Origin of the sequence: Arthrobacter sp. V1I9 (genome assembly GCF_030817075.1) — a bacterium.
Classification (GTDB): Bacteria; Actinomycetota; Actinomycetes; order Actinomycetales; family Micrococcaceae; genus Arthrobacter.
This window is the reverse complement of record NZ_JAUSYU010000001.1, coordinates 1,767,960-2,229,332: the sequence shown is the minus strand read 5'-3', so window position 1 is coordinate 2,229,332 and position 461,373 is coordinate 1,767,960. Positions and strand designations below refer to the sequence as shown.

The following is a 461,373-nucleotide window of genomic DNA, read 5'->3' as shown; positions in this document are numbered from 1 at the left end:
GCGGCCGCTACTTCTTCGGGCTCGGCGCCCCTGCCAAGCGGGATGGTCGGGTTCAGCCGCTCCACACGGTCCGGCATGCCGGCCGCCGCATGCAGGCCTGTGTTGGTGCTGCCCGGCGCCACTGCGTTCACCCGGATGCCCTGCTGGGCCACTTCGGCCGCAAATCCTGTGGTGAGGACGTCCACCGCTCCTTTGGAGGCCGCGTAGTGCGCCCAGGTTCCGGGGGAGCCTGCCTTGGTTGCAGTGGACGAAATGTTGATAACCGAACCGCCCGCGCCACCGGTGTGGATGCTGAGACGGCGCACCGCCTCCTGGCAGACGTAGATCAGTCCCGTCACATTGACGTCCATGACCCGCCGGACATTCTCCGCAGGCACGTCCACGAGGTTCCCCATCAGGTTGCCGGTGATCCCTGCGTTGTTCACCACTGCCGTCAACGTCCCCAGCCGCGCGGCGGCATCGAAGAGGGAACGGACCGCGGCAGGGTCACTAACGTCCGCCCGGGCAGGAACCGCCGTGCCGCCGTCGTTCGCAATATCCTCAACCACGGCTGCCGCACCGTCCGCATCTGCCGAATAGTTCACCACCACGGCGTAGCCTGCACGGGCAGCCAGCCGGGCGATGGCGGCACCGATGCCGCGGCTGGCGCCGGTGACCACCATAACGCCCCGGGCGGGAGCAGGAGCGCGCACCTTACTTGGCGAGCTTGTGCTTCAGTGCGATTTCAATGGCGGCACCCACAATGCCGGCCTCGTTCCGCAGGACTGCGGGCACGATCGGCGTGCGGAGTTTGAGGTTGGGCAAGTACTCATCCGCGCGTTTGGAAATGCCGCCGCCAACGATGAACAGTTCGGGGGAGAACAGGAACTCGACGTGGGAGAAGTAGCGCTGCAGGAGGACGCTGTACTGGTCCCACGTCAGGCCGTCCCGTTCGCGTGCCACGGCGGAGGCCTTGGTCTCCGCGTCGTGGCCGTCGATCTCGAGGTGGCCCAGCTCAGCGTTCGGTACCAGCTTGCCGTCGAAGATAAAGGCTGAACCGATCCCGGTGCCGAGGGTGATCACCAGGACTGTGCCTGCGATGCCTGCGCCAGCGCCGTACCGGGCTTCCGCAAGCCCGGCGGCGTCGGCGTCGTTGATGACCTCCACGGGACGGCCCAGGCGCGCCGTGAGGAGCCCGTCGATGTCGGTGTTGAGCCAGCTCTTGTCCACGTTGGCGGCGGAGTGGACCACGCCGTGCTGGATGATGCCGGGGAAAGTGACGCCTACGGGGGAGCCGGCGGCCGGAGCCTCGGGGCGGGCCGAGAGTTCGGAAACCACCAGCGCCACTGCCTCGGCAACGGACTCCGGGGTAGCGGGCTGCGGGGTGGGAACGCGGAACCGTTCACCGAGCAGTTTGCCTTTTTTCAGGTCGACGATGCCGCCCTTGATTCCCGTGCCTCCGATGTCGATGCCGATCAGCGGGGCGTTCTTTTGCGACTTTTCGTCCTTCTTGGCCAATGGGTTTCCGTTCGTGGCAGGGGGCGGGCAGGGAAGGGGCGGCGGGCAGCCGGCCCCGGGGTGGTTGCTGGGTCAGCGGCTGGCCGTTGACAGGTGGTGTTCCGCTTCCGTCGGGCGGCCGGGTCAGGGCAGGGTGAGGATTTCCGCGCCGGACTCGGTGACCAGCAGGGTGTGCTCAAACTGGGCGGTGCGTTTGCGGTCGCGGGTGACGACGGTCCAGTCGTCCGCCCACATGTCCCACTCGACCGTGCCGAGGGTCAGCATCGGTTCAATGGTGAACACCATGCCGGGTTCGATCACTGTGCTGTAGGCGGGGGCGGCGTCGTAATGCGGGATGATGAGCCCGGTGTGGAAGGCTTCACCTACGCCGTGGCCAGTGAAGTCCCGGACCACGCCATAGCCAAAGCGCTTGGCGTACGACTGGATGGCGCGGCCGATCACGTTGATCTCACGGCCCGGCGCAACGGCCTTGATGGCCCGGTTGAGGGATTCCTGCGTCCGTTCCACAAGCAGGCGGGATTCCTCGTCTACATTTCCTACCAGGAACGTGTAGTTGGTGTCACCGTGGACGCCGTCGATGTAGGCCGTGATGTCGATGTTGAGGATGTCCCCGTCATTGACCACCGTGGTGTCCGGGATGCCGTGGCAGATGACCTCGTTGAGCGACGAGCACAAGGACTTGGGGAATCCCCGGTATCCGAGGGTGGAGGGGTACGCGTGATGGTCAAGGAGGAACTCGTGGCCCACCTTGTCCAGCTGGTCGGTGGTGACGCCCGGCTCGATGTGCTTCCCGACTTCCACGATGGCCTGCGCGGCGATTTTTGCGGCCACGCGGATCTTCTCGATGGTCTCGGCGGACTTGACCTCGGAGCCGGTGAACTTGGCAGGTGCCGGCCTGCCGACATACTCGGGGCGGGCGATGGACGCCGGAACGGGGCGCTGCGGGCCCACGGTTCCCGGTGTAAGGGTGCCGATGGGTGCAGTCGAGGCAAGGGAAGGCATAGATTGATCATATAAGGCACCACAGAAGGCCTAACAACCGGGAGCCAGGTCTGTCCCGCGTGAGGATTTAAGTTACGCGCGTCACGCCGCAGGTTCCCTGCCCGGCGGAAGGGGAACAGCGATGGCTGAGTACTGGTACAACATCAAGACCCACGAGGTGGAGGAGGACCGGCTCTCCGACTGGAGCCAGCTGATCGGGCCCTACAAGACGCGGCAAGAGGCCGAGCACGCCCTGGAGAAAGTCCGCGCGCGCAATGAAGTCTGGGAAAAGGACGACGACGACTGACTGGACATGCGGAGCAGGCCGGCGAAGTACCGGCCTGCCCGGGTCCGTACCCGGCTAGAAGGTGTGCTCGGGCCCGGGGAACTGGCCGGACCTGACATCCTCGCCGTAGGCGGCGGCTGCATCCAGGAGCGTGGTCCGCAGGTCCGCGTACTGCTTCACGAACTTGGCCATCCTGCCGCCCCGCAGCCCGGCCATGTCCTGCCACACCAGCACCTGGCCCGTGGTTTCCTTACCGGCGCCGATGCCGATGGTAGGAACCATGACGGCCTTATCCACTGCCGCCGCCGTCTCCGCGGGGACCATCTCCATCAACACGGTGAAGGCGCCGGCATCCGCCAGCGCCACGGCATCGTCAATCAAACGCTGCGCGTCATCGCCGCGGCCCTGGACGCGGTAGCCGCCCAGCGCGTGTTCACTTTGCGGCGTGAAGCCGATGTGGGCCATCACGGGAATGCCTGCCTGCACCATGGCCCGGACAGTCGGCGCGTAGTATTTACCGCCCTCGATCTTGACGGCGTGCGCCAATCCTTCCTTCAGGAACCGCACGCCCGTGGCTACGGCCTGCTCGGCGGAAACCTCGTAGCTTCCGAACGGCAGGTCCGCCACAACGAGGGCGCGCCTGGCAGAGCGGGCAACTGCCCGGCACAGGGGCAGCAGTTCCTCCACGGTGACCGGAAGGCTGGTCTCGTTGCCGAAGACATTGTTGGACGCGGAGTCGCCCACCAGGAGCACCTCGATGCCGGCGGCGTCGAAGATTTCCGCCGTGTACTGCTCGTACGCGGTGAGCATCGCGAATTTGGTGCCCTCGTTCTTGGCCTGCTGCAGGTGGTGGAGGCGCACCTTGGCCGGCTTCCGCTCCGCGGCCGGCGGAACGCCCATCCCGGGCCCGCTGCCATAGGGGGCGGGGACGTCGGCGGACATGCTTGCGTCGGAGCTGCTGCTGGAGGCCATGGCACGAGCGTAGTGCGGCATCCGCGGTCCTAGCTACCGGCGGCGTCTCCCACCCAGGTGATTCGCGTCATAAGCGGGGAGCCCGACAACGGCCCGGGCCACGGCTGCCACCGTCGCCATTCCCCGACGTTAGTGTTAACGCTGTGTTACGCGGCCTGCAGGCTCCAGCACCGGCGCCAATTGCTTAGTACAGTGTTTGTGAACTGCTGCCGGCATTCTGCGGACCGGGGCATGGACGTTGACCGGAGAAGAGGCCATTTATGGACCGCCAGCAAGAGTTTGTCCTGCGCACCATCGAAGAGCGCGACGTACGTTTCGTGCGCCTGTGGTTCACCGACGTCGTGGGTTCACTCAAGTCCGTGGCGCTGGCGCCTGCGGAAGTGGAGGGCGCGTTCGAGGAAGGCCTCGGTTTCGACGGTTCAGCCATTGAAGGACTCGCGCGTGTGTTTGAGTCCGACATGCTCGCGCAGCCGGACCCGTCCACCTTCCAGATCCTGCCGTGGCGCGGCGAAACCGAGCAGACGTCCCGCATGTTCTGCGACATCCTCACCCCTGACGGTGAACCTTCCGCGGCCGATCCCCGCAACGTCCTCAAGCGCACCCTCGCCAAAGCCGCAGACATGGGCTTTACCTGCTACACCCACCCGGAAATCGAGTTCTACCTGCTCAAGTCCCAGGAGCCCGGGCCGGACGGCGCGCCGGTGCCCGTAGATGAAGGCGGCTACTTCGACCACGTCCCGGGCGGCGTGGCCCAGGATTTCCGCCGCACGGCCGTGACCATGCTGGAATCGGTGGGCATCTCGGTGGAGTTCAGCCACCATGAAGCCGGCCCGGGGCAGAACGAGATTGATCTGCGCTACGCGGATGCCCTCCAGACGGCGGACAACATCATGACGTTCCGGACCATCATCAAGGAAGTTGCGCTCCAGCAGGGCACATACGCCACGTTCATGCCCAAGCCCTTTACAGCGCACCCCGGGTCCGGCATGCACACCCACTTCTCCCTTTTCGAGGGCGACACCAACGCTTTCTACGAGGCCGGTGCGGAGTTCCAGCTGTCCAAAACCGCCCGCCAGTTCATTGCCGGCATCCTCAAGCACGCACCCGAATTCACTGCCGTGACAAACCAGTTCGTGAACTCCTACAAGCGGCTGTGGGGCGGCGGCGAAGCCCCCAGCTACCTGAGTTGGGGACACAACAACCGCTCAGCACTGGTCCGGGTTCCCCTCTACAAGCCCGGCAAGGGCCAGTCGGCGCGGATCGAGTACCGCGGCATCGATTCCGCTGCAAACCCGTACCTGGCCTACGCCGTCCTGCTGGGCGCCGGCCTGAAGGGCATCGAAGGCGGCTATGACCTTCCCGCAGCCGCAGAGGACGATGTCTGGTCGCTCAGTTCCGCGGAGCGCCGTGCCATGGGGCACGACCCCCTTCCCGCCAGCCTCCATGACGCCATCCGCACCATGGAAGACTCCGAACTCATGCCGCAGATCCTGGGCGAGCAGGTCTTCGAACACTTCCTCCGGAACAAGCGCGCCGAGTGGCAGGACTACCGGCTCCAGGTGACGCCCTACGAGCTGCAGCGCAACCTGGCCATCCTCTAGGAGGTGGTGGTGAGCCTCGCACGGCGCCTGATTTCGGCCGGCTTCAGTGACCTGGAGAAGGCCGAACGGTTCCTGGCTGCCCGCGAGCTCGAGGGACTGGACGAAGACCGGCTCTTCGCAGGGCTGCAGATGGCAGCCAGCCCGGACACAGCCCTCCAGTCCCTGGTGCGGCTGATTGAAAAGCATCCGGATCTCCGGCAGCTGGCGGGCGCTGATCCCGAAAGGAGCGAAGCACTCTACCGGGTGCTGGGGGCATCGGAGGCGCTGGGGGAGTTCCTCATCCGCCACCCAGAACACCTCGACGCCTTCAGTGTCCGGCCCAGCCCGGAGCCGCTGCAGGCGGATCCAGCGGAGTTGCGGGCTTCCCTCCTTTCGTCCGTAGGTGCTGACCCGCGTGCTGCCCGGCCCGTTGCCGCTGTCACCGGAACGGAGGCCTACGCAGCACTTCGGACGGCTTACCGCAGGGGCGTGGTGGACCTTGCGGTCAAGGACCTCTGCGCCGCTGACCCGCTGGACTTCCTGCCCATGGCGGGAGGGGAACTCGCGGACCTGGCGGGCGCCGCGATCGAGGCTGCCCTCGCCGTCTCGCGCGCGGAGGCGGCCAGCCAGTACAGCGCCTCAGAGGTGGCGGACGTCGGCCTGGCGGTCATCGGCATGGGCAAATGCGGAGCGCGGGAGCTGAACTACATTTCCGACGTCGACGTCATCTACGTGGCGGAAGCGGGCAGCCTTGATGATGCGCAGGCCAGCACCATCGGCACAGCACTGGCCAGCGGAATATCCCGGGCCATCTCCTCTGTTGCCCGGGAACCAGGGCTGTGGGAAGTGGACGCGAACCTCCGGCCGGAAGGGAAGTCCGGGCCGCTGGTGCGCACCCTGGCGTCCCACCAGACCTACTACGCGCGATGGGCTGAAAGCTGGGAGTTCCAGGCACTGCTGAAGGCCCGCACCATCGCCGGCGATGTTGCCCTTGGCCAACAGTACGAGGACGCCATTGCGCCGCTGATCTGGAGTTCAGCAAGCCGGGACGGGTTCGTTGAGTCTGTGCAGGCCATGCGCCGGAGGGTCACGGAGCACATCCCGCAGGCGGAAGAACAGCGGCAGATCAAGCTGGGCCGGGGCGGTCTCCGCGACGTCGAGTTTACGGTGCAGCTGCTCCAGCTGGTCCATGGCAAGTCTGACGAGACGTTGCGGCGGCGGGACACCACTTCGGCCATTGCAGCGCTCTCCGCAGGCGGCTATATCGGGCGCTCGGATGCCGCAGCCTTCGACAATGCATACCGGTACCTGCGGCTGCTGGAGCACCGCATCCAGCTCTTCCAGCTGCGCCGGACACACCTGATGCCGGTGGGGGAGCCTGCGCTCCGTGCCCTGGCCAAGGCTGTGCTGGGACCGTTTTCCAACGAGCGCCCGCACCCCGACGCTTTGCTGGCCGCCTGGCAAAAGACCAAGCGTTCGGTGCGTGAGCTGCACGAGCGCATCTTCTACCGGCCCCTGCTCAACACCGCAGCCAAACTCAGCAGTGAGGACGCCAGGCTTACGCCCGAAGCTGCCGAGGGCCGGCTCGCGGCCCTCGGGTATCTGGATCCGAAGGGCGCCATGCGCCACATCGAGGCCCTCACCGCCGGTGTTAGCCGCCGCGCGGCCCTGCAACGGCAGCTGCTGCCCATCCTGCTTGACTGGCTCGCTGAAGGAGTGGACCCCGACGGCGGCCTTCTCGCCTTCCGCCGGGTCAGTGAGGCTTTGGGCACCACCCACTGGTACCTGGGTATGCTCCGTGACTCCAAGGCCGCGGCGGAGCGGCTGTGCCACGTGCTCGCAAACTCGCGGCTGATTGCGGATCTGCTGGAAGTCTCCCCTGAATCGGTGGCCTGGCTCGGCCACGACAAGGACCTCGTCCCGGTCACCTTCGAGGCCCAGTGGCAGGAAATCACCGCCAAGATGTCCCGCCATTCGGACCCGGAGAGCGCCATGCGGCTGATCCGCCTGATCCGGCGGCGGGAAACCCTCCGGATCGCGATCGCCGATTCTGCCGGGCTGCTGAACCAGGACGAGGTGGGGGCGGCGCTGGCGGACACTGACCGCGCGGCCGTCCTCGGCGCTTTGCGTGTTGCCGAAGGCGTTGTGTCAGCCAAGGGGCCCCTGAAGACCGCTGTCCTGGTGGTTGCCATGGGCCGGCAGGGCGGGCGCGAAATCGGATACGGATCCGATGCGGACGTGATGTACGTCCACCGGGCGCTGCCGGGATTCTCCGAGGAGGAGGCGCAGGAGCAGGCCTCGCGGATCGTCGCCAAGGTCTCCAACCTCCTGACCCAGCCGCTGAAACCGGCCATCATGGCGGAACGGGTGCTGCAGGTGGACGCCGACCTGCGCCCGGAGGGCAAGAACGGAGCGATGGTGCGCTCCCTCGACTCCTTCGCCGAGTACTACCGGCGCTGGTCCCTCATCTGGGAGGCGCAGGCACTGCTGCGTGCCCGGCCGATGGCGGGCGACGACGCCCTGGCCGCGGACTTCATGGAACTCATCAATCCCATCCGGTATCCGGAGTCCGTTTCCGCCCAGGACGTCCGCGAAATCAGGCGGGTCAAGGCGAGGGTTGAATCTGAGCGCCTGCCGCGCGGTGCTGATCCGGCCAGGCATCTCAAGCTGGGGCGCGGGGGGCTCAGCGACGTCGAATGGCTGGTCCAGCTTTTGCAGCTTGAACACGCCGGCAAACACAGGGAGCTGCGGACCACGTCCACCATCGCGGCGCTCGAAGCCGCAACCCAAACCGGCCTGCTTGCCAAGGAGGATGCAGACCTGCTCGCGGCTGCCTGGCGCCTTGCCAGCCGGATCAGGTCTGCCAATGTCATCTGGAGCGGCAAGGCCTCGGACCTGCTTCCGTCCTCCAGGCGCGACCTGGAAGCGGTGGCGCGGTGGTGCGGCTATGAGCCCGGCAATGCCGCGGTGCTGGAAGAGGACTATCTCCGGGTCAGCCGCCGGGCCCGCGCCGTTTTCGAACGGGTTTTCTACGGCCACTAGCCGGCAGCCAGGCAGCGTTTGCTGGAAGTGGCTGACACCCGTCGGGGCATGGTGCTAATTTGAGCCAATGGCTACCCAAATCTTTTTCAACCTGCCCGTCAAGGACCTGAAACGCTCCGTGGACTTCTTCACGGCCTTGGGTTTTTCCTTCAATCCGGACTATACGGATGAGAACGCCACATGCATGATCATCAATGAGAACGCCTTTGTCATGCTCCTGGTGGAGACCTTTTTCAAGACCTTCACGTCCAAGAATGTAGCGGACAGCCGGGAGTCTGCGGAAGCGATCATCGCCTACTCCGTGGACAGCCGGGAGGCAGTGGATGAGGCCGTCAGGACCGCGCTGGCCTCCGGCGGGTCCGCTTCTGAGGACCCCCAGGATTACGGATTTATGTACAACCACAGCTTTCAGGACCCGGACGGCCACCTCTGGGAAGTGACATGGATGGATCCCGCCGGTCCGCCGGCTGAGTCCACCGCCGGTGACGATTCCGCCAGCGCGCAGTCCTGAGCGGGGTGGACCCCAGCGTCTGGTTGATTTCGCTGAGGGACCTCGACGACGACGCACGCGCCATCCAGCTCGGCGCAGTGGCGGAGCTGGAACTTGGGCCGGGCCAGGAGCAGTTCGTTGGCGACCCGCTGAGGATGGCCTTAGCGGGGCTGGCCGAGGAGTCGCGCCGCCCATACGTCATCGAGTCCTTCGGCCTGGCCGTGGGACTCCTCACCTTACAGGCCGGGGCAGCCCGGCTGGCGGGCTGGCCGGACGACGATTCCGCGTGGCTGCTGCGGGGATTCCTGATCGACCGCCGGCAACAGGGCAAAGGCCTCGGTCCGCTGGGTGCTGCCGCCGCCGTGGCGGCTGCGGAAAAACTCAGCGTCCGGCAGGGAACTGGGGAGACCGGCGTCGTCCTTTCCGTCAACCAAGCGAACCCGGCAGGATTGGCCACCTACCGCCGCGCGGGCTTTGAGGACCGCGGGCAATATTGCGGCAGCCCGGCAGGACCCCAACGAATCATGTTTCGGGGCTTTGGCCGGACATCAGCGCCATAATAAAGCAGCCCGGCGTTGCGCTTGGCGGCAGATTGCTTGATTATGTGGATTGGCGGTGTTCTTCAAACCTTGTTGGGGGGAAGGCTTCCGAAGTCTTCGTCTCGGGGGACATTCGTCAGGGGATCCGGCTCCCGGTCTCAGCACGTCTGGAGCTGGGTCCCCACCTGCGCCAGCCGGTGACTCTGTCAGCCGCGCGTAGGGCCGCCGGCCCCGATTGCGAACTGTGAGCTGAGCCCCACCTCGTTCGGGTATCGGTATTACAGTGGATGCATGGCTGCCAGCCGCAATCCGCTCGACGACCTGCGCGAAACCATCGGCCATCTGGCCGATCAGCTCAAGCTGCCCGGTTCGGAACGCGTCGACGACCTGGTTGGGGATCTCATCGGAGCGAGGCCCGGGCCGGCCCGGCCGCTGTCCGAGGTGCAGGCCGAGCTCGACGCGCTGGTCGGACTGGAGACCGTGAAGGAACAGGTGCGGGCCCTCGTCGCACTGCTCCAGGTCCAGGCCCGCCGTAAGACGCACGGTCTGCCTGAGGTGGCCACCTCACAGCATCTGGTGTTCCTCGGTAACCCGGGCACGGGCAAGACCACCGTGGCGCGGCTCCTGGCCGAGATGTACCGCGCGGTCGGTCTGCTGCAGAAAGGCCACTTGGTCGAGGTCGACCGTTCGGGCCTGGTGGGGCAGTACGTCGGCGCGACGGCCATCAAGACGGACCGGGTGATCCGGCGTGCGCTGGACGGCGTCCTGTTCATCGACGAGGCCTACGCGCTGGCCCCGGAGGACGGCCGGACGGACTTCGGCCCCGAGGCGATCGAGGTCCTGCTCAAACGGATGGAGGACCACCGCCACCGCCTGGTCGTGATCGTGGCCGGGTACCCGCGGCTGATGGAGTCCTTCCTGCTCTCGAACCCCGGGCTGCGCTCCCGGTTCGCCCGTGAGATCACGTTCCCCGACTACTCCGTCGACGCACTCCAGACGATCTTCCACCAGATGCTGGCCCAGCACGAGTACACGCTGGAGCCGGGTGCGGAACAGATGCTGCGCCGCATCTTCACCGGGCTCCACGCCGGCGAGGACTCCGGCAACGCCCGGTTCGCCCGCACGCTGTTCGAACAGGCGCTCAACCGCCAGGCGCTGCGGCTCTCGCTTGACGGGGAACAAGCTCTCGACGCGCTCGATCGTGAGGCCGTCATGACGCTCACCGCGGACGACATCGTCGAGGCCGCGCTGGCCTTGGGTGAGGAGCCGGAGCCGGAACCGACTCCGGAACCGGAGCAGTCACGCTGGTGGCGCTGGCTGAATTTTTAGTCCAACTTGTGGAGACAACAAGGGCCGGCCCCCGAGGGGACCGGCCCTTGTTGCGATTCGTTGCGAGCGGGCTGTGTTCGGACTAATGCCGCAGCAGCCGCGTGGTCCGGCTAGACGCCGTAGTAGAGCTCGAACTCGTAGGGGTTCGGACGCAGCGACAGGGGACGGATCTCGTTCTCGTACTTGTACTCGATCCAGGTGTCGATGAGGTCCTGGGTGAAGACGCCGCCGGCCTGCAGGAACTCGTTGTCCGCGGCCAGGGCGTCCAGGGCCTCCTCGAGGGTGCCCGGAGCCTTGGGGATGTCCTTGGCTTCCTCGGCGGGGAGTTCGTAGAGGTCCTTGTCGATCGGTGCCGGCGGTTCGATGCGGTTGCGGATGCCGTCGATGCCGGCCATCAGCTGGGCAGCGAATGCCAGGTACGGGTTGGAGGAGGGGTCCGGCGCGCGGAACTCGATGCGCTTTGCCTTGGGGTTGGTGCCCGTGATGGGGATACGGATACCGGCGGAGCGGTTGCCCTGCGAGTAAACCATGTTGACCGGAGCTTCGAAGCCCTTGACCAGGCGGCGGTAGGAGTTCACCGTCGGGTTGGTGAATGCCAGGACGGCGTCGGCGTGCTTCAGCAGGCCGCCGATGTACCAGCGGGCGGTGTCGGACAGGCCGGCGTAGCCCTTCTCGTCGTAGAACAGCGGCTCACCGTTGCTCCACAGCGACTGGTGGCAGTGCATGCCCGAGCCGTTGTCACCGAAGACCGGCTTCGGCATGAAGGTCACTGACTTGCCCCAGGCGTCTGCCGTGTTCTTGATGACGTACTTGAACTTCTGCAGGTCATCGGCAGCGTGGGTCAGGGTGGTGAACTTGTAGTTGATCTCTGCCTGGCCGGCGGAGCCAACTTCGTGGTGGCTGCGCTCGACCTCGAGGCCGGCTTCGTCCAGGGCGACACACATGGCGTCGCGCAGGTCGGCCTGCTTGTCGGTGGGGGAGACCGGGAAGTAACCGCCCTTGACGGGGGTCTTGTAACCGAGGTTTCCGCCCTCTTCCTCGCGGCCGGTGTTCCAGTGTGCTTCCTCGGAATCGATCTTGTAGAAGCTGCCCTGCGGGGAGGACTGGTACTGGACGTTGTCGAACACGAAAAACTCTGCTTCGGGAGCGAAGAAGGCGGTGTCTGCGATGCCGGTGGAGGCGAGGTAGGCTTCTGCCTTCTCAGCCACGCCGCGGGGATCGCGGTGGTACGGATCGCCCGTACGGGGGTTGACGATGGAGAAGTTCAGCGCGAGGGTCTTCTCCATGCGGAAGGTGTCCAGGAACGCGGTGGTGACGTCAGGAATCAGCTGCATGTCGGATTCGGCAATGCCCTGGAAGCCGCGGATGGAGGATCCGTCGAAAAGCTGGCCGTTGATGAAGAAGTCGGCGTCAACGCTCTTGGCCGGCACATTGAAGTGCTGCTGGACACCCGGCAGATCGGTGAAGCGGATATCGACGAACTTAATATCTTCGTCCTTGATGAACTTGAGGACTTCGTCCGCAGTCGTGAACATCTATGCTCCTAACGCATATGTAAATATCTGGCGTGAAAGCCATCTGATCCAGCGCAATCCGAAGGCAGGGAAAACGCAAGGTTTCCCTGCTGTGAGCACCTGCCGGGGGATTTGCTTGAAACTGCTAACAGCCTATGGACGCGGCATTTCCCGTCCGTGTCCACATTGTTTCGGGCAGGTTACAGAATGCCCTGTTATGGCAACGCTATCTGCCGTCCAGACTGTGGTCTAACTGCTTCCACAGTGTGGGCGAACCGAACCCGGTAAACTTGGACGGTGGTAGATCGCAAAGATATTGGCTCCTGGCTCACCGGCCCCGACACCTCGGGCATTTCGAAGTATCCCGGTGAGAGGCTGGGGTTGCCGGAGTCCGGACCCGGTTCCATTGCGCGGGCCGGCCGCAGGATCATCGCGCTGATGATCGACTGGGCCGTCGCCTTGCTGATCAGCAATTTCGCCTTCGCGGGCGACTCGTGGGCTACCCTGGCGATCTTCGCCGTCGAACAGATCCTCCTGGTGGGCACGCTCGGCTACAGCATCGGGCACCGCGCCGCCGGCATCCACGTGGTGAAGGCCGGCGGAGGAGCGCCGGGGCCGCTCGCTGCGCTGGTGAGGTCGTTGCTGCTGTGCCTGGTGGTTCCCGCCGTCATCTTCGATCCGGACCACCGCGGCCTGCACGACAAAGCGATGGACACGCTGCTCCTGCGCCGCTAGTCCCGGCCCTCAGGCGCGGCTGGTTTCCTTGGCTGCCGGGATCCCGGCTGTAGTCGCCGCAAGGTACCCGCGTTTTCCCGCCCAGCGCTCGAACCAGAGCGTGGCAAACGGGAAGACGGCGGAAAGGCCGGCGAACAGGGCCACCACGAAGGGCCAGCGCTGAAGCCGCCAAAGTGCAAGCGCGGCGATCCCGTAACCCACAAAGAGGGCGCCGTGGATGGGTCCTGCCACCTGAACGCCAATCTCCGTGGTGCCCGCAATCCACTTGAAGTACATGCCCGCCAGCAGCGCCGCCCAGCTGAACGCTTCTGCGATCGCGAGAATCCGGAAGGCGCGGAGGACTGCGTTCCTCACGGGAGATTCCATCTGGTCCTGTTGCAGCTTGTCCTGTTCCACTTTGTCCTGTCCTGTAGTCGGTGGGCAGCATTGGCCATAGAAAAGCCCCGGTCCCGGCAAGAGGCCGGAAACCGGGGCGTTTGCTCTAGCGTCCGCGGTTGGGGCGGGCTTTGTAGGGGTCGATGCCCTTGGGGATGGGGAGCTTGTTGCCCAGTGAGGCGATCCGCTTGGATACGGCATTCACCTCAAGCTTGGTCAGTTCCTTCTTCATCTTGCCCATCTTTTTGGCCACCTGGCTGATGGGGACCTGGCCCTCGCCTCGGCCGCTTTCAATGACGTGCACGGTGACGTTGGGCAGGATGCGTGCCAGGCGCTTTCGCTCGGCGTCCAGCAGCGGCTTTACCCGGTGCGTGGGTCCTTCGCTGACCAGCACGACGCCGGGACGCCCAATGGCGCGGAACACGGCGTCCTGCGTGCGGGGATTCACGGCGACGGGCTGTTCCTCGGTGATCCAGCCGCGCCGCAGCGTTCCCAGGGCGGCGCCGGAAGCGCCGGGCTGGTTTTCTATTTGGGCGAAGGCCGCGCGTTCGGCACGGCGGGAGAGAATCAGCGTGGCGCCCAAAAGACCCAGCGGGATGCCGATGATCAGGCCCGTGATCCAGTTTTCAAGCCAGAAGCCCACCAGGAAGCTGACAGCCACAACGCCGAGGAAAACCAGCAGCATAAGCCACGGAACCATGGGGTCGTGGCGGCGGGTCATGTTGAAGACCTCGCCGATCTGCTTAAGCCGGCTGGGCTTCTTGGCCTTTGCTTCTTTCGGCTTGCGGGAGAAGAGGCCACGCTTGACTGCGCTTGAGCCCGCCGGAGTGGGGTTGCTGGAATCAGGGGATTTCGCCATAGTGCCTCAATTCTACGTGACCAAAAGCGAAGGGCCGGCACCGGAGTTCTCCGGTGCCGGCCCTTCGGGGATGCAGCTTTTTTCAGTCAGGAGTGTGCCGCGAGCAGTGAGCTGGCTTCCTGGCGGGTGGTGCCGGAGGACTCGATGTGGGCGAGTTCGGCGGGGATTTCCCAGCCCTTCTTCCGCATCGCGGTGGCCCAGAGCCGGCCTGCGCGGTAGGAGGAGCGGACCAGCGGGCCACTCATGACGCCGAGGAAGCCGAGCTCGGTGGCCTCGTTCTGGAGGTCCACGAATTCCTGCGGCTTGACCCACCGGTCCACCGGCAGGTGCCGTTCGGAGGGGCGGAGGTACTGGGTGATGGTGATCAGGTCACAGCCGGCCTCGTGCAGGTCCTTGAGGGCTTCGGAGATTTCCTCGCGGGTTTCGCCCATGCCCAGGATCAGGTTGGACTTGGTGACCATGCCCAGGTTCCGGCCCTGGGTGATGACGTCCAGGGACCGTTCGTAGCGGAACGCGGGCCGGATCCGCTTGAAAATCCTGGGCACGGTTTCGACGTTGTGCGCGAACACCTCGGGTTTGGAGTCGCAGATCGCCTTGATGTGTTCGGGTTTGCCGGAGAAGTCCGGGATCAGCAGCTCCACGCCGGTGCCGGGGTTCAGCTCGTGGATCTTGCGGACCGTCTCGGCGTACAGCCACACGCCCTCGTCCTCGAGGTCATCGCGGGCCACGCCGGTGACGGTGGCGTAGCGCAGCTGCATGGACTGCACGGACCGGGCCACCTTGGTGGGTTCGAACCGGTCCACCGGGGACGGTTTGCCGGTGTCGATCTGGCAGAAATCACACCGGCGGGTGCACTCGGAGCCGCCGATCAGGAACGTGGCTTCCTTGTCCTCCCAGCACTCGAAGATGTTGGGGCAGCCGGCCTCCTCACACACCGTGTGCAGGCCTTCCTTTTTCACCAGGTTCTTGAGCTGGACGAACTCCGGGCCCATCTGGACCTTGGCCTTGATCCACTCCGGCTTGCGCTCCACCGGGACAGCAGAGTTGCGCTGTTCAACGCGCAAAAGCTTCCGGCCTTCAGGTGCCAGTGTCACAGTAGAGCTCCTTCGGGGGTAGCGACCAGGGCGCTCTGCATTCTTGTGCAGTTCTTCGGTGATTCTGGAAACGAGGTCAGCCGGGGCGACGTCATAACCGGTTTCCTGGGCGATTGTTGTTACGCCTGCATCGGTAATTCCGCAGGCAATGATCTGGGTGTACGGCGCGAGATCGTTGTTGCAGTTGATGGCGAACCCGTGCATGGTGACGCCTTCGTGGACCCGGATGCCAATGGCGGCAATCTTCCGGTCCGGGCCTTTTGCGTCCGCTGCAATCCAGACTCCCGCCCGGCCGGTGATCCGCACGGCCTGGATACCGTAGTCGGCAAGGACGTTGATGATGACCGACTCGAGGCGTTCGACGTAGTCGCGGATCCCTGCCCGGTTCTTCAGCTTGATGATGGGGTACCCCACGAGCTGGCCGGGTCCGTGCCAGGTAAGCTTGCCGCCACGGTCCACCGGAACCACCGGCGTGCCGTCAAAAGGCCGCTCGTGGTCTTCGGTCCGTTTACCGGCCGTGTAGACCGGGGAGTGTTCGAGGAGGAGGACTGTGCTCGGGGCCTGTCCGGCGACGACGTTGTCGTGGAGTTCGCTCTGGATGGCCCAGCCGCGGGTGTAGTCGACGAAATCCGGGGCAAGACCCAGCTGTGAAAACTCAAGAGTCATGAGATCCAGCTTAGACCTTGGGCCGCCACGCGCCCGGTTTAGTGCTTAAGCTCACCGTGCGGTCCGGAGCTCGTCCGGGCCGCCTCCGACCCTGTGGATAACTTCTGCACGCACAGCCGGATTCGACTAGACATAGGTCATGGAAGATTTGCAGGGGTTGACGGTCTCCGGTTATGCCGTTGGGCGGTTGCTGGGCCACGGCGGCAGCTCGTCGGTATGGCTGGTCACGGAGGAACGGAGCGGCCGGGAGTTTGCCCTGAAGTGCTTCCGCCCGGCCGCGCGCAGGTCGTCGCGGGGAGCAGTGATGAGTGCAGAAGGCATTCGACGCGAGATCCGCATCCTGTCCGTCCTCGATCATCCGCATCTCATCAAAGCGCACGACACTGTGGCATTGGCCAGCGGCGCGGCAAGCCGCGCCGCGTTGATCATGGACTACGCACCGGGCGGGTCCCTTGCAGGCCTGATAGCTGCCCGGGGAAACCTCAGCGTGGGGGAAACGGTGACGGTGCTGACACCCATCTCCCAGGTCCTGGCGTACCTGCACGGCAAAGGATTCACCCACTCCGACGTTTCACCGGGCAACGTCCTGTTCACCGGCCAGGGCAGACCGATGCTGTCCGACGTCGGCATCGCCCGGATGCTGGGGGACCCGGCCTCGGGAGCCAATACAGGCACACCCGGGTTTATGGATCCGGCGCCCGTGGACGCAGTGCGGGCAGGCCTTCAACCTGAACGGGACGTCTATTCGGTTGCGGCTCTGGGCTGGTTCTGCCTCACCGGTGTGCCTCCACAGCGCACTGCGGACCGGCCGCCGCTGTCCATCCTGCTTCCTGACGTCCCCAGGGAATTGGCCGCCGCCCTGGAGTCCGGGCTGAACGAGGACCGGCGGCTTCGGCCCACCGCGGCTTCCCTGGCTGCAGCCGTCTACCGGAGCGCGTCACCCCTGCCGCTGGACCTGGCGCCGGCGGTCCATCCCACAGTCCTGCCGGAACTGGTGACCCGCCTGCACGCGCCGCCGACTCCCCGCAGCGGGCTCGGCGAGAGAGTCCGTGGGCTGCGGCGCCGGCTGACGACGTCGAAATGGTTGGGGTCGTTAGTTGCCCCGGGAAAGCTGCCTTTTCCTGGGTCGAAAATGGTCATGCCTGCAGCCCACCAGGAGGACCACCGGCGGGGGCGGCACGCCCAGCCGCGGGGTGACCGGCAGCTGCGGAAAGGCGTTCTTGCCTGCGCAGCTGCAGCTGCAGTTGCTGCCGCCTGGTGGCTGTCGGGTGCTGCGGGCACGGCCACCGGACCGGGTTTGCCGTCCGGGTCTTCAGTTGCCGGCCCAGCCACCGCCCCGGTCACCGAAGCCCCTCCTGGCGGAACTGCCCGGCAGGCCGATGCGGTAGAGGCTGCGAGGCAGCAGGCGGCATCTCCCGATCCTGCCGTGGCCGTCCAGGGCATCGCACGGTTGAGGTCGCTGGCCTTCAGCACTGGAAAGCTGGAACTCCTTGATGAGGTGAACCAGCAGGGTTCTGGTGCGGCGGCAGCTGATCTCGGGATCGGCGGGCGGCTGCGGGAATCCGGCCACACCCTCTCCGGATTCTCCGCCACTCTGTCACACGTGCAGACGGAGGAGGCCAGGGCCGGGGCCCGCGCCGTGGTTGCTGTTACCTCAGCCTCGTCCGGTTATGAGGAGAAGGATGACCAGGGCGCTGTGGTTGCAACCGGAACAGCTGCCGGCGGGCAGCGGCTCCGCCTGGTGCTGGTCTCGGTCGACGGCAGGTGGCGGGTCAGCGAAATCCTTCCCGGCACCTGAGGCCGGGCCGGGCCCGAGGGCTGGTCCCAAGAAGGAGCGGCTCCTACCCCTTGCCGGCCACCCACTCCGCGGCCTGGGCGAGTGATGGATGCTGCCATCTAAAACCGGCAGACGACAGGCGCGCGGGCTCCATGCGCTGGCTGGCGAGCAGCAGTTCGTCGGCCAGATCGCGCATCACCAGGCGCAGTACCGGCGCCGGAACGCGCAGCACGGCCGGTCGGTGCAGGGCCTGGGCCAAAGCAGCCACCACGGCGTTCACGTCGGCGTCCTCGGGGGCGCAGAGGTTGACCGCTCCGCTCAGCGGGGACTCCAGCAGGAAGAGGAAAGCTGCAGATACATCCGGCAGGGTTACCCACGGCCAGTACTGGCGGCCGTTGCCAAAGGGGCCACCAACACCCAGCCGGATCAGGGGGAGCAGCCTGCCCAGGGCGCCGCCGGAACGGCTGAGGACCACACCGGTGCGCGTCACCACCACCCGTACACCGGGGGGAGCTGCCGCGGCTGCTGCCTCCCACTCCCCGCAGATACGGGCGAGTGTTCCCGCTCCCTGCGGCGCATTTTCCCGAAGTACCGTGTTGCCGGCGTCGCCGTAGTACCCGGAGCCGGACTGGCTGATGAAAACAGGGGGCGGAGAATCGAGCTGATGCATGGCCTGCGTGAGCGTGCGGGTGGAGTCCACCCGAGAGCTGAAGAGCTCCTCGACGCGCCTGCGCGTCCATGGCCTGTCCCCGATGCCGGCTCCGGACAGATTAACGACGGCGTCGGCTGCAGTGAGCGCTGTCGGGTCCAGTTGGCCGGCGGCAGGGTCCCACCGTACTTCCGCCGCCGACGCCGGCTCCCGCCTGACCAGGGAAACAACCTCGTGGCCGGCACGGCGGAAGGTTGCCGACATGTGGGTCCCGATCAGCCCGGAGGCGCCGGCTATGACTATGCGCATGGGGTCCATCACACCACGGCGGGCGCGGCGGCGGCACCTCCAACAGAGCGAAGTGGGGGTTGACTATGATCAAACGATGACCTCTTCCAGCTACTTCCGTTACCCGCACCTGCACGGCGATCTGGTCACTTTTGTGGCCGAGGACGACGTATGGATTGCGCCCCTGGGCGGAGGCCGCGCCTGGCGTGTTTCCTCCCTCCAGCTGCCCGCCCGAAATCCCCGCTTCACCCCGGACGGACGACGGCTGGTGTGGACGGTGGTGCAGGGAACGGCGCCGGAAGTTGTATCTGCAGCGGTGGACGGCGGCGACTACCGGCAGCTCACGTACTTTGGCCACGGCACCACCAGGGTAAAAGGCTTTACCGCGAAAGGCTCAGTGGTGGTCACCAGCGCCTTCCGCCAGGCTGAAAGCCGGCATACCCACGCCTACAGTGTCCCGTTGGAGGGCGGCTGGGCCGAGGAACTTCCCTTCGGGCCGGTGGAGTCGGTTGCCTTCGGCCCCGAAGTGGGTGATGAGCGCCCGGTAGTGGTGGGCAGCGTGCTTTCCCGCGAACCCGCCTGGTGGAAGCGCTACCGTGGAGGAACCGCAGGGAAACTGTGGCTGGACAACGACGGCAACGGGGAATTTGAGCGGCTGTTGCCGGACCTCGACGGCAACCTCGCTGACCCCATGTGGGTGGACGGCCGGATCGCATTCCTGTCCGACCATGAGGGCTACGGCAACGTTTACTCGGTCCTCCCGAACGGCAGGGACAGGCGCAGGCATACGGACCATGAGGACTTCTACGTCCGGCATGCCAGCACGGACGGCAAACGCATCATCTTCGAATCTGCGGGTGAGCTCTGGGTCCTTGCCCACCTGAACTCTGACCCGGAGCGGCTGGACATCAGCCTGGGATCGGCCTCCCAGTCAAGGCGCCCGGCCCTGCTCAACACCACCCGGCATCTTGGCGCCGCGGTTCCGGACGGCGCTGGAGCGGCCAGCGCCGTCGAAGCGCACGGCACCATCCACTGGCTGCGGCACAAGGACGGCCCTTCGCGCATTATCGAAGCAACGCCGGGTGTCCGTGCCCGCCTTCCCAGGCCCCTCGGCAACGGGCGGCTGGCCTATGTGGCGGACCACGACGGCGTTGAGGCGCTGTACATCAAGGACGTCGCCGCCCCGGTGCCCGGCACAGCGGACGCGGGCACCCTCATGGCATCCTTGCCGACTGCCGGGGAGCCGGGCGGCGAAGCTACAGCGTCAGCGCCCGGCAAGGACGAGGCCGCGGCAGCCTTGCCGCAGCCCGTTCCGGCCGCCGGGGCTGCGGTCCTGGCAGGAGCCGGTCAGGCTTCCGCAGTGAGGGATGACCAGCAGGCTGACGTCGCCCCGGAAAACGCACCCTCAGCCGCCGGGGCAGCGGTTCCGGCCGCAGCAACGCGTATCGGCTTCCCCCGCCCCACCCGCACCAGCTCGCTGGAGGCAAGCCCGGACGGCGGCTGGCTCGCACTGGGCACGTCCTTCGGCGAGGTTTATGCGGCCAACACCCGGACCGGGGAACTGACACTGGTTGCCAGCATCGGTGAAGGCACCGTCTCGGATCTGGCCTGGTCGGCGGATTCGCAATGGCTGGTCTGGTCGGAACCGGTAACGTCCTTCGGTTCCCGCAGCCGGCTCCGGCTGGCAAAGGTAACGGAGCCCGAAGCCGGCCCGGTGGATGTCACCGATGGCCGCTTCTGCGATACCTCCCCGGCCTTTACCCCGGACGGCAAGTTCCTGGCGTTCCTTTCCAACCGCAGCTTTGACCCCGTGTACGACGGTCACTCCTTTGACCTTTCCTTCCCGAGCCCCATCAAGCCGTACCTCGTGGCACTGGCCGCTGACACGCCGTCGCCCTTTGGTCCTTCCGTGGATTCGGACGCAGGGAAGGACGGGGCAGGCGACGAAGACGGGGAATCGAAGCAGGAGACTGCTGCTGTGGCGGAGGTCAAGGTGGACCCGGAGGGGCTCGCCCACCGCGTCATTGGCGTTCCCGTGCCACAGGGCAACTACACGTCGCTCAAGGCGGCGGAAGGCGCACTGTTGTGGCTCGACTGGGCATTGGCCGGCGTCACCGGTGACGGCAAAGCCAGCCGGGACGAGAAGGATGCCCGTCCCAGCCTTGCCCGCTTCGACCTTGCCCGGCGGAAGCAGTCCACCCTGGTGGAATCCCTGGACAGCTTCCGGCTTTCCGGTGACCTCACCAAGGTGGTGCTGATTTCCGACAAGCAGGTCAGCGTTGTACCCGCGGACAAAAAGGCCGACGAGGACTCAGGCGAGCTGGTCAAGGTGGACCTTGGCCGGATCCGGGTGATGATGGACCCGCTCAGCGTGTGGGGCCAGGCCTTCGACGAGGCATGGCGGCTGCAGCGCGACTTCTTCTGGACTGAAGACATGGCAGGGCAGGACTGGGAGTCCGTTTACAAGCGCTACCGTCCACTGGTGGACCGGCTGGGTACCCATGACGACCTGGTGGACCTGCTGTGGGAACTGCACGGCGAACTGGGAACCTCCCACGCCTACGTGCGGCCGGCACCTGTCACGGAGAACGGAAGCCATGGCCAGGGCCGGCTCGGCGCTGACCTTGCCCACACGCCGGCGGGCTGGGAGATCACCCGGATCCTTGCCGGCGAGTCCTCGGACCCCCTGGCAACGTCGCCCCTGACCCGGCCGGGCGTGGGCGCCAGGGCCGGAGACATCATGCTCGCCATCGACGGCGTCCCGCTCTCCAGCACCGTAACCCCTGCGATGCAGCTGGTGGGGGCGGCAGGCCGGGCAGTGGAGCTGACTCTCCTCAACGGCGCAGCGCATGGCGAAAGCGCAGGCAGGCAGCGGCGGGTCGCCGTCGTACCCGTCAAGGACGAGGAGCGCCTGCGGTACCAGGAATGGGTTGCCTCCAACCGGCGGACCGTCCGGGAGGCCTCCGGCGGTACCTTCGGCTACCTGCACATCCCGGACATGATGGCGAATGGCTGGGCCCAGCTCCACCGCGACCTGGACACTGAAACGGCGCTGGACGGCCTCATCGTGGACGTGCGGCGGAACCGCGGAGGGCACACCTCACAGCTGGTGGCCGAGCTGATCGGCCGCAAGGTCACCGGCTGGAGCATGCCGCGGGCTGAGAAACCCCGGACGTATCCGCACCACGCCCCGCGCGGGCCGGTCATCATCCTGGCCGATGAGTTCGCCGGATCCGACGGCGACATCATCACCCAGGTGTCCAAGCTGCGGGGCATCGGTCCGGTCATCGGAACACGCACCTGGGGCGGCGTGGTGGGCATCGACAACAGGTTTGCCCTGGCTGACGGCACGGGTGTCACCCAGCCGCGGTACGCAACGTGGTTCGGCGGCGGTGTGGGCTGGAGCGTTGAGAACTACGGCGTGGACCCGGACATCGAGGTCACCTATCCGCCGCACGCTTACGCAGCGGGACGGGATCCGCAGCTCGAATACGGCATCGGGGCGCTGAAGGAGATGATTCAGGAGCTTCCCACGGACCGCCCGCCGGTACGCGAAGGCTACCGCCGGTTGCGTCCCGCGCCGCTGCCGCCCCGGCAGGCAGCCAAACGGGTGTAACGCCGCAAAAGGCCCTGCCGTACCGGAACATTCCGGTACGGCAGGGCCTTTTTCTGCATCCTGCAAGCAGGCTAGGACTGCAGCGTGGCTTCCAGGGTGATGTCGATGCTGGCAAGGGCGCCGGATACGGGGCAGCCCACCTTGGCCTCGGCAGCGATCTTCTGGAACTCGTCTTCGGAGATTCCCGGGATCCTGGCGGACATGGTCAGGTGGCTGCCGGTGATGCCGGTGCCCGGCACAAAGGTGACGTCGGCCTTTGTGTTGACTTCCTCCGGCGCGTGCCCGGCCTGCGCCAGGGCGTGGCTGAAGGCCATGGAGAAGCAGGCCGAGTGGGCGGCGGCGATCAGTTCTTCAGGGCTGGTCTTGCCGCCCGAGGCCTCGGTGCGGGCCTTCCAGGTGACCTCGTAGGTGCCCAGGCCCGAGCTGTCCAGGGTGGTGTTTCCGGAACCCGACATCAGGTCGCCGTTCCATACTGTGTGCGCGGTGCGTGTTGCTGCCATAACCACTCCTTAAATTGATTCGAACCGGGGAAGGCTAATGCCCGGCCCCGCCGTTTCCCATCCTAGGGATATCGACCCGGGCGTGCACCAGCTGTCCGCTTCTGGTGAATTATGACCGGGGAATGAGATGACGACGGCGACGCCCCCGCTGAAAGGGAGCGTCGCCGTCGTCGTGGCCTCAGCGTGTAGGCAGCTACTGCCAGATGGTGGCGATGGCGATGTTCAGGAGCGCGAGCCCGCCTACGCTGTGCGCCAGGCCCTTGCTGATGTCTTCGCCGTTCTTGTACTTCCGGCGGCCGATGAAGGCCAGCACGCCGACGGCGAGGGCGATGACGAACTTGATGCCCAGCTTCGCGTAGTTGGCGTCCATGTCAAGGGCCGGGATCAGTCCCATCAGGGCGACGCCGGTGAGGAGCTGGAGCATGGCGCCGTCGAACTGGCGGGGGTGGACGGTGGGCTTTTTCATCTGGCCGATCCAGATGCCGACAATCATGGCGGCGCCAACGATGTGCAGGAAAACCACGATGTTATAAACGATGTTCATGGGACCAGTGTAGCCAGAGTTTCTACAGCTTGTAGTAGTTGGGGATCCCCGGTGATTCGTCGACCCACCCGGGCTGTTAAACGCCGACGGCGGGGCAGGCCCTGCGGTGGTCTCCCACCGCTGCCTGCACCGCCGTCGCGCGTTTCAGCCTGTTACAGCCCCAGGTCCGCTTCGAAGGCGCCTTCTTCAAGGCGTGCCTTCAAGGTCTGGAGGAACCGGCCGGCGTCGGCGCCGTCCACCAGGCGGTGGTCGTACGTCAGGGACAGGTACATCATGGAGCGGATGGCGATCGAGTCGTCACCGTTCTCGTCAGCAACAACCACTGCGCGCTTGACGATGGCGCCGGTGCCGAGGATGCCCACCTGCGGCTGGTTGATGATCGGGGTGTCGAACAGGGCCCCGACCGAACCGATGTTGGTGATGCTGAAGGTTCCACCGGACAGCTCGTCCGGGCCGATCTTTCCGTCGCGGGTGCGCCCTGCAACGTCGGCGATCTTGCCGGCCAGTCCGGCCAGGTTCAGGTTTCCGGCGTCGGAGATGACCGGGACCAGCAGGCCCTTGTCGGTGTCGACAGCGATCGCCAGGTGCTCAGCGTTGTGGTACGTGATCTCCTGCTTGTCCTCGTCGTACGCAGCGTTGAGCTTCGGGTGCTGCTTGAGGGCTTCGGCAACTGCCTTGGCGATGAACGGCAGGAAGGTGAGCTTGACGCCGTTCTGGGCCTGGAACGAGTTCTTGGCCTTGAGGCGCAGCTTGGCGACCTTGGTCATGTCCACTTCGTGGACCTGCGTGAGCTGCGTTGAAACCTCGAGGGATTCGCGCATGCGGCGGGCGATGACCTGGCGGATGCGCGGAGCCTTCTGCGTAGTGCCGCGCAGCGAGGAAACAGCGGCGTTGGACGCGGCCGGGGCTGATGCGGCAGGCGCTGCTGCCGGGGCTGCGGCGGGTGCGGCCTTGGCTTCAGCTGCGGCGATGACGTCCTGCTTGCGGATGCGTCCGCCCACACCGGTGCCTGAAAGCGCGGCGATGTCCACGCCGTGCTGGTTGGCCAGCTTGCGAACAAGGGGAGTGACGTAGCCGGACTCGGATCCGCCGTTGGCCGGTGCGGCCTCGGTTACGGCAGGCGCTGCAGCAGCCTGCCGAGCAGGTGCTGCCTTGGGCTCTTCCTGGGCCGGTGCAGCCTGAGCCGGAGCGGCCTTCGGGGCCGGTGCGGGGGCTTCAGCCTTGGGGGCTTCCTGGACCGGGGCCTCGGTGGACGGTGCTTCGGCCGGGGCAGCAGCTGCGCCGGAGCCGATAACAGCGAGGACGGAACCGACCTCTGCTGTTTCGTCCTCGTTGACGCGGATTTCCTGAAGGGTGCCGGCCACGGGCGACGGGATTTCGGTGTCGACCTTGTCGGTGGAGACTTCCAGGAGCGGCTCGTCAACCTCTACGGAGTCGCCCACGGCCTTGAGCCAGCGGGTGACGGTGCCTTCGGTGACGCTTTCGCCCAGCGCCGGGAGGGTCACTTCATGGCCCTCTCCTGCTTCGCCGCCGGCTGCCGGAGCCTCCTGGGCGGGCGCTTCCTGGGTGGGAGCCGGTGCTTCCTGTGCGGGAGCAGGCGCGGCTGCGGGGGCTTCTTCGGCGGGTGCGGCTGCGGGGGCTTCTTCAGCGGGTGCGCCGCCGCCGGAGCCATCGCCGATGCGGACCAAAGGAGCGCCGACCTCGGCGGTCTCGTCCTCGGCAACCAGGATTTCCTCAATCACGCCGGCGACAGGAGAGGGGATTTCAGTGTCTACTTTGTCGGTGGAGACTTCGAGCAGCGGCTCGTCCACCTCTACCCGGTCACCTACCTGCTTGAGCCAGCGGGTGACGGTTCCTTCGGTGACGCTCTCACCGAGGGCGGGCAAGTTAACGGATTCAGACATGTCGTCCCCGTTCTCCTTATTGATCTTTAGTGCGGATGATTGCTGCCTTGTTGGCCAGCCTAGTGCACCCGGCATTCCGTGCCGGGTGCACCAGGCCCTGTGGTGCTGGGGGGAGACTAGCCGTGAAGCGGCTTGCCAGCGAGTGCCAGATGGGCTTCGCCCAGGGACTCGTTCTGGGTGGGGTGGGCGTGCACCAGCTGGGCAACATCCTCAGGGTAGGCTTCCCAGTTCACAATCAGCTGGGCCTCGCCAACCTGCTCGCCCATGCGGGCGCCGATCATGTGGACGCCCACCACGGGGCCGTCCTTCTGGCGGACCAGCTTGACCAGTCCTGAGGTGCCCAGGATGGAGCTCTTGCCGTTGCCGGCGAGGTTGTATTCCTGGGTCTGGACCTGGTCCTCGCCGAACTTCTCCTTGGCGGCCTTTTCGGTGTAGCCAACGGTGGCGATTTCGGGATCGGAGTACGTGACCTTGGGGATGTTGATGTCCTCAACGATCACCGGCTTCAGGCCGGCGATCTCCTCGGCCACGAAGATGCCCTGCTGGTAGCCGCGGTGGGCCAGCTGCACGCCGGGGACGATGTCGCCGACGGCATAGATGTTGCCGACGCCGGTGTGGAGGCGCTCGTTGGTGATAACGAAGCCGCGGTCGATGGTGATTCCGGCTTCCTCGTAGCCCAGGTTGGCGGTGACGGGGCCACGGCCGACGGCGACGAGCAGCAGGTCGGCTTCGAACGTCTTGCCGTCCACCAGGGTGACCTTGACGCCGTCGTTGTTCTGCTCAACGCCCTGGAAGAACACACCGGTGGAGAACTTGATGCCGCGCTTCTTGAACGCACGCTCGAAGTTCTTGACGATGGTGGCGTCTTCGTTGGGCACCAGCGAGGGCAGGCCCTCCACGATGGTGACGTCCACGCCGAAGGACTTCCAAACGGAAGCGAACTCGACGCCGATGACGCCGCCGCCCAGGATGATGACGCTCTTGGGGATGGAGTCCATGGTCAGGGCCTGGTCAGAGGTGATGACCTTGCCGCCGATTTCCAGGCCCGGAAGGGTGCGTGAGTACGAGCCGGTGGCCAGGACAATGTTCTTGCCCTTGTACGCGGTGCCGTTCACCACAACGGTGTCGGTGCCCTGGAGCTTGCCCTCACCCTCGATGACGGTGATGCCCTTGGACTTGATGAGGCCCTGGAGACCCTTGAACTTACCGGCGATGATGCCGTCCTTGTACGCGTTGACGGCCGTGATGTCGATGCCGTCAAGGGTGACGTTCACGCCGTATTTGGCGGAGTCACGGGCGTGGTCGGCGAGCTCTGCAGAGTGCAGCAGCGCCTTGGTGGGGATGCAGCCGTTGTGGAGGCAGGTGCCGCCCAGCTTTGCCTTCTCCACGAGGCCGACGGTAAGGCCAAGCTGTACGGCCCGCAGTGCGGCGGCGTATCCGCCGCTGCCCCCGCCGAGTACCAGGATGTCGAATTCTTGCGCAGTTGCCTGATCGGCCACTTAAACGCTCCCTCGCGTGAACGATGACGCGATCTCCGCGCATCATCTGGTCTTGGAACTTACACTGCCGTGATTATGCCAGCAGGCCGGTTCTCTTGCATTTGTGACTACCGTGGTTCACCTTAGCGAACCACTTATCCATGCTCCACCTTGGCGCCGCGTTTGTGGAGCGCTTGTGTCCAGTGTCACGCGGCCCTGCGGTGCAGGAAACATTCCCCACACCGCAGGGCCCCCGTGGCGGCCGGACGCGGCCGAAAGAGTCAGGCCGCTGCGGCCAGGATGTCCTCTACATAGGCCACCAAGGTCCGCACGGTGCAGCCCGTGCCCTGCTTGTGGGTGTAGCCATAGGGGCTTCCGTTGTTGAAGGAAGGCCCGGCGATGTCGATGTGGGCCCAGGGGATCTGCTCCCCGTCCTTGCCCTTACCCACGAATTCGCGCAGGAAAACGGCAGCTGTCATCATGCCGCCGTGGCGTTCGCCGATGTTGGCGAGGTCTGCTACCTGGGAGTCGATGCTGGGACGCAATTCCTCGGGAAGCGGCATGGGCCACACAAGCTCCCCTGCCCGGTCGGCTGCCGCCTTGAGCGGGCCCGGTCACGCTGTCGGAGCCCATGACACCGGCGGTGCGGTTGCCCAGGGCGATCAGCTGCGCACCGGTGAGGGTGGCGACGTCGATGATGGCGTCCGGGTACTCCCGGCTGGCAGCCACAATGCCGTCCGCCATGACCAGCCGGCCCTCAGCGTCGGTGTTCAGGACTTCAACAGTCTTACCGCCAAACATGGTGAGGACGTCCGCCGGGCGTGAGGCAGCGCCGGAGGGCATGTTCTCGGCGATGCAGAGCCAGGCGGTCGCCTTGACCGGCAGGCCAAGTCCGGCGAGGGCCAGGACAGTGTTAAGCACGACGGCGGCGCCCGCCATGTCGCTCTTCATGTCGCCCATGCCGAGGGCAGGCTTGATGGAGATGCCGCCGGTGTCGAACGTGATGCCCTTGCCGACGAGGGCAATCTTCGACGTCGCTTTGGCAGGGGAGTACTCCACCTTAACCAGCCGCGGCTGGCGGGTGGAGCCCTTGCCCACGCCCATGATGCCGCCGAAGCCTTCCTTTTCGAGCCGCTTCTCGTCCCAGACGGTAACCTTCACGGGCAGGCCCTTGGCCAGGTCCTTCGCGGCCTCGGCGAAGGTTTCCGGATAAAGGTGGCTGGGCGGCTGGTTCACCAGCGAACGGGTGGCGTTGACTGCCTTGCCGATCTGGGCGGCACGCTTCAGCGCGGCGCCGGTTTCGTTGTTTTCGGCGTGCTCCGTGAAAATGACCGCGTTTCGAACCGGATCCTTCAGGCCGTCCTTTGATGACCGGAACTCGGTAAAGGAATAGGCGCCCAGGGCGGCACCCTCGGCGACCGCCGCCACGTCGGCAACTGACGCCGTCGGCAGGGCCAGAACCACCGTTGCGAGGCCGGCAAGCTGGCGCACGGCGGAACCTGCCGCCCGGCGGAGTGCCTCGCCCGTGAGGGGCTCCGCTGCCGAAACCTTGCCGGTGCCCGCGAGGACCAGGATGCCGGCGCCCGTCTCCGGCAGGCCGGGGAGGCGGACTATCTGGTCGGCGGCGCCCGTGACGCCCAGGGACGTGAGGGAACCGGCGAGGGCCTCTGCGGACTTGGCCGTCAGGGGGTTCTCCAGGAGGACCGGCCCGTCAGTGCCTTTTCCCACACCGATGACCACTGCGTCACTGGGGCTCTTCTTCAGGTCCCTTGAGAGGGTACTAAGGTTGATTTCAGTATTCTTGACCACAGGGATCAGTCCTCAATTCTCGAGAGATGTTCGGGCAGGGGTGCATGTTCGGCGCTCTGCCATGGATGCCCGGATGCAATCGTTCGGGACGCGGTCCGGGTGTCTGCAAGCCCGTCTGGCAGGCCAGTTCCGATCGTAGCCCGTCCCCGGCCGGGCCGGTGTATTTCCTGAGAGGTGCGCCACACCAGCGGGAGGAATGTGCGGCTGTCCTGCGGCGTTGTAAAAGATGTCCCCCGCACCGATGAAAGGAACACGCCGTGCTTGAACGGTTTTCCGGCTCCCTGCTGGACCCCGATGCGCTTTATGCAAGCAACATCGAGCTGTTCCACAGCCCTGCCCTCCGTGGGCTGAACCTGGTGATGGGCTTCACCGGATTTGCCGACGCCGGGCACGTGGTGAAGCAGATCAATGCGGAACTGCTGGACACGCTCGACGCCGAGCCGGTTGCAGTCTTTGATGCCGACCAGCTGATCGACTACCGGTCGCGCAGGCCGCACCTGACGTTCGTCGAAGACCACCTTCAGGACTACCAGGAGCCCCGGCTCGCCCTCTACCGGCTGATCGACGGGCTGGGTAATCCCTTCCTCCTGCTGGCAGGTTTTGAACCGGACCTTCAGTGGGAACGGTTTGCACGTGCAGTGGTGGGCATTGTGGAGAAGCTGGACGTCAACCTGGTGACTTGGATCCATTCGATCCCCATGCCGGTACCCCACACCCGTCCGGTGGGTGTGACGGTGCACGGCAACAGGCCTGAACTGATCGAGGGCATCTCCGTGTGGAAGCCAACCGTGGAAGTCCCCGCAGCGGTGGGCCACATCCTGGAGCTCCGCCTGGTGGAGGCAGGCCGCAACGTGGCCGGTTACGTCATCCACGTGCCGCACTACCTTGCCGAGGCTGAATACCCCACTGCCGCCGTCGCAGGCCTTGAATACCTGGGTGCCGCCACGTCGCTGATGCTTCCCTCGGACCGGCTCCGCGAAGCCGGCCGGGAAGTCAGCCGCCAGATTGCCGAGCAGATTGATGCCTCCGAGGAAGTCCAGCAGGTGGTTTCCCGCCTCGAGACCCGGTACGACGAAAAGGCCGAAGGCACGGTCCGCCGATCGCTCCTTGCGGACGAAAATGACGAGCTGCCCAACGCGGACGTCCTGGGCGCTGCCGTAGAGGCCTACCTCGCACGCGAGAACCCCGGCCACTAGGGTCCGGCGGTTCTGTACCCCGGCCAGCAGGCGGGCTGGCAGGTGGAATGGGTTGCTGCCGGGACCTGCACTGCCGTCCGGGCATAATGAAGAGGTGACTGCACCCCGCGCCTGGCTGATCTGGACCGTTGGCGTCTTCGGGTACCTTGTAGCCGTTTCGCAGCGCACGTCCTTCGGGGTGGTGGGCCTGGAGGCCACCGAACGCTTCCACGCCAGTGCGTCGGCAATCTCGTTCTTCACCGTCCTCCAGCTGCTGGTCTACGCCGGCCTCCAGATCCCCGTGGGCCTGCTGGTGGACCGGTTCGGCTCACGGGCCATGATCGCCGGCGGTGCCGTGCTGATGGGGCTGGGCCAGCTCCAGCTGGCCTTCGCCGACAGCATTCCGGGCGGCGTCGCTGGTCGGGTCCTGGTGGGCGCCGGGGATGCCATGACTTTCATCTCGGTGATCCGCCTGATCCCGCTCTGGTTTGCGCCCGCCCGCGTGCCGCTGGTGACCCAGCTGACGGGGATGTCCGGCCAGCTGGGGCAGCTGTTCAGTGTGATCCCGTTCGCCTTCGTCCTGCACGCTTCCGGCTGGACCCCCGCGTTCCTGATGCTGGCCGGGATGTCGGGACTCGCCGTCGTCCTGGTCCTGCTCCTCCTGCAGGACGTGCCCCCCGGTGTCCCGCGGCCGCAGGCCCAGCAGGGGCTGAAGGCAACCGGAGTTTCCCTCGCCCGTGCCTGGCGCCAGCCGGGGACCCGGCTGGGGTTGTGGAGCCACTTCACCATCCAGTTCAGCGGCACCGTCTTCGCGATGACCTGGGGTTACCCGTTCCTTCTTTCCGGGCAGGGCCTCGACGCCGGAACGGTGGCCGCCCTCATGGCCCTCTATGTGGCCACCGCCATGGCAGTGGGACCGTTTATTGGCCGCTTCGTTTCCCGCCACCCGCTGCGGCGCTCAACCATGGTCCTGCTCATCGCCGCCGCCACCGCCGGAGCCTGGGCCGCTGTCCTGCTGACTCCGGGGCGTTCGCCGTTGTGGCTGCTGGCGGGACTGGTGGTGGTGCTGGCCATCGGCGGACCCGGCTCAATGATCGGCTTCGATTTCGCCCGCACCTTCAACCCGGCGCACCGGATCGGCACCGCGACGGGCATCGTCAACGTGGGCGGATTCATCGCCGCGCTGATCGCAATCTTCCTGATTGGCCTGGTTCTGGACCTGCTGTATGCAAGCGGCTTTTCCAACGGAGTCCTGTACGGGCTGGACCCCTTCCGGATTGCACTGAGTGTCCAGTTCCTGCTGCTCGGCCTCGGAACCGCAGCCATTCTGGTCTGCCGCCGCAAAGTCCGGAGGCAGATGGCCGCCCAGGGTGTTGTTGTCCCGCCCCTCCGCAGCGCGCTGGCCCGCCAGCGCCGGGAGAACCTGGCCCGGCGGAGCCGTGCGGCGGCTTCGGACGACTGACTGGTCCTCCACGGGCCGGCTTTATCCACATAGCTGCAGCTTGTCCACTTAGCGCATTCAGCGCTGTCGAAGAGCCCGTCTTCGGCGAATGCTGGAGCCATGACACCTCCAGAACCCCTCACAGTCCGCGGCCCGGAAGACATCCTCAGTTTCATCCCCCACTCGCTGGGATACTGGCCGTCGGGGAGCCTCGTGGCCATGACGCTGCAGGGCAAAAGGCTCGGCGCCACGCTGCGGCTGGATCTTCCCGGACAGCATGTCCTTGCCGATCCCACCGTCTTCGCCCGGACAGTGTGCGGGTACCTGGAGGCAGACGAAAATGCTGACGGCACCCTCCTGGCCCTCTTTACGAACAATGGCTGGCTGGCGGGGCCAGGCTGTTACGACGCACTGCTCGACGGACTGGAATTGGCCCTGTGTGAGGCAGGAATGCCGGTCAGGGACGCCTGGTATGTGGGGGACCAGTACTGGCGGGACGCCCGCTGTACCGGCTCCGCCGGTTGCCCGCCGGCGCGTCCCATCCAGGAAATCCGGGACAGCCTGCTCAACACTGAGATGGTGTTCCGGGGAAGCAGCGTAGGACCAGCCCCCGAACAGCGGCACCCGGCCGGCCCCGTACCGGGACTCCACGGCGCGGCTGTGCTGGAGGCGGAGGCCGTGTGGTCGGCCCAGCTGGACCTTCGGCGGCAGAGCCGGGCGCAGTTCGCCGCGGTGCTGAGACAGTGGGAGGCGATGCTCGCCCGGCCGGCCGAGCACCTGCAACGTGTCTCGGTGCACCGTGACGCTTTCCTGCGGGCAACACTCCTGGTGCCCGCCTGGCGCGATGCTGTCCTGGTGATGGCGGCGGCCGGCAGAGCCGCGGCAGCAGCCGGGGCCGAAGAGTTCGGGACCTTCAGTGATGACGCGCGGCTGGAGCCAGTGGCGCCTGCGGCGGAACAGATAAGGCCAGATGAAGTGCCATCAGCAGCGAATGCGCCTGATGCCATGTCCTTCGCAGCAGCTGACTTCTGCACCGAAGGCCTGCTGATGCCCGGCCATCAGGCTGGAACTCCTGGCTACGGAAACGTCCTGATGGGGCATGATCCTGCAGTTCCGCAATGGCGCAGTCTTGATGCCCTCGATCTCGTCCTGGAGCACCTCGCCCTGCTCGGTGGACCGTCGGCAGCGGCTGCCCTGACGGGGAGGGGCTGGATCGCGTGGTGCCGCGGGCGGGGCTCGTACTCGGCCGCGTACTTGGGGGAGGCCCTTGAAATAGAGCCCGGCTACCGGCTTGCGGAGCTGCTGCTCGAGTTGGTCCGCCGGGGTACGGTGTGCGGCTGGGCGGCGCGGAAGGAGGCTGCCTGGCAGAAGTTCGGGCCGGACGCTGCCTGAAGTGTGGGCGGCAGGACGGCCGGTTAGGCCGGATTTGGGGAAACCGTGAGACAATGGTTGCCGAGACCCGGTTGGGTCCGTGTATCAAGTGCTGGTAATGAACCCTTTTTGGGAACATTGCGGCCGCTCCGGCAGTTCTATTTATAGACTCTGCCGGCCGTGGTGGCGCTTGGTTTTCACCACGGACTTGACAGGGTCATAGTGGTGTTGCCCGTATGGCGATTCCACAGACCACCGCTAGAAAGGTTTTTTGTGACCCCGTCTTCCACGAAGAAGGACCCCGCCGCCCAGGACGAACTGTCCGCCGAGGAGAAGCAGGCGGCAACAAACGCCAAGCGGGCCGCCACGCGGGCAGCCAACAAGGCTTCTGCCGGTGAAGCCGGTGCGGACGGCAAGCCCGCGCCCAAAAAGCGCGGACCAAAGCCCGGCGCCAAGGCCGCCGCTGAGGCCGCCGGGAAATCGGACGCCGACGAAGTAGAAGATGTCGAGGAGGAGCCCGACGATAGCGTCCTCGACGGACCCGACGCCGTTGAAGAGGACGCCGAAGCTGATCCCGTCAAGGGAGCAGCCGGTTCGGGCAAAGGCTTCGTCTACTCTGACGCTGACGACGACGACGCACCTGTCCAGCAGGTCATGTCCGCCGGAGCTACGGCCGACCCCGTTAAGGACTACCTGAAGCAGATCGGTAAGGTTGCCCTGCTCAACGCCGAGCAGGAAGTGGACCTTGCACTCCGGATCGAAGCCGGACTGTTTGCCGAAGAAAAGATCAACGCCGACGACGGGTCCATGGATCCGAAGTACAAGCGCGAGCTTGAGTTCATCATCCACGACGGCAAGCGCGCCAAGAACCACCTGCTGGAGGCCAACCTCCGCCTGGTGGTCTCCCTGGCCAAGCGCTACACCGGCCGCGGCATGCTGTTCCTGGACCTGATCCAGGAAGGCAACCTCGGCCTCATCCGTGCAGTGGAGAAGTTCGACTACACCAAAGGCTTCAAGTTCTCCACGTACGCCACCTGGTGGATCCGCCAGGCAATCACCCGTGCCATGGCTGACCAGGCGCGCACCATCCGTATTCCGGTGCACATGGTTGAAGTCATCAACAAGCTGGCCCGCGTCCAGCGCCAGATGCTGCAGGACCTCGGCCGCGAACCCACGCCCGAAGAACTGGCGCTCGAACTGGACATGACTCCCGAGAAGGTCGTGGAAGTCCAGAAGTACGGCCGCGAGCCCATCTCGCTCCACACGCCCCTGGGCGAGGACGGCGACTCTGAGTTCGGCGACCTCATCGAGGACTCCGAGGCAGTGGTTCCGGCTGACGCCGTGAGCTTTACGCTCCTCCAGGAGCAGCTCCACTCCGTGCTGGATACGCTTTCGGAGCGCGAGGCCGGAGTTGTGGCCATGCGGTTCGGCCTGACTGACGGACAGCCGAAGACTTTAGACGAAATCGGCAAGGTTTACGGAGTGACGCGCGAGCGTATCCGCCAGATCGAATCCAAGACCATGTCCAAGCTCCGCCACCCCTCGCGGTCGCAGGTGCTGCGGGATTACCTGGACTAGAAGCAGGACACAACAAAGGCGGCCCGCCCGCTGCCGCGCCCATGACGGGCACGGTAACCGGCGGGCCGCTTTTTTGGCTGGTGCCCTCAATTGTTCGGTCTGCTTAAAGAGATTGGGACCCCGCCTTCCGGCAGGGTCCCAACAACTTCACGAAAGCTAGTCGATTTCTACGGCAGCCTTCTCGTGAAGCTTCCCCGTCTCATCGTGCCAGTCGGAGCTCAAAGGCTTGAGCGTTGCCTCAACGGCACGGGCGTGGTGGCCGCAGAAAAGCAGCTCACCGCCGGAGGACTCCAGTACAACCCGGACATATGCCTGGGCTCCGCAACGATCGCACCGGTCCAGTGCGTTGAGTGTGCGGTCTGCCACTGCTGTTGTCATGTCGGCCTCCTTAGTAGATCAGTACGTCTATATAACCAGCATTCGTAACAAAACCATCGCAAGGATGGGGCAAGTTCGCTGTGCGCGTAGCCGCAAGAATGAATCAAGACAGGCGCACGCCCCCGCGGAAAGCGCGCCAGTGGCGCGGTGCACACCCTCCCCGGGGTGTGGCAGTCGGAGCTGCCACGCCGGGCCGACTACCCTTGGAGGAGCGACCCCAGCCCGCTTTTTCCGTCCCTGAAGGAGTTCATCACCAGTGGCACCAAGCTCTGATTACACTGCCCGGCACCTGTCTGTGCTGGAGGGCCTCGAAGCCGTCCGCAAGCGCCCGGGCATGTACATCGGTTCCACTGACTCCCGCGGCCTGATGCACTGCCTGTGGGAAATCATCGACAACTCGGTGGACGAGGCACTGGCCGGATTCGGCCACGACATCAAGATCATCCTCCACGCGGACAACTCTGTGGAGATCCACGACGACGGCCGCGGCATCCCCATCGACAAGGAGCCGAAAACGGGCCTTACCGGTGTTGAGGTGGTTTTCACCAAGCTCCATGCCGGCGGCAAGTTCGGCGGCGGCTCCTACACCGCTTCAGGCGGTCTGCACGGCGTGGGCGCCTCCGTGGTAAACGCGCTGTCCTCCCGCCTCGACGTCGAGGTGGACCGCGGCGGCAAGACGTACAAGATGTCCTTCCGCCGCGGCGAGCCCGGCCGTTTCAAGGACACGGGCTCAAAGGCTGATCCGGCCGCGCCGTTCACCCCGTTCGTGGACGACTCGGTGCTGGACGTGGTGGGCAAGGCCAAGCGGGGCGTCACGGGAACCAGGATCCGCTACTGGGCAGACCGGCAAATCTTCACCCCGGATGCCAAGTTCTCGTATGAGGAACTCGCCGCCCGCGCCCGCCAGACGTCCTTCCTGGTGCCCGGCCTTAAGCTGACCGTCCGCGACGAGCGCAAGGTCCCGGGAACACCCGGCGAAGCCGGCCCCCATGAGGAGGTCTTCCACCACGACGGCGGCATCTCCGAGTTCGTCGAATTCCTTGCCGCCGATCCCGCCGTCACCGATGTGTGGCGGCTGCACGGTTCCGGAAAGTTCAAGGAGACGGTTCCCGTACTCGACGAACGGGGGCACAGCCAGCTCGCCGAGGTGGAGCGCGACTGCGAAGTTGATGTGGCGCTGCGCTGGGGGATCGGCTACGACAGCACCGTCCGCAGCTTCGTCAACATCATCTCCACGCCCAAGGGCGGAACCCACCAGTCGGGCTTTGAGCAGGCCCTGGTCAAGACTTTCCGCAAAGCGGTGGAGAACAACGCCCGCAAGCTCAAGGCCGGCAACGACAAGATCGAAAAGGACGACATCTTCGCCGGCCTCACCGCCGTCCTGACCGTACGCCTGGCCGAGCCGCAGTTTGAAGGCCAGACCAAGGAGATCCTCGGCACCTCCGCCGTGCGCGCCATTGTGTCCAGGGTGGTGGAACGGGAGGTCAACGCCAAGCTCACGTCTGCCAACCGGAATGACAAGGCGCAGTCCGCGCTGCTCCTGGAGAAAATCGTCAGCGAGATGAAATCGCGCATCTCGGCCCGCGTGCACAAGGAAACCCAACGGCGCAAGAATGCCCTGGAAACTTCCTCGATGCCTACCAAGCTCGCTGACTGCCGCACGGACGACGTCGAACGTTCCGAACTTTTCATTGTGGAAGGCGACTCGGCGCTGGGAACCGCCAAGCTGGCAAGGTCCTCGGACTTCCAGGCCCTGCTGCCCATCCGCGGCAAGATCCTCAACGTCCAGAAGGCCTCCGTGGGGGACATGCTCTCGAACGCCGAATGCGCCGCCCTCATCCAGGTGGTGGGCGCCGGATCAGGCCGCAGCTTCGATATCTCCGCCGCCCGGTACGGCAAGGTCATTCTGATGACAGACGCTGACGTGGACGGCGCGCACATCCGCACGCTCCTCCTCACCCTCTTCTTCCGCTACATGCGTCCCATGATCGAGGAGGGCAGGGTGTTTGCCGCCGTGCCGCCGCTGCACCGGGTGGAAGTGATCAACGCCGGCCAGAAGGCCAACGAAATGATCTACACCTACTCCGAGGCCGAGCTTCACGTGCTGCTCGCCCGGCTGGCGAAGGAGGGCAAACGGTACAAGGAGCCCATCCAACGCTACAAGGGTCTGGGCGAGATGGACGCTGAGCAGCTGGCCGAGACCACCATGGACCCCCGGCACCGCACCCTCCGCAAGGTGGGGATCGAGAACGCGAAGCAGGCGGAGGAGATCTTCGACCTGCTGATGGGTTCGGACGTTTCGCCGCGCAAGGATTTCATCATCGCCGGCGCAGCCAGCCTGGACCGGGAACGCATCGACGCCTGACAGCGGAAGTACGGGGACGGCAGCGAGGAAAAGGGTGCCCGCAGAACGGCGGCGGGACGCGGAGAGGCTGGCGGATGACGCCGGGTGTCAGCCCAGCAGGCCCGGTACCACGAGCAGGGCTGTGGGCAGCGCCAGCAGGAGGACGCAGCTGGCCAGCACCAGGCTGCGGACCGGGGAGGGCAGCTGCGGCTGGGGGGAGAGCAGCCGGCTGACGCGCGAGGCTGTGGTGCGGGCCGAGTCCGAGCCGGACGTTCCTGCCGCGGAGTCGATGCCGGCAAGGGCCAGGCCTGGCCCGCCGGACTGAAGCTCGGCGTCACGGGCAGCCCCGGGGGATCCGCTGGCCACAATCGCGATGGCCTTGATAAGCGTGGCCTTGCTTTCGGTCCTGAGGGCGACGTCGTCCGCAAGCATCTCAATCAGGGAGTTGACGGACTCCTGGGCGAGGCGGGTGGTGGGCAGCCAGGGGAGCGCCTGGCGCCAGGCGGCGAAGGCCCACAGCAGCAGGTGATGCCGCTGGCTCAGGTGTGCATTTTCATGGATCAGGACAGCCCGGAGTTCGGCAGGCTCAAGCGCTGCCATGAGGCCGTCGGACAGTACCGTCACTGACCGCGCGCCGCCGGGAAGGCAGTACGCCACGGGCGAATCGTGGTTGATGACCAGTGTCCCGGCCCCTTCGGCGGATGGTGAAGCCAGGAGCGCGAGGAGTTCGCGGTGGCGCCGCCGCTGGCGTTCGATCTTGTAATACGTCAGCAAGAGAGTGAATACCAGGTGGGCCGTCAGCAGGGCCGCGGCGGACAGCGCGAAGATGTGCCAGAAGCCCAGGGCAGTAGTCGGCGCGTTATACAGCACCATCCCCGCAAGGGACCGGAGGCCGGCGAGGAGGTTGTCGCCGATGGGCTCCAGGCCGTACACCAGCATGGCGCCGATCATGGACAGCCCGCCAGCCAGTGCAATGGCCTGCCACAGCACCATGGCCGTAAAAGGGGAGCGCGCGGGCCACTGCGCCCTCGAGAGGAGGATAGGTACCGGCCACGCCAGGACTATCGCAAGGACCGCCAGCAGGTATGAGGCCCAGAACATGGTCCGTTAGAAGTGGCCAAGCAGTTTGCGCAGAGTCTCGGCTTCACCTTCGGAAACGGATCCGATGAATCGTGCCAGCACGGCCTCGCGGTCCGGAGCCGACCCCAGTACCTCGTGCATCAGTTCGGCCGTGTGGTCCTCGCGGCTGGACACTGCCTGGTAGCGGTGCGGACGGGTGCCGCGTTCGCGTTCCACCAGGCCCTTCTTCTCCAGCCGGGACAGCACGGTGAGTACCGTGGTGACGGCGAGTTCCTTGCCTTCGTGCCCGGCCGCCCCGCCTTGGCCCGCCGACGTCTGAGCGAGCCGGTCCCGCAAAGTGTTTGCGGTGGCTGCTTCATGGCCCGCCCAGAGCAGATCCATCACTGCCCGTTCCAGTTCACCAAGACTCGCCATTGCACTTTTCCTTTGTTTCCCCCCGCACCGCAGCCGTGAGGCCGCGGTGACTCCATGCGTGTGTTTCACCTACAGGAACCAATTTACCTCGATTCCGCCTCACTTTCTACATTGGGTAGAACAGGAGCGGCCGCGGCCCGGGAAGCATCCTTAGCGGGAGAAGCAGCACGTTTTTACACCGCCCCGGCGCTGTTCTACACTTTGTAGAAGTTAGAGTTTCTACAGAACGTAGAAAACCTGCACCGGCTGACAGTAGGGACCGCCTTGGACGCTTTGGACGCTCTGGAAATCGCACGCTGGCAATTCGGCATCACCACCGTTTACCACTTCATGATGGTCCCGCTGACCATCGGACTGGGGCTGGTAGTGGCAGTGATCCAGACTGCCTGGCACCGCACCGGAAAACCTGAATACCTGCGGATGACCAAGTTCTGGGGGAAGCTCTTCCTGATCAACTTCATCATGGGCGTGGCCACCGGCATCGTGCAGGAGTTCCAGTTCGGAATGGCCTGGAGCGAATACAGCCGCTTCGTGGGCGATGTCTTCGGGGCCCCGCTCGCACTCGAGGCGCTCCTTGCCTTCTTTGTGGAGTCCACCTTCCTGGGCCTGTGGATCTTCGGCTGGAAGCAGCTGAAGCCGGGCATCCACCTCGCTTGCCTCTGGATCGCCGTTATAGGCTCCGTGTTTTCCGCGTACTTCATCATCGTGGCCAACAGCTGGATGCAGCACCCGGTAGGGGTGGAAATGATCGATGGCCGGCCCGTCATGACGGACGCCTGGGCAGTCTTCACCAACAACACCGCACTCGTCGCAGTTCCCCACACACTGTTCGGCGCCCTCGCCGTTGCAGGCGGTTTCCTGCTTGGCATCGCCTGGTACCACCTGTGGCGCAGGCGGCGCGACGGCGTCGACACCGTGGGTGCCGACGGCAAGGTAATCCCCGGCGAAGCAGCGGACATCCCTGGCCGGGACAGAAACGACTACAAAGTCTGGATCCGGTCGCTGCGCATCGGCGCCGTGGTGGCCATGATCTCCTTCGCCGGAACCGCCCTGACCGGAGACCTCCAGGGCAAGCTGATGTTCGAGCAGCAGCCCATGAAGATGGCGGCCGCAGAAGCTGCCTGCCACGACGGCACCGGCTTCTCGGTCCTGAGCATCGGCAACCTCGGCTCGCAGAACTGCGACGACATCGTGGCGCTGATCGAGGTCCCCGGCATCCTGTCCTACCTTGCGAAGGGCGACTTCACCACCGAGGTCCAGGGCGTCAACAGCCTCCTGCCCCAGTACAAGGAAGCCTACGGAACCCACCTGCCGGACAACCCCATCTACGGCGAGCGCGCCGGTCAGGAAATCGACTACCTTCCCGTTATGGAGGTTACCTACTGGGGCTTCCGCATGATGATCGGTTTCGGCGGGATCGCCGCCCTGGCGGCCCTGGTGGCACTGTGGTTGACCCGCAAGGGAACCGTGCCCGAATCCAGGTGGCTGATGCGCCTCGCCGTCTTCGGAATCCTTGCCCCATTCGGAGCCAACGCCGCCGGCTGGATCTTCACCGAGATGGGCCGCCAGCCCTTTGTGGTGGCGCCCAACCCTGATCCCAACGGCATCGACCAGGTGTTTATGTTCACCGCCGCGGCAGTGTCGCCCGGCGTCACCGCAGGGGAGCTGCTGGCGTCCCTCGTCACGCTGGCAGCCATCTACGGCGTACTGCTCGTGGTGGAAGTGAAACTGCTGGTCAAGTACATCCGGGGCGGCGTGGCGTCCGCCATGCCTGAACTGGTTCACGCACCCGTTGACGAAAACGAGGACGCCACCCCCGGCCAGGGAGGCCAAGGCGGCGGAAAACCCGCCGACGACGTCCTCGCGTTCGCCTACTAGTCCGCGCCAACGAAGAGCAGAGGAAATGAAGAATGGAACTGCTGCCAACCATCTGGTTCATTGCCATCGCGGTGCTGTGGACCGGCTACCTCTTCCTTGAGGGCTTTGACCTGGGCGTCGGGATGCTGATGAAGCTGTTCGCCCGGAACAATACCGAGCGCCGCGTCCTGCTCAACACCGTGGGCCCGGTCTGGGACGGCAACGAAGTGTGGCTCCTGACCGCCGCCGGAGCAACCTTTGCCGCCTTCCCGCTCTGGTATGCCTCGCTGTTCTCCGCCTTGTACCTGCCGCTGCTGGTGGTCCTGGTTGCCCTGATTTTCCGGGCCGTGGCCTTCGAGTACCGCGGCAAGGTGGACACGGACCAGTGGCGGACCCGGTGGGACTGGGCTATTGCCCTGGGCTCCTTTTTCGCGGCCTTCGGCGTGGGCGCAGCGCTGGCCCTGACCACCACCGGCCTTCCCCTGAACGCCAACGGGGACCGTGAAGGCGGGCCGCTTGCCTGGTTCAGCGGCTACGCCGTGCTGGGCGGGCTGGCCGTGGTGGGATTCTCGCTGGTGCACGCACTCGCCTTCCTGGCATTAAAGACCGACGGCGACGTGCGGCACCGCGCGCGGAAGTGGTTCGTCCGGCTGCTCCCCGCCCTTCTCCTGCCGATTGCCGGCTGGGCGCTCAGCATCCAGTTCCTTGAAGGCAAGCCGTGGTCCTGGGCGCTGGTCCTGCTGGCGGTTGCCGCGGCAGCTGCCGCCTGGACCATGGGGCGCAGGGGAGCGGAGGGCAAGGCATTTATCGCGCTGGGAGCCTTCCTTGCATTGGGCATGGCATCCATCTTCGGCGCCGTCTTCCCGGTGGTACTGCCCTCCACGCTGAACGAGGCCTTCGACCTCACCGTTTCCAATGCCTCGTCCTCGGACTACACTCTGGGCCTTATGAGTGTTGTGGCGGCGTTCGGCCTGCCCCTGGTCATCGCGTACCAGGCCTGGACCTACTGGGTGTTCCGCCGGCGGGTCAGTGCTGCACACATCCCGGAAGCCCACACCTTCCTGCCGGCCATCGCCGCCAGGGCCTTCACCACCAAGGGCTGACATGCGTCCAACTTTCCCGGCTGGCCCGGCAACCCGTTCAGCCATCTACTGGCTGGGCCTCCTCGCAGCCCTCAAGGCATTGTCGTTGGTCCTGATCGGCCAGGCTGTGGCCTCGGTACTGGCCGGACTCGCGGCGGGCAACCCGGGCTGGGCGGACCACATTACCGTTGGCATGGCCGGCGTGGTGCTGAGGTCCCTGACGGTCTGGGCACAGGCAGTCGCAGCCCGCCGGGCCGCGCTGGGCATCAAGGAGGAACTGCGCTCCGGCTTGCTGGAAAGGGCGCTTCGCAACGATGTCCGCGGCACGGGTCCGGCCGACGGCGGACTGGCGGTACTGGCCACCCGCGGACTGGATGCGCTGGACAGCTACTACACCCAGTTTCTGCCCGCGCTGGTGAACTGCGCCGCCATCCCGCTCCTGGTGGGGGCGCGGATCCTCTTTGCAGACTGGGTCAGTGCAGTCGTGGTGGTCCTGACCGTTCCGCTGGTGCCGCTGTTCATGGTGCTGATCGGCCGGTACACCGAGGACAATGTCCGCCACGCGCAGGCCTCCCTCGCCAGGCTCTCCACCCACATGCTGGAGCTCGCCAAGGGATTGCCGGTCCTGGTGGGCCTGGGACGCGCCACGGCCCAGCGGAGGGCACTCGAGGAAATCTCAGAGGAGTACCGCGCGCGCACCATGGGAACATTGCGGACGGCGTTCCTATCGGCGCTGGCCCTTGAGCTCATTGCCACCATCTCCGTGGCCGTGGTGGCTGTTTTCATCGGTGTCCGCCTGGTCCACGGAGACATGCCGCTGGAGGCAGGCCTCCTGGCCCTGATCCTGGCGCCGGATTGCTACCTTCCGTTGCGTGAACTGGGGACCGCACACCATGCCAGCGACGACGGCCGGGTGGCGCTTGCCGAGACGACGGCAGTCACGGTAGCGCCCGAGCCGCAGCCGCTTCCCGCTGCGAAGGCGGGCAAGCCCGGTGCTCCCGTTACCGTCACGGGGCTGACGGTGCGCTACGACGGCAGGTCCCGGCCCGCCGTCGGCCCCCTCACCTTCAACGCACCCCAGGGCAGGATCACCGCCCTTGACGGGCCTAGCGGCGCCGGAAAAAGCACGGTGCTGGGGGTCCTCGCCGGGACCATCGGCCACGGTGCAGGCACAACGGTCAGCGGCACCATCACCGGTATGGACCGCAGCAGGATTGCCTGGGTTCCGCAGCATCCGGTCATGGTGGCGGAGACCGTCCTCGATGAGATCGTGCTCTACCTGGGCAGCCACTCCGGCACGGAAGAATCCATTGAACACCGGCCCCAGGAGATGGAAGCTGTTGCCCGGGCCTGCCTGGGCCGCGCTGCAGCCGGACACCTGGCCGCGAAGCACCCCGCAGAGCTGAGCCCGGGGGAGTTGCGCCGCGTGGCCCTGGCCCGCGGCTTGGCCAGGATCGCGGCCGGCGCCACCGTCCTGCTGCTGGATGAGCCTACGGCACACCTGGATGACGAGTCGGCAGCCTTGGTGGAAGACGCCGTCGCGAAACTCCGGGGACAGGTGACGGTCATCCTGGTGGCTCATGAGGAACGTACCCGCGCCCTCGCGGAACATTTGGTGCCCGTGGGCGGCGGACACGGCCTGACCGCCACGGCCGCACAGCCCGCGGATACTGTTCAGCCTTACACGGCTGCGGCCTCGGCTGCTGCTGTCGCCCCCTCCGGCAGTCCGACGACTGCCGGCAAGCCGGAGATACCCGCCAGGGCAAAGGCTGCCGCGGATGGCGGCGCAATGGCTGGCGTCAGGAAATCCAGCCCAGCACAACTGCTCGCAGCCCTCCTGGCGCCGGTGAAGGGCAAGTTCACGGCCGCGGCCCTGGTGGGTACGCTGGCGGCGGTCTTCGCCGTCGCCCTGTCCGGGCTGTCCGGCTGGCTCATCATCCGCGCCAGCGAGCAGCCGCCCATCCTGTACCTGCTGACAGCGATTGTTGGCGTCCGGTTCTTCGGGATCGGCCGGGCTGTTCTCCGGTACTGTGAGCGCCTCCTCCTGCACGACGCGGTGTTCGCGGCACTGACCCGCCTGCGCGGCAGGCTGTGGGAGGCGTTGAGCCGGCGCGCACTGCCGCTCCGCCGCCTGTTGCAGGGCGGCAACGTCCTCGGAACGGTGATTGACGACGTCGATACCGTCCGCGACCTCCTGCCTCGCGTTGTCCTGCCGCCGGTCACAGCGCTCGCGGTTTCCGCAGTGGCTTTGGTGGCCGCGTCACTGCTGGTCCCGGCTGCGCTTCCTGCCGTGATCGCCGCCAGCGTTGCGAGCCTCCTGATCGCCCCGGCAGTGGCCCTTTGGGGCGACCGCAGGTCCGCGACGGCGGAGCAGTTGCTGCGCTCGGGGGTCCTGCGCCGCGTATCGGCTGCCCTCGACGCCCGGGCAGAACTGCACGCCAACGGCGCCGCTGCCCGGGTTCTGGACGACCTGCGCGCCGAGGACCGGCAAGCCACCAGGGCTTCCCAGCGCTCGGCCTGGGCTGACGGGTTGGGCCAGGCACTCACCACCGCAGCCTGCGGAGCCGCGGCCCTGGCAGCCGCCTCGCTGGCGGGCCCCGCGGTGCTCGCTGGCCAGCTCTCTCCGGCGACGGCTGCCGTAGTGGTCCTGCTGCTCCTGGCGTTGGTGGAACCCTTCGCAGCGATGACGACGGCGGTGCGCCAGTTTCCTGCGCTGCGGACAGTCATGCAGCGCGTCGCTGAGTCCGGGGCCCTGGCTGAAAGCAAGCGGGAGGCAGGCGTACGCGATGCTTCCGGCGCGGCCGACGGTGACGGTCTCCAGACCGTTCCTGCCCGCCCGGGCGGCCTTCCCGGCGTCGAACTGCACGGCCTTTCTGCCGCCTGGCCCGGGGGTGCTCCGGTGTTTTCCGGGCTGAACGCCGTGGCGGAGCCCGGGCGGTGGCTCGCCGTCACGGGTCCCTCGGGTTCGGGGAAGTCGACCCTGCTGTCGGTCCTGCTCGGCTTCCTGCCGGTTGACGCGGGCCGGATCGGCGTGACCGGCCGGGCCGCCTGGTGCCCGCAGGAAGCCCACCTCTTTGATTCAACGATCCGTGGGAACCTGCAGCTGGGCCGGCCTGCCCCCGGGACAGCGGGCCGGGGAAGAACCACCGACGACGACATGCTGGCTGCCCTTGCGTCGGTAGGCCTGACCGGACTGCTGGAGCGGCTGCCGGCGGGTCTGGAAACCCGGATCGGCCCGGGCGGTGCCTTCCTCAGCGGCGGGGAGCGTCAGCGCCTGGCGGTGGCCCGCACGCTCATGACCGGGGCCGAGGTGATCCTGCTGGACGAGCCAACGGCCCACCTGGACGCGGAATCGGCAGGAGCCATGCTGGCCGACCTGCGGCAGGGGTTGCGCAGCCGCACCGTGGTGCTCGTGACCCACAACCCGGCCGACATCCAGCCCGAGGATGCGCGATTGGTGCTGGCGCCGGCCATGGAACACGCCTACTGAGAACCGCTTGTTCGGAGCACAGCCCAGGCATGCGGGTTCAGAGCATGGAATCAGCCGTCCACGTCGTGAAGATGGTGGATGACGTCGTGCAGGAAGTACTGGGACAACGTCAGGACGGTGAATTCCGAGCCGTTGCTGCGCAGCCCCTTGCGTCCCCACTCTGCTTCGCGGACGGCGGCAAAGGACTCCGCCGCCTGTTTCCCTTCAGCCGTCAATTCGGCGCTGACCACAGCGGTGTCCGCATTGGCGTAGTCCTTGTCCACAGCCGTCTGGTCCTGGTCCCAGTTGTCGAACCTGGCGTCGTCTGAATGCAGCATGAGGTTCAACCGCTGGTCAAAGAGGCTGAACACATCCCTGACGTGGCAGGCGTACTCCAGGGCGGACCAGGTGTGGTCGTCCGGGCGCTCGGCGGCGTTAGGACGCCGGAGTACTGCGCGCCAGCGTGGGAGCATGCTGTCGATGGTGCCGGGGACTGTTGAAGGCGTCACGGTGGAGGCGTCGAAGGAGCATTCCGGGCATGGACGGGTCAGGACCCAGGTCCAGTCCTTTTCATCAGGAACGATAGGCATGGAAGCAGTCTAAGCGGGATCAGGCCAGGCCATGGCAGGGCCCACCACTTCGACCGGCTGGGACAGCGGGACACCCGAACCGTCACGCCGGCCGTGCTCCTGTGGGAGGGACCGCGCCACCCCGGCGGCAGATGACGCCTTCGCCGGGCCGTGGCCGGCCCAGGCCAGCAGCAGGGTGTCCTCGCCCTTCAGGAACCTGTGTGCCCGGACTCCCGCGGTGGCGCGTCCCTTCGCCGGGTACTCGGAGAACGCCGTCACCTTGGCGGTACCCGGCGCCGTGCCGGGCAGGGCGCCCGTGGTGCCGGCGATCGTCACCACCACTGCAGCCTCATCCTTGGGCTGGACGGCCCCGAAGAAGAGCACGCGGTCATCGGCAGCAAGCTTGATCCCTGCCATGCCGCCGGCCGTGCGTCCCTGCGGCCGCACAACGGCAGCGCCGAACTTCAGCAGCTGGGCCTGGCTGGTGAGGAATACCAGTTCGGCGTCGTCCGCTCCCGCGGGGGCCACTCCTACCACAACGTCCTTGTCCTTCAGCGCAATGACTTCCCAGTCCTCCCGGTTCAGCGGGTAGTCCGGCTGGACCCGCTTCACCACTCCCTGGGCTGTGCCGATGGCGAGGACCTCGTCGAGCGGGGCGAAGGCCACCAGGGTTTCCCCCTTCAGCAGGGTGATGAAGTCCCTGGCAGGAACGCCGCCGGCAAGGTTTGGCAGCCCGGAGACCGGCGGCAGGACCGGCATGTCCATCACCTGCAGGCGCAGCATGCGCCCCTGGGAGGTAACAGCGGCAATCTCGCCCCTCGCGGAGGTCTTGACCACCGAGGTGTACACGTCATGCTTGGCCCTGGGCCCCGCCTCGGCCAGCGGTTCCCTGTTGCTGGTGCGCGCTATCTGCCCGGACGCGGTAAGGATGGCCCAGCAGGGATCGTCGGCGATTTCCAGCGCCAGCGGGGCGGCCTTGCCCTTCTTCCCGGCGGTCAAGGCGAGGTCGGCGGCGATGGTGGGGGACACTGCTTCGGATTCGAGCAATACGGTCCGCCGCGGGGTGCCGTGCTCTTCGGCGATGGCGCCCAGTTCGTCGGACACCAGGGTGCGCAGCCGCTCCTCGGAGCCGAGGATGGCCTCCAGCTCCGCAATTTCCCGGCGCAGTTCGTCCTGTTCCTTCTCCAGCTCAATCCGCGAGTACTTGGTCAGCTGGCGGAGCCGCAGCTCCAGGATGTAGTTCGCCTGGATTTCGGTGAGGTCATAGATGGACATCAGCCGGGCGCGGGCGGCCGCGGCCTCGTCGGAGGACCGGATGATCTGGATGACCTCGTCAATGTCCACGATGGCGATGAGGAGGCCCTCCACCAGGTGCAGGCGGTCCTTTTTCTTTCCCAGCCGGAACACGGTGCGGCGGCGCACCACGTCGATCCGGTGGTTCACGTACACGGTCAGCAACTGCACCAGGCCCAGTGTCTGCGGCTGGCCGTCCACCAGGGTGACGTTGTTGATGCCGAAGGAGTCCTCCATCGGCGAGTAGCGGTAGAGCTGCTGGAGCACCGCGTTGGGGTTGAAGCCGTTTTTGAGTTCGATGACCAGGCGCAGGCCGTGCTTGCGGTCCGTCAGGTCCACGATGTCGCTGATGCCCGTCAGCTTTTTCGCGTTGACGGCATCCTTGATCTTCTCGATGACCTTTTCCGGGCCCACCATGTAGGGGAGTTCGGTGACCACCAGGCCGGTCCGGCGCGCTGAAAGCTGTTCCACCTCCACCTTGGCCCGCGTTTTGAAGGAACCGCGTCCGGTGGCGTAGGCATCGCGTATGCCGTCCAGCCCCACAATCCGCCCGCCGCTGGGCAGGTCCGGACCGGGGACGAAGCGCATGAGGTCATCCAGTGTGGCGTCCGGGTTGGCGATCAGGTGCCGGGCGGCGGAGATGACCTCCACCAGGTTGTGCGGGGCCATGTTGGTGGCCATGCCGACGGCGATGCCGGTGGCGCCGTTGACGAGCAGGTTGGGGAACGCCGCCGGCAGGACGTCCGGCTGGGTCAGCTGGTTGTCGTAGTTGGGGACAAAGTCCACCACGTCTTCATCGAGGTGGTTGGTGAGGGTGAGGGCAGCAGCCGCGAGGCGTGCCTCCGTGTACCGCGGGGCCGCCGGGCCGTCGTCGAGCGAGCCGAAGTTTCCATGCCCGTCAATCAGCGGCAGCCGCAGCGAGAAGTCCTGTGCCATGCGCACCATGGCGTCATAGATGGCCGTGTCACCGTGCGGGTGCAGCTTGCCCATGACCTCGCCCACCACACGGGCGCTTTTCACGTGGCCGCGGTCCGGCCGCAAACCCATATCGCTCATCATGTAGAGGATGCGCCGCTGCACGGGCTTGAGTCCGTCCCTCGCGTCCGGGAGCGCACGGGAGTAGATCACCGAGTACGCGTACTCCAGGAAGGAGCCTTCCATTTCGGAGGTGACATCGATGTCCACGATGTTCTCCGTGTAGGGGGAGCTGTCATCCACAGCGGGGGCAGAACTTTGGCGGCGGGCCATGGGGTTGGTAAATCCTTCTGGGTACTGTGCAATCGGTCTATTGTGCGCGAGCTGCGGTGCTGCGGAAGTTTTTGGCTAGGCTAAGCCTATGGTGGATCAGCCCGGGGACGGCGAATATCCGGAACATTGGGAAGCCGATGTCGTACTGCGCGACGGCGGAACAGCGCACCTGAGGCCGATCCATCCCTCTGACGCGGACGCTGTCCAGGCCTTCCACATCGGGCAGTCGCAGGATTCAATCTACATGCGCTTCTTCGCGTTCAAGGCACGCCTGTCCAGCAAGGAGCTCAAGCGCTTCACCGAAGTGGACTACAAGGACCGGGTGGCCTTCGTCATCACCATCCGCGGCGAAATCGTGGGCATCGGCCGCTACGACAGGCTCAATGATCCCACGGAAGCGGAAGTGGCATTCAATATCGCCGATTCCCACCAGGGCAGGGGAATCGGCTCCATCCTGCTGGAGCACCTCGCCGCCGCTGCGCACGAAAACGGGATCCGCCGCTTTAGCGCCGAGGTGCTGCCGGAGAACCGGAAGATGCTGACGGTCTTTTCCGAAGCGGGCTATGACGTCCGGCGGCATTTTGACGACGGCGTCATCAGCCTCGAGTTCAACATCGACCCCACGGAAAAATCCCGTGCCGTGATGGAGTCCCGGGAACACCGCGCGGAGGCGAGGAGCGTGCGGGACCTGCTGACGCCGTCGTCCATTGCCGTGATCGGTGCCAGCCGCAAATGGGGGACGGTTGGCTACCAACTGCTGGAGCACATCATTGAAGGCGGCTTCCGTGGCCCCATCTACGCCATCAACCCTGAAGCGCTGGAACTTGCCGGCATGCTGTCCTTCGGCAAGCTGTCCGAGGTCCCGGATCCCGTCCAGCTCGCGGTCGTCGCCGTCCCCTACGAAGAAGTCCCCGCAGTGGTGGCAGACTGCGCCGCAGCGGGCGTCAGGGGGCTGGTGGTCGCCTCGGCAGGCTTCGCGGACGACGGCGAACGCGGCCTGCTGCGCCAGAGGGACCTCGTACGCCAGGCCAGGGCAAGCGGCATGCGCGTCATCGGGCCGGCATCCCTGGGGGTCGTGAACACCAACCCGGAGGTGTCGCTGAACGCTTCAATGGCCCCCACCCTGCCGTTGCGGGGGGAACTGGGCCTGTTCAGCCAGTCGGCTGCCATCGGTGTTTCCCTCTACGCTGCCTCGAGCCGGCGCCGGCTGGGCCTGTCCACTTTCCTGTCAGCCGGCAACCGGGCCGACGTCTCGGGCAACGACATGATGCAGTACTGGGAGGACGATCCCGAGACAAGCGCCGTGGGCCTCTACCTTGAATCCATCGGCAACCCGCGCAAATTTTCCCGCCTGGCCCGCCGGCTGGCGCGCACCAAACCGGTGATCGTCGCCAAGTCCGACGCCATGGGGCTGCGGCTGCCGCCCGGGCACGCCGTCCGGACCACCCAGGCACCGTCCGGGGCGCTGGACGCGATGCTGCGCCAGTCCGGCGTCATCCGGGTGGAGACCATCGAACAGTTGGTGGACGTCGCCCAGGTGGTTTCCGGCCAGCCGCTCCCGGCCGGCCCGGGGCTTGCCATCTTCAGCAACTCCCAGGCGCTGGGCAAGGTGGTGGCCGACAGCGCATCGTCCCAGGGACTCGTTGTCGAGCAGCTGGTGTCCGGCGTGGACCTCGACGCCGGACAGTCAGTCGCGCTTCCCGCCCTGAGGGCAAGCCTGCTCAAGACGCTCGAGTCCGACGCCGTCCACTCGGCTGTCGCGGCGGTGCTCCCCGCACGCGGGCTGACAGTGGACAGCATCGCCGAAGTCCTGGCCGAATGTTCGGCAACAGCCGGGAAGCCTGTGGTGGCCGCGTTCACCGGCATCCTGGACCCTTCCATTTCGGTGGAGGGAATGCTGGGTTCTTCGGAACGCGCCGTTCCCTGCTTCTCGAATCCAGGGGCCGCTGTGGCTGCGCTCGCTGCCGTGGTCCGCTATTCGGAGTGGGTGTCCCGCGACCAGGGGCACTTTGTGGAACCCGAAGGCTGCAACCCTGAGCTGGCACGGGCGGAACTTGAAGCCCTGCTCCAGGATGTCAAAGGCGAACAGTTGAAGAAGCTGGACCCGGCGGCAGCAGCGTCCCTGCTCGGCCACTATGGGATCAAGGTGCTGCCTTCCGTGGGCTTTGATAACCCGGACCAGGCAGTTGAGGCGGCCGAGACCCTGGGGTGGCCTGTGGTGCTGAAGACCACCGACCCCGCCCTGCGGCACCGGCTGGACCTCGGCGGCGTGCGGCTGGACATCCAGGATGCCGAATCGCTCCGCCTGAACGTGCTGCAGATGCGGCGCGTGCTCTCGAACTACGGCGATCCCGCGCTGGAAGTGCAGAGCATGGCTCCGGTGGGCCAGGCCTGCACTTTCCGGGCCATCGAGGACCCGCTGCTGGGACCGGTCATCTCCTTCGGGCTCGCCGGGGACGCCGTGAACCTGTTGGACGACTGGGCTCACCGGGTGCCGCCGCTGTCCGCGGCCGACGTCGACGATTTCATCCGGGGACCTCGGGCGGCCCAAAAGCTGTTTGGCTACCAGGGCCTGCCCGCGGTGGACGTCAAGGCCCTGGAGGATCTGGCCGGCCGCCTCGCCTGGCTCAAGGACAACCACCCCGAGATTGCCCTGGTGGAGCTCAACCCGGTCCTGTGCGGCACCTCCGGAGCCACCACCCTTGCCGCGGACGTTCGAATCGGCAACGCCGCCAAGCGGACGGACAGTGCGCGCAGGGCCATGCTGGGCTGAGGTGGTTAGCAAGTGACCGGCCGATCTGTGAAAATGGGGGAATGAGCTCTCAGCCTTCCGCTTCGGCGCCAGAAACGCCCGGCAATGAAACCCAGGCAGTCCGCCACCACAGCTCACACAGCCACAGCGCTCAGGGCCAGAGCCTGGATGGCGCGCTGCAGAAGGCCGGCTTTTACCCCCTTCTCGTGGCGGATGTAGTCGACGACGCCCTGGACGGCCGCGACTGTGTTGCGCACCTGGTGCACCTGGAAACCCACTTCGACCGCGCCGAGGTCCGCCGCCACATCACGGTGCTGGTGCTCACCTCGGACATGCTGGTGATCACCCATGTGGACGACCAGCAGCTGGACGAGGCCGGCGAGCAGATCGTCGCCCAGATTTCCACAGAATCTGTCCCCGTGGCGCAGATCCGGTCCGTGGTCCTCAGCTACATGTACTCCCAGCCGCAGAACTACAAGCCCTCCGACCCTGTCCGCGAAGTAACACTCTCCATCGCCTGGTCCGGCGGCCAGCGGCTGGACATGGGTCCTGCCAGCTGCGGTGACCCGCAGTGCGAAGCGGACCACGGCTACAGCGGGACCATCGCCCAGGAGGACATCGTCCTCCGTATCAGCGCGGAGGCGGACGGCCTGCAGGCAGTCCAGGACGCCAAGCTCTTCGCCCGTGCGCTTCGTGCTGTGAACACAGGTTCCCCTGCGCCGCAGCCACACGTGCAGTCGATGGCGCCGCGGCCCGCGTGCCGGAGTGTTCGGCAACCGCCTCAGCCGCGGGCACCAGCAGCGCTGATGCCCGAAGACCGCCACCCGAACGTTAACCTTTCCGCCCGGCCCCACCCTCAGGTTGTCCTGCCGGCCGCTCCTGCCTACGGTCAGCGCTCCATCGCCGAGGTGCTGACCAGCGCCGCGGCAAGCCTGGGCGTAGACGGGTTTGCGAACACCCTTGGCCTGCCTGCCGCCCCGCGCGTGTGTGTTGTGCTGGCCGACGGGCTCGGCCGGAACCTGCTGAAGCAGAAAGCAGCCCACACACCCTTCCTGCGCTCCGTTGTCCAGGCGGGGCAGGGCGAGGTGCCTGTTTGGCTGGATTCTGCGTTTCCTTCCACCACCGCAGCCGCTCTGGCGAGTTTCGGCACCGGCCTGGCCCCGGGCCAGCACGGCATGGTGGGCTATGACGTCCTCGACCCGGAGCAGGACAAGGTAGTCAACCTGCTCGGCAACTGGGATGCCGGCGTCGACCCCGCGGTATGGCAGCCTTTTCCCACCGTGCTGGAACGCGCGGCGGAACACGTGAACGTCATCACGGTCAGCTTGCCGCAGTTCGGCGGCTCGCCCATGACCCGCGCAGCCTTGCGGGGCGGCAATTTTATCTCAGCCATCACCGCGCACGCCCGGACGGAAGCGGCGGCCGAGGCCATGTCCGCCGCCGGTCCGTCACTGATGTACTTCTACCTGAACGAGCTGGACAAGGCCGGGCACCGCTACGGCTGCCAGTCCGAGCAATGGGAGCACCAGCTCGAAGAGCTTGACGCCACCATGAAGCGGCTCAATGCTTCCCTCCCGGCCGGCACCACTATCCTGCTCACGGCCGACCACGGCATGCTGGACGTCCCCGAACAGCAACGTATCGACTTTTCCGCTGACCCCGCACTGGTGGAAGGCGTCCGGCATACGGCGGGGGAGCCTCGCATGGTCCACCTCTACCTTGAAGCCGGTATGGGGGAAGACGGCAGGGACCGGCTGCTCGCCGCGTGGCGGGCACGCTTTGGTGAAAAGGTGTGGGCGTTCACCCGGGAGGACGCACTGGCGGCGGGCCTGTTCGGCGAGGTTCGTCCCGCCGTCGAGGGCAGGATAGGTGACGTCATGATCGCGGCCCGGGACGCCGTCGCCCTTTACGACACCCGGCGCGTCCGTCCTACGGCCATGGAGGTCGTGGGCCAGCACGGCTCGCTCACCAAAGCCGAACGGGAGGTTCCCCTGCTCTGCTTAACGGCCGGCGGCAGGAGTTCCCGCCGTGGCTGAACTCGTCTTTTTCTCTGGAACCATGGACTGCGGAAAGTCCACGCTTGCCCTGCAAATGGACCACAACCACCGGGCCAGGGGACGCGGTGGAGTGCGCTTCAGCCGCAACGACCGTGCCGGCGAATCACGCATCTCCAGCCGCCTTGGCCTGGAAACCGATGCAGTGGAAGTGGTGGACGGGACCGACTTCTGGGAGGAGGTCATGCTCCGGCGCACCCAGGGGGCAGCGGGTGGACTACCTGATCTGTGATGAGGCCCAGTTTTACACGCCTGAGCAGGTGGAACAGCTGGCGAAGGTCGTGGACGAGATCGACGTGGACGTCTTCGCGTTCGGTATCACCGCCGATTTCCGTACCCGGCTGTTTCCCGGGTCGCAGCGGCTTGTCGAACTTGCTGACCGGGTGCAGGTGCTGCAGGTGGAGGCGCTGTGCTGGTGCGGCCGCCGTGCCACCCACAATGCTCGAACGGTCGACGGCGTGATGGTCACCGAAGGAGCGCAGGTGGTGGTGGGCGACGTGGATATGGCCGGAGATTCCGCCGCCGTTGAGCCTTCGGGGGACCACGTCCACCATGTCCCTGTTGTGGGCTACGAGACCCTCTGCCGCCGGCACTACATGCGGCGCGTCACCGCTCACGGCGCGGCGCTGATGGGCCAGCAGGACCCGCTGCTGCCGTTCGAAGTGGACGCGTGCTTGTGGCGCGGCTCGGGTGGAACCGTAACTTCGGAGTCTTAGACCTGGCAATGCTCCGCCGTCCGGGGTCTGCAGGGCCCGGACGAATTCCGGACCCTGCATCCGGCACTACAAAAGCGAACACCAGGACCGGGAACCACCCACTGGCCGGAATGGCTGACAGCCGGGCCGATAGCGGCCGGGCGGAACGGCAAACGGCTGAGTCAAGCCATATGGAACGCCTTGCCGTACACACCGGGCTGAACCAAGAGTGGACGCGGCCTGATGTCATGCGGGAAAGGCGCTAATCTCCGCGAGTACCAAACACAATTTCATCCCAGGACGGGACGCTGGAGCGCTTGGGCCTGCCCGGCTGGCGCTCAGGGGCGCCGGTTTCCGGCAACTGTCCAGTAGTGGGGGAGCTGTCGTCGTGCCGCGGCGCCTGGCGCCGGGGATTCCCGCCCAACAACTCATTCAAACCTCCGCTGCTGGCAGGGTTGCCGTTAGTGCCAGTACCGTTACTGCTGCCGCTGGCGTCCCCGTTCGCGGCTTCGGCGATGCTGTCAGAGGGACGCTGGGGGGACGCAACGATGGTGATCTCGCGGGTATTGGTGCTCACGCCGTCGTGCAGCTTCAAGGTGTCATCGACTGCGTCCCGGTGCGGAGGGATCAGGCTGAGGCGGGACAGCATGGAGGGCCTGGCGTCCCTCCTGCGGACAAAGGAGCTGCCCTGTGCCGCCGGACCCTCTGCAGCCGGTGCCTCCGGGATGTCATCCTGCGGCTCGTCAACCTGCTCCTCTGCTTCGGGCGCCACTTCCGACGGCCTCGGGTGGGCGGCCGGGACTCCGTGGGTCAGCAGCAGCGCCAAGGCGTCGTCCGAGTCCTCGTCCACTCCCAAGCGCTGCCCGCGGCGCGAGCGAAGCATGTCCAGGAGTCCGTCCGATTCCTTGCCGTCCGCCTGGCCGGCATCAGGCCCGGAACCGGGCGAAGGGCGGACCGAGTCCGCGTCGGCCTCGAAGTCAAAGGGGCGGTCGGAAACTGCCGAAAGCCTGCGCGCCGGGACAGGCCCGTCCAGGGGCTCAAGTTCGCTGAGCTGCTGCGCCCACCGGTTGGCGTTCTGCAGCGACTTCCTGGCTGGGTTGAAAGTCCACAGTGCCGGAGGCTCTTCGCCAATGCCGGCTTTTCCGCCGGTATTCGTTTCGAAGCTTGCCTGCACAGTCCACGTTCCGTCCTGGCGCCGCCAGGAATCCCACTCCACCGTGGATGGATCAATGCCATGGGCTGACAGGCGGTGTGCCACCATGTCAGCCAGCGTGGCGGGGTTGTCACCGAAAGCAGACCGGTAGATGTCGTGGCCCGGCGAAGGCGAGGCTACTTCCACCTTGCGTGCCTGCTGGGCCACGTACTCGCGCTCAGCCAGGACGGGTCCCTCGTAGCGTTCCACCTTGGCCAGCGGCAGGCCGGACAGTTCCGCCACATCAGCAGCGGTCGCACCAGCCCGGATGCGGGCCTGGATGTCCCTCGGGGACATGGGAATGGCAGGCCGCTCGGCCGGCGGCCTCGCCGCTGACCTGCTCGCGGTCCTCAGCGCTTCGTCGATCGGCAGCTGGAACATCTCGCCGCCGGCACCGCTCAACAGGAGATGTGCTCCGTCGTCGTGTACGCCTACAAGCCGTAGATCCTGCATACAAATCCTCCACCCTGGCATTACTATCAATCGAAACTCTGCCACCCGCTGAACCCGTTTTGGCTCAAGGGGCAGGGCGCGCCGCGATATTCCGGCCCGGGCCGGGGCAGAGGGGGAACCCAAGGGCCGGCGAAAGGCATGCCGCAGCCGGGCACAAACCCGCGGCGCCCGGCGTTATAAAGGGTGATGTTCACCGGCCGCCAAGAGGAAGAAGGATATGGCGACAATGGCCACCGACTACGATGTGCCGCGCAAGTCTGAAGAAGAGCTCGGAGAAGATTCCATCGAAGAGCTGAAGAGCCGGCGCTCGGACAAGCCGGTTGCGGTGGTGGACGAGGACGAAAGCGATCTGGCTGCCGGCTACGATCTGCCCGGCGCGGACCTTTCCGGCGAAGAACTGACTGTTCAGGTGGTTCCCGCCCAGGCAGACGAGTTCACCTGTTCGTCATGCTTCCTGGTCCGGCACCGCTCCCAAATCGCACGTGAGAAAGACGGCCGGTTCTACTGCAAGGAGTGTGAAGGCTGATTTCCAGTCGGGCCCACAACAGTCGGGGCCGATGCAGCTGGCAAGCCGGGTGGGCAGGCAGATCGGGAGGCAGGCTTTACGACGGCGGGAGTCCGACTGGCAGGGCAGGTCACCTGCGCGACAGGGCCGCAGTCAGTTCATCCGGATGCCGGGTGGAGGTGAGCCAGTACGGCGTCTGGTCCGAAGGGTCCGTAATCCCGATCTTGACAACAGGGTCGATCCAGCCACGGATACAGAGGTACGCCAGCGCATTCAACCGGGTGCCCCGTTCTGCTGTTGCCTCTGCACCCCGGAAACCTTCAACGGCGCCCACGAAGCGGCGCTCGATGCTGGCCCGTCCCACAGTCAGGGATTCGTCGGTGACCACGATGGCCGGCGTGGACAGGATCAGGAGAACAGCCATGATGACAAAGAGCACTGCTGCAGCCGTAAAACCCGCCGCTGCGCTGATGGGTGCAAACATCAGGATGCCGGCTCCGGCTACGCCCGCGGCGATGATCCAGATCCATACGTTGGGCCAGAGCTTCTCCCTGTAGATCACCGCAGCCCCGGTGGATGGTTTCTGGGGAACGGGCGCGGAGGAACTTGATTCGGGCATGTGCCAAGCTTTCCATCTTTGCCCTGCTATTTCATCTCGGGTTGAACCGTCTCCGGACCGGCATTCCATTGCACGATGCAGCGGCCGGCAGGTGCCCAGCCCTAGGACTGATTTGGGGGCGCGGGTTAGAGTGAGTGACTGTGACTGATCATCCCGCCACAGTAGATACTTTCCCTGACGAAGCAGCCGCAGCCGGCTTTGCCGCTCCCGCCGCGGTTCCAGGCGCTCCCACCCTGCAGGTCCAGCTGAAGATGCTGGATCCGGACCTTGAGGCACCGTCCTATGCCCACCCGGGAGACGCCGGCGCCGACCTTCGTGCCCGCGTGGACGTTGTGCTGCAGCCGGGGGAGCGGAAGCTGGTCCCAACGGGAGTGGCCATTGCCCTCCCGGAAGGCTTCGTGGCTTTGATCCATCCCCGCTCGGGCCTGGCCACCAAGCACGGCCTGACCATCGTGAACGCGCCGGGAACAGTGGATGCGGGCTACCGTGGCGAGATCGCCGTCACCCTTCTGAACACCGATGCGAAGCAAAGCATCGAACTGCGCCGCGGCGATAGAATTGCCCAGATGGTCATTCAGCGCGTGGAGTACGCGCAGTTTATCCCCGTCAACGAATTGAGCGGATCCGTACGTGGCACAGGAGGTTTCGGCTCCACCGGCGGCTTCAACGTGCCGGACGCTTGACCTTCAGCTCTTCCCTCACCCGTTCTTCCGTTCCGGTACACGCATGCCGGACGGCAACAGAGCACGACGGCGGGACCCCTACGGGCCGGCCCGACAACCAACTAAGGAGACACCCCAATGGTCTTTGGGCTCGGCAGGAAAGCCAAGAAGGAACAAGCAGCCGAACCGGACGGACTGTCGACTCCCGCAGAGACCGCGGAGGAGACAGCGGACAATGCCGGACCCCGCTTGAGTGGCCCTTTCGACGAATCCGAAATCACCAGCCGCGATGGCTATGTTGATCTGGGTGCGCTCCTGATCACCCCGAGCGAGGGCCTCCAGCTCCGGCTCGAGGTGGAAGAGGCCACCCAGCGGGTGGTTGCGGTCACCCTGGACCTCAACGGCTCCAGCCTCCAGCTCCAGGCTTTCGCGGCGCCGAAAAGCGAGGGATTGTGGGACGAGATCCGCGAGCAGATTGGCCAGTCCGTCGGAGCCCAGGGCGGGCAGGTCGAGGAGGTCGAAGGCATCTATGGCACCGAACTCGTCGCGAAGCTGCCGGCTGGACTGCCGGACGGCAGCCAGGGCTACCGGGTGGCACGCTTTATTGGAGTGGACGGCCCCCGCTGGTTCCTGCGCGGTGTACTGGGCGGAGCCGCCGCCATGGAACGAACGGCCGCTGAACCCCTCGAAGCCCTGTTCCGCCAGGTAGTTGTGGTCCGCGGCGACAGCCCCATGCCGCCTCGCGACCTGCTGCAGCTCCGGCTGCCCAAGGACGCCACCGCTACACCGCCGCCTGCTGCGTCTGCACTTCAGGAACCTGAACGTGGTCCTGAAATTACCCAGATTGGCTAATGGCGTGCCGGGGGGAGCCCCGCTGAACCAAAGCGACGATGTTCCCCTCAACCGCTTGCCGGTCAAAGGCCGGGTAGTCTGCCGCGGCCGCATTGAATCCGTAACGTATGTTCCATCGGACCAGACCGCGGCCTTCAGCGCCATGGTCTCGGACGCTGATCCCCGGGAACCAAGTGCTGGAGCCGCAGCCGGACCCCGCGGGCGGCTTCGTGTCGTGTGGCTCGGACGGCGGCGCGTATCTGGCATCGAAGCCGGAACCGAGGTGCGGCTCAAAGGAATGCTCTCCCGGGTTGACGGCCTGCCCACAATGTTCAATCCCCGCTACGAAATACTGTCCCGCCAGGAGAACGAATGACTGCGCCCACGCCCAACCCTCCCTCCGGCGCGGGCCCGGACGATGCCAATAACAACGGGCAGTCGGGTGCCCCGGGTCAGGACGCCGCGAACCGGGACACATCCCCGGCAGCAGGTCTCGCTGCAGACTACGCCGCCAAAGCCGGGCTGCACCGAACCCACGACGGCCGGGTGGATGTGCTGCGCAGCGCCGGCGGCGTCCAGGGCATTGCCGAAAGCATCCTCCCGGGACTGTTGTTCCTCGTGACCTACACCATCACCCGGGACCTTACGGTTTCCCTTGTAGCCGCACTGGCATCTGCCGCGGTGTTCACCGTGGTCCGGCTGGTACAGCGGCGTCCGCTGACGCAGGCACTGGCGGGAGTTGTGGGTGTCGGCATCTCCGCCTGGGTCGCCAACACCACCGGGAAAGCCGAGGACTTCTACCTGCCGGGCTTCTTCACCAACGCCGCCTACATCGTTGCCATGGTGATTTCGATCGCCGTCAAATGGCCGGTGGCCGGGCTGCTCTTTGGATTCATCCGCAACGAAGGCCTCGACTGGCGCAAGGACCCTGCCCGGGTCAAGGCCTACCGGATTGGCACCTGGATCATCGTCGCCGTATTGGTGCTCAGGCTTGTGGTGCAGGTACCCCTCTACCTGCTGGGGCCGGACGGGCTCGCCGCGCTGGCAACCACCAGGCTCATCATGAGTACTCCGCTGTACATCCTGGGAGTCTGGATCGCCTGGCTCGTCACCAAGCCGGCTCCGGTTGACGACGGGACGGCGGACGGCGCCCCCGCTAAAGGCTAGGCACCTAGCCGTCGAACCCGTCGTCCTCAGGACCTTGCTGCTCCAGGTGCCCCGCATCTTCTTCGGCCCGGGGCTGCGGCATCTCCGTATCGGGGGAGAGCAGCGCCCGCAACTCGTCTTCCGCGGCGATGGTGGTGACAAAGAAGAGCTCGTCACCGCCGTCGATGACGTCGTCCCGGCTGGGTGTAATCGGGGCGTGGTCCCGCAGGATGGCCACCAGCGTGGAGTCCTCCGGCCAGCGGATTTCCCCTACAGTCCGGCCGATCACATGGGAATCATGGGGAACAGTGAATTCCACCAGTGCGGACACACCCGTCTGAAGGGTGAGGAGCCGGACCAGGTCGCCGATTTCGACAGCTTCCTCCACCAGCGCCGTCATCAGCTGCGGGGTGTTGACTGCCACGTCCACGCCCCACGAATCGTTGAACATCCAGTCGTTCTTGGGATTGTTGACGCGGCCCACTGTGCGGCCGACGCCAAACTCAGTCTTGGCCAGCAACGAAACCACAAGGTTCACCTTGTCGTCACCGGTGGCGGATACCACCACGTCCGCGTCCTCCACCTTGGCGCCCTGCAGCGTGCTCAGCTCGCACGCGTCGCCTACCAGCCAATGGGCGCCACGGAGTCCACTCCGCCCAATGACCTCCGGCTTGAGGTCGATCAGCAGGATCTCGTGCTTGTGCGCCAGCAATTCCCTGGCGATGGACGAACCGACGCTGCCGGCACCCACGATCACGACTTTCACTGCAACTCCTTGGTGGGGGCTTTGGCCAGGATCTGGGCCACCTGGGCGCTGCGGTCAACCTGCAGCATGGCGTGCACGGTGTCGCCGTCCTGGTAAGCGGTTCCGGCGTCGGGCAGTAATCCTTCACCGAACCGGGTGAGGTAGGCAATGCGGACGTTCGCCGCCTTTTCGATGCTGCTGATCCGATGGCCGATCCAGCCGGCGTCGAGATCCAGCTCGGCGAGCACCAGGCGCCCGGACGGCTCCCGGAAATCGCCGGCCAGGTGCTGTTCCGGAAGGATACGGCGCAGCACCTGGTCAGCGCTCCAGCGGACCGCCGCCACCGTGGGGATACCAAGGCGCTGGTAGATCTCGGCACGGCCGGGATCGTAGATCCGGGCCACCACATGGGGCACATGGAAGGTCTCCCTGGCCACGCGGGTGGCCAGGATGTTGGAATTGTCACCGCTGGACACTGCGGCGAAGGCATACGCGTCGGCAACCCCGGCCTGCTTCAGGGTGTCGCGGTCAAAGCCGACTCCGGTGACCTTGCGCCCAGTGAAACCCTGGCGGAGCCTCCGGAAAGCGCGGTCGTCCTGGTCGATGATGGCTACGGAGTGCCCGGCGTCCTCGAGCGTGTGCGCCAGCGTCGCCCCCACCCGGCCACATCCCATGATCACGAAATGCGCCACCAGTATCTCCTCTGTATATTTCCCCACGGTCCTGCCGCTAGAACTCTACCGTCAGCGTCCCGCATCCGGCTGTCCACGGGCTGTCATGACACAGCCCGGGAATCAGACTAGCTTTGTGGGGTGCTGACAATATTGAACGCCGCGAAGCGCGTGCTCGTGGGCAGGCCGTTCCGGAACGACCGGATGGCCCATACGCTGCTTCCCAAGCGGATCGCACTCCCGGTGTTCGCCTCCGACGCCCTGTCATCCATTGCCTACGCCCCTGATGAGATCCTGCTCACCCTCGCTTTGGCCGGCGTCAGTGCGGTGGCGTTTTCACCCTGGGTGGGCCTGGCCGTCATGGTGGTCCTGCTCACGGTTGTAGCCTCCTACCGGCAGAACGTCCACGCCTACCCCTCCGGCGGCGGGGACTATGAGATTGCCGGCGAGAACCTGGGGAAGTACGCCGGCCTCACCGTGGCATCGGCCCTCCTGGTGGACTATGTCCTGACTGTTGCGGTGTCGATGTCCTCGGCCGCCGCCTATGTCACCACCGCCATCCCGGCACTCCACGGCCAGCAGGCCATGATTGCCACTATCGGCGTGGTGGTCCTGGCGCTGGTGAACCTGCGCGGCGTTAAAGAGGCCGGCAGCGTGTTCGCCGTCCCCACCTACATCTTTATGGCCTCGATCCTGGGCATGACGGCAGTGGGCATCTTCCAGGCGGCCACCGGCCAGTTGGGCGAAGCGCCCTCCGCAGCTTTCACCATCGTGCCGGCCCCTGGCTTCGACGAAGGGCTGGTGGGGCTCGCCGGCGCCTTCCTCCTGCTGCGCGCCTTCTCCTCCGGCGCCGCGGCACTCACCGGCGTTGAAGCCATCAGCAACGGCGTCCCCAACTTCAGGCCGCCGAAAAGCAAAAACGCGGCAACCACGCTGCTGCTCCTGGGCGTGATCGGTGCATCCATGCTTGCTGGGATCATGTACCTGGCCAACGCCACCAAGGTCCATATCGTCCTGGACCCCGCCACGGAGTTCCTGCTGAACGGCAGCCCGCTTCCGGAGGGCTACATCCAGACCCCCGCCATCAGTCAGATTGCCCAGACTATTTTTGGTCCGGGATCCATACTGTTCTACATTGTGGTGGCCGCCACCGGCATCATCCTGGTGTTCGCCGCCAACACCGCCTTCAACGGCTTTCCCGTCCTTGGCTCCATCCTCGCCCAGGACGGCTACCTGCCGCGCCAGCTGCGCACCAGGGGCGACAGGCTGGCCTTCAGCAACGGTGTCCTTGCCCTCGCCGCAGGAGCGCTGGTGCTCATCCTCGCCTTTAATGCCGACGTCACCAAGCTCATCCAGCTCTACATCGTGGGCGTCTTTATCTCCTTCACGGCCAGCCAGCTGGGGATGATCCGGCACTGGGGCCGGCAGCTGAAGCTGGCCAGGGACAAAGGCGTCCGACGCCGGATGGCCAAGTCGCGTGCCATCAACAGCATCGGCTTCGGCATGACCGCCCTGGTACTCGTTATTGTGCTGGTCACCAAGTTCGAGCAGGGCGCATGGATTGCCCTGCTCGCCATGTTCGTCCTCTTCCTGATCATGTGGAGCATCAGGGCTCACTACGACAACGTGGCCAGGGAACTTGCAGTGGATGAGGACTCCTCCCCGCGGGCCCTGCCCACCCGGGTGCACGCCGTGCTGCTGGTGTCCCATGTGCGCAAGCCCGTCCTTCGGGCTCTTGCCTACGCCAGGGCCTCCCGGCCATCGAGGCTGGATGCGGTCACGGTGGACATCGACGCCGAAGAAACCGCCGGCACGGTAGCCGATTGGGAAAAGCTGGACATTCCCGTGCCGCTGACGGTGCTCGCCAGCCCCTACCGTGAGACCGTCACCCCCATCATGGAGTACGTCAAACAGATGCGCCGCGACTCGCCGCGGGACCTGATCGTCGTCTACATTCCCGAATACGTCGTGGGCAAGTGGTGGGAGCAACTGGTCCACAACCAGACCGCGCTGCGCATCAAGACCCGGCTCCACTTCGAGCCTGGCGTCATGGTGGCCAGTGTTCCGTGGCAGCTCAAATCATCCGAAGAAGCAAAGAACCTGCAGGACATCCAATGAACGCGAAGACACAGACCCAGCCGGCACTGACCGGAGAAGCCGGCACAGAAGTAGTGCTCGACGTCGGACCCGTCGCCCACGGCGGCCACTGCGTCGCGCGGCACGAAGGACGCGTCATCTTTGTCCGGCACGCCATCCCGGGTGAGAAAGTGCGGGTGCGGCTGACGGATGCTGACGACAAGGCCAAGTTCTGGCGTGCCGACGTGGTCGAAGTGATCGAGGCATCACCGGACCGGGTGGACCACTTCTGGCACCCCGCGGATTCGCTCCGCGCCTGGCGCCACGGACACCCGCCCGTAGGCGGCGCCGAGTTCGGCCACATTACACTTGCCCGCCAGCGCAGCCTCAAGGCGGATGTGCTTATGGAGCAACTCAACCGGCTCGCCGGCGTCGGGGAGCTCCCGGCCGGCTGGACCGGCACCGTGGAAGCGGCAGGCGGCAGCCCCTCGCCCGACGCAGGCGCCGCGGTAACGGACGACGGCGGTGACGGCCTCCGCTGGCGGACGCGCGCCAGTTTTTCGGTCACCCCCGCCGGCAAGCTCGGCATGCATGCGCACCGCTCAGGACAGATCATTCCCATCCATGAGATGCCGCTGGCCATCGACGCCATCAACAGCCTGCGCCTCTGGGACATCGACCTGCAGGGTGTAGGCCGCGTTGAAGTGGCTGCTCCGGCCAACGGTTCACGGCCATTGGTGCTGCTGGCTCCCGCGGAGGGGACCAAGCCCAAGCGCCTTGGCGCCATCGCGGCGAACCTTCCCGCTGACGTTTCCGTTGCAGCCTTCGACCCCACCACCGAGGAAGTGCAACAGTTGCGGGGCAGGCTGTGGGTGCAGGAGTCTGCCGCCGGGCACGAGTACCGGGTCACCGGTGCCGGGTTCTGGCAGATCCACCGCGACGCGCCCGGGGCTCTTGTGGGGGCCGTCACAGAATTCCTGCAGGGCGGCGGCTTCCTCCACCCCGGCGCAGTTGTGGCTGACCTGTACGCGGGAGCCGGGCTGTTCACCGCCGTCCTGGCCGACGCGGTGGGGGAGACGGGGTCCGTCCTTTCGGTGGAAGGCGCTCCCGGAACCAGCCGGGACGCACGCAAGAACCTCCACGCAGCGCCCCAGGTGGAGATCGTCCAGGGCCGCGTTGAGCGCGTCCTTCGCCAGAAACCGCGGGACTTCGACGCCCTGATCCTTGATCCGCCGCGCGCCGGGGCCGGGAAGGCAGTGGTGAACCAGCTTGTTGCGGCGGGACCGCGCGCCATCGCCTACGTATCGTGCGATCCTGCGTCGTTCGCCCGTGACGTGGGGTACTTCCGCCAGGCCGGCTGGGAGCTCGCGCGCCTCCGGGCCTTCGACCTCTACCCCCACACCCATCACATGGAGACGGCGGCGCTGCTGACTCCACGTCCCTGATGCCGAAACAGGTATCGACTACTATGGCGGTAGTAGTCCCACGTCGCGCTCCGTAATCACGGCCGGCCGTGTGCAATTTTCGGGCCCTGTGCTAATTAGGGCCTCCTAACTAGCAGGCGGTCAACCGCGCGACAAAGATGAAACTGTTGCGAGAGGAGTCCTGCGATGAGCACTGTGGACAGCTTCGGTTCAAAAGGCAAACTTAATGTAGCCGGAACCGATTATGAAATTTTCCGGTTGAACTCCGTTGAAGGTGCAGAAAACCTTCCGTTCAGCCTCAAGGTATTGCTTGAAAACCTGTTGAGGACCGAGGACGGCGCGAACATCACTGCCGATCACGTCCGCGCCTTGGCTGGCTGGGATCCCAACGCCCAGCCCAATACAGAAATCCAGTTCACACCGGCACGCGTGATCATGCAGGACTTCACCGGCGTTCCCTGCGTGGTTGACCTGGCGACGATGCGTGAAGCGGTCAAGGAACTGGGCGGCGACCCCAAGCGGGTCAACCCCCTGGCACCTGCCGAGATGGTTATCGACCACTCGGTCCAGATCGACGCCTTCGGCAACTCCGGCGCACTGGAGCGCAACATGGAGATCGAATACCAGCGCAACGGGGAGCGTTACCAGTTCCTGCGCTGGGGCCAGACGGCATTCGACGACTTCAAGGTGGTTCCCCCGGGAACCGGCATCGTGCACCAGGTCAACATCGAATACCTGGCCCGCACCGTGATGACCCGTGAAGTCGACGGCGTCCTGCGTGCCTACCCGGACACCTGCGTGGGCACCGACTCGCACACCACCATGGTCAACGGCATGGGTGTGCTCGGCTGGGGCGTCGGCGGCATCGAAGCCGAGGCCGCCATGCTGGGACAGCCCGTCTCGATGCTGATCCCGCGTGTTGTGGGCTTCAAGCTGACCGGATCCATCCCCGCCGGCGCCACCGCAACCGACGTGGTGCTCACCATCACCGAGCAGCTCCGCAAGCACGGCGTTGTGGGCAAGTTCGTGGAGTTCTACGGCGAAGGCGTGGCCGCTGTGCCGCTCGCGAACCGCGCCACCATCGGCAACATGAGCCCGGAATTCGGTTCCACGGCTGCCATGTTCCCGATCGACGACGTCACCTTGGACTACCTCCGCCTCACCGGCCGTGCGGACCAGAACGTGGCCCTCGTGGAGGCCTACGCAAAGGAACAGGGCCTCTGGCACGATCCTTCCCGTGAGATCAAGTTCTCCGAGTACCTGGAACTGGACCTGTCCACGGTAGTTCCGTCCATCGCCGGCCCCAAGCGCCCGCAGGACCGGATCGAACTGACCGAAGCTAAGGACGAGTTCCGGCACGACCTGAAGAACTACGTCGCACACGACGCAGACGCCGGCACCCTGGACGAATCACTCGAAGAGACCTTCCCGGCCTCCGACTCGCCCTCGTTTACCGCCGGAGCCACCAACATCTCCGACACGGACCGCGAGCCGGAGAAGTACGCGGCAGCCCACGGGGGAGCGGGACGCATCTCGCAGCCCGTTCCGGTCAAGATGGCTGACGGGCGCGAGTTCGAGCTGGACCACGGTGCGGTCACCATCGCTTCCATCACGTCCTGCACCAACACGTCCAACCCGTCGGTCATGCTGGCCGCCGCGGTCCTGGCCCGCAACGCCGTGGACAAGGGCCTCACGTCCAAGCCGTGGGTCAAGACTTCCGTTGCACCAGGCTCGAAGGTTGTCACCGACTACTACGAGAAGTCCGGCCTGACCCCGTACCTGGAGAAGCTCGGCTTCTACATCGTGGGCTACGGCTGCGCCACCTGCATCGGTAACTCGGGCCCGCTGGAAACCGAAGTCTCGGAAGCCATCCAGGCCAACGACCTCGCCGTCGCGGCCGTCCTCTCGGGCAACCGCAACTTCGAAGGCCGCATCAACCCGGACGTCAAGATGAACTACCTGGCCTCCCCGCCGCTGGTCATCGCCTACGCCCTGGCCGGTTCCATGGACTTCGACTTCGAAACCGACGCCCTGGGCCAGGACCAGGCCGGCAACGACGTCTTCCTGAAGGACATCTGGCCCAACCCGGTTGAGGTCCAGCAGGTCATCGATTCCTCGATCGACAAGGACATGTTCGCCAAGGGCTACGAAGGCGTCTTCGAGGGTGACGACCGCTGGAAGGCGCTAGACACTCCCGCCGGTGACACCTTCGCCTGGGATCCGAGCTCCACGTACGTCCGGAAGCCCCCGTACTTCGAGGGCATGCAGGCACAGCCGGAGCCGGTCCAGGACATCACGGGCGCCCGCGTGCTCCTGAAGCTGGGTGATTCGGTCACCACCGACCACATCTCCCCGGCCGGTTCCTTCAAGTCCGACACCCCTGCCGGCCAGTACCTGCTGGCCAACGGCGTGGAGCGCAAGGACTTCAACTCCTACGGCTCCCGCCGCGGCAACCACGAGGTGATGATCCGCGGAACGTTCGCGAACATCCGCATCAAGAACCAGATCCTGGACGGTGTCGAAGGTGGCTTCACCCGCGACTTCACCCAGGAAGGCGGCCCGCAGGCCTACGTCTACGACGCTGCGCAGAACTACCAGGCCGCCGGCACTCCGCTGGTTGTCCTGGCGGGCAAGGAATACGGTTCCGGATCCTCCCGTGACTGGGCTGCCAAGGGTACCGCGCTGCTGGGTGTCAAGGCTGTCATCGCCGAGAGCTACGAGCGAATCCACCGCTCCAACCTCATCGGCATGGGCGTCCTGCCGCTGCAGTTCCCGGCCGGCGAATCCGCTTCGACCCTGGGCCTGTCCGGCACGGAAACGTTCTCGGTTGAGGGCGTCACCGCCCTGAACGAGGGCACCACGCCGAAGATCCTCAAGGTCACCGCAACTGCCGAGGACGGCAGCTCGGTGACGTTCGACGCCGTCCTGCGCATCGATACCCCGGGTGAAGCGGACTACTACCGCAACGGCGGCATCCTGCAGTACGTACTGCGCCAGATTTCCGCGAACTAGCGGTTTCTGCCCAGCACGGGCCACCTACCGAAGCCCCGGCCGGTCACCGACCAGCCGGGGCTTCGGCTTTGCTGGTGAGTCTGGTCCTGCGGACCAAGGCGTTAGAGTTAAACGGCACGTCTACCACCCGAAGGAGGGGTCGTTGGGAATCTTGGACACCATCCGGAATCCGCAGGACCTGAACGAGTTGTCCGAAGAACAGCTGAAGCAGCTGGCTTCGGAGGTCAGGGACTTCCTGATCACGAACGTCTCCCAGACGGGCGGGCACCTCGGACCCAACCTTGGCGTGGTGGAACTGACGCTTGCCGTGCACCGCATCTTCGATTCGCCCCGCGACAGCATCGTTTTTGACACCGGCCACCAGTCGTACGTCCACAAACTGCTGACCGGCCGCCAGGACTTCAGCACCCTGCGCCAGGAGGGCGGTATGTCCGGCTACCCGTCCCGGGCCGAATCCGAGCACGACATCGTGGAAAGCTCCCACGCTTCCTCGTCGCTCTCCTGGGCCGACGGTATCTCCCGCGCCCGGCAGCTGACCGGTAAAGGCGACCGGCACGTCGTCGCCGTTGTCGGGGACGGTGCCCTTACGGGCGGCATGGCCTGGGAGGCCATCAACAACATCGCTGCGGACAAGCGGCGCCGGGTGGTCATTGTGGTCAATGACAATGGCCGGTCCTACGCCCCCACGGTGGGCGGCTTTGCCGACTACCTCGCCTCCTTGCGTCCCACCATCGATTCCTTCCGCACGGCTCCTGCCTACGAGGTGGCGCTGGACTGGTGGAAGAAGAAGCTGCAGGACGGCGGCCCGGTGGGGCAGTTCACCTACAAGAGCCTGCATGCCATGAAGAAGGGCATCAAGGACTGGTGGGCGCCGCAGGGCATGTTCGAGGACCTCGGCATGAAGTACATCGGGCCGGTGGACGGACACAACCTCCAGGCCATGGAGCACGCCTTGTCCACAGCGAAGCACTACGCCGGCCCCGTGATCGTCCATGCCATGACCGAAAAGGGCCATGGCTATGCTCCCGCGCGGGCACACGAAGCTGACCAGTTCCACGCCGTGGGCATCATCGACCCCGAAACCGGTGAACCTACCGGCACCGCCGGCGCCCAGTCCTGGACCTCCGTTTTCGCGGACGAGATTGCCGCCATCGCCGACGAGCGCAAGGACGTCGTCGGCATCACCGGCGCCATGCTTATTCCCGTGGGCCTGCACAAGTTCGCGGCACGGCACCCGGACCGGGTCATCGACGTCGGAATCGCCGAACAGCACGCCCTGACTTCCGCGGCCGGCATGGCCTTTGGCGGCCTGCACCCTGTGGTTGCCGTCTACGCCACCTTCCTGAACCGGGCCTTCGACCAGCTCCTGATGGACGTCGCCCTGCACAAGGCCGGTGTCACCATCGTCCTGGACCGGGCAGGCGTCACCGGACCGGACGGCGCCAGCCACCACGGTATGTGGGACATGTCAATGGTCCAGATCGTCCCGGGCCTCCACCTGGCCGCTCCCCGTGATGCCAGCAGGCTGCGGGAGGAACTCCGCGAAGCCGTGGCCATCAGCGACGCGCCCACCGTGGTCCGCTTTTCCAAGGGATCCGTCGGCGCCGAAGTGGAAGCCCTCGAGCGCCTCAGCGACGGCGTGGACGTCCTGTCCCGCCGGCCCAGCGGTGCCACCGAGAACGACGTCCTGATCATCTCCGTGGGTGCCATGTCCGAACTCGCCCTCGACGTCTCCAACCGCCTCGGCGCGCAGGGCATCAGCACCACCGTGGTGGACCCGCGCTGGGTGCTGCCCGTCCCGCGCTCCATCATCGCGCTGGCATCGCACCACCGCCTCGTTATTTGCATCGAGGACGGCGTCCGTGCCGGCGGCGTGGGCTCCAGGATCCGCCAGGAAATGCGCGCCGCAGGAGTGGACACCGCGTTGAACGAGGTGGGCTTGCCGGTCGAATTCCTGGACCACGGCACACGCAAGCAGGTGCTGGAACGCGTTGGCCTCACGGCCCAGCAGATAACGCACGACGTCGTTGCCCAGGTTCTCGGGACAAAGGTCCCGTTCGCGCGCCCCCTGCCCGGCCAGCAGCATCCCACCACCGGCAGCCTTCCGATCCTGTGAGGGGAGAGGATCTGCTGAAGTATCCCGGCGCGGTGGGGGAGCCGGACGCTGAAGACCAGCCCGGGGCAAGCCGCGAACCACGGCACCTGGAGCCCGGCCAGCTGGTCGTCGCCCGGAACCGCAAGTGGAACGGCAAGGCGCACTGGGTGGTCCCCGGGCGGTACCTGGGTGAAGACCGCCACGGCTGGTGGATCTTCCAAGGAACCAACGAGTTCTGCTCACGGCCCGGCGCTGCCTTCTACACCAAGTCTGACGCCGTCCTCCTGGTTCCGCGCGAGGGCGACTGGGTAGCCACGTTTTATGACGACGCGCACCCGGGCGGTGTACAGCTCTACATCGACCTGGCCGTGGCGCACGAATGGCAGCCCATCCGGCCGGCAGTGACGGAATTCCACGTCATCGACATGGACCTGGACGTGGTCAGAACAGCAGACCGCGGCGTGTTCATCGACGACGAGGACGAGTTCGCGGAACACCGCGTGGCCATGGACTACCCGCCAGCCCTGGTGGAAACACTTGAGGCCTGCGCGGACCAGCTTTACCAGGCCGTCAAGGCGCAGCAGGCACCCTTCGACGGCACCGACGTCGAATGGTTTACAAAGGGACGGTCATGAGCGGAATTGTCAGGGTCTACAAACGCGACGAAGAGGGCACCCTCCACTTCCGGGAGGCCTGGTTCGATGAGGACTACCAGCAGTTCGTCATGAATTACGGAGCGGTGGGGCACCAGAGCAAAACCGAGGAGACCGACGTCCCGGACGCCGAGGCGGCCGAGGGCCTCCTGGACGCGTTTGCTTCACAATGTGCTGAGGACGGCTACGCGGAGATCCCGGATGAGGAACAATTTTGGGTCGTGGCCCAGTTCGCGCTCAAAACCAGGGAAGGCACCGACAGGGACCGCTACCTCGAAGAGAAGGCCACGGACGCCCTCATCAGCCACCTCGCCTGGCGCGGACTCGGAACGGTGGAACGGTCCGAGTTCACGGACTACAAGCTCAACATCTTCTGCCTCTGCCCCGACGTCAACAAGGCCGTCAACGCCATCAAGGTCTGCAGCCGCGGCGAAGACCTGGACTTCACCAAGCTCAGTATCGGCGCAGCGCCCCACAGCGATCCGCAGAACTTCAAGCTCAAGCACTCCGCCAAGCCTGCCAACACCTTCAGCCTTTAGGAGCGTTAATGACCACGTACCGCCGTGTTGGAAAGTCCGGCCTGACCGTCTCTACTGTCGGCCTCGGCTGCAACAACCTGGGACGCGCCAATACCGCCACCGAGTCGCAGGAGGCAACCGACGCCGTCGTCCATGCAGCGGTGGATGCCGGAATCACCCTGTTCGATGTCGCAGATAGCTACGGCCGGGAACCCGGACTGAGCGAAACGATGCTCGGCAAGGCCCTTGGCAACAGGCGGGCCGACGTCGTGGTGGCCACCAAGTTCGGAATGGACATGAAGGGCGCCAGCGGAGCAGACTTCGGCGCCCGAGGCTCGCGCCGCTACATCGTGCAGGCCGTGGAGGCCTCGCTGCGGAGGCTGGATACCGAGTGGATCGACCTCTACCAGTTCCACACTCCTGATCCGCTGACCCCCATTGACGAAACACTGTCGGCACTGGATGCCCTCGTTACCAGCGGCAAGGTCCGGTACATCGGACATTCGAACCGGGCCGGCTGGCAGATCGCGCAGGCGGAGTACGTGGCCCGCGAACTCGGCAGTGCCCGTTTCATCTCCACCCAGAACCATTACAACCTCCTGGACCGCCGGGCCGAGCTTGAGGTGACGCCGGCCGCAGAGGAGTTCGGCCTGGGCGTCCTGCCATACTTTCCCCTCGCCAATGGCCTGCTGACCGGCAAGTACTCACCCGGCCACGCCCCGGACGGTTCCAGGCTCAGCCACACCCGCAAACACCTGGTCCACGACGCCGACTGGGACCAGCTGGACAGGTTCAGCAGCTTTGCAAGGGAACGCGGACTGAACGAGATCCAGGTGGCTTTCTCCTGGCTCGCAGCCCAGCCGTCCGTGGCGAGCGTCATTGCCGGTGCCACCAGGCCGGAACAGGTCCGCCAGAACGCGGAATCAGCGGACTGGCTGCCCTCGGAAAAGGACTTGGCGGAGCTGGACAGCATCTTCCCGGCCGCTCCAAAGGTGGCCCTGTTCTAGGACCGCCATGACCGCCTTCCTGCTGGACGTGGACACAGGGATTGACGATGCCCTGGCCCTCGCCTACCTTGCCGCCCTGCCGGACACGGAGTTCGTCTCTGTCACCGCCACTCCGGGAAATGTTGACGTGGACCAGGTGGCGCGCAACACCCTGGCGCTGCTGGAGCTGTGCGGCCGCCAAGGGGTGGAGGTGGCCGTCGGCGCGCGGGAACCGCTGGCCATACCGCTGCTGACCACTCCCGAAACGCACGGCCCCCAAGGCATCGGCCACGCGGTCCTGCCGGAACCGGCCGGCAGTGTGTCGGCGCGCAACGCCGTCGACCTGTGGGTGGAACACGCCCGGGCCCGGCCGGGGGAGCTGACCGCCCTCATCACCGCACCCCTGACCAACTTTGCGCTGGCTCTGCGGCAGGAACCGCAACTGCCGGAGCTGCTGGCCAAGGTGGTGATTATGGGCGGCAGCTTCTACCACCAGGGCAATACAACGCCCACCGCAGAGTGGAACACGCACGTGGACCCGCACGCGGCCAAGGAAGTCTATGCCGCTTTTCAGGGCATGCCGCTGGAAAAGCTTCCGATTGTGTGTTCCCTGGACACCACCGAGCGGATGGAGCTGCACCCCGTACATGTCCGGCAGCTGGCAGAGGCGTCCGGGGCGAAAGTTCCCGAACTGGTGCTGCCGGAACAGCCGGAGGGCCAGCGCAGCACGTCCGACAACATCCTGGTACGGCACCTGTCCGATGCGCTGCGGTTCTACTTCGAGTTCCACCGCCACTACGACCAGGGCTACCTTGCCCACGTCCACGACTACTTCGCCGCCGGCGTCGCAGCCGGCACCCTCGACTTCGAGGCGCGTCCCGCCACCGTTGACGTCGAGACTGGCTCGCCGATGCTGATCGGCACCACGGTGGCTGACTTCCGGGGGCTCTGGGGCCAGGCGCCAAACGCCCGGGTGGTGTGCGCCAACTATCCTGACGCTGCCTTCCGCGAGCTGGTGTCCGCCGTCGGCAGCCTGGCCCGGCGGCTCGGATGAGCGGGGCAGGGACCCCTCGCGAGGGCGCCCGGGCAGCCGCGGTAGAATAGTCGACGGACCGGACAGGCGCAGCTGCCTGGCGGCAGCTGCCGAGGTGACATAAGCAGCGTTCCATTCCGGCCCCGGATTCCCGGGCCGACCGTCCGCACCCCGAAGGAACTCCATGTCATCGCCCTCCCTGACGCTGCCATCCCCGGCACCGGCCGCCGCCCGCAAACGCCGCGTACTGGAAATCCTCGGCGCCGTGGCCATCGCCGGCACCTACATCTACCTCGTCCTCAACCAGCCCGCGGACATCACCGGCGGGCCGGGAAGCGCCTCCGCCCTGATCGCCTTGTCCGGTTTCCTGGTGGGCGCCATCCTGCTCGTCGTCGCTGTGCTGCCTACCCTGCCGCCCTCAACCATCGTGCTGATCCCGGTGGCCCTGGTGCTGAATATCGTGCTTGGCCAGTTCGTGGGCAGCACCCTGGTCCCGTTCTACCTCGACGCGATCGGTACGGTACTGATTGCGGTCCTCGCCGGTCCGGCGGCCGGCGCAGCAACGGGTGCCTTGAGCAGCATCGTCTGGTCGTTCTTCAATCCCACCGTGCTGCCATTCGCTGCCGGTGCGGCACTGATCGGGTGCCTCGCAGGCCTTGCTGCGCGTTACGGACTCTTCCGCCGTTTCTACTTCGCGCCCGTCGCCGGGTTCCTCACCGGGATCATCGGTGGAGTGGTTTCGGCCCCGGTGGCGGCCTTCGTCTTCGGCGGCACGTCCGGTGTGGCCACCGGAGCCATTGTCAGCGCCTTCCGTTCCATGGGGGACACCCTCCTGGCCGCCATCACCAAGCAGGCCCTTATTTCCGACCCCATGGACAAAGCCATCGTGTTCACGGTGGTGGCTGTGTTGGTCTACGCCCTGCCCCGCCGCGCAAGCCTGCAGTTCCCGTTTGTCCGGCGGCACCCCGTGCTGGCCGGCAAGGCGCCCGAACAGGGCTCCTGACCGCCTGGCCATGCGACTGCATCCGCTGACGTCCCTCGCGGCTGCCGGCAGTACGGCAGTCATTACGACGGCGGCGGCGAGCTGGCCGCTGTCCCTCGCCGTGATCGCGGCCGCGGTGGGTCTCTCGGCTTGGTGCGGTACGCTCCGCCGGCTGCTGCCCGCGGCAGCTGCCGTCCTGGTGCCGCTGTGTTTGTCGCTGTTGGCCCTGCACGGCCTGTTTTTCCCGGAAGGGCTTACCGTGCTGGCCTCGTGGGGCCCCGCGCGCGTCACCACCGAAGGGCTTTCCTTCGCGCTCCAGCGGGCAGCGCAGCTCTCGGCAGCCGTCCTGGCCCTCCTGGTGTTCTCCGTCAGCGTCAGCGTTCCGGACCTGGTGGCGGCGTTGTCCGCGAAAGGCATCCAGGGCCGGATTGCCTTCGTGCTGGCGTCCACCCTGACCCTGCTGCCTGCCGCCGCGTCCCGGCTGGAACGCATCAGGCAGGCCCAGGAAGCGCGGGGGCTGGTGATCCGCCACGGCCTGCTGCACCGGATTACCGCTTTCCGGCTGCAGGCAGTTCCCTTGGTGTCGGCGCTGGTGGAGGAAGCGGGAACCCGCGGCGCCGCGCTCGAAGCCCGCGGCTTCGGCAGCACCGGCCCCCGCACCAGCTACCGGGAAGTGCCGGACCGGTCCCTGGAGCGGTTGCTGCGCATTCTTCTGCTACTGGCCGCGGTGGCTGCGGTGGCGGCCCGGCTGTGGCAGGCGGGAGGCTAGGTGCATTCCACCACTGCCCTCAGCGCGGGTATCAGGAGCTTTACGTACCATGAGGAGGACACGCCCGTCCTTCGCGAGGTGGACCTCTCCTTTGCACCCGGGACCCTTACGGCGATCCTTGGTGCTTCCGGAAGCGGAAAGTCCACGCTCGGCAGGCTCCTGGCGGGCTGGCTGTCACCCGGGGCAGGCGGAAACCTGCACGGGCACCTTGAACTTGCGGGGACCAGGCTCCACTACATCGGGAGCGCCGACGATCCCCGGCTCAACCCTGCCCAATGGGGTGCACGGGTGGGGTTCGTCCCGCAGGACGCCTCCAGCGCTTTGTCCACGGTCAGTGCCACCGTGGCCGAAGAACTGGCTTTCGGTCTCGAAAACGCAGCACTGGACCGGGCCGCAATGAAGGCAGCAGTGAAGCGCACCGCGGACCTGCTCGGACTGAACGGGCTGCTGGACCGCCACCCTGGCACGCTTTCCGGTGGACAGTTGCGGCGCCTGGCCATCGGCTGTGCTGTCATCGCGGAGCCGGCCGTCCTGGTCCTGGACGAGCCTTTTGCCTCCCTTGACGCAGCCGGGACGGACGAACTGGCACACCTGCTGCGCAGGCTCGTGACTGGCGGGACCGCCGTCGTCGTCCTCGGCCAGGCGATTGACGAGGTGCTGCTCGAGGCCGACTGGTGGATAGTCCTCGACGGCGGCACGGTGACCGCCAGCGGCACACCCAAGGATTTGCACGCGGCGCCTGGACGCCTGCCGGCCGCGATCCGGCGCCCGGCCATGCAGCCGAGCTTGAAAATGCCGGCGCGGGGCAGCGCAGCACTGGGTCAGCAGGCTGCTGCCGGACCCGTCCTGGAACTCCGGGGTGTGGGCTTCGGGTACCACGGCAACCCGGGCCGCGGCAGGAAGGCCAGGGCGGCCGCCCGTGGTGCCGGCGGGCAGGGACCCATCACGGTGCTGCAGGGGGTTGACCTGGTGCTCTTGCCAGGGGAGATCGTTGCCGTCACCGGAGCCAACGGCGCGGGTAAATCCACGCTCCTGCGACACTTCAACGGATTGCTGCGGCCCACGGCCGGCTCTGTTTACGTCAACGGGGAGGACATTGCCTGCGTGTCCGTCGGCGAGGTGGCCGCTTCCGTGGGACTGCTCTTCCAGAACCCGCGTGACCAGCTCTTCGAACGGACTGCTGCCCGGGAGGTCCGGTTCGGTTTGGGCCGGCGGTTCGGCGCCGACGAGGCGACGGAAAGAACCGCCGCAGCCCTGGCGTCCGTGGGCCTGTCCGGTTCCGCGCACGACCATCCGGCCGAGCTGCCTGCTTCATCACAACGGCTGCTGGCACTGGCAACGGTCCTTGCCCGCAGCCCGTCCGTCATAGCCCTGGACGAGCCCACGGTTGCCCTGGACGGAAATGGCCTTGCTGTTCTGGATGCCGCGGTCCGTTCCGCAGCAGCGGCCGGTGCCGCCGTCGTCCTGGTCACCCATGACGTGCCCTATGCACGTTCGGTGGCGGACCGCCTGCTAATGCTCGACGGCGGGCGGCTGCTGGGCAGCTAGTACCGGCGCCTGCGCGCGAAAGGCTCCGTCCGGCGTACCGGACGGAGCCCGCTGCGTGTGCCTGTGAAGGGCCCGCTGTACTATACGTCCGCGGGGTGGCCTGCCGGCCGTGAGGCAACCCCCGGCGGGAGGAACCGCCTGCCGTTGACCCGTTCCGAGGCGCCAACCCGGTCGAGGTAGGGGGTGATGCCGCCCAGGAACATCGGCCAGCCGGCGCCGAGGATCATGCAGAGGTCAATATCTTCCGGTCCGGCCACCACCCCTTCCTCCAGCATCAGGCCAATTTCCCCGGCGAGGGCATCCTGCGTGCGCCGCAGGACTTCCTCCGAGCTGGAGGGGTTGGTCCCGAAGGACATCAGGGACAACGTGGACTGGGGGATTTCCTGCGAGCCGTCCTGGCCGGGAGCCCACAGACTTTTCACGCCGTTGTCGATCAGTTTCTGCAGATTCGCGGATACCGTGAACCGTTCACCGAAGGCCGCATGCAGCGACTCCTGGACGTGCTGGGCCACGGGGAGTCCCACCATGGCGCCGAGGGTGAAGGGGGTCATCGGCAGGCCCATGGGGCGCAGGGCGTTGTCCGCCACCCTCGGCGGGAGTACCTTCATCAAAGGCTGCCGTGACTTCACCCATCAACCGCAGCAGGATCCGGTTGACCACGAACGCAGCGGCATCCTTGACCAGTACACCGGTCTTTCTCAGGGCCTTGGCCAGCTCAAAGGCCGTGGCCAATACCGCGTCGTCGGTTTTCGGGGCGCGGACGATCTCCAGCAGCGGCATCACAGCTACCGGGTTGAAGAAGTGGAAGCCCACCAGCCGTTCCGGGTGCTGCAGGTCTTCCGCCATGGCAGTCACGGACAGCGAGGACGTATTGGTGGCCAGGATGCATTCCGGGGTAACGATCGCCTCCAGCTCGGCGAACACCTGCTTCTTGACGTTCAGCTCCTCAAAGACGGCTTCGATGACGAAGTCGGCGTCGGCGAAAACGTCCTTGGAAACGGAGCCCGTCACCAGCGCCTTGGTGCGGTTGGCGCCTTCCTGGCTGATGCGCTTTTTGCCCAGGAGCTTGTCCACTTCAGCGTGGACGTAGCCCACGCCCTTGTCCACCCGGGCCTGGTCAATGTCTGTCATCACCACGGGCACCTTCAACTGCCGGGCGAAGAGCAGAGCCAGTTGACTGGCCATAAGGCCCGCGCCCACCACCCCTACTTTGGTGACCGGACGGGCCAGCTTGCGGTCAGGAGCGCCGGCGGGGCGCTTGGACCGCTTCTGCACCAGGTCCAGGAAGGCGTACACGGTGGCACGGAATTCGTCGGTCTGCATCAGTTCGGCGAGGGTTTCGCACTCCAACGCAGCGGACTCCGGCTGGGTCATGGTGCGGTTGGCCTCGAGGATGTCCAGGACCTTGGCCGGAGCGGGTGCCGCATTGGACGTTTTGGCTTCCACCAGCACACGCCCGGCTGATACGGCGGCTGCCCACCGTGCTGCCGTGTCCGGATCGGCGGGGTCGACGGCGTTGGCACGTTCCGCGGTTGCCTCACCTGTGATGACACTCGCGGCCCAGGCAAGGGACTGCTCCAGGAAATCCGCCGGCTCGAACATGGCGTCGGCGATGCCCAGCTCGAAGGCCTGGGGACCCGTCAGCGTCCGGTTGTTGCTCAAGGGGTTTTCGATCATGACCTTCACTGCGTTTTCCGGGCCAATAAGGCGCGGGAGGATATACACGCCGCCCCAGCCGGGAACCAGGCCGATAAACGCTTCCGGCAGCGCCAGCGCGCCGGCTCCTGTCGACACTGTGCGGTACGTGGACTGCAAGGCAATCTCCAGGCCGCCGCCCAGTGCTGCGCCGTTGATAAAGGCGAAGCTGGGTACACCCAGGTTGGCCAGAGTGCTGTAAACGTCATGGCCGAGCTGGGCCATCCACAATCCGTGCTCGCGCTTGTCCAGGGTTTTGACCGTGGAAAGGTCTGCGCCGGCCACCAGGTAGTAGGGCTTGCCGGTGACGCCGACGCCTACGATTTCGCCGCGGCGCGCCCGTTCCCGGAGTTCCTCGAGCACGGTGCCAAGTTCCACCAGCGTGTTCGGCCCCAGCGTGGTGGGCTTCGAGTGGTCCAAGCCGTTGTCCAGCGTAATGAGGGCAAACGTGCCGGGGCTGGGCTTGCCCGCCGGCGCCGGCAGGTCAATGTCCTGGACGTAGGAGTGCGTCACGGTTTCGTGGGGAAAGAGGTCGGCAAGCTGGGTAAAATCTGCGGCGCTCATGCTGCTCCTTCGGAAACGGTTTCGGTTGTTGCGGCCGGACCTTCTTGCCGGGCCCCGCTGTAGTCGGCGTGGTGCGGGTTCTCCCAGATGACGGTGGCACCCATTCCCAGTCCCACGCACATGGTGGTGATGCCGTACCGCACGGAGGGATCCTCCTCGAACTGCCGGGCGAGCTGGTTCATCAGCCGCACTCCAGAGGAAGCGAGCGGGTGGCCCACCGCAATGGCTCCTCCGTAGCGGTTGACCCGGGGATCGTCGTCGGCAATGCCGAAATGTTCCAGGAAGCTCAGCACCTGGACGGCAAAGGCTTCGTTGATTTCGAACAGGCCGATGTCCCCGATGGACAGCGCTGCGTTTGCCAGGGCCTTCTCGGTGGCGGGAACGGGGCCGATACCCATAACTTCAGGCTCCACCCCGGCGTAGGCGTAGCTGACCAGGCGCATACGGACCGGCAGCCGCAGCTCAGCGGCGGTTTCGGCCGATGCCAGGATCGCAGCGGTGGCGCCGTCGTTCAGGCCGGCGGCGTTTCCTGCGGTGACACGGCCGTGGGCACGGAACGGCGTGCGGAGGGTGGCCAGGTCAGCCATGGTGGTGCCCGGCCGGGGTGGCTCGTCCACGGTGTTCAGGGTCCAGCCCTGGCCCGCCTTCAGGGTCGCTACGGGCACCAGGTCCTGCTGGATCCGGCCGTCGCGGCGCGCTTCATCAAACTTCTTCTGCGACGCCACTGCGTAGGCGTCGGTCCGCTCCTTGGTGATGGAGGGAAAGCGGTCATGCAGGTTCTCGGCGGTGTTGCCCATGTTCAGCGCTGCCGGATCCACGAGCCGCTCAGACATAAACCGCGGGTTGGGGTCCGCTCCCGAGCCCATCGGGTGGTTGCCCATGTGTTCAACGCCGCCGGCAATCACCACATCGTAGGCGCCGAAACCGATTCCGCCGGCGGTGGTGGTAACAGCGGTCATGGCTCCGGCGCACATGCGGTCGATGGCGAAGCCGGGAACGGTCCTGGGGAGTCCGGCAAGGAGGGCTGCTGTCCGTCCTAGCGTCAGGCCCTGGTCGCCGCTTTGGGTCGTGGCCGCGATGGCCACTTCGTCGATGCGTTCGGGCGGCAGCGATGGGTTGCGCCGCAACAACTCACGGAGGCATTTAACTATCAGGTCGTCGGCCCGGGTGCCGGCGTAGATGCCTTTTTCTCCTGCCCGGCCGAAGGGTGTGCGGAGGCCGTCGACAAAAACGACGTCCCGGACAGTGCGGTTGGACGCGCTGCTTCCGTTGTGGCTCACGTATAACTCCTCATCGAGACGTAGGCGTCAGCACCTGCCGCAGGGCGGGCAGGCAGCTGAACGGCAATACTTCCGATGTTACTCGCGAGTAACTTAGGTGGCAAGGCCGGGATAAGGGGGACGCTCTCTCACATACTGCACCTTTTGGGAAAACGCTCTCGCACTTGCCAGAAGAAGGTGAGCGAGCGTTGTCAATAACCATGCATCAGATGAGAGAGCGTCAGGGATTCCGTTCTGCGAACCTGTGATCGCCCGTGGCCTTACTGTCCGGATGCTGCTGCGTCAGGCTTGGGTTCCTTTGGCGGCAGCGGCTGTGGGTTGAGGAACGCGTCCGTGATGAGGGGCGCCGCTAGTTCCACCTGCCATTGCCGTGCGCCGAGCATACGAAGTTCCGCACCCACTGCTGATTCGCTGATTTCAGCAGGTGGCCGCCACGCCACACGCCGCAGGTAGTCGGGGGTCAGCAGGTTCTCCAGCGGGAGGTTCAGCTGATCGGCCTTTTCCTGCAGCAGCGGTCGGGCGGTGGCCAGCCGGGCCGCGGCCTCCGGGTCACGGTCGGCCCACACGCGCGGAGGGGGCGGGGCGTTGGTGGCCAGGTGCAGCGGCGGAAGATCCTCCAGGTCCCGGGCGGCCGCGATGCAGCGCAGCCACCGGGGAGCCTCGCGCTGCGCAGCCCGCCCGTGAAAGCCCTTGGTGCCGAGCAGTTGCGGAACGGTGGACGGCATTGCCTTCGCCGCCGCCACCAAAGCCGAATCCGGAATCAGCCTTCCCGGGGCAACATCCCGCTTCTGTGCCAGGGAATCCCGTTCGAGCCACAGCTCCCGGACAGCCGCCAGTTGCCGACGGTCGCGGATCTGGTGAAGGCCGGACGTTTTCCGCCACGGGTCAACCCGCGGCGGGGCGAGCCCGGCGTCCAGGATGGCCGCGAACTCCTGCTCCGCGTACTCGAGCTTGCCGTCAGCTTCCAGGAGTTCAATGAGTTCTTCCCGCAGCTCCGTCAGGACCTCAACATCCAGGGCGGCGTAGCGCAGCCACGGCTCGGGAAGGGGCCGGGTGGACCAGTCAGCGGCCGAGTGTTCCTTGGCCAGCCCGAACCCCAGGAGCTGCTCAATAACGGCAGCCAGGCCAACCCTCGGCAGGCCTGCCAGGCGGGCTGCCAGCTCAGTGTCAAAAAGCCTGTCCGGCCACATGCCCAGTTCGGACAGGCAGGGCAGGTCCTGGCTGGCCGCATGCAGGATCCACTCGACGCCGCGCAGGGCATCGTTGATGATGTCCAGGTTCTCGAAGGGCTCAGGATCGATCAGCCACGTCCCCGCCCCTTCCCGGCGGATCTGGACCAGGAAGGCACGCTGTCCGTAGCGGAAGCCGGAGGCCCGTTCAGCGTCCACTCCGGCCGGCCCGGTGCCTGCGGCGATTGCAGCCGCGCACCGCTCCAACCCGGCCTGCGTTTCGATGACCAGCGGAACGCCTTCGCGGGGCGAATCGAGCTCAATGATTTCGGGGATGGGGCTGTCAAAGCCTTCCACCGTGATGTGGGGTGCGGTATCAGCAGCCGGAACGCCGGCCGTGGTGTTTTCCGGAATGTTAGGGGTCATGATGCCCTTAGTTTACCGGCCGGCCGGTAACGGACTGCCTTCCGGGCCGCGCCGGGCCGGCCGCCAGCCACGCTGCTAGCCATGCTGCTAGCTCCGGCGCCGGTTCGGGAGCGGGGTGACGCCGTCGGGGAGGGGCGGCAGGCCTGCGAAGGTGCACACCATGTCGGACCAGGCTTCAAGGTGGGCGGTCACGTCTGAGGTTGCCGGAGTCCAGGACGCGCGGAGCTCGATGTCGATGGAGCCGGGCCGTTCCGCAAGCGTCCCGAAGCTTTCCGAAAGGACCCGGGTGGCCGTGCCGCCGGCTGCGCGGTAAGGGGCTTTGTGGTTCTCGAGCGCCTCCACGAGCCAGGTCCACGCCACTGTTCCCAGCATCTCGTCGTTGCCCATCTCCGGCTCCAGCTGGGCACGGATGTAGGTGACGATGCGGAACTCCCCGTCCCACACCGCGGAGCCCTCAGGGTCGTGGAGCAGGATGAAGCGGCCCGTTGCCAACTCGGTTTCGTCGTCGTCCGCTGTTCCTGACGCGGCAGCCAACGCCATAGCGGCGGGGCCGTGCAGGGGAGTAATGGCGGTGCCGGGCCCCGGTGCCAGAACCTCCGCGCCCAGCGCTACGGCGAACGGCGCGAGGCGGGCCGGCGCGGGAATCTCCGCGAGGTGGAGTTCCGCGCGGCACTGGGCTTTCCTGAGGGTTCCCAAGGCGTGGAGAAATTCCGGGGGAACCTTGTCAAGTGCGTTCACCTTCGCAGGTTACGCAACCGGGCCGGTGACAGCGGGAAGGCTCGCCGTCATCAGGCACCGTCTAGCTGGACTGTCCGCTTCCAAATGTACGAAGCTCATGGCGGATTGCTGCCACAAAGGCATCGATGTCCTCCTCGGTGGTGTCGAAGGAACACATCCACCGGACTTCCCCGGCGGCCTCGTTCCAGTCGTAGAAGCGGAAGGAGTTCCGCAGCCTGTCCGCCACCCCCGCGGGCAGGATGGCAAAGACGCCGTTGGACTCTGTTTTCTGCGTCGGCTGCACACCGTCAATGGTGTCGACGGCGGTGCGGAGCCGGGTGGCCATGGCGTTGGCGTGGGAGGCGGACCGCAGCCAGAGGTCGCCTTCGAGGAGGGCGATGAACTGGGCCGACATAAAACGCATCTTGGACGCGAGCTGCATGTTCATCTTCCGCAGGTACACCAGCCCGTGCGCCGCCTCCGGGTTCAGCGCCACCACCACTTCGCCGAACAGCAGCCCGTTCTTGGTGCCGCCGAAGGAAAGGATGTCCACGCCGGCGTCGCGGGTAAACGCCCGCAGCGGGACCTGGAGATGTGCTGCGGCATTGGCCAGCCGGGCCCCGTCCATGTGGAGCTTCATGCCTTTGGCGTGTGCGTGGTCCGCGATGGCCCGCACCTCCTCAGGCGTGTAGCAGGTTCCGAGCTCGGTGGTCTGGGTAATGGAGACGGCGAGCGGCTGGGCGCGGTGTTCGTCGCCCCAGCCCCAGGCCTCCCGGTCGATCAGTTGGGGCGTAAGCTTGCCGTCCGGTGTGGGGACGTGCAGGAGCTTGATGCCGCCGATGCGTTCCGGCGCGCCGTTTTCGTCCATGTTGATGTGGGCAGTGGAGGCGCACACCACGGCGCCCCAGCGGGGGAGCAGCGACTGCAGCGACAGGACGTTGGCACCGGTGCCGTTGAACACGGGAAAGCACTCGATGCCCGTCCCGAAATGTTCCTCCATCAGTTCCTGCAGCCGGGCGGTGTAGTCATCCTCGCCGTAGGAGACCTGGTGGCCATCGTTGGCCGCAGCCAAGGCCGCGAGGACCTCCGGGTGGACGCCCGAGTAATTGTCCGAGGCGAATCCACGGATAGTGGGATCGTGCAGCCGGGTTCCGGCGGCAGTCTCTGATGTTGTTGTCATGGCTTTGCTCACGCTTTCAGTCTAGATACTGTCCGGACACCGGACAGTCACGAACGGGACAGTCAGGGCGCCAGCAGGAGCCGGCTGCCGTTCAGCCCGCTGGCCTCGGTATCAAAAAGTCCCACGACGGCGCGAGCCAGGTCTTCGACGTCAGTTGCGCCGGGGAATTTCCGTTCCGGATGGTCCCGTCGCATCGCATCGTCCACGAGGGCCTTGACCACCAGCACGACGGCGGCCGCCTCCCCTGCGCTGTTGGTCCCGCCGTTGTTGCCCCGGTGGAAGCCGTCCGCCATCGCCATGGTCCACGCTTCGGCCGCTGCCTTGGCGGCAACGTAGCTGGCCGTGGCGGCCGTTGGCTTGTCCACGGCAGTTGAGGAAACCATCGCAAACCGGCCGCAGCGCGATCCGGCAATATCGTCGAAGAAGGTGCGGGACACGTTCCGCAGCGTGGTGATGGCGCCGCGTTCCAGGAAGTCCCAGTCCTCGTCGGTCTGGTCGGCGATGCCTTTGGCGCCGCGCCAGCCCCCCACCAGGTGGATGACGCCGTCGATGGTCCCCGGCAGCCGCAGACACGTCCGCCCGCAGCTGCCGCACGTCCTCCAGTTGGGCCAGGTCGCACGCAAGGCCCGTGACGCCGTCGCCGGCTTCTTTAGCCGCGGCTTCGATCCGTGCCTGGTCCGACCCGACGGTGAATACCCGATGCCCGGCCCCACGGAGGGCCCGGGCGACAGCGATGCCTGAGGCTCCGCTGCCGCCGGTCACCAGGATGTTCAGCCTTGACGCCGAAGTCCCCGCTGCCCCAGGCACTGATTCCTCGGTCACCGGTTCTTCGGTCACAGGGCAGATGCTCCGGTGATTCCAGCAGTTGACTCAATGACAGGACGCATCTTCTTCTCCAGTGCTTCGTAGAACATTGACAGCGGGAATTCGTCATCCAGCACCTGGTCCGTCAGGCCGCGCGGGGGACCAGCCAGGGCCAGCGCGTCGGGACCCTTGGCCCAGGTAGAAGCCGGGTTGGGAGTAAGGGTAGCGGAGATCAGCTGGTAAGCGGCCAGCCAGTGCGCGGTTTTCGGCCGGTCGATGGACCGCCAGTACAGGTCATCAATGCTTGCACCCAGGGCGATAACGGCGTCAGCTACTTCGTCCCAGTCGATGGTGAGCCGGGTATCGGTCCAGTGGAGGACGTGCTGCTGGTGCAGCCAGGCGAACAGGAGCTGGCCGCCCAGTCCGTCATAGTTGCGGACCCGGCTGCCCGTGATGGCGAAGCGGAAAATCCGGTCGAAGATGATGGCGTACTGCACCAGCTTGGCGTGGCGGCGGGCTTCCGGGTCGGCGTCCTCGTCCTTTTCGATGCGTACGGACTCGCGGAAGGCTGTCAGGTCGCAGCGCAGCTCTTCGAGGGAGTACAGGAAGAAGGGCATCCGCTGCTTGATCATAAACGGATCGAACGGCAGGTCGCCGCGCATGTGCGTCCGGTCGTGGATGAGGTCCCACATCACAAACGTGGCCTCCGTCAGGTCCTGGTCCGCGAGGAGTTCCGCCGCGCCTTCGGGAAGTTCCAGGCGGGTGGTTTCGGCAGCTGCCTTCAGCACGCGGCGGAACCGGGCGGCCTCGCGGTCAGCGAAGATGGCTCCCCACGTGAAGGTGGGGGTTTCCCTGACGGCAACCGTCTCGGGGAACAGCACGGCGGAGTTGGTGTCGTAGCCGGCGGTGAAGTCCAGGAAGCGGATGGGGACGAACAGCTTGTTTGAATATTCCCCGGCCTCCAGCCCGGCGATGAACTCCGGCCAGATCACCTCGATCAGGACTGCCTCGACCAGCCGGTTGCTGCTGCCGTTCTGCGTGTACATCGGAAAGACCACCAGGTGCTGGAGGCCGTCCCGGCGCAGTTCCTGCGGCTGGAAGGCCAGGAGCGACGACAGGAAGTCGGGGACGGTGAAGCCGTTGGTTTCCCAGGCGGCGAGGTCTGCACAGACGGCGTCCAGGTAGGGGCCGTCATGCGGAAAGGCCGGGACGAGGGCGCGGACGGCTTCGACAATTTCGGCCACGTACCGGGATGCTTCGTCGTGGGCGCCGGCGTCGGGAATAGAGCCGTCTTTCACCTGCAAGGACTGGATGGAGGAGGCCGCAGCTTTGAGCCGGAGCCAGTCCTGGTTGTCCGCGGTTATTCCGGTCGGAGCGGTGATCAATGTTTCGGTCATCGTCGGCTGCCTTTCTGGGTGCTTGCCATCTACCGCGAGCGTAGCAAGCAACCAGCACGACTAATCTCAAAAGAGCTTTAGCCTAAGAAAGACTAATGCTCCACGTGCCTTGAACTGCTGGTAGCTCCAGCGTTCCCGGACTCTCAGGCGTCAGCATCCGGCGCACTGGCCTGCGGGTCCTGGCGCGGAACGAGCTTGAGGGATACGGAGTTGATGCAGTAGCGCTGGTCAGTGGGCGTTCCGTACCCCTCGCCGCCGAACACGTGTCCCAGGTGGGAATCACAGGTGGCGCACCGGACCTCCACCCGCTCCATTCCCAGCGTCCGGTCGTGGATGTACCGCACGGTACCGTCAGCGAGCGGGGCCCAGAAAGAGGGCCAGCCGCAGTGCGAATCGAACTTCTCGTTGCTGGTGAACAGTTCCGTGCCGCAGGCCCGGCAATGATAGACCCCCGCTGTGTGGGTGTCCCAGTATTCGCCCGTGTAGGGCCGCTCGGTCCCGGACTGCCGGAGCACGTGGTATTCCTCCGGCGTCAGCTCCTCCCGCCACTCGGCGTCGGTTTTTTGGACGGCCGGTTCGGCCTCGGGCGCCTCAGGGGCAGGATCCGCAGCCTTGTTTCCGAAAATACTGTTACCCAGGATGTTGTTTCCGAAGATGCTCATAGCCTTGACAACGCTCAGGAGTCGCCGATAAATCCCGAACCTGCGTACAGGTGCAGGACGGGGAGACCCAATTGGTCCTGGGCCTTGTTGGCCCAATCGGTGTGGAAGGTGTCTGCCACTGCGTGCGGCCTAGTGATCACCACGGCCTGCGAAGCGCCGGTCTCCTTGACCTTGGACACCAGGCCCTGCACCGCCCCGCCGTCCACCACCTCTCCGCTGACGCCCGCACCGAGTCCGGCCAGCGCCGCCAGCGAGACCGCAAGGGTTTCCGCCGCCTGCGCCCGCTCTGTCGCCGGATCCGGAGCATGGGTTGTCAGCTCCCGGAACGCCTTCGCGATGTCCAGTAAGGAAAGGTTCTCAAGGAAGTCCACCAGCAGATGCCGCTCTGTGTTCGCCGGGACCAGCACCACGAGCCGGGTATCTGCTCCGTCCACCAGGCGCTCGATGTTCAGGCGGTCGTCCGCCCCCAAAGGTTCTTCGGTCAGGATGACGATGGGATCACTCATGGCCTTAGCCTAGTCCGGCGTTGGGTGCGCTGCACTCCTTCGAGTGCAAGGGCATTCCCCACCCGGCCGCGGGAAATACGGCCTCGCGGTGCCTGGGCGGTAAGAATAGTTCCATGGCACTTTTCCAGCGCACCCGCCCTGCTTCAGTCCCGCCGATCCAGGATCCGGGTGCCGGGTTGTCCCTTCGCGCGAAATGGGCCATCGGCGGGGCCATCGGCGGCGGCGCCCTGACCGGGCTGCTGGCCACCGGGTCGTCGGCGCTGGCTGTCTATTTTGCCCGCCGCGTTATCACCCCCGCCCGGCATCGCACGGCTGACCAGGAAGTCCTGGCTGTGATCCGGGACGGCCACCGGCAACAGGTGATCCTTGCGGCCAATGACGACACCACCGTGGACGGGGTGTACGGATTCTTTTTCGACGGCGGAAAGGGGCACGCGCGGATCGGCCGCATCGTCTCCTATTCTCCCGCTGAACGGACGGTGGCGCGGGAGGTCGAAGCTGTTTACTCGGGGGACCTTAGCCAAGCGCGCTGGGGCTGGTGGAGCGGCGCCGTCTACCCGGACCCGGCCGCCGCCGGAATCCCTGCAGAGGACGTGTTGATCGACGTGGACCGGGGCCAGGCGCCCGCCTGGCTGGTCCGCGCCGGCGGCACGGCACGGACCTGGGCGGTGATGGTGCACGGACGCGGAGCCAGCAGGCAGGAGGCCCTGCGCGCCGTCGGACCTGCCCTTGAACTTGGACTGACCAGTCTCCTGGTGTCCTACCGCAACGACGGACTTGCGCCGTCGGCAGATGACGGGCGGTACGGCCTGGGCTCTACCGAGTGGCGCGACATCGAAGCAGCCATTGAATACGCCTTGGCCAACGGAGCCGAGGAAATCGTGCTGTTCGGCTGGTCAATGGGCGGTGCCATATCCTTGCAGGCTGCCGACTTGTCGCGCTACCGGAACCTCATCCGGGCCATGGTGCTGGATGCGCCGGTCATCGACTGGGTGACGGTCCTCGCCCACCATGCCCAGTTGAACAGGATCCCGTCGCTGGTGGGGCGCTACGCGCAGCTCATGCTGGGACACCCGCTGGGGCGGCGGCTCACGGGACTGTCCGCTCCCGTGGACCTCAAGGTGATGGACTGGGTGGCCCGTGCCGTGGAACTGCGGACTCCCACCCTGATCATCCACAGCGTGGACGACGAGTACGTGCCGTACAAGCCCTCAGCGCTCCTGGCCGAGCGGAACCCGGAAATAGTCACCTTCGAGGCCTTCAACCATGCCCGGCACACCAAGGAATGGAATGTTGATCCCGAACGGTGGGAGAGCGTGGTGAAGGCGTGGTTGCGGCAGCAGCTGGCGCCCCGGCTGAATCCCGGCGGGATCCGGCAGGGAACCGACGCTGCAGCGCCGGAGGATCGGCTCAGTAGTTCCCAGGACCGTCCGGGGGAATGAAGGTGCGGCTGCACGCGCCGCGGGCCTGCTGACGGGCTGGACCAGGCAGTGACGTGGTGTCAGCCGATCGGGTGACCCTGGCTGCAGGTGCTTTCTCCCGGCAGGATCTCGTGTCCTTGAAGGCACGTCACCGAGGGCGGTGACGGATTTTCGTGGGCGATGAAAAAGAGGCTGCTCTTTCCGTGGCTAATCGCGGCATCTTCGCGCCGGAGCCAGGAAGAGTGATGATGGCTGTTTTTGGTGTCCCCGCCGGCTTCCTGCGGGGAGTGTTTGAATGGATTTCTGACCACGGTGACCGCGACCTTCCAGTGCCGTCGCTGCTTCTGCAGTGAACCGCCGGTGCAACGATTATAGGCCTGCTGCGGGAAGGCTGTCTGTGCCGGCCCGTGCCCTTCGGTGCGGTCCTACGAGGCGGACAGCGAGCTGATGGGAGCGGTGAGGGCGTCGGTGAGGCGGATGAGGTCGGCAGGGGCGAGTTCTATGTCCAGGCCGCGCTTGCCTCCCGAAACCAGCAGCGTCTCCAACGACAGTGCGCTGCGGTCCAGCACAGTGGGGGAAGGGAGCCGCTGGCCCAGCGGGGAGATGCCGCCCAGCACGTATCCGGTACGCCTCTGGGCAGCAGCAGGATCTGCCATCGACGCTTTTTTGGCTCCCAGTGCTGCCGCGAAGGCCTTAAGGTCCAGCGTTCCGCTGACGGGTACGATGCCCACCGCCAGCCTGCCTTCCACCTCGACCATCAGCGTCTTGAAGACCTTCGAGGGATGGATACCCAGGACCTCGGCAGCCTCCGCGCCGTAGCTGGCCGCCGAGGGATCGTGATTGTAGGGGTGCAGCACAAAGGGAACTCCGGCCGCCGCCAGTACGGCAGTGGCCGGAGTTCCCTGTGATGCGTTGTTGCGTGCCATTGACGCTTTGCGTGGCTAGGAGCGCACGGCGGACGAGGCCGCAACCTTGCGCTTGATCCTCCCCAGCATGGCCGTCATTCCCCTCATCCGCAGTGGCGTGATGGCGCGGGTAAGGCCCAGCAGTTCAGGCATGTCGTCGGGCACCGAAAGGATCTCCTCAGCGGACAGCCCGTCCAGGCCCTCATGCAGCACGCCGGCGAAACCGCGCGTGGTGGGGGCCTCCGGGGGTGCCTTGAAGAAGAGCCGAACTGCGCCGGCCGGGCTGTCGCCCTTGTCCGTTTCGATGGTGAGGAACAGCGGGGACTGGCACTCCACCACCTGTTCGAGCAGCTCGGGGTGGTCCTTGAGCCGTTCGGGCAGGTCAGGGAGCCCCTGCGAGAACTCGAGCAGCAGCTGGAGCCGCTCGGGCTCCGTCAGGGCCTGGAAGTCGTCCACGATGGCCGCAAGGGCCGAAGGCAATGCTTGAGTAGTCATCATTCCAAGTCTACGCAGGTACTGCTGGTCAGGCCTCGTCAGACTCCGACGGCAACGGGAAAGGAACCGCGTTCCGCGCCCTTGACGATGGGAACCCGCACGGCGTTGCCCCATTCCGTCCACGATCCGTCGTAGTTGCGGACGGAATCGAAGCCGAGGAGGTACTTCAGGGCGAACCAGGTGTGGCTGGAACGCTCACCGATGCGGCAGTACGCCACAACGTCGTCGCCTTCGCTCAGGCCCGCCTCACCGAGGTAGAGGGCTTCGAGTTCCTCGCGGCTCCGGTAGGTTCCATCGGGCGCGGCGGCCCGCGCCCAGGGGATTGATGCAGCAGTGGGGATGTGGCCGCCGCGCAGCGCACCTTCCTCGGGGTAGGCGGGCATGTGGGTGCGCTGGCCGGTGTATTCCTCGGGGGAGCGGACATCGATGAGCGGCTTGCCCAGGTGGGCCAGGACGTCTTCCTTGAAGGCACGGATCGGAGCATCGTCGCGCTCGACGACGGGGTAGTCACCCCTGGCCGGTGCCGGCTTGTCCGTGGTGAGCTCCCTGCCCTCGGCAATCCACTTGTCCCGGCCGCCGTCGAGCAGCCGCACGTCCTGGTGGCCGAAGAGGGTGAAGACCCACAGCGCGTAGGCAGCCCACCAGTTGGACTTGTCCCCGTAGATGACCACCGTGCTGGCCCGGGAGATGCCCTTCGACGCTGCCAGTTCGGCGAACGCAGCGCCATCCACGTAGTCGCGGGTGACTTCGTCGTTCAGATCGGTGTGCCAGTCGATTTTTACCGCGCCGGGGATGTGTCCGGTTTCATACAGGAGGACGTCTTCGTCAGACTCCACCACTATCAGCTGGCCGCTGGCCACTGCGCCGTTGTTAATGGCTGCAGCAAGCCACTCGGTGGAAACCAGGCGCTCCGGGTGGGCGTAGGCGGCGAACTTCTCGTTTTGTTCAACTGGGTAGGACATATCTTTGCCTTTCATCGAGAACACGGCTGATCCGCGGGACCGGCATGGGGACCTCCTTCCACCCTAGCCACCGCCATGGATGATGTCCGGTTTCCGTTAACAGGACGAAATGTGGTCTTCATCACCCGCCGCGGCCTGGCGTCCGCGCCACCCGGGGCGGGGGTTCGTAGCCGGTATCCTTTCTGGGGACCAACCACCAGCAGAACGGACCACCTTGGTACAGATCGAACAGCTTGCCGCCCGAACTCCGTCAGTATCGGTGGATGAGCTCCTCAAGGGTTTCTTTCCCTCGCCGCGCTTTGGCAAGGTCTCCTTTGCGAGTTACCGCCCGGATCCCAAGCAGCCCAGCCAGGCCCACGCCGTCCGGGCACTGGAGGGATTTGCCGCAGGCGTCGGAGCCGGGGACGGCGGAGGCCTGTTCAAGAAACTGTTCGGGAAGAAGGACACCTCCCGCGCGGGCATCTACCTGGACGGCGGGTTCGGCGTCGGCAAAACCCACCTGCTGGCCTCGCTGTGGCACGCGGCGCCCGGGCCCAAGGCCTTCGGCACTTTTGTGGAGTACACAAACTTGGTGGGCGCACTGTCCTTCCGGAAAACGGTGGATGCACTGAGCCATTACAAGCTCGTGTGCATTGACGAATTCGAGCTGGATGATCCGGGCGACACGGTGCTGATGTCGCGCTTGATGCGCGAACTGGCTGATGCCGGCGTAAAGCTGGCTGCCACCTCAAATACCCTGCCGGGCTCACTGGGTGACGGCAGGTTCGCCGCGGTGGATTTCCAGCGCGAGATCCAGGTCCTTGCAGACCAGTTCGACGTTATACGGATCGACGGCGAGGACTTCCGCCACCGCGGACTGCCGGCCGCACCATCGCCCTTGAAGAACAGCGAACTGTCGTCCCACATGAAAGCGGAGTTTGACGGCAAGACCGTCGCCCAGGACGAGTTCGCCACCCTGATCCACCACCTCGCAGGCGTGCACCCCAGCCGCTACCGGCAACTGATCGACGGCATTGACGGTGTGGTGTGGCGCAACGTGGACACCATCACCGAACAGGCGGTGGCACTTCGGTTCGTGGTGCTGGCTGACCGGCTCTACGACAAGGACGTGCCGATCCTTGCGAGCGGAGTTCCCTTCGACAAGTTGTTCACGGAGGAAATGATGACGGGCGGCTACATGAAGAAGTACTTCCGCGCTGTCTCCCGCCTCACGGCCCTTGCGCGCGAGGGACAGAACCACGAGCCGTCCTAGCCCGACCTCGAAGCGGGGCGCCCCGTCGTCGTCCGTTGCTAAAGGGCGCGCGGCGGCGTCTTAAACGCCAAAGGTGCGGGCGCCGCCTCACGGCGGGACCCGCACCCCGTTGACGTACTAGGGCGAAACCCTGGCCAAATCCTGTTACGGAGCCTTGTCAACCGGCGGAACCGGGTTGACCGGCGGAACCTGCCCGGGGGCAGGTGCCTGGCCCGGAGTTCCGTTCTGGTCAATGAGCTTGGAAGCGCCATGCTGGATCTTGTCGACGTGGCCGGAGTACTTGCCACCGGTCTTGGTGTCAACGAAATCGCCGGCCTTGCTGATGCCGTTCTTGATGGCCTGCTCGTTGCCGCGGATAAGACCCTGAGCCTTGCCCTTTAGGTCGCCAATCAGTCCCACGAGCACCTCCCTTCAATCGCGGAGCCAGGTCGCTCCTCCGCCTAAGATCCTAGCCCTGCCGGCGACACGTGCCAAGGAAATGAGGGGCTTTGGGCGTTCGCCTGCAGCGGATGCTGGAGCAGAGGCCGGAAACGGGCAAGAAAAAAGCAGCTCCGGGGAGCTGCTGCATGTGGGCGATACTGGGATCGAACCAGTGACCTCTTCCGTGTCAGGGAAGCGCGCTACCGCTGCGCCAATCGCCCGCAACCGGAAGACCGGCTTATGGGATTGTAAGAAGTAAGAGAGCGGACGACGAGATTCGAACTCGCGACATCCACCTTGGCAAGGTGGTGCTCTACCAGCTGAGCTACGTCCGCATATGAAGTACGTTCCGGCCGGGGCCAACAGTACTGCATGAAGCAAGTGTCCTTGCTTGGTGGGCGATACTGGGATCGAACCAGTGACCTCTTCCGTGTCAGGGAAGCGCGCTACCGCTGCGCCAATCGCCCATGTTTATCCGGAACAAACCGGAAACCATGGTTTTCACCGAGGTGGGTACGGGATTCGAACCCGTGTATACGGCTTTGCAGGCCGCTGCCTCGCCTCTCGGCCAACCCACCGTGTAAGCGCCGATTCTTATGAACCTTTGCCGTGACAGTGTCCTGCGAGCGGACGACGAGATTCGAACTCGCGACATCCACCTTGGCAAGGTGGTGCTCTACCAGCTGAGCTACGTCCGCATCTTGGAGGGCTGATTCGCTGCCGTTCCCGGCATTTCCTCGCTTTCCAACGAGTAAAAACAATATAGGAGGTTCCGGGATTCTCCAAATCGGCCAGCGATTGTGAATGCGCAGTGGCGCTGCTTCCCTGCAATGGCGCGGATTAGCGGGAGTTACACGCGTGTAATTTCCGACGGCGTCAGGCTGCTTTCGGTCCAATGGTCCTGGTTTGCGTGGGGGCCGTGACAGGGACACCCTGGCCGCGTCTGCTCCCGTTGCCGTGTCCCGGTGCATGTTTGCTGACCCCTTTGCTGCCGGCTGACGCCGATTTCCGAAATGGCTCCAAGGTCGGCTAACATTCAAATGCATCAGGGCGATTGGCGCAGTGGTAGCGCGCTTCGTTCACACCGAAGAGGTCACTGGTTCGAACCCAGTATCGCCCACCGCATATTGGTCCGTTTCCGCTCATCCGCAGCGGAAACGGACCTTTTTTGTGCGCCCGGACATTCTGTCAGCCCCTTGTGAAAGAGTCTTTGTTATGACTGCTCCACTTCTTGCCCACGCCACGGAATACGGGCGGATGTACGCCCGGTCCACCTCTGAGCATTTCTCCGTGCCGTCCATCACCACGGTGATCGGCCAGCAGCCGCACGGGCTTGACGGCTGGTTCGGATATATGGGGGCCAGCAGCCTGGCAAAAGATCCGATGCTCGCGGACTGCCTGGGCAGCCCGGCCAAAATCAAGCAGGCCGTCAACCGCGCAGCCAAGGCTGCGGAGACATACCGGGACGAGGCCGCCAAGCGGGGGGACCGCGTCCACTATTACTGCGAGCAGGTGGCCCTGCGCGCCCTCGGCCGGCCGCACGCCATGAAGGCAGCCCGCGGGGCCCTCGCTTCCAACGGCGAGGAAGCATTTGCCGTCCGCTTCGATGAATGGTGGGAGCTCTTCCGGGTGGAACCCATTGCCCCTGAGATCACCGTCTGGAATAACGCGGTGGGGTACGCGGGCACACTTGACCTGGTAGCCCGGATCAACGGGCGGGTTTGCCTGATCGACTACAAGACCAAGGGCACCACCCGCGACGGCCTGGTCAAGCCGCTGGACGACAAAGTGGTGATGCAGCTGGTGGCCGGCATGAAGGCGGAAGAAAGCCTGGTGGACCACGAAGCGGGGACCTGGGAACCGTGGAAGTACGGCGAAAACCCTGTCCTGTTGGCTGTGGCCATTGGGGAAACCGAGGTCCGTCCGGTCCGTGCCAACCCTGAAGTCCTCAAGCACCACTGGTGGAAGTTCTGCGCCTTGCGGCGCGTGTGGGAGCTGTCAGCGGACACCATTTCCGCAGGGACCGCACTGTTGCCCATTGCCCCGCCGCCGCTCGCGCAGGTACAGCCCGCGTGAGTGCGGAGGAACGAAACTGCCTGGCGTTTCGTCTGCGCCTAAACTGGATTGGTTCCCTTTGCCGCCTAATCGTAAGGAAAAACAGCGCATGGCTATTCTGAATATCCGCATCATCGGCGATCCTGTGCTCCGCACAGTTGCCGATCCTGTGACGGAATTCGGGCCTGAGCTGGCCAAGCTGGTGGCGGATATGACCGAGACCATGGAAGACGTGGACGGTGCCGGCCTCGCCGCGCCCCAGATCGGCGTGAGCAAGCGTGTCTTTACCTACCGCATCGGCGGTGTGGAAGGGCACATCATCAACCCCGTGCTGGAGAACAGCGAGGATTTCCAGCCAGACCACGTGGAAGGCTGCCTGTCCATTCCCGGTCTCGGTTTCCCGGTGCGGCGTTTCCGTGCCACCCGCGTTTCCGGCGTAGACATGCACGGCAACCCGGTCACCGTCGAGGGCGAGGGGATGCTGGCGCGCTGCTTCCAGCACGAGAATGACCACCTGGACGGAATCCTCTACACGGACCGGCTGGAGGGGGAGGACCGCAAGGCTGCCCTGCGTTCCATCCGCAACGCCAACTATGACTCCGTCACGGAACGGACGACGGCGAAGCGTGCCAAGACAGTCGGCTCAAGTTTTGGCGGCTCAAGTTTCGGCGGTGCCACTTCCGGCGGGAGCTTCGGTGCCGGCGCGTCGGGTGCCCACGGGTGAGGGTCCTGTTCGCGGGCACTCCCGCCGTCGCCGTCCCGTCACTCAGTGCGCTCGTTGAAGCAGGATTCGATGTAGTTGCGGTGCTGACGAGGCCTGACGCGCCCATCGGCCGGAAGCACGTTCTCACTCCCTCTCCGGTTGCCGCTCGGGCAGCCGAGCTGGGGATCGAAGTCATTCACGCGTCCCGCATCGATGCGGAGGCCATCGGCAGGATCTCAGCGGCTAACCCGGACGTGGCCGCAATTGTTGCTTACGGCGGGCTGGTGCCCCCGCCCGCCCTCAGGATTCCGCGGCACGGTTGGATCAACCTGCACTTTTCCCTCCTTCCGGCATGGCGCGGCGCAGCGCCGGTGCAGCGGGCAGTGATGGCCGGCGACGACGTCACCGGGGCCGTCACGTTCCAGCTGGAGGAAGGCCTGGACACCGGTCCCGTCTTCGGAACCCTGACCGAATCGGTGGGGCCGGACGATACTGCAGGCGAACTGCTGGAACGGCTGTCCCACAGCGGAGCGGTGCTCCTGGCCCAGACACTTTCGGCCATTGACGCCGGCAAGGCGGCCGCGCTCCCGCAGACGGGCGAGGTTTCCCACGCCGCCAAGCTGACCCTGGACGACGGCCGCCTCGACTGGAAACATCCGGCCCTGGCTATCGGCCGGCAGGCCCGGGGCGTCACTCCCGAACCTGGAGCGTGGACAGTGTTGGACGGCCAGCGCATCAAGCTGGAGCCCGTCCGGCTGCGGCCCGATGTTTCCGGATTGGCGCCCGGGTCCCTCTGCGTGCAAGGCAAAAGTGTGCTCGTGGGAACCGGCTCGCACGGCGTGGAGCTGACCCGGATTCAGCCTGCGGGCAAAAAGATGATGGCCGCTGCTGATTGGGCACGCGGCATGGCTTCCCTTGAAAGCGTGGTTTTCGAATGAGCGGTTCCGGCGGCAATCAAGGCGGTCGCGGCAGTGCTGGGAGCGGGAGCGGAAGCTCAGGAGGCGGTCAGCGCGGAAGAGGTGGCGGAACCGGCGGCGGCCGCGGGAACGGCGGACCCCGCGATTCCAGCACCCGAAACGCCAAGGGCAGGGAACGGAACCGCGGCCCCCAGCGCAGCTTCACCGATAACGCCCCTTCCCAGCGCACGCGCAGGGCGGATCCCGCCCGGCTGGTCGCGTTCGAAGTCCTTCGGGCTGTCGCTGCCGAGGACGCCTACGCCAACCTGGTGCTGCCGGCACGGATCAGGCACCACGGCCTGGACAAGCGGGACGCCGGTTTTGCCACTGAGCTCAGCTACGGCGCCCTCCGCGGCCAGGGCACCTACGACGCCATCCTGGTCCGCTGCGTCGACCGGCCCCTGGACCAACTGGACCCGGCCATCCTCGACGCCCTTCGGATCGGAGCGCATCAACTGCTGGCCATGCGGGTCCCGGCACATGCCGCACTGGACCAGACCGTTGGCTTGGCCCGAGCAGTGATCGGAGCAGGACCGTCTGCCCTCATCAACGCTGTCCTCCGGAAGGTCGCCGCGCACACCCTCGAGGAGTGGCTGGAGGAGCTGGTCGCCGGGGAAACGGACGAGACCAAGGTGGCCTCCCTCCGCTACGCCCATCCCGAGTGGATTGTCCGCGCCATGCGCCAGTCCCTCGTGGCACATGGCCGCCCAGCGTCAGAAATTCTCGATCTCCTGGAAGCGGACAACGCCGCGCCCGTGGTCAACCTGGTGGCCCTGCCCGGTATCGGAAGCCTGGACGAGGCCTTGGAAAACGGGGCCACCCCCGGTGAGCTGGTGGAAGGCTCGGCGCTGTCCAGCGGCGGGGACCTGGGCCGGCTTGCCTCGGTACGGGAGGGCAGCACCCGGGTGCAGGACGTCGGCTCGCAGCTCGTGGCACGCGCCATGGCCGCGGTAGACCTCGGCGGACCTCAAGCCGGAGCGGGAGCCGAAGGCGCTGAGAGGGCAGGTTCCGCCGGAAGCGCTGCCGAGGCCTGGCTTGACCTGTGCGCGGGGCCGGGCGGAAAGGCGGCACTGCTGGGTGCGCTGGCCAGCCAGAGGGGCGCGACACTGCTGGCCAATGAACCTGCGCCGCACCGGGCCAAACTGGTGAGCCAGGCACTTTCGGCTGTGCCGCGGGAAACCTGGCAGGTCCGCACCGGGGACGGCCGCGAGGTAGGCACGGAGAAGCCTGAATTCTTCGACCGTGTTCTCGTAGACGTTCCCTGCAGCGGGCTGGGCGCGCTCCGTCGGCGCCCGGAGTCCCGCTGGCGCCGCACGCCCAAAGACCTCGCAGATCTCGGGCAGCTTCAGCGCGACCTCCTCAAGTCCGCCCTGGCAGCAGTACGGCCGGGGGGAGTGGTTGCCTACGTGACCTGCTCACCCCACCCGGCCGAAACCACGGCCGTGGTCACTGATGCGCTCCGCAAACGGGACGACCTTGAACTGCTCGAGGCCGGCCAGGCACTGGACAGCGTAAGCCTCACGGGAAGCCTTGGTGCCGGGCATGAGTCGACCGCCCAACTGTGGCCCCACGTCCACGGCACTGACGCTATGTTCCTTGCCCTGATCCGTAAGAAGCCCTGACCTGTAAAACAGCCCGTGACCCGTGAAAGGTTCCCCCTGTGACGCAATGCTGCATCAACCCGAGCATCCTGTCTGCCGATTTCGTCAACCTCGAAGCTGAGCTGCAGCGCATCAGCAATGCGGACGCAGTGCACGTGGACGTGATGGACAATCACTTCGTGCCCAACCTCACCCTCGGGCTGCCGGTGGTGCAGCGGATCCAGGCCGTGAGCCCGGTTCCCCTTGACGCGCATCTGATGATTGCCGACGCCGACCGTTGGGCACCCGGTTTTGCTGACGCGGGCCTGGCATCGGTCACCTTCCACGCCGAGGCTGCCATTGCGCCCATCAAGCTGGCCCGCGAGCTCCGCGCCAGGGGTGCGAAGGCCGGTATGGCCCTCCGTCCCGGAACTCCCGTGGAGCCGTACCTGGACATGCTCTCCGAGCTGGACATGCTGCTCATCATGACGGTGGAGCCTGGATTCGGCGGCCAGGCGTTCCTGGACGTGACCCTGCCAAAAATCCGCCGTGCCAGGAAAGCGATCGACGGCTCGGGGATCGGCGTGGCCATCCAGGTCGACGGCGGCATCACCGAAGACACCATCACCCGTGCTGCGGAGGCGGGCGCCAACGTCTTCGTCGCGGGCTCGGCCGTGTACGGTGCGGAGGATCCCGCAGCGGCCATCGACCGGCTGCGCGAGGCAGGCAGCCAAAAGTTACGTTCCGCGGCGGAATAGCCGGGAGCCTTACGCCGTTATGGCACAATAGCAAGACACATACGTGCTCCGGGGTCGGTGTAAGTCCGAACCGGCGGTGACAGTCCGCGACCCGCGAGCCGGTGGTTTTCCTTTGGGAAATCCCGGCGGACGGTTGAACCGGTGAAATTCCGGTACCGACAGTTAAAGTCTGGATGAGAGAAGCACGTACAGCTGTTTCTGCGGCGTCACCCGACGCCGCGGCCTTCTGCTGTCGTATACCCCCGGAGCCATCGCGGTTCTAGAGGGAAGGAACGACACAAGCACTATGAACCTGCTGCGATGGCTCTTAAACGCCATAAGTCCTGCTGCCGCCATGTCCGGCAGCACAACCATCGAGGCTCCAGCATGACGGCGGAAGTTGTCACAGCCTTTACCGCCGCCGAGACCGCCGCGATGGACATCGCCCTCGAGGCTGCCCTCAACGGTCCCCGTGGTGCGAATCCCCTGGTGGGCGCCGTCGTCGTCGATTCCGAAGGCCGCGAACTCGTGACTGGTTTCCACCGCGGCGCAGGAACCGCCCACGCCGAGGCAGACGCCATTGCGCAGGCCGCTGCCGCAGGGATCGATCTTTCCGGATGCACCATGCTGGTGACCTTGGAGCCCTGCAACCATGTGGGCCGCACCGGTCCCTGCGCCCGGGCGATCATCGCCGCCGGCATAACGGACGTGGTCTACGCGGTGGACGATCCCCATGACCCGGCCGCGGGCGGTGCCGCCACCCTTCGGGAAGCCGGCGTACGCGTACGCAGCGGGCTGGGCGCGGGCGAAGCGCTGGACCTGAACCGCCACTGGTTCGAGGCAGTTGCCGCAAAACGCCCCTTCGTCACCCTGCACATCGCACAGACACTGGACAGCCGGATCGCGGCGGAGGACGGCACCAGCCAGTGGATTTCCAGCCCCGAGTCCCTGGCAGACAACCACGCAATCCGCGGACGCATCGATGCCATCCTCGTGGGAACCCAGACGGTACTGGTGGACAACCCACGCCTTACGGCCCGCGACGCCGCAGGAACGCCGGCCCCGAAGCAGCCCCTGCGGGCCGTGATGGGACTGCGGGACATCCCGGCAGACGCCGCCATCCACGGGAGCGACGGACTGGCAATGCACCTGAAGACCCGCGACCCCCAGGAGGCGCTGTCCACCCTCTACGGTTCCGGCATTCGCCACCTGATGGTTGAGGGCGGCTCCAGCATACTCAGCGCGTTCCTCGCGGCCGGGCTCGTTGACGAACTCATTGTCTACCTGGCTCCCACGCTGCTTGGCTCCGGAACCCCCGCCCTCACCGGCCTGGGAATCGCCACCCTCGCTGATGCGCAGCACTGGGAGTGGGACCCGTCCGACGGCGGCTCAGTCCGAACGCTGGGCCGGGACCTCCGGCTCCACCTCCGACCGCAACGCACCGTTGCCCTAGACCAACAACCGTCCCGCGCCACCGCGGAGCAAGCCCAGGGAGGCTACTGATGTTTACCGGAATTATTGCCGAGCAAGGGCACGTTTTGTCCGTCGAGCGGGACGGGGATGCCAGCGCCACGGTGCGGCTGCACGCCCCCCGCAGCACCGAAGGCCTCGCCCTGGGCGGCTCCATCGCCGTCAACGGCGTTTGCCTTACCGCCACTGAAATAGACGGCAAGGACTTCAGCGTGGACGTGATGGGGGAGACCCTCGTCCGCAGCACCATCGGCGAGCTGGCTGCCGGCGACGCCGTCAACCTTGAGCGTTGCGTCCCGGCGGGCGGAAGGCTGGACGGGCACGTTGTGCAGGGCCACGTGGACGGCGTGGGCGTACTGCTGGAACGCGAGCCCCTTGGCAACTGGGAGAGGCTCCGCTTCGGCGTCCCTGCCAACCTGGCCCGCTACATCGCGGAAAAGGGATCCATCGCCATCGACGGCGTCTCTCTCACGGTCACGGCCGTCAGCGCTGCGGCTGAACAGAGCCCCTGGTTCGAGGTGGGGCTCATCCCCACCACGCTTGCCGAGACCGGCCTTGGCGCCAAAAGCACCGGCAGCCGGGTGAACCTGGAAGTGGACGTCCTGGCCAAGTACACCGAGCGCCTGCTGGCGTTCAGCACCCTGGCTCCCGCAGCTGTTGACGGAGGAACACCATGAACGCCGCAGTCCGAATCGAGCCTGAGGTGGCTCCCGCTGCCGTCTCCAGCAGCCAGACCGGGATTGACGCCGGTTTGGACACCATCGAGGAAGCAGTCCGGGCCATGGCGGCCGGCAGGCCTGTCCTGGTGGTGGACAACGAGGACCGGGAGAATGAGGGCGACATCATCTTCGCCGCCCAGCACGCCACCCCGGCGTTGATGGGCTGGACCATCCGGTACAGTTCCGGCGTCATCTGCGTCCCGCTGTCCGGCGACCGCGCCGACGCGATGGCGCTTCCTCCCATGGTTGAAGTCAATGAGGATGCCAAAGGCACGGCCTATACGGTGTCCTGTGACGCCGCAACCGGCGTCAGCACCGGAATTTCCGCGACCGACCGGGCCCTCACGGCCAGGGTCTTGGCGGATCCGCAGTCCGGACCGTCCTCCGTGACCCGTCCCGGGCATATTTTTCCGCTGCGTGCGGTTGATGGTGGTGTGCGGGAACGTCCTGGCCACACCGAGGCCGCAGTCGACCTGTGCCGCCTGGCCGGCCTGGAAGCTGCGGCTGTCATTGCCGAAGTCGTCTACGACGACGGTGAAATGATGCGGTTGGACGGGCTCCGTGCCTTCGCTGCTGAACACGGATGCCCCCTGATCTCCATTGCAGACCTTGTGGCCTACCTCGAGGCAGCGGGCACATCGGCCGACGGCAACGCCCGGGCAGGACGCCAGGGCGGAGAAGAGGAGATACGATGACGGCTTCCGGAGCTTCGGGGAACGGCCACCACCTGCCCGATCCAGGAAACGGCCACCACGCAACAGCGTCTGCCAACGGCCACCACCAGGCAGAATCGGGCAACGGCCGGGTGCCCCATCCCGTCAGCGGCGGTCCGATCGTGCAGCTGCCCACGGCTTTTGGCGACTTTATCGCCCAGGCGTGGATCGACCTGGTGACCGGTGCTGAGCACCTGGCCGTCAGTTCCCCCAACCCGCCCAAGGACGGCAAAGCCCCTCTGGTCCGGCTGCACTCCGAGTGCCTCACGGGAGATGTCTTCGGTTCCTACCGCTGCGACTGCGGGGAGCAGTTGGCTTATGCGCTGGAAATGATCCGCCAGGAAGGCGGAACCTTACTGTACCTGCGCGGCCAGGAAGGCCGGGGGATCGGGCTCGCCAACAAGATCAAGGCCTATGCGCTGCAGGAGGCCGGCTTCGATACTGTGGAGGCCAACGAACAGCTGGGCCTGCCGGTGGACGCCCGCTGCTACAAGGCGGCCGCCCAGGTATTGGCGGAGATGGGACTGCATGAAGTGCGGCTCCTGAGCAACAACCCGGACAAGCAGAACAGGCTTGCCAACGCCGGTGTCAAGGTTGTGGAGATGGTCCCCACCGAGGTTCCGTCCCGCGACCAGAACATCCGGTACCTGCAGACCAAAAAGGACCGCATGGAGCACCGCCTGGTGCTGGACTCCCACGTGGGCGGCGCAGTGCCCGTCACCACCCCCGATACCTCCTTTGGCCACGAACAAGACTGACCATCGCGCAGGACTGACCAGCGCGCAAGACTGACCCACCACAACGACTGACCAACCCCAAGACTGAACGGAACAGCACTGACTTATGAGCGGACACGGCGCCCCCGATATCGACCTCACCACCCTTAACCCGGCCGGGACGTGCCAGCTACGGCTGGCCATCGTGGCGGCCAGCTGGCATACCCAGATCATGGACGGGCTTTTGGACGGTGCCCTTCGCGCCGCCAAGGACGCCGGTATTGCCGAGCCCACCGTCCTGCGGGTCCCCGGAAGCTTCGAATTGCCTGTCGCCGCCGCCCGGCTGGCACCGCACTTCGACGCCGTCGTTGCCCTCGGCGTCGTGATCCGCGGCGGCACGCCGCACTTCGAGTACGTCTGCCAGGCGGCGACGTCGGGCCTCACGGACGTGAGCGTGCGCACCGGCGTTCCGGTGGGCTTCGGCGTCCTGACATGCGACACCGAACAGCAGGGCCTGGACCGCGCGGGCCTTCCCGGCTCGAAGGAAGACAAGGGCCACGAAGCAGTTACCGCGGCACTGGCCACCGCCGTCGTCCTGAAGCAGTACAACAGCTAGCAATCACGGGATGGCGGGCGCGGTGTGTGTTCGCTCACATCGCGCCCGTCATGCAGCGGCCTGACAGGCACCCTTTGTGCCGCAGCAAGTAGGCTGGAGGGCGTGAAGAATTTCGAGACGCTGTTCGCTGAACTCAGCGAGAAGGCAGCCACCCGCCCGGAAGGCTCCCGCACCGTCGCTGAATTGGACTCCGGTGTCCACGGCATCGGCAAGAAAGTCGTTGAGGAAGCAGCCGAAGTATGGATGGCTGCCGAATATGAATCCGATGAAGCGGCGGCCGAGGAAATCTCCCAGCTGCTGTACCACCTGCAGGTTCTGATGCTCGCCAAAGGCCTGACCCTGGAAGACGTCTACAAGCATCTGTAGCCACCGGTCCGGCGCGCCCAGTGCCGCCGGTGCCCGCCGTGGCCTGCATTGCCTGAACACCTAGACATTTTCAAATCCAGAAAGATTTCCCATGCTGCGAGTTGCCGTCCCCAACAAGGGTTCTCTGTCCGAAGCCGCCTCCGCGATGCTGTCCGAAGCCGGCTACCGCCAGCGCCGCGATACCCGCGAGCTGGTGATGGTGGACCCGGACAACGACATCGAATTCTTCTTCCTCCGTCCCCGCGACATCGCCGTTTATGTCGGCCAGGGAACGCTCGACGTCGGCATCACCGGACGCGACCTGCTGCTGGATGCGGAGGTGGAAGCTGAGGAGCTGCTTCCGTTGGGCTTTGCCGCCTCCACGTTCCGCTTTGCCGGTCCGGTAGGGGATTTTGCCAAGGTTGAAGAGCTTGAGGGTAAGCGGCTGGCTACCAGCTACGACGGCCTGCTGCGCGGCTACCTTGCAGAACGCGGCGTCAACGCCAAGGTGGTCCGCCTGGACGGCGCCGTGGAATCGTCGGTCCGGCTGGGCGTCGCGGACGCCATTGCCGACGTCGTCGAAACCGGAAACACGCTCAAGGCCGCAGGGATGGAAATTTTCGGCGAACCGATCCTGAAGTCCGAGGCCGTCCTGATCCGGCGGAGCGGCAATGGCGGCGCCGCCAACGGCACGGCCAAGGAAATCGAGGTCCTGATCCGGCGGCTGCAGGGTGTTCTCGTGGCGCGCCAGTACGTGCTCATGGACTACGACATCCGCAAGGAACTCGTGGAACAGGCTGCTGCGCTGACGCCGGGCCTGGAATCACCCACGGTCTCGCCCCTGCGGGACTCGGACTGGGTTGCCGTCCGCTCCATGGTGCCCAAGCGGGAAACCAACCGGATCATGGATGAGCTGTACGACCTCGGCGCCCGCGCCATCCTGGTCAGCAGCATCCACGCCTGCCGCATCTGATTCGACCCGCACGCATTACTCCCGCACAACAGAATTCCAGGAGTTCCCATGGCAGTAGCCGTACGCGTCATTCCCTGCCTTGACGTCGACGCCGGGCGCGTCGTCAAGGGCGTTAACTTCGAGGGCCTCCGCGACGCCGGCGACCCCGTGGAACTGGCGCACCGCTACGACAACGCCGGCGCCGACGAGCTGACCTTCCTGGACGTCACTGCGTCCTCGGGCAACCGCGAAACCACGTTCGACGTGGTCCGCCGGACCGCCGAGGAAGTCTTTATTCCGTTGTGCGTCGGCGGCGGCGTCCGCGGCGTGGCAGAGGTGGACAAGCTGCTCCGCTTCGGCGCGGATAAGGCCTCCATCAACACCGCAGCCGTTGCCCGCCCCGACGTCATCGACGAGATCACCCGGCACTTCGGCTCCCAGGTCCTTGTCCTGTCCGTCGACGCCCGCCGGACCCGCCCGGGCTCCCACCCCACGTCGTCGGGATTTGAAGTGACCACCCACGGCGGACGCACGGGCACGGGCATAGACGCTGTCGCGTGGGCCAAGGAAGCCGCCGACCGTGGCGTGGGGGAGATTCTGCTTAATTCCATTGACGCAGACGGCACCAAGGATGGCTTCGACCTGGAACTCATCAGCCTGGTCCGGGCTGCCGTCAAGGTGCCCATCATTGCTTCCGGCGGCGCGGGGGAGCCGGCACACTTTCCGCCCGCCGTCGCGGCCGGCGCTGACGCCGTGCTGGCCGCATCGATCTTCCACTGGGGCCCGGACGACATGATGGCGCAGGTCAAGACCGCCATCCGGGAAGCTGGCTTCGAAGTCCGCTAGTCCCCACCCGCCGCCAACGCGGGGTCACTCGCTGCCCAAAAGCCTCGGTTATTGGGCGTTGAGTGACCCCGCGTTGCTGGTTCTAGAGCCCTACTTCGGCTGACTGCAGCAGCGCGACGGCGTCCGGCTGGCCTTCGAACGTGACCAGGGCGTGGCGCGTGCGGCCGTGGGCGTGCATCAGCAGCTCGCCCGGCTCGCCGACGATGGCCACTGAAACGGGAGCACGTTTCGCAACATGACGCGGTCCGGAAGGCCGCACCAGTACGATGCCCAGGTCCACGCCCCGGTACAGGATGGCCGCGCGCTTGACGAGTTCATCCCAGAGGGCGTCTGAATAGGCTTCGTCCAAGGCGCGTGGGGCCCAACGGTCCACTGCGCGCCTCACGTCTTCGGTGTGGACAAAGTACTCGATGAGGTTGGCGCTTTCGTCCAGACCCTTGATCTTCATGGGGGAGAGGGCCGGCGGCCCGCTCCGGAAAGTGTTTACCAGCCGGGCGTACGCATCGGCGGTGGTCAGCTTTGCTGCCAGCTTTGCGGTGGCCTGGTCTGACGCCTTCGCCAGCCGCTTGATGATCAGCCCCAGTCCCACGGCGGCTTTGCGTTCGCGCAGGTAAAGGTGCGCGGCGAGGTCCCTGGTGCGCCAGCCCTTGCAGAGTGTGGGCGCGTCAGGGCCGGCCGCAAGGAGGGTTTCGGCAAGGACTTCTCGGGACGGATCGACGAAATGCATCACTTGTGAAACTAGCACGAGAGCCGCGCAGTTGGGCAGCGCGTCCACCCGCGCAGGCGTGCCGTTGTTCACACAGGAATCGGGGCATGGCCAAGGCACTAGACTTGACCTGATGTCTGAGCAGCCCACCCCCACCGCGACCCCTGGTTCCGCCCTGCCCGCAGCGCCGTCGACAGCCCTGGCCGGAACCCCCTCCGCTGCATCGCCGGCGGGCCCGCTTCCGTCGGAGCTGGCTGCGGCCCTTAAGCGTGACAGCGCAGGCCTGGTTGCCGCCGTCGTGCAGCAGTACGACACCAATGAGGTGCTCATGCTGGGCTGGATGGATGACGAGGCGCTGCACCGCACCATGACCAGCGGCCGGGTGACCTTCTACTCCCGCTCCCGCCAGGAGTACTGGCGCAAGGGAGACACGTCCGGGCACGTGCAGTGGGTGAAGTCCGTGGCCATGGATTGCGACGGCGACGCGCTGCTGGTCCGCGTGGACCAGGTAGGCGCCGCATGCCACACCGGCACCCGCACCTGCTTCGACGGCAGGAACCTTATCGTCACCACCGGCCCGGCAGACTGACTTTCATCCGCAGGCTGCTGCGGAAAGCAGGGAAGGGCTGGCCACCCCTGCAAGCACACCGACAGGCGCCGGCCCGGCCGGCCCCTACTAGAACAGGCGGAACAGCATAGCGATGCAGGACCTTGGAATCATCAGCCCGGGCCTTGAGGAGTTCCGGGAACTGGCCGGCCACAGCCGCGTCATCCCCGTCCGGCTCAAGGTACTTGCCGACGCGGAGACCCCCATTGGTTTGTACCGGAAGCTCGCGCAGGGACAGCCCGGAACGTTCCTGATGGAGTCCGCTGCGGTGGGCGGGGCATGGTCCCGCTACTCCTTTATCGGCGCCAGGTCCCGCGCAACCCTCACCACCAAGGACGGCAACGCGCACTGGCTGGGTGAGCCGCCCGCAGGTGTCCCGGTGGATGGCAGCCCCGTGGACGCCGTCCGCGACACCATCGAAGCCCTCCGCACGGACAGGTTCGATGGCCTGCCGCCCTTCACCTCCGGCCTGGTGGGTTTCCTCGGCTGGGAAACTGTGCGGCACTGGGAACGCCTGGTGAGCCCACCGGAGGATGACCTGCAGCTGCCGGAGATGGCGCTGAACCTGGTCACCGACATGGCCGTGCACGACAACGTTGACGGCACAGTGCTGTTGATCGCCAACGCCATCAACTTCGATGACAGCTCCGAGCGCGTGGACGAGGCCTGGCATGACGCCGTGGCCCGGGTCAAGGCGCTCCTGGCCAAGGTCAGTACGCCGGTGGCGCAGCCCGTTTCCGTCCTGGCCCCCGCCGCACTGGACTTTGCCTCAAGCGTGCAGGAACGCTGGGACGAAGCCGAGTACCTGGCTGCGCTGGACCGGGGCAAGGAAGCCATTGTGGACGGCGAGGTGTTCCAGGTGGTGATTTCCCGCCGCTTCGAAATGGAGTGCACGGCCTCGGCCCTGGACGTCTACCGGGTCCTTCGGAACACCAACCCGAGCCCCTACATGTACATCTTCAGCCTCGAGGACGCCGAGGGCCGGGAGTACTCCATCGTCGGGTCCTCGCCGGAGGCCCTCGTAACGGTCACCGGTGAAGAAGTCATCACCCATCCCATCGCCGGATCGCGCCCGCGGGGTAAGACGGTAGAGGGGGACAAAGCCCTCGCCGAGGAGCTCCTGGCGGACCAGAAGGAACGCGCCGAACACCTAATGCTCGTGGACCTTTCCCGTAATGACCTTTCCAAGGTGTGCGTGGCCGGGACTGTGGATGTCACGCAGTTTATGGAGGTGGAGCGCTTCAGCCACATCATGCACCTCGTCTCCACTGTGGTGGGCCAGCTCTCGCCGCAGGCGAAGGCCTATGACGTGCTGAAGGCAACGTTCCCGGCCGGAACCCTCTCGGGGGCGCCGAAACCCCGCGCCCTGCGGCTCCTCGACGAGCTCGAACCGCACCGCCGCGGAATCTACGGGGGCGTTGTGGGCTATCTCGATTTTGCCGGCGACATGGACATGGCCATCGCTATCCGTTCCGCCCTGCTGCGCGAGGGCCGGGCATATGTCCAGGCCGGCGGCGGCATCGTGGCAGACTCGGTCAACCCGACAGAAGCCCTCGAGACCGTGAACAAGGCCGCAGCCCCGCTCCGCGCGGTGCACACGGCAGGTTCGCTGCAGAACATCTCGGCGGAGACGTTGTCAGGCGGGACGGGATCCTGATGCCGGCCCAGGGGCCGGAAGCGGGGCAGACGGCGGCCACACAAAAGACTTCCGGCACCCCTGCCTGGGCCCGGAAGTCCACGTTGGTGCTGCTCGTCGCGGTCCTGGCGCTGGCCGTATTCGGCACCACCACCCAAACGTGGATGACCGTCACACTGGACCCGAACCAGGTGGGCCAGGCTGGCGCCGCGCAGACGGCACTTGAGGTCCAGGGCAGCAAAGCTGCCACTGCCGTGACGGCGCTGGCCCTGGTGGCTCTCGCCGGCGGACTGGCCGCTGCGATCGCGGGGAGGATCGCGAGGTGGATCATCACCGCCATCATCGTCCTCGCCTCGGCAGGGATCGTTGCCGCCGCCGCCACCGTCCTGGCCAATCCGCTGGCCGCAGCCCAGGGGGCCATCGCGGCCGCCACCGGGATCACCGGCAGCCAGGCGCAAGTGGCGGTCACCGCCTTCCCGGTGCTCGCCGTCGTCGCCGGCTGTTTACTGGCCCTGGCGGCCCTGCTCATCATTCCCGCAGGGCGGCACTGGAAAACCAGGACCAAATATGATGCACCGGCCGCCGGAAGCGCTGCCGCAGCGGCTGGTCCGGTGGACGAGATCGACAGCTGGGACCGGCTCTCCCGCGGCGACGACCCGACCTGAGCCGTCACCGGCCCGGCAGCGGTCCACGCGGGCAGGCTGCCGATACGCGGCCAGCGGCCAATAAATGGCAGAATGTAAGCAGTATCCACCCTGAGGAGATTTTCCATGAGCAAAGCACCTGCGTCCGTTTCCAAGTCAGGCACCCGCACGGTAGCCCCCGGCACCATTGACCACAGCCAGGAACTCGGCCACGGCAACAGCCCCGCGGCTTGGACCTGCGTCATTGTGATGCTGGTGGGCGCCCTCATCGCGTCAATCGCTTTCGTCATCGCCAGCACCCCCATCTTCATTGCCGGCATCGGCGTTATGGTGATCGGCCTGATCCTCGGCTGGATCATGCGCAAGGCAGGCTACGGCGTCGAAGGCAGCAAGCTGAAGAACTCCGGCCACTGATGGCAACTGTTCTCGATGACATCAACGCCGGTGTCAGGGAGGATATGGACGCGCGGAAACGCCTTGTTTCCCTCGCTGAACTGAAGGACCTGGCCCAGGCCGCGGCACCCGCCCGCGATGCCTGGGCAGCCCTCGGCGGCCCCTCACCGTCCCGGGAGCAGCTGAAAGTCATCGCGGAAATCAAACGCCGCAGCCCGTCCAAGGGTGACCTCGCGTCCATCGGTGATCCTGCTTCGCTCGCCAGGCAGTATGCCGACGGCGGTGCCTCCGTTATCAGCGTCCTCACCGAGCAGCGCCGCTTCAACGGTTCGCTCGCGGACCTGGATGCCGTGCGTGCCGCAGTGGACGTTCCGCTGCTGCGCAAGGATTTCACGCTTGACGAGTACCAGATTTGGGAAGCCCGTGCGCATGGGGCGGACCTGATCCTGCTGATCGTGGCGGCGCTGTCCGATGCCCAGCTCATGGAGTTCTCGGCGCTCAGCCGGGAGCTCGGTATGAACGTCCTCGTGGAAACGCATACCGAAGAGGAGATTGAGCGGGCAGTCGCCGCCCGGGCGCGCATCATCGGAGTCAACGTGCGGAACCTGAAGACGCTCGACGTCGACCGTTCCGTTTTCGCGTCCCTGGCGGGCCGGATTCCGGCTGGGGCCCTCGTGGTTGCCGAATCCGGCGTCCGCGACGTGGACGACGTCACGCACTATGCCGCCAGCGGCGCCAACGCAGTCCTGGTGGGCGAAGCTTTGGTCAGCCACTCAACCCCGCGTGAGCGGATTGGCGAATTCACGGCGGCAGGCGCCGCCGCCATTGCTGCCCGCGGCTGACCGTAACGCCCCTGCACACGCTGTGGTCAGGGGCTGATTGCCGCCCTGCGGATTCTGTCCCGGCAACGCTGCCGGAACATCACACTTACTGAACGATCAACTGGAACAGGACGGGACTGATGGCCGACGCACCCTCAGCGAACGCTGACAACAACGCCGCAGAAGCATTCCTGCAGGGCGGCTCCCTCAAGCACGCTCCGGGACCCTACTTCGGCAGTTACGGGGGACGCTGGATGCCGGAGTCCCTGATCGCCGCTCTGGACGAACTTGAGGAAACGTTCAACAAGGCCAAGGACGATCCCGAGTTCCGGGCCCAGATCGCGGACCTGAACAAGAACTATTCCGGCCGTCCCTCGTTGCTCACCGAAGCCAAGCGCTTCTCCGAGCACGCCGGGGGAGTCCGGATCTTCCTCAAGCGCGAGGACCTGAACCACACCGGTTCGCACAAGATCAACAACGTCCTGGGCCAGGCACTGCTCGCCAAGCGCATGGGTAAAACCCGCGTCATCGCCGAAACCGGCGCAGGCCAGCACGGCGTGGCCAGTGCCACCGCCGCCGCCCTGATGGGCCTGGAGTGCGTGGTGTACATGGGTGCGGAGGACTGCCGGCGCCAGGCGCTGAACGTTGCCCGAATGGAGCTCCTAGGCGCCACCGTGATCCCCGTCACCAGCGGCTCGCAGACCCTCAAGGACGCCATCAATGACGCTCTCCGGGACTGGGTGGCCAACGTGGACAACACCCACTACCTCCTGGGCACGGCCGCCGGCGCCCACCCCTTCCCGGCCATGGTCCGCTACTTCCACGAAGTGATCGGCGAGGAAGCCCGCGCCCAGATCCTGGACCAGGCCGGCCGTCTTCCTGACGCCGTCTGCGCCTGCATCGGCGGCGGCTCCAATGCCATCGGCATCTTCCACGGCTTCCTTGACGATCCCTCCGTGAAGATTTACGGCTTCGAAGCAGGCGGCGACGGTGTGGAGACGGGCCGCCACGCGGCCACCATCACACTCGGCAAGCCCGGCGTCCTGCACGGCGCGCGCTCCTACCTCATGCAGGACGACGACGGCCAGACCATCGAGTCCCACTCGATCTCCGCCGGCCTCGACTACCCCGGCGTTGGCCCGGAGCACTCCTACCTCGCCGACATCGGACGCGTCAGCTACGAGCCCATCACGGACAGCGAGGCCATGGATGCCTTCAAGCTCCTGTGCCGCACCGAGGGCATCATTCCCGCCATCGAGTCCTCCCATGCACTGGCCGGCGCCATCAAGGTGGGGCAACGGCTTGCTGCCGACGCCGCAACAGGCGGCGGGACGGCAGAGGACAAGATCGTGGTGGTGAACCTTTCGGGCCGTGGCGATAAGGACGTGGCCACCGCAGCCGAATGGTTCGATCTGTTGGACGAGGACTCCGCCGAGGCGGAAATTGGCAAAGAAGGGGAGCAGCTGTGACCACTGCACAGACCATCAGCAAGTCGGCGGCGGCCATCGACAAGGCCCGCGCCGAAGGCCGGGCAGCCCTCATCGGCTACCTCCCCGCCGGCTACCCCAGCGTTGAGGAGACCATCGCCGCGGGCATCGCCCTTGCCGAGAACGGCGCCGACCTCATCGAAATCGGCATCCCGTACTCGGATCCCGTGATGGACGGCCAGGTCATCCAGGCTGCCACCACGGAGGCGCTGGCCAAGGGCTTCTCCGTCCGCCAGGTCTTTGATGTGGTGCAAGGCATCACCAGCAAAACCGATGCTGCCGTCCTGGTGATGACCTACTGGAACCCGGTAGTCCGGATGGGCGTGGACGAGTTTTCGCGGCGCCTGGCCGAGGCCGGGGGAGCCGGGCTTATCACCCCGGACCTCATTCCTGACGAGGCGGCCGAGTGGATGGAAGCCTCGGACAAGTACGGGCTGGACCGGGTGTTCCTGGTGGCCCCGTCCTCCACCACGGAGCGCATGCAGCGGACGGTGGACGCAAGCCGCGGCTTCGTCTACGCCGTGTCCATCATGGGCGTCACCGGTGCCAGGACCTCCGTCAGCACCGCAGCCAAGGACGTGGTTGCCGCGGCCCACGCGGCCGGCGCCGAGCGCGTGTGCGTCGGCCTGGGCGTTTCCAACGCCGGGCAGGTCCGTGAGATCGCCGCGTACGCCGAAGGCGTCATCGTGGGCACCGCGCTGGTGGCAGCCATCCGCGACGGCGGAGTGGACGCCGTCGCTGCCCTCACCAAGGACCTCAGCACCGGCCTGTCCAGGGAAGAAGCCTAATCAATGCAGACGCTCCTTTCGGCGGCCGCCATGGTGCCGGCCAGCATCCCCAGCCCGGACTGGTCCGGCTTCGACATTCCCCTGCCCTGGGGGACGCTGCGCATCCACGCCTACGCACTGTGCATCCTGGCGGGCATCGTGGTGGGCCTGTGGCTGACTTCCGCCCGCTGGGCCAAGCGCGGTGCACCTGAAGGCAGCGTCTGGGACATCGTTGTTTGGGCGATTCCCTTCGGCATCATAGGCGGCCGCCTGTACCACGTGGTCTCCTCGCCCGACGCGTACTTCGGTCCCGGCTTCGACGGCACCGGCGACCTCTCCCTGATCGCACAGATCCAGCGCGGCGGCCTGGGAATTTGGGGCGCCGTGGTCCTGGGTGTCGTGGGTGCGTGGATCGGCTGCCGCCGCAGCGGCGTCAAGCTCAGTGCTTTCCTGGACGCCGCCGCACCCGGGCTGCTGCTGGCCCAGGCCGTGGGGCGCTGGGGCAACTACTTCAACCAGGAGCTGTTCGGCGGACCCACCACCCTGCCGTGGGGGCTGCAGATCGACGCCGACAACGCCAACTTCCCCGCGGGAGCCCCCGCCGACACCCTGTTCCACCCCACGTTCCTCTACGAATCACTGTGGAACCTGGCCGGCGTCCTGATCCTGCTCGCCCTGGACCGGAAGTTCAACTTCCGCCGCAGCAGGCTGTTCTGGCTCTACGCCATGTATTACACCCTTGGCCGGGTCTGGATCGAAGCCATGCGCATTGACGATGCGGAACAGATTTCCCTGCTCGGCATCACCACCCGGCTGAACGTCTGGACCAGCATCTTCGTGTTCCTGGCCGCCCTTGCGGCGTTCATCCTGCTGGGAAGAAAGAAGCGCACGGAGCCGGACACTGTCTACCTGCCGGGCCGGGAGCCGGCGGAAAAGCCGGCTGCAAACGCAGTGGCGGCGGCCGGTGATCCAGTCCGTGATACGGACCCCGTTGTCTCAGATAGTGAATCGCGTGATAATCTCCCTGATAACCAAAGCGGTTCCCGGCATGCCTCCGTCCCCACGGAACAAGCCGAGGCTGCGCCGGCGGGCCCCAAGCCCGGGCCGGACGCAACCGCTGCTGGAAGTTCCGGCAGCACGGCCACAGGAACCGCGCCGGAAGCCGGCGCTACCAAGTAGCGCGCGGGCCAGGCAGGGCAGCAGAGCCACCGCTCGAAGCTCCCAATCACCACAATGTCGTGGCATCGGGGCCACCCCGGACAGCGCAGAGCTGCTGTCCGGTGTTGCCCGGGGCAGGGGCCTGCGTAACTGTTAGTTCAGCAGGCCGCGCTGACCTACAATTTCCAGTAATCAACACTTTGTTGTGCCCATAACCGCGGCGCCGCACGAGTGGGGCCAACGTTGTCCCTTCCATACGCACGATCAGGAGGAAGGACGTCTCCCATGACCCAAACTCTTCACACTCCCAGCTGGTCCGAACCGGATCAGCCTGAGACTGCCATGTCGCCATTCAAGCGCTTCGCGGCTCTCCCGGAGGCGAGCGGGCTGTACAACCCGGAGCAGGAGAAGGACGCCTGCGGTCTTGCGATCATCGCCACGCTCCGCGGCGAGCCCGGCTACGACATTGTGGACGCCGCCCTCACCGCCCTGCGCAACCTCGAGCACCGCGGTGCCGTGGGCGCGGACGAAGGTACGGGTGACGGTGCGGGCCTCCTGATGCAGATCCCGGACGAGTTCTTCCGCGCGGTCACCGAGTTCGAACTTCACCGCCCCCGGCCAGTACGTGGCAGGCACCGCCTTCCTCCCCGCCGAACAGCGGGAGGCCGACGCCGCCAAGGCAGGGATCGAGGGCCTCGCGGCTGACGAGGGCCTGACGGTCCTCGGCTGGCGTGAGGTGCCCATCGTCGCCGACCTCGTCGGTGCCATGGCCCGCGCCTGCATGCCGTACTTCTCCCAGCCCTTCCTGGCGTCCGCCACCGGCGAGGAACTGGACCGCAACGAACTGGACTCCCGCGCCTGGCGGATCCGCAAGCGTGCCCAGAACAAGTTCGGCGTCTACTTCCCCTCGCTGTCCTCCCGGACCATCGTGTACAAGGGCATGCTCACCACGGCCCAGCTCGAGCCGTTCTACCCGGACCTCTCCGACAAGCGCTTCAAGACCAAGCTGGCGATCGTCCACTCCCGCTTCTCCACCAACACGTTCCCGTCCTGGCCGCTGGCCCAGCCCTTCCGCACCATCGCGCACAACGGTGAGATCAACACCGTCAAGGGCAACCGGAACTGGATGCGCGCCCGCCAGTCCCAGCTCGCCAACCCGCTGCTGGGTGACTCCCCGGAAGAGCTGTACCCCATCTGCACCCCCGGCGCCTCGGACTCCGCGTCCTTCGATGAGGTAGCCGAGTTGCTCTGGCTCTCCGGCCGCCCCATCACGCACTCGATCATGATGATGATCCCCGAGGCCTGGGAAAACCACGCCACCATGGATCCGGCCCGGCGTGCGTTTTATGAATACCACTCCCTGCTGATGGAACCGTGGGACGGCCCGGCAGCCGTTTCCTTCACCGACGGAAACCTCGTGGGCGCCACCCTGGACCGCAACGGCCTGCGCCCGGGACGCTACTGGATCACCGAGGACGGCCTGATCGTCTTCGCCTCCGAGGTGGGCGTCATCGACGTCGAACCCTCCAAGGTGGTCAAGAAGGGCCGCGTGTCCCCGGGGAAGATGTTCCTCGTGGACACCGAGTCCGGCCGCATCATCGACGATGAAGAGGTCAAGGCCGAAGTAGCCGCCGCCAACCCGTGGGCGGAGTGGGTCAAGGACAACCTGATTGACCTCAAGAACCTTCCCGAGCGCGAGCACGTGGTCCACACGGCCGCTTCGGTGAACATCCGCCAGCGCACCTTCGGCTACACCACCGAGGAACTGAAGATCCTGCTCGGCCCGATGGCACGCACCGGCGCAGAGCCGCTGGGCGCAATGGGCTCGGACACCCCAGTGGCCGTGCTGTCCAAGCGCCCCCGCCTGCTCTTCGATTACTTCGTGCAGTCCTTCGCGCAGGTGACCAACCCGCCGCTGGATGCCATCCGTGAAGAGCTGGTCACGTCGCTGACCTGTGCCATCGGCCCCAACGGCAACCTCCTGGACACCAAGCAGGTCCGCCAGCCCCAGGTCCAGCTGCCGTTCCCGGTGATCAACAACGACCAGCTCGCCAAGATCGCCAACATGGAAGACGCAGACGGCTTCCGCGTGGCCATGAAGGTCCGCGGGCTCTACCGCCCGGAAGGCGGCGAGAACGCGCTCCGCGCCAGGCTCACCGAAATCTGCGAGCAGGTCTCCGGCGCCATCAACCGCGGCGTCCAGTACATCGTGCTTTCCGACCGTGACTCCAACGCGCAGTGGGCGCCCATCCCGTCCCTGCTGCTGGTCAGCGCCGTCCACCACCACCTGCTGCGCAGCGCCAACCGCACCAAGACCGCCCTGGTGGTCGAGGCCGGCGACGTCCGCGAGACGCACCACGTCGCGGTTCTGATCGGCTACGGCGCCTCCGCCGTCAACCCGTACCTGGCCATGGAATCGGTGGAGCAGCTGATTGCTGCCGGCGACGTCACCGGCGTAACACCGCAGGACGGCGTCTACAACCTGATCAAGGGCCTCGGCAAGGGCGTCCTGAAGATCATGTCCAAGATGGGCATCTCCACCGTTGCGTCCTACACAGGCGCCCAGACGTTCGAAGCGCTTGGCCTCGGGCAGGAGCTGGTGGATGAGTTCTTCGCCGGCACCCACTCCCAGCTCGGCGGCGTGGGTCTGGACGTCATCGCGGCCGAGGTATCGGCGCGCCACCAGATGGCGTACCCGGAGGGCGGCATCGAGCAGCCGCACCGCCCGCTCCTTGGTGGCGGCGAGTACCAATGGCGCCGCGACGGCGAGCCCCACCTGTTCAACCCGGAGACCGTCTTCCGGCTGCAGCACGCCACGCGTGAGCGCCGCTATGACATCTTCAAGGCCTACACCAGGGGAGTGGACGACCAGTCCCAGAACCTGATGACCCTCCGCGGCCTGCTCAGGTTCAAGAACGAGCGCCCGGCTGTTCCGCTCGAGGAAGTGGAGCCGGTCTCCAGCATCGTCAAGCGGTTCTCCACCGGCGCGATGAGCTACGGCTCCATCTCGCAGGAGGCCCACGAGACGCTGGCCATCGCCATGAACCAGTTGGGCGGCAAGTCCAACACCGGTGAAGGCGGCGAGGACGTGGACCGTCTTCTCGATCCGAAGCGCCGGTCCGCAGTCAAGCAGATCGCCTCAGGCCGCTTCGGCGTCACGAGCCTCTACCTGACCAACGCCGACGACATCCAGATCAAGATGGCGCAGGGCGCAAAGCCCGGCGAGGGCGGCCAGCTCATGGCGCAGAAGGTTTACCCGTGGGTGGCCCGCACCCGCCACTCGACCCCCGGCGTCGGACTGATCTCCCCGCCCCCGCACCACGACATCTACTCCATCGAGGACCTCGCGCAGCTCATCTATGATGCCAAGCGCGCCAACCCCTCGGCCCGGGTACACGTCAAGCTGGTGTCGGAAGTCGGGATCGGCACCGTGGCGTCGGGCGTGACCAAGGCGAAGGCCGACGTCGTACTCGTCTCCGGCCACGACGGTGGAACCGGCGCCTCGCCGCTGAACTCGCTCAAGCACGCCGGTGTCCCGTGGGAGCTCGGCCTCGCCGAGACACAGCAGACGCTGATGCTCAACGGCCTGCGCGACCGCGTGGTGGTGCAGGTGGACGGCCAGCTCAAGACCGGCCGCGACGTGGTCATTGCCGCGTTGCTGGGCGGCGAGGAGTTCGGCTTCGCCACCGCCCCGTTGGTGGTGGAAGGCTGCATCATGATGCGCGTCTGCCACCTGGACACCTGCCCCGTGGGCGTCGCCACGCAGAACCCGGAACTGCGGGCACGCTTCACCGGCAAGCCGGAATTCGTGGTCAACTTCTTCGAGTTCCTGGCCGAGGAAGTCCGCGAAATCCTTGCCGAGCTGGGCTTCCGCAGCCTCGAAGAGGCCATCGGCCACGCTGAGGTCCTGGACACCCGCGAAGCCGTCAACCACTGGAAGGCCGACGGCCTGGACCTGGATCCGATCCTGCACGGGCTGGAGTTCGACGACGATGCCCCGCTGCGGAACATGACCGGCCAGAACCACGAGCTGGACAAGCACTTCGACCAGCGGCTGATCACCATGGCTACAGAGGCCCTGACTGACCGCAGCCCGGTGAAGATCTCCGTTGACGTGATCAATACTGACCGCTCCGTGGGCACCATGCTGGGCCATGTGGTTACCAAAACGTTCAGCACGGACGTTCTCGCCACGGACACCATCGACGTCACCCTCAGCGGCACCGCCGGCCAGTCCCTGGGCGCCTTCCTGCCCGCGGGCATCACCCTGCGGCTGTTCGGCGACTCCAACGACTACGTGGGCAAGGGCCTGTCGGGTGGACGCATCATCGTCCGGCCGGACCGCACCAACGTGTTCACGGCGGAGACCAACGTCATCGCCGGCAACGTGATCGGGTACGGCGCCACGAGCGGCGAAATGTTCCTGCGCGGCCAGGTGGGCGAACGCTTCCTGGTCCGCAACTCAGGTGCCACCGCCGTCGTCGAAGGCATCGGCGACCATGGCTGCGAGTACATGACCGGCGGCCAGACCGTGATCATCGGGCGCACCGGACGCAACTTCGGTGCCGGCATGTCCGGCGGTACCGCCTACGTCCTTGACCTGGACGCTGCCAAGGTCAATAAGGATGCCCTGCAGTCCGGTGAACTCCAACTCCGCGAGTTGGACGCCGAGGACCGCGACATCGTGCACGGACTCCTGGTCAAGCACGTTGAAGAAACTGACTCCCAGCTGGCCGCGCGGCTCCTCGAGAACTTCGATGACACAGCTGCCCGCATTACCAAGGTGCTGCCGCGCGACTACGCGGCGGTGCTGCAAACCCGTCTCGACGCCATCGAAGAGGGCCTGGACCCCGACGGCGAAGAAGTGTGGTCCCGAATCCTGGAGGTAACCGGTGGCTGATCCACGCGGATTTTTGAAAGTACGCCAGCGTGAAACCCAGCCGCGGCGTCCCGTTCCCGTCCGCATCATGGACTGGAAGGAAGTGTACGAGGCGCAGGAGAAGGGCACCCTGAAGGCCCAGGCGGGCCGCTGCATGGACTGCGGCGTGCCGTTCTGCCACCAGGGCTGCCCGCTGGGCAACCTCATTCCCGAGTGGAACGACCTCATGTGGCGGGATAAGGGCGAGGAAGCCATCGAGCGGCTCCACGCCACGAACAACTTCCCGGAGTTCACCGGCCGGCTGTGCCCGGCGCCGTGCGAGGCGTCCTGCGTGCTGGGGATCAACCAGCCTGCCGTGACCATCAAGCAGGTGGAAGTCTCCATCATCGACGAAGCCTGGGACAACGGCTGGGTCACCCCGCTGCCTCCGGCACGCCTGACCGGTAAGACGGTTGCCGTCGTCGGCTCCGGACCTGCCGGCCTGGCCGTCGCGCAGCAGCTGACGCGGGTGGGCCACACCGTTGCCGTGTACGAGCGGGACGAGAAGATCGGCGGCCTGCTGCGGTACGGCATCCCCGACTTCAAGATGGAAAAAGAGCAGGTTGACCGCCGCGTCGAGCAGATGAAGGCGGAGGGAACCCGTTTCCGCACCGGAGTATCGGTAGGTACGGACGTTACCTGGGAGCAGCTGCGGAGGCGCTACGACGCCGTCGTGGTCTGCACGGGCGCTACTGTTCCGCGTGACCTGCCCATCCCGGGCCGCGACCTGGAAGGTGTCCACTTCGCGATGGACTACCTGGTCCCGGCAAACCGCGTGGTGGCGGGCGAGACCGTGGAAAACCAGATCCACGCCCAGGGCAAGCACGTGGTGATCCTAGGCGGCGGCGATACCGGAGCCGACTGCCTCGGCACCGCCCACCGCCACGGTGCTGCATCAGTGACCACCCTTGCCATCGGCAAGCAGCCCCCGGCCGAGCGGGCGGGCCACCAGCCGTGGCCGACGTTCCCCACGCTGTTTGAGATGGCCAGCGCGCACGAAGAAGGCGGCGAGCGGACCTACCTTGCGTCCACCGTTGAGTTTGTTGGCGAGAACGGCCAGCTGACCGGCGTGAAGGTTGCCGAGACGGAGTTCGTTGACGGCAAGCGCCTGCCCAAGGCCGGCACCGAGCGGATCATCCCCGCGGACCTGGTCTTCCTGTCCCTGGGCTTCACCGGGGCTGAACCGGCGGGCATCACCGAACAGGTGAATGCCGAATTCGATGGCCGCGGCAACGTGTCCCGCGACGGCTACTACATGACCAACACTGAGGGTGTTTTTGTTGCCGGTGACGCCGGCCGCGGGCAGTCCCTCATCGTCTGGGCCATCGCCGAAGGACGCGCCGCCGCAGCCGCGGTGGACAAGTACCTGATGGGAAGCACCATCCTGCCCGCACCCGTAGCACCGACCGACCGGGCCATCGCCGTCCTCTAGGGCAGCATCGAGGGTTCAGCTCCACTAAAACTTAACCAATGCAGCAAACTACTAGGGTAGGTATATGAGACGCGCTAAAATTGTGGCCACTTTCGGCCCGGCAATCGCCAGCTACGAAAACACCCTCGCGGTGCTGGAGGCCGGCGTTGACGTCGCCCGCATGAACATGAGCCACGGCGACTACTCCGTGCACGACAACACGTATGAGAACGTCCGCAAGGCAGCCACCGACCTCGGCAAGCCTGTTGCAATCATGGCCGACCTGCAGGGCCCGAAGATCCGCCTGGGCCGTTTTGTGGATGGCCCGCACGCCCTCGCCGTGGGTGACACGTTCACCATCACCACCGAGGACGTTCCCGGTACCAAGGACATCTGCTCCACCACGCTGAAGAGCCTCACCGAGGACGTCAACGTGGGGGACGCCCTGCTGATCGACGACGGTAAGGTGGCGCTGCGCGCCACTGCTGTTGATGACGTCAAGGTTGTCACCGAGGTGACCGTGGGCGGCATGGTGTCCAACAACAAGGGCATCAACCTTCCCGGCGTGGCCGTCAACGTGCCGGCTCTGAGTGAAAAGGACGAGGACGACCTCCGCTGGGCCATGCGCCGCGGGGTTGACCTGGTGGCGCTCTCATTCGTCCGCGACGCCTCGGACATCGTCCGCGTCCACGAGATCATGGACGAAGAAGGCCGCCGCGTGCCGGTCATCGCCAAGATCGAGAAGCCGCAGGCAGTTGAGCAGCTCCACGAGATTGTGGATGCTTTCGATGCGATCATGGTGGCGCGTGGCGACCTGGGCGTTGAGCTTCCGTTGGAGGAAGTGCCCATCGTGCAGAAGCGCGCCATCGAATTGGCCCGCCGCTGGGCCAAGCCCGTCATCGTGGCCACCCAGGTTCTCGAATCCATGATCGACAACCCGCGGCCCACCCGTGCAGAGGCATCAGACTGCGCCAACGCTGTCCTGGACGGCGCGGACGCGGTCATGCTGTCCGGCGAGACCAGCGTGGGACAGTACCCCATCGAGACCGTCAAGGTTATGGCCCGGATCATCGAATCCACCGAGGTCCACGGCCTGGAGCGCGTCCCCCCGCTGGGCACCAAGCCCAAGACCCGTGGCGGCGCCATCACCCGTGCCGCCGTCGAAATCGCCGACCAGCTGGACGCCAAGTACATCTGTGCGTTTACCCAGTCCGGTGATTCCGCCCGCCGTCTTTCCCGCCTGCGGCCCATCAAGCCGGTCTTCGCCTTCACTCCGGTGGAGCAGGTCTGGAACCAGCTGGCGCTGACCTGGGGTATCCAGCCGGTGCTGGTCCAGATGGTGGACCACACCGACGCGATGACCGCGCAGGTGGACAGCAGCCTTACGGAAATGGGGCTCGTGGAGGACGGTGACCTTGTGGTCATTGCCGCCGGTTCCCCTCCGGGAAAGGCAGGGTCCACCAACTCGCTGAAGGTGCACAAGGTGGGGGACCTCGCCGACTCCACGTATGCGGGAGAAGCCTCCAGCAACAAGGAAAAGCTCGGCCCCTGGCCGGAAAAGAAGAAGAAGGCCTAGGTCTTCGAGTAACAAAAAGGACCCCTGCCGGTTGGCAGGGGTCCTTTTCGTTGTGCTGCGGTGATTGAGCCTGTTTCAATCAGCAGGCCCAATGGGGCGACGCTAGTTGACCTGGTTGATGATGGTCTCGGCGACTTCGCGCATGCTGAGTCGGCGGTCCATGGAGGTCTTCTGGATCCAGCGGAAGGCTTCGGGTTCCGTGAGGCCCATCTTGGTGGTGAGGAGGCTCTTGGCGCGTTCTACGAGCTTGCGGGTGGCGAACTGCTCCTGGAGGTCGGAGACTTCGCTTTCGAGCGCCTTGATCTCCTCGTGGCGGGAGAGGGCGATTTCCAGCGCCGGGATGAGGTCGGCGGGCGTGAAGGGCTTCACCACGTAGGCCATGGCGCCGGCGTCGCGGGCACGCTCCACGAGTTCCTTCTGGCTGAACGCGGTCAGCAGCACCACGGGGGCGATGCGGGCTTTAACGATCTTTTCTGCTGCGGAGATGCCGTCCATGACGGGCATCTTGACGTCCATCAGGACCAGGTCCGGCTTCAGTTCCTCAGCAAGCTGGACGGCCTTCTCACCGTTGTCCGCTTCGCCGATGACGTCGTAGCCTTCGCCGCGCAGGATTTCGATGATGTCGAGGCGGATGAGGGTTTCATCCTCGGCCACAACGACGCGGCGCGCCGGCTGGGACGTGGGTTTTGACTCCGTCTGTTCAGTCACGGGATCTCCTTGGAAAGGTACGGCGGGGACATCACTATCTTAGGTGCGCCCGGTCCTGTACTTGATCTGCATGGTCAGTTGCGGCGACGGCGGCGCGATTCTGGAATTCAGCCTATCTGCATGTAGAGTAATTCCGCGTACGTGAAGCGATCGCGTTGCTCACAATCAGCTGTGGGCGTACGGTTTTGGTTCATGTATTCCGCGCCCGAGTGGCGGAATTGGCAGACGCGCCGCACTCAAAATGCGGTATCGAAAGGTGTGTGGGTTCGAGTCCCACCTCGGGCACAGTGTTTCCGCAGGTCAGAGGCTTCTTCGGCATTTAGTGTGTCCAAAGCTTGACACGGCGCCAAGTCGGGGTGTGGCGGGGACACAATCATGTCGGGAGAGTCAAGAGGCTATGCTGCTTTCCCGGTTTGGGTGCGTGGCCGTTTCTGAACGCTCGAACGCCGACGGATGCTTCCGGCCTGTTCCAACGACGTGTTCGAGCCATTGCGATGCTCGGTCGACGACGCGCGGCTGCTGTACGACCCCCACCTGCTGGAGATTGTCGGCGGCGTACCAGGGCTGTTGACCAGGATGTGCTCGACGACGTCCTGCCGCTGCTGCGCACCTCCCCTTTCATCAGCCCTGCCTGAGGCGTAGCGTCTATTCCGCCGGGAACGGTTGCAGCCGTCAAAGGAGCGGACATGGCTGGATGGAATGCAGACACAGCGGCGGGGCCTGTGGGGGAGGGAACCGTAACGCTGGTGGAAGGCTCATCTTTCTGCATCTCCGCCGCCAATGGCGACATCCACCCGGAACTTCCCCACGGTGTGTTCCACGAGGACACCCGGATCCTGTGCGGGTGGAGCATGACGGTGAACGGCCAGTCGCTCGAGCCGCTGGCCGCCGAAACGAAGGAACCCTACCGGGCACTGTTCATCGGCCGCGTTCCGCGCGGGGACGGATACGCGGACAGCCCTCTGATCGTGGAGCGCCTGCGGGAAGTGGCTGCCGGAGTGGTTGAGGAAATCACCATTCGCAACTACTCCGCAGAGCCGGTGGAGTGCAGCATCTCCGTCGGCGTCGATTCGGACTTCGCGGACCTGTTCGAGGTAAAGGAGGCGAGGGTCCAGCGGCGCTGGGAGGTCGTCCGTGGAGCCGACGGAGATTCCCTGATTATCAGCGCTGCCTGGCAGGACCTGCGGAAGGCTGTTCTGGTGCGGGGACGCGGGGCCGTAGCCACCGCCGGTGCGCTCACGTACCAAGCGACGGTACCCGGTTACGGCCACTGGGGCACGCGGCTGAGCGTCGCACCGGCCGGGCAGCACAACGTTTCGCGCCCTGTCCGGCATGGCACCTCACCGAGCGACCGGCGGCACCAGGAGTGGGTCACGAAGATTCCCAGGCTGCAGATGACCAACCGGTCCATAGAGCGGACGCTGCGTCGCAGTTACGACGACCTCGGAGCACTTCGCATCGAGGACCCTGCGCATCCGGAGCGGATTGTGGTGGCCGCGGGAGCACCGTGGTTCATGACGTTGTTTGGGCGTGACTCGCTGTGGGCTTCCGAAATGGCCCTTCCTGTGGACCCGTCACTGGCTCTTGGCACCTTGCAGACCCTGGCTGACCGCCAGGGCAAGGTGGTGGACCCGGTAAATGAGGAGGAACCCGGGAAGATCCTTCACGAGGTACGGCTGGGGGTGTCCTCCGGGCTGGCTCTGGGCGGCAAGTCGGTCTATTACGGCAGCGTGGACGCCACTCCCCAGTTTGTGATGACCTTGGCCTCCGTCAGCCGGTGGGGCTTCGCGAAGGACACCATCACCGCCCTCCTGCCCAACGCGGACCGCGCGCTGGACTGGGTCCGGAACTACGGCGACAAGGACGGAGACGGCTTCGTCGAGTACTCCCGCCTCAATGACCAGGGCCTGCTCAACCAGGGTTGGAAGGACTCGTGGGACGGCATCAACTTCGCCGACGGCACCCTGGCGGAGCCGCCCATAGCACTTTGTGAGGTGCAGGCGATGGTGTACTCCGCGCTGCTGTCACGGGCGTGGATGGCGTACGACGGCGGCGACGCGCCTTTGGCGGCGCAGCTCACGGAAGAGGCGGCGGCGCTGAAGAAGAAGTTTAACGAAGCGTTCTGGCTGCCGGAACGCGGCTACTTCGCTGTAGCGCTGGACGGCAGGAAGCGCCAGGTGGATGCCTGTGCCTCAAACATGGGCCAGTGCCTGTGGCACGGCATAGTTGACGATGACAAGGTGCCGCTGGTGGCCGAGCGGCTGATGTCACCGGAGATGTTCAGCGGATGGGGCGTCCGGACCCTTGCCACGGATATGGGTGCCTACAACCCGGCAAGCTACCACAACGGGTCTGTCTGGCCGCATGACAACGCGATCACCGCGGCGGGCCTCATGCGCTACGGATTCGTGGAGGAGGCGCAACGGATCGCTACGGCCCTGCTTGAAGCGGCGGACTACTCCGACGGGCGGCTCCCGGAACTGTTCTGCGGTTTCAGCCGGGAACAGGTGGCTGAACCGGTGCCGTACCCCACCGCCTGCTCACCCCAGGCGTGGGCGGCAACTACCCCCATCATGCTGATCACCAGCCTGATGCGGTACGACGCCCACGTTTCGCGGGGCGGCTTCTGGATGGATCCGGCCCTGCCGGAGTCCTACGGGGACCTGCACATTACCAACGCACCACTGGCCGGCGGCCGGATCACCATTGACATCACCCACTCGGCGCCGTCGGTGCAGGGCATGCCGGAGGGCATCACATTCCACCGTGAACACCGGCCGTGGCTGACCGAGCTTATTTCGCAGGCCGGACTCGACGTCAAAGGCTAAAGCGCCCAGCCGGCGTCGTCACACAAGCTGCGGAGGGCGCGGAGGTATTGCCCACGGACGCGGCCGCCCGTGCGGAGTGGCTATGGGCTCAGTTCCGGCCTAGTCCTTCCGCTGCTGATGCTCCAATAATTCGTGATTGCAGTGCAGCAACAACTCGTGTCTGTAGTGAAGGCCTATCCAAGGAGATGCTGCATAGTCGTCAATGCCAAAAGCCTGCGCAAAAAGTGCGTCTTCAGCGCCAAGGCCCTGATTGGGCCTACCTGGTGCTAGTGCTGTCTGAGCCCCGCTATGGACTGCTGATCGTCGTCTGGGCATGGTCTCTCTTCTCATCTTCGAAGGTGCGTTGGGTCAGAAGGCGCGGAGGATGTCTTCGACGCGTTGTTTGGCGTCGCCGAAGAGCATTTGGGAGTTGTCGCGGAAGAACAGGGGGTTCTGGACGCCGGCGTAGCCTGCGGCCATGGAGCGTTTAAACACGATGACGTTCTCGGCTTCCCAGACTTTGAGGACGGGCATGCCCGCGATGGGGCTTCCCGGGTCCTCGGCGGCGGCGGGATTAACGGTGTCGTTCGCGCCGATGACCAGGACCACGGAGGTTTCGCCGAGGTCGTCGTTGATTTCGTCCATTTCCAGGACAATGTCGTACGGGACTTTGGCTTCGGCCAGGAGAACGTTCATGTGTCCTGGCAGGCGCCCGGCGACCGGATGGATGCCGAACTTGACGTTCACGCCGCGTTCGCGCAACTGGTGTGCCAGTTCAGCGACGGGGTACTGGGCCTGGGCCACCGCCATGCCATAGCCGGGGGTGATGACCACGCTGGAGGCGTTGGTCAGCATTTCCGCTGTCGCCTCTGCAGTGATCTCGCGGTGCTCGCCTTGGTCCGTGTCCCCAGTACTGGCGGGGGCGGCGATGCCGAAGCCGCCGGCGATCACGGAGATAAAGGACCGGTTCATGGCCTTGCACATGATGTAGGAAAGGTACGCACCCGAGGAGCCGACCAGGGCGCCGGTGATGATCAACAGGTCGTTGTTCAGGAGGAAGCCCGCCGCCGCTGCGGCCCAGCCCGAGTAGCTGTTGAGCATGGACACCACCACTGGCATGTCACCGCCGCCTATGGAGGCGACCAGGTGCCAGCCCAGCCCCAGGGCAAGGACGGTGACAACGATAAGGAGCCACAGCTGGGAGTCGTTGACGTACCAGACGGTCAGGGCGACGAACACAACGAGGGCGCCAAGGTTGATCGCGTTCTTGCCTGGCAGCATCAGGGGCGAGGACTTCATCCGGGCCGAGAGTTTCAGGAACGCCACGATCGAGCCGGTGAACGTCACCGCTCCGATGAACACCCCGATGAACACCTCGGCGTGGTGGATCGCCATCAGGTCGGAAGACAACGCGGGAGCTTCGAGGTGCCCGTTCCAGCCCACCAGGACCGCGGCGAGGCCGACGAAGCTGTGCAGCAGTGCGATGAGTTCGGGCATGCCGGTCATTTCGACCACCCGGGCGCGCCAGAGTCCGATGGCCCCGCCGACCAGAACCGCGGCGACCAGCAGGCCCAGACCGGTCAGGGCGTGGCCGGTTCCCCATGCGTCCTGCAGGGTTAGCCAGATCGTGGCCGCAAGGGCGATGACCATGCCCGTGATGCCGTAAGCGACCCCGGCGCGGGCTTTCTCGTGCTTGCTCAGCCCGGCGAGGCTGAGGATGAACAGCAGGGCCGCGACGATGTAGGCCGCCCCCGCGATGGAGTCGGCGGTCAGCGGACCGGAGACGGCGTCGGTCACAGTAAAGCTCCTCGTAATTGTTGCTGCTGCTGTTTCGGGAAGGGCGCTCATGAACGTGCCTTCCCGGCCGAGAACATGGCGAGCATCCGCCGGGTGACGGCGAAGCCACCGAAAATGTTTATGCTGGCCAGCAGCACCGCGACGGCGGCGAGCACCTGCATCACGATGTTGTCGGAGGTGACCTGCAGCAGCGCGCCAACGACGATGATCCCCGAGATCGCGTTCGTAACAGACATCAGCGGGGTGTGCAGGGCATGGTGAACTTTCCCGATCACATAGAAACCGACAACAACCGAGAGCATCAGTACCGTGAAGTGCTGAGGCAGCGGCGCCGGAGCAACCGCGTTGATGCTGAACAACGCGGCGATGCCCGCGGCGAACAACCCGGCCTTACCGGCGGCGCTGAGGCCCTGCTTCTTCTTCGGCGCAGGACTTTCGGCAACTTCAGCCTGGGTCTTGGCCGCCGGTGCGGCCGAAACCTGGACCGGCGGTGGCGGCCATGTCTTCTCTCCCTCGCGGACCACCGTCACCGACCGCTGCACCACATCTGCGAAGTCAAGCCGCAGCTGACCGTCTTTGTCCGGGGTCAGGAGCTTTAGCAGGTTCACCAGATTCGTTCCGTACAGCTGGGACGCCTGCGCCGGAAGACGCGCCGGAAGATCCGTATACCCCAGAATCACCACACCGTTCTCCGTGACCACCCGTTCCCCAGCGACGGAACCTTCCACATTCCCGCCCTGTCCGGCAGCCATATCCACGATGACACTGCCGGATTTCATCGCTGCTACATCGTCCGCCGTGAGCAGCTTCGGAGCGGGCCGGCCCGGGATCAGGGCCGTGGTGATGACGATGTCGACATCGGCCGCCTGCTCGGTGTAGATTTCGGCTGCGCGCCTGTTGTACGCCTCGGACGTTGCTTTTGCATACCCGTCAGAGGACTTCATCTCCTCCTCTACCTCAACCTTGAGGTAGGTACCACCAATCGACTTCACCTGATCCGCCACCTCTGGCCGCGGATCAGTAGCGCGAACGATGGCGCCCAGGCTGCTAGCAGCACCAATTGCCGCCAAGCCGGCGACACCGGCTCCGGCGACGAGGACCTTCGCCGGTGGGACCTTGCCCGCTGCCGTGACCTGCCCGGTGAAAAACCGGCCAAACTCATGCGCGGCCTCAATCACGGCACGATACCCGGCGATGTTCGCCATCGAACTGAGTACATCCATCGACTGAGCCCGCGAGATCCGCGGCACCGCATCCAAAGCTAAAGCGGTGATCGGACGCGCCGCCAACGCCTCCACCAATTCCGGCCGCAACCCCGGGCTAAGCATCCCGATAAGAGTGGCACCGTCAGCGAGGCGGCCAATCTCATCCTCGGTGGGCGGATTGACCCGCAGCACAACGTCGCTGCCCCACGCCTCATCAGCCCCGACAAGCAAGGCACCAGCATCGACATAAGCATCGTCCGGGAACGACGCCAACTCACCCGCACCCTTCTCGACTACAACGTCGTAGCCCAAACCCAACAACTGTTTCACGGTGACAGGAGTTGCTGCCACCCTCGTTTCGCCACCCAACTCGGCCACGATGCCTATACGCGTCAATATTTTCTCTCTCTAGGTTGTGTTGCCCGGAAGGTGCGCCGCCGGGACAGCAGTTGCTCCACTAGGGCAAGGGCAGTGCAAACGGCTGAGACGTTGTGCCTTTGTCAGTCCGCCCGGTTGCCGCTAATTGATCGGCGTGGCCGGTTGTTCGCCGCTGAGAAGGGCGAGCACGTTGTCTGCGGCGAGCATCGCCATAGCGGTGCGGGTTTCGACAGTGGCGGAGCCGAGGTGGGGCACGAGCACGACGTTTTCGAGCTCGAGCAATCCGGGATGAACGTCGGGCTCTTTCTCGAAAACGTCGAGACCCGCGCCCGCGATTTGGCCCTCGCGGAGGGCGGAAGCGAGGGCTGCTTCGTCGATGATCGGCCCTCGCGCGGTGTTGATGAGGTACGCCGAATCCTTCATCGCCGCGAGTTGCCCGGCACCGATCAGGTGATGGGTGGCCTGCCCGTAGGGGCAGTGCAGGGAGACGACGTCGGAGATGGCCAGCAACTCAGCGAGATCGACCCGCCGGGCACCCAGGTTGGCTGCGGTCGCGGGGTCGATCTCACTGCGGGACTGATAGACGATTTCCATTCCGAAGGCTTTGGCCCGGCGGGCGGTCGCCCGGCCGATGCCGCCCATACCGACGACGCCGAGGGTCTTGCCTTGCAGGCTGCTGCCGAGCAGGAAGAACATGCCCCACTTCCAGGCTTGGCCGGAGCGGATGAGCCGTTCCCCCTCGGCGAGTCGGCGGGTCGTCGAAAGGATGAGGCCGAACGCGATGTCGGCCGTGGCCTCTGTGAGCACACCCGGTGTGTTGGTGGCTAGGACGCCCCGCTCGGTGCAGGCGGGCACGTCGATGTTGTCGTAACCCACGGCAACGTTCGCGACGACCTTGAGTTGTGGGCCGGCGGCGTCGAGCAGTTCGGCGTCAATGCGTTCGGTCAGCAGGCTCACCACGGCATCGGCACCCTCTACCCGGCGCAGCAGCTCCTCGCGGCCGATCGACTCCGGAGCCTCCCAGGCATCGACTTCGTGCTCGGTACGCAGCTTCTCAAGTGCGGCTTCGGGTACCCGTCCCGTGACGACGACCCGGCTCATGCCGTCTCGATCCACTTGCGCAGGCGGCCGAGGCCATCGTGGATATCGGTGACGTCGATGCCCGAGTAGGCGAGCCGGATATACTGCCGCTCTTCGCCGGGCTGGCGGCGGCCGAAATGCTCACGCGTGCAGAAGGAGACGCCGGTTTCGTGCAGCGCTGCGGAGGCGAAATCGCCGACTGCCGTATAACCCATGCGCTTCATGGCCTCGGTGACATCGGGGAACAGGTAGAACGTCGACTGCGGCACCGCGACATGTACGCCGGAGATGTCGTTGACGAGTTCACATGCGGCATCCCGGCGCCCACGCAGAATGTCGAGCATCTGCTGCACGGGTTCCTGGCTACCGCGCAGCGCTTCGATGCCGGCCCACTGCACGTAGTGCGTCGTGCACGACTCATCGTTGGTGTTAAGTGTGCTGAGGATTTTGGCGATCTCGATTGGGGCGACGGCACAGCCCAGGCGGGATCCGGTCATGGCGAACTTCTTGCTGAAGGTGTACAGGATCACGGTGCGCTCAGCCATGCCGGGAAGCGACGCGATCGAGCTCGAGAGACCCTCGTAGCGCGTCTCGAAGTACGCCTCATCGGAGAGCACCCAGAGGTCGTGCTCCTGCGCGAGCTGAGCGATTGACTCCCGCTCAGCAGCGGTCGACTCGGCCGAGATGGGGTTCTGCAGGTCGTTGTAGATGATTGCGACAGTATTGGGTGTGATTGATGCGCGGACCTGGTCGAGATCGATCGCGAAGCCCTGGGGCGTGGGCAGGTAACGGTAAGGCACGGCCTTGCCACCGAGGTACTCGATCTGTGATTCGTAGATCGGGAAGCCGGGGTTCGGGTAGAGCACTTCCTGGCCAGGGTTCATGACCGCCTGCAGGAACTTGGTGATAACGGGTTTGCCGCCCGTCATCACCACCACGTTGTCCGGTGAAAACTGGATCCCTCGGCGGGCTCCGATATCTTCTGCAAGGGCCTCCCGCAACTGCGGGATGCCCGGGCCGGGGCAATAGCCGGTATAGCCGTCGGCGATCGCCCGGTTCATGGCTTCGACGATATGCGGGGCGGTAGGGATGTTGATGTCGCCCAGATGGAAGGGGTAAACGCGGTTCCCCCTCGCTTTCCAGGCGGCGGCCGCTTGGGCGACGCTGAAGGCGGTTTCAGTGCCCAGCCGTTCGAGCCGGTGCGCGAGTTGCTTCATGCTGTTCTACTCCTCATCGAGTGGACGATCGATCCTTCAGCGGATCCAAACCGTTATAGAACTTATATATCAGTTCAGAGAAATAAATATACCGTTGATGTATCCCAACGGAAAGGTTCCCTTTCTAAGGCGGTGATTCTTAGTTCCCGGAACAGTTCGGGACGCTTGGTCACCTGCCGCTTTCCGCCGTCGTACTCTAATGCGTCGGGCGGGGCGCCCTCCCGCAGGCGCTGATCCTGCCCATACTGCAGGCCGTCTGCGGCCTGCAGTATGGGCAGCGAAGGTTGCTGGGATGCCTGCCTGAATGTAATCACCGCCTAGGGCGATGCCGGGCGGCGGGTGTGGCCGCGGTCAGCGGACGCCGAGATCGCTGTCAACGTGCGAACCCGGGCGTTTTTCGGTACCGTGCTGGCAATTGCAGCCAGTATCCAGCTGCAGCCGAACGGTCACCGGACTCGACACTTCGAGCCGGATGTCAACATGTTTTTTCCCTTGCTGCTAAGGTGCAGAATCGTTTCTTGGTCGTCGCTACAGCTCATGCGATTACCTGCTGATGCAGGGAGAGTGGATATGCCCAAGAAGGTGCGAGCCACCGGTGCGGGTTGCTACCGACGGTAAACGGCTACTTACTGTCCCGGTCTACATGCCGGGGTGCGACGGTGGGAATGCTTGCGGTATGTGTGCCGCCGTTGTGGGAATCTGGGTCCGGGCATGATTCAGCGCAGTCATGCTTCATGACCAGATCGAATTGAATGCCGCCGTGCTGTTCCGGCCTGGATGGTCCGTTCTACCACCGGTGTCGCCAAGCGTCTGCGCAATGACAGAGGATCGTGGCGCAGGTCCTTTGCCAGGGCAAAGCAGAGCAGGAACATAACGACGATGAACGGCAGCGCCGCTACGATCGTGATCCTTTTCTTGCTTTAGCGTGTTGACATGGCTTGTGGTTGCGTCCCTCTGACGTTTGGGGGCGGTAGCAGGAGCCGTTGTCGGTCAGGACCCGGCGGACGGTGACGCGGCCGCGTTGAAGGACACGTTTGCGCCGGCCCGGAAGGCGGCCGCGAAGCCGCATCAAACCGGGCGCTGTCAGAAGAGCGGTGAGAGCCCGTTCCAGCCCGGACCCACCTGGACCCGCGAAAGGAAGCCGCCGGTGCCGTTGCCGGGGTAGAGCCACAGCACGCCGGCACCGTCGCGGGCCAGCAGGTCGGGACGGCGGTCGCCGTTGAAGTCGCCAGGGCTTACGGCGGCGGTCATCACATTCCATCCGCTGCCCACCCTGCTCCGGGGCAGCCAGCCGCCCGCTCCGTTCCCGCGGTACAGCCACAGGACTCCCGTTGCGCTCTCCCGCGCCAGGACGTCGGCTGCCCCGTCGCTGTTCATGTCCCCTGGGCCGACGATGGCGCTGAAGATGTTCCAGCCGCCGCCGAGGAGAACCCGGGGCAGGAAACCGCCGCTGCCGTTGCCGCGGTACAGCCATAGATTCCCGTTGCGGGTTTCCCTCGCCAGGACATCGACCCGCTGGTCGCCATTGAAATCGCCGGGGCCGACGATGGCGCTGAAGATGTTCCAGCCGTTGCCGATGCGGACCCGGGACAGGAAGCCGCCGGTGCCGTTGCCACGGTAGAGCCACAGGTAGCCGGTGGCAGTTTCCCGGGCAAGGACGTCCAGCGCGCCGTCCCCGTTGAAGTCGCCCGGCGTCTCGAGAGAGTTGAAGATGTTCCAGCCATTGCCGATGGACATGCTGGGGAGCCGGCCTCCGCGGCCGTTCCCGGGGTACATCCGCAACTCGCCGGTGGCTGGCAGGCGGGCGAGGATGTCACTGTTCCAGTCGCTGTTGAAGTCCGCGGTCGACCCGGAGAGGCTCGATGCCGGAATGGGCAAAGGCGTGAACGCATAGGGATCGCAGGTCAGGTCGTAGTCCCGGGTGTCGTCGTACCACTGCGAAATGTAGACACGTCCACCCGAGAAACTCGGCTGACGGCAGCGGTCCAGTGCCTCGCCGGGATAGTCCAGCCTGCCGGCCGTTGCCCACACCGGGACGCCTGGCAGCCGCCACGAGCCAGTGATGCTGGCCCACCCTGACGCAAACGAGTAGAGGCCGTACGAGAATTTCGCATCCCGCAGGGCGCGCATGATGCCCTCGATGATGTACCGGTTTTCGCGCTGCTGGGCTGCGGTAGCCGTGGGCCAGGGCTGGGCCGGCCGGGGCTCAACGTCGATCCACACCACCCGCGGCGCAAAGCCCACCCGGGCCAGGCTGGCGATGGCGAACCGCGCTTCGGCGTACCCCACGTTGGACAGCTGGCCTGCGCGGGTGGTGGAGGACCAGGGCCCCTGCGTCCGGTAGGCGGAGAGCTGTCCGGGCGTGGGGAAAGCCGCCATGGCGTACGCCTGCGCGGGCTTGTTGTTGGTCCTGGCCCAGCCTACCTGGCTTGCCAGGCACGGGTTCTCGGTGAAGGGCAGCCCCTTCGTCAGCCCGATGATGACGAACTGGGACGATGCGGGCGGCAGGGGCAGACCAAAGCCGTCAGCCGCCGTCGAGCATTGCGGCCATGAGATATCGTGGCCCCTCAGGGACACAGCCTGGGCGGAAGGCGCGCCGGGGACGAAACCCAGGAGGAGTGCGAGGAACGCGAGCACGGCCGTAAGGGCCCGCATCCCCAATGCCCGGATCATGCTGGCCGCCCGCCTTCGGATGCTCCCAGCGGGCAACTGCATGTGTCCCGCCTCAGGGCCACGGCTACCAGCCCCTGGATTCCAGCGCAGGGGATTCAAGCTCTGCATGACGAACTTCAGCGTCCATCGCTGCCGCTCCTTTGCTTTCACCCAGTTTACGGTCGGGGGCGGCGGGCTGCTAGCTAGATGTATTGACCTGAAAGGTCAGCCACCAGCCAGTTTGCGCGCGCCTGTTGCATCCGTCCGGGGATATTGACATGACCTGGGCCAGCATTGACCATGACGAGCCCGGCAAGGCGATTCCATCGTTGTACCAGGGTGCCGGGACCTGAGTTGGAGAAAAGGGTTGTTCCCAGGGCTGTCCCGTGCGGTTAGGGTGATCACGGGTGGTGCCGATGAGGGGTCGCCCGGGTGGGAAATCAGGTGCCAGTAATGGAGCTGATTCTAGTGATTCGATTCTTGGGAGGAAGCATGACCAGTCCAGAGCAGGATCCAAGCCAGCAGGAAGGCCCCGCGGACGGTGGCGCGGACGGCGTCCCCGGCATGCACGACGGCGGTGCCGATGGTGGTGCTGACAGCGGTGCCGACGGTGGTGCTGACAGCGGTGCCGACGGTGGTGCTGACAGCGGTGCCGATGGTGGTGCTGACAGCGGGGCCGATGGAGGCGCTGACAGCGGTGCCGACGGTGGTGCTGACAGTGGCGCCGACGGCGGTGCCGATGGGGGAGCCGCGGAACGGGGCCTCTAAGTTTTGAGCACCACCCGCACGGACTTTCAGGACCCCGACGCCTTGGAAAGCGGCGGGGTCCTAGAGTCGCGCTTGATTAGGATGGGCCGTGAGAGGTTCGCTGACGACGTCTGGGGGCGCACAGCGTTGCTCACGCGTGGCGCAGGCGACTTCTCTGATCTGTTCTCGGCCGCGGCCGTTGATGAACTGATCTCTCGCCGTGGACTGCGCACTCCTTTTCTCCGCGTTGCCAAGGGCGGCTCTACATCTCCCGACTCGTCATTTACCTCCCCAGCCGGCGTCGGCGCCACCATCTCTGACCAGCTCGACGACACAGCGCTGTGGCGCAAATTCGCCGACGGTGCCACGCTTGTGCTGCAGGCACTGCACCGCACATGGGAGCCTGTCGCGGACTTCAGCAGCAGGCTAAGCACCGAGCTCGGACATCCGGTGCAGGCCAATGCCTACATCACGCCACCTCAGAACCGTGGGTTCGACGATCACTACGACGTGCACGACGTTTTCGTCATGCAGATCGAGGGGACAAAGCGCTGGATCATCCATGAACCGGTTCACGCGGACCCGTTGCGTGATCAACCCTGGACCGATCGCCGCTCCGCCGTGGCTGAGGCCGCGAAAGGCGAGGCCTATATCAACACGGTGCTTGAGCCAGGGGATGTCCTTTACCTGCCGCGTGGCTGGTTGCATGCCGCGCAGGCGCAGGGCGAAATCTCCATCCACCTCACCCTTGGAATCCACAGCTGGACCCGCTACGCATTGGCCGAACAACTCGCCCAGGCCGCACTCGCTGCGCTGTGCGACGATCCCGAGATGCGCCGGTCATTGCCGTTGGGCGTCGACGGACCAGACGGGGAGATCGACGTAGTCCGTGAGCGCCTCGCCGCTGCTGTTGTCGAGGCTGAAACCAGTTCTTTGTTCCACCGCACCCGGCGAGGACAGGGACGTCCCGCGCCGCTGGGACCGCTGGCCCAGCTCGCGGCTGTCGAAAGCCTAAGCCCCCAGTCCGTGGTGCGGCTTCGCGATGCACTGGAAGCACGGCTCGAGGGACCGCGCCTGTCCACACGCGTGGGTTGGCTGGACTTCCCGGAGGCCGATCTGCCATCTGTGATGCGCGCGCTGGACGGGGAGGTTCACACCGCGGGTGATCTCGGCGTCGAACTTGTTAAAAGACTGTTGCGCGCGGGGGTCCTCGTTCCCGTTGAACAATGATCCAGACAGTGAGTTCGCCACAGTGGCGGCCACAGAGCGCTTTTTCTGCTCTGAAGGCGCCCGCTTGCGCGGTGATCCGATTGCAGGCACAGGGTCGCATGGTCTTGTCTGGGTCCTCATCGAGTACCGGGGCGGGTGGCCTCTCAACGGCTTCGAAGGGCTTGATCTAGACCCTGAGATCAAAGCACTCGTGCTCTCCGCCGCGAAAGCGGCGCGGGCGCGGGTGCTGCTGGTGAGACGGCCCGGCCCTCGCCGCCGTGAGGGTCAGAGCCATTGGGCAGTACTGCAGCATGAGGATTCGGGCGCCTATCGTCAGCACTGGGGAACGTGGGGCAAGGATGGCGATCTGGCGGAGATTGCCAGAGCTCTCAGCCTTCCCGGGACGCTCGGCTATCCGCCTGTCATCCTGGTCTGCACTCACAGTCAACATGACCAATGCTGTGCAGTGTGGGGACGGCCCGTTGGACGTGTGCTGAGTGAGCGGTGGCCGGAGCTAGTTTGGGAATGTTCGCATGTGGGAGGTGACAGGTTCGCAGCCAACGTAGTGGTCGCACCCGACGGTGTCTACTACGGAAATCTGGACGTGGACTCATCCGTCGCCACGATCGAAGAACACCTTGCGGGCCGTATCCACGCGGAGCATTTACGCGGGTACACAGATCTCGTCCCAGCACAGCAGACCGCCGTGGCGGCCACGCTCAGTCGTTTCGGCCCGGCCGGCCGGAATGACTACAAGGTGGTCGAGACCTCCCGCAACGGTGATCACTGGCGGATCCGTATTACCGGATCCCCTCCTCACCCCGCGCGCATCGACATCGAACTACGTGCTCACCGCGGCCCGCGATCCCGGCTAACCTGCCGCGGACCGGCGATGAGCTCGGCCATGGTTTACGAGCTCATTTCAATACGCGCGGTCTAAGGGACGCGACGTTGTGTTCGGCTGCGCCGCCCTGCCGACCGCACCGGCTAGGAGCGCTGACCGGAAGCGCGTTCAGTACGACGAGAACTGCCGCGCCCCCCAAAGGGAGGGCACGGCAATCGCTTGGACTCGCTCAAAATCTGGCAGAAAGGCGGTGTGGACATTGTCCACACCGCGTCCCCCTCCTAAGGGGAAGGTCGAGGTTCAATTCCTGCCCAGGGCAGTTGAAGAGGAGGACGACGGTGTGCGTTCTGAACCGAATTCGGCCGCTATGGACCGCCTTTCCGGAATTACCTGTTACTCGGGGGCTACCGGAGGAATCTGGGCGCCTCCCGATTCTTCGAGCTGGATTTCGGTAGTGAAGGTAGCGCCGGCGCACTGGAACTGGACGTCACAGGTTTGCAGCATGACCGTGACGACCGCTGTTCCCGGGTTGTAGGCCATCACGCGAGGGATCACCCTCACGGTGACCGTCTGTTCCTGTCTAGTGCAGCTGGCGTCTTGGCTTCCAAAGCCGTTTGCTATGCGTCCGTCACTGACTCGTTGATTGACCTCGACGATTGGAACAGCGATGAGACGGGTCGGGTCCGTGTCGCAGATAAACGTCACCGGAACATCGACCGAGGCTCCATCGGCGACCAGGGCTCCGGGCCCAACGCTCACGAGTGTGGCGGGGGCTGCGTTGGCGGGTGGGGTGACGGCCGTCATTCCGAGGACGGCTAAAGATACTGCAGCGAGACGCGTTTTGGTGCCTAACATCAGATTCTCCCTACTACGGAAACGTCGCGTGCCCGGGCCCAAAAGGGGTGAGACCAAGTCTGGGCCAAGGCGACAGTGGATTTCGAGGCATCGCCCGAGTCGGCAGCGCAATTCAGTGTTGGTCACTCGTCCATGGCAGATCCCATCCCAAGAGGGCTGCTGAGTAGAGGCCACAATTACAGCTTGCAGGTTGGCCGGTGTCAAGTACCCGCGTTGACTCATCAGAGATGCCCGCTTGGCGTTATCCGAAGAGTCATCTAAGAATGCCTGCGTAGCGGCGTGTCCGCCGGAGATGGTGTCCGTTTTTCGGCAATGTGAGCCACGGAGCTTTTCGTGATCGTCGCGAATGTCCTCATGCCGGTCATCGTTCTGGCATAACTTCTTGGCCCCAAGAGGCATGGCCCCTGATGTCATTCCAATCACGGCGATGCTGGCGGTCTGGCCGTCGCTGGTGGGGCCCTCATGCTGCGGGTCTCCAAGCTACTGGTTGAGCGCCAGAGCATCTATGGCGCTGGCTCCAAAACCGGGGCAGAGGGAACGCCTGATCCCCTCCACGGCAAGCATGCCAAAGCACTTCATGGTGCTGTACCCCAGCCATGGAATACCCCGCCACTGTTCGAGGCTAGATAGCGCTGGACTCTCCGCTTGAGCCTGACGAGGTGTACCAGGCCCACACTCCGTCCTCGTTGATACGGCCTCCCATCGCACCGAACATCCAGGGAGTGATTCCCGTCGGATCACCACCGGCCTTCACGAAATGCTCCCGCTGCTTGCGGGCAGCTCTGAAGTGCTCGGGCAGGTACCAACCCAGTCCAACGGCGCACCCGAGCACGAAGAACAGGATCGACAGGATTCCGTAAGGTCGCCCGAAGATCAGGTTGCTCAGGAGCACGTATCCAACCGCAAAGCTCACGCCCGCCAGGAGAGTCCAGAACACTGTCCAGAATCCCGCCCGGAACTGAAGGGCTCTGTTGCTGGGTCGATGATTCGGGTCGTTGTTTCGAGGTATGCCCGAAGGCTTTCCCATGGAACCCGAGCGGTCTGTCTGCTTCACAGGACTGCTGAGCGGGCAGTGGTGGAGCGCTGCGCCGGCCGAAAGTAATCAGTGAGGAAGCCAGCCAGCAGGCCAGCCAGAACAAACCCTGTGGCCGGCAGCAGCGTGACGGGGCCGACGAAATCGCGGATGTCCACTCTGAAGACGAGCATCAGGACGACCACGAGCAAAACATAAGCCACAGCCAATACTGTTACGACCGTATTGATCGTCTTTCCCCGTGTCCGCCGCTTCTGCTTGGGGAACTGCTTAGCGTACTCCTCGGCGGTGCCGAATTCGGCTACCGCAGGAGTCCCGGTGACTGCCTCGTGGGCCCGGACTTCGTCCAGGGCTTCGGCTATTTCAGCTTCAGAGAGCCCCCGGACCCGGAGGTTGAAAGTCAGTCTTCGCTCGTAACTCATGGTTGTTCCTGTCGGGTCGTCTGGATCTCGGTAAGAGCTTGGCTCATTCGGCGCCAGGCTGTCGCTGCGCGCTCCAGTTCCTGGCGGCCCAGCTCAGTGAGCCTGAACTGCTTGCGGCCCGGGCCGGCCTGGTCGTGCTGCCATGTGTGCTCGACAAGACTGTGATCTTCGAGTCTCTTCAGGAGCGGGTACAGCGTCCCGCCTTTGATGCGCGTGAAGCCGTGCCGCCGAAGGACTTCGGCGATGGCGTAGCCGTGACTTTCGCCGTGGCTGAGCACCGCAAGCACTGCTTGGGGAAGCGCTGCGCGGGTCAGCTCCTGGTCGAAGTCAATTTCACTCACGCACAGATAGTGTCACTAACTATGTAGCTGTGCAATCTGGACCAGCGCGCGACACATTTCAGATCCCACCGCGTGGCCCTAGGGAGTCGAGATGCTGTGGCCATAAACAGGGGAGATGCCACGACGCAGCAGTATCTGGACTACATCAACATGACTAAGAAGCAGTCCGAGCGTGCATTCCGGGAGTATCTGGATGAGCGCGGACCGGCATTGGATCGGCTGCGTGAAGCCCTGGCTGCCGATGGCCAGGACTCGGATGCGCTCCTGAACGGGACGGTCGAAAGCCCGGTTCCCTTGTGGCGGTGGATCCTGGCCCACCTCACCCGCGCAGACGATCCTGGCTCCACAGACACCACCAGGGTGCCGCGGGAGCAATGGCCCTCCTGGGCACGGTCGGGCGGCGAGACAGTGGGTAAACTCTCGCTGGAGTCACTGTTCCTGCTGGACGGACTGGTGTCCTACCTGGGTGACGTCGTGCAGCAACAAGCGCCGGAGGCGCAGTGGGAGATCGCCCACCACCGCATCAAGCGGTACCACCTCACTAAGCACCCTGGTCAGCGGCATTGGTGAGGGCCACCACTTTCTCCCCGATTTGCTGAGCGCCCGCGCTCACGGCAACCTCACCGGCTTTCGCGAATCACTGAATGACGATATGGCCGAGTACGCCCTCAGACTCATCGAGCAGCTGAACCCCGGCGACCGGCCTGATGAGGACGAGGAGATGGCCGAAGACGAGCCGCTCGTGGAGGTCGAGGACCTGGGCGATGACGAGCTCCGCAGCCGCGAGCTTGAAGTGTCATTGCGGGAGGACATCGTCTTTGAGCACAACCGGGTCGTCGGCCGCATGATCAAGGCCCTCAAACAGGAAGACGGCATCACCAGGGTCATCCGCGAGGACCGCGAGGTGCTCCTCGTAGCGACAGCGTCCTGGAGCATCACCAGACTCCGGGAATGGGTCGCCGGCTACCTGACGGAGAATGTCCGCGACTGAACTTGAGGCGATCTGAAAGCCTTGAACATGCTGCTTTCTCGGGACCAAGCATTGTTTGAAGTTCGTCAGATGAGGAATGAAGGGCTTTGATGCGCAGTAAGTCAGGACCCGGGGGATTGCGACGCTGGCGGGGGGACAGCGCTCTGGGCGTTGCTTCTCACCGCATCGATCGTTCTCATTGTCATGGGCCTGTGGCGGACCACGTTCTTCATCTACGCCCCTGAACCCGCCATGGAAGAGAAGGCCCGGGTGGGTGCGCTCTACATCCTTGGTGGCTCGAGGCCAGTGGTGCCTTTTAGATGAGCACAGAGAAAAGGTGCCGCGCGCCGGGTCAGGCGTGCGGCACGTCTTCGATTCCGTCACCAGGAGTGGGCGACGTCCACGATCAGGCGGGAGCCGGACCCCGGCCCGTCGATGGTGAAGGCCCGGAAGGGCAGCCGGGCCCGAACGCCCAGGCCAATACTGGTGGCACCCTCGAAGCTTCCGGCGTAAACGACTTGGCGGAAGGTCTGGTAGCCGGCGACGTTGGACAGCTCGGCCTTTGCGGCCGGGTTGTAGGTGACGTTGCCGTTCTGGTCATAGGAGGGTGCGTTCACGACGACCTGCAGTCGCGCTTTGCCATACACCGGGATCGTGAAGCCGGTGGGATCCTGGATGATCTCCGGGACGTACCGGACCGTGTAGCCCGTTGCGGGTCCGTTGAGGTCAACTACCAACCGGTCGAAGCAGGGTTGCTGCCCTGTCCGGACGTTGGTGACGGAGGCGGTGCTCATCCCGGGCGAGGTTTTCGCCAGGGATCCCCATTCGAGACTGCAATACGATGCTGCCGAGGCGGGCCCCGGCGCCAGAATGCCCAGCCCGACGGCCGCGAGGAGCGCCGTGAGCCATAGTAGGAGTTTTTTCATTGGTGCCATCCAGGGGAAGTGGGTGCGGGGTGGATAGCTCAAGATTAGGGATCCCAGATGCTCGAAACGAGGGTTGTTGCCGCTTCGGGGTGGAACCGTAAAGAACACCGTATTCGGGTCACGTGCCAGTAAATCCGGGGGCTTCTTGACGCCCAAATTTATCGTTTTGGTGCCCTTTCTGAACCCCGTCGTTATGCCCGGTAACAGCGCGATGGCTGCCGTTGCGTTCCCTTACCCGCAAGGTCGGGTCTTCTTGTCCGGGGACTTTTCAACCTCGGCCGTCACGACTTATTCAGCGGCGGGTGGCGGCAAGTGCAGCGAGGTCGCGGATCAGCCGCCGCACCTCATGCTCCCGGCCAGCAGATCGCCAAGTTTGCTGTCCTGGCAGTGGCCGAACAAGGGGATTCTTGGGTGGGGCAGGAACCGGCACCTGCCCTTCACGTGCTTTATCTGCCAACGGTGTGCTGCTCATGCCGATACGCCCCTTGACGTAGTCATGTCTGCTGTCTGCAAGTCACTCTAAGAAGCCCGGGAGGCAAAGCGGAAGGGCCCTTATCCATCCTTGGGGAACTTATTGTGACGATCTCGAGTTTTCGCTCCGCAGGGCCGCTTTCTGCCCGTGGACGATGAACTGCAGTGCTCAGGCCGGGCCGGAGAGCTGCTGAGGGGGTGCCGCCCCTAAACCACCAGCCCGTGCCGCTCGACCAGCGGCATGGTTGCCTCGAAGTCCACCTCGGCGCCGTACTCGGCTGCGAGGGCCGGAAGCGTCTCCGGGGAGTACTCGCCGCCAGGCTCGGCCAGCCGGCGGAACAGCCCCTCGATGCCGCCGGGCACGATGATTTCCAGCACGCGGAGTTCGTTCCCGCCGGCGTTCCAGAAGGTGTGCCAGCGCCCGCGCGGCTTAGCGACCAGGTCACCTGCCGTTGCGGTGATCTCGATGCCCTCCTCGATCACTCCAAGCGTGCCGGCCAGCACGAACGTGTATTCGTCTTCACGGCTGTGCCGGTGCATCGGGGCGGCCAGCGCCTTCGGTCCCAGCACATGCTCGACCAGCGCAACCAAGCCGGACGAAGCCGCGCTCTCAATGAGGTACCGGTCGAGCAGCCCGGGCTCGCCGGTGGCGTCACCTTCACCCGCGCGGACAACATGCGGACCGGTCGGCGTGTCCATACGGTCATGATAGGACCGCGGCCTCCGTGTGGGTACCCAAGAATCCCAGCAGGGTCTGTCATATCAGTGCCACAACACCGGCAACCGAAAGGGTCATGATCAATGGGCGCATGGGGCTACTTGCCGTTCGAGAATGACGACGCGCTGGACTGGCTGGATGCACTTGAAGCGGGAGGAGCGGAAGCCATCCGTGGGGCACTTGCCGCGCCGGGAAATGGCTACATCGAGGCTCCGGAGGGCAGCATTGCCATCGCCGCCGCAGACATAACTGCAGCCTGCCAGGGCAACCTGTCAGGGGACTTGCCGGAAAACGTAGCCGACTGGGTAACCGCCCACGGTGCCGAGCTCACCGCCGAAGACGTGGAGATGGCACTGGTGGCCGTCCAACGGATCGCGGGCGAGAAGTCTGAGCTGGCCGAGCTGTGGGACGACCTTGACGAACCCGAATGGCGAGAATCTCTTGACGACCTCTCGGAGCGGCTGCGCCTGGCGTTGCGGTAGCCCTGCCCCGCGGGGCCGGCCGATGCCCTTGCGATACATCAGCCCCACTCCGGGTTTGGTGCACGGCGTTTGACCTGGTTCATGGAGTCGGCCGCTCCGGGGGGCTCGAACAGGTCAATGAGGTTCTCGTTGACGCGCGTGAGCTCTTCGCCCGGATCGAGCGTCAGCTTGGCACGCACGGACCAGGAGTCGTGAAATGAAGGATCGGTCGGCGAAAATGTCGGTCAGATCTGCGAGCCCGTTCCTGTAGTGGGAAACCACCCCACGTTGAGCCGTGAGGCCATGCAGTTCCACGGTCACAAAACCATGCTGAGCGCTACGCCGTCCGGGCCGCGTTGTACGTCGCCGAATGTGAGCCGCTCCGGCCGACCTACTTCAACTTTGTCTGTTTCCGTCAGTTCAGTGGACCGCTCTTCGGTGGCACGTCCCGCTTCAGCTCCGCGATGCGCAGCCGAAGGAAGACGATGATCAACACCAGGGCGTACACCGCCAAACCGGCCAGCACGATCATGAATGCTGCGTACAGGATGCCGATGATGCCAAAGGCTGGCGTCAGAGTCATTACTACCCCCAAATAGTCGTTGCCCCCAGGCTACGCGAGGCGATTAGGGACTCAGGCGCGGCGCCGCCGACACCGGGATATGTCTAAGCAGCCTTTTCATCGGAGCTTTGGATCTCCACGCTTAGGACTGCGCGTCCGACATCGGCTGGCCGCCGGCGCCGGGCTTTGACCAGAACAATCAGCATGGTCAGGATGGTGACCGTCCAGGCAACCGCGGCGAGGAACACCAGGCCGATTGCCACTAAGGGGTGCATGCCGAAAGTCTAGGACCATGGCGCTTTTATTCTCGGACGCAACTCCGCAGCATCAGAGCCGGAATTTGCACAAGCAGGGACCAGGCACCGGCGGGCAAGCTGGAAAGCACGAACAAGGTGCGCCGCCGTTCGCTGAGCGCACCCTTCTCGATTACCCCTTACATCGGATCCCCATCCGCCTGCACCCATAATAAGCATGCTTATTAAAGTGTCGGCAAGGAAATCAGTATTCGTAGCGGAGCAATCAAGACCCTCAGTCGGACGGTGTGGAGGCCCCAACGCCCAAGCCGGAAAACACAGAGTGCTGGAAGACCAGATCTTGGCCCGCGTCGCCCAACTCCATCAGACAGCCGGGTACCCAAGAAGGGGCCTTGCCGTCAGATGAAGCGGGTGCAGTTGCGGCGGTGTGATGCTTGACACGTGTTAGGTTCACCATCTAGTGTTCCTAACACGTGTTAGGGAGGAAATTTGACATGACCGGAGCCTTTAATGGGCCTCTGCGGGAATTCAGCCGCCGAACCGCCCTGGGCGCCCTCGGGGCGGGAATCATCGGAGCGACCGTGGCATCGTGGCCGCGGCTCTCCGGAACCGACATTCCGGGCCGCGGGGACAACAGCCTCAGCATCGCCATTATGGGCACCGCCGCGGACGCCGCCGCCCGCCAGCGCGCCATCGACGCCTTCACCCGACTCCACCCGGAGATCAGGGTCAAGGTCCAGGCCATCCAGGCCGTGGACTGGAAGGACTTCTTTACCAAGATCCTCACCATGGTGGCCGCGGGGACGCCACCGGACGTGGTGTACGTCGCCACTGAGGGAGCCCAGCTGTTCGCCGAAAAGCTCGCCCACCCGCTGGACGAGTACGTGCGTCGCGACGCGTCGGATATGGTCGAGTTCTTTAATGACGTCCACCCCAGCCTGGTGGAGGCCTTCATGTACAAGGGCAGCCTCTACCAGCTCCCGCTGGACTGGAACGCCGCCAACATGTATTACAACACCACCGCCTTCGCCCAAGCAGGGCTGGAGCGCCCGGCGGACGACTGGACGCACATCGACTTCCGCAACAGCCTGGCGGCCATGCGGAAGGCCCGCACTGCGGACTTCACCCCCTACTACTGGACCAACCGGCTCTTCGGCGGGGTTGTGCCGTGGCTGTACGCGAATGACACCAGCTTCCTGAAGGAAACCAGGTCCACAGGCGGGGATTGGCTTTGGGACAGCTTCTATGCCAATGATCCCTCCCGAAGCCTCAGGTCAGGTGGCTACCAGTGGCTGGAGCCCAATGCCGACGACGACCGCGTCTTCGAATCCTTCGACTACCTCCGCGGGCTGGTCAAGGACGGCCTGGGGGTGCGTCCGGAGGAAGGCGGCGGCAGCTCGCTCGTGGGGCTGTTCGCTTCCAACCGCATCGGCACCACACCGGCCGGCGGCTACTGGGTGCAGGGCCTGCACGAGGCCGGGATGGGCGGCAACAACTTTGACGTCCAGTTCTTCCCCCGCTGGAAGACCCAGCGCCACCAGTTCGGCACCGCCGGCTACGCCATCATGAAGACGGCCAAGGACAAGGACGCAGCCTGGGAATGGATCAAGTTCAGCTCCAGCCGCGAAGCGATGGAACTGATCTTTCCCAGCCCGATTACGACGCCGGCGCGCCGCTCCATGGTCAATGAGCAGCTTTATGCCGGCAAGGGACCTGCCCACTGGAAGACCTTCTACGAGACCCTGGACAGGTTCCCCACCACTGGACCCATTCCCGCACCGCCCCAGCAGGCCGCCGTCGAAACGGCCCTGATGAAGAACGTATCCCTTACCGTCAGCGGCGACGAGAGCCAGCTCAAGCAGGCACTTGCCTCCATGCAGCGCGACCTTGAACTGGCCCTGAGGAGGCAGTCATGAGTACCACCACTCCGCCACGGGAGCGGCCGAGGCAGACAGCCGGGCGGGCCGCGCCGGCAAAGACACCCGCAGGGAACGGCCGGCGCGGCCAGCGCTGGCTTGCCTGGATCTTCCTGGCTCCCACCATCCTCGGCATGGGCCTGTTCACCCTGATCCCCATCGTGGCCTCCGTAATCCTGGCCTTTTTCCGCTGGGACATCATCTCCGCGCCCACATTCGTTGGCTTCGACAACTTCTCCGAGGTGGTCCAGGACCCCACTGTCCGGGTGTCCTTCCTGAACACCATCATCTTCGTGGTGGTGGCCGTGGTACTGCAGCTGGGCATAGCCCTCGCGCTGGCGGTCATGGTGCAGGAAAAGATGCCGGACTGGCTGCGCGTGTTCTTCCGCTCCGCCTTCTTCTTCCCGCTGATCCTGTCCGCGGCCTCAGTGTCCATCTTCATGAGGTACCTCTTCAACGAACAATTCGGCGTGGTCAACTGGTTCCTGTCGCTCGTGGGCATCCCTGCGGTGCCGTGGCTGACCACGCCCGGCGGATCCGCCACCGTCGTGATCCTGGTCTACGTGTGGCAGAACTTCGGATTCTCCTTCCTGCTGTTCATCGGCGGCCTGGCGTCCATCCCGGTGGAAACATACGAAGCGGCTTCGATCGACGGCGCCACTGGCTGGCGCAAACACCTGCACGTGACGCTGCCCCTGCTGAGCCCCACCACACTGGTGGCTTCGGTGATGGCGATCATCAGCGCACTGCAGGTCTTCGACCAGCCCTACGTGCTGACCCGCGGCGGTCCCGGCGACTCCACCCGCACCGCCGTCATGGTGATCTTCGAATCGGCCTTCCAGCGTCTCGAATTCGGCCAAGCGTCTGCCATCGGCGTGCTCCTCACCCTGATCATCATGGCCATCACCGCCGCGCAGTTCCGGCTCAGCAAACGATTCGTCTTCTACCAGTAAGGCCAGCCATGACCACCACAACAGACCACGGCCTGGCGGGGCATTCCCCCCGGCTCTCCCAAGGCCTCCCCGAAACTTCACGCAGCCGCAAGAAGTTCACCTGGAACTTCGCCCTGCGGATCCTCCTGCTGCTGATTGCGGCGGCCCTGGTTCTCGGCCCGGTGCTGTGGACCCTGTCCACCTCGCTGCGGTCCCCGTCGGAATCCTTCAAGCTGCCGCCGTCGTTCATTCCCTGGAACCCGGACTTCACGTCCTACGGCGAGGTCTTTCAGCAGCTGAACGTCTTCCTTCTGGTTCTCAACAGCGCCCTGGTGACCGGGCTGATCGCGGTAGGCCAGATGGTCACCGCGGCGATGGCCGGCTACGCGTTCGCGCACCTGAAGTTTCGTGGCCGGGGCGCACTGTTCTCGATCGTGCTGGCCACCATGATGGTGCCGGTGCAGGTCACGATCGTGCCCGTGTTCATGCTGATCCGCGGCATGGGCCTCTCGGACACCCTGCTGGCGTTGATCCTGCCTGCCATCCCGACAGCGTTCGGCACCTTCCTGATGCGCCAGTACTTCATGGGGCTGCCTGCCGAGCTGGCAGAAGCCGCATCGATCGACGGTGCCTCGCCGTGGCGGACCTTCCGTTCCGTGTATGCGCCGCTGGCAGTCCCCGGGATGGCCATTGTTGGAATCCTCGCCTTCAACTTCCACTGGAACGAGTTTTTCCGCCCGCTCATCCTCACCATTTCCGAGCAAAACTTCACGCTCCCACTGGGGCTTGTGTCGCTCCAGGGCAATCTGGGAACCGGCAGCATCTCAGTGGTTCTTGCCGGCGTGGTCCTGTCAATGATTCCCGCACGGGTGGTCTTCATGTTTGGCCAGCGTGCACTTCAGGACGGCCTGACGGCCGGCACCGGAAAGTAACCCACCCACACCATTATCGAAAGGCCCACCATGCCCTTCCCGGACCCCGCCGCCCTCCACGCCCAAAACAAGGTGCCCTTCGAGGACGTCGCTGCCGCCCACCCGGACCCTGCCTTTCCGCGGTTCCACCCGCGTCCCGCGCAGGGCTGGATTAACGACCCGAACGGCGTCAGCTGCATCAACGGCCGGTACCACGTGTTCTTCCAGTACAACCCGGACTCCGCCCGGCACCACAGGATCACCTGGGGACACGTAAGCTCGGCAGATCTGGTGCGCTGGGAGGAACACCCGGTGGCACTGCGCCCCCAGGGCGGGGGCCCGGATGAGTACGGCTGTTGGACCGGTGTGGTCACGGACGACGGCGGTGTCCCCACCGCAGCGTACTCAGGTGTCCGCGGGGACGGGGGCCACTCACAGGTGGTCATCGCCCGCGGGTCCGATGATCTGATCAGTTGGGAGCAGACCGGCCACATAGCGGCCAGCATGCCCGCCGACGGGCAGGTCGCTGCAGTCCGGGACCCGTTCATCTTCCGGTTCAACGGCAGACGGTACGCTATTCAGGGCGCGGGCCTCGCGAGCGGGCATGCCGCCCTGCTCCTGTACACGGTAGAGGACATATCCGCCTGGAAATACGAGGGCATCTGGCTGACCTCGGAGAACCCGGTGGCCGCCCAACATACACCGGCAGAGATCTGGGAATGCCCGCAGCTTGTCCGGGTGCCCGACTCTGGCGATCCCGCGGGTGAACCGCTTGGAGACTCTGGTACCTGGTTGATGATGTTCTCGCTCTGGCTCTCAGGGGATGCGCATGAACACGCCAACGGAGTGGGCCATCTGCTCGGTTCGCTGACCGAGGACCCGAACACCGGGCTGCCCGTCTTCACGCCCGGCACTGGGGGAAAATCCGACCTCGGCCGCGACTTCTATGCACCCCAAATCGTGGCGCTGCAGGACCGGGCGCTGCTCTGGGGCTGGGCCAACGAGGGACCCGGCCGCGATGGACGCCGGGGCCGCAGCCAGGACGAGATCGATGCTGCCGGCTGGGCCGGCGTCCTGACCCACCCTCGAGAGATCTCCGCAGTCGACGGTGCACTAGCCATCAGCCCCGCCCCTGAGATCGACGCTTACCGCGGCAGGCGAATTTCCCGAGCAGCCGGAGGAGAAGTTGTGCTGCCATCGTTCGCTGAAGCGAAGGTGACGGCGGAAGCTGCCGGCGAAGGTTCAACCGTCGAACTCCTGCTCGTTGGGAACGGCAGCCGCCAGACGGTATTCAGCGGGACCTTGGAGCCGGGGGAGGAATTGAGGGTTTTCGTGGACGCCTCGCTGGTGGAGGTCTACAGGTCCGGTTCGGTGGCCACGACCCTCCGTGCCTACCCGGCAACGGGGGAGGAATGGCAGCTGAATCTCCCAGCCGGCGTTGCGGCCGACGTCTGGGAACTGGAGCAGCCCTCAACCCGCGACTGACCACGGAACGGAGGGCGTGTCCGGCCGGGTGTTAGCGCCCGGCCGGGACGGGGCCGGTCGAATCCCGGAGCACCAGCCGGCACGGAACCATCGTCTCGCCGCTGGCAACCAAACCGCCGTCGTAGTTCTTCCCGTTGGAGGTCGCCTCCACCTCGGCGAGCAATGACGTCATGGCCGACGCGCCCATCTCACGTAGCGGGAGAGCCATCGTGGTGAGGGCAGGGACCATCGTTTTGGCGACGCGGAACTCGTCGTCGTACCCCATGACCGAAATATCCTGCGGAACGTCCAGGCCCAGTCGGTAGCAGGCCAGCACCACACCGATCGCCAGGCGATCATTGGCGCATAGGATCGCGGTGGGGCGCATGGCCGGGTGTACGCCGTCGAGCAACTTCATCGCGCCATGGAAGCCGTCCTCGATGTCCCAGCCCACCTGCAGGACCCAGTCCTCCTTCACCTCCGTCCCCATGGCACCGAAGGCTTCACGGTAACCCGCAATCCGCCGGGGAGCCGCGGGAGTCAGCGAGTCCCCGGCGAGGAATGCGATGTCACGGTGACCGAGGGCCATCACATGTTCGGCGGCCTCCCGGCCGCCCCGGACTTCGTCAGGGATGACAGCCGGGAGGCGCCAATCGGGGCGTTCATCAAAACAGTTGGCCAGGATGGACGGGACCCGCGCCATGTTCGGCGGCACGTGCAGCGGACGCAGGCCAACGGTCACGTAGATCAACCCGTCCACCTGCCGGTCCAGCAGGGTCTCAACGGCGCTCTCATCCCGGGACGCGTCCAGCTCCGTATCCATTACAACGGTGACGAAGCCGTGCGACCGTGCCACAGCGTCCGCACCAGCGATGATATTGCCATCAAACGGGCTGGTAACCACCTGATCCGACACAATTCCAATGACCCGCGACTGCTGATTGCGCAGGCTCAGCGCAATCTTGTTCGGCGAGTAACTGAGCGCCGCGGCTGCTTCCCGGATGCGCTGCTGGCTTTCGCGGGCAACATTGCCATCACCCCGCCCATTGAGCACCAGCGACACGGCGCTACGCGAGACACCGGCCAGCTTGGCGACGTCCAATGCAGTGGCCTTGCGATTCATAAGTTGTCCTTGGCTGGAGACTCTTTTTGGCTGTAGTCTACCTAACTCGTGTGAGACGGTAAGTTCCGGGGCATGACCGATGGAAACGGCTGAGGCGCGGATGACAAAATTACGCCGCAAGTTTAGGAGCGCCAGTGACCGCGTAGGCGTGCATTCAATGCCCACGAAGGCCCTCGGTCACGGTCAGCGCCAATTGGATGGTTTGATTAGTCGGTGCTCCGTCTCAGACGCCTTTTGGTATTCACCTTGTTTGCGGTTTGTGTCTTTACCGCATTCTCGTTCTGGGCGCAGGGGCAATCCGGCGCGGGCGCCCGTCGTGCCTTTTCCCCGCCGCCGCGAGCCGAGGCAGAGCTTGAAAAACTGTCCACTGGCATGACCACCGCCGTGAACGTAACCCGGAGTCCGGATGCCCAGTGGATTAACCGGGCTGCCGGGCAGACCGGGATCCCTGCCCGCGCGCTCAGGGCGTACGTCGCCGCGGCTGTCACGGCGGATGATTCCGTTCCGGCCTGCGGTATTGGCTGGAACACCGTGGCCGCCATCGGTTTCGTCGAAACAGCGCACGGGACTTACGGCGGCGGCGGCCTAACTGCCGACGGGCAGGTGAGCCGCCCTATTGTGGGCCCGGCTCTCAACGGTTCCGGATTTGCCGCCATCGCGGACACGGACGCCGGTTCCCTGGACGGGGACACTCAATGGGATCATGCGGTGGGACCGATGCAGTTCATCCCCTCCACGTGGCAGCTCGCAGGGCGGGACGGGAACGGGGATGGAACAGCGGACCCGTTCAATATCGACGACGCTGCCCTCAGCGCGGCGACTTATCTGTGTGCCCACGGCCGTGACCTCACAACCGCGGACGGATGGACCGACGCCATCTACTCCTATAACCAATCCGATTCCTACATCCAGCAGGTGCGTGACCAAGCCACCGCATACGCCGCGAAGGCCGGCACGCAGGGTGAGTCCAAGCGGTATTGATCTGCTGGGAGCTCGCTTGCCTATGGCGGTGTACGTGGGTCTGTTCGCGGACGGAGCACAACGTCTGACGCGGAGTGAGGCTCTTGCCCTCCTCGTTGAGCGGGTCAGAAGTGTCACGGCTGGCGGGCTGCCAGAGCGCTCTGGCCCGAGTGCCTTTCCGACGCCGTTGCCGAAAGTGGGCCAAAAGAAAGGGTGCGTACGTTGTGCAAACCTTTCGTTTCGGACCCGGTCCAACTGCCCTCGAATTGCTCACGAATTGCATGAATTTGAATAGCCAGCGCCTGCTGAATCCCTGAGCATGTATGGAGGGCTACGTCCTCATCGGTACCCGCTCGAAAGTCAGACTGGCCACCGCGAACTGAGCCGGGGCCATCGATGCTCCTCTTTGCCCGGTTGTAACAATCACCCGAGCATGACGAGCCAAGCGGACCGACAGAGGGAGTGGACGTGTGACGGGCACCACGGACACGCCTGCCCGCGGCGGGCGCTAGTCGACGTTAGCGTGGAACAACCCCTTCTAACAATTAGGACCATGAAGACCCCCTGTTCTCCCGCCAAAATCCTGACCGCCGTGACCGCCTTGATGATGGCTGGGTCACTGGTAGGTTGTGATGCTGCAGCCAACGCCCTTGAGGTCATTGAGCGTCCAACAAGCATCGCTGCCGGTGCTAGCAGTGGCGCCGCCAACGCCCTCGTCCAATTGGAGAGCATCCCGGTGAAGGGACGCGCGCCTAAGACTGGCTACACCCGGGACGAGTTTGGACCGGCGTGGTCGGACACGGACCATAACGGGTGCGACACCCGAAATGACATCCTCGCCAGGGATCTGACCAACGAAACGTTCAAGCCGGGTACCAACGGCTGTGTGGTCACCACTGGAACCCTGGCCGACAAGTACACCGGCACGACCATTAACTTCGTACGCGGCCAAAATACGAGTTCGGAAGTCCAGATAGACCACATCGTTCCACTCAGCGACGCATGGCAGAAAGGCGCACAGCAGCTCAGCGCCGACCAGCGCAAGCAACTCGCCAATGACGCCCTGAACCTTATGGCAGCTGATGGCCCGACTAACAGTGCCAAAGGTGACAAGGACGCGGCCACTTGGCTGCCGCCGAACAGGGCCTTTCGATGTGAGTACGTAGCACGCCAAACTGCCGTCAAGGCCAAGTACGACCTCTGGGTTACCCCGGCGGAGCACGACACCATAAACGGGATTCTCGAACGCTGCAGGTAGACCTAAGGAGCCGCCGGAGCCTTCCTGCCGGTCATATCGACCGAAAACGATTTTCCGATGCAGATGCGCTGGCCCGGTAGGGAATTCTTTATCAAGACGGGTGCGCAACTCGTCGATTTCGAAGCCTCCGAATCGATAGCATCAGCTCTGCGTCACCAATTGAAGGAAGAATAGTCATCATGCTCCATTCCCGAAAGAGTTCCGCAGTTTAAGCGCATTTTTGAAGAATAGGGCCGTGCCCCCTGCAAAACTCGGTTCAGCGCTCACGGAGGGCGCTCCAGCATTCCATGGGGGACACATTGAAAATCAGATTGGCGCTTGTCACAGCGCTCTCCTTCGGACTGCTCTTCACAGGCATCTCTGCACCAGCGGAGGCCAGCACTCCCACCTACGTGACTAATCTTCGCGCAGCAGTCCGCGCACTGCCCGTAGCGGTAGAGAACAACGCCGGGTATGACCGGAACCGATACTTCGGGCAATGGAATGACCAGAACAGGGACTGCCAGAACACTCGCGCAGAAGTTCTCATTTCCGAGAGCAAAGTCGCCCCTAGGTACACCACTTCTCGTCGTTGCACCGTGGCAAACGGTAAATGGGTGACAACGTTCGATAATCGCACGCACACCTCAGCAAGTACCGTGCAGATCGACCACATGGTGCCCGTGCACGAGGCATGGGGTTCGGGCGCCAGGGCGTGGACGCAAGCGCGCCGGGTCGCGTTCTATAACGACCTTGGGTACGCGGGCTCGTTGAGCGCCCAGACCAGCAGGCTGAACTCCTCCAAGCAGGCTTCCGGGCCTGAGCAGTGGCTGCCGCCGGCTAACGTGTGCCTCTACATCGCACAGTGGACCACCGTGAAGGCCCGTTGGAGGCTGACCGTGGATAAAGCGGAAAAGGCCGCGCTGATCAGGCACGCTGATCGGTGCGCGCCCATGCGGCTCTCCATCACGAGGGTATAGGGAGGCCTCAACAGGCACTCGGACACCCAATACACCCCGCCCGAATAGAGGACCACGGAAGAGCAGGGCCCATCCCTGCCGTGGTTGTGGATCCTTTCGCGCTATCGTTTCCCGTGATGCCTGCGGACCTGGGCGCGGCCGCCGCGGGCGTTTCGTGATCAGCGGCAGGGACAACAGAAGGGGTTCCAATGGGTGTTGAACTGACCACTGGCCGGTTGGAGCGTCTGTTTACGGGGTCGATATGGGCTGAGGGCCCCGTGTGGGTCCCGTCGTCGCAGACTGTGCGCTGGAGCGATATCCCAAATGACCGTATTCTCGAGTTCGACCCGGCCACGGGGAAAACCGGGGAATACGCAGTCGGGGTTCAATTTACCAACGGCCGGACCCTCGACGGCGATGGCAGTGTTGTGCAGTGCAGCCACGGACGCCGCCGGGTTGAACGCGACCGCCAGGGAACAGTGACAGGACTGGTTGATTCCTTCCAGGGCCGCCGGCTGAACTCACCTAACGACGTCGTGATTGCCCGGGACTCGAGCATCTGGTTCACCGACCCGCCGTACGGGATCCTTCCCGGCACGAAGGAAGGGAACGAGGGAGAGCAGGAGTACGGCGGCTGTTACGTTTTCCGGTTCGAGCCTGCATCGGGAACCCTCACTCCGGTGATCACCGACCTCGTCTACCCGAACGGCCTCGCTTTCGCACCGGATGAGTCGGTCCTTTACGTCGCTGACACGGCCGGTCCCGGTCGCGGTGTGCCGTTGAGGATTGCCGCCTACGATGTGCGCGACGGCGCGTGCGACTCCCGCGGAACAGTTCTTAAGCTTGAAGAAGGCTGTGCTGCTGACGGCTTGAGGGTAGACGTCCAAGGCAGGATCTGGACCTCTGCCGGCCCCGCCGTCCGGGTCTATTCACCGTCCTTCGAACTCCTGGGCATCGTGGCCGTGCCCGAGAGGGTCTCAAACTTGTGTTTCGGCGGCCCGGATGGCCAGGAACTTTACATCACCGCTACCACCAGCCTGTACCGGATCCGCACCACCACACGCGATGCGGCCGCCTTGAATTATCAGGCCACCGACAACTGATCACGAGGACAAGCACGCAATACCGAACCCTGGGCCGAACCGGCGCCGTCGTTTCTACCTACTTGCTGGGAACCATGCCCGGGACCCCATCAGCCCGTTGGAGGATACCCTGCGCTTCCTCGACGACGCAGTCAGCCGGGGCAAGATCGCGTATTACGGCTTCTCCAACTTTCTGGCGTGCCAGCTGACCAAGGCCGTACATGTCGCCCGCGCCCGGGGCTGGCACCCGCCGGTTAGCCTGCAACCCCAGTACAGCCTGCTGCTCCGGGAAATCGAATCTGAAATTGTTCCGGGCCGTGGAGGACATCGCCGTGGCGGGGTCTATCCGTACGGGCCCATGGCGCAGGAGCAGCGCAGCCGCAGAATTGAGGGTGGACGGTAGGTATCAGCGGATAACCCGGTAGCGGACGTGCGTTACAAGGCGGGTGCCGCTCACTTTCCGTCGGCTCAAGCTTTAGGTTCCCGACGCCGTCGAGCAGCCGCTCGCCTCCTCCCAGGACGAGCGGCGCGATGTGGAGCCGCAGCTCGTCGATCAGTCCGGCCGAGAGGAATTGGCGGGCAGTCTCGGCGCCTCCAGCTATCGCGACGTCTTTGCCGGCAGCCGCTTCCCGCGCCTGGTTAAGTGCCGACTCTATTCCGTCGTTCACGAAATAGAACGTGGTGCCGCCCTCCATCTCCACGGGCGGGCGTTGATGATGCGTGAGGACAAAGACTGGGGCGTGGTACGGAGGTTCTTCGCCCCACCAGCCGCGCCAGTCCTCATCCCAGGGCCCTGCCCCCGGGCCGGCGAACATGTTGCGGCCCATGACGTACGCACCTGCGGAGAGAATCCCCTCCAGTGCCGCGGCGTTGTCCTCGGGTTCCTCGAACTGCCACCGGTGCAAGTCCTCCCCGCCTTCGCCCAAGGGGTTGGAATGGCTCTGGTTCGGGCCGGCAAGGAATCCGTCGAGGGATACGGTGAGATCGCAGGTGACTCTGTTCATGGCTTCCTTCAGCGGTGGCCGTTTGTTGAGGGCGTAAATCGATACGGGCCATGCTATTGGCGTTCGACGGCGGCCGGAAGGGGCGCGATGATCGGGTGGGATGCAGTGCGCTTTGACCAGGCGGATTCAGGTCCTTGCATATTGGAACACGGCGGCACCAGCGCTGATCTCGACCAGAGCGCCGGGAGCGCCGAGCGCTGCAACCGCCCTCCGGTCCCTTGTAGGTCATATCCCCGCGGGGATAGCATTGCCGGCACCTGCCATCAAAGGAGACGGTCATGGGCGCAAACTCTTCAGAGGCGTCATCGGCTGAACTTATGGTTGACCTCATTATTTCCCTTGACGGGTACGCCTCGGCCGAGGGATGGCCTGGCTGGTGGGGCCTGGAGGGGCCCGAATACCTGGCCTGGCTCGAGGGGGAAGGGAAGAAGGAGTACACCTTCCTGATGGGCGCGAACACGTACCGGCTAATGTCCAGCATGTCCGGTGAGGCCGCGGCGGAAGGCTCTGGATTTTCGAAGGAGGAGGGTGCCAGCCTCACTGGCCTGGCCGCCGTGCCCAAGGTCGTCTTCTCCTCCAGCCTGCAGGCGCCCCTAGCTTGGGCGAACTCGGAGTTGGTGGCGGGTGACGCGGTGGAGGCCGTGCGGGAGATGAAACGGACCGGCACCAGGCCCTTGAGCACCCTCGGCAGCCTCAGCCTCAGCCGTTCGCTGCTGGCGGCCGGCCTCGTGGACAGGTTCCGGCTGGTCGTGTTCCCGGTGATTACAGGCAGGACGGGGCGGGAGCGCATCTACGACGGTTATCCGGACGTCTCGCTGGAGATGGTGGACAGCAGGACTTTTGACGGTCGCCTCCAGCTGCTTGAATACGTCCCGACTATCCTCAACGGCCCGCCATCTGACCGCTGACGCTGTTGCAGGAGGCCTGCGGCCACAAGTATTCGGGGATCCGGTCGGAGTGGCGCGCATGACAGCTTCATCCGGACCGCCCCCGAAGCTGAAAGAATCCACACATGCGCTTTGATGACAACACCCTCAAGCAACAGGGCCCCCTCGAAATGGCCGGCAGCGTTGAACTCCTGAAAGCCACCCACCGGCCCCACGATCGGGGCCTGCAGCTCCCGCCCATGAGCAACATCGAGGATCCCCACAGCAGGTGGCGGCTTACCACCCACTACATCGAATGCGCGGGCCGTCCCGCGGTGCCGGTGTCAGGCGAGATCCACTTCAGCAGGCTGCCCCGCAGCCGTTGGGAAGATCGCCTGCGGCTGATGAAGGCCGGCGGCGTCACGGTAGCAGCCTGCTATGTCTTCTGGATCCACCACGAACGATCCGAGGGTGAGGCGCGCTTTGACGGCAACCTCGACGTTGCCGGCTTCGTTCGTCTGTGCGACTCTCTTGGCCTTGACGTAGTCCTGCGTATCGGGCCCTGGGCCCACGGCGAGGTCCGCAACGGCGGTTTCCCGGACTGGGTGCAGGCGGCCGCCGTCGAACACCGCACCAACGACCCTGCCTACCTCGCCCTGGTGGAACGCTGGTTCATCCGCCTCGGCGGGGAACTGCGGGGGCTGACCGGGCCGGGCAGCAACATCGTCGGCATCCAGCTGGAAAACGAACTCTACGACCAGCCCGGACACATCAGCGAGCTCAAGAAACTGGCCCGCGCGGCCGGACTCAGCGCCCCGATCTGGACGGCGACTGCCTGGGGCGGGGCTGATATCCCGGAGGAGGCGGTCCTGCCGGTCTTCGGAGGGTACGGTGACGGATTCTGGGTGGACGCCGATGCCCCCTGGGACCCCACGTTCCGGCAGCACTACTTCTTCAGCCACCAGTGGGACGATCCCGGCATCGGCGCCGACCTTCGCGAGCACTTCTCCGGCAGTGATGCAGCACCGCCGCGCTCGCCGTCCGCCCTCTACCCGGCAGCCACCTGCGAGCTGACCGGCGGCATGGCGACTGCTTATCAGCGCAGGCCGTGGCCCCGGGGCAAGGATGTGGCTGCCGTGGCCAACAACAAGATCGGCAGCGGCTCCGGCTGGCAGGGCTATTAAATGTTCGCCGGCGGCACGAATCCTCCCGGCGGCTTCCAGGAATCCCAGGCCACGGGCTACCCGAACGATCTTCCGGTGATCGACTATGACTTCCACGCCCCCATCGGCGCCACCGGCAGGCTGGCTCCCAGCTTCGGCCTGCTGCGCAGGCAGCACGCGTTCCTTGCCGCCTTCGGCGACCGTCTGGCACCGATGCCGTCTACGCTCCCGGACGACGTGCCGGCTGGTATCGAAGACTCGGAGACGCTCCGGTGGGCGATGCGCTCGGACGGGCATTCGGGCTTTGTGTTCATCACCTGGCACCAGCCCCACCTCCCGCTGCCGGACTACGCGGCAGCCCAGTTCAGCCTGTCACTCAACGAGGACACGGTAACCTTCCCAGCCAACCCCGTCTCCATCCCCTCCGGAACAATTGCCACTTGGCCTGTGAACCTCGAGATAGCGGGAGTGCGCCTTACCTGGGCCACGGCGTCACCGCTGACCCTTTTGGGCCCGGCCTCCTCACCAACCCTGGTTCTCGCCGCCGACGCCGGAATAATGCCGCAGTTGTGCCTGCCCGAGGGAACATCGGTTAAAGGGCCTGCTTTTGCCCTGGGTGACAACGTCTACGGCGTCGATGCCGCAGAACCAGCCACCCTGACTGTGAAGTCCACGGAAGGGTCCATGAATATTCTCGTTTTACCCTCTGAGCTGGCTGACCAGGCGTGGGTTCTTGAGACACCACGCGGACGAGACCTGGTCCTGTCAGGTGACCCGCTCTGGGCCGGTGAGGATGGGCTCCTGGCCGGGAGGTCGCTCGGGGCTGCTTCCGTCCGGCGGTACGCGGGCGGGACCGGCCAGTTCGAGGACGTCGACATCCCGGCGCCGGAAACTGCACGCGTGCGGGTGGCACTCGGTGCAGAACGGATCCGCAATGCAAAGCCGGTCCCTGCTTCGTTCGGTTCCCTGGCCGGCCGGGCGGCGGCCCCCGGTGATGCCGCCATCGCGGAACTGGCGGAGGTTTACAGGATTGACGTTGCGACGGCGGGCTTCCTTGGCGCAGAGGGGCATAGCGAACTGGAGATCGGGTGGGCCGGCGACGTTGCCCGGCTGCTCATTGATGGCTCATTGGTTGCCGACCGCTTCTGGGACGGTTCCCCCTGGGTCATTGACACGCACGACGCCGGCATCGGCCCCGACTCGGAGCTCCAGCTCCAGATCCTTCCGCTCCCGAAGGACGCGAAGGTTGGGCTGCCGCTGGAAGCCCAGCAGCGGCGTGACGCCCTGGACGGCGACCTGGCCGCCCTGGACAAAGCGGAGCTGCTCCACTGGACGACGTGGCAGGAGAATCCCGCAATTCGGCGCCGTGCAGCGGACTGTGCCCTGAAAGCCGGCCAAACGGAAAGTCCTTAAGCTTCCCGCGGGGCCTCGGACTGGGGACGAAGCCATTGGCGGACCGCCGTGAGGACTTCCTCCGGGTCCACCGTGTATACGATTCTCGGCTCCGAGGTGGGGGACTGGCTGTACGTCACGCGTGCGCGAAACCGCTGCGACTGGTCCGGTTCGCTCCAGGTGCGGATAACCAGGGTGCCCATCGATGGCATTGCCCGGCCCAGCTCGTCTCCGTCAGGAAATTCTGACGGCGGACCATCCTGTGTCATGGCATGTCACCTTACTCTTAGTCTCCGCACACCCCGTTACCTTGATCCTGCTAAACGACTATCAGGAAACGGCCTGGGTACGCCCAAAATTAGCTCAAGATCGCCCGAGGAATCAGCGAGGCGCGGCCAATCCGACGTTCGGGCGCCGCCTGGCGCCTTCCCGTGGCGCCGCGAGCGAACGACTGATGAGGGGGCACAATAGGAGCCATGGCTGAATCTGAAGCGGTGACAACCCAAAGCTCAACGGTAGAGGAATGGACGCAAGCGCTGGCAGAGTCCAAGGGGTCGCCGGGCGGAGGGGCAGGAACGGGGGTTATGCTCGCCATTGCCGCGTCGCTGGCGTCCATGGTGGCCGGCTACACAGAACCAAGCCAGGACCAGGGCGGGGAGCTGACGGACATCCATGCGCGTGCACGTGCACTCCGCGAGGCTGCCCTTCAACTGGCCGACGACGATGCTGCCGCCTCCGAGGCGTTCGGCGCGGCTTTCCGCCTGGAACCAGGGCAGGAGCGCGATGACGCGATCCACCACGCGTCCGTGAACGCCGCGAAGGCGTCGGCCGTGCTGGGCGAACGGGCCATGGCAGCCATTGAAGACCTTGGCTGGCTCGCTTCCCACGGGAACCCGGCGCTGATCGCCGACGTCACCGTCGCATTCGGCGCCCTCCGGGCGGCAGTGACTGGTGCGCGCACGAACGTCAGTTTCGATCTCGCAACGCTTCGATCCGCCGGTGCCACGCTCGAAGGGATCCGCGAAGAGCATCCAGTTCTGTGGACAACTGTCCAGCAGCTTAATTCGGCCCTTGACCGGATAGACCAGCTGACGGCCGGGGTGGATCACCGCGCCGCCCCCACCGACACCGGCGCCCTGGACTAGAAGGGTGCGGGCCGGGAGACCTTGGAATGCGCCGGCTTAGCCCAGCTGCAGGTCCCGCGCCTGCACCTGAGGATCCTTTTCATCCCCAGTGCCCATCCAGCCCGCGGGATGTCACGGCGTCCTCAGCCCGCTCAGCGGATTCGACGTCGAATTCACCATCAGTACAGCAGGCGGCTGCCCGTTGGTATAGGAGATGGCCGACACCGAGGCCGACTGGTCACGGTCCGCTGGAACAGGGTGGCCTTCGGCTCCGGCATTGCCGCAAACATCTGCCTAAGCGTAGGGCAATTGATGACCCTGTGGGCAGCGACCTGAAATTATCCTCGATTCACGGCACACGTCGGTCTACCGTGGAGGGGTGAGTGATCGACCCGATATTTTCACCGTTGGTGAACTGCGTGCCGCCGGCCATATCCAGAAGGACCTGCGCCACGAAATCCGCGACAACCTGCTCACCGCGCTCGCCGCCGGCCGGGATCCGTGGCCGGGGCTGTACGGTTTCAGCCGCACCGTCCTTCCCCAGCTCGAGCGTGCCCTAATCGCAGGGCACGACGTGGTCCTGCTGGGCGAACGGGGGCAGGGCAAAACACGGCTCCTGCGCACGCTGGCCGGGCTCCTGGACGAATGGTCCCCGGTGATTGAGGACTCGGAACTCAACGAGCACCCGTACGAGCCGATCACCGAGCAGTCCCGCGCCCGCGCCCTCACGGAAGGAGACCGGCTGCGGGTGGCGTGGCGCCACCGCTCCGAGCGGTACGTGGAGAAGCTTGCGACCCCGGATACGTCCGTTGCCGACCTCGTCGGTGACGTGGACCCGATGCGGGTGGCCGAGGGCCGCCGCCTGGGCGACCCGGAGACCATCCACTACGGCCTAATCCCGCGCTCCAACCGCGGGATCATTGCCATCAACGAGCTGCCCGACCTCGCCGAGCGGATCCAGGTGGCGATGCTCAACGTCATGGAGGAACGCGATATCCAGATCCGCGGCTACGTTCTGCGGCTGCCGCTGGACGTGCTCGTCGTCGCTTCCGCCAACCCGGAGGACTACACCAACCGCGGCCGGATCATCACGCCCCTGAAGGACCGGTTCGGCGCCGAAATCCGCACCCACTACCCGATAGAGCTGGACGACGAAGTGGCGGTGATCCGGCAGGAGGGGCAGCTCGTGGCCGACGTCCCGTCCGTCATCCTCGAGATCCTCGCCCGCTACACCCGCGCGCTCCGGCAATCCCCGGCAATCAACCAGACCTCGGGAGTATCGGCGCGGTTCGGCATCGCAGGAGCTGAAACGGTCGCCGCAGCAGCGCTCCGTCGTGCCAGCGTACGCGGGGAGGGCGAGGCCGTTGCGAGGATCGTTGACCTCGGCACCGCGGTGGACGTCCTCACGGGCAAGATCGAGTTCGAGTCGGGCGAGGAGGGCCGGGAACAGGCCGTGCTGGACCACCTCCTGCGCACCGCCACCGCCGAAGCCGTGCGGGCGCACTATCAAGGCATTGATCTTGGTCCGCTGGTCGCCGCGCTGGACGGCCACACCACCGTCACCACGGGCGAGCACGTCACGGCGCAGGAGTTCCTCGACAACCTGCCGTCCCTCAACGGATCGGGACTTTATGACGAGATCAGCGGCCGCCTCGGGGCGACTAACGCCGGGCAGCGCGCCGCCGCCATCGAACTCGCGCTGGAGGGCCTCTACCTTGGCCGCCGGATCTCCAAGGAATCCGACGACGAGGAAACCATCTACGGGTAGCAGCAGGGCGGCCGGGAACTGGTCAGCCAGCAGCAGCACGGCCGGAGGAATAACCAGGAGGCGTCATGGGCATCCACAACCACTCCGCCAGGTACGGCAGGTACACGGGCGGGCCGGACCCTCTCGCGCCGCCGGTTGACCTCGCAGAGGCGCTCGACGCCGTCGCCGAGGACGTGATGGCCGGCTACTCGCCCCGCCATGCGCTGCAGGAGTTCCTGCGGCGCGGCGGCCGGAACCGGGAAGGCCTGGACGACCTCGCCCGGCGCGTCCAGCAGCGCCGCAGTGGGCTCCTGGGCCGGCACCGGCTGGACGGCACCCTCAACGAGGTCCAGAAGCTGCTCGAGACGGCAGTGCTGGAGGAACGCAAGCAGCTCGCCCGCGACGCGATGATGGACAACACAGACCGGGCCTTCCGGGACATGCAGCTGCAGAACCTGCCGCCGTCCACGGCGGCCGCCGTGAACGAGCTCGCCTCCTACGACTGGCAGTCCAGCACCGCGCGGGAGGCCTACGAGCGGATCAAGGACCTGCTGGGCCGGGAAGTCCTGGACCAGCGGTTCGCCGGGATGAAGCAGGCGCTTCAGAACGCAACGGATGAGGACCGGGCGGGCGTGGCAGAAATGCTGCGGGACCTGAACGGGCTGTTGGACAAACACCGGCGCGGCGAGGACACCGACGCGGACTTCCAGCAGTTCATGGCACGGCACGGCAGCTTCTTCCCGGAAAACCCGGAGTCCGTCGAGGAGCTGATTGACGCCCTCGCCAAGCGCGCGGCGGCGGCCCACCGGCTGCTGCAATCCATGTCCCCTGAACAGCGCTATGAGCTGATGCGGCTGTCCGCCCAGGCCTTCGGCTCGCCCGAACTGATGGCCCAGCTTGATCAGCTCGATTCGAGCCTGCGGGCCCTGCGCCCCGGCGAGGACTGGACCGGCTCCGAACGCTTCGAGGGCCAGGAAGGCCTGGGCCTGGGCGACGGCACCGGCGTGCTCCAGGACATCGCCGAACTGGACGGGCTGGCCGAACAGCTGTCCCAGTCCTACAACGGATCAAACCTCGGCGATCTGGACCTGGACGCCCTCGCCCGGCAGCTTGGACAGAACGCCGCCGTGGCCGCCCGCACGCTCGGGGAGATAGAGCGGGCCATGCAGGACGGCGGCTACCTCCGCCGGGGAGCTGACGGCGACCTCCGCTTGTCTCCTCAGGCGATGCGGCGGCTGGGCAAGTCCCTGTTGCGGGACACCGCGAAGCAGTTGTCCGGCCGGCAGGGGCGGCGGGACACGCGGGTGGCCGGGGCCGCCGGGGAGCAGACGGGTTCCAGCCGCCAGTGGGAGTTCGGCGATGCCGAGCCGTGGGACGTCACGCGGACCCTGACCAACGCGATTCGACGCACCGCGGCGGACGGCGGCAACACTGTTACAGGAGTGAACCTCACGGCGGCCGACATCGAGGTCAGCGAAACAGAGGCCCGCACCCAGGCCGCCGTCGTCCTGCTCGTTGATGTGTCGTTCTCGATGGCGGCCGAGGGCCGGTGGGTGCCGATGAAGCGCACTGCCCTGGCCCTGCATCATCTCGTCTCCACGCGCTTCCGGGGAGACCGCCTGGAGCTGATCACGTTCGGTCTTTACGCGCAGTCCATGGATATCGGCGGGCTGACGGCCCTGCCGGTGGGGCGGGAGCAGGGAACGAACCTGCATCACGGACTGCTGCTCGCCGGCCGTTTCTTCCGCCGGCACCCGTCCATGCAGCCCGTCCTCCTGGTGGTGACCGACGGCGAACCGACCGCGCATCTGCTGCCGGAGGGCGAACCGTGGTTCTGCTGGCCTTCGGACCCGGAAACCATCCGCGTCACCGTCGCTGAGCTGGACCGGCTCGGGCGGGCAGGAACGCAGGTCACGTTCTTCCGGCTCGGCGACGACCCGAGCCTTGAACGGTTCATCCAGCGCATGGCGCGGAGGGTCGGGGGCAGGGTGGCCGCGCCCGACGTCGGGGGGCTCGGGGCCGCGGTGGTGGGGGAGTACCTGCGGGCGCACTTCCGCGGGCGGGTTTTCGGCGACACCGACTGGGTTACCTGAATGCCCTGCCCGGGGGCGTTGATTCAGTAGCGTGGCCTCACGCGTGCGCCCGCGTCGGCAGGGTAAGGATTTCAGCTCCGTCGTTGGTGATCGCGATCGTGTGTTCGCTGTGCGCTGTCCGGCAGCCTGTCGCGCTCCGGAGCGTCCACCCGTCGGGGTCAGTGATGAGTTCAGCGGTGTCTGCCATGACCCAGGGCTCCAGTGCCAGCAACAGCCCGGGGCGGAGGGTGTATCCACGGCCGGGCCGTCCCGTGTTGGGGACGTGCGGGTCCTGGTGCATCGTTGATCCGATGCCATGGCCTCCGAACTGGGTGTTGACCGGGTAGCCTGCCTCGCTGAGCACCGTGCCGATGGCGTGGGAAATGTCACCGATACGGGCACCGGGGCCGGCGGCGGCTATCCCTGCGTACAGTGCGCGTTCGGTCGCGTTGATCATGGTGATGCTCTCCAGCGGCTTTGACCCGCCCACGATGAAGCTGATGGCAGAGTCTGCAGCCACCCCGTCTTTGGAGACGGCGAGGTCGAGCGTCAGCAGGTCGCCGTCGGCAAGCGTGTAATCGTGCGGCAGTCCGTGCAGCACGGCGTCGTTGACGCCAGTGCAGATGTAGTGACCGAACGGCCCGCGGCCAAAGGACGGCGCGTAATCGACGTAACAGGACACTGCTCCGGCCTCGACGATCATGGCCTTGGTCCACTGATTGATGTCCAGGAGGTTGGTGCCCACCGTGCTCCGGCTTTTGAGTGTCTGCAAAATGTCAGCAATCAGGGCGCCTGCTTCCTTTGCCCGGTCCAGTTCGGCGGAGTTCAGGATCTCGATCATGCGGCGCCTTTCCCACGCACTGATTACTGTCCCGGCCATTATCCTCAATCCGGCAGTAGCCCGTGGTCTGTCAGGGGAGGGTTTCCTCGGCCGGTCCCTTGTCCGGGTGTTCCGTTGACGAGCTGGCCCGGTCCGCCGGGGAGCCTTGCCGCCGGCTGGCCACCAGGAACGGAACCGCAAGGGTCTGGAAGATTCCCGCCAGGGCCAGCGACATCGGATAGCCGTACAGGTCAGCGCTCCTGCCGAGCACCGGCTGCACCACCACGCCCCCACTCGATCCCATCAGCGAGTCAAAGCTGAGCACGGTGGCGCGCTGCTTCGACGGGATCATGTCGTTTATATACGCCTGCCGCACGGGCATTGACGCGGAATCGATGACTGCCCACAACGTCAACAGGACCAAAGCCAGCCAGAACACCCGGGTAAAGCCGAGCACCACCAAAAGCACCGCACTGATACTCCCGCTGAGGATCAACACCGAAGTGCGCTTGCGGAACAGTCCTCGGACGTAGGGCGCGAGCCAGCCACCCACCACCTCCGCCCCGGCCACGATGGCGGCCGCCAGCCCGGCGATGGAATACGCGCGGGGATCGCCAAAGAGCTCCAGCAGGTATGGCTGCAGTGCATAGAAAACATAAATCCCGACGCCGGCGCTGAAGGGCGCGGCCAGCATCACGTAGCGGACGGGGCGCACCTTGAAACCATGCTCGATCGAGGCGGACAGCACCGCCCGTGTTGCGCGCAACGGGTGCGTTGAGCGCTCGGGGGTGAATCCGACGTCGTGCATCAAGCCAAAGGCGACCGCAAACATGGCCAGCAGCACGCCCACCCGCACCAGGAACGGCACACCGAGGTCGGTGGCCTGGGCGATCACGCCACCGGCCACCGAGCCGGCGAGCATCGCGACGCCGGCAACCATCTGCCCCCGCCCGAACACGGCTTCCAGCCCGCCTTCATAGCCCGAGTAGCGCAGCGCATCAACGAGCCAGGCCTCAACCGCACCGGAGAAGAAGGTGAAACCCAGGCCAAGCAAAACCGACACCAGAGCCCACAGCAGGAACGGGGCGGAAAACTGCCACAGCAGGTAGTAGAGGTAGGTGGACCCCGCCAGCGTTACGGTGCCAAGCAGGAACGACACCCGGCGGCCCCAGCCGTCGGCGACGACTCCCGTGGGCACCTCGAAAATCACCATTCCCACGGTAAAGAAGGCGTTGGCAGCGAATGCCTCGAAATTGCTGAGGCCCGCGTCCAGCAGGAACAGCGTGTTGACGCCCCAGATGAACGACGCCGCAAGGGTATTGCCCAGCGTCAGCGTCAGATAGATGCGCTGGATCCTCCGGGCCGCGGCGTTCATCGGTTCGCCGGCCCGGCCCTTCCGTGCAAGGAACACGAGGCCATTCTCGCCCCGTACAGGCTCCTTGTGCCAGAGGCGACGCGCCGCGCCAGCCCCCTGGCAGCCGCATTCCATGTCAGGATCAGGGTATGCCTGACCGCCTGATGCTGCTGGATACCGCCTCCCTGTACTTCCGCGCCTTCTACGGCCTGCCCGATTCCATCCGCCGCGCCGACGGGACGCCCGTCAACGCTGTGCGGGGGCTCCTGGACATGATCGCCCGGCTGACGACGGACTACGGGGCGACGCATCTCATCGCATGCTGGGATGACGACTGGCGGCCGCAGTGGCGGGTAGACCTTGTCCCCACCTATAAGTCCCACCGTGTGGCGGAGGTCAATACGGACGCCCCGGACGTGGAGGTAGTTCCGGATGCCCTCGAGGCGCAGCTTCCCATGATCAGGCGCGTACTCGGCCTGGCCGGGATCGCCATCGTCGGTGCTGCCCACCACGAGGCCGACGACGTTGTGGGCACCTACGCCAGCCACGCCGATCTCCCTGTCGATGTGGTCACCGGGGACCGCGACCTCTTCCAGGTCTGCGACGACGCCCGCCAGGTGCGGGTGGTTTACACCGCGCGAGGCATGAAGAACCTTGAGATCATGACCGAATCCGTGGTGGTGGGGAAGTACCGCGTGCTGCCTCAGCAGTACGCCGATTACGCCACCCTGCGTGGCGACGCCTCCGATGGCCTGCCGGGTGTGGCCGGGATCGGGGAAAAGACAGCAGCGTCATTGCTCCTGAAGTACGGCACCCTCGAAAACCTGCTGGAAGCAGCAGCTGACCCGCGCGGGGGCCTGTCGTCACCTGTCCGGGCCAAGCTCGATGCCGCCGCCGATTACCTTGTGGCCGCGCCCGCCGTCGTACGCCTGGTGCGGAACCTTGACCTGCCTTCACTGGAGGAAGCCGGCGCCCAGCTGCACCCCGTCACCGGGGAGGCGCGGGCAGAACTGGAACGCCTCGCCACTGAATGGAATCTCGGCGGATCGGTCATGCGGCTGCTCGACGCGCTGGACCGCACCAGGCCAAGCTGAAGCTTCAGCGCGCGTGCGGTGGACGCTGACCGTGGGCGCACCGGAGAAACTGTCCATTTTTTGAGCAAAAGTGACATGTTGGGCCGGCATTCCGCCCGTTAGGGTGGGCTTCAGTGGTTCAAGCAGCCGGGCCGCTCCATTGGGGGATTGGAATGCTCATGGCTGACAGCCCGGACAGGCGCGGCAATGCCAACGGAGACGCAATGAAAAGCGGTAGCGGCGACGCAGCCGATGCGGACGATGCGGAACTGCAGGCGGATGCCCCTGCTGCCGCCTCGAAGGAAGAGTTCCGCCGTCCGCGCCTTTACGGCTACGACCCCGACCAATGGCCGGAGATCAGCTGATGCCGCCTTCTGGACGGGGATGTCCGGCCCGCGCCACCAGCAGACAAGCCAACCGGGGCGTGGCTAAGCTTGGTGTGTCCGGACCACCAGCCTGCTGACGAAAGCGCGGTGAGTGCAATGCCGAAGACGGGAAAGAACGACCACGCCCGCAAGGACGAGCTTCCCTCAACCCTGCAGCGCTCGGACCGGAAGGCGCAGGATACGTTCGTGAAAACCTACGATTCGGCCATGGAGTCCTACGACCATGACGAAAGCCGGGCCGCCCGCGCCGCCTACGCTTCCCTGAAGCACAGCTACGAAAAGGTGGGGGACCACTGGGAGCCCAAGGAGAAACGCGGCCCCTCGGATGAACGGGCGGAAAAAGGACCCGACGCAGCCGCGCCCACCGCCGGCGGTGTGGACGCCAACGCCTCCAAAAAACATTTGCTGGAGCGAGCGCGTGAATTGGACATTGGCGGCCGCTCAAAGATGGACAAGGACGAACTCGTCAAAGCGCTGCATAAGGCAAATGAGGCCGCAACACGCAAGGCACGCGAAAAATAGACAACAACCAGGCAAAGACGCCAGGAGGTTCCGATGTCGGTCAAAGGCACCAAGGACGCAGCAGGCACCGCAGGACGGGGCGGGCCGGAAGGGCGCCCGGGCAACGGCTCTGCCGGCATCTCGCCGCGGGACCCGGCCACGGTCAGGAATGTGGCACTTGTCGGCCGCTCCGGTGCCGGCAAAACCACCCTTGTCGAGGCACTGCTTGAGGCCAACGGGATGATCACCCGGAAGGGCTCGGTGGTTGAAGGCACCACCGTGAGCGATTCCGATCCCGCCGCCATCCACCAGCAGCGCTCCGTGGCGCTGTCAGTGGTCCCGCTGCCCGTGGCCGGGATGAAGATCAACCTCCTTGATACCCCCGGCTATCCCGACTTCATCGGCGAGCTCCGTGCAGGCCTTCGCGCCGCCGATGCCGTCCTTTTTGCCGTGTCAGCCGTTGACGGCGTGGATGCGGGCACCACTGCGATCTGGCAGGAGTGCCAGTACCTGGGGATGCCCCGCGCTGTGGTCATCACCCGGCTGGACCATCCCCGGGCTGATTACGACGGCGTCCTGGCCGCCTGCCGGGCGGCGTTCGGCGACACGGTGCTTCCGTTGTACGTCCCCGTCAGTTCCGATGGGGACGTCAGCGGTCTCCTCGGCCTGCTGTCCGGGACGGTCTACGAGTATTCGCCGGGCACCGCGGGTGCCACGGCACGCACCGGGGAGCCGCAGGAGATCGCGGCGGCCGATGCTGCACGGGCCGAGCTTATTGAGGGAATCATTGCCGAAAGCGAAGATGAGACGCTGATGGAGCGTTACCTTGGGGGCGAGGACATCGATGCCGGCGTCCTCATCGCGGACCTGGAAACCGCCGTCGCCCGCGGCTCCTTCTTCCCCGCGGTGCCCGCCTCGGCGCTCACCGGGCTGGGTACAGCGGAACTGCTGGAGCTGCTCACCAAGGCGTTTCCCTCGCCGCCGGAACGCAGCCTGCCGCGGGCAACTGACCTGGCAGGAGCGCCCGTCCGCGCCCTTTCCTGCGACCCTGAGGGGCCGCTGGCGGGCGAGGTGGTCCGCACCACCGTGGACGCCTTCCTTGGCCGCGTCTGTTTGGTCCGGGTGTTTTCCGGCACGCTGCGCGGGGACACCCCCGTGCACGTGAGCGGACACGGGCTGGCGGACCGCGGACACCAGGACCACGACACGGACGAGCGCCTCACCCACCTCTACTCCCCGCTCGGAGCCACCCTTCGGCCCGTGCCCTTTTGTATTGCCGGCGACATCGCCGCCGTAGCCAAACTGGGCAGCGCCGAGACCGGGGACACCATTTCGGCCAAGGACCAGCCACTGCTGCTGGCCACGTGGGAGATGCCCGAGCCGCTGATGCCGGTTGCCATTGAAGCCGATTCCCATGGCGACGAGGATGCCCTTGCCCGCAGCCTGGGGAAGGTAGCTGCCGGCGACCCTACCCTCCGGGTGGAACGGAACTCCGAAACGCACCAACTGATCCTCTGGTGCATGGGGGAGGCCCACGCCGAAGTGGTGCTGGACAGGCTGCGCGACCAGGGCGTGAAGCTGCACGCCGTGGACGTCGTAACGCCGCTGCGGGAAACTTTTTCAGCCCGCGCCGCAGGGCACGGGCGTCACGTCAAACAGTCCGGTGGCCACGGCCAGTATGCCGTCTGTGATATTGAGGTTGAGCCGCTGGCCAGGGGCACGGGTTTCGAATTCATCGATAAGACAGTGGGCGGCGTGATCCCCGGAGCGTATATCTCTTCCGTTGAGAAGGGCGTGCGTGCGCAAATGCAGAAGGGTGTTGCTTCCGGCTTCCCGGTGGTGGATGTGCGCGTGACCGTGGTGGGCGGCAAGGCACACAGCGTTGACTCCTCGGACGCGGCCTTCCAGGCAGCCGGAGCCCTAGCTTTACGGGAAGCTGCTGCCGCGGGCAAAATCCAGCTGCTGGAACCTGTCTCGTCCGTGGCGATCAGCGTCCCGGACGAGCATGTGGGGACGGTGATGAGCGACCTTTCGGGGCGCCGCGGCCGGTTGACGGGCACCACCTCCTCCGGCGGGGACCGGACCGAGATCACGGCGGAAGTGCCGGACCAGGAACTGCTGAAATACGCGGTGGAACTGCGTGCCCTGACGGCAGGCACCGGCACCTTCAGCCGCCAGTACATCCGGCATGATCCCGTCCCCGGCAATATGGCCGCTGCCGGGGCCGGCAGGTGATTTTCGGGCGTCAGCGGGGTTGGGGCGCCTGTAGGGTCACGGCACCTGCGGGGCATGCTGCTCCACGGTGCTGGGAGTGATGTTCCTGGGAGTGATGGTGAGGGACGCGACGCGCTCCAGCCGCGGATGGAGCTGGTCGCCGCCCTCCACCACGCCTTTCTGCCACCACAACTTAACTCCTTCGGGGACGACCTCGAGGCATGCCAGGTTGTTGTCGAACCAGGGGCCCTTGATGCCAGTCCACCGGAAGGGCGGGTCCGGTACCTTTGCGGAGCGCGCCGCCACAGCACCCAGGGATGCCGAGAGCCCGTAGGACAAAAGGCCCGTGACGTATCGCATCAGCCGCGGCAGCGGGTTACGGATAGGAGAGCACACCGCTTGGATGATCCTGCTCCCGGTTGCCCGCTGCACTTCTGAGACGTAGGAGAAATGGACATCCCCGGACAGGAACATCACCGTCTCTGGAGCGCTCCCGCGTTGGCCGTCGGCCACTTCGGCGGCCAGGGCGGCCACGCGCTGAAAGCTCTTCTGGAACGCGGCCCAGTGTTCAAGGTCCATAGCCTGGCGCAATTTCTCTGCTGCCTTGGCGGGGAGCTTTCCCCAGGCGCCCTCGGCAATGGCTTCGTTCCAGGACTCCACATAATGCAATCCCATTGGCAGGAGGAACGGCAGTGACGTGGCTACGAGCAGGTGGCGGAAACCGCCCCGCATGCAGCCATCAAGCCAGGCCATTTCCGAGTCGTCCAGCAGCGCCCGCCGGTCCGGAGAAAGATTACGCGCCGCACGTGAGTCGAGCACAATCAGCCTGGTGTCACCAAAGTCCCGGCAAAGGCTCCACCGGTAGGACTCCGGGTTGGCATCGGCACGTTCCACCAGTTGGTCCAGCTCAGCACTTACGTCCAGCTCGTCGTCGCCTGAATGCCGGACCACCCGCTGCCACAGGGCGTCCTGTGCACGCTCCTGCGGGGAAAGGTTCCCCAGATGCTGGTAGACCCAGTACGAAGCCAGCCCCGAAACTACCCGCTCCTGCCACCACGGGGTTGCCGCCATCTCCTGCTTCCACGTTTGGGAGGAGTTCCAGTCATCCCGGATGTCGTGGTCATCGAAGATCATGGTGCTGGGAAGGGTGGACAACAGCCAACGGTTTGTGGGATCGGACCACGCGAGATTGTAAAGGTGGGCGTACTCTTCGTAATCCTTAAGTTCCTTCCCTGGCGGCTCGTCGATGTCACGTCGGGAGCGGATGAACTCCTGCATCTGTTTGCTGGTTGAGTCGGCGTAGACCTGGTCTCCGAGGAAGGCCACCAAATCGGGCCAGGCCGTGCCGTCGTCGGATGCCATCCGCAGCGCATAGGCGCGCAGGGAGTCCACCCCGTGGCTCCGGTTGCCCGACGCATCGTGCGGAACGCTGGTTCGGCAGGAGCCGAAAGCCAGCCGGAGGGGCTTGCCGGGGGCCAGGGTTGCAATTTTCGACGGCGGCAGGTCGGATTCCGGATCGGGCCACACCGGGGCCCCGTCAATCTCAAGAGTGTAGGGAGTGACAGTTGCCGGCTCCAGTCCCGTCACTTCCACCAGTGCGTAGTGGTGGCCGTGAACAGCAAAGGTGCGCGCCGTCCAGACGTTCGCGCCGCCGCGGACCGTCACCTCCGCGGCATTGAGCGTCTCCACCCAGATGCTCGCCGAAGTTTCATCCACGTACCGCATCATGGGACCGAGCAGCAGGGGCGATGTCATGAATAAGTTGTACCCGCTCCGCAGCGGCGGCGCCATGGGTCAGGAGCTGAGGGTACCCCGGACGATGCTGACACTGGAGTGTGCCGGATTGCCGTCGAGCGGTTCATCGGAGATGTCCACGATGGGGTAGCCCGAGAGATCCAGCCCTGCCGGAACGTCGAAGCGGCCGGACGACGAGTTCATGATCCCCAGGCTCACCAACCGGGAAAGGTCCGGGGCAATGAGCCAGACTTCCTGGTAGCCCCGGGCCTCAGTCTTGTCCAGCTGCACCTCGATGGTCCGGGAACCGTCGCTGGTTTCGGTCACGGTGGCGGATCCCGTGGCGGAGAACCGGTCCAGCGGTTCCAGGCGGGCCGAGGCAAGCGGAACCGGGGCGACGGTCTGGTTGACGGCGACAACAACCCCGGTGGTGATGACGACGGCGGCCGCGGCTGCTGCCAGCCACGTGGCCGGCCGGCGGAGCCAGGCCACATTGTTCCGGGTCTTGACGGGCTCCGGTTCCGTAACGGGCGCTTCTTCGGCGCCGGCGGAGCCAAGCGGATCCGCCGCAACCGACCCGGAGAGTCCCAGGGTCTGGTGGATCCCTTCCCACACGTTCGCGCCCGGTCGCTCCAGAGAGCCGGCATCGGGGGTGGTCCGGACTGCGTTGACGGCCCGGCGGAGTGCGGCGTACTCGGCTGCGCATTCCGGGCAGGAGCGGAGGTGGTCGATGCTGCCGGCGTCAACGGGCTCGTCCAGGGCGAACAGGCTCATGACTTCGGGGTCAAGGTGCTGCATGATCCACCTCCAATCTGTGTCTCAGGTGGGTAAGGCTGCGGCGGATGTGACTCTTGACCGTACCAAGGGGAAGGTTCAGTTGACGTGAAATCTGGTCATGGGTCAGGTCGTCGTAAAACGCCAGGCGCATGATGGAACCCTGGGGTTCGCCGAGCCGGTTAAGCTCCCCGTCCAGCAGCAGCCGGTCGGCCAGGACTTCGGCGGAAGCGGAAGCTGCCGCGTCCTCGGCCCCGGGCTGGAGTTCAGCGGCTGCCAGCACTTTGCGGCTTTCCCGGGCCGACGCGCTCAGGGCATCGGTGACGGCGTTCCGGGTAATGCCGACAATCCATGCGGGCAGTTCCGCCTTGTGGGGGTCGAAAGTGGACCGTGACTTCCAGACGCGGATAAAGACTTCCTGGGTGACGTCGTCGGCTGCGCTCCGGTTCCTCAGCGCCCGGAGCGCCAGTGTGTACACCAGGGGGGAGAACTGGCGGTAGGCCTCGGCGAGCGCGGTTTCGTCGCCGGCGGAGAAGGAGAGGTTAAGCTGCGGGTTCCAGCCGCCGAGGGCGGACGGGCGGGAAGCAGCCCCGCCCCTGCGCTGCTCATCGCCGGAGGGCGCCTGGCCAGAAGGTGCCAAACCGGCCTCCTTCCCCTCCTCGGCGTTGAGTGCCAGGGCTGCGTAGCGGCTCATTCCAGTTCCGCAGTGACAATGACATTGTCACTGTAGTCCTGTTTCCCGTCCAGCCACCGGCCTCCGCAGGTCACGAGCTTGAGCTGGTGCGGCCCGTCGCGGCGGAAGAGCGAACCGCCGTCGAACTTGTCCTTGGCCATCAGCTCAACCGAGCGCACCCGGTAAATCAGTGCCGGTGCGCCGTGGCGTTCGACGGTGACGCGTGTACCCGCCGCCAAGCCCTTCAATTGCGAAAGGGGAGCCACATCCGAAGTGGTGTCCACGTGGCCCGCGACGACCGCTGCCCCGGCGGATGCGCCAGGGGCAGGTCCATGCCGGTACCAGCCGGCCTGGTCGAAGGCTTCGGGAATCTCCATCGCGCCGTCCGGAGAGACGCTGACGTCCACGATGTCCATGCTGATGGTGGTGCCCTCGACCGTCAGGAAGCGCGGTGCGGGGTCCCGGGGAGCGGCCGGGGCAGGCGTGGCCCGGCGCAGTGGAACGTCAGGCAGGGCGGCGGGTGCGGGTGAGGCTGCAGGTGAAGCGGCCGGGGCGGCGGCACCGGAGGTTGCGGCGGGCCGGGCAGCTTCCGGCCCTGGCGTTGCCGGTGCGCCGCAACCGGACAGCAGGGCCACCGCTGCCAGGACGACGGCGGTCCTCGCCCTGCGCGCCGTGGCGGCCACAGGTGTGGCGGCCACGTCCGCAACGTTCACGGTAACGCGGGCCTTTTGCGACGTCGTCGTGCTTCTCATTGAACTGCCTCCTCTGTCGGGCATGCTGGAAATCCGCGGCCTCTTCCTGCCGGGACGTCAAGGGCGGACGTGCCGAGCCCGGCCGACCGGAGGGGAATGCCGGTCGGCCGGGGTCTGGGGGGTCAGCGCCGGGGGCTGGTCGCCCTGCCCACCTGTAGCCGTGAGCTCAGCCCACCCTGCGCAGGGCTGCCGAACGGGAAGCCGCAGCCGCACCCAGCAGGAGTGCGATCCCTGCAACTCCAATGCCGGCAACTGCCATGGCCTGCCCTCCGGCACCCTCGTCAGCAGCACCCGAACGTCCACCCGGTACAGCTCCCGGAGCCGAGTGCAGGCCCTCTATGGTCTGCACTGCGAGCTGCAGGTTCTGGTCCGTCAGGCTGCCCCAGGCGTACACGATGGTGTGGGTGCCTTCGGCGACCGTCACATCAGCCGGGCCGATCACTGGTTGAGTGGTTCCTGCCGCTGCCACAGCTGCCGGGATGGTCCCGGGATCCAGGGTCAGGGTCTGCTCTTTGGGGTTGGCCAGGTTGGAAATGACCGCGGAGCCGGCGGCCAGGACGTCGACGGCGGGAGCTGCAGCCGTGTGCCGGACGGTCAGCTTGCCCTTGCCGGGTTCAATTTGCGAGACGTCGTTGGTGAAGAGATTTGCCGTCGGCTTGCCGGCCGCGTCCAGGTTGGCCACCGCCGTGTAGTTGCCGTTGGCAGCGAGGGTCACATCCACCGGGCCGATGACGGCAGCCGTTGCGTCCGCCGCGTCGGCGGCGGTGATGGCAAGGGCGTAGTTTCCGGCCGGAAGAGCCAGCGGACCGGCCAGGGTGCCGGGAGTGAAGTCGTCCAGGGTCCGTTCGCCGTTGACCCAGACGTCAACAGTCAGACCCGGGACCCCGTGCAGGACGGACAGCTGGGCGTCTCCTTCCGCCGCTTGTGCCGGACCGGCGAAAGCCAGTGCTGCCGCGATTGCCACTGCTCCTGATGCGAAAATGCTGGTGCGCATGATTTCTCCTTCTGCGGCCCGCTGAGCGGGCGGTTTTTGCTTACACCCCTATTACCGGCGGCCAAGGCCATCTGGATGCAGATGCATGGAAAATTCCTGAAAAAGATTTCAGCGGCTGCTGGAGGCGGACAGCACCTTGGCATTACGGGGATGTACCGGCATGACCCTCCGTTTCCGTCCGCGTCGGTTCATTGCACAGCGGTTGTAGGGAGGAAGGGCCGATGGTTTGGTGAGGTAACCAGCAAAGTCGGGAACGGACAAGTTTGCCGGCGTGGGTTCCTCAGCCTCGCCGCTGGGCAACCCCGTCCTTGAAGATGCCCTGGCCTGGATCGATCGCAGGCTCCATCGGAGTACGACGGCGGTGACCACACCATTGTGGTGGCAGCCGTCCGGCATTTGAGCGCACGGCAGGACGCCGAGCCGCTCTTGTTCTTCAAGGGCCGGTACGCCGGGATTGCACCGCCACCTGCTCGAGGCGGCCCGCTGGCACCAGGCGGCGAATGCCGTCTGAACCACACCAAGCCGGGCAGCCTGCCGGGGCCGATTCATGCAGGACGGTTCTTGCTTCACCGGGATCAGGTAGTAAGCTTGCTGATCAATACTAGTAAGCTTGCTGATTACTTGAGGATAGGAGTAGGGCCATGGGCACAGTTCTTGCTGCCGCCACGGCGCTGGCGGTTACCACTGCTGGAGCAGCCGCGGCTCTGAGTGCCCCCTTTGGTGCTGCCGGGAATGGGGGCCAGTATCTCGCCGGCCATGTGCTGTTGGGGCTGGGCCTCGGCTACTCAATCGCCATCCTGTTGCGGAACGCAACGAGACGCCTTGTGACCGGACGTTCCGCGGGCAAGGAGGAAGCGGGTGCCGTACCAGCGCCTGCACACATGGCCACGGTCACCGTTCTGCCTGCGAGGCCCCCGGCGATGGCAACGCTGCGGGGCAGGCATGCCGCCTAGAACGCAGCCTCCGCATGATGCTCAAGACGGCAAACCGCGCCCGAAGCGCCTTCGCTACTGGCGGGCCGCCGCCGCGCTGACGGCAGCGGCCGGCCTTGCGGCGGCCCTGGTTGCTGCCACCCCGCTCCTGCGGCCCGCTGATTCGGATGAAGCCACGCTCCGCGGACTGCAGGTGCGGGTCCTGACCATCAGCCAGGCTGCAGCTGAAAACCGGATGGACGGTGCCTTGGCGTCGTTGGAGGCGCTGGAGAAGGACCTGAACGACGCCGCCGGGCAGGGGCGGATTTCCTTGTCCAGGTACCGGGGAATTGAGGCAGCCGTGGAGTCGGTCCGTGCGGATATCACCCGCCAGGTCGCAGCAGTGTCGCCGGCCGTGGCACCCACGAGGGGCACCGCCAAGCCCTCTGTGGCGCCAACGGGAGGCACCGCTGATACCTCCGCGGCTCCCGAGCCCGCCCAAGTTTTGCAGCCAGTCCAGGTTGAGCCCCAGCCACCTGTCATAGTTCCCGCCCCTGTTCCTGCCCCCGTCCAGCAAGCACCTGTCCTGCCGCAACCCGCAAAGGAAGCCAACGGCAAGGGCAAGGGCAAGGACAAGGGGCAGGGAAAGCCGTAGGCGAACTTCCGGGCACAATGGACGGATGACTTCACGGGGCAGGCAGCAGCAGCCAACCGCCGGTAAACCCTTTGACATCGGGGCCATCGGCGCAGGCCTGGCCTTTGCCAACTCGGCGGGAAGACTGGCCGAAGCTCTCCCCGGCCGCAGCGAAGGCGGTTCGCTGGCCGCTGTAGTGCAGGCGCCGCCAGGGACCGGTAAAACCACTCTCGTTCCGCCGCTGCTCGCGAATATCACGGCGCAGGGTACCGGGCGCGTGGTGGTCACGCAGCCACGCCGGGTTGCTGCCCGTGCTGCGGCCCGCCGGCTCTCGGTCCTGGATGGCAGCCGGTTGGGCAGCCGGGTCGGGTATACGGTGCGCGGTGAGCGGCAGGCCAGTTCCGAAACGCTCATCGAGTTCGTGACGCCCGGCATCCTGCTGCGCCGCCTCCTGTCCGACCCCGGCCTCGACGGGGTAGCCGCCGTGGTCCTGGACGAGGTCCACGAACGGGGGCTTGAGACCGATCTGCTCATCGGCATGCTCGTCGAGGTCCGGGAACTGCGCGGGGACCTCACCGTCGTCGCCATGTCCGCAACCCTCGACGCGCCCCGGTTCGCCGCCCTGCTCCGTACCGACGATGGGATCCCGGTTCCCGTCGTGGTCAGTCCCTCGGTGCTCCACCCACTGGAGACGGAGTGGCGGCCTGCTGCGGGAGCCCGCCTCGACGGCAGGGGAGTCGCACCCGCCTTCCTCGACTACCTTGCCGCCACAGCGGCAGAGGCATTCAGGCTTGTGCTCACCGAAGACAGCTCAACGGATGCCCTGGTCTTTGTCCCCGGTGCGCGGGAGGTCACCCGGGTGGCGGCAGGGCTTCGCAACCGGCTGGGACCGGCCGTCGATGTCCTTGAACTTCATGGGCAGGTTGGTCCGGCCGAGCAGGACCGCGCGGTTTCGGGCCGGGTAACCGGCGGCCGTGCCAGGATCATCGTGTCCACCGATCTCGCTGAGTCCTCCCTTACTGTCCCGGGAGTCCGTCTGGTCATCGACTCCGGCCTCACCCGGGAGCCGCGGCGCGACGCCGGCAGGGGCATGAGCGGACTGGTGACCGTTTCCTGCTCCCGTGCCTCTGCGGATCAGCGCGCCGGCCGCGCAGCACGCCAGGGCCCGGGGAGGGTGGTCCGCTGCTACGACCAGCAGGCCTTCGGTGCCGCCCCGGCCCACGTAACGCCGGAAATCAAGGTGGCGGATCTGACTGGAGCGGCACTGCTCCTGTCGTCCTGGGGTTCCCCGCGCGGAATCGGGCTCGCCCTGCCCGACCAGCCGCCACAGCAGGCAATGGACGAGGCGATGGAGGTCCTGCGCGAACTTGGTGCAGTGACAGAGGATGGCCAGACCACCGCCATGGGAAGGCTCCTGGCGACCATTCCGGCTGATCCCCGGCTGGCCCGGGCCCTGCTTGACGGGGCGGCATTCGCGGGACACGTGCCGGCCGCGGAAGCAGTGGCGCTGGTGACGGGTGACTACCGTGCTCCCGGCGCTGACCTGACCCGCCTGCTGTCCCAGATGCGGAACCAAACAGGCCCGGAAGCGCGGCGCTGGACTGAAGAAACCCGCCGCCTGGCAGCCCTGGCGAAGCAACGCGCCCTTTCCGCTACTGCCGCGCCCGCGACGGTCACGGGCGCGGCGGTGGTGGGCGCCGTCGTCGCACTCGCCTTCCCCGACCGGGTGGCACGCAGGGTGGAAGGGGACGTCCCCAACCGCTACCTCCTGTCCTCCGGGACCCGCGCCGGATTGCCCGCCGGCAGCCCACTGTCCGGCCATGAATGGCTGGCGGTGGCGGAAGTGACGCGGGCCGACGGGAGGGACTCTGCCGGAACCGGCGCCGTTATCCGCTCGGCGGCGCCGCTCTCACCACAACTGGCGGAGGTTGCCGCGTCGCACCTCCTCACTGACGCCGTCGAGGCGCGATTTACGGCCGGCCGCGTCTCGGCCCGGAGGGTGCGGCGCCTGGGCGCGATCGTCCTGGCGTCGACGCCGGTCCGCCCACCACCCGCCGAAGGGCGCGCGGCCGTGGCGGGCGCACTGCAGAAGGAAGGCCTTGGCGTCCTTGACTGGTCGACGGCGGCCGACGCTTTGCGCCGCCGTCTGGCCTTCCTGCACCGCGGGCTGGGTGCGCCGTGGCCGGACGTTGCCGAACAGGCGCTGCTTCTGCGGCTGGAGGAATGGCTGGGACCGGAGCTTGAAGCCCTCGCCGGCGGAGCAGCGGCACGCGCCATCGACCTGGGTGAGCCGTTGCGCCGTTTGCTTCCCTGGCCCGAGGCGGCCCGGCTCGATGACCTCGCCCCGGAGTGGCTCGAGGTGCCAAGCGGATCGCGGATCCGGATTGAGTACCCTGACGTTGCTGACGACACTGCGCGGCCGGTGGTGGCCGTCAAACTGCAGGAGTGCTTTGGATGGGCGGCGACGCCGCGGCTGCTGAACGGCCAGGTACCGGTCCTCTTCCACCTGCTGTCACCGGCCCGGCGGCCCCTGGCCGTGACGGATGATCTGACATCGTTCTGGTCCGGCCCCTATGCACAGGTCCGGGCCGAAATGCGCGGACGCTACCCCAAGCATCCCTGGCCCGAGGACCCCTGGACGGCCCCGGCCACTGCACACGTCAAGCGGAGGAAGTAGCCACACAAAGGGCGGATCCCGAATGCAGGAAAGACTGCGTGAGATGTCCGATACACAGTTGAAACCTCGCGTCGATGGACTGAAACATCCGGTGGCTAGGCTCGTTTCCACCTGGACGACGTTGTCCACATCCCGACTCGAAGGACGTGCAGATGTTTCTCCTCACCAGCCTCAACCTGTTGCTTGACGGCCAGCGTAATGATGACAGCCGATCCCTCAGCGGTGGCGACGGAAAGTCGGATTCCCCGCAAGGACAGCTGAGCTCCGCCGCATGGGAAGGCTGGTGGCAGGACGACGTTGTGTAACGGCCGCCTGGCCGTGCTCCGCGTGGCACCTCCCCGGCGGCCCTCATCAGGAGTGGTCGCGGATAAAGGCAGCCACCGGCGCGGCGAGGGAGGCACCCACTTCGTCAGCAGTACGTTTCAGGCCGGCGACAACAAAGGAATGGTCGCCGCCCTCCATCCACTGAAGAACGGCGTTGGTCCCGATCCGTGACACCACGCCCGCCAGGATCTCCGCCGTGGCGAACGTGTCACGGCTGCCCTGCAGGAACAACATGGGCGTCGTGAGCCCGTACAGGTGCTCGTCCCGCAGCTTGTCAGGTTTGCCCGGCGGATGCAGGGGATAACCCAGATACACGAGCCCGGCGGCTTCCATCCCGTCCGCTACGGCCATGGATGCCATCCGTCCGCCAAAGGACTTACCGGCAGCCCATATTGGGCCGGCGTCGTTATGGGCTGCTGCCCGCTCCGCCGCCACGGCCATGGCAGTACGCCACGTGGCTAATGCCACCGGCGGCCGGTCGGGAAATTTCCGGCTTGCTTCCCGATACGGAAAGTTGAACCGCAGCGTGGCTGTCCCCAGCTCATTCAGCGCTGATGTGAACCCGCGGAGGAACGGGTGCTCCATGCCGGCACCGGCTCCGTGGGCCACCACGACGGTTGCGGACGGGTTATCCGGGCGGGCGTACGCAGCAGTGACAGTAACGTCGCCCACCGCGAGGGTCAGGGGCACTTCTGAGACGGGCATGCCTCCATCATGCCGGACCCGGCGGGCCAAATCCGTCCCCGTTCCGTGGCCGGGGTGTACGTTGTCCCCATGGCGAGCGAACAGACCACCATCACAGTTCCAGGCCCCCACGGCGAGCGCGAGATGCGCATTTCCAGTCCCAGCAGGGTGCTCTGGCCGGACCTCGGCATTACAAAACTCGACCTTGCACGCTATTTCGTCGAGGTAGGGGAGGCCTTCATCGCCGCCAACGGCGACAGGCCGGTGGCGCTGCAGAGGTACAAGGACAACGTTGATGGCGAGATGTTCTTCTCCAAGAACCCGCCCAAAGGAACCCCCGAGTTCATCCGGACGATGAAGGTGGTCTTTCCGAGCGCCCGTTCCCATCCGATGCTCGTACTGGACGAACCTGCCGCGCCCATCTGGGCGGTCCAGATGAACACCATCGTGTTCCACCCCTGGCCCTCCCGTACCGCGAACACGGACAACCCGGACCAGTTGCGCATCGACCTGGATCCGCAGCCCGGCACTGATTTCGACGATGCCGTCCCCGCGGCGCTGGTGCTTAAGGAAGTCCTGGCCGAGGCCGGGCTCACCTGCTTCATCAAGACCTCCGGCAACAGGGGACTGCATGTGTACGCGCCCATCGAGCCCGCCCGCGAGTTTCTTGACGTGCGGCATGCCGTCATTGCGGCCGCCCGGGAAGTGGAACGCCGGATGCCGGAGAAAGTCACTACCGCGTGGTGGAAGGAAGAACGGGGAGAAAAGATCTTCCTCGACTTCAACCAGGCGAACCGTGATCGCACCATCGCCGGGGCCTACAGCCCGCGGGCGCTCCCGCACGCCTCGGTGTCATGCCCCATCTCCTGGGATGAGCTGGAGACTGCGGACCCTAAGAACTTCACCATTCTCACCGTGCCGGACCGGCTGAAGACCGTGGGGGACCCTTGGGCGGACATGCACAGCAACCCGGGAAAGATCGACACGCTGCTGGAGTGGTGGGACCGGGATCTTAAGGACGGCCTCGAGGAGATGCCCTTTCCGCCCGACTACCCAAAGATGCCGGGGGAGCCGCCGCGGGTACAGCCCAGCCGTGCCCGGAAGCAGGATTAGCGACTGGAAGCAGGTTTTAGCGGGCCTATTCGAAGCGGGCCGGGTCACCCGTCCCGCGCCGGACCACCTCTGCAACGCCGCTGGAAAAATCCACCACCGTGGTGGGTTCGGATCCGCAGTCGCCGGCGTCGATGACGGCGTCCACCTGGTGGTCCAGGCGCTCCTTGATTTCCCAGCCCTGGGTCAGCGGGTCCTCCTCGTCCGGCATCAGCAGGGTGCTTGAGAGCAGCGGCTCGCCGAGCTCGGCCAGCAGGGCCTGCACCACACGGTTGTCCGGGATCCTGACGCCCACAGTTTTCTTTTTGGGATGCAGCAGGCGCCGCGGAACTTCTTTGGTGGCCGGCAGGATAAAGGTGTAGCTCCCCGGAGTTACGGACTTGATGCTGCGGAAGACGTCGTTGCCGATGTTCACAAATTGCCCCAGCTGGGCGAAGTCCCGGCAGACCAGCGTGAAGTGATGCTTGCTGTCCAGCCGGCGGATGGCCCTGATCCGGTCCAGGGCGTCCTTGTTGCCCAACTGTGCCCCCAGCGCATAGCAGGAGTCCGTGGGGTAGGCGATCAGCCCGCCGTCGAGCACTATTCGCACTGCCTGGGTGATGGCGCGGGGCTGGGGATCCTGGGGATGAACGTCAAAGTATCTGGCCATGTACCCGAGCCTACGTTCCCCGCCCGGCCGCCGCACGCATTCGCGGCCGGGGCTTACCCCACCCAGCCAATAGGGGTAGCCGCCCCCTACCCGGAGGGCAGTCACTTGGGGCAGGATGTTGTCTGGTTCCATCCCTTTCGGTACAACTCAAGGAGATCCGGCCATGCCCACCACCCTCAACCCGTACCTCGGTTTCCGTGACAATGCGCGCGACGCCATGAACTTCTACCAGTCGGTTTTCGGCGGCGAGCTGACGCTCAGCACCTTCGGTGAGTTCCAAGCCAGCGAGGACCCGGCGGAGGCGGAGAAAATCATGCATGCCATGCTGACCACCACCCAGGGCCTGGTGCTGATGGGTGCGGACACGCCCAACGGCATGGAGTTCAGCGCAGGGTCGTCCATCTCCATCTCGCTCAGCGGTGATGACGAAACGGAACTCCGCGGCTACTACGAAAAGCTCAGCGGCAACGGCGGCAACGTCACTGTGCCCATGGAGCAGGCACCGTGGGGAGACGTCTTCGGAATGTGCACTGACCGCTTTGGTGTGGCCTGGCTGGTAAACGTCAACAACCCGCGGGCAGCAGGCCAGGCAGCCGGGTAGCCGCCCGGGCAGTGCTTCCTTGAGGAGGGGCGCCACGCAGTGCGATCATGTATGCGTGGAGTCCCTCTTCGAGATCCTTGACGATAAATGGTGGCTCGTTTTCCCCGCCTTGGCTTTTGCCGGTCACTGGGCGAACTCTTGGCGCAAGGCCACGGACCGCCGGCACCAGCGGAAGGTGGAGCTGTACAAGCTCAGGAACCAGACACGTGAGGCGGAAAGAGCCTCTGCCGCGGAGGTCGAGTCACTGATAGCCGCCCATGATGCCACCAACAAGCGCTGGCTGGACTACGAACTCGACGTGGGCAAACTCATTGACTTCCCGCTCATGACAGACGTGCGGGAACCCCTGACGGTGGCGTTCCTCCGGGCAAAGCGGGAAGCTGACGGGCTGCGGCCGGTATCAGCAGCGGACATAACGTCGCACTCCCGCCTCGAGGCGTACCGGAAGGCGGTGGATGGTTTCAGCGTGGCGCTGGACGTGGCCGAGCGTGAAGCCAGGCGCATCAGGGACAGCAAGTTCACCGGGCCCGAGCGGGCGCGGCTTGCCACCGCCCGGCAGTTGCTGAAAATCGCGGAAAACCATGCAGCCACGCCGGCAGAACGCCAGGCCGCGTACAGGCGGGCCCGCCGGGAGCTGGACGGCCTCATCGTGCTGCCCGACGTGACAGTGGCGGCTCTTGAGGACAAGATCGCACCCATGCTGGACCCCGGCGCGCGGCCCTCAGATTCCCACCACGGCTGATCAGCCGGGAGACGCCGTGGCCGTGCGCACGTTCTACCTCGACGTCGACGGCGTCATCTGTCCTTTCGGTCCCGAAGGGCGCAACGGCTGGGGAACCCCGTGGAGGCGTGCTGACGCCGGCCTGTTGCCGGTGGCGTTCGCGGGTGAGCTCGTGAAGGAATTGAACAACCTGGCTGCAATGCCGGAGGTGCGGTGTGTCTGGCTGACGAGTTGGGAGAAATTGGCGCCCCAATACCTTTGTCCGGCCATCGGCCTGGACGGCGGCCGCTGGCCCTTCCTGGCAGCTGAAGGTTCCGGGAGCGGACCCGAATGGTGGAAGCTCCGTGCCATCCAGGCCGACGTTGAAGCGACGGGACCCGCTGCTGTTGTCTGGGCCGATGACCAGCTCGCATTCGAGGCGGAAGCCCGGGCCTGGGCGGCGGTCATGGGCAGGCGCTTGCTCACGCTGTCGCCGAACCCCAGGTGCGGAATCGAGCCGGGGGAACTGAAGCGGATACGGTCGTTTCTGCAAGGACCGTTGTTTTGACCTCATGCCGGGTACGCGTACGATCGATAGGGTTTCACGCCGGTTGTGTTAACAGCGCAGGTCATTCCAAGCCAACAGCTGGTGAATTATGCTGTGCAAGGCAGCCGGGGGATAGAAACTGCTGAACGTCGACTCTGCAGATTGGGCAACAGGTGGATATCACCTTCATGGTGGCGCTGGTCATCGGACTGGCACTATTTTTCGACTTCACGAACGGCTTCCACGACACAGCGAATGCCATGGCCACGCCCATCGCAACCGGTGCCATCAAGCCAAAGACTGCGGTCACACTCGCGGCCATTTTGAATTTGGTGGGTGCCTTCCTGTCCACGGAAGTGGCCAAAACGGTCTCCGGCGGCATCATCCGTGAAGGATCCGAGGGCGTGCAGATCACGCCGGAGATCATCTTCGCCGGCCTCATGGGAGCAATCCTGTGGAACATGATCACGTGGTTGAAGGGGCTGCCGTCGAGTTCCTCGCATGCCCTGTTCGGTGGTCTGATCGGTGCAGCCATCGCCGGCATCGGGTTTAATTCCATCAATCTTGAGGGCCTGCTCCAGAAGGTCATCCTGCCCGCGATCTTCGCGCCGCTCATCGCCGGCATCGTCGCCTACATTTGCACGCGCCTCGCCTATGCTTTGACGTCACGGCACGACCCCGAGACCGGCAGCAAGCTCACCCAGAAACGCGGCGGCTTCCGTACCGGACAGATCTTCACCTCCAGCCTGGTGGCACTGGCCCACGGCACCAACGACGCCCAGAAAACCATGGGCATCATCACGCTCGTCCTGATCGCTGCCGGTACCCAGACGCCGGGCTCCGGTCCGCAGTTCTGGGTAATCGCCGCCTGTGCCCTTGCCATCGCCATCGGCACCTACGCCGGCGGCTGGCGCATCATCCGGACCATGGGTGCCGGGCTCACCGAAGTGAAGCCCGCGCAGGGCTTCGCTGCCGAGACCAGCACCGCGTCCGCCATCCTCGCGTCCTCGCACCTCGGCTTCGCACTCTCCACCACCCAGGTGGCGTCCGGTTCCGTTATCGGTTCCGGCATGGGCCGCAGGGGAACCAGTGTCCGCTGGAACATGGTGGGCAAGATCGCACTGGGCTGGCTCTTCACTCTTCCCGCGGCCGGCATAGTCGGCGCGCTGACAGCGCTGCTGGTCAAGACCGGGGTGGTGGGCGTCCTCATTGCAGCCGTCGCCGGCACCGCCGCCGTTCTGTTTATGTTCTTCTACTCCCGTAAGTCGGCCGTGGGCCATCACAACGCCATCGAGGTGGAGGAGGCCGGCCAGGCCGTGCGCTTCGCCAAGAAGAAGGCTATGGCCCGTGCGCGTGCCAAGGCCAAGGCCCATGCCAAGGCCAACCCTGAGTCCAACGCCGTTGCTGGGACCAGCACCAGCGCCCAGGGCAACACCAGTGCCGGGGCCAATACCGGCACTCAAGCGAACACCAGTGCTGGGGCCAATACCGAAGCTGAAGCCGTTACTACGAAGGATGCCCAACGATGAAGTGGTTGGAACTGCTGACCGTGGCCGGTGCCACGCTGGCGGCCGCAGTGACCGTGGTGGTTCTCTACTCGCTGGGCGTTCGACTGACGGCCATTGCGGGTGACGTGCGCCAGGCGTCACCCGGCGTGAAGCGGTCCCTTGCATACCTCTGCTTCGGCCTGTGTGGACTCGCCGTGCTCTTCGGCCTGTACCTGATCATTCCGTACTTCTCCGGCTAGCAGACGTCGCCAAAACCAAAGGAACAACTGCCTGGCCGTTGGCCAGGCCGGGGCGGGTCACTAGGCTGGTGCCATGTCACGGATCCAGTATTTTGTAGCCGCGTCCCTTGACGGGTTTATCGCCACGTCCACAGATGATCTTGGCTGGCTCCTTCAGTTCGACGGTTTTGAAGGCGGCAAGGAAAGCTACGAGACGTTCATGGCGGGCGTTGGCTGCATCGTTATGGGCGGCGGCACCTATGCCTGGTTGATGAAACACGAACCGGGAAAGTGGCCCTATCCAGATACTCCCTGCTACGTCTTCACCCGGCATGAGTACCAGGCGCCTCCCGGGGCGGACCTCACGTTCGTGCGAGGAAGTGTCAACGAGTTCATTGCAGACTTCAAAGCCGATGCGGCAGGCAAGAACGTCTGGGTGGTGGGCGGTGGAGACCTCGCCGCCCAGTTCGCCGACGCCGGTCTACTGGATGAGCTCATCCTTTCCGTCATTCCCGTGGTTCTTGGCGATGGCAAGCGGCTGCTCCCATTGACGGGCCCGACGCCGCCACTTGAGTTGACTGCTTCGCGCGCACTCGGCAGGGGCATAGTTGAGCTGCGGTACGAGTTGAGCGGTCGTTAGCCCACCGCCTCCCCAACCCCCGGCTTATCCGCCGCGGGCATGCAGGAACCGTGCGATGCCTTCTTCGCCGAGAGAGTATCCGGTGCGGATGAAATCCACGTCGCCGCGCGGAGGATCTCCCGGCACGGTCTGTAGTTGGTGCGGCCAGTGTGGTGGTTCCCAGTCGTGATGTTCGGCTTTGTAGTGTCTGCCGGTGGGGGAGGTCCATCCCGGCGGTTGGTCCTTGGTTGCCGGGGTTGGTGTCCAGCCAGCGGCGTGTTTGAGGTGGTGGTGTTTGGGACAGAGTTGGGCGAGGTTGCTGATGCCGGTGGTTCCGCCGTGTTGCCAGGCGGTGAGATGGTCGGCCTCGTTATCCAATGAGTTGTTGTTGCAGCCAGGGAACGTGCATTTGCCGTCCCTGAGCTGCAGTGCTCTTTTCATGGCTGTGGTGATCCGGTAGCTGGTCCGGCCGATCTCCAGTGGGGCGCCGTTGCGGGGGTCGACGAGGACCCGGTAGAACGAGCCTGCACCGTCCGCGAGGAGTTTGCGGGCCATGGAGGCCGGGACTGGGCCGTACCCGTCAAGCAGGGCGGCTTCGTCGGTGAGGCCCAGCAGGGAGAACACGGGCACGGTGACCAGCACCGTGGCCGGATCGATGACGATGGTTCGCAATCCGTTTCTTTAGGTTCACGATTCGTGTCGGCGCCGGTGTCCGGGCCAGCATTTGTGCCTGCGCCGTCGCCGCTGCTGGCAGTGGTTCCGGTGCTGATCCTGGTCCCGCTGTTGAGCAGGGCGTCGGCGAACTGGTCGGTCCGCAGTTGGGTTAGGGTGCGGTGTTCGCTTGGGCTCTGCATACCCCTGGCGATGGCGGTGAGCCGGTTCCAGCCCGCTACGGCCTGGTCGGCGGGCAGGTAGGCGGAGAGCCAGGCCATGCCGTCCTGGTCGGGCCGGTATTTCACCTGCCGGTCGGCTACACCTTTGGCGTGGCGTTTTTCGATGGATTCGGTGTGGTGGCGTTCCCGCCAGGTCCGGGCTTTGGTTTTAAACCTATAGGCCGGGATGTCCCCGATCGGGGCGGCCGTGGCGGGTTTCGGGGTTTCCGGGTCCAGGAAGTGTGCTTCCAGGGCCGCGGCGCCGGCGGGGTCGAGGGTGGCGGTTTCGTCGATCATGGCCTGGGCGTGCCGCCACGAGATCGTCCCGGCTTCGAGGGCTGCCAGGGTCCGGGGCAGGGAGGTGGTCAGGGCGTGGGACTGGGCCAGCAGGGCACCGGCGGCGCGGCTGCTGAGGGCCAGGAGGCTGCCGACTTCCGCGGCGATAGCCATTTCCTGTCCCTGCACGGGTGCGTCGGGCGGGGCGGCCGCCCGCGCGGTCTCGGCGTATGTCCCTGTAGCGTTGACCACTAACGCCGATATCCGGGCCTGGACCCCTGAGGCCCCGGTAAGGATGTCCAGGCAGCCATCGGCCAGGCCGGCCAAGGGATCAGCAGCCGAGAATGGCTCCGAACCGCATCCCTTCGCCTCGGCATTTAGCACGGCAAGAGCGGCATTGATATCCTCAAACGCCTTCGCTACCGCCGCTTTTCCCATAAACCCATCATGACAAGGGGGTCCGACATTCCGGCCGACGTGCCAGGCGGACGGTTTCTAGCGCTGCGGCGGTGCGGCGTTATCCCGGATCATGTTGGTGATGCGTGCGGTGGACAACCGTCGCCCCTGCTCGTCCGTCATCACAATCTCGTGGGTGGCCAGCGTCCGGCCGAGGTGAATGGCGGAGCACGTCCCGGTCACCGTGCCCGACGCGATGGACCGGTGATGTGTGGCGTTCACCTCAATGCCTACGGCGTGGCGGCCTGGCCCGGCGTGCATGCCCGCCGCGAATGATCCAAGTGTTTCGGCCAGCACCACGTGAGCGCCGCCGTGAAGGATTCCGGCCACCTGGGTGTTTCCCTCAACCGGCATAGTGGCCACCGTCCGTTCCGGGCTCATCTCCAGGAACCGGATGCCCATCTTCACCACCAGGGCGCCGATCCCGAATTGGCCCAGCCAGGCATGCAGGTGGTCCGGCACACCGGCGGCGGTGAGCTCATCGGCAAAGGGTCCGGGCGTGAAATTGTCCATCATGGCAACTAGGCTGGCACCTGTGAGTGAAACAACCAAACCGGCCCCTTTCCCGTCCAATGTCCTGCAGGAGGACACCGCCCCGCAGGGCTCAACTGCCCTTGAGGACGCTGCTGTTCAGGGCACGGTTCCGGCTCAGGCCGGCGGCTCGGTTTCGGCGACTGCCGCCCCCGTGGTTCCCATGACGGGCCAGCCTCGGCTGCTGGTGCTGGACGGGCATTCGATGGCTTTCCGCGCCTTCTTCGCTCTCCCTGCAGACAAGTTCTCCACAGCTAACGGGCAGCACACCAACGCCATCCACGGCTTCACCTCCATGCTGATCAACCTCATCAAGGAACAGCAGCCCACCCACATTGCCGTGGCTTTTGACGTCTCTGACTCGTCCACGCACCGCAAGGCCGAGTACAGCGAATACAAGGGGGGCCGGAACGAAACCCCGCGCGAGATGAACAACCAGATCGACCTCATCGGCCAGGTGATGGAAGCCTGGGGCATCAAGACCATCAAGATGCCCGGCTACGAGGCTGATGACATTCTTGCCACCCTTGCCGCCATGGGGGAGAAGGCAGGCTTCGAGGTCCTCCTGGTTTCGGGGGACCGGGATGCTTTCCAGCTGATCACGGACAACGTTTTTGTGCTCTACCCGAAGAAGGGCGTCAGCGATATCCCCCGCATGGATGCCGCCGCAATCGAAGCCAAGTATTTCGTTAGCCCTTCACGGTATTCAGATCTCGCCGCGCTGGTGGGGGAGACGGCCGATAACCTCCCGGGAGTGCCCGGCGTGGGTCCCAAAACGGCAGCCAAATGGATTAACCTGTATGGCGGTCTTGAGGGAGTCCTCGAACACGTGGACTCCATTGGCGGCAAGGTGGGTGACGCGCTGCGGGAGAACGTCGACGCCGTCAAGCGCAACCGCCGGCTGAACCAGCTTCACGCGGACCTGGAACTTCCCGTCACGCTTGATGAGCTGTACGAGCCCCGCCCGGACCAGGCTGCACTTGAGGACCTGTTCGACCAGCTCGAATTCAAGGCCATCCGCGGCCGGCTTTTCGCCCTCTACGGCGACGATGACGCTCCCGCCCCTGAGCGTGCGAGCATTGAAACCCCTGACTTCATCACGCCCTCCGGCGCGGCAGAGCTCGCCGAATTCCTGGATGCAGGGGCGGGCCAGCGCCACGCTGTGGCTGTTGACCTGGTGCCGGGACGGATCGGCGAGGATGCTGCCGGGCTGGCCGTCGTCCGCGACGGTGCTGCCGTTTATATCGACCTCTCTACTCAGGATGCCGAGGCGGGAAATGTCCTGGCATCATGGCTGCGGAACGCGGAAGCGCCGAAGGTCATGCACGGATTCAAGGCCGCACTGAAAGCCCTGGCTTCCCGCGGCCTGGAGCTTGGCGGCGTAGTGGACGATACCTCGATCTCCGGTTATCTCATCCAGCCGGACCGACGCACCTACGAACTTGCCGAACTTGCCCAGCACCACCTTAACGTCGGGATTCCCGCCGCCACTGCGAAAGCCGGCCAACTCGAGCTTTCCTTCGACGGCGACGACCAAGCAGCCGCGGGCGCACTGGTTCAGGCAGCCGCCGTTGTCCTTGAACTGAGCCGTTTCTTCGAAGCGGAGCTGAAGGAGCGCCGTGCCGAGGAGCTGCTGTCCACCCTGGAACTTCCGGTCAGCCGGGTCCTGGCCGACATGGAACTCGCCGGCATCGGGATCGACATGGCCCGGATGGACGAACAGCTCGCAGACCTCGCCAGGGTTATTGACAGCGCTCAGGAGCAGGCCTTCGCGGCGATCGGCCATGAGGTCAACCTTGGTTCCCCCAAGCAGCTGCAGACCGTGCTGTTTGAAGAGCTCCAGTTGCCCAAGACCAAAAAGATCAAGTCCGGCTACACCACTGACGCCGCGTCCCTGAAGAACCTCCTGGAGAAAACCGGCCACGAGTTCCTGGTCCAGCTCATGGCGCACCGGGAAGCCTCCAAGCTGCGCCAGATGCTGGAGTCGCTGAAGAAGTCCGTTGCCGAGGACGGCCGGATCCACACCACCTACGCCCAGAACGTCGCGGCTACGGGCCGGATCTCGTCCAACAACCCCAACCTCCAGAACATCCCCATCCGCAGTGAGGAAGGCCGCCGCGTCCGCGGGATCTTTGTGGTTAGCGACGGCTACGAATGCCTGCTGTCCGCGGACTACTCCCAGATCGAAATGCGGATCATGGCGCACCTGTCCGGTGATGCCGGCCTCATCCAGGCCTACAAGGACGGCGAGGACCTGCACCGGTTCGTGGGCTCCAACATCTTCCACGTGCCCACCGAGGAAGTCACCAGCGCCATGCGCTCCAAGGTGAAGGCCATGTCCTACGGGCTGGCCTACGGCCTGACCTCCTTTGGCCTGTCCAAGCAGCTGGAAATCTCCGTGGACGAGGCCCGCACCCTGATGAAGGATTACTTCGACCGGTTCGGGGCAGTCCGCGACTACCTCCGCGGCGTCGTGGACCAGGCCCGTGTGGACGGCTACACGGCCACCATCGAGGGACGCCGTCGCTACCTCCCCGACCTGACCAGCACCGACAGGCAGCTCCGGGAAAACGCGGAGCGCATCGCCCTCAACAGCCCCATCCAGGGCTCGGCCGCGGACATCATCAAACGCGCCATGCTCGGTGTCCATGCAGAGCTCAAGTCGCAAGGCCTGAAGTCGCGGATGCTCCTGCAGGTTCACGACGAACTGGTCCTCGAAGTTGCCGCCGGGGAGCGGGAAGCTGTGGAGAAGCTCGTGACCGAACAGATGGCAGCCGCGGCGGACCTCACCGTTCCGCTGGAGGTCCAGATCGGTGTGGGTCCCAGCTGGTACGACGCCGGGCACTAGAAACCCGGCTATAGAACCGGCGGCACCAGGAGGCAACGGGGCATCAAAGAAAGGGGCGGGGCGCGATGGACAAGTATGACGTCCGGAAGCAGTTGAAGGAACTGTACGCGCCCCGCACCCGGGACTACGCCGTCGGGCACTTGAGGGTTTGTGGACAGCAGACGATCCGGCCGCCTTCACCTGGGGCGACAAGGACAGCTGGAAGTGGACCATGATGATCGCCCAGCCGGACTGGATCGGACCGGCGGACGTGCAGGACGGCACCGCAAAGGCGGCGGCCAAGAAGGTCCCGGGGCTGGACCTGCCCCGCCTGGAGACCCTCGACGAAGGCCTGTCCGTGCAGATCCTGCACGTCGGCAGCTATGACAACGAAGGTCCCGTGCTGCACCGCCTGCACAGCGAATACATGCCGGCCAACGGTTTCGCCTTTGCCGGCCCGGAACAGTGTCGCTGCTGGCCAGGGGCCGGATTCATTGGCTAGGCTCGGACGGATGGCTGACCTGAGCGGGAACTATGAAATCCGGCGCTTCAGCGCGGTGTCCAAAGACAATGACGGTTATGCGGAGGCGGAGACCTGGTCCCGCGCGGTGTCCTTCGGGTTCCACGAGTCCACCCGCACGCCCGAACACGTGGCAAAGTCACTCGCCACCTACGAGACGGACGGCCGGGTCCTCACTGGCGTCTACCAAACGGGCCCAGTAGCGCCGGGATCGCTGCCTGCTGAGGTGCCGGTAGCCACGTTCGCCACTTTCCGCAAGAACCTCAACATCGGTTTCGGCCGCATGCTGGAAACCCAAATGGTCACAGCGGTAACCGTCCGGACCTCGCACCGCCGCCGCGGGCTGCTCCGCCGGATGATGAGCGAAGACCTGCGCCTCGCGAAGGAGGACGGCATCGCGATGGCGGCCCTCACCGCCTCGGAAGGAACCATCTACGGGCGCTTCGGCTACGGAGTCGCCAGCTTCGAACGTTCCATCAAGGTTGATACCACTGCGCGGTTCAGCCTGGCGCACCGGCCCACGGGCAGCGTGGAAATCGCCGACCCCAAGGCCCTGCTGCAGCTCGCACCGGAGGTCTTTGAACGTGTCCACGAGTTCACCCCCGGGTCCCTCGGCCGGCAGGACTGGTACCGGCAGCTGGCATCGGGAGCACTCGGCCGTGACGGCAAGGAGGATCCCTCCATCAAAGTGGCGCTCCATTACTCCGCGGAAGGAGCCGTGGACGGCTATGTCTCCTACAAGTTCCTCGGCTGGGAGACGGAACCCTACACGGTGGAAGTGGTGGACCTGGTGGCCGCCGGGACCCACGCCTACCTGGAGCTCTGGCAGTTCCTCGGCGCCATCGACCTGGTGGAGCGCGTTTCGTGGGACGAAGCGCCGCTGGATGACCCGTTGACCTGGGCCCTTGCAGACCCCCGCTGCATCGATTCTTCGGACAGTCGGGACATGCTGTGGCTCCGCATCCTCGACGCCGCCACGGCACTGGGGACCAGGCAGTACCCGGTGGACGGCCGGCTGGTCATCGAAGTCCATGACTCCCTGGGCCTCACGGCAGGAACTTTCGGGCTGCAGGTCGAAAGCGGGAACGCCGCCGTCGAACGCCTTCCGGAGACCGCCGAAGCGGACCTTGTGCTGGACGTCTCGGCACTGTCCTCGATTTACCTGGGCGCCGTATGTCCCGTCACCCTAACGGCAGCAGGCCGGATCCGGGAGAATACGGCCGGCTCAGCCCTGAAGGCCAGGCAGATGTTCGCCGTCGAGCGGGCAACCCACTGCCTCACGCACTTCTGAGGGCACGCACCCCACGCGAGGCGGGCCGCTTTGACCCGTGTTGCGCGCAGCGACTAGAATAAACGGGCGTGTACCACGTGCACGCTTTCTGAAATCCACAAAATCAGGATGACCCGGAGGATCCGTCGGATTCACCGCAAATCGCGCCTGCGTTCCATAACGCGGGCGCGCCGGTTTGCCTGACCGACTAACTATCCACAACGGAGCCCCTACTACATGACCATCACCTCCACCGAGAAGCCCGGTACCCCCGTAGTCGCCATTAACGACATCGGTACCGCTGAGGACTTCCTCGCAGCAGTCGACGCGACCATCAAGTACTTCAACGACGGAGATCTCGTCGAAGGTACCGTCGTCAAGGTCGACCGCGATGAAGTCCTGCTCGACATCGGTTACAAGACCGAAGGTGTCATCCCCTCCCGCGAGCTGTCCATCAAGCACGACGTTGATCCCGGAGACGTTGTCTCCGTTGGCGATCAGGTCGAAGCCCTGGTGCTCACCAAGGAAGACAAAGAAGGCCGCCTGATCCTCTCCAAGAAGCGCGCTCAGTACGAGCGTGCCTGGGGCGACATCGAGAAGGTCAAGGAAGAAGACGGTGTTGTCACCGGTACCGTCATCGAGGTTGTCAAGGGTGGTCTTATCCTCGACATCGGCCTGCGCGGCTTCCTGCCCGCATCCCTCGTCGAGATGCGCCGTGTGCGCGACCTGGCTCCGTACATCGGTCAGCAGATCGAGGCCAAGATCATCGAGCTGGACAAGAACCGCAACAACGTGGTCCTGTCCCGCCGTGCATGGCTCGAGCAGACCCAGTCCGAGGTCCGCTCCACGTTCCTCAACAAGCTGGAAAAGGGCCAGGTCCGTCCCGGCGTCGTTTCCTCCATCGTCAACTTCGGTGCCTTCGTGGACCTGGGCGGCGTAGACGGCCTGGTTCACGTTTCCGAGCTGTCCTGGAAGCACATCGACCACCCGTCCGAGGTTGTCGAAGTTGGCCAGGAAGTCACCGTCGAGGTTCTCGAGGTCGACCTGGACCGCGAGCGCGTCTCCCTGTCGCTCAAGGCTACGCAGGAAGATCCGTGGCAGACCTTCGCCCGCACCCACGCCCTCGGCCAGGTTGTTCCGGGTAAGGTCACCAAGCTCGTTCCGTTCGGTGCGTTCGTCCGCGTCGAAGACGGCATCGAAGGCCTGGTCCACATCTCCGAACTGGCCGTGCGCCACGTGGAGCTGGCAGAGCAGGTTGTCTCCGTTGGCGACGAGCTGTTCGTCAAGGTCATCGACATCGACCTCGAGCGCCGCCGCATCTCGCTGTCCCTCAAGCAGGCCAACGAGGGCGTCGACGCCGACAGCACCGAATTCGATCCGGCTCTGTACGGCATGGCCGCAGAATACGACGAAGAGGGCAACTACAAGTACCCCGAGGGCTTCGATCCCGAGTCCAACGAGTGGCTTGAAGGCTACGAGAACCAGCGCGCCGCCTGGGAGCAGCAGTACGCTGACGCCCAGACCCGCTGGGAAGCCCACAAGAAGCAGGTTGCCCAGCACGCTGCCGACGACGCTGCAGCTGCAACGTCCGGCGAGAGCGACTCCGGCACCACCAGCTACTCCTCCGAGCCGGCTGCAGCCGAGTCCAACACCGGTGGCGGCACGCTCGCTTCCGATGAGGCTCTTGCAGCACTGCGCGAGAAGCTGACCGGCAACTAATTGCCTCCGGTCCGGAACTTCCGGGCCAACGCAACAGGCCCCCTGCCCACAAGGCAGGGGGCCTGTTGCGTTAACACGCTGCTGGTCCGCTGAGCTCTAGGGTCAGCCAAGCCTAAAGTACGACGACGGCGCTGACCGTCCCGTCGCCGTCGGACCTGAGTACGGCGCCGGCGGAGGCAAGGAGACGCTGGGCTCCGAGGTTTCCGGTCAAGGTGCGGGCGGTGGCCCGCGCGACCCCGGCGCTGCGGGCCTCGCGCAGGACCAGGCGGAACGCTGCGCTTCCGATGCCGCGGGACCGAAAGCTCCTGCCGAGCCAGATGCCTGTTTCTGCAACAGTTGTGCCGTTGCCGAAGACAGCGTCACCGGATTCAGCACTGCCGGAGTCGGCACTGCCGGGCGCAAGGCGGCGGAGACGAATGGACCCGGCCAGGTGGCCGTCGGCGAGAATGCCCCACGTTTTCTCGCCGGCATCGCCGGTAAGGCCCTGGGCAGCGGCGCGGTGATAGCTGAAAAACCACGCCGTACGCTCCGGGTTCCAGCCCGGGCCGCCCAGCGGGGGAGCCACCTCGTCGGGGGAGGCGTCGCGCTTGGCCAGCGCGAGGAGCTGCTCCAGCACTGCTTCATCCACGTCCACCAGGGACACGTCAGGGAAGAGGGACATCCACCCACTCCGTCCCTTCCGGGCTGAGGGAAGCACTGCCCGAGGTCAACAACTGGAGACGGTCCGCCGCATCTGCGATCGTCCGGGCGTCGTCCGGTACTGCAACGCGCAGCACCGTGTGCTGTGCACCGTAGCTTGTTTCCGCCATCACGAAACCCGCTGTCCGGAGATCGTTTTCGAGCCTGCCGGCAGCAGCATGGGGCACTGCCGCGGAGCAGATCCGCAACCGGCTGCGCCGCACCAACGGCACCAGGGACAGTGCCGAGGACACGGACTCCGAGTACGCGCGCACCAGTCCCCCCGCCCCCAGCAGGATTCCGCCGAAGTAGCGGACGACGACGGCACTTACGTCACTGAGGTCGGCCGCCCCGGGCATCGTTTCCCTCTTGGTGAGGGCTTCGAGCATGGGGACGCCGGCCGTTCCCGAGGGCTCGCCGTCATCACTCGAACGCTGGATATCCCGGTCGGGGCCGAGGATGAAGGCGGAACAGTGGTGCCGGGCGTCGTGGAACTCGCGGCGGAGTCCTGCCACCAGGTCCCGCGCGGCGTCCTCCGTGTCAGCCCGGCGCAGCACCGTAATGAACCTTGAGCGCTTGATCTCGATTTCGTGGCGGAAGTCAGGACCGGACGCCAGGGTGGTGTAGCTGGTGGCCCGGCTCGCTTGCTCTTGCACCCGGCCCAGTCTAGGCCCCGCCGCCTGGGCTTGGTGAGGTTAGGGTGGTGGAGTGCTGAAGATTGGATTGACGGGTGGAATCGCCTCAGGCAAATCAGCAGTCGCCGCGCGCCTGAGGGAACGCGGGGCAGTGCTGGTGGACGCCGATGCGCTGGCGCGGGAGGTGGTGGAACCCGGCGCCGAAGGCCTGCACCGGATTGTGGCGGAATTCGGCGAGGACGTCCTGGGCGCTGACGGCTGGTTGGACAGGCCTAAACTCGGGGCCCTGGTATTCGGCGACTCCGCCCGCCTCGCCGCGCTGAACGGTATTGTCCACCCGCTGGTCCGTTCCCGGGCGGCCGCCATTGTGGCGGAAGCCCCGGAGGACGCGGTGGTGGTCCAGGACATCCCGCTGCTGGTGGAAACAGGCCAAGGCGCGGACTTCCACCTGGTCCTGGTGGTGGACGCCCCGGATGAGATGAGGCTGCAGCGGATGCTGGAGCACCGTGGGATGACCGCCGAGGCAGCCCGCTCCCGGATGGCGGCCCAGGCAACACGGGAAGAACGCCTCGCCGTGGCTGACGCCGTCCTCAACAACTCGGGCACGCTGGAGCAGCTGGTGGCAGAAGTGGATCGGCTGTGGGATGACCGCCTGGCGCCCTTTGCCCGGAACCTGTCGGCAGGAGAAAGGGCAGCGAGGGCCGGGGGACCGGTCCTGGTGCCGGCGCGGGTCGAATGGGCGAGCGAAGCCCGGCGGCTGATGAACAGGATTCTCAAACTAACTCCTGCCGGGCAGCAGGACATGGTGGCAGGTGACCACATCGGCTCCACATCAATTCCCGGCCTGGACGCCAAGGACGTCATCGACCTGCAGCTCACCGTCCCGAACCTGGACGTTGCCGACGCCCTTGCACCAGCGCTGGCCGCGGCCGGATTCCCCGTGATTCCGGGGATCACCACCGACAACCCCAAGCGCGGCCACCCGAACCCGGATGACTGGCGGAAACGCATGCACGCAAACGCCGATCCGGGCCGGCCGGTTAATTTGCACATCAGGGCTGCCGGCTCGCCCGGCTGGCGCTTCGCCCTTTGCTTCCGCGACTGGCTGCGGGCGGAACCGACAGCGGCGGCGGAGTACCTGGCACTAAAGCGCAGACTCGCTGCCGCCCACGCCGGGGACACATCAACGGAGGACTACGCGGCGGCCAAGGAAGACTGGTTCACGTCCATCGAAGAACCCCTTGAACGGTGGGCCAAGCAGTCCGGCTGGCAGCCGCCGTCGCGCGTGTCCTGACCTGCCTCGTCAGTACTCTTCCCGCGCTGCAGGGTCCGGTGTTCGCCCGTAACGGACTTGCCCCCTCAGTGTCGGTGGCCCACTGTAAATTAGAACCATGAGCCTTGCGCAGGAAGTCAACCGTGTTGTAGCGCCCTTCGAGGTCATCAGCGAGTTTAAACCGGCCGGCGACCAGCCTGCCGCCATTGCCGAACTGACGGAGCGTATCAAGAACGGCGAGAAGGACGTGGTGCTGCTCGGCGCCACCGGTACGGGCAAGAGCGCCACCACGGCGTGGCTGATCGAACAGGTCCAGCGCCCAACCCTGGTGATGGTCCAGAACAAGACCCTCGCAGCGCAGCTGGCTAACGAATTCCGTGAACTGCTGCCCAACAACGCGGTGGAGTACTTCGTCTCGTACTACGACTACTACCAGCCCGAAGCCTACGTGGCGCAGACGGACACGTTCATCGAGAAGGACTCCTCCATCAACGAGGAAGTGGAGAGGCTCCGCCACTCCGCCACCAACGCCCTGCTGACCCGCCGCGACGTCATTGTGGTGGCTACCGTGTCCTGCATTTATGGCCTGGGTACCCCGGAGGAATACATCGCCGGCATGGTGACCCTCCGCAAGGGGGCGGAAATGAACCGTGACCATCTGCTCCGGAAATTTGTCGCCATGCAGTACGCCCGCAACGACATGGACTTCCACCGCGGCACCTTCCGGGTCCGCGGCGACACCGTGGAAATCATCCCCATGTACGAGGAACTGGCCATCCGGATCGAGTTTTTTGGAGATGAGATCGAGAACATCCACACGTTGCACCCGCTGACCGGCGAAGTGATCCGGGATGAAGAGGAGATGTACGTCTTCCCCGCTTCGCACTATGTGGCAGGGCCTGAGCGGATGGCCAAGGCCATCAAGCGGATTGAAGACGAACTCGCCGACCGGCTGAAGGTCCTGGAAAGCCAGAACAAGCTCGTCGAGGCTCAGCGGCTGCGGATGCGCACCACGTACGATCTCGAGATGATGCAGCAGATGGGCTTCTGCAACGGCATCGAGAACTACTCATCGCACATTGACGGCCGTGCCCCCGGTACCGCTCCGCACTGCCTCCTTGACTACTTCCCGGACGACTTCCTGCTGGTGGTGGATGAGTCCCACGTGACCATCCCCCAGATCGGTGCCATGTATGAAGGCGACATGTCCCGCAAACGGAACCTCGTGGACTTCGGCTTCCGCCTGCCGTCCGCCATGGACAACCGTCCGCTCAAGTGGGATGAATTCCTCCAGCGGGTGGGCCAGACGGTCTACCTTTCCGCGACTCCCGGCAAGTACGAGCTGGGCAAAGCGGACGGTACGGTCCAGCAGATCATCCGGCCCACCGGACTGATCGACCCCGAGGTGGTGGTCAAGCCCACCAAGGGCCAGATCGATGACCTGCTGGGTGAAATCAAAACGCGCACCGACAAGAATGAGCGGGTCCTGGTCACCACGCTCACCAAGCGGATGGCGGAGGACCTCACTGACTACTTGCTGGGCCATGGCGTGAAGGTGGAGTACCTGCACTCAGATGTGGACACCCTGCGCCGCGTGGAGCTGCTCCGCGAGCTCCGGATGGGCACATTCGACGTCCTGGTCGGCATCAACCTGCTCCGCGAAGGCCTGGACCTGCCGGAGGTCTCCCTGGTGAGCATCCTGGACGCGGACAAGGAAGGCTTCCTGCGGTCCTCTACTTCGCTCATCCAGACCATAGGCCGCGCCGCCCGCAACGTCTCCGGCCAGGTGCACATGTACGCGGACCGCATCACGGACTCCATGGCGCACGCCATCGACGAGACCAACCGCCGGCGCGCCATCCAGGTCGCCTACAACACGGAGAGGGGCATCGATCCGCAGCCGCTGCGGAAGAAGATCGCCGACATCACAGACCAGCTGGCCAAGGAAGACGCTGACACCCAGGAACTGCTCAGCAACAACCGCCTGGCCAAGGGCGGCAAGCGCAAGTCCGCGGCGAAGGGTGCTGCCCAGATCCGCTCCGACGGCCTCGCAGCCGCACCCGCCGAGGACCTGGTGGGCCTGATCGAACAGCTCACGGAGCAGATGCACGGGGCCGCAGCCGAGCTGCAGTTTGAGGTGGCAGCGCGGATCAGGGATGAGGTCAGCGAACTGAAGAAGGAACTGCGCCAGATGCAGGCAGCCGGGCACGCCTGACACAATCGTCAACGCTGAATGGTCAGGGCAGCGGCCTGCGGTACAGTTAATGCCACGTAGGGGAGTATCCCAAGCGCTACGATCGTCAACACGCAGGGCATAGTTGCCCCGCCGGGCGTAGCGGGCCGCCACATCAGCACCAAGTGCACAGGCAGGCCGGAGAGACTTACACTGCATCTCTGTACCTGCGAAAGGCTGCCCTGTGCTCGAATTACCCGTGTGGTTCGAGGTCGGCTCGTTAGTCGTCCTCGGCCTGATCCTCCTGATCGACCTTCTCCTGGTGGTTCGCCGCCCGCACGAACCCTCCATGAAGGAGGCAGGCCTCTGGGTGGCGTTCTACGTCAGCCTCGCCCTGGTGTTCGCCGGCGCCATGTTCGCCTTCACCGGCCCTGAATACGGCGGACAGTTCGTCGCCGGCTGGGTAACGGAATATAGCCTCAGCATCGACAACCTGTTTGTCTTCATCATCATCATGGCCAGGTTCTCCGTACCCCGGAAGTACCAGCAGGAAGTGCTGATGGTGGGCATCATCATCGCCCTGATCCTGCGCGGCATCTTCATCCTTCTCGGCGCCATTGTGATCGAACAGTTCAGCTGGGTGTTCTACATCTTCGGCGCTTTCCTGCTCTGGACCGCCTGGAAGCAGGTTCAGGATGAAGGCGAGGACGAAGAAGACCGCGAGAACCCGCTGATCGCCCAGATCCGCAAGGTCATCCCCATGTCGGAGAAGTTCGACGGCGGCAAGCTGCGCACCACGGTGGACGGCAAGAAGGTCTTCACCCCCATGCTGATCGTGTTCATCACCATCGGCCTCACGGATCTGCTCTTCGCCGTCGACTCCATCCCTGCGATCTTCGGCCTGACCCAGAGCCCCTTCATTGTCTTCACGGCGAACCTGTTCGCGCTGATGGGCCTGCGCCAGCTGTACTTCCTGCTGGGTGGCCTCATGAACCGCCTGATCTACCTGAAGCACGCGCTGTCCTTCATCCTGGCGTTCATCGGCGTCAAGCTGGTGCTGCACGCCATGCACGTCAACGAACTGCCGTTCATCAATGGCGGCCAGCACATCGAGTGGGCTCCCGAGATCCCCACGTTTGTGTCCCTGGCGGTCATCGTGGGCACCATCATCATCGCGGTGGTTGCCAGCCTCCTCAGCTCCAAGGCAAAGGAAGCACACCTGGACCCGCGCCTCGAGGAAGACGTCCGGAAGAGCCACAGCGACGTCGACTAGTTCCTTCCGTTTTTGCACACGGGCAATCCCGGCCGCCCTGCGGCCGGGATTGCCGGGTTTAAAGTGGCTCTTTAAGAGCCGGACGGCGAGGACTATGCTCTGATCATGGCCGGCACTTTGATGACGGAAAGCGGAGTGCGCCAGGTGCAACGGCGCACCGTGGTGCTGCTGAGTGCGGCCCAGGTGTTCGGCGGAATCGGAACCGGGGCAACTGTTTCCATCGGATCCATCCTTGCCGTGGAGCTCTCCGGATCAAGTGCCTGGGCGGGTGCGGTGGCCACGGTCATGACGTTGGGCGCCGCGCTGGCTGCCTTGCCCCTCGCCGCCCTTGCCGACCGCCGGGGACGCCGGATAGGCCAGGTCGCGGGGCTTTCGGCCGCCCTGCTGGGCACTCTGTTGATGGTGCTGTCGGTGGTCTGGGGCGTGTTTGTCCTGCTCGTGCTCGGCGCAGCCGGTATCGGGGTAGGGACGGCCGCGAGCCTGCAGGCGCGTTTCGCCGCCGTCGATCTCGCTGATGCCGAGCACCGTGGCCGTGCCCTCTCGGCCGTCGTCTGGGCTGTGACCGTCGGCGCTGTGGCCGGCCCCAATCTGATCCAGCCCGGAACCGTGGTGGGCGAGGCACTCGGACTGCCGCCCGTCGCCGGGCCGTTCGTCATCTCCGGGGCAGGTCTCCTCGTGGCCACTGTGCTGCTCTTCGCCGGCCTGCGGCCCGACCCCCTCCTGCTCGCGCGCAGCCTCGCATCCGTCGCGCCTCCCGCCCCGGAGCACTCCGCCCGGCAAGCGCCCTCACCACAGACACCCTTGGCACGGGCCCCTGCGACGCCGGCGGGCGGATCCTTGGCGCGGGGGATGCGGGCCATCCGCAGCTCACGGATGGCACTGCTCGCCGTGGCCGCCGTCGTCGGGGCCCACGCTGTGATGGTGGGCGTTATGTCCATGACGCCGCTTCACCTGCAGCACCTTGTGGAAGGGCCGGCCGCGTCGCATGCCGGGCACACGGCGTCGGGGGACGTCCTGGTGATCATCGGTTTTACCATTTCCTTGCACATTGCGGGCATGTTCGCGCTGTCGCCGGTGATGGGTTGGTTGACGGACAAGGCGGGCAGGATTGAAACCATCATGATCGGCTTAGGCCTGCTGATCACCGCCGTCGCAGTGGCCGGGTTCGGCCAGGACTCCACCACCGCCGTCGCTGTGGGGCTGGTCCTGCTGGGCATGGGCTGGTCGGCGTCCACCATCTCCGGCTCCACCCTCCTGGCCGAGAGCGTCGGCCAGGATTCCCGGGTGGTCGTCCAGGGCGTCTCAGACATGCTGATGGGGATCGCCGGCGCGGTGGGCGGGGCCACCTCCGGCCTGGTCCTGAGCCAGGCCGGCTACCTGGGGCTGAACATGGCGGGAGCCCTGGTGGGGGTGGCTGTCCTCGCGGTGGCCGCCGTCACAGTGGTGGCGCGCCGGCGGGGAACCGCGGCGCCGTAGGGGCCAACTGCCTCCGTAGACCAGCCGGCGCTGCAGGTTAGCTGCGGGCGGAGCGGGCCATGCCGAGCAGGCGGGTGAAGATGCCCTCGCCGTCGTCGGCGATACCGTCGTGATGGAAATCCGCGGTCTCCCAGACCTGCAGCCCGCGGACGGCTGAGGCCGTCTCCAAGGATAGGTTCCGGTCCACGTAGATGTCGTCCGAGTAGACGGCGGCGGCCACGGGCACAGTGTTGACGGCCAGCCGGTGAACGTCGTAGAGCGGTTTCCAGTCTGATTTTGTTGCCAGCCGCTCCGCCACCTCGCGCAGGGGGCGCAGGGCGGGGTCCTGGTCGAAGTACCACGGGTAGACCATTTCGCCGGTGAGCAGCAGCGGGTCCGCGTCCGGCCCGAACTCCGGATACTCACGCAGTACCCGCCAGGCAGACCAGTCCGTGGCTTCACCCTGGCCGTAGATGGACTCGTGCATCAGGGCGTACAACGGGTTGGAGCGGCGGGACACTATCCCTTGCATCTGTTCGAGGAAGGGATCTGAAAGCCTGCTGCCGCCGGCGGTCTCCGTGAACGCGTCCTCCAGCAGGTAGTGCAGGCTGTCCACCCGGGTGTTGCCGCCCAGGAAGGCACCCGCCATCTGGAAGCGCTCCACAGTGAGGGGACCGCCGTCGGGCAGGAACTCCGGGGTGCTCCGCAGATGGCGCGCGATCCGGTCTACAGCGGACCGGTCCTCGGGATACCAGCTAAAGTATTCGGCGTTCCGTGCGGCCACGCGCTGGAAGGTGGCACGGTATACGTCGTCAGCCGGGCAGGTCAGCGGGGGGAGGCCGCCGGTGATGAACGCCTCGCAAAGGCCTTCGGGGGCAAACGAAAGGTAGGTGAGCGCGCAAAAGCCACCGTAGCTCTGCCCGTATATACTCCAGGGCGGTGAACCCAGCGCATTCCTGATCAGTTCGGCGTCTGCGACGATTGAATCAGCCCTGAAATGCTCCAGATAGGCCGCCTGTTCCTTCGCCGTGCCGCGCAAAGGCAGGGTGTTCCGGTCAAGGGCGGTAGACAGCCCGGTGCCCCGCTGGTCCAGCATCAGGATCCGGAAATCCTTGGCAGCGGCCTTGCTCCAGCCGCCCAGCGAACCGAACCTGTTGCCGCGGCCGCCCGGGCCGCCCTGCAGGAACAGCAACCAGGGCAGCCTGGCGGCGTCTTCCTCACTGTGGGAGGCCGAGACGTACTCGCGGGCGAAGACGGTTATGGTTTCAGGGTCGTTGGAAAAGTGGTCGAAAGGCACCGTGAAGAAGTGCTCGACGGTGCGCATGCCGCGGAATTCATGCCGGGCGCGGACCTCGTGCCGCACCTGCCCGCGCGCGGCGGCTATCTGCACGTCAGCCATTGGCCGCGGCCGGCACAGCACCGGCGAACTGCTCGAGGGCATCGCCGGTGAGCCGGAAGGTGGACCAGCCGTCCATGGGACGGGCGCCCAGGCGGCGGTAGAAGTTGATGGACGGCTCGTTCCAGTCCAGCACGCTCCACTCCACCCTGGCGTAGCCGTTGCCGACGGCGATCCCGGCAAGGTGCTGCAGCAGCGCCTTGCCGTGCCCTTCGCCGCGCGCTTCCGGGCTGACGTAGAGGTCCTCCAGGTAGATCCCGTGGACACCTTCCCACGTTGAGTAGTTCAGGAACCAGAGGGCAAAGCCACGGACTTCGCCGTGCTCGTTCTCGGCCATGGCCGCGAAGACCCGCGGGTTGCTGCTGAACAGCACCTCCTCCAGCATCTCCGGGGTGTTCCGGACTGCGTCCGGTTCCTTCTCGTAGTGCGCCAGTTCGTGGATCATGCGGAGGATCGCGGGGACGTCTTGCGGGGTTGCCGGGCGGATTACACTCATTGTCCGAGCTTACCGCCGGGACCGCCGCCCTGCAGTCAGCGGTCCCCCAGGCGTTCTCCGGGGCGCTCCCTACAGTGCGGCGCCACCCGATGGCCTGCACACTTCTGCCGGTCAGAACCGGTTGACGTCCGTCACCCGCAGGACTGCAGTTCCGGTTTCATCCGAGGCCTCCAGGTCCACCTCGGCAGAGATGCCCCAATCGTGGTTCCGGGCGGGGTCGTCAAAAACCTGCCGGACCTTCCACACGCCGGGTTCCTCGGTAATGATGAGCAGACCAGGGCCGCGGGCGTCCGGGCCGGTGCCGATGTCGTTGTGCTCGTCGAAGTAGTCGTCAAGGATGTCTTCCCAGCGGTCGGCGTCCCAGCCGGCGCCGCCGTCGAGTTCGCCCAGGGCTGCAGCGTCCTCGTCCGCGAACAGTTCCACCCGCCGGAACATCTCGTTGCGCACCATCACCCGGAAGGCGCGGATGTTTGACGTGAGCGACGGCGGAGGAGGCGGCGGTGCGTCGTGCGGGGTGGGTGCGGCGCCAGACGTGAGCTCCTCCCACTCATCGAGCAGGCTGGAGTCGACCTGCCGCACCAGTTCACCCAGCCAGGCAATAAGATCCTCCAGGTCTTCGCGCAGCATGTCCTGCGGCACCGTTTGCCGCAGCGCCTTGAAGGCATCCGCCAGGTACCGCAGGACGATGCCTTCGGAGCGGGCAAGGCCATAGAACTGGACGAATTCGCCGAAGTTCATGGCGCGCTCGTACATGTCCCGCACCACTGACTTTGGCGCCAGTTCGAAATCGCCCACCCAGGGGGCAGCCTTGCGGTACACCTCGAACGCTTCGCCGAGGATTTCACCAAGGGGCTGCGGGTACGTGACTTCCTCCAGCATCGCCATGCGCTGGTCGTACTCGATGCCGTCGGCCTTCATTGCCGCTATCGCTTCGCCGCGGGCTTTTTTCTGCTGCGCAGAGAGGATCTGGCGCGGCTTTTCCAGCGTTGCCTCGATCACGGACACCACGTCCAGGGCGTACGACGGCGACTCCGGATCAAGGAGCTCCAGTGCGGCCAGCGCGAAGGGGGACAGCGGCTGGTTGAGCGCGAAGTTGGCCTGCAGGTGCACGGTGAGGCGGACAGTGCGGCCGTCCCGTCCCTGCTGTTCGGGCGGAATCCGCTCCACCACCTCGGCGGCCAGCAGCTCGCGATAGATGCCTAGCGCCTTCTTCATGAGCTGTAGCTGCGAGGACCGGGTCTCATGGTTTTCCGTCAGGAGGCGCCGGGCGGCAGCGAAGGGGTCGCCGGGCCTCTCCATCAGGTTCATGAGCATCGCATGGGTCACGGTGAAGCTGGAGGTCAGCGGCTCCGGCACTGATTCGACCAGGCGCTTAAAGGTGGGCTCGCCCCACGACACAAAACCCTCCGGCGGCTTTTTCTTCACCACCTGGCGCAGCTTCTTCTGGTCGTCACCGAACTTGGCGGTGGCCTTGGCCATCGCCTTCACGTTTTCCGTGACGTGCTCGGGGGCCTGGACCACCACCGTGCCGGCGGTATCGTAGCCTGCGCGCCCGGCGCGGCCGGCAATCTGGTGGAACTCACGGGAGTTCAGCTGCCGGGTGCGGACGCCGTCGTACTTGCTCAGGGCGGTCAGAAGCACGGTGCGGATGGGGACGTTGATGCCCACCCCCAAGGTGTCCGTACCGCAGATCACTTTCAGCAGCCCGGCCTGTGCCAGCTGCTCCACCAGGCGGCGATACTTCGGAAGCATGCCGGCGTGGTGCACCCCGATTCCATGGCGGACCAGGCGGTTGAGGGTCTTGCCGAAACCGGCGGCGAAACGGAAGTTGGCGATCAGCTCTGCGATCCTGTCCTTCTCCTCGCGGGTGCAGACGTTGATGCTCATCAGTGTCTGTGCGCGGTCGATCGCTTCGATCTGGCTGAAGTGCACCACATAAACCGGCACCTGCTTGGTGGAGAGCAGCTCCTCAAGCGTCTCGTGCACAGGGGTCTCGTGGTAGTAGTAATGCAGCGGAATGGGCCGTTCCGCCGAGCTCACCGTGGTGGTGGGGCGTCCGGTCAGGCCGGTCAGGCCCTCTTCAAACCTGCTGACGTCACCCAGTGTGGCGGACATCAGGAGGAACTGGGCCTGGGGGAGCTCCAGCAGGGGCACTTGCCACGCCCAGCCGCGCTGCGGGTCGGAGTAGAAGTGGAACTCGTCCATGATCACAGAACCCAGTTCCGCTGCTGCCCCTTCACGGAGGGCAGTGTTGGCCAGGATCTCGGCCGTGCAGCAGATGATGGGTGCGTCCTGGTTGACACCGGAATCGCCGGTGATCATTCCCACGTTCTCCGCGCCGAAAATATCGCAGAGGGCAAAGAATTTTTCGGACACCAGCGCCTTGATGGGTGCGGTGTAGTAGCTGCGCCGGCCCTGGGCCATGGCCTGGAAGTGTGCTGCAATGGCAACCAGGGACTTCCCCGACCCGGTGGGGGTGGCCAGGATGACGTTGGCCCCGGTTGCCAGCTCCATGATCGCTTCGTCCTGGGCGGGGTACAGCTCCAGCCCCCGGCTTTCCGTCCATTCAATGAACCGGGTGTACAGGGCGTCGGGATCGACGGCGGAAACGGGCAGGTCCCGGGCGGGCAGAAGGGGCAGCTGGTCAACGAGTTTCATTGATTTCCAGCTTAGTGCCCGGACGCGCCCGGAATTCCGCCGCCGGCGGGTTAGGCTTCGCCGTACCGTGACAGAACCAGAACGTGGAGACAGCAATGAAATGGGATCCGGCAAAATACGTCCAGTTCGGCGATTACCGCGACCGGCCGTTTTTCGACCTGACGGGCCGGGTCCACGCGGAGTCGCCCGGGCAGGTGGTGGATCTGGGCTGTGGTCCGGGAAACCTCACAGCCACCCTCGCCGAGCGCTGGCCCGGCGCCAATGTTGTGGGCCTGGACTCCTCGGCCGAGATGCTTGCCAAAGCCGAGGCTGTTGCCCAGGGAACGCCCTTCCTGCGATTTGGCCTCATGGACATTGCCGAGTGGATGCCCTCGGAGGAGACCGGGGTGGTGGTGAGCAACGCGGCCCTGCAGTGGGTCCCCGGCCATCAGGACATGATGCGCTCCTGGTTGGCGGCGCTCCGTCCCGGCTCATGGTTTGCGTTGCAGGTTCCGGGCAACTTCAATGCCCCGTCCCATGCGCTGATGCGCGGGTTGGCCGGGTCCTCCCGGTGGGCGCCCACACTGCAGGGAGTGCTGCGGGGCGGTGAGTCGGTGGGTGAGCCCGCGGACTACCTCCGGATCCTGCTCGACGCCGGTTTCACGGCGGACGCCTGGGAGACCACCTACCAGCAGGTGCTCACCGGTCCGGAACCCGTCCTGGAGTGGGTCCGCGGCACTGCCCTGCGGCCGGTGCTGGCCGTCCTGCCGCCTGAGGACGGCGCAGAGTTCGAGGCCGAATACGCTGCCGCACTGAGGCAGGCTTACCCGCAGGGCCCGCACGGAACGGTGTTCCCTTTCCGCAGGATTTTCGCCGTGGGGCGCAAGAATGACTGACTAAAACCAATCGCTGGAGGTTTTTTGCCGAACGTGATGGCGTGTGACAGCAAAGGTAAGTGATGTGGCTTACAATTGCGGAGTTGGCCCATGGGGGAGGCCAGCACCGCCGTTGGCGGCTTCCCTGAGCGCAGTGGAGGTATGGTGCTGATCGCATTGATGAGGCGGCTGTTGGGGGACCATAAACTTGCCGTGGCCGCCATTGTCCTCCTGCAGCTGGTTCAGGCCGGGGCGAACCTCCTGTTGCCGACAGTAAACGCAGCCATCATCGACGACGGAATTGTGGCGGGCCAACCCGCCGTGATCTCCCGCCTGGGCGTAGTTATGGCCGTAATCGCCGTTCTCCAGGCGGCGGCCGCCATTGGGGCGGGATACCTTGCTGCCGTTGTTGCGATGCGGATCGGGCGGCAGTTGCGGGGCGAGATTTTCGCAAGGATCCAATCGCTGTCCTCGCAGGATGTTGCAGTCTTCGGAACCCAAAGTCTGACCACCCGTGCCACCAATGACACCCAGCAGATCCAGGCGTTCGCTGTGCTGGTATTCACCATGCTGGTAGCGGGACCGGCCATGGGGGTTGGCGGCGTGGTCCTTGCCCTGCAGCAGGACGTGGTGCTCTCGTCGGTGGTGATCGTCATCGTGCCGCTGCTCCTGCTGATCATGTACCTCATTGTCCGGAGGCTGATCCCGCTCTACCGGGAAGGACAGGATCTTCTGGACCGGGCAGGCGGAATACTCCGCGAGCAGATCATCGGTGCCGGCGTCATCCGGTCCTTTGTCCGCCAGGACCATGAGATCCGCCGCTTCGCCCGGGTCAACGGCAGCCTTACTGCCAACAACCTCCAGTCCGCTCTCCTGGTTGCAGGCATGCTCCCGATGGTCATGCTGGTAGTCAACCTCTCCTCAGTGGCTGTGGTCTGGTTCGGGGGCCACCGGATCCAGGCTGGCCTGATGAACCTGGGGGCACTGACAGCGTTCATTTCCTACAACCTGCAGATCCTTGTGGCGATCATGATGTCCATGTACGTGCTGATGACGGCACCCCGCGCAGCGGTCTGCGCGGAGCGGATCACTGCGGTCCTGGACACGGAGCCCTCAGTACGGGAACCACTGCACCCGAAAACCCTGCACCCGAAAACCCTGGAACGTCCCACCACCGCGGCTGATGGAAAACCGTCCCATCCCGCGCCTGCCGGGACCCTGGAGTTCAATGGAGTGGCCTTTTCCTACCCGGGGGCAGAGGAGCCCGTCCTTGCCGGCGTCAGTTTCACCGCCCGTCCGGGCACGACGACCGCGATTGTCGGCTCCACCGGCAGCGGAAAGTCCACCCTCGTCAACCTGATCCCGCGTTTCCTCGATTCCACGGCCGGGACCATCAGCCTGGGGGGTATGGACATTAGGGACGTTTCGTTGGACAGCCTTCGCGCAGCGATGGCGATAGTTCCCCAACGCTCCCACCTTTTCACCGGTACCATTGCCAGCAACCTTCGGATGGCCGCGCCGGAGGCAACGGAGGAGGAACTCTGGGAAGTCCTGGAGACCGCCCAGACCATGCGCTTTATGCGGGACCTGCCGGAGGGGCTGGACACGCCGTTGGGCCAGGGCGGTACCAACCTCTCGGGCGGCCAGCGGCAGCGGCTGTGCATTGCCCGCGCCCTGCTTCGCAAAACTTCCCTGTACCTGTTCGATGACAGTTTTTCAGCCTTGGACTATGACACCGACACCAGGCTGCGGCAGGCACTGCAGACCACGCTGGCCGCTGCAACGGTTGTAGTGGTCGCCGAGCGTATTTCCGCCGTTGAAGGGGCAGGACTGATCCTGGTGCTCGACGCCGGCCGCGTCGTTGCGCAGGGTAGGCACCAGGAGTTGTTGGAGACATCCGCCACCTACCGTGAGATAGCGGAATCCCAACTGGCACTGGACGGAGGCCCATGAGTGCGGCAGCCGGCGTCGAGGAAGCGGCCCCCGTACGGTTTTGGTCCACCGCACGCCGGCTCCTTGCCCTGTTGCGGCCCTTTCGGCTGCGAATGCTGGGCGCAGTTGCCGCCACCTGCGCCTTCGCCGGCCTGAACGTCGCCGCGCCCAAGTATCTCGGTGACGCCACCGACGTCGTTGTGGAAGGGGTCCTGCGCCGTGCTCTGGACGAGGAAGGACTAGGAGCCATACTCGCGGTGGTGGCGCTTATGTATTTGTGCACCTCCCTTTTCAACTGGATCCAGGGGGCGCTTACCGCCCACTCGGTACAGGGCCTGATGTACGGCCTACGGGAGTCCGTAGAGGAAAAACTGCACAGGCTCCCGGTGAACTACTTCGGGGAACGCTCCAGGGGCGATGTCCTCAGCCGTGCCACTAACGACATTGACAACATCACCCAGGCCCTGAACCAGCTCCTGACACAACTCATCATGGCTATCCTGATGCTGTGCGGCTCGCTGGCAATGATGCTGTGGATCTCGCCGCTGCTGGCTGCCATTGCCATCGCCACCGTTCCCCTTTCCACCCTTATCACCTGGCTGGTAGCCAGGAAGTCCCAAACCCAATTCGCCAGCCAGTGGACCGAGACCGGCCAACTGAATGCGCACGTGGAGGAGTTTGTCACCGGCCACGAGGTCATCAAGGCGTTCGGGCAGCAGTCCCAGGCCGCGGAAGTCTTCGCCCGGAGCAACGAGAGGCTGGCACGTGCCGCCACCCGGGCACAGTATTCCGCCGGGGTGGTGCAGCCGCTGATGGTCCTGATGTCCAACCTGAATTACATCGCTGTGGCAGTGGTAGGGGCCCTCCAGGTCATCGTCGGGGCTATGACCATCGGCGGCATCCAGGCGTTCATCCAGTTCAGCAGGCTCTTTACCCAGCCGGTTGGCCAGATCGGAGGCATGCTCAACCTCATGCAGTCCTGCGTGGCCTCCGCAGCCCGTGTCTTTGCCCTGCTCGACGCGGGGGAGGAGCCCGCCGATCCGCCGCGCGCAGTCGTCTTGTCGCGCGCGCGTATCGTCTTCGACGACGTGACGTTCGGCTACGGCAAAGCAGCGCCGGCGGTCCGCGAACTGACCTTTGCGGTGGAACCGGGCCGGACAGTGGCGATCGTGGGGCACACCGGGGCCGGCAAGAGCACCGTGATCAACCTCCTGCTGCGTTTTTTCGAACCGGATTCGGGCCGCATCACCATGGACGGGAAGGACATCGCGGCCATTCCACGGGACCTCCTGCGTGCACAATTCGGTGTGGTACTCCAGGACGCCTGGCTCTTTGCGGGGACCATCCGGGAGAACATCGCCTATGGAAATCCGGGCGCGCCAGAAGCCGACATCCTGGCCGCGGCGGAGGCCAGCTACGTGGACCGCTTTGTCAGGTCCCTGCCCCGGGGGTACGACACGGTGCTGGAGAACGGCGGCGACGGGCTGAGCCAAGGCCAGCGGCAGCTCATTACCATCGCCAGGGCGCAGCTGGCAGGCCGGGCAGTGCTGATCCTTGATGAAGCTACCAGCTCGGTGGACTCAAGGACGGAACTGCTGATCCGACAGGCCATGCAGCGGTTGCGCCACGGCAGGACCAGCTTTGTTATCGCCCACCGTTTGTCCACTGTGCGCGACGCTGATCTAATCGTGGTCATGGACCACGGACACATCGTCGAGCAGGGCCGCCACCATGACCTCCTGGCCGCCAACAGCTACTACACCCGGCTTTACAACGCGCAGTTCTCCCGGCAGGCGGGACGGAAAGGCGCGTTGGAGGCCGGCATTTGAAAACGGTGGCCGACTTCCCGGGATCGTGGAAGCCCAACGCGGCCAGCTCGGTGCCGCTGTTCGAGCAGCTGAGGCTCCAGGTCATCCATTTGGCCGACGGCGGGAAGCTTCCGCCAGGCACACGGCTGCCCGCTGTCAGGGCGCTGGCCGAGCGGTTGGACGTCGCCCCGCACACGGTGGCCAGGGCCTACAAGGAGCTCGAGGCGGCCGGCGTCGTGGCCACACGCGGGAGGAATGGCACGGTGGTATGCGCACGTGACGAACGTCTCGGCGGGCTTTCAGAGGCTGCCGCGGCCTATGCTGCCGCCGCTAAAGCGCAGGGAGCGTCGTTCGCTGAGGCGGTACAGCTGTTCGCCGCGGCGTACGACGGCGGCTGACGGCTCCCGCGTGAGTGTTCGAAGAAGTTTTCGATTAGCATTAGTAAGTGCCTAAAGCCGTAGCTGAAGAATCTGCCATCCAATCCGTTGAAGTCACCGTAGCGCCCTCCACGCCGCCGAAGCGCCCCGACCTTTCCCGTCTCGTGGTCAAGGGTGCCCGCGAGCATAACCTGCGCAACGTGGATCTGGACCTTCCCCGGGACGCCATGATCGTCTTCACCGGGTTGTCCGGCTCCGGCAAGTCATCCCTCGCGTTCGACACCATCTTCGCCGAAGGCCAGCGCCGCTACGTCGAATCGCTCTCCGCCTACGCACGGCAGTTCCTCGGCCAGGTGGACAAGCCCGACGTCGACTTCATCGAGGGGCTCTCCCCAGCCGTCTCCATCGACCAGAAGTCCACCAGCAAGAACCCCCGCTCCACCGTGGGAACCATCACCGAAATCTACGACTACATGCGTTTGCTCTGGGCGCGCGTGGGCCGGCCGCACTGCCCGGTGTGCGGCGAGCCCGTAGCCAAGCAGACGCCCCAGCAGATTGTTGACCAGCTGCTTGAGTTGGACGAGGGAACACGTTTCCAGGTCCTGGCTCCCGTGGTCCGCGGCCGGAAGGGGGAGTTTGTTGACCTTTTCAAGGAGCTGACCGCCAAGGGCTATTCCCGTGCACGCGTGGACGGCAACCTCGTCCAGCTGAGCGACCCGCCGAAGCTGGGCAAGCAGTTTAAGCACACCATTGAAGTTGTGGTGGACCGCCTGGTGGTCAAGGAAGGCATCAGCCAGCGGTTGACCGATTCCATCGAAACCGCGCTTGGCCTGGCCGAGGGCAGGGTCCTGGCCGAATTTGTGGACCTCGATGCGGATGATCCGCACCGGCTCCGGGCTTTCTCCGAGAACCTGGCGTGCCCGAACGAACACCCGCTGGCCATCGACGAAATCGAGCCGCGGTCCTTCTCCTTCAACAACCCCTTCGGCGCCTGCGCGGCCTGCAGCGGCATCGGCACCAAGCTGGAGGTGGATGAGGAACTCATCGTTCCCAACACGGAGCTGTCACTGTCCGAAGGGGCCATCGCTCCGTGGTCCCTGGGCACCGCCACCACCGAGTACTGGAACCGGCTCCTGGAAGGCCTGGCAAAGGAACTTGGCTTCTCCATGGAGACCCCGTGGGAGAAGCTGGGCAGCGATGTCCGCCAGACGGTGCTGCACGGCAAGGACCACAAGGTTGTGGTGCAGTACAAGAACCGGTTCGGCCGGGAACGGAAGTACAGCACCGGGTTCGAGGGTGCCATCCAGTACGTCCACCGCAAGCACGGCGAGACGGACTCGGATTGGGCCCGGGACCGCTACGAAGAGTACATGCGGCAGATTCCCTGCCCCGCCTGCAACGGCGCCCGGCTCAACCCGGCTTCCCTGTCCGTGCTGATCAACGGCAAGTCCATCGCCGACGTCGCCGCCCTGCCCATGCGCGACTGCGCTGATTTCCTGAACAATCTGGTGCTCACCGGCCGTGAGGCGCAGATTGCACACCAGGTGCTGAAGGAGATCCAGGCGCGCCTGACCTTCCTGCTCGACGTCGGGCTGGAGTACCTGAACCTCGAGCGGCCGTCGGCCACGCTGTCCGGCGGCGAAGCCCAGCGAATCCGGCTGGCCACCCAGATCGGCTCCGGCCTGGTCGGTGTGCTCTACGTCCTGGACGAGCCTTCCATCGGCCTGCACCAGCGCGACAACCGGCGCCTGATCGATACGCTCACCCGGCTCCGGGACATGGGCAACACACTCATCGTGGTGGAGCATGACGAGGACACCATCCACGTGGCGGACTGGGTGGTGGACATCGGACCCGGCGCCGGCGAGCACGGCGGCCAGGTGGTCCACTCCGGCTCCTACAAGGATCTGCTGGAAAACACCGCTTCACTCACCGGCGACTACCTCTCCGGACGCAAGAAAATCGACGTCCCCAAGAAACGCCGGAAGTATGACAAAAAGCGTGAACTGAAGGTTGTCGGCGCGCGGGAGAACAACCTCGTCAACGTGGATGCCGCGTTCCCGCTGGGCCTCTTTACGGCCGTGACCGGCGTCAGCGGTTCCGGCAAGTCCACACTGGTAAACGAGATCCTGTACAAGGTCCTGGCCAACAAGCTCAACGGCGCCAAGCAGGTGGCCGGCCGGCATAAGACCGTCCAGGGCCTGGAACACCTGGACAAGGTGGTGCACGTTGACCAGAGCCCCATCGGCCGCACGCCGCGTTCCAACCCGGCCACGTATACGGGCGTCTTTGACAACATCCGCAAGCTGTTCGCCGAGACCACCGAAGCGAAGGTCCGCGGTTACCTGCCGGGCCGGTTCTCCTTCAACGTTAAGGGCGGGCGCTGCGAGGCGTGCTCCGGCGACGGAACGCTGAAGATCGAAATGAACTTCCTGCCGGACGTCTATGTTCCGTGCGAGGTGTGCCACGGTGCCCGGTACAACCGCGAAACCCTGGAAGTGCACTACAAGGGCAAGACCATCGCGGACGTGCTCAACATGCCCATTGAGGAGGGCGCAGAGTTCTTCGCCGCCTTCTCTCCGATTGCGCGCCACCTGAACACCCTGGTGGACGTGGGCCTTGGCTATGTCCGCCTTGGCCAGCCTGCCACTACGCTGTCCGGCGGCGAGGCCCAACGCGTCAAGCTTGCCGCGGAACTGCAGAAGCGGTCCAATGGCCGCAGCGTGTATGTCCTTGATGAGCCCACCACGGGCCTCCACTTCGAGGACATCCGCAAGCTGTTGATGGTCCTGCAGGGGCTGGTGGACAAGGGCAATACCGTCATCACCATCGAACACAACCTCGACGTCATCAAAAGTGCCGACTGGATTGTGGACCTGGGTCCCGACGGCGGTTCGGGAGGCGGCCAGATCGTCGCTGCCGGCACGCCCGAACAGCTCGCCAAGTCCACCACCAGCCACACTGCTGCCTTCCTGGCCGAAATCCTGCCGTAGAGGGACCAAAGCACTCCGACGTATTCCGCTACGCGTATGCGAGTTTCAGGCACGTGTGCTGTCGTGAGAAACTAACCCGGTGACTCAAACAACAGTGCCCGTGATCTTTGACCTGGACGGCACTCTTGTCGACCCGGCCGGTGGGATAACAGATGGAATTGCTTCGGCCCTTCGCGGGGTGGGGCTTCCGGTTCCCGGTCAGGACCTGCTCGAAGCCATGATCGGCCCCAAGCTGAGCGACTCGCTGCTCAACGTGGCCCAGGTTCCTGCGGAGCTGCTGGACGAGGTGATCGGCCGCTACCGGGAGTACTATGTGGCCACCGGAATCGGCCAGGGCCGGATCTACCCGGGGGTCCGCGAAGTCCTTGAGTCCTATGTTGCCGCCGGCCGGCCCATCGCCGTCGCAACCCAGAAACCCCAGGGGCTGGCCCGCACGGTCCTGGAGCACCACGGAATCGACGGCCTGTTCCACGGCATCCACGGCTCGGCAGACAACGAATCGGCCGTGGCCGGCGTTCCGCTCGGAAAGACGGAAATCATTGCGGCTGCCCTGAAAGACCTGGGCACCCAGCACGCCCTGATGGTCGGCGACCGGGCCCAGGATGTCTCGGGCGCCATTGCCAACGGACTGGATTGCATCGGCGTGTCCTGGGGCTTCGCCCCGAACGGGGAACTTGAAGACGCAGGAGCCGTGGCCGTGGTGGAAACCGCAGCGGAGCTGGCTGCCGCCATCGACCGGCTGCAGGCGATCCACAGTGCCGCCATGAGCGAGGTGACCAACGATGGAAATGTTTGAGGCCGTCCGCTGGACCACGCGTACCCTGATCGCCGGCACCTGCCGGCCCACCGTCGTCGGCATCGAGAATGTCCCCACCGACGGACCCTTCATTGTGGCGCCCAACCACCTGTCCTTCTTTGACAGTGTCATCGTGCAGGCCCTGATGCCCCGCCCCGTGGCCTTCTTCGCCAAGGCCGAGTACTTCACCACCGGCGGCGTCAAGGGCAAGGCGATGAAGGCGTTTTTCGAATCCGTAGGTTCGATCCCCGTGGAACGCGGTGAGCAGGCCGCCAGCGTCCAGGCACTCAGGACCCTCATGGATCTCTTGGAGTCGGGCAAGGGAATCGGGATCTATCCCGAAGGCACCCGGTCCCGGGACGGCATCCTCTACCGCGGACGGACCGGCGTGGGCTGGCTGGCGCTGACGACCGGTGCGCCCGTCATTCCGGTGGGCCTGATCGGGACGGAGAATCTTCAGCGCGCCGGCGAGAAGGGCGTCCGGCCGCAGCACTTCATCATGAAAGTGGGGGAGCCGCTGTACTTCGACAAGACGGGACCGGACCACTCGCTGCCTGCGCGCCGGCAAGTGACGGACCGCATCATGGATGCCATTGCCGAACTCAGCGGCCAGGAACGCTCCACCAGCTACAACCAAAGCAAGATCGCGGAGTAGGAAGCGGACGGCATACGCCATTGCTGAGGCCGGGCGGAGCACGGCAAACCCTCGCGTGTCAATGGCACCCAGCCTGCCTCAGTAGAATAGATAGGTGGCAAATCCAGCAAGTTATCGGCCCCAAACGGGCGAGATTCCCACCAACCCGGGGGTGTACCGGTTCCGCGACCCCAACGGACGGGTCATCTACGTGGGCAAGGCTAAAAGCCTCCGCTCCCGGCTGAATTCGTACTTCGCCAATCCTGCCGGACTCCTGCCGAAAACCTACGCCATGGTGCACGCGGCCAGCAGCGTGGAATGGACTGTGGTGGGCAGCGAGCTGGAATCGCTGCAGCTGGAATACACCTGGATCAAGGAATTCAAGCCCCGGTTCAACGTAGTCTTCCGCGACGACAAGACCTACCCCTACCTCGCCGTCACCATGGGCGAAAAATATCCGCGCGTGCAGGTCATGCGTGGAGACCGGAGGAAGGGCACCCGCTACTTCGGCCCCTACACCGCGGGAGCCATCCGGGAAACCATGGATACCCTGCTCCGCGTCTTTCCGGTGCGGAGCTGCAGTGCCGGTGTTTTCAAGCGCGCCGAGGCCAGCGGCCGGCCCTGCCTGCTGGGTTACATCGACAAGTGCTCCGCACCCTGCGTGAAGCGGGTTTCCCCCGAAGACCACCGCGCCCTGGCGGAAGATTTCTGCGCCTTTATGGGCGGGGAGGCCAAACGCTTCATCAGCAAGCTCGAAAAGCAGATGGCGGAGGCCGTGGCCGAGCTGAACTACGAGCGGGCAGCCCGGCTTCGGGACGATATCACGGCGCTGCGCAAGGTCTTTGAGCGGAACGCCGTGGTGCTCGCCGAGGACACCGACGCGGACGTCTTTGCCCTGCATGAGGACGAGCTGGAAGCCGCAGTTCAGGTGTTCCACGTCCGCGGCGGCCGGGTCCGCGGCCAGCGCGGCTGGGTTGTTGAGAAAGTGGAGGATTCCACCACCCCCGACCTGGTGGAGCACCTCCTGCAGCAGGTCTATGGAGACGAAGGGCAGAGCCATGGACGGCTGCCCCGGGAAGTCCTCGTGCCCGTGGCCCCTACCAACCAGGCGGAACTCACCGAGTGGCTGGGCGGAATGCGCGGCGCCAAGGTTGACATCCGCGTACCCCAGCGCGGGGACAAAGCTGCGCTGATGTCCACGGTGCGGGAGAACGCCGAGCACGCCCTGAAGCTGCACAAGACCCGCCGGGCCGGTGACCTCACAGTCAGGTCGCAGGCGTTGCAGGAACTCCAGGAGGCGCTGGACCTCCCCGTACCGCTGCTCCGCATCGAGTGCTACGACGTGTCCCATGTCCAGGGCACCAACGTGGTGGCATCGATGGTGGTTGTGGAAGACGGCCTGCCAAAGAAATCCGACTACCGGAAGTTCTCCATCACCGGCGCCGCCGCCACTGACGACACCGCCGCCATGCACGACGTCCTGACCAGGCGCTTCCGCTACTACTTGCAGGACAAGTCCGGGCAGGTGGATGACTCCGTCCTCAACGCCAGCGGGCAGGAACCGGAGTTGGAGCAGGGTGCGCAAGGACTGCCGCAGGACGCCGGCCCGCAGGGACTGCCCCAGGACGACGCCTTGCTCGATACCACCACGCCGGCGCCGCGGGCCAAGTTCGCCTACCCGCCCAACCTCGTGGTGGTGGACGGCGGCAAGCCCCAGGTCAACGCCGCGGCCCGCGCGCTGGCTGGTCTGGGCATTGACGATGTGTATGTGGTGGGCCTGGCTAAACGCCTGGAGGAGGTCTGGCTGCCGGACAGCGACTTCCCGGTCATCCTGCCCCGGACCTCCCAGGGGCTGTACCTGCTCCAGCGGATCCGGGACGAAGCCCACCGTTTTGCCATCTCGTTCCACCGGCAGAAGCGCGGGAAGGCCATGACCGTCTCCGCGCTGGACGGGGTACCGGGTCTCGGCGCCTCCAAGCGAAAAGCCCTCCTGGCGCACTTTGGATCGGTGAAAGGAGTTAAGGCGGCCTCGGTGGCGGAACTTTCCGAAGCCAAGGGGATTGGGCCTGCACTCGCGGGCGCCATCGTTAATCATTTCTCCGCCACCGGGCCGGAGGCAGCAAACGTGCCGGCCATCAACATGACCACCGGCGAAGTCATTGAAACCTAGCGGACACCGCTGAAACTTGGCTTTGTTCAAAGAAACTTAGCTAGGGTTGAGGGCGGGGTACCCGCCGACGCGGGCCACCCCGGAGAACAACAGCAGAAACGGGGCGGACTTAATGGCAGACACAACGGCGGAATCCGGAGCAGGGCAGGACGGGATGCTTCCCGTCAAGCCGCTCGAAGCGGAACTGCTGGTAGTCACCGGGATGTCCGGAGCGGGGCGGAGCACCGCGGCTGACGCGCTGGAGGACCACGGCTGGTACGTCGTGGAAAACCTGCCGCCGCAAATGCTGGGCACCCTCGCCGAGCTCGTCTCGCACGCGCCCCAGTCCATCCCGCGGCTGGCCGTTGTCATCGACGTCCGCAGCAAGGGCCTGTTCGCGGACATCCGCGCGGCCCTCGGGGCGCTGGCCGCCAGCGGTGTTACCTTCCGCGTCCTTTTCCTGGACGCCAGCGACGACGTCCTGGTCCGCCGCTTCGAACAGGGACGCCGGCCCCACCCCCTGCAGGGCGGGGGCCGCATCCTCGACGGCATCGCCGCCGAACGCGACCTGCTCCAGGAACTGCGCGACAGCTCCGACGTCGTACTGGACACCTCGGGCTACAACGTCCACGGCCTCGCCACCGCCATCACCGAACTCTTCAGTGAGACCGGCCCGGTGGCCCTGCGCCTGAACGTTATGAGCTTCGGCTTCAAGTACGGCCTGCCCGTGGACTCAAACTACGTGGCAGACGTCCGGTTCATCCCCAACCCGCACTGGGTGCCGCAGCTGCGTCCACACACCGGGTTGGACAAGGACGTCAGCGACTACGTGCTCGAAGCCGAGGGCGTCAAGAACTTCGTGGACCGCTACGTCATGGCACTGGAACCGGTCCTGGACGGCTACCGCCGCGAGAACAAGCACTACGCCACCATCGCCGTGGGCTGCACCGGCGGCAAACACCGCTCGGTGGCGGTCGCCGTCGAACTCTCCAAGAAGCTGGCCCAATACCCGCGGGTCACGGTGACCACCACCCACCGGGACCTGGGCCGCGAGTAATGTCGCTGTTTACCGGGGCGCTGCCGCTGGTTCCGCCTGCCGGCACGGCGGCAACCCAGCAGGATAAGGGGCCGAACGTTGTTGCGTTGGGCGGTGGCCACGGCCTCTCGGCGTCGCTCTCGGCACTGCGCCTGCTCACCTCGGAGCTCACGGCGATCGTCACGGTGGCGGACGACGGCGGCTCTTCCGGACGTCTGCGCGACGAGTACGGCGTCCTCCCGCCGGGGGACCTGCGCATGGCGCTGTCCGCCCTGTGCGACGACACCGACTGGGGACGCACCTGGCGCGACGTGATGCAGCACCGCTTCCGCCCCGGAAAGGGGCCGGGCGGCTCGCTGGACGACCACGCCACGGGGAACCTGCTGATCGTTACCCTGTGGGAACTGCTGGGTGACGCCGTCGCAGGGCTGCGGTGGGCCGGCGCGCTGCTCGGAGCACGCGGCCAGGTCCTGCCCATGTCCACGGAGCCGCTGACCATCGAAGGTGACGTCCGGGTCACCGCTCCCGACGGAACGTCGCAGCTGCAGACCATCCAGGGACAGGCGCGCTGCGCCGTTGCCGGTTCGCTGGAGCAGGTGCGCCTCCTGCCTGAAGCCGCGCCCGCCTGCGCTGAAGCGCTGACGGCCATCGAGCTCGCGGACTGGGTCATCCTGGGCCCGGGCTCCTGGTATACCTCGGTGCTGCCGCACCTGCTGCTCCCCGAAATGCGGCAGGCTCTGTGCCACACGCCGGCCAAGCGCTGCCTCACCATGAACCTGGCCACGGACACCAAGGAAACCTCCGGCATGACCGCTGCAGACCATCTGCATGTCCTGCGCCGCTATGCCCCTGAGTTCAGCGTTGATGTTGTCTTGGCCGATCCTGCCTCTGTTCCCGACCGTCAGGAGTTCGAGAAGGCCGCCGCGATGATCGGCGCCGAGGTGGTCTTGGGTAAAGTAGGGGCGTCGGGCCGCCGACCCGTCCATGACCCCCTGCGTCTGGCCACGGCGTACAACGACATTTTCGGGAACAGTTAGGAAGGTGCCATGGCACTGACAGCATCAGTCAAGGAAGAACTTTCCCGTCTGGACATCAAGAAGTCATCAGTCCGGAAGGCCGAAGTCTCCGCCATGCTCCGCTTTGCCGGCGGACTCCACATCATTTCCGGCAGGATCGTCATCGAGGCCGAAGTGGATCTGGCCTCCACCGCCCGCCGCCTCCGGGCCGCCATCGCGGAAGTCTACGGCCACCAAAGCGAGATCATCGTGGTTTCCGCCGGGGGACTGCGGCGCGCCAGCCGGTATGTCGTCCGGGTAGTGCGCGACGGCGAGGCGCTGGCCCGCCAGACAGGCCTCCTCGATGGCCGCGGCCGCCCAGTGCGGGGGCTGCCGTCCGCCGTCGTCAACGGCTCTGCTGCAGATGCCGAAGCGGTATGGCGCGGCGCCTTCCTCGCGCACGGCTCACTCACCGAGCCCGGACGCTCCTCCTCGCTGGAGGTAACCTGCCCGGGCCCGGAATCAGCCCTGGCTCTGGTGGGCGCCGCACGCCGGCTGGACATCCAGGCGAAGGCACGCGAAGTCCGGGGAGTGGACCGCGTGGTCATCCGCGACGGCGACACCATCGCAGCCCTCCTCACCCGCATGGGCGCCCACGACGCGCTGATGGTCTGGGAGGAACGCCGGATGCGCAAGGAAGTCCGCGCCACCGCCAACCGGCTCGCGAACTTTGATGACGCCAACCTCCGCCGCTCCGCCCAGGCTGCCGTTGCCGCCGGTGCACGCGTGGACCGGGCCCTGGAGATTTTGGGCGACGACGTCCCGGACCACCTGAAGTACGCCGGCGAGCTGCGGGTGGCGCACAAGCAGGCCAGCCTGGACGAGCTTGGCCGCCTGGCCGATCCGGTCATGACCAAGGATGCCATCGCGGGGCGGATCCGCAGGCTGCTGGCCATGGCGGACAAACGGGCCCTGGACCTGGGCATCCCGGGTACGGATGCGAATGTGACGCCCGAAATGCTGGACGAGTGACAGCACTTTAGAATCAAAAAGATTCCGGGTGCCAGACGCCCGGATGCACAATCCGAGAGTTAGCAACCGGACCGAGTGTCCACGATATTGGAGGATTTTGTGACCGAGTACGTACTGCCCGAACTCAGCTACGACTACGCCGCCCTGGAGCCGCACATCTCTGCGCGCATCATGGAGCTGCACCACAGCAAGCACCACGCAGCCTACGTGGCAGGCGCCAACAACGCCCTGGCCCAGCTGGCCGAAGCCCGGGAGTCCGGTAACTTCGCCAACATCAACCGGCTGTCCAAGGACCTTGCGTTCCACACCGGCGGACACGTCAACCACTCCGTGTTCTGGAACAACCTGTCTCCGGACGGCGGGGACAAGCCCGAAGGCGAGCTGGCAGCGGCCATCGATGACGCCTTCGGTTCCTTCGACGCCTTCCGTGCCCAGTTCTCGGCCGCCGCCCTCGGCCTGCAGGGTTCCGGCTGGGGCTTCCTGGCCTACGAGCCCATCGGCGGGAACCTGGTCATCGAGCAGCTGTACGACCAGCAGGGCAACACGGCGCTGGGTACCACCCCGCTGCTGATGCTGGACATGTGGGAGCACGCCTTCTACCTGGACTACGTCAACGTCAAGGCCGACTACGTGAAGGCTTTCTGGAACATTGTGAACTGGGCCGACGTCGCCAAGCGGTTCGAGGCTGCACGCACCAACGCCACGGGACTCATCACCCTTCGGTAGTAGTGATCCCGCTTCACGTGCCTGTAACAAAGTTCACATTTAGGGCGTAAACCGGCCGGAATGTGGACCGTCCGCCCCCGCACTTGCGGGGGCGGACCCAGTTAAACGTAAGATAGGTCACGGAAGGCGGTTAGCCTTCAGCAATGAGGCTGGTCGCCCTCCGTCTGTAAATCATCTCTGCCCAATGGCGTGCGGGATCTGTTAGTTGGCTTGATAGCCCGCTCAACTAGTTGTGCTTTTCAAGCACCAAGGAGACTGAAAAAGTGACGACCCGTATTGGTATCAACGGCTTTGGCCGTATTGGCCGCAACTACTTCCGCGCAGCACTCGCACAGGGCGCGGACCTGGAGATCGTTGCAGTCAACGACCTCACCAGCCCCGAGGCACTGGCGCACCTGTTCAAGTACGACTCCGTCGGCGGCCGCCTGAAGGAAACCATCGAGGTCAAGGACGGCAACATCGTCGTCAACGGCAACGTCGTCAAGGTTTTGGCTGAGCGCGATCCCGCCAACCTCCCGTGGGGCGAGCTGGGCGTGGACATCGTCATCGAATCCACCGGCTTCTTCACCAAGGCCGCCGATGCACAGAAGCACATCGACGCCGGCGCCAAAAAGGTCCTGATTTCCGCCCCGGCCTCTGACGAGGACATCACCATCGTGATGGGCGTAAACCACAAGCTGTACGACAACGCCACGCACCACATCATCTCGAACGCATCCTGCACCACCAACTGCCTCGGCCCGCTGGCCAAGGTGGTTAACGACGAGTTTGGCATCGAGCGTGGCCTCATGACCACGGTCCACGCCTACACCGCGGACCAGAACCTGCAGGACGGCCCGCACAAGGACCTGCGCCGTGCCCGCGCCGCCGCCGTCAACATGGTTCCCACGTCCACCGGTGCAGCCAAGGCGATCGGCCTGGTCCTGCCGGAACTCAAGGGCAAGCTGGACGGCTACGCCATCCGCGTCCCGGTCCCCACCGGCTCCGCCACCGACCTCACCGTCACCGTCTCCCGTGAGACCACCGTTGAGGAAGTCAACGCCGTCCTCAAGCGCGCAGCGGAGTCCGAGGACCTGCAGGGCTTCCTGACCTACACGGACGAGCCGATCGTCTCCTCGGACATCGTTGGCGATCCCGCATCCTCGATCTTCGACTCCGGCCTCACCAAGGTGATCGGCAACCAGGTCAAGGTTGTTTCCTGGTACGACAACGAATGGGGCTACTCCAACCGGCTCGTTGACCTCACGGAGCTTGTGGCAGCCAAGCTGGGCTAGGGTTAGACACATGACATCTCACACCCTCAACGAACTGATCGCTGAAGGTGTCCGCGGGCGGTACATTCTGGTTCGAAGCGACCTGAATGTGCCGCTCGACGGCTCTACAGTGACTGACGACGGCCGCATCAGGGCCTCACTGCCAGTGCTGGGAAAGCTCACGGACGCCGGTGCCCGCGTGCTGGTAACAGCCCACCTCGGACGCCCCAAGGGTGCCCCGGAGGAAAAGTACTCCCTTCGCCCCGCCGTCAACCGCCTGGCGGAACTGGCGGACTTCAAGGTCACCCTGGCCGCGGACACGGTAGGCAGCTCGGCAAAGGAAGCTGCCGCCTCGCTGCAGGACGGCGAAGTGCTGGTTCTGGAAAACGTCCGCTTCGATGCGCGCGAAACCAGTAAGGACGACGCCGAGCGCGGCGCCTTCGCTGACGAGCTGGTGGCACTGACCGGCGGCAACGGCGCGTACGTGGACGACGCCTTCGGTGCTGTACACCGCAAGCACGCGAGCGTCTACGACGTCGCGACTAGGCTCCCGTCCTACCTCGGCGACCTCGTGCACACGGAGGTGGAAGTGCTCCGCAAGCTCACCGCGGACACCCAGCGCCCCTACGTGGTGGTGCTCGGCGGTTCCAAGGTCTCGGACAAGCTTGCGGTCATCGACAACCTGCTGGGCAAGGCGGACACGATCCTGGTGGGCGGCGGCATGCTGTTCACGTTCCTCGCCGCAGCCGGCCACAAGGTCGCCTCCAGCCTGCTGGAGGAGGACCAGGTCCCCGTGGTCCAGGACTACCTGAAGCGGGCAGCCGACGCCGGCACCGAGTTTGTGGTGCCCACGGATGTCGTGGTGGCCGGGAAGTTCGCCGCCGACGCCGCGCATGAGACGGTTGCCGCGGACGCCATCGAAAGCAGCAGCTTCGGAGCAGAGGGCATCGGCCTGGACATCGGACCGGACTCGGCAGCAGTCTTTGCCGACAGGATCAAGGGCGCCAAGACCGTCTTCTGGAACGGTCCGATGGGGGTCTTCGAATTCGAAGCTTTCGCCGCCGGCACCCGCGCCATCGCCCAGTCGCTGACCGAAACCGGCGCGTTCACCGTGGTGGGTGGCGGCGATTCGGCTGCTGCCGTCCGAACGCTCGGTTTCGCTGATGACCAGTTCGGCCACATTTCCACCGGTGGCGGTGCCAGCCTGGAATACCTCGAAGGCAAGGAACTCCCGGGGCTTAGCGTCCTCGACCGGTAAGAACAGCCGGCAGCAGTACTTGCCCTTTCGTCCTCCGGCCGGCAGGTTGCCCCGCGGCAGCCTGCCGGCCGAACACTTAACAAGACTTTTGGAGAATATGTGACAACGTCAACGAACGGCGCTTTCGACCGCAAGCCCTTTATCGCGGGCAACTGGAAAATGAACATGGACCACGTGCAGGGCATCACCCTCCTGCAGAAGCTCGCGTGGACCCTCTCCGACGCCAAGCACGACTACAGCCGGGTTGAGGTTGCCGTCTTCCCGCCGTTCACCGACCTCCGCGGCGTGCAGACCCTGGTGCAGGGCGACGACCTGGAAGTTGCCTACGGCGGCCAGGACCTTTCGCAGTTCGACTCCGGCGCCTACACCGGTGACATCTCCGGCCAGTTCCTGAACAAGCTGGGCTGCAGGTACGTCCTGGTGGGACACAGCGAACGCCGGACCATCCACAACGAGTCCGACGACGTCCTGAACGCCAAAGTAAAGGCCGCCTTCAAGCACAACGTGGTTCCCGTGCTCTGTGTCGGAGAAGGCCTGGAGATCCGCCAGGCCGGCACGCATGTGGACCACACCCTGGCCCAGCTCCGTGCCGGTGTTGCAGGTCTCACACCCGAGCAGGCCAGCGAGCTTGTAGTGGCCTACGAACCCGTCTGGGCCATCGGCACCGGCGAAGTAGCGGGACCGGGAGATGCACAGGAGATGTGCGCCGCCATCCGCGCCGAGCTCGAGTCGCTGTTCGGAGCTGACGTGGCGTCGAATACCCGCCTGCTGTACGGCGGATCCGTCAAGGCCAACAATGCCGCGGCAATCCTGAAGGAACGGGACGTGGATGGCCTGCTGGTGGGCGGCGCGAGCCTCGATCCGGCGGAGTTTGCTAATATTGTCAGGTTCGAGAGTCACCTGGTGACGGACTAGTCCGTCCCGCCGCGCATACTCCCGCAATTCCAACTTTCTGAAAGGCCGTCGTGGACGTTCTTCATGTCATTCTGCAGATCCTCCTTGGCATCACCAGCCTCCTGCTGACGTTGCTTATCCTCCTCCACAAGGGACGGGGCGGCGGGCTGTCCGACATGTTCGGTGGCGGCATGAGTTCCGGGCTGAGCTCCTCAGGCGTGGCCGAGCGCAACCTCAACAGGTTCACCGTCATCCTCGGCGTGACCTGGGGCATTGTCATCATCGCCCTGGGGCTGATTATGCGGTTCACGGGCAGCGGCGACTCCTGACGCACTGCTAAAAAGGATTCGGGCGGCACTGCCGCCACGCAGATCTGCGAACTAAACTGTGGCTGTCGGATTCCGGCAGCCACAGTTCTGTTTAAGAGGCGGGAGCCCCCGATGGTACATCCAAGCTCAGGTTTCCGGGGCACCCGAGCGGGTGTCACGGCAGGGACAGGCACCAGCCTCCAGGATGCCGAGGACCACGGAACAACGCTCCCGCGCATCCGGGTGTCGTACTGGTGCGCCAAGGGGCACGAAACGCAGTTGGTCTTCCTCAAGCTTCCGGAGGACCAGCTTCCGGCGGTGTGGGACTGCCGGCGATGCGGCGCGGCGGCAGCGAGGGACGGCGTGCCGGCTGCTGAGGCGGACTCCTTTGAGGACGGCTTCAAGAGCCACCTGGAATACGTTAAAGAGCGGCGCTCCAGCCAGGACGCCGAAGACCTCCTGGCTGGAGCGCTGGAAAGACTACGCGCCCGCGGCGTCCTTCCGGACGAGTTGCTGCGGGACGCGTGACGCGGCGTTTTCATCGATGAGCCAGAGGGTCCGTGAAGTTCCCCGCGGACCCGCCGCGGGCACCTGCACAGGGTTTGCGCCGGCAAGCGCCAACCCCACCGCACCGGCTTTGTCCTCGCCCGCAACAACCATCCATACTTCAGCGGCCGTATTAATCGTCGGCAGCGTCAGGGAAACGCGCAGGGGAGGGGGCTTGGGCGAATTCCGCACACCCACCACCGTCCGCTCCTTTTCGCGGATGCCGGCCTGCTCGGGAAACAGCGATGCCACATGCGCGTCCGGCCCCACGCCCAGCAGGACTACGTCCAGGCGGGGGAGTGCGGCCGGTTGTTCCGGCCGGTCATCGGACATATCGGCAGCGTGTTCGGAGGCGGCCGCGTCCCGCAACTGGCGGGCATAATCCTCGGCGGCCTCTTCGGGAGTAGCGAACTGGTCCGAGGAGCCCGGTTCGTGGATCCGGTCCGGGTCCACCGGGAAGTGCGAGAGCAAGGCGTCGAATGCCTGCTTCGTGTTCCGGTCGGCGTCATCCGAGGAGACAAACCGCTCGTCGCCCCACCAGAAGTTGACCTTGGACCAGTCGACCGCGGGAGCCGCCGGAGAGTCAGCAACAGCCTTCAGGGTCCCGATACCCACCGTGCCGCCGGTCAGGACCACGGTAGCCTCACCGTACTTGTCCTGGACATCAACAAGCTTGGTAATCAGGCGGGCCGCGATGGCCGCCATCAGCACGGACGAATCAGGATGAATGCTTACTCTTGGCTCAACGCTCACTGGGTCGGACACTCCTTAGATTGGTACGTGGCAGTCCCATAGTAATCACTTCCCCGAACACTTCGTCCGGGTCCAGGCGGCGCAGCTCCTCGGCAAGGCAGTCGCGGAGGCTGCGGCGCGGAAGCGAGATCCGTTGGGCGGGCTGGCCCGGCTGGGTCAGCTCGGCCACGGACAGTCCCGGGCGGAACAGTTGGACGTCGCCACCGGGGCGGGTAAGCCGGACGCGGCGGATGCCGGTCCCGGCAGGGTCCGCCACGATGGTCACCGGGGCTTCCAGGCTCAGGGTGAGCCACGCGGCCAGGAGGATGGTGCTGGGGGAGTCCGAGGCACCTTCCACGGCGACGGCGGTCACCGGCGACGCGTCCACCTCGTCGAGGGCGGCGGCGAGCTGGATCCGCCAGTTGGTCAGGCGGGTCCACGCCAGGTCCGTGTCCCCAGCCCGGTACGTCTTGTGGATCTTCTCCAGCGCCGCCTGGGGGTCCGGTTCGTTCGCGGAGTCGGTGATCCGGCGGTGCGCGATCTTGCCGATGGAGGTTTCGCAGGCGTTTTCGGGCGCTCCGTGCGGCCACCAGGCCACGATGGGTGCGTCCGGCAGCAGCAGCGCGGCCACCAGGGATTCGCTTTCGTGGGCGAGTTGGCCGTAACCGCGCAGCACGATCACTTCTGAAGCGCCCGCGTCACCGCCGACGCGGATCTGGGCATCCAGCTTGTCCTCGGCGTCAGCCCCGGCGTCGGCCAGCACGATAATCCTGCAGGGGTGTTCGCGGCTTGCGTCATTGGCTGCCTCGATCGCTTCTTCTTCAAGCCCTGACTTGGTGACCACCACAAGGGTCAGTACCCGGCCCAGGGCGATCACGCCGCCCTGTTCGCGGAGGGCCATCAGCTTCTTGGAAACGTTCGAGGTAGTGGTGTCCGGCAGGTCTACAATCATGGCCTTCTCCAGGTTCGTCCGTCGCGTGCCAGCAGCTCATCAGCAGAGGCGGGGCCCCAGCTGCCAGGGGCATACGGCTCGGGCTGTTCGTTCAGCTGCTCCCAGTACTCCTCGAACGGGTCAAGGATCTTCCAGGACAGTTCCACTTCCTCGTGCCGCGGGAACAGCGGCGGCTCGCCCAGGAGCACGTCCAGGATCAGCCGCTCGTACGCCTCGGGGCTGGATTCGGTGAAGGAGTGCCCGTAGCCGAAGTCCATGGTCACGTCCCGGACTTCCATCTGCGTGCCGGGGACCTTGGAGCCGAACCGGATGGTCACGCCTTCATCGGGCTGGACCCGGATCACCACGGCGTTTCTGGCCGAAGTCATCCTCGCCGTGGTCGCGGAACAGCAGGTTCGGTGCACGCTTGAACACGACGGCGATTTCCGTCACGCGGCGTCCCAGGCGCTTACCGGCCCGCAGGTAGAACGGAACACCGGACCAGCGGCGGGTATGGATGTCCACCCGGATCGCGGCGAACGTCTCGGTGGTGGAATCGGCAGGGATGCCCTCTTCCTCCAGATAGCCCTGGACCTGTTCCCCGCCCTGCCACCCGCCGGTGAACTGACCGCGCGCAGAGTGCGTGGACAGGTCATCGGGAAGCTTGACGGCGGCCAGGACCTTTTCCTTCTCCGCACGCAGGTCATCAGCGTTGAAGGAAATAGGCTCCTCCATCGCAGTCAGGGCCAGCAGCTGGAGCAGGTGGTTCTGGATCACGTCGCGGGCCGCGCCCACGCCGTCGTAGTACCCTGCCCGGCCACCCGTGCCGATGTCCTCGGCCATGGTGATCTGGACATGGTCTACGTAGTTCGCGTTCCACAACGGCTCGAACAACTGGTTCGCGAACCGCAGCGCCAGGATGTTCTGGACCGTTTCCTTACCCAGGTAGTGGTCGATCCGGAACACCGCATCCTGCGGAAACACCGATTCCACGATGTCGTTCAGCTTCCGGGCCGACTCAAGGTCGTGCCCGAACGGCTTCTCGATCACCACGCGCCGCCACTTGTCGCCCTCGGCCTGCGCCAGGCCGTGCTTGGACAGCTGCCGGCAGACCTGCTCGAACGCCTTCGGCGGGATCGACAAATAAAACGCGTGGTTGCCGCGGGTGCCGCGGACATCGTCGAGTTCCTTGATGGTCTCGCCGAGGCGCTCGAAGGCGCCGTCGTCGTCGAACTCACCCTGGACAAAACGGATGCCCTCGGAAAGCTGGTTCCACACCGCCTCATCAAAAGGCGTGCGCGCGTAGGCCTGCACGGAGGCCTTCACCTGACCGGCGAAATCCTCGTCAGTCCAGGGGCGGCGGCCGAAGCCCACCAGCGCGAAGCTGGGAGGCAGCAGCCCACGGTTGGCCAGATCGTACACGGCCGGCATGAGTTTCTTGCGGGCAAGGTCACCGGTGACTCCGAAGAGCACCAGCGATGACGGACCGGCGATCCGGCTCAGGCGGCGGTCCCGGGGGTCCCGGAGCGGATTCCGCAATGGTTTCCCGGGACGCGTGCCGGACGTCCTGCCGTATTCAGTTTCTGGCATGGTGCTTCTGTGCCTTAGCTTTCGGTGACGGAGGCTGACCTGGCGGACAGCGCAGCAATGATGTCCTGCAACTGTGCCACACCGGCTGCCCGGTTGGTCAGGTGCAGGCGAAGCACCGGACGGCCGTGCTCGCTCAGGACCTGGGCGTCACCGGCGGCCTGCGCCGAGATCAGCTTCCCGAAGGTAAAGGGACGGTCCGGGATGGCAAGATCTTCGGCTGCCTCGGCAGTGACCTGGAGGAACACGCCGATGGCGGGGCCGCCCTTGTGGAACTGCCCGGTGGAGTGCAGGAACCGGGGGCCCCAGCCAAACGTCACGGGACGGCCGGAAACGGCTGCCAGTTCGTCGCGGATGCCCTCGAGCTGCGCGAACGCGAGCCGGTCGAAGTAGGCCTGGACGCTGAGGTAGCTGTCCGGCTGGAGGGTTTCCAGCAAGGCACGCACTGCCTCTTCGGCGGTGGACGCCCCGGCGAGCCAGTCACCGCCGCGGACCTCGATGGCGCCGTCAACAAAGGCTGCAGGCGTCGGCTCCGGCTGCGCGTCCAGCAGGCCGCGGGCAGCAATCTTGGCTGCCTCGACATCCGGCTGGTCGAACGGGTTGATGCCCAGCAGGCGTCCGGCCACAGCGGTGGCGAACTCCCAGACCATCATCTGGGTGGCCAGCCCGCCGGCAATGGCAACTTCGTTCTCACCGAGTTCGACGTCTGCGTCCGCAGCTACCAGCCGGACCACCAGGACGTCATCGGCAGCGGCCGCGACCTCCGGCGAGTTTGGGCCAGCCACCACCGGCAGGACACCGGTGCCCAGCTTGCCGGTGGACTCAGCGATGAGCTGCTCGGCCCAGTCGGCGAAGCCCACGATGCCGGAACCGTCCTCCGCGATGACGATCTTGTTGCGCAGCGGGCTGGTGCCGCCGAGCGCTGTTCCGAGGGACAGCCCGATGTTCTCGGGAGCGTCCTCGTTGAGGATCTCTGCTGCTTCCTCGGCCTCATCCAGGAAGGCCTGGATGTCCACTCCGGCCAGGCCCGAGGGGACCAGGCCGAAAGCGGTGAGGGCGGAGAAACGGCCGCCGACGTTGGGGTCGGCGTTGAAGACCGCACGGTAGCCGGCCTCACGGGAGGCCTTGTCCAGCGGGGAGCCGGGATCGGTGACAATGATGATGCGGCTTGCGGCATCGATGCCGGCGTCGTTGAACGCCTTCTCGAAGACCCTCCGCTGGGAATCCGTCTCAACGGTGGAACCGGACTTGGAGGAGACCACGATGGCCGTCTCCGCCAGCCGGTCCGCCAGGGCAGCACGGACCTGGTCCGGGTCCGTGCTGTCCAGCACAGTCAGCTCGACGCCGGCGGTGCCGGCAATGACCTCCGGAGCCAGCGAGGATCCGCCCATGCCGCAAAGCGCGATGCGAGTAACGCCTTCGGCGCGGAGGGCGTCGCGGAGTTCCAGGATCTCCTTTACCAGCGGCTGGGAAACGGTGGCCGCCTCAACCCAGCCGAGCCGGACGGCCGACTCGGCTTCGGCGTCGGAACCCCACAGGGTGTGGTCCTTCGCGAAGATCCGGGTGGCGATGCGGTCCTCCACCAGGGTGGGGAGGTGCTGTTCCAGTGCCTGCTGCGCGGCACCTGTGGCTTCGTAGCTGAGTGTGCTCATTGGTGGTTAGGAAGCCTTCCGTGCAGAAGCGAGGGCGCCCTCGACGTCGCCGAGCAGTTCCTTCCAGCTGGCCACGAACTTGTCCAGGCCTTCGGATTCAAGGATTGCCACGACTTCGTTGTAGGAGATGCCGAGCTTTTCGAGCGCGTCCAGGGTGTTATTGGCCTCGGTGTAGGTACCGGTGACGGTGTCGCCGGTAACCACTCCGTGGTCGAAGGTGGCATCCAGCGTCTTTTCCGGCATGGTGTTCACCACGCCGGGGGCGACGAGCTCCGTGACGTACAGGGTGTCCGGGTAGGCCGGATCCTTCACGCCGGTGGAGGCCCACAGGGGACGCTGGGGGAGTGCACCGGCTTCAGCCAGCAGGGCCCAGCGTTCGGTGGCGAAGAGCTCTTCGTATACCTGGTAGGCCAGGCGGGCGTTGGCCAGGCCGGCCTTACCCTTGAGCGCCTTGGCCTCATCAGTGCCCAGGGCGTCCAGGCGCTTGTCGATCTCGGAGTCCACGCGGGAGACGAAGAACGAAGCCACGGAGTGGATCTTCGAGAGATCGTGACCGTTTTCCTTGGCCTGCTCCAGGCCGGCCTGGAAGGCGTTGATGACCGCGCGGTAGCGCTCGAGCGAGAAGATCAGGGTCACGTTGACGCTGATGCCCTCGGCCAGGGTCGCGGTGATGGCCTCGAGGCCCTCGAGCGTGGCCGGGATCTTGATGAGGACGTTGTCCTTGTTGACCCTCTTGTACAGGTGCTTGGCTTCGGCGATGGTTCCGGCGGTGTCCCAGGCCAGCCGTGGGTCAACCTCGATGGAAACGCGGCCGTCCACGCCCTTGGTGGCTGCAGCCACGGGTGCGAACAAGTCGCAGGCGTCTGCGACGTCGGTGGTGGTGATCTCGAAGATGGTGTCCTCGACGGACGCGCCTGCTGCTGCCTGCTTTGCGATTGTGCCGTCGTAGTCGGCGCTGGTCGTGATGGCGGCGTGGAAGATTGACGGGTTGGTGGTCACGCCAACCACGTTCTTCTCTTCGATGAGCCTGGCCAGGGTGCCGGTGTCGAGCCGTCCGCGGGAAAGGTCGTCGAGCCAGATGGAAACTCCGGCGTCAGAGAGCTGCTGGGTGGGAGTAGTCATTGTTCTGTATCTCCTAGGAAATCGGTTTTAGGCCTGGAGGCCGGCGAGGGAGTCCTTGGCGGCCGCAGCAACTGCTTCTGCGGTGATGCCGAACTCCTGGAAGAGGCGCTTGTAGTCGGCGGAAGCGCCGTAGTGCTCAAGGCTGATGGAACGGCCGGCGTCGCCGACGAATTCCTTCCAGCCCAGGGACAGTCCTGCTTCGACGGATACGCGGGCCTTGACGGCTGCCGGCAGGACGGACTCGCGGTAGGCGGGGTCCTGCTTGTTGAACCATTCGACGCAGGGCATGGACACAACACGGGCGGCGATGCCTTCGGCCTGCAGGGCTTCGCGGGCCTGGACGGCCAGCTGGACCTCGGAGCCGGTGCCGATGAGGATGACGTCGGCCGGGACGGTGGCGCCGTCCTTTGACGCTTCGGCCAGGACGTAGCCGCCCTTGGCGACGCCGGCGACGGAACCGAACGTGTCGCCCTCGGCTGCGCCTTCGCCGCGCTCCCAGGTGGGGATGTTCTGGCGGGTCAGCACGATGCCGGCAGGGTTGGAGTGGTTTTCCAGCATGGTCTTCCAGGCAACGGACACTTCGTTGGCGTCACCGGGGCGGACAACGTCCAGGCCCACGATGGCGCGAAGGGTGGCAAGCTGTTCCACCGGCTGGTGGGTGGGGCCGTCCTCGCCCAGGCCGATGGAGTCGTGCGTCCAGACGTACAGGGACGGGACACCCATCAGCGCGCCGAGGCGGATGGCGGGGCGCTGGTAGTCGCTGAAGATCAGGAACGTTCCGGAGAACGCCCGGGTGCGGCCGTGCAGGCTGATGCCGTTCACGATGGAGGCGGCAGCGTGCTCGCGGATACCGAAGTGCAGGACCCGGCCGTAGGGGTTTCCCTTCCAGGCGTCCGTCTGCTTAGACGCAGGCACGAACGACGGCGAGCCCTCGATGGTGGTGTTGTTCGACTCTGCGAGGTCGGCCGAACCGCCCCACAGTTCGGGCAGGACCGGGCCGAGGGCGTTGAGGACCTTGCCTGAGGCTGCGCGGGTGGAGACGTCCTTGCCGGCGGGGAAGACCGGAAGGGCGGCGTCAACATCATTCGGCAGTTCCTTGGCCTCGATGCGCTGCAGCAGGGCTGCGCCTTCGGGGTTGGCGGCCTGCCAGGCGTTAAAGGACTCTTCCCATTCCTTGCGGGCGGCAGCACCGCGGTCCACCACGGCGCGGGCGTGGGCCAGGACGTCCTGGTCCACGTCGAAGGACTTGGCCGGGTCGAAGCCCAGGACCTCCTTCAGGGCTGCGACTTCCTCGGCGCCGAGTGCTGAACCGTGGATCTTGCCGGTGTTCTGCTTCTTGGGCGCCGGGTAGCCAATGATGGTGCGGAGCGAGACGATGGAGGGCTTGGACGTCTCGGCCTTGGCGGCGAGGAGCGCGGAGTAGAGCTCCTGGACGTCTTCCTTGTATTCGCCGGTCTTGGTCCAGTCCACGCGCTGGACGTGCCAGCCGTAGGCTTCGTAGCGCTTCAGGACATCTTCGGTGAAGGCGATATCGGTATCGTCCTCGATGGAGATGTGGTTCTCATCGTAGACAACAACGAGGTTGCCCAGTTCCTGGTGGCCGGCCAGTGAGGAAGCTTCGGCCGTGACGCCTTCCTGGAGGTCGCCGTCGGACGCGATCACCCAGATGGTGTGGTCAAACGGGCTTTCGCCGGCGGGGGCATCGGCGTCGAAGAGACCGCGCATCCGGCGCTGCGAGTAGGCGAAGCCAACCGAGGACGCGAGGCCCTGGCCCAGCGGGCCGGTGGTGATTTCCACGCCGGCGGTGTGATTGTACTCGGGGTGGCCCGGGGTGAGTGAACCCCAGGTGCGCAGCGCCTCCAGGTCCTTCAGCTCCAGGCCGTAGCCGGAGAGGAACAGCTGGATGTACAGGGTGAGCGAAGTGTGGCCCGGGGACAGGACGAAGCGGTCACGGCCCAGCCAGTCCGGGTTGCGCGGATCGTGGCGCATCAGCTTCTGGAACAGCAGGTACGCGGCGGGCGCCAGGCTCATCGCCGTTCCGGGGTGGCCGTTGCCCACCTTCTCCACTGCATCTGCCGCGAGCACGCGGATGGTATCTACCGCGCGCTGGTCCTGGCTGGTCCAAGACAGTTCTTGCTCTTCCAAATGTGGCACGAAAACCGGGCCCCTCTCTGTGCTGATGGCAGGCGGCACACCGGGTCCGCATTAGGGCACGTTGTAGGGCGCCCGCTGCGGTGTGTACCAGCCGTTCACCATCGAAACGTTGTTTTTTCCACTCAGCCACTGGCCAGTCCGGGAATGCGTTTTCCGCTGCTTCCCTGCTGCGTGCTGATCTGGTGACAGCTTAGCTCTATTCCACTCCTCGGGCGGCGGAAATCTCACGTTGTGGACGCAATTTCGGCTTATGTGAATCGGTCTGAAGTGAGGCTGAGTTAATCTGCTCGAATCGATGCGCCAGCGATCACCAGCACCAAATGACGGGCCGTTGGGAGGGGCACGGCACGGTATGATATTTGGAGGCCAGCGCCGGGCGGGGGACCTTTTTCAGCTCCACGAGACTTCCCGGCAAGGCGCGAATCAACAATTCCGGTTCCGCCGGCGCCCGGACGGGCGGGCCCATGACACAGCTGGACAGCCAGACAGAACTGCCAACAGAACGGGTGACTGCCACCGTGAGCACTACAGATACGCCGCTGAACGCATCCCGGGCTTCAAAAGCCGGGATTGCCCGTAAGGCCAAGGCGTATCTCGCCCTCACCAAGCCGCGCGTCATTGAGCTGCTGCTGGTGAGCACGCTGCCTACGATGATTTATGCGGAGCGCGGCTTTCCATCCATCGGGCTGATCCTGGCAACGCTCGTGGGCGGCGCCTTCGCCGCGGGCAGCGCCGGGGCCTTCAACTGCTACATCGACCGCGACATCGATAAGCTGATGCACCGCACGGAAAACCGTCCGCTGGTCACCGGTGAAGTCACGCCGCGTGAAGCGCTGATTTTCTCCTGGCTTTTGGGCGCGGCCGCCATTGCGATTCTCTGGTTCGGCGCCAATCCGCTGGCCGCCTGGCTCGGCTTGGGCGCCATCTTCTTCTACGTGGTGATCTACACGATCATCCTTAAGCGCCGGACCGCTCAGAACATCGTCTGGGGCGGCGCGGCAGGCTGCTTCCCGGTACTGATTGCCTGGGCGGCTGTCACCAACTCCGTGGAGTGGCCCGCCGTCATCCTCTTTATGGTCATCTTCCTCTGGACCCCGCCGCATTATTGGCCGCTGTCCATGCGCTACGGCGAGGACTACCGGAACGCCAACGTCCCCATGCTCGGAGCCATCGCCGGCGCCAAGGTGGTATCTGTCCAGGTGGTCCTCTATGCGTGGGCCATGGTGGCCTGCTCGCTGCTGATGGTTCCCGCCGGCGGGGCAGGCTGGGTCTACACGGTGACCGCCGTACTGGCCGGCGCCTGGTTCCTGTACGAGTCGCATTCCCTCTACAGCCGGGCCCACCGCGAGGACATCACGGACAAGCGGGCCATGAAGGTCTTCCACGGCTCCATCAGCTACCTCACCCTGCTCTTTATTGCCCTTGCGGTTGATCCGTTCATCGGGCCGGCGGTCATGGCCAGCTAGCCTTGCCGCGCCTCTTGCACCTCAAGCCTCTCCCGGTAGCTGCCGGGGGAGGCTTGTGCTTAAGGAAGTCCCCGGGCCAATGCCGGGGCCGGGCGTACAGTTGACATCCCATATGACAGATATGTCATGCCGCAGCGTCCGGCGCGCCCATCATGGCCGGCCTTATCGCCGCGGCCGTGGGCGGCATCGTGGCGGGTTGAACTGCATGCCGCCCTGCTCGGGCTGGCCGTTGTGGTGATCCTCCTGGGCTGGAAGCACCTTCCGGCTGCGGTGCGGCGTGTACCCGGGCCGCTGGCCGCCGTCGCCGCCGGCACCGCACTCTCCGTTGCCTTCGCCCCTGGCGTTGAGCGCATCTCCTTCAGCGGGTTGATTTTCGACGCCGTCGCGTTGCCGGAGCTGCCCGAGGGCAACTGGCGGGCCGTCGCCTTCGCCGTCATCTCGATGGCCCTGATCGCCAGTATCGAATCACTGCTGTCCGCCGTTGCCGTGGACAAGATGCAGATCGGCCCGCGCACCAACCCGAACCGGGAGCTGGGGGGCAGGGCGCGGCAAACATCGTTTCCGGGTCGCTCGGCGGATTGCCCGTTACAAGACGTGAACCCCAACCTGATCACCAGCAGCGGCCCGGGTGACCTGCTGACCTTGCGGAACATCGGCAACGTGGTGTGCCACGATGGCCAGGATGCCTCGATCGACTCCGCCGTCTCCTTCGCCGTGAACGGCCTGGATGTTGATTCGATTGTCATCTGCGGGCACTCCAACTGCGGAGCCATGAAAGCGCTGCTTGACGATGCCCACGGCAAGGGAAACCCTTCGCTTGGTGCCGGCTTCGCCGCGTGGCTGGACCATGCGCGGCCAAGCTATCGGGAGCTGTTGGCGGAACACCCCGTGGCCTCCGCCGCCGCAGCCGCCGGGTATGGCCGGCAGGACCAGCTGGCGATGGTCAACGTAGCGGTGCAGCTGGGCAAACGCGAAAGCCATCCGGTGGCGGCTCCGGCTCTTGCCGCCGGCAGCGTGCAGGCAACGGGCCTTTTTTACGCCATCCCCACGGCACGGGTGTTGCTGGTGGAACGGGCCGGGATCCGGTTCCTCGACCCTGCCCAGGCCGCAGTCACGCCCATCTCCGTTGGAACGCCCGCGGGCTGACCTGCGGACAACTGTCTCAAACACTCAAGCACCCCGGTTCGTTGGGAACCGGGGTGCTTGGCGTTGGGGGATATAGCGGTAGGCTATGCCACCGGGCTGGACCGGGCGATGTCCCAGGCGTTGGTCGCCGCCACCATCAGCAGAGCCGCGCCGAGCATGTGCGCTGCAACCAGCAGTGCCGGAATGCCGTTGTAGTACTGGGTGAAGCCAATCACGGCCTGGAGGAGCGTCACACCGAGGAGTCCCAGGATGGCGGTGCGGAAGGGCCCCTTGATACGGCGCAGGAACACCAGCGCGAGTGCCACCACCGTGCCGGCCGTTACCAGGTATGCCGGAACGGCGTGGATGTGGGAGAACAGGTCCCAGTCCAGGCCGTTGCGCGGGGCGTCCGCATCGCCTGCGTGGGGCCCGGCCCCGGTCACCACCACGCCCAGCATCACGGCAAGGGTCGAGAAGAGCGCGACGGCGGCAGTCACCGGACGCATAACGCCCGGCAGGGCAGCATGGGAGGAAGTACGGAACCGTCCAGTCCGGCCGAAGGCCCGGTTCACCAGCAGCGTGGCAAACACCACCAGCGCCATGGATACCAGGAAGTGAAGGCCAACCACCCAGGGGTTGAGGTTCGTGAGGACGGTGATGCCGCCGATTACCGCCTGCGCCGGGATGCTGGCCAAAAGGCCCAGGGCCAGCAGGAAAAGGTCACGCCTTTCCTTGCGGAGGTTCCACAGGTACACCAGCATCAGGGCTGCGACGGCGGCCAGGGCGAAGGTGAGGAGCCGGTTGCCGAACTCGATAAAACCGTGGATGCCCATTTCCGGGGTGTTCACCAGGGATGTGTCAGTGCAGCGCGGCCAGGTGGGGCAGCCCAAGCCGGAGGCGGTCAGCCGAACGGCCCCGCCGGTGACCACCAAAGCGGTCTGGCCGATCAGTGAGGCCACCGCGAGGCGGCGTACCCGGACGTCCACGGTGCGGGGCAGCCGGGAGGACAGCCGGTTAACTAACTGGGGGAGGCGTGCAGCCGTGCTCACGGATATCTCAATTCCACTTGAACCAACGGATGGCTGCTGCCCCGGCGATGACAGTCCAAAGCAGCAGGATGAGGGTGGCGCCGCCATTCAGCGTGCCGGCAAGGAAAGCCTGGCGCAGGGATTCACCGAGTGCACCGGAGGGCAGGAGCTCCACCATTGACTGGGCGCCGGCAGGCAGGCGTTCCGCCGGGAGGACGATTCCGCCCAGGGCGCCCAACAGGATCCAGAGCAGGTTGGTGATGGCTAGGGTGGCTTCGGGCCGGACGGTGCCGGCCACCAGCAGGCCCAGGGCGGTAAAGGCGGCGGCGCCCAATGCCAGGAGGAACAGGCCGGGCACCCAGCCTGCTGCCTGCGGCCGCCATCCCAAGGAAAAGGCCACTGCGCTGACGACGGCCACCTGCAGGGAGAGGACAGCCAGCACTGACAGTGCTTTGCCGGCGATCAGTCCGCCGCGGCCCAGGGGAGTGGTGGAAAGGAAGCGGAGCACGCCATACCGCCGGTCGAAGCCGGTGGCGATGCCCTGTCCGGTGAACGCGGTGGACATGGCGCACAGGGCCAGGATTCCCGGTACGGCGATGTCGACGCGGTTTCCCCCGAGCCCGTCCAGGAACGGCGTCACGGTCAGGCCCACAAGCGCCAGGAGCGGCAGCACCACTGCCAGGATCAGCTGCTCGCCGTTCCGGAGCATGGCCAAGGCCTCGTACTTGCCCTGCAGCAGCACGCGGCGCAGCAGGGAAGCGGGCTGCTGAAGGCCCGCGACCCCGCCCAAAGCGGCAATCGGGGCGTTGCCTGGAGTGGCGCCGGAGGCTGTCCCCTTCATCGGATGTCCTTTCCCGAGATATCCAGAAAGACGTCTTCAAGGCTACGCGCCTGCAGGCTCATTGAAGCAGGCATAATGCCGTGCGCTTCCCACCAGCCCGCGAGTGCTGCGAGGTGGCCGGGAGTCAGCGTGCCCGTAACGCAGTAGCTGCCTGCGCGGGTTTCGGAAATATCGATGCCGTCCGGGAGGACGGCGGCAAAATCCAGGCCCGGAACCGCCTCGAACTCCAGCGTCCGGATGTGGTCCGCGCCCGCTTCCACGGCTGGATTGCGTTGAAGCAGTTCCTGGACCGTTCCTTCGGCGACGTTCCGGCCGCCGTCGATGATGTAGACGTAGTCGGCCAGCCGCTGGGCGTCGTCCATCAGGTGCGTGGTGAGGATAATGCCCATCCCGGCGTCGCGCAGCTCGGAAATCAGGTCGAACACGAGTTGACGGGACTGCGGGTCCAGGCCGGCGCTGGGCTCGTCTAGGAACAGGACTTCCGGCCTGCCGATCAACGCGGCGGCAAGGGCCAGGCGTTGCTTTTGTCCGCCGGAAAGCCGGCGGACCGTGGTCCGGCTGAACGCGTCAATACCCAGCCGCTCAATCAGGTCGTCCACGGGCCAGGGCTGTGCGTACAGTCCGGCGATGTGCCGCAGCAGTGGTACGGGCCTGGACGACGGCGGCAGCCCGCCGTCCTGAAGCATCACACCTACGCGTGAGCGCAGTTCCGCCCCTGCAGTTGCGGGGTCCTGGCCCAGCAGCGAGATGTCGCCGCCGCTTCGCTTCTGAAGGCCCTGCGCACATTCGAGGGTGGTTGTTTTTCCCGCGCCGTTGGCGCCCAGCAGGGCGGTGACCTGCCCGCGTTCGGCGACGAGGGAAACGCCGCTCACCACCCGGAGCATTTTTCCGTCCAGGCTTGCAAGCGGGCCTACATCCTTAACTAGCCCACTGATGGACAGGACGGGGGATTGGGGGAATCGCACCCCAGTATTCTACGGGATGTAGTATTTTCCGACGTCCTCCGGCAGCACTACTCAGGTCAGCCTCGCCTTACTGGAGGCAGGGACTAAATTACGACATCATTGTGTTGTGTATTCCATGAGCAATGCTACTGCTGTGCCCTTTGCCGGGCCTGGGGCCTTCCAGGCCCCTGCGGACCAGGCCACCGTGGCCGCTGGTCCGGTGGCTGACGCCGATGAGCGTACCCGGGACCGCGTCCTCACGGCCGTCCTGGAACATGGACCCGTCAGTGCCGCTGAACTCGGGGACCTCCTGGGGTTCACTCCGGCGGCGGTACGACGGCACCTGGACCATTTGTCCCGTGCAGGCGTTGTCGAAGTCAAGCGGGTGGCCAAGTCCGGCGCCGGGGCAGGCCGTCCCGCCCGTCGCTACGTCCTCAGCTCCCAGGGCCAGTCCAGCCTCGGGAACGACTACCTGGGCATTGCCGCCCTGGCGCTCCAGGAGCTGCAAAAAGTTGCCGGCCCGGACGCGGTGCGGGCATTCGCCGTCGAGCGCTTCTCTGAGATGGAACGCCGCTACGCTCCGGAAATCGACGCGGCCGGTCCGGACATCACCGACCGCGCCAAAGCTTTGGCGGACGCCCTGAGCCGTGACAACTTCGTGGCCTCCGCCGCTTCCATCGAGGCCAAGCCTCCACTGCCGGCGGCCCTGTCCAGCGTGCAGCTGTGCCAGGGGCACTGCCCCATCCAGCAGCTCGCCGCCAGGTTCCCCGTGTTTTGCGACGTGGAGACCGAAGTGTTCTCAAGGCTGGTGGGCGTCGACGTCCGGCGCCTCTCCACACTGGCCCGCGGCGGGCACGTCTGCACCACCCACATACCAACAGGCAGGCTGTCTGCCCAGGAGTCCGTGAGACCCCCGGCAGCCCCCGCCAGCCTGAATGAAGTAACCAACCATCAGCAAGAAAGGCCGTGATGACGGACCAACTATCAGAGAAAGCGGTAGCCGAAAACACTGTGATCTCGGAGATTCTCGAAAAGAATCCCGAGCTCCACGGCATCGGCAACTACGAGTACGGCTGGGCTGACAAGAACGACGTCGGTGCCAACGCACGCCGTGGGCTCAACGAAGAGGTTGTCCGGGACATTTCGGCTAAGAAGAGCGAGCCGGAGTGGATGCTTGACCTGCGCCTCAAGGGCCTGAAGTACTTCGACCGGAAGCCCATGCCCACCTGGGGCGCGGACCTGTCCGGCATCGACTTCGACAACATCAAGTACTTTGTCCGCTCCACCGAGAAGCAGGCTGCCACCTGGGAGGACCTGCCCGAGGATATCCGGAACACGTACGAGAAGCTGGGTATCCCGGAAGCTGAGCGCAGCCGTCTCGTGTCCGGTGTTGCGGCCCAGTACGAGTCCGAGGTTGTCTACCACCAGATCCGCGAGGACCTTGAAGCCCAGGGCGTCATCTTCCTGGACACCGATACCGCACTGAAGGAACACCCGGAGATCTTCCAGGAGTACTTCGGCACTGTCATCCCGGTGGGCGACAACAAGTTCGCCTCGCTGAACACCTCCGTCTGGTCCGGCGGCTCCTTCGTGTACGTCCCCAAGGGCGTCCACGTGGACATCCCGCTGCAGGCGTACTTCCGCATCAACACGGAAAACATGGGCCAGTTCGAGCGGACCCTGATCATCGCCGACGAGGACTCCTACGTCCACTACATCGAAGGCTGCACGGCTCCGATCTACACCTCGGACTCCCTGCACTCTGCCGTGGTTGAAATCGTCGTTAAGAAGGGCGCCCGCGTCCGGTACACCACCATCCAGAACTGGTCCAACAACGTGTACAACCTGGTGACCAAGCGCGCCATCTGCGAAGAGGGCGCCACCATGGAATGGGTCGATGGCAACATCGGTTCCAAGGTCACCATGAAGTACCCAGCCGTCTACCTCGTGGGTGAGCACGCCAAGGGCGAGACCCTGTCCATCGCCTTTGCCGGCGAGGGCCAGCACCAGGACACCGGCTCCAAGATGGTCCACATCGCTCCGAACACCAAGAGCTCCATCATCTCCAAGTCGGTGGCCCGCGGCGGCGGCCGCGCAGCCTACCGCGGCCTGGTCCAGGTCCGCGAAGGCGCCAAGCACTCCGCCAACACCGTTCGCTGCGACGCGCTCCTGGTTGACACCATCAGCCGCTCGGACACCTACCCGTACATCGACATCCGCGAGGACGACGTTGTGATGGGCCACGAGGCAACTGTTTCCCGGGTCAGCGAAGAGCAGCTCTTCTACCTGATGTCCCGCGGCATGCGCGAAGACGAAGCCATGGCGATGATCGTCCGCGGCTTCATCGAGCCCATTGCCCGCGAGCTCCCCATGGAGTACGCACTTGAGCTGAACCGCCTGATTGAACTGCAGATGGAAGGGTCCGTCGGATAACGATGACTGAAATCACTACTGAAAAGGCACGCATCGGCGCGCCCTCAGCCCAGCCGTTCATTGACGGCTTCACCGAAGAAGGCGAGAGCCTTTCGCCGATCAACGCCGGCTCCAAGGCACCCCTTGCGGGCGCCTCGGCCAAGAGCCACTCCCACGGCGGCGGCGTAGGCATTCCGGACAGCTCGCGTGCCGGGCGCCTGACGTCCTACACGCTTGCGGACTTCAAGCCGCTTACCGGCATGGAGGAGGACTGGCGCTTCACCCCGCTGAAGCGCCTCCGCGGGCTGCACGCCGAGGTCCTGTCCGGCGCGGCTCCCACCGTGGTGGTCAACGGTCCGGAGCAGGTCATTGTGGAAAGCGTGAACCGGGACGACCAGCGGATTGGCAACGCCGGTATCCCCGAGGACCGGGTGTCCGCCAACGCGTGGGAAAACTTCGCCGGAGCCACCGTGGTGACCATCCCGTCGGAATTCGAAGCCCTGACGGAGATCTCCGTCGACATCGAAGGCACCTCCCTCGACGCCGCCGCCCAGCACCTCGTGATCGTGGCCGAGAAGTTCTCCAAGGCAGTTGTTGTCCTGAACCACAGGGGCTCCGCCGTCGTTTCCGAGAACGTCGAAATCATCGTGGAAGACGGCGCCAACCTCACCGTGATCTCGCTCCAGGAATGGAACGATGACGCCGTCCACGCCTCCTCCCAGCAGGCAAAAATCGGCCGCGACGCCAAGCTCAAGCACGTCATGGTGAGCCTCGGCGGCGACCTGGTCCGCGTCACGCCGTCGGCCCGCTTCACCGCCCCCGGCGGCGAAGCCGAGCTGTTCGGCCTGTACTTCGCTGACGCTGGCCAGCACCTGGAACAGCGCCTGTTCGTGGACCACGCAGTGCCCAACTGCAAGTCCAACGTCCTCTACAAGGGCGCGCTGCAGGGCCGCAATGCCCACGCAGTGTGGGTTGGTGATGTCCTGATCCGCAAGGAGGCAGAAGGCACCGACACCTACGAGGCCAACCGCAACCTGCTGCTGACCGACGGCGCCCGTGCCGACTCCGTGCCCAACCTCGAAATCGAGACCGGGCTGATCGAGGGTGCCGGCCACGCCAGCGCCACCGGCCGAATGGATGACGAGCACCTGTTCTACCTGATGGCCCGCGGCATCCCGGAGGATGTTGCCCGCCGCCTCGTAGTCCGTGGCTTCCTGAACGAGATTATCCAGCAGATCAAGGTCCCCTCCATCGAGGAGCGGCTGACCGACGCTGTCGAGCGCGAACTCGCGCTGACGGACAACTAGAAGGTACGGGGCACGGTTTACTGATGACTGACCAGCCAAAGGGCGAGCTTGTCTGCAAGGTGGATGAAATCCAGCTGAAGCAGGCGCTGCGGATCCTGATCGACGACTACCCTGTGGCGATCGTTAAGGACTCCATGGGGGAGATCCACGCAATCGGTGACACCTGCTCGCACGCGGACATTTCACTTTCCGAGGGTGACGTGGAGGGTTGCGCCATCGAATGCTGGGGCCACGGCTCGCAGTTCGACCTGCGCACCGGTGAACCGTTGCAGCTGCCGGCCTACGATCCCGTTCCGGTGTTCGCCGTCGAGATCCGGGGAGACGAGGTCTACGTGGATTTCACCCACATCCTCAACGGCGCCGAAGCCCCCAACTTCAGCTAGCACCACAGAATTACGAACCAACTTCCAGACAGAGAACCGCACCGCAGCCGCCAGGCACGGTGCAGAGGAGAACAAGACACATGTCTACTCTTGAGATCAAGGACCTGCACGTCAGCATTGAGACGGAGCAGGGCACCAAGGAAATCCTGAAGGGCGTCAGCCTGACCATCCGGACCGGCGAAACCCACGCCATCATGGGCCCCAACGGCTCTGGCAAGTCCACGCTGGCCTCCACCATCGCAGGCCACCCGCGCTACAACGTCACCAGCGGCTCCATTACCCTCGACGGCGAAGACGTCCTGGAAATGAGCGTTGACGAGCGTGCCCGCGCCGGCGTCTTCCTCGCCATGCAGTACCCGGTGGAGGTCCCCGGTGTCAGCATGACCAACTTCCTGCGCACCGCCAAGACCGCGATCGACGGCGAAGCCCCTAAGCTCCGCACATGGACCAAGGACGTCAAGGCTGCCATGGAGCAGCTGCGCATCGACGCCGACTTCGCCCAGCGCAACGTCAACGAAGGCTTCTCCGGCGGCGAAAAGAAGCGCGTGGAAATCCTGCAGCTGGAACTCTTCAAGCCCAAGTTCGCCGTCCTGGACGAGACGGACTCCGGCCTGGACGTTGACGCGCTGAAGGTTGTCTCCGAGGGTGTCAACCGCGCCCACGCCGATGGCAACATGGGCACACTGCTCATCACGCACTACACCCGGATCCTGCGCTACATCAAGCCTGACTTCGTGCACGTGTTTGTGGACGGCCAGGTTGTTGAGGAAGGCGGCCCCGAGCTGGCCGACCGCCTGGAAGAAGAAGGCTACGACCGCTACGCCAAGGGCTCCGGCACTGCCGCTGCGCCCGCCGCCGCACAGGCCTAGTAAAGGAACCTGCCATGACCGAAATCAACGTGTCCCGCACGAGCCTTGAGGACGTCGAAGAGGCGCTGAAGGATGTCATCGACCCCGAGCTCGGCGTCAACATTGTGGACCTCGGCCTCCTCTACGGCCTGAAGTACTCCGATGACGACGGCGCGCTGCTGATCGACATGACCCTGACCACTGCGGCCTGCCCGCTCACCGATGTCCTCGAGGAGCAGGTTGGCCAGGCCCTGGACGGCGTCGTTGATGACTGGCGCCTGAACTGGGTGTGGATGCCGCCGTGGGGTCCAGAGCGGATTACCGACGACGGCAAAGACCAGATGCGGGCCCTCGGCTTCAACATCTGACACCGCTTACGACGACGGCCGGTTAGCTTCCCTGCGGAAGGTAACCGGCCGTCGTCGCGATCGTTAAAGGGTGCGCGCGGAGAAGGTGTCGCACTGTCTGATGTCGCCGGTGTTGTAGCCCTTGTAGAACCAACGCTGGCGCTGCTCGCTGGAGCCGTGGGTCCATGCTTCGGGGGAGACCCGTCCGGTGGCTGCCTCCTGGATCCGGTCATCACCGACGGCAGAGGCGGCGGACAGTGCATCGTTCAGGTCCTGCTGGGTGAGCGCCTCCAGGAACGGCTCGCCTGTCGGACCGGGCTGGGTAGATGCATGCTTGGCCCACAATCCGGCGTAGCAGTCGGCCTGAAGTTCAACGCGTACGGCGCCGGACTCAGGGCCCTGTGGGTCCTGCTGTGCCCGGTCCAGATTCCCCAGGACGTTCTGGATGTGGTGCCCGAACTCGTGCGCCACCACGTACTCCTGCGCCAGCGGACCGCCCGAGGAACCGAAGCGGTCCACGAGTTCCTGGAAGAAGCCGGGATCGAAGTAGGCGGTGGTGTCGGCCGGGCAATAGAACGGCCCAACAGCGCTGGAAGCCGTACCGCAGCCGGTATTGACGCCCTGCTCGAAGAGCACCGTCTTGGGCCGCGGGTACCGCACGTCGTACTGCTGCAGATAGGCGGGCCAGAACGCGTTCAGGCTGTTGACGGTGCCGGTGATGCGGCAGTCCACGCGGGCGTCCGCATCCGCCCCCCGGTCGCAGGCCGGCGCGGTCCCTTGGCTTTGAGGCTCCTGCCCGGCCCCTGCCAGGCCCTCCAAGAGTTGCGGGTTGACACCCAGGAGCGTGGCGATGAGCAGGATGAGCCCGCCGCCGATGCCGCCACCTACCTTCACTCCGCGGCCCATGCCTCGCCGGTCCTGGACCTGCGACGGATCCAGCTGCACATTGTCGTTGAAACTCATAAAGTCACAATACCCATGGACCTGAATCTCAAGCGGTGCCTGCCGGTAAAGTTGGTCCGATGCCTTTCCTCAACCGAATCCAGCGCTGGGCCGAAGAACGGCCGCACGACACCGCCGTCGTGGTCGCCGGTCACCGCCTAACCTGGGCGGCACTCCGCGATTCAGCTGCCGGCCTGGTTCCCGAGACCAAGGCGGTGACGGCCCTGTCTGAGGCCAACTCGGTAAATTTTGTTGTGAAGTTCGCGGCGGCCCTGGCCGGCGGGCGCCAGTGCGCAGTGCTCGATCCCGCTTGGCCTGCCTCGTTGCAGGAGGATATCAGCCGCCGCGCCGAGTCGTCCGCGCAGCCCGCAGCGGTGTCCCCGGACGATGACCTGGCTGACGGGGCGCCGGAGGCCACCTTCCTCATTGGCCTTACGTCCGGCACCACCTCGGTCCCGAAGGCCTTCACCCGGTCCCGGCGGTCCTGGCAGGAATCCTTTGACGCGTCGATCGAGTTCTTCGGGCTCAGCGCGGGCGATGTGACGCTGGCGCCGGGTCCGCTGGCCGCGAGCCTGAACCTTTACGCGCTGGCCGAGTGCCTCTACGCCGGCACGGAATTCCAGACCCTTGAAACGTTCGACGTCGGCGACGTCCACGCGGCCATCACGCATGACCGTGTCACCCGCCTGGTGCTGGTGCCCACCATGTTGAGGATGCTGAGCGAGCGCGGTCTCACGGGATGCGTAGACGGCTCCGGGGTGCGCAGCATCATCTGCGCCGGCTCAAAGCTTGACGCCCGGACCCTCGAAGCGGCACGCCGCTGGGCGCCGAACGCCACCATCTTCGAGTACTACGGCGCCTCGGAGCTGAGCTTTGTGTCCGGGGTGGGCCTTCCTGCCCGGGCAGCCGCGGCGGTGGGCGGGACGGGCATCGGGCGTCCCTTTCCCGGTGTGGACGTGAGAATCCTGGACGACGCCGGGACGCGGCTTCCGGACGGGGCCGCCGGTAACATCTGCGTGCGCAGCGCGATGGTCAGCAACGGCTACCTCTGGGGCGATGACGGCGAGGCGTTGCGGTCTTTTGGCGGCTGGTTCACCGTGGGGGACCAAGGCTACGTCGAGGCGGGGGAGCTGCACATCCTGGGGCGCCGTGCGGACATGATCCTCACTGCCGGCAAAAACGTTTATCCGCACGAGGTGGAACTGGCGCTGGCAGCCGTGCCTGGCGTTGCCGCTGCCGTCGCCGCCGGGGTGCCCGACGACCTTCGGGGCCAGCGGGTGGTGGCCGGCATCGTTCCGTCCGCCGGTGCTGTTACTGCAACCCAGCTGAAGGCGGGACTGGAGAACATCCTGGCCCGGGACAAGTGGCCGCTTCAGTACTATGCGGTGACAGAACTGCCCATCACGGACCGCGGCAAGGTCAGCCGGAAGCTGCTGCTGGACTGGATCAGCTCGGGAGACCACAGGATCCGGAACCTTGGCGCCTGAGCTCCTTCCGCCGGACCGCCAGCCCGTCATCGTCGCGGCCCGCCGCACTCCTGTATGCCGCGTCAACGGCGCTTTGCGTTACCTCCGGGCCCACGAGCTTCTGGCGCCGGTGCTCCGGGAGCTCGTGGCGGGCCCGGGAATGGCGCCGGGCGCTGTCGCCGATGTGCTGATCGGCAATGCGGTGGGCGGGGGCGGGAACGTAGCCAGGCTTGCACTGCTGGAAGCGGGCCTGCCGGTCAGCGTTCCCGGGCTTACGGTTGACCGCCAGTGCGGCTCCGGACTTGATGCGATAGTGCTCGCCGCCGGGCTGGTGGCGGCTGGTGGCAATCCGCTGTACCTAGCGGGGGGGGTGGAAAGCACCAGTACCGCGCCCCTGCGTGCGCACCGGAACGACGACGGCGGGCCGGAGTTCTACGCCCGGGCCCAGTTTGTGCCGGACAGCTTCGGTGACCCGGATATGGGTGTCGCCGCGGAAGACGTGGCGCGAAGGTTCGGCGTGAGCAGGGAACGGCAGGACGCGTTCGCCCTGCGCAGCCACCGCTTGGCTCTTGCCGCCGCAGAAGCCGGGACTTTCCACGGCGAGCTGGTCCCGCTGGATACCAGCGCGGGGACTGTTGGTGCCGACGACGGGCCGCGGCGCAAGCTCACTGCCGCGGTGATGGCACGGTTCCCGCCCGCCTTCGTGGACGGGGGAACTGTCACCGCGGGAAACTCCTGCTTCGACGCGGACGCCGCCTCCGCCGTCGTCATCACGTCCCTGCAGCGGGCATGGGACCTGGGGGTGCCGGACGGCCTGCTCGTGCTTGGTACGGGGACGGCGGGAGTGGAACCTCAGCTTCTTGGTGTCGGTGCCGCCGCTGCAGCCCGCAACGTGCTGGCTGCGGCGGGCGCGGGCGTGGATGAGCTGGGCCTGGTGGAATTCAATGAGGCGTTCGCGTCCCAGACCCTTGCCTGCCTTGACGAGCTGGGGATTGACCCGGAGTTGGTGAATCTCGACGGCGGGGCGCTGGCTTTGGGCCACGCGTACGGCGCGTCGGGTGCTGTCCTGGTGACCCGCCTGCTGGCCCAGGCCCGCAGGGCCGGAGAACCCGGTACCCTGGCGCTGGCCATGATCAGCATCGCCGGCGGCATGGGCACGGCTGCGCTGCTGCGGTACGAGCGCCTGTAGATCGCCCGTCGGGTTTTAGTCCTCGGCTTCGCCCAGACCGCGGGCGGCGAGCGCCTCACCTGTCTGCCGGGCGAAGGCCACGGAAGTGATGAAGACCGGCAGGATCAGGGCGCGCGGATTGCGCTCCAGCCCTCTTGCCCGGGCCGAATCCCGGACGTCGGCGAACGTGCCGGCGATGTAGGGGATGCTCCGAAGCATGATGGCGATGGTGAGGGCGAACCGCTCGGGATCCGCACCGAACCTCTTGAACGGACCCACCGCTTTGACCACTCCGTCCAGGAGCGCCTGCACCGGGGTGGTGGCGGTCAGCAGCGACGCCGCCACCACGCATACGAGGATGTTCAGGACGATCCGGGCCGCAATGGGTGCGCCCAGCTGCCACCACTGGAAGAGCCCGATCACCAGCAGGACGGCGGCGAGCGGGCGGACGGCGCTCCAGAGCCGTTTGAGTCCGGCGCCCGTCAGCAGGAAGAGGCCAACGAGCCCTGCCAGTACCGCGCCGGAAATACGCCAGTCCTGGATAATGAACGATGCTAGGCCGCAGCCGAACACCAGGAGGAACTTCAGCGCCAGCGGTGACCGGTGGATAAAGGAATTCCCCGGCACGTAGTTGGCCAGGAGAAAGCCGTGGCCCCTCATCGGCTGCCCGGTCCCTGGGCCTGCAGGCCGTCTGTGCACAGGGCACGGTACGCCGCCACAGCCTCCGCCGGGCCGCCGTCGAACGCGACCTTTCCGTCTTCGATGACCAATACCCGGTCCATCTCCAGGGCGAGGTCGAGGTCGTGGGTGGACATGATGATCTGCTGTTCCAGTCCGGACAGAGTTCTGCGAAGGAGTTCCCGGTTGCGGAGGTCCAGGAGGGTGGACGGCTCATCCAGCACCAGTACGGCGGGGTCCACTGCGAGTACGGCGGCGAGCGCCATCAGCTGGCGTTCACCGCCGGACAATTCGTAGATGCTCTGGTCTGCGAGGCGCAGAAGCCCCAGCCGCTCCAAGGCGGTCTCGGCCGCCCTGCGCCGCTCCGCGCCGTTCTTGATGGAGCGGCGCAGTGACAGTTCCACGTCCTCCCGTCCCGTGGGCATCACCAGCTGGGACAGTGGATCGGTGAAGACAAAGCCGACGTTCCTGCGGACGTTCCGGACGGCACGGACTGTATCGTCGCCGTCGACCGAGACCGTGCCCGCCGTGGGCTGCACGAGGCCGTTGAGCAGGCGCAGCAGCGTGGACTTCCCGGAGCCATTGGCGCCGATAACACCAACGCGGCGTTCCTTGAGCTTGAGGTTGAGTGCGTCAAGAAGGACCTTCGGCTCCGGGCTGTGGTCCGTTTCGACTGCGACTGTTACCTGGTCAAAGGTGACTACGGGCATCGGTGTTCGCCTCAGGCCTTCGTGAACCGGGGCACGCTCCGCCGCACGCGGCGGACCAGGATGTCCGGGAAGGCGCGGTGGAGGGCGACGGCGATAACCGCCGCGAGGATGTTCTTGACCACGTCGCCCGGGTAGAAGACGACATCGCTCAGGAAGGCCTGTTCGAGGGTGGCCTTGGTGTTCAGGACGATCCCGGCGATGCCGAGTGAGTGCACGAACACAACGCTGGTGATGGTGGCGGACAGGAACAGCCACAGGGCGCGGGTTTTGGTGGTCCTGCGAATCACCACGGTGGCCAGCCATCCGACCACCAGCGCGGCGATGGGGAAGGCGATGATGTACCCGGCGGAGGGGCCTGCAAGGATGCCCAAGCCGCTGCGGCCCTGGCTGAAGATGGGTAAGCCGGCGAGGCCAAGGAGGACGTAGAGTCCGACGGCGGCGAAGCCGCGTCCCGGGCCAAGGACCAGCCCGGTGAGCATCACGGCAAGGGTCTGGAAGGTGATGGGGACGCCGAAGCCGTTGACGGCCAGTCCGGGCACGAGCGCGGCGCCCGCGACGAGGGCAGCGAAAACGGCGATCAGCCCAAGGTCGGTGGCGTTCCAGCGGCGGCGCCGGCTGGGGTTGGAGTTTTTGACGGCAGTGTCGGTGTTGCTCATGGTGGTCCTGTCGGGGTTGTACAAGCGGAATCTAATGTACTGCCGACGTTACTGGCGGTCGCGTGCCGCTATTTTGTAGATGCCCTACTAAAGGCGACACCGGCCGCTGAGGGGTGGGCACAAAGAAAGCCCACCGTTGGGGGCCGGCGGGCTTTCCGGGGTCAAACGCTACCGGGAACAACCCTCGACGCGTCAGTAGAAGGAGATGAGTTCGACAAGTTCCCCCACCCTGTCCTCCGGGTAGTGGCGAGCGACGTCCGCTTGGGTAAGTATCCCCACCAGGTCATGGCCGTCAATGACCGGCAACCGGCGCACCTGATGTTCTCCCATTACCCTGATCGCTTCTTCGATGGAATCGTCGGCGCCTATTGTCACCGGCTTGCCCTGGCCAAAATCCCCGGCCTTCGCCGTACGTGGATCTCCGCCCTCCGCAAAGCACTTGATGACGATGTCCCGGTCCGTGATCATGCCCTTGAGGCGGTTGTCCTCTCCACAAATAGGCAGGGCGCCGACGTCTAGGTCTTTCATCTTCCGTGCCGCTGCCTCCAAAGTCTCCTTTTCACCGATGCATTCAACGCCGCCGGTCATAATTTCACGTGCTGTGGTCATGGCATTCTCCTCTTTAGCTTGCGCCCGGGGGCAGGCATTCCCGGTATCGGGGGTTCCCCCGGCTTCAGGATCCGCGACCGGTTCCTCTTGCCGCGTGATTCGATAAAGTCGACGAATTTCCGCGGGTCACCTCGACCTGCCTGGCACTGAAATACAGCTCTGTCCCGGGTCTCCTGAATAACCCGCCTCCTTCCCTTTTCCAGCTTCTGCTTCAAAGCGGGCTATCGTACGGCCTCGACAGGGGCTTCGCTGAGCACCAGAGGTGCCGCGCGGTTCATGCTGCAGCCCGTCCTGAGGATGGGACCACCAGGCTTTGGGGCGATGGAGGGAGTCAGGATGTGGACCAGGCCAATGACGACGAATCCGGTGCGGGCGAGAATCCGCGGGGCGGGGAGGGGGCTCCCCGGGGCCCCTTCGGATAGCGCCTGATTCGGTTTCCCCGACGCACTGCCCATGGCTGGCCCTTCCCGACATGTACCCGCACTTCGGTAGTCCGCTCAGCAGCGCCGCCCCATGAGCATCGCGGACTGCTCCATTCTAGATCCGTGTGAATCGTCCCGACAGACCTATGGCTGTTCCGAAAAAGATGCCTGGCGTTGAGTCTTAACGGGAACGCGGGAGGCTTCGCAGTTGGCTGCCAGCCCGCTCGGGCTGCCATAGGGGGCGGCGATTGGACGGAGCTTTCTATCCGGCCAGTGTCCCCGTCTTTGCCCTCACGGTGTGGTTTCTTCGGCCGATCCCGGATCCGAAAAGATTTCAGATTCCGAGGTCGGTTCGGTCCCGGGGGCAGGCACCAGGCCCTGTTCGGTTTCGGGGGCGGGGTCCGCTGGCAGGGTGTCGCCTGATTCGTTCGCTCCCGGCTCTTCGGTTCCGATCGAGCCGCTGTCCCCGCTGCCGGAGATGTCGTCCGTTGTCAGGCCACCTTCTTCATGCGGGCTGTTCTCGACTTGCCCGGGGACTTGCCCCACGTTTTCAGTCGAGGTGTCTGTCTCGCCGGGGACAGTCGTATTGCCGCTCAATGCTGTACCGAGTGTGGTCGTGCGCTCGGTCGCACCGTCGTCGATGCTCGACGTCGAGGAGACAAGGCTGGAGATGGGCTGATTGGTGCCGAATTCGACCGCGGTGAGACTGACCATCGCGAGAACGAATGCGGCAGCACTGACTGCCCCGACCTTGATCCAGGTCCTGGGGGTGAGCCGCTTACCCGCAGGTTTGGCTTGAGGTTCGCCACTCCCGGCCGGAGCGACGGCGGCGAGCACGTCGCCGTCGTCAGCTTGCCGGCCCTGCCTGCCTCGCTGAGGGATTTTAGTGAGTGCCATGGTGGCGGCTGAACTCAGTGTTCGGGCATAAAGAGCGGCGCCTACCGTGGCAACAATAGAGCCGAGGGCGGCGCCGATGAGTGTTCCGGCGACGCCGAGAAAGGACCCAACCAAGGCGGAGGTCACCGCGGCCAAGGCCGAGCCAATAGTCTGGGTGCCACTTAGCCCAAGGAACTGTTTTGGCTTGTCGTCATTAGCGGATTCCGCAGGCATATACTCACACGCAATTCAGTCGGGATTGTTACGAACACATAACGATACCAGTCTTGGACCGTCCACTGCGCGACTGTCGCTCCGACTGGGAGCGCCACGCCTTGTGCATAGATCGTTCGATTGGGACCCCGGTTTGGGTGCTTCACGCGCCAGCCATGTGCTGGTACAAGGTTTTTACGAGGCTCCCATCCGACGATGGCACCGTTCTCTCCCCCTCCTAGCGGTAGGTGTGCCTTGAAACTCTTTGGCTGGAAGTCAGACGGCGGCGCGGATCAAAGTCGATCCGCAGCCCTCACGGATGTGCCTTTGAACCGGCGGCTGCGACGCGACAAACGACGCCAGCAGCCGGTTTCCTTCAGGGTGGTTGCGGCGGCAACCACTCTTGTGATCCCCGCGGCGATGGGATTGCCTGTGGTGGCGGCCAACGCGGTACAGGCACCTGTCGGCGCCGGATTCACCGTAACCCCTGCGGATCTGTCCTTCATCCTGAAACAGATCAAAATTGCCGAGGCCCACGTCGTGAACACGACGTCGGAAACCGGACCCTGCGGCGCCCTCGTGGGCACCGGCCCGAACCAGCTGGCCAGCCCCCTGCTGTCGTTCGGTCTCCGGACCGTGGACGGGAGCTGCAATAACCTCCAGCCCGGCCAGGAAACCTTCGGCGCCGCCGACCTGGTATTTCCGCGGCTGACCTCCAAGTCGTTCCGCGACGCTGAAAGCGGCACTGCCAATCCGCGCGGAACCGCGGTGGACACGAGCTACTCCCAGAAATCCGGGGACGTCTTCGATTCCCAGCCGCGCGTCATCAGCAACCTCATCGTGGACCAGACGTCGACCAACCCGGCCGCCGTTTCGGCTGCCGGCAATCCCGTGCGCACTCAGGGCAATGAAGGTGTCAAGCCGTGCACCACGGACCCCGATCCGCTCGCAGAACCGCCGGTGGCAGCTGCTCCGGCCGGTTGCGTCCCGTCCCACAGCACGCTCTTTATCCCCAACGTCACCACCGACGTCGGTTTGTCGCCACCCTACAACTCGATGTTCACCCTGTTCGGACAGTTCTTCGACCACGGCATCGACCAAACGGTGAAGGGAGGAGGAACGGTTTACGTACCACTGAAGGCCGATGATCCGTTGATCGCCGGGCCGGACCACAACATCGCCACTACGGCCGATAACCTTCCCCCTCAGCTCCGCTTCATGGTCCTCACCCGCGGCCAGAACCAGGACAACGGCACTCCGAACGACACCAGCGACGACGTGCAGGACGCCCTGAACACGGACTCCCCATGGGTGGATCAGAGCCAGACCTACACCTCGCACGCCTCCCACCAGGTCTTCCTGCGCGAATACGCCAAGAACGCTGCCGGCCAGCCCGTGTCCACCGGCAAGATGCTCGGGGGCATGCCCGGCACGCCGGAAGCAAGCGGCATGGCCACGTGGGAATCCACGAAAAAGCAGGCGCGCGAGCTGCTCGGCATCCAACTGTTGGACAAGGACGTCCTGAACGTCCCAATGCTGGCCGTCGACCTTTACGGAAATTTCATTCCGGGAGCCAACGGTTTCCCGAAGTTCGTAACGGCAACAGGGGAAGTGGAAATCGACCCGGCTGCCAACGGAGGCGCGGGGACCCTTGTGCCGGCAAACGTGCGTTACTTCAATACCCCGTTCCTGACCGATATCGCGCACAATGCCGACCCGTCGGCCAAGGACACAGACCACCGGCCGGACACCCCGCCTGTTGCCCCGCAGCCGGACGAGGATACGACGGCCTCGGCTGACTTTGCCAGCCAGCCCGCTGGTACGTACGACGACGAGATGCTCAACGCCCACTTCATTGCCGGTGACGGGCGTGTCAACGAAAACATCGGCCTGACTGCCATTCACCAGGTGTTCCATTCAGAGCATGACCGGCTTGTCGATGACGTCAAAGCCACGCTGGCGAAGCCGGAGAATGCGGCACTTCGCGCCAGCTATGAGGCGGTCAGCGGGTCCACGTTCGACTACGGGGAGCGCATCTTCCAGGCAGCCCGCTTCATCACGGAGATGGAGTACCAGCACATTGTGTTCGAGGACTTCGCCCGCAAGGTACAGCCGGCCATCAACCCGTTCCAGCCATTCGCCTTCACCGAAACCGATATCAACCCGGCCGTCACGGCCGAGTTTGCCCACGCCGTCTACCGGTTCGGCCACTCGATGCTCACCGAGACCATCTCCCGGCGCAACGAACACAAACCCGGAACCGACGGGACCTACGGGACCTCGGATGACATCGCCGGTTCGGTGAATGACATTTCACTGCTGGAGGGTTTCCTGAATCCGCCGGCCTACTTTGACGGCGGCGATGCCGGCAAGCTGACCCCTGAGCAGGCTGCGGGCAGCGTCGTCATGGGCATGTCGGACCAGGCCGGCAACGAACTGGACGAATACGTCACGGAAACCCTGCGGAACAACCTGCTGGGCCTCCCCCTCGACCTCGCCGCAATCAACATCACACGCGCCCGCTCTGAAGGCATCCCCAGGCTGAACGCGCTGCGTAAGGAAATCCACGAGGCCACCAACGACGGCCAGCTCAAGCCCTACGTGAACTGGATCGATTTCGGGGAGAACCTCAAGCACCCCCAGTCCCTGATCAACTTCGTGGCGGCCTACGGCAAGCACCCCACCATCACGCAGGCATCCACGCTGGCAGCCAAGCGCGCAGCTGCCCGCGCCATCGTCAACCCGGATACCATCGCAGGGGATGTTCCACCTGAGGACGCTGCAGCGTTCATGAACGGTATCGGTGAAACATGGGCAGATGCAGAAGGATCGACAAGGACGGGCCTTGAAGACGTCGACCTTTGGGTCGGCGGCCTGGCAGAGCGGACCAACCTCTTCGGCGGGCTGCTGGGCAGCACGTTCAACTACGTGTTCGAGAAGCAGATGACTGAACTGCAGAACGGGGACCGTCTGTACTACTTGGCGCGTACCCCTGGCATGAACCTGCGGGCACAGCTGGAAGGCAACTCCTTCGCTGAACTGGTAATGCGCAACACCAACGCCCAGGCGCTGAAGGCCGACGCCTTCGCCACCGCCGACTGCAAGTTCGAACTGAAGAACCTGGCCGGCACCCGGGATGGTTTTACGCTCTCCGGCAATACCGTGGCGGATGACGCGGACTCGGAGTGCAACGAAACCGCGCTTCTTATCCGCATGCCCGACGGCACGATCAAGTACCGCGCCTCAAACACCGAGGACCCCGCCGGCATCAACGGCCAAGGAGTTTACAACGGCACCGCAGGAGCCGACCGCATCTACGGAGGCGTCGACAATGACACCTTCTGGGGTGGTGAGGGCAACGATATCATCGAGGGCGGCGACGGGGCCGACGTCGCGCTCGGCGGCGAAGGCAGCGACATCATCACCGACTTTGCCGGCGACGACATCCACAAGGGCGGCCCGGGCAACGACGCGATCGACGGCGGCCCGGGCCTGGACATCCTGATGGGCGGTGACGGCAGTGACTTCACCAACGGCGGGGAGAACGACAATGAAACCTTCGCCGGTGAAGGCAATGACTTCGCCATTGCCGGCAAGGGGCAGGACGCAGTCATCGCCGGCGGCGGCGATGACTGGATGGAAGGCGGCGAAAGCCCCGATCTGCTGATCGGTGACTCCAGCAACCTGTTCTTCCTCGACGATTCGGAAAAGCCGGGCCATGACATCCTGATCGGCCAGGGCGGTGACGATGATTACGACATGGAAGGCGGGGACGACATCGGACTCGCAGGCCCGGGCATCGAAAAGGTGGCCGGTGGTTCCGGTTACGACTGGGAAATTGGCCTGCACGATCCCCAGCCGCAGGACGCCGACCTCAGCCTGCAGATCCTGCCCCTGGATGTCCTACAGATAGGCGTCCGCGACCGCTACAACGAAGTGGAGGCGCTCTCCGGAGGCCCCCTGAATGACAAGCTCCGGGGCGACGACACCATCCCGAGCCAAGGTGGGGGCGAAGGCTTTATCGGCTGCAACGTCCTGGATGTGCACGGTGTAGACCGCATATCCGGCCTCAGCGACCTGATCCCGGCAGAAGCGCGGACCACCCGCATCGCGGACGTTATTGCCGCGTCGGCCTCCAAGGACTGCCCGATTCTGGACTCCTCGGAGAACGCTATGGCTTGGGCCGACGGCAACATCCTCCTCGGCGGCGGCGGCAGTGACATCATCGAAGGCCGTGGAGGCAACGACATCATCGATGGTGACCGCTACCTGAATGTCCGGCTCAGCGTCAAGAACGACGCCGGCGAAGTGATTGGCAGTGCCACGGGCATGACCGCGCAGTACCTGAAGAACGAGGCCGGTGCCCTGACCGGGGCCACCCTCCAGGCGGACGTTTACGCCGGCAAGGTCGACCCTGGCAACATCGAGGCAGTGAGGGAAATCCTCTCCACCAGTGGTGGAACGGACAAGGCCGTGTTCTCCGACATCGAGGTGAACTACACCGTCACGGAAGGGAACGGGGTAACCACGGTGACCCACAACAACGCCGGCCCAGACGGAACGGACACCCTCCGGAACATCGAAACCCTGGTTTTCGCCGACTCCATCGCGCCCAACGCACCCACCGGTGTGACGGCCGTGACCGGTGACGCCCAGGCAACGGTGAACTTCAGCGCTGCTGAGGCCGGCGGGATCACGGAGGAGTTCTCGGTCAAGGTAATCAATGTGGCTACCGGAGCCCAGGTCGGTGAGCTTCGCACAGCAGCAGGCGACGCCACCAGCCTGGTGGTCACCGGATTGACGAACGGCGTTCAGGTCCGCTTCGAGGTCACGGCAACGAACGGCCATGGTTCCAGCCCGGCTGCAGTTTCCAACGCGGTCACTCCTGCCGTGCCGGTGCTGGTAACAGCTGTCCCGACCATCACGGGAGCAGCCGTCGTCGGGGGCGTGCTGAGCGCCAACACTGGAGTCTGGGGGCCAGCGCCGGTGACGTACAGCTACCAGTGGTTCGGCAACGGCACTGCCATCGGCGGAGCAACGGCGGCCACATACACCCTGCAAGCTGGCGACGCAGGCAAGGCCATCACCGTCCGGGTCACCGGTTCCAAGGCCGGCTACGCTACGGCATCCCAGACGTCGGCGCCGGTAACGGCAGCCAACGTTGTGGGCGTCCCGACCGCGCTCCGGGACTTCAACGGTGACGGCAAGACGGACCTGCTGGCCAGGGACTCGAGCGGAGTGCTTTGGACCTACATGGGCAACGCAGCCGGACAATTCCCGACGCGTGTCCGGGCTGGCGGTGGCTGGAACGTCATGAACGCCATCAGCTCCTCCGGCGACGTGAATGGTGATGGCCGGGCCGACCTGTTGGCCAGGGATTCGAGCGGTGTGCTGTGGTCCTACCTGGGCAACGGTGCCGGAATCTTCCCGAACCGGATCCGGGTCGGTGCCGGCTGGAACACCATGAATGCCCTGAGTGCCTCAGGCGATGTGAACGGTGATGGCCGGGCCGATCTGTTGGCCAGGGATTCGAGCGGTGTGCTGTGGTCCTACCTGGGCAACGGTGCCGGAATCTTTCCGAACCGGATCCGGGTCGGTGCCGGCTGGAACACCATGAATGCCATCAGCGCCTCCCGGGACCTGAACGGCGACGGCCGGGCTGACCTGTTGGCCAGGGATTCGAGCGGTGTGCTGTGGTCCTACCTGGGCAACGGTGCCGGAATCTTCCCGAACCGGATCCGCGTCGGTGCCGGCTGGAACACCATGACGGCCATCAGCGGTGCAGGTGACCTGAACGGCGACGGCCGGACTGACCTGGTCGCCAGGGACTCGCGCGGCACGCTCTGGTCCTACCTGGGCAACGGTGCCGGAGTCTTCCCGACGCGGGTCTCAGCCGGCGCCGGCTGGAACACCATGAGTGCCATCAGCTAGTCCGCTTGCCAGCCGACGCCCGGGCCCCGAAGGGCCCGGGCGTCGGCTTGACCGCTACTGGAGGTATTCGGCCTGGCTCGGTAACGTGCAGCGCATGGCCATCAAATTAGAGAACGTCGGCATCGCCGTTCGCGACCTTGAAGCAACGATCTCCTTTTTCACCGACCTCGGTCTCACAGTCGTCGGCCGTGACACGGTCAGTGGTGAATGGACCGACACCGCCGTCGGCCTGGACGGCAACCACGCCAAAGTAGTTATGCTCCAAACGCCTGACGGTCACGGTCGCCTTGAGCTCTTCGAGTACATTCACCCCGAAGCGATCGAGTCGGAGCCCACTCGTCCTAACGAGATCGGCATGCACCGCGTAGCCTTCTCCGTCGATGACCTGGACCAAGCATTGGAGATAGCCGCGAGGCACGGCTGCCATCCGCTTCGGGGCGTGGCCACCTATCAGGACGTCTACAAGCTCACTTATGTCCGCGGTCCCAGCGGTATCCTTGTGATGCTCGCCGAGGAACTCAAGAGAAACTGAGGGCCGCATAGCCCGCAGGCAGGGAAATACTGCCTCGACCATGGGTTGCAAAAACAAGTGCAAGGCTTTTTATGCTGAGGGAAGTCCCTGAGGGCGTGCCCTACTTCGGGCAGCGCAGGTCCGGGTTGTAGGCAGCGAACATACTGTTCGGGTTGTCCTTCCACACCCACGCGTGGAGCGCGAAGGAGCCGGGGAACGGCCCGTTTTCGGATTTGATGCCAGCGATCGAAGGCCGCTTGGCCGCCGTCGATACAAATTCAGCGGCTACCAGCTTGTACCGCCCATACTTGTTGGGCATGTAAACGAGTCCGAGGCGCCGTGCCCGGACCCTCCATGGGCCACAGCAGTTCCGGGAGCAAGGCCGAGGGCAAGTGCTGCAGCGGCGGCCATCGATAGAAGTCCCGTCTTGGTGCGGTGAAGTCCAGCACCCTCGAAGCCGAGGATCAGGCCTCGGCTCGCGGCAGCACCAGCATGTAACCGGTCGGAAGGTCGGTGCTCCAGCGCCGCGGCTCCCGGATGACGAACTGCGTGGCCAACTGCTTTGGGGTTAGCAGGCTGTTGGGGGCAGGTGATGGACCCCATCGCCCGCTGCCGTGCGGGTACAACGGATCCAGGACGCGGATGCCCGTGACCGAGAACTTCGGGAACTGCATCGGATCGCCAAGCGACTCGAACCCGCTCATCACCCACGCGTGGCGGCCGCTCCACATGACAAGCCCTACTGGCCGGCCTGTCTCAGCGATGGCACGCGCCGCCGTCCGCAGCGCATCGTCGTAGTCAGCGACGCTGACCACGGAGTACGGCCCCATTCCAACTTCGGTCAGCACCTGTGCCCAGCCCAGAGGGTTGGCACCATTGAACGAGTTGGACGACCGTGCCCGGGCCATTTCCCACAGTTCGCCCTGGTGGCCGGAATCGGCCCACGTGCCCCCTCCGGTGTCGTCGATGAGGTTGTGTGCGATCTGGATGCTCGCCGCGACACACCAGTCGAAGGTGTACTGCGGCACGAAGTCACCCTTCTGGTAGAGGTTGTAGGCGAACGGCCGGGGCGGCACCAGGGAAGGTGTCGTAACTGGCGCCGGGGCAGATTGGGGGGTGCGGGCCACGTCGCCCGCGGCTGGCGGGGCAGGGGACGCGCTGGTGGGACGTTCAGTGTCGGCCTCATCGAGACCGATGGAGGGCGCGCAGCCCGCGAGGAAAGCCGCCAGGGCGATGAGCCAGGCCAGAAAACGGGTACGGGCACCGATCATGATCGGTCCAGTTTAGCGCGCTGCCATCGGACCCGGGCAGGGGATGGCGCCCCAATACTGGAGGCCACAGCGCCAATTCGGGAGCGGCGGTGCGGTACCGCAGGCCGTGAGGAACCCCGCTAAGGCGGGGCCACGTCGTCGTCCGCCTCAGGACTTCAGAAGGCGTAGCGGATGCGGCAGTAAGGCGCTATCTCCTCAATGAGCGCGGTCAGTTGCCGCATATAGCGCCCCTTGCTTCCTGAACGGTAGCGGACGTTGGTGAAGCCGTTGGACGAGACCTTCGATTCCTGAAGGTCCGGCCGCCACAGCACCTTTTCGGCTTGCGGATGCCACCCAAGGTTGACCTCATGGAGCCGCTCGTTGTGGGTCAGGAAGATGACTTCAGCCGCGAGCTGGGCCTTTGCGGCCGGTGTCAGGGTGGCATCGAGCTGGCGCAGCAGCCCCTCCCAGTCCGAAAGCCAAGTGTCGGTGATGATGACGGGGGAGAAGTTCACGTGCACCTCGTAGCCGGCGTCGACAAAGTCGTTGATAGCGGCCATGCGTTCAGCCACCGGTGAGGTCCGGACGTCAATCGATTTAGCCATATCCGCGGGCATCAGCGAAAAGCGGACCCGGGTGTGGCCGCCGTGGTCCCAGCCGAGCATCGCCGGGTTCACGTACTTGGTGGCGAAGGACAGTTTGGCAGTAGGCAGGTCGCGGAAGAGCGTGACGAGATCCTGCACGTTGTCGCTGATCAGCGCGTCCACGGAGCAGTCGCTGTTTTCACCGATGTCATAGACCCACAGTTCGGGGTCGCACTGGTTGGGTTCCAGCTTCATGCCCTGGCGGGTGACGTGCCGCTCTAGCGCCCCGGCGATCTGGCCGATGTTCGCGAACACGGTCACCGGGTTGCTATACCCCTTATGCCTGGGCACGTAGCAGTAAGCGCATGCCATCGCACAGCCGTTCGCGGTGGAGGGGGCAATAAAATCCGCCGACCTGCCGTTGGGCTTGACGGTCAGCGCCTTCTTGACGCCGAGGACCAGCGACTCCGTCTTGATCCGGGACCAGCGCGGAACGTTCGCTTCATCACCGTGCACCTCGGGGATGTTCCAATGATTGTCGACCAGCACGACGTCGGCGTCCGGCCAGCGTTCGACCATCTCCTTGCCCCTGGGAAGCTCCAGCGCAGCCGGCTGCGCGTAGATGCGCCGTATCTGCAGAAGCCGGTTGAAATCCATCAGTTCATTGTCCCAAGACGGTGACGATGCCGCGGGAGATTAAGCCCACGGCATCATGGCTTCACGGCAAACATGCCAGGTGTCTACTCGGCGGATGGCCGCCTCCGTTGCTGCTTCGTTGCAGACCGCCTTTCCTTAGCCGCAAGCCGGCGACGGTTCGAGCCGCGGGTGGGTTTTGTCGCCCGGCGGCCAGGCCCTTCAGGAGCAAGGCCCCCTGCCACAAGGTGGGCTAGCTTGGCCAGGGCGATCTCGCGATTGCGCAGTTGGGAGCGGTGCTCCGACGCCGTAACAGTAAGCGCTCCGGAGACGAAACGGGATCCGAGCCGCCGGATGAGAACCGTCCGTTGGCCGCCCGAAAGTACAGCGGAGTCCCTGACGTTCCAGGAGAGCTGCACGCGGCTGTCCGAGGTGTTGACATGCTGACCGCCCGGCCCGGACGAACGCGAAAACCGCCACTCGAGTTCAGCCGCGGGAATCGTGAGCTCGGGCGACACCTCCAGATCCATGCAACCAGCGTTGCATGAAACCCGAAGCTTCACGAGGCGGTAACTGCCACCGTGCGGATAGCCAGCACCCTGAGGCCGTCCACCATCGCGCTGCAACCCTTGTAGGTATGGAAGTCCAGTGTTTCTAAGACTTCGCCTCGTTCGTGGTCAGGGGCGGCAGGGCCAGCCGGTAGGTCCGGTCCTGCTGCTCGTCAGAGTAGTCCAGCTCCAGCTCCGGGGAATCGCGCGGCGCCAGGTAACTGATCAGTAGGTGCTCCGAGGAGTGCGGTGCTATCGGCCCGGGATTCCGGTCGGAGTCCTGCGGAGTAACCGTTACAGCCGACGAGCCCAGCTTCAACCGGAGCTGACCCGGACTGAAAAGCACCGGCTCAGCCCCGGCGTTCTGAAGTTGCACTTCGAGCAGCACGACGTCGGCCCAGGTGAGGTTAAGCGGTACCGGCCCCGCGGGGTCACCCAACGATCCGGCGTCGTGGCCATGTGCGTCGGCGCCGGGCTGTCCCGCAGTGCTGACACGCTGGATTCGCGTGCCGCCTCCGATGCCCCCACCGGACTTCATGCGCGAAGCAGCGGCCGCCAAGGTCTTGAAAGCCGGTTGCCCTTGGGCATCGAGCCGGGCAAGGCGTCCGGCCTGAACAATCGCCAGGGATCCAAATCCCGTGGCCACGCTGGTGGTTGTGTTCTGCGGATTGCGCCCGGCAACTCCATAGGTACCGCCGGCCAGCAGCAGGAAAGCGCCACCACTCAGCACCAAGCCGAACTGGCGGCGGCTTAGGCCTCGATTAGTGAAGTGGTTTGGTTGAGAATTCATGTCGTCTCCCATGTAGTCGCGGAGTAGGGTCATCCTGCTGGCCGGAAAGGAGGAGTGAGCGACATCGCGCCTCTTCCGCCGGTCTACTTGCCCTGATCCCGTGGTCTCAACACCGGGGCTCTAATGTTGTGCAAGTTTGACCTGCGGCGCTTGGGAAATCCTTGGCATGGTCCTGGACCGCTACGAGGTTCTTCCATAGCCGGAGCCGCCGCTGGCGCAATCAGCGCGCCTTGGCTGCCACTCTGCCGCGGTTCTGCGGAGAAGGCGCGGACGGTAGACTTGGATGGGCCGTTCTCCGGCCATTGCCGCCCACGCCCACCACAGACGCTCTGGGCTGCGGCTTATCCCTGCTGTGAAAGGCTTTACCTGCTGTGATTACTGTCCAGGATCTTGAACTGCGCGCCGGCGCCCGGCTCCTGATGGACCAGGTGAGCTTCCGCATCGACAAGGGAGACAAGATCGGCCTGGTGGGCCGCAACGGTGCCGGGAAGACGACGCTTACACGCGTGCTCGCGGGGGAGGGCCTCCCTGCCGCCGGTAAAGTCACCCGCACCGGCGAGATCGGCTACCTGCCCCAGGATCCCCGCACCCCGGACATGGAGCAGCTCGCACGGGACCGCATCCTGTCCGTCCGCGGCCTGGACATCGCCGTCGGCAAGCTCCGCCTCGCCCACGAAGAGATGGCCAGCGAGGATGCTGCGGTACAGCGCAAGGCGATGAACCGCTATGACCGGCTCGAGTCCGAGTTCCTGGCGGCCGGCGGTTACGCAGCCGAAGCCGAGGCAGCGGCAATCTGCTCCAACCTCGCCCTGCCGGACCGCCTGCTGAACCAGCCTCTCAAGACGCTGTCCGGTGGCCAGCGGCGCCGTGTGGAGCTCGCCCGGATTCTCTACTCCGACGCCGAGACCATGCTCCTCGACGAACCCACCAACCACCTCGACGCCGATTCCATCGCCTGGCTCCGTGACTTCCTGAAAAGCCACCAGGGCGGGCTCATCGTGATCAGCCACGACACCGAGTTGCTTGAGGCCACCGTCAACAAGGTCTTCCTGCTCGACGCCAACCGCGCGCAGATCGACTTCTACAACATGGACTGGAAGCGCTACCTCACGCAGCGCGAAACCGACGAACGTGCCCGCAAGCGCGAACGCGCCAACGCGGAAAAGAAAGCCCAGGTCCTGTTCGATCAGGCGAACAAGATGCGCGCCAAGGCCACCAAGGCCGTCGCCGCACAGAACATGGCCAAGCGCGCCGAGCGTCTGCTGAGCGGACTGGAGGCCGTCCGCGAGCAGGACCGGGTGGCAGCCCTGCGTTTCCCGGACCCGTCGCCCTGCGGCCGGACGCCGCTCACGGCCGAAGGCCTCAGCAAGTCCTACGGTTCGCTGGAAATCTTCACCGACGTGGACCTGGCTATCGACCGCGGCTCCAAAGTGGTCATCCTTGGCCTTAACGGCGCCGGCAAGACCACCCTCCTGCGGATGCTGGCCGGGGTGGACAGGCCTGACACCGGCGACGTTATCGCCGGACACGGCCTGAAGGTGGGCTACTACGCCCAGGAACACGAAACGCTGGACGTCGACCGTACCGTCCTGGAAAACATGCGCTCCGCTGCTCCCGACATGAAGGACGCAGAGGTGCGCGGCATCCTGGGCTCGTTCCTGTTTTCGGGCGACGACGTCGACAAGCCCGCCGGCGTGCTCTCCGGCGGCGAGAAGACGCGCCTTGCGCTGGCCACCATCGTGGCCTCCAGCGCGAACGTCCTGCTCCTGGACGAGCCCACCAACAACCTGGACCCGGCCAGCCGCGCCGAAATTCTGGGTGCCCTCAAGAACTACAGCGGCGCCGTCGTCCTGGTCAGTCACGACGAAGGGGCAGTAGAAGCCCTCAACCCCGAGCGTGTCGTCCTGCTGCCAGACGGCATCGAAGACCACTGGAACGAAGATTACCTGGACCTGATCACGCTGGCTTAGCCGTGCGCTAGAACCCCTGCGCGTCGAGCAGGGCGTCTTCTTCTTCTTCCGCCGTCGCCCTCTTCCGCTTCCGCGGGGCGGGCGGACGACGGCGGGCTGCGGCGGCAGCCGAGTGGAGCACACCCTCTGATGACTCGTCGCCGTCCTCGGCGTCAATTTCAGCGTTGCGGGCCTGCTGGCGGGCAGCATATCCGAAGCCCACGAACATCAGCACGCCGAACGCGAACCATTGCAGCGAGTAGGACAGGTGCGTGCCCTCCTCGGTGGAAGGCTTCGGGAACGGCAGCGGCATCTCCGCTGCTGGCGGAGTCTCGGAGGCGAGCTGGCCGTATGCCCCGGTGAGCAGGGGATACCCGAGCTGCGCTGAGTAGGCGGCGAGGTCGATGGAGGCCAGCTGGCCTTCCGGCGCGCCGCGCTGCAGTTCCGGCTCCGGATGCTTCAGCCGGACGACGGCGGTGATCTCACCTGCCGGAGGAGCCGGCACCGAGTCGGGGCTACCGGGATTTTTGTTGCCGATGGGCAGCCACCCCCGGTCAACCACCACGGTTTCGCCTGTTGACAGGCGGAACGGGACCACCACTTCGTAGCCCGGCTGGCCGTTGAGGGGACGGTTCCGAACCACGCGCTGCCCGTCGATGAGGTACGAGCCTTTCAACTCCACCTGGGTCCATTCCATGGCGGGGTCCAGGCGGTCGAACTGTTCCCTGGAATCAGCAAAGGGGATAGGGGCCGCCGAGTAGTTGGTGACAACCCGGTTGATCTCCGCCAGGGTCTCCGCGCGCCGGTCCATCTGCCAGCGGCCCAGGAAAACACAGGCGGAAGCGAAGATGGCAGCCAGCAGAAGGTAACCCAGCCACTTGCTGGAAAAGAGGAAACGGTACATTCAGTTGTCCTGCTCCAGGGAACCAAGAGGGGCAACAGCCTCAAGCACAACTGTTTCCTTCCAGAGCCCCCGCGTCTGCAGGTAGTCCTCCAGCCAGTCCCGGTGCTCTCCGCACGCCAGCCAGATCTTGCGGCGCTCGGGGGTGTGGATCTTCGGGTTGTTCCACAGGAGCTGCCAGGAGGCCTGGGACCGGCACGCCTTCCGGGAGCAGACCGCAGTGGCTTCCGCCGCGGTGGGACCCGCTCCTGCAGCGAAGTCGAAAATACTCATGATGCCCGCCGCTCCTGCCCGAATGGTGTTTCGTCGTCGTCAATAATCAGCTCGCCCTGCAGGACCTCGCTGCCGTGCTCGTCGTCGCCGGACGGAGCAGGCGGGCTTTCAATCTCTGCCAGGGGCGCAGAATCCAGCAGCAGGTCGCTGTGGCCTTCGGCCTTGTCATCGCCGTTGGCTATAACAACTGCAATCCAAGGCAGGAACACTGCACCGGCTACCGCAATAATCTTAAACCAGCCGTCCACCACAAAGATCATGATCAGGCACACCATGCGGATACCCATGGCCACCGCGTACTTGATCATGCGCTGGCGCATGTCCTCGGAATGGGCCGCGCCAGCGTCCGTGATGCTGTGAACTTCCGCGTCGCCGGAGAACCGCTCCGGCTCTCCGGGCGCGGTTTGTCCCGCATGGTTTTCAAGGGTCACGGCGATTATCACGCTCCAAAGGCTTGCGTTAATTCTCTCACCAACGGCAGTGGCACCCAAACCGGGCCGTGGGCGGACGCTAAGATCGAAGTCAGCCAAATCACCCCCTTCTACAGCGGCTCAGCGCGCCGCAGAAACCCGGAGCTTTTTACATGACTGAAGCAGCCACCGCCCCTCGCAGTGTCCTGATCACCGGCGGCAACCGCGGCATCGGCCTGGCCATCGCGGAAGCGTTTTTGGCCAACGGGGACAAGGTTGCCGTGACCTACCGCAGCGAGTCGAAGCTGCCGGAGGGAATCCTGGGCGTCAAGGCCGACGTCACGGATGAGGCGTCGGTGGACGCGGCCTTTAAGGAAGTGGAAGCTGCCCATGGCCCGGTGGAGGTCCTGGTGGCCAACGCCGGCATCACCAAGGACACCCTGCTGCTGCGTATGAGCGAAGACGACTTCACGTCGGTCATCGACACCAACCTCACCGGTGCGTTCCGGGTCATCAAGCGTGCCTCCAAGGGCATGATCCGCCTGCGCAAGGGCCGGGTTGTCCTGATCTCCTCCGTGTCCGGCCTGTACGGCGCTCCCGGCCAGATCAACTATTCGGCTTCGAAGGCCGGCCTGGTGGGGATTGCCCGCTCCCTGACCCGTGAGCTGGGTTCGCGCGGTATAACCGCCAACGTTGTGGCTCCTGGCTTCATCAACACGGACATGACCGCTGAACTTCCCGAAGCCACCCAGAAGGACTACCTGTCCAGCATTCCGGCAGGCCGCTTTGCCGAGGCCACCGAGGTTGCCAACGTGGTCCGCTGGATCTCCAGCGAGGAAGCCGCCTACATCTCAGGCGCTGTCATCCCCGTGGACGGCGGCCTGGGCATGGGCCACTGACCCCTTCCAGCGCACTAGGCGCGGGGTGCTTCTTTGTGGAGGTCACACAAGCGATTCATCAGCGACCGCTGGCATGATGGACTCCAGACCATCAGGGATTTAGACGTTATGAACAAAGGGAGCTCGTATGGGACTGCTGGACAACAAGACCGCCATCGTCACCGGATCATCACGCGGCATCGGCGCTGACGTAGCCAGGAACCTCGCAAGCCAGGGTGCCGCCGTCGTGGTCAACTACCGCCAGAAGGCGCCGCGCGCCAACAAGGTAGTGCAGGGAATTGAAGCCACCGGTGGACGTGCTGTGGCTGTGGGCGCTGATCTCACCACGCAGGAAGGTGTCCAGGCCCTGGCCTCCGCCGCCATGGAAAACTTCGGGACGCTGGACATCCTGGTGCTGAACGCCTCCGGCGGAATGGAAACCGGCATGGGCGAGGACTATGCGCTCAAACTGAACCGCGATGCCCAGATCAACATGCTGAACGCGGCAGTGCCCCTGATGCGTGAAGGCTCCCGCGTGGTCTTCGTCACCAGCCACCAGGCCCACTTCATCAACACCGTGCCCACCATGGAGGCCTACGAGCCCGTGGCCCGCAGCAAGCGTGCCGGGGAGGACGCACTGCGCGAACTCATCCCCAGCCTGGCCGAGAAGGGCATCTCCCTGGTGGTTGTGTCCGGCGACATGATCGAGGGCACCGTTACCGCAACCCTCCTGGACCGCTCCACTCCGGGCGCCATCGAAGCGCGCCGCGCGGAAGCAGGCAAGCTGTACTCCGTCGAAGAGTTCGCGGAGGTGGTGGCCGGGATGGTTACGGCCGACGTCGAGTCGGGCCACACCGAATACGCTGGCGGCGCAGACTACTTCGGCAAGGGCACCGGCGAGCCCGCGAGCTAGGCTCCATGCACACCGTGAGATGACACGTCGCGGCAATGTTCCTTCCGGACACTGCCGCGACGTCCCCGCCCGCCCCCTTACCTCGCATGCTCGGTCAGGGTACCCTGCGGGCGTGGGCCCATTCCGCGGTTAAGCGGTAAAGGAGGGATCAGACGCCGGCGATGTGGCGGACAGCGTCGAGGTACGGCATGGTGACGGCGGCATCAGCCACGGCGAGCACGGCTGGCTTGGCATTGAAGGCGACGCCGATTCCGGCAGCCCCGAGCATGTCCAGGTCGTTGGCGCCGTCACCCACGGCCACTGTGTGCTCCAGCGCGATACCCTCGCTGGCTGCCCACTCGCGCAGGTACTTCTCCTTCGCGGCCCGGTCCACCACTGCGCCCAGCACCTTGCCGGTCAGGACGCCATCGACAATCTCCAACTCATTCGCCTGCCAGTAATCCAGGCCCAGATCGCCGGCAATCGGCTCCAGGATCTGGTTGAACCCGCCCGACACTACAGCCACCACATGGCCCGCTGCCTTGAAAGCTGCCACGAGTTCGGCGGCCCCCTCGCTCAGCTTCACTTCTGTATAGACGGAATGGACGACGTCGGCCGGCAGTCCTGCGAGGACCTGGACCCGGGTGAGAAGGCTTTCGGTGAAGTCCACCTCTCCACGCATGGCAGCCTCGGTAACGGCGGTCACCTCTTCCTCCTTGCCAGCGTAGGCGGCAAGGAGTTCGATGACCTCGTCCTGAATCAGGGTGGAATCCACGTCCAGGATCAGGAGCTTGCGTTCGGCCGCGCGGAGGCCTGCAGGAACCAATGCGGTGTCGAGCCCGGTGATGGATGCCTCGGCTACGGCGCCCCGGAGCGCGGCGAGGCCTGCTTCAGTTGCGTCCGGAAGCTGCAGTTCAGCCACGTGGACCTGGTAGCGCGCGTCGCCATATTCGTTTTCGGACAGCACGTCGGCGCCCTGTGCCGTGAAGACGGAACGCAGCTGCTCCAGCGCGGTTGGGGTCACACTCAGGCCATAGCTGACGGCAGTCACGTTCGAAGTCATGCCTGCAATCTTAGTAGCGGGGGAGGCGCTCCTTGAATTTATTGCGCTGAATGGTGCTGCTCGAGCCACTTCCGCCAGGCCGTCCCGTGACTTCTATTCGCGGAACTGATCCTTCCCACGTTGGCGCGCAGCCCCGGGACAAGGCGCGTCGCTGGCGGGTCTTGACAACTGGCGAGCGGGCTTGCGGCGCCATGCGGCACCGGTTATCAGTCGGCCTCTTTTTTGTCCTAGTGTCTACTCCTATGAGTGATGTTCTGGAATTGGCTTCCGTCAGCGTTGTCCGAGGTAAAAAGACCCTGCTGGACAAGGTTGACTGGGAAGTCAATGAAGGCGAACGCTGGGTAATCCTCGGCCCCAACGGCGCAGGCAAAACCACCCTCCTCCAGATTGCCGCCGCGCGCATGCATCCGAGCAGTGGCAAAGCCGGGATTTTGGACGAGATCCTGGGCCGTGTGGACGTCTTCGAACTCCGCCCCCGCATTGGCCTCTCCTCCGCCGCCCTGGCAACCCAGATCCCGGAACACGAAAACGTCCTCAACGTTGTGGTCACCGCCGCCTACGGTGTCACCGGCCGCTGGCGTGAAGGATACGAGCGCGACGACGAGCGGCGGGCGTTCCGCCTGCTCAACGACTGGGGGATGGGCCCGCTCCTGAACAGGACCTTCGCAACGTTGTCCGAGGGTGAGCGCAAGCGGGTCCAGATCGCCCGCGCCCTTATGACCGACCCGGAACTGCTGCTGCTGGATGAACCCGCTGCCGGCCTGGACCTCGGCGGCCGCGAGGAGCTCGTCCACAAGCTCGGAGAGCTCGCCCGGGACGAGGCAGCACCCGCCATGGTCCTCGTGACGCACCACCTTGAGGAAGTCCCGCCGGGATTCACGCACGCCATGCTGCTGCGCGACGGCGGAGTGGTCGCCGCAGGTCCCATCACCGAGGTCCTGACCGCCGAACACCTCAGTACAACATTCGGGCTGGACCTGGACGTATCCGTCAACGCGGGCCGGTACACCGCCGTCGCCAGCCGCTAGGCAGCAGCGCAGCACCTTGGACCTTCTCAGCAGCATCTTTGTGTCCATCGCCGGCCTGTGGGCCGGCACCATCAACGCCGTTGTTGGCTCCGGCACACTGGTAACCTTCCCCGTGCTCATCGCTCTGGGGGTCACCCCCGTGGTGGCTTCCATGAGCAACGCCATGGGGCTTGTCTTTGGTACCGCGGCCGGCGCCTTCGGCTACCGGCGTGAACTGAAGGGCCGCGGCCGGCAGCTCATGCGGCTGCTCCCTGCCTCGCTCCTGGGCGGCGTCTCCGGCGCATGGCTGCTCCTGCACCTGCCCGAGAAAGTTTTCCACTACGTTGCGCCCGTCCTTCTGGTGCTGGCCCTCCTGATGGTGGTGTTTCAACCGCGCATGCAGGCCTGGGTCCGCAACCGGGAGGAGAACCCGGAGCACGCCGTGCGGGACAAGCGCCACGGTGTCCTCCTGGTGGTCCTGGTCTACCTCGCCGGTGTTTACGGCGGCTACTTCGTAGCTGCGCAGGGAATTCTGCTGGTGGGCATCCTGGGGGTCTTCCTCACCGGCACCATCCAGAACGCCAACGCCATGAAGAACATCCTGGTGCTCGGCGTAAACCTTGTGGCCGCCGTCTCCTATCTACTGTTCGCGTTCGACCGCATCAACTGGCTCGTGGTGCTGCTGATCGCTGTCAGTTCGAGCATCGGCGGCATCCTGGGCTCCAAAGTGGGGCGGCGGCTGTCCCCGAAGGTGCTGCGCGCCGTGATCTTCGTCCTGGGGCTGGTGGCGCTGGGAGTTCATGATCGCGAATCTGCTGAAATAATCACTCGGTGACAATCCACTATCTCGAATCTGCCGCCGACCCCCGGGTGTCCGACTACACCCAGCTCACGGATGTGCACCTGCGCAAAATCCGGGAGCCCGCGGAGGGCATGTATATCGCCGAATCCTCCCGCGTGCTGCGCCGCGCCCTGGCCGCGGGGCACCAGCCCCGGTCCTTCTTCCTCGCGGAAAAGTGGCTGGACGACCTTCAGGACATCCTCGGTGCCTACCCCCACGTCCCGGCCTTCATCGGCAGCGCGGCCCTGCTGGAGGAAATCACCGGTTTCCATCTTCACCGCGGTGCCATGGCCGCAATGCAGCGCCCCGCGCCGGTACCGCTGCCGGAACTGCTGGTCAGTGCGCAGGAGTCCGAGGGCGGCCGTGCACGAGGGCGATCAAGGATCGCGATCCTGGAAAACCTTACGGACCATACAAACGTAGGTGCGGTTTTTCGCAGCGCCGCAGCGATCGGCGTCGACGGCGTACTGGTGACGCCGCAGTGTGCCGACCCGCTCTACCGCCGCTCGATCCGCGTGTCGATGGGCACGGTCTTCCAGGTGCCATGGACGCGGATCGAATCGTGGCCGGCCAGTCTCGAACAGCTGAAAGAGGCGGGGTATTTCGTTGCAGGCATGTCTCTGGGGGAGGGGGCCATCACTCTTGATGAGCTGGTGGCCCAGGATCATCAGAGTCTGGTGTTGGTCTTCGGTACTGAAGGTGACGGGCTAAAGCCCGAGACTGAGCGGTTGCTCGACGCGCGCGTGACGATTCCGATGATGAATGGCGTGGATTCGCTGAATGTTGCCGCCTCATCGGCGGTTGCGTTCTATGCGACCCGGTAGGCGGAACTGCCCCGACTGCGGTCCCCAGCTTGGGCCTTCACAAGCGCCGGCGTTTCATTGTTCGCGGCAGTGCCCGAACCGAGGTAGCGCTCGATGCTGACGGGGCAGTGGCCCAGCCCGCCGCCTTGGCCCCGGCGGCGGAAGTTGATGACCTGGCCGGTCCTGCCGCACCCGCAGGTGCCGGTCTCGACGTCGCCCATGTCGTCGGTGAGGAGGAAACCGGGGTAGCTGGTGCTGAGGGCGTCCAGTACGGCGATGGTGCCGGTCTCCCCGGAGGCGACCTCCCGGCCGCTCTGGCCGGGGTCCCGGATGGAGATGTAGCACCACGGCGGGACGTGCTTGCGATGCAGGTGGCACTCCACAGCGAGCATGTTCGACTCGACCATCCCATACATGTCGCGCACGTTCACCGCGCGCACGCCGAGCAAGTCGTGGCACCGCTCCCGAAAGTCTTCATCAGGGATGGCCTCGGCTGTATGCCGCTTCCAGCCGCCGAGAGTGATGATCATGCTGAACGGGTCCAACCGCACACTGATATTCTCCCGCTCAAGGAACCGGAGGAGCCGGTCGACGAGGAACGGCGGACTGACGATGTGGCGTGTCATGTGTCCCTCCCACCGGCGCAGGTGCTCCAAGGCCTCCCCGGCGTCGAACGCCTGGTCGGCAACGAGATATGCGTGGTGGTCGAAGACGCTGTTCAGGATGTTCAAGTCCTTGAGCAGTCCCATCTCCGAGGCTTCGGGATCCGACGGGTTCAAAAAAAGTCCCGCGCCCCCGGACAGGTTGAAGAACGCCCGGTAGGTCCCGATCAGGGCGACCAGCGCCAGGGTCAATGTCTCGCTGTTGCGGGGGGTGACGGACTGGACACCGCGGGTCCCGCTGGAGCGGGATTCGGTCTCGACATCTGCCAGGGAGCAGGTGAGCAGCACCTTGGCGTCGGGACGCTTGAACATGCCGGCCGGCAAAAGTGGCAGGGATTGCAGGTCGTTGAGGTCGTTGATCGTGGCGGGGTCGACTCCCAAGGCGTCACATTGGGCGCGGTAGAAGCCGTTTCCGGCGTGGTGGTAGATCGCGGCGTCCCGCAGGACGTCGGTGACCGACCGTGCCCAGTCCTCAGGGGACTGGACGTAGGCCTTGGACACATTCCCCAGCATCTGCGGTAGGGAGAGCATTGTGTCACTCCTCAGTTTGCTCGGTCGTCGCATGGATGGGAACGAATTGTTGGACTCGATTGGCAGGACGCGCGCGTTGGCAGTCTAGTCATCGGTGGTATGGCTGCTTGCCGGCATGAGACTGCTCCTTATTGCGTCATCTCTTCCTTTCTTGCGCCATGGGTCACTTACAGAGATCCCGTTACAGGGGAACCCTTCCGAATGCTTCCCGTACGTCATCCAGCCGGTCGGCCACTGCGACCCTGCCCCGGCTTGGGGAGCCCGCCGCCTTGATCTCGCGGCCGGTGACCAGCACGACGACGCTTTCATTGCCGTCCACCAACCCCTCACGCAGAGCACTCCGCAAGCCCGCCAGCGAGGCTGCACCGGCCGGCTCCGCACCGACGCCCGCCGTCGAGGCCAGCAAACCGACAGCGTCCATGAGCTCAGAATCGCTCACCGCGACCATCGCGCCGCCACTGGAACGTACGGCTCGGAGCACGGCATCGCCGATGGCGGGCCGCAGGACGGCGATCCCGTCAGCCAACGTGGACCCCGGGTCCAGTTCGTCAGGTGCTGGATCGGTCCCCTGCCAAGCGCGCACGAGCGGTTGGCAGGCCCGAGCCTGCACACCGACCAGGCGGGGCATACTGGCGGCAACTCCACACGCAACCAACTCGGCGAAGCCCTTTTCGAGTGCGGCGAGAGTGGGACCGTCCCCCACCGGAGCGATCATCACGTCCGGCATCCGGCGGCCAAGCTGCTCCCAGACCTCCAGCGCCACGGTCTTCTTGGCTTCGGTCGTCAGGGGATTCACTCCGGTGTTCCGGTCCACCCACCCGAACTCCTCGACCGCTGCGCGAGACAGGTCGACGGCGGCCGCGTAGCCATCAGGCACCTGGAACACCCATGCCCCGGCCTGAGTCATCAGTCCGAGTTTGTCCTCCTGACAATCGATCGATACAAAGATGGCTGCACGCATTCCCGCGGCTGCCGCCCCGAACGCCGTCGCAACTGCGGCGTTGCCCGTTGAAGCCGTCGTGATGGTGTCCAAGCCGTGCCGCAACCCGTCCTCAATCACCAGCGCAGTAGCCCGGTCTTTGTTCGACGCCGTAGGGCCGCGGGTCTCATCCTTGAGCCACAGGGACGGTGTCCCCAAGGCGGCTCTTAGCGCCGGGGCCGGAAGCAGCGGCGTGCCTCCGATAGGCAGGGGATAAGCCACCGGCCCATCGGACATGGGCAGGAGGTGGCGGTACCGCCACATCGTGAATGCTCCAAGCCCCTCTTCCGGAACCAAACCGGGACCATAGTCGTACTGCAGCCACTCGCACCCGGAGGTACGTACTGAGCCTGTCACTCTGCCCATGCCGCAGATGCCTCCTCTCGCGGGTCCGGGCGTTCCACGTTAGCCATACCGACGCAGCTCCGAGAAGAAGTCGTCGATTACGCCGAGCTGGCCGCTACGGGCAACTTCGTCATAGACGTACTTACCCAACGCCAAGTCGAGCACGCCCAGGCCGAACGGTGAGAACACCACCGGGCGGTCGTCCGCCAGCGAGACACTGCCGGCCATGACATCGGCCAGGGTGCCGTCCACGAAGTCCCGGTGACCGACCATCTGCTCCACGAGGTGGGCAGACGTTCCGGCCTTCAGGCAGTGGTCGATGTCGTCAAGGATGTTGGTCGACGCCAACAGGATCTCCGGGGCGAGGTCGCGCAGGGACACGTGAAGTACCAGCGGGTTGTGCTCAAACCACGCCACCTGGTGCACGTGCGGCTGGCCCGCTATGGTAGCGAACACGATTACGTCGCTGCTCCGTATCAGTTGTTCGGGACCATCATGAACCGTCACGCGGGCCGCCGTGCCGCTGCGTTCAAGGTAGCCCTTGAATCCCTCCGCGCTTGCGCCCAAGAGGTCATACACCCCGATGTCATCAAAGGACCAGCCGGATGCGTCCAGGAAGGTATGGATGTAGCGGGCAATGAGGCCGACCCCGAAGAACCCGATGCTCCGTGGACGTCCTCGTCCGCGGCTGAGCCAGTCCGCGGCTGCGGCAGCCGACGCCGCGGTCCTGGAGGCGCTGATGATGGAGCTCTCCATGCAGGCGAAGGGGTAGCCCGTTGCCGGGTCATTGAGTATCAGAACCGCGGAGGCGCGGGGTATCCCCAACGCCACGTTGTCCGGGAAGCTGGAGACCCACTTGATACCGTCGACTCCTACGTCACCTCCAACCGAGGCGGGCAGGGCGATAATTCGCGCGGAGGGCCGGTCCGGAAAGCGCAGGAAGTATGACGGAGGGTTTACCGAGTCGCCAGCTGCGTGCGTCCGGTAAGTCTGCTCGACCAGTTCGATCACCTGCTTCTCACGGCCCCTGAGCACCTCCTGCACCTGTGCCCCGGGAATGACCGCGAACGGCGGGACCGTTTTCGGCTCAGACGCGGGAGCTGCCGGGGTAATCGCGTAGTCGGTCATCGGGCACCATCCTCAGTAACAAGGTCAAAGACATTGCGGGGCTCGGCCATGCCGACCAGTACCTCCCGAGGCCCCTCATAGGCCTCCCGGCTGTGGGCCATGCGGATGTTGTCGACCAACATGAGGTCGCCGGACTCCCAAGGGGTCCGCAGCGTGTTTGCCTCGTAGACGTCGTTCAAGAGGGCAACAATGTCCTTGCCTATAGGTTCCCCGTTGCCGAAGCGGGTATTGAAGGGCAGCCCGTCGGCACCGTAGACGTCGACGAGGTACTCCCGCACTTCGGGGGCGATCGTCCATTCGCTTAGGAAAGCGATCTGGTTGAACCAGCAGCGCTCGCCCGTCAGGGGGTGCCGGACTACGGCGGGGCGCCGTTGCCGCGTGCGGAGCTCTCCGTCGGGCTGCCACTCGAACTCAATCGCGTGGGCGCGGCAGTACTCCTCGACGGCGGCGCGGTCGTCCACCCCGAACGCTTCCTCGTAGCTGGCCCCGATGTCCTCGTTGTAGCTGCGCGTGAGCAGCCACCCCTCGCTTTCGAACCGCTCGACGATGTCCCGGGGCAGGGCGTTGAGCACTGCGCGGGAGTCCGCCACGCCGGTCACGCCACCGGCGCTCGGAGCCTGAAGGCAGCCGAAAAGCATCAGACCGGGGAACTCGAGCGCGTAGCTGAGCTCGTGGTGCATGCACATGGACTGGTTAGCAGGCCACTTCAGGGAAGAGTAGACGCCGTCGAGATAGGGCTGCCGTGCGGCAAAAGCCTCCCGGTCCGGCATGAGGCCGCCCGGGACCAGCCCATGAAAGACATCCGCAACTTCGGCCGGATCCCTGAGGGCGAGGCCGCGTACCAGCACAGCGCCGTGCTCCGCTACCGCCATGCGCAGGGACTCCTGGTGCTGTTCGGCCCACTGGACGGGATCGTGGCCGTATTCCACGGCGAGCATCTGTGGCTGGCCGGCTTGGCGTTCAAGGTCAAACCCAATTCTGGGTGAAGGCGAAGACATCAGAGGTCCTTTCGTTTCACGGGTAGTGGGTGGCAATGGCCCACCGGTCCTCCCACCGGGGCCACGGAATCGGGCTCCGCGGCGGCTGGCACCGGACGCAGTGCGGGCGGAAGGGCAGTGTCTGCCAAAGAGGAGGCCTCAAGCAGGGCTGCCAGGTCCGACAGGACGGGCGTCTGCAGGATGTCCTTGATCGACACAGCACGCTTGAGCAGTACAGCGAGTTTCACTGCGGACAGCGAGGTCCCACCCAGCGCAAAGAAGGAATCCTGTCCACCGATCCTGGCGGCGGGCAGTCCGAGCACCGTCGCCCAGGCCTCCGCGAGCCGCTGCTCGGTGGCCGACAGGGCGTCAGTGGCCTGGCCGGCCTCGGGAACGATTTCCTGCGCCATGCCGGCTAGGGATTTCCGGTCGATTTTCCCGTTGCCGGTCAAAGGCAGGCTCTCCTGCCACCGGTACGCCGACGGGACCATGTAGTCCGGTACTTGCGACGCCATCTGCTTGCGCAACTCGGCGATCTCGAGTGGCCGTCGGCCCGAGTAAAAGGCCACGAGGAACTTAACCTGATCCGCGCCCTCCCCGACGACGACAGCGCCGTCGCGAACTTCAGGCACTCGAAGCAGGGCATTCTCGATCTCTCCGATTTCGATCCGGAATCCCCTGATCTTCACCTGGTTGTCGCGCCGTCCCAGGAAATCGAGCTTTCCGTCCGGCATCCACCGGCCATAATCGCCGGTACGGCAGACGCGCTCACCGGCACGGTTCGGGTCTGGGCCGAACATCGCGTCGGTTCGCTCTGCATCGTTGACGTACCCGCGGCCCACACACACGCCAGAGAACACAATCAGCCCAGGCGCCCCGAGCGGTACCGGACTGCCGTACTCGTCGACCACGTCAACGTGTACATTGTTGATCGGCCTTCCGAGGGGCACCCGTGGCCCTGCCGGGGCCCGGTCCATAATCTCGTGGACCGCGTCGTCCGACGTCTCCGTGAGCCCATACGTGTTGACGACCGGAACATCAGGGTAGAGCGCGAACCAACGCTGGACGAGCTCCTTCTTCAGGAAGTCGCCGGTGGGGCACACGCAGTGCAGGTCCGGCAGCTTCCGTGGGTTTTGCTCCAGGAAAGACACAATGACCTCAAGGTATGACGGAACAACCTGAATCACGCCTGCCCGCCCATCCAGAACCGTGTCAACGAACCGCTCGACGTCGAGAATCGCGTCCTGGTCGACGAACAGGGTCCGCCCGCCGACGAGCAAGGCTGCCACCAGCTGCCACACCGAGATGTCGAAGCATTGTGGACCGGTTTGAGGGATGACCTCGCCTTCGCGCACTCCGAGGTCGTCGATTTTGGCATAGATGTGGTTCAGCATCCCGGCGTGCTCGCACATCACACCCTTCGGCTGCCCGGTAGACCCGGACGTGAACAGGATGTACGCGAGCTGGTTCGGGGCAACGACCACGCCGAGGTTCCCCTCGGCGTGGTCCTCGGCGGCGAGTACTTCGACGAAAAGCTCCTCCACGTCCGGCAGGGTGGCGAGCGCTTGGTCAAGCGTCGCGGTACTGGCGCGCTCTGTAATGACAAGTGGTGACTCCGCCCGCGATATGGCCGTGGCCATGCGCTCGGGCGGGAAGTGCGGCTCGAGCGGTAGGTACGCGAGCCCGGCTTTCCAGATGGCCAGAACGGTCACCATCCAATCCAAATTGCGCTCCATCACTACGGTGACCACTGTCTCGTGGTCGAGTCCGCGAGCCTGCAGCGCCCTGCCCAGCCGGTTCGCCCGGGCGTTCAGCTCGCGGTAGGTCAGGCTGCATTCGCCGTGAATGGCAGCGACGGCCTCCGGATCGGACTCGGTTCGCTGTTCGAAGATCTCGTGCACCCGCAGGTCCGGTAGCTCCCGCCTGGGCCCCGCCAACTCCTCCAGTTGGAGTCGCAATTCCTCAGGGGCGAGCAGGCACACGCGGTCATGATCTTCGTCGGTGTGCGCCGCGATGGCTCTCAAAGCAGCCACGTGGTAGCCGGCAATGCGCGCTGCGGCGGTAGCGTCGAGAGCGTCGCTGCGATACCGCAGCTGCAAACGGGCGCCGGTGATGCCCTCGGATATCATCGCCACCTGCAGAACCGTGTCCTCGGTCAGCTCCCTCAGGGCGTCCCGCGGGTCGAACACGGTCTCAAAGAGCGGGCGGCTCAGGTTTAGCTCCAGGCAGAGGCCGTCGAGGAGATCCTCGTAACCTCCGGCCTCAAGGTGCTGGCGGCACTCCCGCTCCCGGCGACCCACTTCCACCAGGAGCGCCCGCCAAGACGTTGGTTCGGTGGTCAATCGGCAGGGCAGCGGCTGGTGCCCGGGAGCTACTGCATACCCGATGACGATTTCCCGCTCCCCTGCCAACACTGCGACCACTTTGGCGTGGGCGGCCAGCAACAGAACGTCCAGGGTCGTCCCAAGGCTGTCCGCCAGGCGACGTAAGGTCCCTACAAGATTATGAGGGAGGGTCTCGTGGTGCTCGTCCAGTCCGGGGTGGGGATTTAGGGTCCATCGCGGGACGGCAGTGTGCCCGCCTCCGGCGAGCATGCCCCGCCAGAAGTCGCGTTGCTCGTCAGTCAGCACATCCATATTGTGGTCTCCTCGATCAATACGTTGCGACTGCACCTGCGGCGCCGCCACTCGAAGCTGGTGAGGCAGTGCCGATTGGCAGCGCCGGCAGGCCAGAGGTCGAAGCGCTCAATACTTCGGCAGGATTGCCTCCCCAACGCTCGAAGGCCGGGACCTCCCCGCCCTTCATCAGGAAGGAGTCCGGGGCGAGCACCACTCCGTCGCCCATGGTGACCCCGTAGTGCACCATCGTCGCTACGCCGAGCGTGCAGCCCGAACCGATTACGGTGGCGTCGGATTTGAACGCGTAATCCTCCTGGGAGTGGCACTGGATGTACGACCCGGCGTTGAGTATCACGTTGTCTCCCAAGGTGACGATGTTCTTCTCGGACATCCCGGCACCATCATCGAATAGTCGCTTACCCACACGGACGCCGACGAGCCGCCAAGTGGGTCCCTTGAAGGGCGTGCCGCTGAGCAGCCTGTGCACGTTTGCCCGGGCGCACAGCTTGAAGAAGCGTTCAGTCCGCCAGAAGTCAATGTCGTAGATTGAGCAGTGCTTTGGCCGTACTCCGTGGAATCCCGTGGATGCCCGCTCGACGAAGGCGAAGTACAGCACAGTGAAAACCAGCATCACCACGGGGAGTCCCATGATCGCGAAGGCGCCGAATTGCTGGATCAGGTCCACGGAGGTCAGCGAGGCCAGCAGCACCACGAAGGTGTAGAACCAGCGTGAGAGCAGGAACAGCGCCATGCTCACCAGGTTGTGCCGGTTCTTGGCGGCGAGCCGGCGAGGGAACTCGTCGTCGTGCGCCATACGGATGAAGGCGCTGTCCCGTTGCACCGTTCGGGGAATTTCGAAAGCAGGTGATCCGAGCAGGCCGATGCCCTCCCGGATCTCTCCGTCGATCGGGACGAGGGCCTTTGTCGCGATGAGGCAGTTGTCGCCCACCTTGCCCTGCGGGGGGTAGACGATGTCGTTGCCGAGGAAGCTGTTCGCGCCAATGGCGCTCCGCGACACGCTGAAAGCCGTGCTGGAGTAGTTGGCGTTGATGAACGAGAGGCCAGCCGCGACGACGGTTCCCCGGCCGACCGCGCTCAGATAAGGGTTGTCGTGCTTCACCTCGGTGCCGAAGTTGGAACCGGTTTGCACCACGGGGGAGAGCTTGTATCCGAGGGACAGCAGGTAGTGAACAATGAAGGAGCTGTCGCCGAATAGCTCGTGGAAGAACTTCCGGTTGGTGATGCGCCCGATCGCCCGGTGCAGGACGTAGTGGATACCGTACAACGGGTAGACGCGGTCCGGTTTGAGCGCAAGGTTCAGTAGTCGCGGGACGGTCATGACGAAGATCAGGCTCACGATCATCGCGCCCAGGAATAGCGCCAAGGACAGCCCCAGGACGACACCCAGGAAAGACCAGCTGGCGAGTGACAGGTGAGGTGTGTCCAAAAGCTCCCGGGTCCACGGCACCTCGACGATGACCACAGACAGGAAAGTGAAGGCCACAGGCACCGTTATGAGCAGGCGGTTCGCCAACTGCAGGACCGCGAACCTTGCCCTCCGCCAAGTGCCGCAGGGAGCCGGGGGTACCATCCGGTAGTCGGTGCTCGTTAGCCTCGCCGGCGATCCGTTCCAGCTCTCTCCGGCGGGTACTGACTGGCCCTCGTGGAGGGACGAGGCGTGGCCCAATTGGGCCCCGTCGCCGAGCGAGGTGCGGATATCGAGCACCGCCTTCTCACCGATGAGGACATTCCCGCCTATTGACACCGGGCCCGTCTGGATCACGCCGTTGATGGCGCGGTACCCGCTGAGGAAGGTTTCTTTGTCGATAACCGTGTGCTCGCCGATCGTGAGCATGTCGGTACAGACTGGCATGTGACGGGTGAAGACGACCGCGCCCTTTCCGACCTTGGCTCCCAGGGCGCGCAGGTAGAGCAGGTACAGCGGGGACCCGGCAAAGAGGACCAGCGGGTTGGCCATCACTGCCGTCTTGACGAACCAGAACCGCACGTAGGCCAGGCTCCAGATGCGAATCTCCTGGGGCCTCCAGCGACCGATGAGAACCCATTTGACCAGGATGGGCAGCGTGCACATGGTCACGAAGGTCACGGCACCGAAGCCGGCGCCCCTTACATAGTGGTCGGGCAAAGTATTACCCGCCCAGACCCATTCCAGCCCCTTCTCGAAGATCACTGCGTAAAGATAGGTGTAGGCAAGGAAGATCAGCACCTGCAGCATGCCACACGTCAAGTACTCGGTTGTCGTGGCCGGAGTTACCACCGCGGGGACGGCCCCGTGTCGCCCTTGCCCCGCGTTGTTCGCAGAGGTCGCCTCGGGTGCGGGATCGGGTGACGCTTCCGGTAGTGCTCTGCGTGAGGTGGGTGTACCGGCAACCGCAGGCGGGCTGGACGGCGCCGGGTCCGCCGGTGCCAGGGCCAAGGCCAGCGCCGAGATCGTCGGGGTTCGGTAGATGTCTTTGATCGATACCGGCGGCAGGTCTGGGTGCTTGCGAACCCGGGCACAGAACTGTGCCATCACGAGCGAGTCCGCGCCCAGGTCGTTGAAAAAGTTGGCGTCAGTGGAGACCTGTTCACGGCCCAGTACGCCAGCCAGCAACTCGGCTAGCCGGATCTGCACAGATGCGGACATTGATTCCGCCGCAGGCGCCGGCGTTTCTGTTGGTGCCAAAGCCGCTGCCAGAGCGCCGATCGTGGGGTTCTGGTAAATGTCCTTGATGGACACCGGCGGCAGGTCCGGCTGCTTGCGCACCCGGGCACAGAACTGTGCCATCACGAGCGAGTCCGCGCCCAGGTCGTTGAAAAAGTTGGCGTCAGTGGAGACCTGTTCACGGCCCAGTACGCCAGCCAGCAACTCGGCTAGCCGGATCTGCACAGATGCGGACATTAATTCCGCCGCAGGCGCCGTCGTTTCTGTTGGTGCCAAAGCCGCTGCCAGAGCGCCGATCGTAGGGTTCTGGTAGATGTCCTTGATCGACACGGCGGGCAGGTCCGGCTGCTTGCGCACCCGGGCGCAGAACTGCGCCATGACCAGAGAGTCCGCGCCCAATTCGTAAAAGAAGTTGGCGTCCACGGGGACATCGTCCTTCTTCACCACCGATGCGAGCAGATCCGCCAGCCGGCGCTCCAGGACAACGTCCGCACCCGTAGCCGGCGTGGCTGGAGGGCCGTCCCCGGCCGAAGCCGCGGTTGCCTCAGGAACAGGAGGACTCATGGGAGGGATGAAACGCGGAGTTCCCTGAAGGTTGTCGATACGCATGTTCACCTTAGGAAATTTCCTGCTGCGGCGGTGGCCGCGTAAGCGGCCGCGGGTACGGGTGTCGGGTGCTGTGGCTCCGACAGCGGGCCGGATTGTCGGCCCGGAGCCCCCGTCCGATCGTCGGTTCGCAGCGTTTCGGCCCCGAAATGATCGTGTACCCAGTCAGGGTTGTAGACAGTGTCAAGGTAGGGACGGCCCATGTCCGGGGAAATGGCCACCGCCATCAGGTCCTGGGCATCGTGGTCGGCGAGCCAAGACATGGCGCCGTGGACCACGGTCCCAGTGGAGCCACCGAGCATGAAGCCGGCCGCGGTGAGGCGGTGGCAGGCGCGCACCGTGTCCAGTTCTTCGACCATCACTACGTCATCGATCAAGGACTCGTCGAGCTGCGGCGGCCGCACGCTCATGCCAAGTCCCGGGATCAGCCGGGTGGCCGGCAGGCCACCGAACGAGACGGATCCTGCGGCGTCGACCGCAACAATGCGGACATCGGGCCGGTGCTCACGGAAGTACCGCGCGCAACCCATCAAGGTCCCCGTTGTCCCGGCACCCACGAACAGCACGTCCAGTTCGGGGAACTGATTGGAAATCTCGGGGGCAGTCCAGCGGTAGTGCGCTCCCCAGTTGCCGGGATTGGTGTACTGGTTGAGCCAGACGTACTGTTCGTCGGACGCGCACAGCTCCCGCACGTGGTTCAGCCGGGCTCCGAGGAAGCCGTCGACGGGGTCCGGTTCGGTGACCAGGTCCACCCGTGCCCCGAGCGACTCCATGAGTTGCCGGGTTGCCGGGTTGCAGCGCGGATCGATCACACACACGAAGCGGTATCCCTTGCTGGCGGAGATCATGCTGAGCGCGACGCCGAGGTTGCCCGAGGATGACTCCACGAGAACGGAGCCTGGGCCGATCAGCCCCTCCCGCTCTGCGCGCTCCACCATTTCCCGCGCGGGCTTGAGCTTGATTGAGCCCGCGAAATTGAACCCCTCGATCTTCAAATAAAGGCGGCGGCCCAGTACCCCTTCCAGGTCAATGAACAGGCTCTGCTCGTTGAACAGGTATGGATCCTTGATAATCGGCATGTTCTCCCTCGTCCCTGCCATAAGCTTGGTCAGGGTTGGGGAAAGTTCCTGCCAGCTGGTGTGTGATTGGTGGCGGACATCTGCGTCCGGACCGGTTCACTTTTCAAGAAAGCCGCGCAGAGCGGCACGAACGGAACACTGCGGCCGCCGCTATTTCCCCCAGCAGCGAATACCTGGCTTCCCCACCGCGGATACTCCGAGACAGTTGAGGCTTCTAACCTGTGGTTCGACAGTAGACAGGGTTCGTAACCCACCGCAACCACTTCGAGTACCTGTATCCAAGCCCCGTAAGTACCTACTTACTCGCACCCGCACCCCCCGTAACTACCTGCTTACTCGCACTCGCACCCCTTGCACGGCGGCTGGGCCCGGCAGGCGGTTCGCGGGCACCCCGGGTTTCGGCTAGTATTAATAGCTGGCTGCCCTGCGTCTTTTGGCACGGAAGCGGCCATCCCATTCATACCTGGCAGCTGGCAAAATCCAGTTGTGCGAACAAAGGTCCCATTATGAAGTCTGATACCCACCCGAAGTACGAAGCTGTTGTTTTCAACGACTTGGCCTCCGGCACGAAGTTCCTGACCAAGTCCACCGTGTCTTCCAAGAAGACCATCGAGTGGGAAGACGGCAACACCTACCCGGTTATCGACGTCGAAATCTCCTCAGAGTCCCACCCGTTCTACACGGGCAAGCAGCGCATCATGGACGCCGCAGGCCGCGTCGAGCGCTTCAACGCTCGCTTCAAGGGCTTCGGCGGCAAGAAGTAACTCACTTCCCCCAAGCTTCAAGCGAAAGCCCGCACCGGCAACGGCGCGGGCTTTTCCGCGTTAACGGCAGGCCGCGTTTCAGGGGCCCGGCCTTTCTGGGGCAGGATGGGACTTATGACTGCCACGCCCGTCCCAGCTGCTGATTCCGCCGCCCGCCGGCACGGCGAGTACAAAGTACCCGGCGGCAAACTCGTGGTGGTGGACCTGGACGTGGTGCACGGCCGGCTCGCCGATGTCTCCGTCAGTGGGGACTTCTTCCTGGAGCCCGACGAGGCGCTCCTGGACATCAACCGGGGGCTCACAGGATTGCCGGACACGACGACGGCGTCCGAGCTTTCCGCCGTCGTCACTGCGTCGCTGCCGGAAGGCGCAGCCCTGTTCGGATTTTCGGCCGACGCCGTGGCCATCGCGGTCCGCCGGGCGCTGGCCAAAGCCACGTCCTGGGCGGACCACCACTGGAACCTTATTCCGCCCACGGTCCTGCCCACCGAAGTCAACGTAGCCCTCGACGAGGTCCTCACAGAGGAGGTGGGCGCCGGCCGACGCAACCCCACGCTTCGTTTTTGGGACTGGCAGGAACCGTCAACAGTGATCGGCAGCTTCCAGTCCTACCGCAACGAGGTGGACCCCACCGGCGTGGCGAAGCATGGCATCAACGTGGTCCGCCGAATCAGCGGCGGGGGAGCGATGTTCATGGAGGCGGGCAACTGCATCACCTACTCGCTGTACCTGCCGCAGACCCTGGTGGACGGGCTCAGCTTCGCCGACTCCTACCCCTTCCTCGACGCGTGGGTCATGGCAGCGCTGGAAAAACTGGGCATCACGGCCTTTTACATCCCGCTGAACGATATCGCCACGGACCAGGGCAAGATCGGCGGCGCGGCCCAGAAGCGCCTCGCCAACGGCGGCATGCTGCACCACGTCACCATGAGCTACGACATCGACGCCGACAAGATGGTGGAGGTACTCCGCATCGGCAAGGAAAAGCTCTCGGACAAAGGCACCCGCAGTGCAAAGAAGCGGGTGGACCCCCTCCGCCGGCAGACTGGCCTGGCGCGCGCCGAGATTATTGCGGCCATGATGGAAGTCTTTCGCGAGCGGTATGGCGCCACGCCGTCTGAGCTGACCGGGACGGAACTGGCCACCGCCCGCGAGCGTGTGGCAACCAAGTTCGGCACGGAGGAATGGCTTCACCGGGTCCCCTGACCAGACCCGGAGAATCCGGGACTTATCCCATCGATTGCTCCGCAGGTGCCCTTATGAGCGGCCACAAGGGCGGTTACGGAGCAGCGGACGGGGTTTTGAGGACGGCCGCCTGCGCCGTCAGCGCCCGCAGCAGGTGGCTGCGTTGCTCGATGACAATCCGGCGCAGGGCGCGGGGTGCCTCGGCGTTCTCGGCCAGCCATTCGTCGGTCCGCAGGATAACCGGATGGTCTGCCGGTTCCGCCCCCTCGGCCAGGTCCTGCGCGAGTGGGTAGAGGCCGCGCACGATCCGGCTCGAGATCTCGATGCTGCGCCCGTTCCAGACTGCGCGAAGGCACTCAAAGTACGGCTCCGCGTAAGGTTCAAGCAGTTCTTCCGGGGCGGTGATGAAGCCGTTGATCGTGGCGGTCAGCAGCTGGTTGGACAGGTCGTTCCCCTGCACGGCCGCTTTCCATGCCGCTGCCTTAACCTCCGGATCGGGCCGGGCGGCGAGCGCTGTAGTGTGCCCGGCGCGTCCCGAGGCTGTGGTGTCGCGGGCCAGCTCGGCGTCGAGCTCGGCGACCGTTGCCTGCCCGTTCGCCGCCAGGGCGTGCCAAAGCTGCCAGCGCAGCTCGGCGTCCACTGCCAGGCCCGATACCGGGGATGTTCCGTCCAACAGGCCACTCAGCCGGTGCAGCATCCCGTCATCGTGCCTGCTGAGGGTGGCAAGCGTCCGAGCCCACGCCAACTGCTGGTCCGAGCCCGGCTGGGCGCGGTCCAGTTCTGCAGCAGCGGTCGCCAGGAAGGAGGCCCGCACGGCTTTCCGGTCGTCTGCAGACGTGTAGCGTTCGACGGCGGTTCTTGCGTTGTCGAGGATGTTCAACAGGACGCCGATGCCAGTTTCCGCTGGAGCGAAGGTGGCCACCGCGTCAACGTACCGCGCAGCCGCGCTTTCACCGTCCCGGACCGAGTTCCAGAGCGCCGTCCAGCACAGGACACGGGCCATGGGGTCCGTGATCCTGTCCAACGAGGCCAGGACGGTGGCCTCGGACTCCGGGTCGAGCCGGACTTTGGCGTAGGTAAGGTCGTCGTCATTCACGAGCAGGAGCGCGGGCCGCGGCTGCCCCGTCAGCTCTGCAAGCTCTGTCCGTGCACCCACAACGTCGGTCTCGATGCTTCCGGTCCGCACCAAAGCGCCGTCGGCATCAAAATCATAGGAACCCACGCGCAGCCGGTGGGGACGGAGTTCTTCCCGTCCGGTGACCGGGTCCATTGCCTTCTGGACGATTGCCACCCGGCCCAGCACGCCGTCGTCGGCTGCCGCATCCGCAGCGATGTCCAGGGACAGCGTGGAGATGCCCGAGGTTTGCAGCCACTGCTGCGCCCACCCGGCCAGGTCCCGCCCGGAGGAGGCGGTGAGGGCCGCAAGCAGATCGGCCAGGGAGGTGTTTCCGTAGGCGTGCTTGCGGAAGTACCCGCGGGAGCCGGCGATAAACGATTCGAAGCCCACGTAGGCCACCAGCTGCTTCAGCACCGAAGCGCCCTTGGCGTAGGTGATGCCGTCGAAGTTCTGCTTTGCGGCCTCAAGGTCGGGGATGTCCGCCACAATCGGGTGCGTGGTGGGCAGCTGGTCCTGGACGTAGGCCCAGGCCTTGCGCTTGTTGGCGAAGTTGACCCAGGCGGTGTCCCAATCGGTAGCCTGGTCAACGCCCAATGTGCCCATGTAGTCCGCGAACGATTCCTTGAGCCATAGGTCATCCCACCACTGCATGGTCACCAGGTCCCCGAACCACATGTGCGCCATCTCGTGCATGAGGGTGTTGGCGCGGCCCTGGTATTGGGCGTCGGTGGCACGTGAGGTGAAGACGTAGTTCTCGGTGAACGTCACCAGGCCGGGGTTCTCCATGGCGCCCAGATTGTATTCGGGAACGAAGGCCTGGTCATACTTGCCCCAGGGGTAGGGGTAGTCGAAGAGCCGGTTGAAGAAGTCCAGGCCGTTCTTGGTGAGGCGGAAGAGCGCACCGGTGTCGAAAGAGTCAGCCATCGACGCACGGCAGTACAGGGCGAGCGGCACGTCGAGGGGCGTGCCGTCGTCGAGCGTTGCCTGCCAGCGGTCTTCTGCCTTGAAGTAGGGGCCGGCCAGCACGGTGGTGACGTAGGTGGACATGGGTTCGGTGCTGGCGAAGTCCCAGCGTGCCGCGGCCCGGTCGTTGGAGAGGAGCGTGCGGTTCACTTCCGCACCGTTGGAGGCCACGTGCCATTCGGCGGGTGCCGTCACATGGAAGGTAAAGGCGGCTTTGAGGTCGGGCTGTTCGAAGTTCGCGAAGACCCGGCGGGCATCCGCCGGCTCGTACTGTGTGTAGAGGTAGCACTGGCCGTCGGCGGGATCCACGAAGCGGTGCATGCCTTCGCCCGTGCGGCTGTACAAGGCGGTACCGGTGACGGTCACCTGGTTCTCGGCCTGCAGGTTGTCCAACTTGATGCGGGCGCCGCCCACCGCGTGCTCCACGCGGAGTTCCTGGCCGTTAAGGAGCACGCTGTGGACCTCGCCGATGAAATCCAGGAACGTCGAGGCGCCTGGCTCGGCGGTGAAGTTGATGATGCTGCGGCTTGGATAGCCTGCAACGTCCGGGTCGGCCGCCCGGCGCACGTCCAGCGTTACGTCGTAGCTGGTGGTGCTGATCAGGGCTGAACGTTCGGCGGCTTCGTTGCGCTGCAGATTCTCATTTAACACCCAGCTATCTAAGCACGCGCCGGGTGGTCAAAATCACGCGGCGATCAGCAGGGCGGCCGCAAGTCCCAGGAGGGCAATAAGGAGCCAGGACACCAGGGCCGCCAGGAGCGCACGGCCACCGGTGTGCAGCAGTAGGCGGATCCGCACGGCTGAGCCCAAACCGAACAGCGCGGCGCCCAGCAGGATGTCTTGAACCGCCGCCCCCGCCTCCAGCCATCCTCCCGGGAGCCAACTGGCGGAGCGGAGACCCACCATGGCGACGAAGCCCAGGACAAACAGGGGCACCACCGGCGGAAGCTTCGCATTGCCATCCGCCCCCGGGCCGGGTTTCGCAGTCAGGCGCTGGTGCGCTCCCGCGATGGCCGCCACGGGTGCGAGCAGCAGCACGCGGGTGAGCTTGACGACGACGGCGATGCCGAGTGCCGCAGTCCCGGCGGTTTGCGCCGTGGCCACCACCTGGCCGACGTCGTGCACTGAGGCGCCAATCCAGGCACCGAAAACCGGCGCGCTGAGCTGCAGGGGATGGACCAGCAGCGGCATGACACCGATCGCGAGGGTTCCGCAGAGCGTCACCAGCGCCACCGGCAGGACGGTGTCCACGTGCCGGATGCGGCGGACGGCTGCCATGGCGCCGATGGCGGAAGCGCCGCAGATTGAAAACCCCGTTGCCACCAGCAGCGACGTCACCGGCGGAAGCCGGAACAGCCGGGAGATCAGGTAGGTTCCGCCAAAGCCCGCGGCCACCACCGCCGCGATCAGTAACAGGGCAAGCCAGCCCAGTCCCAGTACGTCCATAACGCTCACCTTCAGGCCCAGCAGGACAATCCCGCCGCGCATCAGGTGCTTTCCGGCGAAGTCCAGCCCCGGGCGTGCCCTGCCGGCAGTCCAGACGCCCGTCGCCGGCAGGTTGGCAGCCAGGACGCCCAGGACCACGGCCAGGGTCATGGCCGGGAGGGCTGGAACGAGCCCGTGGATCAGGAAGGCGGCGGCCAGTGCCACGGCTGCCGTAGCCAGGCCCGGAAGCAGCCGGTCGGCGCCTCCGGGGATGCCCGGGCCGGGGGCGGGGAGGCTTCTGCGGACTGGCACTCACCTACTGTGCCGGAAAAGACACGGGATGCACGAACCGGACCACGTCCGCCAACACGCCAGAATGGATGGCAGTAATGAATTCGAAACAAAAAGATGGTTGGCTATTGGACATGTCAGACCTATTCCAGGATTACTCCGTGGCCGCCGGCCGCACCGGAGCCTACGACGAGATGTTTGCCCCCGGGCAACAGGCCCGTGACTCTTATGGGCAGGTGGCCGACGCCCTTCGTAAGCTCTCCCTTGCCGATGTCAGTGCCCGTGCCGATTCCATGGCGCGCACCTTCCTGGACCGCGGTGTCACCTTCGACTTTGCCGGCGAGGAGCGTCCCTTCCCGCTCGATATCGTTCCCCGGGTCATTCCCGCGGCGGAATGGGATGTGCTGGAACGCGGCGTCGCCCAGCGCGTGCACGCGCTTGAGGCCTTCCTCAACGACGTGTACGACAAGATGAACGTGGTGTCCGACGGCGTGATACCCCGGCAACTGGTGACCACCAGTGCACATTTCCACCGTCAGGTCCACGGCTTCGAACCGGCCGGCGGCGTGCGGGTGCACATCTCCGGCATCGACGTCGTCCGTGATGCGGCCGGAACCTTCAGGGTCCTCGAGGACAACGTGCGCGTCCCTTCCGGGGTCAGCTACGTCCTGGAAAACCGGCGTGCCATGGCGAAGGGCCTGCCCGAAGCCTTCGGCCAGCAGCTCATCCGCCCGGTTGAGGAATACCCCCGCCGGCTCCTCTCGGCCCTGCGCAAAACCGCACCCGCGGGCGTGGACGATCCCACCGTCGTCGTCCTGACCCCCGGTGTGTTCAACAGCGCCTACTTCGAGCACACCCTGCTCGCCGGCCTGATGGGCGTGGAACTGGTGGAAGGCCGCGACCTCATCTGCCGTGGAAACCGCGTCTACATGCGCACCACCGCCGGTGAGCAGCGCGTGGACGTCATCTACAAGCGGATCGACGACGACTTCCTGGACCCGCTGCAGTTCCGGGCCGACTCCATGCTCGGGTGCCCCGGGCTCGTCAACGCTGCCCGGGCAGGCGGGGTGACCATCGCGAACGCAGTGGGCAACGGCGTCGCGGATGACAAACTGGTCTACAGTTACGTCCCGGACCTCATCCGCTACTACCTCAACGAGGAACCCATCATCGCGAACGTGGACACCTTCCGCCTGGAGGAGAAGGAAGCCCGCGAGTACACTCTGGACAACCTGTCAGAACTCGTGGTCAAGCCTGTGGACGGCTCTGGCGGCAAGGGCCTGGTCATCGGCCCCGACGCCTCCAAGGACGAGTTGGACGCCCTCCGCCAGCGGGTCATCGCAGACCCCCGCGGCTGGATCGCGCAGCCGGTACTGCAGCTCTCCACCGTCCCCACGCTGGGCGGCGACAAGTTCGGCCCCCGCCACGTGGACCTGCGGCCTTTCGCAGTGAACGACGGCGACAACGTCTGGGTGCTGCCCGGCGGCCTTACCCGCGTGGCACTGAAGGAAGGCTCGCTGATTGTGAACTCCAGCCAGGGCGGCGGGTCCAAGGACACCTGGGTCCTTGCCGATTCGCCCCAGGTGCCGGTGGAGACCCTGCCCCGGCCGTCCATTTCGGTGCGAGAACGCGTGTCCGTGTGGCCGGTTGAAAGCAACTGGCGCGACCGCCAGTCGGAGCAGCAGCAGTGAACCGGGCCGTGATCCATCGATTGTCTTTTCCCGTGTCGGGCCCGCAGGAGGTAGCCGCGAATGCTTAGCCGTATTGCCGAGTCCCTTTTCTGGATTGGCCGTTATGTGGAGCGTGCCGACGGCACGGCGCGCATCCTCGATGTGCACCTGGAGCGGCTGAACCACCTGCCCATGGACGAGCGGAAAAGCGTGGCGCAGGAGCTTCTGGCCGTTATGGGCGCCCGCCCGCAGAGCGAGGACTTCGGGCTGCCTGAACTACTCCATGCCCTGGCGTACGACAAGACCAGCGCCACCTCGATTGCCGGGTCCCTGGGAGCGGCACGCGAGAACGCCCGCCGCGCCCGCGAAACGGTTTCCTCCGGTTTGTGGGAGAGCCTCAACACCACGTACTACGGGTTGAGCCAGCACCGCAAGGACGTGGTGGGCACCTACCGGTTCTGCAACTGGACGCTGGAACGCACAGCCATGGTGAGCGGCCTGGCGGACACCACGGTGAGCCATGATGAAAGCTGGCTGTTCCTGGTGTTGGGACGCTCCCTGGAGCGGGCCGACATGACCGCCCGCATGCTGTCCACCCGCGATGTCCTGTCCGCAGGCATGTCCTGGGTCAACATGCTCCGCTGCGCCGGGGCGTACGAGTCCTTCCTGCGCACGCGCCGGGCCGCCTTCGGCGACCAGCACGCTGCCGAATTCCTGCTGCTGGACCGGCTGTTCCCGCGGTCCATTGTGTATGCGCTGCGGGATGCCGACGAGTGCCTTGCCAAACTGGATCCCTCCGCGCAGCGTGTGGGCTTCATCAACGACGCCCGCCGGATTGTGGGGCAGGCGCGCACGTTCCTCGAGTTCCACCGCACGGACGACCTCATGTCCGAGCTCCCCGAACACATGGAACGCGTGCAGAAGGCAGTGTCCCAGGCCTCGGACGCCATTTCCCGTAAGTACTTCAATCAGGCGGACGAACTGGCCTGGGTGGGAGAAGTTTCATGACCCGGCTAAGCATCGTTCACAAGACGGCCTACAAGTACAACAAGCGGGTCACCCTGTCCTACAACGAGGCCCGGATGACGCCCCTGACGGATTCCCAGCAGGTGGTGCTGGAATCGGTGGTCAAGGTTTCGCCGTCGCAGGCCGCGGTGAGCACCTACCGGGACTACTGGGGGACCAGGGTCACGGCCTTCGACATGCAGATGCCGCATGAGCACCTCGAAGTGGTCTCCAACATCACGGTGGAAGTGCACCGCGCCGAAAAGATCCCCTCCGAGGCGGACATTGTGGGCTGGGACGTCCTTGCCGCACCCGAGACCCTCAATACGTTCAGCGACTGGCTTCCCCAGTCCAGGCTGAGCGGTCCCGGGGACGAGGTCCTGGGCATCATCCCCGGCGTGGTAGCGGACAAAAACCCGCACGACGCCGCCATGGCCGTCTTCGCATGGATGCGCGGCGAGATGACGTACATGTCCGGCTCCACCGCCGTCACCACCAATGCCGAGGAGGCCTGGGGCCAGCGCCAGGGAGTTTGCCAGGACCTCGCCCACCTCGCCATCGGAGCCCTGCGGAGCTGCGGTATACCGGCCCGATACGTCTCGGGGTACCTGCACCCGCGGGCGAGCGCAGGCATCGGCGAAACCGTGGCCGGGCAGTCGCACGCCTGGCTGGAGTTCTGGGACGGCGACTGGCGGAGCTGGGATCCCACCAACCACAAGCCTGCCGGTGACTTCCACGTAACCGTGGCCAGGGGGAGGGACTACCGCGACGTGTCCCCGCTCAAGGGCATCCTGTCCGGTGGCGGCGGGTCCGCACTGAACGTCAGCGTGGAGATCACCCAGCTCGCCTGATAGCGCCCGGCCTGACCGGCAGCTGTTTCACTTGGAGGCGTCCGCATCTGCGGACGCCTCCGGCGTTTAGTCCGGCATACTCCGGGGCTGCCCTGGCAACGCCGCCTCCGGTGCCACTACCAGGGGCTTGGCCTGTAGTCCTTGAGGAACACCCCGTACTGGTCCTCGCCGTGTTCGCCCATCACGATCGGGTCGTAGACCCGCGCTGCCCCGTCCACCAGGTCCAGCGGCGCATGGAAGCCTTCCTCCATAAGCCGGACCTTGGTGAAGTGGGGACGCTCGTCGGTGATCCAGCCGGTGTCGACGGCGGTCATCAGGATGCCGTCGGTGTCCAGCATTTCCTGCGCGCTGGTCCGCGTCATCATGTTGAGAGCCGCTTTGGCCATGTTGGTGTGCGGATGGCCGGGCCCCTTGTAGGCGCGCGAGAACTGGCCCTCCATGGCTGAGACGTTCACGATGTACTTCCGCTGCGCTGTGGACCGTTTCATGGCGGGGCGGAGCCGGCTGACCAGCAGGAAGGGGGCTGTGACGTTGCAGAGCTGGACTTCGAGCATTTCCAGCGGGTCCACCTCGTCCACTACCTGCGTCCAGCTGTTGATGGTGGCCAGATCCGGTACCAGACCGCCGGCGTCGATCGCTGTTCCCGAGGCGATGCGTTCCAGCGAAGCGGAACCGGTCGAGAGCGCCAGTGAGGTGATGGCGTCCCCGGCGAGGACCGGATGTTCGGTGACGCTGCTGGCCAGGGCCAGGGGGTGCTTGTCGTGGGCGTGGCCGAAGGTCACGAGCTCGGGGCCGCCGTTGGCATGCTCGAGTGCCGCGGGAAGCGGTTCGTCCTCCGCGTCCACCAGCGGCTTGTAGGCGTTGCCGGACCGCCGTACCGTCTGGGCTGCGTTGTTGATGATGATGTCCAGGGGGCCGGCCTCGTTGAGCGAGTCGGTCAGGGCCATCACCTGGGCGGGGTCGCGCAGGTCGATGCCCACAATGCGGAGCCGGTGCAGCCACTCGCCGCTGTCCTCCATGGCGGCAAAGCGGCGGGCCGCGTCCTTGGGGAACCGGGTGGTGATGGTGGTGTGGGCGCCGTCACGGAGCAGCCGGAGCGCGATATACATGCCGATCTTGGCGCGTCCGCCGGTCAGCAGGGCGCGACGGCCCGTCAGGTCGGTGCGGGCGTCGCGTTTGCCGTGGTTGAACGCGGCGCACTCCGGGCAGAGCTGGTGGTAGAAGGCGTCAACCTGGGTGTAGTGCTGCTTGCAGATGTAGCAGGGACGGGACCGGATGAGGTGGCCGGCAACCTTGCCCGTAGCGGACGGGGCAAGCTTGTTCCCCCGGGTTTCGTCGTCGATCCGGTCCGGGGCTGCGGTGGCTGTCTGGGCGAGCACGGCGCGGTCGGCCTCGGAGATCAGGTCGCGCTTGGTGACACGGCGGTGCCGCTTGACGGCCTTGAACATTTTCCCGGTGGCGCGGCGCACCGAGACGTAGTCCGGATGCTCCTCGTCGTAAGCGTGGATCGTGTTGAGGACCTTGAGGCAGGCCTGGATTTCCTCAGGCGTCAGATCGGGGGAGCTCATTAGGCCAATTTTACAGGCTGGGACTGCGTGCCGGCCCCACGATGAGAAGGGCCGGCCGAAGGGGAGCGCCCTGCCGGGCGCACCCCGGGCACGCTCAGGAGATACGTGCGCTGGGCGCTGTTTCCGCCGCTGCAGCAGCGTGAGTTTTAGCCACCTTGTCAACGGACTCGCGAACGTCCGGGTACTGTTCCGCTGCGGCCTTGACGGCGTTGGGCACCAGATGCAGGTTGGCGGCCGCGAGCTTGCGCTCTGCTTCACCGGGCTCGGGGACTTCCTGGCCCTTGGACAGGACGGTGATCCCGGACTCTGTGACCTTGAAACCGCGGGAGCGGTCCAGCTCCGGGTCCAGTCCGATTGCAGCCCCAGCCGGCACCTTCACGTTTTTGTCAATGATGGCCCGGTTGATCACGGCGCCCTCGCCGATCTGTACTTTATCCATCAGGACGGAATCGATGACCCGGCTGCTGGTGGCCACGTAGACGTCGTTGGAGAGGACGGACCCTTCCACCACACCACCGGAGATCACCACACCGCTGGACACGATGGAGTCCAGCGCGGTGCCCACCGTGTTGTTCTGCCCACGGACGAACTTGGCCGGCGGGGAGATGCTTTGCCGGGTGTAGATGGGCCATTCGGAGTTGTACAGGTTGAAGACCGGCAACGGGGAGATGAGGTCCATGTGGGCGTCGTAGAAGGAGTCGATGGTGCCGACGTCGCGCCAATACGTACGGTCACGCTCGGTGGAGCCGGGGATGTCGTTGAGGGTGAAGTCGTAGACGTCCGCTTCGCCCTGGTTCACGAAGTAGGGGATGATGTCGCCGCCCATGTCGTGCTTGGTGTCGAGCCGCTCGGCGTCGACGTGCAGCGCCGCGACCAAGGCGTCGGCGTCGAAAACGTAGTTGCCCATGGAGGCAAGGAACTGTGAGGGGTCGGCCGCGAGCCCGGGGGTGGTGGCGGGCTTTTCCACGAACGCGGCGATCTTCTGGGGATTCTCCTGGTCCACTTCGATCACGCCGAACTGGTCGGCCATGTGCAGCGGCTGCCGCACCGCGGCCACCGTGGCCTTGGCGCCGCTGTGGACGTGCTGCGCCACCATCTGGGCGAAGTCCATGCGGTACACGTGGTCAGCGCCGACCACCACCACAATGTCCGGGTTGGCGTCGTGGATGAGGTTCAGGGACTGGTAGATGGCATTGGCGCTGCCGAGGAACCAGCTCTTGCCTACCCGCTGCTGTGCCGGGACGGAGGCCACGTAGTTGCCCAGCTGGGTAGACATGCGCCAGGTTTCCGAGATGTGGCGGTCAAGGCTGTGCGACTTGTACTGCGTGAGTACGACGATCTGCAGGTAACGGGAATTCACCAGGTTGGACAGGGCGAAGTCGATCAGGCGGTAGCTTCCCGCAAAGGGCACGGCAGGCTTCGCCCGGTCTGCCGTCAGCGGCATCAGCCTGTTTCCCTCGCCGCCTGCAAGGACAATGGCCAGGACTCTTTTGTTCAACGGCATAATTGGTCGCTCCTGTACGCCTTCGTAACTCCCCAAGACAGTCCGGCATGCCCGGACTCCTTCACACTAGAACAGTTAAGCGTGAAGGACTACCTTGGTGCTTGTGCGAATAGACATTGTGACTAAAGAGTTCCCACCGGAGATCTATGGTGGCGCCGGGGTCCACGTGGCCGAATTGAGCAGGGTGCTTAGTAAGCATGTTGACCTGCAGATTCGTGCTTTCGGGGCTCCCCGCGACGCCGATTACCATGGCGCCGGGGTGACTTCCTACTCCGTGCCGGAGGACCTGGGTTCGGCAAACGCGGCTGTGCAGACACTAGGCGTCGACCTGCGGATCGTCCCGGACGTCGAGGGCGCGGACGTGGTCCACTCGCATACCTGGTACGCCAACATGGCAGGCCATCTTGCGTCCCTGCTGCACGGGATTCCGCATGTTCTCAGCGCCCACAGCCTTGAACCGCTCCGTCCTTGGAAGGCCGAGCAGCTCGGCGGGGGTTACGCCCTGTCCTCGTGGGTGGAGAAGACCGCCTACGAGGCCGCAGCGGCCATCATCGCCGTATCGGAGGGCATGCGGCAGGACATCCTCCGCAGCTACCCGGACGTGGACCCGGCCAAGGTGCGGGTTGTCCACAATGGCATCGACGTCGAGCTGTGGAACCGCGACGAGAACAGCGACGCCGTCCGCGCGCTGGGCATTGATCCGGACAAGCCGAGTGTTGTCTTTGTGGGGAGAAACACCCGCCAGAAGGGGGTTCCCTACCTTCTGCGGGCTGCCGCGAAGCTTCCCGCCGACGTCCAGCTGGTCCTCTGCCTGGGCGCGGCCGACACTCCGGAACTGGCCGCCGAGACTGCCCGCCTGATCGAGGACCTGCAGCGGGAGCGGACCGGCGTTGTCCTTATTGAACGCATGCTGCCCCGCAATGAGCTCATCCAGGTACTCAGCCATGCGACGGCATTCGCCTGCCCCTCCATCTACGAACCGCTGGGCATCGTGAACCTGGAAGCCATGGCCTGCGGGGCAGCCGTTGTGGCCAGTGCCACCGGCGGCATCCCCGAGGTGGTGGAGCACGGCCGGACCGGGCTCCTCGTGGAGCTGGAGCAGGTTACCGACGGTACCGGGACGCCCCTTGACCCGGAAAAGTTCGTCACCGAATTCGCCGCCGCCCTCACCGAGGTGGTCTCGGACCCCGAGCGGGCCCGCGCCATGGGACAGGCCGGCCGGCTGCGCGCCGAACAGCACTTTTCCTGGGAGTCGATCACCGAAACAACCCTCGAGGTGTACCGCTCGGTGCTTCCGGCACAGAGCTAGCCGGCTGCTCTGAAGGAACGACGACGGCGCCGCCCCCTCGCAAGGGGAGCGGCGCCGTCGTCATTCCTGCCGTCAGGTGATGGTCAGTTGCGCTTCACTGCGGCGGTGCGGGCCAGCAGCACCTTCTCGTCCACGGGCGCCTGGCCGCTGGCGCGCTGGCTTCTGAAGTAGGTCCGTGCCTCGTCCTGCCGTTCCTTCTCGGCGCCCGTCGCAATCTTCGCCCGCACGTGCTGTTCACCGTACCCGAATGCATCAACGAGTTCCACGGCATGCGGGCGGAGCTTCACGAGCAGCCGGTTGATGTACTCACCCACGGTGCGTCCCCGCTGCATGGAAAGGCGGCCGTTCATGAGGTACCAGGACAAGTTCTTTTCAATCAGGGAAAGTCCGAACAGGTCGCGCAGCCAGGTCAGCACCGTTTTAGTGCCGGGGTCGGTGACATCGCGAAGCGCGTCCGTGAACGCCTCCCATTGAAGCAGTTCGGCGTGTGCCTGGGCAGCGTCGATGAGTTCGTTTTGGTGCCGGTTGAACAGGGCAGCGCCCTTCTCCTGCGACAGCCGGCCCGTACCCTTGAGCGCTGTCGCAGCCTCGGCCACCATGGTCTGCACCCGGTCGGTGAGGAGCGCACGCTGCCCCTCCTCATCGCGGAGGGCAATCGCGGCCTTTTGCACCGACCCCGTATCAGCCACGAACTGGGCCACCTGGCGCAGGCCGGTGCGGTGGATGGCGGCTCCGGTGGCCTGGCCCACGACGTACCGGGCCAGCACTCCGAAGTCGACGCTCCGGAATTCCTTGGCGTAGTCAGCCAGCAGCCGCTTGGCGACGAGCTGCAGCAGCACGGTGTTGTCGCCCTCAAAGGTGGCGTACACGTCGAGGTCGGCCCGCAGTGACGCGAAGCGGTTTTCGATCAGGAACCCGGCGCCGCCGCAGGCTTCGCGGCACTCCTGCAGGGTATCCAAGGCATGCCAGGTGCTCAGCGGCTTCAGCGCAGCAGCGAGCGTTTCCAGGTCCTGGCGGTCTTCGTCCGTATCGTGGGCGCCCGAGAAAACGTCGTCGAACTTCTCCAGCAGCTGCTCGTGGGCGAAACTGGCAGCGTAGGTGGTGGCCAGCCTCGTGAACAGGCGCTTCTGGTGGCGCTGGTAATCCAGGAGCACTTCCTCCTCCGTGTGGGACGAGGCGTTGAACTGGCGGCGTTCGGTGGCGTACTGGATGGCCGCCTTCAAAGCGACTTTGGAGGCGGCGACGGCTGCGCCATCCAGGGACACGCGGCCCTGCACCAGGGTGCCCAGCATGGTGAAGAAGCGGCGGCCGGGGCTGGCGATGGGGGAGCTGTACTTTCCGTCGCTGTCCACGTCGCCATAGCGGTTCAGCAGGTTGGTGCGTGGGATCCGGACGTTGGTGAAGTGCAGCCTGCCGTTGTCAATGCCGTTAAGGCCGCCCTTGATGCCGTCATCCTCACCGCCGATACCGGGCAGGAATTCCTTCGTTTCAGGGTCCCTCAGGTCCACGTAGAACGCGTGGACGCCGTGCCCGACGCCCCGGGTGACCAGTTGGGCGAACACCACTGCGCCCAAGCCGTCCGTGGCCGCGTTGCCGATGTAGTCCTTCCAGGCTGCCCGGAACGGCGTGTGCACCACGAATTCATCAGTGGCGGGGTCATAGGTGGCGGTGGTGGCGATGCTGGCCACGTCAGAGCCGTGGCCTGTCTCCGTCATGGCGAAGCAGCCCGGGATCTCCAGGTTCATGATCCCTGGAAGCCACTTGGAGTGGTGTTCTGCGGTGCCGAGGTGCATCACCGCCGAACCGAAGAGTCCCCATTGGACACCGGCCTTGATCTGCAGTGACGGGTCCGCCACCACCAACTCCTCAAAGCCGGCGATGTTCCCGCCGTGGTCATCGAAGCCGCCCAGCGCCTTGGGGAACGCGCGGTGCACTGCCTCGTTCTCCACGAGGTACTTCAACTGCCCGAAGACCCTCTCACGGTGTTCGGTATGCGCCAGCCCTTCGATCTTGTGCAGCTCCGGCTGTGCTGCGAGGCTCCTGGCTTGAAGCCGGGTTGCGGCCCACTTGCCAAGGAGCTGACCGCCCAGCGCGTCGACGTCGACGGCCGGCTGCGCGGAGGCTGTTCGCGGGGCCGTTCCAGAGGGGGCGGCCGTTGGGGCGGGGCGTTGCCGGTTTCCGGCGGGACGGTCCACTAGTTCAGTCATGTCAATGTCCTTCGTTGGTGCTGACAGGTGGGTTGATGGTGCTGCGGCTAAGCAACGGGATCAGGCGTCCGGGACGGACAGCTTGGGCAGTTCGGGGGCAATGCCGACGCACAGCCAAGCCGTAATTTGCCGTGCCATCGCTTCCTGCCCGGGTTTCGTTGCGGAGTCAGGGGTACTGAGCCACTGTTCGCCCGCATTCCGCACCAGTCCGATCGCAGCTTTGGGCCAGTATCCGATCACGGCCTCCTTGCCATCGCCCAAGTGGGAACGCATCGGGGTGGCAATCATGTCGGCGACGGCGTCAAAGAAGTGCCCTAGGGCAGCGGAGCCGGCTGCGGCGTCCTGGGGGCTGTCCGGTTCAGCGGCATGCCGGGTGACGAAGGTGTAGACGTTGGGGCTCGTACTGGCCATCTGCAGATAAGCGGTGACCATTGCCAACAAGCCTTCGCGCGGGGTGACGGCGCTCTGCGCAGCCTCCTGGATCCGCCGCTGCATTTGGCTGAGGACAACTTCGCCCACTGCCTGCTGGAGTCCGGCCTTGTCCCCGAAGTAGCGGTAGAAGACAGACTTGGACGTCCCAGCTGCGGCAGCTATGTCCTCCATGGATGCGTCGCTTCCCAGGGTGTGTACCGCCCGGCGTGCGGACTTGATCAGCTCCCTGCGCCGTTCCTCCCGGTGGCTCTGCCAGCGTGATGAGCGCCCGCTCTTCGGGCGCGGCGGCAGCGGGGGACGTTTGCTGGATGTTCACGATACCCAGCGTATCAGGTACGCTGGGTATCGGTAACCGAACGTGACCCGAGGAGATACCCATGTCCATTGACGGACAGCCCACCACCGGACCTGACGCGGCCGGGACTTCCGCCGCTGCCGCCGCCCGTGTGCACCGCCGCGCAGTCATTGTCGGCGGCAACCGAATCCCGTTCGCGCGATCGGGCGGGGCCTATGCCAAGTCCTCGAACCAGGACATGCTGACAGCAGCCCTTGACGGGCTGATCGCACGTTTTGGCCTGCAGGACGAACGGATCGGGGAGGTGGCCGCGGGTGCAGTGCTCAAGCACTCACGGGATTTCAACCTCACGCGTGAGGCCGTCCTCGGTTCTGCCCTTTCCCCGGAGACCCCCGCCTACGACCTCCAGCAGGCGTGCGCCACAGGCCTGGAAACGGTCGTGGGGCTGACCAACAAGATTAAGCTGGGCCAAATCGACTCGGCGATCGCCGGTGGGGTGGATTCCGCCTCGGACGCGCCGGTGGTGGTCAGCGAAGGCCTCCGTGAGGTAATCCTCGACCTCAACCGGGCCAAGAGCCTTCCACAGCGGCTGCAGATCCTCAGCCGCCTGCGGCCAAAGGACCTGGCACCGCTGGCGCCCGGAACGTCCGAGCCGCGGACCGGCCTGTCCATGGGGGAGCACCAGGCGCTGACCACAGCACAGTGGAAAATTTCGCGCGAGGCACAGGATGAACTCGCCCTGAACAGCCACCGGAACCTTGCGGCCGCTTACGACGCCAAGTTCTTTGACGACCTGCTCACCCCCTACCGGGGACTGACCCGCGACGGCAACCTGCGGGCAGACACCTCCCAGGAAAAGCTGGCCACCCTGAAGCCCGTCTTCGGGAAGAACCTCGGCGCCGACGCCACCATGACGGCCGGGAACTCCACACCGCTGACTGACGGCGCCTCGACTGTCCTGTTGTCCTCGGAGGAGTGGGCCGATGCCCGCGACCTGCCCAAGCTCGCCGCCGTGGTGGACGCCGAAGCAGCGGCGGTGGATTTTGTGCACGGCAAAGACGGCTTGCTGATGGCCCCGGTGTTCGCCGTGCCCCGGCTGCTCTCCCGTCATGGGCTCACGCTCGACGACTTTGATTTCGTCGAGATCCACGAAGCCTTCGCAGCCACGGTCCTCAGCATGCTGGCCGCCTGGGAGGACGAGGAATTCGGGCGGACGCGGCTCGGTCTGCCGGGTGCCTTTGGGAAAGTCGACCGCTCAAAGCTGAACGTCAACGGGTCCTCGCTTGCCGCCGGCCATCCGTTTGCCGCCACCGGTGGCCGGATTGTTGCTTCACTCGCCAAGATGCTGCATGACAAGGCTGCCGCCGAGGGACGTCCTGCCCGGGGCCTCGTATCGATATGCGCCGCCGGCGGCCTGGGCGTCGTTGCGATTCTCGAATCACTGTAGGGGGAACGGATGACAGATAAATACGCACAGTTCGTGAACCAGGGCCTGGGCAGGAATGTGGCCAAGAAGCTCGGCCTGCCACAGCCAGCGGTCCTGCGCCGGTACGAGCCCGGTGGCCCGTTGATCACCGGGCCCATCCTGGTCCAGGGAGATACTGCCGGTGCCGACAGCCTGGCTGCCGCACTGCTGTCCTGGGATCTGGACGTCCGGCGGCACGCCGTTCCGCGGGAAAAGCTTGGCGCCATCATCCTGGTGCTGGATGAGGTGGAACGGCCGGAAGACCTGGGGAAGCCAATTCTTTCCGCGGCAGCCTCCCTCCGGGACCTGGCTCCGGGCGGCCGCGCCATTACCGTGTCCCGGCCGGCGTCAGGCGCAACCTCTCCGGCGGCAGCAGCCGCGCGCCAGGGAGTGGACGGGTTCCTGCGCTCGCTGGCGAAGGAACTGCGGGCAGGAGCCACCGGAAACGGCATCCTCCTGGCACCGGACGTGCAGGCGGCGAGTCCGGGGGCACTGGAGGCAGTCCGGTTCTTCCTATCCGGCCGCTCCGCCTTTGTGGACGGTCAGTTCATCACAGTCTCCACGGCGGGGGAGCCTCCCCAGGACCTGGACAAGCCCCTGAAGGGGAGGATCGCCGTCGTCACAGGAGCAGCCCGCGGCATCGGCGCGGCAATCGCCAGGACCCTGCACCGGGACGGGGCCACCCTGGTGCTGGTGGATATCCCCGCGTCAGGTGAGCAGCTGGCAGCGGTGGCCAACGAGGTCCGCGGGACGGCGCTCCAGCTGGACATCAGCAGGCAGGACGCCGGACAGCGGATCCTTGAGCACTGCGTCCAGCGGCACGGGCGGCTGGACATTATGGTCCACAATGCCGGCATCACCCGGGACAAGCTCCTGGCCAACATGGATGAGGACCGCTGGAACTCGGTGATTGAGATCAACATCGCCGCCCAGCTCCGGATCAACGAGGCGCTTTTGGCGTCCGAACACTTCCGCGCTTCTCCACGGATCGTCTGCGTCGCCTCCACCAGCGGCATCGCAGGAAACCGGGGCCAGACAAACTATGCGGCGTCCAAGGGCGGGGTCATGGGCATGGTCCGTGCCACCGCGCCGCTGCTGGCTCCCCACGGGGGAAGCATCAACGCCGTGGCGCCTGGCTTCATTGAAACCGAGATGACAGCCAAGGTACCCCTGGTCCTCCGGGAGATGGGGCGGCGCCTGAACTCGCTGCAGCAGGGCGGGGAGCCAACCGACGTTGCCGAAACCATCGCCTTCCTCGCGAGCGACGCCGCCGGCGGTATCAACGGCGAGGTACTCCGGGTCTGCGGACAGTATGTGATGGGGGCATGATGCCCGCACAACCGGTGATCCTGGGGGAGATGCCGTCGCTTTCGAAGCTCTACCTGAATGCGGCAGCCCAGGCCGCCCGGCGCCGGCTGCTTGGGACGCATGACGGCTCCGTTCTCCCGGCCGTGAGCCACGAGGTCCGCGGGGTCACGGTGGACGTCGGGAACCTCACTGCCTACCAGCACCTCATCGGCGAAACTGCCAGCGACGTCCTGCCGGCCGGTTTTATCCATGCCCTGGCGTTCCCGCTTGCGATGAGCGTGCTGAACCGGGACGACTTTCCGCTCCCGCTGCTGGGCATGATCCATCTGCGGAACAGCGTGGAGCAGAGGTCGCCGGTGCTCTTCACCGACGCCCTGGACATCACGGCGCACGTGGAAAACCTGCGTGGCCACCGCGCAGGGACACAAGTGGACGTGGTGGCCGAGGCGCGCTTGGCAGGGACGGCAGACATTTCCTGGCTCGGTACGTCAACGTACCTCGCCAAGGGCGTTTTCCTGCCGGGTATCGACAAGACCTCAGCCGCCGCGGTCCGGACCGGCTTCACGGCACCTGACCCTACCGGACTCTGGCAGCTGGGCGTTGATACCGGCAGGGCCTACGCAGCGGTGTCCGGTGACTTCAATCCCATCCACCTCAGCGTGCTGTCAGCCAAAGCGCTGGGGATGCGGCGCTCCATAGCCCACGGCATGTACCTTGCCGCCAGGGCGCTCGCCGACGTTGGCGCCGTCCGCGGGGATTCGTTTATATGGGACGTGGACTTCGAGGCGCCGGTCTTCCTTCCCTGCCGGGTTGCGCTGGACATCAGTACGGTTCAGGGCACGGCGGGAACATGGGAGCGTTCGGACTTCGCCGCGTGGAATCCTCGCTCCGGCCGCCGGCATTTCAGCGGCTCCGTGAGGTCCTTCCAGGCCCCCTTTCTTACGACGGCGGTCCCTCGGCACCTGGCCGGACAGCACGCAGGATCCGGTGAAGGCTGAGGATGATGGATTCGGACGCGGGAACGGCGCCCTCATCCAGTTCACGGGCGGCGGTGGCAGCCATTGCGGTTTCCACCGCCGCGGTGGCAGCCCTGAGAAGTTCCTCCTGCTCCTCTGTGTCCGCATCGCTGACGGAACGAAGCAAATTTCCGGTGGCCGTAATGGCATCGGCAAGCGGTTCATTGTCCTGCAGGGGAACGGTGTACGGCACATCGCTTTCCCAGATCACGTCGGAGAGCACGTCTGTCATGTCCTGGATATGGAACGTCACCCGCTCCAGTTGACGAAGGTTGCGGTAGTCCACGTCGATGTCCCGGGGATGGAGCCTTCGCCGGGGGTTGGCGCGCCGGCTGGCGTCAGCTTCTTTGACGAGGTGCCGTACGGAGCCGGTGGCTGATGCCAGTTCCTCCGAGCGGCGGGACCACTCCTCATGCTCGGGCGGCCACTCTTCCTTTAATGCTGCACCCATGTCCGTCAGTTGTTGGCCGAGGGCAAGACGGAGGCTGTCCAGGCTCGCTGCCGCCGCCTTTAGGTGCAGCGGGGGAAAAACCAGGAAGTTAACCGCGATGCCCACGCCAACGCCGACGCCCATCTGCACCAGATAGCCAAAGGAAAAGTCGTCGGCGTTGTTGCCTCCCACCAGGAGGACCAGCAGCGCCGCCGTCGGAATCCAGTCACTGCCGGAGCCGATGCCCCTTATCCCGCCCAGAAGCACGCCGATACCCATGAACAAAGCCACCGTCAGGGGCGAGGGATCGGCGATGTTCACCAGGATGACAGCGAGGCCAATTCCCACGGTGAGCCCAACCAGGGCTTGAACCCCATTCCGCACCGAGCCGGCCACGTTGTGGTACATGGCCACCAGCGCTCCCAGCGGGGCGTAGTAGGGGTAGTTGGCTGCGGCCCCGGGCATCACCGGGGCGATGAGGAAGGCCAGGCCGGCCGCCAGAGCAGCCTTGGCCGCCAATTGCAGGCGTTGTGCAGCGAACGCCGTGGACAGTCCTTCCACTGCCTGCTTCAGGTACTGGGTCCCCCTGGCCCACCGGACTGCCGGACGTGCTTGAGAATTGCCCATCCAATCCACCCTAGGGCGCCTGTGCGGCCGGGGACAAAGCTGCTGGTCAGGAGGGCAAGAAAGACGTCCTGCCAGGAAGGTTCAGGACAAGGCCGCTGCTGAACGGCGCACGGCGGCGGCCAGCTGGTGGGCTTTCCCGGGTGTTCGTCCCTCCTCCGCACGCCGGGGAATGTAGCCAAATCCCAGGCCGTAGGCGGGGTCCGCGAAGCCAAGGGCGGCGTTGGCGCCCTCGTGTCCGAAAGCACGATGACTGCCAAAGTTCCTGGAGGGGTGCGGCTTCATGAACACCACGGCAAAAGCGTTGTCCAGGCCGGAGGATCGGTCCAGTCCCCAGACCTGTTCCTGGGACATCAGCTCCACCGTTGCAGGACTCAGAAATGCCTTCGCGCCGTCGATCCCGGTGGTGGCTGCTGCGTAAAGCCTGGCCAAACCCTCGGCGGAACCCACGCCGCCCGCCGCCGACATGCCTGCGCCGCGCACAGCCCGGATGTTCGGGAGCTCCATAATGGTGCTGACTGCCGCGTTGCTGTTCAGGCCGTCCAGGCTGAGCGGATCGAGCCACGGCTGTTGCGGGTCAGTGGTATACAGGACATCCCGGTAGCGGGGCTCCAGCTCCTCCGGCAGGCCGAGGAAGAAGTCGATGTCCAATGCAGTCCGGATCCGCCGGTGGTACATATCCTGCAGCGATTCTCCTGCCGTGCGGCGGCACAGCTCCTCCATGAGGATCCCGATGGTCAGGGCGTGGTAGCCAAACTGCCGCCCGGGCTGCCAAGCGGGCCGGGCCGAGGCCAGGCGGGCGGCAGCACCGGGAGTGGTGAACTCGTCCAGTGCAAAGCCGCCCTCCACTCCGGGAAGCCCCGCCTGATGGGACAAAGCCTCACGCACCAGCAGCCGGTCCTTGCCGTGGACCGCGAATTCCGGCCAGTAGTGGGCAACTGTGGCGTCGAGGTCAATCAGTCCGTCCTGGACCAGGAGTGCCACCACCATGGCTGCCACTCCCTTGGAGCAGGAGTAGGCGCCGGTTATCGTCCGCTCATCCATGTCCGGTCCACCGGTGAGTCCCACCACCTGCTTCCCGTGATGGTAGGCGGCGAGCTGCGCACTGTAGTCCGGGTCCTCAACCAGGAACGATTCGAAGAGCTCCAGTACGTTTTCGTAGCCGGGCGCTACATAACATTGAGATGTCTGCATCCGGCCAGTCTAGCCAGAAAGCGGTTTCCTTCAGTGCTGCGCTCCGTGTCCGGGGGCAACTTCTTCTCCCGGCTTCACAGGCCCCGGCGGGGTCCCGTCCCCGAAGGGCCGGCCACCCAAGGACTCACGCCCGTGGGCCTCGAGCCAACCCCCGAGCGCAGGGCCAGCGGGGACGATGCCGGTGGGATTGATGTCCTCGTGCACGATGTAGTAGTGCTGCTTGATCTGCACAAAATCGGTGGTGTCGCCGAAGCCGGGGGTCTGGAAGAGGTCGCGTGCGTAGCCCCAGAGGGCCGGCATCTCGCTCAGTTTCTGGCGGTTGCATTTGAAGTGGCCGTGGTAGACGGCGTCAAACCGCGCCAGGGTGGTGAACAGCCGTACGTCGGCTTCCGTGATGGTGTCGCCCACCAGGTACCGCTGCCGGGAGAGCCGCTCTTCCAGCCAGTCCATGGCGGCCCAGAGCCTGGCGTAGGCGGAATCGTAGGCTTCCTGCGAGCCAGCGAAGCCGCAGCGGTAGACCCCGTTGTTGACTTCCGTGAATACCCGCTTGTTGACGGCGTCGATCTCCTCCCGAAGGTGCTCGGGATATAGCTGGGGCGCGCCGGGGCGGTGGAACTTTGCCCATTCCGTGGAGAAGTCGAGGGTGATCTGCGGAAAGTTGTTGGTGACTACGGCGCCGGTGGCTACCTCGACGACCGCCGGTACGGTAATGCCCCGCGGATAACCGGGGAAGCGCCTGAAGTAGGCCTCCTGGAGGCGCTCGATCCGCAGGACCGGATCAACGCCGTCGGGGTCCAGGTCAAAAGTCCAGGACCGCGCGTCATGGGTCGGGCCGGGCTGGCCGAGGGAGATGGCGTCCTCGAGTCCCAGGAGACGGCGGACAATCACCGTCCGGTTGGCCCAGGGGCACGCCCTGGCAGCGATGAGGCGGTAGCGTCCCGCCTCTGCGGGCCAACCTGGCTCCCCGTTGAGGCCCGGTCTCCCGTCTGAGGTAATCCGGTCCTCAATGTAATTGGTGTCGCGGTTGAACTCCGCTCCGCCCGTTACATAGGCGCCGCGGGTGCTGTGCTCAGTCGTGCTGGCGCTTTCCGTCTGGTGGGTGCTTTCCGTTTCCTGGCTCATGGATCCACCCTAAGCGCCCGGAGGCAGGATCGCAGAGATGGGCTGCCAGGCGACCAGCCAGGACCCCGCAACGAGGACCGTGAACAGGATAATCCAGACGCCCGAAGGAATAGCCGTCGCACGGTACAGCAGGTAGGCGTCCGAGCTGGCAAGCCGGTCCCTCCGCCGCAGGTGCACGTGGGTGAGCTTGATGAGGTCCCGGACAGCGCCCACCAGCAGCACCAGGCCCAGGATAACGGACACGTGGCCCACAAATCCGGCCGGCACCAGGAAAATGAGGGCTATGTTGCCGGCGATCGCGGCGGAGGTGATCAGGAAACCTGCGGGGTTGCGCAGGAACAGCAGTGTGGCTGCAAGGGCCGCCGTGCTGACGGCAAGGGCAGCCGGCCCCCAGCCGTTGAACCCGCACCACACAAACGCAGCGCCGACGACGGCAGGCACCGGATAGCCCCAGAAGCAGGACCACACGGTGGCAAGTTTACTGCGGCTGTACGTGGTGGTGGTGCCTGAGTGGTCGAACCGAAGCCGTATTCCGGACAGCCGCTGGCCGCTCGTGACGGCCGCGACGGCGTGTCCCAACTCGTGGGTGGCAGTTGCAAGCAGGCCAACGTACTTCCAGGACCGGCGGGGGATCGAGAGGGCAGTCACTATGCAGACCGCCAGCACCAGTTCAGTGAACGTAATGACGGGAACCTCTGTGCGGCTGAAGGCACTGATGAACGTGTTCCAGGGGTTATCCGGGAGGTTCATCGAAAGGTGTCCGGGAATGAGTGGTCAATTTCAGCCATAAGCCCCTACGGTACTAGGGATGGGTGGACGCTGACGCGGCGCCGTGGGCCGCCCCGTCCAAATGCAACAGGAAACACAGGAACAGAGGAAACGTGTCATCTTTGAAGGAACGGCTGCAGGCCGACGTCGTTATCCATATGAAGGAGCGCAACAAGGCTGCGCTGACCACCGTCCGGAACGTCCTGGGCGAGATTGAGACCCGTGAAAAGTCAGGTAAGACGCCCGTGCAGCTCGATGACGCACAGGTGACATCCCTGCTTCAGAAGGAAGCCGCGAAGCGCCGGACACGGCGGACATTTATGCGGAAGCGGGGCAGCCGGACCGTGCGGCGGCGGAAATCGCCGAAGCGGAGGTCATCGAGTCCTACCTGCCCAAGCCCCTGTCCCTGGCGGAGGTTGAGGCAATTGTGGACGAGGTTATCGAAGGGCTCCGCGCTGAGGGCCGGGAGCTGACGGCCCGGCAGATGGGCGAAGTGATGAAGCCCGTGACCGCGAAGGTTTCAGGGCGCTTTGACGGCAAGGAAGTGAGCCAGCTGGTCCGGCAAAAGCTCGCCTAAAGCCGAAAGGCACGTCCACCAAATGGCGGGCGTGCCTTTTGCTCAGTTGAGGGAGCGGCTGCTTGAGCCGTCCCGCCTGACTGCCTGATTAGCCTTCGCACTCTGTGCAGTAGGTGTGGCCGTCCTTCTGGCGCGCAATCTGCGAGCGGTGGCGGACCAGGAAGCAGGAGTAGCAGGTGAATTCGTCCTCTGCCTGCGGGATGACCTGCACCACGAGCTCCTCAGCGACAAACTCGCCGCCGGGTACGCCCGCGCCGTCGAGGCCGTCAGCTTCGTCCAGCTCCAGGACAACGCTGCGCGCGTCAGGAGCGTTAGCCGACTGGAGCTGCTCGAGAGAGTTGTCCTGCGATTCCTTGACGTCGGAACGCAGTTCATCGTAATCGGTTGCCAATTTAGGTGCTTCTCTTTTCTTTGGTTCGTCTGTCGCGTATGAAACGTACAGCATCATCCGGGTATTCCCCAATAGCGGGAGTATATTGACTGCCGTTTGGGTAGAGGTTTAAACGAAGCGGCCTCAAGGTTCATCACCCTACTGTGGCTGCGCGGGCAAGGGAGGTCGCGGCGAACGCTGCGGTCTTTCGCACTATTCAAAGGGGTACACGTGGAGCAGCTCACTGCAGAGTTCGGAGGCGCCGGGCGGGCCGGCACGGGCGTTGGTCCGGTTCTGGATAAGTTCGAGTCAGTATCAAGGATAGTCGTCTTGCGGGGCGGCGGCCTCGGCGACCTGATTTTCGCCATTCCCGCCATTGCCGCTTTAAAGGCGGCATACCCTGAGGCTTCCATCACACTTCTCGGCACTCCGGCGCATGAGGCTTTGATCGCTGCCACGAAGAGCCCGGTGGACGAGGTTCAGGTCCTGCCCTTTTCGGAAGGTGTCCGGCCAGGGGCGGAGAACGAGGATGAGCTGGACCGGTTTTTCGGGGAGATGCGGGCACGCCGCTTTGACCTCGCGGTTCAGATCCACGGCGGCGGGCGGTATTCCAACCCCTTCCTGCTCCGGCTGGGTGCCCGGCATACGGTGGGGACGCGCACGCCGGACGCGGCGAGCCTGGAACGGACAGTGCCGTACCTCTATTACCAGCACGAACCCCTGCGGGCGCTTGAGGTGGCCGGGTTCGCCGGCGCCTTCCCCGTCGATCTCGAGGCGCGGCTGGCGCCTGCAGAGGGACTGCGCGCTCCTGCCCAAACGGTCGACGACGGCGGCCAGCCTTTGGTGGTGATGCATCCCGGTGCTACGGATCCCCGCCGCCGTTGGCCCGTTGAGCGGTTCGCTGAACTTGCTGTGGCATGCGCCGCGGATGGTTTCCAGGTGGTGGTAGTAGGGGACGGGAGCGAGAAGGACATTGCCGACCGCATCGTCGAACTGGCCGCCTCAAGCCGTGTCCGGTCGCTGGCCGGCGAACTGGACATGGGAGGTTTGGTCGCTTTGCTGGCGAGTGCGGCGGTGGTAGTCGGCAATGACAGCGGTCCGCGGCATCTCGCGCAGGCGCTCGGGGTTCCCACCGTGGGAATCTTCTGGGCCGGCAACGTCATCAATGCCGGCGCCTTGGGGCGGAGCCTGCACCGGATCCACGCCTCCTGGGTCACCGCCTGCGCCACCTGCGGCATAGATGTAACCCAGGTGGGCTGGACTGCCCCGCGCTGCGCCCACGACGACTCTGTGGTGGCCGGCGTTGAAGCGCGAGACGTGCACGAGGATGTCCGAAGTCTCGCGGCCACCGAGATAGTCAGGCAGCACCCATGAGCGCCGCAAAAAGTGCGGCAGCACAGGAAGCCATGGATCTGCACGATGGAAAACCTGAGCTCCTGGTGCTTCGGGCGTTAAAGCTCGGGGACCTGCTCGTCGCAGTGCCGGCCCTGAAGGCGCTCCGGCGCACGTTCCCGGAACACCGGCTGCGCTACGCGGCGCAGGGCTGGCTTTCGGAGGCGCTGGGGCTCGTGGGTGGGTACGAACTTTTCCCTACACACGGTTTGGACGAACCTTTGGCAATGGAGCCCGGCGTCGTGGATGTGGCAGTGAACCTGCACGGCAGCGGACCGGAAAGCCAGGGACGGATCGAGGCGTTGCAAGCCCGGCAGACCATAGGCCACCGGAGCCAGTACCGGGACGGACCGCCGTGGCGGAACGAACTGCACGAGAGGGAACGCTGGGCGAAGCTCTTGGAATGGCACGGCATCGAAGCGGACCCCTTGGATATCCAGCTGAACACTCCGCACGTGCCCAGCCCCGTTCCAGGTGCCACCGTCCTGCACGTGGGGGCCGCCTACGGCAGCCGCCTGTGGCCCGCCGAGCGCTTTGCAGCGGTCGCCTCCGCCCTTGACCAGGCCGGGCACAATGTCGTCTTCACGGGCGGCAACGGTGAAAGGGACCGGGCCCTGGATGTGTGCCGCCGATCGGGGCTTGCGGAGGACGCGGTTCTGGCAGGGAGGCTCGGCCTGGCTGAATTTGCCGCGACCATTGCCGCGGCCCGCCTGGTGATCTCTGCGGACACCGGAGCTGCGCATTTGGCGTCCGCGTACGGAACGCCGTCGGTGGTGTTGTTCGGGCCGGCTCCCCCCGAGATCTGGGGTCCGCCCCCGGGTCCGCACGTTGTCCTGACCCGCGCTGAACTGCGGCGGGGCGACACCTTCGCTGTCGCGCCGGATCCCGCGCTCCTGGCGGTCACGGTGCAGGATGTTCTGGCTGCGGTGCGGGGGCTGGGCGTGTTGTAGGGCAGGGTTTGCAGCCCGGAGGCCGGCCGACTTTGGGGCTCTTGCCGTGGGCCCCGAAGTCCTAAGATTAGTCATGGGCGCTGAGCTGGAGATTACCTTGGTGTTAACAACGGCGTTCCTTTGGATCGCTGGCTCCCTCGCTATGCTGTCAGGCATAGACCGGCCGGAGAGGAAGGCCCGCCGCCAGGAGCGGAGGGCGGACCGGGCTGGAAGACGCCGGGTCAAGTACAGGCCGGTGGCACGCGGCTCCCGGCTGGCGGGACGCAGCCGGCAAGCGGGGACCCACAGGCTAAGACCGCACTAGGCACGAACGCCACGGGATTCTCCTCAACCCATCTGGTCTGGTGGGGCAGCAGATGTGGGCCGGGCAGGTCCGGCGACAACCACTGAGTGGTGGTTGGGGCGGCCGGATTGGACCATTGTTGCTATGGCCTGCGCAATTTTCCGTCCGCCCTGCGATGACGGCTCGATGGGGTTGGCGTAGTCCCCGTCTTCACTGCAAATGAGGCGCAAATCGATCAGCGGTGTGCCGCTGGCAAAGGCTGCCCTTGTGATGGAGTCGTTGAAGAGGGACAGTGCAGCTTTAATGACCTTCTGGTTCGGTTCTGACGGGGGTGTGTCGTAAATGCTGCACACTGCCGTCGGAAGGCCCTGTGCCAGGACTGCGGGCAGCATGGCCCGGTAGTCGGCGTCGAACCTGTCCCTTCCGGCAGCAAGGAGGAGCAGGGCTTCGGCAACCGAGCCCGGACGCTCCTGCAATAACGGCGCATAGCCAAGGGCGTCGTTTCCGCCGACGCTCACCACAAGGTGGGTGGCGTCGGCGGGAAGCGCGTGGAGTTGGCGGGCGACGCCGGTAATGACGTCCCCGTCGATGGCCAGCAGGGTGCATTTCCAGCCAGGCAGTTCCTGCCGCACTTGGCTGATGACGTCCGGACCACGGTCCACGTAGGCGGCATTGTCAAAGATAGAATCGCCAAGCAGGACGACGTGGCCCGGGCCCTGAGGGCTTACTCTAAAAATTTCCTCCATGAGGACATATTGCACTCCGGCGCAGATTGCGGCGAGGGGTGGAAGAGCGCCGGCAGGCTGATCGGGCGTGTGCGCCGGAAACACGCGGTCGAAGCGCTGCTTAAAGAATTCCCAAAGGTCTCCAGATCACGCTGGTGCATCAGCAGATGCTGAAGCCTGTCACAGGACAGTTGCATTGTCATTGGGAAGGAACGGCAGTGGCAGAACACTTTCCGCCTGCGGAGCCAGGAATTGAAGGCCAAACCGGGCGTCCGGTCCTGGTGGTGCTTGCGGCGCGGTACAGATACCTCCAGGCTGATTCCACCGCCCGGCTGCAGTCCGCATCCGCACACATTGCCCGGGAGTTGCTTGACCGCGGTACGGGTGTGTCAGGTTGTGTAGTTCTGTCCACCTGTAACCGGTTCGAAATCTACTGTGAGATTGCCGGCGCCAGTGACCTGCCGACGGCGTGTTCAGAGGTACTGCGTACCATCAGCCAGTGCTCCGGACTTCCACTGCCGGACCTACGGGCACTGTTCGAATACCACTCCGGTCCCGCAGTAGCGGAGCATCTCTTTGCTGTCGGTTGCGGCCTTGCTTCCCTCGTGGTGGGTGAGCGCCACATCATCGGCCAGGTTCGTCGTGCCCTTGCCGAGGCGCAGGCTTCGGGCACGGCGACGGGTTGCCTCAGCCGCCTGTTTCAAAGCGCGTCCCGCACAGCAAAGGACGTAGGAGCCAGGACGCGGATCAGCACCGCCGGCAGATCGGTAGCTTCGGTGGCACTCGACCTGGCCGTCTCCCGGTTGGGTCCGGCGGAACTTTCAGACCTGTCCGTGGTCCTCATTGGCAGCGGGTCCTATGCCGCTTGCGTCATGGAACTGCTGGGCAGGGGACAGGGCACGGCCGTTGGGGTGTATTCTCCCTCAGGCAGGGCGGAGGCCTTCGCGGCTACCCGCGCGGCAAGGGCACTCACTTCGGAAGAGTTGCAGGGAGCCATCAGCGGGGCTGACATTGTTATCGGCTGCAGCGGCACTGGGACCCGCATTGGCACATCGATGATGGCATCGAGGCAGTCTGTGTCCGGGAGGCTTATCGTTTTGGATCTTGCTCCCAACCGCGACTTCGACCCCGAAGTAGCTGACCTGCGGGGCGTTGAGTTGCTAACCCTGGAGACCGTGCGCCAGGCGGCTCCGCCCGCGGATGCCGAGGAGCTGCAGCTCGCTTGGAGTATGGTTCGGCAGGCAGCGCGCCGCTTTGACGAACAGGAGTCGGTCCGCGCCGTCGACAACGCTATCGTGGCCCTGCGCAACCACCTCAATGATGTCCTGGACCGGGAGGTGGAACGGGTCAAAAGGCAGAACGGGGACGGCGTTCCAGCCGAGGAAACGGCCTCGGCCCTGCGGCGGGTTGTACGGCAATTGCTCCACGGGCCCACGGTCCGCGCCAGGGAACTGGCTGCGGCGGGTCGTGAGGATGAGTACACGGCAGCTTTGGAGGCCCTGTTCGGCATCAGCGTGGAGGTTCCCGGCAGGGCCGGGCTTCTCCGTGAATGCGTCTGAACCCGCGGCGCAGGAACCCCCACGCAGTCCGCGCTTCGTACCCTGCTGTTCGCCATTCTGACGTTGCCTGATTGCTCCTAGTCGCCACCCGCACTCATGCGTAGAATCCACAGTGTCCCTACCCGGATAAACCGCGCTGAGGCATTGCTGGGGTGCAATGGCCAGGAATGACAAGCGGTCAGCTGAAGCAACGATGCGCCTGATCGCAGAATCAGGAGCGTGTGATGAAAACAGTTCGAAATGTCGCAGTCGGGGCTGCCCTGGCGGCGGCCGTGGCAGGTGGCGGCATGTATCTCGCCATGGCGGTTCCGGACGGAGCATCGACCTCAACGTCGCTGTCCTCCTCCGATCGAAAAGGGTCCCATCGGGCCAACGGGATCACGGAGGAGCTTCTGACGGGTGACACTGCCGCCCGCGTGGAAGCGGCCGCGAAGGCCGCGAATCCAGGGGCGACGGTCCTCCGCGTCGAAACCGATGCAGATGGTGCGGCCTACGAAGCGCATATCCGGAAAGCGGACGGAACGCCTGTGACCGTGAAGTTTGATCGGTCTTTCAACATCACAAGTACTGAAGCAGGCAAGAGGCACTGAGGACAGGCACTGTCCTGCAGATGCAGCCGCAAGAAAGCCCCGGGAAATCGATGATTTCCAGGGGCTTCCTTATGCGCCGAGGACGGAGACTGCACGGCAGGAGGCTGTCTTCGAATAGCGGAAGTGCTCCTGGACGCTCCGCTGGCTGAGAAATACCGCATAACAATCTGGTGAACCGAAACGCCCCACCGCGCGTCGTAGAGATGACAGGAGAAAACTGCGCAGGCGGGGAGTGCACGAAGAGGAAGACCGGGGTCAATAATGCGCTCGACTATCACGGTGCCGCCGAACTACCTGGAACGGCCCATTTCCGAAAAGTCCAGCCGCAAACAGGTCACGGCACTCGTTGCCGTGGCCGTCGTTGTTTGGGGCCTCACCGTCTACCTTTCCACCCTTATGGACGTCGCCAGCCCGGTACGTTTTGTTGCTCTGGCGGCGCATATCCTGTCCATGGTGGCAGCTTTCGGGGCGGTGCTGCTGGTGGATTGGCATGGGTTTCTGTGGCTTTTGGGACGCCGGGCGCTGAGCGAAACCGTTCGACTCGACGGCGCAGCGACCCCGCTGATCTGGGGCGGATTGGCCGGAATGATGATCACAGGCATCTTCCTGGAGCCCAACCTCGCCTCGCCCCTCACGATGGCCAAGCTCTTTGCCGTGCTGGTGTTGACGCTGAATGGCCTGATGCTGATACCGCTCATGCGCCGGTTGGTCAGGCTGTCACCCATCACGCCGTTCAGCGGGCTGCCCGTGGGCCAACGCATACATCTGATGCTTGGTGCAGCTATTTCGCAAGCCGCATGGTGGACCGCGATCATCGTCGGCTTCATCAACGCCGGAACATAGGAATGCGGCCCACTGGGGGTCAAGGTCCGATAAGCAAGAGCAAGCAGCAGGTGGCCGGTGCTGGTCCAGCCGTCCGTCGCCGGGGGATCACCAACACAAAAAAGCCCCGGAAAATCATGGATTTTCCGGGGCTTTCCGTTTGTGCGCGGAGGGGGACTTGAACCCCCACCCCCTTTCGAGGACTAGCACCTCAAGCTAGCGCGTCTGCCATTCCGCCACCCGCGCAGGTGGTATTTCGGAGACCGTTTCCGCCTTTCAGCGTTTCGCGTTTCTCCGAAGCAGCGAGAAAAACTCTAACACGAACTTTCCCGAAACATCGAATCGGGCCAAGTAGGTAGGCTGAGGGCAGCAATTAAGCCCTGCAAGCAGTCATTCCCAATGAGGAGCCCTCCATGCCTGATGTCCTGCCCGAGGATGAAGTTGTCCGTATCTGCCAGGAACTCATTCGGATCGATACCTCGAATTTCGGTGACGGGTCCGGGCCGGGGGAGCGGGCCGCGGCTGAATACGCTGCAGGGCTCATCGAGGAAGTTGGCATGGAGGCCGAAATTTTCGAGTCAGCACCGGGGCGGGCGAACGTAGTTACCCGGATGGCCGGCGAGGATCCTTCCGCCAGCGCCCTGGTGGTGCACGGCCACCTCGACGTGGTTCCCGCCCTCAAGGACCAGTGGTCCGTGGACCCGTTCGGAGCCGAACTGAAGGACGGGCTTATCTGGGGCCGCGGCGCCGTCGACATGAAAGACATGGACGCCATGATCCTCGCCGTCCTGCGAAGCTTTGCCCGCACGGGTAAAAAGCCCAAGCGGGACATCATTTTCGCCTTCTTTGCGGACGAAGAGGCCGGCGGGGCGTACGGTGCCCGCTACGCCGTGGACAAGCGCCCGGAGCTCTTTGAGGGCGCCACCGAAGCCATCTCCGAAGTGGGCGGGTTCTCGGCGACCATCGGCGGGCAGCGCACCTATCTACTGCAGACCGCCGAGAAGGGCATCTCCTGGCTCCGCCTCGTAGCCCACGGCAGGGCCGGCCACGGCTCACAAATCAACACCGACAACGCAGTGACCCGCCTCGCGGCGGCCGTGACCCGTATCGGTGAATACAAGTGGCCCATCGAACTGACGCCCACCACCAGGCAGTTCCTGGACGGAGTGACGGAACTTACCGGCGTGGAGTTCGACGCCGACTATCCCGATCTCCTGCTGAAGCAGCTGGGCACGGTGGCCCGGTTCGTCGGCGCAACCCTGCAGAACACCACCAACCCCACGCTCGTTAAGGGTGGCTACAAGCACAACGTCATCCCCGAATCAGCAGAGGCGCTCATCGACTGCCGCACGTTGCCCGGGCAGGAGGAGCACGTCCTGGAAATCGTCAAGGAGCTGGCCGGAACCGGGGTGGACGTCAGCTATGTGCACAACGACGTGTCCCTTGAGGTTCCCTTTGCCGGCAACCTGGTGGATTCCATGATCGACGCCCTGCACTCCGAGGACCCCGGCGCCAAGGTGCTGCCTTACACGCTCTCCGGCGGCACGGACAACAAGTCGCTCAGCAGGCTGGGCATCACCGGTTACGGATTTGCCCCGCTGATGCTGCCGGACGAGCTGGACTTCACCGGCATGTTCCACGGGGTGGACGAGCGCGTCCCGGCCGATTCCCTCAAGTTCGGCGCCAAGGTGCTCAACACCCTGCTCACCAACTACTGAGCGGGCGGCCATGACGCCGGAAGAAGTGCTGCCGGACGCACTCCTGGAGCGGATCCGCAGCCGGGCGGCCGGATACGACAGGGACAACGCGTTTTTCTGCGAGGACCTGCAGGAACTCACCGAGGCGGGGTACCTGAAGCTTTTTGTCCCCGCGGCCGACGGCGGGAAGGGACTTGGGCTCGAAGGGGCGGCGCAGTGCCAGCGGAGGCTGGCAGCAGCTGCCCCCGCCACCGCTCTGGCGGTCAACATGCACCTGGTGTGGACCGGCGTCGCGCAGGTCCTTCAGGCAAGAGGGGACGATTCCCTGGACTTTGTCCTGAAGGAAGCCGCCCAGGGCGAAATCTTCGCTTTCGGCAACTCCGAGGCAGGAAACGATGCGGTCCTCTTCGACTCCCGCACCGTGGCAGAGCCACAGCCCGGCGGCTACACCTTCACGGGCACGAAGATTTTCACCAGCCTGTCGCCGGCGTGGACCCGGCTGGGGATCTTCGGCAAGGATTCGTCGGCCAAGGACGGTGAAGGCGAACTCGTCCACGGCTTCATCACACGGGAGACACCCGGCTAACCGAGTCCTCGACGACTGGGACACCCTGGGCATGCGTGCCAGCCAGTCCAACACCACCGTTTTGGAGGGCGTTTACGTCCCCGAAAACCGGATCTTCCGCAAGCTCCCCGTAGGGCCCAACCGCGATCCTTTGATTTTCGCCATTTTCGCGTGCTTCGAGACGCTGCTGGCCGCCGTCTACACCGGCGTGGGGGAGCGGGCGCTGGCAGTCGGGGTGGAAACCGTGAAGCGCCGGACGTCCTTCAAGAACGGAGGACGGAGCTACGCACAGGACCCGGACATCCGCTGGAAGGTCGCGGAAGCCGCGATGGCCATGGACAACCTGTACCCGCAGCTGGCCTCCGTAACTGCCGACGTCGACGCCCTCGCAGATCACGGTCCGCAGTGGTTCCCCAAACTCGTAGGCCTGAAGGTCAACGCCACTGAGACCGCGCGCCGCGTTGTTGACCTGGCCATCCGGGTGAGCGGCGGATCAAGTTATTTCCGTGGTTCCGAACTGGAACGGCTCTACCGGGACGTTCTGGCCGGCATGTTCCATCCGTCCGACGACGAATCCGCCCACAACACCGTGGCCACCGCCTGGCTGGGGCCGCTTGAGGACTAGGACTGGACGGCCCGCTGGACCCTTCGCTCTAGACGGTCCGCTGGACCTGCATCACCCGGCGGCGGAGCCAGAACCGCCTGCCGCCACCGACATACAGCTTGCTGCGCTGCAGCTCCCACTTGCCGTACTCGGAGTGTTCCACCAGGCGGCGTCTGGCCTCGTGCAGTGAATCGACAGGGCTGACCGTCAGTACAAGGTACTCGTACTGCTTCGCATAATCCCGTTCCCGCTGGACCGAGCTGGTGAGAAATTGTTCCTTCATTTGCTCTCCATTTTCGTCCTTTTCCGGCTAACGTGAAGGCATGAGCATCGATCCGCGTGTCGCGCTTCAGTCCTTGACCACCGCTTTGGAAGAACACCTTATAGCAGCATCGAACCGCCGCGGAGATGGGGACCCCTCCGTGGAGGCGGCATTTTTCGCAGTCGCCGATGCTTTTGAAGTCTATGAGGACGCACTCTACGAGGCCTACAACGAGGTCACGCCGCTTCAGGTCTTTGATGACGAGGACGACGAGGAAGAGGAAAGCGACGTGGACGACGAGGACCTTGAAATCGTCGAGGACCGGAACGTCTGACAGGCAGCGGCACCGCGGACGTTGTGACCAGCCCTAGGCCAGGGCTGAAGCGTCCTCCAGGGCGCAGGCAATCTCAGGCGGCAGCGGCGACAGCTGCGCATCCAGGATCTCCTTGAGCTGAGCAGGCGTACGCGGGCCAACGATCGCCGTCGCAACCCCGTGCTGGGACAGCAGCCAGCTCAGAGACACGTCCTGGGGGCTCCGGCCCAGTCCCTTGGCCGCCATGCACACCGCCTCGACGGTCCTGGACGCCTTCCCGTCAAGGTAAGGCTCCACGTAGCCGGCTTCCGTTGCAGATGCTCCCCGGGAACCGGTGGGGATGCTGCCGCGGTACTTCCCGGTTAACACCCCACGCCCCAGTGGCGCCCATGCCATCAGGCCCAGGCCTGCATCCTCAACTGCCGGAATCAGCTCAGCTTCCGGCCGCCGCTGCAGGAACGAGTATTCGGCCTGGGCGGCGACGAGGGGAAAGCCTGCAATGGCCGCGGCCTTGGCCGTCTGCCAGCCGTTGAAATTTGACACTCCGGCGTACCTGGCCCTGCCGGTACGGACGGCATACTCCAACGCAGACAGAGTTTCCTCCAGGGGCACGTTGCCGTCCCAGGCCTCAGCGAACCAGATGTCCACGTAGTCCGTGCCCAGCCTGGCCAGGCTGGCCTCCAGGCCGGTGAGCATTGCGTTCCGTGACGTGTCCACGCCGCGGCGCCCATCCGGCGTCGTCAGTCCCGCTTTGGTGGAGATGGAGATCTCCGTGCGGGCCACCACGTCGCCCAGCATCGACCCCACCATTGCCTCCGACCGTCCGTCGGCATAGGAGGCAGCCGTGTCCACATGCCGGCCGCCTGCGTTCAGGAAGGTGCGCAGGAGTTCCGAGGCGTCCTGTTCGTCGGTCTCGCCGGCCCAAGACATGGTGCCAAGGGATAGGGCGGAAACTCGCAATCCACTGTTGCCGACGTAACGCTGCTGCATAGCAGCAAGCTTACGGGCAGAACCAGCACTGCCCATGCCGTAGGGTCTTAGCGTGAACTGGTTTGAGGCGGCCCTGCTGGGCCTTGTGCAGGGACTGACCGAATTTCTACCGATCTCATCAAGCGCCCATCTGCGGATCGTGGGGCAGTTTCTGCCCAATGCCGCCGACCCCGGTGCAGCTTTCACCGCCATTACCCAACTGGGCACCGAAACAGCGGTAGTGATCTATTTCTGGCGGGACATCGTCCGGATTGTGAAGGCATGGTCCGGTTCCCTCGCCGGAAAAGTCTCCAGGCAGGACCCTGACGCCAGGATGGGTTGGCTTGTGATCCTGGGAAGCCTGCCCATTGTTGTCCTGGGCCTGCTGTTCCAGGACCAGATCGAGTCAGTGCTCCGGAGCATGTGGATCGTCGCCACCATGCTGATTGTGTTCGGCCTGTTCCTTGCCGTCGCGGACGCAGTGGGCAAACAGGACCGGGACCTCAGCCAACTGACGTACAAGCACGGCATCCTTTACGGCTTCGCCCAGGCCATGGCGCTCATTCCCGGCGTGTCCAGGTCCGGCGGCACCATCACCGCAGGCCTCCTGATGGGCTACACCCGCGAAGCGGCCGCACGGTACTCGTTCCTGCTGGCTATTCCCGCGGTGTTCGGCAGCGGGCTCTTCCAGCTCTACAAAACCGTCACCAAGGAGGGCATCACCGGCCCCTACGGACTGCCGGAAACAGCCCTGGCCACAGTAATCGCGCTTGTGGTGGGGTACATCATCATCGGCTGGTTCCTGAAATTCGTCTCCACCCGCAGCTACCGCCTGTTCGTCTGGTACCGGATCTTCCTGGGCCTCGCCCTGTACCTCCTCCTCGGTTTCAATGTCATCAGTGCCTAGCACTAGGCTTGGCGTGTGAAATCCTGGATCTCCCGCCCTGTTCCCGACGTGCCCGGCAGCATGCCAGCCATCCGGTTGTTCGATACCGCCGTAGGCCGGGAGGTGGCCCTGGAAACGCACGGCCGGCCCTCCATGTACGTTTGCGGCATCACGCCGTACGACGCCACGCACATGGGCCACGCTGCAAGCTATGTGGCGTTCGACCTCCTCAACCGGGTGTGGCGCGACGCCGGCCATGAGGTGTCGTATGTCCAGAACGTGACCGACGTCGACGATCCGCTGCTGGAACGCGCCACGGCCACGGGCGTGGACTGGCGCGACCTGGCGGCAAGCCAGATCGAGCTGTTCCAGACAGACATGCAGGCACTTAACGTCCTCGCCCCCGACCACTACGTGGGCGCCGTCGAATCCATCTCCCTGATCGTGCCCGAGGTGGAACGGCTCGTCAGCCTGGGGCTGGCCTACAAGGTGCAGGGCACCAACGGGGAGCCCGACGGAGATGTTTATTACGACGTCGAAGCAGCGGGCAAGCAGTCCGCGTCACCGGACGCGTGGTCCCTGGGATCGATCTCCGGCCTCTCGGAAAGCGAGATGCTGGAGCTCTTCGCCGAACGAGGCGGTGACCCCGGCCGGTCCGGGAAGCGCCAGGCCCTGGACCCGCTGTTGTGGCGGGTGGAGCGGGAAGGCGAGCCGAGCTGGCCCGGCGGGAGCCTGGGACCAGGCAGACCCGGCTGGCATATCGAATGTACGGTCATTGCGCAGAAATACCTGCCCTCACCCTTCACCGTGCAGGGCGGCGGCTCGGACCTGATCTTCCCGCACCACGAAATGGGTGCCGGCCACGCATACTCACTCGCCGGGGTCCCGCTCGCCAAGCACTACGCCCACGCCGGAATGGTGGGCATGGACGGCGAAAAGATGAGCAAGTCCAAGGGCAACCTGGTGCTGGTATCAAAACTGCGCGCAGCGGGGGAGGACCCGGCGGCCATCCGGCTCGCCATCCTCGCACACCACTACCGTTCGGACTGGTCCTGGACGGACGAAGGATTCGAGGCCGCCAAAGCCGATCTTGCCGCATGGCGCACGGCACTCGGCCACGCTCCCGCCGGCTCGGGTCCAGCCCTCATTGCAGAGATGCGAGTTGCCCTGGCTTCCGACCTTGACGCACCCGCCGCGCTTGCGGCTGTTTCCCGCTGGGCGCGCCAGTCCAACTCTGCCGCCGGCCCTGCGAGCGGTGAGGATCAGGCATTGGTGCGGGACGCCGTCGACGCCCTTCTCGGCATCCGTCTCTGACCAAGCCGCCGGTCAAGGCGACTGGTGCAGGGGAGCCTTCTGCGTAAGGGCCTCCTCCGGCGGGCGGGCGCGGGAGCGGGCGCCTTACGGCCTGTCCTGCCCGCGGCGTTTGAGGTAACGCTCAAACTCGCGGGCAATGGACTCGCCGGTCGCTTCCGGAAGGTCTGCCGTGTCCTTTGCCTCTTCAAGCTGGCGGACGTAGGCGGCGATCTCTGGGTCCTCGGTGGCCAATTCGTCCACGCCCCGTTCCCACGCGTCGGCTTCCTCAGCCAGCTCATGGGTGTCCAGCGGAACCTGCAGGAGCTCCTCTATCCGGTGGAGGAGGGCCAGCTGCGCCTTCGGCGACGGCGCCTGGGCCACGTAATGGGGGACGGCCGCCCACAGCGAGACCGTGGGGATGCCCGCCAGGAGCGCGACTTCTGAAAGCACTCCCACAATTCCTACCGGGCCTTCGTACTGGGATGCTTCCAGGTTCATGCGTTCCCGCAGTGGTGCATCGTCCGATGAGGTGCTCACCGGAATGGGCCGGCTGTGCGGTACATCTGCCAGCAGGGCGCCCACCAGGACAACGTAGTCAACGTTCAGCGCTTCTGCGTGCACCAGGAGTTCGGCGGTGTAGGCCCGCCATTTATAGGACGGCTCGGTACCCTGGACAAAAATGACGTCCACGTTCGAACCAGGCGCGCTGGCCTTGTAGATCCGCGTGGAGGGCCACTTGATCTTGCGTTCGCCCGCGGCGTTCCGGCGGACAGTCGGGCGGGTGAACTGAAAGTCGTAGTACTCATCGGCGTCTATGGAGGCCACCTTCTTGCCGCCCCACAGCTTGTTCAGGTACCGCAGTGAATCGCTTGCGGCCTCGCCGGCGTCGTTCCAGCCTTCAAAGGCGGCCAGCATCACTGTGACGCGCTGCCCGTCAGCCACAGGCTGCAGGAACCGCTCACGGGCGGGTACGGCACCCGGTTCGGTGGTGTCTCCCTCGAAGCTATTCATTTCTTCACCCTACGTCCAAGGAGCAGGGTCTCGCATTGAATGAAGCGCCGAAAAGTGCGCCTGACTGTGGCCAAACGGCAGCAAACCCGGCTGTATTCGCCGAGGGCGTAGCCACAGCCCCCGTCCAGACTGTCCCCGTAGACTGGGGGCATGCGATTGCCAGCCTCCAGTTCCCCGCTCAAAGCCGTCCTCTGGGACATGGACGGCACCATCGTGGATACGGAGCCCTACTGGATAGCGGCTGAACATGCGCTGGTGGAAGCTCACGGCGGGACGTGGTCCCATGAACAGGCCATGCAGCTGGTAGGACAGTCCCTGACGTTCTCCGCCGGCCTCCTCCAGCAGGCCGGCGTCGATCTCGGGATCCGCCAAATCATCGACACCCTCACCGCTGAAGTAGTGGCCAGTGTCAGGAAGAGCGTGCCGTGGCGCCCGGGTGCCCGGGAACTCCTGGAAAACCTCCACCTTGCCGGTGTCAGGTGCGCCCTTGTCACCATGTCCGAGGGGCCGCTCGCCCGGGAAGTGGTGGCCAGCCTGCCGCGGCCGTACTTCGAGGTGGTGGTCACCGGGGACACCGTGACGCAAGGAAAGCCGCACCCCGAGGCGTACCTGAAAGCGGTGGAACTGCTCCAGCAGGAGGACCCGGACCTGGGCATCCACCACTGCGTGGCGCTGGAAGATTCAGAACCCGGCGTGGCGGCGGCAGTGGCGTCCGGCGTGGCCACCGTTGCCATTCCCCACATCGTCCCGCTGCCGGCGGACCGCCGGTACACGTTGTGGGAGTCCTTGGCGGAACGCTCGCTGGCCGATCTCGAGGACCTGGTTCTGGCCCGCTCAGCGGCGCCGTCCGCTGCAATACCCGCGGGAGTCCCGGTGAGCTCCCATGACTGAGACGGCGGCTCCGGTTCGCCGCGAAGGCATCCCGCTGGGCAGGATTGCCGGTGTTCCTGTTGTCCTGGCCTATTCGTGGTTCCTCATCGCTGCCTTCACCGTGATTGTTTACGGGCCGGTACTTGACCGCAGCAACCCGGCCCTTGGTGCCAGCGCCTACGTCGTCGCGTTCGCCTACGCTGTCCTGCTGCTCATCTCGGTCCTGGTCCACGAACTGGCCCATGCCCTGACGGCCAAGATCTACGGGTGGCCAACGCAGAAAATCGTGCTCAACCTTTGGGGCGGGCACACGCAGTTCGAAAGCTTCACTGCCACCCCCGGACGGTCCGTCCTGGTGGCACTGGCCGGCCCCGCCGCCAACTTTGTCCTGGCCGCCGGTGCCTGGCTGATGCTGACCGGTGCCACCCTCGGCAGCGTCGCCGAAATCCTCACGAACATCTTCATGTGGGCGAACTTCCTTATTGCCGTCTTCAACGTCCTGCCGGGGCTCCCGCTGGACGGGGGCAGGCTGGTGGAGTCCGTCGTTTGGAAAGCCACCGGCAGCCAGGCCAAAGGGACGGTGGCAGCAGGATGGGGCGGACGCCTCATCGTTATTGCCCTCGGCTACTGGTTCATCCTGCGGCCGCTGCTTGCCGGTGAATCGCCGGAGTTCAGCCTGCTCATGATCACTATCCTGGTGGGCGGTTTCCTGTGGATGGGTGCTTCGGCAGCCATTCAGCAGGGAACGCTGCGCGGGCGCCTTCACCTGGTCAGTGCGGCCGGCTTGTCGACGCCGGCCGTAGGGTTGCCTGCCACTGCGTCGGTCCAGGACGCCCTCCGGCTTGGTCCACCGGGCTCAACCGCGGTAGTGGTCTGCGGTGTTGACGGACGCCCAGAGGCCGTGGTTGATCCGTCGGCGCTTGCATCGGTTCCCGCCTCTGCGGCGGGGACCACTCCCATCACTGCTGTTTCGTATGCCCTGGCCGCCGGCGCGTATGTGCCGGAATGGTCGAAAGGGCAGGAACTTCTCCACTTCCTGTCCCAGCTCGAAGGGCGGGACTACGCCGTGGTGGACCACAACGGCAGGGTTACCGGGCTACTCTCCCAGCACGCCGTATTGTCCGCGATCACGGGCAGGCGCCAGCAACCCGGTAGGCAACCGCAGGGCCGGAACCGGTAGAGTTACCTGCCGGTCGTGCATTGCCGCCGCAGAAGCCACAATGTCTTTGAAGCCATTGACGCGGGGGCGCAACAGTTTTACAGGAGTGAGGAAAATCATGAGCAGCGAAACTGCCGTCAACGAAGCCACAGCAGCAGCCCAAGCCGGTGTTGCCGGCAGCGGCTCGCAGCCGGTGGGAGCTGCCCGTCGCCGCGGACCCTTCCGGGAAGGTGAACGCGTCCAGCTGACCGACGAGCGTGGACGTATGAACACTGTCACGCTCGAAAGCGGCGGCGCCTTCCACACCCACCGCGGCTTCCTGAACCACGATGAAATCATCGGCAAGATGGACGGGTCAGTAGTCGTCAACAACGTTGGCCAGCAGTACCAGACCCTCCGCCCCCTCCTCTCTGATTTCGTCCTCTCCATGCCCCGCGGCGCTGCCGTGGTTTACCCGAAGGACGCCGGGCAGATCGTCACCATGGCCGACATCTTCCCGGGCGCCCGGGTAGTGGAGGCGGGCGTTGGCTCCGGCGCCCTCTCCATCTCCCTCCTGCGGGCTGTTGGAGACAATGGCTACCTGCACTCCTTTGAACGGCGTGAAGAGTTCGCGGACATCGCCCGCGGGAACGTAGAGACCATCTTCGGCGGCCCGCACCCCGCCTGGCAGATCTCCCTGGGTGACTTCCAGGAGGAAGTTGTGCGGAGCGAGGCGCCCGGCTCGGTGGACCGCGTGGTACTGGACATGCTGGCGCCTTGGGAGTGCCTCGATGCCGTGGCTACAGTCCTGGCGCCGGGCGGCGTGTGGATCAACTATGTGGCTACCGTCACGCAGCTCTCCCGGACGGCCGAGGCCATCCGCGCAGACGGCCGCTTCACGGAGCCCGACGCCTGGGAGTCCATGGTCCGCGGCTGGCACCTCGAGGGCCTTGCCGTCCGCCCGGACCATCGCATGGTGGCCCACACGGGGTTCCTGTTGGTCACGCGCCGGCTGGCCGACGGCGTCACCGGCATCTCCGTCAAGCGGCGCCCCTCCAAGACAGACTTCAACGAAGAGGACGTCAACGCCTGGACGCCGGGTGCTGTGGGGGAGCGGCTGGTCTCCGACAAGAAGCTTCGGCGCGCCGCCCGCGATGCCATAGCGGGCACCAACGTCAAGGACACCCCGGAGATCACGAACTAGTCCATATTTCGGGAGTCTCCCTCCCTACCTGCCATCTTGGGACTAAGGTCTTAATAGAAGCGCAGGAAGGGGCTGATACATCATGGAGACGCCAAACCAGGACTCCGGACGTACACCGGCAGAGCAGTCTGCCGCCAACGACCTCTCGGTTGCGGACCGCCAGGTCAACATCCTCAGGGACAAGCTCAGGCACATCGACCGCCAGCTGGCTGCGGCAACGCAGAACAACACCAAGCTGGTTACGATGCTTGAGGCCGCGAAGGCCGAGATCCTTCGGCTGAAAAACGCCTTGGACCAGGAAGGACAGCCTCCCTACAGCTTCGGCACCATTCTTCAGCTGAACCCGCGCAGGCAGCCCTCGTCGGGCAGCAGCGGGCAGGCCGCCACTGAAGAATCAGTGGACATCTTCAACGCCGGCCGGAAAATGCGCGTGGGCATCAGCCCGCTGGTGAACATCAACCAACTGGCCGTGGGCCAGGAGGTCCTCCTGAACGAGGCGCTCCTCGTCGTCGCCGGACTCGGTTACGAGCGTGCAGGCGAGCTGGCCACGCTCAAGGAGATGCTCGGCTCCGACCGCGTCCTCGTGGTGGGGCGTGCCGATGAGGAGCGGGTGGTCCGGCTTTCCGGTGCCCTCCTGGCCGAAAAGCTCCGGGTGGGCGACGCCCTCTCCATCGACTCGAGGACCGGCTACGCACTTGAAAAAGTGCCGCGGTCGGAGGTGGAAAACCTGGTCCTGGAGGAGGTCCCGGACATCACCTACGAGGACATCGGCGGACTGGGGCCCCAGATCGAACAGATCCGCGACGCCGTCGAACTACCGTTCCTGCACCCGGACCTTTACCGGGAACACGGCCTGAAGGCACCCAAGGGCATCCTGCTGTACGGCCCTCCCGGCTGCGGTAAGACCCTCATCGCCAAGGCCGTTGCCAATTCGCTTGCCGCCCGTGCCGCCGAACGCTCCGGAAACGTGGACCTGAAAAGCTACTTCCTCAACATCAAGGGCCCCGAGCTCCTGGACAAGTATGTGGGCGAGACGGAGCGCCATATCCGGCTCATTTTCTCCCGCGCCCGCGAAAAGGCCTCGGACGGCAGCCCCGTAGTGGTGTTTTTTGATGAGATGGATTCGCTGTTCCGCACCCGCGGCACCGGCATTTCCTCCGACGTCGAAACAACCATCGTGCCCCAGCTGCTGAGTGAGATCGACGGCGTGGAGCGGCTGGACAACGTCATCGTCATCGGCGCGTCCAACCGGGAGGACATGATTGATCCGGCCATCCTTCGGCCCGGCCGGCTGGACGTTAAGGTCAAGATCCACCGCCCGGATGCCGAGGCTGCTGCGGACATTTTCAACAAGTACATCACCACGGATCTGCCGTTCCACGAGTCTGACCTTGCAGAGCACGACGGCGACGTCCAGGCCACGGTGGACGCAATGGTCCAGCGCACGGTGGAAGCCATGTACTCCACGGACAAATCAAATGAGTTCCTGGAAGTCACGTACGCCAACGGCGACACCGAAATGCTCTACTTCAAGGACTTCAACTCCGGTGCCGTAGTGCAGAACGTGGTGGACCGGGCCAAGAAGTACGCCATCAAGGACCTGCTCACCACGCACCAAAAGGGGCTGCGGATCGAGCACCTGCTGCGGGCCGTGGTGGACGAGTTCCGTGAACACGAGGACATGCCGAACACCACCAATCCGGACGACTGGGCCCGGATCTCCGGCAAGAAGGGTGAGCGGATCACGTACATCCGCACCATCGTCCAGGGCAAGGCCGGCCAGGAGCCTGGAAAATCGATCGAAACGATGCCCACCACAGGGCAGTATCTGTGACGGCTGCGCCGGAGCCCGCCGCCGGGGGCGCCCTCCCCGCGGGCGGGGCCATGCGTGTCATGGGAGCAGAAACCGAATACGGGATCCATGCCCCGTCCGCCCCGTCGGCGAACGCAACCATGATGAGCGCGCGGGTGGTCCAGGCCTATGCCCAGGTGACACGCCAGCGTGCCGCCGGCGGAGCGGAAACGCGGTGGGACTACACCGACGAAGAGCCCCTTCACGACGCGAGGGGCTGGACAGTGGACAGGGGCTCGGCCCACCCCAGCCAGCTGACCGACCAGCCGCCGGTGCTGGACGCGGAAGCAGTGGCACTGGCCTACGGCAGGGAGGAACTGGAGCTCGACGGGCAGGATGAGTCCGGAACCCTCCTGATGAACATGGTCCTGGGTAATGGTGCCAGGCTGTACGTGGACCACGCCCACCCCGAGTATTCAAGCCCTGAGGTGACGAACCCGCATGATGCCGTCACGTGGGACGCCGCGGGTGACCTCGTTGCGCTGGCAACAGTACGGCGTCTGGCCTTGGACCCCGACCTGCCACAGGTGAACCTCTACAAAAACAACACAGACAACAAATCGGTGTCCTACGGGTCACATGAAAACTACCTCATGCCCCGCTCCGTTCCGTTTGGGGACATCGTTCGCGGCTTGACGCCATTCTTCATCAGCCGCCAGATCCTTTGCGGGTCCGGCAGGGTGGGGATCGGCCAGGACGCTTCCACCCCTGGCTACCAGATCAGCCAGCGGGCCGATTTCTTCGAGGCAGAAGTGGGCCTCGAAACCACCATCCGCCGTCCCATCATCAACACCCGGGACGAGCCGCACGCGACGGCCGACAAATACCGCCGCCTGCACGTCATCATTGGCGATGCCAACCTCAGCCAGGTCTCTAATTACCTGAAGTTCGGGACCACGGCCATGGTCCTCAGCCTCATCGAGGCGGGGCTCGCGCCAAAGATTGAGGTTTACGAGCCGGTGGCCGCCCTCCAAACGGTGAGCCACGATACGTCCCTCACCGCAACCATGCGGCTGCTGGACGGCCGTCGCGTGACGGCACTCGACCTCCAGTGGATGTACCACGAAGCAGCCGCCAAGCTGGCGCAGGATACAGGTGTCGGTGATGCCATCGACGGCGACGGGCACACCCATGACGTCCTGGACCGCTGGGCCACCGTACTTACGCAGCTGGACAGCGACAAGGCCGCGGCGGCCAGCTCGGTGGAATGGCTGGCCAAGCTCTCGCTCCTCGAGGGTTACAGGGATCGCGACGGCCTGGCGTGGAACGACGCCCGGCTCGGGCTCATTGATCTCCAGTGGGCGGACATCAGGCCGGAAAAGGGCCTCTACTACCGGTTCCTTGCCAGGAACCGCATGGACAGGATTGTCGACGACGGCGCCATAGCGGCTGCCGTGGGCGAGCCGCCGCCGGACACCCGTGCGTTCTTCCGCGGAAAGTGCATCAGCAACTTCGGCAAGGACGTAGTAGGTGCCAGCTGGGACTCAGTGATCTTCGACGTCCCGGGCTACGGCAGGCTCCAGCGAGTGCCTACCAGGGAGCCTCTTCGGGGAACCAAAGCCCTGACCGGAGCGTTGTTCCAGCGCTACCGGGAAGCGGGCCCGTTCCTCGCGGAGCTCCTGGGACACAACAGCGCTCCGCCTGCGGCATAAACCGCGCCGGACGGCCTGCATCGTGGCAGGATGGGCATATCGGAGGATCCGCCGGATCCGACGGCAGGAAAGGGAGAGGTAACAATGGCAGGCCAGGAGCAGCAGCAGCCGCAATCGCGCGACAGCCAGGTCGACGAGGACATTCCCGAGGCCCCGCCGGCGCCGCCTGAAGCGCAGGCATCAGCATCAACCGAAGGCGTGGACGACCTCCTCGACGAGATCGACGGAGTTCTCGAATCCAACGCCGAGGAATTCGTACGCGCATTCGTCCAAAAGGGCGGTCAGTAACCGGGACCCGGCAGGTGGCGGAAGCCGCGGACGGCCGGAATCTGTACCGACGTTGAAGAATTACGTTCAAGGAGTGCATGAGTGCAGGAATCAACCGCCCACCAGGTAGCCGCCAACGCCACCTCGTCCTTTACGGAACATCTGCAGCGGGACCGGCCCGAACTCCTGCCGTACAACAGGGGAGTTCAGTCCGCTGCGCCCGGAACCGCGCCGCTGCAGGTTCCGCACGCCACCACCATTGTGGCCATGAGCTACGCCGGCGGGGTGCTGATGGCGGGGGACAGGCGGGCCACCATGGGCAATGTGATCGCCAGCAGGCACATTGAGAAAGTTTTTCCCGCCGACCGTTACTCCGTCCTGGGCATCGCGGGCACTGCCGGCATAGCCATTGACCTCACCCGTCTCTTCCAGGTGGAACTCGAGCACTACGAGAAGATTGAGGGCACCCTTCTTAGCCTGGAGGGTAAGGCCAACAGGCTCGGAGCGATGATCCGCGGCAACCTGCCCCTCGCCATGCAGGGACTCGCCGTTGTGCCGCTCTTCGCCGGGTTCGATACCGGCGCCGGCGTGGGAAGGCTCTTCTCCTATGACGTCACCGGCGGCCGGTACGAGGAACACGAGCACCATACGGTCGGCTCCGGCTCCGTTTTTGCCCGTGGAGCCCTGAAGAAGCTGTGGCGGCCAAACCTGAGCGAGGCGGAAGCGGTCTCCGTCGCCGTCGAAGCCCTCTACGATGCGGCGGACGACGATTCCGCCACGGGAGGACCGGACACAGTCCGTCAGCTATGGCCGGTCATCTACACCGTGGACCGGGCCGGGGCACGGCGGGTTGCCGAAAACGTGCTCGCCGCGGCCGCGCATACTGTCATCGAAGCCCGCACCAGCGCCGGACGGGAGGCTTGACATGACCCAGCAGTTTTACGTATCGCCTGAACAACTGATGAAGGACCGTGCGGATTTCGCACGGAAGGGCATAGCCCGCGGCAGGTCCGTTGCTGTCATCAGTTGCGCCGACGGCATTGCGCTGGTGGCCGAGAATCCGTCGCCGTCCCTGCACAAGATTGGCGAGATCTACGACAAGATAGCGTTCGCCGCCGTCGGGAAGTACAACGAATTTGAGAGCCTTCGGCAGGCCGGGGTCAGGTACGCGGACGTCCGGGGCTACTCCTACGACCGGGAGGACGTTACCGCCCGCGGCCTCGCCAGTGTTTATGCACAAAGCCTCGGCGCCGTGTTCACCGCGGAGCAGAAGCCGTTCGAGGTTGAACTCGCAGTAGCGGAGGTAGGTCCTACCCAGGCGGAGGACCATCTCTACCGCCTGACCTTCGACGGCTCCATCGCCGACGAGCACCAGTTTGTCGTGATGGGCGGGCAAGCAGACAAGGTGTCCGCAGCCATTGAGGACGGCTGGCGCAGTTCATTGAGCTTTGCCGAGGCCCTGCGCCTTGCAATGGGGGCATTGGTTCCGGCGGCCGAGAGCGGCGAACAGCCGAAGGCCCTTCCCCCGAAGGCTGTGGAAGTTGCCGTCCTGTACAGGTCGTCCCAGACCTCGCGCGGCTCGCGGCGCGCCTTCCGCCGGCTTGATGACGCGGATATCACTGCACTGCTGGCCTAGGAGGACAGATGGACAAGAGAATCTTCGGCATCGAAACGGAATTTGGGATCTCCTATTCCAGCCCCGACTCGAGGCCTCTTGCCCCGGAGGAGGTGGCCCGGTACCTCTTCCGCAAGGTGGTCAGCTGGGGCCGTTCATCCAACGTTTTCCTTACGAACGGCTCCAGGCTGTACCTCGATGTTGGGTCCCATCCCGAGTACGCCACGGCCGAGTGTGACGACCTCGCGCAGTTGATCGCCCACGACCGGGCCGGGGAGCTGATCCTCGACGACCTCGTGGACGAGGCACAGGCACGCCTCGCCGCCGAGGGGTTCAACGGCACCGTCTACCTGTTCAAGAACAACACGGACTCCGCCGGGAACTCCTACGGCAGTCACGAAAATTACCTTATTCCCCGCCGGGGAGAGTTCTCCCGGCTGGCCGAGATCCTGATCCCCTTCCTGGTCACCAGGCAACTCATCGCCGGCGCCGGGAAGATCCTGAAAACGCCGCACGGGGCAACCTTCGCCTTTTCCCAGCGGGCGGACCATATCTGGGAGGGCGTGTCCTCAGCCACCACCCGGTCCCGGCCCATCATCAACACCCGGGATGAACCGCACGCGGATGCCGAGTTCTACCGCAGGCTTCACGTTATCGTCGGCGATTCCAACATGTCTGAAGCCACTGCCCTGATGAAGGTGGGCACGGTGGACCTCGTCCTGAGAATGATCGAGGCCGGAGTCATCATGCGCGACATGCGGATGGAAAACCCCATCCGCAGCATCCGCGAGATTTCGCACGACCTCAGCGGCCGGGCGCTGGTCCGGCTCGCCAATGGACGCCAACTCACCGCACTGGAGATCCAGCAGGAGTACCTCACAAAAGTAACAGCGTTCGTCAAGGAACACGGCCCCCACAACCCCCACGTTCCGGTGATCCTCGACCTCTGGGAACGCACGCTGAAGGCGATCGAAAGCGGCGACACCCGCGGCATCGACACCGAGATCGACTGGGCCATCAAGAAGAAGTTGATGGACAAATACCGGGAACGTCACGGCCTCGGCCTGGACGCCCCACGGATAGCCCAGCTCGACCTGACGTACCACGACATCTCCAGAAGCCGCGGCCTGTACTACCTGCTGCAGTCCCGTGGGGCCGTGCGGCGCATCGTGGACGACACGGTCATCAAGGACGCCGTCGACGCGCCGCCCCAGACCACCCGCGCGAAGCTCCGCGGCGACTTTGTCCGGCGGGCGCAGGAGTTGGGCCGGGACTACACCGTGGACTGGGTGCACCTGAAACTGAACGACCGGGCGCACCAGACCATCCTGTGCAAGGATCCGTTCCGCAGCGTCGATGACCGCGTGGATGCCCTTCTTGACTCTATGGGCTGACACCCAGCTTCAGGGGCTATTCTGGATAGAGCCCTTTCGAGGGCCTGCACGCGGTGCCGCCCGCCGAGCTGCGGATCACCGCCTCCATCTTGCCCCGACGAAAGTTCTCTTACGTGCGCCGACTACTAGCACTCCTTCTTCCCGCTTTGCTGATGCTGACCGCCTGTGGCGGTTCGACAACAGAGTCGGAGCCCACCAGCAAGTCTGCTGGTGAGACTGCGAAGTTCGACTCCCTCAAACTGACCGACAACGGGGACAAAAAAGCTCCCGGCGTGGAATTCGCCAAGCCGCTCGAAGTCGCTGAACCCACCATCAAAGTGGTCACCGAGGGTGACGGCGAGGCGGTGAAGGCAAACCAAATTGCCAACATCTCCATCCTTGCCCTGAATGCCACGGACGGATCCACGCTCGAGGACACCTTCCCCAGGGAGCCCGAGCCCCTGGAGCTCAACGAGGAACTGAAAACCGGCAGCGAGGTCATTTACAACGCATTAGTTGGCGCCAAGGTCGGTTCCAGCCTTGCCCTCGCCGTTCCCGGTCGGGCCGCTGCTGCTGCCCCCAGCCCCTCCGGCGGTGCCAGCCCGAGCCCGTCAGCCGCAACCGAGCCCACGCAGCTCCTCATTATCAAGGTGCTTTCCGCTTCGGACGTAACCCCTGCGCTGGAGAAGCCCGAAGGTGAAACGGTGACCCCGCCCGCCGGCCTGCCTACCGTCACCGAGAAAGACGGCATCCCCGAGATCAACGTCAAGGGTGTCGCCGCTCCCACCGCGCTGGTATCCCAGGACCTCATCAAGGGCAACGGCGCCACCGTTAAGGAATCTGACACCCTGACAGTGAACTATGTCGGCGTCACCCTCGTGGGCGGCAAAAAATTCGACTCGAGCTTTGACCGGGGCGAGCCTGCGAGCTTCCCGCTGACCGGCGTCATCAAGGGCTGGACCCAGGGCCTTGCCGGCAAGACCGTGGGCTCACGCGTCCTGCTGGTCATCCCCAAGGACCTGGCCTACGGCGATGCCGGCCAGGGCGAGGCCAAGGGCGACCTTGTCTTCGTAGTGGACATCCTCGGAGCCAAGTAGCAACAATGGCAACAGGCCCGGCCCCCGCCGCGGCATCCAACAGCAGCACATCATCTGCCAAACACCTAGGAGCAACCATGTCTTTTGGACAGCGCGATTTTGACCGCCAGAAGCCCGAAATCGATTTCCCCGAGGGCGATGTCCCCACGGAACTCGTCATCACCGACCTCATCGAAGGCGACGGCCGCGAAGCCACGGCCGGAGACACGGTTTCCACCCACTACGTGGGCGTAGCCTGGTCCACCGGTGAAGAATTCGACGCCTCCTGGGGCCGCGGTGCGCCGCTGGACTTCCGCGTCGGAGTCGGCCAGGTCATCCAGGGCTGGGACCAGGGCCTCCTGGGCATGAAGGTAGGTGGCCGCCGCCGCCTCGAAATCCCCTCCGAGCTTGCCTACGGTTCCCGGGGCGCCGGTGGAGCCATCAAACCCAACGAAGCCCTGATCTTCGTGGTTGACCTCGTGGGCGTTCGCTGACCACAGGCACAGCAATCCGCCAGGAGCGCGGCAGGAACAGGACCATCACATCCTGTTGCTGCCGCGCTTCCTGCGTTCCGGCACGGAGTTTAGTAACGTAACGAGGGTGTCCGCATCCCGTACTGAACGCCTCCTGAACCTGCTGATCGCCCTGCTCAACACCAGGTACGGCCTGCGCCGCAGTGAACTGCGCGAAACGATCTACCGTGACACCCCCGGCAATGAGGCATCCTTCGGCCGCATGTTCGAACGGGACAAAAGCGACCTTCGCAAATTCGGGTTCGACGTCGAAACCCTGACCGACCTGGGCTGGAGCGAGGATGACCCCGCCACCACCCGCTACCGCATCGGCAAGGAATCCAACCGCCTGCCGGACGTCCAGCTCGGACCGGAGGAGTGGACAGTACTTCTCCTGGCCTCCCAACTCTGGGAGCGCGCAGCCTTGGGCACAGCCGCCCAGAGTGCGCTGCGGAAGCTGCAGGCGTCCGGTGCCATGGCGGACGTCCAACTGCCCGCCGGGGTCCAACCCAGGATCAAGCCCGCCGGCCAGGCCTTCGACGACCTGGTTGCAGCGATGCATGCCAAGCACCCCGTCGCGTTCACCTACCTTGCCGGCAGCACCGGAACCGAGGAACAACGGACCGTCGAGCCTTGGGGCCTGGGAAGCCGTTTCGGGCACTGGTACCTCGCGGGCTACGACCGGGCCCGGAAGGCACCCCGCCATTTCCGGCTCTCCCGCTTCACCAGTGCGGTCACCACCCTTGAACGGGAGGAATTCACGCCCCCGCGCGACTTCAACATCCGGCAGGAACTGGACCGCCTGCCGGAGCTGCCGCTGCGCACCGCCGTCGTGGACGTCCGGGAGGGGCGCCTGCTGGCTTTGCGCCGCCGCGCCGTTGAAAGTGGCAATGCGCCGGACGCTGCCAAGGACAATACCCCGTTCCAGCAACCCGAAGCCGGCTACGAGCGGATCAGCCTGCAGTACCGGGACCCGGAGGTCATGGCTGAAGAGCTGGCGTCCTATGGCCCTGACGCCCTGGCCGCGGCTCCCGCCGAACTGGCCCATGCCGTGCGGCGCAGGCTCCGCGCCGCAGCTGACTTCAGCGCCGCCGCCGTTCCCCAGTTCCAGTTCGCGGCTGTGCCCGCCCGTCCCGTCCGCGCGCGCACCTCGGAGGACCAGCTCAAGCGGATGCTCCAGCTGGTGCCCTTCCTGGTGCACAATCAGGGCCTGCACATTCAGGATGTTGCTGATCGCTTCGGCATCAGCAGGAAGGAACTGGAGGATGATCTGCAGATCCTCATTTGTTCCGGCCTGCCGGAGGGATACCCCGACGACCTGCTGGACATCCAGTGGGAGGACGACCACGTCTACATCACCCAGGACCTGGACCTGACCCAACCTGTCCGCTTCACCGTGGAGGAGGCCTGCGCCCTCCTGGCCGGGTTGGAGACGCTGAACAGCCTGCCGGAGGTAGCAGAGGGCGGCGCCTTGGAATCAGTAACGCTTAAGCTCCTGGCGGCCGCCGGCGAGGAGGGGCTACGTGCAGCCTCCCTTGCCGGGCCGGAAGTGGCGCCTGCTGATGCCGCAACGCACGCCACCGTACGGCAGGCCATCGAGTCGGGGTCCCAGCTGCGCCTGAGGTACCTGGCTCCGCAGCGGGACAGCGTCTCGGAACGCGACGTGGACCCGCTGCGCCTCTACTCCCTGGACAACATCTGGTACTTCGAGGCCTATTGCCACTCCGTGGAAGGGCTGAGGAACTTCCGCCTGGACCGCGTTCAGGACATCCACCCGAATGGCCGGCCCGTGCCGGCAGGGACCACGCCCGCCAAGGGGGTTCCGGCCAAACTCTTCACCGCCAAGGACGACGATACGATCGTCACCGTCCAGCTCACCCGGCAGGGGAGGGGGCTCGCGGACGACTACTACGCGGAACGCACCGCAGAGCTCGACGACGGCGGGCTGGTGGCTGAGATACGGTTCGGCAACACGGCATGGCTTCCGATGTTCGTGGCCCAGCATGGCGGTTCCGCCCGGATCCTGGCGCCCGCGGAGCTTGCCGACGCGGCCCGCACCTGGCTGGCGGCGGCGCTGGCCAGATACGGCGGTTAGACTTCTCAGCATGCCTTGGTGGTCCTGGATCCTGATATGGGTGGCGCTTGTTGCGGTGTCACTGCTCTTCTATGTCCTGTTGGGCATCCGGCTGTTCCGCCAGATCATGGCCACCCTCAAGGATCTGGGGGCCGCAGGCGACAAGCTGGGGCAACTGGGCCCCATTGAGCAGCCCGCCACAGACCCGGATCCGGCGAAGGCGCACCCTGGTTCCGCAGTTTTTGCCTCCCCGACCGTCATGCGACATGATTACGAAGCATCCAAGTCATTCCGACGGGAAGAACGCCGCCTCAAACGAGTGCAGCGCAAGACGGACCGGGGCCAGCCGCAGGCACTCGGCGATCTGGACTTCACTTAGAAGTAAAATGTACTTAGACGAAAGGATTTCCCGTGGGAAGACTCTTTGATGGCCCCTGGCCCATCGTAATTATCATTGTTGTTGCTTTGCTTCTTTTCGCCGCACCCAAGCTTCCGGCCATGGCCCGCAGCCTCGGACAGTCAATGCGGATCATCAAGTCCGAAGTCAAGGAAATGAAGAACGACGGCAAGACCGAGTCCACTGACGCCTCAGGCCCGGTGGAAGGCACCATCGTGAACCACCCCCAGGCGAAGCCCGGCGAGCCGACCGACGGCACTGACGTTCCGCCGTCGAACCGCGCCTGACCCCCAGTGGCACTGTCGCGGGCCCGTAAAGCCAACCCCGAGGGGCGGATGGCTCTTTGGGACCACCTCAAAGAGCTGAAGAACCGGCTGATTAAGTCGGCTATCGGCGTCGTCATTGGCGGCATCGGAGGCTGGATACTTTACGATCCGCTGCTGAAGGCGCTGGCTGATCCGGTCAACCGCATCTCCCAGCAGACCGGCGGGCTCTCGGCGATCAACTTCGGTACCATCGCCTCTCCGTTCGACTTCAAGCTTCAGATGTCGCTCCTCATCGGGGTGGTCATTTCGAGTCCCATCTGGATCTACCAGCTGTGGGCGTTCATCACCCCGGGCCTCACGTCCAAGGAGCGGCGCTACACACTGGGCTACATGGCCGCTGCCGTCCCGCTGTTCCTTGCCGGTATCTGGGCGGGGTGGCTTGTGGTGCCGCAGGTGGTCAGGGCCCTGACCCAGTTCACGCCGGACGGTTCGTCCAGCGTGATTGATGCGCGCACCTACATCGAGTTCGTGACCCGCATGGTCCTGGTGCTGGGCATAGCCTTCCTGGTCCCCGTCGTGTTGGTAGGTATCAACATGGCCGGAGTTATCTCCGGCCAAACCATCCTCAAGGCCTGGCGCATCACCGTGTTCCTGGTGTTTGTCCTGGCGGCCATCGCGGCCCCCGGCGCTGACGCCATCTCCATGTTTATGCTTGCAGGCCCGCTGCTGGTGCTCTTTTTCGCCGCCATCGGGGTCTGCCTGATGAACGACAAGCGCAGGGCACGCCGGCAGGCCAAGCGGATGGCGGAAACCGAGGCAACAGCGGACGTCGCCACCCCGGGCAGTGAGCTGAAGAACCTCTAAGCGCCCGTTAGGCTTGGGGTATGTCCTCCACCGACGGTTCGTTCCAGCCCAGGCCATTCTCTACCGGTCCGAGCGATCCTGAAGAGCTCACGCCGGCGGAAAAGTACCGTCTCAGCGCTGAACGAAGGGCAGAGGCAGCCACATACCTCGGAGCCTTCTCCCGCACCCTCGATTTCGAACTCGATGACTTCCAGCGGCAAGCCTGCCTCTCCCTGCAGGAGGGCAGGGGCGTGCTGGTTGCAGCTCCTACGGGGGCCGGCAAAACCATTGTTGGCGAGTTCGCCATCTATCTGGCCCTCGAACGCGGCCTGAAGGCGTTTTACACCACACCCATCAAGGCGCTGAGCAACCAGAAGTTCACCGAGCTCAGCGACAAGTACGGAGCCGACAGCGTAGGCCTGCTGACCGGTGACACCAGCATCAACGGCGATGCTCCCGTGGTAGTAATGACCACTGAAGTCCTGCGCAACATGCTTTACGCCGATTCGGCGACCCTGGGCGACCTGGGGTACGTGGTGATGGATGAGGTGCACTACCTTGCAGACCGGTTCCGCGGTGCCGTCTGGGAAGAAGTCATCATCCACCTCCCCAGCGAAGTGCAGGTGGCCTCCCTCAGCGCCACCGTCTCCAACGCCGAGGAGTTCGGCGCCTGGCTTGATACCGTCCGGGGCGATACGGACATCATTGTCTCCGAGCACCGGCCTGTGCCGCTCTGGCAGCACGTCATGGTAGGCCGGCAGATCATGGACCTCTTTGCCGGGGAAACCACCTTCGACGAAATCGCTCCGCCGGTGGATTCCGACGAAGCGCAGCCGGACTCCAGGAAGGCAGCTTCCACAAGCCGGGGCTTTGACGTTAATCCCGACCTCCTCACCGTTGCCCGCAGTGAAAGCATGCAGAGCTTCCGCGCGAGGTCTGGGCCCGGTGGTCCCGGCGGCCGCGGCCAGCGCGGCAGGCGCGGGAATGACCGCCCGGGCCGGGGCGGCGACGAACGCGGAGTGCGCCCGGCCAGCCGGCCGCAGGTCATCGCAAGCCTTGACCGCATGGACCTCCTCCCGGCCATTACCTTTATCTTCTCCCGGGCCGGCTGTGACGCTGCCGTTGCCCAGTGCGTAGGTTCCGGACTGTGGCTCACCACCGAAAAGGAGCAGCGGATCATCGCGGAGCGCGTTGACGAGGCCGGCCATGACATTCCACCGGACGACCTGGAAGTCCTGGGCTTCTGGACCTGGCGGGACGGACTGCTTCGCGGTTTCGCGGCGCACCATGCCGGCATGCTGCCCACCTTCAAGGAGGTCGTGGAGAAGCTCTTCGCGGACGGCCTGGTCAAGGCTGTGTTCGCCACGGAAACTCTTGCCCTCGGCGTCAACATGCCGGCGCGCTCCGTGGTGCTCGAAAAGCTGGACAAGTTCAACGGTGAAGCCCATGTGGACATTACTGCGGGGGAGTACACCCAGCTGACCGGCCGTGCCGGACGGCGGGGCATCGACGTCGAAGGCCACGCCGTGGTTCTGTGGCAGCCGGGAACGGACCCGACGGCGGTGGCCGGCCTGGCGTCACGGCGCACCTACCCCTTGAACTCGAGCTTCCGGCCCACCTACAACATGAGTATTAACCTCCTGGCCCAGTTCGGCCGGGCCAGGGCACGCGAGATTCTGGAATCCTCCTTCGCCCAGTTCCAGGCGGACCGCTCGGTGGTGGGCCTGGCCAAGCAGGTCCGCAGCCGTGAGGAATCGCTGGCCGGCTATGCGAAATCGATGACCTGCCACCTCGGGGACTTTACCGAGTACGCCCGGTTGCGCCGGGAGCTGTCCGACGCCGAAAACGCGACCTCCCGGACCAAGTCACGCGCCCGGAAGTCACTCAGCGACGACTCGTTGGCCCGCCTGCTTCCGGGTGACGTAGTGCATGTCCCGGGCGGACGGGCTCCCGGACCGGCCATTGTGCTGAGTTCGGACCACAGCAGCCGGGAACCGCGGCCAGCTGTGCTGACGCTGGACAACCAGCTGCGCCGCATCGGGGACCGATGACCTCGAAGGTCCCATCGCGCCGGTGACGCGCATCCGCATCCCCAAGTCCTTCAACGCCAAGGTTCCCAAGTCCCGGCGTGACCTCGCATCTTCCGCACGGAACGCGCTGCGGGAGAACCGCCCGCCGGCCCCGGGCAATAACCGGAACAACGACTTCGGCCTCGCCACGTCCCTGCCCAACCAGGAGAAGCGCATCGCGGACCTTCGACGCGCCCTCCGCGGCCACCCGTGCCACGGGTGCAGCGAACGGGAGGACCACGCACGCTGGTCCGAGCGCTGGTGGAAGCTCCGGCGGGAGACGGACGGGCTGGTCCGGCAGATCCAGGGCCGCACCAACACCATCGCCAAGACCTTCGACCGGGTCTGCGATGTCCTGTCCTCCTACGGCTACCTCGAACCGACCACGGACGGCAGGCTGATGATCAGCCCCGACGGGCACAGGCTGAGGCGGATCTACGGCGAAAAGGACCTGTTGATTTCCCAGTCCCTCCGGCTGGGCGCTTTCGATGACCTGGACGCCGTGGAAGTCGCAGCCCTCGCCAGCGTCCTGGTGTACCAGGCCAAGCGCGAGGACCGCGGCATGCGGCCGAGGATGCCCAGTGTCTCCCTGGAGACCTCGGTGGACATCGTTGTCCGGGAATGGTCCGCCCTTGAGGATACGGAAGAGGAAAACAAGCTTCCGCTGACCGGCGAGCCCGAGCTGGGCCTGGTGTGGCCGATCTACAAGTGGGCGCGTGGCCGGCACCTGCAGGACGTCCTGAGCGGTACGGACCTCGCAGCGGGGGACTTTGTCCGCTGGGTCAAGCAGGTGGTTGACCTGCTGGACCAACTGGCAAAGATTCCCGGTTTGGACCCACGTCTCGCACGCCTTTGCTCCGACGCCATCTCGCTGGTCCGCCGCGGCGTTGTGGCCTATTCTTCCGTCCTCTGACCCACCGCCTGCTGCTGCCGGCCTTCCTATCTCCAGGAGTTTTGCTTACCTATGCCCCATCCCGAAGCCCTGCCCGGATCCCGCTCCAAAACCAGCCCGGTGCTTTACCGCAACGGCTCCGTTTACACCGCCGCTGACCCCTTTGCCACGGCCATGCTGGTGGACGGAGACACGGTGGCGTGGGTGGGATCGGAACAGGCAGCATCTTCCATCCAGGACAGCTCCATGGAGGTCATTGACCTCCGCGGCGCACTGGTTGCCCCCGGTTTCGTGGACTCACACATGCACCTGACCGAAACCGGGATCGCCTTGGACTCCCTGGCCCTGCAGGACCTGAGGTCGGCAAAAGACCTTTTGGCCGCCGTGGCCGTCGCGCCCGGCGACGGCCCGGTCCTGGGTCACGGCTGGGATGACACCACCTGGGCCGACGCCACCTTGCCCAGCGCGGAGGAACTGGAGCGGGCTGCAGGGGGCCGTCCTGTCTACCTGTCCCGCGTTGACGTCCACTCTGCCCTGGTCTCGACGTCCCTGGCAGCCTCCGCCGGCCTCCGCGGGCTTGATGGTTTCGACGGCGGCGCAAGGGTCCGGGGGGCCGCGCACGCGGCGGCCCGGCAGGCCACTCGCCGGCTCCCGGCAGAGGTGCTCCGCCGGCACCAAGACCGCGCCCTGGCCGAGGCCGCCGCCAACGGCTACGTGGCAGTGGCAGAGATCGGAGCGCCGCACATCGGGGGTGCGGAGGATCTTCGGGTGGCGGATAGCTGGAACAGCAACGGGGACACCCCCGCTCCTGAGGTACTGCCTTACTGGGGTGAACTGGCCACATCGGAAGAACACGCCCGCAGCATTCTTGACCAGCTGGGCGTCAGCGTCCGGGGCCTGGCAGGAGACCTGAACATCGACGGGTCCGTAGGATCACGGACGGCGGCCCTGAGGTCCGGTTACAGCGACGCCCCGGACGAGTCCGGCAGCCTGTACCTGAGTGTCGAGGAGGCAGCGGCCCACCTTGCAGCCTGTTCCCTCGCCGGAATCCAAGGCGGTTTCCACGTCATTGGTGATGCCGGGCTGGATGCCGCACTACAAGCCCTGGAGCTGGCGGCCGCCGAGGTGGGGGAGCAAAGGATCCGGGCCGCCGGCCACCGGTTTGAACACGTGGAGATGGTGGACGCAGCAGCCGTGGCAACGCTTGCCCGCTACTCCGTGACCGTTAGTGCCCAGCCGGCCTTTGACGCTGCCTGGGGTGGCCCGGGAGGACTCTACGAGAAGCGGCTGGGGGAGCGGAGCAGGGCCATGAACCCGTTTGCCAGCCTGTACTCTGCCGGGGTTCCGGTCTGCTTCGGCAGTGACAGCCCCGTGACGCCGCTGCGCCCCTGGTCCAGCGTCAGGGCTTGCCTTGAGCACCACAATGAAGACGAGCGGATTTCGGCTCGCGCGGCTTTCCTGGGACACACCCGTGCCGGCTGGCGGGCAGCCAGGTATCACAATCCCATGGCGGGCCAGCTGGTCCCCGGAGCTCCCGCGAGCTTCGCTGTTTGGGAGGTCGAGGAGCTGATGGTGCAGGTGGCCGACGGCAGGGTGCAGTCGTGGAGCACCGACCCCAGGGCCCGCACACCGTTGCTGCCTGCGCTGGACACCGGCTCCGACCCGGTTTGCCTGCAGACTGTAAGGGACGGTTTGGAGCTGCACGCCAACCCCGCCCTGCGTTCCTGACCCCCGCGCCCTCCGCCCTATAATGGGTAGCTGCGCCTGCCAGCGATTTCGCTCGTGAGCGGGTGCACCGACTGTTCCCTCCAGGAAGGCCATCTGTGCGCGTCCTTACCATCATCCCCACCTACAACGAGCTGGAATCGCTGCCTATCACCCTGCAGCGGCTCCGCGCAGCCGTCCCGTCCTCGGACGTGCTGGTAGTGGATGACAACAGCCCCGACGGCACAGGCCAGCTCGCAGATGGAATCGCTGCCGAAGACTCCCAGGTGCACGTCCTGCACCGGAAGGGCAAAGAAGGCCTGGGCGCCGCCTACATCGCCGGCTTCAAGTGGGGACTCGACGCCGGCTACGACGTCCTCGTGGAGATGGACGCGGACGGTTCCCACCAGCCCGAACAACTTCCCCAGCTCCTCGAAGCCATTGACCAGGGCGCCGATCTTGCCATGGGATCCCGCTGGGTTCCCGGCGGAAGCGTCGTCAACTGGCCGCTGTACCGGCAGGCCATTTCGCGGGTGGGAAGCACGTACGCCCGCCTCATGCTGGGCCTGAAGATCAAGGACGTTACCGGCGGCTACCGCGCGTTCCGCCGGACCACGCTGGAAAAGCTCAACCTGGAACAGGTGGACTCAGTCGGTTACGGCTTCCAGGTGGACCTCGCCTGGCGGGTGTCCCGCATGGGCCTGCGGATCGAGGAACGGCCCATCACCTTTGTGGAGCGCGAACTCGGCGCCTCCAAAATGAGCGGCAACATCGTGGTGGAGGCAATGGTCAACGTCACCAAGTGGGGACTCCAAGCCCGCTGGAACACCCTCACCCGCAAAAAATCGCCCGCACAGCCGTGAGCGCTCCCGCCGCCACGTCCCGATAAAGCGCCAAAAGCAAGGGCCGTCTCCCACAGTGTGGGGGACGGCCCTGATGCATCTCGACAGTTTTATGCGGAGCGGCGTTCTCCGCGGCGTTCGCGCAGGATGGTCAGACGATCCTCGAGGATCTGCTCCAGTTCCGGAAGTGAGCGGCGTTCCAGCAGCATGTCCCAGTGCGTGCGGACAGCTTTATCGTTGCTGGTGTCCGGGCGTTCGCCGTCGACCAGGAGCGCTTCCTTGCCGGTCTTGGAAACCCAGACCGGGGGAATCTCGGCTTCAGAGGAGAACGTAACAAAGACCTGCTCGCCGTCCTCGCACCGGTACTCGACGCGCTGGCGCGGAGCCGGCTCGACTCCGGACTCGGTCTCCATGCTCTGCGCACCAAGGCGCATGCCCCGCAGGCTGCGATCGCTCATGTTTTCTCCCTCTGGTCGGTTGGCGGAGTGAACCCCGCGCTAGCCGGTGGCTAAGAAGCACCTCCGGACTACTGTGTGCTCTGTGCTGCATCTTAAGATTCAACGCATTGCGAAGCTGGGTTGTTCCAGCGGATTGCTCCTGCCGGACAAATACCCAATTATACCGGTGTCATACCGCCCCGGCCAAAATTGAGGGGATCCGCAGCAGCTGCGGATCCCCTCACTGTGCCTTTCGCGGCCTTGACCTAAGGCTCGGAGGTTTTGGTTCCCACTTCGTCGAACAGTCCCGCCACGGCAGGATCAGGGTTTGTTCCGCCAAGAGCGTTGCCAATCCCCTTCAGGGCCTCGCCGACTTCGCTCGGGATGATCCAGAGTTTGTTGGAAGAACCCTCCGCGAGCTTTGGAAGGGTCTGCAGGTATTGGTACGCCAGCAGTTTCTGGTCCGGGTTGCCCTTGTGGATGGCGTCAAAGACCTTCTGGATGGCCTGCGCCTCGCCGTCAGCCCGCAGGATGGCCGCTTTGGCGTCGCCTTCCGCGGCCAGGATGGACGCCTGCCGCTGGCCTTCGGCAGTGAGGATGGCTGACTGCTTGGTGCCTTCGGCAGTCAGGATGGCGGCCCGGCGGTCACGCTCTGCACGCATCTGCTTTTCCATGGAGTCCTGGATGGAGTGGGGCGGGTCGATCGCCTTGAGTTCCACCCGGGAGACACGGATGCCCCAGCGGCCGGTGGCCTCGTCCAGGACCCCGCGCAGCTGTCCGTTGATCTGGTCGCGGGAGGTAAGTGCTTCTTCAAGGTTCAGCCCGCCCACCACGTTGCGCAGCGTGGTGGTGGTGAGCTGTTCGACTGCCTGGATGTAGTTGGCGATCTCGTAGGTGGCGGCCCTCGGGTCCGTGACCTGGAAGTAGACAACGGTGTCGATGGAAACCACCAGGTTGTCCTCGGTGATCACCGGCTGCGGAGGGAACGAGACCACCTGCTCACGGAGATCCAGCAACGGCAGGAGCCGGTCAACAAACGGAATCAGGATGGTCAGCCCTGGATTAAGCGTCCGCTGGTACTTGCCCAGCCGCTCAACCACGCCCGCGCGCGCCTGCGGAATGATCCGCACCGACCGCACCAGCACGATTATCACAAACACGATCAGGACCACCAGCACAATGGCCAATGCAGTTCCTCCTGCGTTATCCATACATCTCCTTGTTCCCCATTTGTTCAGGCTGTGTCAGGACTGGCTTGCTGCTTCCGGCGGCGCTGTTACCACTGCCGTGGCCCCGTCGATGGCGGAAACCACCACTTTCTGGCCGGCGGGAAGGACGCCGCCTGCAGAGCGGGCGGTCCAGATGTCTCCGCCGATCTTGACCAGGCCGCCGTCGGACGTCACGGGCTCCATCACCACGGCCTGCTCACCGATGAGCCGGTCCACGTTGGTGCGCTGCTCAGACGGACTGTTCTTCAGGTGCGCCAGGGCCACTGGCCGGACGAAGGCGATCATCAGCAGGGACACCACGCAGAAGACCACGATCTGCAGCCAGAGGTCGGCGCCCGCGAAGTCCGCTACCAGTGCGGCCAGGGTTCCTCCGCCGAGCATGATAAAAAACAGGTCAAGCGTGATCATCTCGATCACGGCAAACGCCAGGAAGGCGGTGAGCCACAACGCCCACCAGTTTTCCCCGAGCCATTCGAACAACGTGTTCCCCCTTCGCTACGGGGAGCCGAACGCGCGCACCCGCCAGTAACTGTCCTCCAATCTTAGTGCGGCCCCGTCCGCTGTGGGCTGGCTCTCAGCGGTCGTGCGGGGATAGTGGCCAAGTCGTTACGTCGCAGCGGGTTTGATGGGCCGGAACACCGTCAGCCGGAAGTTCGCTCGGGCCTGAACGGGCTCGGGCTGGCTCTCCAGTCGTTTCGAAAGGTCCTCCCGCCGGAGGTGGTGGCCCGCCGGCCCCATAAAAGCGAGACTTGCCGCTTCCTGCCGGGTCAGTGCCAGCGGAATCTCTATGTCGGTACTTGTTTCCACGTCGAAATGGCTGCCCATCGCTTCGGCCAGCCGGGTTTCCTTGCCTTCCTCGATGCCGAGCATTCCGGTGACCGCGGCGATGCCAGCGAGGTGACCGGTCCGGGGTGTGACCACCACCAGCCGTCCGGCAGGCCGCAGGACCCGCGCAAATTCCGCGGCGTTGCGGGGTGCAAATATGACCGTTATGGCGTCCACCGACTTGTCTGCCAGCGGCAATGGCTGCCAGACATCGGACACCAGGTTCACAGCCTCGGGGTTGAGCCGTGCGGCCCGGCGCAGGGCGAATTTGGAGATGTCCAGGCCTACGGCAGCCACCGGGCGCCGGTGCTGTGCCGCGGCAGCGTCGAGCACCGCCCTCAGGTAGTGTCCGGTTCCCGTTCCGGCGTCCAGGACCGCGGCGCGTTCTTCGGACAGGCAGGGCACGACGGCGGCCGCCACCGCAGCTGCCAGAGGCCGGTAATGCCCCGCCTCCAAGAAGTCGGAGCGGGCCTGGACCATGTCAGCAGTGTCGGACTCGAAGGCAGTGCCCTTCCCGACCAGCAGGTTGAAGTAGCCCTGGCGAGCGGCGTCGTAACTGTGGCCGGCACGGCAGGCCAGCCGGCTCTGACCCGCCGGGGCAGCAGCCAGAAGTTCCAGCGGTTCCCGGCACACCGGGCACAGCAGTAAAAGGTCGGTGGTGGAGGGCATGGCAACCATCCTATGGCTCCCACATCCGGTTCTTTCCGGCGCAGGGTGCGCTGCAAGGTCAGCGGGCGCTGATGCCGGCGGGGCCGGAGTCGAAACCGAGCCCCTGCTGCGCCTTGCTGATGCCTGGCTCGGCCCAGTGGGCGGCGTATTCGGCGTTGCTGCTCAGGGACCGAAGCTGGGCGCGGTCCACGTACAGCACACCCTGCAGGTGATCTGTTTCGTGCTGCACGATCCGGGCCTGCCAGCCGGAAAACTCCCGCTGTATGGCGGCCCCGTCGGGGGACTGGAACTCAAGAAGCACGTTTTCGTGCCGGGCCACCACGGCCTGAAGCCCGTTGAGTGAGAGGCAGCCCTCGTAGAAGGACGCAACGCCAGGGCCCAGCGGTGTGTAGCGGGGGTTCAGGACGGCGAGGAAGTCCAGGGGGCTTCGGCGGCGGAGGGCAGCAGCCTCAGGGTCGACGTCGTACTGGTCCTCCATGACGGCCAGCTGCAGCGGTATTCCGAGTTGGGGCGCTGCCAGCCCAACGCCCGGAGCCTCGTGCATCACCTGCCGCATCAGGGTAATCAGCCGCTCCAGTTCGTCGTCCGACAGCTGCCCGTCGAAGGCGGCGGCGCGCTGCCTGAGCGCCGGATGGCCTGCCTGAACGATGGGCGGGAGAGCGCCGGCTGAGAGTATGAGCTCCACGTTTTCGCGGATCTGCTCTGCAGTGTATGCGGTCTCAGGCAGGCTTTGGCTCATGGGGAAAGCCTAGCGGCCGGGCCGGACACGAACTTCGGCCCCTGCATGGTGAAGCGCCGCGCGACCCATCGGTTGACCGCCGGAGTGGCAGCAGCGGCGCTCATCCCCAGGTTTCGGAGGCTCAATAACGGCCGGGGCAGGGGCCGTCCCAGCATCATGTTGATTTCGGACTGTCGTTTGGCCACTGCCGCCGCCCGTTGCCGCCGTGCCTGGAACTCCTTGAGCTCCGCATCCATGTGGTCCAAGCTTCCGCCGGCCAATGCCGCCCGGATGAGGGGGGAGAGGGCCCGGGCATCCAGCCAGCCCAGATTCATGCCCTGGCCACCAATGGGACTGATCTCGTGGGCAGCATCGCCGAGCAGGAACACCCGCCCCGCCACCATGCTCCTGGCGACGGTGGAACGGACGCTGAAGGCGCTCACCATGGTGTTGGTGCCGGCATCCGGGAGGATCCCGGTTCGGCGCAGGACCAGCTGTGCCAACTCATCCGGCCCGGCAGTACCGGCAGGGCTTCCCAGCCGCACCACCCACCGCCGTATTCCGCCCGGCAACGGAAAGGACTCAACGATTCCGCCCGATTCAAGGAACAGCACCGCCCGTTCCCCGTAAAGCCCCGCGTCCCGGTAATCGCCCATGAGGTAATGGTCAGGATAAATTTTCCGGCACACCGGCACCCCTAAGAGGTCGCGCATGGGCGACCGGGCGCCGTCTGCCGCCACTACGAGGGACGCCGTAAAGGCGGCCGTTCCTCCCTTGCCGCCCCCGGCGGGTTCCGCGACGGCGGTGACTGACCCGCCGTCGTCCTTCAGTGCAGTGGCCCGCACGCCCCTGACCAGGGCGCCGCTGTCCAGACGGCGGACCCGCTCCTCCAGCAGCTGTTCGGTCCTGAACTGGGGCAGGGCCAGCACGAACGGGTACGTGTCCGAAGCCGCCGCAAATGGCATGATACCTACAGTTTTTCCGCCGCTGACCGCCAGACCTTCGCGGATTTTTATCCCCTCCCAAACTGCGGACGACGCAATCCCCACTTGCTCCAAAGCCTCCAGGGCCGGCGGATGGATGCCGATGGCCCGGGAGTGCAGGTTCCGGGCCTGCCTCTGTTCAAGAACCTTGACGCTGATGCCGTCCTGAAGCAGCAGGGCAGCCAGGTAGAGGCCCACAGGACCCCCACCGATGATCACCACGTCTTTTGCCGCTGCCATTTCAGGTCCTGCGCAGGGCCAGCACCTGATGGAACGCGGTGGTCGCTTCGACGTGCCAGCCCGGGGGAGCGAGGGCGGCCAGTTCGGCCGGCGTGTAGCTCCTGCGAATGGACGTCAGTCCGTCCTTCCGGATGTAGGAATGGGGAAATGGCAGCGCGGCGGCTGAGAAGAGCGCGTACGCGGCGGGGCTGCGCCTCAGGTCGTTGTGCAGCGCCTTCCTGGTGGAAAGGGCTGCCGAGTCGGCGAGCAGCTGCTGAAGTTCGTCCGCCGAGAGGTGGTGCAGGACATGGTTTGAAATGACGAAATCAAAGCGTCCGCCCTCCCGGACAAGATCGGCGCTGTGCGCCTGCCGGAACTCGACACCAGGTTTGGGCGGACGCCCCCGCGCATAGGCGGTGGCCCGCGCATCAGGGTCTATGCCGGTAACACGCAGCGGAAGTCCGTCACGTCGGGCCCAGCCCGCCAGCAGGTGCGCGAGGTCGCCGCCCCCGGAGCCGATGTCCAACAGCGTGGCGGGAGTCTTGTGCGCGACCATCAAGGGACGAAGCTCCCGCACATAGAGCCTCCGCCACCCGGACAGTGCGCGGTTGACCACTCCAAACTGGCGGTAGGTGTTCTGCAGGCGCCGGGCGTCGCAGTCCGGGTCGTCCATCAGTTCCACGGCCTTGACGGCGCGCTGCCGCATCAGCAGGTCCAAGGGGCTCAGGATACGGGTACTTCTGCCGCGGCGTGTCCGGGCACCCGGCCCAGGTCCGCGGCCGCAGCCTGACGGAGTTTGGTGAACAGCGCAGTCTCCACCGTGAGTCCCGGGCCGAAGGCCATGGAACAGATGCGTTCGTCCCCGTCCTCCGGGTCCTGTTCCAAGATGTGCTTGAGGACAAACAGCACGGTGGCGCTGCTCATGTTTCCGAAGTTGCGCAGCGTCTCGCGTGCCGGTACCAGTTGCTCGTCGGTGAGACTTAGCCGGGCCTGAACTTTGTCCAGGATGCTCCGTCCGCCGGGGTGGATAGCCCAGTGCCGGATGGACGTGTAGGGGAGTGCCTCCAGTCCCGGGTCCCGGGCAAGAAGGGGCTGCAGGGCGCCCACGATGTGGTCATCGATGATGTGCGGGACATAATTCCCCAGGATCATTTCGAATCCGTGATCGCCGATGTTCCACGCCATCGAGTCTTCGCCAACCGGTGTGAGCACGGTTTCGAAGTGGTCAAGCTGGAGCAGGGACTTTTCCTCCGATCCGCTGCGTGCAGTGACGACGGCGGCCGCCGCGCCATCGGCGAAAAGGGCTGAACCCATAATGGTGTCCGGATCGTTTGAGGTGCGGACGTGCAGGGAGCACAGTTCGGCGCACACCACCAGGACCACGGCCTGCGGGTCGGCCTCGCAGAACAGTTTTGCGGCCCGGAGTGCGGGGAACGCGGCATAGCAGCCCATGAATCCCAGGTGGTAGCGCTGGACGGCAGGATCCAAGCCCAGTTCCCGGACGATTTTGTAGTCGGGGCCGGGATTGAAAAAGCCTGTGCAGGACACGGTCACAAGATGAGTTATGTCAAGTAGATCCAGTTCCGGGGCGGCATTGACTGCTGCACGGGCGGCTTCCACGAAGAGTTTTGTTGCCTCGCGGCCGAAGATGTCGTTGCGGACCTTTGTGCTGGGGTTCAGCAGCAGGCCGGTGTCAGGATCAAAGAACTGCGGATCGTCGGAGCGGGAATCCGTTGTAAGTTCGTCCACGGCGGTAAAGCGCGTATCAATGGCAGCGGAATCAAAACAGGTGTTGACCAGGCGTGAGCCGAGCCTCGTCAAGCCTGGCTGGGCCGCAAACACCTCACGGGCTTCTGTTTGGATCAGAATCGTTTTCGGAACTGCAGTTTCCAGTGATCGAACATAGACCGTCATTGACTCATTCTTAACGAGCAACCGGAATAAGACAATGACCTGCGGATTCATGGGTTTCGGCTGAGGTTGCGGGTGCGCTTGCCTTTGCCTGCCAGTGGGCACATTCCTGCCCCTCCCACCTCACCTGCAGAAACGCCGATAATCTACATTATGTCAAGTAAGTACTTTCGACACACACCCCGTGCCCGTTCCCTCGGCCTTTCGAGGAACTCAGCTTGAGGGCGCGGCCGTTCTGGCCCTGTCCCACAACGGGCAACCCGGTGCCGCAGGCAATGATGGCGAGGGTGCATCAGGTGCCCTCACCGGTATCACCGAACTGGTATTCGTCCTGGCCACCAGCACCTCATTCACGGTTCCCGGCCAGCCCCCGCGCGGCAATGCCTCGCAATGCGCCGCCGAGGCCTCTGTCCGGGCCTCGGCCGCCCTGGAACGTGGTTTTGACGCACTGCGCAAGGAACATGAGGACGCCCACAGGGCTCTGTATGACCGGTTGAGCTTAGTCCTTGAGCCCGGCCCTGACCGGCAAGTCCCCGCCCCGCGGGTGCCCACGGATTTGCGGATCCTGCACGCCGCAAAGCAGCCAGGCGGCGCTCCGGCAGCTGATCCCGGCCTCGTGGCGCTGCTCTTCAACTACGGACGGTACCTGCTGATATCGTCCTCCCGGCCCGGCACCCTGCCGGCAACGCTGCAGGGCATCTGGAATGACGAACTGCAGCCACCGTGGTCCTCCAATTACACGCTGAACATCAACACCGAGATGAACTACTGGGGGGCCGAAGCCGCCAACCTTGCGGAGTGCCATGAGCCGTTGCTGGACTTGGTGGAGGCCCTGGCAGACCGAGGGCGCACCACAGCAAGAATCCTCTACGGAACCCGAGGCTGGGCAGCACACCACAACACCGACGAGTGGGCGTTTACGTCGCCCACCTCCGGCCACGCCAGCTGGTCCCAATGGGCGATGGCTGGTGTGTGGCTCGTCTGCCATCTCGATGAGCGGCGACGCTTCGGATCAGCCACCCCGGACGAGCTGCGGCGCTTGTGGGCGCTGGCGTTGGGGGCGGCAGAGTTCGCGTGCGACTGGCTGCTGGACGACGGCGGCGCCACCCTGGAGACAAGCCCCTCCATCTCCCCCGAAAACTGCTACCTGAGCGGACAGGGCAGGGCAGCCGTGACCACCTCCAGCGGTATGGACCGGGCGCTGTTGACCTGGCTCTTTGACACTGTGCTTGCCTTGGCGGAGGAAGTAGGCGAAGAAGACCACCCGGTGGTGCGTGGGTCTGCTGCTGCCCGGGCGCGGATCGGTCCCCCTGCCGTTGGCGGCGGCGCAGTCCTTGAGTGGGGTACAGCACTCCGCGAAGCTGAACCGGACCACCGGCATATATCCCACCTGGTTTTTGCCTATCCCGGCAGCGCTCCCCTGACCGATGACCTACGGACAGCGATCAATACAACGCTCCACCGCAGGGGCGACGATTCCACCGGCTGGTCACTGATCTGGAAACTGTGCGTCCAAGCCCGGCTCCGGGAGCGCGGCCGGGTGGCGGATTTGCTGCGCCTTATGTTCAGGCCCGTCGCCACTACGGCGGTGAACCACTCCGGCGGCCTGTATCCGAATTTATTCGCGGCGCACCCGCCCTTCCAGGTGGACGGAAACCTCGGGTTCATCGCAGCAGTCACGGAGATGCTTCTGCAGAGCCACGCGGGAGAACTGCACGTGCTGCCTGCGCTCCCGGCGGACTTTGCCGCGGGCAGCGTCAGCGGGCTGGTTGCCCGGCCAGGTATCACCGTGGACATACGCTGGGAGCACGGCGCCGCCGTCGAACTTTCAATGACACCGCGGAACGCTGCAGCCGCCGGGATGAACCTGGCACGCATTGGCGAGTGGACTGGGTTTGTGGAACTGCGAACCGGCTATCGCACCCGGCTCGTAGCTTCCGGCCCGGAATTCAAAGTGACGTTCAGCGCCGCGGCCCGATTGCAGCGCCCACAACAGCACCAACGCCCAATCCCACGGCGAAGCCGATAAACGGACTGTCGAAAACGGCAAGGCCCAAAGTGATTCCGACGGCGGCGCCGAGGAGGCAGCAAATCCACAGCGGTTTATTCATCTGACCTGATGCTACCGCCAGGTGTCCGGGAGCACTGCCCGGACAGGAGCGGGTATTCAGACATAAGCAGCAGCGCCGACGTCAGCCGTCGTATGCCTTCTGCAGCTCGCCGATGTCCAGCTTTCGCATTCCCAGCATCGCCTGCATCGCGCGTTGCGAACCCTGCGGATCGTGCCCCGCAATCAAGGAGCCCAGTACAGACGGAACGATCTGCCAGGACACTCCGAAGCGGTCCTTGAGCCAGCCGCACATGCTTTCGCTGCCGCCGTCGGCCAGTGCAGTCCAGTAGCGGTCCACAGCGTCCTGGTCCTCACAATTGACCACAAACGAAACAGCCTCGGTGAAACTGGAGCCCCGCGCACCATTGAGCGCCGTGAAACCGCGGCCTTGCAGCTCGAACTCGACGACGATGGCCTGGCCTGCCGGACCCGGCGCACCTTCGCCAAACCGCGAAACGTTCAATATCTTCGAATCATCAAACACCGAGGTATAAAACTGTGCGGCCTCTTCCGCCTGGTTCCCGAACCAGAGGCATGTCCCGATGGTGCTTGGCATAGTTGCTCCCTTCGGGCTTGAGCCTAGTGCTCAAGCCACGGCTGGACAACGGTAATCAGACGCTGGGTTTCAGGCACCGGGGTTTCAGGCGCCGGGCCCTCCGGAGGCCGGGTGTCCTGTAGCCAGCTGGCTGACGAGTCCCAGCGTGTTGCCTTCGCTGTCCCGGACAAATGCCATCCACTCATCCGTACCTGCCGGTCCCAGGCGGCTGTCGGTATGGCTGTAAATCACCTGCGGCGCATCCACCACCTCCACTCCCCTGGCTTGGAGTTCGTCCACGGACGCCCTCACATCAGGAACGTGGAGGTACAGGAGAGCCCGCGGGGCGCCCGGTTCCAGCAGCAGCCGCACGCCCTCCAGGTCAAAGAAGACAAGGCCGGGCGGATCGAACACCGCAGTGGGTTGCACCGCCAGAAGTTCGGCGTAAAACGCAGCTGCCCGGCGGAGATCTTCCACGTGCTGGGCAACCTGAATCAACCGCACGGTGCCTCCTTCCGTCCCTTGTCTGTCCAGCCTGCCCAATCATCGAGGAGCGGGCAAGGGTCCGTACGGAAGCCCCTCCCGTTGCTAGGCTCGAAGCCATGACGCCTTCGATTCAGCGGCCCCTTCCTTCATCTCCGCGATCCCACATAGCCGCCGCAGCCATTGCCGACGCCGTGCTCATCCTGGTGTTCGCCGCCGTCGGACGTGATGCGCACCAGCGCGGCGACGTGGTTACCGGCGTCCTGCTGACCGCCTGGCCCTTCCTGGCCGGGGCAGCGCTTGGATGGCTGGTTTCGAGGGCATGGCGGAACCCGCTGTCCGTCCACCGGACCGGGCTGGCGGTATGGCTTGGAGCCCTGGTGGGGGGCATGGTACTCCGCCTGCTGACCGGACAGACCGTGGTGCTGCCGTTTATCATCGTGGCGTTGCTGAGCCTGGGGCTGCTGCTGGTGGGGTGGCGGCTGGCGTGGGCAGGGGCAGGGGCCAGGCGGCTGAGAAGCGCATGAGAAAAGTTAGCCGGGGGTGGCTGGAGGGCCGGCCGGCAGCGCGCCCGGATGTAATAGGCTGGCAGCACTGAAAGCTTGCCGGGCTCTGCTACGGCGCAACAGATCCGGAAGGATTTATCGTGATCACCGCATTCGTTCTGATCAAGACTGACGCTGCACGCATTCCTGAAACGGCTGAGGAGATCTCGGCGATCGAGGGCATCAGCGAGGTGTACTCGGTCACCGGCGAATGGGACCTGATTGCGGTGGCAAGGGTGCCCCGGCATGAGGACCTGGCGGACGTGATTGCGGACCGCCTGTCCAAGGTGCCTGCCGTGGTGCACACAACAACGCACATCGCGTTCCGCGCGTACTCCCAGCACGATCTGGACGCAGCCTTCGCCCTGGGCTTCGAGCAGTAGCCGGGAATTACCGGCGGGTCAGCGACACCCATTTCTCGAGGACGGCCGCGGCAGCGCCCGTCGCAATGGATTCGGCTGCACGGCTGAATGCCTTCTGCATGCGGTCGGGGAACGGACCGTCTGCACTGGTGTCGAATGCCACGAGGCCGGCTGCGGCATTCAGGAGAACGGCATCGCGTGCCGCACCTTCCTTGCCCGCGAGGACCTCGCGGACCACGGCGGCGTTGGCCTGCGCGTCACCGCCGCGGAGCTGCTCCACGGTTGCCGGTTTGATTCCGAGGTCCGACGGCGAGAAGGTCATCTCAGCCACAGCGCCGTCGCGGATTTCCCATACGGTAGAGGGACCAGTGGTAGTCAGTTCGTCGAGCCCGTCGTTTCCGCGGAACACCAGGCCACGGCTTCCACGCCGGGCCAGGACACCCGCCACCAGCGGCGCCATCCTGGCGTTGGCAACCCCCACTGCGGAGGCCTGGACTTTGGCTGGGTTGGTCAGCGGGCCGAGGAAGTTGAAGGCTGTAGGTATGGCCAGCTCTTTCCGCGGTACGGCGGTGTGGCGGAAGGACGGGTGGAACACCTGGGCGAAGCAGAACGTGATTCCTGCCTCCTCCGCGTTGCGCGCCACCTGTTCGATGGACAGGTCAAGGCGGACACCCAAGGCTTCCAGCACATCTGCCGAACCGGACGACGACGACGCCGCCCGGTTGCCGTGCTTAACCACCTTGGCGCCTGCTCCGGCAGCCACCAGCGCCGCCATGGTGGAGATGTTGACTGTGTTCAATTGGTCACCGCCCGTCCCGACGATGTCCAGCTTCTCACCTGTGATTGAGACTGGATTAGCGTGGGCAAGCATGGCATCCACCAGGCCTGAGAGCTCCGCAACGGTCTCACCCTTGGCGCTCAGGGCGACCAGGAATCCCGCAATCTGTGCGGGCGTCGCTTCCCCGGACATGATGGTGTCCATGGCCCAGGCGGTGCTGTCCGCCGTGAGGTCCTTGCCATTGATCAGTGCGGAGATCAGCCGCGGCCAAGTGTTGTCCGCCGACGCTGCAGATGCCTGTGAAGTCACCTGCTGATGCTATCGAGGGATGGCCGGGCGTGACCAATGTGAACGGTCGGAGGAACTTTTTGGGGCGATTTCGCGTCTTTGTAGAAAAAGTCCTCGCAAAAGGCGGTTTGCGTTGGGCAGCACGGACTTTTACAGACATAATGTCTATGTGACATCTGCGACCCATGCCCCCAGTTCCCCGGCGCACCCCACGCTGAACCGCCCCAATATGGTTTCCGTTGGAACCGTAGTGTGGCTGTCCAGCGAGTTGATGTTCTTCGCCGGTCTCTTCGCCATGTACTTCACTCTGCGCTCAACGAGCGGTGAAATGTGGGCGGCTGAGACAGCCAAGCTCAACTTCCCCTTTGCGCTCGTCAACACGATCGTCCTCGTGGCAAGTTCATTCACTTGCCAGATGGGCGTCTTCGCCGCCGAGCGGCTGCAGCCGCGGCGAACCGGAGGGGCCTTCCAGTTCGCCCGCTGGGGCATGAACGAATGGTTCACCCTCACCTTCCTGATGGGGGCGTTCTTCGTTGCCGGCCAGGCCACGGAATACGCGATGCTGGTTTCCGAGCACGTCTCGCTCTCCTCCAACGCCTACGGTTCAGCCTTCTACATGACCACCGGGTTCCACGGCCTCCACGTGATCGGCGGTCTGGTGGCCTTCCTCCTGATCATGGGCCGTTCCTTTGCCGCGAAGAAGTTCGGGCACTTCGAAGCAACGTCTGCAATTGTCACCTCGTACTACTGGCACTTCGTGGATGTCGTCTGGATCGGCCTCTTCCTGGTCATCTACGTACTCAAGTAGCCAGCTTTGATTCTTTTTCTACAAGAGGCAGAATTTCAGGTAGCGGCTCCAGGAGCCGGCGCAGGATCGAATAAAGGAACCACCACGTGAAGGCACTCTCGCAAAAGCGGCGTCACCCACTGGCAGCAATCGCGCTGCTTCTGATGGGGCTCCTCATCACTGGTGGGCTGTACGCCGTAGCCACCACCGTCAACGAGGCCAAGGCTTCCACCACCACCTTCAGCGCAAATGACGCGGAGGAGGGCGGCAAGCTGTTTGCCGCCAACTGCGCCACCTGCCACGGCATGGGTGCCAGCGGTTCACCTGATGGCCCGTCCCTCGTCGGCGTAGGCGCCGCGTCTGTTGATTTCCAGGTGGGAACCGGCCGCATGCCCATGCAGATGAACGGCCCCCAGGCCCTGGAAAAGCCCGTTCAGTTCAACGATCAGCAGACCCACCAGCTTGCAGCCTATGTTGCATCCCTGGGTGCCGGCCCGGCAATCCCTGAGGAAAGCCTGCTCGATGAAAAGGGCAATGCCGCCGTCGGTGGCGAACTCTTCCGCACCAACTGCGCCATGTGCCACAACGCTGCTGCCGCCGGCGGTGCGCTGACCCGGGGCAAGTTCGCACCCGCACTGGAAGATACCTCAGGCAAGCACATCTACGAGGCCATGGTCACCGGCCCCCAGAACATGCCGGTCTTCAGTGACTCCAACATCACCCCTGAAGGCAAGCGCGACATCATCACCTTCCTGAAGCAGATCGAAACCACAGGTTCCCCCGGCGGCGCTGAGCTTGGTTCGCTCGGCCCCGTGGCCGAAGGCCTGTTCGTCTGGGTCGCAGGTCTTGGCGTCATCATCGCTTTCACCATCTGGCTGACCTCCCGGACGTCCTAGACCTTAGCGAACGGCTGTACAACTTCTGCTGATCAGTCAGCAGTTTGATATTAGAAACTAACCCGGCACCCGCCGGGACGAGAGAAGGATGAGGCGAATTATGGGCAACCATAGTGACGGCAGTCCGAACCACTCGGGCACCGTAGCTACGGCTGGTCAGAATGAGGTGGAGAAGTTCCAGGACCCTGGAATTCCTCCGCACCGTTTGCGCCTGGCTGACACGGACCCGAAGGCCGCAAAGCGGGCAGAACGGCAGGTCGCCTTACTATTTGGCATCTCTGTTGTTGGAACCCTGATCTTCCTGGTGGCGTACTTTGCCATTGATCTGGGCGGTGCTGATTCAACCATTGCCAACATCCGGCTCCAGAACATGCTGCTGGGCCTTGGCACTGCATTCGCGATGCTCGGCATCGGTACCGGCATCGTGCACTGGGCCAAGGCCCTGATGCCGGACCATGAAGTGTCCGAAGAGCGCCACGCCATCCGTTACGAAGAGGACCGCCAGGCGGCAGTCCGGATCGTCGACGACATCGTGGAAGAGACGGGCATCAAGCGCCGTCCGCTGATCCGGAACACCCTTCTGGGTGCAGTTGCGCTCGCGCCGCTTCCGGCGGTCGCCATCTTCGGCGACCTCGGACCGCGCCCGGACAACAAGCTGGCCCACACCTTGTGGGCGCCTGCTGAAGGCAAGCTCAAGCGCCTCGCCCGTGACCCTGACGGGACGCCCATCAAGGCCTCGGACGTCACCATCGGTTCGGCATTCCACGTCATTCCGGAAGGCCTGAACGAACTTCACGAAGGCAAGCTCAACGAGAAGGCCAAGGCCGTTGTCCTGCTCATGCGCCTGGACCCGGAATCGCTGAACCCCTCTGCGGGCCGCGAGGACTGGGGCTACAACGGCATCGTTGCTTACTCCAAGATCTGCACCCACGTTGGCTGCCCCGTTGCTCTCTATGAGCAGCAGACGCACCACCTGCTGTGCCCGTGCCACCAGTCCACCTTTGACCTCACGCAAGAGTGCAAGGTGATCTTCGGCCCTGCCAGCCGTCCTCTCCCCCAGCTGCCCATCGCAGTTGATGACGAGGGCTACCTGGTCGCCACCAGCGACTTCAAAGAACCTGTAGGACCAAGTTACTGGGAGCGTGATATGCATGAGCGCAGCGTCAACAGCTGAGCCCGCTTTCGTCGCCAAAACCAAGACGGGCCGGTTCACCGACTTCGTCGATTCGCGTGTTGGCGGTTCCGGAATCCTCCGTGAATTCGGCCGCAAGGTCTTCCCGGACCACTGGTCCTTCATGTTCGGCGAAGTGGCACTGTACTCCTTTGTCATCCTGCTGCTTTCCGGCACATTCCTGACATTCTTCTTCGACCCGTCCATGGCGGAGACGCACTACGACGGCTCCTATGTGCCGCTCAAGGGCGTTGAAATGTCCGTGGCGTACAACTCGTCATTGGACATCTCCTTCGACGTCCGCGGTGGCCTGTTTATGCGCCAGGTCCACCACTGGGCAGCCTTGCTGTTCGTTACCTCCATCGCCGTGCACATGCTGAGGGTCTTCTTCACCGGGGCCTTCCGCAGGCCGCGTGAAATGAACTGGGTTGTGGGCAGCGTCCTACTGATCCTGGCGATGGCCGCAGGCTTCACCGGCTACTCCCTCCCCGACGACCTGCTCTCCGGCAACGGCCTGCGCATCATCGACGGCGTAGTCAAGTCCATTCCGATCGTCGGCACGTACATCTCGTTCTTCCTCTTTGGCGGAGAGTTCCCGGGCACTGCCATCATCGGCCGCCTGTACATGCTGCACATCCTGCTGGTGCCGGCACTGATCCTGCTGATGATCGTCCTGCACCTCTTTATGGTGGTCGTGCACAAGCACACCCAGTACCCCGGCCCCGGCCGCAACGACAACAACGTGGTCGGCTACCCTCTGGGCCCCGTCTACGCTGCCAAGGCCGGTGGATTCTTCTTCATCGTCTTCGGTGTCCTGGCACTGATGGCCGGTTTCTTCACGATCAACCCGATTTGGAACTACGGTCCCTACGACCCCTCCCCCGTGTCCGCGGGAACCCAGCCTGACTGGTACATCGGTTTTGTTGACGGCGCCCTGCGCCTGATGCCGGGGACTCTCGGAAACTGGCAAGTTGAGCAGGTGTGGTTCGGCCACGTCTTCAGCTTCAACGTCCTGCTGCCCGCCCTCGTGCCGGCCGGCATCCTGTTCACCGTGATGTTTATGTACCCGTGGATTGAACGCTGGATCACCAAGGACGACCGTGAGCACCACGTCCTGGACCGTCCCCGTAACGCCCCGACGCGCACAGCCATCGGTATGGCCGGGTTCGTCTGGTACTGCGTGATGTGGGCCGCTGCAGGTTCCGACCTCATCGCCACCCACTTCGGCGTATCACTTAACGACGTCACCTACTGGCTGCGGACCCTGTTCATCATTGGCCCGTTCATCGCCTTCTTCGTCACCAAGCGGGTGGCCCTGGCCCTTCAGCGCAAGGACCGGGAGATTGCCCTCCACGGCCGCGAGACCGGACGTATTGTCCGCCTCCCGCACGGGGAATTCATCGAGGTGCATGCACCGCTGGACGAGTACAAGCGCTACAAGCTGGTGGGCTTCGAGTCACCGACCGTTCTTCCGGCTGTACCGAACGAGCACGGTGTAGTAACCCGCAAGGAGAAGCGCCGCGCGTTCCTCTCCAAGTGGTTCTTCGAGGACCGTGTTGCACCGGCTACCCCCGCCGAGCTGGAAGCGGCCCACGGCCACGGCCACGCAGCAGTGGAAGCTCCTGAGGCAGCGAAGAGCCTGAGCCACTAGGCACAAAGCTTCGTACAATCATTGAAGGCCCGGTCCAGTAGGACCGGGCCTTCCGTGTTCCCGCCACCCTGCGGCAGGGGCTGGTGTGGCGCGCGACGTGACTCATGGTCCCTGCAAAGCGGTGCTCAGTGGTTACGGGACCGCCGCGCACCCGGGCGCTGCAACGGGACCCACAGCTTGTACCGGTCGGCACGGTAATAAGAGACGGAATAGTCCACCATTGTGCGCGCAACAAATGCGTGGCGCTGGATCTTGAGCAACGGTGAGCCGACTTCGACGTTGAGCAGCCGTGCCGTGGACGGGGAAGCTGCGGTCGCCTCGATCATGTCCTCACCCCACTCCATCACCAGGCCGTACTGTTCGCTCAGCACGTTGTACAGCGAGGTGGGCGGCTCCCCGTCCAGCAGGCCGGGAACACGGTGGGCAGGAATGAAGTTCTCGTCCACACTCATGGGCTCACCGTCGGCCAAAAGCAGGCGCCGGAAACGGACCAAAGGCGTTCCCTCATCCAGCTGGAGTTCCCGCGCCAGGAAAGCGCTGGCGCCGATCTGTTCGAAGCTGAGAACCTTCGCCGCAGGAACCATGCCCCGGCGCTGCATCTCCTCGCTGTACGAGGTCAGTTTCACCTGGAGGTCCAGCTTTGGCCGGCGCACGAAGGTGCCAAGGCCCACTACGCGCTCGATGACTTCTTCCCCTACCAGCGCATCAATAGCTTGACGCACGGTCATCCGCGCCAGGCCGAACCGCTCGGCGAGGTCGCGCTCAGAAGGCAGCGCGGAACCCGGCCGGCACGATTCGGCGATGTAGGTGCGGAGGATCTCGCGCAGCTGGACATAAATCGCGGTTCCGCTGGTACGGTCGATTTCGCCGGTGATCGCCGCGGTGCTAGCTGCCACGGCTCGTCTCCCCTGGGTTTGAGTTCACCCTGCTATTTTAGGGCAGGTCTAGACCACCGGCTGCCAGTGCCCGTGCTTATTCGGGGAACCGCCATTCAGCCCGCTATATTGGACAGGAAAATCCACGAGACGGATGGGGCCGTCATGAAGAAGGAGTCCCGTTGCCAACACACAAGGCCGTGGTCACAGCCCCTATCGGACTGCACGCACGCCCGGCAGCACTATTCGTCAGGGCGGTGACTGATACAGGCCTTCCCGTGACCATCACCAAATCGGGCACCGGCGGCGTGGATGCCCGCTCGCTTCTTCAAGTGATGACGGCGGACTTCCATCATGGCTGCGAAGTGGAACTGGGCATCGAGGATTCGGCGCTCAGCACCACCCTGAGCGAGGCCAGGGCTGAAGAGGCCCTTCGGGCGCTCGGCGAGCTGCTGGAGTCACAGGGGGCCGAATAAAAGCCGCCTAAGGCGCCGTTCCGTCTGTGGCTCGTACCCGGCTTGCCGGTCCACGCATCAGGCACGGAACAACAACAGGAACTACGACGACGGGCCCCACCAAAAGGTGGGGCCCGTCGTCGTAGTTCTCGTTTTAGCTAGTGGGCGTGATCGCCGCGGCTGTATTCGTAAACCCAGCCGATCAGTGCCACAACCGCCAGGCCGGCCGCGATGTACACGATCCAGAAACCTACTGCCAGGCCCAGGAAACCTGTGGCGCAAGCCAGGCCGAGGACCAGCGGCCACCAGCTCCAGGGGCTGAAGTGCCCCTGCTCGCCGGCGCCCTCGTGGATCTCCGCATCGCTGCGGTCCTCAGGGCGAAGGCCGACGCGCTTGCCCGTGAAACCGAGGTATCCGCCGATCATGCCGGCCAGGCCGCCGACCAGGAGGATTCCGAGGATACCGACCCACTCACCCCAGTCGGTGAGGAAGCCGTAAATCACCGAAACAGGTACGAAGAAGAAGACTCCGGAACCAAAGATCCATGACTCAATTTTCACTGTGCAGTGTCCTTCTGGTCGGCGTTACCGAGCGTGGAGGCCGCGGGAGCCGGTGACTCGACGGTGTGGACCTGTCGAAGCTCGGGGTGGTGAAGGTCCAGCGCTGGCCGTTCGGAACGGATCCGGGGCAGCGAGGTGAAGTTGTGCCGCGGCGGTGGGCAGGACGTGGCCCACTCCAGGGAGGCACCGAAGCCCCAGGGGTCATCTACCTGCACCCTTTCGGCACTGCGCCAGGTGATGTAGACGTTCCAGAAGAACGGAATCAGGGAAGCACCGAGGACAAATGAGGCAACCGTGGAGAACTGGTTCATCCAGGTGAAGTTGTCTTCCACCAGGTAGTCGGCGTACCGGCGGGGCATGCCCTCCACACCAAGCCAGTGCTGGATCAGGAAGGTGCCGTGGAAGCCCATGAACAGGAGCCAGAAGTGGATCTTGCCCAGGCGTTCGTTCAGCATCTTGCCGGTCCACTTGGGCCACCAGAAGTAGAACCCGGCGAACATCGCGAACACAACGGTGCCGAACACCACGTAGTGGAAGTGTGCCACCACGAAGTAGGAGTCAGAGACGTGGAAGTCCAGCGGCGGGGAGGCCAGGATGATGCCGGTGAGGCCGCCGAAGAGGAACGTGATCAGGAACCCGATGCTCCACAGCATGGGGGTCTCGAACGTGATTGAGCCCCGCCACATGGTGCCGATCCAGTTGAAGAACTTCACGCCCGTCGGAACCGCGATGAGCATGGTCATGAAGGCGAAGAACGGGAGCAGTACCGCGCCGGTGACGTACATGTGGTGGGCCCACACCGTCACGGACAAGGCAGCAATCGCGATGGTGGCGTAAACCAGGCCCTTGTAACCGAAGATCGGTTTGCGGCTGAACACCGGGAAGATCTCGGAGACGATGCCGAAGAACGGCAGCGCGATGATGTACACCTCGGGGTGGCCGAAGAACCAGAACAGGTGCTGCCAGAGAACTGCACCGCCATTTTCCGGATCAAAGATGTGCGCACCGAAGCGGCGGTCTGCACCCAGGGCGAACAGCGCAGCGGCCAGCGGCGGGAAGGCCATGAGCACCAGGATGGCCGTGACCAGGGTGTTCCAGGTGAAGATCGGCATGCGCCACATGGTCATGCCCGGTGCGCGCATGCAGATGATGGTGGTGATGAAGTTGACGGCACCGAGGATGGTTCCGAACCCGGACAGCGCCAGGCCAAACACCCACAGGTCCCCGCCAATGCCGGGGCTGAAGGTGGTGTTGGACAGCGGAGCGTAAGCGAACCAGCCGAAGGATGCTGCACCCTGCGGGGTGATGAAGCCGGATACCGCGATGGTGGAACCGAAGAGGAAGAACCAGAAAGCCAGGGCGTTCAGCCGCGGGAAGGCAACATCGGGCGCACCGATCTGCAGTGGCATGATCACGTTCGCGAAACCTGCGAAGAGCGGGGTGGCGAACATCAGGAGCATCACGGTGCCGTGCATCGTGAACAGCTGGTTGTACTGCTCTTTGGTCTGCAGGATCTGCATGCCGGGTTCGAACAGTTCGGCGCGGATGAGCAGCGCCATAACGCCGCCAAGGCAGAAGAACACAAACGAGGCGATCAGGTACATGTACCCGATGGTCTTGTGGTCGGTGGAGGTGATCCAGTTGACGACGATGCGTCCCTTGGACTTGGGAACCACTGGAGCTGTGAGAACTCCGGTGGGTGCGGATTGAGTGTACGTAGCCACGTCGCTCCCCTTACTTAATTTCGTTCAGGTTCGGGTTGCGGTCGTACTCCACACCGAGGAGGCCCGTATTGCCGGCGGCCTTCAGCTCATCCAGGTGTGCCTGGAATTCAGCTTCCGAAACCACCTTGACACGGAACAGCATTTCCGAGTGGTACTCGCCGCAGAGCTCGGCGCACTTGCCGTCGTAGGTGCCCTCTTTAGTGGGGGTAAACCGGATGTAGTTGGTCTTGCCCGGGATCATGTCGCGCTTCTGCAGGAAGGCGGGAACCCAGAAAGAGTGGATCACGTCCCGTGAGTTGAGTTCGAGGTCAACCGACTTGTTGACGGGCAGGTACAGCGTGGGGAGCTGTTCCTTGTCGATCGTGTTGCCGGTCAGGTGCGCCTGGACGCCTGCCTCGTGGACGTCTTCTTCGATGACGTCGCCGGCCTTGTAGTTGAAGTCCCAGGCCCACTGCTTGCCGCGGACATCGACAACGACGTCGGCGGGCTGTGACCGGTCATCAATGGCCTGCTGGTCACGGTCCGTGAAGTAGAAGAACACCAGAACCATAAAGAGCGGAATGGTCAGGTAGAACACTTCCAGCGGAAGGTTGAAGCTTGTCTGGCGCGGGAAGCCCACGGTGCCCTTGCGGCGCCGGTAGGCCACGAGGCACCAAACGATCAGGCCCCAGGTAATGATGCCCACAGCCAAGGCGGCGATCCATGAGTTGACCCAGAGGTCCATGATGCGGTCGCTGTTGCTGGTGGTGCCACGTTCCGTGGGCAGCCACCCTTTCTCTACCTCTGGCGAACATCCGGTCAAAACCAACGCGCCGGCAATTGCCAAGCTTGTGATCGTGGTGATCGTTTTGCGTCGGCTGCCGGTTCGGTTCTGCGAACTCACAGACGGCCCTTCCTACTTGTTGCTGCTGTTGTCCGGGCAGCCATCGGCGCCGCGGGCACACTAAAAGTTTTACTACTCGGTGTAGAGCTTACCGCTCCCCCGGGCGTTTCGCCCACACGTCGGCGCCGTGCCTCCATCCGTTTTGAACGGCAAGAGGCGCGGCGCCGGCGTCGGGCGAAATAACCGGCTTAGTGGAAGGAGTCTCCACAGGCGCAGGAGCCGCCGGCGTTCGGGTTGTCGATGGTGAAGCCCTGCTTGGCGATGGTGTCCTCAAAGTCGATGCTGGCACCGCTAAGGTAGGGAACGCTCATCTTGTCCACAACAACTTCGACGCCGTCGTAGTCCCGGACAGCGTCTCCGTCCAGGAGCCTCTCGTCGAAGTAGAGCTGGTAGATCAGTCCTGAGCAGCCGCCAGGCTGCACAGCAACCCGGAGCCGCAGATCCGTGCGGCCTTCCTGCTCGAGAAGACTGCGGACCTTGCCCGCCGCGACGTCGGTCAGGTTGACCTCGTGGACGGGAAGTTCCTCACTGGCCGCGCTGGTGGTCTGGGTGCTGTTCTCATTGGTTGCGGTGCTCATTGGCCTACCTTCTTAGGACGGTCTGGCGGCGCCGCGACGGCGGTGCCTGCCCCTACGGATTCGGTATGGGCTATAGCTACATGCTACGCGTGGCGCACCTGTAGCTCTAACTCCTGACGTAACCATGGAAGGCCCTTCCTTGTTCCCGCCGGGCCGCTTCCCGGGCTATCGCCTAAAGCGCCGCCCTAAAGCGCCGCCGCTTCAGTACCCCCGGCTTCTAGAGTCCGTCGTTCAGGCGGGACAGCAACAATGCTTCCGCGAGGATCGCATTCCGGAAATCACCAAGGTGCAGTGACTCGTTGGCGCTGTGCGCCCTGGAGTCCGGGTCTTCCACACCAGTCACCAGGATCTGCACGTCCGGGTACAGCTCCGTGAGGTCGGCAATGAACGGAATGGACCCGCCGATTCCTGTCTCCACTGCCTGAACACCCCACGCCTCGCCCAGCGCCCACATTGCCAGCCCGGCGGCGGCCGAGGAAGTGTCCGTCTGGAACGGGTTGCCGCTTTCTCCAGGCGTGAAGGTGACTTTGGCACCGAAGGGAGCGTGCGCCTCCACATGCCTGCGGACGGCCTCCATCGCTTCTTCGGGGACCTGCCCCGGTGCCAGCCGCAGGCTGAACTTGGCCCGTGCCCTCGGCAGCAGCGTATTCGAAGCTACATCCACGGCAGGCGCGTCAAACCCGATTATGGACAGCGCCGGCTTGGTCCAGAGGCGCGATGCGATGCTGCCCGAGCCGGCGAGGCGGACGCCGTCGAGCACTGATGCATCAGCGCGGTAGTCGGCCTCCGGGAAATCCACCGTCGCATTGTCGAAGGCGACGAGCCCCTGGACGGCGACGTTTCCGTCGTCGTCATGGAGGGTGGCGATCAGGCGGGACAGCAGGGTGGGAGCGTCCAAAACAGGTCCCCCGAACATCCCTGAATGGACCGCGTGCTTCAGGACCTGGACTTCGATGGTCCCGTCCACCAGCCCGCGCAGGCTTGTTGTAAGGGCCGGAACGCCCACCTTCCAGTTGCTGGAATCGGCCACGACGATGACATCAGCGCGGAGCAGCTCCCGGTGGGCCTCCAGGAAAGGCCGGAACGTGGGAGAGCCTGCTTCCTCCTCGCCTTCGAAAAAGAACGTCACGCCGAGGCCCAGTCCGGCTCCCAGAACCTCGGAGACTGCTGCATAGGCTGCGATGTGGGCCATGATGCCGGCTTTGTCATCCGCGGCGCCGCGGCCGTAGAGACGCCCGTTCTTCTCGACAGCGGTGAAGGGTGCAGTCTCCCACAGACCCTCGTCGCCCGCAGGCTGGACGTCGTGGTGCGCGTAGAGCAGGATGGTCGGTTTGCCTTCCGCGGCAAGCCGGCGGGCGACGACGGCGGGGCCGCCTGGAGTGCCGTCCGGCTTGTTACAGCCAAGGATCTGCACCTCCTCAAGGCCCGTGGCGCGGAGGAGCTCTGCCACGGCTTCGGCGCTGCGTTCGAGCGGCGCCCGGTCAAAGCTGGGCCAGGCGATCCCCGGAATTGCGACCAGTTCCTTAAGGCGGGCCAGCGTGGCGTCATATGAGCGGTCGATTGCCGCCCGGAGGTCTTCCGTGACCGGGTTTGATTTGAGGCCCAAAGGTGTGGGGCCGTCAATATTGTCGGGGGTAGCCGTTGCAGATGAGGTCATGGCAAAACATTACCCTCGTCACATTCAAGGCCGTGGCAGCCCTGGCCTCGGGCAGGAGGGCCAGGCCGTCCCGCAAGGTATTCTGGTCAGGTGTTCGGACGTAAAAAGGAAGCGCCCTCGGCGCAGGAAATAGCAGACCAGCTGGCAGCGGAAGCTGCGGCACGGCAGAACGGCATAGCCGGCAAGGGAGCCCCTACGCCAACCCGGAAGGCCCAGGAGGCCGCGCGCAAGCGCCCGTTGGTGCCGGAGGACCGCAAAGCGTCAAAGGCCGCCGAGCGCCAGGTCATCCAGGACCAGCGGCTCAAGATGCGCCAGGCCCTGGACACCGGTGATGAGAAGTTCCTGCCGCTGCGCGACAAGGGCCCCCAGAAGCGGTTCACCCGTGACTATGTGGACGCCCGGTTCAGCCTCGGGGAATACCTGATGTTCGGCGCCCTGGTATTTGTCCTGGTATCCCTGGTGGTGCCGGCGTCCAGCGACCTGATGATTTATGTGTTGGGCGGTTTTTGGGTGATGTTCCTGGCCGTCTTCGTGGACGTTTTCATCCTGTCCCGCAAGCTCCGCAAGCGGTTGACCGAAAAATTCGGCGAGGTGGAACGCGGCACCGTCTGGTACGGCTCCATGCGCTCCCTGCAGTTCCGCAAGCTGCGGCTGCCCAAGCCGCAGGTCAAGCGCGGACAGTACCCGGCCTGACGCCTGCGTCCCACTTCAACAGACAACGAAACCCCGGCGGATTTTCCGCCGGGGTTTCGTTGCAGCTCAGCGGGCGCCGGATGCCGGCCCGTGGAACGGGCGTAGCCGCTCCAGCGCGCGCTGCCCTAGGGACGCCGGTTCTTCGCCAACTGCCGGTTGATGCGGGATGCCCAGAACGGCCCCTCGTAGAGGAAAGCGGTATAGCCCTGGACCAGGGTTGCCCCGGCATCGAGCCTGTCCTGGACATCCTGCGCTGTTTCTACGCCGCCCACAGCGACCAGGGTAAGGGCGTCCCCGGTCACCTGTTTGAGCCTTTGCAGCACTTCAAGGGAGCGCTGTTTGAGCGGAGCACCGGAGAGCCCGCCCGCACCGCACTTTTCCACCTGCTCCGCCGGGGAAGCCAGCCCTGTCCTGCCGATGGTGGTGTTGGTGGCGATGATGCCGTCCAGCTTCAGGTCGAGGGCAAGACGGGCGACGTCGTCGATGTCCTCGTCGCTCAGGTCCGGGGCGATCTTCACCAGCAGGGGAACGTGGCGGCCCGCTGCCCGGTCGGCCTCCCGTCCGACGGCGGTCAGCAGCGGCCGGAGCGTTTCCACGTCCTGCAGGAGCCGAAGGCCGGGTGTGTTGGGCGAGCTGACGTTAACCACGAGGTAGTCAGCGGCCGGCGCAAGGCTGCGGGCACTCACGAGGTAGTCCTCCACGGCATCCGCCAGTTCAACCACCTTCGTCTTGCCGATGTTGACGCCGATGACAGGACGCACCGCGGGGTGCCTGCGCTGAAGTCCTGCACGGGCTGCCTTGAGTCGCGGCGCAACCGCGGAGGCGCCGTCGTTGTTGAATCCCATCCTGTTGATCACGGCACGGTCCTGCACCAGGCGGAAGAGGCGCGGCTTTTCGTTGCCCGGCTGGGCCTGGCCGGTGATGGTGCCCACCTCGACGTGGCCGAACCCGAGCTGGCTCAGCGCCTCTATCCCGTGGCCTTCCTTGTCAAAGCCTGCCGCAAGACCGAAGGGCGAGGGAAAGGTCAGGCCGAAGGCCGTGGTCTGAAGCGACGGTGCGGGTGCCGTCAGTTTCTCGAGTGCCCTGCCTGCGCCGGAGCGGTGCGCCAACCTGATGGCCTTGAAGCCGATTTTGTGGGCGCGCTCGGCGTCCATCCATGAAAAGGCCAGCCTGAAGAATGTGGGGTAAACGCGCATGCCTCCAGTCTTCCGTCTTGGCTGGCACACACCAAAATGAGCACAGATCAAAATGACGCAGACTGTTCCGATGGCGGAATAGCATAAAGCCATGGAATGGCAGCGGGACATCCTGGGCGAGGACTTCGAGTTCCATGCCTTTACCGCCGCCGGAACTGACGGTGTGGAGCGGACTGCCACCCTTGTACGGTTCCGGCCTGCCGCAGCGGAAGTCCTCCCGTCGTCCGGGCCCCGCAGGGCGGTCCTCTTCCTGCACGGCTGGAGCGACTATTTCTTCAACACCGACCTTGCCCGCTTCTGGTCCTCGGCCGGCTACGACTTCTATGCACTGGACATGCATAACCACGGCCGCAGCCTGCGCCCGGAGTCTCCGGGCGGTTACGTTTCCAACCTCGCCGATTATGACGCCGAGATTGAGATGGCGGGGCGCCTGATCCGCCAGGAGGGTGCTGCCCCGCCGCTGACACTGATGGGGCATTCAACAGGAGGGCTGGTAGCGGCGCTGTGGGCCAGCAGGCATCCCGGGGCGGTGTCGCAACTTATCCTTAACAGCCCATGGCTGGAGATGCATGGCAGCGCGCTGGTCCGGCGTGCGGCCTCAAGCATGGTGGGACCGGTGGCCCGTCTCCGACCCGAGGCTGTGCTGAGGCTTCCGGAACGGGGTTTCTACTGGCGCACCATCAGCAGTTCCGCGGACGGGGAATGGACGCTCGATGACCGCTACCGTCCACCCATGGCGTTCCCGGTGCGCGCCGGTTGGCTCAGTGCGGTACTCGCGGGCCACACGAAGGTGGCCCGCGGCCTCAACATCGAGGTGCCCATCCTGGTGATGCTGTCCCGGGGCAGCGCGAACGGGCTCTTCTGGTCCGAAGAAATGCGCCGAACTGACGCCGTCCTGGACGTCAACGTCATTGCTGCCCGGGCCCTCACCCTTGGCCGCACAGTGACGGTCGAACGGATCGAGGGTGCCCTGCACGATGTGTTCCTCTCCCCCGCCGCCGTGCGTGCCGACGCCTATGCGCGGCTGGCGCGCTGGCTCCGCGCGTACGGGGACCTGGCCGACCGGGACCTGGCGGACGGAGAAAGTCCGCGACAGCCCTGAAGGGGCCATGTTCCAGACCGTGCTACTGCGCCGGGCCCGCCCCGTTGACAGGCTTCGCCGCGTCCACTGCGCCGCCGTACCTGCGGTCCCGCTGGGCGTATTCCTCCACCGCCGCCCACAATGTCCTGCGGTCGACGTCGGGCCACAGCGTGTCCATAAACACGAACTCGGCATAGGCGGACTGCCAGAGCAGGAAGTTGGACAACCGCTGCTCCCCCGAGCTGCGCAGGAACAGGTCCACGTCCGGAAGGTCCGGCTCATCGAGGTACTTCTGGATGGTGCGTTCAGTGATGGCACCGGGCTTGAGCCTGCCGGCAACAACTTCGGCGGCAATGGCTGAGACGGCGTCCGTGATCTCTGCCCGGCCGCCGTAATTAACACACATGGTCAACGTACAGGTGCTGTTGCCGGCGGTGAACTCTTCAGCCTCTTCAAGTTCCCGGATCACCGAGCCCCAGAGCCGGGGCCGCCGGCCGGACCAGCGGACCCGTACGCCCCACTCGTCCAGCTGGTTCCGCTGCCTCCGCAGCACATCCTTGTTAAATCCCATCAGGAAGCGGACTTCCTCCGGGGAGCGGCGCCAGTTCTCCGTGGAAAAGGCATAGACGCTGACGTACTCAATGCCCAGCTCAATGGCCCCGGCCATAACGTCCAGGAGGGCAGGCTCGCCGGCCTTATGGCCTTCTATCCTCGGCAGTCCGCGCTGGTTCGCCCACCGGCCGTTGCCGTCCATGACGATCGCGACATGCCGGGGTATGAATTCCGCCGGGATGGACGGTGCCACCGCGCCTGAGGGATGCGGGTACGGGGCAACCACCGGCTGGCTGCGCTTTCGGGGTGCGTTGTTCTTTTTTCCCAGGGCCACTGTCAGCTGCGCTCCACATGTTTGAGGGACTTCAGTACTCGTTCAAGATGCCATTGCAGGTAAGCGGCCACCAGGCCGGCGGCTTCCTTGCGGTGCACGGGCAGGGAAACATCGGCCGCAGCCCAGTCCCCCGTCAGCAGCGCCGCGAGCAGGACCACTGTTTCCGGCGCCGGCGCCGGAGACCCCGGCGGCCTGCACCCGCCGCAGACCATACCGCCCACCGGGGCGGAAAAGGCATTATGCGGGCCCGGCAGCCCGCAGCGGGCACAGTCCGTGAAGCTGGGCGCCCAACCGCCGGTGGCGAGTGCCCGCAGCAGGTAGGAATCAAGGATCAGCCCGGCGGCGTGTTCGTTCCGGCTCAGCGACGCCAGGGCGCCGACCAGCAGGTTGTACTGGGCGGTTCCGGATTCGCCGTCAACGTCGGTGAGCTTCTCCGCCGTCTCCGTCATGGCGGCAGCCACGGTGTAGCGGCCGTAGTCGGACGCGATGTCTCCGCCGTAGGCCCCTTTGGCCACGGCCTGGGTCACGATGTCCAGCGTCTTTCCGGACACAAGCTGCAGGTCCGCCACCATAAAGGGTTCAAGGCGCGCGCCGAAGCGGCTGCTGGTGCGCCGGACTCCTTTTGCAACAGCACGGACCTGGCCGTGGTGTTTGGTCAGCAGCGTGATGATGCGGTCCGCCTCCCCCAGTTTGTGGGTACGGAGCACGACGGCGTCGTCCCGGTACGCGCGGGAAGCGAAAGAGGGTTGGGCCACGCCTTTATCTTCCCATCCTTTGCGGGCACTGGCCTGCCGGACCACCGGGCGGGGTGCTGTTGTGCCGCCGTGGGATCCGGCGGCACAACAAGCGCGTTTTCGGCTAGCGCGTCAGGCCTGGGCGTCCCGGACAGCCCGGTTCACGGCAGAAATAACAGCCTTCAGGGAAGACATGCTGGTGTTGGCGTCAATGCCGACACCCCACAGCACGCGCTCCCCCACTGCGCACTCCACATAGGCGGCTGCCATCGCGTTGCCTCCCTCGGAAAGTGCGTGCTCGCTGTAGTCCAGCACCCGGACATCCATGCCGTCTTCGCGGAGGATGCTCAGCAGGGCGGCGATGGGGCCGTTTCCCGTGCCGGTGCGGCGGACCTGGACGCCGTCCACGGTGAGGGCGGCGTGAAGCGTCATGCCGCCGTCGTCATCCGTCTCGGTGCTGACGGAGCCCAGGGAGTAACGGCCCCACTGTCCGTCCGTCTTGCCGGAGGGCAGGTATTCGTCCTGGAAGACCTGCCACAGCTGCGCCCCGCTGACTTCGCCGCCCACCGTGTCCGTGCGCTTCTGGATAACACCGGAAAATTCGATCTGGGCGCGGCGCGGGAGGTCCAGGCTGTGCTCATTCTTGAGCAGGTAGGCAACGCCGCCCTTGCCGGACTGCGAGTTCACCCGGATAACAGCCTCGTAGCTGCGGCCCAGGTCCTTGGGATCAACCGGCAGGTACGGGACCTGCCAGGTGAAATCGGAGACGTCCTTGCCAGCAGCGGCTGCATCCCGTTCGAGGGCCTCGAAGCCTTTCTTGATGGCGTCCTGGTGCGAGCCCGAGAACGCGGTGAAGACGAGGTCCCCGCCGTAGGGCGACCGCTCGGCGACGGGCAGCTGGTTGCAGTACTCCACGGTGCGGCGGATATCGTCGATGTTGGAGAAATCGATCATGGGGTCGATGCCCTGCACGAAGAGGTTCAGGCCCAGGGTGACCAGGTCCACGTTGCCGGTCCGCTCGCCGTTGCCGAAGAGGCATCCTTCAATCCGGTCGGCCCCGGCCATGTAGCCCAATTCGGCGGCAGCAACGCCCGTTCCACGGTCGTTGTGGGGGTGAAGGGACAGGATGATGCCTTCCCGCGGGTGCAGGTGGCGGCTCATCCACTCAATCGAATCAGCGTAAACATTGGGAGTGGCCATCTCCACGGTGGCGGGCAGGTTGATGATGACCTGGCGGTCCGCAGAAGCCTCAAAAACATCGGCGACGGCGTTGCAGACCCGCACTGCATATTCGAGCTCAGTGCCGGTGAAGGACTCCGGGGAGTACTCGTAGGTCACGTGCGTGTCCACGAGGGTCTCTTCGTACTTTTTGCACAGCCGCGCACCCTGAAGCGCGATGTCCAGGATTCCGTCCTCATCCTGGTTGAAGACCACACGGCGCTGCAGGACGGAGGTGGAGTTGTAAAGGTGGACGATGGCCTGCTTGGCACCCACCAGGGACTCGTATGTCCGCTCGATCAGGTGCTCGCGGGCCTGGGTCAGGACCTGGATGGTGACGTCGTCCGGGATGTGGTTGCCCTCGATGAGCTGGCGGACGAAGTCGAAGTCCGTCTGGGACGCGGACGGGAAACCTACCTCGATCTCCTTGTAGCCCATACGGACCAGCAGATCGAACATCTTCATCTTGCGGGCCGGGCTCATGGGATCGATCAGCGCCTGGTTGCCGTCCCGCAGGTCAACTGCGCACCAGCGCGGGGCCTTGGTGATCACCTTGTCCGGCCACGTGCGGTCCGGCAGCTCAACTTTGATCTGGTCCTGGAACGGGGTGTAGCGGTGGGCGGGCATTCCGGAGGGCTTCTGTGCGTTTCGCATTACTATCGGGGCCTTTTCTGTGGTTCTTCTTTGAAAGGGTGGCCGGGCAACACAAACTCCGCAGCGAGGGTGGGCCTTGCGCTAGATCGCGTCTGAGGCCTCGCCGCGGCAGCTAAGAAGAAGAAGCTCTGCACGCACCATTTGAGAGTAACACGGGTGCGTAAGATGAAAGGGCAGTACCGTCCGTTACGTCCACCATGCAGACGCCGACCGGTATTTTGTCGGCGTCGTCTGCGTATAAAGGAGCTTTCGTGCCCATTTCGGGGATCGACCTGTCCACCTTTGATAACACCGTCCGGCCGCAGGATGACCTCTACCAGCACGTGAACGGCGCCTGGCTGAAGGCTACCGAAATTCCCGATGACCGGCCGCTCGAGGGCACCTTCACCGCTTTGCGGGATGGTTCTGAAATCGCAGTGCGGGACATCATCGAAGAAGCAGCGGCGAAGGGCGCGGCCGCCAGCGGCATCGAGCAGAAGGTCGGCGACCTCTACAACAGCTTTATGGACGAAGCCGCAGTCGAAGCCAAGGGCATGGAACCGGTCCGCCAGCGGCTTGCAGACGTTTTTGCCACCACTTCCGTGACGGACCTGGTTGCCCTCGCAGGCCGCCTGTTCCGGGCTGATGTAGGCGGACTCTTCTACATCTATCCCGCTCCGGACGCCGGCAACCCGGACAGGGTCCTTCTTTACACCGGCCAGGGCGGTCTCGGACTGCCCGACGAGTCCTACTACCGCGAAGAAAAGTTCGCACCGATGGTCACTGCCTATGGCGCACACGTCAAGACGATGCTCGGCCTGGCCGGCATTCCGGACGCGGATGCTGCTGCCGGGCGGGTGGTAGCGCTCGAGACCAGGCTGGCGTCCCACCACTGGGACAACGTCACTCTCCGGGACCCGCAAAAGACGTACAACCTGAAGACCGCGGACGAAGCCTCCGCCCTGTTCCCGCTGCTTCCCATCTGGTTCGACGCTGCAGGGATTGATGAGGAGAAGCGGCAGGAGATCGTGGTGAGCACTCCCCCGTTCTTCGACGGCGCAGCCGGCCTTCTCGAGTCCGAGCCGCTGGCCCACTGGCAGGAATGGCTCGCCATGCGGGTCGTCAGCGCCGCAGCCCCTTACCTCTCCTCGGCCTTCGTTGACGCCAACTTCGCGTTCTACGGGACCACCATCAGCGGCACCCCGCGGAACAAGGACCGCTGGAAGCGCGGCGTGGGCGTCGTGGAAGGCGGCCTCGGCGAAGCGGTGGGTCAGATCTATGTCGCGCGGCACTTCCCCGAAACACACAAGGCCCGCATGCAGGCGCTCGTCGCCAACCTTATTGAGGCATACCGCCGGAGTATTACCGCCGTCGGCTGGATGGGCGAGGACACAAAGGCCGAGGCACTGCGGAAGCTGGAGGGGTTCCGCGCGAAGATCGGTTACCCGGAAGAATGGATCGACTACTCCGCGGTGGACATCGACCCTACCGACCTGCTGGGCAACGTGGAAAGGGCACATAATGCCGACGTCGACCGGCACCTTGATGAGGTGGGCAAGCCGGTGGACCGCAACAAGTGGCTGATGACCCCGCAGACGGTCAACGCCTACTACCACCCCATGATGAACGAAATTGTCTTCCCGGCGGCGATCCTCCAGCCCCCGTTTTTTACTGCGGACGCGGATGACGCAGTGAACTATGGCGGCATCGGGGCAGTCATCGGGCACGAAATTGGCCACGGGTTTGACGACCAGGGGTCACAGTTCGACGGCGGCGGGGCGCTGCGGAACTGGTGGACCGACGAGGACCGCCAGGCCTTCGAAAAGCTCACCGCCAAACTGGTGGCGCAATACGATGCACTCTCCCCGTACGCTGCACCAGGACATAACGTCAACGGACGCCTCACGCTGGGCGAAAACATCGGCGACCTCGCCGGACTGGCCATCGCCTACAAGGCGTACCTGATCAGTCTCGACGGCAAGGAGCCCGAGATCCTGGACGGCCTCACGGGGCACCAGCGCTTCTTTGCGTCCTGGGCAGCAGGCTGGCGGCAGGTGATCCGGACCGAAGAGGCCATCCGCAGGCTGGCAACGGACCCGCACTCGCCCAACGAGTTCCGGACCAATGCGATCGCAAAGAACCTGGACGCCTTCCACGGCGCCTTTGAGGTCACCGACCAGGACGGCATGTGGATGCCACCGGAGGAGCGCGTCAGCATCTGGTGAGAACAAAACTGGGGCCCGCCGTTCTGACGTACGGCGGGCCCCACTTTATTAATCGCCCAGACGCAGTCTCGGCTAGCTGGGCACGATGAGGAACGGGTTGGCCTGCTGGCAGCGGGCGTCTCCGGCTGTCTGGTTGACGATGTCTTTCGGCAGCGCCACAGAGCCGCCGTAGGTGGCCCCGGACGTGAAGTCGGTACCCAGGTAAACCTGGACGCCCGACACTGCCGGAGCCGGCAGCACCTGCGCCGCCGGGATTTTAAGCTTCGCGGCAACGTCAACAGCAACGTCCTTATAGTCGGCGCCATAGTAGACAACGGACTGTTCCACGGCCGTCGCCTCAAACTGTGCCGCCTGCGTGAATCCGCCGGCGATCAGGGCCTGCACAATTTCCTGTGCCCGGCCTGGCACGCCGCTGCCGTTGGCCACCGTAACAGGCTGGATCGCCTTGTCGTAGGGCGGCAGCGGAGGGGCCGTTTCACTGGGAGCCGCCGTGGGTGGAGCAGTGGTTTTTGAGGGCGCAGGGGTGGCCGGCGCGGTGGGGTCGGTCAGGTCAATATCGTTCCGCATCGCGGCGAACAGTTGGGAACCGGCCGGTTCGGCCATCTGGAGCCTGTTCGGGTCAATAAGGGCGGGCGTGGTGGGAACCGACACAAACGCGACCTTGCTGATGTCGATGTCCTTGAGCCGGTTACCGATGGTGAGCAGGCTGGGAACTGACGCGAGTCCCTCGTCCACCGTCAGGTTCTGCGTGACGACATCGGCGATCCTCAGCATCTTGCCGGGGTCTGACAGGGTTCCCTCATCTTTGATCTTCCGGGTCAGGGAGGACAGGAACCCCTGCTGGGCCCGGATGCGTCCCAGGTCGCCGCCGTCGGCAAATGCGTGGCGGGTCCGCAGGAAGGCGAGGGCCATCTCACCCTCTACCGCGGACGTGCCTTTGGGGAGCCGGAGTCCGGAATCAGGGTCATGGACGGCGTCACTGATGCATACGTCCACGCCGCCCACTGCCTTGGACAGTTCCTTCACCGCATTGAAGTCCGCCATCATGAAGTGGTCCACTTCCAGTCCAGTCAGCTGGTTGACGGTGTCAACGGCGCAGCCAATACCGGCCTCGTTCATCGCTTCGTTGATCATCACACCGCTGCGGGCGGGAAAAGTCTTATTGGTCTGCCCGTCCGTGCACTCGGGAATGTCCACCAGCAGGTCGCGCGGGAAACTGATGACACTGACGCGCTTGTTGTCCTCGGAAATGTCCATCAGCATCATGACGTCGGATTTGCCATAGCCCTTCGAATCGTCCGCGGTGCCGTACCCGGCGTTCTTGCCGTCGCGGGTGTCCGATCCCAGGATCAGGATCTGCATCCGCCCGGTCGCTCCGCTGACCGGTTCGGCATTTACACCGCCCGCATTCAACGGAGCCTTGGAGATGTTGTTCTGGAGACGCAAAAACCAGAATCCCGCGAACGCGAGGGCTCCCACGAGGGCCACCGACAGCACGCCTGTGGTGATTTTCAACCACAGCGGCATCCTGCGGAGAGGGCCAAGGTGGCGGGCGGCCCCAACGGTGCCATCCTCCGCGTGCCGGGATACCGGTCCCCCTGCTGACACGTCAGCTCCGTTTTCGCGCTTATCGCGGCCTCGCCCCACGTGGTGAACCTTCCTCTAGATTCCGAATTCGGTCCATTTTAGTGGTCCAGGCTGGGAAATCCCCGGACCGGCCCCGCGGCCGTACGTATCAAACTGTCAGAAGCCCAGCTTGACCAGCTGTTTCGGATCCCGCTGCCAGTCCTTTGCCACCTTCACGTGCAGGTCAAGGTAGATGCGGGTCCCCAGCAGCGCCTCAATTCCCTTGCGTGCGTTCGTGCCCACTTCACGCAGCCGGCTGCCGCCTTTACCGATGATGATGGCCTTCTGGGACGGGCGTTCGACGTAAAGGTTCACGCGCACATCGAGCAGGGGGCTATCGTCCGGACGGTCCTCCCGGGGCACGATCTCTTCGACCACCACCGCCAGTGAATGCGGCAGTTCGTCGCGGACACCTTCCAGCGCCGCTTCCCGGATCAGTTCGGCGACCATAACGGCTTCCGGCTCGTCGGTCAGCTCGCCGTCCGGGTACAGCGGGGGCGACGGCGGCATGTGGCTGATCAGTACGTCAGCTACGGTTTTGACCTGGAAGCCGTCGGCGGCCGACACCGGAACAATGTCCTTCCAGCCTTCCTCCCCCAGCACTTCCCGCCCAAGCGCAGCCACAGCAAGCAGCTGCTCGGTCAGTGCCTGCCGGTCGACCAGATCCGCTTTGGTGACGATGGCAATAACAGGCTGGCGGCCAACAGCGGCGAGCTGGGCGGCGATGTACTTGTCGCCGGGTCCGATCTTTTCGTTGGCGGGCAGGCAGAACCCGATGGCGTCCACCTCCGCGAGCGTGTCCGCTACGAGGTCGTTCAGGCGCTTGCCCAGAAGGGTCCGGGGACGGTGCAGGCCCGGCGTGTCCACAAGGATCAGCTGCGCGTCCTCGCGGTGGACGATCCCGCGGATGGTGTGGCGGGTGGTCTGCGGCTTGGCGGAGGTAATAGCCACCTTCTTGCCCACCAGCGCGTTCGTCAGCGTGGACTTGCCGGCATTGGGGCGGCCCACCAGGACGGAAAACCCTGCCCGGAAGCCGCCGAAATCCTCGTCGCCTGCGGCCTTATTTTTCTTGCTCACGTGGAACTCCCTGCTGGGTTGCTTCCGCCTCCTGGAGGAGGTCTTCAAGGTCAGTGTCTACTTTTGGAACCTGCGCCGCAATGATGTGGCTGACACGGTTCCGTCGGCCCTCAAGCCTGTCGGCGCGCAGCGAGACCCCGTCAACTTCCACGCTGCTGCCGACGATGGGTACGCGGCCCAGCGCCTTGGCGAGGAGGCCGCCCACGGTGTCCACCTCGTCGTCGTCGAGCTCAATGTCAAAAAGCTCACCGAGGTCATCGATGCTCATCCGGGCGCTCACGCGGTAGGAGCCGTCGCCCAGCTCCACGGCCTCGGCGCTTTCGGTATCATACTCGTCAACGATTTCGCCCACGATCTCCTCGATCAGGTCCTCGAGCGTGACAAGTCCGGCGGTACCGCCATACTCGTCGATCACGATGGCCACGTGCGTGGATTCCTTCTGCAACTCCCGCAACAGGTCGCTGACCTGCTTCGATTCGGGCACATACCGCACCTCCCTGACCAGCGAATCCACCAGGGGCGGCTCCTCACCGGGGGCCAGCTCGTGGAGGACGGCCGCTACGTCCTTGAGGTAGACGATGCCGAGGATATGGTCCGTGTCTTCCCCGATGACGGGAATCCTGGAGTACCCCGAGCGCAGGAAGAGCGACATGGCGCGGTGCAGGCTTGAGCCTGCTTCGATGCTGAGGATGTCTGTGCGCGGCACCATTACGGCCCGGACCAGGGTGTCGCCGAAGTCAAAGACCGACTGGATCATCTCGGCCTCGGTGTCCTCGATCATGTCCGATTCGCTGGCCCGTTCCACGAGCTCACGGAATTCCTGCTCGCTGAAGAACGCCTCATCGCCGCCGGGCGCGCCAGGGGCTGCAGCACTTCCCAAGGCCACGAGCCACTTAGGGATGGGTCCCAGCACCCAGGTGAGGAAACGGATCATCGGTGCGGTGAAGCGAACGACGGCGGCCGAATGGAGCCTTCCGAGCTGGCGGGGAGAAACGCCTACGATGACGAATCCCAGGAGGGCCATGATGCCCGTTGCAGCCAGCCCGGCCAGCCAGATGTTGTCGAGCAGGCTGTACAGCAGGACAGCGACAGCGACCGCGGAGGCCGTCTCGAACCAGATGCGCCAGAACCGCAGCGCCCGGATGTGAGCCACGGGCTGCGCCAGGATCCGGCGCATGGCCGTGCCGCGGCTCTTCAGGAGTGCTTCTTCAGCGTCGTGCCGCGGGAGGAAGTTGAAGGCGGCCTCAGCCGCCGTCAGTACTGCCGCAATGCCCAGGAAAGCCAAGGCCATCGCGACCAGGAGCAAAGGGGTCACTGGGTGGTCTCGGCGGGCGCTTCTTTGCCGGTGAAGCCGGACAGGAGTTCGCGCTGGAGGCCGAACATCTCGGCCTTCTCCTCAGGCTCGGCATGGTCGTAGCCCAGCAGGTGCAGGATGCCGTGGGTGGTCAGCAGCAGCATTTCATCCTGCAGCGAGTGGCCTGCGTTGCCGGCCTGGACAGTGGCAACCTGCGGGCACACTGCGATGTCTCCGAGCATGCCCTGGGGTGTGGGCCGGTCCGGGGTGCCCGGAGTCAGCTCGTCCATCGGCACGGACAGCACGTCAGTGGAGCCGGGCTCATCCATCAGCTCAATGTGAAGCTTCTCCATCGCGGGCTCGTCCACCAGGAGGATGGACAACTCGGCCTGCGGATGAATGTAAAGCTGTTCGAAGATGTACCTGGATAGAGCAACAAGCTGCGATTCGTCCACCTGGATGCCGGACTCGTTGTTTACCTCGATGCTCACGCGTGTTCCCCCCGCTTTTCCCGGCTTGCGGAATGCTTGACCCGGCTGCGCTGGACGTCATCCCAGACGCTGTAGGCGTTGACGATATCGCCCACCAGGCGGTGCCGGACGACGTCGGCCGCGTCCAGGACGGAGAAGTTCACGTCGTCGATGCCCTGCAGGATCTCTTCCACAATTCGCAGGCCGGACCGGGTGCCGAAGGGCAGGTCCACCTGCGTGACGTCGCCCGTGACCACCATTTTGGATCCGAAGCCAAGCCTGGTGAGGAACATCTTCATCTGCTCGGGCGTGGTGTTCTGCGCCTCGTCAAGGATGATGAAGGCGTCGTTGAGGGTACGGCCACGCATGTAGGCCAGCGGCGCGACTTCGATGGTCCCCGCCGCCATGAGCCGCGGAATCGATTCCGGATCCATCATGTCGTGCAGGGCGTCGTACAGCGGACGCAGGTAAGGATCGATCTTGTCGCTCAGCGTGCCGGGAAGGAAACCAAGCCGCTCCCCAGCTTCGACTGCCGGGCGGGTCAGGATGATCCGGCTCACTTCCTTCTGCTGCAGGGCCTGGACCGCTTTGGCCATCGCCAGGTAGGTCTTGCCGGTTCCGGCGGGCCCGATTCCGAAGATGACGGTGTTGGCGTCGATGGCGTCAACGTAATTCTTCTGGTTCAGCGTTTTCGGACGTATTGTCTTGCCGCGGCTGGACAGGATGTCGTGGGTCAGCACATCCACGGGATTCTGCAGGGATTGGGTACGCAGAAGGGCCACGAGCTGCTGCAGCACGGCCGGGCTGATGACGGTACCGCGGGCAACGAGTCCGCGGACCTCGTGCAGGAGCCGCATGATCCGCGGCACGTCCGCCGCCGGACCGCTGATGGAGAGCTCGTTTCCCCTGACATGGAAATTGACGGCAGGGAACTGTTCCTCAATGAACCGCAACGCCTCGTCGTGGCTGCCCAGCGACTGAACCATCTGGTCGGAATTGTCGAAGAGGACTACTTCGGTACGGACGCCAGGGAGTGTGTGGGGAAACTCCCCTGCTGCGCCCTCGCCGGTGACAAGCCTGCGCTTTCCGTTAGCTGATTCAGTCATAGTGCTGGCCCGCAGGCCTGTGATCCCCTCGATGTCGAAACAGTAGCTGTTGGCTGGTTTGCGGCGGCTGCTGCCGTCGCTTCCAGCGGTACCTTCCATCCTACGCCAGCAGGCACTCCTGACCCCATACCGCACCAACGCGCTGCGTCCGCTCCGGCACGGGCACCACGCCTGTCCCGTCTTAGGTATCAACTTCATATCGGCCTTATATCGTTCCAGTTGCAGTTGGACGGCTCGGGGCAGCCCGGCACGAATGCTTCCCGTGGCTGTGCGATGCTGGAAATCCAGCCTGATGCTGGAGCACCAGGGCCGACCGGGGATCGGCCTAAACGACCAGGAAAGGACAGGGCAATCAAGTTGCCGGAAACCGCAGCGCCCCGCCGCGCCCGAGGAGCCTTCAACGGCGCCCGTTCGGCGGTCCTTGCCGGTCTCCTGGTGGTAATTCCTGCCCTTGCGGGCTGCATCGCCGAACCGGGCCCGGCCCCCACCGGCATACTGTCCGCCAGCCCCGCCGGCCCGGGAAGCACATCCGGCGCCCCCTCCACGAGCGCTCCCCTGGAAACCACCCAGTCCTCCAATAAGGCACCCGTCTACTGGATCGGCGGCAGCGACAGCAATGTCTTCCTTTACCGGGAGTTCCGGGACGTTCCCGAGCAGGAGAATCCCGTGACGCGGGCCTTGCGCGCCATGATGTCCGAAAAGCCGCTGGATCCCGACTTCTTTACCCCATGGCAGAACCCCAGCCAGCTGGCCACCTCGATTTCCGGCAAGGACGTCATCACGGTGGACGTCTCGGAAGATGCCTTCAACAGTAACCTCGACGCCGATATGGCCGCCCGGGCCATCCAGCAATTGGTGTATACAGCCACCGCGGCGGCCGCGAGCTCGGGGCTGATCGACTCCGGGCAGCAGATCCGGGTCCGGATCCTCGTGGACGGACACACCGACTACGTCGCCTTCAACCATGTACAGCTGGGTTCCCTCATGGCCCGCACCTCGGGACTGGTGGCTCCCGTCTGGATTATAGACCCCCAGGAAAACGTGGAAGTGGGCGACGGCAGTGTCAAGATCACCGGGCGAAGCACAGTGCCGGGAGGCAAGCTCCGCTGGCAGATCCTGCGGTCCGAGGAAGACGGGAACAAGACACCCTTCCTGACCGGGGAAACAACGGCAGCCGCGGATCCGGCCCAGGCGGGAGTGTTCACCCTCGCCCTTACCCTGCCTGAGGGTGACTTCGAGCTCCGGGTGGCCCAGACCTCAAATCCGGAAGGCCCGGAAGACGGCAACGAAGACACCCGGAGTTTCAGGGTCCGCTAGCCCCCGCTGTTACTGCAGCTCAAAGTACCGGCGCAGCCCAGCGGCCCAGAACGTCGCTGGCAAGAACGACGGCGGCGGGACCGGCCGTTGATGAGCGCAGCACATGGTGCCCCAGGAGGGCCGTCACGGCACCCTGGCCGCACAGCCGGGTAACTTCACGCTGGCTGATGCCGCCCTCGGGTCCTACGATCAGGAATACTTCCCGCACAGCTTCAGCAGCGCCCGTTTCCAGCCATGTTTCCAGGACCGCCCGCAAGGGGCGTACCGCGTCCTCGTGCAGGACAACGGCCAGGGCTGCCGTCTCGACGGCGGCGGCGAGGCCGGCGGTGTCGACGGCGGCCCGCACCTCGGGTATCCAGGCCCGGCGCGCCTGCTTGGCGGCGGCGGTGACAACGGACTGCCATTTCCCATGTGCCTTGGCTGCCCGGTCACCCTTCCACCGCACGATGGAACGTTCGGACTGCCAGGGAATAACGGCGTCAATCCCCAGTTCGGTGGCCGTCTCGATGGCAAGCTCGTCCCGGTCGCCCTTGGCCAGGGCCTGGACCAGCACGAGCCTGGTGAGTGGCCGGTCCTCAACAACCACGGACGCGCATGCCACTTCAAGTCCGGAGGAGGAAGCGGCTGTAACCTTGCCGCTCATCCGTGTACCGGCGCCGTCAACGATGTCCACCGCCTCGCCCGGAGAGAGCCGCTTAACCGTGACCGCGTGCCGCGCCTCGGCTCCCTCCAGGATAAAGACGCCGTCCGGCACCATCCGGTCCAGGGACCCGGGCGCGGTGAAAAAGACCGGGTTGCTCACCGCTACAGGTTACCGAGCCGGTCCCGGAGCTTGGCAAACATGCCGCCGCTGGCAGCAAGCTTTCCCTCCGTGATCTGCTCGCCGCGGAGTTTGGCGAGCTGGCGCAGCAGGTCTTCCTGCGCCGCATCAAGCTTGGCGGGCGTCTCGACCTGGAGATGGACCTTCAGGTCACCGCGGCCGTACCCGCGCAGGTGGGTGACGCCCAGGCCGCGCAGGGTGATGATCTCTCCGGACTGCGTGCCGGCCTTCACATCGATCTCCTGGGCCCCGTCGAAGGTTTCGAGGGTCACGTCGGTGCCCAGGGCGGCTGCTGTCATGGGGATGTTGAGGGTGGCGTGCAGGTCGTCACCTTCCCGGACGTACGTGGCGTCGTTGTTGACGCGGATCTCCACGTAGAGATCGCCGGCGGGGCCACCGGCGGGACCTGCTTCGCCCTGGCCCGAGAGCTGGATGCGTGTCCCGGTGGCGACGCCGGCAGGAACCTTAATGGTCAGGGAACGGCGGCTGCGGATGCGGCCCTGTCCGCTGCACTCGTTGCACGGGTCCTTGATAACGGTTCCAAAACCTTCGCAGGTGCCGCACGGAGCGGCAGTCATGACCTGGCCAAGGATTGAACGCACGGCCCTCTGGACCTGGCCGCTGCCGCCGCAGATATCGCAGCGCTCGGGGTGGGTTCCGGGCTGGCAGCATGAGCCCTCACAGGTGGGGCAGACCACCGCCGTGTCCACTTCGAGCTTCTTGTTGACTCCGAACACGGCGTCGCGGAGCTCGATCCGGACGCTGATGAGCGCATCCTGCCCGCGCCGGACCCGCGACGCAGGACCGGTAGTGCCGCCCGCGCCAAAGAAGGTGTCGAAGATGTCCTGGAAGGCGAAGCCCTGCCCGGCGTACGCTCCCCCGCCGAATCCGTTGTCCGTGCCGTTTTCGTTTCCGGTGGTGTCATAGACCCGCCGCTTCTGGGGATCCGAGAGGACTTCATAGGCATGGGTCACTGCCTTGAAGCGGTCCGCAACATCCTCACCGGGATTGACGTCCGGGTGAAGGGTCCGGGCCAGCTTTCGGTAGGCCTTCTTGATCTCTTCCCCGGTGGCATCCGGTGCGACTCCAAGGACTTCGTAGTGGCTGCTCAAAGTTAGTATCTCTTCCTTGTTGTTCTGCCTGCAGTCGAACTGCATACACTGCTGTGCGCCCTGGGGCGCTGAACTGTGGTCAGGGTCCCAGAATCCGTGACAGGTAACGGGCCACAGCCCTGACTGCCGCCATGGTGGTGGGGTAGTCCATTCTGGTGGGACCCAGCACGCCAATCTTGGCGACGCTGTCCGGGCCATAGCCCGTTGCGACGACGGAAGCCTCCGCCAGGCCGTCGTATGGGTTTTCGCGGCCGATGCTCACGGCCACTCCGCGGTGGTCCTGTGCCATCTCGCTTAGCAGGCGGAGCATCACCACCTGCTCCTCGAGCGCCTCCAGCACCGGCCCGATGCTTAGCGGAAAGTCAACGTTGGAACGGGCCAGGTTGGCCGTGCCGGCCATCACCATCCGGTCTTCCCGGCTGCTGTGGGCCAGGCCCTCCAGCCCGTGCGCCAGCGCCTGGGCTGCCTGCCGCTGCCCGGGGGCTACGCCGGACACCACTGCGGGCAGTGACTGCCCAAGCTGGGCCAAGGGAGTGCCGGCGAGGGATCCAAGGAATTGGCCGCGCAGCGCAGCGATCGCGTCGTCAGCCAGGTCCTGCCCGACGTCGATGACCCGCTGTTCAACCTTGCCGCTGTTGGCAATCAGCACCACCAACACCTTCCGAGGGGCAAGGAGAACGAATTCGATGTGTCGGACCAGTGCTCGGTTAACGTGCGGATACTGGACGACGGCCACCTGGTTTGTCAGCTGGGACAACAGCCGGACGGTGCGTTCCAGGACGTCGTCGAGGTCATCTGCGCCTTCCAGCAGTGACTGGATGGCCCGCCGCTCCGCCTGGGACAGCGGCTTCACCGCGGAAATCTGGTCGACGAAGAGCCGGTAGCCTTTGTCCGTGGGGATGCGGCCCGCGCTGGTGTGCGGGGCGGTAATCAGTCCTTCGTCCTCAAGCGCGGCCATGTCATTGCGAATGGTGGCGCTGGAAACGCCGAGATGGTGACGCTCCACGAGGGCCTTGGACCCCACCGGCTCGCGGGAGTGGACGTAGTCCTCCACGATCGCCCGCAGTACTTCCAGTTTGCGCGGCTCGCTCACACTCCACCTCCATCAAGGGTTCAGGGCAGCCGTTCCGCCCGCACCGTGTGTCTACAGGGGTTAGCACTCGACATGCCTAAGTGCTAACAGTCTATTATGACTCGCCTCGTTGTTAGCATTGGTACCGCTCCGGGCGAAATTCCGGGCCAGGACCAGCACGAGGCGGAGTGATTCCATGCATTACCAGAACTGGGGAGCCCAGGACCTGTCCGCACCTGCCAGGGCGCAACTGCCCGAGGTGCCCGTGGAGCGTGGCATGGTGCTGGAAGACGTCCAGTCCGGGTGGGTTGGCGCGGTAACCCGGGTGGAGAAGTCGGGAGGAATGCACGTGGTGGCACTGGAAGACCGCCGCGGCAAGTCCAGGTCCTTCCGGCTGGGATTCGGGTTCCTCCTTGAAGGCCAGGCAATCCGCCTGATGCCCCCGGCCCCGCGGCTGCCGGCGGGGCCGGGCACCGCAGGCGGCAGGACGGCGTCGGGTTCTGTCCGTGTGGCAGGGCAGCGAGCACAGGTTGCCAAGGCGAGCCGCATCTGGGTAGAGGGAAAACACGACGCCGAACTTGTCGAGAAGGTGTGGGGCGATGACCTCCGGGTGGAGGGCATCGTCGTAGAACCGCTCCACGGCATTGATGACCTCGCTGCCGCCGTGGCCGATTTCAGGCCGGGGCCGGGCAGGCGCCTGGGAGTGCTTGTGGACCACCTGGTACCCGACTCAAAGGAGTCCCGCATCGCCGGATCGGTAATGGCCTCTCCCGGCGCTGCGGGGAATGTGCTGATCGTCGGACACCCCTACGTTGACGTGTGGCAGGCCATCCGCCCTGCTGTCCTTGGCATCGAGAAGTGGCCGGTAGTGCCGCGCGGCCAGGACTGGAAGACCGGCGTCCTCGCCGCCTTTGGCTGGCCGCACGAGACGAAAGAGGACATCGGCCTGGGGTGGCAGAAGCTGCTGGGAGCCGTCCGCAGTTACGCCGACCTGGAAGCGTCCCTGCTGGGCAGGGTGGAAGAAGTCATTGATTTCCTCACAGTCCCCTAGCATTGGGCGGGCCGGATTAGCGCTCCCGCCGGTGGGTGAGGTCAGCTAATACCGCTGCACCCAGTATTCTTGGTACAGCGGTGTCTGCGATGGCAGGACCCCGCAGCAGACATGGCACTCCTAGTCAGCACCATTGCACTTCAGAAGGAACAGACTGTGGCAGAAAACGCGCGTGATCACAGGGACAGCCAGGGCCAGGGCGGTTCGGAGTACCACGGCGTTCCGGCGAATGCGCTGCCCCTGACGGCAAGCGAAGACCGGCAGTGGGCTACGCTGGCCCACTTCGGCGGCATTTTGGGTTGCGTTCCTTCGCTGCTGATCTACCTGATCTTCCGTGACCGCGGCCCGTTTACGGCGCAGGAGTCAAAGGAAGCGCTGAACTTCAGCCTGCCGCCCACCATCGCGGCAGTGGTTGCCAACATCCTGGTCTTCGTGCCTGTGATCGGCAACGTCTTTGCCGTCATCGCCACACTGATCTGGATCGGCCTGACATGCTTCTCGGTGGCCGCCGGCATCCACGTCAACAAGGGCCAACCGCACCGTTACCCGTACAACCTGCGCTGGATCAAGTAGCGCAGGGAGGCTTCGGGCCTTCCGGAAGAACCTGACGCCAGCGTCCGGCATGATGGGTGCATGCGCAGCGTCGAGTTGACCTTCGGAGAATCCATCGATTCTTCAATCAGAACGGACTGGGCCCGGCTCGCGGAAGCCGGGCTGCCGAGCCTTGCCGCGCACACCTCACCGAGCAACAGGCCGCACATTACGCTGGCCGCCGGCACCGCTCTGGACGTCGGGTCCGTGCAGGATCTGTGGGGTGGGCTTCCGCTCGACATCAAGTTTTCCGGCCTGGTGGTCTTCCCCGCGGGTCCCGGCAAGTACGTGCTGGCCCGCCTGGTTGTGCCGGCGGCGGGTTTGCTCGAACTGCACGCGCAGCTGCATCAGCGGTGTGCCGGCGCCTATGAAAACACCCTGCCGGACGCCTGGACGCCACACGTCACCCTCGCGCGCCGGATCCCCGGTAACCTGCTGGGCCCCGCCATGGATGCCTTGGATGGGCGGACAGAAGGGCAATGCATCGAGGCCCGCCTCTGGGACAGCTCCACCAGGACCACCACCCCCCTCGGCGGCTCCCCGTAAATCTAAGCGGGAAGTACGCGGCGGACAACAGCATCCGCCAGGAGCCTGCCTTTGAGGGTGAGGACGAGCCGCCCCCAGAAAGCGGCGTGCGGTTCCACCAGTCCGTCCGCGATCAGGCTTGCGACCTGGTGTCGCCCTTCAGCGCCAAGGGCAGAAACCTCCAGGCCGGACTGCAGCCGCGCCTCGAGCATTACCCGCTCCACGTTCCGGGTTTCCGGATCCAGCGTTTCCCTCCCGGCAGCGGGCGACAGTCCCTGCGCCAGGCGGCCGGCATAGGCCGTGGGGTGTTTGACGTTCCACCAGCGGACTCCCCCCACATGCGAATGCGCGCCCGGGCCGATACCCCACCAGTCATCGCCGCGCCAGTAGGCAAGGTTGTGGCGGCACGCCTGCTCCGGGGTGCGCGACCAGTTGCTGACCTCGTACCAGCCGAGGCCTGCCTCGGTGATCAACTGGTCGGCAAGCTCATACTTGTCGGCGTGGTCGTCGTCGTCGATTCCGGGGACCTCACCACGGCGGATCTGGGCGGCGAGCTTCGTGCCGTCCTCCACGATCAGAGCGTACGCGCTGATGTGGTCAGGCTCGTAGGACAGGGCGGTCTCCAACGAGCACCGCCAGTCGGCGAGGGATTCCCCCGGTGTTCCGTAGATCAGGTCCAGGCTGACTGCGAGGCCGGCCTCGCGTGCCCATTGAACCACTTGCGGGACCCGACTGGGCGTGTGGGTACGGTCAAGCACCTTGAGGACGTGCGGGACGGCGGACTGCATGCCAAAGGAGACCCGGGTGAAGCCGGCGTCCTTGAGGATGGCGAGGGATTCCGGCGTTACGGAATCGGGGTTGGCCTCCGTGGTGACCTCAGCGCCGTCGTCAATTCCCCATTGCTCGATGGCCCTCCGGAGGATCAGTGCGAGATCTTCCGCGGGAAGCAGGGTGGGTGTGCCGCCGCCGAAGAACACTGTGCTCAGCTTCCGGGCGGGAAGGCCGGATTCGGCCAGCACTCGGGCCGCCATCGATACCTCCGCGGCAGCCGTGCCGGCATACGCGTCCTGGGAGGCGCCGCCGCCGAGCTCCGTTGCGGTGTAGGTGTTGAAGTCGCAGTAGCCGCAGCGCACCGCGCAGAACGGAATGTGCACATACAGTCCGAACGCCCGGTCCACCGAACCGTCCACTGCCTGGGCAGGCAGCAGACCGTCCGACGGCGCCGGGTCGCCGAGGGGAAGAGTGCTAGGCATTGCAAGGGCCCCCGGTGTTGCCGGACGCGTTGTTCACTACTTCTTGGCCTTGTCCTTGGACTCGTCGGTGGTGAGGGCGGCGATGAAGGCTTCCTGGGGGACCTCGACGCGGCCCACCATCTTCATGCGCTTCTTGCCTTCCTTCTGTTTCTCCAGCAACTTGCGCTTACGGGAGATGTCGCCGCCGTAGCACTTGGCCAGGACGTCCTTGCGGATGGCGCGGATGCTTTCCCGGGCGATGATCCTGGAGCCAATAGCGGCCTGGATGGGCACCTCGAACTGCTGGCGTGGAATGAGCTCGCGCAGCTTGGTGGTCATCATGACCCCGTAGGAGTAAGCCTTGTCGCGGTGTGTGATGGCGGAAAAGGCATCCACCTGCTCGCCCTGGAGCATAATATCCACCTTCACCAGATCGGCCACCTGCTCGCCGTCGGCCTTCCAGTCCAGGGAACCGTAGCCACGGGTCTTGGACTTGAGGATGTCGAAAAAGTCGAACACGATCTCGGCCAGCGGCAGGCGGTACCGGATTTCCACCCTGTCCTCGGACAGGTAGTCCATGCCGCCCATAACGCCGCGTCGGCTCTGGCACAGTTCCATGATGGCGCCGACGAATTCGTTGGGGGCCAGGATGGTGGCAGACACCATCGGTTCACGGACCTCGGAGATTTTGCCGGAGGGGTATTCGCTGGGGTTGGTCACGTGGACCACCTTTTTGTCCTCCAGCGTTACCTCGTACTCCACGTTGGGGGCGGTGGAGATCAGGTCCAGGTTGTACTCGCGTTCGAGGCGCTCGCGGGTGATTTCCAGGTGCAGCAGTCCGAGGAAGCCTACGCGGAATCCGAAGCCCAACGCCGCGGAAGTTTCCGGCTCGTACACCAGGGCAGCATCGTTGAGCATCAGCTTTTCCAGTGCATCGCGCAGCACGGGATAGTCCGTGCCGTCCAACGGATACAGGCCGGAGAAGACCATCGGCTTGGCATCGGCGTAGCCGGGAAGCGAATCGGCGGCCGGCTTGGCGAGGTTGGTGACGGTGTCGCCCACCTTGGACAGGCGGACATCCTTCACACCCGTGATGAGGTAGCCCACTTCGCCGACGCCCAGGCCCTTGGAAGGGGTGGGTTCGGGGGAGCTGACCCCGATCTCGAGGAGTTCGTGGGTGGCCCGGGTGGACATCATCTGGATGCGTTCGCGGGGATGCAGCATCCCATCCACTACGCGGACGTAGGTGACCACACCGCGGTAGGTGTCATACACAGAGTCGAAGATCATGGCGCGGGCGGGCGCATTCGCATCACCCTCCGGCGCCGGCAGGTCGCGGACGATCTTGTCGAGCAGCGCTTCAACGCCCATTCCGGTCTTGCCCGAAACACGCAGGACGTCCTCCGGGTCCCCGCCGATGAGGCTGGCCAGTTCCGCCGCATACTTCTCGGGCTGGGCAGCCGGGAGGTCGATCTTGTTCAGGACCGGGATGATCGTGAGGTTGTTTTCCATGGCCAGGTACAGGTTGGCGAGGGTCTGGGCCTCAATACCCTGCGCTGCGTCGACCAGGAGGATGGCTCCTTCGCAGGCCGCCAGGGAGCGGGAAACCTCGTAGGTGAAGTCCACGTGGCCAGGGGTGTCGATCATGTTCAGCGCGTAGCTGGTGCCCTCGAGTTCCCACGGCATGCGGACAGCCTGGGACTTGATGGTGATGCCGCGCTCACGCTCGATGTCCATGCGATCCAGGTACTGGGCCTTCATGTCGCGGGACTGCACGACGCCGGTGAACTGCAGCATGCGGTCGGCCAGGGTGGACTTGCCGTGGTCAATGTGCGCGATGATGCAGAAGTTCCGAATGATGGCCGGATCTGTCGCGGCGGGCACCGGGGCGGTGCGGGCCATGGGAGACACGCAGGGTCCTTACTGTTGGCATTCACGCGGGCGCCGCCAGGACGCACGAAGGGCACCCTGCGGACGCGCCGCACATCTGGAACCTCAAGTGTCCCACGTCCGGGCAGGTGGCACTGCATTACGCGCCCTTTGATGTTCCATGCCTGCGATGGAAGCCGACGCTAGGGTTGCTGGATGGCTATCAACTTCCGATTTCTGGCAAACGCCGTCAAAGCCGGCCTTCGCGTGCTGCAGAAGCCGGGCAGGAGCACACCGGCCGGCACCCCCGGCCCAGCGCGCCGCGCACCCTCCGCCGCCAGTCAGGGGACCGGACAGTACCCCGGCGACTTTCAACGCCAGTTCGCCATTCGTTACGCACCGCAGCGGGACGGCGAGCCGGATCCGGGTGAGGTGGTGTGGGCCTGGGTCCCCTACGAGGAGGACCACACACGCGGAAAGGACCGTCCGGTGCTGTTGGTGGGCCAAAGCGGCGGGTACCTTCTTGGGCTGATGCTCACCAGTAAGGACCGGACGCCCGGTTTGGGAGCATCAGCAGACTATGTGGACATCGGCACCGGCGGATGGGACCGGAAGGGCCGGCCCAGCGAAGCCCGGCTGGACCGAATTGTTCAGCTTCGGCCGGACGGCATCCGGCGGGAAGGCGCCGTGCTGGACCGTGAACGGTTTGAACGGGTGGCTGATGGGCTGCGCCGGCGACACGGCTGGAGTTAGCTGCCCAAATGGCCAGCCCTGCGCCTGACCTGCTATTCTTTATAGCTGTGTGTCCGTGCAGGTCGACGGCCACTGATGGTTGGCCGCCATAGGTATCCCCACGCCGCTCAGTCAATGGCCAATCTGAAAGCCCTCTAGACCATTTCCGCATTAAAAAGAGAGTTCACACGTGGCGAATATCAAGTCCCAGAAGAAGCGCATCCTCACCAACGAGAAGGCACGCCTGCGCAACAACGCAGTCAAGTCCGAGCTGAAGACGGCCATCCGCGCCGTCAACACCGCCGTTGAGTCCACGGACAAGGATGCAGCTGCTGCTGCCCTGGTTGCTGCCAGCCGCAAGCTGGACAAGGCTGTCAGCAAGGGTGTTCTGCACAAGAACAACGCAGCTAACCGCAAGTCGGCGATCTCCAAGAAGGTCAACGCACTGTAAGGTTTCCAGTTCCTCGAACTGATGGTTGTGGCCGGTACCGGTTGGTACCGGCCACACATCTTTAACCACCGGGGTGCGGTTTCCGGTTACGCCGCTTGTTCGGGTGCCTGCCTGGCGCGGGCGCGGATTACCTGCCCTGGACGGACATCGCGATCACCGTAACCGCGTGTTCCACGGCGTAGACAGGATCGCGGGACAGGCCCTTGACCTGGGCGTCAGCCTCCGCGGTTGCCTGGATGGAGCGGACCAAGCCGTCCGGCGTCCAGCGCCGGACGTCCCGCTGAGCCTGTTCAACGAGCCAAGGCTGCATCCCAAGGTCAGCGGCTATCTGGGCTGAAGAACCCGAAGCGCCGGCCACCCGGGCCACGGTCCGCAGCTTGGCCGCCAGCGCGGCTACGAGCGGAACGGGATCAGCTCCTGTGGCGAGGGCATGGCGCAGAGTGGACAGCGCGAGCGGGCCGTTTCCTGCCATGGCGGCGTCGGCCACCTTGAAGGCCGTGGCCTCGATCCGTCCGCCGTAGTAGCGGTCAACGATGTCGGTGGTCACCGTCGTGCCGGCGTCCGCGATCAGCTGGCTGCATGCCGCCGCCAGCTCTGAAAGGTTCGCTCCAACGGCATTGACCAGCGCCTGCACGGCGTCCTGCTCGATCCTCCGCCCGGCAGCTTTGAACTCGGCGGCGACAAACGCCACCTTGTCCGCGTCCTTTTTGAGCGGCTGGCAGTCCACCACCGGCCAGCCGGCCTTTTTGATCGCATCGAGCAACTTCTTGCCACGCACTCCCCCGCCGTGCCGCAGCACCAGGACAGCGTCGGACTCCGGATGGCCGAGGTAGGCAAGGGCGTCGGCGAGGAAAGCGTCGTTCATCGATTCAACAGCCTCGACTTCGATGAGCTTGCTTTCGCCGAAAAGGGACGGGCTGACCTGCATAAGCAGGGTCCCCGCCTCGTAGGCCGCGGCGTTGATGCGGCTGACCTCAACGTCCGGGGCGGCTGCCCGTACCTCTGCGCGGACACGGTCCATGGCCCTGATGCCGAGGTATTCTTCAGGTCCGGTGACCAGGACGACCGCAGCCGGGGTTACGTCGCGCCAGGTGGGGCCGTTCGACGCCGGCGAACGGGTTGCACGTTTCTGCGCAGCGGCCATCGGGGCTTCCTTCCGGATAGTTTTGTGCAGTATCCCAGCCTGCCATGTCCGGCGGCCCGGTCAAAGCCGGGACCGCGCGTTGGCAACACTCGCGGAGCGGACCTGCGCAGCGGCTCCCGGCTGCGGCGCGGTAACCCTCCGGCCGCGTTCCGCTCCAGCACTTCGATCAGGGAAACGGTGCGCTGATGCAAAGCCACCACACACCGAATGAGCCGGTGCGGGCGGACCACGGCCGCGACAGCCACGAGCGTCAGCACTGACAGGAACAGCATGGTCAGCATGCCCGCCATACCCTCGGGCCAGGGAAGGGCCGCGCCGGGAAGCTGCGAGGCAAACCTGGCGGTCGCCGCCACCCCCGCGCTGAACGTGCCCGCCACGGCGATCAGGAGTGTTCCTGCCCATGGGGCCAGCACCACCAGGGGCACGGCAGCTGTCCCCAGCAGCGTCACGGGTGCCACGAGCGGCGACGCAATGACGTTGGCCAGCAGCGAGTAGGTGGAAAACTGGGGCTGCAGCACAACAATCACCGGCCCGCACAGCAGTTGGGCGGACAGGGGAACAGCCACCGCAGCCGCTGCCCAGCGCGGAATGAATGCCGGGGTCCACGCCATGATGCGCTGGCCCAGGACGATGATCCCCAATGTTGCCAGGACGGACAGGAGGAACCCGAAACTCGATCCCAGCCCCGGGTCAACCAGCAGGAGGCCGATCACGGCAAGGCACAGGAAGCTCAGGCCACGCCCGGACCGGCCACCCGCCAGGGCGAGTACTGCCACCGCGCCCATCACTGCTGCCCGCAGGACGCTCGCATCCGGCCCAACAAGGAGCACGAACAGCCCGAGGCCCGCCACAGCCAGCACAGCCGAAGCCAGCCGGGGCAAGCGGAAACGCCGGCACAACAGCAGCAGCGCGCCGAGGACCAGGCTGCAGTTTGCCCCACTGACGGCCGTCAGGTGGGTCATACCCACGCTTTTCATGGCAGCGTTCAAGCCCTCATCGAGCGCACTGGTATCCCCGGTGACCATTCCCGGAAGCAGGCCGCGGGGATCCGGGGCCAGGAAAGAGGCAGCGGATACGAACCGTTCCCGCAGTTCCTTGGCTGCTCCCTGCAAGACTGGCGGACCAGCCGGCTGTCCTGGTCCGGAGGACGCTGTAAGGATGCCGGCCTCCTCCCGCCCGGGATCCGCGGAGCGAAGCTTTCCGGTTGCCCGGACCAGCTGGCCGGGCACCACAGTGCCCCAACCGCCGCCGCCAACCACCAGCAGCTGGGCCCGGGTCCGCAGCACAACACCGCCGGTACTGACGTCCCGCGTCCATACAGGTACGGACCAGCGTGCAGGCGGGCCGGCTTGGTTGGGTGCAGTCAGCGCACGGGGCGCTCCTGCCACTTCCAGTATGGCTACTACTGACTTTCCCGAAGAGACGGCGGCAGCGAGGGGACCGTCGTGCCGCTGGGTGGCTGCCACCGCCGAATGTGCTGCCGTCGTCGCGGCAAGGAGGAGGGCGACGGCGGTAGTGGTCAGGAAGCTGCGCCGGGCCGGTTTGCTGGTGCCCTGCCTCGCCGCCCGGCGGGTGCGGGATTTCACGGTACGGTGCAGCAGCAGGGCTGAAAGGACGAGCAGTGCGCAGCAAAGGCCGCCCAGTGCCATTGGGGGCAGCCAGAGCCCGGCGACGGAGGCACTCCAGACGAGCACGGCCGGCAGCGCCAGCCGGACGTCAGTGCGACGGCGTGGAGTTCCGCCGCTGGCCGGGTCTGCGTCCTGCCGCGCTTTCCTGGCGCCCTCCCGGAATCGGGCAGACTGCGAAACCCAAACCTGTTCGAGGCTTTTTCCGGGGCGACCGGCAGGGCCAGCGGGGCCCAGCAGCGTCCGGTGCGGTTGTACCGGGGTACCTTTCCCCGATCCCTCCCCGGTTGCTGACGGCCGTTCCATGGCGCCGGCTTGCTGCGCGTCCTGCCCGCCGGCCGCATGCCCCCGGACTGCAGACTCTACATAGCGGCTCCAGGGGCTCGACCCCGTCCCCGCTGTTCTGTTATCCATGTCGCCGCCCGACGCCCATCGTCATCATTGCACCTTGCCGTCGTGTCATATGGTCACCAGTGGCAGCAATGCTTCAAGCATCTTTGGACCGACACCGTCAATGGCGTCAAGGTCCTCGACCGCCTTGAACAGGCCATGTTCCTTGCGCCAGTCCACGATCCGCTGTGCCAGCACAGGGCCCACCTTCGGCAAACCATCCAGTTCCTCCACCCCGGCGGTGTTCAGGTTGATTTTCGATCCTGCCGGCCCTCCGGCAGTTCCGTCCGGGGAATCCCCGGCCACCAACCCGGCTGGATCCCCAGAGCCGGCTGGCAGCGGTTCGCCCTGCTGCGGGACATAGATCTTTTGTCCATCCTCCACAACCACGGCGAGGTTAAGGCGGTTCAGGTCAGCGCGGGGCCCGGCCCCTCCGGCCGCGGCAATGGCCTCGTGCACCCGGCTGCCGGCCGGCAACTGCACCACTCCTTGCCGAAGCACCGACCCGGCGACGTGAACCACAACCCTGCCCGAGGGTGCACTTTCCTGCGCGTCGGGCTCGCGACCCGCACGGCTGCCGCCACCGCTGTCCTCCTCCCCCGAGGCACTGTCCGCGGCTGTTGGGTCGGCGGTTCCGGGACTGACGCCGCTGAGCGGCAGGACCTCCGGCCTGCCGGACTCCGCCTGCCACCAAAACCAGGCACCGGCAGCCACCGCAAGGACGCCCAGGAGCACGCCCAGCCGAAAACTGAGGCGCCAGCGAACTGCGGGCCCCACGTCGATTGGGGCCCTGGCCGGACCTTCCCCCGTAAGGGCACGGCTCCCTTTTTCCCCGCCGTCAGTGCCCCGGTACTCGAAGGAGGGCCCGTCGTCGTCCCCAAGCAGCAGCCCACGGGAGTTGTCCCCCAGGGTAGCCTGCAGCCGGGACCTGGCGTGGCGCGCCCGTTCACCTGCTGCTCCAGCATCGCGGCGTGACATTCCCCCACGCTAAGAACAAGTCACAGCAGGCAACAGGGCAAAAGGCCGCTATGTGGAAAGGACGTGGTCAGGGGGCGTCGTGCACGGCAAAGTTATCGCCCACAATGACGGCGAGAACGCCCAGCCCCGCATGGGCAGCAAGTACGGCAGGAAGGGAGCTGATCTGAGCAGGAGGGCACTGCGGCAGGGCAGCGGCCAACCGTTCGGCCAGGCCCTCCGCTTCCGTTGCGTTCCCGAAATGGTGGACGGCAAGGCGCACGTCCGCAGAAGCGGTGCGGGCAGAAGCATCCGCGGCCACAATCTCCTCCAGCCGGGCAACTGCCCGGACGGCTGAGCGCACCTTCTCCAACGGAACGATCTTTCCTCCATCGACACCGAGGATGGGCTTAATAGCAAGCATCGTGCCCCACAAGGAAGCAGCCGCGCCGATCCGCCCTCCGCGTCGGAGCTGCTCGAGGCTCGGAACGTAGAAATAGACCTTGGTCCGGCCTGCCTGGCCGGCGGCAGCGGCAGCCACTGCCTCCGCATCGGCGCCTTCGCCGGCAACGCGCGCAGCTTCCTGGACGGCCATCCCCAGGGCCATGCCGACCGTTCCGGAATCGACCACTTCCACGGGTATGCCCACCCTGCCGGCCGCAAGCCGCGCGGCGTCTGCCGTGCCGGACAGGCCGCCCGAGATGTGCACGGACACTACCGCTTCAAAACCCCTGCGCTGCGCTGCCGCGTAGGCCTGTTCAAACTGACCGGGCGAGGGCCGGGAGGTCTTCACGGAAATCCCGCTGGCCAGGGCCAGCGCAATGGTTTCCGAGATATCGTCTTCGCCCTCGCCGTAGATCTCCTCGCCCACCATCACCGGCATGGGAATGACGGTGAGCCGTCCGTCGCCACTCAGGCCGGCGGCCCAGTCGGCGGGAAGCGCGGCGGCAGAATCAGTCACCACAGCAGTACGTACGACGGCGTCCGGCTGGGTTGCCGGAATTTCCTGCCGGCGGCGGGCCAGCAGGCGTGCACGGACCCAGGGCCAGGCGGCGGCGTCGCGGTGGGGCAAAGGGGCCTCCTGGAGTCACAGCGGGCCGCCGGAGGATTCCGGCGGCCCGGTCCGGCCTATGCCGGGACGATGTTGACCAGTTTAGGGGCGCGGACGATCACGGTGCGGATGCCGCGGCCGTCGAGGGCGCGCTGGACGTTGTCCGAGGCCAGCGCCAGTTCGCGCAACTGGTCCTCGGAGACGTCGGGCGAGACCTCAAGCCTGTCCCGGACCTTGCCCTGGACCTGAACCACCGCGGTGACGGTGTCCTGTACCAGCAGGGCCGCGTCGTGGGCCGGCCAGCCGGCGTTCGCCACCGAGGCCGGGTGGCCCAGGACGTTCCACATATCCTCCGCGGTGTAAGGCGCGAAGAGGCTGAGGATGACGGCAACCGCCTCGGCAGCTTCCCGTACCGCGGGATCAGACCCGCCGGCACCGGCATCTATGGTCTTTCGGGTCGCGTTGACCAACTCCATCAGCTTGGCCACCACCACGTTGAACTTGTTGTTGTCCAGCAGCGCCGCGGCGTCCGCGATGGTGCGGTGCGTGACCGAGCGCAGCGTGCGGTCCCCGGATGCGGGGTCAACAGAGGGTTCGCTGGTGACATCCTGCGCCAGCCGCCACGCGCGGGCCAGGAACTTCGCGGAGCCCGACGGCGAAACATCGGCCCAGTCGACGTCGTCTTCGGGAGGCGACGCGAAGATCATGGTGAGCCGGACGGCATCCACGCCGTACCTGTCCAGCTGCTCGCCGAGGTCAACGCCGTTGCCCAGGGACTTGCTCATGGCTTTGCCGCCGTTAAGGACCTGGCCCTGGTTGAGCAGGGCGCTGAACGGCTCGTCGGCGTCGATCATGCCCAGGTCGTGGATGACCTTGGTGAAGAAGCGGGCGTAGAGCAGGTGCAGGATGGCATGCTCCACACCGCCCACATACTGGCCTACCGGCATCCAGTCGTTAATTTTCGCCGGGTCGAAGGGACCCTCCGTGAACTCCGGGGAGACGAAACGCAGGAAGTACCAGGACGAGTCCACAAAGGTGTCCATGGTGTCGGTGTCGCGCTTGGCCGGTCCGTGGCAGTTGGGGCATTCAACATTGACCCAGGCCTCTGCGGCAGCCAGCGGGGACGTCCCCTTCGGCGACAGGTCCTCGCCGCGGAGGTCTGCCGGCAGGGTGACGGGCAGCTGCTCATCAGGCACGGGAACCTCGCCGCAGGACGGGCAGTGGATGATCGGGATGGGGGTGCCCCAGAACCGCTGGCGGCTGAGCAGCCAGTCGCGCAGCCGGAAGTTCACGAACTTCTCTCCGGTGCCCTGGCGTTCCAGGATGGCGATCGCGGCCGGGATGGCCTCAGCCTTGGGCAGTCCGTCCAGGTCCCCGGAGTTGATCAGCGTGCCCTCCCCCGCGGTGGCCGTGCCGGACACTGCGGGGTCTTCCTCGCCGGTGTTCAGGACGGCACGTACCGGGAGGCCGAACTTCCGCGCGAAGTCGAGGTCGCGCTGGTCGTGGGCGGGCACGGCCATGATGGCCCCCGTGCCGTAGTCGGCCAGGACGTAGTCAGCTGCCCACACAGGCAGCTTCTCCCCGTTCAGCGGGTTGACGGCGTAACGGCCGGTGAAGACGCCCGTCTTCTCCCGTTCCGTGGACTGGCGTTCGATTTCGGTGAGCGCTTTGACCTGCTCACGGTATTCGTCCAGGGCAGCCGCGTGTTCATGCGTAACCAGTTCGACGGCGAGCGGCGCGTCCGCGGCAACGACAAAGAAAGTTGCGCCGTACAGGGTGTCGGGACGGGTGGTGAAGACCGTGACGTCCTTGGCAGGCTTGCCGCCGTCGCCTTCGATCACGAAGTTGACGTGCGCACCCTCGGAACGGCCGATCCAGTTCTTCTGCATTGCCAGCACCCGCTCGGGCCAGTGGCCCCGCAGCTCATCCATGTCATCGAGCAGCCGGTCAGCGTACTCGGTGATCTTGAAGTACCACTGGTTCAGGGACTTCTTGGTGACGGTGGTGCCGCAGCGTTCGCAGGCGCCGTTGACAACCTGCTCGTTTGCCAGCACGGTCTGGTCCTTGGGGCACCAGTTGACCGGTGAATCCTTGCGGTACGCCAGGCCGCGCTCGTAAAAGCGCTTGAACAGCCACTGGGTCCAGCGGTAGTACTCGGGGTCCGAGGTGTGCAGCCGGCGGGACCAGTCAGCGGAGATGGCGTAGCGCTTGAAGGACGCGGCCTGCGTGTCAATGTTGGCGTAGGTCCACTCACTGGGATGGGCGTTGCGCTTGATGGCGGCGTTCTCGGCGGGCAGGCCGAAGGAGTCCCAGCCGATCGGGTGCAGGACGTCGTAGCCCTGCTGGCGAAGGTAACGGGCCACGACGTCACCCATGGCAAACGCTTCGGCGTGCCCCATGTGCAGGTCCCCGGACGGGTAGGGGAACATGTCCAGCACGTAACGCCGCTCCCGGGACCCGTCGTCGACAGGGGTGAAGACCTTGAGGTCTTCCCACACCTGCGGCCATTTGGCCTCCATTGCGGCAAAACTGTACGTACCCTCCTCGGGCACCTCCGCCGACACTGCTGCTGTTCCGGTCTCTGTCTCCGGCTGAACGCCCACTGCTGCCCTCTTCTGTTCTGTTACGGCATCTGTGCTGCCATAACGGCCTGATCCTCCTGCCGCGGCCCGGAAACAAGCCCGGACACACAAAAGCCCCTCTCCATGGAGGGGCTGCCGCACGGTTATCCGTTGTTTCGGATGCCGGGCGGCTAACTAAGCAGAAGGATCGCACGCATGCAACCACTTTAGCGCACCCCGGGGCCAGGACGTTGAGCGGCTGACCTGTACCGCCGGCGCCCTGCGTCACTAGACTTGAGCCGGCAATCCAGCTACGTTCCCGGCAGGTGGCTCCTTGGGCAATGACTCTGGTGATGAGTTGGGCGATGACGCCGGTGCTGCTTTCAGTGCCGGCCCCTCTGGAGGCGCCCTTTTTCCGCGCCTGGGCGGACCTCTTCCCCTGACGCGGGAGGAGGCCGGCAGCAAAGCCGCAGCCCTGTCCGAACTGAAATCCGCAGGGTTTCCCGTTCCTCCCGGCTTCGTCGTCACACGCGCGGCTTTTGACGCCCGGTCGGAAGACAACCAGGATGCGTGGGACCGCCAGCTGCAGGCCGCCGCCCTCATGGCCGGCCCCGGGCCGTACGCGGTCCGCTCCTCGGCCGCGGCCGAAGACCTGCCCGGTGCCTCCTACGCCGGGATGTATGAAAGTTACCTGGACGTGCCGGGCGGAGACCTTCCGTCAGCCATCATCCGCTGTTTCGGTTCGGCTGACGCCGGCCGTGTCCGGGCCTACCAAGAATCCCTCCGCCTGCGGCCGGCCGACCACGCAAATGTTGTACTACACGCCGATCCGGACGCCCTGCCGGACGCTGGCGACGCAGCTCCCGCCGGCGTCGGGACCATGGCGGTCCTCGTGCAGCAGATGGTGGACGCCGCGGCTGCCGGCGTTGCCTTCACCGCGAATCCCTTGACCGGAGCCCGGGACGAGACGGTGATTTCCGCTGTGAAGGGGCTCGGGGAAAGTCTGGTGGGAGGGCGGGAGCGCGGCGAGGAGTGGTTGGCGCGGAGTGGACGGGTCAGCCGCAGGAGTGGTGCTGCTGCCGCGCCGCCAGGATCTGTGCTGACGAGGCAAAGCGCGACGGCGGCCGCCGCCTTGGCAGGCAGCGTCGCCCGGCACTTCGGCTGCCCGCAGGACGTGGAGTGGGCGATGGACCGTTCCGGGCGTGTCCAGGTCCTGCAGGCGCGTCCGATGACAGCCGTTCCGGAACCGGCGGTGTGGCGGGCCCCGGGAAAGGGCGCCTGGCTTCGGAACTTCCGGCTCGGTGAATGGCTGCCGGAACCTGTTACACCGCTCTTTATGGACTGGATCATTTCCTGCATGGATGCCGCCTACAACGATGCCGTTTTCCGCTCGACGGGCCTTCGGGTTCCCATGGGCAATGCCACAGTGAATGGCTGGTACTACGTGGCCCCGCCAACACCCCGGGCCCCTCCCCCACCTGGTTTTTGGCGGCGCGCCGCGCTCGTTGCCCTATTTCTTCACCTCGGTGGTCCGCCCCATGATCGACCCTGCCGGTGCAGACCGCGCCGTCCTGCGGGACCTTGAGCTGGAATGGCGCAGCCAACGCCTCCCTGCCTACCGCAGGCTGGTGGACAGTTACAAGGGTGTCCCGCTGCCGCCAACCCTGGCCGGGCGGATGGACCTCATTGGACAAGTGGCGCGCGCGGCCGGACAGTATCTCTGGTTCTTCGCCGCCACGGGCGGGGCGGCCTGGAAAATGGAGCTGGTCCTGGCCAGATTCTGGCGCAGGCACCTTGCTCCCGCCTTAGCCACCCGGCAGGAGCAGGGACTGTACGACGGCGGCGGCTACCAGGTGCTGCTCGGCGGCCTTGCCCCGGCGTTGCCGGCCAGAGTCGACCACGCCGTCTACAGCCTCGACTGGTACCACCCTACGGCGGGCGAAGAGCCAGGCCCTGCGGTCCCGTCCGCTGGTGACTTCCGGAGTGCCGCCGCCGCTGCTGCCGCGGCCAATCGACGGCGGGCAGCGGAGGAGGCTTGCCGCTCGATCCTCGAGGACTCCCGCCGGCTGCGCCGGTTCGACCGTTTACTTGCGGTTGCCCAGCACTATGCCCTGCTCCGGGAGGAACAGGTGCGGGACTTTACCCTGGGCTGGCCGCTGCTTCGCCGTTGCGCCGCCGAAATTGGGAAGCAGCTGGAACAGGCGGGCATCATCAACAGCCCGGACGACGTCTACTTCCTGACAAAACAGGATCTTCGGCTCGACGCGCCGCCGCAGCAGGACAATGTAGCTGGACGCCGGCAGGACTGGCTTCGCCAACGGAAACTGGCCGCGCCGCTGGTGCTTGGCGGGCTTCCGATGTTCGGCAACACCTTCGACCGGGTGGCCAACACGGCCCGCAGCACAGCCAATCTTCCCCACGGCGCGCTGGTGGGCCACCCCGCAAGCCCCGGCCGGGCCAGGGGCCGGGTCCGCATCGTCGAAGGCCCCGGGGACTTTGCACAGTTCCAACCGGGCGAGGTCCTGGTGACCAGGGCAACAGCACCAGCCTGGACTCCGCTGTTCGCCCAGGCGGCAGCGGTGGTCACGGACGGAGGCAACCTGGCAGCCCACGCCTCCCTGGTAGCCCGCGAATACGGCATCCCGGCAGTAGTAGGAACAGGCACCGCCACCCAAGTCCTTAGAACAGGCCAACTGGTAACAGTAGACGGCAACGCAGGCACCATCGAAACCCACGGGGACTGCCGCTAAGGAACCCCGCCGCTTGTGAAGGCGGCACAGAGAAATAGCAAGGGAGGCGGCCCCCTAACCTCACAGCCACGAGGGCCAAGTTGACCCGGTGAACAAAAAGGGCCAGAGGCTCCCCCGCCATGGTGTGGTGGGCACTCGTGAGGGGCCCACTGCTGCGAGGGCCCCGACACGAGCTTGCGAGTGTTGGGAGCAGCAGGGGACGGGCGGGGAGTCTCTGGCCCTTTTTGGGAGTCGTGAGGATCTACCGCACGTCCGCGTCTACCCAATCCATGGACTTCGTGACGGCCTTCTTCCACTGCCGCATCTGGCGGTCCTGTTCGGCCTGGTCCAGCTGGGGTTCCCAGCGCTTGTCCTCGGACCAGTTGGAGGACAGTTCGCCGAGGTCCTTCCAGAAACCGACAGCGAGGCCGGCGGCATAGGCCGCGCCCAGGGCGGTGGTCTCCACCACCTTCGGCCGGATCACGGGAACGCCAAGGATGTCCGCCTGGAACTGCATCAGCGCATCGTTGGCCACCATGCCGCCGTCGACCTTCAACTCCGAGAGCGGAACGCCTGAGTCGGCGTTGACGGCGTCGAGCACCTCGCGGGTCTGGAACGCCGTGGCTTCCAGCGCTGCCCGGGCAATGTGGCTCTTGTTGACGAACCGGGTGAGACCCACAATTGCGCCCCGGGCGTCGGAACGCCAATACGGTGCAAAGAGCCCGGAGAACGCCGGGACGATGTACACGCCGCCGTTGTCCTTGACGGACGCAGCGAGGGTTTCCACTTCCGGGGCGCTGCTGATCATGCCCAGGTTGTCCCGCAGCCACTGGATCAGCGAGCCGGTGACAGCGATGGAGCCTTCCAGTGCGTAGTGGGGTGCCGCGTCGCCGAGCTTGTAGCCGACCGTGGTCAGCAACCCGTTCTTCGAATGGATGATTTCCTCACCGGTGTTGAAGATCAGGAAGCAGCCGGTTCCGTAGGTGTTTTTGGCTTCACCGGTCTGGAACGCGGCCTGGCCGAAGGTGGCTGCCTGCTGGTCGCCGAGGATGCCCGCCACGGGAACCTCGCGCAGAAGCTGCGAGGTGTGGACCGTGCCGTAAACCTCGGAAGAGGACTTGATCTCCGGCATCATGGACCGCGGAACGCCGAAGATGCCGAGGATTTCCTCATCCCACTGCAGCGTGTCCAGATCCATGAACAGCGTGCGCGACGCGTTGGTCACATCGGTGACGTGGACACCGCCGTCCACCCCGCCGGTGAGGTTCCACAGGACCCAGGCGTCAGTGTTGCCAAAGACCAGGTCGCCCGCTTCAGCCTTCTGCCGGGCGCCCTCCACGTTATCCAGGATCCACTTGATCTTGGTGCCGGAGAAATAGGTGGCCAGCGGAAGGCCGACCTTCTGCTTGAACCGGTCCGCTCCCCCGTCCCTCGCCAGCTCGTCCACGATGTCCTGGGTGCGGGTGTCCTGCCACACGATGGCGTTGTAGATGGCTTCGCCGGTGGTCTTGTCCCACACCACGGCAGTTTCGCGCTGGTTGGTGATGCCGACGGCGGCAACATCATGCCGCGTCAGGCTGGCCTTGGAGAGGGCGGAGGCGATGACCTCGCGGGTGTTGTTCCAGATTTCGGCGGGATCGTGTTCCACCCACCCCGCCTTGGGGAAGATCTGTTCGTGTTCCATCTGGCCGGAGGAGACGATGCTGCCGCTGTGGTCAAAAATGATGGCGCGGGTGCTGGTGGTTCCCTGGTCGATGGCGATTACGTACTGGCTCATGGTGACGTCCTTGTCTGTGTCGGTGCTGTTTTTGGCAGTGGCTTAGGTGGGAGGTCAGGCTGCTGCTGTGGCAATGATCGGGACCAGCCGCGCTACAACGCCGCCCAGGACGCCGCCGACAATCGGCCCAACCACGGGAATCCAGGAATAGCCCCAGTCGCTGGAGCCCTTGCCCCTGATGGGCAGCAGGGCGTGGGCGATGCGCGGACCGAGGTCGCGGGCGGGGTTGATGGCGTAGCCCGTCGGGCCGCCGAGGGATACACCGATGCCGACAACCAGCAGTGCAACGGCCAGCGGTCCCAGGCCGGAGGGCGTCCCGCCGAAGGTGAGGATAACGAACACGAGTACGAAGGTGCCGATGATTTCGGTGACCAGGTTCCACGGGGTGGAACGGATGGCCGGGCCCGTGGAGAAAACGGCGAGCTTGCTGGCAACTTCCTCCTCGGCGTCGAAATGCTGCTTGTAGGCGAGCCAGCAAACGACGGCGCCGAGGAACGCGCCCAGAAGTTCCCCGCCGATGTAGGTCAGCGTTGACGCGAAATCCACGGGAACGTCAGGGGCGTATTCCTCGGCTCCGTTTGCGAGCAGGCCAAGCGTCACCGCCGGGTTAAGGTGCGCGCCGGACCTCGCGGCCACATAGACACCCGCGAAAACTGCAACACCCCATCCCCAGGTGACCATCAGGAACCCGCCGCTGTTGCCTTTGGTTCCCCGCAGGGCAACGTTGGCGACGACACCGCAACCCAGCAGGGTCAGCATCGCCGTTCCGAAGACTTCGGAAAGGAAAACAATTCCAAGAGACATCTTTGACTCCTCTATTTTCTGTTGTCAGTCCTTCGCGGGTTGAAGGACCGTGGACCGGGGCGGTCCAGCGCCCCGGCGGCCAGCCTGTCCTATGCGACCAGGCTGTGCGTTTCTACGCGGTGGAACCGCTGCAGCACATCCTGCGCGTGCCGGATCTCGGCTGCCCGTGCTGCGGAATCCCACCCCAAGGGAACGGCGAGTACGTCCGCCATCTCGTTGAGCAGCTCTCCCGTCACAAGGCCGCGGAAGGCCAGGGAAGTGCGGCGGATGAGGACATCCACGAGGTGCCCAACCTGCTCATGGGACGCCATGAACTCCAGTTCACGGACACTGAGTTCGCGGGTGGAGTGCAGCAGGCGGTCCGGCCCGCCATCGAGGTGTGCCATGACCGATTCCGCCCGCGTTCCGTACCGGGTCAGCAACCCGGCGGTCCGGTCCGCGTCGCGGCCGTCCGTCATGTGCTCCTTGATCCACTTCTGCACGCCTGACTCGTCCGCGGGGAAGCCGGCGCCGCCGCCGATGGCGAGCTGCGCCGTCGAGACTTTCCGCTGCATGCCGAGTTCGGCGAGGACGTCGTTGGTGAGGTGTTCAGCCAGTGCACGGAAGGTGGTCCACTTGCCTCCAACCAGGCTCATAACGACGGCGCCCGCCCCGGCGGTGCTGCTTCCCGGGCCCTGGCGCTCTATCCGGTAATCCCGTGAAACGAATCCGGGCTGGGTTGCGTCATGGCGGGGCAGCGGCCGCACACCGGAGAACGTGTAGACAATCTGTTCGCGCTTGACGGCAATGGTCGGGAAGACGTGGCCGATGAGTTCGAAGAAGTACTCGATTTCCTCGTCAGTGCAGACGGCGTCCTGGGCCATGTCGGCGTCCACGTCCGTCGTGCCGACCAGGACGCGGTCCCCCATGGGATAGATGAGGACGATCCGGCCGTCGGTGTGCTCGAAGAAGATTTCACGTCCCCGGCAGGCGGCAAGGAGCTCCGGGTGGTCCAACACAATGTGCGAACCCCTGGTACCGCCCATGAACGCGGAGGTTCTTCCCATGGCTTCGTTGGTGAGGTCCACCCAGGCGCCCGTGGTGTTGACGATGACGTCCGCGGTGAAATTGAACTCCTCACCGGTCAGCTCATCCCGCAGCCTGACCGTGCTGCCCCTGCCGGTGCCGCGGTTGGGCTCGCCGGTCATGGATATCAGTGACAGGTAGTTGCTGGCACGGGCGGTGCTGCCCTGGGCATTGGTACCGGATGCGCGGCCGGCTTTTTCGCCGTCCTGCAGGACATCGAGCGTGAGCCGCTCGGGGTTGTGCACGGAAGCATCAAAGTAGGTGGCCGCATACTTGACGTCCGGACGAAGGCCGGGAAGTTCTGCGAGGGCGCGTTGGCGGCCCCTGAACTGGTGCCGTGGCACCGTGCCGCCGTCGCGGGAAAACGAGTCATACAGGCTGAGTCCGAGCTTGATGAGGAAGGCGCCGCGCTCCTTGGGCTTCCCCTGCTGCTTGTGGGTGAGGAAACGCAGCGGGGCCGCAAGCACTCCCGAGAAGGTACTGAAGATGGGGATGGTGGTCTGAAGGGGCTTGACGTAGTGCGGTGCGATCCGCAGCAGCCGGTTGCGCTCCACCACTGACTCCCGGACCAGCCGGAACTCGCCGTTCTCGAGGTAGCGGATGCCGCCGTGAATCATGTGCGAGGACGCTCCGCTGGCCCCCTGGCAGTAGTCACCGCGTTCCACGAGTGCAACGTCCACTCCCTGCAAGGCCAGGTCGCGGAAAGTTCCCACCCCGTTGATCCCGCCACCCACCACCAGCACCTTGGCATGCGGACGGAGCCGCAGGTTGTGCACTGATGCGCGCTCGGTTCCCGGTTTTGGTGCTCCCGGGCGGGCAGGTAAATCCTTGGGTCCCAAAACAACTCCCTTGGGCTTTGTGTGGCGCGGACACAGCTAAGTGATCCACCGTTCTCAACTATTGTTTGGAGTAATGGAAAATGGAGTCAAGCGATATGCACAAACGTGCAGAACGGAGTTCCCGTGGACCCTTCCCGGCATGCTGACGCCCTTCGAGCTGCACAAATGTATTACCTGCAGGACCTCACCATGGACGCCATCGCCCGCGAGCTGCGCACATCCCGCTCCACAGTTTCACGCCTCTTATCCTCGGCCCCGGGACTCTGGACTGGTCCAGGTCCAGATCCGCAACCCCCTGGACACCGGACCGGAGCTTGAGGGCCTGATCCGCCGCCGGTACGGGGTTGACGCCCACGTTGTGCCCGTGGTGGAAACACTTAATGAGGCTGAAACCCTGGACCGGGTGGCGATGCAGGCGGCCCGCACCATCGGTCCGCTGGTGGATTCCAATGCGATAATCGGCGTCGCCTGGGGTTCCACCCTCAGCGCCGTCAGCCGGCACCTGACGAGGAAGATTACCCACGACAGCGTGGTGGTGCAGTTGAACGGTGCCGGCAATATGCACACAACAGGCATTACCTACGCAAGCGACATCATGCGCCGCTTCGGCAGTGCCTACGGTGCGCGCGTGGAACAGTTCCCGGTACCCGCCTTTTTCGACCACGCGGCCACCAAAACGGCCATGTGGAATGAACGCAGCGTGCAGCGCATTCTTGAACTCCAGGCGAAGATGAGCATCGCAATTTTCGGCGTCGGATCAGTGGACGCCGATTACCCCAGCCACGTCTATGCCGGCGGATATCTGGACGAGGGCGACCTCACCACCCTGGCGACGTCCGACGTCGTGGGCGACGTCGCAACCGTATTCTTCCGTGCTGACGGTTCCTCGGACGGGATCGTCCTCAATGAACGGTCCACCGGCCCGGCCCTCGCCGAACTTCGGCAGGTCCGCCGCAGGATCTGCGTGGTTTCCGGGGTCTCCAAGATCAACGGGCTCAAAGGCGCACTGGCCGCGCGCCTCGCTACGGACCTGATCCTCGACGAAGCCACCGCGCGGCGCTTAGTGGGACTGGAGGGGCTGGCTGTGGCAAGTAGGTAGAGTCATGGCTATGAGGATCTCCCCGCGGCTGAGCCTGAACAACGGCGTGCTGATCGACCAACTGGGCTACGGCCTGTACAAGGTGCCGTCATCCGATGCGGCCGGACTCGTTGCCATGGCTCTCGGTTCCGGGTACCGCCACTTCGATACCGCTGCCATGTACGGAAACGAGTCGGGGGTGGCGCGCGGCATCAGTTCCGAGCCCGGTACGCAGCCGGGCAGCGGCGGTTCCGGTGAACTTTTCCCTGCACCCGCCCGGGAGGACATCTTTGTCACCACCAAGGTATGGAACGACCACCATGGCTACGACGCCACCCTGCGTGCGTTCGACAGCTCAATGGTCAACCTGGGCCTCGACTACGTGGATATGTACCTCATCCATTGGCCCTGCCCCCGGCGCGGACTGTTTCCCGAAACCTACCGGGCCATGGAGACGCTCTACCGGGAGGGAAAGGTGCGGGCCATCGGTGTCAGCAACTTCCAGCCTGCACACCTTGACCGGCTCCTGCAGACGGCAGAGGTAACACCTGCGGTCAACCAGATCGAGTTGCACCCCTGGCTCCAGCAGCAGGAACTGCGGAAGATCCACGATGACCTCGGGATCAGGACCGAAGCGTGGAGCCCCCTGGGCCGCGGACACGTGCTGGCCGACCCGGTCGTTCAGGCATGCGCCGCCGAACACGGCAGGACAGCGGCGCAGATCATCCTCCGCTGGCACATACAACTGGGAAACATTGCCATCCCCAAGGCAAGCTCCGAGGCGCGCATCCGGGAAAACCTGGACGTCTTCGGCTTCGAGCTCTCGGCCAGGGACATGGATGCGCTCGCCGGGCTGGACCGCGGACAGCGCACCGGTTCCCACCCGGATAACGTCAATTAGGATCTGTATGAAAACCACATCCCCGGGGCAGTCCCCCGCGCCCGCCTTCTTCAGCCCGGAACTGGCAGGCCGTACGCGCGACTCATCCCTGCAGCTTGCAGGGGGGAAGGTGGCCTTTTGGACCTATGAGCCTGTGCAGGTGACCCCTGGGACCCGGACCATCCTGGTGATCCACGGGTTCCGCGGCGACCACCACGGACTCCTTCGCGTGGCCGATCAGCTTCCGGAGATGAGGATCATCATGCCGGACCTGCCTGGCTTCGGCAGCTCAGACGCTTTTGGGTCCGGTGAACACACAGTGCCGGGCTACGGCGCGTTCATCACCGAGTTCATGGCGGCCCTCGGCCTGGGGCCGGACACCGTTCTGCTGGGGCACTCCTTCGGATCCATCATTGCCGCCCACTTCGTGGCCGCCCATCCCGGCGCCGTAAATCCCCTGGTCCTCATCAACCCCATCGCCGCGCCTGCGCTGGAAGGTCCCAAAGGAGTGATGACAAGGCTGGCCGTGCTGTACTACCGGCTTGCCGCCCGCCTGCCCCGCCCGCTTGGGCTTGCCCTGCTGCGCAGCCCCGCGATTGTCCGGGTGATGAGCGAAACCATGGCCAAGACGGGCGACCGGGACCTCCGGCGCTTCATCCACGGCCAGCACCACGCCTACTTCAGTGCGTTTGCCAGCCGGGACAGCCTCCTCGAATCGTTCACCGCCTCCGTCAGCAGCCATGTGGCCGAGGTGGCCGGCAGCCTGACCCTGCCGGTGCTGCTCATCGCCGGTGAGGAGGACGAGATTGCCATGCTGCCGGACCAGCACCGGCTCGCCGCCCTGCTGCCCGACGGCGAACTTCAGGTCATTCCGGGCGTTGGCCATCTGATCCACTACGAGACGCCGGAGCCCGCGGCCGGCTACATCCGCCGCTTCCTGAAGGACCACCCCGCGTGAAGATTGTCATCGACGCCCGTTTTACCAGGACCGACCACCACGACGGCATCAGCCGCTACGGCGCCAGCCTGATCGCGGCCACTTCGAAGATCGCTGATGTTTCCATGCTGATCTCCGACATCCGCCAGCTCGCCCTGCTGCCGGATGTTCCGCACACGCTGATTAACAGCCCCCTCTCCCCCGCGGAACTGTTCGTTGCCCGCAGGATCAATCCGCTGGGTGCGGACGTGGTGGTCTGCCCGATGCAGACGATGGGCACCTGGGGCCGCAAGTACGGGCTGGTCCTGACCCTGCACGACCTCATCTATTACGAGCACCCGGCACCCCCGGGTTTCCTGCCCGCGCCTGTGCGGCTGCTCTGGCGGCTCTACCACAAGGCATACTGGCCCCAGCGCCTGCTCCTCAACCGGGCCGACGTCGTCGCCACCATCAGCCGGACCACTGAGGCCCTGATCGCCAAGTACCGGCTCACGGGCAAACCCGTCCGGATTATCAGCAATGCGCCGCAGCCGGCCCAGGAGCCCCGCGTCCCGGAAGCCGGTGCCGAACTTTCCCTCGTGTACATGGGCTCATTCATGCCGTACAAAAACGTGGAAACCATGGTGGCCGGCATGGCGGACTTGCCCGGCTTCACGCTGCACCTGCTTAGCCGGGTAACCCCGCAGCGGCGCGCCGAACTGGAGAAGCTCGTTCCCCCCGGAGCCCGCGTGGTCTTCCATAACGGCGTCACCGACGAGGAGTACGCCTCCTTCCTGAAAACCGCCACCGCACTGGTGAGCCTTTCGCGGGCTGAAGGGTACGGCCTGCCACTCGTCGAGGCCATGGCCCTGGGCACACCGGTCATCGCCAGCGACATCCCCATTTTCCGGGAAGTGGGCGGCGATGCCGCCAGCTACGTTGACCCTGCCTCGCCCCGGCAGTTCGCGGAAGCCGTAAAAAAGCTGCAGGACCGGGAGGGGTGGGAGGAAACCTCACGGCGTTCCGTCGAACGTGCCGGGGAGTTCAACTGGGATGAGTCTGCCCGACAGCTGGTGGACGTGGCCCACGACATCGTCGCGCAGCGCGGAGGCAAAATTAACCAGCGCCGCGGCGAACAAGCGCAGTGACGCGGAGCGCAGCAGCACGCAGGCCCCGCTACAGTACGTCCACCCCGTCCAGACGCACCTGGACCGGTTCCGCGCTCCGCTTTGCGGCCGTCGCGGAACGGGTTGCGCGCAGGACACGGGTCACCGCCGCGGCCTGGCCATAAGGAAAGAACAGGAGCGTCCGGACATCCTCCGCCGGGCCGCGGGTGGAGGGCGGGCCGGTGAGAATAAGAGGCGCAGGGCCTGCAGTGCGGAGGAGGAAGCCGGTTTGTTCCAGTTGCGCCGACACTGCACCTGAGAAATGCTGGACGGCGTCGCGGGGGCCTGTGACTGAGGCAATGCGCACCGCCGGAGGAAGCTGCAGCTCCTCCCGGAGGGAAAGCTCACGCAGGGCGTAGCCTGCCGGATCCCATCTCAGCAGCGCGCCCACTGCGCCAGTGTCCGTTGCGGTAACCACCACGAGGCCTCCCTCAGCGCCAGGCCGCACCAGGGACGCGGCGTTGAACCAGCGGCGCACAGCATCTTCACCCGCCCGCAGCGTCTCCCGGCGGAGCAGGGAATCCCCGTCCAGCAGCAAGGCGGCGGCATATCCCCCTTCTGCTATCGGCTCGGCTCCCACCGTAGCCACCACCAGGGCCTTGCCGCTGGTGACGTGTGCCTTGACCTGGTCGCCCGAGGACGTGATGACGGTTTTACCCGGGAAGGCCCGGCCCAGCTCCTCGGCGGTGCGGATCACGCCTGTTGCGCCCCTGCGGAGTTTGCGGCCGTTGCAGTGCGTGCAGTGCCAGTCCGGTGCAGGGGTGGAGCACCACCGGCATTGGGGCAGGGCGGAGGTTCCGCTGGCCCCGGCCACAGCCAACGGACCTTGGCAGGCACCGCACCGTGCCGGCTCCCGGCAGCTGTCACACACCAGCGACGGCGCGTAGCCGGCCCGGGCCACCTGCACCAGGACCGGCCCCCGCTCGAGACCTTCCTTGGCGGCCCGCCACGCAGCGCCCGGAAGGCGTGCAATCCTGGCCAGCGGATCCCGCTCCTGCTCAAAGCTGTCCGCCGTATTAACCACGCGCGGGACGGTGCGGCGGACCACCGTGCGGTCGGCTTCGACAGGCAGGGCCCAACCTGTCTCGACGAGCCGTTGGACCTCCGTGCTGCGGGCATGCCCGGCCATCAGGCAGGCCGCCCCTGCCTGTTCGGCGCGCAGGAGCAGGACTTCGCGGGCGTGGGCGTAGGGCGCACGCTGCTCGATGTGGAGGTCGTCGCCGTCGTCCCAGCACACCACGAGCCCCAAGTCCTTGACCGGAGCGTAGGCAGCGGACCGGGTCCCGATGGCGATGCGGGCGGTTCCGGCCAGGACCCGCAGGAAGTTCTGGTACCGGGGTGTGGGTCCGTCCTCGGCCGTCAGGCGGGCTACGGCCTGGTCCGGCAGCAGAGCCTCCACCGCATTTTCAAGCCGGTCCAGGTCCCGGTTGTCCGGCACTACCACTACGGCTCCCCGGCCGGAGGCGTAGGCGGCGGCAATGGCCTGGGCCAACAGCTGCGGCCAGCCGGCGGAGCCGTAGCCCTGCAGTGGGTTCAACACCGCCCGTGGCGAGCCGCCGTCCTTCAGATGCCGCAGGAAGGCAGGACCGTTCCGGTAGCTTGTCCACGCACTGTCCGCGGAAGGGTCCGCTGCGCCGCCGGCGGGTTCAGTCGGGCTTTCCGCTTCGGGCTCCGCGGAAGGCGGATACGTCTTTTCGAGCCGCGCAACCCGCGGAGGAACGGCAACACGGAGGACGTCGCTGACGGTCCCCGCGTAACGGGCGGCGACGGCGGTGACAAGGTCGCGGATCTCCGGCGCCAGGACGGGAACCGCGGAAACAACTTTCGCCAGCGGCAACAGGGTGTGTCCGGCGTTGGATTCCGCCGCCCGTTCCATGATGAACCCGCTGAGGTCCTGGCCGTTGAACTTCACCTTGACCCTGACGCCGGGCTGCGCATCCTCATCGAGGGCGGCAGGAACACCGTAGTCGAAGGGCCGGTCCAGGTGGGGCAGGGAGGATTCCACGAGCACCCTGGCCACCGGCAGGTGGTCCGCGAACTGCCGGCCTATGGGCTGGTGGCGGGACGGGAAGCCCTGCAAAAGGGACGGCTGCACGGCTCCCGGAAGATCCAGTGCAGGTTGTGCGGAATTGTCAGCAACCACTTCGGTTACCTCCGTTCAGCATCACCGGGTGGACCTGGCAAGTAAAACACCCGGCACCGACATTCCACCCGGCACCGGCATTTCTGCAGGTGCCGGCCTTTTGCTGGAGCCGGACGCCGGCCCTTTAGGCGTTGAAGAACGCCTTCAGATCATCAACACGGTCCAGGCGCTCCCAGGTGAAGTCCGGATCATCACGGCCGAAGTGGCCGTGGGCGGCTGTCTTGGCGTAAATGGGCCGTTTCAGGTCCAGGGCGTCGATGATGGCGCGGGGGCGGAGGTCGAAGATCTCGGCGATGGCGGCGCTGATGCGGGCCGGGTCAACCGTTTCGGTGCCGAACGTCTCCACGTAGGTACCCACGGGGCGTGCCTGGCCGATGGCGTAAGCGATCTGAATCTCGGCGCGCTTGGCCAGGCCGGCGGCAACAACGTTTTTAGCAACCCACCGCATGGCGTAAGCCGCAGAGCGGTCCACCTTGGACGGGTCCTTGCCGGAGAAGGCGCCGCCGCCGTGGCGGGCCATGCCACCGTAAGTGTCAACGATGATCTTCCGCCCGGTCAGGCCGGCGTCGCCAACAGGACCGCCGATGACAAATTCACCAGCCGGGTTCAGGATGTTCGCAGCGCGGGAGATGTCCAGGTTGGCGCCTGCCAGAACCGGCTCAATGACGATGGCGGCGAGGTCTGCGCGAAGCTGTTCGAGGCTTGCGCCTTCGGCATGCTGGCTGGAGATGACCACGGTTTCGACGGAGACCGGCAGGTCCTTGTCATAGCCGACGGTTACCTGGGTCTTGCCGTCCGGGCGGAGGTAAGCAAGCTCCCCCGACTTGCGGACCTCGGTGAGCCGCTCGGAGAGGCGGTGCGCCAGCCAGATCGGTGTCGGCATGTAGGAGGGTGTTTCGTCACTCGCGTAGCCGAACATCAGGCCCTGGTCCCCGGCGCCCTGGAGGTCATAGTCGTCCTCCTGGCGTCCTTCGCGGGCCTCAAGGGAGTTGAAGACTCCGCCGGCGATGTCGTTGGACTGCTGGCCGATGGACACGGAGACGCCGCAGCGGGCGCCATCGAATCCGTTGGCCGAGGAATCGTAGCCGATGCCCAGGATGGTCTCGCGCACGATCTGCGGGATTTCGACGTAGGCGTCAGTGGTGACCTCACCGGCCACGTGGACCAGGCCGGTGGTGGCCATGGTCTCCACAGCAACGCGCGATTCCGGGTCCTTGTCCAGCAGGGCATCAAGGATGGCGTCACTGATCTGGTCGCAGATCTTATCCGGGTGGCCTTCGGTGACCGACTCGGAGGTGAAGAGCCGGAGCGCGGAGGGCGTGGCCGCGTGGGACTGGGGAAGATGCAGCGGTAAAGTCACTCAACTACCTTACTGGTTGTGATCCGTCCTCCCCGCAGGAGACGTCAGCAGATGTCCCTGTGCTAAGCGAACGTGGCCTGGAACACTTCAGGCGCGGGGCGAAACGTGATTCAGTTCAAAGCCGATCCGGCTGATGATGGCCGCCGAAACTTCCGTTTTGGTTCCGGCCGCCTCCTGTGGTTCGGCACCGGACCGGGAAAGGATGACAACGGAATTGGTGTCCTGCCCGAAGACCTTGTCCGCGCCCACATGGTTAACCACCAGCAGGTCGCAGCCCTTGCGCTCCAGCTTTGCTTCGGCGTAGGCCAGTACGTCGCCGTCGCTGTCGCCTGTTTCGGCTGCGAAGCCAACGATCAGCTGCTGCCCTTTTCCGTGGCCGGCGCTGTTCCGCAGTTCCACCAATTCATGCAGGATATCCGGGTTGCGGACCAGCGTGATGACCGGGTCAGCGCTGTCATCGCGCTTCTTGATTTTGGTGTCCGAGACCTCTGCGGGGCGGAAGTCGGCCACTGCGGCAGACATAACCACGACGTCGGAATCGGCCGCCGCTGCCAGCGCTGCCTCCCGCAGTTGCAGGGCAGTCTCCACGGGGACCACTTCCACGCCCGCCGGCGCCGGAACTTCCATATGTGCCGCGAGCAGGCGGACGGTGGCGCCGGCGTTCCGGGCGGCGACGGCAAGCGCCACTCCCTGTTTGCCGGAGGACCGGTTGCCAAGGAACCGTACCGGGTCCAGGGGCTCACGGGTTCCGCCTGCGCTGATGGTGACGGTCCGTCCGGCCAGCGGCAGCTGGTAGTCCGCCTGGCCCTGGACCAAGGCCATGGCGGCCTCGAAAATCACCTCAGGCTCGGGCAGCCTGCCCGGGCCGGAATCAGAGCCCGTCAGCCTGCCGGTTGCCGGCTCCAGGACGGCAACGCCGCGGCTCCGCAGTGTTTCCACATTGGCCTGGGTGGCAGCGTGCTGCCACATCTCGGTGTGCATCGCCGGGGCGAACAGCACAGGGCCGTGGGCCATCAGGAGGGTATTGGTGAGGAGGTCCCCGGCCTGCCCCGTGGCTGCCTTGGCCAGAAGGTCAGCGGTGGCCGGGGCGATGACCACCAGGTCGGCTTCGTGGCCAAGGCGGACGTGATTGACCTGGTGGACGTCGTCGAAAACGCTGTTGCTGACCGGATTTCCCGACAGCGCCTCCCATGTGGCGGTGCCAACGAAGCGGGTGGCCGCCTCGGTGGGGATCACTGTGACGTGATGGCCGGCTTCAGTAAAAAGCCGGAGGAGCGATGCCACCTTGTAGGCGGCTATCCCTCCCCCGACTCCGAGGACTATGCGCACGTGACCTCCGTCAACAGCACCTCAGGCGGCAGGTATTACTCTGCAGCTTCGATCGGCGTGGAAACCAGCTTGCCTTCGTTGATCTCGCGCAGGGCGATCGAGAGCGACTTCTCGTTCAGCTTGGTGTCTACCAGCGGGCCGACGTATTCGAACAGGCCCTCGTGCAGCTGGGCGTAGTAAGCGTTGATCTGACGAGCACGCTTGGCACCAAAGATCACCAGGCCGTACTTGGAATCTGCTGCTTCGAGCAGCGAGTCGATCGGCGGGTTGATGATGCCTTCAAGGTTCGTGGACACGAATTCTCCAAATTCTAGCGGGCTGACCGTTCCGGCGTTCCGTGCGGATGCGGGGTCAGCCCCATGAGTGAAACTAGCTCGTCCGCTGCCCGGCGAACGTCGTCATTGATGACGGTATGGTCGAACTCCGGTTCAGCAGCAAGCTCCAGTTTAGCGGTTTCCAGCCGGCGCTGCTGTTCCTCGGGTGTTTCCGTGCCGCGGCCCACCAGCCGGCGGACCATTTCGTCCCAGCTCGGCGGCGCGAGGAAGACAAACTGGGCGTCCGGAACGGCTGCCTTGACCTGGCGCGCGCCCTGCAGGTCGATCTCCAGCAGCACCGACCGGCCTTCGGCGATGGCCTGGTTCACGGTGCTCTTCAGCGTTCCGTAGGTGTTCTGGCCGTGCACTACTGCCCACTCAAGGAACTCGCCCTCCGCGACGAGCCTCTCGAAGTCCTCCTTGGCCTTAAAGAAGTAGTGGACGCCGTCAACTTCGCCCGGCCGGGGTGCGCGGGTGGTGGCTGATACGGACAGCCAGACCTCGGGGTAGTTGTCCCGGATGAAGGTGGACACGGTGCCTTTGCCAACAGCCGTCGGACCAGCGAGGACTGTCAGTCCAGGTTTTTTACTCACGTATTCCTTTGGTGCCGGAGTTCGGGGAAAGCGCCGGAGGTATCCGCGCTAGTTTTCGTCTATAAAATCTACCAGCGCCCGGCGCTGGTGGACGCCCAGGCCGCGCAGCCTGCGGGACGCCGCAATACCGAGTTGCTTCATGATGGCGGCGGCCCGGACTTTGCCAACGCCCGGAAGCGCCTCCAACAGCTCCGAAACCTTCATCCGCGCCATGGCGTCGTCCTCCACGGCGGAATTGATGATGTCGGCTGCGGACCGCGCGCCGTTCTTGAGGCTTTCCTTCGCCGCCGCCCGTGTTGCCCTCGCTGCCGCCGCCTTGTTCAAGGCATCAGTTCGTTCCGATGCGGATAAGGGTCGCAGCACCATGGTGGGACACCCCCGGATCTGGGTGGTTACGTCCACGGCGGCCGCCGTTGGACATGTCCTGAAACTACCCTTTGGTGCTGCCCGAATCAATGCATCGAAGCGAAACGGCAGCTATTCGCTCCGCAACCCGTCAAGCGTCCGCTGGGCGGCCTCCCGCAATGCCCGCGGCTGCGGGCCGGCGGAAAGGATCTCCCTGCTGGAAGTTGCCAGCACCTGCGGGTACGCGCTGCCGAAGGTGGCGCGCAGATGGGCCGGCGTGGCGCCCTGCGCTCCCAGTCCCGGTGCCAGGATGGGCCCGTGCATGGCGGCGAGGTCCACATCGAGGTCCGCGAGGGCAGAGCCCACGGTTGCACCGACCACGAGGCCAACTGAGCCGAGCCCGCCCGGGTAGCGCCGGTTTTCGCCGCCGGCCGCGAGGGCGATCCGTCGCGCCACCGAGTCCGCTCCCCCAACGTGCTGTACCGAGGCACCCTCGGGGTTGGACGTCAGGGCGAGGACAAAGACGCCGCGCCCGGTTTCAGCCGCGAGGTCCAAGGCGGGGCGCAGCGATTCAAAGCCAAGATAAGGGCTGAGCGTGACCGAGTCAGCCGCCAGTGGCGAGCCGTCGCGGAGCCACGCATCGGCGTAGGCTGCCATGGTGGAGCCGATGTCCCCGCGCTTTGCGTCGGCAATGGTGAGCACACCTTCGTCACGGGCGATGGCAAGGACTTCCTCCAGGACAGCCATTCCGGCAGAGCCGTGGCGCTCGTAAAGCGCCACCTGCGGCTTGACGGCGGCAGCGAGGGAAGCCACCGCGTCGAGGACTGTCAGGGAAAACGCGCGCAGGCCGTCGACGTCGTCATTCAGTCCCCAGCCGGTCAGCAGGGACGGGTGCGGGTCAATGCCCACGCACAAGGGGCCACGCGCGGCCATGGCAGCGCCAAGCCGGGAGCCAAAGGACTCCCGGCCGGCGCCTGATACCTGCTCAGGCATGCTGCAGGGCCGCCTTCTGGGACGCTGCCTTTTGGGATTCTCCCAGAGCCGCGGCGTGCTCCTGCAGGCTGGTGACGGACCATTCGTAGGTTCGCATGGCCTCGATCGCCTGGACGGCGGCGTTGAATTCGGCCACCGTGGTGATGCAGGGGATGCCGATCGACGTGGCAGCGGCGCGCAGTTCGTAGCCGTCGCTGCGTGCTTCGCCGCCGGAGGGCGTGTTGAAGACCATATCGATCTCGCCTGCAATCACAAGGTCGGCGATGGTGCCTTCACCTTCGGCGCTGCTGCCTTCTGCCACCTTGCGGACCGGCGTGGCCTGGATGCCGTTGCGGCGCAGGACATCGGCAGTACCGCCGGTGGAGACGATCTCGAAGCCGAGGTCCGAGAGTCGCTTGACGCCCATGATCACCGAGCGCTTGTCGCGGTTGGCCACGGAAACGAAGATCTTTCCTTCGGTGGGCAGGGCGTTGTTGGCCGCCGCCTGGCTCTTGGCGAACGCCGTGTCGAAGTGCTTGTCGATGCCCATGACTTCGCCGGTGGAGCGCATTTCCGGTCCGAGCAGGGAGTCAACAACTTTGCCTTCAAGGGTGCGGAAGCGGCTGAACGGCAGGACTGCCTCCTTGACGGAAACCGGGGCATCCAGGGGCAGCGTGGAGCCGTCGCCCGCCTCGGGCAGCATCTTGTAGGCGCTGCGGAGTTGGCCGATGGTCACGCCGGTGCCGATCAGGGCAGCCGCCTTCGCCATCTGCACGCCGGTGGCCTTCGATACAAACGGCACCGTCCGGGAAGCACGGGGATTGGCTTCGAGGACGTACAGCACGTCGGAGGCCAGGGCGAACTGGATGTTGATCAGGCCCCGGACGCCCACGCCTTCAGCGATGGCACGGGTTGCCGTGCGGACCCGCTCCAGGACGTTCGTGCCCAGGGTGATGGGGGGCAGGACGCAGGCGGAGTCGCCGGAGTGGATGCCGGCTTCCTCGATGTGCTCCATGATGCCGCCGAGGTACATGTCCGTGCCGTCGAAGAGCGCGTCGACGTCGATTTCGACGGCGTCCTCCAGGAAGCGGTCGATCAGCACCGGGTGGTCCGGGGTGATTTCGGTGGCGTTGGCGATGTAGCGGGACAGGTTGGGCTCGTCGTAGACGATTTCCATGCCGCGGCCGCCCAGCACGTAGGACGGGCGGACCAGGACCGGGTAGCCGATTTCGTCGGCGATCTTCTTGGCGTCCTCGAAGGACACGGCTGTACCGTTCTTCGGAGAAATCAGGCCGGCCTTGTCGAGGACCCGGGAGAACGCCCCGCGGTGCTCGGCGAGGTCGATGGCTTCCGGGGAAGTGCCGAGGATGGGCACGCCCGCGTCCGCCAGCTGCTGTGCCAGCTTGAGGGGAGTCTGGCCGCCGAGCTGGACGAAGACGCCCATCACGCCGCCGGTGCGTTCCTCCGCCGCAATGACTTCCAGCACGTCCTCGAGCGTCAGCGGCTCGAAGTACAGGCGGGTGGAGATGTCGTAGTCCGTGGAGACGGTCTCCGGGTTGCAGTTGACCATCACCGTCTCGTAGCCGGCCTTGCGCAGTGCCATGGAGGCGTGGACGCAGGAGTAGTCGAACTCAATGCCTTGGCCGATGCGGTTGGGGCCGGAGCCGAGGATGATGATGGACGGCTTGGAGTGCAGCGCCACCTCGTCCTCCTCGTCATAGGCGGAGTAGTGGTACGGCGTGTACGCGGCGAATTCCGCGGCGCAGGTGTCCACGGTCTTGTAGACAGGGCGGATGCCCAGCGCCTGCCGGACGCCGCGGACCACGGCCTCAGAGTTGTGCGTCAGGGCGCCGATCTGCTCGTCGGAGAAGCCGTGCCGCTTGGCGCGCTGGAGCATGTCTGCCGTGAGCGCTCCGGCCTGGCGGATCTCGCGGGAGATCTCGTTGAGCAGCTGGAGCTGGTCCAGGAACCAGGGGTCGATCTTGGTGGCCTCGAAGAGGTCCTCCACGCTGGCGCCACCCAGGAGGGCGCGCTGGACCTGGTGCAGCCGGTCCGTCGTCGGGCGCTTGGCCTTCTCGATCAGCTCAGCCACTTCCCATTCAGGAACGGAGCTGAAGTCCAGCTGGGAGCCCTTCTGCTCCAGCGACCGCAGCGCCTTCTGCAGCGCCTCGGTGAAGTTGCGGCCCATGGCCATGGCCTCGCCCACCGACTTCATGGTGGTGGTCAGGGTGTTGTCCGCCGCCGGGAACTTCTCGAACGCAAAGCGCGGGACCTTCACCACAACATAGTCGAGCGTCGGTTCGAAGGACGCCGGGGTCTTCTGGGTGATGTCGTTGGGGATCTCATCCAGCGTGTAGCCCAGGGAGAGCTTGGTGGCGATCTTGGCGATAGCGAAGCCGGTGGCCTTGGACGCCAGCGCGGAGGAGCGGGACACGCGGGGGTTCATCTCGATGACCACCACGCGGCCGGTGGCGGGATCGATGGCGAACTGGATGTTGCAGCCGCCGGTGTCCACGCCCACTTCACGGATGACGGCGATGGAGATGTCGCGCAGCCGCTGGTATTCACGGTCCGTAAGGGTGAGGGCGGGAGCCACCGTGATGGAATCGCCCGTGTGGACGCCTACGGGGTCGAAGTTCTCGATGGAGCAGACCACCACGACGTTGTCGTTCTTGTCCCGCATCATCTCGAGTTCGTATTCCTTCCAGCCGAGGATGCTCTCTTCGAGCAGCACCTCGCTGGTGGGGCTGTACTGCAGGCCCTGGCCCACGATGCGGCGGAGGTCGTCCTCGTTGTAGGCGAGGCCGGAGCCCAGGCCGCCCATGGTGAAGGAGGGGCGGACCACCATCGGGTAGCCCAGGTCAACAGCGGCCTTGAGGGCCTCGTCCATGGTGTGGATGATGTGGCTGCGTGCGGACTCGGCGCCGCAGCGCTCTACCACGCCCTTGAACTTTTCGCGGTCCTCGCCGAGTTCGATGGCGGCGATGTTGGCGCCGATAAGCTCCACGTTGTACTTCTCGAGCACACCGTTCTTGTCCAGGGCGATGGCAGTATTCAGTGCCGTCTGGCCGCCCAGGGTGGGGAGGACCGCGTCCGGGCGTTCCTTGGCGATGATCTTCTCCACCACCTCGGGGGTGATGGGCTCGATGTAGGTGGCGTCGGCGAACTCGGGGTCGGTCATGATGGTGGCCGGGTTCGAGTTCACCAGGATGACCCGCAGGCCCTCCTCCTTCAGGACGCGCAGCGCCTGCGTGCCGGAGTAGTCGAATTCGGCGGCCTGGCCGATGACGATCGGGCCGGAACCAATGACGAGGACGCTCTTGAGGTCTGTACGTTTCGGCATTACTTCTTGTCCTCAGTCTTGTTGTCGGAATTTATCGGCATTGCCGAGCCTGCACTGTTGTTGTCCGCTTGCGCGGGATGCGCAGAGTCCACCGGGTCCTTGGACAGATTCGCGGTCCTGCCGTCCCGCGTACCTTCCATCAGGTCGATGAAGCGGTCGAACAGGTAGGCGGCGTCGTGCGGGCCCGCTGCTGCCTCGGGGTGGTACTGGACGGAGAAAGCGGGAATGTCCAGGCACGCGAGGCCTTCCACGACGTCGTCGTTCAGGCTGACGTGGCTGACCTCGACGCGCCCGTAGCGTTCCTCGGGGGCCTGGGTGGCACCGTCGAGCGGGGCATCCACCGCGAAGCCGTGGTTCTGGGAGGTGATTTCCACCTTGCCGGTGCGGCGGTCCATCACGGGCTGGTTGATGCCGCGGTGGCCGTAGCGCAACTTGTAGGTGCCAAAGCCCAAAGCGCGGCCCAGGATCTGGTTGCCGAAGCAGATGCCGAAGTAGGGCAGCTTTTCGTCCAGGACGGAGCGGAGCAGGTTGACCTGGGTGTCAGCGGTGGCGGGGTCGCCGGGGCCGTTGGACATAAAAAAGCCGTCCGGGTTGACGGCCTTGACGTCATCCAGGGTGGCGGTGGCGGGAAGCACGTGGACGCGGACGCCGCGCTCGGCGAACCGCACCGGCGTCATCGCCTTGATGCCGAGGTCGACGGCGGCGATGCTGAAGCGGGCGTCCCCGTCCCAGCCGTGGTCCTTCGGTTCCACAACGTACGCCTCGTCAACGCTGACTTCCTCGGCCAGCCGGGCGCCTTCCATCGGGGCGCTCGCCAGCACGGTGTCAACCAGTTCCTTGTCCGTGGCCTGGGCGGCCTCGCCTGAGAAGATGCCGGCGCGCATGGTCTTGTGCTCGCGCAGGTGGCGGGTAATGGCGCGGGTGTCCACGCCCTGGATGCCCACGATGCCCTGCTCTACCAGTTCCTCGTCCAGCGAACGCTCGGAGCGCCAGTTGGACGGGCGCCGGGCGGCATCGCGGACGATGTAGCCGGCCACCCAGATGCGGCGGGACTCGGCGTCGTCATTGTTCACACCGGTGTTCCCGATGTGCGGTGCCGTCTGGACCACCAGCTGGCGGGCGTAGGACGGGTCCGTGATGGTTTCCTGGTAGCCGGTCATGCCGGTGGCGAAGACTGCTTCGCCCAGGGCAGTTCCAGTGGCGCCGTAGCTGCGTCCGCGGAAGATGCGGCCGTCTTCGAGCACCAGCGCAGCGGGAGCTGATACAGGAGCGGAAACTGGGGCTGTTACTGCTGTATTTGTTGTCACTGTTTTACTTTCCACTATTGGCCTCAGCCGCGGGGGCCGAAGAAATCAATTCCTGAAGTGCTGCGAAAACAACGTTCCTGTCCTCCGCGCGGCGGGTCCGGAAGCCGGTGTCCAGCTCGTGGCTGCCGTGGACCCATGAAAGGACCAGGAGGCCGTCCTTTTCAACGAACTTTCCGGCCATGCCACTGTCCAGCCGTACTCCGGTGAGGGACGCGGCGGGGATGTACAGCGCCGGCGCTCCGGAACGGTCAAAGAGGACGCCGTGCGGGTAGACCCCCAGCGTGGCATTCGTCCGGATGCCGAGCCCGTGCACCGCGATCCGGTCCAGCCAGTCACCGCCGGTGGTAGAGGCGACGTACTGCCCCCCGGCTCTGGCGTGCGGCTCCCCCGGCGCCTCGGGCACCGAAGGCAACTGTTCGACGTCGGCCTGGCGCTTCAGGCGGTTCCGCCAACCCATCCAGATGAGGCCGAACGCTGCCGCGATGAGGGCCAGCGTGATGACCAGCGAAAGCAGCTGGGTGTCCATCAGGCGGCGCCCACGGAAGCGGCGTGCGGGTACGGGGTGTTGAGGGCTCCGTCGAGGACGGTGGGGTGTCCCTTGAAGAACGTGGCAACAACCTTGCCGGGCAGCTCCATGCCCTTGAACGGGGAGTTCCGGCCCATTGTTGCCATCTTCGACGGCTCAACCGTCCAGCGCGCGGCCGGGTCCACGAGGATGACGTTGGCTGGCTGCCCTGCTTCAAGCGGCCGGCCCTGGTCCTCGAGGCGGCCGATCCTTGCTGCGGCGGCTGAGGTCACCCGGGCAAAATCGGCCCACGTCAACAGACCGGTTTCAATCATCGTGTGCTGCACGACTGACAAGGCCGTTTCCAGCCCGGTCATGCCCATGGCGGCCTGCGCCCACTCGCATTCCTTGTGCTCGCTGGGGTGCGGTGCATGGTCTGTACCCACGACGTCGATGGTGCCGTCCGCGAGGCCTGCACGGAGGGCCTGGACGTCGGCGTCGGTCCGCAGCGGCGGGTTGACCTTGAACACGGGGTCATAGCTGCGGACCAGGTCGTCGGTGAGCAGCAGGTGGTGCGGGGTGACCTCGGCCGTGACGTTGATGCCGCGCTCCTTGGCCCAGCGGATGATTTCCACCGAACCGGCCGTGGAAACATGGCAGACGTGCAGCCGTGAGCCGACGTGCTGGGCCAGCAGCACATCGCGGGCGATGATGCTTTCCTCGGCTACTGCCGGCCAGCCGGCGAGTCCCAGCACCGCGGACACTTCGCCCTCGTTCATCTGGGCGCCCGCCGTGAGCCGCGGCTCCTGCGCGTGCTGGGCCACCACGCCGTCGAACGCCTTGACGTATTCCAGCGCCCTGCGCATGAGGACGGGATCGTGGACGCAGATGCCGTCGTCGGAGAACATCCGGACCCTGGCGCGGGAATCGGCCATGGCACCGAGCTCGGCGAGCTGCTCGCCGGCCAGCCCCACGGTCACGGCGCCCACGGGACGCACGTCCACCCAGCCGGCCTTCTGGCCGAGGGTGTACACCTGTTCCACCACGCCCGCGGTATCGGCCACGGGAGTGCTGTTGGCCATGGCATGCACGGCGGTGTAGCCGCCCAGGGCCGCAGCGCGGGTGCCTGTCTCGACGGTTTCTGCGTCCTCGCGGCCCGGCTCGCGGAGGTGCGTATGCACGTCCACCATGCCCGGCAGTGCCACCAGGCCGGCTCCGTCGATGACGGTGGCATCACTGCCCTGCCCTTCAGACGAAAGGTCGGTGCCGGTTTCGGCGATCACGCCGTCGCGGATCAGCAGGTCGGCCGGCTCGCCGCCCAGGATCGAGGCCCCGCGGATCAGATAGGTACCGGTGTTGCCTGCCATCAGTTGCTCTCCTTGGTGGAATGGGTGCCGGTATACGCCAGGTCGGGGGCGGCCGCTGGTTCGCGGGTGTCCCCGGAGAGCAGCAGGTAAAGGGCGGCCATGCGCACGGAAACGCCGTTGCGCACCTGGGCCAGGACGGTGGAGCGGGGGGAATCGGCAGCGGCCGCCGAGATTTCGAGGCCCCGGTTCATGGGGCCGGGGTGCATGATGATGGTGTCCTTCATGCCCAGTGCGTCCAGCGCGCGCAGCCGGTTGTCGTCGAAGCCCCAACGGCGGGAGTATTCGCGGGTGCTCGGGAAGAAGGAGGCGTTCATGCGTTCACCCTGGACGCGGAGCATCATTACAGCGTCAACGCCGTGCTCGATGGTTTCGTCCATGTTGTAGCTCACCTTGCAGGGCCACTTTTCGACGCCGATGGGCAGCAGCGTGGGCGGCGCCACGAGGGTGACGTCGGCCCCAAGGGTGCGCAGGAGCCAAACGTTGGAGCGGGCCACGCGGGAATGCAGGACGTCACCGGCGATGGCCACGCGCATGCCCTTCAGGTCGGCACCTTCGGAACCGGTGCCGGCCAGGCGTGCCCAGTGCCGGCGCATGGTGAACGCATCCAGCAGCGCCTGGGTGGGGTGCTCGTGGGTGCCGTCGCCGGCATTGATGACGGCGGCGTCGATCCAGTCGGTCGCGGCCAGCCGGTGCGGAGCGCCGGAAGCCCAGTGCCGGATCACGACGGCGTCGGCACCCATCGCGGACAGCGTCTGGGCAGTGTCCTTGAGGGACTCCCCCTTGGAGACCGAGGAGCCCTTGGCGGCGAAGTTGATAACGTCCGCCGAGAGCCGCTTTGCAGCGGCTTCGAAGGAGATGCGGGTGCGGGTCGAGTCCTCGAAAAAGAGGTTGACCACGGTGCGGCCGCGGAGGGCGGGCAGCTTCTTGACCTCGCGGTCGCCCACGGCTGCCATTTCCTCGGCGGTGTCGAGGATGCGGATGGCGTTGGTGAGGCTGAGGTTGTCAGTGGAGAGCAGGTGCTTCACGAGCGGCCCTCGATGACTACTTCATTGACCGGAGTGCCGCCCGGGGCGGTGTCAGTTTCCTCGAGCCGGACCCGGACCTTTTCCGCGGATGACGTGGGCAGGTTTTTGCCCACGTGGTCAGCGCGGATAGGCAGCTCGCGGTGGCCGCGGTCGATCAGCACAGCAAGCCGGACGATGCGGGGCCGGCCCAGGTCGACGAGGGCGTCAAGCGCGGCACGGATGGTGCGGCCTGAGTACAGGACATCATCTATGAGGACAACCACCTTGTTATCGATGCCTGTTCGCGGGAGCTTGGTGGGGTACGGTGGGCGCGTGCCCTGGTGCGAGAGGTCGTCGCGGAACATCGTGACGTCCAGCTGGCCAACGATCGCGGCGGCATCCACGCCGGGATCAGCGGCGGCAATTTTTTCGGCAAGCCTCGCGGCCAGCGGGTAACCGCGGCGGGGAATGCCGAGCAGGACGAGGTCCTGGGAACCTTTGTTGGCCTCGAGGATCTCATGGGCGATACGAGTGAGGGCCCGGTCTATGTCCGCCTGGCTGAGGACAACCCTGGCTGGAACCGGTGCGCTGGTGACAGAAGTCAACGCTCGTCTCCCCTTTCCCCGCCTCACAGGACGGAATTAAAAAAGGATCATGTGCGTTCCAAAATTACCACACGGGCCCGGCGGGACCCGTGCCGGGAGGACGCGTTGATGATCACACTCCCGCGGCTCGTGGCCGGGATCCTTGGACCCTTGGCGGGAGCCACCTAGGCTTTCGGGTATGTCGATGCATCCCCGCTACCCGGCGTCCGGGCAACCCGAAGATCCGTATCGCGGAGCCGGCGCACCGCTCCCCCGCGATGCCAACCCAAGCTGGATGGGGCACGTGCTGCCGGAGAACTACCGGTCCGCGCCGGGGCATCAGGGCCGCCCCGTGGATACGGTGGTGCCGCCGCAGGTCCAGGGAACGGTGGTCCGGGCCGGCAGGGCCCGCAGCGGCGGGTTGCTGGGACTGACCATCGGCGGCAGTGTCCTGGCCTTCCTCAGCTTGTTCCTGGTGGTGCCGTTCCTGCTCTCGAACACGGGACCGGCGGGGTTCATAGTGGGATTCCTGGCCTCGCTCATTCCCCTGTCGGTGGTGCTCCTGGCCGTGTACGTCATCGACAAGTGGGAACCCGAGCCAAAGCGGCTCCTGTACTTCGCCTTCACCTGGGGCGCTGCGGTGTCCATCGCCGTCACCCTGCTCATCCAGCCGTTCTTCGTGCTGGGGTTCCAATTGTCGGACGGAGCCGACCTGCAGACCTACATGGCCACTGTGCAGGCCCCGATTGTGGAGGAGTTCGCCAAATCACTGGGGCTGTTGCTCCTGCTCCTGCTGGCCAGGAAGCACTTCGACGGACCGGTGGACGGCGTGGTCTTTGCGTTCACCATCGCCGGTGGCTTCGCCTTCACGGAGAACATCCTGTATTTCGGCAGGGCCATCGCGGAATCGGCAGACCCGGCCAGCGACTTCGCCCAGGTGTTCTTCCTCCGCGGTGTCATGTCCCCCTTCGCCCACGCGATCTTCACCGGCACCACCGGGCTCATTATGGGCTTCGCCGCCCGGCGCTGGCATTCAGGCGCTTCGGTAGCTGCTTTCTTCGTGGGGCTGCTGCCGGCCATGTTCCTGCATAACCGCTGGAACAGCATGGGCCAGGGCTTCCTGGTGGATTACATCCTGGTGCAGGTTCCCATCTTCTTCCTCGCCGTCGCAGGCATCATCCTCCTGCGTGTTGCGGAAAAGCGGCTGACCCGCCAGCGCCTGCTCGAATATTCCGCCGCCGGGTGGTTCACCCCTGCGGAGGTGGAGTTGCTGGCGACGCTGGGCGGCCGGCGTACAGCCCTGAACTGGGCGGGCAGCTACGGCAAAAAGCGGCAGATGAAGGAGTTCCTGAAGGAGGCCACCCAGCTGGCGAATACCCGCCAGCGCATCCTGAGCGGTCGCGACGTCCAAGTGCACCAGGCTGAAGAGCGCCAGCAGTTGCAGCGCGTCCTTGCCCTGCGGGACGCCGTCGCCCGCTGAGTTAACTGCGAAGGGCTGGCCTCCACGGTGGTAGGCCAGCCCTTCGCGTTTTGCAAACACTAAGCCAGCAAGGAAGGCTTCAGCTGCTGCAGGCGGCCCAGGAGGCCGTTGATGAACTGCGGCGACTCGTCGGTGGAAAGCGTCTTGGCCAGTGCCACTGCTTCGCTCACTGCCACGCCGTCCGGGACGTCGTCGTTGTAGAGGAGCTCCCAGGTTCCAATCCGCAGGATGATGCGGTCCACGGACGGCATCCGCTCAAGGGTCCAGCCCTGCGAGTACGTTTCGAGGAATTCATCGATCGCTGCCTGCTGGGACAGCACACCCTCAACGATTTCCAGGGTGTACGGGTTGACCACCTGGTCGGTCTTCTCACGGCGTGCCCGGAGCACGTCGAAGGCTGAAACCGAACGCTGCTCGGCCTCGAAAAGAACATCCAGGGCCCTGTTACGGGCTTTACCGCGTGCGCTCACTACTCGGTGACCCGGCCGAGGTAGCTGCCGTCGCGGGTGTCAACCTTGACCTTGGTGTTGTTCTCGATGAACAGCGGAACCTGGATCTCGTAGCCGGTTTCCAGGGTGGCGGGCTTGGTGCCGGCGGAGGAGCGGTCGCCCTGCAGGCCAGGCTCGGTGTAGGTAATTTCGAGCACGACGCTCGGCGGCAGTTCGATGTAGAGCGGGTTGCCCTCGTGGATGGCGATGTTGACCATCTGGTTTTCGAGCATGAAGTTGGTGGCGTCGCCGACGGTAGCGCCGGAAACCGTGATCTGGTCGTAATCGGAGGTGTCCATGAACACGAAGTCCGCGCCGTCCTGGTACAGGTACTGGTAATCGCGGCGGTCAACGGTGGCGGTCTCTATCTTGAGCCCGGCGTTGAACGTCTTGTCCACGACCTTTCCGGACATCACGTTGCGCATCTTGGTACGCACGAAAGCGCCGCCCTTGCCCGGCTTGACGTGCTGGAATTCAATGATGTTCCAGAGCTGGCCCTCGAGCTTCAGGACCGTTCCGTTCTTGATGTCGTTAGTGGTTGCCACTGGTTTCCTCTGGTTTCTTTGTCTGGTCGCGTTGTCAGACGTTGTATGCCGGGCAGGCCAGCCAATCGGCCTGCCAGCGCGTATTTGTCAAAAATCGGGTCTTCGAAAAAAATTCAAGAACCATTCTACCGGGTTAATCCCTGGCCCCTTTCGGGACGGCCAGGCGAACTCCGTCAGCAGGCCAGGTCCAGGACGTCCCTGGCACGCTGCAGCGCCACTGTAGATGAGTAGATGAGGGCGGCGTCGGCCGACTCGGCCACCCGGAGGTCCAGGGCGCGGGCGAAGGATTCGACTGCCGCGGATGTCTGGCCCGCTGTGTACTGGGTCTTGCCCAGGAACTGCAGGACCAGCGCTTCGCGGGGCGTCCCCTGCACCTCGGCGAGGAGCTGCCGGAACAGTTCCACGGCACGGTCCGGCCGGTTCGAAACCCGAAGCACTTCGGCCTCGAACGCCCGCAGCCTGAAGGATTCGGGATCCTTGAAACGCGCTTCGGCCAGCAGTTCCGCCGCCTCCGCCGAGTGCCCTTCCACCAGCAGGACAAAGATGTGGTCGGCGGGGTCCGTGGACACCGCCAGCGCCTGGCGGCAGGCGTCCTCGTTCACGATCTGCGGCAGCAGGGTTTCCGGGTTAATGCGGATGCCCGGGAAGCCGGTGTCCGGCCAGTCTGCTGTGCCTTCCATGTCGCCGTGCATCAGGAGGCAATCTCCTGGTAGGCGGCGAACAGCAGTGAGGTGTCCGGGACGTCCAGGATGCCGGGCTTCGCCACGCCGTCCAGGACAACGAAGCGCAGCAGGTCGCCTCGGGATTTTTTGTCCCGGCGCATTCCGTCAAGCAGGCCTTGCCACCTGTCCCGGCGGTAGGTGACCGGGAGTCCCAGTCCGTCCAGGATGGTGCGGTGCCGGTCGGCGTCGACGTCGCTGAGCCTGCCGACGCTGCGGGCGAGTTCGGCGGCAAACATCATGCCGACGGAGACGGCGGCGCCGTGGCGCCAGGAGTAGCGTTCCACCAGTTCGATGGCGTGGCCCAGCGTGTGCCCGTAGTTCAGGATCTCCCGGAGCCCGGATTCCTTGAGGTCCTCGGAGACAACTTTTGCCTTCACGGCGATGGCCCGCTCAATGAGCTCCCGAAGGACGGCCGACTCCGGATCGACCACCCCTTCCGGGTTCTTCTCGATGAGGTCCAGGATGGCGGGGTCGGCGATGAAACCGCACTTGATGACTTCTGCCATTCCGGAGATGATCTCGTTTTTCGGCAGGGTGTTCAGCGTGTCCAGGTCTGCCAGCACGGCCGCGGGCGGGTGGAAGGCACCCACCAGGTTTTTTCCTTCGGCGGTGTTGATGCCGGTTTTTCCACCCACGGATGCGTCCACCATCCCGAGCAGGCTGGTGGGCATGTGGATGACCTTGATGCCGCGCAGCCAGGTGGCGGCGACGAAGCCGGCCAGGTCCGTGACGGCGCCTCCTCCGACGGCGACGATCGCGTCGGAGCGGGTGAAATCATTCTGCCCGAGCACCTGCCAGCAGAAAGCGGCTACCTGGATGTGCTTGCCTTCTTCGGCGTCCGGGATTTCTGCTGTCAGGGCGGTGAAACCTGCTGACGCGAGCTCGTCACGGACGGTGTCGCCCGTGAGCCGGAGGGCACGCGGGTGGATGACCAGGACCCGCCGGACGCGCTCACCGAGCAGGCTGGAGAGGTCACCCAGCAGCCCCCGGCCCACCACGACGTCGTAGTTGTTAGCGGCGGATTCGCCGGTGACTTTGATGACTGTTGATTCCGCGCTCACTTTTCAACTTCCTGTTGGGCAGCTGCGTAGTCCCGCAGTGCTGCTTCAAGACGGCGTCCGAGCTCGGAAACCGAGCCATGCCGCACGTCCAGGGTTATGTCTGCCAGCCGTTCGTAGACGGGTTTCCGGGTGGCGAACATGGCCGTCCAGCGGCCCATCGCGTCCCCCGCCAGCAGCGGCCGCCCCGAATTCCGGGCGATGCGGCCCGCAACGGTGCTGGCGTCGCATTCCAGATACACCACGGTGCACCTGTTGATCAGCTGCTGGGTTCCGGAATCAAGCACAGCACCGCCGCCCAGTGAGATGACTGTGGCCGTGCCTTCCGCGGCCTCGACGACGTCCGCCACCGTCCGCGCTTCTATCTCGCGGAAGGCGTGCTCGCCGCGTCCGGCGAAGATCTCGGAAATGGATCCATGGGCTGCCACGATGACTGCGTCGGTGTCCACGAACGGGGCACCGAGCTGATGGGCGAGCTGCTGCCCGATGGCGGATTTACCCACGGCCATGGGCCCGATGAGAACCACCGGACGGCCCAGGGACGCGGTTTTGTTGCTGTGGGGCACTTACTGGCCGATCGAGTCCAGGGACGCCGGAATGCTGTCCAGGTAACCCTTGATGTTGCGTGCGGTCTCCGCCACGGAATCGCCGCCGAACTTTTCGGTGACGGCCTCGGCCAGGACCAGCGCCACCATGGCTTCAGCCACCACGCCGGCCGCCGGTACAGCACAGACATCCGAGCGCTGGTGGTGCGCCTTCGCGGCTTCCCCGGTGCTGACGTCAATGGTTTTCAGCGCACGGGGCACCGTGGCGATGGGCTTCATGGCCGCGCGGACGCGCAGGACGTCGCCGATGCTCATGCCGCCTTCGATGCCGCCGGCCCGGTTGCTGGTGCGGACGATGCGCCCGTTGGAATCCCTGACGATTTCGTCGTGGGCGGCCGAACCGCGGCGTGCGGCGGTCAGGAAGCCGTCGCCGACCTCCACGCCCTTGATGGCCTGGATGCCCATCAGTGCTGCGGCGAGCCGGGAATCGAGCCGGCGGTCCCAGTGCACGTAGCTGCCCAGACCCGGCGGGAGTCCGTAGGCGAGGACTTCAACCACCCCACCCAGGGTTTCGCCCTCCTTGTGCGCCGCGTCCACCTCGGCCACCATTGCGTTTGAGGTTTCCCGGTCAAAACAGCGCAGCGGATCCGAGTCCAGGGCAAGCACGTCCGTGGGAACCGGCAGCGGACGCCCCTCGGGTACCGTGACCGTTGCAATGGAGACGGTGTGGCTGACAAGTTCGATGCCGAGGTGCTTCAGGAACTGCGCGGCGACGGTGCCCATGGCCACGCGGGTGGCAGTCTCACGGGCGCTGGCGCGTTCCAGGACGGGCCGGGCCTCGTCGAAGCCGTACTTCTGCATCCCGGTGAAGTCGGCGTGCCCGGGGCGGGGGCGGGTCAGCGGTGCATTGCGGGCCTGGTCGGCGAGCAGTTCGGCAGAAACCGGATCGGCCGACATGATCTGCTCCCACTTGGGCCATTCCGTATTGCCCACCTGGATGGCCACGGGGCCGCCCTGCGTGAGGCCGTGCCGGACGCCGCCGAGGATGGTCACAACGTCCTGTTCGAACTTCATGCGTGCGCCGCGGCCATAGCCCAGGCGGCGGCGGGCCAGTGAATCAGCGATGTGCCCGCTGGTGATCTCCACACCGGCGGGGACGCCCTCAATAATTCCCATCAGGGCCGGGCCATGGGATTCACCGGCAGTCAACCAACGCAACATATTTTCCATCCTGCCACGTATGGCGGTCACAACGCCCGTCGGGGAAGGCCGACTGCGTCACACATCACATCTATGACAGATGCGTTAACTTCTTCTTCGAGGTGGCTGAACAGGCGCACCTGTTCCACGGCCTGGTACAGCAGCATTTCGAGGCCGGGCACCACGGCGCCGCCGCCGGCCTCCCACACTGACGCAATGAGGCTGGGCCAGGGATCGTAGGCCACATCCAGCAGAACGCCGGACGTGGAAGTCTTCAGTGCCGCAATTTCTGCCGCCAGCCCGTCTGCCGCGCGCGGCGGCAGGGTGGAAATAACGACGTCGGCAGCGGCCGTTGGTTCCGCCGCCTCCGTGAGGGGGCGGATCTCCAGGGAGAGGCCAAGGCTTTCTGCGGCGGCGCGGACTTCGGGGGTGCGGAAGGGATCACGGACGAAGAGCAGCGCCGAGCCGGCTCCCAGTTCCGTCAGGGCTGCAACAGCAGCGGCCGCCGTCCCGCCCCCGCCCAAGATAACGGGCTCAACGGGCGTCCCCCCGCCTGCATGGCGAACGGCGTTAACGATTCCTGTGACGTCCGTATTGAACCCGATGGCCCGGGAACCGCTCCCGTGCTTCTCGAAAGCTACGGTATTCACCACGCCCAAGGTCCGCGCGACACCGCGCACTTCGTCCACCTCACTGACCATGGCGGACTTCAAGGGCATGGTGACGGACAGGCCGCGCCAGCCTGGCTGGTCGCGGAGCTGCCGCATCAACGAGGGCAGCATCTGTTCAGTGACATCGATGGCCGTATAGCTGATGCCGATGCCCAGCTGGCTGTACGCCGCGTGATGCAGTGCCGGAGACTTTGAGTGGCTGATGGGGTGGCCCAGGACGGCTGCCCGCAGGCTCATGCGCAGCGGCCAACGTTCGCCGTGCACCAGGCGTTGTACTGGTCCACGTAGGTGTTGTGTTCAGCCAGCGTCCGGGAGAACTTCGTTTCCTTGGTGTCCAGGTTGATGGTTACCCAGTACAGGAAGTCGTTGGACTTGGGCTTGGCAGCAGCGTCGATGGCTGCCTTTCCCGGAGAACCGATGGGGCCAGGGGGCAGGCCCGGATTCGCGTAGGTATTGTACGGGTTGGACTTGTCCTGGCGCTGTTCGTCCGTGAAGTTGTAGCTCTTGGTGCCCAGGCCGTAGGTGACAGCAGAGTCCACCTGCAGGAACCCGTTGGTCTGGTCATTGGGTTTGAGCCGGTTGTAAATTGCACCGGCCACGTCACCGTACTCAGCCTGGCCGCCCTCGGCCTGCACGATGCTGGCCACGATGACGGCCCTGTACTGCTTGGCCGGATCTGTGATGCCCTGGGACTCAAGCTCGTCCACGGTGGTCTTGACCAGCGATTGGAGGATGTCCTTCGCCGACGTGCCGAGTGGGTAACGGTGCTCACCCGGGGCCAGGTACCCTTCAAGGTTCTTGGCAGTTTTGGGAAGGCCGAACTGGGCCGGCTGGTTGCTCAGGGCCTGCAGATCCTGGATGGAGATGCCGGAGCCTTCGGAAATCGCCTGCAGGGACTCATCGATACGCAGGCCCGCGCTGAGGGCAAAGTAGATCACCTTGGCCTGGTCCTTGCCGAGCAGGACGTTGACGGCGTCGGTGTTCTTCATCTCGGTCTTGAAGGTGTAGTCGCCCGGGGCCAGTACCCCGCCGGAGGCGGTGAAAGCCTGGAGGAAGGTGTCGGAATTCGCGACGACACGCTCTCCCTCCAGCTTGCTGGCGACGGAACGGGTTCCTTCCCCGTTCTCGACAGTGACCGTGACTTCGCCTGAGCCGGGCCCCGGGAAGTCGCTGGGCTTGTCGTTGCCTAGCAGCGGCTTCAGGAACTGGGCCCCGACAGCGACAGCCGTGACGAAAACGGCAAGCGTGAGGAACAGCGCCAACAACCTGCGGCGCCGGCGGACCTTCCTGGACGGCTTGGCCACTACAGGCGCTGCCGCGCCGGGCAGGAACTCGTTGCCCCCGGCGTCGTGGTGCGCATCGCCGTAATGCCCCTGGTCATAGTGTCCCTCGTGGTGGAGGGCGTCGTCGTGGTGCACGCCCTCCTCGTAGTGGTGCCCCTCGGCATAGTGGGCATCGTCGTCGTAGTGCCCATCCGCTGCATGGCGGTGCCCGGCGAGGGCAGGCTCGGGGTAGGAAACGTGGGCGTCGTTGTGATGGACGCCGTCATGCTGAACCCCGGGACGCTGCTCGTCCCCGTGGTGCACGCCAACGTGCTGCCCGTCGTCGTCGTCATATTGGTCGTTTTCCAGTCGCTGCCCCGGGAGCTGCGGCTCCTCATGATGAAGGTGCTGGATGGACGGCGGTGCCTGTGGAGCGGCCGGAACAGCCTGCTCCCCGGGGACCTCTGGAAGAGGCGCGACGACGGCCGGCGGCCCGGAGGGCGGCGGCGGAACGTCGTGCCCCGTTTCGTAAGCCTGCTCAGGCACGGCGCCCTGGAGTCCGGTGTCAGAGGTCTTTTGGCGCGCCCGGAGTTCCTTGCGGGTCAGCGGCCTCGCTGCCCCGGCGTCCAAGGGGCCGGAAGCGTCATCAATATTGGCAGGACTCACTGTTGCCTTCCATCATTTGAAGATTGGTCCGTGACCGGGGTGACGTGGACACTCTCATCCACTTTGCTGACCCCCGGGTCAACGGAAGGGGAGGGCGCGGTCACGCGTCGGCCGACATCCGCTCCCCTGGCTTTTTGCATGTCGAGGGCGTGCTGGAGGATACCTGCCGCCGCGACCTGATCAACTACTTTACGGTGATTCCGGCTGCTCATGCCAGCTTCGTGCAGGTTGCGGTGGGCTGTAACACTGCTGAGGCGCTCGTCCACCAGGTTCACCGGCACGGCCAAAGCCCGTGCCGACAGCTCTGCAGCCAGCAGTTCTGCGTACTCGGTGGCCATTTTCGCGGAGGCGTGCTCTTCACCCTTCATGGTCCGGGGCAAGCCCACGATGACCTGGACCGCGCCAAGTTCCTCGACCAGGTTGGCAATGACCCGGACGTCGGAGTTCTTCTTGGCATTCCGGTCCAGCGTCTTGTAAGGCGTGGCCAGGATCGAGTCGCGGTCGCAGATGGCCACGCCTACCCGGACGGTGCCGACGTCGACCCCCAGTTTGATGCCCTGGGGGCTGGCGCCAGCTGCAGAAGGATTGGTCATAGGAGGTTTATCGGCCTGAAATGGCGTCCACGACGGCTGCCAGGGCGGGGGCCACCTTGCCGGCGTCCGTTCCGCCGCCCTGGGCAACGTCGTCCTTGCCGCCACCGCCGCCGCCGAGGATCCCGGCGGCCAGCCGTACCAGGGCACCTGCCTTGACGCCGGATTCCCGTGCGGCTTCATTCGTTGCCACCAGGATCATGGGACGGTCGTTCGCGACGCCGGCAACAGCCACCGTAGCGGCGGTGGAGCCCAAACGGTTCCGCAGGTCCAGCGCCAGGCCGCGGAGGTCGTCCGCGCCGCTGACCTGCCCGGCGTCGTGGGCAATAACACTGACCCCGGAGGCGTCCCTGGCGCTGTTGACGAGCTGGGCGGCGGAAGCAGCGAGCTGTTCCTTGCGGAGCCTGTCGAGCTCCTTCTCCGTAGCCTTGAGCTTCGCAAGGGTGGCGGCGATCCTGTCGGCCAGCTGGCCGGACGGGACCTTGAGCAGGTCGGTCAGTTCGGTCACCAGGGCACGCTCAGCAGCGAGGTGGCGGAATGCCTCCATGCCTACAAACGCCTCGACGCGGCGGTTTCCTGAACCGACCGACTGTTCACCCAGGAGCGAGAGGCTGCCGATCAGCGAGGTGTTTGCAACGTGCGTTCCACCGCACAGCTCACGGGACCACGCGCCGTCGATCTCCACGACGCGCACTTCGCTCCCGTAGTTTTCGCCGAAGAGGGCCATGGCTCCCAGGGCCTTGGCCTCGGCCAGTCCCATCACCTTGGTCTCCACGGAGTAGTTGTTCCGGATGGCGAGGTTGGAGACCTCTTCGATTTCCGAGCGGGTGGCAGTGCTCAGGCCCTCGCCCCAGGCGAAGTCGAAGCGCAGGTAGCCGGCCTTATTGTAGGACCCGCGCTGGGTAGCTTCCGGCCCGAGGATCTGGTGCAGCGCGGCGTGCACAATGTGCGTGCCGGTGTGGGCCTGTTCGGCGGCGTGGCGGCGTTCGCGGTCGACGGCGGCACGAACCAGCGAGTCCGAGCCGATTTCGCCTTCACGGACAATCGCCTTGTGGACGCTCAGGCCCTTCAGCGGACGCTGGACATCGAGGACCTCGACGACGAACCCGTCGCCGGTGATCAGGCCAGTGTCGGCGGCCTGTCCGCCTGCCTCTGCGTAGAACGGGGTCTCCGAGAGCACGAGCTCGATCTCGTCGCCTGTGGACGCCTGCTGTACCGGCCGTCCTCCCGTGAGGATGCCCCGGACGCGGGACTCGCCGTCGAGCTCGGTATAACCGGTGAAGACCGTCTCGCCCTGGGCGAGGATCTCCTGGAAGGCGCTGAGATCGGCATGGCCGCCCTTTTTGCCTTTCGCATCGGCCTGGGCACGCGTGCGCTGCTCCTGCATCAAGCTGCGGAATGCTGCCTCATCCACCTGGAGCCCGGCCTCCTCCGCCATTTCCAGCGTGAGGTCGATGGGGAACCCGTAGGTGTCGTGCAGGGCGAATGCGTCAGCGCCGGAAAGTGGTTTGTTGGCGGCCTTGGACTCCTTGACGGCGTCCTCAAGCCGGGCGGTGCCGGAGGCGATGGTGCGCAGGAACGCCTTCTCCTCTGCATAGGCGATGCGGCTGATGCGGGCAAAGTCGGTGTCCACCACCGGGTAGACGCCCTTCATGGCATCCCGTGAGGCGGGCAGCAGTTCCGGCAGGCAGGCCTGTTCCACGCCCAGGAGGCGCATGGATCGTACGGCACGCCGGATGAGCCGGCGCAGGACGTAGCCGCGGCCCTCGTTGGAGGGGGTCACGCCGTCGGAAATCAGCATCAGCGCCGAGCGGATGTGGTCGCCCACCACGCGCATACGGACGTCGTCCGTGTGGTGCGGATCGTCAGGCGTTTCCGCTGACGTGTAGTCCTTGCCCGAGAGCTCCGCGGCCTTGTCGATCACCGGACGGACCTGGTCGGTCTCGTACATGTTCTCGACGCCCTGCAGGATCATGGCCAGGCGTTCCATGCCAAGGCCGGTATCGATGTTGCGCTTGGGCAGTTCGCCCACAACATCAAAGTCTTCCTTTGAACGGACGTTCTCGATCTGGTACTGCATAAACACGAGGTTCCAGATCTCGATGTACCGGTTCTCGTCAGCCAACGGGCCGCCCTCAATGCCGTAGGCGGGGCCGCGGTCGTAGTAGATCTCGGAGCAGGGACCGGCGGGTCCGGGCTGGCCGGTGTGCCAGTAGTTGTCCGATTTCCCCATTTTCTGGATACGCTCGGCCGGAACACCGGTGTTCTTCAGCCAGAGTTCCTTGGCTTCGTCGTCCTCTTCGTAAACCGTCACCCACAGCAGTTCAGGCGCAAGGCCGTAGCCGCCGTCGTCCACGTTTTTGGTCAGCAGTTCCCAGGCGAACTTGATGGCGTCTTCCTTGAAGTAGTCGCCGAAGGAGAAGTTGCCGCACATCTGGAAGAAGGTGCCGTGCCGGGCGGTCTTGCCCACTTCCTCGATGTCGCCGGTACGGATGCATTTCTGCACGCTGGTGGCGCGGGAGTAGGGAGGTTCTTCGCGGGCCGTGAGGTAGGGAATGAACGGAACCATGCCGGCGACCGTAAACAGCAGCGAGGGGTCGCTGGAGACCAGCGATGCGGAGGGAACCGCGGTGTGGCCCTTGCTGACAAAAAAGTCAACCCAGCGCTTAGTGATCTCCTGCGACTTCATGAGCTGTTTACTTACCCTTCTTGGTCCACGCACGTGCGTGGAAGTTCGTTCGCTTGGCAGTTCCGTGGGCACGGTTGCTGCCGGTTGTTCAATAAGGCCGGCCTGGCTGCGGCCCGGCCGGTTGCCGGGTCAGCGGCGGACCAGTTCTCCGGATTCCACCCCAAGGGCGGCTCGAAGATCCGTTTCCCGTTCACGCATGCCGTCGCGGATGGCGTCGGCGAAGTCGTAGACCCCGTCGGCGAGCCGGCCCACGGCCCGGTTCAGGCCCTGCGGACCAAGTGTGGACTGCATGCTGGCCTGCGCCTCAGTGACTTTGCGGAACGCGATGACTCCGATCGCCACGCCGATTCCCATCCAGACAAGTCGTTTCATTCTAAGTTCTCCGGGGTTCAGCGGCTGCGGCGGCCGGCGGCGGGTTTTTTGCGGTTGGCCAGCGCGGTGCGGACGCCGTAGCTGAACGCTGCCACTTTGATGAGCGGCGAGCCAACGGTGGCGGCAACCAGCGAGGACAGTGCGGACAGGTTAGCTGAAGCGTCGGAGACGTTCGAAGAAATGCCGTCCACCTTCTTCAGCTGCTGGTTGGTGGTGGACACGGTGGCCGTGACCTCGTCCATCAGCGGTGTGGCGCCGTCGCTGATGGACCGGATGGACGTGCGGACCTCGTCCAGGACCTTGCCCAGCTTCAGGATGGGCACCGCAAGCAACAGCACCAGGAGCGCAAACACTCCGGCAGCGATCAGGCCGGCAATATCGCCACCAGACATAGACGTTCATCTCCTCGAAATTCCGTGGTTCGTTCCACCCGGCGGATGCGTCGTAAAGCGCATTCCGCAGATGTCCCCCAAGTACCTTACATACAAAGAAGCCCGCGGCGCTTGCCACGGGCTTCTTTGGATACGCTGCTGAAATTTAGCGTGCGTAGAATTCGACGACCAGCTGCTCTTCGCAGGTCACGGGGACCTCGGAGCGCTTGGGGCGGCGGACCAGGCGAGCCTGCAGGGCTTCCAGCTTGACGTCCAGGTAGGCCGGAACGGCCGGCAGGACGTCGCGGTGGGCGCCGGCTGCTGCAACCTGGAGCGGAACCATGGTTTCGCTGCGGCTGTGGACGTGGACCAGCTGGCCCTCGCCGACGCGGAACGACGGGCGGTCAACGCGGATGCCGTCAACCATGATGTGGCGGTGCACAACCAGCTGGCGGGCCTGGGCGATGGTGCGGGCAAAGCCGGCACGCAGGACCAGGGCGTCAAGACGCATTTCGAGCAGTTCGATGAGGTTTTCACCGGTCAGGCCCTTGGTGCGGCGTGCTTCTTCGAAGGCACGGGTCATCTGTGCTTCGCGGATGCCGTACTGGGCGCGCAGGCGCTGCTTTTCGCGCAGACGTACGGCGTAGTCAGAGTCCTGCTTCTTGCGGGCACGGCCATGCTCACCGGGGCCGTACGGGCGGCGCTCCATGTACTTGGCGGCCTTGGGGGTCAGAGCAATGCCGAGGGACCGCGAGAGGCGGGCCTGACGGCGAGCACGAGTGTTGTTAGCCACTTGTGTCCTTCCAATATCTGCGGTGTGTCAGTGTTACTGGCCTCCATCATGGAGAGCATGGGCCAACCGCTGCCTTTTGCTACTGGGTTCAGGGCACAACCAAGCGGAAAAGTTCCAGTGATTGGGCGCCCGGACCTTGCCAGACAAACATCAATCCTAGCACGGTGGCTACTTGCCCCTGACGATCTTCCTCAGCCGCTCCAACCGCACCGCGATGTCCCGCTCTGCGCCGTTGCCCGTTGGCTGGTAATAGTCCTTCCCCACGAGGTCATCCGGCGGGTACTGCTGCGCGGCCACTGAGTGCGGAGCGTCGTGGGCGTACTTGTAGCCGAGGCCATGTCCCAGCTGCTTGGAACCAGGGTAGTGCGCGTCCCTGAGGTGGGCGGGGATGCCGTTCCCCAGGCCGGCACGAACGTCGGCGACGGCCTTGTTGAGGCCCATATATGCGGCGTTGGACTTGGGCGCCGTTGCCAGGTGCACCACGGCTTCCGCCAAGACGATCCGCCCCTCGGGCATCCCGATCAGCTGCACTGCCTGGGCTGCCGCCACGGCGGTCTGCAGGGCGGTGGGATCAGCCATGCCCACATCCTCAGCCGCAGAGATCACGATCCGGCGGGCGACGAAGCGAGGGTCCTCCCCTGCTTCGAGCATCCGCGCCAAATAATGAAGGGCGGCGTCCACATCGGACCCGCGGACGGACTTGATGAAGGCGCTGGCCACGTCATAATGCTGGTCACCAGCCCGGTCGTAGCGGACTGCGGCCACGTCCAGGGCACGCTCGGTGTGCTTGAGCGCCACCTGAACCACCCCTTCACCGGCGTCGTCCGCATCCCCGAACGCCACTCCCGCCGCGGCCTCCAGGGCCGTCAGGGCCCGCCGCGCGTCGCCGCCGGAAAGCCTGACGAGGTGTGCCAGGGCTTCGTCGTCGAGCTTAACTTTGCCGCCAAGCCCACGGTTGTCCACAACGGCCCGCTGAAGGAGCCCTTCGATGTCAGCGTCGGTCAAGGGCTTGAGGGTCAGCAGCAGGGAGCGGGACAGAAGCGGTGACACCACGGAGAACGAGGGGTTCTCGGTTGTTGCCGCCACCAGGACCACCCACCTGTTTTCGACCCCGGGCAGCAGCGCGTCCTGCTGGGCTTTGTTGAAGCGGTGGATCTCATCGAGGAACAGAACGGTAGTGGTTTTGTAGAGGTCCCGGGCGGTCAGGGCGTCGTCCATCACCCGCCGCACATCCTTGACCCCGGCGGTAATGGCCGAAAGTTCCACGAACTTACGGCCCGGACCCCTGGCGATCACGTGGGCCAGGGTGGTCTTTCCCGTGCCGGGAGGGCCCCAGAGGATCAATGAAGTGGGGCCTGCGGGTCCGGCTGCGTCCGCGCCTGCCGCCAGCTGCCGCAACGGCGAGCCCTGGCCCAGCAGGTGCTGCTGGCCCACCACCTCGTCCAGGGTACGTGGCCGCATCCGCACGGCCAGCGGGCTCCGCTGCTTGGCACCGGCGCTGGAGGGAGCGCCGTCCACGGCAACGGGACCGTCGTCGTCGTCATCATTGCCCGGTCCATGCCCAAAGAGATCTTCCACATAGATAGGCTACTTCCAGTTCATCCAGTGCTTCCGCGCGGAAGCTGCCGCCGTTCAGCGAAGGATTCCCGCATGTCCGCACATAGCCCCGCCGGCGGGCAGCGGCCCTCCTCCGTCCGCACCGCCTTCGTCCCGGGCAGCCGCCTGCGCGGCTGGGTTGAGAGGTTCGGGGCGGGGCACGGCGGGTATCAGGTGAGGGATGACGACGACGGCCTGCGCCTTCTGGCGGACGACGGCGCCGCAGCGCTCCTGCAGGCTCCGTGGCCCAGCGACGGCCGTCCAGGCCGCGGCGCGGACGCCTTGGAAAGACTCGCGTCCCTCGCGTCGCAGCCGCGCCGGCTTGGCCTTTTGCTGGTCCGGCGTGGAGGTTATGGCGTGGCGGTGGCAAGCGAAGGTCTGGTGCTGGCGTCGAAAGTGGGCTCCACCTACGTGCAGTCCCGGACGGCAGCGGGCGGACAGTCCCAGCAGCGGTTTGCCCGGCGCCGGTCCAACCAGGCGGACGCACTGGTGGAAGCTGTTGCGGAGCAAACGCTTCGGGTGTTCAGCAGCGGGTCCTTCGAATACGTGGTTCCCGGCGGCGACAGGGCGTTGGCGGGCCTTGTCCTTGAACACCCGGCCCTGCGGGACTATTCGAAGTTCCCGCGGCTGGCCTACCTTGACGTTCCGAACCCCAAGGCCGCGGTGCTGAAGAAGGCGGCGGCGGATGCGTGTGCGGTCCGGATCCAGGTCAGCGATCCCCCGGCGTCCTAGCTGTCTCGACCGCCCCTGCTTCCGTCAGCCCAATTCGACGGTTCCCTGCGGATTCGATGCGGCGGAACGTCGAGCGGGCAGGGAACCGTCGAAACGGCGCCATGAAGGAAGGTGTCAGCAGCCCGTCAGCGGACGCCGGGGCCGCTGCTGGCGGTAGAGGTACCGGCCCGATTCCTTGAACCCGGCTTGGCCGTACAACTGCTGGGCGGCGTGATTCGCTGCGGTGACCAGCAACCAGAAGCGGTCCAGGCCGAGGGTGGTTCCCTCGGACAGGAGCGCCTGCAGCACCAGCGAAGCGAACCCCCGCCGGCGGTGGGCCGGGGACGTGGCCATGCAGTAGATCCCGCCCGTACCGTCCACCTGGGCGAGCCGGCCGACGGCGGCCGGCCCGCCGTCGTCGTCCCTCACGAGCGCATAAAGGGCACGGCATCCCGTCAGGATGCTCCGCGCAGTTTCCTGTTCTGCGTGGCCGCCCCGGCCGTCCACGCTCCACCAAAGGTCCAGCCATTCCTCGTCCGGCTGGTCCAGGATGTCGACTTTCCCAGCAGCCGCTGCGGGCACCGGCTCCGCCCCGGCAGGCAGGGCCATGATCAGCGTTTCCGACTGGCGGGTGAACCCTTGTTCGTCCAGGAAAGCGTTCAGGCCGGAGTTGGCAGGCGTGTCCGTCATCTGGAAGATCAGGGGCAGCCGCCGCTGCCGGTACCACTGAACCGCCCCGCGCAGCGCATCCGGCGGTTCCGCCGCGGTGTCCCGCGGCCACACCGAGTTGGCCCGCTGGGTGACCCCATCGGCAGCACGAAGGACCCACTCCCCCGTATCGTGACGCTCGACGGCGGGCCAGGCCGCGTCCATTAGCGCTTCATAGGCGCGGGCCGGCGGACCCGGAAGGCTGTGCACCATGGGGTCTCCTGTCTTCGGATAAACCTGAAGGCCCTCCCTGCCGGGAAGGCCTTCAGGTAACGCGGGTAATGCTTACTTGCCTTCGGCGGGCTTGGCACCCGGCTTGAAGTCCACGCCTGCTTCCTTGCGCTGCTGCGGCGTGATCGGGGCCGGGGCCGCCGTCAAGGGGTCATAGCCGTTGCCGGTCTTTGGAAAAGCGATGACGTCGCGGATGGACTCAACACCTGCCAGCAGTGCCACCACGCGGTCCCAGCCGAAAGCGATGCCGCCGTGCGGAGGGGCGCCGTACTTGAAGCCTTCCAGCAGGAAGCCGAACTTCGTCTGGGCATCTTCCCGGTCCAGGCCCATCAGTTCGAAGACCCGTTCCTGGACATCGCGCTCGTGGATACGGATGGAACCGCCGCCGATTTCGTTGCCGTTGCAGACGATGTCGTACGCGTAGGACAGGGCCGACTCCGGGTCCTGGTCGAACGTGTCCAGGAACTCGGGCTTGGGCGAGGTGAAAGCGTGGTGGACAGCCGTCCACTTGCCCGCGCCAACGGCCACATCCCCGGACGCCACCGCTGCGGCTGCCGGTTCGAACATGGGCGCGTCCACCACCCAGCAGAAGGCCCAGGCGTTGGGGTCGATCAGGCCGGTGCGGTGGCCGATTTCGACACGGGCAGCGCCGAGGAGGGCACGGGCCGCGGACTTCTCGCCTGCAGCGAAGAAGATGCAGTCACCGGGCTTGGCACCTACGGCGTCCGCCAGGCCTTCGCGCTCCTGGTCGGTCAGGTTCTTGGCGACAGGACCGGCGAGCTCGCCGTCTTCCTTGAACAGGACGTATGCAAGGCCCTTGTGGCCGCGCTGCTTGGCGAATTCCTGCCAGCCGTCCAGGGTGCGGCGCGGCTGGGAGGCACCGCCCGGCATCACGACGGCGCCGACGTACGGAGCCTTGAAGACGCCGAAGTTCGTGTCCTTGAAGAACCCGGTGAGCTCGGTCAGCTCCACGCCGAAGCGGAGGTCGGGCTTGTCCGAACCGTACCGGGCCATGGCGTCCGCGTACGTGATGCGCTGAATCGGCGTCGGGATCTCGACGTCGATCAGCTTCCACAGTGCCTTAACGATGTTTTCGCCGAGTGAAATGATGTCGTCCTGGTCCACGAAGCTGGCTTCGATGTCCAGCTGGGTGAACTCCGGCTGGCGGTCGGCACGGAAGTCCTCGTCGCGGTAGCAGCGCGCAATCTGGTAGTACTTTTCGAAGCCGCCCACCTGCAGGAGCTGCTTGAAAAGCTGCGGGGACTGCGGCAGGGCGTACCACGAACCCGGGGCCAGGCGGGCAGGGACCACGAAGTCGCGGGCGCCTTCCGGCGTCGAACGGGTCAGCGTGGGGGTTTCAACCTCTACGAAGCCATCCTGGTGCAGCAGTTCACGGGCCACCCGGTTTGCTTCTGACCGCAGCCGGAGGTTACGGGCGGGGCCGGGCCGGCGGAGGTCCAGGTAGCGGTGCTTCAGGCGTGCTTCCTCGCCCACTTCAACGTGCTCGTCGATCTGGAACGGCAGGGGCTCAGAAGTGTTGAGGATGACCACCTTGTCCGCCATGACCTCGATCTCGCCCGTGGCCAGGGCAGGGTTCTCGTTGCCCTCCGGCCGTTTCGAGACGGTGCCGGTGATCTGTAGGACATACTCGTTGCGCAGGCCATGGAAAACTTCTTCCTCGCGGACCACAACCTGTGCCACGCCGGAAGCATCGCGCAGGTCAACGAAGGCCACGCCACCGTGATCACGACGGCGGCCCACCCAGCCAGCCAGGGTTACGGTTTGTCCAATGTGCTCGGAACGAAGGGATCCGAGGTCATGTGTGCGCAGCACAGCACGCCTTTCTGCGGGGGTAACAGCGGGAAGATAACAGCAAAGTTAAATAGGATCGTTCAGGGAACGATTCCGTTCGAGTTTACCCGCTGCAAAGGGACTGTCACCGCATGATCGCGCATCAGCAACTGCAACGAAGGCTAGGCACCTTCGATGCCACCACCATCGGACTCGGCTCCATGCTGGGCGCCGGTGTGTTCGTCGTCTTCGCGCCCGCCGCCGCGCTGGCCGGGAATCTCCTGGTACTTTCGGTGGTGGTTGCCGGGGCTGTGGCGTACTGCAACGCCGTGGCGTCCGCTGCACTGGCCGCGAAATATCCCACGAGCGGCGGAACCTACGTGTATGGCCGCAAACAGCTCGGCGAGTGGCCAGGGTTCCTGGCGGGCTGGGGTTTTGTCACCGGGAAAACCGCCTCATGCGCGGCGATGGCGCTCACGTTCGGCACCTATGCGGCCGGCGGTTACGCGGTACCTGTGGCCATCTCGGCGGTGGTGGCATTAACGGTGGTCAACCTGCTGGGCATCACCCGGACGGCCCTGCTGACCAGGATCCTGCTGTGCGTGGTGCTGGCCACGCTGGTGTTCGTCGCTGTCGCGGCGATTGTTGGACCGCATCCGGCTGCGGCCACACTGGCGCCAGGCTCCCCGGGAGGGCCTGGCGGGGTGCTGCCTGCTGCCGGCCTGATGTTTTTCGCCTTCGCCGGCTACGCCCGCATCGCCACGCTGGGAGAGGAAGTCAAGAACCCGTCCCGCTCCATCCCGCGGGCCATCCTTGCCGCGCTGGCGGCCGCCTTCGCCATCTACCTGGCGCTGGCGCTGCTGCTGCTCAACCACCTTCCCGGCGGACAACTGGCGGCCACGCAGACCCCGTTGCTGGAAGCCGTGCTGCAGTCACAACTGTCGGCCGGCGCGCCGGTAGTGCAGGCGGGTGCAGCAGCCGCGTGCCTGGGCGCGCTCCTTGCTCTCATTACCGGGGTGGGCCGCACCACCTTGGCCATGGCGCGTGAGCGGGACCTTCCCCGGCCGCTGGCCCGGGTGGGCGGAAAGCACACTGTTCCGTACGTTGCGGAAGTCGCCGTGGCCGCCGTCGTTATCCTGCTTCTGCTGACCGCCGACGTCATGACTGTGGTGGGCTTTTCAAGTTTCGGCGTGCTCGTTTATTACGCCGTAGCGAACGCCTCTGCCTACACGCTGAAGCCGCACCCGGGGTACGCACCCAAGTGGCTGAACGCGGTCGGCTTCGTTGCCTGCCTGCTGCTGGCCTTCACGCTTCCCCCGGCCTCCGTGCTGACCATGACGGCGGTCCTGGCCATTGGCGTGGCGGGACGCTTGCTGGTGCTGCGCCTCCGCCGCTAGCGTCGCACGGCGGGGCGGACGGGCTAAACGGCTGCTGGGGCCACTTGGTTGGTTGCCGCCACCTGGACGGCGAGATCCTCGGGCGCCGGTGTCCAGGTTTCCGGGAACGCCACCACCTGTTCGCCGGTGCGGATGTCCTTAACCTGGTGGGTGCCGTCGTCGTCCGTGAACCAGACGAAGGGAATGCCTCGCCGGTCAGCGAACTTGATCTGCTTGCCGAACTTTTCGGCCTTTGCCGCTACTTCCGTGGCAATTCCCCTGCTCCGGAGCTGGGCGGCTACGTCCTGCGCCGCACTCCAGCTGTCGTCGGAGGTGAGGGCAACCAGCACGGCGGTGGGAACGGAGCGTGAAGCCTTGGCCAGATCCTGGCTGAGGATGCGGGAGACCAGCCGCGTGACGCCGATTGAAAGGCCCACCCCCGGGAACTTCCGGTTGCCCTTTGAAGCCAGTGCATCGTAGCGGCCGCCAGAGCAGATGGAGCCGAGCTGCTCGTGGCCCACCAAAACGGTTTCCACCACGGTGCCGGTGTAGTAGTCCAGGCCGCGGGCGATGCTGAGGTCAGCCACCACCTTGCCGGGGGCACGCTGAACAGCCGCTTCGATGACCTGTTCCAGCTCATTCAGGCCTTCATCCAGCAGCTCATTGCTGACGCCCATCGCCTGAACCTGTGCCACAAAGGACGTGTCCTCGGTGCGGATCGCAGCCAACTGCAGGGCTTTCCGGGCCTGTTCATCTGTGGCCCCCAGCTCCGCCTTCAGCAGGTCAGCCACCTTGTCCGGGCCGATCTTTTCGAGTTTGTCGATGCTCCGCAGCACGCCGGCCGTGTCCTCCAGCCCAATGCCGCGGTAGAAGCCCTCCGCGAGCTTGCGGTTGTTGATCCGCAGGCGGAAGTCCGGGATGGGAAGGGCGCTCAGGGCCTCGGCAATCACCAGCGCAATCTCGACGTCATACCGAAAAGGCAGGTCGCCGTCCCCCACCACGTCAATGTCCGCCTGCGTGAACTCACGGGCACGGCCCTCCTGCGGACGCTCACCGCGCCATACCTTCTGGATCTGGTAACGCCGGAAGGGGAAGGCGAGGTAGCCGGCGTTTTCCACCACGTACCGGGCGAACGGGACCGTGAGGTCAAAGTGCAGGGCAAGTGCGTGCGGATCGGCCTTCCCACCCTTGACAGGGTTCTCGCTTTCGTCCTCCTGGAGGCGGCTGAGACCGTACACTTCCTTGTCGATTTCACCCTTGCGCAGCAACTGCCCCACTGTTTCCACGGCCCGGGTCTCGATGGAACCGAAACCATGCAGCTCGAACACCCGGCGCAGCGTGTCCAGCACATGCAGCTCCACCAGCCGCTCCTCGGGAAGCCACTCGGGGAATCCGGACAGGGAGGCGGTGCGTGCCATGGTGGATTTTCTCCTCATTGGTGAAGTGCCTGGGACTTGCCCGGCATCCCGAAACGGGCCAGGAACGGCGGGAGTCCAGCCAGTCATGCATAAACTATGTGCGGCAGTCAGTTTATGCGTCATCCGCCAGCATCTCTAATGCGGCGGACCGGCAGGCTAGGCCGTCAGACAACTGCGCCCGGGGCCTTGCGCCACGACGTGCAGCAGCCCGACACATAAGGAGGACCCTTGGCGGCCAGTTCACGCAGCGCCCGCGAAGCAAAGCGTCGCATCCAGCAGATGGAAGCCAAGCGCGAACTGCGGCGGGACCAGGAGAAGCGGCGCAGGCGCGACAACATCATTGCCGCCGGTGCCGGAACCGCCGCCGTGGTGCTCGCCGTCGTACTCCAGCTCACTGCTTTTGCCGGGAACCCGACCGAAGAGGAGTTCGCCGCCGCCGAGGCGGGGCTGACCAGCCCGTCCGCCTCCGCATCTGCAAGTCCCACGGCGCAGGCGACCAACGGCCCGAATATCCCGGCTGCCGAAACGGCTGCGGGCAAAACCTTCACCGGCGACCTGGTCATCAACGGTTCTGCCCTCGCTGTGGAGCTGAACGGTGCGAAAGCCCCGCAGGCCGCCGCTGTCTTCAAGTCCCTCAGCGACGAGGGCTACTACAACGGGAAAACGTGCCACCGACTCACCACAGGTGAGACCTTCGGGGTGCTGCAGTGCGGCGCCTCCGGCCCTGAGGGCCAAGGCGATCCTGCCTACACGTGGGGACCCCTGGAGAACACCCCCGCTGACAATAGTTATCGGGCCGGAACTGTGGCCGTCGCCCGCACGGGAAACAACGCCTTTGGGAACGGCAAACAATTCTTCATCGTCTACAAGGACACAGTCATCCCGGCCGACTCCGCCGGCGGCTACACGGTGGTGGGAAGGGTGACATCCGGCCTCGATGTGGTCTCGAAGATAGCTGCTGCCGGAATTACGCCGGGCAGCAGCGACACGGACGGCGCACCTGTGGAACCAGTCACGATAGACTCGTTTTCTCTGAAGTAGGAGGCCCGGCCACGGAGCTGCGGCGCAGGACCTGAGTATTTTCCTTCAAGCGAAAGACTTTTAGCGGTGACAGACAGTCAGAAATCCGACGAAACAGCAACAGACCTGACCGGGACGGCGGCACCCGCCGCCGACGAGGCAGCATCTGAAGCAACCACCACCCCGGCAGCGGAAGCTCCTGCGGAGGACGCACCCGAAAGCAGTGCCCCGGCAGCGGAAGCCCCCGTGGAAAACGCTCAGGAAAGCAACGTGCCGGCAGCGGAAAGCCCCGTGGAAAACGCACCCGAAAGCAGTGCCCCGGCTCCGGCTCCCCGCCCCGCGCCCTCCCCGGCCGCCTTCGCCTCCCGCCCCAAGCCCGCCGCCGCACCTGTGGCAGCACCGGCCGCCGCAGTCCCCTCCACGTCCTTGGCGGAAGCCTCAAAATGGGGACGCGTTGAGGGCGACGGACACGTTTTCCTGAACATCGACGGCGGCGAGCACCCCGTGGGCCAGTACCCGGACGTCAGCGATGACGAAGCCCTGGCTTACTTCGCCCGGAAGTACGACGACGTCGTGGCCCAGATTGTGCTGCTCGAGCAGCGCGTGAGCTCCAAGGCTCCGAGCACCGACATGCAGAAGACCGTCACGCACCTTCGCGAGCAGCTGGCTGAGCGCAACATGGTGGGCGACCTCCGGTCGGCCGAGGCGCGCCTTGACAAGCTCTCCACCCAGATCGCTGAACTGGAAAAGGCGGAGAAGGCTGAGCATGACGCCGTCCGCGCCTCTGAGCTCGCCGCCCGCGAGGCGATTGTGGCCGAAGCCGAGCAGATTTCCGGTCAGGATCCGGCCCAGACGCAGTGGAAGACCTCCAGCTCCAGGATGAATGAACTCTTCGAGAGCTGGAAGGCTGCCCAGAAGAGCGGAGTCCGGCTGGGCCGCAGCAACGAGGACGCCCTGTGGAAGCGGTTCCGCGCAGCCCGCACCGTTTTCGACCGCCACCGCCGCGCCTACTTCTCCCAGTTGGACAGCAACAACTCCGCTGCCAAGTCCGCCAAGGAGAAGCTGATCGCCGAAGCCGAGGCACTGTCAACCTCCACTGACTGGGGTTTCGCCGCCGGCGAGTACCGCCGCCTGATGGACCAGTGGAAGGCCTCACCGCGGGCCAGCCGCAAGGACGACGACGCCCTGTGGGCAAGATTCCGTGCCGCCCAGGACGTCTTCTTCACAAACCGCCAGGCCGCCAATGACGAGATCGACCAGGAGTACGCGGCAAACCTCACGGTCAAGGAAGCCCTCCTGACAGAGGCCAACGCAATCCTGCCGGTGAAGGACCTGACAGCTGCCAAGAAGGCCCTGCAGTCCGTTCGTGACCGCTGGGAAGAGGCCGGCAAGGTCCCCCGCGCGGACATGGGCCGCATCGAGGCTGGACTGCGGAAGGTAGAGGATGCAGTGCGGCACGCTGAAGAAGAGCAGTGGCAGCGGTCCAATCCCGAGCGGAAGGCACGCACCAACAGCGCCCTCTCCCAGCTGGAGTCCGCTATTGCAGGACTGCAGGATGATCTGGCCAAGGCCGAAAAAACCGGCGACCAGCGCAAGATCAAAGCTGCACAGGAGGCCCTGGAAGCACGCCAGGCCTGGCTCGACCAGATCCAGCGCTCGGCCAGCGAACTGTCTTAAGCCTGCCGCCTGACTCATCAGGCGGCCGCTCGTGGCAGGCCCGGCTCCGGTTATCCACATACCCGGAACCGGGCCTGTGCCTGTTAAGGGCTGCGGCGGCAGGATGGATGAATGGCGATTCCCTCACCTCCTCCCTCCGCCACCCACGGCAAGGACCATGTCCAGGGTGGAGAAGCAGCACCCCGTTTTCCTGAGTTGTACGCTCCCGGCATGCCCTTCGCCTCTCCGGAGTTACAAACCCTAGCCTCGGACGGCCTGCTGGAACGTTTCCACCAACACGGCTACACAGTCCCGGGAGCCAAGGCTTCTCCGCAGCTGCGAGCACGCGCAGCAGCGGGAGCCGTGCCAGCGGCCGTGCGCCAGCGGGTAGTAGCGGGCCGGATGACCGCGGCGTGGATCTACGGCTGCGCCGGCGAGCCGGACCGGCTGGCCCTCCTGGTGGACTCCAAACGGCGGGTATCGAGCTTACGGAACACCAGGGGCTGCACCCTGCATGAGGTGAAGCTTGGCCCCTTCGACGTCGTCAGCCTCGGCGGCCTGATGGTGTCCAGTCCCCTCCGGACTGCACTCGACATTGCCCTCCACGTGGAGGCCGAGCGCGCCATCCCCACCCTGGAGGGGCTGCTCGCCCGCCCGCAGAACGACGTGCGCCTGCGCCTGCTGGTTCTTGCAATAGAGGCGAGCCCGCGTGTTCCCCACAAAAAAGCCGCATTGGAGAAGTTGGCCCGGCTAGGTCCGGCGCTTGTTCCCGGTGGTGCGGTAGACGTCGAAAACCCCGTCAATGCGGCGGACCGCACTGAGGACGTGGTGCAGGTACTTGGGGTCCCCCATCTCAAAGGCGAACTTTGAGATAGCCACCCTGTCCGTGGAGGTATGGACGCTGGCAGCGAGGATGTTGACGTGGTTTTCGGACAGAACACGCGTGACGTCGGAGAGCAGCGATTTGCGGTCCAGCGCCTCCACCTGGATCTCCACCAGGAACACGCTGGACTGCGTCGGTGCCCAGTCCACGTCGACGATCCTGTCCGGCTGGTCCTTCAGGTCCGAGATGTTGGTGCAGTCCGTGCGGTGCACTGACACGCCCGATCCCCTGGTGACAAAACCGAGGATGGGGTCAGGCGGCACGGGAGTGCAGCAACGGGCGAGCTTTACCCAGACGTCGCCGACGCCGCGGACCACAACGCCGGAATCGGAGAACCGTGCCTTGGTGACCTGGGTGGGGACGCTGACTTCGGTGATGTCATCATCGGTGCTCTCATTGCCGCCAAGGCTTTCGACCAGCTTCTCCATGACCGACTGTGCGGAGGTATGCCCGTCGCCCACACCGGCGTAGAGGCCGGAAATGTCAACGTACTTGAATTCCTGGGCCACCGCGGCGAGGGCCTCATGTGTCATCAGGCGTTGCAGCGGAAGATTCTGCTTCCGCATGGCCCGGGTCAGCAGTTCCTTGCCGCGGTCGATCGCCTCTTCACGGCGTTCCTTGCTGAACCACTGACGGATCTTGTTGCGGGCCCTGGCGCTCTTGACGAAGTGCTGCCAGTCCTGGCTGGGTCCGGCACCTTCGGCCTTAGAGGTGAAAATCTCCACCCAGTCACCGTGGTTCAATTCGCTGTTGAGCGGAACCAGTTTCCCGTTCACCCGGGCGCCGATGGTCCGGTGTCCCACCTCGGTGTGCACGGCGTAGGCGAAGTCCACGGGAGTGGACCCGGCCGGCAGGGCCATGACCTCACCCTTGGGGGTGAAAACGAACACCTCACGGGCGTTGATCTCGAACCGCAGCGAATCAAGGAACTCGCCGGGATCAGAGGTTTCCTGCTGCCAGTCCACCAGGGACCGCAGCCAGCCCATGTCGCCGTCACGGGGGCTGCCGGGGCCAACAGCCGTGCGGTTGGGCTGGTCCTTGTACTTCCAGTGCGCGGCGACGCCGTACTCGGCGCGGCGGTGCATCTCGTGGGTTCGGATCTGGATCTCCACCGGCTTGCCGCCGGGACCGATCACCGTGGTGTGCAGCGACTGGTACATGTTGAACTTGGGCATCGCGATGTAGTCCTTGAACCGGCCGGGCAGCGGGTTCCAGCGCGAATGCATAGAGCCGAGAGCCGCGTAACAGTCCCGGACGGAGTCCACCAGGACCCGGACACCCATGAGGTCGTTGATGTCGTCGAAGTCTTTGTCGCGGACCACCATCTTCTGGTAAATCGAGTAGTAGTGCTTGGGGCGGCCGGTAATGGTTGCCTTGATCTTGGCGGTGCGGAGATCCTCCGTGATCTGGTCCCGGATGACGCTCAGGCTCTTTTCCCGCTCAGGCGTCCTGTCCCCCACCATGCGGACAATCTCTTCGTACACCTTCGGATAGAGGGCAGCGAAGGAGAGGTCCTCGAGTTCCCACTTAATGGTGTTCATGCCCAGGCGGTGGGCCAGCGGGGCGAAGATTTCCAGGGTTTCCCGGGCCTTGCGGGCCGAAGATTCGGCGGAGACAAAGCGCCATGTGCGGGCGTTGTGGAGCCGGTCCGCCAGTTTGATCATCAGCACGCGGATGTCCTTGGCCATGGCCACGACCATCTTGCGTACAGTTTCGGACTGGGCTGCTTCCCCGAAGCTGACCTTGTCCAGTTTGGTCACGCCGTCAACAAGCATGGCCACTTCGGGGCCGAAGTCACGCTTCAGATCGGCAAGTGTGTAGGGGGTGTCCTCCACGGTGTCGTGAAGGAGGGCCGCCGCCAGGGTGGTTCCGCTCAGTCCCAGTTCGGCGAGGATGGTGGCCACTGCCACCGGATGGGTGATGTAGGGATCACCGCTCTTGCGCTTTTGCCCCCGGTGGCTTTGTTCCGCCACGTCGAAAGCGCGTTGGATCAGGTCGAAATCCTCTTTGGGATTGTTGGCCCTGACGGTCCTCAGAAGCGGCTCGAGGATGGGCGAGTAATTTGCAGTGCCACGTCCCGTCAGGCGGGCGAGCCTGGAGCGGGTGCGTTCCCGCCGGCCTGGGAACGTGGGGCGGGAACCGGAGTTGTCCACGGGGACCAAAGAACCTGAGCGCGCGGAAGCGGCCACTCCGGTCTGCAGACCGGCGGGACTTTTATCTCCTTGTGCCGTTGGCACCGACGCCGAACGTTCTTCCAATGAAGCACCCCTCACCACCGTTTAATTACTTCAGTCTATTCCTCAGGCCACGGACTTATTAAACCGGCCTCTTAAAACAGGACGGGCCGGGCAGCGTCAAGGTTCTGACACTGCCCGGCCCCGGAGACGGCTCAGGCCTGGGCCGGCTCCACCGCTGTTGATCCCGACCTTGAAGAGGACTCGGCCCGGCGGTGCTCCACGCGCTTGGCCTGCCTCACCAGGTCGGGCTCGTTCTGGCGCAGCCAGGCATACATGGGGGCGGCGATGAAGATGGTGGCCGCAGTTCCAATGAGGATGCCAACGAACAACGCAAGCGAGAGGTCGCGCAGCGTTCCCGCGCCCAGCAGGCCTGCGCCGATGAACAGGATGGCACCTACGGGGAGGATTGCAACCATCATCGTGTTGATCGAGCGGACCAGGGTCTGGTTCACGGCGAGGTTGACTTCCTCGGCAAAGGTGCGCCGGGTTGATGCGTCCAGGTCCGCCGTGTTCTCGCGGATCTTGTCGAATACCACCACCGTGTCGTAGAGCGAGTAGCTCAGGACAGTCAGGAACCCGATGATGGCGGACGGGGTGACCTCGAAGTCACTGAGGGCATACACCCCGGCGGTGACAAACATCGTGACGGCCATGCCGGCAATAGCCGAAAGCGACATCTTCCAGGTGCGGAAGTACAACGCCATCAGCACCGCGGCCAGCAGCACAAAGATCACCAGGCCGATCAGTGCCTGCTTGGTCACGTCAGCACCCCATGTCGGCCCCACAAAGGTTGACGTCACCTCGTTGTCCGTAACGCCATAGGCAGAGGTCAGGCCCTCCTTGATCCGGAGGGTCTCGTCATCGGTGAGCTTGTCGGTCTGGATCCGCATAGTGGTTCCCGCCACGTTGGCAACGCGCGGCACGCTGCCCTCCACCACATCGGTAACGGCTTTTTCGCCCACCGCAGCGTCAGTGGTCTTTACGTTCGAGACCGTGAATTCGGAGCCGCCACGGAACTCGATGCCGAGGTTGAACCCGCCCTTGGCCACCGGAATCAGGATGGACAGGGCAACGGCTACCGCCGCAATGAGGAACCAGATCTTCTTGGCGCCCACAAAGTTGTAGGAGCGCTTGCCCGTATAGAGCTCGTTGCCGAAATTAGCGAAGCTTGGCATTACTTGTTCTCCTTCGCTGCAGACTTCGAGGAGCCTGCGAGCTGCTCCTGCTTCTGCGCCATCCGGCGTTCGGCAATGGTCATCCGGCGTTCTGCCTCGGCTACCGCACCTGCGTTCTTGGCGGGGACCACTGCTGCGGGCTTGTCTTCGGGGGTACGGATACGGCCCGCACCGCGGTAGAGCGGTACAGCGCCCAGGCGCTTGGGGTCAAGGCCGGACAGCCGGTGGCCCTCACCAAAGAACTTCGTACGCGCCAGCAGCTGCAGCGTGGGGTGCGTGAACATAAACACCACAATGAGGTCGGCGATGGCGGTGAGCCCCAGCGTGAAGGCGAAGCCACGGACGTTGCCCACAGCCACGAAGTACAGGACCAGGGCCGCAAGAAGGTTGACGGCCTTGGAGGCAAGGACGGTCCGCTTGGCCCGCTTCCAGCCGTTTTCGACGGCGGACACCAGGCCGCGTCCCTCACGGAGCTCATCACGGATGCGCTCGAAGTAGACGATGAACGAGTCTGCCGTCTGGCCGATGGCGACGATGATGCCTGCCACGCCAGCCAGGGACAACCGGTAGTTTTCGGTCCAGCCCAGGATGGCGATGGCGAGGTAGGTCAGGATGCCGGCCACCACCAGCGAGGCAATGGTCACGAATCCGAGGGCGCGGTACTGGAACAGCGAGTACACCACCACCAGCAGCAGCCCGATCACGCCCGCAAGGAGGCCCATGCGCAGCTGTTCGCCACCGAGGGTGGCGGAAATCTGCTGCTCGCTCTGGATCTCGAAGCTGATGGGCAGTGCGCCGAACCGAAGCTGGTCCGAGAGCGCCTTTGCGCTCTGTTCCGTGAAGCCGCCGGTGATCTGGGGGCGGCCGTCCGTAATGACGGCAAGCGAGCGGGGAGCGGAAATGACCTGGTCATCCAGCACAATGGCGAACTGGGCCTTCGGGTCGTTGCCCGTGTCACCGCCGGCAGCCACGTAGAACTGGTTCAGCCGTTCGGTGACCTCCTTGAACTTGGCTGTACCTTCGTCGTCGAACTGGATGTTGACGGCCCACTCGTTCGTGACGGCACCCTGCGCACCCTGCTGAAGCTGGAAGGAGGACGTGACGATGTTGCTGCCCTTGACCTCCACGGGGCCGAGGATGTACTTGACGGCCGGGTTCGTCTCGGAAGCAGGCTCACAGGTGACCAGCGGCTTGGCCGGGTCCGAACGCTCCTGCTCATCCTGGGCCGGGTTGTCACAGTCCAGGGCTTCAAACTGCCGGTAGATCTCCGGCGTGATCCAGTTGGTGTCGCTGCCGTTGGTGGGTTTCGCCGCCGGCTTGGGCAGCTGGTCCTCAGGGGCCCGCGACTCCTGCGGGACGGGTGCGCCCGCTCCGTTGAGGAGGACGGGACGGAAGTTCATGTCGGCGGAGGCCTGGATCAGGTCGCGCGTCTGTGTCGAGGGGGTACCGGGAAGGCTGACCACCACGTTGCGCCCCGACTGCGTGCTGATCTCTGCTTCAGCGACACCGGAGCCGTCCACGCGCTGGCGAATGATCGCCACAGCCTGGTTGAGCTGTTCTTCATTGATATCCGAACCGCCCTCCACCTTCGGCGCCAGGATCATCTGGGTGCCGCCTTCGAGGTCGAGCGCCAGCTTGGGCGCCCAGCTCGCTTGGCCGGCCATGGTGCCGCCCGCAAGGACGGCAGTCAGCACGGCGAGGATTACGCCGAGCCAGACCAGGACCCTGAGGCCTGGTTTCTTAGAACCAGTTCGTGCCATTGTTGATCTTTCTCTTATTCACGGAGGAACCGCCGGTGCGTGCTTGTCGCTGGCACCGGCGGCGTTCCGCAGCCGTAGAGGTGTTGTAAAGAACCAGCCGGACTAGTTGTCCTTCTTGCCCTCATCATTGAGGCGCTTGAGGGTTTCGTCCGGCGTCTCAGCCGTTGAACCGGCGCTGCCGGTCTCCTGGGCGGTAAGGGATGAAGCGTCATCCGGCACGGCGGGGGCGTCGGCTTCCGGAACAACTACGGGCTCAATGATCTTGGTGACGGCCTGGCGGTGCACTGTGGCGAGGTTGCCTGGGGAAAGTTCCAGGGTGACCTTGTTCTCCTCATCGTCGATGTCAACGATGCGGCCGAACAGGCCGAAGCTGGTCATAACGTCGACGCCCGGGCCGAACTTCGACTGGAGCTCCGCCTGCTGCTGCTGCGTCTTCTTGTTGCGGCGGAACATCATGAAGATGAAAACGCCGAGCATGACGAACAGGAGAATTGACATTAAATCCAAGGGGAATTCCGTCCTTATATAGTGCCTGGCTGATTATTGAGCCTGGCTGAATTTCCAGCAAGATCGGCCTCGCTCCAGCCAAGGGCAGACCTGTCAGGCAGCCAGAGGCCTGACGGGTTCCTTCCCCAGCGGCGCGGGCGGCCGGTGCTGCCCACGAAACAAAGACCCGAACGTGCCGAGCGTCATACCAGTCTAAAGGGAAAAACTGAAGGGAGCCTGTTATTGGCTATCCGGGGCCCAGCCTTCCGTGCCCCCGGCGTCCCCGCCGGCGGTTTCGAAGAGGTCCAGCGGCTCCTGCCCGAAGACGCCGGAAGGGATGGCGTAGCCGAGGTGGGTCCAGGCAGGAGCCATGGCGATCCGGCCACGCGGGGTGCGGCCCAGAAGCCCCTCCCGGACCAGGAAGGGTTCGGCAACGGTTTCCACGGTCTCGGTTTCTTCTCCGACGGCGATGGCGAGGGTAGAGAGCCCGACAGGGCCGCCGCCAAACTTCGTGATCAGCGCCTCCAGGACCGACCGGTCCAGCCGGTCCAGTCCTTTTTTGTCCACTTCGTACATGTCCAGCGCAGCGGATGCCGCCCGCGCGTCGATCTGTTCGATGCCGTGGACCAGCGCCCAGTCCCGTACCCGCCGTAACAGCCTGTTGGCGATACGGGGTGTGCCGCGTGAACGTCCGGCGATTTCGCTGAACCCGGCGGAGTTGACCTTGAGGTCCAGCAGTCCCGCGGAGCGCCGCAGGACAAGCTCGAGCTCGGCAACGGAATAGAACTCCAGGTGCCCGGTGAAGCCGAAGCGGTCGCGTAGCGGCCCGGGCAGCAGGCCGGCCCGGGTGGTCGCCCCCACCAGGGTGAACGGCGGAAGTTCGAGCGGAATGGCTGTAGCGCCGGCTCCCTTGCCCACCACGATGTCCACGCGGAAGTCCTCCATGGCCATGTAGAGCATTTCTTCGGCCGGCCGGGACATGCGGTGGATCTCGTCAAGGAACAGGACTTCGCCCTCCGACAGGGAGGAAAGGATGGCCGCGAGGTCTCCCGCATGCTGGATGGCGGGGCCGCTGCTGATCCGCAGCGGGGCGTTCATCTCGGACGCAACAATCATGGCCAGCGTGGTCTTGCCCAGGCCCGGCGGACCGGAAAACAGCACGTGGTCCGCGCTCCGGCCCCGCATCCGGGAGGCCTGCAGCACCAGTGACAGCTGCTTGCGGACCCGGTGCTGTCCTACGAAGTCGTGCAGGTTCTTGGGCCGGAGCGCGGCCTCGATGGCCCGCTCCTCCGGCTCCTCCCCCGCCGCCACCACTGACGGTTCAGCCACGGCTGCCTACGCGGTTGCCGGCACGTGCCCCGTCCTGGCCCAGCCAGCGAAGGGTGGTCCGCAGGATCTCCGGAACATTGCCACGGAAAGAGACTTCCGGATCATCGGCCAGCGCCTTGTCGATACTCGCTGAAGCGTCCTTTTCGGACCAGCCGAGGCTGGTCATGGCGGCGACTACCTGCGGCTTCCAGGCAGCTTCCGCAGCGGTGGGTGCACTGGCTGCACCGGCGGTGCCGTGCGGAACCAGCTTTCCGGCGAGCTCCAGGACGATCCGGCCGGCCACCTTCGGGCCGATTCCCGGCACTTTGGTGAAGGTTTTGCTGTCCTCTGTGTGTGCCGCCACCCGGATGGCCTCGGGATCGTGCACTGCAAGAACCGCCAAAGCCAGCCGTGGGCCCACCCCGCTCACACTGAGCAGGACATCGAAAACCTCACGCTCGTCGTCGGACGCGAAGCCGAAGAGGGTAAGCGAATCCTCCCGGACGATCAGGGACGTATAAAGCTGGCCCTCCTCCCCCGTGCGGAGCCCGCTGAGGGTCTGCGGCGTGGCGTTGACACTCATTCCCGCGCCGTTGAGGTCAATGACGGCCGTGGACAGCCCAACGTGCGCTACGGTTCCGCGGAGGAAACTAATCAAGGGCGTGGCTCCTGGTGTACTGCCGGGCGGCCATTGGGGAAGAGGGCTGGACCGGCTATCCGAACATATTTACGAATACCCTAGCAAGCAGCCAGGACAATCAACGTGCGCGCCGCACCTTCGCTTCGGCTTCGGCCCACGCTCTCTGAGCCGGCGTCAGCGAAGAACTCCCCGGCCCGGTGGTGGCAACGGCCGCACCGCTGCCTGCCCGCCAGGCGTGGGTGATGGCCAGCGCCAAGGCGTCGGCGGCGTCGGCCGGGCGGGGCGGCGCGTCCAGCCGGAGGATCTTGGTGACCAGCTTGGTCACCGCGTCCTTGTTGGAGTTGCCGCTGCCGGTGACGGCAGCTTTGACTTCCGACGGAGTGTGCAGCGCCACAGGGATGCCGCGGCGCGCAGCGGCGGCAATCACCACGCCAGACGCTTGGGCAACGCCCATCACCGTGCTCACGTTGAGCTGGGAAAAGACGCGTTCGACGGCGAGGACCTGGGGTTCGTAGCGGTCCAGCCACTCGTCGATGGCCAGGGCGATCACCAGGAGCCGCTGGTCCAGCGTTTCCTCCGGGGAGGTTCCCACCACGCCGACGGCCACCATGGTGGCGCGCCTGTTCCGTTCCACGTCCACCACCCCGATGCCGCAGCGGGTGAGCCCTGGGTCAACCCCCAGTACTCGCAGCGTCACGGGCACCCGATGACAGCAGGCGCGCAGGATTCAGCGCGCACCCAGGTCTGTGCAGGAAAGCCGGCTTCAGCGGGCAAGGCCGGGCGTCACTCGGATTCCAGGGCGGCCTGGACTTCGTCGCTGAGGTCAGCGTTGCTGTAGACGTTCTGGACGTCGTCGAGGTCCTCCAGGGCATCCACGAGCTTCATGAACTTCCTGGCCGCTTCCAGGTCCAGGGGCACTTCCATGGACGGGACGAACTCGGCCTCGTCCGTGTCGTACTCAATCCCTGCATCCTTGAGGGCATCGCGGACGGCCTGGAGGTCCTTCGGATCCGAGTGGATTTCGAAGGACTCGCCGTTGTCCTTGACTTCCTCGGCGCCGGCGTCGAGGACAGCCATCAGGACGTCGTCCTCCGTGAGGTCCTTCTTCGGCAGGGACACCACGCCCTTGCGGCTGAAAAGGTAGCTGACCGAGCCTGGATCGGCGATGGTGCCGCCGTTGCGGGAAATGGCCAACCGGACTTCCGACGCCGCGCGGTTTTTGTTGTCCGTCAGGCACTCGATCAGCAGCGCCGAACCCTGCGGGCCCCGGCATTCATACATGATCTCGGTGTAGTCAACCACTTCGCCGGTGAGCCCGGCGCCGCGCTTGATGGCGCGGTCGATGTTGTCAGCCGGGACGGACGTCTTCTTGGCCTTGGTGACGGCGAGCTCAAGGCCGGGGTTGCCGGAGAGGTCCGGTCCGCCCATGCGGGCAGCGACTTCGATGTTCTTGATCAGCTTGGCGAACGACTTTGCACGGCGGCTGTCGAGGATGGCCTTCTTGTGCTTGGTCGTTGCCCATTTGGAGTGCCCTGACATGCTTTACGCTTCTCCTCTGATCATGCGGATAAAAAGTTCGTGTACGCGTTTTTCCCCAGTCACTTCCGGGTGGAAGGAGGTGGCCAGCAGGTGGCCGGAACGCACTGCAACAATTCTAGCCGTCCCCGGCAACGGGACTGCGTGGGACGCGTGCTCCGGATCCGCCGGTTCCACCTGGGCCAGGATCTCCACATCGGGGCCTACGCGTTCCACCCAGGGGCCCCGGATAAAGACGGCGTGGACAGGAGGAACGCCGGAATCCGTGGCGCTGAAATCCAGTCCCTTAAAGTCCAGGTCGGTTTCGAAAGACTCGCGCTGCCGGCCGAAGGCGTTGCGCCGCACGGTGATGTCCAGGCCCCCGAAGGTCTGTTGCGGTGCTCCGGAAAGGTCAGTGGCCGGGTCGGCAATGTCCGATGCAAGCAGAATCATGCCGGCGCAGGAACCGTATACAGGCAGGCCTTCGGCGATGCGTTCCCGGAGGGGCTCAGCCAGCTCGAAGGCGCGGGCGAGCTTGTCGATTGCCGTGGATTCCCCGCCGGGAATGATCAGCCCGTCCAGGCCGTCCAGTTCCTTCGGGCGGCGGATGGCTACACCCTCGGCGCCGGTTGCCTCGACGGCGCGGAGGTGCTCGCGGAAGTCACCTTGGAGCGCCAGCACGCCGATCCGCAGGCCGGAGCCAAGGCGCGCCAAAGGGCCTGAAGGGGAATTTGTCATCCACCCAGCATACGTGGCCAAGCCTTCCTTACCGGCCCGGCAACCACACCCCGACGGCCGTTCCATGCCCTTGCTGGGATATATTCGAACAATGCTCTACTTCAGTGTTCCGCTCGGCAAGCTGGTTCGCCGTGTGTCCCGGCTACGGGGCGGCGGTTCTGCCCTGCCCGGGCTCGTGGTCGAAAAAATCGATCCCGGCTTCATGCGCCGGACGCTCACCACGCTCCCCCACGGCGTCGCCGTGGTCAGCGGCACCAACGGCAAAACCACCACCACCAAAATGGTGGTGGAGCTGCTGGAGAGCCAGGGGCTCAAGGTCTTCACCAACCGCACCGGCAGCAACTTCACGCGCGGTGTGGCCGCCGCGCTGCTGGGTGAAGTGGACTGGCGCGGCCGGCTCGACGCCGACATCGCTGTCCTGGAACTGGACGAGGCCCACGCCGTGCACTTCGTCAACAGCGTCCCGCCCCGGTACTGCCTGCTGCTGAACGTCCTCCGCGACCAGCTGGACCGGTTCGGCGAGATCGACAAGACGGCACAGCTGCTCCAGCACATCGCCGCCAAGACCACCGGGACTGTGGTGCTGAACCGCGAGGACCCCCGTGTAGCCAGGATTGCCGCCACCCTCACCGGTCAGGACGTCAAGTACTTTGGCCTGGACGATTCACTGCTGGGCACCTTCCCGAACGACGACGACATGCGCGCCGCCCCCGGAAGCCCCGCTCCGGCAGGCCTGCCGGAAAAGCCCGCGGCCGACGTCGTACTCCGCAAAGTAGGTGCGGACACCGCCGATTTTGAGTACGACGGCGTCACGGTCTCCACCGGGATGAAGCTCCGCGGCGTATACAACATCTTCAATGCCGCCGCCGCGCTGACCCTCGCGCGGAGCATTTGCGGTGGCGGCGCCGCCACCGCCGACCACGACACCCTGCTGACGGCACTCGCCCAGGTTGCGCCCGCGTTCGGACGCGGCGAAAGCCTGACGGTGGACGGCCAGCCCCTGGACCTCGTCCTGGTCAAGAACCCCAGCGGGTTCCGGCTCGGCCTAAAATCCTTCCCCGCCGGCGGTTACGCCACCATGATCGCCATCAACGACAACTACGCCGACGGCCGCGACATGTCCTGGCTCTGGGATGTTGAATTTGACTCACTGCGCGAGGGCGGAGTGGACCAGCTAACCGGCTCCCGCGCCTACGACATGGCCCTGCGCCTGCAGTATGACGAAGTACGGATCGGCGGGGTCGAGACCGAGATTGCGCCGGCCCTTGCCGCCTTCATCAGGGAGGCCCGAGGCAAGCCGAAGCGCATCTTCTGCACCTACACCGCAATGCTGGCCATCCGCCGCGAGCTGTCCAAAATCACCACCGTGGAGGTTGTCTCTTGAGCCACGCAGGCATGGACCCGGTGCAGGAGAGCAAGGGCACCATCCGGGTGGTGCAGCTCTACCCGCGGGACATGAACATCTACGGCGACTGGGGAAACGCCCTGGTCCTCCAACAGCGCATCAGGTGGCACGGCTACACGCCGGAGCTGCTCGAATATAACGTCGGCGACCCCTTCCCGGAGGACGCCGACATCATTGTGGGCGGTGGCGGCCAGGACAGCGGCCAGCTGGTGATCCAGGACGACCTGCAGGCACGCGCGGGAGTGCTGAAGGACCTGGCCGAGGACGGCGCTCCAATGCTGGTGATCTGCGGGCTGTACCAGCTTTTCGGACGGTTCTTCAAAACACGCACCGGGGCGGTGATCCCCGGCATCGGCGTCCTTGACGTTGAAACCCACGGCACCGATGAGCGCCTGATCGGCAACGTCAAGGTGGCCACGCCGGAGTTTGGCGAGGTGCTGGGTTACGAGAACCACAGTGGGCAGACCTCCCTCGGCAACGGCGTCCGGCCCCTCGGCACCGTGGCCAAGGGCACCGGAAACAACAGCAGCGATGGCCACGAAGGCGCCCGCTACCGCAACATCGTGGCGAGCTACCTGCACGGGTCGCTGCTGCCGAAGAACCCGGCGATTGCCGACTTCCTGATCCGCACGGCCGCTGAGCGTAAATTCGGGTCCTTTGACCCCGGGCAGCCGAACGACCGGTTTGCGGAACTCGCCAGGGAACACGCGGCCCGCCGCCCGCGCTGACCCACCCGACGTCCAGCAGCCGGCGGCGGAACACTGCACGACGGGTACAGTGAGAAGGGACCTTCCAACTCGCTCATTGTTGGTACAGTGCCCGGCCGCCACGAGCATTTGAGGGTCGTTGTGATGGCATGACCCGTATGGAAGATTTGCGTCATGACAAACCCCCTGCTCACTCCCAGCACGCTTCCGTTCGCTCTGCCACCGTTCACGGAAATCGGGCCTTCCCACTTCGCCGAAGCGGCGGAGGCAGGATTCGCTGAGCATCTGGCGGAAATCCTGGCGATCACCGAGAATCCTGATCCCGCTACCTTCGACAACACTGCTGTAGCGATGGAGCGCTCCGGGCTGCTGCTGCAGCGGACTGCCGCCGCCTTCTTTACGCTTGTTTCTGCCGACGCTTCCGAGGACATTCGGGATCTTGAAACCCAGCTCTCGCCGCGGTTCTCGGCCCATCAGGACGAAGTGTTCCTGAACAAGCCACTCTACGAACGCTTCGCCGCCATCGACGTGGCCGGTCTTGACCCGGAGCCGGCCCGCCTGGTGGACGAATATTTGAAGGACTTCCGGCAGTCCGGCATCCAACTGGATGGCCCAGGGCAGGAGCGGCTCCGTGCGCTCAATGCCGAACTCTCCCGGCTGGGAACCGAATTCGGCCAGCGCGTCAAGGAGGCCATGAAGTCCGCGGCCCTCCTGCTTGAGGACTCCGCAGACCTGGCGGGATTGCCGGCCGACGACGTGGCGGGTGCCGCTGAAGCGGC

Annotated in this window: 395 protein-coding genes, 8 tRNA genes, 17 pseudogenes and 1 riboswitch (2 of these 421 running past the window's edge); of the genes and pseudogenes, 216 read left to right on the top strand and 204 right to left on the bottom strand. The window is 65.3% G+C overall.

Annotated elements, in window-relative coordinates; translation table 11 throughout:
* From QFZ70_RS10560 to map (QFZ70_RS10550), 3 genes are all read right to left on the bottom strand, one after another.
* Nucleotides 1–692, bottom strand: partial view of an SDR family oxidoreductase gene (locus QFZ70_RS10560; protein ID WP_307095443.1) — the 5' portion only. 73 nt of this gene lie to the left of the window's left edge; the window shows 692 of its 765 coding nt (coding positions 1–692); it begins with the start codon at nucleotides 690–692; the stop codon falls past the left edge of the window.
* Nucleotide 693: 1 nt separating this feature from the next.
* Nucleotides 694–1,497, bottom strand: coding sequence for a polyphosphate--glucose phosphotransferase (ppgK, locus tag QFZ70_RS10555; RefSeq protein WP_307095441.1), 804 nt, complete (start codon nucleotides 1,495–1,497; stop codon nucleotides 694–696).
* A 123-nt stretch (nucleotides 1,498–1,620) separates the two neighbouring features.
* Nucleotides 1,621–2,499 (bottom strand): type I methionyl aminopeptidase, encoded by an 879-nt coding sequence (map, locus tag QFZ70_RS10550; RefSeq protein ID WP_307095440.1) that lies wholly within the window; start codon nucleotides 2,497–2,499, stop codon nucleotides 1,621–1,623.
* A 121-nt stretch (nucleotides 2,500–2,620) separates the two neighbouring features.
* On the opposite strand from map (QFZ70_RS10550), the gene QFZ70_RS10545 reads away from it, so the two are divergent.
* Entirely contained in the window at nucleotides 2,621–2,785 is a 165-nt protein-coding gene (locus tag QFZ70_RS10545; protein ID WP_146069240.1) for an SPOR domain-containing protein, read from the top strand.
* A 54-nt stretch (nucleotides 2,786–2,839) separates the two neighbouring features.
* On the opposite strand, the gene panB is transcribed toward QFZ70_RS10545, so the two are convergent.
* Nucleotides 2,840–3,736, bottom strand: coding sequence for a 3-methyl-2-oxobutanoate hydroxymethyltransferase (panB, locus tag QFZ70_RS10540; protein ID WP_307095439.1), 897 nt, complete (start codon nucleotides 3,734–3,736; stop codon nucleotides 2,840–2,842).
* Nucleotides 3,737–3,996: 260 nt separating this feature from the next.
* Here panB and glnA (QFZ70_RS10535) point away from each other — a divergent pair, with 260 nt between their 5' ends.
* The 5 genes from glnA (QFZ70_RS10535) (at nucleotide 3,997) to QFZ70_RS10515 (ending at nucleotide 10,716) form a co-directional block, all read left to right on the top strand.
* Nucleotides 3,997–5,337 (top strand): type I glutamate--ammonia ligase, encoded by a 1,341-nt coding sequence (gene glnA, locus QFZ70_RS10535; protein WP_307095438.1) that lies wholly within the window; start codon nucleotides 3,997–3,999, stop codon nucleotides 5,335–5,337.
* A gap of 9 nt (nucleotides 5,338–5,346) precedes the next feature.
* Entirely contained in the window at nucleotides 5,347–8,358 is a 3,012-nt protein-coding gene (locus QFZ70_RS10530) for a bifunctional [glutamine synthetase] adenylyltransferase/[glutamine synthetase]-adenylyl-L-tyrosine phosphorylase (RefSeq protein ID WP_307095437.1), read from the top strand.
* A gap of 67 nt (nucleotides 8,359–8,425) precedes the next feature.
* Nucleotides 8,426–8,869 (top strand): VOC family protein, encoded by a 444-nt coding sequence (locus tag QFZ70_RS10525; protein ID WP_307095435.1) that lies wholly within the window; start codon nucleotides 8,426–8,428, stop codon nucleotides 8,867–8,869.
* Nucleotides 8,870–8,874: 5 nt separating this feature from the next.
* Nucleotides 8,875–9,408 carry a GNAT family N-acetyltransferase gene (locus tag QFZ70_RS10520; RefSeq protein WP_307095434.1) on the top strand — a complete coding sequence of 178 codons (534 nt, stop codon included), beginning with the start codon at nucleotides 8,875–8,877 and terminating at the stop codon, nucleotides 9,406–9,408.
* A gap of 270 nt (nucleotides 9,409–9,678) precedes the next feature.
* On the top strand, nucleotides 9,679–10,716 hold the full coding sequence (locus tag QFZ70_RS10515) for an AAA family ATPase (RefSeq protein ID WP_307095433.1): 1,038 nt from the start codon (nucleotides 9,679–9,681) through the stop codon (nucleotides 10,714–10,716).
* Between the two features lie 110 nt (nucleotides 10,717–10,826).
* On the opposite strand, the gene glnA (QFZ70_RS10510) is transcribed toward QFZ70_RS10515, so the two are convergent.
* Nucleotides 10,827–12,251: a type I glutamate--ammonia ligase gene (gene glnA, locus QFZ70_RS10510; protein WP_104045328.1), complete on the bottom strand. Its 1,425-nt coding sequence runs from the start codon at nucleotides 12,249–12,251 to the stop codon at nucleotides 10,827–10,829.
* A 276-nt stretch (nucleotides 12,252–12,527) separates the two neighbouring features.
* Here glnA (QFZ70_RS10510) and QFZ70_RS10505 point away from each other — a divergent pair, with 276 nt between their 5' ends.
* On the top strand, nucleotides 12,528–12,965 hold the full coding sequence (locus tag QFZ70_RS10505) for an RDD family protein (RefSeq protein WP_307095431.1): 438 nt from the start codon (nucleotides 12,528–12,530) through the stop codon (nucleotides 12,963–12,965).
* 9 nt (nucleotides 12,966–12,974) lie between these two features.
* On the opposite strand, the gene QFZ70_RS10500 is transcribed toward QFZ70_RS10505, so the two are convergent.
* The 4 genes and pseudogenes from QFZ70_RS10500 to lipB all read right to left on the bottom strand — a co-directional run.
* Nucleotides 12,975–13,331: a DUF3817 domain-containing protein gene (locus QFZ70_RS10500; protein ID WP_307097853.1), complete on the bottom strand. Its 357-nt coding sequence runs from the start codon at nucleotides 13,329–13,331 to the stop codon at nucleotides 12,975–12,977.
* Nucleotides 13,332–13,446: 115 nt separating this feature from the next.
* A complete protein-coding gene (locus tag QFZ70_RS10495) occupies nucleotides 13,447–14,199 on the bottom strand; it encodes a DUF4191 domain-containing protein (protein ID WP_307095429.1) in 753 nt (250 codons plus the stop codon).
* 86 nt (nucleotides 14,200–14,285) lie between these two features.
* Nucleotides 14,286–15,293, bottom strand: coding sequence for a lipoyl synthase (lipA, locus tag QFZ70_RS10490; RefSeq protein WP_307097852.1), 1,008 nt, complete (start codon nucleotides 15,291–15,293; stop codon nucleotides 14,286–14,288).
* Between the two features lie 45 nt (nucleotides 15,294–15,338).
* Nucleotides 15,339–15,959 (bottom strand): annotated as a pseudogene (gene lipB / locus QFZ70_RS10485) (lipoyl(octanoyl) transferase LipB); the annotation flags it as partial.
* A gap of 139 nt (nucleotides 15,960–16,098) precedes the next feature.
* Here lipB and QFZ70_RS10480 point away from each other — a divergent pair.
* Complete coding sequence (locus tag QFZ70_RS10480; RefSeq protein ID WP_307095428.1) at nucleotides 16,099–17,757, top strand: serine/threonine-protein kinase; 1,659 nt, start codon at nucleotides 16,099–16,101, stop codon at nucleotides 17,755–17,757.
* 43 nt (nucleotides 17,758–17,800) lie between these two features.
* Here QFZ70_RS10480 and QFZ70_RS10475 read toward each other — a convergent pair whose 3' ends face one another.
* Nucleotides 17,801–18,694, bottom strand: a complete 894-nt coding sequence (locus QFZ70_RS10475) for a TIGR01777 family oxidoreductase (RefSeq protein WP_307095427.1) — start codon at nucleotides 18,692–18,694, stop codon at nucleotides 17,801–17,803.
* A 76-nt stretch (nucleotides 18,695–18,770) separates the two neighbouring features.
* On the opposite strand from QFZ70_RS10475, the gene QFZ70_RS10470 reads away from it, so the two are divergent.
* Entirely contained in the window at nucleotides 18,771–22,289 is a 3,519-nt protein-coding gene (locus tag QFZ70_RS10470; RefSeq protein WP_307095426.1) for a S41 family peptidase, read from the top strand.
* A gap of 71 nt (nucleotides 22,290–22,360) precedes the next feature.
* Here QFZ70_RS10470 and QFZ70_RS10465 read toward each other — a convergent pair whose 3' ends face one another.
* The 5 genes and pseudogenes from QFZ70_RS10465 to QFZ70_RS10445 all read right to left on the bottom strand — a co-directional run bounded on the left by QFZ70_RS10465 (nucleotide 22,361) and on the right by QFZ70_RS10445 (nucleotide 28,524).
* Nucleotides 22,361–22,789 carry an OsmC family protein gene (locus QFZ70_RS10465; protein ID WP_307095424.1) on the bottom strand — a complete coding sequence of 143 codons (429 nt, stop codon included), beginning with the start codon at nucleotides 22,787–22,789 and terminating at the stop codon, nucleotides 22,361–22,363.
* A 193-nt stretch (nucleotides 22,790–22,982) separates the two neighbouring features.
* Nucleotides 22,983–23,333: a hypothetical protein gene (locus QFZ70_RS10460; RefSeq protein WP_307095422.1), complete on the bottom strand. Its 351-nt coding sequence runs from the start codon at nucleotides 23,331–23,333 to the stop codon at nucleotides 22,983–22,985.
* A gap of 152 nt (nucleotides 23,334–23,485) precedes the next feature.
* Entirely contained in the window at nucleotides 23,486–25,237 is a 1,752-nt protein-coding gene (sucB, locus tag QFZ70_RS10455; RefSeq protein WP_307095419.1) for a 2-oxoglutarate dehydrogenase, E2 component, dihydrolipoamide succinyltransferase, read from the bottom strand.
* A gap of 116 nt (nucleotides 25,238–25,353) precedes the next feature.
* The gene (gene lpdA, locus QFZ70_RS10450; protein ID WP_307095418.1) at nucleotides 25,354–26,736 is read right to left on the bottom strand and encodes a dihydrolipoyl dehydrogenase; all 1,383 of its coding nucleotides are present in this window, start codon (nucleotides 26,734–26,736) and stop codon (nucleotides 25,354–25,356) included.
* 260 nt (nucleotides 26,737–26,996) lie between these two features.
* Nucleotides 26,997–28,524: pseudogene (locus QFZ70_RS10445) on the bottom strand (leucyl aminopeptidase).
* 257 nt (nucleotides 28,525–28,781) lie between these two features.
* Here QFZ70_RS10445 and QFZ70_RS10440 point away from each other — a divergent pair.
* The 4 genes from QFZ70_RS10440 (at nucleotide 28,782) to QFZ70_RS10425 (ending at nucleotide 34,089) form a co-directional block, all read left to right on the top strand.
* A complete protein-coding gene (locus QFZ70_RS10440) occupies nucleotides 28,782–29,720 on the top strand; it encodes a proteasome assembly chaperone family protein (protein ID WP_307095416.1) in 939 nt (312 codons plus the stop codon).
* A gap of 94 nt (nucleotides 29,721–29,814) precedes the next feature.
* Nucleotides 29,815–31,161, top strand: a complete 1,347-nt coding sequence (locus QFZ70_RS10435; RefSeq protein WP_307095414.1) for a nitrate/nitrite transporter — start codon at nucleotides 29,815–29,817, stop codon at nucleotides 31,159–31,161.
* A gap of 99 nt (nucleotides 31,162–31,260) precedes the next feature.
* Nucleotides 31,261–32,532 carry a DUF4192 family protein gene (locus tag QFZ70_RS10430; protein WP_307095412.1) on the top strand — a complete coding sequence of 424 codons (1,272 nt, stop codon included), beginning with the start codon at nucleotides 31,261–31,263 and terminating at the stop codon, nucleotides 32,530–32,532.
* 252 nt (nucleotides 32,533–32,784) lie between these two features.
* A complete protein-coding gene (locus QFZ70_RS10425; RefSeq protein WP_307095410.1) occupies nucleotides 32,785–34,089 on the top strand; it encodes an RNA polymerase sigma factor in 1,305 nt (434 codons plus the stop codon).
* A gap of 156 nt (nucleotides 34,090–34,245) precedes the next feature.
* Here the strand turns inward: QFZ70_RS10425 and QFZ70_RS10420 are convergent, their stop codons facing one another.
* The gene (locus QFZ70_RS10420) at nucleotides 34,246–34,467 is read right to left on the bottom strand and encodes a hypothetical protein (protein WP_013600696.1); all 222 of its coding nucleotides are present in this window, start codon (nucleotides 34,465–34,467) and stop codon (nucleotides 34,246–34,248) included.
* A 256-nt stretch (nucleotides 34,468–34,723) separates the two neighbouring features.
* Between QFZ70_RS10420 and QFZ70_RS10415 the strand changes: the two genes are divergently transcribed.
* Nucleotides 34,724–36,832: a type IIA DNA topoisomerase subunit B gene (locus QFZ70_RS10415; RefSeq protein WP_307095408.1), complete on the top strand. Its 2,109-nt coding sequence runs from the start codon at nucleotides 34,724–34,726 to the stop codon at nucleotides 36,830–36,832.
* 87 nt (nucleotides 36,833–36,919) lie between these two features.
* On the opposite strand, the gene QFZ70_RS10410 is transcribed toward QFZ70_RS10415, so the two are convergent.
* Nucleotides 36,920–37,912: a M56 family metallopeptidase gene (locus tag QFZ70_RS10410; protein WP_307095406.1), complete on the bottom strand. Its 993-nt coding sequence runs from the start codon at nucleotides 37,910–37,912 to the stop codon at nucleotides 36,920–36,922.
* A 6-nt stretch (nucleotides 37,913–37,918) separates the two neighbouring features.
* Nucleotides 37,919–38,305: a BlaI/MecI/CopY family transcriptional regulator gene (locus tag QFZ70_RS10405; RefSeq protein ID WP_307095404.1), complete on the bottom strand. Its 387-nt coding sequence runs from the start codon at nucleotides 38,303–38,305 to the stop codon at nucleotides 37,919–37,921.
* 273 nt (nucleotides 38,306–38,578) lie between these two features.
* Between QFZ70_RS10405 and QFZ70_RS10400 the strand changes: the two genes are divergently transcribed.
* From QFZ70_RS10400 to cydD, 3 genes are read left to right on the top strand one after another with little or no spacing between them, the layout of a single operon-like run.
* Nucleotides 38,579–40,183 (top strand): cytochrome ubiquinol oxidase subunit I, encoded by a 1,605-nt coding sequence (locus QFZ70_RS10400; protein ID WP_307097851.1) that lies wholly within the window; start codon nucleotides 38,579–38,581, stop codon nucleotides 40,181–40,183.
* Nucleotides 40,184–40,215: 32 nt separating this feature from the next.
* On the top strand, nucleotides 40,216–41,265 hold the full coding sequence (cydB, locus tag QFZ70_RS10395; protein ID WP_307095402.1) for a cytochrome d ubiquinol oxidase subunit II: 1,050 nt from the start codon (nucleotides 40,216–40,218) through the stop codon (nucleotides 41,263–41,265).
* A gap of 1 nt (nucleotide 41,266) precedes the next feature.
* The gene (gene cydD, locus QFZ70_RS10390; protein ID WP_307095401.1) at nucleotides 41,267–44,734 is read left to right on the top strand and encodes a thiol reductant ABC exporter subunit CydD; all 3,468 of its coding nucleotides are present in this window, start codon (nucleotides 41,267–41,269) and stop codon (nucleotides 44,732–44,734) included.
* A 50-nt stretch (nucleotides 44,735–44,784) separates the two neighbouring features.
* On the opposite strand, the gene QFZ70_RS10385 is transcribed toward cydD, so the two are convergent.
* Both QFZ70_RS10385 and QFZ70_RS10380 read right to left on the bottom strand, forming a co-directional pair.
* Nucleotides 44,785–45,303, bottom strand: a complete 519-nt coding sequence (locus QFZ70_RS10385; protein ID WP_307095400.1) for a DinB family protein — start codon at nucleotides 45,301–45,303, stop codon at nucleotides 44,785–44,787.
* Between the two features lie 9 nt (nucleotides 45,304–45,312).
* Nucleotides 45,313–47,823 (bottom strand): DNA topoisomerase (ATP-hydrolyzing) subunit A, encoded by a 2,511-nt coding sequence (locus QFZ70_RS10380; protein WP_307095398.1) that lies wholly within the window; start codon nucleotides 47,821–47,823, stop codon nucleotides 45,313–45,315.
* Between the two features lie 88 nt (nucleotides 47,824–47,911).
* Here QFZ70_RS10380 and QFZ70_RS10375 point away from each other — a divergent pair, with 88 nt between their 5' ends.
* The 4 genes and pseudogenes from QFZ70_RS10375 (at nucleotide 47,912) to QFZ70_RS10360 (ending at nucleotide 53,345) form a co-directional block, all read left to right on the top strand.
* Entirely contained in the window at nucleotides 47,912–50,596 is a 2,685-nt protein-coding gene (locus QFZ70_RS10375; RefSeq protein ID WP_307095397.1) for a GNAT family N-acetyltransferase, read from the top strand.
* A 41-nt stretch (nucleotides 50,597–50,637) separates the two neighbouring features.
* A pseudogene (locus QFZ70_RS10370) lies at nucleotides 50,638–51,382 on the top strand (DUF5998 family protein).
* Nucleotides 51,382–52,611, top strand: coding sequence for an alkaline phosphatase family protein (locus QFZ70_RS10365; protein WP_307095394.1), 1,230 nt, complete (start codon nucleotides 51,382–51,384; stop codon nucleotides 52,609–52,611). The pseudogene QFZ70_RS10370 and the gene QFZ70_RS10365 overlap by 1 nt, the downstream one beginning before the upstream one ends.
* A pseudogene (locus tag QFZ70_RS10360) lies at nucleotides 52,604–53,345 on the top strand (thymidine kinase). Before QFZ70_RS10365 ends, QFZ70_RS10360 begins: the two are co-directional and overlap by 8 nt.
* 241 nt (nucleotides 53,346–53,586) lie before the next feature.
* On the opposite strand, the gene sepH reads toward QFZ70_RS10360, so the two are convergent.
* Nucleotides 53,587–54,969 (bottom strand): septation protein SepH, encoded by a 1,383-nt coding sequence (gene sepH, locus QFZ70_RS10355; protein ID WP_307095393.1) that lies wholly within the window; start codon nucleotides 54,967–54,969, stop codon nucleotides 53,587–53,589.
* 226 nt (nucleotides 54,970–55,195) lie between these two features.
* Here sepH and QFZ70_RS10350 point away from each other — a divergent pair, with 226 nt between their 5' ends.
* Nucleotides 55,196–55,495: a DUF4193 domain-containing protein gene (locus QFZ70_RS10350; RefSeq protein ID WP_307097850.1), complete on the top strand. Its 300-nt coding sequence runs from the start codon at nucleotides 55,196–55,198 to the stop codon at nucleotides 55,493–55,495.
* 109 nt (nucleotides 55,496–55,604) lie between these two features.
* Here the strand turns inward: QFZ70_RS10350 and QFZ70_RS10345 are convergent, their stop codons facing one another.
* Nucleotides 55,605–56,093, bottom strand: coding sequence for a DUF3093 domain-containing protein (locus QFZ70_RS10345; protein WP_307095391.1), 489 nt, complete (start codon nucleotides 56,091–56,093; stop codon nucleotides 55,605–55,607).
* Nucleotides 56,094–56,233: 140 nt separating this feature from the next.
* Between QFZ70_RS10345 and dut the strand changes: the two genes are divergently transcribed.
* The 4 genes from dut (at nucleotide 56,234) to QFZ70_RS10325 (ending at nucleotide 58,753) form a co-directional block, all read left to right on the top strand.
* Complete coding sequence (gene dut, locus QFZ70_RS10340) at nucleotides 56,234–56,776, top strand: dUTP diphosphatase (RefSeq protein WP_307095389.1); 543 nt, start codon at nucleotides 56,234–56,236, stop codon at nucleotides 56,774–56,776.
* A 117-nt stretch (nucleotides 56,777–56,893) separates the two neighbouring features.
* Nucleotides 56,894–57,607 carry a DUF3710 domain-containing protein gene (locus QFZ70_RS10335; RefSeq protein ID WP_307095387.1) on the top strand — a complete coding sequence of 238 codons (714 nt, stop codon included), beginning with the start codon at nucleotides 56,894–56,896 and terminating at the stop codon, nucleotides 57,605–57,607.
* Nucleotides 57,608–57,611: 4 nt separating this feature from the next.
* Nucleotides 57,612–57,962, top strand: a complete 351-nt coding sequence (locus QFZ70_RS10330; protein ID WP_307095386.1) for a hypothetical protein — start codon at nucleotides 57,612–57,614, stop codon at nucleotides 57,960–57,962.
* Complete coding sequence (locus QFZ70_RS10325) at nucleotides 57,959–58,753, top strand: DUF3159 domain-containing protein (protein WP_307095384.1); 795 nt, start codon at nucleotides 57,959–57,961, stop codon at nucleotides 58,751–58,753. The genes QFZ70_RS10330 and QFZ70_RS10325 overlap by 4 nt, the downstream gene beginning before the upstream one ends.
* A 4-nt stretch (nucleotides 58,754–58,757) precedes the next feature.
* On the opposite strand, the gene QFZ70_RS10320 is transcribed toward QFZ70_RS10325, so the two are convergent.
* On the bottom strand, nucleotides 58,758–59,498 hold the full coding sequence (locus QFZ70_RS10320) for a TrkA family potassium uptake protein (RefSeq protein ID WP_307095383.1): 741 nt from the start codon (nucleotides 59,496–59,498) through the stop codon (nucleotides 58,758–58,760).
* A complete protein-coding gene (locus tag QFZ70_RS10315) occupies nucleotides 59,495–60,169 on the bottom strand; it encodes a TrkA family potassium uptake protein (protein WP_307095382.1) in 675 nt (224 codons plus the stop codon). Before QFZ70_RS10315 ends, QFZ70_RS10320 begins: the two co-directional genes overlap by 4 nt.
* Nucleotides 60,170–60,289: 120 nt before the next feature.
* On the opposite strand from QFZ70_RS10315, the gene QFZ70_RS10310 reads away from it, so the two are divergent.
* The 11 genes from QFZ70_RS10310 to QFZ70_RS10260 all read left to right on the top strand — a co-directional run bounded on the left by QFZ70_RS10310 (nucleotide 60,290) and on the right by QFZ70_RS10260 (nucleotide 75,244).
* Entirely contained in the window at nucleotides 60,290–62,266 is a 1,977-nt protein-coding gene (locus QFZ70_RS10310; protein ID WP_307095381.1) for an APC family permease, read from the top strand.
* Nucleotides 62,263–63,669, top strand: coding sequence for a class I SAM-dependent RNA methyltransferase (locus QFZ70_RS10305; RefSeq protein WP_307095379.1), 1,407 nt, complete (start codon nucleotides 62,263–62,265; stop codon nucleotides 63,667–63,669). Before QFZ70_RS10310 ends, QFZ70_RS10305 begins: the two co-directional genes overlap by 4 nt.
* Before the next feature lie 165 nt (nucleotides 63,670–63,834).
* Entirely contained in the window at nucleotides 63,835–66,660 is a 2,826-nt protein-coding gene (locus tag QFZ70_RS10300) for an aconitate hydratase (RefSeq protein WP_307095378.1), read from the top strand.
* A 142-nt stretch (nucleotides 66,661–66,802) separates the two neighbouring features.
* On the top strand, nucleotides 66,803–68,776 hold the full coding sequence (gene dxs, locus QFZ70_RS10295; protein WP_307095377.1) for a 1-deoxy-D-xylulose-5-phosphate synthase: 1,974 nt from the start codon (nucleotides 66,803–66,805) through the stop codon (nucleotides 68,774–68,776).
* Nucleotides 68,773–69,390, top strand: coding sequence for a DUF402 domain-containing protein (locus QFZ70_RS10290; protein ID WP_307095375.1), 618 nt, complete (start codon nucleotides 68,773–68,775; stop codon nucleotides 69,388–69,390). The genes dxs and QFZ70_RS10290 overlap by 4 nt, the downstream gene beginning before the upstream one ends.
* A complete protein-coding gene (locus QFZ70_RS10285) occupies nucleotides 69,387–69,947 on the top strand; it encodes a hypothetical protein (protein WP_307095373.1) in 561 nt (186 codons plus the stop codon). The genes QFZ70_RS10290 and QFZ70_RS10285 overlap by 4 nt, the downstream gene beginning before the upstream one ends.
* 8 nt (nucleotides 69,948–69,955) lie before the next feature.
* Nucleotides 69,956–70,933, top strand: a complete 978-nt coding sequence (locus tag QFZ70_RS10280; protein WP_307095372.1) for an aldo/keto reductase — start codon at nucleotides 69,956–69,958, stop codon at nucleotides 70,931–70,933.
* 7 nt (nucleotides 70,934–70,940) lie between these two features.
* The gene (locus QFZ70_RS10275; protein WP_307095370.1) at nucleotides 70,941–71,966 is read left to right on the top strand and encodes a nucleoside hydrolase; all 1,026 of its coding nucleotides are present in this window, start codon (nucleotides 70,941–70,943) and stop codon (nucleotides 71,964–71,966) included.
* Nucleotides 71,967–72,129: 163 nt separating this feature from the next.
* Nucleotides 72,130–72,948, top strand: a complete 819-nt coding sequence (locus tag QFZ70_RS10270) for an ECF transporter S component (protein ID WP_307095368.1) — start codon at nucleotides 72,130–72,132, stop codon at nucleotides 72,946–72,948.
* A 10-nt stretch (nucleotides 72,949–72,958) separates the two neighbouring features.
* Nucleotides 72,959–73,696: an energy-coupling factor transporter transmembrane component T gene (locus tag QFZ70_RS10265; RefSeq protein ID WP_307095366.1), complete on the top strand. Its 738-nt coding sequence runs from the start codon at nucleotides 72,959–72,961 to the stop codon at nucleotides 73,694–73,696.
* Nucleotides 73,697–75,244, top strand: a complete 1,548-nt coding sequence (locus QFZ70_RS10260; RefSeq protein ID WP_307095364.1) for an ABC transporter ATP-binding protein — start codon at nucleotides 73,697–73,699, stop codon at nucleotides 75,242–75,244.
* Nucleotides 75,245–75,324: 80 nt separating this feature from the next.
* On the opposite strand, the pseudogene QFZ70_RS10255 reads toward QFZ70_RS10260, so the two are convergent.
* The 9 genes and pseudogenes from QFZ70_RS10255 to QFZ70_RS10215 form a co-directional block, all read right to left on the bottom strand.
* Nucleotides 75,325–77,503: pseudogene (locus tag QFZ70_RS10255) on the bottom strand (3-hydroxyacyl-CoA dehydrogenase NAD-binding domain-containing protein).
* Nucleotides 77,500–78,783, bottom strand: coding sequence for a thiolase family protein (locus tag QFZ70_RS10250; RefSeq protein ID WP_307095362.1), 1,284 nt, complete (start codon nucleotides 78,781–78,783; stop codon nucleotides 77,500–77,502). Before QFZ70_RS10250 ends, QFZ70_RS10255 begins: the two are co-directional and overlap by 4 nt.
* Nucleotides 78,784–79,043: 260 nt before the next feature.
* Nucleotides 79,044–80,378 carry an HRDC domain-containing protein gene (locus QFZ70_RS10245; protein WP_307095360.1) on the bottom strand — a complete coding sequence of 445 codons (1,335 nt, stop codon included), beginning with the start codon at nucleotides 80,376–80,378 and terminating at the stop codon, nucleotides 79,044–79,046.
* Nucleotides 80,379–80,465: 87 nt separating this feature from the next.
* On the bottom strand, nucleotides 80,466–81,116 hold the full coding sequence (locus tag QFZ70_RS10240) for a DUF3000 domain-containing protein (RefSeq protein ID WP_307095359.1): 651 nt from the start codon (nucleotides 81,114–81,116) through the stop codon (nucleotides 80,466–80,468).
* Nucleotides 81,117–81,177: 61 nt separating this feature from the next.
* On the bottom strand, nucleotides 81,178–82,275 hold the full coding sequence (locus QFZ70_RS10235) for a low specificity L-threonine aldolase (protein WP_307097849.1): 1,098 nt from the start codon (nucleotides 82,273–82,275) through the stop codon (nucleotides 81,178–81,180).
* A gap of 62 nt (nucleotides 82,276–82,337) precedes the next feature.
* A pseudogene (locus QFZ70_RS10230) lies at nucleotides 82,338–83,097 on the bottom strand (SDR family oxidoreductase).
* Nucleotides 83,098–83,108: 11 nt separating this feature from the next.
* Nucleotides 83,109–84,476, bottom strand: a complete 1,368-nt coding sequence (locus QFZ70_RS10225; RefSeq protein WP_307095358.1) for a DUF6421 family protein — start codon at nucleotides 84,474–84,476, stop codon at nucleotides 83,109–83,111.
* A 143-nt stretch (nucleotides 84,477–84,619) separates the two neighbouring features.
* On the bottom strand, nucleotides 84,620–85,138 hold the full coding sequence (gene msrB, locus QFZ70_RS10220; RefSeq protein WP_307095356.1) for a peptide-methionine (R)-S-oxide reductase MsrB: 519 nt from the start codon (nucleotides 85,136–85,138) through the stop codon (nucleotides 84,620–84,622).
* A 14-nt stretch (nucleotides 85,139–85,152) separates the two neighbouring features.
* A complete protein-coding gene (locus QFZ70_RS10215) occupies nucleotides 85,153–85,644 on the bottom strand; it encodes a hypothetical protein (protein ID WP_307095355.1) in 492 nt (163 codons plus the stop codon).
* A gap of 113 nt (nucleotides 85,645–85,757) precedes the next feature.
* Between QFZ70_RS10215 and QFZ70_RS10210 the strand changes: the two genes are divergently transcribed.
* Both QFZ70_RS10210 and QFZ70_RS10205 read left to right on the top strand, forming a co-directional pair.
* A complete protein-coding gene (locus QFZ70_RS10210; protein ID WP_307095353.1) occupies nucleotides 85,758–87,086 on the top strand; it encodes a S9 family peptidase in 1,329 nt (442 codons plus the stop codon).
* A 152-nt stretch (nucleotides 87,087–87,238) separates the two neighbouring features.
* Entirely contained in the window at nucleotides 87,239–87,418 is a 180-nt protein-coding gene (locus QFZ70_RS10205; RefSeq protein WP_307095351.1) for a hypothetical protein, read from the top strand.
* Between the two features lie 72 nt (nucleotides 87,419–87,490).
* Here the strand turns inward: QFZ70_RS10205 and ybaK are convergent, their stop codons facing one another.
* The 3 genes from ybaK to QFZ70_RS10190 are packed head-to-tail and all read right to left on the bottom strand — an operon-like array spanning nucleotide 87,491 to nucleotide 89,427.
* A complete protein-coding gene (gene ybaK / locus QFZ70_RS10200; protein WP_307095350.1) occupies nucleotides 87,491–87,991 on the bottom strand; it encodes a Cys-tRNA(Pro) deacylase in 501 nt (166 codons plus the stop codon).
* A gap of 15 nt (nucleotides 87,992–88,006) precedes the next feature.
* The gene (locus QFZ70_RS10195; protein WP_307095348.1) at nucleotides 88,007–88,465 is read right to left on the bottom strand and encodes a SufE family protein; all 459 of its coding nucleotides are present in this window, start codon (nucleotides 88,463–88,465) and stop codon (nucleotides 88,007–88,009) included.
* Nucleotides 88,466–88,503: 38 nt separating this feature from the next.
* Nucleotides 88,504–89,427: a sulfurtransferase gene (locus QFZ70_RS10190; RefSeq protein WP_307095347.1), complete on the bottom strand. Its 924-nt coding sequence runs from the start codon at nucleotides 89,425–89,427 to the stop codon at nucleotides 88,504–88,506.
* Between the two features lie 214 nt (nucleotides 89,428–89,641).
* Between QFZ70_RS10190 and zapE the strand changes: the two genes are divergently transcribed.
* On the top strand, nucleotides 89,642–90,679 hold the full coding sequence (gene zapE, locus QFZ70_RS10185) for a cell division protein ZapE (protein ID WP_307095345.1): 1,038 nt from the start codon (nucleotides 89,642–89,644) through the stop codon (nucleotides 90,677–90,679).
* Between the two features lie 144 nt (nucleotides 90,680–90,823).
* On the opposite strand, the gene QFZ70_RS10180 is transcribed toward zapE, so the two are convergent.
* From QFZ70_RS10180 to QFZ70_RS10155, 6 genes are all read right to left on the bottom strand, one after another.
* A complete protein-coding gene (locus QFZ70_RS10180; protein ID WP_307095343.1) occupies nucleotides 90,824–91,078 on the bottom strand; it encodes an antitoxin in 255 nt (84 codons plus the stop codon).
* A gap of 170 nt (nucleotides 91,079–91,248) precedes the next feature.
* Nucleotides 91,249–91,320 (bottom strand) — tRNA-Val (locus tag QFZ70_RS10175).
* A gap of 41 nt (nucleotides 91,321–91,361) precedes the next feature.
* Nucleotides 91,362–91,434: transfer RNA gene (locus tag QFZ70_RS10170), tRNA-Gly, on the bottom strand.
* A 57-nt stretch (nucleotides 91,435–91,491) separates the two neighbouring features.
* Nucleotides 91,492–91,566 (bottom strand) — tRNA-Val (locus tag QFZ70_RS10165).
* Nucleotides 91,567–91,606: 40 nt separating this feature from the next.
* Nucleotides 91,607–91,677 (bottom strand) — tRNA-Cys (locus QFZ70_RS10160).
* A gap of 47 nt (nucleotides 91,678–91,724) precedes the next feature.
* Nucleotides 91,725–91,797, bottom strand: a tRNA-Gly gene (locus QFZ70_RS10155).
* Between the two features lie 350 nt (nucleotides 91,798–92,147).
* Between QFZ70_RS10155 and QFZ70_RS10150 the strand changes: the two genes are divergently transcribed.
* From QFZ70_RS10150 to hisF, 14 genes are all read left to right on the top strand, one after another.
* Nucleotides 92,148–92,219 (top strand) — tRNA-Val (locus QFZ70_RS10150).
* A 95-nt stretch (nucleotides 92,220–92,314) separates the two neighbouring features.
* Nucleotides 92,315–93,175 carry a cytochrome gene (locus QFZ70_RS10145; protein WP_307095342.1) on the top strand — a complete coding sequence of 287 codons (861 nt, stop codon included), beginning with the start codon at nucleotides 92,315–92,317 and terminating at the stop codon, nucleotides 93,173–93,175.
* An 88-nt stretch (nucleotides 93,176–93,263) separates the two neighbouring features.
* Complete coding sequence (gene def / locus QFZ70_RS10140; RefSeq protein WP_307095340.1) at nucleotides 93,264–93,878, top strand: peptide deformylase; 615 nt, start codon at nucleotides 93,264–93,266, stop codon at nucleotides 93,876–93,878.
* A complete protein-coding gene (gene fmt / locus QFZ70_RS10135) occupies nucleotides 93,875–94,795 on the top strand; it encodes a methionyl-tRNA formyltransferase (protein ID WP_307095339.1) in 921 nt (306 codons plus the stop codon). Before def ends, fmt begins: the two co-directional genes overlap by 4 nt.
* The gene (locus QFZ70_RS10130; RefSeq protein ID WP_307095338.1) at nucleotides 94,792–96,435 is read left to right on the top strand and encodes an RsmB/NOP family class I SAM-dependent RNA methyltransferase; all 1,644 of its coding nucleotides are present in this window, start codon (nucleotides 94,792–94,794) and stop codon (nucleotides 96,433–96,435) included. Before fmt ends, QFZ70_RS10130 begins: the two co-directional genes overlap by 4 nt.
* 38 nt (nucleotides 96,436–96,473) lie before the next feature.
* On the top strand, nucleotides 96,474–97,151 hold the full coding sequence (gene rpe, locus QFZ70_RS10125) for a ribulose-phosphate 3-epimerase (protein ID WP_307095336.1): 678 nt from the start codon (nucleotides 96,474–96,476) through the stop codon (nucleotides 97,149–97,151).
* Between the two features lie 39 nt (nucleotides 97,152–97,190).
* Nucleotides 97,191–97,341: riboswitch (FMN riboswitch) on the top strand.
* 176 nt (nucleotides 97,342–97,517) lie between these two features.
* On the top strand, nucleotides 97,518–98,633 hold the full coding sequence (gene ribD / locus QFZ70_RS10120) for a bifunctional diaminohydroxyphosphoribosylaminopyrimidine deaminase/5-amino-6-(5-phosphoribosylamino)uracil reductase RibD (protein ID WP_307095334.1): 1,116 nt from the start codon (nucleotides 97,518–97,520) through the stop codon (nucleotides 98,631–98,633).
* A complete protein-coding gene (locus QFZ70_RS10115; protein ID WP_307095332.1) occupies nucleotides 98,633–99,277 on the top strand; it encodes a riboflavin synthase in 645 nt (214 codons plus the stop codon). The genes ribD and QFZ70_RS10115 overlap by 1 nt, the downstream gene beginning before the upstream one ends.
* A complete protein-coding gene (ribB, locus tag QFZ70_RS10110) occupies nucleotides 99,274–100,014 on the top strand; it encodes a 3,4-dihydroxy-2-butanone-4-phosphate synthase (RefSeq protein WP_307095331.1) in 741 nt (246 codons plus the stop codon). Before QFZ70_RS10115 ends, ribB begins: the two co-directional genes overlap by 4 nt.
* Nucleotides 100,011–100,790, top strand: coding sequence for a GTP cyclohydrolase II (gene ribA / locus QFZ70_RS10105; RefSeq protein ID WP_307095329.1), 780 nt, complete (start codon nucleotides 100,011–100,013; stop codon nucleotides 100,788–100,790). Before ribB ends, ribA begins: the two co-directional genes overlap by 4 nt.
* An 85-nt stretch (nucleotides 100,791–100,875) precedes the next feature.
* Nucleotides 100,876–101,364 carry a 6,7-dimethyl-8-ribityllumazine synthase gene (gene ribH / locus QFZ70_RS10100; protein WP_307095327.1) on the top strand — a complete coding sequence of 163 codons (489 nt, stop codon included), beginning with the start codon at nucleotides 100,876–100,878 and terminating at the stop codon, nucleotides 101,362–101,364.
* A gap of 102 nt (nucleotides 101,365–101,466) precedes the next feature.
* Nucleotides 101,467–101,730 (top strand): phosphoribosyl-ATP diphosphatase, encoded by a 264-nt coding sequence (locus tag QFZ70_RS10095; RefSeq protein ID WP_015936881.1) that lies wholly within the window; start codon nucleotides 101,467–101,469, stop codon nucleotides 101,728–101,730.
* A gap of 91 nt (nucleotides 101,731–101,821) precedes the next feature.
* Nucleotides 101,822–102,682, top strand: a complete 861-nt coding sequence (hisG, locus tag QFZ70_RS10090; RefSeq protein WP_307095326.1) for an ATP phosphoribosyltransferase — start codon at nucleotides 101,822–101,824, stop codon at nucleotides 102,680–102,682.
* A 48-nt stretch (nucleotides 102,683–102,730) separates the two neighbouring features.
* Entirely contained in the window at nucleotides 102,731–103,507 is a 777-nt protein-coding gene (gene hisF, locus QFZ70_RS10085) for an imidazole glycerol phosphate synthase subunit HisF (RefSeq protein WP_307095325.1), read from the top strand.
* Between the two features lie 82 nt (nucleotides 103,508–103,589).
* Here the strand turns inward: hisF and QFZ70_RS10080 are convergent, their stop codons facing one another.
* A complete protein-coding gene (locus QFZ70_RS10080) occupies nucleotides 103,590–104,234 on the bottom strand; it encodes a TIGR03085 family metal-binding protein (RefSeq protein WP_307095324.1) in 645 nt (214 codons plus the stop codon).
* Between the two features lie 112 nt (nucleotides 104,235–104,346).
* On the opposite strand from QFZ70_RS10080, the gene hisI reads away from it, so the two are divergent.
* From hisI to pyk, 11 genes and pseudogenes are all read left to right on the top strand, one after another.
* Complete coding sequence (gene hisI / locus QFZ70_RS10075; protein ID WP_307095322.1) at nucleotides 104,347–104,802, top strand: phosphoribosyl-AMP cyclohydrolase; 456 nt, start codon at nucleotides 104,347–104,349, stop codon at nucleotides 104,800–104,802.
* A gap of 112 nt (nucleotides 104,803–104,914) precedes the next feature.
* Entirely contained in the window at nucleotides 104,915–106,477 is a 1,563-nt protein-coding gene (locus QFZ70_RS10070) for an anthranilate synthase component I (protein WP_307095320.1), read from the top strand.
* Complete coding sequence (locus tag QFZ70_RS10065) at nucleotides 106,477–107,121, top strand: Trp biosynthesis-associated membrane protein (protein WP_307095319.1); 645 nt, start codon at nucleotides 106,477–106,479, stop codon at nucleotides 107,119–107,121. Before QFZ70_RS10070 ends, QFZ70_RS10065 begins: the two co-directional genes overlap by 1 nt.
* Before the next feature lie 105 nt (nucleotides 107,122–107,226).
* Complete coding sequence (locus QFZ70_RS10060) at nucleotides 107,227–107,514, top strand: HGxxPAAW family protein (RefSeq protein ID WP_307095317.1); 288 nt, start codon at nucleotides 107,227–107,229, stop codon at nucleotides 107,512–107,514.
* Nucleotides 107,514–108,335, top strand: a complete 822-nt coding sequence (gene trpC / locus QFZ70_RS10055) for an indole-3-glycerol phosphate synthase TrpC (protein WP_307095315.1) — start codon at nucleotides 107,514–107,516, stop codon at nucleotides 108,333–108,335. The genes QFZ70_RS10060 and trpC overlap by 1 nt, the downstream gene beginning before the upstream one ends.
* Before the next feature lie 119 nt (nucleotides 108,336–108,454).
* Entirely contained in the window at nucleotides 108,455–109,783 is a 1,329-nt protein-coding gene (gene trpB, locus QFZ70_RS10050; protein ID WP_307095312.1) for a tryptophan synthase subunit beta, read from the top strand.
* The gene (gene trpA, locus QFZ70_RS10045; RefSeq protein ID WP_307095311.1) at nucleotides 109,780–110,589 is read left to right on the top strand and encodes a tryptophan synthase subunit alpha; all 810 of its coding nucleotides are present in this window, start codon (nucleotides 109,780–109,782) and stop codon (nucleotides 110,587–110,589) included. The genes trpB and trpA overlap by 4 nt, the downstream gene beginning before the upstream one ends.
* Before the next feature lie 3 nt (nucleotides 110,590–110,592).
* On the top strand, nucleotides 110,593–111,747 hold the full coding sequence (gene lgt, locus QFZ70_RS10040) for a prolipoprotein diacylglyceryl transferase (protein WP_307095308.1): 1,155 nt from the start codon (nucleotides 110,593–110,595) through the stop codon (nucleotides 111,745–111,747).
* 264 nt (nucleotides 111,748–112,011) lie between these two features.
* Nucleotides 112,012–116,626: pseudogene (gltB, locus tag QFZ70_RS10035) on the top strand (glutamate synthase large subunit).
* Nucleotides 116,619–118,076: a glutamate synthase subunit beta gene (locus tag QFZ70_RS10030; protein ID WP_307095307.1), complete on the top strand. Its 1,458-nt coding sequence runs from the start codon at nucleotides 116,619–116,621 to the stop codon at nucleotides 118,074–118,076. Before gltB ends, QFZ70_RS10030 begins: the two are co-directional and overlap by 8 nt.
* Before the next feature lie 64 nt (nucleotides 118,077–118,140).
* On the top strand, nucleotides 118,141–119,631 hold the full coding sequence (gene pyk / locus QFZ70_RS10025; RefSeq protein ID WP_307095306.1) for a pyruvate kinase: 1,491 nt from the start codon (nucleotides 118,141–118,143) through the stop codon (nucleotides 119,629–119,631).
* Nucleotides 119,632–119,733: 102 nt separating this feature from the next.
* Here the strand turns inward: pyk and QFZ70_RS10020 are convergent, their stop codons facing one another.
* Nucleotides 119,734–120,339 carry an ANTAR domain-containing response regulator gene (locus QFZ70_RS10020; protein ID WP_163163231.1) on the bottom strand — a complete coding sequence of 202 codons (606 nt, stop codon included), beginning with the start codon at nucleotides 120,337–120,339 and terminating at the stop codon, nucleotides 119,734–119,736.
* A gap of 203 nt (nucleotides 120,340–120,542) precedes the next feature.
* On the opposite strand from QFZ70_RS10020, the gene QFZ70_RS10015 reads away from it, so the two are divergent.
* Nucleotides 120,543–120,624, top strand: a tRNA-Leu gene (locus QFZ70_RS10015).
* A 401-nt stretch (nucleotides 120,625–121,025) separates the two neighbouring features.
* Nucleotides 121,026–123,167, top strand: a complete 2,142-nt coding sequence (locus QFZ70_RS10010; protein ID WP_307095305.1) for a glycogen debranching N-terminal domain-containing protein — start codon at nucleotides 121,026–121,028, stop codon at nucleotides 123,165–123,167.
* Nucleotides 123,168–123,515: 348 nt separating this feature from the next.
* Here the strand turns inward: QFZ70_RS10010 and pntB are convergent, their stop codons facing one another.
* The 6 genes and pseudogenes from pntB to QFZ70_RS09980 all read right to left on the bottom strand — a co-directional run bounded on the left by pntB (nucleotide 123,516) and on the right by QFZ70_RS09980 (nucleotide 131,496).
* Nucleotides 123,516–124,994, bottom strand: a complete 1,479-nt coding sequence (pntB, locus tag QFZ70_RS10005; protein WP_307095303.1) for a Re/Si-specific NAD(P)(+) transhydrogenase subunit beta — start codon at nucleotides 124,992–124,994, stop codon at nucleotides 123,516–123,518.
* Nucleotides 124,991–126,544, bottom strand: a complete 1,554-nt coding sequence (locus tag QFZ70_RS10000; protein ID WP_307095301.1) for a Re/Si-specific NAD(P)(+) transhydrogenase subunit alpha — start codon at nucleotides 126,542–126,544, stop codon at nucleotides 124,991–124,993. Before QFZ70_RS10000 ends, pntB begins: the two co-directional genes overlap by 4 nt.
* 123 nt (nucleotides 126,545–126,667) lie before the next feature.
* Complete coding sequence (locus QFZ70_RS09995) at nucleotides 126,668–127,627, bottom strand: D-glycerate dehydrogenase (protein WP_307095300.1); 960 nt, start codon at nucleotides 127,625–127,627, stop codon at nucleotides 126,668–126,670.
* A complete protein-coding gene (locus QFZ70_RS09990) occupies nucleotides 127,624–128,823 on the bottom strand; it encodes a pyridoxal phosphate-dependent aminotransferase (protein ID WP_307095298.1) in 1,200 nt (399 codons plus the stop codon). Before QFZ70_RS09990 ends, QFZ70_RS09995 begins: the two co-directional genes overlap by 4 nt.
* A gap of 622 nt (nucleotides 128,824–129,445) precedes the next feature.
* A pseudogene (locus QFZ70_RS09985) lies at nucleotides 129,446–129,737 on the bottom strand (BCCT family transporter); the annotation flags it as partial.
* A 169-nt stretch (nucleotides 129,738–129,906) separates the two neighbouring features.
* On the bottom strand, nucleotides 129,907–131,496 hold the full coding sequence (locus QFZ70_RS09980) for an FG-GAP-like repeat-containing protein (RefSeq protein ID WP_307095297.1): 1,590 nt from the start codon (nucleotides 131,494–131,496) through the stop codon (nucleotides 129,907–129,909).
* A gap of 471 nt (nucleotides 131,497–131,967) precedes the next feature.
* Here QFZ70_RS09980 and QFZ70_RS09975 point away from each other — a divergent pair, with 471 nt between their 5' ends.
* From QFZ70_RS09975 to QFZ70_RS09965, 3 genes are read left to right on the top strand one after another with little or no spacing between them, the layout of a single operon-like run.
* Complete coding sequence (locus tag QFZ70_RS09975; protein ID WP_307095296.1) at nucleotides 131,968–132,243, top strand: BatC protein; 276 nt, start codon at nucleotides 131,968–131,970, stop codon at nucleotides 132,241–132,243.
* Nucleotides 132,244–132,285: 42 nt separating this feature from the next.
* On the top strand, nucleotides 132,286–133,452 hold the full coding sequence (locus tag QFZ70_RS09970; RefSeq protein WP_373461677.1) for a cupin domain-containing protein: 1,167 nt from the start codon (nucleotides 132,286–132,288) through the stop codon (nucleotides 133,450–133,452).
* Nucleotides 133,385–134,371 carry a sucrase ferredoxin gene (locus QFZ70_RS09965; protein ID WP_307095292.1) on the top strand — a complete coding sequence of 329 codons (987 nt, stop codon included), beginning with the start codon at nucleotides 133,385–133,387 and terminating at the stop codon, nucleotides 134,369–134,371. Before QFZ70_RS09970 ends, QFZ70_RS09965 begins: the two co-directional genes overlap by 68 nt.
* A gap of 297 nt (nucleotides 134,372–134,668) precedes the next feature.
* Here QFZ70_RS09965 and QFZ70_RS09960 read toward each other — a convergent pair whose 3' ends face one another.
* The 4 genes from QFZ70_RS09960 to QFZ70_RS09945 form a co-directional block, all read right to left on the bottom strand.
* Nucleotides 134,669–135,130: a hypothetical protein gene (locus QFZ70_RS09960; RefSeq protein ID WP_307095290.1), complete on the bottom strand. Its 462-nt coding sequence runs from the start codon at nucleotides 135,128–135,130 to the stop codon at nucleotides 134,669–134,671.
* A gap of 622 nt (nucleotides 135,131–135,752) precedes the next feature.
* Nucleotides 135,753–136,043 (bottom strand): hypothetical protein, encoded by a 291-nt coding sequence (locus QFZ70_RS09955; protein ID WP_307095288.1) that lies wholly within the window; start codon nucleotides 136,041–136,043, stop codon nucleotides 135,753–135,755.
* A gap of 137 nt (nucleotides 136,044–136,180) precedes the next feature.
* Nucleotides 136,181–136,585: a hypothetical protein gene (locus QFZ70_RS09950; RefSeq protein ID WP_307095287.1), complete on the bottom strand. Its 405-nt coding sequence runs from the start codon at nucleotides 136,583–136,585 to the stop codon at nucleotides 136,181–136,183.
* Nucleotides 136,582–136,926 carry a PadR family transcriptional regulator gene (locus QFZ70_RS09945; RefSeq protein ID WP_307095285.1) on the bottom strand — a complete coding sequence of 115 codons (345 nt, stop codon included), beginning with the start codon at nucleotides 136,924–136,926 and terminating at the stop codon, nucleotides 136,582–136,584. Before QFZ70_RS09945 ends, QFZ70_RS09950 begins: the two co-directional genes overlap by 4 nt.
* Nucleotides 136,927–137,022: 96 nt before the next feature.
* Between QFZ70_RS09945 and QFZ70_RS09940 the strand changes: the two genes are divergently transcribed.
* Together QFZ70_RS09940 and QFZ70_RS09935 are read left to right on the top strand one after the other, a co-directional pair.
* Nucleotides 137,023–137,496 carry a hypothetical protein gene (locus QFZ70_RS09940; RefSeq protein WP_307095283.1) on the top strand — a complete coding sequence of 158 codons (474 nt, stop codon included), beginning with the start codon at nucleotides 137,023–137,025 and terminating at the stop codon, nucleotides 137,494–137,496.
* Nucleotides 137,497–137,578: 82 nt separating this feature from the next.
* Nucleotides 137,579–137,917 carry a hypothetical protein gene (locus tag QFZ70_RS09935; RefSeq protein WP_307095281.1) on the top strand — a complete coding sequence of 113 codons (339 nt, stop codon included), beginning with the start codon at nucleotides 137,579–137,581 and terminating at the stop codon, nucleotides 137,915–137,917.
* Nucleotides 137,918–138,276: 359 nt separating this feature from the next.
* Here QFZ70_RS09935 and QFZ70_RS09930 read toward each other — a convergent pair whose 3' ends face one another.
* The gene (locus QFZ70_RS09930) at nucleotides 138,277–138,822 is read right to left on the bottom strand and encodes a hypothetical protein (RefSeq protein ID WP_307095280.1); all 546 of its coding nucleotides are present in this window, start codon (nucleotides 138,820–138,822) and stop codon (nucleotides 138,277–138,279) included.
* Nucleotides 138,823–139,500: 678 nt separating this feature from the next.
* Nucleotides 139,501–139,992: a cupin domain-containing protein gene (locus tag QFZ70_RS09925; RefSeq protein ID WP_307095279.1), complete on the bottom strand. Its 492-nt coding sequence runs from the start codon at nucleotides 139,990–139,992 to the stop codon at nucleotides 139,501–139,503.
* A 102-nt stretch (nucleotides 139,993–140,094) separates the two neighbouring features.
* Here QFZ70_RS09925 and QFZ70_RS09920 point away from each other — a divergent pair, with 102 nt between their 5' ends.
* Complete coding sequence (locus QFZ70_RS09920; RefSeq protein ID WP_307095277.1) at nucleotides 140,095–140,493, top strand: DUF4259 domain-containing protein; 399 nt, start codon at nucleotides 140,095–140,097, stop codon at nucleotides 140,491–140,493.
* Between the two features lie 38 nt (nucleotides 140,494–140,531).
* Here the strand turns inward: QFZ70_RS09920 and QFZ70_RS09915 are convergent, their stop codons facing one another.
* The 3 genes from QFZ70_RS09915 to QFZ70_RS09905 all read right to left on the bottom strand — a co-directional run bounded on the left by QFZ70_RS09915 (nucleotide 140,532) and on the right by QFZ70_RS09905 (nucleotide 141,309).
* Nucleotides 140,532–140,672 (bottom strand): hypothetical protein, encoded by a 141-nt coding sequence (locus QFZ70_RS09915; RefSeq protein WP_307095275.1) that lies wholly within the window; start codon nucleotides 140,670–140,672, stop codon nucleotides 140,532–140,534.
* Nucleotides 140,673–140,887: 215 nt separating this feature from the next.
* Entirely contained in the window at nucleotides 140,888–141,055 is a 168-nt protein-coding gene (locus QFZ70_RS09910; RefSeq protein WP_307095274.1) for a hypothetical protein, read from the bottom strand.
* A gap of 83 nt (nucleotides 141,056–141,138) precedes the next feature.
* A complete protein-coding gene (locus QFZ70_RS09905; protein ID WP_307095272.1) occupies nucleotides 141,139–141,309 on the bottom strand; it encodes a hypothetical protein in 171 nt (56 codons plus the stop codon).
* A 473-nt stretch (nucleotides 141,310–141,782) separates the two neighbouring features.
* Between QFZ70_RS09905 and QFZ70_RS09900 the strand changes: the two genes are divergently transcribed.
* Genes QFZ70_RS09900 through QFZ70_RS09885 form a run of 4 tightly spaced genes read left to right on the top strand, consistent with a single transcriptional unit; the run spans nucleotide 141,783 to nucleotide 146,532 of the window.
* A complete protein-coding gene (locus QFZ70_RS09900; protein ID WP_307095270.1) occupies nucleotides 141,783–143,204 on the top strand; it encodes an extracellular solute-binding protein in 1,422 nt (473 codons plus the stop codon).
* Nucleotides 143,201–144,157 carry a carbohydrate ABC transporter permease gene (locus QFZ70_RS09895; RefSeq protein WP_307095269.1) on the top strand — a complete coding sequence of 319 codons (957 nt, stop codon included), beginning with the start codon at nucleotides 143,201–143,203 and terminating at the stop codon, nucleotides 144,155–144,157. The genes QFZ70_RS09900 and QFZ70_RS09895 overlap by 4 nt, the downstream gene beginning before the upstream one ends.
* Before the next feature lie 8 nt (nucleotides 144,158–144,165).
* Nucleotides 144,166–145,068 (top strand): carbohydrate ABC transporter permease, encoded by a 903-nt coding sequence (locus tag QFZ70_RS09890; RefSeq protein ID WP_307095267.1) that lies wholly within the window; start codon nucleotides 144,166–144,168, stop codon nucleotides 145,066–145,068.
* 30 nt (nucleotides 145,069–145,098) lie between these two features.
* Nucleotides 145,099–146,532: a glycoside hydrolase family 32 protein gene (locus tag QFZ70_RS09885; protein ID WP_307095265.1), complete on the top strand. Its 1,434-nt coding sequence runs from the start codon at nucleotides 145,099–145,101 to the stop codon at nucleotides 146,530–146,532.
* A gap of 31 nt (nucleotides 146,533–146,563) precedes the next feature.
* Here the strand turns inward: QFZ70_RS09885 and QFZ70_RS09880 are convergent, their stop codons facing one another.
* Nucleotides 146,564–147,634: a LacI family DNA-binding transcriptional regulator gene (locus QFZ70_RS09880; RefSeq protein WP_307095263.1), complete on the bottom strand. Its 1,071-nt coding sequence runs from the start codon at nucleotides 147,632–147,634 to the stop codon at nucleotides 146,564–146,566.
* 372 nt (nucleotides 147,635–148,006) lie between these two features.
* On the opposite strand from QFZ70_RS09880, the gene QFZ70_RS09875 reads away from it, so the two are divergent.
* From QFZ70_RS09875 to QFZ70_RS09855, 5 genes and pseudogenes are all read left to right on the top strand, one after another.
* Nucleotides 148,007–148,615, top strand: coding sequence for a lytic transglycosylase domain-containing protein (locus QFZ70_RS09875; protein WP_307095261.1), 609 nt, complete (start codon nucleotides 148,007–148,009; stop codon nucleotides 148,613–148,615).
* A gap of 532 nt (nucleotides 148,616–149,147) precedes the next feature.
* On the top strand, nucleotides 149,148–149,852 hold the full coding sequence (locus QFZ70_RS09870; RefSeq protein ID WP_307095259.1) for an HNH endonuclease family protein: 705 nt from the start codon (nucleotides 149,148–149,150) through the stop codon (nucleotides 149,850–149,852).
* A gap of 299 nt (nucleotides 149,853–150,151) precedes the next feature.
* Entirely contained in the window at nucleotides 150,152–150,811 is a 660-nt protein-coding gene (locus QFZ70_RS09865) for an HNH endonuclease family protein (protein WP_307095257.1), read from the top strand.
* A 188-nt stretch (nucleotides 150,812–150,999) separates the two neighbouring features.
* Nucleotides 151,000–151,893, top strand: a complete 894-nt coding sequence (locus QFZ70_RS09860) for an SMP-30/gluconolactonase/LRE family protein (protein ID WP_307095255.1) — start codon at nucleotides 151,000–151,002, stop codon at nucleotides 151,891–151,893.
* Between the two features lie 73 nt (nucleotides 151,894–151,966).
* Nucleotides 151,967–152,185: pseudogene (locus QFZ70_RS09855) on the top strand (aldo/keto reductase); the annotation flags it as partial.
* Nucleotides 152,186–152,278: 93 nt separating this feature from the next.
* On the opposite strand, the pseudogene QFZ70_RS09850 reads toward QFZ70_RS09855, so the two are convergent.
* Nucleotides 152,279–152,876, bottom strand: a pseudogene (locus QFZ70_RS09850) (dihydrofolate reductase family protein).
* A gap of 278 nt (nucleotides 152,877–153,154) precedes the next feature.
* Between QFZ70_RS09850 and QFZ70_RS09845 the strand changes: the two are divergent.
* From QFZ70_RS09845 to QFZ70_RS09835, 3 genes are all read left to right on the top strand, one after another.
* On the top strand, nucleotides 153,155–153,784 hold the full coding sequence (locus QFZ70_RS09845) for a dihydrofolate reductase family protein (RefSeq protein ID WP_307095254.1): 630 nt from the start codon (nucleotides 153,155–153,157) through the stop codon (nucleotides 153,782–153,784).
* 104 nt (nucleotides 153,785–153,888) lie between these two features.
* Nucleotides 153,889–154,926: a beta-galactosidase gene (locus QFZ70_RS09840; RefSeq protein ID WP_307095253.1), complete on the top strand. Its 1,038-nt coding sequence runs from the start codon at nucleotides 153,889–153,891 to the stop codon at nucleotides 154,924–154,926.
* Nucleotides 154,927–156,318 (top strand): hypothetical protein, encoded by a 1,392-nt coding sequence (locus tag QFZ70_RS09835; protein ID WP_307095251.1) that lies wholly within the window; start codon nucleotides 154,927–154,929, stop codon nucleotides 156,316–156,318. It abuts the gene before it with no gap.
* Here the strand turns inward: QFZ70_RS09835 and QFZ70_RS09830 are convergent.
* A complete protein-coding gene (locus QFZ70_RS09830) occupies nucleotides 156,315–156,566 on the bottom strand; it encodes a hypothetical protein (RefSeq protein WP_307095249.1) in 252 nt (83 codons plus the stop codon). The genes QFZ70_RS09835 and QFZ70_RS09830 overlap by 4 nt on opposite strands.
* A gap of 207 nt (nucleotides 156,567–156,773) precedes the next feature.
* Here QFZ70_RS09830 and QFZ70_RS09825 point away from each other — a divergent pair, with 207 nt between their 5' ends.
* The 3 genes from QFZ70_RS09825 to QFZ70_RS09815 all read left to right on the top strand — a co-directional run bounded on the left by QFZ70_RS09825 (nucleotide 156,774) and on the right by QFZ70_RS09815 (nucleotide 161,261).
* Nucleotides 156,774–157,442 (top strand): cyclodeaminase/cyclohydrolase family protein, encoded by a 669-nt coding sequence (locus QFZ70_RS09825; RefSeq protein ID WP_307095247.1) that lies wholly within the window; start codon nucleotides 156,774–156,776, stop codon nucleotides 157,440–157,442.
* Nucleotides 157,443–157,800: 358 nt separating this feature from the next.
* On the top strand, nucleotides 157,801–159,189 hold the full coding sequence (locus tag QFZ70_RS09820; RefSeq protein WP_307095245.1) for a sigma 54-interacting transcriptional regulator: 1,389 nt from the start codon (nucleotides 157,801–157,803) through the stop codon (nucleotides 159,187–159,189).
* Nucleotides 159,190–159,254: 65 nt separating this feature from the next.
* Nucleotides 159,255–161,261, top strand: a complete 2,007-nt coding sequence (locus QFZ70_RS09815; RefSeq protein WP_307095243.1) for a VWA domain-containing protein — start codon at nucleotides 159,255–159,257, stop codon at nucleotides 161,259–161,261.
* A 37-nt stretch (nucleotides 161,262–161,298) separates the two neighbouring features.
* Here the strand turns inward: QFZ70_RS09815 and map (QFZ70_RS09810) are convergent, their stop codons facing one another.
* Both map (QFZ70_RS09810) and QFZ70_RS09805 read right to left on the bottom strand, forming a co-directional pair.
* On the bottom strand, nucleotides 161,299–162,081 hold the full coding sequence (map, locus tag QFZ70_RS09810) for a type I methionyl aminopeptidase (protein ID WP_307095241.1): 783 nt from the start codon (nucleotides 162,079–162,081) through the stop codon (nucleotides 161,299–161,301).
* Nucleotides 162,082–162,151: 70 nt separating this feature from the next.
* Nucleotides 162,152–163,435: an MFS transporter gene (locus QFZ70_RS09805; protein ID WP_307097848.1), complete on the bottom strand. Its 1,284-nt coding sequence runs from the start codon at nucleotides 163,433–163,435 to the stop codon at nucleotides 162,152–162,154.
* 128 nt (nucleotides 163,436–163,563) lie between these two features.
* Between QFZ70_RS09805 and QFZ70_RS09800 the strand changes: the two genes are divergently transcribed.
* The 4 genes from QFZ70_RS09800 to QFZ70_RS09785 all read left to right on the top strand — a co-directional run bounded on the left by QFZ70_RS09800 (nucleotide 163,564) and on the right by QFZ70_RS09785 (nucleotide 167,609).
* A complete protein-coding gene (locus QFZ70_RS09800; protein WP_307095240.1) occupies nucleotides 163,564–164,508 on the top strand; it encodes a 5'-3' exonuclease in 945 nt (314 codons plus the stop codon).
* A 203-nt stretch (nucleotides 164,509–164,711) separates the two neighbouring features.
* Nucleotides 164,712–164,852 carry a hypothetical protein gene (locus tag QFZ70_RS09795; RefSeq protein ID WP_307095237.1) on the top strand — a complete coding sequence of 47 codons (141 nt, stop codon included), beginning with the start codon at nucleotides 164,712–164,714 and terminating at the stop codon, nucleotides 164,850–164,852.
* Between the two features lie 117 nt (nucleotides 164,853–164,969).
* Nucleotides 164,970–165,395, top strand: coding sequence for a ChaB family protein (locus tag QFZ70_RS09790; RefSeq protein ID WP_307095235.1), 426 nt, complete (start codon nucleotides 164,970–164,972; stop codon nucleotides 165,393–165,395).
* 33 nt (nucleotides 165,396–165,428) lie between these two features.
* Nucleotides 165,429–167,609 (top strand): elongation factor G-like protein EF-G2, encoded by a 2,181-nt coding sequence (locus tag QFZ70_RS09785; RefSeq protein ID WP_307095233.1) that lies wholly within the window; start codon nucleotides 165,429–165,431, stop codon nucleotides 167,607–167,609.
* Nucleotides 167,610–167,645: 36 nt separating this feature from the next.
* Here the strand turns inward: QFZ70_RS09785 and QFZ70_RS09780 are convergent, their stop codons facing one another.
* The 5 genes from QFZ70_RS09780 to QFZ70_RS09760 all read right to left on the bottom strand — a co-directional run bounded on the left by QFZ70_RS09780 (nucleotide 167,646) and on the right by QFZ70_RS09760 (nucleotide 172,515).
* Nucleotides 167,646–169,343 (bottom strand): alkaline phosphatase D family protein, encoded by a 1,698-nt coding sequence (locus QFZ70_RS09780; RefSeq protein WP_307095232.1) that lies wholly within the window; start codon nucleotides 169,341–169,343, stop codon nucleotides 167,646–167,648.
* A gap of 39 nt (nucleotides 169,344–169,382) precedes the next feature.
* Nucleotides 169,383–170,120, bottom strand: coding sequence for an anti-sigma factor (locus QFZ70_RS09775; protein WP_307095231.1), 738 nt, complete (start codon nucleotides 170,118–170,120; stop codon nucleotides 169,383–169,385).
* On the bottom strand, nucleotides 170,107–170,790 hold the full coding sequence (locus tag QFZ70_RS09770) for an RNA polymerase sigma factor (protein ID WP_307095230.1): 684 nt from the start codon (nucleotides 170,788–170,790) through the stop codon (nucleotides 170,107–170,109). Before QFZ70_RS09770 ends, QFZ70_RS09775 begins: the two co-directional genes overlap by 14 nt.
* Complete coding sequence (locus QFZ70_RS09765) at nucleotides 170,787–171,521, bottom strand: class F sortase (RefSeq protein ID WP_307095227.1); 735 nt, start codon at nucleotides 171,519–171,521, stop codon at nucleotides 170,787–170,789. Before QFZ70_RS09765 ends, QFZ70_RS09770 begins: the two co-directional genes overlap by 4 nt.
* A gap of 166 nt (nucleotides 171,522–171,687) precedes the next feature.
* Complete coding sequence (locus QFZ70_RS09760; RefSeq protein ID WP_307095225.1) at nucleotides 171,688–172,515, bottom strand: DUF4397 domain-containing protein; 828 nt, start codon at nucleotides 172,513–172,515, stop codon at nucleotides 171,688–171,690.
* Between the two features lie 641 nt (nucleotides 172,516–173,156).
* Here QFZ70_RS09760 and QFZ70_RS09750 point away from each other — a divergent pair.
* The 4 genes from QFZ70_RS09750 (at nucleotide 173,157) to QFZ70_RS09735 (ending at nucleotide 177,042) form a co-directional block, all read left to right on the top strand.
* Nucleotides 173,157–173,468, top strand: coding sequence for a hypothetical protein (locus QFZ70_RS09750; RefSeq protein ID WP_307095224.1), 312 nt, complete (start codon nucleotides 173,157–173,159; stop codon nucleotides 173,466–173,468).
* Nucleotides 173,458–174,081 carry a hypothetical protein gene (locus tag QFZ70_RS09745; RefSeq protein WP_307095222.1) on the top strand — a complete coding sequence of 208 codons (624 nt, stop codon included), beginning with the start codon at nucleotides 173,458–173,460 and terminating at the stop codon, nucleotides 174,079–174,081. The genes QFZ70_RS09750 and QFZ70_RS09745 overlap by 11 nt, the downstream gene beginning before the upstream one ends.
* 25 nt (nucleotides 174,082–174,106) lie before the next feature.
* Nucleotides 174,107–176,737, top strand: coding sequence for an ATP-dependent helicase HrpB (hrpB, locus tag QFZ70_RS09740; RefSeq protein ID WP_307095220.1), 2,631 nt, complete (start codon nucleotides 174,107–174,109; stop codon nucleotides 176,735–176,737).
* Nucleotides 176,738–176,889: 152 nt separating this feature from the next.
* Entirely contained in the window at nucleotides 176,890–177,042 is a 153-nt protein-coding gene (locus tag QFZ70_RS09735; protein ID WP_307095218.1) for a hypothetical protein, read from the top strand.
* A gap of 46 nt (nucleotides 177,043–177,088) precedes the next feature.
* On the opposite strand, the gene QFZ70_RS09730 is transcribed toward QFZ70_RS09735, so the two are convergent.
* Entirely contained in the window at nucleotides 177,089–177,766 is a 678-nt protein-coding gene (locus tag QFZ70_RS09730; RefSeq protein WP_307095216.1) for an alpha/beta family hydrolase, read from the bottom strand.
* Between the two features lie 69 nt (nucleotides 177,767–177,835).
* On the opposite strand from QFZ70_RS09730, the gene ligD reads away from it, so the two are divergent.
* Nucleotides 177,836–178,858, top strand: coding sequence for a non-homologous end-joining DNA ligase (gene ligD, locus QFZ70_RS09725; protein ID WP_307095214.1), 1,023 nt, complete (start codon nucleotides 177,836–177,838; stop codon nucleotides 178,856–178,858).
* A gap of 25 nt (nucleotides 178,859–178,883) precedes the next feature.
* Here the strand turns inward: ligD and QFZ70_RS09720 are convergent, their stop codons facing one another.
* A complete protein-coding gene (locus QFZ70_RS09720; RefSeq protein ID WP_307095212.1) occupies nucleotides 178,884–179,504 on the bottom strand; it encodes an L-threonylcarbamoyladenylate synthase in 621 nt (206 codons plus the stop codon).
* A 163-nt stretch (nucleotides 179,505–179,667) separates the two neighbouring features.
* On the opposite strand from QFZ70_RS09720, the gene QFZ70_RS09715 reads away from it, so the two are divergent.
* The 6 genes from QFZ70_RS09715 to QFZ70_RS09690 all read left to right on the top strand — a co-directional run bounded on the left by QFZ70_RS09715 (nucleotide 179,668) and on the right by QFZ70_RS09690 (nucleotide 183,718).
* Nucleotides 179,668–180,105 (top strand): VOC family protein, encoded by a 438-nt coding sequence (locus QFZ70_RS09715; protein WP_307095210.1) that lies wholly within the window; start codon nucleotides 179,668–179,670, stop codon nucleotides 180,103–180,105.
* A 55-nt stretch (nucleotides 180,106–180,160) separates the two neighbouring features.
* Nucleotides 180,161–180,847, top strand: coding sequence for a hypothetical protein (locus QFZ70_RS09710; protein WP_307095209.1), 687 nt, complete (start codon nucleotides 180,161–180,163; stop codon nucleotides 180,845–180,847).
* A 16-nt stretch (nucleotides 180,848–180,863) separates the two neighbouring features.
* Nucleotides 180,864–181,373, top strand: a complete 510-nt coding sequence (locus tag QFZ70_RS09705) for an HAD domain-containing protein (RefSeq protein WP_307095208.1) — start codon at nucleotides 180,864–180,866, stop codon at nucleotides 181,371–181,373.
* Between the two features lie 152 nt (nucleotides 181,374–181,525).
* A complete protein-coding gene (locus QFZ70_RS09700; protein ID WP_307095206.1) occupies nucleotides 181,526–182,881 on the top strand; it encodes an inorganic phosphate transporter in 1,356 nt (451 codons plus the stop codon).
* Nucleotides 182,878–183,099: a hypothetical protein gene (locus tag QFZ70_RS09695; protein WP_307095205.1), complete on the top strand. Its 222-nt coding sequence runs from the start codon at nucleotides 182,878–182,880 to the stop codon at nucleotides 183,097–183,099. The genes QFZ70_RS09700 and QFZ70_RS09695 overlap by 4 nt, the downstream gene beginning before the upstream one ends.
* A gap of 73 nt (nucleotides 183,100–183,172) precedes the next feature.
* On the top strand, nucleotides 183,173–183,718 hold the full coding sequence (locus QFZ70_RS09690; RefSeq protein ID WP_307095204.1) for a dihydrofolate reductase family protein: 546 nt from the start codon (nucleotides 183,173–183,175) through the stop codon (nucleotides 183,716–183,718).
* A 24-nt stretch (nucleotides 183,719–183,742) separates the two neighbouring features.
* Here the strand turns inward: QFZ70_RS09690 and QFZ70_RS18995 are convergent, their stop codons facing one another.
* The 3 genes and pseudogenes from QFZ70_RS18995 to QFZ70_RS09680 form a co-directional block, all read right to left on the bottom strand.
* Entirely contained in the window at nucleotides 183,743–184,369 is a 627-nt protein-coding gene (locus QFZ70_RS18995) for an HNH endonuclease (RefSeq protein WP_373461568.1), read from the bottom strand.
* 176 nt (nucleotides 184,370–184,545) lie between these two features.
* Nucleotides 184,546–185,019, bottom strand: a pseudogene (locus tag QFZ70_RS18990) (DUF222 domain-containing protein); the annotation flags it as partial.
* Nucleotides 185,020–185,340: 321 nt separating this feature from the next.
* Nucleotides 185,341–185,817, bottom strand: a complete 477-nt coding sequence (locus QFZ70_RS09680; protein ID WP_307095202.1) for a hotdog fold thioesterase — start codon at nucleotides 185,815–185,817, stop codon at nucleotides 185,341–185,343.
* Nucleotides 185,818–186,037: 220 nt separating this feature from the next.
* On the opposite strand from QFZ70_RS09680, the gene polA reads away from it, so the two are divergent.
* The 4 genes from polA to rpsA all read left to right on the top strand — a co-directional run bounded on the left by polA (nucleotide 186,038) and on the right by rpsA (nucleotide 192,168).
* Entirely contained in the window at nucleotides 186,038–188,680 is a 2,643-nt protein-coding gene (gene polA / locus QFZ70_RS09675) for a DNA polymerase I (RefSeq protein ID WP_373461676.1), read from the top strand.
* Nucleotides 188,681–188,828: 148 nt separating this feature from the next.
* Nucleotides 188,829–189,161: a GyrI-like domain-containing protein gene (locus QFZ70_RS09670; RefSeq protein WP_307095200.1), complete on the top strand. Its 333-nt coding sequence runs from the start codon at nucleotides 188,829–188,831 to the stop codon at nucleotides 189,159–189,161.
* Nucleotides 189,162–189,171: 10 nt separating this feature from the next.
* Nucleotides 189,172–190,470, top strand: coding sequence for a GNAT family N-acetyltransferase (locus tag QFZ70_RS09665; protein ID WP_307095199.1), 1,299 nt, complete (start codon nucleotides 189,172–189,174; stop codon nucleotides 190,468–190,470).
* Nucleotides 190,471–190,686: 216 nt separating this feature from the next.
* Nucleotides 190,687–192,168, top strand: a complete 1,482-nt coding sequence (gene rpsA / locus QFZ70_RS09660) for a 30S ribosomal protein S1 (RefSeq protein WP_104045544.1) — start codon at nucleotides 190,687–190,689, stop codon at nucleotides 192,166–192,168.
* Between the two features lie 112 nt (nucleotides 192,169–192,280).
* On the opposite strand, the gene QFZ70_RS09655 is transcribed toward rpsA, so the two are convergent.
* Nucleotides 192,281–192,829, bottom strand: coding sequence for a GNAT family N-acetyltransferase (locus QFZ70_RS09655; RefSeq protein ID WP_307095197.1), 549 nt, complete (start codon nucleotides 192,827–192,829; stop codon nucleotides 192,281–192,283).
* Nucleotides 192,813–193,502, bottom strand: a complete 690-nt coding sequence (locus QFZ70_RS09650) for a YigZ family protein (RefSeq protein ID WP_307095195.1) — start codon at nucleotides 193,500–193,502, stop codon at nucleotides 192,813–192,815. Before QFZ70_RS09650 ends, QFZ70_RS09655 begins: the two co-directional genes overlap by 17 nt.
* Before the next feature lie 52 nt (nucleotides 193,503–193,554).
* On the opposite strand from QFZ70_RS09650, the gene coaE reads away from it, so the two are divergent.
* From coaE to QFZ70_RS09630, 4 genes are all read left to right on the top strand, one after another.
* A complete protein-coding gene (coaE, locus tag QFZ70_RS09645; protein WP_307095194.1) occupies nucleotides 193,555–194,775 on the top strand; it encodes a dephospho-CoA kinase in 1,221 nt (406 codons plus the stop codon).
* A gap of 97 nt (nucleotides 194,776–194,872) precedes the next feature.
* On the top strand, nucleotides 194,873–196,969 hold the full coding sequence (gene uvrB / locus QFZ70_RS09640; protein ID WP_307095193.1) for an excinuclease ABC subunit UvrB: 2,097 nt from the start codon (nucleotides 194,873–194,875) through the stop codon (nucleotides 196,967–196,969).
* A 202-nt stretch (nucleotides 196,970–197,171) separates the two neighbouring features.
* Entirely contained in the window at nucleotides 197,172–198,200 is a 1,029-nt protein-coding gene (locus QFZ70_RS09635) for a TerC family protein (RefSeq protein WP_307095191.1), read from the top strand.
* Between the two features lie 105 nt (nucleotides 198,201–198,305).
* Nucleotides 198,306–199,676, top strand: coding sequence for an MFS transporter (locus QFZ70_RS09630; RefSeq protein ID WP_307095189.1), 1,371 nt, complete (start codon nucleotides 198,306–198,308; stop codon nucleotides 199,674–199,676).
* 37 nt (nucleotides 199,677–199,713) lie between these two features.
* On the opposite strand, the gene QFZ70_RS09625 is transcribed toward QFZ70_RS09630, so the two are convergent.
* The 3 genes from QFZ70_RS09625 to QFZ70_RS09615 form a co-directional block, all read right to left on the bottom strand.
* The gene (locus QFZ70_RS09625) at nucleotides 199,714–201,054 is read right to left on the bottom strand and encodes an alpha/beta fold hydrolase (protein ID WP_307095186.1); all 1,341 of its coding nucleotides are present in this window, start codon (nucleotides 201,052–201,054) and stop codon (nucleotides 199,714–199,716) included.
* The gene (locus tag QFZ70_RS09620) at nucleotides 201,047–201,547 is read right to left on the bottom strand and encodes a GNAT family N-acetyltransferase (RefSeq protein WP_307095185.1); all 501 of its coding nucleotides are present in this window, start codon (nucleotides 201,545–201,547) and stop codon (nucleotides 201,047–201,049) included. The genes QFZ70_RS09625 and QFZ70_RS09620 overlap by 8 nt, the downstream gene beginning before the upstream one ends.
* A 111-nt stretch (nucleotides 201,548–201,658) precedes the next feature.
* Nucleotides 201,659–204,205 (bottom strand): RNA helicase, encoded by a 2,547-nt coding sequence (locus tag QFZ70_RS09615; RefSeq protein WP_307095184.1) that lies wholly within the window; start codon nucleotides 204,203–204,205, stop codon nucleotides 201,659–201,661.
* Nucleotides 204,206–204,300: 95 nt separating this feature from the next.
* On the opposite strand from QFZ70_RS09615, the gene QFZ70_RS09610 reads away from it, so the two are divergent.
* From QFZ70_RS09610 to QFZ70_RS09530, 17 genes are all read left to right on the top strand, one after another.
* On the top strand, nucleotides 204,301–205,080 hold the full coding sequence (locus QFZ70_RS09610) for a trans-aconitate 2-methyltransferase (RefSeq protein ID WP_307095183.1): 780 nt from the start codon (nucleotides 204,301–204,303) through the stop codon (nucleotides 205,078–205,080).
* 159 nt (nucleotides 205,081–205,239) lie between these two features.
* On the top strand, nucleotides 205,240–207,012 hold the full coding sequence (locus tag QFZ70_RS09605) for an ABC transporter ATP-binding protein (protein WP_307097846.1): 1,773 nt from the start codon (nucleotides 205,240–205,242) through the stop codon (nucleotides 207,010–207,012).
* On the top strand, nucleotides 207,009–208,820 hold the full coding sequence (locus tag QFZ70_RS09600) for an ABC transporter ATP-binding protein (protein ID WP_307095182.1): 1,812 nt from the start codon (nucleotides 207,009–207,011) through the stop codon (nucleotides 208,818–208,820). Before QFZ70_RS09605 ends, QFZ70_RS09600 begins: the two co-directional genes overlap by 4 nt.
* Nucleotides 208,817–209,197 (top strand): GntR family transcriptional regulator, encoded by a 381-nt coding sequence (locus QFZ70_RS09595; RefSeq protein WP_307095180.1) that lies wholly within the window; start codon nucleotides 208,817–208,819, stop codon nucleotides 209,195–209,197. The genes QFZ70_RS09600 and QFZ70_RS09595 overlap by 4 nt, the downstream gene beginning before the upstream one ends.
* 47 nt (nucleotides 209,198–209,244) lie before the next feature.
* Nucleotides 209,245–212,169: an excinuclease ABC subunit UvrA gene (uvrA, locus tag QFZ70_RS09590; RefSeq protein WP_307095179.1), complete on the top strand. Its 2,925-nt coding sequence runs from the start codon at nucleotides 209,245–209,247 to the stop codon at nucleotides 212,167–212,169.
* Between the two features lie 79 nt (nucleotides 212,170–212,248).
* Complete coding sequence (locus QFZ70_RS09585; protein ID WP_307095177.1) at nucleotides 212,249–212,965, top strand: HAD hydrolase-like protein; 717 nt, start codon at nucleotides 212,249–212,251, stop codon at nucleotides 212,963–212,965.
* Nucleotides 212,952–213,620: a 1-acyl-sn-glycerol-3-phosphate acyltransferase gene (locus QFZ70_RS09580; protein ID WP_307095176.1), complete on the top strand. Its 669-nt coding sequence runs from the start codon at nucleotides 212,952–212,954 to the stop codon at nucleotides 213,618–213,620. The genes QFZ70_RS09585 and QFZ70_RS09580 overlap by 14 nt, the downstream gene beginning before the upstream one ends.
* A gap of 94 nt (nucleotides 213,621–213,714) precedes the next feature.
* A complete protein-coding gene (uvrC, locus tag QFZ70_RS09575) occupies nucleotides 213,715–215,769 on the top strand; it encodes an excinuclease ABC subunit UvrC (RefSeq protein ID WP_307095174.1) in 2,055 nt (684 codons plus the stop codon).
* 112 nt (nucleotides 215,770–215,881) lie between these two features.
* Complete coding sequence (gene rapZ / locus QFZ70_RS09570) at nucleotides 215,882–216,805, top strand: RNase adapter RapZ (RefSeq protein WP_104045553.1); 924 nt, start codon at nucleotides 215,882–215,884, stop codon at nucleotides 216,803–216,805.
* Nucleotides 216,805–217,821, top strand: coding sequence for a uridine diphosphate-N-acetylglucosamine-binding protein YvcK (gene yvcK, locus QFZ70_RS09565; protein WP_307095171.1), 1,017 nt, complete (start codon nucleotides 216,805–216,807; stop codon nucleotides 217,819–217,821). The genes rapZ and yvcK overlap by 1 nt, the downstream gene beginning before the upstream one ends.
* Before the next feature lie 9 nt (nucleotides 217,822–217,830).
* Nucleotides 217,831–218,811: a DNA-binding protein WhiA gene (gene whiA, locus QFZ70_RS09560; RefSeq protein ID WP_015937022.1), complete on the top strand. Its 981-nt coding sequence runs from the start codon at nucleotides 217,831–217,833 to the stop codon at nucleotides 218,809–218,811.
* A 99-nt stretch (nucleotides 218,812–218,910) separates the two neighbouring features.
* Complete coding sequence (locus QFZ70_RS09555; RefSeq protein WP_307095169.1) at nucleotides 218,911–219,537, top strand: superoxide dismutase; 627 nt, start codon at nucleotides 218,911–218,913, stop codon at nucleotides 219,535–219,537.
* A 263-nt stretch (nucleotides 219,538–219,800) separates the two neighbouring features.
* Nucleotides 219,801–220,811: a type I glyceraldehyde-3-phosphate dehydrogenase gene (gene gap, locus QFZ70_RS09550; RefSeq protein ID WP_307095167.1), complete on the top strand. Its 1,011-nt coding sequence runs from the start codon at nucleotides 219,801–219,803 to the stop codon at nucleotides 220,809–220,811.
* A gap of 10 nt (nucleotides 220,812–220,821) precedes the next feature.
* Nucleotides 220,822–222,048: a phosphoglycerate kinase gene (pgk, locus tag QFZ70_RS09545; RefSeq protein WP_307095165.1), complete on the top strand. Its 1,227-nt coding sequence runs from the start codon at nucleotides 220,822–220,824 to the stop codon at nucleotides 222,046–222,048.
* Between the two features lie 99 nt (nucleotides 222,049–222,147).
* Nucleotides 222,148–222,963 carry a triose-phosphate isomerase gene (gene tpiA, locus QFZ70_RS09540; RefSeq protein ID WP_307095163.1) on the top strand — a complete coding sequence of 272 codons (816 nt, stop codon included), beginning with the start codon at nucleotides 222,148–222,150 and terminating at the stop codon, nucleotides 222,961–222,963.
* A gap of 50 nt (nucleotides 222,964–223,013) precedes the next feature.
* Nucleotides 223,014–223,271 (top strand): preprotein translocase subunit SecG, encoded by a 258-nt coding sequence (gene secG / locus QFZ70_RS09535; protein ID WP_307095161.1) that lies wholly within the window; start codon nucleotides 223,014–223,016, stop codon nucleotides 223,269–223,271.
* 111 nt (nucleotides 223,272–223,382) lie between these two features.
* On the top strand, nucleotides 223,383–223,778 hold the full coding sequence (locus tag QFZ70_RS09530; protein ID WP_307095159.1) for an RNA polymerase-binding protein RbpA: 396 nt from the start codon (nucleotides 223,383–223,385) through the stop codon (nucleotides 223,776–223,778).
* On the opposite strand, the gene pgl is transcribed toward QFZ70_RS09530, so the two are convergent.
* The 6 genes and pseudogenes from pgl to tkt form a co-directional block, all read right to left on the bottom strand.
* Nucleotides 223,731–224,549, bottom strand: coding sequence for a 6-phosphogluconolactonase (pgl, locus tag QFZ70_RS09525; protein WP_307095157.1), 819 nt, complete (start codon nucleotides 224,547–224,549; stop codon nucleotides 223,731–223,733). The two genes, QFZ70_RS09530 and pgl, sit on opposite strands and share 48 nt — an antisense overlap.
* Nucleotides 224,539–225,480 (bottom strand): glucose-6-phosphate dehydrogenase assembly protein OpcA, encoded by a 942-nt coding sequence (locus tag QFZ70_RS09520; RefSeq protein ID WP_307095155.1) that lies wholly within the window; start codon nucleotides 225,478–225,480, stop codon nucleotides 224,539–224,541. The genes pgl and QFZ70_RS09520 overlap by 11 nt, the downstream gene beginning before the upstream one ends.
* Nucleotides 225,477–227,049: pseudogene (zwf, locus tag QFZ70_RS09515) on the bottom strand (glucose-6-phosphate dehydrogenase). Before zwf ends, QFZ70_RS09520 begins: the two are co-directional and overlap by 4 nt.
* Before the next feature lie 14 nt (nucleotides 227,050–227,063).
* Complete coding sequence (locus QFZ70_RS09510) at nucleotides 227,064–228,698, bottom strand: glucose-6-phosphate isomerase (RefSeq protein ID WP_307095152.1); 1,635 nt, start codon at nucleotides 228,696–228,698, stop codon at nucleotides 227,064–227,066.
* A gap of 6 nt (nucleotides 228,699–228,704) precedes the next feature.
* The gene (tal, locus tag QFZ70_RS09505; protein ID WP_307095151.1) at nucleotides 228,705–229,820 is read right to left on the bottom strand and encodes a transaldolase; all 1,116 of its coding nucleotides are present in this window, start codon (nucleotides 229,818–229,820) and stop codon (nucleotides 228,705–228,707) included.
* Nucleotides 229,821–229,847: 27 nt separating this feature from the next.
* Nucleotides 229,848–231,965, bottom strand: coding sequence for a transketolase (gene tkt / locus QFZ70_RS09500; protein WP_307097845.1), 2,118 nt, complete (start codon nucleotides 231,963–231,965; stop codon nucleotides 229,848–229,850).
* A 515-nt stretch (nucleotides 231,966–232,480) separates the two neighbouring features.
* Here tkt and QFZ70_RS09495 point away from each other — a divergent pair.
* Together QFZ70_RS09495 and QFZ70_RS09490 are read left to right on the top strand one after the other, a co-directional pair.
* A complete protein-coding gene (locus QFZ70_RS09495) occupies nucleotides 232,481–233,440 on the top strand; it encodes a heme o synthase (protein WP_307097844.1) in 960 nt (319 codons plus the stop codon).
* A 126-nt stretch (nucleotides 233,441–233,566) separates the two neighbouring features.
* Nucleotides 233,567–234,586 (top strand): carbonic anhydrase, encoded by a 1,020-nt coding sequence (locus tag QFZ70_RS09490; RefSeq protein WP_373461567.1) that lies wholly within the window; start codon nucleotides 233,567–233,569, stop codon nucleotides 234,584–234,586.
* Nucleotides 234,587–234,669: 83 nt separating this feature from the next.
* On the opposite strand, the gene QFZ70_RS09485 is transcribed toward QFZ70_RS09490, so the two are convergent.
* From QFZ70_RS09485 to QFZ70_RS09475, 3 genes are read right to left on the bottom strand one after another with little or no spacing between them, the layout of a single operon-like run.
* Nucleotides 234,670–235,614 carry a heme A synthase gene (locus QFZ70_RS09485; RefSeq protein WP_307095148.1) on the bottom strand — a complete coding sequence of 315 codons (945 nt, stop codon included), beginning with the start codon at nucleotides 235,612–235,614 and terminating at the stop codon, nucleotides 234,670–234,672.
* Between the two features lie 7 nt (nucleotides 235,615–235,621).
* Nucleotides 235,622–236,434 (bottom strand): ABC transporter permease, encoded by an 813-nt coding sequence (locus QFZ70_RS09480; RefSeq protein ID WP_307095146.1) that lies wholly within the window; start codon nucleotides 236,432–236,434, stop codon nucleotides 235,622–235,624.
* A complete protein-coding gene (locus QFZ70_RS09475; protein ID WP_307095145.1) occupies nucleotides 236,431–237,399 on the bottom strand; it encodes an ABC transporter ATP-binding protein in 969 nt (322 codons plus the stop codon). The genes QFZ70_RS09480 and QFZ70_RS09475 overlap by 4 nt, the downstream gene beginning before the upstream one ends.
* Before the next feature lie 106 nt (nucleotides 237,400–237,505).
* On the opposite strand from QFZ70_RS09475, the gene QFZ70_RS09470 reads away from it, so the two are divergent.
* From QFZ70_RS09470 to QFZ70_RS09445, 6 genes are all read left to right on the top strand, one after another.
* Nucleotides 237,506–238,348: a helix-turn-helix transcriptional regulator gene (locus QFZ70_RS09470; protein WP_373461565.1), complete on the top strand. Its 843-nt coding sequence runs from the start codon at nucleotides 237,506–237,508 to the stop codon at nucleotides 238,346–238,348.
* Nucleotides 238,348–239,811 carry a Fe-S cluster assembly protein SufB gene (gene sufB / locus QFZ70_RS09465; protein WP_159825588.1) on the top strand — a complete coding sequence of 488 codons (1,464 nt, stop codon included), beginning with the start codon at nucleotides 238,348–238,350 and terminating at the stop codon, nucleotides 239,809–239,811. The genes QFZ70_RS09470 and sufB overlap by 1 nt, the downstream gene beginning before the upstream one ends.
* A gap of 2 nt (nucleotides 239,812–239,813) precedes the next feature.
* Entirely contained in the window at nucleotides 239,814–241,097 is a 1,284-nt protein-coding gene (sufD, locus tag QFZ70_RS09460; protein ID WP_307095140.1) for a Fe-S cluster assembly protein SufD, read from the top strand.
* Between the two features lie 23 nt (nucleotides 241,098–241,120).
* Nucleotides 241,121–241,480 carry a non-heme iron oxygenase ferredoxin subunit gene (locus QFZ70_RS09455; protein WP_307095138.1) on the top strand — a complete coding sequence of 120 codons (360 nt, stop codon included), beginning with the start codon at nucleotides 241,121–241,123 and terminating at the stop codon, nucleotides 241,478–241,480.
* Nucleotides 241,481–241,560: 80 nt separating this feature from the next.
* Complete coding sequence (gene sufC, locus QFZ70_RS09450) at nucleotides 241,561–242,349, top strand: Fe-S cluster assembly ATPase SufC (protein ID WP_307095136.1); 789 nt, start codon at nucleotides 241,561–241,563, stop codon at nucleotides 242,347–242,349.
* A gap of 14 nt (nucleotides 242,350–242,363) precedes the next feature.
* Nucleotides 242,364–242,696 (top strand): metal-sulfur cluster assembly factor, encoded by a 333-nt coding sequence (locus QFZ70_RS09445; protein WP_104045508.1) that lies wholly within the window; start codon nucleotides 242,364–242,366, stop codon nucleotides 242,694–242,696.
* Nucleotides 242,697–242,759: 63 nt separating this feature from the next.
* Here QFZ70_RS09445 and QFZ70_RS09440 read toward each other — a convergent pair whose 3' ends face one another.
* Nucleotides 242,760–243,638 carry a neutral zinc metallopeptidase gene (locus QFZ70_RS09440; RefSeq protein ID WP_307095135.1) on the bottom strand — a complete coding sequence of 293 codons (879 nt, stop codon included), beginning with the start codon at nucleotides 243,636–243,638 and terminating at the stop codon, nucleotides 242,760–242,762.
* 59 nt (nucleotides 243,639–243,697) lie between these two features.
* On the opposite strand from QFZ70_RS09440, the gene QFZ70_RS09435 reads away from it, so the two are divergent.
* Complete coding sequence (locus QFZ70_RS09435; protein ID WP_307095134.1) at nucleotides 243,698–245,104, top strand: class I adenylate-forming enzyme family protein; 1,407 nt, start codon at nucleotides 243,698–243,700, stop codon at nucleotides 245,102–245,104.
* A complete protein-coding gene (locus QFZ70_RS09430; RefSeq protein ID WP_307095133.1) occupies nucleotides 245,094–246,272 on the top strand; it encodes a thiolase family protein in 1,179 nt (392 codons plus the stop codon). The genes QFZ70_RS09435 and QFZ70_RS09430 overlap by 11 nt, the downstream gene beginning before the upstream one ends.
* 15 nt (nucleotides 246,273–246,287) lie before the next feature.
* Here the strand turns inward: QFZ70_RS09430 and QFZ70_RS09425 are convergent, their stop codons facing one another.
* From QFZ70_RS09425 to QFZ70_RS09405, 5 genes are all read right to left on the bottom strand, one after another.
* Entirely contained in the window at nucleotides 246,288–246,911 is a 624-nt protein-coding gene (locus tag QFZ70_RS09425; RefSeq protein ID WP_307095132.1) for an energy-coupling factor transporter transmembrane protein EcfT, read from the bottom strand.
* A complete protein-coding gene (locus QFZ70_RS09420) occupies nucleotides 246,908–247,639 on the bottom strand; it encodes an energy-coupling factor ABC transporter ATP-binding protein (RefSeq protein ID WP_307095129.1) in 732 nt (243 codons plus the stop codon). The genes QFZ70_RS09425 and QFZ70_RS09420 overlap by 4 nt, the downstream gene beginning before the upstream one ends.
* Nucleotides 247,640–247,650: 11 nt before the next feature.
* The gene (locus QFZ70_RS09415) at nucleotides 247,651–248,295 is read right to left on the bottom strand and encodes a biotin transporter BioY (RefSeq protein WP_307095128.1); all 645 of its coding nucleotides are present in this window, start codon (nucleotides 248,293–248,295) and stop codon (nucleotides 247,651–247,653) included.
* Between the two features lie 192 nt (nucleotides 248,296–248,487).
* Nucleotides 248,488–248,904, bottom strand: coding sequence for a CBS domain-containing protein (locus tag QFZ70_RS09410; protein WP_307095126.1), 417 nt, complete (start codon nucleotides 248,902–248,904; stop codon nucleotides 248,488–248,490).
* Between the two features lie 713 nt (nucleotides 248,905–249,617).
* The gene (locus tag QFZ70_RS09405; RefSeq protein WP_307095124.1) at nucleotides 249,618–250,436 is read right to left on the bottom strand and encodes a hypothetical protein; all 819 of its coding nucleotides are present in this window, start codon (nucleotides 250,434–250,436) and stop codon (nucleotides 249,618–249,620) included.
* Nucleotides 250,437–250,742: 306 nt separating this feature from the next.
* On the opposite strand from QFZ70_RS09405, the gene QFZ70_RS09400 reads away from it, so the two are divergent.
* Both QFZ70_RS09400 and QFZ70_RS09395 read left to right on the top strand, forming a co-directional pair.
* Complete coding sequence (locus tag QFZ70_RS09400; RefSeq protein WP_307095122.1) at nucleotides 250,743–256,346, top strand: peroxidase family protein; 5,604 nt, start codon at nucleotides 250,743–250,745, stop codon at nucleotides 256,344–256,346.
* 94 nt (nucleotides 256,347–256,440) lie between these two features.
* Nucleotides 256,441–256,878, top strand: coding sequence for a VOC family protein (locus QFZ70_RS09395; protein WP_307095121.1), 438 nt, complete (start codon nucleotides 256,441–256,443; stop codon nucleotides 256,876–256,878).
* Between the two features lie 100 nt (nucleotides 256,879–256,978).
* Here QFZ70_RS09395 and QFZ70_RS09390 read toward each other — a convergent pair whose 3' ends face one another.
* The 5 genes from QFZ70_RS09390 to QFZ70_RS09370 all read right to left on the bottom strand — a co-directional run bounded on the left by QFZ70_RS09390 (nucleotide 256,979) and on the right by QFZ70_RS09370 (nucleotide 260,662).
* Nucleotides 256,979–257,176, bottom strand: a complete 198-nt coding sequence (locus tag QFZ70_RS09390) for a hypothetical protein (protein WP_307095120.1) — start codon at nucleotides 257,174–257,176, stop codon at nucleotides 256,979–256,981.
* 145 nt (nucleotides 257,177–257,321) lie between these two features.
* Nucleotides 257,322–258,128: a hypothetical protein gene (locus QFZ70_RS09385; RefSeq protein ID WP_307095119.1), complete on the bottom strand. Its 807-nt coding sequence runs from the start codon at nucleotides 258,126–258,128 to the stop codon at nucleotides 257,322–257,324.
* Between the two features lie 155 nt (nucleotides 258,129–258,283).
* Entirely contained in the window at nucleotides 258,284–259,348 is a 1,065-nt protein-coding gene (locus QFZ70_RS09380; RefSeq protein ID WP_307095118.1) for a spore photoproduct lyase family protein, read from the bottom strand.
* Nucleotides 259,349–259,431: 83 nt separating this feature from the next.
* Nucleotides 259,432–259,854: an alternative ribosome rescue aminoacyl-tRNA hydrolase ArfB gene (gene arfB / locus QFZ70_RS09375; RefSeq protein ID WP_307095116.1), complete on the bottom strand. Its 423-nt coding sequence runs from the start codon at nucleotides 259,852–259,854 to the stop codon at nucleotides 259,432–259,434.
* A gap of 124 nt (nucleotides 259,855–259,978) precedes the next feature.
* Nucleotides 259,979–260,662, bottom strand: a complete 684-nt coding sequence (locus QFZ70_RS09370; protein WP_307095114.1) for a hypothetical protein — start codon at nucleotides 260,660–260,662, stop codon at nucleotides 259,979–259,981.
* 371 nt (nucleotides 260,663–261,033) lie between these two features.
* Between QFZ70_RS09370 and QFZ70_RS09365 the strand changes: the two genes are divergently transcribed.
* Nucleotides 261,034–262,632, top strand: a complete 1,599-nt coding sequence (locus QFZ70_RS09365) for an ABC-F family ATP-binding cassette domain-containing protein (RefSeq protein ID WP_307095112.1) — start codon at nucleotides 261,034–261,036, stop codon at nucleotides 262,630–262,632.
* Between the two features lie 7 nt (nucleotides 262,633–262,639).
* Here QFZ70_RS09365 and QFZ70_RS09360 read toward each other — a convergent pair whose 3' ends face one another.
* From QFZ70_RS09360 to QFZ70_RS09350, 3 genes are read right to left on the bottom strand one after another with little or no spacing between them, the layout of a single operon-like run.
* Nucleotides 262,640–263,515, bottom strand: a complete 876-nt coding sequence (locus tag QFZ70_RS09360; RefSeq protein ID WP_307095111.1) for an SURF1 family protein — start codon at nucleotides 263,513–263,515, stop codon at nucleotides 262,640–262,642.
* Nucleotides 263,516–263,785 carry a hypothetical protein gene (locus tag QFZ70_RS09355; RefSeq protein WP_307095109.1) on the bottom strand — a complete coding sequence of 90 codons (270 nt, stop codon included), beginning with the start codon at nucleotides 263,783–263,785 and terminating at the stop codon, nucleotides 263,516–263,518.
* Nucleotides 263,782–264,216, bottom strand: a complete 435-nt coding sequence (locus tag QFZ70_RS09350) for a DUF3099 domain-containing protein (protein ID WP_307097843.1) — start codon at nucleotides 264,214–264,216, stop codon at nucleotides 263,782–263,784. Before QFZ70_RS09350 ends, QFZ70_RS09355 begins: the two co-directional genes overlap by 4 nt.
* Before the next feature lie 152 nt (nucleotides 264,217–264,368).
* On the opposite strand from QFZ70_RS09350, the gene QFZ70_RS09345 reads away from it, so the two are divergent.
* Nucleotides 264,369–265,094, top strand: a complete 726-nt coding sequence (locus tag QFZ70_RS09345) for a beta-ketoacyl-ACP reductase (protein ID WP_163163647.1) — start codon at nucleotides 264,369–264,371, stop codon at nucleotides 265,092–265,094.
* Between the two features lie 127 nt (nucleotides 265,095–265,221).
* Complete coding sequence (locus tag QFZ70_RS09340; protein WP_307095107.1) at nucleotides 265,222–265,986, top strand: SDR family oxidoreductase; 765 nt, start codon at nucleotides 265,222–265,224, stop codon at nucleotides 265,984–265,986.
* A 148-nt stretch (nucleotides 265,987–266,134) separates the two neighbouring features.
* Here QFZ70_RS09340 and serB read toward each other — a convergent pair whose 3' ends face one another.
* Complete coding sequence (gene serB, locus QFZ70_RS09335; protein ID WP_307095106.1) at nucleotides 266,135–267,028, bottom strand: phosphoserine phosphatase SerB; 894 nt, start codon at nucleotides 267,026–267,028, stop codon at nucleotides 266,135–266,137.
* 242 nt (nucleotides 267,029–267,270) lie between these two features.
* Here serB and QFZ70_RS09330 point away from each other — a divergent pair, with 242 nt between their 5' ends.
* The 3 genes and pseudogenes from QFZ70_RS09330 to QFZ70_RS09320 all read left to right on the top strand — a co-directional run bounded on the left by QFZ70_RS09330 (nucleotide 267,271) and on the right by QFZ70_RS09320 (nucleotide 269,700).
* Nucleotides 267,271–268,056: an ABC transporter ATP-binding protein gene (locus tag QFZ70_RS09330; protein WP_307095105.1), complete on the top strand. Its 786-nt coding sequence runs from the start codon at nucleotides 267,271–267,273 to the stop codon at nucleotides 268,054–268,056.
* Nucleotides 268,057–268,072: 16 nt separating this feature from the next.
* Nucleotides 268,073–268,859, top strand: a pseudogene (locus QFZ70_RS09325) (sulfite exporter TauE/SafE family protein).
* Between the two features lie 7 nt (nucleotides 268,860–268,866).
* Nucleotides 268,867–269,700, top strand: coding sequence for an RNA methyltransferase (locus QFZ70_RS09320; protein ID WP_307095103.1), 834 nt, complete (start codon nucleotides 268,867–268,869; stop codon nucleotides 269,698–269,700).
* On the opposite strand, the gene QFZ70_RS09315 is transcribed toward QFZ70_RS09320, so the two are convergent.
* From QFZ70_RS09315 to sbnA, 7 genes are all read right to left on the bottom strand, one after another.
* A complete protein-coding gene (locus QFZ70_RS09315; RefSeq protein ID WP_307095102.1) occupies nucleotides 269,685–270,872 on the bottom strand; it encodes an acyl-protein synthetase in 1,188 nt (395 codons plus the stop codon). The two genes, QFZ70_RS09320 and QFZ70_RS09315, sit on opposite strands and share 16 nt — an antisense overlap.
* A 181-nt stretch (nucleotides 270,873–271,053) precedes the next feature.
* Nucleotides 271,054–272,217 (bottom strand): pyridoxal-phosphate dependent enzyme, encoded by a 1,164-nt coding sequence (locus tag QFZ70_RS09310; RefSeq protein WP_307095100.1) that lies wholly within the window; start codon nucleotides 272,215–272,217, stop codon nucleotides 271,054–271,056.
* A 39-nt stretch (nucleotides 272,218–272,256) separates the two neighbouring features.
* Nucleotides 272,257–273,324, bottom strand: coding sequence for a 2,3-diaminopropionate biosynthesis protein SbnB (gene sbnB, locus QFZ70_RS09305; RefSeq protein WP_307095099.1), 1,068 nt, complete (start codon nucleotides 273,322–273,324; stop codon nucleotides 272,257–272,259).
* Nucleotides 273,321–274,322 (bottom strand): TauD/TfdA family dioxygenase, encoded by a 1,002-nt coding sequence (locus tag QFZ70_RS09300; RefSeq protein WP_307095098.1) that lies wholly within the window; start codon nucleotides 274,320–274,322, stop codon nucleotides 273,321–273,323. The genes sbnB and QFZ70_RS09300 overlap by 4 nt, the downstream gene beginning before the upstream one ends.
* On the bottom strand, nucleotides 274,322–276,937 hold the full coding sequence (locus QFZ70_RS09295; protein ID WP_307095096.1) for an amino acid adenylation domain-containing protein: 2,616 nt from the start codon (nucleotides 276,935–276,937) through the stop codon (nucleotides 274,322–274,324). The genes QFZ70_RS09300 and QFZ70_RS09295 overlap by 1 nt, the downstream gene beginning before the upstream one ends.
* A gap of 16 nt (nucleotides 276,938–276,953) precedes the next feature.
* Entirely contained in the window at nucleotides 276,954–280,148 is a 3,195-nt protein-coding gene (locus QFZ70_RS09290) for a Pls/PosA family non-ribosomal peptide synthetase (RefSeq protein WP_307095095.1), read from the bottom strand.
* Between the two features lie 47 nt (nucleotides 280,149–280,195).
* A complete protein-coding gene (gene sbnA / locus QFZ70_RS09285) occupies nucleotides 280,196–281,269 on the bottom strand; it encodes a 2,3-diaminopropionate biosynthesis protein SbnA (RefSeq protein WP_307095093.1) in 1,074 nt (357 codons plus the stop codon).
* 506 nt (nucleotides 281,270–281,775) lie between these two features.
* Here sbnA and QFZ70_RS09280 point away from each other — a divergent pair.
* Entirely contained in the window at nucleotides 281,776–282,033 is a 258-nt protein-coding gene (locus tag QFZ70_RS09280) for a type B 50S ribosomal protein L31 (RefSeq protein ID WP_307095092.1), read from the top strand.
* A 114-nt stretch (nucleotides 282,034–282,147) separates the two neighbouring features.
* Nucleotides 282,148–283,239 carry a biotin/lipoate A/B protein ligase family protein gene (locus tag QFZ70_RS09275; protein ID WP_307095091.1) on the top strand — a complete coding sequence of 364 codons (1,092 nt, stop codon included), beginning with the start codon at nucleotides 282,148–282,150 and terminating at the stop codon, nucleotides 283,237–283,239.
* 73 nt (nucleotides 283,240–283,312) lie between these two features.
* Here QFZ70_RS09275 and pepN read toward each other — a convergent pair whose 3' ends face one another.
* Both pepN and QFZ70_RS09265 read right to left on the bottom strand, forming a co-directional pair.
* On the bottom strand, nucleotides 283,313–285,949 hold the full coding sequence (pepN, locus tag QFZ70_RS09270; RefSeq protein WP_307095090.1) for an aminopeptidase N: 2,637 nt from the start codon (nucleotides 285,947–285,949) through the stop codon (nucleotides 283,313–283,315).
* Between the two features lie 33 nt (nucleotides 285,950–285,982).
* Entirely contained in the window at nucleotides 285,983–287,035 is a 1,053-nt protein-coding gene (locus QFZ70_RS09265) for a YeiH family protein (protein ID WP_373461564.1), read from the bottom strand.
* A gap of 113 nt (nucleotides 287,036–287,148) precedes the next feature.
* Here QFZ70_RS09265 and QFZ70_RS09260 point away from each other — a divergent pair, with 113 nt between their 5' ends.
* From QFZ70_RS09260 to QFZ70_RS09250, 3 genes are read left to right on the top strand one after another with little or no spacing between them, the layout of a single operon-like run.
* On the top strand, nucleotides 287,149–288,705 hold the full coding sequence (locus QFZ70_RS09260) for a circularly permuted type 2 ATP-grasp protein (RefSeq protein WP_307095089.1): 1,557 nt from the start codon (nucleotides 287,149–287,151) through the stop codon (nucleotides 288,703–288,705).
* A gap of 60 nt (nucleotides 288,706–288,765) precedes the next feature.
* Nucleotides 288,766–289,692, top strand: coding sequence for an alpha-E domain-containing protein (locus QFZ70_RS09255; protein ID WP_102975536.1), 927 nt, complete (start codon nucleotides 288,766–288,768; stop codon nucleotides 289,690–289,692).
* Nucleotides 289,689–290,540: a transglutaminase family protein gene (locus QFZ70_RS09250; RefSeq protein ID WP_307095087.1), complete on the top strand. Its 852-nt coding sequence runs from the start codon at nucleotides 289,689–289,691 to the stop codon at nucleotides 290,538–290,540. Before QFZ70_RS09255 ends, QFZ70_RS09250 begins: the two co-directional genes overlap by 4 nt.
* Nucleotides 290,541–290,656: 116 nt before the next feature.
* Here QFZ70_RS09250 and QFZ70_RS09245 read toward each other — a convergent pair whose 3' ends face one another.
* On the bottom strand, nucleotides 290,657–292,108 hold the full coding sequence (locus tag QFZ70_RS09245; protein WP_307095085.1) for an SDR family NAD(P)-dependent oxidoreductase: 1,452 nt from the start codon (nucleotides 292,106–292,108) through the stop codon (nucleotides 290,657–290,659).
* A gap of 94 nt (nucleotides 292,109–292,202) precedes the next feature.
* The gene (glgC, locus tag QFZ70_RS09240; protein WP_307095083.1) at nucleotides 292,203–293,612 is read right to left on the bottom strand and encodes a glucose-1-phosphate adenylyltransferase; all 1,410 of its coding nucleotides are present in this window, start codon (nucleotides 293,610–293,612) and stop codon (nucleotides 292,203–292,205) included.
* A 103-nt stretch (nucleotides 293,613–293,715) separates the two neighbouring features.
* Between glgC and glgA the strand changes: the two genes are divergently transcribed.
* Nucleotides 293,716–294,921 carry a glycogen synthase gene (gene glgA / locus QFZ70_RS09235; protein ID WP_307095082.1) on the top strand — a complete coding sequence of 402 codons (1,206 nt, stop codon included), beginning with the start codon at nucleotides 293,716–293,718 and terminating at the stop codon, nucleotides 294,919–294,921.
* A gap of 83 nt (nucleotides 294,922–295,004) precedes the next feature.
* Here the strand turns inward: glgA and QFZ70_RS09230 are convergent, their stop codons facing one another.
* Nucleotides 295,005–297,128 (bottom strand): acyl-CoA dehydrogenase, encoded by a 2,124-nt coding sequence (locus tag QFZ70_RS09230; protein ID WP_307095081.1) that lies wholly within the window; start codon nucleotides 297,126–297,128, stop codon nucleotides 295,005–295,007.
* Nucleotides 297,129–297,188: 60 nt separating this feature from the next.
* On the bottom strand, nucleotides 297,189–297,731 hold the full coding sequence (locus QFZ70_RS09225) for a TetR/AcrR family transcriptional regulator (RefSeq protein WP_373461563.1): 543 nt from the start codon (nucleotides 297,729–297,731) through the stop codon (nucleotides 297,189–297,191).
* A 206-nt stretch (nucleotides 297,732–297,937) separates the two neighbouring features.
* Between QFZ70_RS09225 and QFZ70_RS09220 the strand changes: the two genes are divergently transcribed.
* Genes QFZ70_RS09220 through QFZ70_RS09210 form a run of 3 tightly spaced genes read left to right on the top strand, consistent with a single transcriptional unit; the run spans nucleotide 297,938 to nucleotide 301,626 of the window.
* The gene (locus tag QFZ70_RS09220) at nucleotides 297,938–299,302 is read left to right on the top strand and encodes an acetyl-CoA C-acetyltransferase (RefSeq protein ID WP_307095080.1); all 1,365 of its coding nucleotides are present in this window, start codon (nucleotides 297,938–297,940) and stop codon (nucleotides 299,300–299,302) included.
* 9 nt (nucleotides 299,303–299,311) lie between these two features.
* Complete coding sequence (locus QFZ70_RS09215; RefSeq protein ID WP_307095079.1) at nucleotides 299,312–300,649, top strand: 3-oxoacyl-ACP reductase; 1,338 nt, start codon at nucleotides 299,312–299,314, stop codon at nucleotides 300,647–300,649.
* Nucleotides 300,646–301,626, top strand: coding sequence for a MaoC/PaaZ C-terminal domain-containing protein (locus QFZ70_RS09210; RefSeq protein WP_307095078.1), 981 nt, complete (start codon nucleotides 300,646–300,648; stop codon nucleotides 301,624–301,626). The genes QFZ70_RS09215 and QFZ70_RS09210 overlap by 4 nt, the downstream gene beginning before the upstream one ends.
* Here the strand turns inward: QFZ70_RS09210 and QFZ70_RS09205 are convergent.
* From QFZ70_RS09205 to QFZ70_RS09190, 4 genes are all read right to left on the bottom strand, one after another.
* Nucleotides 301,568–302,701 carry an aromatic acid exporter family protein gene (locus QFZ70_RS09205; RefSeq protein WP_373461561.1) on the bottom strand — a complete coding sequence of 378 codons (1,134 nt, stop codon included), beginning with the start codon at nucleotides 302,699–302,701 and terminating at the stop codon, nucleotides 301,568–301,570. The genes QFZ70_RS09210 and QFZ70_RS09205 overlap by 59 nt on opposite strands.
* An 81-nt stretch (nucleotides 302,702–302,782) precedes the next feature.
* Entirely contained in the window at nucleotides 302,783–303,892 is a 1,110-nt protein-coding gene (locus QFZ70_RS09200; protein ID WP_307095076.1) for a serine hydrolase domain-containing protein, read from the bottom strand.
* A 30-nt stretch (nucleotides 303,893–303,922) separates the two neighbouring features.
* The gene (locus QFZ70_RS09195; protein ID WP_307095074.1) at nucleotides 303,923–305,014 is read right to left on the bottom strand and encodes a glutathione S-transferase family protein; all 1,092 of its coding nucleotides are present in this window, start codon (nucleotides 305,012–305,014) and stop codon (nucleotides 303,923–303,925) included.
* A 9-nt stretch (nucleotides 305,015–305,023) separates the two neighbouring features.
* Nucleotides 305,024–305,764, bottom strand: coding sequence for a M50 family metallopeptidase (locus QFZ70_RS09190; RefSeq protein ID WP_307095072.1), 741 nt, complete (start codon nucleotides 305,762–305,764; stop codon nucleotides 305,024–305,026).
* Between the two features lie 131 nt (nucleotides 305,765–305,895).
* Between QFZ70_RS09190 and QFZ70_RS09185 the strand changes: the two are divergent.
* Nucleotides 305,896–306,359 (top strand): annotated as a pseudogene (locus QFZ70_RS09185) (GatB/YqeY domain-containing protein).
* Between the two features lie 88 nt (nucleotides 306,360–306,447).
* Here the strand turns inward: QFZ70_RS09185 and QFZ70_RS09180 are convergent.
* Nucleotides 306,448–306,750, bottom strand: a complete 303-nt coding sequence (locus QFZ70_RS09180; protein WP_104043953.1) for a DUF4193 domain-containing protein — start codon at nucleotides 306,748–306,750, stop codon at nucleotides 306,448–306,450.
* 210 nt (nucleotides 306,751–306,960) lie between these two features.
* Between QFZ70_RS09180 and QFZ70_RS09175 the strand changes: the two genes are divergently transcribed.
* Nucleotides 306,961–308,103: a glycosyltransferase family 9 protein gene (locus tag QFZ70_RS09175; RefSeq protein WP_307095069.1), complete on the top strand. Its 1,143-nt coding sequence runs from the start codon at nucleotides 306,961–306,963 to the stop codon at nucleotides 308,101–308,103.
* Nucleotides 308,100–309,071, top strand: a complete 972-nt coding sequence (locus QFZ70_RS09170; RefSeq protein ID WP_307095067.1) for a glycosyltransferase family 9 protein — start codon at nucleotides 308,100–308,102, stop codon at nucleotides 309,069–309,071. Before QFZ70_RS09175 ends, QFZ70_RS09170 begins: the two co-directional genes overlap by 4 nt.
* Nucleotides 309,072–309,398: 327 nt before the next feature.
* Here QFZ70_RS09170 and QFZ70_RS09165 read toward each other — a convergent pair whose 3' ends face one another.
* Nucleotides 309,399–310,100, bottom strand: coding sequence for an SGNH/GDSL hydrolase family protein (locus tag QFZ70_RS09165; RefSeq protein ID WP_307095065.1), 702 nt, complete (start codon nucleotides 310,098–310,100; stop codon nucleotides 309,399–309,401).
* Nucleotides 310,101–310,297: 197 nt separating this feature from the next.
* Here QFZ70_RS09165 and QFZ70_RS09160 point away from each other — a divergent pair, with 197 nt between their 5' ends.
* The 3 genes from QFZ70_RS09160 (at nucleotide 310,298) to QFZ70_RS09150 (ending at nucleotide 313,071) form a co-directional block, all read left to right on the top strand.
* Entirely contained in the window at nucleotides 310,298–311,638 is a 1,341-nt protein-coding gene (locus QFZ70_RS09160; protein WP_307095063.1) for a glutamyl-tRNA reductase, read from the top strand.
* Between the two features lie 224 nt (nucleotides 311,639–311,862).
* Nucleotides 311,863–312,228, top strand: a complete 366-nt coding sequence (locus tag QFZ70_RS09155) for a hypothetical protein (protein ID WP_307095062.1) — start codon at nucleotides 311,863–311,865, stop codon at nucleotides 312,226–312,228.
* A 261-nt stretch (nucleotides 312,229–312,489) separates the two neighbouring features.
* The gene (locus QFZ70_RS09150; RefSeq protein WP_307095061.1) at nucleotides 312,490–313,071 is read left to right on the top strand and encodes a hypothetical protein; all 582 of its coding nucleotides are present in this window, start codon (nucleotides 312,490–312,492) and stop codon (nucleotides 313,069–313,071) included.
* Nucleotides 313,072–313,213: 142 nt separating this feature from the next.
* Here the strand turns inward: QFZ70_RS09150 and QFZ70_RS09145 are convergent.
* Nucleotides 313,214–313,296: transfer RNA gene (locus tag QFZ70_RS09145), tRNA-Leu, on the bottom strand.
* Between the two features lie 167 nt (nucleotides 313,297–313,463).
* On the opposite strand from QFZ70_RS09145, the gene QFZ70_RS09140 reads away from it, so the two are divergent.
* On the top strand, nucleotides 313,464–314,768 hold the full coding sequence (locus tag QFZ70_RS09140) for a M20/M25/M40 family metallo-hydrolase (protein WP_307095059.1): 1,305 nt from the start codon (nucleotides 313,464–313,466) through the stop codon (nucleotides 314,766–314,768).
* A 10-nt stretch (nucleotides 314,769–314,778) separates the two neighbouring features.
* Nucleotides 314,779–315,937, top strand: a pseudogene (locus tag QFZ70_RS09135) (acyl-CoA dehydrogenase family protein).
* A gap of 28 nt (nucleotides 315,938–315,965) precedes the next feature.
* On the opposite strand, the gene QFZ70_RS09130 reads toward QFZ70_RS09135, so the two are convergent.
* On the bottom strand, nucleotides 315,966–316,199 hold the full coding sequence (locus tag QFZ70_RS09130; protein WP_104043961.1) for a DUF5703 family protein: 234 nt from the start codon (nucleotides 316,197–316,199) through the stop codon (nucleotides 315,966–315,968).
* A gap of 40 nt (nucleotides 316,200–316,239) precedes the next feature.
* Here QFZ70_RS09130 and QFZ70_RS09125 point away from each other — a divergent pair, with 40 nt between their 5' ends.
* Nucleotides 316,240–316,512 carry a hypothetical protein gene (locus QFZ70_RS09125; protein WP_104043962.1) on the top strand — a complete coding sequence of 91 codons (273 nt, stop codon included), beginning with the start codon at nucleotides 316,240–316,242 and terminating at the stop codon, nucleotides 316,510–316,512.
* 33 nt (nucleotides 316,513–316,545) lie between these two features.
* On the opposite strand, the gene QFZ70_RS09120 is transcribed toward QFZ70_RS09125, so the two are convergent.
* The gene (locus QFZ70_RS09120) at nucleotides 316,546–317,481 is read right to left on the bottom strand and encodes an aldo/keto reductase (protein WP_307095057.1); all 936 of its coding nucleotides are present in this window, start codon (nucleotides 317,479–317,481) and stop codon (nucleotides 316,546–316,548) included.
* Between the two features lie 52 nt (nucleotides 317,482–317,533).
* On the opposite strand from QFZ70_RS09120, the gene QFZ70_RS09115 reads away from it, so the two are divergent.
* Together QFZ70_RS09115 and mshC are read left to right on the top strand one after the other, a co-directional pair.
* A complete protein-coding gene (locus tag QFZ70_RS09115; protein ID WP_307095055.1) occupies nucleotides 317,534–318,367 on the top strand; it encodes an undecaprenyl-diphosphate phosphatase in 834 nt (277 codons plus the stop codon).
* A gap of 15 nt (nucleotides 318,368–318,382) precedes the next feature.
* Complete coding sequence (gene mshC, locus QFZ70_RS09110) at nucleotides 318,383–319,660, top strand: cysteine--1-D-myo-inosityl 2-amino-2-deoxy-alpha-D-glucopyranoside ligase (RefSeq protein WP_307095054.1); 1,278 nt, start codon at nucleotides 318,383–318,385, stop codon at nucleotides 319,658–319,660.
* An 84-nt stretch (nucleotides 319,661–319,744) separates the two neighbouring features.
* On the opposite strand, the gene QFZ70_RS09105 is transcribed toward mshC, so the two are convergent.
* Nucleotides 319,745–320,650: a PAC2 family protein gene (locus tag QFZ70_RS09105; RefSeq protein ID WP_307095052.1), complete on the bottom strand. Its 906-nt coding sequence runs from the start codon at nucleotides 320,648–320,650 to the stop codon at nucleotides 319,745–319,747.
* Between the two features lie 150 nt (nucleotides 320,651–320,800).
* On the opposite strand from QFZ70_RS09105, the gene QFZ70_RS09100 reads away from it, so the two are divergent.
* The 18 genes and pseudogenes from QFZ70_RS09100 (at nucleotide 320,801) to QFZ70_RS09015 (ending at nucleotide 341,317) form a co-directional block, all read left to right on the top strand.
* The gene (locus QFZ70_RS09100) at nucleotides 320,801–321,541 is read left to right on the top strand and encodes an HAD family phosphatase (protein ID WP_307095051.1); all 741 of its coding nucleotides are present in this window, start codon (nucleotides 320,801–320,803) and stop codon (nucleotides 321,539–321,541) included.
* Nucleotides 321,534–322,700: a site-2 protease family protein gene (locus tag QFZ70_RS09095; protein WP_307095049.1), complete on the top strand. Its 1,167-nt coding sequence runs from the start codon at nucleotides 321,534–321,536 to the stop codon at nucleotides 322,698–322,700. Before QFZ70_RS09100 ends, QFZ70_RS09095 begins: the two co-directional genes overlap by 8 nt.
* A 97-nt stretch (nucleotides 322,701–322,797) precedes the next feature.
* A complete protein-coding gene (locus QFZ70_RS09090) occupies nucleotides 322,798–323,862 on the top strand; it encodes a tRNA (adenine-N1)-methyltransferase (protein WP_307095048.1) in 1,065 nt (354 codons plus the stop codon).
* Between the two features lie 82 nt (nucleotides 323,863–323,944).
* Complete coding sequence (arc, locus tag QFZ70_RS09085) at nucleotides 323,945–325,696, top strand: proteasome ATPase (protein ID WP_307095046.1); 1,752 nt, start codon at nucleotides 323,945–323,947, stop codon at nucleotides 325,694–325,696.
* Nucleotides 325,693–327,366, top strand: a complete 1,674-nt coding sequence (gene dop, locus QFZ70_RS09080; protein ID WP_373461560.1) for a depupylase/deamidase Dop — start codon at nucleotides 325,693–325,695, stop codon at nucleotides 327,364–327,366. Before arc ends, dop begins: the two co-directional genes overlap by 4 nt.
* Before the next feature lie 84 nt (nucleotides 327,367–327,450).
* Nucleotides 327,451–327,654 carry a ubiquitin-like protein Pup gene (locus tag QFZ70_RS09075; protein WP_015937113.1) on the top strand — a complete coding sequence of 68 codons (204 nt, stop codon included), beginning with the start codon at nucleotides 327,451–327,453 and terminating at the stop codon, nucleotides 327,652–327,654.
* A gap of 81 nt (nucleotides 327,655–327,735) precedes the next feature.
* On the top strand, nucleotides 327,736–328,557 hold the full coding sequence (gene prcB / locus QFZ70_RS09070; RefSeq protein ID WP_307095045.1) for a proteasome subunit beta: 822 nt from the start codon (nucleotides 327,736–327,738) through the stop codon (nucleotides 328,555–328,557).
* Between the two features lies 1 nt (nucleotide 328,558).
* A complete protein-coding gene (gene prcA, locus QFZ70_RS09065) occupies nucleotides 328,559–329,269 on the top strand; it encodes a proteasome subunit alpha (protein WP_307095044.1) in 711 nt (236 codons plus the stop codon).
* 8 nt (nucleotides 329,270–329,277) lie between these two features.
* Nucleotides 329,278–330,642 (top strand): Pup--protein ligase, encoded by a 1,365-nt coding sequence (gene pafA, locus QFZ70_RS09060; protein WP_307095042.1) that lies wholly within the window; start codon nucleotides 329,278–329,280, stop codon nucleotides 330,640–330,642.
* A gap of 113 nt (nucleotides 330,643–330,755) precedes the next feature.
* Complete coding sequence (locus tag QFZ70_RS09055; protein ID WP_307095041.1) at nucleotides 330,756–331,718, top strand: FKBP-type peptidyl-prolyl cis-trans isomerase; 963 nt, start codon at nucleotides 330,756–330,758, stop codon at nucleotides 331,716–331,718.
* A gap of 77 nt (nucleotides 331,719–331,795) precedes the next feature.
* Entirely contained in the window at nucleotides 331,796–332,191 is a 396-nt protein-coding gene (locus QFZ70_RS09050) for an FKBP-type peptidyl-prolyl cis-trans isomerase (RefSeq protein ID WP_307095040.1), read from the top strand.
* Between the two features lie 106 nt (nucleotides 332,192–332,297).
* On the top strand, nucleotides 332,298–334,304 hold the full coding sequence (locus tag QFZ70_RS09045; protein WP_307095037.1) for a YafY family protein: 2,007 nt from the start codon (nucleotides 332,298–332,300) through the stop codon (nucleotides 334,302–334,304).
* Between the two features lie 10 nt (nucleotides 334,305–334,314).
* Nucleotides 334,315–334,662, top strand: coding sequence for a hypothetical protein (locus tag QFZ70_RS09040; RefSeq protein WP_307095035.1), 348 nt, complete (start codon nucleotides 334,315–334,317; stop codon nucleotides 334,660–334,662).
* A gap of 32 nt (nucleotides 334,663–334,694) precedes the next feature.
* A complete protein-coding gene (gene tatA, locus QFZ70_RS09035) occupies nucleotides 334,695–334,967 on the top strand; it encodes a Sec-independent protein translocase subunit TatA (RefSeq protein ID WP_307095033.1) in 273 nt (90 codons plus the stop codon).
* 48 nt (nucleotides 334,968–335,015) lie between these two features.
* Nucleotides 335,016–335,810 (top strand): twin-arginine translocase subunit TatC, encoded by a 795-nt coding sequence (tatC, locus tag QFZ70_RS09030; RefSeq protein WP_307095031.1) that lies wholly within the window; start codon nucleotides 335,016–335,018, stop codon nucleotides 335,808–335,810.
* 20 nt (nucleotides 335,811–335,830) lie between these two features.
* A pseudogene (locus QFZ70_RS09025) lies at nucleotides 335,831–338,771 on the top strand (DEAD/DEAH box helicase).
* Between the two features lie 51 nt (nucleotides 338,772–338,822).
* Entirely contained in the window at nucleotides 338,823–340,478 is a 1,656-nt protein-coding gene (locus QFZ70_RS09020) for an amidohydrolase (RefSeq protein ID WP_307095028.1), read from the top strand.
* A 95-nt stretch (nucleotides 340,479–340,573) separates the two neighbouring features.
* The gene (locus QFZ70_RS09015; RefSeq protein WP_307095026.1) at nucleotides 340,574–341,317 is read left to right on the top strand and encodes a polyprenol monophosphomannose synthase; all 744 of its coding nucleotides are present in this window, start codon (nucleotides 340,574–340,576) and stop codon (nucleotides 341,315–341,317) included.
* 89 nt (nucleotides 341,318–341,406) lie between these two features.
* Here QFZ70_RS09015 and QFZ70_RS09010 read toward each other — a convergent pair whose 3' ends face one another.
* The 8 genes from QFZ70_RS09010 to QFZ70_RS08975 all read right to left on the bottom strand — a co-directional run bounded on the left by QFZ70_RS09010 (nucleotide 341,407) and on the right by QFZ70_RS08975 (nucleotide 348,290).
* Complete coding sequence (locus tag QFZ70_RS09010) at nucleotides 341,407–341,754, bottom strand: RNA polymerase-binding protein RbpA (RefSeq protein ID WP_013600997.1); 348 nt, start codon at nucleotides 341,752–341,754, stop codon at nucleotides 341,407–341,409.
* A gap of 245 nt (nucleotides 341,755–341,999) precedes the next feature.
* Nucleotides 342,000–342,944, bottom strand: coding sequence for an SPFH domain-containing protein (locus QFZ70_RS09005; RefSeq protein WP_307095023.1), 945 nt, complete (start codon nucleotides 342,942–342,944; stop codon nucleotides 342,000–342,002).
* Nucleotides 342,945–342,977: 33 nt separating this feature from the next.
* A complete protein-coding gene (locus tag QFZ70_RS09000) occupies nucleotides 342,978–343,442 on the bottom strand; it encodes an NfeD family protein (protein ID WP_307095022.1) in 465 nt (154 codons plus the stop codon).
* Between the two features lie 126 nt (nucleotides 343,443–343,568).
* Nucleotides 343,569–344,456 (bottom strand): methyltransferase domain-containing protein, encoded by an 888-nt coding sequence (locus QFZ70_RS08995; protein WP_307095021.1) that lies wholly within the window; start codon nucleotides 344,454–344,456, stop codon nucleotides 343,569–343,571.
* A gap of 58 nt (nucleotides 344,457–344,514) precedes the next feature.
* Complete coding sequence (locus QFZ70_RS08990) at nucleotides 344,515–345,195, bottom strand: peptide deformylase (protein WP_307095019.1); 681 nt, start codon at nucleotides 345,193–345,195, stop codon at nucleotides 344,515–344,517.
* Nucleotides 345,192–346,397 (bottom strand): NAD(P)/FAD-dependent oxidoreductase, encoded by a 1,206-nt coding sequence (locus tag QFZ70_RS08985; protein WP_307095018.1) that lies wholly within the window; start codon nucleotides 346,395–346,397, stop codon nucleotides 345,192–345,194. Before QFZ70_RS08985 ends, QFZ70_RS08990 begins: the two co-directional genes overlap by 4 nt.
* A gap of 1 nt (nucleotide 346,398) precedes the next feature.
* Nucleotides 346,399–347,082 carry a class I SAM-dependent methyltransferase gene (locus QFZ70_RS08980; protein ID WP_307097839.1) on the bottom strand — a complete coding sequence of 228 codons (684 nt, stop codon included), beginning with the start codon at nucleotides 347,080–347,082 and terminating at the stop codon, nucleotides 346,399–346,401.
* Nucleotides 347,083–347,099: 17 nt separating this feature from the next.
* Complete coding sequence (locus QFZ70_RS08975) at nucleotides 347,100–348,290, bottom strand: type III polyketide synthase (protein WP_307095017.1); 1,191 nt, start codon at nucleotides 348,288–348,290, stop codon at nucleotides 347,100–347,102.
* A 181-nt stretch (nucleotides 348,291–348,471) separates the two neighbouring features.
* Between QFZ70_RS08975 and QFZ70_RS08970 the strand changes: the two genes are divergently transcribed.
* Complete coding sequence (locus QFZ70_RS08970; protein ID WP_307095015.1) at nucleotides 348,472–350,316, top strand: glycoside hydrolase family 95-like protein; 1,845 nt, start codon at nucleotides 348,472–348,474, stop codon at nucleotides 350,314–350,316.
* 163 nt (nucleotides 350,317–350,479) lie between these two features.
* Here the strand turns inward: QFZ70_RS08970 and QFZ70_RS08965 are convergent, their stop codons facing one another.
* Both QFZ70_RS08965 and QFZ70_RS08960 read right to left on the bottom strand, forming a co-directional pair.
* A complete protein-coding gene (locus tag QFZ70_RS08965; RefSeq protein ID WP_307095014.1) occupies nucleotides 350,480–350,953 on the bottom strand; it encodes a VOC family protein in 474 nt (157 codons plus the stop codon).
* An 84-nt stretch (nucleotides 350,954–351,037) separates the two neighbouring features.
* Nucleotides 351,038–351,436 (bottom strand): VOC family protein, encoded by a 399-nt coding sequence (locus QFZ70_RS08960; RefSeq protein ID WP_307095013.1) that lies wholly within the window; start codon nucleotides 351,434–351,436, stop codon nucleotides 351,038–351,040.
* A gap of 98 nt (nucleotides 351,437–351,534) precedes the next feature.
* On the opposite strand from QFZ70_RS08960, the gene QFZ70_RS08955 reads away from it, so the two are divergent.
* Both QFZ70_RS08955 and QFZ70_RS08950 read left to right on the top strand, forming a co-directional pair.
* Nucleotides 351,535–351,942: a DUF3054 domain-containing protein gene (locus tag QFZ70_RS08955; RefSeq protein WP_307095012.1), complete on the top strand. Its 408-nt coding sequence runs from the start codon at nucleotides 351,535–351,537 to the stop codon at nucleotides 351,940–351,942.
* A 119-nt stretch (nucleotides 351,943–352,061) separates the two neighbouring features.
* A complete protein-coding gene (locus QFZ70_RS08950; protein WP_139029459.1) occupies nucleotides 352,062–352,343 on the top strand; it encodes an Lrp/AsnC family transcriptional regulator in 282 nt (93 codons plus the stop codon).
* 7 nt (nucleotides 352,344–352,350) lie between these two features.
* On the opposite strand, the gene trpD is transcribed toward QFZ70_RS08950, so the two are convergent.
* Nucleotides 352,351–353,409, bottom strand: a complete 1,059-nt coding sequence (gene trpD, locus QFZ70_RS08945) for an anthranilate phosphoribosyltransferase (protein WP_307095011.1) — start codon at nucleotides 353,407–353,409, stop codon at nucleotides 352,351–352,353.
* A gap of 112 nt (nucleotides 353,410–353,521) precedes the next feature.
* Here trpD and QFZ70_RS08940 point away from each other — a divergent pair, with 112 nt between their 5' ends.
* The 4 genes from QFZ70_RS08940 to QFZ70_RS08925 all read left to right on the top strand — a co-directional run bounded on the left by QFZ70_RS08940 (nucleotide 353,522) and on the right by QFZ70_RS08925 (nucleotide 357,893).
* Nucleotides 353,522–354,196 carry a heme-copper oxidase subunit III gene (locus QFZ70_RS08940; protein WP_258061799.1) on the top strand — a complete coding sequence of 225 codons (675 nt, stop codon included), beginning with the start codon at nucleotides 353,522–353,524 and terminating at the stop codon, nucleotides 354,194–354,196.
* Between the two features lie 86 nt (nucleotides 354,197–354,282).
* Entirely contained in the window at nucleotides 354,283–355,071 is a 789-nt protein-coding gene (locus tag QFZ70_RS08935; RefSeq protein ID WP_307095010.1) for a c-type cytochrome, read from the top strand.
* A 100-nt stretch (nucleotides 355,072–355,171) separates the two neighbouring features.
* Nucleotides 355,172–356,245 carry a ubiquinol-cytochrome c reductase iron-sulfur subunit gene (locus QFZ70_RS08930; protein ID WP_307095009.1) on the top strand — a complete coding sequence of 358 codons (1,074 nt, stop codon included), beginning with the start codon at nucleotides 355,172–355,174 and terminating at the stop codon, nucleotides 356,243–356,245.
* Nucleotides 356,223–357,893 carry a ubiquinol-cytochrome c reductase cytochrome b subunit gene (locus tag QFZ70_RS08925; protein WP_307095008.1) on the top strand — a complete coding sequence of 557 codons (1,671 nt, stop codon included), beginning with the start codon at nucleotides 356,223–356,225 and terminating at the stop codon, nucleotides 357,891–357,893. Before QFZ70_RS08930 ends, QFZ70_RS08925 begins: the two co-directional genes overlap by 23 nt.
* Nucleotides 357,894–358,018: 125 nt before the next feature.
* Here the strand turns inward: QFZ70_RS08925 and QFZ70_RS08920 are convergent, their stop codons facing one another.
* On the bottom strand, nucleotides 358,019–358,789 hold the full coding sequence (locus QFZ70_RS08920; RefSeq protein WP_307095007.1) for a GntR family transcriptional regulator: 771 nt from the start codon (nucleotides 358,787–358,789) through the stop codon (nucleotides 358,019–358,021).
* Nucleotides 358,790–358,950: 161 nt separating this feature from the next.
* Here QFZ70_RS08920 and QFZ70_RS08915 point away from each other — a divergent pair, with 161 nt between their 5' ends.
* A complete protein-coding gene (locus tag QFZ70_RS08915; protein WP_307095006.1) occupies nucleotides 358,951–359,244 on the top strand; it encodes an HPr family phosphocarrier protein in 294 nt (97 codons plus the stop codon).
* A gap of 137 nt (nucleotides 359,245–359,381) precedes the next feature.
* Here QFZ70_RS08915 and QFZ70_RS08910 read toward each other — a convergent pair whose 3' ends face one another.
* The 5 genes from QFZ70_RS08910 to QFZ70_RS08890 all read right to left on the bottom strand — a co-directional run bounded on the left by QFZ70_RS08910 (nucleotide 359,382) and on the right by QFZ70_RS08890 (nucleotide 364,625).
* A complete protein-coding gene (locus tag QFZ70_RS08910) occupies nucleotides 359,382–359,783 on the bottom strand; it encodes a cytochrome c oxidase subunit 4 (RefSeq protein WP_307095005.1) in 402 nt (133 codons plus the stop codon).
* Complete coding sequence (ctaD, locus tag QFZ70_RS08905) at nucleotides 359,780–361,507, bottom strand: cytochrome c oxidase subunit I (RefSeq protein WP_307095004.1); 1,728 nt, start codon at nucleotides 361,505–361,507, stop codon at nucleotides 359,780–359,782. Before ctaD ends, QFZ70_RS08910 begins: the two co-directional genes overlap by 4 nt.
* 10 nt (nucleotides 361,508–361,517) lie before the next feature.
* Nucleotides 361,518–362,390, bottom strand: coding sequence for a cytochrome c oxidase subunit II (gene coxB, locus QFZ70_RS08900; protein WP_307095003.1), 873 nt, complete (start codon nucleotides 362,388–362,390; stop codon nucleotides 361,518–361,520).
* 188 nt (nucleotides 362,391–362,578) lie between these two features.
* Nucleotides 362,579–362,968: an iron-sulfur cluster assembly accessory protein gene (locus QFZ70_RS08895; RefSeq protein WP_104044002.1), complete on the bottom strand. Its 390-nt coding sequence runs from the start codon at nucleotides 362,966–362,968 to the stop codon at nucleotides 362,579–362,581.
* A gap of 217 nt (nucleotides 362,969–363,185) precedes the next feature.
* Complete coding sequence (locus tag QFZ70_RS08890) at nucleotides 363,186–364,625, bottom strand: dipeptidase (protein ID WP_307095002.1); 1,440 nt, start codon at nucleotides 364,623–364,625, stop codon at nucleotides 363,186–363,188.
* Between the two features lie 90 nt (nucleotides 364,626–364,715).
* Between QFZ70_RS08890 and QFZ70_RS08885 the strand changes: the two genes are divergently transcribed.
* Nucleotides 364,716–365,318 (top strand): DUF3043 domain-containing protein, encoded by a 603-nt coding sequence (locus QFZ70_RS08885; protein ID WP_307095001.1) that lies wholly within the window; start codon nucleotides 364,716–364,718, stop codon nucleotides 365,316–365,318.
* A 125-nt stretch (nucleotides 365,319–365,443) separates the two neighbouring features.
* On the opposite strand, the gene QFZ70_RS08880 is transcribed toward QFZ70_RS08885, so the two are convergent.
* A complete protein-coding gene (locus QFZ70_RS08880) occupies nucleotides 365,444–366,514 on the bottom strand; it encodes a quinone-dependent dihydroorotate dehydrogenase (RefSeq protein ID WP_307095000.1) in 1,071 nt (356 codons plus the stop codon).
* Nucleotides 366,515–366,605: 91 nt separating this feature from the next.
* On the opposite strand from QFZ70_RS08880, the gene QFZ70_RS08875 reads away from it, so the two are divergent.
* Nucleotides 366,606–367,616, top strand: coding sequence for an alpha/beta hydrolase (locus tag QFZ70_RS08875; RefSeq protein ID WP_307094999.1), 1,011 nt, complete (start codon nucleotides 366,606–366,608; stop codon nucleotides 367,614–367,616).
* 22 nt (nucleotides 367,617–367,638) lie between these two features.
* Here QFZ70_RS08875 and QFZ70_RS08870 read toward each other — a convergent pair whose 3' ends face one another.
* The 3 genes from QFZ70_RS08870 to leuA form a co-directional block, all read right to left on the bottom strand.
* Complete coding sequence (locus QFZ70_RS08870; RefSeq protein ID WP_307094998.1) at nucleotides 367,639–368,481, bottom strand: isoprenyl transferase; 843 nt, start codon at nucleotides 368,479–368,481, stop codon at nucleotides 367,639–367,641.
* A 2-nt stretch (nucleotides 368,482–368,483) separates the two neighbouring features.
* On the bottom strand, nucleotides 368,484–369,236 hold the full coding sequence (gene recO, locus QFZ70_RS08865) for a DNA repair protein RecO (protein WP_307094997.1): 753 nt from the start codon (nucleotides 369,234–369,236) through the stop codon (nucleotides 368,484–368,486).
* A 111-nt stretch (nucleotides 369,237–369,347) separates the two neighbouring features.
* Complete coding sequence (gene leuA / locus QFZ70_RS08860; protein ID WP_307094996.1) at nucleotides 369,348–371,087, bottom strand: 2-isopropylmalate synthase; 1,740 nt, start codon at nucleotides 371,085–371,087, stop codon at nucleotides 369,348–369,350.
* A 251-nt stretch (nucleotides 371,088–371,338) separates the two neighbouring features.
* Between leuA and QFZ70_RS08855 the strand changes: the two genes are divergently transcribed.
* Entirely contained in the window at nucleotides 371,339–373,291 is a 1,953-nt protein-coding gene (locus QFZ70_RS08855; protein ID WP_307094995.1) for a M13 family metallopeptidase, read from the top strand.
* 72 nt (nucleotides 373,292–373,363) lie between these two features.
* Here the strand turns inward: QFZ70_RS08855 and QFZ70_RS08850 are convergent, their stop codons facing one another.
* From QFZ70_RS08850 to QFZ70_RS08830, 5 genes are all read right to left on the bottom strand, one after another.
* Nucleotides 373,364–374,818: an LCP family protein gene (locus QFZ70_RS08850; RefSeq protein ID WP_307097838.1), complete on the bottom strand. Its 1,455-nt coding sequence runs from the start codon at nucleotides 374,816–374,818 to the stop codon at nucleotides 373,364–373,366.
* Nucleotides 374,819–375,034: 216 nt separating this feature from the next.
* Nucleotides 375,035–375,994 (bottom strand): GTPase Era, encoded by a 960-nt coding sequence (era, locus tag QFZ70_RS08845; RefSeq protein WP_307094994.1) that lies wholly within the window; start codon nucleotides 375,992–375,994, stop codon nucleotides 375,035–375,037.
* The gene (locus QFZ70_RS08840) at nucleotides 375,978–377,309 is read right to left on the bottom strand and encodes a hemolysin family protein (RefSeq protein ID WP_307094993.1); all 1,332 of its coding nucleotides are present in this window, start codon (nucleotides 377,307–377,309) and stop codon (nucleotides 375,978–375,980) included. The genes era and QFZ70_RS08840 overlap by 17 nt, the downstream gene beginning before the upstream one ends.
* Nucleotides 377,306–377,779, bottom strand: coding sequence for an rRNA maturation RNase YbeY (gene ybeY, locus QFZ70_RS08835; protein ID WP_307094992.1), 474 nt, complete (start codon nucleotides 377,777–377,779; stop codon nucleotides 377,306–377,308). The genes QFZ70_RS08840 and ybeY overlap by 4 nt, the downstream gene beginning before the upstream one ends.
* Nucleotides 377,776–378,864: a PhoH family protein gene (locus QFZ70_RS08830; RefSeq protein WP_307094991.1), complete on the bottom strand. Its 1,089-nt coding sequence runs from the start codon at nucleotides 378,862–378,864 to the stop codon at nucleotides 377,776–377,778. Before QFZ70_RS08830 ends, ybeY begins: the two co-directional genes overlap by 4 nt.
* Before the next feature lie 357 nt (nucleotides 378,865–379,221).
* Here QFZ70_RS08830 and QFZ70_RS08825 point away from each other — a divergent pair, with 357 nt between their 5' ends.
* Nucleotides 379,222–380,181, top strand: a complete 960-nt coding sequence (locus QFZ70_RS08825) for a GerMN domain-containing protein (RefSeq protein WP_307094990.1) — start codon at nucleotides 379,222–379,224, stop codon at nucleotides 380,179–380,181.
* 19 nt (nucleotides 380,182–380,200) lie between these two features.
* Here the strand turns inward: QFZ70_RS08825 and QFZ70_RS08820 are convergent, their stop codons facing one another.
* The 3 genes from QFZ70_RS08820 to hrcA form a co-directional block, all read right to left on the bottom strand.
* Nucleotides 380,201–380,983: a 16S rRNA (uracil(1498)-N(3))-methyltransferase gene (locus tag QFZ70_RS08820; RefSeq protein ID WP_307094989.1), complete on the bottom strand. Its 783-nt coding sequence runs from the start codon at nucleotides 380,981–380,983 to the stop codon at nucleotides 380,201–380,203.
* A gap of 2 nt (nucleotides 380,984–380,985) precedes the next feature.
* Complete coding sequence (dnaJ, locus tag QFZ70_RS08815; protein ID WP_307094988.1) at nucleotides 380,986–382,113, bottom strand: molecular chaperone DnaJ; 1,128 nt, start codon at nucleotides 382,111–382,113, stop codon at nucleotides 380,986–380,988.
* Nucleotides 382,114–382,192: 79 nt separating this feature from the next.
* Nucleotides 382,193–383,206 carry a heat-inducible transcriptional repressor HrcA gene (hrcA, locus tag QFZ70_RS08810; RefSeq protein ID WP_307094987.1) on the bottom strand — a complete coding sequence of 338 codons (1,014 nt, stop codon included), beginning with the start codon at nucleotides 383,204–383,206 and terminating at the stop codon, nucleotides 382,193–382,195.
* Nucleotides 383,207–383,381: 175 nt separating this feature from the next.
* Here hrcA and QFZ70_RS08805 point away from each other — a divergent pair, with 175 nt between their 5' ends.
* The 3 genes from QFZ70_RS08805 (at nucleotide 383,382) to QFZ70_RS08795 (ending at nucleotide 385,373) form a co-directional block, all read left to right on the top strand.
* Nucleotides 383,382–384,236 carry a DUF3097 domain-containing protein gene (locus tag QFZ70_RS08805; RefSeq protein WP_307094986.1) on the top strand — a complete coding sequence of 285 codons (855 nt, stop codon included), beginning with the start codon at nucleotides 383,382–383,384 and terminating at the stop codon, nucleotides 384,234–384,236.
* A gap of 156 nt (nucleotides 384,237–384,392) precedes the next feature.
* Nucleotides 384,393–384,809: a DUF4870 domain-containing protein gene (locus tag QFZ70_RS08800; RefSeq protein ID WP_307094985.1), complete on the top strand. Its 417-nt coding sequence runs from the start codon at nucleotides 384,393–384,395 to the stop codon at nucleotides 384,807–384,809.
* A gap of 60 nt (nucleotides 384,810–384,869) precedes the next feature.
* The gene (locus QFZ70_RS08795) at nucleotides 384,870–385,373 is read left to right on the top strand and encodes a 2'-5' RNA ligase family protein (protein WP_307094984.1); all 504 of its coding nucleotides are present in this window, start codon (nucleotides 384,870–384,872) and stop codon (nucleotides 385,371–385,373) included.
* 2 nt (nucleotides 385,374–385,375) lie between these two features.
* Here the strand turns inward: QFZ70_RS08795 and hemW are convergent, their stop codons facing one another.
* Both hemW and lepA read right to left on the bottom strand, forming a co-directional pair.
* Nucleotides 385,376–386,605: a radical SAM family heme chaperone HemW gene (hemW, locus tag QFZ70_RS08790; protein ID WP_307094983.1), complete on the bottom strand. Its 1,230-nt coding sequence runs from the start codon at nucleotides 386,603–386,605 to the stop codon at nucleotides 385,376–385,378.
* Between the two features lie 36 nt (nucleotides 386,606–386,641).
* Nucleotides 386,642–388,495 (bottom strand): translation elongation factor 4, encoded by a 1,854-nt coding sequence (gene lepA / locus QFZ70_RS08785; RefSeq protein ID WP_307094982.1) that lies wholly within the window; start codon nucleotides 388,493–388,495, stop codon nucleotides 386,642–386,644.
* A gap of 174 nt (nucleotides 388,496–388,669) precedes the next feature.
* On the opposite strand from lepA, the gene QFZ70_RS08780 reads away from it, so the two are divergent.
* Both QFZ70_RS08780 and rpsT read left to right on the top strand, forming a co-directional pair.
* Nucleotides 388,670–389,206 (top strand): type II toxin-antitoxin system PemK/MazF family toxin, encoded by a 537-nt coding sequence (locus tag QFZ70_RS08780; RefSeq protein ID WP_307094981.1) that lies wholly within the window; start codon nucleotides 388,670–388,672, stop codon nucleotides 389,204–389,206.
* A 169-nt stretch (nucleotides 389,207–389,375) separates the two neighbouring features.
* The gene (gene rpsT / locus QFZ70_RS08775) at nucleotides 389,376–389,636 is read left to right on the top strand and encodes a 30S ribosomal protein S20 (RefSeq protein WP_011692086.1); all 261 of its coding nucleotides are present in this window, start codon (nucleotides 389,376–389,378) and stop codon (nucleotides 389,634–389,636) included.
* 127 nt (nucleotides 389,637–389,763) lie between these two features.
* On the opposite strand, the gene holA is transcribed toward rpsT, so the two are convergent.
* From holA to leuS, 5 genes are all read right to left on the bottom strand, one after another.
* Nucleotides 389,764–390,780 (bottom strand): DNA polymerase III subunit delta, encoded by a 1,017-nt coding sequence (holA, locus tag QFZ70_RS08770; protein WP_307094980.1) that lies wholly within the window; start codon nucleotides 390,778–390,780, stop codon nucleotides 389,764–389,766.
* On the bottom strand, nucleotides 390,714–392,819 hold the full coding sequence (locus QFZ70_RS08765) for a ComEC/Rec2 family competence protein (protein WP_307094979.1): 2,106 nt from the start codon (nucleotides 392,817–392,819) through the stop codon (nucleotides 390,714–390,716). The genes holA and QFZ70_RS08765 overlap by 67 nt, the downstream gene beginning before the upstream one ends.
* Before the next feature lie 45 nt (nucleotides 392,820–392,864).
* Complete coding sequence (locus tag QFZ70_RS08760; RefSeq protein ID WP_307094978.1) at nucleotides 392,865–393,773, bottom strand: helix-hairpin-helix domain-containing protein; 909 nt, start codon at nucleotides 393,771–393,773, stop codon at nucleotides 392,865–392,867.
* Between the two features lie 67 nt (nucleotides 393,774–393,840).
* Nucleotides 393,841–394,821, bottom strand: coding sequence for a DegV family protein (locus QFZ70_RS08755; protein WP_307094977.1), 981 nt, complete (start codon nucleotides 394,819–394,821; stop codon nucleotides 393,841–393,843).
* Nucleotides 394,822–394,877: 56 nt separating this feature from the next.
* On the bottom strand, nucleotides 394,878–397,403 hold the full coding sequence (leuS, locus tag QFZ70_RS08750; RefSeq protein WP_307094976.1) for a leucine--tRNA ligase: 2,526 nt from the start codon (nucleotides 397,401–397,403) through the stop codon (nucleotides 394,878–394,880).
* Nucleotides 397,404–397,695: 292 nt separating this feature from the next.
* Here leuS and QFZ70_RS08745 point away from each other — a divergent pair, with 292 nt between their 5' ends.
* On the top strand, nucleotides 397,696–398,946 hold the full coding sequence (locus QFZ70_RS08745) for a PEP/pyruvate-binding domain-containing protein (RefSeq protein WP_307094975.1): 1,251 nt from the start codon (nucleotides 397,696–397,698) through the stop codon (nucleotides 398,944–398,946).
* Nucleotides 398,900–400,111, top strand: coding sequence for a PEP-utilizing enzyme (locus QFZ70_RS08740; RefSeq protein ID WP_307094974.1), 1,212 nt, complete (start codon nucleotides 398,900–398,902; stop codon nucleotides 400,109–400,111). The genes QFZ70_RS08745 and QFZ70_RS08740 overlap by 47 nt, the downstream gene beginning before the upstream one ends.
* Before the next feature lie 241 nt (nucleotides 400,112–400,352).
* Here QFZ70_RS08740 and glpK read toward each other — a convergent pair whose 3' ends face one another.
* The 3 genes from glpK to QFZ70_RS08725 all read right to left on the bottom strand — a co-directional run bounded on the left by glpK (nucleotide 400,353) and on the right by QFZ70_RS08725 (nucleotide 404,575).
* Nucleotides 400,353–401,867, bottom strand: coding sequence for a glycerol kinase GlpK (gene glpK, locus QFZ70_RS08735; protein ID WP_307094973.1), 1,515 nt, complete (start codon nucleotides 401,865–401,867; stop codon nucleotides 400,353–400,355).
* A gap of 54 nt (nucleotides 401,868–401,921) precedes the next feature.
* On the bottom strand, nucleotides 401,922–402,671 hold the full coding sequence (locus QFZ70_RS08730; RefSeq protein ID WP_307094972.1) for an MIP/aquaporin family protein: 750 nt from the start codon (nucleotides 402,669–402,671) through the stop codon (nucleotides 401,922–401,924).
* Nucleotides 402,672–402,760: 89 nt separating this feature from the next.
* The gene (locus tag QFZ70_RS08725) at nucleotides 402,761–404,575 is read right to left on the bottom strand and encodes a glycerol-3-phosphate dehydrogenase/oxidase (RefSeq protein ID WP_307094971.1); all 1,815 of its coding nucleotides are present in this window, start codon (nucleotides 404,573–404,575) and stop codon (nucleotides 402,761–402,763) included.
* 165 nt (nucleotides 404,576–404,740) lie between these two features.
* On the opposite strand from QFZ70_RS08725, the pseudogene QFZ70_RS08720 reads away from it, so the two are divergent.
* The 4 genes and pseudogenes from QFZ70_RS08720 to QFZ70_RS08705 all read left to right on the top strand — a co-directional run bounded on the left by QFZ70_RS08720 (nucleotide 404,741) and on the right by QFZ70_RS08705 (nucleotide 408,597).
* Nucleotides 404,741–405,674 (top strand): annotated as a pseudogene (locus tag QFZ70_RS08720) (sugar-binding transcriptional regulator).
* 10 nt (nucleotides 405,675–405,684) lie between these two features.
* Nucleotides 405,685–406,554 (top strand): aldo/keto reductase, encoded by an 870-nt coding sequence (locus QFZ70_RS08715; RefSeq protein WP_307094970.1) that lies wholly within the window; start codon nucleotides 405,685–405,687, stop codon nucleotides 406,552–406,554.
* A gap of 7 nt (nucleotides 406,555–406,561) precedes the next feature.
* Entirely contained in the window at nucleotides 406,562–407,491 is a 930-nt protein-coding gene (locus tag QFZ70_RS08710) for an alpha/beta fold hydrolase (protein ID WP_307094969.1), read from the top strand.
* A complete protein-coding gene (locus tag QFZ70_RS08705; protein WP_307094968.1) occupies nucleotides 407,488–408,597 on the top strand; it encodes a glycosyltransferase family 1 protein in 1,110 nt (369 codons plus the stop codon). The genes QFZ70_RS08710 and QFZ70_RS08705 overlap by 4 nt, the downstream gene beginning before the upstream one ends.
* Before the next feature lie 28 nt (nucleotides 408,598–408,625).
* On the opposite strand, the gene QFZ70_RS08700 is transcribed toward QFZ70_RS08705, so the two are convergent.
* The 13 genes from QFZ70_RS08700 to pyrR all read right to left on the bottom strand — a co-directional run bounded on the left by QFZ70_RS08700 (nucleotide 408,626) and on the right by pyrR (nucleotide 423,802).
* Entirely contained in the window at nucleotides 408,626–410,758 is a 2,133-nt protein-coding gene (locus QFZ70_RS08700; RefSeq protein WP_307094967.1) for a primosomal protein N', read from the bottom strand.
* Between the two features lie 124 nt (nucleotides 410,759–410,882).
* Nucleotides 410,883–412,118 carry a methionine adenosyltransferase gene (gene metK / locus QFZ70_RS08695; RefSeq protein WP_307094966.1) on the bottom strand — a complete coding sequence of 412 codons (1,236 nt, stop codon included), beginning with the start codon at nucleotides 412,116–412,118 and terminating at the stop codon, nucleotides 410,883–410,885.
* Between the two features lie 87 nt (nucleotides 412,119–412,205).
* Nucleotides 412,206–413,447, bottom strand: a complete 1,242-nt coding sequence (gene coaBC / locus QFZ70_RS08690) for a bifunctional phosphopantothenoylcysteine decarboxylase/phosphopantothenate--cysteine ligase CoaBC (RefSeq protein WP_307094965.1) — start codon at nucleotides 413,445–413,447, stop codon at nucleotides 412,206–412,208.
* Nucleotides 413,448–413,482: 35 nt separating this feature from the next.
* Nucleotides 413,483–413,743: a DNA-directed RNA polymerase subunit omega gene (gene rpoZ / locus QFZ70_RS08685; protein ID WP_003800778.1), complete on the bottom strand. Its 261-nt coding sequence runs from the start codon at nucleotides 413,741–413,743 to the stop codon at nucleotides 413,483–413,485.
* A 14-nt stretch (nucleotides 413,744–413,757) separates the two neighbouring features.
* Complete coding sequence (gene gmk, locus QFZ70_RS08680) at nucleotides 413,758–414,354, bottom strand: guanylate kinase (RefSeq protein ID WP_307094964.1); 597 nt, start codon at nucleotides 414,352–414,354, stop codon at nucleotides 413,758–413,760.
* A gap of 48 nt (nucleotides 414,355–414,402) precedes the next feature.
* On the bottom strand, nucleotides 414,403–414,720 hold the full coding sequence (mihF, locus tag QFZ70_RS08675) for an integration host factor, actinobacterial type (RefSeq protein WP_307097837.1): 318 nt from the start codon (nucleotides 414,718–414,720) through the stop codon (nucleotides 414,403–414,405).
* Between the two features lie 111 nt (nucleotides 414,721–414,831).
* Complete coding sequence (pyrF, locus tag QFZ70_RS08670; RefSeq protein ID WP_307094963.1) at nucleotides 414,832–415,692, bottom strand: orotidine-5'-phosphate decarboxylase; 861 nt, start codon at nucleotides 415,690–415,692, stop codon at nucleotides 414,832–414,834.
* Nucleotides 415,685–419,014, bottom strand: a complete 3,330-nt coding sequence (carB, locus tag QFZ70_RS08665) for a carbamoyl-phosphate synthase large subunit (protein ID WP_307094962.1) — start codon at nucleotides 419,012–419,014, stop codon at nucleotides 415,685–415,687. The genes pyrF and carB overlap by 8 nt, the downstream gene beginning before the upstream one ends.
* The gene (gene carA, locus QFZ70_RS08660; protein ID WP_307094961.1) at nucleotides 419,014–420,321 is read right to left on the bottom strand and encodes a glutamine-hydrolyzing carbamoyl-phosphate synthase small subunit; all 1,308 of its coding nucleotides are present in this window, start codon (nucleotides 420,319–420,321) and stop codon (nucleotides 419,014–419,016) included. The genes carB and carA overlap by 1 nt, the downstream gene beginning before the upstream one ends.
* A 4-nt stretch (nucleotides 420,322–420,325) precedes the next feature.
* Nucleotides 420,326–420,847: a hypothetical protein gene (locus tag QFZ70_RS08655; RefSeq protein ID WP_307094960.1), complete on the bottom strand. Its 522-nt coding sequence runs from the start codon at nucleotides 420,845–420,847 to the stop codon at nucleotides 420,326–420,328.
* Complete coding sequence (locus QFZ70_RS08650; protein ID WP_307094959.1) at nucleotides 420,847–422,193, bottom strand: dihydroorotase; 1,347 nt, start codon at nucleotides 422,191–422,193, stop codon at nucleotides 420,847–420,849. The genes QFZ70_RS08655 and QFZ70_RS08650 overlap by 1 nt, the downstream gene beginning before the upstream one ends.
* A complete protein-coding gene (locus QFZ70_RS08645; RefSeq protein ID WP_307094958.1) occupies nucleotides 422,193–423,218 on the bottom strand; it encodes an aspartate carbamoyltransferase catalytic subunit in 1,026 nt (341 codons plus the stop codon). The genes QFZ70_RS08650 and QFZ70_RS08645 overlap by 1 nt, the downstream gene beginning before the upstream one ends.
* Nucleotides 423,215–423,802, bottom strand: coding sequence for a bifunctional pyr operon transcriptional regulator/uracil phosphoribosyltransferase PyrR (pyrR, locus tag QFZ70_RS08640; protein ID WP_159825916.1), 588 nt, complete (start codon nucleotides 423,800–423,802; stop codon nucleotides 423,215–423,217). Before pyrR ends, QFZ70_RS08645 begins: the two co-directional genes overlap by 4 nt.
* A gap of 178 nt (nucleotides 423,803–423,980) precedes the next feature.
* Between pyrR and QFZ70_RS08635 the strand changes: the two genes are divergently transcribed.
* Nucleotides 423,981–425,261 (top strand): PrsW family intramembrane metalloprotease, encoded by a 1,281-nt coding sequence (locus QFZ70_RS08635; RefSeq protein ID WP_307094957.1) that lies wholly within the window; start codon nucleotides 423,981–423,983, stop codon nucleotides 425,259–425,261.
* 59 nt (nucleotides 425,262–425,320) lie between these two features.
* Here the strand turns inward: QFZ70_RS08635 and nusB are convergent, their stop codons facing one another.
* From nusB to QFZ70_RS08565, 14 genes are all read right to left on the bottom strand, one after another.
* Nucleotides 425,321–425,731: a transcription antitermination factor NusB gene (gene nusB, locus QFZ70_RS08630; protein WP_307094956.1), complete on the bottom strand. Its 411-nt coding sequence runs from the start codon at nucleotides 425,729–425,731 to the stop codon at nucleotides 425,321–425,323.
* Entirely contained in the window at nucleotides 425,731–426,294 is a 564-nt protein-coding gene (gene efp, locus QFZ70_RS08625) for an elongation factor P (RefSeq protein WP_066276200.1), read from the bottom strand. Before efp ends, nusB begins: the two co-directional genes overlap by 1 nt.
* A gap of 173 nt (nucleotides 426,295–426,467) precedes the next feature.
* On the bottom strand, nucleotides 426,468–426,986 hold the full coding sequence (locus tag QFZ70_RS08620) for a tetratricopeptide repeat protein (protein ID WP_307094955.1): 519 nt from the start codon (nucleotides 426,984–426,986) through the stop codon (nucleotides 426,468–426,470).
* On the bottom strand, nucleotides 426,986–428,077 hold the full coding sequence (gene aroB / locus QFZ70_RS08615; protein ID WP_307094954.1) for a 3-dehydroquinate synthase: 1,092 nt from the start codon (nucleotides 428,075–428,077) through the stop codon (nucleotides 426,986–426,988). The genes QFZ70_RS08620 and aroB overlap by 1 nt, the downstream gene beginning before the upstream one ends.
* Complete coding sequence (locus QFZ70_RS08610) at nucleotides 428,074–428,583, bottom strand: shikimate kinase (protein ID WP_373461675.1); 510 nt, start codon at nucleotides 428,581–428,583, stop codon at nucleotides 428,074–428,076. The genes aroB and QFZ70_RS08610 overlap by 4 nt, the downstream gene beginning before the upstream one ends.
* Nucleotides 428,584–428,640: 57 nt before the next feature.
* Nucleotides 428,641–429,840 carry a chorismate synthase gene (gene aroC, locus QFZ70_RS08605; protein WP_307094952.1) on the bottom strand — a complete coding sequence of 400 codons (1,200 nt, stop codon included), beginning with the start codon at nucleotides 429,838–429,840 and terminating at the stop codon, nucleotides 428,641–428,643.
* Nucleotides 429,841–429,866: 26 nt separating this feature from the next.
* Entirely contained in the window at nucleotides 429,867–430,727 is an 861-nt protein-coding gene (locus QFZ70_RS08600) for a shikimate dehydrogenase (protein ID WP_307094951.1), read from the bottom strand.
* Nucleotides 430,724–432,418, bottom strand: coding sequence for an endolytic transglycosylase MltG (gene mltG / locus QFZ70_RS08595; RefSeq protein ID WP_307094950.1), 1,695 nt, complete (start codon nucleotides 432,416–432,418; stop codon nucleotides 430,724–430,726). The genes QFZ70_RS08600 and mltG overlap by 4 nt, the downstream gene beginning before the upstream one ends.
* Nucleotides 432,415–433,011: a Holliday junction resolvase RuvX gene (gene ruvX / locus QFZ70_RS08590; protein ID WP_307094949.1), complete on the bottom strand. Its 597-nt coding sequence runs from the start codon at nucleotides 433,009–433,011 to the stop codon at nucleotides 432,415–432,417. The genes mltG and ruvX overlap by 4 nt, the downstream gene beginning before the upstream one ends.
* Before the next feature lie 7 nt (nucleotides 433,012–433,018).
* Complete coding sequence (gene alaS / locus QFZ70_RS08585) at nucleotides 433,019–435,697, bottom strand: alanine--tRNA ligase (RefSeq protein ID WP_307094948.1); 2,679 nt, start codon at nucleotides 435,695–435,697, stop codon at nucleotides 433,019–433,021.
* A 129-nt stretch (nucleotides 435,698–435,826) separates the two neighbouring features.
* A complete protein-coding gene (locus tag QFZ70_RS08580) occupies nucleotides 435,827–436,069 on the bottom strand; it encodes a hypothetical protein (RefSeq protein WP_307094947.1) in 243 nt (80 codons plus the stop codon).
* Nucleotides 436,070–436,086: 17 nt separating this feature from the next.
* Nucleotides 436,087–436,461 (bottom strand): DUF948 domain-containing protein, encoded by a 375-nt coding sequence (locus tag QFZ70_RS08575; RefSeq protein WP_307094946.1) that lies wholly within the window; start codon nucleotides 436,459–436,461, stop codon nucleotides 436,087–436,089.
* A gap of 145 nt (nucleotides 436,462–436,606) precedes the next feature.
* Nucleotides 436,607–437,233 (bottom strand): 30S ribosomal protein S4, encoded by a 627-nt coding sequence (gene rpsD / locus QFZ70_RS08570; protein ID WP_142031347.1) that lies wholly within the window; start codon nucleotides 437,231–437,233, stop codon nucleotides 436,607–436,609.
* A gap of 168 nt (nucleotides 437,234–437,401) precedes the next feature.
* Nucleotides 437,402–438,811, bottom strand: a complete 1,410-nt coding sequence (locus tag QFZ70_RS08565; protein ID WP_307094945.1) for a replication-associated recombination protein A — start codon at nucleotides 438,809–438,811, stop codon at nucleotides 437,402–437,404.
* 72 nt (nucleotides 438,812–438,883) lie between these two features.
* On the opposite strand from QFZ70_RS08565, the gene QFZ70_RS08560 reads away from it, so the two are divergent.
* Nucleotides 438,884–439,561: an acVLRF1 family peptidyl-tRNA hydrolase gene (locus QFZ70_RS08560; RefSeq protein ID WP_307094944.1), complete on the top strand. Its 678-nt coding sequence runs from the start codon at nucleotides 438,884–438,886 to the stop codon at nucleotides 439,559–439,561.
* A gap of 114 nt (nucleotides 439,562–439,675) precedes the next feature.
* Here the strand turns inward: QFZ70_RS08560 and QFZ70_RS08555 are convergent, their stop codons facing one another.
* Nucleotides 439,676–440,461: a GNAT family N-acetyltransferase gene (locus QFZ70_RS08555; RefSeq protein WP_307094943.1), complete on the bottom strand. Its 786-nt coding sequence runs from the start codon at nucleotides 440,459–440,461 to the stop codon at nucleotides 439,676–439,678.
* A 72-nt stretch (nucleotides 440,462–440,533) separates the two neighbouring features.
* Nucleotides 440,534–442,312: an aspartate--tRNA ligase gene (aspS, locus tag QFZ70_RS08550; RefSeq protein ID WP_307094942.1), complete on the bottom strand. Its 1,779-nt coding sequence runs from the start codon at nucleotides 442,310–442,312 to the stop codon at nucleotides 440,534–440,536.
* Nucleotides 442,313–442,422: 110 nt separating this feature from the next.
* Between aspS and QFZ70_RS08545 the strand changes: the two genes are divergently transcribed.
* Complete coding sequence (locus tag QFZ70_RS08545) at nucleotides 442,423–443,667, top strand: APC family permease (protein ID WP_307094941.1); 1,245 nt, start codon at nucleotides 442,423–442,425, stop codon at nucleotides 443,665–443,667.
* Nucleotides 443,668–443,690: 23 nt separating this feature from the next.
* Here QFZ70_RS08545 and hisS read toward each other — a convergent pair whose 3' ends face one another.
* Nucleotides 443,691–445,064 (bottom strand): histidine--tRNA ligase, encoded by a 1,374-nt coding sequence (gene hisS / locus QFZ70_RS08540; protein ID WP_307094940.1) that lies wholly within the window; start codon nucleotides 445,062–445,064, stop codon nucleotides 443,691–443,693.
* Nucleotides 445,065–445,292: 228 nt separating this feature from the next.
* Between hisS and QFZ70_RS08535 the strand changes: the two genes are divergently transcribed.
* The 3 genes from QFZ70_RS08535 (at nucleotide 445,293) to QFZ70_RS08525 (ending at nucleotide 448,610) form a co-directional block, all read left to right on the top strand.
* Nucleotides 445,293–446,105, top strand: coding sequence for a peptidylprolyl isomerase (locus QFZ70_RS08535; RefSeq protein WP_307094939.1), 813 nt, complete (start codon nucleotides 445,293–445,295; stop codon nucleotides 446,103–446,105).
* 66 nt (nucleotides 446,106–446,171) lie between these two features.
* Nucleotides 446,172–447,761 carry a DUF349 domain-containing protein gene (locus QFZ70_RS08530; protein ID WP_307094938.1) on the top strand — a complete coding sequence of 530 codons (1,590 nt, stop codon included), beginning with the start codon at nucleotides 446,172–446,174 and terminating at the stop codon, nucleotides 447,759–447,761.
* Between the two features lie 111 nt (nucleotides 447,762–447,872).
* A complete protein-coding gene (locus QFZ70_RS08525) occupies nucleotides 447,873–448,610 on the top strand; it encodes a type IV toxin-antitoxin system AbiEi family antitoxin (protein ID WP_307094937.1) in 738 nt (245 codons plus the stop codon).
* Here the strand turns inward: QFZ70_RS08525 and QFZ70_RS08520 are convergent.
* From QFZ70_RS08520 to pdxT, 9 genes are all read right to left on the bottom strand, one after another.
* A complete protein-coding gene (locus QFZ70_RS08520) occupies nucleotides 448,491–450,881 on the bottom strand; it encodes a bifunctional (p)ppGpp synthetase/guanosine-3',5'-bis(diphosphate) 3'-pyrophosphohydrolase (protein WP_307094936.1) in 2,391 nt (796 codons plus the stop codon). The two genes, QFZ70_RS08525 and QFZ70_RS08520, sit on opposite strands and share 120 nt — an antisense overlap.
* 131 nt (nucleotides 450,882–451,012) lie before the next feature.
* A complete protein-coding gene (secF, locus tag QFZ70_RS08515; protein WP_307094935.1) occupies nucleotides 451,013–452,035 on the bottom strand; it encodes a protein translocase subunit SecF in 1,023 nt (340 codons plus the stop codon).
* Nucleotides 452,035–453,795, bottom strand: coding sequence for a protein translocase subunit SecD (secD, locus tag QFZ70_RS08510; RefSeq protein ID WP_307094934.1), 1,761 nt, complete (start codon nucleotides 453,793–453,795; stop codon nucleotides 452,035–452,037). The genes secF and secD overlap by 1 nt, the downstream gene beginning before the upstream one ends.
* Nucleotides 453,796–453,897: 102 nt before the next feature.
* The gene (gene yajC / locus QFZ70_RS08505) at nucleotides 453,898–454,293 is read right to left on the bottom strand and encodes a preprotein translocase subunit YajC (RefSeq protein ID WP_307094933.1); all 396 of its coding nucleotides are present in this window, start codon (nucleotides 454,291–454,293) and stop codon (nucleotides 453,898–453,900) included.
* Between the two features lie 228 nt (nucleotides 454,294–454,521).
* Nucleotides 454,522–455,610 carry a Holliday junction branch migration DNA helicase RuvB gene (gene ruvB, locus QFZ70_RS08500; RefSeq protein WP_307094932.1) on the bottom strand — a complete coding sequence of 363 codons (1,089 nt, stop codon included), beginning with the start codon at nucleotides 455,608–455,610 and terminating at the stop codon, nucleotides 454,522–454,524.
* Nucleotides 455,603–456,247, bottom strand: a complete 645-nt coding sequence (gene ruvA / locus QFZ70_RS08495; protein WP_307094931.1) for a Holliday junction branch migration protein RuvA — start codon at nucleotides 456,245–456,247, stop codon at nucleotides 455,603–455,605. The genes ruvB and ruvA overlap by 8 nt, the downstream gene beginning before the upstream one ends.
* Before the next feature lie 100 nt (nucleotides 456,248–456,347).
* Nucleotides 456,348–456,926 (bottom strand): crossover junction endodeoxyribonuclease RuvC, encoded by a 579-nt coding sequence (ruvC, locus tag QFZ70_RS08490; RefSeq protein ID WP_104044563.1) that lies wholly within the window; start codon nucleotides 456,924–456,926, stop codon nucleotides 456,348–456,350.
* A gap of 86 nt (nucleotides 456,927–457,012) precedes the next feature.
* The gene (locus QFZ70_RS08485) at nucleotides 457,013–457,768 is read right to left on the bottom strand and encodes a YebC/PmpR family DNA-binding transcriptional regulator (RefSeq protein WP_307094930.1); all 756 of its coding nucleotides are present in this window, start codon (nucleotides 457,766–457,768) and stop codon (nucleotides 457,013–457,015) included.
* Between the two features lie 3 nt (nucleotides 457,769–457,771).
* Nucleotides 457,772–458,482, bottom strand: coding sequence for a pyridoxal 5'-phosphate synthase glutaminase subunit PdxT (pdxT, locus tag QFZ70_RS08480; protein ID WP_307094929.1), 711 nt, complete (start codon nucleotides 458,480–458,482; stop codon nucleotides 457,772–457,774).
* A gap of 91 nt (nucleotides 458,483–458,573) precedes the next feature.
* On the opposite strand from pdxT, the gene QFZ70_RS08475 reads away from it, so the two are divergent.
* The 3 genes from QFZ70_RS08475 to QFZ70_RS08465 all read left to right on the top strand — a co-directional run.
* A complete protein-coding gene (locus QFZ70_RS08475; RefSeq protein ID WP_307094928.1) occupies nucleotides 458,574–459,866 on the top strand; it encodes a Mur ligase family protein in 1,293 nt (430 codons plus the stop codon).
* 11 nt (nucleotides 459,867–459,877) lie between these two features.
* Nucleotides 459,878–460,615, top strand: a complete 738-nt coding sequence (locus tag QFZ70_RS08470) for a type 1 glutamine amidotransferase (protein WP_307097836.1) — start codon at nucleotides 459,878–459,880, stop codon at nucleotides 460,613–460,615.
* A 153-nt stretch (nucleotides 460,616–460,768) separates the two neighbouring features.
* A protein-coding gene (locus QFZ70_RS08465; protein WP_307094927.1) for a M3 family metallopeptidase crosses the window boundary here: on the top strand, nucleotides 460,769–461,373 show its beginning. It continues 1,408 nt past the right edge of the window; 605 of the gene's 2,013 nt are visible here — the first part of the coding sequence; it begins with the start codon at nucleotides 460,769–460,771; its stop codon lies off the right edge, out of view.

Coding starts and splice junctions, on each gene's coding strand:
- QFZ70_RS09195 (WP_307095074.1), bottom strand. CDS start 305,014: ATGAGCCAGGAAACGGAAAGCACCCACCAGACGGAAAGCGCCAGCACG.
- QFZ70_RS09745 (WP_307095222.1), top strand. CDS start 173,458: ATGCCGCCTAGAACGCAGCCTCCGCATGATGCTCAAGACGGCAAACCG.
- QFZ70_RS10190 (WP_307095347.1), bottom strand. CDS start 89,427: ATGTCCTACCCAGTTGAACAAAACGAGAAGTTCGCCGCCTACGCCCAC.
- sucB (WP_307095419.1), bottom strand. CDS start 25,237: ATGTCTGAATCCGTTAACTTGCCCGCCCTCGGTGAGAGCGTCACCGAA.
- QFZ70_RS10460 (WP_307095422.1), bottom strand. CDS start 23,333: ATGAACATCGTTTATAACATCGTGGTTTTCCTGCACATCGTTGGCGCC.
- map (WP_307095241.1), bottom strand. CDS start 162,081: ATGATCGAGATCCTGAACTCCGCCGAACTGGACCGGGCAAAGGAAGCA.
- QFZ70_RS08850 (WP_307097838.1), bottom strand. CDS start 374,818: ATGCCGCTGTGGTTGAAAATCACCACAGGCGTGCTGTCGGTGGCCCTC.
- QFZ70_RS09960 (WP_307095290.1), bottom strand. CDS start 135,130: ATGTTAGGCACCAAAACGCGTCTCGCTGCAGTATCTTTAGCCGTCCTC.
- hrpB (WP_307095220.1), top strand. CDS start 174,107: ATGACTTCACGGGGCAGGCAGCAGCAGCCAACCGCCGGTAAACCCTTT.
- QFZ70_RS08655 (WP_307094960.1), bottom strand. CDS start 420,847: ATGGACACCCAGCTGCTTTCGCTGGTCATCACGCTGGCCCTCATCGCG.
- QFZ70_RS09360 (WP_307095111.1), bottom strand. CDS start 263,515: ATGTACCGTTTCCTCTTTTCCAGCAAGTGGCTGGGTTACCTTCTGCTG.
- QFZ70_RS09510 (WP_307095152.1), bottom strand. CDS start 228,698: ATGAGCACACTCAGCTACGAAGCCACAGGTGCCGCGCAGCAGGCACTG.
- QFZ70_RS10280 (WP_307095372.1), top strand. CDS start 69,956: ATGACCACGTACCGCCGTGTTGGAAAGTCCGGCCTGACCGTCTCTACT.
- QFZ70_RS09920 (WP_307095277.1), top strand. CDS start 140,095: ATGGGCGCATGGGGCTACTTGCCGTTCGAGAATGACGACGCGCTGGAC.
- glnA (WP_307095438.1), top strand. CDS start 3,997: ATGGACCGCCAGCAAGAGTTTGTCCTGCGCACCATCGAAGAGCGCGAC.
- pafA (WP_307095042.1), top strand. CDS start 329,278: ATGGACAAGAGAATCTTCGGCATCGAAACGGAATTTGGGATCTCCTAT.
- QFZ70_RS09210 (WP_307095078.1), top strand. CDS start 300,646: ATGATGCCCGCACAACCGGTGATCCTGGGGGAGATGCCGTCGCTTTCG.
- hisF (WP_307095325.1), top strand. CDS start 102,731: ATGGCAGTAGCCGTACGCGTCATTCCCTGCCTTGACGTCGACGCCGGG.
- QFZ70_RS09445 (WP_104045508.1), top strand. CDS start 242,364: ATGACCGAAATCAACGTGTCCCGCACGAGCCTTGAGGACGTCGAAGAG.
- QFZ70_RS09835 (WP_307095251.1), top strand. CDS start 154,927: ATGTTCGCCGGCGGCACGAATCCTCCCGGCGGCTTCCAGGAATCCCAG.
- QFZ70_RS09260 (WP_307095089.1), top strand. CDS start 287,149: ATGTCAGACCTATTCCAGGATTACTCCGTGGCCGCCGGCCGCACCGGA.
- QFZ70_RS09665 (WP_307095199.1), top strand. CDS start 189,172: ATGGCTGACCTGAGCGGGAACTATGAAATCCGGCGCTTCAGCGCGGTG.
- hisI (WP_307095322.1), top strand. CDS start 104,347: ATGTCTGAGCAGCCCACCCCCACCGCGACCCCTGGTTCCGCCCTGCCC.
- QFZ70_RS09290 (WP_307095095.1), bottom strand. CDS start 280,148: ATGAGTCCTCCTGTTCCTGAGGCAACCGCGGCTTCGGCCGGGGACGGC.
- QFZ70_RS09200 (WP_307095076.1), bottom strand. CDS start 303,892: ATGCAGACATCTCAATGTTATGTAGCGCCCGGCTACGAAAACGTACTG.
- ribB (WP_307095331.1), top strand. CDS start 99,274: ATGAACGCCGCAGTCCGAATCGAGCCTGAGGTGGCTCCCGCTGCCGTC.
- sepH (WP_307095393.1), bottom strand. CDS start 54,969: ATGCAGGATCTACGGCTTGTAGGCGTACACGACGACGGAGCACATCTC.
- QFZ70_RS09680 (WP_307095202.1), bottom strand. CDS start 185,817: ATGATGGACAATTTCACGCCCGGACCCTTTGCCGATGAGCTCACCGCC.
- pdxT (WP_307094929.1), bottom strand. CDS start 458,482: ATGACAAATTCCCCTTCAGGCCCTTTGGCGCGCCTTGGCTCCGGCCTG.
- QFZ70_RS08925 (WP_307095008.1), top strand. CDS start 356,223: ATGAGCGCAGCGTCAACAGCTGAGCCCGCTTTCGTCGCCAAAACCAAG.
- pyk (WP_307095306.1), top strand. CDS start 118,141: ATGAGACGCGCTAAAATTGTGGCCACTTTCGGCCCGGCAATCGCCAGC.
- msrB (WP_307095356.1), bottom strand. CDS start 85,138: ATGAGCATCTTCGGAAACAACATCCTGGGTAACAGTATTTTCGGAAAC.
- ybaK (WP_307095350.1), bottom strand. CDS start 87,991: ATGGCACGCAACAACGCATCACAGGGAACTCCGGCCACTGCCGTACTG.
- uvrB (WP_307095193.1), top strand. CDS start 194,873: ATGAGCCTTGCGCAGGAAGTCAACCGTGTTGTAGCGCCCTTCGAGGTC.
- QFZ70_RS09530 (WP_307095159.1), top strand. CDS start 223,383: ATGGTACATCCAAGCTCAGGTTTCCGGGGCACCCGAGCGGGTGTCACG.
- QFZ70_RS08635 (WP_307094957.1), top strand. CDS start 423,981: ATGTCGATGCATCCCCGCTACCCGGCGTCCGGGCAACCCGAAGATCCG.
- QFZ70_RS09730 (WP_307095216.1), bottom strand. CDS start 177,766: ATGCCCGTCTCAGAAGTGCCCCTGACCCTCGCGGTGGGCGACGTTACT.
- QFZ70_RS08965 (WP_307095014.1), bottom strand. CDS start 350,953: ATGCCAAGCACCATCGGGACATGCCTCTGGTTCGGGAACCAGGCGGAA.
- QFZ70_RS09385 (WP_307095119.1), bottom strand. CDS start 258,128: ATGATCGGTGCCCGTACCCGTTTTCTGGCCTGGCTCATCGCCCTGGCG.
- QFZ70_RS09785 (WP_307095233.1), top strand. CDS start 165,429: ATGTCGGTCAAAGGCACCAAGGACGCAGCAGGCACCGCAGGACGGGGC.
- QFZ70_RS09790 (WP_307095235.1), top strand. CDS start 164,970: ATGCCGAAGACGGGAAAGAACGACCACGCCCGCAAGGACGAGCTTCCC.
- QFZ70_RS09090 (WP_307095048.1), top strand. CDS start 322,798: ATGAGCAGCGAAACTGCCGTCAACGAAGCCACAGCAGCAGCCCAAGCC.
- QFZ70_RS10335 (WP_307095387.1), top strand. CDS start 56,894: ATGGTCTTTGGGCTCGGCAGGAAAGCCAAGAAGGAACAAGCAGCCGAA.
- QFZ70_RS10305 (WP_307095379.1), top strand. CDS start 62,263: ATGAACGCGAAGACACAGACCCAGCCGGCACTGACCGGAGAAGCCGGC.
- ribD (WP_307095334.1), top strand. CDS start 97,518: ATGACGGCGGAAGTTGTCACAGCCTTTACCGCCGCCGAGACCGCCGCG.
- QFZ70_RS10080 (WP_307095324.1), bottom strand. CDS start 104,234: ATGCATTTCGTCGATCCGTCCCGAGAAGTCCTTGCCGAAACCCTCCTT.
- QFZ70_RS09245 (WP_307095085.1), bottom strand. CDS start 292,108: ATGAGCTCCCCCGATCTGACGCCTGAGGAAATCCAGGCCTGCCTCAAG.
- QFZ70_RS09630 (WP_307095189.1), top strand. CDS start 198,306: ATGGCCGGCACTTTGATGACGGAAAGCGGAGTGCGCCAGGTGCAACGG.
- QFZ70_RS08475 (WP_307094928.1), top strand. CDS start 458,574: ATGCTCTACTTCAGTGTTCCGCTCGGCAAGCTGGTTCGCCGTGTGTCC.
- QFZ70_RS10495 (WP_307095429.1), bottom strand. CDS start 14,199: ATGGCGAAATCCCCTGATTCCAGCAACCCCACTCCGGCGGGCTCAAGC.
- tal (WP_307095151.1), bottom strand. CDS start 229,820: ATGACTACTCCCACCCAGCAGCTCTCTGACGCCGGAGTTTCCATCTGG.
- QFZ70_RS09860 (WP_307095255.1), top strand. CDS start 151,000: ATGGGTGTTGAACTGACCACTGGCCGGTTGGAGCGTCTGTTTACGGGG.
- QFZ70_RS09095 (WP_307095049.1), top strand. CDS start 321,534: ATGACTGAGACGGCGGCTCCGGTTCGCCGCGAAGGCATCCCGCTGGGC.
- QFZ70_RS10500 (WP_307097853.1), bottom strand. CDS start 13,331: ATGGAATCTCCCGTGAGGAACGCAGTCCTCCGCGCCTTCCGGATTCTC.
- QFZ70_RS09050 (WP_307095040.1), top strand. CDS start 331,796: ATGTCTTTTGGACAGCGCGATTTTGACCGCCAGAAGCCCGAAATCGAT.
- QFZ70_RS09455 (WP_307095138.1), top strand. CDS start 241,121: ATGACTGACCAGCCAAAGGGCGAGCTTGTCTGCAAGGTGGATGAAATC.
- hemW (WP_307094983.1), bottom strand. CDS start 386,605: ATGCCTAGCACTCTTCCCCTCGGCGACCCGGCGCCGTCGGACGGTCTG.
- QFZ70_RS09490 (WP_373461567.1), top strand. CDS start 233,567: ATGCCGCAGCGTCCGGCGCGCCCATCATGGCCGGCCTTATCGCCGCGG.
- QFZ70_RS09480 (WP_307095146.1), bottom strand. CDS start 236,434: ATGAAGGGGACAGCCTCCGGCGCCACTCCAGGCAACGCCCCGATTGCC.
- QFZ70_RS08525 (WP_307094937.1), top strand. CDS start 447,873: ATGGCGATTCCCTCACCTCCTCCCTCCGCCACCCACGGCAAGGACCAT.
- QFZ70_RS09890 (WP_307095267.1), top strand. CDS start 144,166: ATGACCACCACAACAGACCACGGCCTGGCGGGGCATTCCCCCCGGCTC.
- QFZ70_RS09735 (WP_307095218.1), top strand. CDS start 176,890: ATGTTTCTCCTCACCAGCCTCAACCTGTTGCTTGACGGCCAGCGTAAT.
- hisG (WP_307095326.1), top strand. CDS start 101,822: ATGCTGCGAGTTGCCGTCCCCAACAAGGGTTCTCTGTCCGAAGCCGCC.
- QFZ70_RS09100 (WP_307095051.1), top strand. CDS start 320,801: ATGCGATTGCCAGCCTCCAGTTCCCCGCTCAAAGCCGTCCTCTGGGAC.
- QFZ70_RS09410 (WP_307095126.1), bottom strand. CDS start 248,904: ATGACCACAGCACGTGAAATTATGACCGGCGGCGTTGAATGCATCGGT.
- sbnA (WP_307095093.1), bottom strand. CDS start 281,269: ATGCCGATTATCAAGGATCCATACCTGTTCAACGAGCAGAGCCTGTTC.
- QFZ70_RS09840 (WP_307095253.1), top strand. CDS start 153,889: ATGCGCTTTGATGACAACACCCTCAAGCAACAGGGCCCCCTCGAAATG.
- QFZ70_RS09295 (WP_307095096.1), bottom strand. CDS start 276,937: ATGGATGTGCTGACTGACGAGCAACGCGACTTCTGGCGGGGCATGCTC.
- QFZ70_RS10145 (WP_307095342.1), top strand. CDS start 92,315: ATGACTGCTCCACTTCTTGCCCACGCCACGGAATACGGGCGGATGTAC.
- QFZ70_RS09140 (WP_307095059.1), top strand. CDS start 313,464: ATGCCTGATGTCCTGCCCGAGGATGAAGTTGTCCGTATCTGCCAGGAA.
- QFZ70_RS10465 (WP_307095424.1), bottom strand. CDS start 22,789: ATGGCAGCAACACGCACCGCGCACACAGTATGGAACGGCGACCTGATG.
- QFZ70_RS10225 (WP_307095358.1), bottom strand. CDS start 84,476: ATGACCGAAACATTGATCACCGCTCCGACCGGAATAACCGCGGACAAC.
- QFZ70_RS08995 (WP_307095021.1), bottom strand. CDS start 344,456: ATGCCCTCCACCACCGACCTTTTACTGCTGTGCCCGGTGTGCCGGGAA.
- QFZ70_RS09330 (WP_307095105.1), top strand. CDS start 267,271: ATGAGTGATGTTCTGGAATTGGCTTCCGTCAGCGTTGTCCGAGGTAAA.
- QFZ70_RS09220 (WP_307095080.1), top strand. CDS start 297,938: ATGTCCATTGACGGACAGCCCACCACCGGACCTGACGCGGCCGGGACT.
- QFZ70_RS09655 (WP_307095197.1), bottom strand. CDS start 192,829: ATGTCCCTCTTCCCTGACGTGTCCCTGGTGGACGTGGATGAAGCAGTG.
- QFZ70_RS08980 (WP_307097839.1), bottom strand. CDS start 347,082: ATGCGGCAGCGCGCCGTCAAGGCCGTGGAACTGATGGACGACCCGGAC.
- QFZ70_RS09930 (WP_307095280.1), bottom strand. CDS start 138,822: ATGAAAAAACTCCTACTATGGCTCACGGCGCTCCTCGCGGCCGTCGGG.
- QFZ70_RS09440 (WP_307095135.1), bottom strand. CDS start 243,638: ATGAGTTTCAACGACAATGTGCAGCTGGATCCGTCGCAGGTCCAGGAC.
- QFZ70_RS09315 (WP_307095102.1), bottom strand. CDS start 270,872: ATGCTCTCCCTACCGCAGATGCTGGGGAATGTGTCCAAGGCCTACGTC.
- QFZ70_RS10430 (WP_307095412.1), top strand. CDS start 31,261: ATGACACCTCCAGAACCCCTCACAGTCCGCGGCCCGGAAGACATCCTC.
- QFZ70_RS08990 (WP_307095019.1), bottom strand. CDS start 345,195: ATGAGCCAAAGCCTGCCTGAGACCGCATACACTGCAGAGCAGATCCGC.
- QFZ70_RS08650 (WP_307094959.1), bottom strand. CDS start 422,193: ATGGCAGGCAACACCGGTACCTATCTGATCCGCGGGGCCTCGATCCTG.
- QFZ70_RS09910 (WP_307095274.1), bottom strand. CDS start 141,055: ATGACTCTGACGCCAGCCTTTGGCATCATCGGCATCCTGTACGCAGCA.
- QFZ70_RS09125 (WP_104043962.1), top strand. CDS start 316,240: ATGAGCATCGATCCGCGTGTCGCGCTTCAGTCCTTGACCACCGCTTTG.
- QFZ70_RS10470 (WP_307095426.1), top strand. CDS start 18,771: ATGACCTCTTCCAGCTACTTCCGTTACCCGCACCTGCACGGCGATCTG.
- QFZ70_RS09405 (WP_307095124.1), bottom strand. CDS start 250,436: ATGCCTGCGGAATCCGCTAATGACGACAAGCCAAAACAGTTCCTTGGG.
- QFZ70_RS09875 (WP_307095261.1), top strand. CDS start 148,007: ATGACCACCGCCGTGAACGTAACCCGGAGTCCGGATGCCCAGTGGATT.
- QFZ70_RS08730 (WP_307094972.1), bottom strand. CDS start 402,671: ATGTCTCTTGGAATTGTTTTCCTTTCCGAAGTCTTCGGAACGGCGATG.
- QFZ70_RS09900 (WP_307095270.1), top strand. CDS start 141,783: ATGACCGGAGCCTTTAATGGGCCTCTGCGGGAATTCAGCCGCCGAACC.
- ribA (WP_307095329.1), top strand. CDS start 100,011: ATGACGGCTTCCGGAGCTTCGGGGAACGGCCACCACCTGCCCGATCCA.
- QFZ70_RS09845 (WP_307095254.1), top strand. CDS start 153,155: ATGGGCGCAAACTCTTCAGAGGCGTCATCGGCTGAACTTATGGTTGAC.
- QFZ70_RS08740 (WP_307094974.1), top strand. CDS start 398,900: ATGATCGACCCTGCCGGTGCAGACCGCGCCGTCCTGCGGGACCTTGAG.
- prcA (WP_307095044.1), top strand. CDS start 328,559: ATGACCCAGCAGTTTTACGTATCGCCTGAACAACTGATGAAGGACCGT.
- QFZ70_RS08470 (WP_307097836.1), top strand. CDS start 459,878: ATGGACCCGGTGCAGGAGAGCAAGGGCACCATCCGGGTGGTGCAGCTC.
- QFZ70_RS08880 (WP_307095000.1), bottom strand. CDS start 366,514: ATGCGCGTTTACCCCACATTCTTCAGGCTGGCCTTTTCATGGATGGAC.
- QFZ70_RS08600 (WP_307094951.1), bottom strand. CDS start 430,727: ATGAGCCTGCGGGCAGCCGTCCTGGGCCACCCCATCAGCCACTCAAAG.
- QFZ70_RS09950 (WP_307095287.1), bottom strand. CDS start 136,585: ATGAGTTACGAGCGAAGACTGACTTTCAACCTCCGGGTCCGGGGGCTC.
- arfB (WP_307095116.1), bottom strand. CDS start 259,854: ATGGATCTGGAGGTGTCGCCCGAGCTCACGATTCCCGCGGCTGAACTC.
- QFZ70_RS10065 (WP_307095319.1), top strand. CDS start 106,477: ATGCCGGCCCAGGGGCCGGAAGCGGGGCAGACGGCGGCCACACAAAAG.
- QFZ70_RS09155 (WP_307095062.1), top strand. CDS start 311,863: ATGAAAACAGTTCGAAATGTCGCAGTCGGGGCTGCCCTGGCGGCGGCC.
- QFZ70_RS08765 (WP_307094979.1), bottom strand. CDS start 392,819: ATGGATAACAGAACAGCGGGGACGGGGTCGAGCCCCTGGAGCCGCTAT.
- QFZ70_RS09250 (WP_307095087.1), top strand. CDS start 289,689: ATGACCCGGCTAAGCATCGTTCACAAGACGGCCTACAAGTACAACAAG.
- QFZ70_RS09230 (WP_307095081.1), bottom strand. CDS start 297,128: ATGACTGAACTAGTGGACCGTCCCGCCGGAAACCGGCAACGCCCCGCC.
- trpB (WP_307095312.1), top strand. CDS start 108,455: ATGGCCGACGCACCCTCAGCGAACGCTGACAACAACGCCGCAGAAGCA.
- QFZ70_RS09775 (WP_307095231.1), bottom strand. CDS start 170,120: ATGCAGCACCTTGACCCCGAAGTCATGAGCCTGTTCGCCCTGGACGAG.
- QFZ70_RS08760 (WP_307094978.1), bottom strand. CDS start 393,773: ATGTCACGCCGCGATGCTGGAGCAGCAGGTGAACGGGCGCGCCACGCC.
- QFZ70_RS09925 (WP_307095279.1), bottom strand. CDS start 139,992: ATGGACACGCCGACCGGTCCGCATGTTGTCCGCGCGGGTGAAGGTGAC.
- QFZ70_RS08830 (WP_307094991.1), bottom strand. CDS start 378,864: ATGACTGAATCAGCTAACGGAAAGCGCAGGCTTGTCACCGGCGAGGGC.
- QFZ70_RS10070 (WP_307095320.1), top strand. CDS start 104,915: ATGCAGGACCTTGGAATCATCAGCCCGGGCCTTGAGGAGTTCCGGGAA.
- QFZ70_RS09815 (WP_307095243.1), top strand. CDS start 159,255: ATGGGCATCCACAACCACTCCGCCAGGTACGGCAGGTACACGGGCGGG.
- QFZ70_RS10420 (WP_013600696.1), bottom strand. CDS start 34,467: ATGACAACAGCAGTGGCAGACCGCACACTCAACGCACTGGACCGGTGC.
- QFZ70_RS08975 (WP_307095017.1), bottom strand. CDS start 348,290: ATGACGGTCTATGTTCGATCACTGGAAACTGCAGTTCCGAAAACGATT.
- QFZ70_RS08710 (WP_307094969.1), top strand. CDS start 406,562: ATGAAAACCACATCCCCGGGGCAGTCCCCCGCGCCCGCCTTCTTCAGC.
- leuA (WP_307094996.1), bottom strand. CDS start 371,087: ATGCGAAACGCACAGAAGCCCTCCGGAATGCCCGCCCACCGCTACACC.
- QFZ70_RS08545 (WP_307094941.1), top strand. CDS start 442,423: ATGATCGCGCATCAGCAACTGCAACGAAGGCTAGGCACCTTCGATGCC.
- QFZ70_RS10060 (WP_307095317.1), top strand. CDS start 107,227: ATGAGCAAAGCACCTGCGTCCGTTTCCAAGTCAGGCACCCGCACGGTA.
- QFZ70_RS09130 (WP_104043961.1), bottom strand. CDS start 316,199: ATGAAGGAACAATTTCTCACCAGCTCGGTCCAGCGGGAACGGGATTAT.
- QFZ70_RS09610 (WP_307095183.1), top strand. CDS start 204,301: ATGAAATGGGATCCGGCAAAATACGTCCAGTTCGGCGATTACCGCGAC.
- QFZ70_RS10345 (WP_307095391.1), bottom strand. CDS start 56,093: ATGCCCGAATCAAGTTCCTCCGCGCCCGTTCCCCAGAAACCATCCACC.
- def (WP_307095340.1), top strand. CDS start 93,264: ATGGCTATTCTGAATATCCGCATCATCGGCGATCCTGTGCTCCGCACA.
- QFZ70_RS08955 (WP_307095012.1), top strand. CDS start 351,535: ATGACGCCTTCGATTCAGCGGCCCCTTCCTTCATCTCCGCGATCCCAC.
- holA (WP_307094980.1), bottom strand. CDS start 390,780: ATGGCCGCTGCGCAGAAACGTGCAACCCGTTCGCCGGCGTCGAACGGC.
- QFZ70_RS10380 (WP_307095398.1), bottom strand. CDS start 47,823: ATGGCCCGCCGCCAAAGTTCTGCCCCCGCTGTGGATGACAGCTCCCCC.
- QFZ70_RS09615 (WP_307095184.1), bottom strand. CDS start 204,205: ATGAAACTCGTTGACCAGCTGCCCCTTCTGCCCGCCCGGGACCTGCCC.
- QFZ70_RS09695 (WP_307095205.1), top strand. CDS start 182,878: ATGAAGTGGTTGGAACTGCTGACCGTGGCCGGTGCCACGCTGGCGGCC.
- aroC (WP_307094952.1), bottom strand. CDS start 429,840: ATGTTGCGTTGGTTGACTGCCGGTGAATCCCATGGCCCGGCCCTGATG.
- QFZ70_RS09390 (WP_307095120.1), bottom strand. CDS start 257,176: ATGCCCAACAAGTATGGGCGGTACAAGCTGGTAGCCGCTGAATTTGTA.
- QFZ70_RS08610 (WP_373461675.1), bottom strand. CDS start 428,583: ATGGCCGTGGGTAAATCCGCCATCGGGCAGCAGCTCGCCCATCAGCTC.
- ribH (WP_307095327.1), top strand. CDS start 100,876: ATGAGCGGACACGGCGCCCCCGATATCGACCTCACCACCCTTAACCCG.
- QFZ70_RS10010 (WP_307095305.1), top strand. CDS start 121,026: ATGGCTGGATGGAATGCAGACACAGCGGCGGGGCCTGTGGGGGAGGGA.
- trpC (WP_307095315.1), top strand. CDS start 107,514: ATGGCAACTGTTCTCGATGACATCAACGCCGGTGTCAGGGAGGATATG.
- QFZ70_RS09720 (WP_307095212.1), bottom strand. CDS start 179,504: ATGGCCAGATACTTTGACGTTCATCCCCAGGATCCCCAGCCCCGCGCC.
- QFZ70_RS09805 (WP_307097848.1), bottom strand. CDS start 163,435: ATGAACGCCGCGGCCCGGAGGATCCAGCGCATCTATCTGACGCTGACG.
- QFZ70_RS09995 (WP_307095300.1), bottom strand. CDS start 127,627: ATGAGCCGGGTCGTCGTCACGGGACGGGTACCCGAAGCCGCACTTGAG.
- QFZ70_RS08895 (WP_104044002.1), bottom strand. CDS start 362,968: ATGAGCACCGCAACCAATGAGAACAGCACCCAGACCACCAGCGCGGCC.
- QFZ70_RS09280 (WP_307095092.1), top strand. CDS start 281,776: ATGAAGTCTGATACCCACCCGAAGTACGAAGCTGTTGTTTTCAACGAC.
- QFZ70_RS09975 (WP_307095296.1), top strand. CDS start 131,968: ATGACCAGTCCAGAGCAGGATCCAAGCCAGCAGGAAGGCCCCGCGGAC.
- QFZ70_RS08555 (WP_307094943.1), bottom strand. CDS start 440,461: ATGGTGCACAGCCTTCCGGGTCCGCCGGCCCGCGCCTATGAAGCGCTA.
- QFZ70_RS09255 (WP_102975536.1), top strand. CDS start 288,766: ATGCTTAGCCGTATTGCCGAGTCCCTTTTCTGGATTGGCCGTTATGTG.
- QFZ70_RS09830 (WP_307095249.1), bottom strand. CDS start 156,566: ATGACACAGGATGGTCCGCCGTCAGAATTTCCTGACGGAGACGAGCTG.
- QFZ70_RS08780 (WP_307094981.1), top strand. CDS start 388,670: ATGGCTATCAACTTCCGATTTCTGGCAAACGCCGTCAAAGCCGGCCTT.
- QFZ70_RS10475 (WP_307095427.1), bottom strand. CDS start 18,694: ATGCGCATAGTCATAGCCGGCGCCTCCGGGCTGATCGGGACCCACATG.
- panB (WP_307095439.1), bottom strand. CDS start 3,736: ATGGCCTCCAGCAGCAGCTCCGACGCAAGCATGTCCGCCGACGTCCCC.
- QFZ70_RS09520 (WP_307095155.1), bottom strand. CDS start 225,480: ATGATTGTAGACCTGCCGGACACCACTACCTCGAACGTTTCCAAGAAG.
- QFZ70_RS09275 (WP_307095091.1), top strand. CDS start 282,148: ATGACTGCCACGCCCGTCCCAGCTGCTGATTCCGCCGCCCGCCGGCAC.
- QFZ70_RS09905 (WP_307095272.1), bottom strand. CDS start 141,309: ATGCACCCCTTAGTGGCAATCGGCCTGGTGTTCCTCGCCGCGGTTGCC.
- QFZ70_RS09150 (WP_307095061.1), top strand. CDS start 312,490: ATGCGCTCGACTATCACGGTGCCGCCGAACTACCTGGAACGGCCCATT.
- QFZ70_RS10480 (WP_307095428.1), top strand. CDS start 16,099: ATGGAAGATTTGCAGGGGTTGACGGTCTCCGGTTATGCCGTTGGGCGG.
- QFZ70_RS09895 (WP_307095269.1), top strand. CDS start 143,201: ATGAGTACCACCACTCCGCCACGGGAGCGGCCGAGGCAGACAGCCGGG.
- glpK (WP_307094973.1), bottom strand. CDS start 401,867: ATGAGCCAGTACGTAATCGCCATCGACCAGGGAACCACCAGCACCCGC.
- QFZ70_RS09690 (WP_307095204.1), top strand. CDS start 183,173: ATGTCACGGATCCAGTATTTTGTAGCCGCGTCCCTTGACGGGTTTATC.
- QFZ70_RS08930 (WP_307095009.1), top strand. CDS start 355,172: ATGGGCAACCATAGTGACGGCAGTCCGAACCACTCGGGCACCGTAGCT.
- QFZ70_RS08620 (WP_307094955.1), bottom strand. CDS start 426,986: ATGCACGGCGACATGGAAGGCACAGCAGACTGGCCGGACACCGGCTTC.
- QFZ70_RS09105 (WP_307095052.1), bottom strand. CDS start 320,650: ATGAATAGCTTCGAGGGAGACACCACCGAACCGGGTGCCGTACCCGCC.
- lgt (WP_307095308.1), top strand. CDS start 110,593: ATGCAGACGCTCCTTTCGGCGGCCGCCATGGTGCCGGCCAGCATCCCC.
- sbnB (WP_307095099.1), bottom strand. CDS start 273,324: ATGACCGACTACGCGATTACCCCGGCAGCTCCCGCGTCTGAGCCGAAA.
- QFZ70_RS09605 (WP_307097846.1), top strand. CDS start 205,240: ATGAGGCGGCTGTTGGGGGACCATAAACTTGCCGTGGCCGCCATTGTC.
- QFZ70_RS09825 (WP_307095247.1), top strand. CDS start 156,774: ATGGCTGAATCTGAAGCGGTGACAACCCAAAGCTCAACGGTAGAGGAA.
- QFZ70_RS09075 (WP_015937113.1), top strand. CDS start 327,451: ATGGCAGGCCAGGAGCAGCAGCAGCCGCAATCGCGCGACAGCCAGGTC.
- QFZ70_RS09750 (WP_307095224.1), top strand. CDS start 173,157: ATGGGCACAGTTCTTGCTGCCGCCACGGCGCTGGCGGTTACCACTGCT.
- QFZ70_RS09800 (WP_307095240.1), top strand. CDS start 163,564: ATGCCTGACCGCCTGATGCTGCTGGATACCGCCTCCCTGTACTTCCGC.
- QFZ70_RS09040 (WP_307095035.1), top strand. CDS start 334,315: ATGCCTTGGTGGTCCTGGATCCTGATATGGGTGGCGCTTGTTGCGGTG.
- QFZ70_RS08795 (WP_307094984.1), top strand. CDS start 384,870: ATGCGCAGCGTCGAGTTGACCTTCGGAGAATCCATCGATTCTTCAATC.
- QFZ70_RS09010 (WP_013600997.1), bottom strand. CDS start 341,754: ATGAGCGATCGCAGCCTGCGGGGCATGCGCCTTGGTGCGCAGAGCATG.
- QFZ70_RS09415 (WP_307095128.1), bottom strand. CDS start 248,295: ATGAGCAACACCGACACTGCCGTCAAAAACTCCAACCCCAGCCGGCGC.
- QFZ70_RS10130 (WP_307095338.1), top strand. CDS start 94,792: ATGAGCGGTTCCGGCGGCAATCAAGGCGGTCGCGGCAGTGCTGGGAGC.
- QFZ70_RS10365 (WP_307095394.1), top strand. CDS start 51,382: ATGCCCGAAGACCGCCACCCGAACGTTAACCTTTCCGCCCGGCCCCAC.
- QFZ70_RS08580 (WP_307094947.1), bottom strand. CDS start 436,069: ATGAAACGACTTGTCTGGATGGGAATCGGCGTGGCGATCGGAGTCATC.
- QFZ70_RS10300 (WP_307095378.1), top strand. CDS start 63,835: ATGAGCACTGTGGACAGCTTCGGTTCAAAAGGCAAACTTAATGTAGCC.
- glgC (WP_307095083.1), bottom strand. CDS start 293,612: ATGCCGTTGAACAAAAGAGTCCTGGCCATTGTCCTTGCAGGCGGCGAG.
- sufD (WP_307095140.1), top strand. CDS start 239,814: ATGACTGAAATCACTACTGAAAAGGCACGCATCGGCGCGCCCTCAGCC.
- QFZ70_RS10235 (WP_307097849.1), bottom strand. CDS start 82,275: ATGACAACAACATCAGAGACTGCCGCCGGAACCCGGCTGCACGATCCC.
- QFZ70_RS10270 (WP_307095368.1), top strand. CDS start 72,130: ATGTCATCGCCCTCCCTGACGCTGCCATCCCCGGCACCGGCCGCCGCC.
- QFZ70_RS09345 (WP_163163647.1), top strand. CDS start 264,369: ATGACTGAAGCAGCCACCGCCCCTCGCAGTGTCCTGATCACCGGCGGC.
- QFZ70_RS10525 (WP_307095435.1), top strand. CDS start 8,426: ATGGCTACCCAAATCTTTTTCAACCTGCCCGTCAAGGACCTGAAACGC.
- QFZ70_RS09795 (WP_307095237.1), top strand. CDS start 164,712: ATGAAAAGCGGTAGCGGCGACGCAGCCGATGCGGACGATGCGGAACTG.
- ruvX (WP_307094949.1), bottom strand. CDS start 433,011: ATGACCAATCCTTCTGCAGCTGGCGCCAGCCCCCAGGGCATCAAACTG.
- QFZ70_RS10375 (WP_307095397.1), top strand. CDS start 47,912: ATGGTGGATCAGCCCGGGGACGGCGAATATCCGGAACATTGGGAAGCC.
- QFZ70_RS10115 (WP_307095332.1), top strand. CDS start 98,633: ATGTTTACCGGAATTATTGCCGAGCAAGGGCACGTTTTGTCCGTCGAG.
- QFZ70_RS09600 (WP_307095182.1), top strand. CDS start 207,009: ATGAGTGCGGCAGCCGGCGTCGAGGAAGCGGCCCCCGTACGGTTTTGG.
- hisS (WP_307094940.1), bottom strand. CDS start 445,064: ATGGCACGCACCGCCTCCCTGTCCGGATTCCCCGAGTGGCTTCCCGAG.
- pntB (WP_307095303.1), bottom strand. CDS start 124,994: ATGAGCGCCCTTCCCGAAACAGCAGCAGCAACAATTACGAGGAGCTTT.
- pyrF (WP_307094963.1), bottom strand. CDS start 415,692: ATGCCTGAGCAGGTATCAGGCGCCGGCCGGGAGTCCTTTGGCTCCCGG.
- QFZ70_RS09990 (WP_307095298.1), bottom strand. CDS start 128,823: ATGAAGCAACTCGCGCACCGGCTCGAACGGCTGGGCACTGAAACCGCC.
- sufC (WP_307095136.1), top strand. CDS start 241,561: ATGTCTACTCTTGAGATCAAGGACCTGCACGTCAGCATTGAGACGGAG.
- QFZ70_RS08805 (WP_307094986.1), top strand. CDS start 383,382: ATGCATTACCAGAACTGGGGAGCCCAGGACCTGTCCGCACCTGCCAGG.
- QFZ70_RS09885 (WP_307095265.1), top strand. CDS start 145,099: ATGCCCTTCCCGGACCCCGCCGCCCTCCACGCCCAAAACAAGGTGCCC.
- QFZ70_RS09340 (WP_307095107.1), top strand. CDS start 265,222: ATGGGACTGCTGGACAACAAGACCGCCATCGTCACCGGATCATCACGC.
- QFZ70_RS10265 (WP_307095366.1), top strand. CDS start 72,959: ATGCGACTGCATCCGCTGACGTCCCTCGCGGCTGCCGGCAGTACGGCA.
- QFZ70_RS09370 (WP_307095114.1), bottom strand. CDS start 260,662: ATGAATTCTCAACCAAACCACTTCACTAATCGAGGCCTAAGCCGCCGC.
- QFZ70_RS09355 (WP_307095109.1), bottom strand. CDS start 263,785: ATGAGTATTTTCGACTTCGCTGCAGGAGCGGGTCCCACCGCGGCGGAA.
- QFZ70_RS09765 (WP_307095227.1), bottom strand. CDS start 171,521: ATGAGAAGCACGACGACGTCGCAAAAGGCCCGCGTTACCGTGAACGTT.
- QFZ70_RS09580 (WP_307095176.1), top strand. CDS start 212,952: ATGGAAATGTTTGAGGCCGTCCGCTGGACCACGCGTACCCTGATCGCC.
- QFZ70_RS09770 (WP_307095230.1), bottom strand. CDS start 170,790: ATGAGCCGCTACGCAGCCCTGGCACTCAACGCCGAGGAGGGGAAGGAG.
- yajC (WP_307094933.1), bottom strand. CDS start 454,293: ATGTCAATTCTCCTGTTCGTCATGCTCGGCGTTTTCATCTTCATGATG.
- map (WP_307095440.1), bottom strand. CDS start 2,499: ATGCCTTCCCTTGCCTCGACTGCACCCATCGGCACCCTTACACCGGGA.
- ligD (WP_307095214.1), top strand. CDS start 177,836: ATGGCGAGCGAACAGACCACCATCACAGTTCCAGGCCCCCACGGCGAG.
- QFZ70_RS09165 (WP_307095065.1), bottom strand. CDS start 310,100: ATGGAGGAAATTTTTAGAGTAAGCCCTCAGGGCCCGGGCCACGTCGTC.
- cydB (WP_307095402.1), top strand. CDS start 40,216: ATGGAACTGCTGCCAACCATCTGGTTCATTGCCATCGCGGTGCTGTGG.
- cydD (WP_307095401.1), top strand. CDS start 41,267: ATGCGTCCAACTTTCCCGGCTGGCCCGGCAACCCGTTCAGCCATCTAC.
- QFZ70_RS08985 (WP_307095018.1), bottom strand. CDS start 346,397: ATGGCAGCGGCAAAAGACGTGGTGATCATCGGTGGGGGTCCTGTGGGC.
- tatC (WP_307095031.1), top strand. CDS start 335,016: ATGGCTCTTTGGGACCACCTCAAAGAGCTGAAGAACCGGCTGATTAAG.
- pgk (WP_307095165.1), top strand. CDS start 220,822: ATGACATCTCACACCCTCAACGAACTGATCGCTGAAGGTGTCCGCGGG.
- glnA (WP_104045328.1), bottom strand. CDS start 12,251: ATGTTCACGACTGCGGACGAAGTCCTCAAGTTCATCAAGGACGAAGAT.
- mihF (WP_307097837.1), bottom strand. CDS start 414,720: ATGGTGCTGCGACCCTTATCCGCATCGGAACGAACTGATGCCTTGAAC.
- QFZ70_RS08560 (WP_307094944.1), top strand. CDS start 438,884: ATGTCCGCACATAGCCCCGCCGGCGGGCAGCGGCCCTCCTCCGTCCGC.
- QFZ70_RS09020 (WP_307095028.1), top strand. CDS start 338,823: ATGCCCCATCCCGAAGCCCTGCCCGGATCCCGCTCCAAAACCAGCCCG.
- QFZ70_RS09395 (WP_307095121.1), top strand. CDS start 256,441: ATGGCCATCAAATTAGAGAACGTCGGCATCGCCGTTCGCGACCTTGAA.
- secD (WP_307094934.1), bottom strand. CDS start 453,795: ATGGCACGAACTGGTTCTAAGAAACCAGGCCTCAGGGTCCTGGTCTGG.
- QFZ70_RS09205 (WP_373461561.1), bottom strand. CDS start 302,701: ATGGGCAATTCTCAAGCACGTCCGGCAGTCCGGTGGGCCAGGGGGACC.
- QFZ70_RS09420 (WP_307095129.1), bottom strand. CDS start 247,639: ATGCCCGTAGTCACCTTTGACCAGGTAACAGTCGCAGTCGAAACGGAC.
- QFZ70_RS09715 (WP_307095210.1), top strand. CDS start 179,668: ATGCCCACCACCCTCAACCCGTACCTCGGTTTCCGTGACAATGCGCGC.
- yvcK (WP_307095171.1), top strand. CDS start 216,805: ATGTCGCTGTTTACCGGGGCGCTGCCGCTGGTTCCGCCTGCCGGCACG.
- QFZ70_RS09760 (WP_307095225.1), bottom strand. CDS start 172,515: ATGCGCACCAGCATTTTCGCATCAGGAGCAGTGGCAATCGCGGCAGCA.
- serB (WP_307095106.1), bottom strand. CDS start 267,028: ATGACTTCGAACGTGACTGCCGTCAGCTATGGCCTGAGTGTGACCCCA.
- QFZ70_RS08485 (WP_307094930.1), bottom strand. CDS start 457,768: ATGTCAGGGCACTCCAAATGGGCAACGACCAAGCACAAGAAGGCCATC.
- QFZ70_RS09120 (WP_307095057.1), bottom strand. CDS start 317,481: ATGCAGCAGCGTTACGTCGGCAACAGTGGATTGCGAGTTTCCGCCCTA.
- carB (WP_307094962.1), bottom strand. CDS start 419,014: ATGCCGAAACGTACAGACCTCAAGAGCGTCCTCGTCATTGGTTCCGGC.
- QFZ70_RS10195 (WP_307095348.1), bottom strand. CDS start 88,465: ATGACTACTCAAGCATTGCCTTCGGCCCTTGCGGCCATCGTGGACGAC.
- QFZ70_RS09870 (WP_307095259.1), top strand. CDS start 149,148: ATGAAGACCCCCTGTTCTCCCGCCAAAATCCTGACCGCCGTGACCGCC.
- QFZ70_RS10385 (WP_307095400.1), bottom strand. CDS start 45,303: ATGCCTATCGTTCCTGATGAAAAGGACTGGACCTGGGTCCTGACCCGT.
- QFZ70_RS09425 (WP_307095132.1), bottom strand. CDS start 246,911: ATGAGGGGCCACGGCTTTCTCCTGGCCAACTACGTGCCGGGGAATTCC.
- QFZ70_RS10275 (WP_307095370.1), top strand. CDS start 70,941: ATGACCGCCTTCCTGCTGGACGTGGACACAGGGATTGACGATGCCCTG.
- QFZ70_RS08875 (WP_307094999.1), top strand. CDS start 366,606: ATGGAATGGCAGCGGGACATCCTGGGCGAGGACTTCGAGTTCCATGCC.
- QFZ70_RS10210 (WP_307095353.1), top strand. CDS start 85,758: ATGGCACTTTTCCAGCGCACCCGCCCTGCTTCAGTCCCGCCGATCCAG.
- polA (WP_373461676.1), top strand. CDS start 186,038: ATGGCTTTCCGCGCCTTCTTCGCTCTCCCTGCAGACAAGTTCTCCACA.
- whiA (WP_015937022.1), top strand. CDS start 217,831: ATGGCACTGACAGCATCAGTCAAGGAAGAACTTTCCCGTCTGGACATC.
- QFZ70_RS09620 (WP_307095185.1), bottom strand. CDS start 201,547: ATGAGTGTAATCCGCCCGGCAACCCCGCAAGACGTCCCCGCGATCCTC.
- QFZ70_RS09215 (WP_307095079.1), top strand. CDS start 299,312: ATGACAGATAAATACGCACAGTTCGTGAACCAGGGCCTGGGCAGGAAT.
- QFZ70_RS09935 (WP_307095281.1), top strand. CDS start 137,579: ATGGCCGAGTACGCCCTCAGACTCATCGAGCAGCTGAACCCCGGCGAC.
- arc (WP_307095046.1), top strand. CDS start 323,945: ATGGAGACGCCAAACCAGGACTCCGGACGTACACCGGCAGAGCAGTCT.
- rapZ (WP_104045553.1), top strand. CDS start 215,882: ATGGCAGACACAACGGCGGAATCCGGAGCAGGGCAGGACGGGATGCTT.
- QFZ70_RS08575 (WP_307094946.1), bottom strand. CDS start 436,461: ATGTCTGGTGGCGATATTGCCGGCCTGATCGCTGCCGGAGTGTTTGCG.
- secF (WP_307094935.1), bottom strand. CDS start 452,035: ATGCCAAGCTTCGCTAATTTCGGCAACGAGCTCTATACGGGCAAGCGC.
- QFZ70_RS09170 (WP_307095067.1), top strand. CDS start 308,100: ATGAGCGCCGCAAAAAGTGCGGCAGCACAGGAAGCCATGGATCTGCAC.
- QFZ70_RS10405 (WP_307095404.1), bottom strand. CDS start 38,305: ATGGCGAGTCTTGGTGAACTGGAACGGGCAGTGATGGATCTGCTCTGG.
- QFZ70_RS08715 (WP_307094970.1), top strand. CDS start 405,685: ATGAGGATCTCCCCGCGGCTGAGCCTGAACAACGGCGTGCTGATCGAC.
- QFZ70_RS10245 (WP_307095360.1), bottom strand. CDS start 80,378: ATGACCCCTAACATTCCGGAAAACACCACGGCCGGCGTTCCGGCTGCT.
- QFZ70_RS10545 (WP_146069240.1), top strand. CDS start 2,621: ATGGCTGAGTACTGGTACAACATCAAGACCCACGAGGTGGAGGAGGAC.
- QFZ70_RS09625 (WP_307095186.1), bottom strand. CDS start 201,054: ATGGCTGACGTGCAGATAGCCGCCGCGCGCGGGCAGGTGCGGCACGAG.
- QFZ70_RS09300 (WP_307095098.1), bottom strand. CDS start 274,322: ATGTCTTCGCCTTCACCCAGAATTGGGTTTGACCTTGAACGCCAAGCC.
- QFZ70_RS10410 (WP_307095406.1), bottom strand. CDS start 37,912: ATGTTCTGGGCCTCATACCTGCTGGCGGTCCTTGCGATAGTCCTGGCG.
- QFZ70_RS09780 (WP_307095232.1), bottom strand. CDS start 169,343: ATGACATCGCCCCTGCTGCTCGGTCCCATGATGCGGTACGTGGATGAA.
- QFZ70_RS10350 (WP_307097850.1), top strand. CDS start 55,196: ATGGCCACCGACTACGATGTGCCGCGCAAGTCTGAAGAAGAGCTCGGA.
- QFZ70_RS10515 (WP_307095433.1), top strand. CDS start 9,679: ATGGCTGCCAGCCGCAATCCGCTCGACGACCTGCGCGAAACCATCGGC.
- QFZ70_RS09435 (WP_307095134.1), top strand. CDS start 243,698: ATGCCTTTCCTCAACCGAATCCAGCGCTGGGCCGAAGAACGGCCGCAC.
- alaS (WP_307094948.1), bottom strand. CDS start 435,697: ATGAAGTCGCAGGAGATCACTAAGCGCTGGGTTGACTTTTTTGTCAGC.
- QFZ70_RS08890 (WP_307095002.1), bottom strand. CDS start 364,625: ATGACCTCATCTGCAACGGCTACCCCCGACAATATTGACGGCCCCACA.
- rpsA (WP_104045544.1), top strand. CDS start 190,687: ATGACCATCACCTCCACCGAGAAGCCCGGTACCCCCGTAGTCGCCATT.
- QFZ70_RS09380 (WP_307095118.1), bottom strand. CDS start 259,348: ATGGATTTCAACCGGCTTCTGCAGATACGGCGCATCTACGCGCAGCCG.
- QFZ70_RS09980 (WP_307095297.1), bottom strand. CDS start 131,496: ATGATCCGGGCATTGGGGATGCGGGCCCTTACGGCCGTGCTCGCGTTC.
- QFZ70_RS10215 (WP_307095355.1), bottom strand. CDS start 85,644: ATGAGTGATCCCATCGTCATCCTGACCGAAGAACCTTTGGGGGCGGAC.
- QFZ70_RS10285 (WP_307095373.1), top strand. CDS start 69,387: ATGAGCGGAATTGTCAGGGTCTACAAACGCGACGAAGAGGGCACCCTC.
- QFZ70_RS09310 (WP_307095100.1), bottom strand. CDS start 272,217: ATGGGCAGAGTGACAGGCTCAGTACGTACCTCCGGGTGCGAGTGGCTG.
- QFZ70_RS09005 (WP_307095023.1), bottom strand. CDS start 342,944: ATGGATAACGCAGGAGGAACTGCATTGGCCATTGTGCTGGTGGTCCTG.
- QFZ70_RS09190 (WP_307095072.1), bottom strand. CDS start 305,764: ATGAACCTCCCGGATAACCCCTGGAACACGTTCATCAGTGCCTTCAGC.
- QFZ70_RS09880 (WP_307095263.1), bottom strand. CDS start 147,634: ATGAATCGCAAGGCCACTGCATTGGACGTCGCCAAGCTGGCCGGTGTC.
- QFZ70_RS10325 (WP_307095384.1), top strand. CDS start 57,959: ATGACTGCGCCCACGCCCAACCCTCCCTCCGGCGCGGGCCCGGACGAT.
- QFZ70_RS09225 (WP_373461563.1), bottom strand. CDS start 297,731: ATGGAGGACATAGCTGCCGCAGCTGGGACGTCCAAGTCTGTCTTCTAC.
- sufB (WP_159825588.1), top strand. CDS start 238,348: ATGACGGACCAACTATCAGAGAAAGCGGTAGCCGAAAACACTGTGATC.